Consider the following 453896-nt stretch of genomic DNA (forward strand, 5'->3'; position numbering starts at 1 on the left):
GGGAGAAGACGGCGTGGGTGGCGCAGCACAGCACCCGCGAGGCACCCTGACGGCGCAGCAGGCGCGCCCCCTGCACGATCGTGCCGCCGGTGTCGATCATGTCGTCGATCAGCACGGCGGTCTTGCCCGCCACATCGCCGATCACCGTGAGGCTCTCGGCCACGTTGTGGCCGGAGCGGCGCTTGTCGATGATCGCCAGCGGGGCATCGTGCATCTGCTTGGCGAAGGCCCGTGCCCGTGCCACACCACCGACGTCCGGGGAGACCACCACCACCTCACCGAGATCGCGGGTGGACAGGTAATCGACGAGGACGGGTGATCCGTAGATGTGATCACAGGGGATGTCGAAGTAGCCCTGGATCTGGGACGAGTGCAGGTCCATCGCCAGGACCCGGTCCACACCCGACTTGACGAGAAGGTTGGCCACCAGCTTGGCGGTGATCGATTCACGACCCGCCGTCTTGCGGTCGGCGCGGGCGTAGCCGTAATAGGGAACCACCGCCGTGATCTGGCGAGCCGAGGCGCGGCGGCAGGCATCCACCATGATCAGCAGCTCCATCAGGTGATCGTTCACCGGAGCGCAGGTGGGCTGGATCAGGAAGACGTCGCAGCCGCGGATCGACTCCTGAATCTGGATGTAGAGCTCGCCATCGGCGAAGCGCTTGATCACGCGCGGGCCATCGGGTATCCCGAGGTAGGCACCGATCTCGCGGGCCAGTTCCGGATTGGAGGTGCCGCTGAACAGCCGCAGACGTCGCGTGTCGTGGCTGGCGGGGGCCTGAACCCCCGCCGTGTCCACCCGGGCAGCAGTCGGGAACGTGGTCACGGAACGGCGAAGGGGGCTGCGCAGGACCGATGGTAGAAGCGTGCCAGCCCCGCAGGGATGAAGCTCGATGAAGGAATCACCTCGCCCGGCGCAACAGGACAGCCCTGGCGGCCTCGACGGCATCGTGCTGGTGGGTCTGGGGGTCGGCGCGGAGTCCGGCCCCGGCAGCCTGCCGCCCCTGGCCGCCGTGTCCCGTCGGCTGGCGGAGACGCTGCGTCGGCCGGTGCTGGAGCTGGACACCACGGCCGGCCCCGATGCCGCCCTGAGCGGCCTAGGCCATCAGGCCGAGGCCTGCGGTGGCGGCTGGCTGGCCGGCCTGGAAAGCGATGTGGGACTGTCCCTGGCGGACGGCCGCTGCTGGGCCGAGGCCCTGGGAGCCTGGCGGCAACCGGTGGTGCTGGTGATTGCATCGCACCAGCTGTACAGCGGTGTGCCGGCGGCGGCCACCGCCTTGCTGCGTCAGTGGCAGGTCCCCCTGCTGGGGCTGCTGCAGTGGGGCGGCGTCTGGCAGGCCGGAGAACGGCAGCGGGAGGGACTGCCCTGGCTGGGCCTGCTGGAGCCCGAAGACAGGAGCGATGCCGCGCCGGCGGACGACAGCGGACCGGCCCTGGCCACGGCGGTGGCCCTGCGCTGGAGCCAGCTGGAGCGTCCCTGAACCCTGCAGAAGCCGACCCCAGAGGCGAGCGAAGCGCGCAACCGCGCGGGAGCTTTGATCACGCCGTCCTGATCGCGTCTGGGATGGCGCCACCGGCGCCGGCCGGTCTCAGCCCTTCTTCTCCGGCCAGACGGGATTGGGGGCCTTGCTGCTGAGCTGGCGCAGCTTGCCGTGGGCGGGCTTGGGTGGATCGAGGGGGAGGCTGGCGAAGGCGATCGGACGCTGATCATCCAGACCGGCCGCCATCAGGCTCAGGGCCTCCAGCGGCGTGAGGTTGGTTTCCACCTGGCCCTCCAGCTCCTTCAGCACCCCCGGCAACGCCGTCAGCGGCTCGTTCTGACGCAACCGATCACGCAGGGCGATCTGGAAGCGCTGCTGGTTGTTGCGGCGATCGGTCTCTCCCAGCAAGCGATCGCGGTACCGCACCAGTTGCTCCACCTGGGCCCCGCCGAGACGCTGCAGGCCTCCCTGCAGATCGATCGTCAGCTTCTGGGCCTTGTCCTGGTAACGCATGGTGCGCGGTGGATCGATCTCCAGACCACCGATGCCGTTGACGAGCTGCCGGAGGGCCGCACGGGGAAGCACCACATAACGGTCGGGGCTCGGAGGCTGCAGGCCGGTGAGTTCACGCACCGCATCGGCCGTGAGCGCGACGCCGCCGCGGCGGTAGAGACTGCCGAGGGCAACGGGCTGCTTCTGTCCCGGCAGGCGCACGGCCAGTTCGGTGGGCAGGTTGAGCACCTGCAGGGGGCCCTCAGGCTGGACCCGCACGAGCAGCAGGGCATCGGCGTTGGCGGGACCGGCCGGGGCCGCCTTGTTGGTGGCATCGCCGAGCTTGTCGGCATCAAGGCCGATGACCAGCACGGTGACAGGGCGGCGCGGTTTGTCGGCCAGCGTGGCGGGGGTGACCTCCGGCCTGGCCTGGAAGGCCTTGTCGTCTTCCGGCCAGATCAGCGAGAGGACTGCGATGGCTCCCACCGCACCGGCGGCGATGAGCGCCCCCACCTGCCACTGACGGCGGCTGGGGAGTCGCAGGCAGCGGCGGCCCAGGGCACCGATCCGGTCACGCCAGGTGGTGCGGGACGGCTGCCGCGGGCGGGAGGAGTCGGCGGGGGATCGGGGTTCCCGGCGGCGAGGCATCAGGCGCGGCAGAGGGTCTGGGGATGCCCACTCTGGCCCAGGCCCTGCCGGCACGCTCCGCCCAGGACCGGCGGGGCCGATAGCTTGAGCAGCGAGCTCCCCTCCGTCGCCGCTTGTCCGCCGCCCAGCCCGCGTCACCGCCGCCCGCGGCGGCGCCCTCTGATACGCCGCCCGCGGCGGCGCCCACTGCCGGGACGCCGGCGCTGGCCCCCCATGAGCGGGCCCGGCCCCTGGCCCCGGGCAGCCCCTATCCCGCCCGCGATCTCTGCAGCCAGTGCGGGCTGTGCGACAGCCGCTGGATTGCCTACGTGCGCCGGGCCTGCGCCTTCCTTGAGCAACGCTTCGAGGCGATGGAGGAGCACGCCCACGGCCGCAGCCGCGACCTCGACAACGAGGACGAGCTCTATTTCGGGGTGCACCAGCGCATGCTCACCGCCCGGCTGCGCCAGCCGATCGAAGGCGCGCAGTGGACCGGCATCGTCAGCCGGCTCGGCGTGCGCGCTCTCGAGACGGGCCTGGTGGATGCGGTGCTGTGCGTCACCCAGAGCGCCGATGACCGCTTCACGCCGGTGCCGATCCTGGCCCGCACCCCGGAGGAGGTGCTCTCGGCGCGGGTGAACAAGCCCACGCTTTCCCCCAACCTCAAGGTGCTCGAGCAGCTGCCGGGCAGCGGCATCAGGCGCCTGCTGGCGATCGGCGTGGGCTGCCAGATCCAGGCCCTGCGCGCCGTGCAGGACAGCCTGCCGCTCGAGCAGCTCTATGTGCTCGGCCTTCCCTGCGTCGACAACGTCTCACGAGAAGGACTGCAGACCTTTCTCGAGAGCACCGTCAGCTCACCGGAGACGGTGGTGCACTACGAGTTCATGCAGGACTTCCGCATCCATTTCCGCCATAGCGACGGGCGCGAGGAGACAGTGCCCTTCTTCGGCCTGGACACACCGAAGCTGAAGGACGTGTTCGCCCCCAGCTGCCTGAGCTGCTTCGACTACACGAACGCCGGCGCCGATCTGGTGGTGGGCTACATGGGCGCCACCTTCGGGCGCCAGTGGCTCACGGTGCGCAATGACCGCGGCGCCGAGCTGCTGGCCCTGGTGGAGGACGAACTCGACACGGCGCCGGTGACCAGCCGTGGCGACCGCCGTGCCGCGGTGCAGCAGGGCATCGAGGCGTATGACAAGGCCCTGAAGCTGCCGCGCTGGCTGGCCGAGCTGTTCGGCCTGGTGATCGGCCGCATCGGCCCGCAGGGTCTGGAGTACGGCCGCTTTTCCATCGATTCCCACTTCACCCGCAACGCTCTGTGGGTGCGCCGCAACCACCCCGCCATGGCCGATCGCCACATCCCGGCCTTCGCCCGGCGGATCATCAGCCGCTACCGGCTCCCCTCCCTGTGAGTTCCCCATCCCGCAGCAGCGGTGTTCTGCTTCATCCCACCGCCCTGCCGGGCAACGGCCCCTGCGGCAGCCTCGGAGCCGAGGCGCGGGCCTGGATCGATCTGCTCATCTCGGCGGGGATCGGGGTGTGGCAGGTGCTGCCGCTGGCCCCCACCGATGGCACCGGTTCCCCCTACAGCTCTCCGAGCGGATCGGCCCTCAACCCCTGGCTGATCGATGCCGATGACCTGCTGGCGGAAGGCCTGATCAGCGCCGACGACCACGCCGCCCTGCCCTGCACCCATGGCGGCAGGCTCGAACCGGCCCTGGCGACCCAGCGGTCGGCGGCGATCGGCGCCGCACTGGGACGGCAGTGGTCCCGCCAGAGCAGTGCCATGCGGGAGCGATTCGAGCACTGGCGCCGCAGCCAGCGGAACTGGCTCGACGACCACTGTCAGTTCATGGTGCTGCGAGCCCTGCAGGAGGGGCGGCCCTGGTGGGAGTGGCCGGGCCCGCTGGCGCAGCGACAGCAGCGGGCACTCCGGCAACTGCAGCAGCACCACGGCGACGAGCTCCTGCAGGAAGCCCTGCTGCAGTGGCAACTGCAGGAGCAGTGGGAGAGGCTGCAGCGGCGCGCCCATGCGGGCGGCCTGCGCCTGGTGGGGGATCTTCCCTTCTATGTGGCCCACGACAGCGTCGACGTCTGGTGCCGTCGCGGCCTCTTCTCGGTGCGACTGGACGGCAGCCTCAGCGAGCAGAGCGGGGTGCCGCCCGACTACTTCGCGGAGACGGGACAGCTCTGGGGCACCCCGGTGTACCACTGGTGGCGCCATCGTCTGAGCGGCTTCCGCTGGTGGCTGCAGCGCCTGGAGCGGCAGCTGGATCTGTTCGACCTGCTGCGACTCGACCATTTCCGCGCCCTGGAGGCCTACTGGAGCGTTCCGGGCGGAGCGGCCACCGCCGAGCATGGACAGTGGTGCCCCTCCCCCGGCCGCAGCCTGCTGAACCGGCTGCGACGCCTCTGCCGCAGGCAGGGACGGCTGGTGGAAGGCCAGCTGCCGCTGATCGCCGAGGACCTCGGCGTGATCACCCCAGAGGTGGAGGCCCTGCGCGACCGCTTCGCCCTGCCGGGCATGAAGATCCTTCAGTTCGCCTTCGATGGCGCCACCGACAATCCCTACCTGCCGGCCAACTTCGTGGGAGATCGCTGGGTCGTCTACACCGGCACCCACGACAACGCCACCACCCTTGGTTGGTGGCGGCAGCTTGATCCCGACAGCCGTGGGCGGGTGCGCCAGGCCGTCGGCGCGGAGGTGCACTCCCCGGGCTGGCAACTCCTGGAGCTCGCCCTGGGCTCACGGGCGGAGCTGGTGGTGGTGCCGCTCCAGGATCTGCTCGAACTGGGCGACGAGGCCCGCTTCAACACCCCCGGCACCGCCTCTGGCAACTGGAGCTGGCGCCTGGATCAGCCCGTGGCCTCCCTGCACGACAAACTGCAAGGGCTCGGCGCGATGTCGGCCCGTCACGGGCGCGGCGGCGCAGCGACCGGGTCCTGAGGCCCGGGCCTCCCGGGCCGAGCACCGGCCCCGTCGGCGGCCGTTTCGGTCGACTCTCCCGGGGACGCATCGGGCGGGGCGGAGGACCCCGCGTTCTGTCGGCGCAGCAACAGCAGACCCTGGCCGCGGCGAGCCCGCTCCAGGGGCCAGAGCTCCGGATAGGCAGCCACCACGCGGGCCCGCTCGCGCGCACCGGCGCCGGGAGACTCGGAGGGCAGCGATGGCCTGGCGGGCACGGTCTGCAGCGGCAACAACCCCTGAACCACCAGACGCTGTTGCTGGCGGTTGAGCCCGTAGATCAGCAGCAGGCAGGCCACGCCATACAGAACCGCACCCTGCAAGGTGGCGAAGAGGGCGATCGAGGTGAGCGGCACGCGCGCGGGATGGGCCTGACGGTTGCTGCGCAACCGGCGCGTGCTGGACGCCGGCAGAGCCGCTTCGAGACAACCCTGCTCAAAGGCGAGATGCTGTTCGAGCAGGGCCAGCATCGTGCGCAGGTAGGCGGGTTCGGGAAGGCGGTCGCGCCAGCCCTTCTCCAGGGCCTCCAGCACCGTGATGCTGATGCGGGTCTCCTGGGCCAGCTGACGCAGGCTCAGGCCGCGGGACTCGCGCGCCACGCGCAGGCGGCGTCCCACCTCCAGAAACGGATCGGCGCTGACCTCAGCGCGGGGGACGGCAACGGACCTGGAACGACGCAGAAAACGGCCCAGCAGTTGGTGCCCCCGACGCCTGAGGGGGGCGATGGCCGCGGCGCGAGCCTGCAGGTTCGGTGGAGGGGGCGTCACGACAGAAGGGTGTCCGTCAGATCCTGACTGGCAAGGGGCGGCATCGCCCGCGGGCGGTCTTCGTCCTCGAACGGTGAGGGCCGCCGGCCAGCCGGCGGCTGCGCGGCGAGATCAGCGAGGGCACTCAGTTCATCGGGCTGAAGGCGTCGCCAGCGCCCCTCGGGCAGCTCCCCCAGCGACCAGGGGCCGATGGCCGTGCGCTGCAGATCCAGCACCGGGTGGCCGAGCAGGGCTGCCGTGCGGCGGATCTGGCGGTTTCGCCCCTCTCCCATCTGCAGTTCCAGCAGAGCGGCCTCGCCGTCGCGCTGCAGCAGCCGCAGCCCCACCGGCTGACTGGGTTCCCCATCCAGCGGAACGCCGGCCCGCCAGCGCTGCAGGGCGGCACCATCAGGGACACCACGAACCCACACCCGGTAAGTGCGGCGATGGCCGTAGCGCGGGTGCGTCAGACGCAGGGTGAGATCGCCGTCGTTGCTGAGCAGCAACGCGCCCCGGCTGTCGGCATCGAGCCGGCCCACAGGGTGGAGTCCCTGGCCGCGGCGCAGGGGAGGGGGCAGCAGATCGAGCACCGTGGGACGGCCACGCGGATCGTGGCAAGTGCACAGCACGCCCACCGGCTTGTTGAGCAGCAGGGTGAGGGAGGGGGGCGCCGCCTGCAGGGGTCGACCGTCCACCTCGATCCTGTCGCGGGCAGCGTCGGCCTGATCGCCCAGCGAGGCGGGCTGACCGTTGACGCGCACGCGTCCCTGGCGAAGCAGTTCCTCGCCGCGCCGCCGGGAGCAGAAGCCCGCGGCCGCCATCAGTTTCTGCAGTCGTTCCCGGGCCATGGCCCCACTCTGGCCTGCAGAGGGATGGGCCGCAGCCCGTGGTCCACGGCGGCGGAACCGAGGCGCCCGCCAGCTCGCGCCTACAGAGGCCAGGAGGGAAACGGCCCGAAAAACCATGGTAGGTTTACGAAACCAAAAGGTTTCGCATCCCGGACGATGCCCATCTCCATCGCCGTCGCCACCAGCTCCAACCCGCTGGCCCCCACCGGCGATCTGCTGCGCTCCTACCTGCGTGACATCGGCCGCGTGCCGCTGCTCAGCCATGAGCAGGAGATCACCCTCGGCCGTCAGGTGCAGGAGCTGATGCAGATCGAGGAGCTGCGCGAGGAATTGCGCCTGCGCTCCGGCGGCGAGGAACCCAGCCCCGAGGTGCTCGCCGAAGCCACCGGACTGACACCGGTGCAGCTGCGTCGCCGCCTGCAGGCCGGCCGCCGCGCCAAGGAGCGCATGGTCGCCGCCAACCTGCGCCTGGTGGTGAGCGTCGCCAAGAAGTACACCCGCCGCAACATGGAGCTTCTGGATCTGATCCAGGAGGGCACGATCGGCCTGGTGCGCGGCGTCGAGAAGTTCGACCCCACCCGCGGCTACAAGTTCTCCACCTACGCCTACTGGTGGATCCGCCAGGGCATCACCCGGGCGATCGCCGAGAAGAGCCGCACGATCCGCTTGCCGATCCACATCACTGAGACGCTCAACAAACTCAAGAAGGGCCAGCGTGAGCTCAGCCAGGAGCTGGGTCGCACCCCCACCGTCAGCGAGCTCGCCCAGTTCGTCGAGCTGCCCGAGGAGGAGGTGAAGGATCTGTTGTGGCGGGCCCGCCAGCCGGTGAGCCTCGAGACGCGGATCGGCGACAGCGAGGACACCGAACTGCTCGACCTGCTCGCCTGCGATGGCGTGCGGCCTGATGAGCTCGTCGATGGCGAATGCCTCAAGGGCGACCTGCGCGCCCTGCTCGAGCAGCTGCCGGAGCTGCAGGGCAAGGTGCTGAAGATGCGCTACGGCATCGATGGCGGTGAGCCGATGAGCCTCACCTCGATCGCCCGCACCCTGGGCATGAGCCGCGACAAGACCCGCAATCTGGAGCGCCGCGCTCTCGAAGGTATCCGCAATCAGTCGCCGGTTCTCGAGGCCTACCTGGCAGCCTGAACGCTCTCCTGTCGAGCGGGTCTGCACCCCCGCGAGGTTGCCCGGCTCAGCAGGACTGAGCCGGTTTGTTTTCCTTCAGTGCCGACCGGAACGGATGGACGCCTGAGCTCAGAAGAACTCATCGAAGTTGTCGAAGTCAACGGCGCGGAAATTACCGGCCTCCACCTGCCCCATCAGCCGGATCAGCTGCACCCAGAGGGCGCCGGCGGTGGCCAGCGACAGCACGAAGGCCACCAGCAGGGCGGCACCGCCGCTGAAGCCGAACACCTGAAGGCTGCCGCCGATGAACAGGGTGACGCCCAGGATCGTGCCCAGCCAGGGCAGCACCGTTTCCGGCCGGGCCAGGGGAAGCAACGCCAGCCGATCCTGCTTCCAGCCATCCAGCCGCAGACTCACCAGCCGCGAGAAGGTCAGGCCGCAGAGCACGCCGATCGCCAGCCCGAAGGCGGCCAGTCCATAGGGAGGCTGCGTCAGGGGCGCGTACTCCAGCAGAATTTCCATGGCATCCAGGTCCCCGAATCCACCGGAGGCCTGATCGGCCATGGCCTGGGCCATGGAGATCGGCGCGGCTTCCGCCAGCACGGGGAAGGAGACAGGCAGAGCGGCAAGGGCGGCGAGCGGCAGCACGGTCAGGCGGCGGAGCGATGGGTGGCCCCGACCCTAAGAGCGGCGACCCGGACGGCGGGAGGAGAGACGGAATGGCCGCTCGCTGCGGTGCCAGGCCAGGCCCGGCGGCGGCGGCTCAGGCCGCCAGGGGATTGAGCCGGCTGAGCAGACCGGTGGCCAGGCGTCGCGGGGAGAAGCGGCTGCCGAGCAGCTGGAGCAGGGCCTGCAGGTCATCGGTGTTGAGCCGATCGTCCGCCACCAGCGACAGCAGCAGGCGCTGCCGCAGGCTGCTTCCCTCCCGGCCGAACAGCAGGCGCAGGCCGTCGCGGGCCACCGGCAGCAGATCGCCGGCCGAGCCGCTGTCGCTCTCGACCACCGCCAGCAGGTTCTCGAGGCGCTCCACCCGCAGGCGGCCCTGACGATCGAAGATCACCTCCATCAGCTTCTCGCGCATCTCGGCGGTGTCGCCGGCGAGCAGACGGCGGGCCACGTAGGGATAGGCGACGCGGATGATCCGGAACTGGGGGTTGAGCCGCATCGCCAGACCTTCCTGGGCCACCACGGCACGGATGATCAGGGCGAAACGCGACGGCACGCGGAAGGGGTAGTCGTACATCAACTCCGAGAAGCGATCGGTGATCGCCTTGAAGTTGAAATTGCCGACATTCTCGCCCAGTGTGCCACCGAGAACCTCCTCCAGAGCCGGCACGATCGGGGTGAGATCGGTGCTGGGATTGAGGAAGCCAAGGGCGACGAAATCCTTGGCCAGGGCCTCGAAGTCGCGGTTGATCAGATGCACCACCGCGCCGGTGAGGGTGAGGCGGTCCTCATTGCTGAGGGAATCCATCATGCCGAAATCGACATAGCCCACATGCCCCATGCCGTCGGTCTGCCCTGGCAGGGCGAACAGGTTGCCGGGGTGGGGATCGGCATGAAAATAGCCGAATTCCAGCAGCTGCTGGAGTCCCGCGATCACGCCGGTGCGGATCAGGGCGGTGGGATCGAGCAGATGGGATTCGAGCTCGCGGCGGCTCTGCATCTTCACCCCCTCGATCCAGGTGGTCGTCAGCACCCGGCGCGACGACAGGGAGCGCTCCACCGCGGGAACGGTCACCTGGGGGCTGGCGGCGAAGAACCCGGCGAACCGCTCGGCGTTATCGGCCTCCAGCCGGTAGTCGATCTCCTCGAACAGGGTGGAGCCGAACTCGTCGATGATCTCCCCCAGCCCGAAACCCAGATTCAGAGGCAGGAGCGGTGCCACCAGCACGGCCAGGGCGCGCAGCAGCACCAGATCGCGGCGCAGCAGGAAGGGCAGATCTGGCCGCTGGATCTTCACCGCCACCCAGTGGCCATCATGGAGCCGTGCCTTGTAGACCTGCCCGAGGCTGGCTGCCGCCACCGGATAATCCGGGAACTGGGCAAACAGACTGGCGGCCGGCGCCCCCAGTTCCTCCTGAAGGATCGCCAGCGCCTGGTCGTGGGAGAAGGGAGGCAGGTCGTCCTGCAGTTTGGTCAGCTCCTCCAGCCAGTCGCGCCGCACCAGATCCGGCCGGGTGGAGAGGGCCTGGCCCACCTTGATGAAGCACGGGCCCAGGCTGGTGAGACTGGACAGAATCCGCTGGGCCAGGCGCCGCTGCACGCGTTGATCGCGGCTGTTGCCCTGGGTGATCAGGCTCAGCGCCAGGCTGCCGAGGGTCCAGAGAATCACCAGCAGCCGCGGGATCCAGATCCAGGGGCGCAGCAGCAGCCAGCGACGATCGGCGACGGGGTAGTAGCGGAGATGGGCCCACTGTCCCTCAATGACCTGAGCCGGGCCGGGGGGTTGCCCATCCGCCGCGGCTGGAAGGCGAACGGAACCGGCGGAAGCTGGGGCCGGGCCGGCCGGAACGCTTGGGGCCACAGAAAGGACTCGGCGGGGCAGGGACAGTCCCTGCGGCTGCGCAGACTCTAGAAACCGCCTCCCTGCCGCCATGGGTCGCCTCCGGGGCCATCCGCTGCTTGCCCTGCTGCAGGCGCCGCCGCCGGCCCTGCCCCTGCACCTGCCGGCCCATGGCCGCGGCCGCGCCCTGACGCCGGAACTGGCCGCCCTGCTGCGACGCCGTCCCGGCAGCTGGGACCTGCCCGAACTGCCGGGCTTCGGGGGCCCCCTGGAGCCGGAGGGGGCCGTCGCCGACAGCCAGGCCCGCTGTGCGGCGCTGTTCGGGGCGGAGCACTGCTGGTTCGGGGTGAACGGGGCCACCGGTCTGCTGCAGGCGGCTCTGCTCGCCCTGGCCCCTCCGGGCGCGCGGGTGCTGCTGCCCCGCAACCTGCACCGCTCGCTCCTGCACGGCTGCGTGCTCGGCCAGCTGGAACCCTTGCTCTATTCGCTTCCCTTCGATCCGCTCTCCGGCCTGTGGCGACCGCCGGATCCCGCCCACCTCGAGCGCGTGCTGCAGGCGGCGCTGGCCACGGGCCCTGTGGCGGCACTGGTGCTGGTATCCCCCACGTATCAGGGCCAGGAGGCGGATCTGCCGGCGCTGATCGACCTGGCCCACCGCCACGGGCTGCCGGTGCTGGTGGATCAGGCCCACGGCCGGGGTGAGGCGGTGGCCGCCGGCGCCGAGCTGACGGTGCTCTCGCCCCAGAAGAACGCCGGGGGCCTGGCCCAGAGCGCCGCCCTGCTGGCCCAGGGAACGCGGCCGGATGCCGAGGCGATCGAACGGGCGCTGCTGTGGCTGCAGACCTCCAGCCCCAGCGCCCTGCTGCTGGCCTCCACGGCCCTGGCCCTCGAGGACCTGTGCAGCGAGAGGGGCCAGAGGCAGCGCCGACGGGCGGAGGCACGCGGCCGGCGGCTGCGGCAACGGCTGGAGACTCTGGGCTTCTCGCTGCTGGCCAACGGCGACCCGCTGCGGCTGGGGCTGCTCACAGCGCCCCTCGGTTTCTCGGGCCTGGAGGCCGATGCCTGGCTGCTGGAGCGGGGCGTGGTGGCGGAGCTGCCGGAGCCGGGCTGCCTCACCTTCCTGCTCGGCCTCGATCCCCCCGCGACCCTGGAGCGGCTGCTGCCCAGGCGGCTGGCGGAGCTGCGGATGGCCCTGGCGGCGCATCCGCTGACACCGTTCACCGCGCCGCCGCTGCCGCTGGTGGCCTCACCGGAGCGGCCGCTGGGGGAGGCCTGGCGCGCCCCGCGCCGCCGCCTGCCGCTGGGGGAGGCCGTGGGCTGCTGGGCCGCCGAGCCGCTCTGCGCATACCCCCCCGGCATTCCGCTCCTGGTGCCGGGTGAACGGATCGACGCCGCCCGCTCCGCCTGGCTGGAGAACCAGCGCCCTCTCTGGGGGGATCAGATCCCTGACGGGGTGGCGGTGGTGGACGGCGACGCTCCGCGGCGGCCTGGGCGCAGTTCGTGACAGGACGGCCGATCGGAGCGGCCACCGTGACAGGGTGGCAAGCGACGCCCCCCGCCTGCGGAGGCCATGACCTCCCTCGTCCCCCAGCCCTCTGATGCCGGCCACTCCGCCCGGCCCGGGGAGCTGCCGCGCCCGGAGCACGAGGCCTACCACTGGGATTTCGTCACGCCGGGGCTGCCGGACGGTGCCTTTGAGGACGCCCCCGGCTTCACGCCGACGCCGATGGAGCTGCGGGTGATGCTGCTGGCCCATCTGCGGCCGCGGCCCGATTCGCTGGTGTGGGACATCGGCGGCGGGACAGGTGCTCTGGCGCTGGAGATCGCCCGGCTGATGCCCTCCGGGCAGGTGCACACCCTGGAACGGGACCCGGACGCGGTGGAACTGCTGGAGCGCAACCGCCGCCGGTTCGCGATCACGAACCTGCACAGCCATCAGGGCCGTGCTCCGGCGGATCTCGATCAGCTGCCGCCACACCCCGACCGGGTGCTGCTGGAGGTGGGCCGGCCCCTGGTGGATGTGCTGCGGGCGGTGTGGCAGGCCCTGCGGCCGGAGGGGCGCCTGGTGATCAGCACCGTCAGCCTGGAGGGTCTGGTGGATGCCAGCGACACGCTCGCCCAGCTCGGCGCCCGTGACGTGCAGGTGGTGCAGGCCACCGTCCACCGCATGCAGCGGCGCGGCAGTCAGGCCAAGCTGGCCGCGGCTGAGCCGCTGTTCGTGATCGCAGCGGAACGCTGACCCGCTCTCCACGCTCCTCCTTGTCGTCCCGTCCCCGCGCCGCCACCTCCCTCTCCCGACTGGCCAGCGGCTGGGCCGCCGGCGGCTTCGGGGCCGTGGTGGTGCTGCTGGGCGGCTGGTGGTTCACCGTCGCGGTGGGCGTGATCGTGCATCTGGGCCTGCTGGAGTTCTTCCGCATGGCCCAGTTCAAAGGCATGCGGCCCGCCACCAAGACCACCCTGGTGGCGGTGCAGCTGCTGCTGTTCACCACCCAGGCCGCCGGCAGCCACGGCCTGCTGGCTTCCGGGGGGATGGCCGGCGATGTGGCGGCGGCGGTGCTGCCGGCCTCCGGCGCGGTGATCTGCGGCTGGCTCCTGCTGCAGCCCCGCACCGGCACGATCGCCGACATCGCCGCCTCGATCTTCGGGCTCTTCTATCTGGGCTTCCTGCCCAGCCACTGGATCAAGCTGCGCGACCTGGCCGATCCCTCACTGGCGCCCCATCTCTCCGGGGAGGTGGCACTGCTGGGACTGCCCTGGAGCTCCGGACTGGCGCTGACGCTGCTGGCCTGCTTCCTGATCGTCGCCACCGACATCGGTTCCTATGTGATCGGCCGCCGCCTCGGCCGCCATCCGCTCTCGCCGATCTCCCCGGGCAAGACGATTGAAGGAGCCCTGGGCGGGCTGGCCTGCGCCATGGCGGTGGGCGCCCTCGGCGGGCTGTGGCTGGGCTGGCGCTGGGGCGCCCTGCTGGGCGGCCTGCTCGGGGTGGTGGTGGCCCTGTTCGCCCTGGTGGGCGACCTGACCGAATCGATGATGAAGCGCGATGCCGGCCTCAAGGATTCCGGTGATGTGATCCCCGGCCACGGCGGTGTGCTCGATCGGATCGACAGCTATCTGTTCGTGCCGGCGGTGGTGTACTCGCTGGTGACGCTGGTGCTGCCGATCGTGCAGGGCGGCTGAGCCGGCTCAGAACTGCGTGGCGCTCACCGGTTGCAGCTGCAGGGACGATCCCTCAGGCATCAGCTTGTAGGTGACCTGGCGGGTGCCGCCGGTGGGGCGGGCATTGGTGTCGCCCGGCAGATAGATCGGGAAGCGGCGCACCAGGCTGGTTTCGACGACGGCGAAGCGGTCATGGCCGCGGTAGCCGCTGGAATCCCTGGAGTTCATCGCCCCCAGGCGGATCGGCAGCAGCCCACCCCGGCGGCTAACGCTCCAGGCCCACACCGCGCCGTAGCTGCCGCTACCGGCACTCTGGGTGTAGACGAACAGCTCGGGCTCGCCATCGCTGTTGAGGTCCTCGACCTCGGCCCCCATCACCGCGCCATCGATGGCCAGCCTTTTGACGGCCAGCGGCTTGCCATCGCGCTCGGCCTCCACCGTCAGCTGCTGGGTCGAGCCCTCCCCCGTCGCCTGCACCTTGAAGGTGACGCCCTGGAGCTGCAGGGTGTTCTGATACGGAGCCGCCAGCACGGCCGTCGCCATGGCGAGGACGCTGCCGCAGCCCGCCAGGACGACAGCGGAAACACGAGGGGAAAGGGGCAGGGACACCGGCGGAGCGATCCGGGAAGAACCCGCATCCTGACGGCTGAGCGGCCGCATGGCCACCCTGAAGCACGGCTCCCCGATCACGACGCACGACACCCACGGGCTGCGGTGTGCCGACAGCTGCGTGCTGCAGCCATGGCTCAGGTCGAAACCCGGGCCCGGCCCTGCAGCTCCACCACACCGTCGCCGACCCGGGCGCACGCGAACTGAATGTTGGCGTCCCGGGGCAGGCGGGCGACGTTCGCCTCGCCCTCGGGCCCCTCTGCCTCGGAGCGCAGCACCAGCCCACCCTCCTCGATGAGCAGGCGAGCGGCGCATACCAACGGCTGCTGCTGAGCAGTGGCGCCGCACAGGATCAGACGATCCCCCTCCAGGCGAAGCCCCGCCAGGGGGCTCTCACCCAGCAGCTCCTCAGCCAGCGCATCGCCCAGGGCGCTCCAGGGCGGGGTGCAGAGGCTGTGGCTCAGCCCCTCGGCGCTGAACGCCACGGTGCCCGTGATCTCGAATGGATGATCCAGCCGGAACGTCTGACTGCGCAGCAGCGCCCCCATCCGCACCTGCATCGGCGCGCTGCGCAGCTCCACCCGCTCGAAGCGCAGCTGCTGGAACACCACGCCACGGGCCTGCAGGCGCACCCCCTCGAGCCGGCCGCGCACCAGCTGCACGGCACTGCCCTCCAGCTGGATCTGCAGCTCGTCGATGGCCTCGCACTGCTGCCGCAACCACAGCTCCAGCCCCCGGGCCAGCAACCGCAGCACGGGTCCCCCGGCGCCGTCGTCGGAGCCCTGCTCGCCGCCGATGGATCCGTGAGGGAGGCCGTCACCCATACCGTCATCAGGCTGCGCAGACCTCTCTCTATCAGAGGCGAGCAGGACTGCAGGATGCTGGGTCCAGGAACCCGTTGCAGACCAGAACCGGTGGAGCCGCCTCCCCACAGCCGCACCGGCAGAGTGCCGCGCCGATGACCCCCACAGACGAAACGCTGCTCATCGTCGGCGCCGGCGTATCGGGCTGTGCCCTGGCGGCGCAGCTGCGCTGCCAGGGCTGGCGCGGGCCGATCCGGATGCTGGAGGCGGGCCGGGGCCTGGGAGGCCGGGCCGCCAGCCGCCCCGACCGTCAGGACCCAGGCTGGAGGCTGGATCACGGCGCCCCCTTCCTCAACCTGCGGGGCGCCGAACCACCAGCGCTGTTGCAGCCGCTGCTGCAGGCCGGTCGCCTCCGCTCCTGGCCGCCGCCCGCCACGGGCAACAGCGACGGCAATAGCGATGGCAATAGCGATGGCAGTGGCGACGAAAGTGGCGACGGCATCCCGGCCCTGCGACAGCTCGAAGCGGACGGCCGTCTGAGCGAGGAACCCGGGGCGCTGGCCAGCGAGGGGCGGCTTTACCGGGGATGGCCGGCGATGGGCGATCTGGCCGCGGGGATGCTCGAGCTGGCGGAGCAGGCGTGCCGGCCTGGCGGTCCGGCAGCTGGAGCCCCCGCCGTGGAGCGGCTCCATGGCCGGCGGGTGGAGAGGGTGGACAGGCGCGAGGGCCTGTGGCGCCTGGGCACCGCCGATGGCACACCGCTGGCCCAGGGCCACTGGCTGGTGCTCTCGGGAACGCTGCTGGCCCACCCACGCTGCCGGGAGCTGCTGGGCTGCGATCAGGTGCCGCTGGAGGTGGTGAACAAGCAGCTGCAGGACCCCGGGCTGACACGTGCCCTGCGCGCGATCGCCGGCCTCCGCTACGACCCGCGCCTGGCGCTGCTGCTGCGGCTCGAGGCCGACCAGGCCCGGGCCTGGCGGGCACTGCCCTTCCGGCACCTGTGGCTGAGCGCAGCGGCCAGACGGCGCTGGGGACTGGAGCGGATCGTGCTGCAGCCCCTGGCCGACGGCCGCTGTGGCGTCGTCGCCCACGCACGCCCTGCGGACCTGGTCGACTGCGGCCGCCTGGCGAGCGACCAGATCCAAGGCGGTACCCGAATCACCGCCACCACATCCAACGGCAGCGGTACAGCCACTGAAGCAGCCGCGAACGCCGACGCTGCTGCAGGCGTCGGCGGAAACCAACTCGGCGATGAGGCGGAGAGGCAGATCACGGCGCTCAGCGACGCCCTCCTGGAGGCTCTGGCTCCCTGGCTCACCCCCGCCGATCTGCCGCCCCTCGGAGGCCGTCAGCGCATGCTCTGGGGCGGAGCCTTTCCGCAGCCGCCCGGCCTGGATCCCGAGTCGATGGTCGTCACTGCATGCCGGCTGGCCCTGTGCGGCGACTTCCTTGCCGGCGAGGGCTTCGGGCGGATCGAAGGGGCCTGGCGCAGCGGCGAGTGGCTGGCGCAGCGACTCCTGCCCCTGCTCAGCGGGAGCCGCGGCTGAGCGGATCGGAGCACCGCTGAGCCCCACCCCTGAGGGGAATCGGCAACGGCGAGTGGCCCTGCCCCTGACGCACAGCGGGGCGAGCCAGCGACGCACAGGCGGCTCAGGCTCCGCCGCTCACCTCGGCGCAGCCGGGCCTGCTCGTCACAGGCCAACAGGCCTCCTAGTCGATCGGCCACTGCTCAGGCGGCGGCGGAAGGGGCAACGCCCGCAGCAGCCAGCCAGCGCTGGGCCACCAGCCCCGGCTGATCGATATGGGGCAGGTGGCCACAATCGGCCAGCTCCTCCACCCGCTCTCCCAGCAGAGCCTGGGCAGCGCGCTTGAGCGGCGGACGCAGGATGCGGTCGTCGGTGCCCCAGAGCACCTGCAGCGGCTGGTGCGGCAACGGCTCACCGCAACCGGCGAAGCCACCGGAGCGGGCGAAGGCGGCCAGGGCCCGATCCCAGCCCGGGCAGGCCAGATGCAGCGAGGCGATCTCCAGCTCCGGAGCGCCCACATCGCGGTCAGGATCGGCGAAGGCGCTGCGGCAGAGGCCACGCCGCACGCCTGGTAATGCCAGGAAGCGCGCCCCCAGGGCATCGAGCAGCGGCGGCACGGGCATGGGGCGACCGGTGAGGCCGGCCGGAGCCAGCAGGAGCAGCCGGGCGACGCGATCGGGGCAGCGCCGCGCCAGCTCCACCGCCACCGATCCGCCCATGGAGGCGCCGATCAGGCCCAGAGGCTGCTCGCCTTCCCGCTCGGCGATGGCGTCCAGCAGCAGCTCGAGATGATGCAGCACCGCGACGGGGCCGTAGGCGGTCTGGCGGGGGCGCGGGCAGAAGCCGAAGCCATACAGGTCGGGCACATAGAGGCGATACCCACCTGCCAGCAGCGGCGCCAGCCGCCGGAACTCCAGATGGGAGCTGTCAAAGCCATGGAGCAGCAGCAGCGGCGGCCCCTCACCGACGACCGCCACCGGCCAGGCGTGCGGCAGCCCAGGCAGCGGCCACCACTGCACCGCAGCCGCCAGGTCGCGTCCCTGGGGATCGAGCAGGCGTCCGGCGGCCTCCTCCAGCACGGCACGGGATCCGCTGATCTCCGTGCCGCCGTGGGGATCCACCTGGGCACCGGCAGCGCTGGGGGCGGGCTCTGCAGGTGCGCCGGGAGGTCGGGGGGGCATGGTCACGAGAGCACGCAGTCGGCGCCGGTGCTCACCAAGGCGGCCAGCAGCTCGGCGGGACCGACGGCGAACGGCAGGCGGTGCAGATCGGACCGGGGCTGGCAGGCGAAGGCGCAGACCTGCTGCAGCTCGCTGAGGCTGGCGTTGGCCAGCCCCAGCTGGGCGAGATCCCGCGGCAGATCCAGCCGCTCGAACAGCCCCAGCAGCTGGCGGCGGGCCTGGGCCGCCAGCCGGTTGCCGGCCAGCTGCTCCTCGAGCCGCAGCTGGACCAGGATGCCGAAGCCCACCTTCTCACCATGCAGGTGGCCATGGCTGGCCGGCAGCTGGGTGAGGCCGTTGTGGACGGCGTGGGCCGCCACGGTGCGACAGCTGGCGCCACCGATGCCGCCGATCAGACCGGCGCTGAGCGCGGAGGCCTCCGCCACCCGCACCCAGGCCTCGCCACCCGGCTCGGCCAGGGCCGCCTCGGCGTCGAGCAGCAGCTGGTCGCGAAGGACCCGCGCCATCTGCACGGCCATCTGCACCAGGGCATCGCCGCTGGCGCCGCTGCTCACCGACGCTTCATACCACTTGGCCATGGCATCGGCGACGCCGCTCACCAGCGTGCGAGCGGGGGCCCGGCGCACCAGTCCGTGGTCGAACACCAACAGGTCGGGGCAGCGCTTCAGGGCCACATCCCCCTGGAAGGCGCCCTCGGGGGAATAGAGATTGGCCAGAGCAGTCCAGCCCGCACAGGTGGCGGCACTGGTGGGCACCGTGACGCAGCGCAGGCCGAGGCGATCGGCCAGCAGCTTGCCGGCGTCGAGCACCTTGCCGCCCCCCGCGGCGATCACCGCATCACAGTCCTGGCGGCGGGCCTGCTCCGCGATCCGCTGCAGATCCTGCTCACAGCAGTCATGGCGGAGCTCCGCCGGGTGCACGACCAGGCCGGCCTCCCTCAGATCGGCCTCCAGTGGCGCCCGCAGAGCGGCGGTGGACGCGCTGCGGCCGAGCAACAGGGGCTGCCGGCAGAGGACGGCGATCTCGGGCAGGGCCTGTCGCCAGGCTCCCTCCCCCCGCAACACCAGCGCCGGTGCGATCTGCTGGCTGAGGGTGCCTGAACCGGCCAGGGACTCCGCCGCCAGGGCGGGCTGGGGATCACCGCTGCTGGGAACCATGCCGCCGTGCAACAAAACGAGAAGGTCCAATCTAGAAGTGCGGCGACGGCCGTCCGGGCCGGAAGGGTTCGGGGCTCGCTGAAGCCCACCCGGCACCCCGCGGCACCAGGACTGGCCGGCCTGGCGGCATCCGATGGCGGCCGCTTCGACGCCAATCAAAAGCCGGAGCGGCGGGACACCACTCCGGCAAGGAACCGACAGATTGCGGGCCGGGAGTTCAGGCGCCGGCGCCGGCCAACTCGGGCATGGAGGGCATCAGCGCCTGCTTGCGGATCACCACCTGCTTGTTGTCATCGACATCGACCAGGGCGGCATCCCCCTCACCGATGCGGCCGCTGAGGAACTCCTCGGCCAGCGAATCCTCGAGCAGACGCATCACGGCACGGCGCAACGGGCGGGCGCCGTAGCTGGGGTTGTAGCCCTCCTCAACGAGACGCTCCTTGAAGGCTTCGGTGACCGAGAGGCGAATGCCCTTCTCCTGCATGCGGGCGAAGATCTCGCGCAGCATGATCTCGGCGATCTCCTTCACCTCCTCGCGGCTGAGCTGGCGGAAGACGATGATCTCGTCGAGACGGTTGAGGAACTCGGGGCGGAAGTACTGCTTGAGCTCTTCGTTGACCAGCGACCGGATGCGGTTGTACTGAGTTTCTTCCGCGGCTTCACCGGAGAATTCGAAACCGAGGCCACCGCCACCCTTCTCGATCACCTTCGAACCGATGTTCGAGGTCATGATGATCAGGGTGTTCTTGAAGTCCACCGTGCGGCCCTTGGAATCGGTCAGGCGACCGTCTTCCAGCAGCTGCAGCAGGAGATTGAACACATCAGGGTGGGCCTTCTCGATCTCGTCGAACAGCACCACGGTGTAGGGACGACGACGCACGGCTTCTGTGAGCTGACCGCCCTCGTTGAAGCCCACGTAGCCCGGAGGCGAACCGATCAGCTTGCTGACGGTGTGGCGCTCCATGAATTCCGACATGTCGAGGCGGATCATCGCCTCCTCGCTGCCGAAGAAGTAGGTGGCCAGGGCCTTGGTGAGCTCAGTCTTGCCGACACCGGTGGGGCCGGAGAAGATGAAGCTGGCGATCGGACGGTTGGGATTCTTGAGGCCCACGCGAGCCCGGCGGATCGCCCGAGACACGGCCTTGACCGCCTCGTCCTGGCCGATCAGGCGCTGATGCAGGGTCTCCTCCATGTGCAGCAGCTTCACCGATTCCGATTCGGTGAGCTTCTGCACCGGCACACCGGTCCAGGAGGCAACGATCTGGGCGATGTCCTCCTCGGTGACGAGTGGCGTGGTGAGGCCGGGCTCGGCGCCTTCGGCGGTTCCTTCGGCGACCTGTGCCACCCCTTCGCCGCTGGGGACCTCAGCCTCGGCGGGCTGGTCGTCGCGACGGGCCTGCAGCAGGGTGCGGATCTGCTCGCGCAGCTCCACCTCCTTGTCGCGGAGGGCGCCGGCCTTGGTGAAGTCCTGATCGCGGACCGCGTCCTCCTTCTCCTTCTGCACCTCACGCAGCTGCTTGTCGATCTCCTTGGCAGCCGGGGGCAGCTTGGAGTTGAGCAGGCGTACGCGGCTGCCAGCCTCATCGATCAGGTCGATCGCCTTGTCGGGCAGGAAGCGGTCGGAGATGTAGCGATCGCCCAGGGTGGCGGCGGCGACGAGGGCCTCGTCGGCGATCTTGAGGCGGTGGTGCTGCTCGTAGCGCTCGCGCAGGCCGCGCAGGATCTCGATCGTGTCGGTGACGGAGGGTTCGCCGACCATCACCGGCTGGAAGCGGCGCTCGAGGGCGGCATCGCGTTCGATGTGCTTGCGGTACTCATCCAGGGTGGTGGCGCCGATGCACTGAAGCTCACCGCGGGCCAGGGCCGGCTTGAGGATGTTGGCGGCATCGATCGCCCCCTCGGCGGCACCGGCACCGATCAGGGTGTGCACCTCATCGATCACCAGGATGACGTTCCCGGCGGAGCGGATCTCCTCCATGATTTTCTTGAGGCGCTCCTCAAACTCACCGCGGTACTTGGTGCCGGCCACCAACAGGCCGATGTCGAGGGTGAGGACGCGCTTGTCCTCGAGGATGTCGGGCACGTCACCCGTGGTGATGCGCTGGGCCAGACCTTCGGCGATGGCGGTCTTGCCGACGCCGGGCTCGCCGATCAGCACCGGGTTGTTCTTGGTGCGGCGGCCGAGGATCTGGATCACACGGTCGATCTCGTTCTGACGGCCGACCACCGGGTCGAGCTTGGATTCGGCCGCCAGCTGGGTGAGGTTGCTGCCGAACTCATCAAGGGTGGGCGTCTTGGTGGAGCCCTTGCCGCCGCCGCCGGCCGCGACCTCGGCGGTCTCGCCGAGCATGCGGATCACCTGGGTGCGGACCTTGGCCAGGTCGACGCCGAGGTTCTCCAGCACCCGGGCGGCGACGCCCTCGCCCTCGCGGATCAGACCAAGCAGCAGGTGCTCAGTGCCGATGTAGTTGTGCCCGAGCTGGCGGGCCTCCTCCAGGGAGAGCTCCAGCACCCGTTTGGCCCGGGGGGTGAACGGGATCTCGACGGCGACGAAACCGGACCCCCGGCCGATGATCTTCTCCACCTCGACGCGGGCGTCCTTGAGGTTGACCCCCATCGACTTGAGCACCTTGGCGGCGACGCCGGTGCCCTCGCCGATCAGACCGAGCAGGATCTGCTCGGTGCCCACAAAGTTATGGCCCAGGCGGCGGGCCTCCTCCTGGGCCAACATGATCACCTTGATGGCCTTCTCGGTGAAGCGCTCAAACATGGCCGGGGCCTGGTGCAAGTTGACCCAACCTATCAGGAGTGAAGCGGTGCTGCGGGATGGGGAGGAAAACTGCAGGCGAAGCGACCAGCAAGGCCTGCGGCAACTGACGAGTGCGGCAGCGGTCAGATCAACGGAGCAACCAACTTCGGAGCGGATAGCAGTAACGAACTTCGGAAAACCGACCCGGAGCGCCGGCTGCTCCACCTCAGCCAACCTGCGGCGACAGTGGCGTGGCTGCTTCGCTGTCATCCAGCAGGTCTGACCATTGGATCAGCGCATCGCTGCCATCGCGGTAGTAACGGCGACGCCGACCGGCGGTCCGGAACCCGCAGCTGGCGTAAAGGGCCTGGGCCTCCCCGTTCCCGGCTGACACCTCGAGGGTGGCGCGTTCGGCCCCCAGCCGGCGGCCGGTGCTCAGCAGCTGCCGCAGCACCCGGCGCCCCAGGCCCTGGCGACGGCGATGCGGATCCACGGCCACCAGGGTGATGTGCAGTTCATCGAGCACCAGAGCGCCGCAGGCCATGGCCAGCAGGGCGTCAGCGCGGAGAAGCCCGACCCCGGGGCGCTGCGGCTCCTCCAGTTCGCGGCGCCACTGGGCGGCGCTCCACAACCCACCAAGGGCTGCGGCATCGAGAGCCAGGCAGGCATCGAGGTGATCCGGGCCCAGCGGGATCAACCGGTCCTGCCCATCCCCCTCCCCCCTCGGGCGGGAACCGGGGAAGGGGTTGTCAACCGGGTCGAAGCCGGACGTGGACATGGGATGACCCGGGGCGCTGATGAGGCGCCGGCAGCGGCATCGGCCAGGCGGCAGCCACGGTGTGAAGCGCTGACACACGAACCGGGCGACCCGATCGGTGCACCTCGATGTCCGGCCATCCTGCCGGGGAAGGGCTCCTTCGGGGCTCATCTCCCCGAGGCCGGGACGACGGGAGACGCGCGTCAAGCCGCCGCGGGCGAATCTCTACGATCGCTTCATCTTTTCGGATGCGGCGCTGCCATGGTCCTCTCTCCTGCCCAGCCGGCGCCGGCGGTGGACCGCCCGTTCGAGCCGGATGGCGATCCCCTCAGTCCCAATCGCAACCTGGCGCCGATCACGGCCCGGCTCGATCCCCGCGGCCGCCTCGAGGTGGGCGGCATCGCCCTGAGCGACCTGGCCCAGCGCTACGGCACACCGTTGTATGTGCTCGATGAGGCCACCCTGCGGGCCACCTGCCGCGCCTACCGCGACGCCCTGGAGCGCTTCTACCCCGGCCCGTCGCTGGCTCTGTACGCCTCGAAGGCCCATAGCTCCCTGGCGCTGACGGCCCTGGTGGCCTCCGAGGGGCTCGGCCTCGACGCCGTCTCCGCCGGCGAGCTGCTCACCGCCCTGCAGGGCGGCATGCCCGCGGAGCGGATCGTGCTGCATGGCAACAACAAGTCCCGCGAGGAGCTGGCGCTGGCGATCGACCGGGGCGTCACCGTGGTGGTCGACAACAGCCACGATCTTGAGCTGCTGGCCTCGCTGATGGAGGGCCGCCGGGAGCCGGTGCGCCTGCTGCTGCGCTTCACCCCCGGCATCGAGTGCCATACGCATGAGTACATCCGCACCGGCCATCTCGACAGCAAGTTCGGCTTCGATCCCGACCAGCTGGAGGCGGTGCTGCGGCAGCTGGCGGACTCCCCCTGGGCCCGGCTGGACGGCCTGCACGCCCACATCGGCTCCCAGATCTTCGAGCTGGAGCCCCACCGCGATCTGGCCGGCGTCATGGCCGACGCCCTCGCCCTGGCCCGCTCGCTCGGGCACCCCTGCCGCGATCTCAATGTCGGAGGCGGCCTCGGCATCCGCTACATCGCCGAGGACGATCCCCCCTCGATTCAGGAGTGGGTGCGCACCGTGGCCGAGGCCGTCGCCGGCGCCTGCCGCGAGCGGGGGCTGGAGCTGCCGCGGCTGCTGTGTGAGCCGGGACGCTCGCTGGTGGCCACTGCCGGGGTGACGCTCTATTCGGTCGGCAGCCGCAAGGAGATCGCCGGCCTGCGCACCTACATCTCCATCGACGGCGGCATGAGCGACAACCCGCGGCCGATCACCTATCAGTCGCGCTACACCGCCCTGCTGGCCGACCGCCCACTGGCGACGGGGGAGGAGACCGTCACGGTGGCCGGTAAGCACTGCGAATCCGGCGACGTGCTGCTGCGCGACATCCACCTGCCTGTGACCAGCAGCGGCGAGGTGCTGGCGGTGCTCGCCACCGGCGCCTACAACCTCTCGATGTCCTCGAACTACAACCGCATCCCGCGCCCGGCTGCGGTGCTGGTGCACGACGGACTGGCCGACCTGGTTCAGAAGCGGGAGCTGCCCGAGGATCTGCTGCGCTTCGACCAGTTGCCGGCGCGACTTCAGGCGCAGGACCACCCGGTAACTTGAGGCGGTCCAGTCCCGCTGCACGGGCGGCCTCCGGCGTCCCCCGGCGGGTTCTCCTCGCCGCCTCTCCGCCCCCTTGCCCGTGACCTGGCTGCAGACCCTGGACCTGCGCCCGCTGCTTGATCTGGCCTGCGCCACCGGACTGGGCGTGCTGCTGCTGGGGCGCATCACCGACCGGCGCACCCTCTGGCTGCTGCGGGGCTTTCTGTTCCTGGTGGCCCTGGCCTGGGTGGTGCAGCGCTACGCCGACCTGCCGCTCACCAGCAAGCTGGTCGATGCCCTGGTGCTGGCCTGCAGCCTGGCGCTGGCGATCCTCTGGCAGGGGGAACTGCGCCGGCTGATGGAACTGCTGGGCACCGGCCGCGTCGGCAACCTGTTCGCGGACCGGCGCCGCGATTCGCTGGCCTCCGGATCCGTGAGCATGCTCACCGAGGCTGCGGGTCGCCTGTCGCAGGCCCGCTGCGGCGGCCTGATCGTGCTCGACATCGGCAGTGATCTGCGACCCGAGGACTTCCTCAACCCCGGCATCCGTCTGGACGCCCGCCTGTCGGTGGATCTGCTGCTCAACCTGTTCGCCGCCGACACACCGCTCCATGACGGCGCCGTGCTGGTGCAGGAGAACCGCATCGCCGCCGCCGGCGTGATCCTGCCCCTGTCGCGCCAGGGCCTCAACCGCTACGGCACCCGCCACCTGGCCGCCCTGGGCCTGACCGAACGGCATGCCGGCTGCCTGTGCATCGTCGTCTCCGAAGAGACGGGCACCATCTCCCTGGCGCAGCAGGGGCGGCTCGAGCGGCCGATCACCAGCAGCCGCCTGCACGATCTGCTCACCGCCAGCCTGGCTCCGGGGCCGACTGGTCGTAGCCTGTCGACGGATACGCCGGATTCCCGCGGATGAGTCGCGCCCTGGCGACCACACCCCTCCCCGATCGGCTGCCGCTGCCGCCCCAGCTGGATCCGCAGCGCCTGCCCGCCCATGTGGCGCTGATCATGGATGGCAACGGCCGCTGGGCGCGCCAGCGCGGCCTGCCGCGGGTGATGGGGCATCGGGCCGGTGTCGAGACCCTCAAGCGCACCCTGCGGCTCTGCAGCGACTGGGGCATCGAAGCCCTCACCTGCTACGCCTTCTCCACCGAGAACTGGTCCCGGCCGGGGGAGGAGGTGGCCTTCCTGATGACCCTGTTCGAGCGGGTGCTGGCGCGGGAGCTGGAGGGGCTGATGAAGGAGCAGGTGCGCATCCGCTTCCTGGGCGACCTCGAACAGCTGCCGGAGGGACTTCAGAACCTGATCGCCGATGCGACCGCTCGCACATCCGCCAACGGCGGCATCCATTTCAATGTCTGCACGAACTACGGCGGCCGTCGCGAGCTGGTGCAGGCCGCCCGCCACCTGGCCGAGCGGGCCGCGGCCGGACAGCTGGATCCGGCCGCGATCGACGAGGCGCTGTTCGCCGCCGAACTGCAGACGGCCGGCGAGGGCGATCCCGATCTGCTGATCCGCACCAGCGGCGAGCGGCGCCTCAGCAACTTCCTGCTCTGGCAGCTCGCCTACGCCGAGCTGCACATCACCGACGTGCTCTGGCCCGACTTCGACGAGGCCGCGCTGCTGGCGGCCCTGCTCGATTACCAGGGGCGCCAGCGCCGCTTCGGAGGCGTCGAGGCCGCTCGCTGAGGCCCCCAGGCCCTGACGGCGAACGAAGCCGCCGCTCTCCCCCATCCTTCCGTTCCGACCGTCTTGACCGTCACCTCCGCCAGGCCCGAGCGCAGCGCCCTCACCTCAACCGCCCCGGTTGGAACCGCTGGCGCGCCCCACGGGTCGCTGACGGACCCGCTGGTGGTGCGCCACGACTGGTCGACCGCTGAGATCCAGGCGCTGCTGGAGTTGCCGCTGGTGGAGTTGCTCTGGCGCGCCCAGGCCATGCATCGCCAGGCCAATCCGGGCTATCGGGTGCAGCTGGCGTCGCTGCTCAGCGTCAAGACCGGCGGCTGCGAGGAGGACTGCGCCTACTGCCCCCAGTCAATGCATCACAGCAGTGATGTGACGGGCCGACCGGAGCTGGAGGTGGAACCGGTGCTGGCGCGGGCCCGGGCGGCGAAGGAGGCCGGCGCCCATCGCTTCTGCATGGGCTGGGCCTGGCGTGAGATCCGCGACGGCGCCCCTTTTGAGGCGATGCTGCAGATGGTGCGCGGCGTGCGCGAGCTAGGGATGGAGGCCTGTGTCACCGCCGGCATGCTCACCGACCGCCAGGCCGGGCGGCTGGCGGAGGCGGGCCTCACCGCCTACAACCACAACCTCGACACCAGCCCCGAGCACTACGACCGGATCATCAGCACCCGCACCTACCAGGAGCGCCTCGAGACGCTGGAGCGGGTGCGCCAGGCCGGCATCACGATGTGCTGCGGCGGCATCATCGGCATGGGCGAGAGCCTCACGGACCGGGCCTCGCTGCTGCAGGTGCTGGCCACGATGGAGCCCCACCCCGAGAGCGTGCCGATCAACGCCCTGGTGGCGGTGGAGGGCACGCCCCTGGAGGAGCAGGCGCCGGTGGATCCGCTGGAGCTGGTGCGCATGGTGGCCACCGCCCGCATCCTGATGCCCCACAGCCGCGTGCGCCTCAGCGCCGGACGGGAGGGCATGAACCGCGAGGCCCAGATCCTCTGCCTGCTGGCCGGGGCCGATTCGATCTTCTACGGCGACACCCTGCTCACCACCGGCAATCCCGATGTGGCCGCCGACCGGGAGCTGCTGGCGGCCGCCGGGGTGACGGCCTGGCCGGAGGAGACGGCGGACGCCTGCGCCGGCCCGCGTGAATGCCGGAGCTGAACCCCGCGGGGGTGACGCCCCTACAACAACCCGAGATGACGCCCTTGCCCCAGGAGACGGATGCAGCCCGGGCTGCCACTGCTGAGCCGGCGCCCCGAAGGCACTCCGTAGAGGCCGGCGACGCCGCTGTCGCTGCCACATCGCTCAACCGTCCTGCGGAGCTGGCTCCAGCACTGACGTCTGTCCCGGGTGAAGCAGCGGCCGAGGCAACGCCACCGTTGCGCGTGGCGGCCTTCTACCGCTTCGCCGCCATGGAGGAGCTGGTGCCCCTGCGCCTGGAGTTGCTGGAGCTGGCCGCGACGCAGCGGGTGCAGGGCACGATCCTGCTGGCGGACGAAGGGGTGAACGGCACCATCTGCGGCCCCGACACCGGTGTGATGGCGGTGCTGAGCCGCCTGCGTCGCTGCCCGGGGCTCGAACCGCTGGAGGCGAAGTTCAGCAGGGCGCCGCAGCAGGCGTTCCAGCGGCTGAAGGTGCGGCTCAAGCGCGAGATCGTGACGATGGGCTGCCCGACCGTGAACCCCTCCGAGCAGGTGGGCACCTACGTGCCGCCCGATCGATGGGATGCGCTGATCGACGATCCGGACACGCTGGTGATCGATACGCGCAACCACTACGAGGTGGCGATCGGCTCGTTCCAGGGAGCGATCGATCCCGGCACCGACAGCTTCCGGGAGTTCCCCCAGTGGGTGGAGCGCGAGCTGCGGCCCCTGGTGGCCGAGCGCCGGCCCAGGGCGATCGCGATGTTCTGCACCGGCGGCATCCGCTGCGAGAAGGCCACCGCCTATCTGCTGCAGCAGGGTTTCCGTGACGTGCACCACCTGCACGGCGGCATCCTGCGCTACCTCGAGGAGCATCCCGAAGCGGGCAGCCGCTGGCAGGGCGAATGCTTCGTGTTCGACCAGCGCGTGGCGGTGAACCACCGGCTGGAGCCTGGCGAGCATCGCCTCTGCCATGCCTGTGGCCTGCCCCTGGCGCCGGCCGATCTGAAGCACCCCGGCTACCGCGAAGGGGTGAGCTGCCACCAGTGCCTCGATCGCTTCAGCGACGCCGATCGCGAGCGCTTCGCCGAACGCCAGCGCCAGATCGAGCAGTCCCGAAAGCGGGGCGAGGTGCATGTGGGGGCGGTGATGCCGCAGCGGCCGGTGCGGCCCTGCAGCCACCGGGATGACGCCATGACAGGAGCCCCTCAGCCGGCGGAGGGGGCTTCGGGGCCTTGAACGGTTCCAGGCAGGCCACATCCGGCGGCGCGGCGATCCTCTACAGCTTCCGCCGCTGCCCTTACGCGATCCGGGCGCGACTGGCCCTGGCGGCGGCGGGACTGCAGCCCGGCCTTGATCTGGAGCTGCGCGAGGTGGCCCTGCAAGCCAAGCCTCCGGAGCTGCTGGCGATCTCCGCCAAGGGAACCGTGCCGGTGCTGGTGCTGCGGGATGCCGCTGGGACGCAGGGGACGCCAACTCTGGACACGGCAACGCAAGGCCAAGGGCGGGGCTCGGCGGCCACCGTTCTTGACGAGAGCCTGGCGATCATGCGCTGGGCTCTCGGGCAGCGCGACCCCGAGGGCTGGCTGGCGGGCTGGAGCCCCACCGAAGAGGCCGGCATGGACGCGCTGATCGCCGAGAACGACGGCCCGTTCAAGCACCATCTCGATCACTTCAAGTACGCCGGCCGCTACGGACGTGAGGGGCTGGCCGAGCAGCAGGACCATCGCGAGCGTGGCCTGGCGATCCTGCGGGACTGGAACCGGCGGCTGCAGCCCGGTGGCTGGCTGCTCGGCGATCGCCGATCGCTGGCTGACATCGCCCTGTTGCCGTTCGTGCGCCAGTTCCGGCTGGCCGATCCGGCCGGCTTCGATGCCGAACCGGACCTGGCGCCCCTGAAGACCTGGCTGCAGCGGTTTCTGGCGAGCAAAGCCCTGCTGGCGGTGATGCAGCCCCCCTGGGCGCACCGCGCTCCCTGGCGTTCGCCGGGCTGGCTCTATCACCTCGCCCTGAGCGAGGAGTGGCAGGAGGCACAGGCCGCCGGTGTCTACAGCCGCTCCACCCGTGGCCGTTCGCTGGAGGAGGTGGGCTTCCTCCATGCCAGCCACGCCCACCAGATCGCCGGCACCTACGCGCGCTTCTATGCCGATCTGCCGGCCGGGGCGGTGCGCCTGCTGACGCTCGATCCCGCCCGCCTGGCGGCGGTGGGGCTGGCCGTGATCGAAGAACCGGCTCCCGGCAGCGGCGAGCTGTTTCCGCACCTCTACGGCGCGCTGCCCATCGAGGCGGTGCTGCGCGACGAGCCCTGGCCGCCATGAACACGCCGGGCCTGCTGGAGCTGGAAGCAGAGGCCCGGCGGCGCGGCCTGCTGCTGCGCCTGCAGGTGGTGCGGCCGCTGGGATTGTTCTGGAGCCTGCGAATCGGCGTGGCCGAGAGGCGCTCCGGCGGCGAACCGACCGCAGAGGCAATGTCTGAGACGAGCGCCCAGGCGCAGCGCCCGCAGGGCGTCGGCAGCGGCGAGCGGCTGGTGCTGCTGGGCGACCTGAAGGCCTGGGCTCTGCCGAGCCCCGACGGCCTTCGCATCGACTCCCTGGAGGTGGCCGGCCGCGAGCAGGGCGAACGCGACCGCGGCGTCGGCCCGCTGATCACGGCTGCCTGCTTCGCCTGGGCGCTGGAGGCCACCCCCTGCCGCAGCGCCCGCTTCCTGGCGATCCGCGACGATGCCCGCCAGCACCGGCGCCTGGTGCGCTATTTCCAGAGGCTCGGCTTCGAACCGGTGCGGGAGCTGGGGGCCGCCGCCTGGGATCTGCCGGCACGCACGGTGTGGGGTGGAGCGGGCCTGCTGATGCGGGGCGACTGTCACGAGGTGCTGCGGCGCTGCGGCCGGCGGCTGGAGCTGGTCTGAACGCCCGGCCAGGGGGGGCCAAGACCCACCCGATCGGCGTATCCACCGGCGGCGGTGCGGCGGGCGGCCTCCGCAGCGTGAGATCCATGGGAAGGCGCAGAAAGCAGGCGACCTGACGCCATCGCAAGGGCATTCCCCCTGAGCCGACGGGCGATCCTGGTGCCTGTCAGCGACGCCGAGCGCCATGCCCCCCACGCCGCTGCTGCTCGCCGCCGCCGCTCTCTCCCTGGCCTTGATGGCGGATCTGGGGCTGGCGATTCTGCTGGGCGGCCTGGCGCGGGTGTTCGCCCGGGCACCGCGGTTGCGACAGGGGGCCGACGCCGTGGAGCACACCTCCCTGACGGTGGTGATCCCCGCCTTCAACGAAGCGGTCAACATCGAGGCCTGCCTGGCCAGCGTGCTGGGCTGTGATCCGCCGTGCGCCGACTGGCGGGTGCTGGTGGTGGATGACCGCTCCACCGACGCCACCGCCGCGCTGGCTGCCGCCACCGCCGAGCGACTGGGTAGCCCTCCGGGCCGCTTCGCCCTGCTGGACGCCGGTGCCCGGCCGGCTGGGCAGCGCTGGGTGGGCAAGAACTGGGCCTGCAGCCGGGCCATGGAGCAGGTGAGCAGCGACTGGGTGCTGTTCCTCGACGCCGACGTGCGCCTGGCGCCCGCGACCCTGCGGCGGGCCCTGGGCCAGGCAGTGGAGGAGCAGGCCGATCTGTTCAGCCTGGCGCCACGGCTCTGCTGCGGCTGTCTGGCCGAATGGATGGTGCAGCCGATCATGGCCAGCCTGCTGGGGCTGGGCTTTCCGATCGAAGCCGCCAACGACCCCGCCGATCCCACCGCCTTCGCCGCCGGGCCGTTCATGCTGTTCCGGCGCAGTGCCTATGACGCGATCGGCGGCCACCGCGCCCTGGCCGGCGAGGTGGTGGAAGACCTGGCCCTGGCACGGCGGATCAAGGGCGGCGGCCTGCGGCTGCGCTACCTGCTCGGCGTCGATGCGGTGGATCTGCGCATGTACAGCGATTTCGCCGCCCTGTGGGAGGGCTGGAGCAAGAACTGGTTCGCGGGGCTCGATCGCAGCGTCGCCAGGGCCCTGGGCGCCTCGGCCGTGGTGCTGCTGCTGTTCAGCGGCCCCTGGCTGCTCGCGGGGACAGCCGGCACAGGCCTGCTGTGGCAGCGGTTCGCCGGGCCCACCGCGCTCGACCCCGTCCCATCACCCGGCTTCCCGGCGGCGGCCACGGGGATGGGCGACGCGCTGCACACGCTGCTGCGCCATGGGCCGCGGCTGCCCGCGTGGCTGCTGCACGGCGCGTCAGGTCTTGAGGCCACGCTCCAGAGCTCTGCGGCCACCGCGACGCTGCTGCTGCGCCTGACCCTGGCGGCCGCCCTGCTCGGCATCGGCCTGCAGCTGGCCCTGCGGCTGTGGACCCGCCAGCGCTTCCAGGTGCCGCTCACCCTCTGGTGGCTGATGGGGGCCGGCGGCCTGGTGGTGGCGGCCCTGGGTCCCACGTCGGTGTGGCGCTCTCTCACCGGCCGCGGCTGGACCTGGAAGGGACGCTCACTGGCGGGCTGAGCCATCAGGAGGGAGCACTTTCCATCCATTGGCGACCAGGGGCTATCGCCGCTGGCAGCCGATCCGCGAGGGTGGACGCACCCCGCGCGTGCACCATGGCCGACACCCCCTATCTGGTTGCCCTCGCGGTGGTGGAACTCAACGGGCGCCGGGCCCTGCCCCTGGGCGGTCAATCCTGGGCGGCAGCCCAGGCGGAGACGGAACCGGGCGAGCTGGGCCGCTCCCTGGCCCTGGATCTGCTGCTGCGGCTGCTGCAGCGCAGCGAGGAGGGTGCGCTGCGGCGCCTGGCGGGCGATGACAGCCTGCTGCTGCTCGAAATGCCGCTCGAACAGATGAGTGAACGCCTGCCCCAGCTAAAGGCGACCTGGCTGGCCGGCGGCGACACCGACACCCTGCTGAACGACCTGCGCGCCCTCGCCGGCCGGCGCTGGCGGGTGACCACCGCCAAGTACGACGGGGTGAGCCTCAGCCCCCTGTCCTGAAGCCCGCCGCAACGGCTGCCGGATCAGCGCCAGCCCCACCACTCACCCCCCCCACCAGTCAAGGCACAGCCGGTCAAGGCACAGCCGGTCAAGGCACAGCCGATCAGACGCAGCAGTGCGGGGAGCTTCAGGGATTGCAGTGGGGGCAATGGCCGGGATCGGCCTGGCGCAGCCCATCGCGACGCGGCAGCTCCCGGCGCTCGTCGCAGCGCACGCAGCCATGGATCTCGGCGCGCGTCAGCGTCGTGGGCAGGCCGCACCAGCCGCAGGGAAGCCCGGGCTCGCTGGCGATCAGACCCCAGCCGGGGGCCTGGCAGCTCGGGCAGGCCGTGGCGATCCGCCGCACGAGCCGGAAGCTGAGCTGGCGGATGCTGGCCATGCGGGTGGGGTTGCAGTGGGCTCGCATGTCGGTTTCGAGCTGCACCTGCCCACTGGGCGCCGCCGCCGCTGCCGCCGCGATGGCCGCCCACAGGGCCTGGCGCTGATGGATGCCCTTGTGGATCGCCGCAGAGTCCGGGGCGATGGCACCCAGCGGGCGGACGATCAGGGCGTGGCTGGGAAATCCCACAGCGCTCAGCCAGCGCTGCAGCTCGGCACTGCCGGCCTCGCTCTCCAGTGATGCCGCCTTCAGCCGCCGCTGGGCGAAGTTGGTGCGGCGGGCCTGCAGCTGCTCGTGGATGGTGATCCCGCGCTGCTGGTCAAGGAACACCATCACCTCCATCCCCACCGGCAGCAACGGCACCGCCGGGTGGGGGCCGAAGCTGCCCTCGCTGGCGATCGCCAGGCCCGTGCCGCCATGGGCCAGAGCCAGCTCGGCCTTGGCGATGCAGGCCTCGAGGGCCGTGCCTTGCCGCGCCACCGTGCCGCAGAAGCTGCCCAGCTGATCGGTGTCGAGCTCCGGCAGGTGCAGGAGCCGAGCACCCAGACCGTGGCGCAGGGCCCGGCCGATCACCCGTTGCTTGCCGTGGCGGGTGGCCAGGGCGACGGGCCTGTCGGCGTAGGGACGGGAGGACTGCACCACGACACTCGGCGGACAGAGGCGGCCCTGGGGCTCAGGCGCTGGGCTGAACCGCCTCGGCGCCAGGGGTGCCGGCCTCAGAGGGAATCACCAGGCGCAGGAGAATCGGCGCCAGGAAGGTGGTGCCGATCACCATCAGCAGGATCGCCGCCTCCAGGGAAGGGCTGAGGATGCCGGCCTGACGGCCCAGGCCCAGGAAGATCAGGCCCACCTCGCCACGGGGCATCATCCCCAGGCCCACCACCAGACGGTTGGTGGGTTCCTTGCTGACGTAGCTCCAGCCGGCGGCGATCTTGCCGATGATCGAGGCCACCAGCAGGAAGGCCGCCACGATCAGGCCCTCCCGGTTGGCGGGGTCGAACGGATTGAGCACCGACAGATCCATGCCGGTGCCGATCAGCACGAAGAAGACGGTGGCGAACAGGGCCACCAGCGGCTTGACGGCGGCGTCGATGTCATGGGTGTGCTTGGAGGCGCTGAGGATCAGGCCGGCTGCGAAGGCGCCGAGGGCGGCCTCCAGGCCGATCGCCTGGGCGGCGAAGCAGCAGAGGGTGAGCACCACGAAGCTGGCCACGGCCACATCGCCGGGCGCCTTGAGCCGGTCCACCACCCAGTCGAAGGCGGGTGCCGCGGTGCGGCTGAGGAACAGGGCCACCGCCACGAAGGCCACGGCCGCCAGGCAGAGCTTCACCACCGGTCCGACGCTGAAGGCGCCACCGCCGACCACGGCCACCACCACCGCCAGGATGACGATGCCGAGAATGTCATCGAGCACGGCGGCACCGATCACGATCTGGCCCTCGCTGCGCTTGAGCCACTTGAGCTCCCCGAAGACGCTGGCGGTGATGCCGATCGAGGTGGCCGTCATCGCCGCGCCGGCGAACACCGCCGGGATCAGCGGCACATGGAACAGGTAGTAGAGCCCGGCCGTGCCGAGGGCGAACGGCAGCACCACACCGGTCACCGCCACCGTTCCGGCCTGAACGCCGACGGCCACCAGCTCATCGAGCTCGCTCTCCAGACCGGTGAGGAACAACAAGGCGAACAGGCCGAGCTGCGACACGGTCTGCAGGCTCGGGAAGGTCTCGTCGTACACGTGCCGCACCGCCTCGGGCGTGATGTCCGAGAGCGTGGCCACCAGGCCGGAGGCGGCGGCGCTCAGCTCCGCCTGGGCGCCGGGCGGCACGATCAGATGCAGACCGGAGACACCGATCAGCACACCGGCCACCAGTTCACCGAGGATCGTCGGCAGCTGCAGGCGCACCATCAGCTCGGCAATCGCCCGGGCGGCGATGAAGATCACCAGGAAGCGACCGACCTGGATCAGGGTTTCGGCCGTTTCCAGTTGATGGGAGCTGAACTCCATCAGCAAGGGTGGGAGGGGAGGCATCAGAAGCCTGAAAAGGTCACGGGGTTATAGGGATCCGGCCGGGTGATGTGGGGCCGTGCGGCTCAGGGGCTGGCGCGTGGGCCTGAGGAGGACGCGTCGGAGCGGGTTTCCGCCCGGGATACTGCATGGACCGCTACTGTCCGGCCGACCTCCGCAACGCGGACTGGCCCATGGCTGCGATCCGACTGCTGGAGCTGCTGATCCTTCTGGCCGCCCTGGCCGGCTTCACGGGACTGTTGCTGCGACGCAACCTGTTTCTCAAGGTGCTGGCCATGGATGTGACCGGCAGCGCCGTGGTGGCGCTGTTCGTGTTGCTGGGCGCCCGCTCCGGCCTGCGCACACCGATTCTGTCGCGCCTCGCCAACCCGGCCGATCCCGGCCTGGCGGGCGCCGATCTGGCCGATCCGATCCCCCAGGCCGTGATCCTGACCGCCATCGTCATCGGCCTGTCCATCCAGGCGCTGCTGCTGGTGGTGATCACCCAGTTGGCCCGCATCGACCCCAGCCTTGATGCGTCCAGCTTCGACCCACCCGATCGCCCATGAGCGACGCCTGGAGCCCAGGCAGCCCCCAGCTGGTGATCTGGCTGCTGGCGCCCTACCTCGCCGCCTTCACGGTGGCGCTGCTGCCGGCGCTGAGCGCCCCGCTGATTCTTCTGTGCGGGCTGGCCACCGCGCTGCTCGGGGGCTGGCTTCTGCTGGGGGGCAGCGGCCTGCAGCTGCTCCTGCTGGGACGGTACGGGGTCAGTCTCAGCGTCGATGGCCTCGCCTGCTGGTTCCTGCTGCTGGGCGGGCTGGTGTGCCTGGCGGTGTGGATGGAGGGCCGCCGGCAGGGCTGGGAGCGCACCGGCTGGCTGCTGCTGCTGGTGCTGCTGGGGGCCCTCAACACCAGCTTCCTCACCACCGATCTGGTGAGCCTCTACGTGAGCCTGGAGGTGGTCGCGATCAGTGCCTTCCTGCTGATCCTCAAGGGCCGAAGCGCCCGGGCTGACTGGATCGCCCTGCGCTATCTCCTGATCAGCAACACCGCCATGGGGCTGTATCTGATCGGTGCGGCCCTGGTGTACTCCCAGAGCGGCAGCTTCCAGTTCACCGCCCTCGCGGCCCTGCCACCAGGGGCACCCCTGGCCCTGGTGCTGGTGGGACTGCTCACCAAATCCGGCGTGTTCCTCAACGGGCTGTGGCTGCCGCGCACCCATGCGGAGGCCCCCGCCGAAGTGTCGGCTCTGCTGTCGGGCGTGGTGGTCAGTGCCGGCGCCCTGCCCTTGCTGCGGCTGGAGCAGCTCAGCCCCAGCGTGACCGCACTGCTCACCCCGATCGCCCTGGCCAGCGCCGCGCTGGGGGTGACGTACGCCCTGGTCGTCGACGATGCCAAGCGCCTGCTGGCCTGGAGCACCCTGGCGCAGATGGGGCTGGTGATCCTCTCCCCCGCGGCCGGCGGCGCGATGGCGCTCAGTCACGGCCTGGCCAAGGCGGGGCTCTTTCTCACCGCCCGCCACTGGCCGAGCCGCTCGCTGCAGGGCTGGTCAAGCAGGCCCCTGGCCTGGAGCCTGCAGCTGCCGCTGTGGCTGGGTGCCCTCTCGATCGCCGGTGTGGCACCGATGCTCGGCTTCTCCGCCAAGAAACAGCTGGAGACGGCCCTGAGCCCACCGCTGGCCTGGGCCGTGCTGCTGCTCTCGATCGGCAGCGTGGCCCTCTACACGCGTCTCTGCCGGGCGCCCTGGGACCTGACACCGCGCGCACCGTTGTCCTGGGGAGCCCTGCTGCTCAGCCTGCCGCTGCTGATCGCCGGAGTGGCCTTCAGCGCAGGACGCGTCACGGTCGATGGCCTGGTGAAGACCTTCACCGTGCTGCTCCTCGGCGTGGCCCTCGATCAGGCCCTCGAGCGGCTGCGCTGGCGCGAGAGGATGGCCCTGCCCCAGCTGGATCGCCTCCCCGACCTGCTGGGCGGCCTGGGACTGATCGGGGCCGGCCTGGTGGTGGCGATGCACAGCGGCAGATTCAGCCCCCTGCTGGCAGGGGGAGCGCTCTGATGGGGTTTCTGCTCAGTTGCCTGCTGCGGCTCCTGCTCTGGGGTCTGCTCACGGCCGACACCAGTGCCATCAACCTGCTGATCGGCCTGGCGCTGGCCCTCCTGCTGCCCCACGCCCAGGGACCGCGTCAACCGCTGGCCCCCCTGCTCAAGGCCCTCTGGCGCGCCCTGATGGCCATTCCCCTCGCCTACGGGGAGGCGCTGGCCCTGATCGGCGGCAGCGGCGAGGAGCAGGAGCGCTGGCTGGAGCAGCCGGCCAGCCCGCCGAGCCAGCGGCTGGTGATCTTCCTGGAGGTGCTGGCGATCACGCTCACGCCCTTCACGCTCGTGCTCGGCCTGAGCCGGGTGGAGGGCCGGTCGGTCTACCGCATCCACCAGCTGCGGCCGCAGCCGCGCCCGCCGCGACCCACCCCATCCATGGAGGACTGAGCCATGACCGTGTTGATCTGGGGAATGCTGCTGGCCCTGCTGATTCCGATCGCCGTGGTGTGCCGCCCCTGCAGCGTCTGGGACCGGATGGCGGCCTTCAGCAGCATCGCCTCGAAGGTGGCGCTGATCATGATGGTGGTGGGCGTGCTGCGCAACGACTGGATGCTGGGGCTGGTGGGGGCGATCAGCCTCAGCGCCGGCAATTCGGGGATGTTGCTGCTCGCCAACCTGCTGCGGGAGGTCGAGCGATGACCGCCCATCTGCAGGTCATGCAGCCTGTCATCGGCCACCTCAGCCTGCTGCTGCTGGCGGCAGGACTGCTGCTCTGGTTCTGGGGAACCTGGCCCCTGCTGGAGAGCGGCAGCTATCTCGGCAAGCTGCACAAGCTCTCGGTGGCCGACACCCTCGGCTCCACCCTGATGCTGCTGGGTCTGTTGCTACGGATCCCGGGGCAGTGGCCGCTGCTCTGCCTGGCGCTGCTGGGCCTGATGGTGTGGAACACCATTTTCGGCTACATGCTGGCGCGCTGTTCGCTCCCACCGCGGGGCGAGCCGTCAGCCGGCGTGCCCCTGTCCTCCCCAACCCTGCGTCGATGAACGAGGTGCTCCTCAACCCTGCGCTCAGCCTCGGCGGCGAACTCGATCTGCTGCTGCCGATCACGGCGCTGCTGCCGCTCACGGCGGTGCTGCTGGTGAGCCAGAGCAACCCTTATCAGACGCTCGTGCTGCGCGGCATCCTCGGCTCGGTGGCCACCCTGCTCTACGCGCTGCTCGGGGCGCCGGATGTGGCGATCACCGAGGCCCTGGTGGGCACGCTGCTCTCCACAACCCTGTATGCCGTGGCGCTGCGCTCCTCGATGGCGCTGCGGCTGGAGGACCGCCGCAGCGGCCCCGATCCGCAACCGGTGGAACGGCTCTGTCAATGGATCTCCCCCCTGCATCTGCGCCTGCGACTCGTGGAGGCCGGCGCCGACCGGGACCGCTGCCACGGATGGCTGGAGGATGGCGGGCGTCTGGTGCTGCGCCAGCGGGCGCTGCTGGAGCGGCTGCAGCGGTGCCCCGGCTATGGCCCCTGGCGTGACGCGGGCGGTGCGGTCCTGCTCGATCCGGAGATGGCGCCATGACCTGGCTGTATCTGCTGGCGGCCATCGCCCTGTTCGCCGCGCCGCTGGCCAGCCCGCTGCCGAGCGCGGCGGCCGTTCAGGAGCTGATCCGCACGCTGGCCGAGCAGACCCAGGTGCCCAACCTGGTCTCCGGCGTGATCCTGCACACCCGCCTGTTCGACACGGTGGCGGAAGTGGTGGTGTTCACCCTGGCGGCGACCGGTGTCCGCCTGGTGCTGGCCGGGCAACCCGGGCGCCAGAGGATCCGCGGTCTCGAGGACCCTCCCTCCCAGGTGCTGTGCGAACTCGGCTCCACGATCGCGGCGCTGGTGGCGGTGGAACTGGCCCTGCGCGGCCATCTGAGCCCCGGCGGCGGCTTCGCGGCCGGGGTGGCCGGCGGCACCGCGATCGGACTGCAGCTGATCAGCGGCGGCGCCGAACGCAGCGAGCGGCTGTTCGTGCGTTACCGCGCCGACCTGCTGGAGAAGGCGGCGGTGCTCGGCTTTCTGCTGGTGGCGCTGCTGGCCCTGCTGGGGATGTCCCCGGAAGGGGGCCGTTTCGGCGATCTGCTCAGCGGCGGCTGGATTCCGCTGCTCAACCTGCTGGTGGCCCTGAAGGTGACGCTGGGATCCTGGTCGATGGTGCAGCGGCTGGTGCGTCACTGCGGCCTGCTCTGAAGGCCGGCCACCAACCCAGGTTCGCAGCGCACCGCCTAAGGTTCCGCGCCAACCTTCGCCTGTAGCGATGACAACCGCATCGGCGCCGCCGCGGCGCCCGCGACTGCGGCTGCTGAACCACATCAGCACCAACAACATCAAGGGGGATCTCTTCGGCGGGGTCACGGCCGCCATCGTGGCCCTGCCCCTGGCCCTGGCCTTTGGTGTGGCCTCCGGAGCGGGTGCCGCCGCCGGTCTGTGGGGCGCCGTGCTGGTCGGCCTGTTCGCCGCTGTGTTCGGCGGGACCCCCACCCTGATCTCGGAACCCACCGGTCCGATGACGGTGGTGATGACGGCCGTGATCGCCAGCCTGACGGCCCGCCACCCGGAGAACGGGCTGGCGATGGCCTTCACGGTGGTGATGCTGGCTGGGGTGTTTCAGATCCTGTTCGGCCTGCTGAAGCTGGGCCGCTACATCACCCAGATGCCGTATACGGTGATCTCGGGCTTCATGAGCGGGATCGGCTTCATCCTGGTGATCCTGCAGATCGGCCCGTTCCTGGGACAGGCGATTCCCAAGGGCGGGGTGATGGGCACCCTCAGCGCCCTCCCCCAGCTGCTGGGCAATGCCCGGCCCACCGAGGTGCTCCTGGCGCTGATCACGCTGGCGATTCTCTGGCTCACCCCAGCGAAGGTGAAGAAAATCGCCCCACCCCAGCTGATCGCCCTGGTGATCGGCACGGTGCTGTCGCTCACCCTCCTCAGCGGCGGCGGTGAGGGTGGCGAGGGCATCCGCCGGATCGGCGAGATCGCCTCAGGGTTCCCGAAACTGCAGATTCCCACCTTCGAGGTGAGCGAACTGCGCCTGATGTTCATCGACGCCGCCGTCCTTGGCATGCTCGGTTGCATCGACGCTCTGCTGACGGCTGTGATCGCCGACAGCATCACCCGAACGGAGCACGACTCCAACAAGGAACTGATCGGTCAGGGCCTCGGCAACCTCGTGTCCGGCCTGTTCGGTGGCATCGCCGGTGCAGGCGCCACGATGGGCACGGTGGTGAACATCCAGGCGGGGGGCCGCAGCGCCCTCTCGGGCATCAGCCGGGCGCTGATCCTGATGGTGGTCATCCTGGCCGGCGGCCGGCTGGCGGCCCAGATTCCCCAGGCCGTGCTTGCCGGCATCGCCCTGAAGGTGGGTGTCGACATCGTCGACTGGGGCTTCATCAGGCGCGCCCACCGCATCTCGATCAGCGGCGCGGTGATCATGTATCTGGTGATCGCCCTAACGGTGCTGGTGGATCTGATCGTGGCGGTGGGTGTGGGTGTGTTCATCGCCAACATCCTCACCATCGACAAGATGAGCGCTCTGCAGAGCCGATCGGTGAAATCGGTGAGCACCGGCGATGGCGACCTGATGATTCCCGATGAAGAGAAGCAGATGCTGGATCAGGGCAAGGGTCAGGTGCTGCTCTTCCAGCTCAATGGCGCCATGATCTTCGGGGTGGCCAAGGCGATCGGCCGCGAACACAATGCCATCACCGATTGCAAGGCGGTGATCTTCGACCTTTCGGAGGTCTCACACCTTGGCGTCACCGCGGCCCTGGCCGTGGAGAACGCCGTCGAGGAGGCGATCGAGAAGGGTCGCCAGGTGTTTGTGGTGGGGGCCACCGGCACCACCCAGCGCCGACTCGAGAAGCTCGGCCTCTACAGCAAGCTGCCGGCGGAGCGCATCAACCTCAGCCGCCGCGATGCCCTCGAGCAGGCGGTCGCTGGCCTGGCCTGACAGTCCCGCCAGGGGGAGCGGCAGCCTGACGGCCGCAGCATCGCATCCCTGAACTCCCTGCCTCAGCTTCAGAGCGCAAGCCCCGGCCCAGCCGGGGCTTTTTTCATGCGTGCGTCCGGGACGGGTCACAGCGACAACCCAGGCACCGGCGGAAGAGACCAGAAGGGATCGATGAAAACCCATGACCTGAATCGGCGGAATTCAAGTTGCGCAGGAACATCAGGGTGTCGCCTGGGAACATCAGCAAAAGCAGGCAGTCAGAAACCCTTATTGACACCATTGGAGCTGCTGCCTGATCATCGCCCCAACACGATTGCGGCACAACCTACATTTCAGCCTCGACAGTTGAGGGTGTCTCTCGAGACCGTCAGTTCTCCCTCCATTGCATGGACCAGGAATGCAGGCAATGATGTCGGAACATCGTTTACAGCTGGCACTTGAGGTCGGGCAGGCATTGCCTGTGCACACGTTTTGGCGTGTGCATGATGGCGTTGTGCGAGCAACAGGCTGGAGTCATCGCGCCGATGTCTACACCCTGGGCATCTGGGGCCCCGGAGACATTGTGATTCCGGACCTGCTCAGCCAGAAGCCGATGGAACTTCGCGCCCTGTCAGGGGTGATGGTGCATGAATGGGTTCCCCAGCCCGATGAATGGCAGGCCTTCTCCTCCACACATAGTCAGCAGATGGGCGTGCTGCTGGAACTGACCCGCATTCGCCCGGCCGAAGCACGGTTGTTTCATCTCCTGATCTGGCTCAGCGAACGCTTCGGCTGCCAGAGCGAACAAGGCCGCTCGCTTCCACTGGAAGCCATGAATCTCACCCACCGTCAACTGGCGGAGATGGCCAGCGTGTCGCGCGTCACGGTGACCAAAGCCCTCGGCCACTTCCGGCAGCAGGGATGGCTGCAGCGAATCGGAGGACAAGAGCTGCTGACACACGACGGCATCGCCCTGCAGCAGAGATTCAGCTGAGCCGATGGCATACACCGATCAGAGAAGCAGGGATCCGCCGCAGCTCACGCCACGCCGTCGCCTTGATTTCGCCTTTCTTCATCAAGATAAAGCCAGTGTCTGAATTCATCACGCTGTTGATCAAGCAGCTCCAGTCACCAACCCTGGGTTTTCTGATCGGTGGCATTGTTGTGGCCTCCTTCGGCAGCCAGCTTGCCATCCCCGATTCGATCTACAAGTTCATCACGTTCTTCCTGCTGCTGAAAATCGGTCTCAGTGGTGGAATCGCGATTCGGAACTCCAATTTCTCCGAAATCTTTCTGCCGGCGCTCGCCGCCGTGGCACTTGGCATCTTGATCGTTCTGATCAGCCGGTACACCCTGGCGAAGCTGCCAGGCATCAAGGTGCCGGATGCCGTGGCCACGGGCGGATTGTTCGGCGCCGTCAGTGGTTCCACTCTCGCGGCGGTGCTGCCGCAGCTGGATTCCGCCAAGGTTCCCTATGAGGCCTGGACAGCTGCGCTGTATCCCTTCATGGACATTCCGGCCCTGGTCACGGCAATTGTCGTCGCCAGCCTCTACATCAGCAAGCGGAGCGGCCATGCCAGCGACACAGTCGAAATCTGGCCGATCGTGAAGGACAGCCTGCAGAGCTCGGCCGTGACAGCACTGCTGCTGGGTGTTGCCCTCGGCATTGCCACCAAACCAGAGCCTGTCTACGAGAGCTTCTTCAACCCACTCTTCCGTGGCTTCCTCTCCATCCTGATGATCATCATGGGGATGGAGGCCGCTCAACGCATGAACGAGCTGCGCAAGGTGGCCCAGTGGTTTGCGATCTACGCCTTCATCGCCCCCATCCTGCATGGCTTCCTGGCCTTCGGCCTTGGTCTCCTGATCCACAGGATCACCGGCTTCAGCATCGGTGGCGCCGTAGTGCTGGCCGTGATCGCCGCCTCCAGCTCGGACATCTCGGAACCGCCGACCCTGCGGGCCGGCATTCCATCGGCGAATCCCTCGGCCTACATCGGTGCGTCCACCGCCATCGGCACCCCTGTGGCGATCGCCATCTGCATCCCCCTCTTCATCGGAATCGCCGAGATGATGCTCGGTCGATAATCTTAAAGTCAGAACATCTCTTCAGAGGAATGAGTCATGAGTCAACAGGTCTGGAAACTGGTGATTGTTGCAGAGGAAATCCTCTCCAAGAAACTGATCAAGCTCATCAAGGAGGCCGGCGCCACCGGCTACACCGTGATGGCAGCCGGCGGAGAAGGCAACCGCAATGTGCGCTCCACCGAGGAACCAAGTGTCTCCCACACACTGTCGAACATCAAAATCGAGGTCCTCACCGGCACCCGCGAGCTGGCCGATCGGATCACCCATCACATCGAAACCAAATACTATGCGGATTACTCGATCATCACCTACATCTCTCAGGTCGAGGCCCTGCGGGACCACAAGTTCTGAGCCACAGCCCTTGCAACGCTGCTCTCCGGGCGGCTGACATTCGGGATCTCAGGAGTTGTCCTGGGATCCCATTTTTTTTGTGATGCCCCCCCGGTTCAGATGGCGTTCACGGATGCGTGAACACGGTCCCTGGCTGGATCATGCCCCCCATCCTCGAGAGAGAGGCTTAGAATCGCCGCCTCGGTGCTTGCAGACCGGCCCCGGGGCCAGCGCCAGTCCGAGAGTGATCAGGGTGGTGGATGGAGATGTGGCTCCTGATTCAGGACCCATCCATCCCGGCCCCAGTCGCTTGGAATTTCTTCTCCTGAGCCATGGACCTGTTCAGCGACAAGCGCTTTCTTGGCGCCATCCACAGCTACGAGCGGCAGCTCGCCAAGATTCTCGCCCTGTTGCTGGCGGTGGTCATCGGCTTTGCAACGGTCGAACTCCTGCTGCAGTCGGGGGTCAAGATCGTGCAGTGGCAGACCGACTGGTTTGACGGGAGTCTGATCAAATTGCTCGATCGGCTGCTGCTGATCTTCATTGCCCTTGAGGTGTTGCAGAACGTGACCGCCTACCTGCGCGATCAGGTGGTTCAGATCGAACTGGTGTTATTGACCGCCCTCACTGCCGTGGCGCGGAAAGTGATCGTGCTGCCGCCAGGAACCGACAACAAGGCCCCCCTGATGGGCGGATTCGGGTTGATCGTGGTGGGACTCGCTGCCGCCTACTGGCTGATCCGTCAGGCAGGACAGGGTGCCAATCGGCCCCAGGATTCGAACAGCAATCCATCCGAGTGATCCATAGCCATCAGCGACCGAATCCCGCCATTGATCAGCAGGGCTGATCAGGACGATTCGAGCTGCTGAGCCTGAACGGGGGGTCTGGGCACCCACGCCCCGATCTCAGTCATTAACGTTCGCCGACCCTCTCCACCAACCCCCTCCAATGCCTGCGCCACAGAAGCGCCCTTCGGGCCGCTGCGACGCACTGAGCCTGCACATGCGTGCCATTGCTCGGATCCCCCTGCTCACAGCCTGTGAGGAGATTTCCCTGGCACGCGAGGTGCAGAGGGGTCGGCAATTGCTGGAGGTGAAGGAAGAGATGACCCTGCGCTCCGGCGGATCCATCCCGAGCCTGGACGCCTGGGCACTGGAAACCGGCATGACCATCCGCGAGCTGCAGCGCTGTCTGTATCGGGCCGAACGGGCACGCAGCCGCATGGTGGTGGCCAACCTGCGTCTGGTGATCAGCATGGCGAAGCGCTACCAGCACCGGCCGGGAGATCTGGAGGATCTGATTCAGGATGGAACCATCGGTCTGATCCGGGCAGTCGAGCGGTTCGACCCCAGCCGCGGCTACCGCTTCTCCACCTACGCCACCTGGTGGATCCGCGATGGCATCGGCAGCGCCCTGATCAACCGCGGGCGCACGATCCGCCTTCCCTCCACGATGGTGGACCAGCTGCACCGGCTGCGACAGTGCCAGCAGAGTCTCGGTCAGACGCTGGGCCGTGATCCCAGCCTGGGCGAGCTGGCGGAGGCCACGGGACTGAAAGCTCTCGACATCCGGGAGGTCCTGTTCCGCGCCCAGGAGCCGCTCAGCCTCGACGCCCAGCAGGGCGCCGGCAGTGAGCTGCGCCTGGTCGAAACCCTGGCCTGCCGCCGCACCGATCCCCATGACCAGGTCACCACGACCCTGATGCAGCAGGACATCGAGCGATTGCTGGATGATCTCCCCGCGGCGGAAGCCACCCTGCTGCGCTTCCGCTATGGCCTCACCGCCGAGGCCCCGCTGAGCCTGAGCGCCACGGCAAGGCGGATGGGCATCACCCGCGACACCGCCCGCGGACTCGAGCGCCGGGCCAATGCCGCGATCCGGCAGCTGTCCCAGGGCTTCGTCGACTACCTGGAGGCCTGAGCGCCTCCTCGGGGTGGGCGGGCCGATGCACGAACCACTCGCTGCCACCCAGACGCGGGGGACGCCGACAGAGGCGGTGGAGCCCATGGCCCGGACACCCGCCGCGTTGCTGCCGGCAGCGGCCGTCCGGGCTCTCATCACTGTGGCGCCTGGCGGCTGTGTGGACACAGTCCCCGTGGCAACCCGGTGGACGCGGGCTGAAAGGCGCCAGGTTGATCGTGCCGCTTCCGTCACGGGTTCAGGGAGCAGGAGGAAAAGCGAGGAGCAGAAAAGAATCCGCTGCGATGCCTCGCAGCGGATCCAGATCTCCAGGAACAGACATGCAAGCAGGAATGAAAAGGATGTGGACCAAAACAGCACACCTGCGCATGTTGTCGCGACAACCAGAAACGAATTCCGTCTGTTCTCTCAGGCTGTCCCCGCTGCCTGGCCCTCTCCGTACGCCATGAGAGCACTGTCATTGCAGCGGCTTCATCTTGACTGGAGCATGATCAGGGCGACTGATCGCGGTCATGAGCGATGGTGCCAAAGAGGCGACCCAGCTCATGAGAGAGGGTCCCCTATGGTTGGCGCACGTCACCTCAGCAGACTCCGTGATGAGATCTCGCAATCCCTAGCCACTGGGCCGGACGTCCGGTCAGGAACACGGACAGTGGCCAGACCACAGCATTGGGGCGATTGACGCCGTTGTCTTCAGCCGCCGATGAGATGTTGACAGACAACGGAGTCAATGTGATGTGGCCTCACCGTCATCCATTCACGGCCTTTCCTGCCATGCATTCCGCCATGACAGCCAGAGATCTCCATCTGAGCCTGCAGGCCGGCGCGGCAGTGCCCTGCAATCTCAACTGGCGGATCGAAGACGGCTACCTGAGGGTCTGCAGCTGGAGCGAGCATGGGGAGGCCTGCACCTTCGGGCTATGGGGGCCGGGTGATCTGGTGATCCCCTCGTTGATTGCCGTGGCACCGTTGCAGCTCCTGGCCCTCTCCTCGGCGCGGGTGGAGGAGGCCGAACCCGAGCCTGAGGAGCGGGAAGCCTTCCTGCTCGCTCAGAGCGTGCAGACCGCCACCCTTCTGCAGTTGAGCCGCACCAGACCGGCGGAGTCACGCCTGTTTCAACTGTTGCTGTGGATCGGTGAGCGCTTCGGACGCGTCAACAGCCGTGGCGTGAGCCTGTCGTTCGACGACATGAATCTCACCCATCGTCACCTGGCGGAGATTTCGGGGCTGACCCGCGTCACCGTGACCAAGGCGATTTCGCATTTCCGCCAGCAGGGTTATCTCCGCAAGGAGGGGCCGGATGAACTGCTCCTGCGCGAGGCTCTGCCGCAGTTGCAGCGGCCGAGCAGAGGAGCACAGACGTGATGCGCTTCCATCACCCAGCAACGGGGGCCAGCGCATCGAGCAGCTGGGCAAGGTTTTCATCACACGCACCGGGCCTACCCGTTGCTGATGAACATCAGCTTCGAGGTCCAACAGGACGGGGCCGTCTGCATGATCTGCCACTCCCCGGGTGAACGGCGGGCCGCCTCAACACACAAAGCAGAACCTGGAGCGCTCGCCTCTCCATGGACCCTCAGCAGCGTCGACTCCGCGGCGACACCACCCCGAGCGCACGCAGAGCCTACAGTCGGCGGTGGAACCAAACCCCGCACGGGGTGCCATCGGTCGCGCGTTCCCCACACAGTCGGCAGAATGCTGCTGAGTCAGCACCACCGCGTCGCCAGGTTGCTGCATACTCCTGAGGCCCTCCGCGATCGGTCCTGGGAATCACGCATGAGCTACGACCCCTGGACCCGGCATGAGCAGCGATTCCCCGGGGACGCTGCGGCGGCAAGGCTGGAGGGACTGCGCTCCCATTTCGTGGAACGCTCGGCCCACTACATCGGCTTTCCCAACAGTCGGCTGATCTCCTTCGCAGAACTGGGCGAGTTCCTGCGATTCAACATTAATAACATCGGCGACCCCTTCCATCCCAATGACGGCATCAACACCTGTCATTTCGAACGTGAGGTTGTCAATTTCTGGTCCCAGCAGTTTCACCTCCACCCCGCTTCCGCCTGGGGCTACATCACCAACGGCAGCACCGAGGCGATCATGTATGGCATCGTCCAGGGCCGTGATCGACTCGAGAACCCTGTCCTCCTGTTCTCCGAGGAATCGCACTACTGTCTGCACAAAATCGCCCATCTGCTGCGGCTTCCCTATCGGGTCGTCGCCAGTCATGGCGATGGCAGCCTCGACCTGGCGTCCCTGGACGACGCCATCAGGCATCTGGATGGACGGCCCTTCATTCTCAACCTGACCCTGGGCACCACCTTTCATGGCGCCATCGAACCACCGCAGCAGGTTCTGGAGCTGCTCGAGAGCCGGCGCTGCCGAAGCTTCCACGTGCACGTCGACGCCGCCCTGTACGGACCGTTGCTGACCTGGATCGATGGGGCGCCGCTGTTCGACTTCCGCCTGCCGATCCATACGCTCTCGTTTTCAGGCCACAAGTTTCTCGGCGCACCGATTCCGTGCGGTGTGGTGCTCAGCCACAGCGACCCCGTGCGCCCCTTCGACGGCAGTGCCGAATACGTCGGGTCGCTCGACACCACCCTCGCCGGCTCTCGGGATGGCCTCTCCGCCCTGGTGCTCTGGCTGGTGATCCAGAGGGTCGGTGCGAAGGGGTTGGCCGCTCTGGCCGAGGAGTCACTGCAGCTGGCGGTCGACTTCGCCACCAGAATGGAGCGGGCCGGCATCGGCGTCACCTGCCATGACCATGGCTGCATCCTGGTCTTCAGGCGGCCGGATGAGGCGCTGGCCCGCCGCTGGCAGCTGGCCACCAGGGGGGACTTCGCCCATCTGGTCACCGTCCCCGGCGTCACCTCTGAGATGCTGGAGTCGTTTCTGCAGGAATGGATCGAAGCGATGGCCCAGGGCGTCCCGGACCTTCGCCCATCCTCACCAGGAACGGCCGAAACCACCGCCGCCGGGGGGATGCGATGACCGAGATTCAGCCACGCCGTGCTGCGTTGGCGAACCCCGCCGTGCAGGGGGTTCTATTCACCCTGGCCTGGCTGGCGGTCACCAATGTGACCATCTATTTCATCTACCTGCGTGCCGTCGAGGCGGTGAAGGAAGAGATCCGTGACGGCCTGCTGCGCAACGTCAGTGTCGCCGCCACCAGCATCGATGGCGACCGGCACAAGACGTTCACCTCCAAGGCATCAAGGCAGGACCCGGCCTACCTCGCCTTCATTGCCCATATGGAGACGCTCCGCAAGGCCTCCACGGATGTGCGCTACCTCTACACCAACATCCTCAAGGACGGCAAGGTCTACTTCATCGCCAACGGCAGTCCCCAGAACGACAACGACAAGGACGGCAAGCCGGATGAAGCGCCTCAGCTGATGGATCCGTACCCCGACGCCGGCAAGGCGCTTCAGCAAGCTCTGCAAAGCCAGAAGCCCGCCGTCGACCAGGAGCCCTACACCGATATCTGGGGAACCTTCTACAGCGCCTATGCACCGTTCAAGGATTCGCAGGGGCGCTTCGTCGGCACCCTGGGCATGGATCTTGAACTGAAGACCCTGCAGCAACGCCTCAACCCGATCGGACTGGCCGCCCAGCGGGCGGCCTTCACCTCCGGCATCCTGGCGATCCTGTTCGGCACTGCGCTCTGGTTCTTTCGCAGCCGCAACGGCATTCTCGAATCGCTGCATCACATGGCCGAAAGCAGGCTCCATCGGGTGGAGCAGGAGCGCATGCAGGAGCGCAACGCGGCAGCTGCCCAGCTGGCGATGGTGGCGGCCAGACTCGAAGGGCAGACCGTGCCGGTGAGCACTGGGGAAGCCAAAGACCAGCCTGCCGGCGAATCCCCTGTTCCCTACGCCTCCGCCCTGAAGCGCTATGCCATGGCCAGACAGGGGATGCGCTCGGAGCATGCGGAGAACTTTGATCCCGCTGCGCTGCTGCGCAGCAGCCTGCCCACCGACACGCCGCTCCAGGTGGCGCGCGATGTGCCCTCCATGGTGTGGGGCGATCCGGAGGAACTGAAGGAGATCATCCATGCCCTCTGTTTCCACCCCTTCAGCAACACGGCCCTGGGATCCCTGCGTGAACTCGACCTGGATGCCGCCCGCGAGCAGCTGAACACGCTGGATCTGGTGATGTCACTGCGCTTCGCCGACAAGGACAGCACGCTCAACGGCAGCGCACTGATCCAGGACCGTTATCACCCCGAGCATGTCTTCGATGAGGATTCCCTGCAGTTCGCCACCTGTTGCGAGCAGGTCCGGGCACTCGGCGGCAGCCTGGTGCACCGCCAGGAAAGCGAAGGAAGTGAGCTCGTGGTGCTCACCCTCCCCTTCGAGAAATTCCACGAGGAGTGACCATGGCGCAAGCGAAACAGGCCAGCGGGGACAGGGGAGCCCTGATCGCGGTGGTGGCCCTGATCCTGGCCACCGCCGTGATCCAGGCGGCCGTGGGCTTCAACACGGTGTTGTTCCCGGTGCGGCTGGAGTCGTACGGCTTCAGCAAAGGTCTGATCGGCCTCTGTCTGGCCTTCGAGATGGGGGCGGTGGTGTCGATCGTCTCCTCCATCGATCAGATCCTGGCCCGGCTCGGCCTCGTGGGCACGATGGCCCTCGCCACCGGAGTGCGGCTGGTGATGTTGCTGCTGCTCTCGGGCACCCGCAGTCTGCCGATCTGGTGTGTGGGGGTGTTCTGCTTCGGCATCGGCACCTACCTCTGTCTGATCTCCCTGCAGACCTGGGTCAACGCCGTCCCTCTCGGCAGGCTGCGCGGCCTGGTCAGCGGGTGCTACAGCTCGGCCCTCTCGCTCGGCACCGCCAGCGGCCCGATCCTGTTCAACCAGGTGGGATCGGCAGAGGGCAACCAGGCATTCCAGGCCAACATGCTGATCGTGCTGGTGGCGCTGCTGTTGATCGTTCCCTTCCTCAATCAGGCCCCGCGCATCTGCGGTCAGGGACGCCTGCGGCTGGGCTATGTGATCCGGATGGCCAAGGTGCCGATGCTCTCGTCATTCGTGGGGGGCGTCACCTTTTTCGGGCTGCCGGCGTTTCTCACCCTGTACGGCATGATGAACGGCCTGACGGTGCAGCGCGCCTCACTGCTTCTCACAGCCTTCATGCTGGGCTCGGTCAGTCTGGGACTGTTGATCTCCAGCCTATCGGATCGCATCAACCGCACTCTGCTGACGATCCTGTGCGTGCTGGTCGGCGTGATCTGTGCCGTGTATCTTCCTCTGGGCATCTACAACTACGGCATCGCCCTAAGCCTGCTGTTCGTCTGGGGCGGCGCCGCCGGCGGCATCTACGCCACGGGGCTGGCCACGGTGGCGGATCTGTTTCGGCAGGAGGACCAGGTATCGGCGAATGTGGCCTACTCGATTCTTGACAACATCGGCGGGATCTTCGGCGTGCTGCTGATCGGCCTGCTGATGGGAGCTGGCGTTTCGGATGGCATTGTGTATGTCATTGTACTCACCGCTGTGAGCTATTTCATCTACTGCCTTGCCCAGATCCTTTACAGCCCCGACCACGCCATCTGAACCGGCAGCCTTCACAACCTGACATCCCCCCACCGCTCACCCAACTGCCCGCGAATCTGTGATGCCCCCTCGAGAGCCTCGGCGATCCAGGCACCCCACCATTCTTCAGAAGCCCTGGAATGTTTCGGCACTCCTGCTGGCAGCGCTGGCGATCATGATGATGTTGATTGCCGTGGTTTCGGTGGACAAGCCGCGCAGTCGAACCGGTGATTACCTGGAGCTGGCCCGTGGCAATGATCCAGGCATGCTCCAGCGCGAGCAGAATCTCCCCAGACTGCTGAAGCGCGATCACGATGGCTACAAGATCCCCAGCGAAGGAAGCAGCGACACGCCACAGGGGGTGATGAAGCTGAGAATGGGCCTGTACGCGATGAACAACTACAACATCAATCTACAGGTTCCCTCATTTGATAGCACGGGTTACTGGTGGATGAAATGGGACGACGACCTGCAGACATACATGACCGAAAACAACCTCAAGATCTGGCGAGTGATGACGCCGATCAACCTGCTTGACATCCCCGAATCATCAGACTCTGTCTTTACACCTACCGGCAAGGACGAACCCATCCGCATGAAGGATGGAACCTGGTACATGACAGGCGCCTACAGCGGCACCTTCTTCATTGACCGCGTTGACTACAGGCATCATCCGTTCACATCCCTGAGTCTGCCCATCATGATCGAGGCCGACGACATCGTCCTCAGCAACAACAGGCTTCAGATCATTCCGGATGTGAAGGGCAGCGGCATCGGCCAGTTCATCCATGCCCACACCGGCTGGGTGAACATGGGCTGGTCTCTGGCGACCTACAAACATCACTACGACACCGATTTCGGCTTCGGCGAAGGGGCCTCCGACTACAGCCAGCTCGTGTTTGCCGTCAAATACGCCAGCAGCGCCTGGTCAGCCTTCTGGAAGGTGCTGGTCCCCCTGCTGATCGTGGTGGCGATGATCGCGGGCGCCACCAAGCTCGACACGCAACACTATGACGTCCGCCTCACCCTGCCGGTCACAGTGCTGCTGACGCTGGTCTTCATGCAGCAGGCGCAGGATGCCGACCTGCCACGCATCCCCTATCTCACCTTTCTGGACGAGGTGTATGTCGTGGCCTACATCCTCACACTGGGCTCCTTCGTGCTGATGCTCTGGGCCTGCCGTCGCTACTACAGAGCTCTCCAGATTGAAGATCCGAAGGAGCGGGCGCTCGAAATGGAAAAGCTGGACCGATCCGACGATTACTGGCCAACCTATGTCATCCTTGCCGGCATCATCTCCCTGACCTTCGCCTGGTTCACGGGCTGAATCCCTCCTCAGGAGGGAATCAGGCTGATGGCCCGGGCCAGGAGGATCAGATCCACGTCGAACACCACGATCAGCTGGGCGATCACCAGCAGGCGCGCCTCCGGGCGGATCGGTTCGACATTGGGGAAGAAGGAGAAGCTGACGGTGCAGGAGAGATAGAGATAGTCGAGAAAACCGGGTTGCCAGGGGCTCGGGGCCGCCCCATCCTCCCTCTGTTGGGCGAGCTGCTGTGCCGGAGGCGGAATCCACCAGAAGGCGCGCTGCTCGGGCTGACGGGCATCACGATCCAACCGCCAGTAGAGGTAGGTGAACAGGGCCAGCAAGGCCACGAACAGGAGAGCCGCCTGCAGCAGCAGCATCCGACCGGGCACCTGACTCTGCAGCAGGCGCATGTTCACCTCGACCAGAGCCAGCGCGAGGCTGGTCGTGAGAAGCAACGTCAACACACGTTCCTGCTGCCGCATCATGCGGCGGTGATGTGTTGTGGCGGCAAGGCTGCACATCGCCAACAGAATCCAGGTGGCCGCATACACCCCCCAGACCAGGGGGCCGTTCGGGAGCCCGCCGTGATCGCGCAGCTCTCGGTTCACCAGACCCAGGGCAGCCAGCGTCAGCAACAACAGCAGCAGAAACGGCCGCGCCTCACCGATGCGCCCTGGCGGCACCGCTGGGCGGCCGTGCTCCGGCAGGGAGAGAGGGGCAGAGGGATGGGTCATGCAGGGCAGCTTCCCGGCGGACGCCGCAGGCTGCAAGCACCGGCGGGGCCAGCAAGGCTCAGGGTTTCGGCGGAGGCTTCCTGCTGGAGGGCCGCAGGCTGCGGTGCGGTCGATGGTATTCAGGATCGGGATTGCTGGCCTGAAGCGCCGAAACGGTGCTGAGGGCAAAACCGACCAGACCGCCGGCGAAACCCAGCAGAATCAGCTGCCAGAAGGCCCGCTCCGGAGAGAGCGGCGTGGCGGTGCGCTGGATCGCCGCCTGCAGCAGCAGACCCACCGTCACCCCCAGCAGCACGCCCCCGAGCAGAGACCAGAGCACCCGGCCGCTCCTTGATCCACGGGTGGGGCGACGACGACTCATGGGATGGCCCCGGCGCCAGCCTCTTCGGCAGCAGCGGGATCGGAACCGGAGCCACCTCCCAGCCAGCGCTTCATCACGACATAGAACACCGGCACCACGAAGAGGCTGAGGAGGGTGGCGGCGAGCAGCCCACCAAACACCACAGTGCCCAGCGAGGTCTGGCTGCGGGCGCCGGCGCCGCTGGCCAGCACCAGGGGCAGGAAGCCGAACAGCGAGGAGATGGCCGTCATCACGATCGGCCGCAGACGCGACAGCGACGCCTCACGGGCGGCCTCGATGGCGGAAACCCCCTCCGCCATCCGCTGATTGGCGAGATCCACGATCAGGATGCCGTTCTTGGCGGCGAGGCCGATCAGCATCACCAGGCCCACCTGGGCGTAGATGTTCAGCACCTCACCGCGCAGGCTGAGAAACAGCAGCGCACCCAGCATGGCGGTGGGCACCGTCATCAGGATGATCAGCGGATCGCTGAGGCTCTCGTACTGCGCCGCCAGCACCAGGTACACCACGAGGATGCCCATGGCGAAGATCACGATCGCCAGCGAGCCCGCCTTGACCTCCTCGCGCGAGAGGCCGGTCCAGTCGGAGCTGATGCCTCTGACATCAAGCTTGTCGAACACCTTCTGGATGGCCGCGATCGCCTGACCGGAACTGCGGCCTGGCGAGGCCTCGCCCTCCACCTTGATCGAGCGATAGAGATTGAAGTGGGGGATCACCGCCGGCCCGGTGCTGGGCGTGACGCGGATGAATTCCGACAGGGGCACCGGCTGTCCATTGGCACTCGGCACATACAGCTCCTCGAGGCGCTGCGGGGTGGCGCGGTAGGGAGCATCCGCCTGCACATAGACACGGCGCACCTTGCCCTCCTGGAAGGTGTCATTGATGTAAGCGCCGCCGAAATTGAGGCTGAGCACCTGCATCGCCTGGGCGAAGTCGATCCCGAGGGATGCCAGTCGGGCGCGGTCGACGCTGATCTTCAGCTGCGGCGCCTCCGGGCTGAACTGGGTGAAGACCCGCTGCAGATCGGGATGGGCGTTGGCCTGCCGGATCAGGCGGCCGGCGGCCTGGAAGAACTGCGGCAGCGACAGACCGCCGCCGCTGCGATCCAGCAGCTGGAACTCGAAGCCGCCGGCCGCGCCGTAACCGGGAATCGCGGGGGGTTCGATCGTGATGACCCGAGCATCACGCAGGGTGGAGAAGCGGCGGTTGAGACGCGCCACGATCGCTTCCATCGACTGATCCGCGCTCGTTCGCTCATCCCAGTTGGTGGTGCCGAAGAAGAACAGGCCCCGATTGGGCGCATTGCCATCGAGGCTGGCCCCGCTGAACACAGCGGCGGCCTGGATCGACTTCTCCTCGCCGAGGATTTCGAGCACACGGGCATTGATGCGGCGCGTGGTCTGCTCGGAAGTCCCTTCGGGCGCCTGGACGATGCCGACGCCATAACCCTGATCCTCCACCGGCACGAAACCGGAGGGGATGGCGTTGAAGGCCACCGCCGTGAGCACGATGCCGGAGGCCAGGGTGAGCATCACCGGCCGGCGATGGCGCAGCACCCTTCCGAGGGCATCCGCATAGGCATTCTCCGCCCGGGCATAGAAGCCGTTGAAGGCGGTGAAGATCGTCGGGGTGAACCAGCCGGTGAGCACGCCGATGCCGCTGAACAGCAGCACGACCGGCGGACTGGAGAGCCCCGCGAAGGCAAGGGCCGCCGCCGCCGCGATCAACGTGCTCGGCAGCAGCAGCGGCAGGGTGGTGAAGCGTTGCAGGGCGGCACCCAGCATCCCGCCGGCGATCAGCAACCCCATGGCCGGGAGGACGCCACCACCGCTGACGAGGACGCCGTAGAGGAATCCGAGCAGGACTCCGGCGATGGCGTAGACACGTCGCGTCGGCTCCGGCCCCTGGCGCGACAGCAGCAGGGCCGACAGCATCGGCGAGAAGGTGAGAGCGTTGAAGGTGGAGATGGCGATCGAGAAGAGGATCGTTGCCGCGAACTGGCGGTAGATCGTGCCGGGCGCACCGGGAAAGAACAGCACCGGCAGGAACACGGCAAACAGCACCAGCGAGGTGGCCAGCACCGCAGCGAACAGTTCATCCATCGTGGCCCTGGCCGCCTGAACGGCGGTGAGGCCTTCGGCGCGACGGGTGGCGGTTCCCTCGATCACCGTGATCGCGTCATCCACCACCAGGCCGGTGGCCAGCACCAGACCGAACAGGGTCAGCTGGTTGAGGCTGAAGCCGAACACCTTCACGAAGGCGAAGGTGCCCACCAGTGCGACCGGGATCGCAATACCGGGCACCAGGGTCGCCTTCCAGTCCTGCAGGAACAGGAACAGGATCAGCACCACGAGCACCACCGCATCGCGCAGCGAATCGGTGACTCCTTCGATCGAGGCGCTGATGAAGTCGGTGACGTCGTAGATGCGCTGCAGCTGAATCCCCGGCGGCAGACCCTCCTGGAATTCCGCCAGCACCTCCTTCACACCCCTCGACACCTCCAGGGCATTGCTGCCGCTGAGCTGGTAGACAGCGATTCCCACCGAAGGCACGCCGCGCAGGTCGGTGGCGCTGATGTCGTAGGTCTCGCCACCCAGCTCAACCCGGCCCACATCACGCAGACGCACGACGGCACCATCCGCCGTGTTGCGAAGGATCAGGTTCTCGAAGTCCTCTTCCCTGAGCAGGCGTCCCTGCAGCTCAACGGTGAAGGTGTAGGGCTGGCCGGCGGGCGACGGCGCCCCCCCCACCCGTCCAGCGGGCACGAGGCGGTTCTGGCTCTGCAGGGCCGCCACCACATCGGCGGCGGTCAGGTTCTGCTGGGTGAGGCGATCAGGATCCAGCCAGAGGCGGATCGCCAGGCGACGATTCCCGAAATAGGAGACGTCGCCGACTCCCCGGACCCGCTTGATCTGTTCGGTGAGTCCCTGATCCAGCTGGCCGCTGAGCGTCTCGACGCTGTAGGGCCTGGCTGGATCCGTGCTGACCAGGTTGTAGACGAGGAGGATCGAATTGGAGGCCTTGCTGACGGTGACCCCGGCCTGACGGACCTCCGCTGGAAGCTGGGGTTCGGCCAGCGACACCCGGTTCTGGACGTTGACCTGGTTGATGGCACCGTCGGTGCCGCTGGCGAAGGCGATGCTGATCGCGCTGCTGCCGTCAGCGGCGCTGGTGGAGGTGATGAACTCCATGTTCTCCACCCCGTTGATCTGCTGCTCGAGCACCGTGGTGACACCCTCTTCGACGCTGATCGCGTCGGCACCGACGTAGCGGGCCCTCACCTGAACGGTGGGCGGTGCAATGTCAGGCAGGTTCTCGATCGGCAGGATCGGCAGGGCGATCAGTCCCGCGATCACGATCAGCAGGCTGCAGACCGTGGTGAGCACCGGTCTGAGGATGAAGCGGTCGGAGGCGGACATCGGCTGGGGTCCTCCTCAGCGCGCGGATGGGGCCTGCCCCGAGCCCGGGCTCGAGGCGGCGATCTGCACCGGCAGGCCATGGCGCAGGCTGAGCAGGTTGGTGCTGATCACCCGGGCGCCCGCCCCCAGACCGCTGACCACGGGGTAGCGGCCATCCTGCAACGGCCCCAGCGTCACCCGCGTCTGCAAGGCGAACAGGCTGCCGGGCGGGAGCTTGCGCAACTGCTCCAGAGGCGCCTGGCCGGGCTCACGCTCCAGCTCCTGCAGGCTGCCGACGCGCCAGACGTAGCTCTGGCCGGAGGACTGGGTGACCACCCCCACCGGCACCGACAACTGAGCGCTGCTGTCGAGGACGAGCCGGGTGCGAACCCGCAGGCCATTGCGCAGGCTGCCGCCCCGGTTGTCGTAGGTGGCCTTGACCAGCAGCACCTGGTTGCCGACGTTGACACTGGGGTCGATCGAATCGACCACGCCGCTGACCAGGGGCCGGCTGCTGCCGGGGTCCTCCAGAATCACGGTCTGCCCGGGCCGCACACTGTTGCGCAGCCGGGCCGGCACGTCGATGCGGGCGTTGAGCTCGCCGTTGCGGATCACCGTGGTGAAGGGATCGCCGGCGCGGATCACATCACCCACCTTCACGGTGACATCGCCGATCACCCCGCCAATGGGAGAGCGCAGATCACGAAAGGCAAGATCCGCCTCACGGGCCTTGAGAGTGGCGATGGACTCGATGTACGACTGGCGCAGTTCATCGCGCTGAATCGGACTGGCGGCTCCCTCGCGGGCCAGGAAGGCGAAGCGCTGATAGTTGAGCCGGTTCTTGGCCTGACGGGAGCGCAGACTCAGAACCTCGGCCTGCAGTTGCGTCTGATCCAGCACCACCAGCAGCTGACCGGGGCGCACCCGATCGCCCTGGCGCACGTTCAGGCGCTGGATGCGTCCGCCGGCCTGGGCCGCCAGCTGCACCGACTCCACCGCATCGAGGGTGCTGATGGTGACCACCTCCTGCCGGAACGCGGCCGGCCGGGCCTCAATCACGTCCACCTGCAGGGGCGCGGCCGCCTGGGGGACGGTTCGCTCGCAGCCGGCCAGCAGCGTGAGGACTGACAGGACGGCCGGCAGCGGACCGAACCGGGGAGATATCAATTCAGCGGCGCAGGAGCCACCCTTATACGCCTCTCGTTGCGGGAGCGCTGTGAACGCAACGGATCCGCAACCGGAGCGATGGCGGGCGGCGCAGCGCCCCAGGGCAGGCCCACAGCGCCCATAACAGGGCGACCAGCCCCGGGAGGCCCCACCAGGGTCGGGCCGGAAGTGCCATCCTGGGATGACCTCGCGGCGAGACCTTCCATGGGCCTGATGCACTGTCCGCTCTGCATCGGTCTGGCGGTGCTCTCGGCCCTGCGCTTCTCCGCCCACGCCTGGCTGGTCTGGCGGCGCTTCGGCCCCCTGCGGCCCTCTTCCGACGCTTCACTCGCCCTGGCATGAGCCTGTCGGCCACCTACTTCGGCGCCAATGGCTGGCTGCTGGAGTTTCAGGATCCCGATGTCTCGGGTCCGGGCCTGAGGGTGCTGGTGGATCCCTGGCTGGAGGGGCCCCTGGTGTTTCCGCCCGGACCCTGGCTGCTCAAGGCGGAACTGCGCGATCCCCTCCCGCCACCCGAGGACCTGGATCTGTTGTTGCTCAGCCAGGGGCTACCGGATCACTGCCATCCCCCCAGCCTGGCGCTGCTGCCTCCCGATCTGCCCGTGGTGGCCTCACCCACCGCCGCAGCCCGGGTCCGCAGGCTGGGCTTCAGCGCTGTCACGGCGTTGCCACCCGGCCACAGCCACCGCTGCCGCTCCCTGGCGATCACGGCCACTGCCGGAGCACCCGTGCCCCAGACGGAAAACGGCTACCTGCTGGAGCACCCCGGCGGCAGCCTCTACCTCGAACCCCACGGTTTCCTGGCCAGGGATCTGGCGCCACGCCGCCTCGATGCGGTGATCACCCCGGTGATCGACCTGGGGCTGCCCCTGGCCGGCGCCTTCGTGCGCGGCCGCCGGGTGCTGCCGGAGCTGCTGGAGTTGTTCCAGCCCACGACGGTCCTGGCCAGCACCACCGGAGGCGATGTGCGCTTCAGCGGCGTGGTCGCCGGCCTGCTGCGCGGCGAAGGCACGATTGAGGAGGCCGCGGCCACCGTCGAACAGGGAGGGGCCGGACGTGCCCGGCTGATCCATCCCATCCCAGGGGTCGCCTACTCGCTGCCTGTGGGGTGAGCGGCCAATCACTCCATGCCGGAGAAACCTCACCGCCAGAACGCTGGAGGGCATTCCGCCGATCCGGGAGCATCCGGAGCATGGATGCGGCTTGAACCGATCGGAGCACCTCCAGTCCCTTCGCTGCTCCTCACCCCGCCAGCTCCCCCTCCAGCTCGGCGATCGCCAGCCGCGTGCGCACCACGGCATCGGGGTTGAGGCTGATCGAATCGATCCCCTCCTCGACCAGGAAGCGGGCGAACTCCGGATAGTCGCTGGGAGCCTGGCCGCAGATGCCGATCTTGCGACCGCAGCGCTTGGCCGTGTGGATCGCCAGGCGGATCATCTCCTTGACGGTGGCATGGCGCTCATCGAACAACTCCGCCACCAGAGCCGAATCGCGATCGAGCCCCAGGGTGAGCTGGGTGAGGTCGTTGGAGCCGATCGAGAAGCCATCGAAGCGCTGAGCGAAGGCCTCGGCGCCGATCACATTGCTGGGCAGCTCGCACATCACATACACCTGCAGCCCGTTCTCACCGCGCACCAGGCCATGGAGGGCCATCTCCGCCAGCACCTTGTCGCCCTCCTCGGGAGTGCGGCAGAAGGGAATCATCGGGATCACGTTGGTGAGCCCCATCCGCTCACGCACCTGTTTCAACGCCCGGCACTCCAGGCCGAAGGCCTCCCGGAAGGCCGGCGCGTGATAACGGGAGGCACCGCGCCAGCCGATCATCGGGTTCTCCTCCTGCGGCTCGAACACGCGCCCACCCAGGAGATTGGCGTATTCGTTGCTCTTGAAATCGGAGAAGCGCAGAATCACCGGCCTGGGATAAAAGGCCGCCGCGATCCTGGCCATGCCCTGGGCCAGCAGATCCACGTAGTAATCAGCCGGCCGTTCATAGCCGGCGGTGAGCTCGGCGATCGCCTGGCGCTCGGCCGCATCGGCCACCCGCTCCGGCTGCAGCAGCGCCATCGGATGCACCTTGATGTGGTTGGCGATGATGAACTCCAGCCGCGCCAGGCCGACGCCATCGCAGGGGATGCGGGCGAGGTTGAAGGCCTCCTCGGGGTTGCCCACGTTCATCAGGATCTGCGTTCTTGTGGATGGCAGATCGTCGAGCCGCTGTTCACGCACTTCGAACGGCAGGATCCCGTCGTAGACGTGACCGACATCGCCGTCGCAGCAGCTGATCGTGATCGGCTGGCCGTCGGCGATGCGGCTGGTGGCCTCGCCGGTGCCGACGATCGCCGTGATGCCCATCTCGCGGGCGATGATCGCCGCGTGGCAGGTGCGGCCCCCCTGGTCAGTCACGACGCCGCGGCAGCGCCTGAGGATCGGCTCCCAGTCAGGATCGGTGCGGCGGGTGATCAGCAGGTCGCCCGGCTCGAAGCGCTGGATCTCGGAGGGGTCGGCGATCACCCTCGCCCGACCGCTGCTCACCGAAGCGCCGATCGCCCGGCCGCTGAGGATCGGCTCCTGCGCGTGGGGCTGCAGGTGCCAGCTGCGCAGCACCGCCCCCTCCTGCCGCGACTGCACGGTCTCGGGCCGCGCCTGCAGGATGAACAGCTCGCCGCTTTCGCCGTCGCGGGCCCACTCGATGTCCATCGGCGTCGGCAGGCCGCGGCGGGCGCTGTAGTGATCCTCGATCAGGCAGGCCCAGCGGGCCAGCTGCAGGGCTTCGGCGTCGCTGATCGCGTAGCGGCGCCGTTCCGCTTCGGGCACGGGCTCGTTGCGGGTGGCGCTGGCGCCGGGATGGCTGGGGTCGGCGGCCGACGCCGCTCCGTCCTCGGCATAGACCATGCGGATCGCCTTGCTGCCCAGCCGTTTGCTGAGGATCGGCGCGCAGCCCCCGGCCAGGGTGGGCTTGAAGATCAGATACTCGTCGGGATTGACGGCCCCCTGCACCACGTTCTCGCCCAGGCCATAGGCGGCCGTGAGCAGAACGGCGTCGCGGAAGCCGGTCTCGGTGTCGATGGAAAACATCACCCCCGACGCCCCCAGATCGGAGCGCACCATGCGCTGCATCCCGATCGAGAGGGCCACCTCGAAGTGATCGAAGCCGTGGATCTGCCGGTAGGAGATCGCCCGGTCGGTGAACAGCGAGGCGTAGCAGCGGCGGCAGGCGGCGATCAGGGCCGCCTCGCCGTGCACATTCAGAAACGTCTCCTGCTGGCCGGCGAAGGAGGCATCAGGCAGATCCTCGGCGGTGGCACTGGAGCGCACCGCCACGGACGGCGCCCCCAGAGCGCGGTAGGCATCCAGTATCGCCTGCTCCAGATCCGCCGGCAAGGGGGTGCTGAGCAGCAGTGAGCGGGCAGCGGCGCCGGCCGCCTGCAGGGCGGCGATGTCGTTGCCATCGAGGCCGTCGAGGATGGCGTGCAGCCGGTCGGCCAGGCCGCCGCTGCTGATCAGGTGGCGATAGGCGGCAGCCGTGGTGGCAAACCCTGTGGGCACGCGCACGCCGGCCTCATCCAGTTCGCGGATCAGCTCACCGAGGGAGGCGTTCTTGCCGCCCACATCAGCCAGATCCACCAGGCCCACCTGCTCGAAGGGCACCACCAGGAGGTCGGACGGGAGCATGACGGGCAACCGATCACTGGTCGAACTCTGGCGCTGCCGGCCTGCGCTGGCACCCCTTTGAAGCGATGCGATCGGAACCTGAGACCCTGCCGCAGCCAGCTGCCACCGGAGCCAGCGGACACTCCCGAACCGGACCCGCTCACCGCGGCAGGCCCTCCACACCCCGACCTTCACCTTGGCGCGGCAAGGTCAGTTTGGCGCGGCAAGGTCAGTCTTCAGCGTTCTCCGGTTCGCTCTCGGGCAGCAGCTGGGCCAGCAGGCCGGCGCCCATCAGCACCAGCCCCAGTCCGATCGCCAGGCCGCGGTTGGCGGCAGCAGGACCATCCAGCCAGGCGGCCGCGGCCAGGAAGGCGCCCCCGAGAAGCAACGAGGGCACCAGCACGATGCCCTTGGCGGTGCGGTTGAGGCTCATGGTCGGGCTCTCGGTCGGTCAACGCGCCATCTGGACTGGGCGCATAGGATGGATCCTGGCTCAGCGCCACCGCGGCTGTGAGCGGCGACCAGGCTGCACCACGGCCGCGGAGCGACGTCGCCACAAACCTCACGACGGAACCGAACGGGACGTAACAGAACGCGACGCAACGCGAAGCGACGGAACCGTCTCAGAGACAGGAGGCATGCTCGACGACCGGTTCCGCGAAACCGGCGGCAATCAGCCCGCGGCTGACATCGTCCGGGGCCCCCAGCTTCTGGACCCGCGCCACCAGAATGCCGTCGTGGTTGCCGATCGGGCGCAGATTGACACGGCTGCGCCGGGGAAGCTGCTGACGCAACCAGGCCAGGGCCTGATCCCGTTCGCCCTCGATCGGGGCCATGCAGGCCAGCTCGACGGTGTAGGTGCGATTGCTGTCGCCCACCTGCAGAAGGCTCGGGCTGCGCACCTGCAGCACCTCGGCCGCCGCGGCCGAGCCCGGCACGAGACCGAGCACGGCCAGCGACAGCACAAGAGACAGCAGACAGGCCGCAGCGAGGGAACGAAGGCGGGGCAGGGAGATCAGAGCTTGGCTCCGCAGCTGGGGCAGAAGAAGTGGGCACTGGCGGTGGTGGCACCACAGGAGCTGCACTGCCGCTGGGTGTCGATCGCCAGCTCCGGATGGCTGGGCAGGCCAACCATCTGGGCGTTGCTGGCACCGGGGGGGACCATCGGGTAGCAGTTCTCGTTGCGGCGAACCGCCACATCGACGAACACCGGCCCGGGGTGAGCCAGCGCTTCGGCCAGCTTCGACTGCAGATCCTCCCGGCGCTCGATGCGGACGCCCCGAACGCCGAAGGCTTCGGCCAGGGCCGGGAAATCGGGCATGCCGCCGGTCATCTCGGAATTGGAGTAGCGCTCCTCGTAGAAACTCTCCTGCCACTGGCGCACCATCCCCTGCCAGCCGTTGTTGAGCACGACCACCTTCACCGGCAGGCCGTACTGGGCAAGGGTGCCGAGCTCCTGGATGTTCATCAGGATCGAGGCATCACCGGCGACGCAGATCACCTGCGCGTCGGGAAAGGCCATCTGCACACCCATGGCGGCGGGCATGCCGAAGCCCATGGTGCCCAGACCGGCGCTGCTGATCCAGTGGCGGGGGGGATTGCGGAGGAACTGGGCGGCCCACATCTGGTGCTGGCCCACATCGGTGGTGTAGTAGGCGTCAGGGGCCAGCTCCCGCAGGGCCACGACCACCTCCTGGGGCGCGATCTCCCCCTGGGGAGCAGGCACCACGAGGGGGTAGTGCTTTTTCCAGCTCTCGATGCGCTGCAGCCAGGCCTCGGTGCGGCCGCCGGAGTCCTCACCGGCAGAGGCCGCCAGCAGGGCCTCCAGGGCCTCTTTCACATCCGCGACCACAGGCACCTCAGGCACACGGTTCTTGCCCACTTCGGCCGCATCGACGTCAATGTGAATCACGCGGGCCCGCGGGGCGAAGCTGTCGAGCCGGCCAGTGACGCGGTCGTCAAAACGGGCACCGGCGGCGATCAGCAGATCGCACTCCGTGACGGCGAAGTTGGCGTAGGCGGTGCCGTGCATGCCAAGCATGCCCACCGACAGAGCATGGTGCTCATCGAAGGCACCCTTGCCCATCAGGGTGGTGGTGACCGGCAGGCGGAAACGCTCTGCCATGGCGGCGATCGCCTCATGGGCTGCCGCGCTGATGGCACCACCGCCGACGTAAAGGAGGGGCCGGCTGGACTGACGGATGAGCTCCAGAGCGGCCTCGATCGCGGCGGCGTCAGGGGCGGGGGTGGCGCGGAAGCCGGCGGGGATGGCGGTGCCGGGCTCGACAGGCACATAGTCGAACTCCTCGACACCCACGTCCTTGGGCACATCGATCAGCACCGGGCCCGGCCGGCCGCTGGCGGCGATCAGGAAGGCCTCGGCGACGATGCGACCGATGTCGCGGGGATCACGGACCACCCAGGAATGCTTCACGATCGGCAGAGTGATGCCGAAGATGTCGGTTTCCTGGAAGGCATCCGTGCCGATGGCGGCGCGGGGCACCTGGCCGGTGATCACCACCATCGGCACCGAATCCATCTGGGCGGTGGCGATGCCGGTCACCAGGTTGGTGGCGCCGGGGCCCGACGTGCCGAAGCAGACACCCACCCTGCCGGTGGCGCGGGCGTAGGCGTCGGCTGCATGGGTGCCGCCCTGTTCATGCCGCACCAGGATGTGCTTCAGCCAGCCCCGCGCTTCGGCCTTGTGCAGCTCGTCGTAGATCGGAAGGATCGCGCCGCCGGGGTAGCCGAAGATGTGATCGACGCCATGGCGATGAAGGGCATCCATCAGGGCGTAGGCCCCACTCACCCGTTGCGGCACCGTCCGGACATCCGGCGCGGCAGCGACGGGGGCGGTGGTGGTGGCGGGATTGAGGGGGGTGAGCGTCACGGCAGGGGGAGGGACGGGAACGGCGAAGCGGTGCAGGGCTTCGGGAGCGGGACTCGGAAAAGCAGTGAAAGACTAGGCAGAACCGGGAGGATCGCCCGGATCATTCAACGGAACGACCCGACATTAGGAGGGCTCCTGCGGGCCATGACCTGACGGCGACTGGCCGCCATCGCGCGCAGGATGCGGGCCGGATCGAGCCAGGCACCCCGGTGGCGCACACCCCAGTGCAGGTGAGGGCCGGTGGTGCTGCCGGTCAGCCCCACGTGGCCGATCAGCTGGCCGCGACGCACCGGCTGGCCCCGCACCAGACGCACCGGGCCGCTCGTGTAGACACCGCCACCGGCGCTGCCGCCCAGATGGCAGTAGAGGTGCTCGTAGTCACCGGAGCGGATCACCACTCCGTTGCCGCACCCCCCATCCTCCGTTGCCGCACCCCCCATCGGAGATCACCTCCTGCACCCGACCGCTCCACCAGCTGCGCACCGGGGAGCCGAGCGGTGCGGCGATGTCGACGCCGTAGTGGGGACGCACATCACCGCCGAGAGGATGGACGCGGCTGCCGAAGCCGCTGGTGAACCCCAGGAAGGAGGGGACCGGGAACACCCCGTACAGCCAGGTGGAAGCCCTCGCTGGAGCTGAGGCGGACAGGGTGAGGGCCAGAGCCCCCGCCAGGCTCAGGGCCCTCGTCACGCCACGGCCACCCTCAGAGCAACCCGAGCGCATGCAGCGGCCCCCGTCCACTGAGCAGCTCCAGCAGGAAGGCGGAGAACCCCACCATCGCCAGGCGGCCGTTCCAGACCTCGGAACTGTTGTTCCAGCCCCAGGCCCACTTGTCCTGGGGATAGAGCTTCACCTTGGTGGGCAGCGCCGCCGCCTGATCGAGATTCACCTCCGGCCCCGCCAGGGCCTGCTGCACCAGGGTCGCCAGACCCTCGATGAACGAGGGCGTGGTGTCGAGCGCCGGCACGCGCCGGAAGTTGGTGATGCCGGCCTCAGTGGCGATCTCGCGGTACTCGATGTCGATCTCCTCGAGCGTCTCGATGTGCTCGCTCACGAAGCTGATCGGCACCACCACCAGATCCTTGACGCCGGCCTCGCCGAGTTCGTGCAGGGCGTCATCGGTATAGGGGCGGAGCCACTCGACCGGACCGACGCGGCTCTGATAGGCGAGCGTGTAGGGATTGGCGTGGCCCAGATCGGCCTGCAGCTTCTGAATGATCAGCCGCGCGCAGGCTTCGATCTCCTGCTGATAGGGATCGCCCGCCTCCTCCACGTAGCTCTTCGGCACGCCATGGGCGCTGAAGAAGACATGGGCCGAGGCCGGATCGGGGCAGGCCTGGATCTCGCGGGCGATCAGCCCGGCCATGGCGCTGATGTAACCCGGATCGTCGTGATAGCTGCGGATGCAGCGGATCGGCAGGCGGGCGAAGGCGGGATCGGCCTGACGCAGGCGCTGCAGCTCACGGAAGCTTGAGCCGCTGGTGCTGATCGAGAAGTGGGGATAGAGGGGGAGCACCACGACCTCCTCGACGCCATCGGCCTTGATATCGGAGACGGCCGACTCGGTGAACGGATGCCAGTAGCGCATCGCCACATAGGAGGTGGCCTCGATGCCGCGCTGCCGGAGGGTGCTCTGCAGCTCGCGGGCCTGCTGTTCGGTGATGCGACGCAGCGGCGAGCCGCCGCCGATGGAGCGGTAGGCCTCCTGCGACTTGCCGCTGCGCAGAGTGCTGATCAGCCAGGCCAGCGGCTTCTGCAGCGCCGGCACCGGCAGCCGGATGATCTCCGGATCGGAGAACAGGTTGTACAGGAACGGCCCGACATCCTGGATCCGTTCGGGGCCACCGAGGTTCAGCAGCAGCACGCCGACCCTGGCCATGCCCGAGTGTTCAGTAAGGAAGGCCAGAGCGTAACGCCACTGCCGCTTGGGCTGGCGTTCAGGCAGGAGGCCAGCCGGCACGGGTGCGGCCGCCCCGTCCGGCCTTCCGGACTGCGGCATGACAGCGGCTGGCAGGCCGATCACCCGGCTTCACCGAGCGGGGTGCGGCGCTGCGGCCCCACCGACGACGGACCTGCTGCGCCCTGGGGACGTGCGCTGACCCTGGCGGAACGGGAACGACACCGATAGGGTCCGGCCGCAGCGCCGACGGGCGACGGCCCGAAGCCTCCTGAACGCCAGCCCCCACGCCCCTGCTGCGCCCCAGGCGGAGAGCGGCAGGCCGCAGCCGCCGCTGACGGAACTGCTGCGCCAACGCAACCAGCAGCTGGCCGGATCCGGCTGCCGGCTGCGCCTCGAGCAGCGCGGCCGGAGTCTGGTGCTGCGCGGACCGCTGCCCCGGCCCGACGGGGAGCCCGGGATGGCGGTCCAGCGCCTCAGCCTGGGCCTGGACGCCAGCCCCGAGGAGCTGGAACGGGCGCTGCAACGGCTGCAGGAGGTGCAGCAGGAGCTGGAGGAGGGCCGCTTCGCCTGGAGCCGCTGGCGGCGGCGCCAGGGCCGCGGCGACGGCGCAGCGCGACCCTCCACGGACGCTGTCGACCCTTCCTGCGGTCCTGCGCGATGGCGGCAGGTCTCCCCACGGCCGGCGGCCGGGATCCGGAACAGCGATGACGACGAACCTCTGCAGGGGGCCCTGGCCGCCTTTGAGCGAGCCTTCTTCGCCGATCCGCGCCGCCGCCGTCTTCCGGCTGGCAGCCGCAGCACCTGGCGCGGCGCCTATCAGCCCTATCTGCGCCGCCTGCAGCAGCTGGCCGGCGATGGCCCGCCCACGCGGGAGCTGCTGGAGCGGACCCTCGAGAGCTACGAGCTGGCCAGCCGCAGCCGCCAGCAGTGCGGCATCGCCCTGGGGGCCCTGGCCCGCCATCTGCAGCTGGAGCTTCCGCCGGACTGGCGCGACCGCTGCGGCGGCTATGGCCTCCATCGGGCCCGCTTCCGGCAGCTGCCCAGCGACGCCCGCATCCTGGACCTCGTCCTGCAGATCCCGAACCCGGCCTGGCGACTGGCCTATGGCCTGATGGCCACCTACGGCCTGCGCAACCACGAGGTGTTCTTCTGCGACTGCTCCGGCCTGGGCCGCGGTGGTGACCGGGTGCTGCGGGTGCTGCCCACCAGCAAGACCGGCGAGCACCAGGTGTGGCCCTTCCTGCCGGAATGGGTGGAGCACTTCGGGCTGGAGCGCCTCGGGGACGATCCCGGCGCCCTGCCGGCCGTCACCACGGACCTGCGGCGGGTGAGCCTCAAGCAGGTGGGGCAGCGGGTGGCGGAGCAGTTCCGCCGCTATGGCCTGCCGATCACCCCCTACGACCTGCGCCATGCCTGGGCGGTACGCACGATCCACATCGGCCTGCCCGACACCGTCGCGGCGCGGATGATGGGGCACTCGGTGACCATTCACACCCGCACCTACCACCACTGGATCACCCGCCGCGACCAGCAGCAGGCCGTCGATGCAGCCCTCTCACGGCTGCGCAGCGCCTGAGCCGTCGAGTCGGGAGCGGCCCCTACCTGCTGCGCTGAGCCACAGCCGGAGGCCGACGCGCCCAGGCGATGGCCACAGCTGACCACCCTGCCCGCTCGCAACGCGCGGATGGCTGGGCCGGGCACCAGGCCAGGACGGGCGCAGGGGCCCCAGCATGCGATCCCAACGACCAGAGTGAACACCCGACCCGCGCCCCGGCCCGTGCCCGAAGCCAGCTCCACCCCTGCGATCCCTGAGAGCGCTCCCGCGACGGAGCTTGATCAGCAGGCTCGCGAACTCGGCATGGGCGGCGATCTGGCACCGGAGCGCGACGCCGAGGCCTACCGCCGCCGCATGCAGCGCCGCCAGGAGGTGCAGCGCCAGCGGGTCGGCGAGCGCAATGTCGAGAAGGGGCTGGTGCTGGTGTTCACCGGCGAGGGCAAGGGCAAGACCACCGCAGCCCTGGGCCTGGTGCTGCGCACCCTCGGCCACGGCGAGAGTGTGGCGGTGGTGCAGTTCATCAAGGGCGGCTGGCAGCCGGGCGAGGCCATGGCGCTGGAGCTCTTCGGCGACGCCCTGCACTGGCATGCCCTCGGCGAGGGCTTCACCTGGGAGACCCAGGATCGGGACCGGGACCGGGCCCTGGTGCAGCAGGCCTGGGAGCGCTCCCTGAGCTATCTGGAGGACGCCGGCCGCAAGCTGGTGGTGCTCGATGAGGTGAACGTGGCGATGAAGCTCGGCTACCTCGATCCACAGCAGGTGCTCGAAGGTCTGGAGCGTCGCCCGGCCCTGACTCACGTGGCCCTCACCGGTCGCGGTGCCCCGCCGCCCCTGCTGGAGCGGGCCGATCTGGTCACCGAGATGAAGCTGGTGCGCCACCCGTTCCGCGAGCAGGGGGTGAAGGCCCAGGCCGGCATCGAGTTCTGAGGCGATGACGCGTTCTGAGGCGGCATCGACGCTCCAGGCGGGATCCGGCTGCGGCTGGTCGGCTGACCCGGCCACTGGGGAACGCTCCGCAGGTGAGCGCACGAACCCTTGCTACTGTTCGCCGGATCGAAGACCCTGATGGCTTACCGGCGCGTCCTGCTCAAGCTCAGCGGTGAGGCTCTGATGGGGGAGCAGGGATACGGCATCGATCCCGCCATCGTCCAGTCGGTCGCCCGCGATGTCGCCGAAGTGGTGGCGGATGGCACCCAGCTCGCGATCGTGGTGGGCGGCGGCAACATCTTCCGCGGCCTGAAGGGCAGCGCCGCCGGCATGGACCGCGCCACCGCCGACTACGTCGGCATGCTCGCCACGGTGATGAACGCCATCACCCTGCAGGACGGCCTGGAACGCTCCGGCGTGCCGACCCGGGTGCAGAGCGCCATCTCGATGCAGGAGGTGGCCGAGCCCTACATCCGCCGGAGGGCGATCCGCCACATGGAAAAAGGAAGGGTGGTGATCTTCGCAGCCGGCACCGGCAACCCCTTCTTCACCACCGACACCACCGCCGCCCTGCGTGCCGCCGAGATCGGCGCCGACGTGGTGTTCAAGGCGACCAAGGTCGATGGCGTCTATGACAAGGACCCCAACAAGCACGCCGACGCCGTGCGCTACGAGCGCCTCTCGTTCCTTGAAGTGCTGAGCGGCGAACTGGAGGTGATGGACAGCACCGCCATCGCCCTGTGCAAGGACAACGCCATCCCGATCGTCGTCTTCGACCTGTTCGGTGCCGGCAACATCGGCCGCGCGGTGCGCGGCGAGCCGATCGGCACCAGCATCGTGCCCGCCGCCTGAGGTTATCGCCTGCCGGTGGCCCTCTCGGCTCCACCGGTACGATCCGCACCCGGCAGCGCCCCACGCCAACGGGGCGCCCAGTCGACGGCCCATCCGCCAACCCCTGCAACACCCATGGATCTCGAAGCCAGCATGCGCAAGTCGGTGGAAGCCACCCAGCGCACCTTCAACACGATCCGCACCGGCCGGGCCAACCCTTCGCTGCTCGATCGCATCAGCGTGGAGTATTACGGCGCCGAGACCCAGCTCAAGGCCCTGGCCACCCTCTCGACCCCCGATTCGCAGACGATCCAGATCCAGCCGTTCGACCGGGGCTCGCTGGCCCTGATCGAGAAGGCGATCTCGATGAGCGACCTGGGCATCACCTGCAACAACGACGGCAAGGTGATCCGCATCAACATCCCGCCGCTCACCGAAGACCGCCGCAAGGATCTGTGCAAGCTGGCGGCCAAGTATGCCGAAGAGGGCAAGGTGGCCCTGCGCAACATCCGCCGCGACGGCATCGACAAGGTCAAGAAACAGGAGAAGGACGGCGAGCTCTCCGAAGACCAGAGCCGCGACGAGCAGGACAAGATCCAGAAGCTGACCGACCGCTTCATCGCCGAGGTGGAGAAGCACCTGGCTGAAAAGGAGGCGGACATTCTCAAGGTCTGAATCCCGGGCGGATGGACCGGGAGCCCCTTGGCCCCGGTTCAACCCGGGGCGGTCTCGGGCAGGCGATGAACGCGTGGGAGCCAGCGCCATCGGACAGGCGCCTGGAGCGATCGACGGGATGGGATCCTGCAGCCAGATCGGTGCAAGGGGTGACGTGAGATGGATGCTGAGGTGATCGTCATCGGGGGCGGACCGGCGGGTGCGGCCGCCGCCTTTCACCTCGCCGCGCGGGGCCGTGCAGTGCTGCTCCTCGAACGGGAACCAGCCGGGCGGGGCAAGCCGTGTGGTGGCGGCATGGCCGCTTCGGTGCAGCGTTGGTTTCCCTTCGATCTCAGCCCGGCGGTGGAGCAGGTGATCCGCCGGGTGCGCTTCAGCTGGTGCCTGGAGGATCCGGTGGTGGCCGAACTTCCCGGTGACGCCCCGTTCTGGATCGTGCGACGCGCCCGCCTCGATGCCTTTCTGGCCGAGCAGGCCGTGGCAGCGGGAGGGCGCCTGCTGCAGCCACTGGCTGCGGAGCGACTGGAGCGGCAGCAGGGGCTCTGGCGTGTGGGCCTGTCCGACGGCGAGATGTTGACCTCCCGTGCCGTGGTGATCGCCGATGGCTCCGGGTCGCGACTCGCGGGCGCCCACGGACTGGGTCCGGCCAGACCCCGCTATGCCGCCACCGTATCGGTCGAGGTGGAGGGAGAGGTGGCCGAACCGGACACCGCCCGCTTCGAGTTCGGCCTGGTCCACCACGGCTTCTGCTGGGCCTTCCCGAGGCAGGGCGGCTGGAGCATCGGCGTCGGCACCTTCATCGGCCAGCAGGAAGCCGACAGCGAGGCGGTGCTCAGCGCCCTGCTGCCCTCGCTCGGTCTGCCCGGTGACGCCGGGGTGCGCCACCGCGGCCAGCTGCGGGTGTGGGATGGCCACCACCCGCTGCACGGCAGCGGCGAAGCGGGAACGGGCCTGCTGGTGGCGGGCGATGCCGCCTCTCTGTGCGATCCGTTCCTGGCCGAAGGGTTGCGGCCCTCGCTGCTGAGCGGCTGTCGGGCGGCCGAGGCCCTGGACCTCTGGCTCGCCGGCGATGAAGGAGCCCCCGCCGCCTACAGCCAGCGGCTGCGGAGCGAGTGGGGCGAGTCAATGGCCTGGGGACGGCGCATCGCCCAGGTCTTCTATCGGTTGCCGAAGGTGGGCTACCAGCTCGGGATCAAGCGTCCCACGGCACCACGCAGGATCGCCCAGATCCTCTCAGGGGAGATGGGCTACGGAGACATTGCCCAGCGTGCGATCCGCCGACTGCTGTTTCAGAAGAGCTGAGGATGGCTGCGGCGCACGGATTCAGTTGCGCACGCAGTTCTTGAGATCGCGCAGACGCTGGTCGATCGAGCCCAGCAGTTCAATGGCGAACATGGGTGATTCCTGCACGGCGAACAGAAACTTCTCGCGGTTCATCACCAGCAGCCGGCAGGGGGTGACGGCGCGTGCCATGCCGTAGCGGCGGTGGTCGGGGGTGACCAGGGCGCCGGCTCCGAACACATCCCCGGCCTGGATCGTCTCGTGGCCCTGCTCACCGTTCCAGGTGAGTTCCACGGTTCCCTCCAGAAGACCGAACATGCAGTCGCCGGACTCACCGGCCCGGAAGATGAGGCCACCGGCCTCCACATCGAGCACTTCTCCCTTGCTGGCAAGGGCGCGCATGGTATCCAGGGCGTTCACGGATGGGTCCTGACAGCGAAGGGGAAGGGAATCGGGGCCCTGGCAAGAGAGGGGGCCGTAGGCGGAACAGTGAGCTCCCATGGGGGCCGGAGACGACCGGCAGGAGAGCCGAAGGCCAGCGTGGAGGAGAAGAGACGAGGCCTTCAGCGCTCAGCGGCCCAGGGCCAGCGGCGCTCCCAGGCCGCCGCGCACATCAGCGGGAGCCAGGCGACCGTCCTTGTCGGTGTCGAGGGCATCGAACACCGCGTCGCTTCCGAGCCATTCCTCACGGGTGATGCAGCCATCGCCGTCGAGATCATTGAGCAGGAAGATCTCGTGCACGGCGTGGGTGAAGGCGGCGCCACCCTCAAGGACCGCCAGACGGTGGGCCAGCTGGGCTTCAAGGGTCTCGATCGCCTTGCTGAAACCGCGGATGCCCTCATCGAGCTTCTCGCTGGCCATGGCGTCACCAGCCATCATCGCCTCGAAATCGGCCTGCTCCAGATGGATCTTCTCCTGACTGGGGGCTGGATCCAGGGCATTGAGCTTGCGCTCCAGCACACCCTGGCTGCCACGCAGCTGATCCATCAACGCCGGAGAGATGGTGAGCAGATCGCAGCCGGCCAGCTCGATGATCTCATCGATGTTGCGGAAGCTGGCCCCCATCACCTCGGTCTTGTAGCCGTGGGTCTTGAAGTAGTTGAAGATCTGCGTCACCGAGATCACGCCCGGATCCTCAGGGCCGGGATAGCTGTCACGACCGCTGTGCTTCTTGTGCCAGTCCAGGATGCGCCCCACGAAGGGGGAGATCAGCGTGACGCCCGCTTCGGCACAGGCCACGGCCTGGGCGAAGCCGAACAGCAGGGTGAGATTGCAGTGGATCCCCTCCTTCTCCAGCTGCTCGGCGGCGCGGATGCCCGGCCAGGTGGAAGCGATCTTGATCAGCACCCGATCCCGGCCGATGCCGGCGGCCTCATACAGGCCGATCAGCTTGCGGGCCTTGGCGATGGTGGCCTCGGTGTCATAGCTGAGGCGGGCATCCACCTCGGTGGAGACCCGACCGGGAACGATCTTGAGGATCTCCTTGCCGAACGTGACGCTGATCTCATCGAGGGCTTCACTGACGACGGCATCGGCGCCGGCTTCGGCTCCCATCGCCTGCCGCGACTCCCGCAGGGAGCGATCGATCAGCTCCTGATAGGTGGGGATCTGGGCGGCAGCCAGGATCAGGGACGGATTGGTGGTGGCATCCCGCGGCGTGAACTGGCGGATGGCCTCGATATCACCGGTGTCGGCCACGACGACGGTCATGGCGGCGAGTTGGTCGAGCAGGTTGGCCATCGGGCGGGGGCTCAGGGGAAACCGGACAATGCAGAAACGCTAGCCAGAGGAAAAGCCCCAGCCGGGCGGTGTGAGGGGTGCTTGTGGGAAAGCCCACAGCCTGATGAAGGCCGGGGCCGTGTCTCAGGGGCGGCGCTGACCGACCGCAGGGAGCGCCTTGGCAGGGACCGCAGCGGCCAGGGGCTCACTGGGGGGGATCTTCTCGATCACCAGCAGCGCCTCCACGATCTGCCGGGCCACCGGCAGCGCCACCGTGGAACCGTAGGCGTTGCCCCCCTGAGGCTCATCGACCACCACCAGCACCACGTAGCGCGGGTCGTTCACGGGCAGCACCGCCACGAAACTGGTGATGCGCGCACCGGGGATATAGACACCGTTGCGGGCCTTCTGGGCGGTGCCGGTCTTGCCGCCGATCCGGTAGCCGGGGATGCGCATGCCCTTGCCGGTGCCGCTCTTGACGACCGTTTCCATCCACTCGACGACGGTCTGGGTGACCTTCGGATCGAGCAGCTGCACCCCCCTGGATCCACTGGAGCTGGCCAGCGCGTCCCCGGAGCGCATGCCACGGGTGATGTGGGGGCTGACGAGACGACCGCCGTTGGCCAGCATCGCGTGCAGCTGCGTGAGCTTGAGAGGTGTCAGGGAGAAGCCCTGGCCGAAGGAGGCCACGGCGGGTTCGATGGCCGCGTTCACGAACTGATTGCGGCTCTTGAGCTGTCCCGCCACCGCTCCGGGCAGATCGGTGTCCGGCATCACGTCGATGCCGATGGTGTGAAGCCATGTCCAGAAACGATCGCGCTTCATGCGGCTCATCGCCTCCACCATCGCCACGTTGCTCGACACCTGCAGCACGGTGGGGAAATCGATCACGCCATAGGCGCTGCGGTCGTTGTTGAAGATCGGCCAGCCCCCGATGTTCAGCTGGCCGACGTCGTTGACGCGACCCTTGGGATCGATCACCTTCTCCTGCAGGGCCAGGGCCAGGTTGATCGGCTTGAACGTCGATCCTGGCTCGTAGAGATCCTGGACCGACCACTCGCGGAACAAACCGGGGTTGTAGCTCCAGAAGCGGTTCGGGTCATAGGTGGGGGTCGACACCAGAGCCAGCATTTCGCCGCTGCGGGCATCCATCACCAGGGCGGCGCCACGCTTGGCGTTCCACTGCTTCACCTGGCGGGTGAGAGCGGTCTGGGCCACCTGCTGGAGGCGCGCATCGAGGGTGAGCTGGAGGCGCAGGTCATCCCCGTACAGGGATCCCGCCTGGATGCCGTCCGGCAGCGGGGTCCCATCGGCCCCTCGGCGCATCGTGAAGCTGGTTTCCTGGCGCCTGAGGTCCCGGTCGCGGCTCTGCTCCAGACCTGCCTGAGGCACCCGCTCGAGATTGAGGAAGCCGACCACGTTGGCGAAGAGCGATCCCTGGGGATAGACCCTCTGGGGATAGGCCTCGAGATCGAGGCCGCTGATGCCCAGATCACGCACCCGCTGGGCGGTGTCCGCATCGAGATCGGTGGCCAGCTTGACGCCGCTGCGGCGATTGCCGATGGCCGTGAGAAGTTTCTCGCGGGGCTGGGCCAGCACCGCGGCCAGACGTGTCACGACATCGGCCGCAGGGCGCACGCTCTGGGGATCGTCCCCGGGGAGGTTGAAGTAACGCGGATGGGCCCAGAGGGTGAAGCGCTCCTCATCGAGGGCCACCAGCCGGCCCATGCGATCCTCGATCGTGCGGCGCTGCCTCAGGGGGGGCACCGTGTGGGTCTGGATGGCGCGTGCCTTGGCCTGGAGGCGATCGCCCTGCAGCACCTGAAGCCAGGCAAGACGGCCGGCCAGCCCCAGCAGGGAGGCCACGAGGAGGACGTAGACCGCCAGCAGACGACGGGTGGACAGGGGCTGGATCGGAACCACACCGTGGCGACCACCCGTACCGGGGCGCGGAGCGGACGTCCCGCGGGAACGACTGCGGCCGCTCCCCCCCGGGGGATGGCGACGGGTGGAGGCGGGAGCCATCAGTAGCCGGCCGGCATCTGACGCAGGGAGATGCCGGCCAGGAGCGGACGGATCCCCTGGGAACGGGTCTGCAGCGGTTGGCTGAGATGAATCAGGTTTTCACTGCGGGTGGGCACCAGCTGCCCCGGACGGCGGACGGCGGCCAGGTGATGCTGCTCAAGCAGAGCGGCGGATTCCTGCAGGCGGTGCTCGAGGGTCTTGGCGGCTTCGAGCTCCTCGAAGTTCCGGGCCCACTCGTTCTGCCAGTGCAGGGTCAGGGCGCTGAGGCTGAGAACCGAGATGCCGAGCCCGGCGAGTGCACCGGTGGTCAGGCGATGCAGGTTGGCCAGCCAGGGTGCCTGGCGCTCCACCTTGCGGGCTGAGAGGGCCCCTTCCAGCAGCTGAAGCGAGGCGGTGCGGCGCTGGCGCAGCGAGGAACGCCGGGTGGCGGGAGCAAGGGTGGCAACCACAGGGGCGAAGCTGGACCTGCGCAAGTGAACCACCCTGCGTGGCATGCGGCAAGCATCGATCTGCAGGTCCACAGAAGGAGCGGCGAAAGCAGGCCGGAAACTCATCGAGCCAGAACGAGCAGGTTCAGGAAGGTCAGGCCATTCCAGAGGCTGTGCATCAGCACCGAGGCTGCCAGCCGGCCCGTGCGCCAGCGCAGCCAGCCCAGCCCCACGCCGAGCACCAGGAGGGGCACCAGCTCCGTGAGACTGAGATGGGCCAGGGCGAACACCGCCGCGCTCGCCAGGACCGCCGGCAGCGGGCCCAGGCGGCGGGCCAGGGATGGCAGGAGCACGCCCCGGAACAACGTCTCCTCGAACAGGGGCGCGAGAAGCGTCGCCGTGAAGGCAAAGCAGGCCAGGGCCCGGGGATCGGGATTGGTGAGCACCAGATCCAGCAGCGGATTGCTGCCACCGGCCTGCGGCCATAGGCGCTCGATCAGCCAGCCGGAGAGCGCCACGATCGGCAGCACCATCAGCACGGCAGCGGCGGCACGGGCCAGGGCGGAGGCGGGGGGCCGCCAGTGCCATTGCAACCAGCCTCCGGCCGGGGGCATGCCGCGGCCGCGCAGCATCGCGGCGAGGATGACCAGTGGGGCGCTCATCAGCACCAGGTAGAGCAGCAGCACCTGGATCCCCTGCTCCAGGGCGAACGGCAGAGCCAGTCCCGAGAGGAGGGCCACCAGAGGGCCCTGCAGGAGCTGCGGCATCAGCACCTCTCCGATCAGCACGAAGCCACCGGCGATCAGCAGGGTCACATCGACCAGATCCAGCGGCGGACCACTGAGGGGCGGCGCCGCACTGAGCCGTCCACGGCGGGCCAGCCACGCCTGCCGCAGCAGCAACCCCACACCGATCAACAGCAACGGCAGCGGCAGCACGGTCACCACGGCCCACTGGAGCAGGAGACGGCCGCCGGAACGGACCGCCGGACAGGCGGAGGGGTCCCGTCCGAGTTGCTCGCACACCAGCTGACTCAGAAACGGCGAAGGCGTCCAGGGGGCGAGCAGCGAGCGCTGCAGGGCCGGATCCAGCGGCCGGCCGCCGGCCAGGGCCTGCAGCAGCGGCCGCCGCGGCGCGTCGACCATCTCCTCCAGCTGCAGCAGCTGCACGCGGACAGCCTCGGGGGAGTCACCCCGCTCGAGCAGCGCCAGCTCCAGCCGCTGGGCCACCGGCACGGGAACGGCCGCGGACTCGCCCAGCCTGCGCAGCGCCTTGACCAGATCGGCCCGCGGATCCGCCCCGAACAGTCCTGGCTCGGCCCGATCCCCGGCGGCCTCGGCGGCCAGCGCGGTGAGCTCCAGCTGACGCAGGCTGAGCGCGTCGCCCACCGAGGGACGCTGCAGGCTCTGAGCCAGCCCGTTGAGCCAGATCAGCACACTCAACGCCAGGCTCAGCAAGGCCAGCAGACTCTTCCAGCCGGCGGGAGGACGACCCTGGGGTGAGGCCCCCGGCAACGCCGCGGCCTCGGGCTGACTCGGGGCGGGGCGGGGGGATGGACTCAAACGCTCGTCCTCAGTCAGGCGGGAACTGCCGCCGAATTCTCCCCGGCCGGGGCCCGCTGACGCAGCAGCTGCTCCGACCAGGCCAACCAGGATCCCGGGTGGCCGGCCAACAGGCTCCGCAGGGGAGGGATGGGCCACCGGCGCTCCAGAGGGCCTCTCATACGATGGAAGCCACCGCTGCAACCGCTTCGTGCCCCTCCGCCTCGTGCTGGTCCGTCATGGACTGAGCAGCTTCAACCGCGAGCACCGGATCCAGGGGCGCGACGATCTCTCCACCCTCACGGACGACGGCGCCGCCCAGGCCCGGGCCGTCGGGCTGAGCCTTTCGGAACTGCCGATCGAGGCCGCCTACACCTCGCCGCTCAGCCGCGCCCATGACACGGCGAGGCTGATTCTGGACCAGCAGCGCTCGGCTCCGCCACTCGAACGGCATGACGATCTTCTTGAGATCGATCTCTCCCCCTGGAGCGGCCTGCTGCGCACCGAACTGCGCGAGCGCTTCCCGGAGCAGGAACGTCTCTGGAGAGAAGCGCCCCACACCCTGGAGCTGAGCCGGGCCGATGGCAGCCGCTACCAGCCCCTGCCCGAGCTGATGGAGCAGGCCGGCCGCTTCTGCGCATCTCTCCTGAATCAGCACCGCGACGCCCTCGACGGTGACCGGCAGGCCACAGCGCTGGTGGTGGCCCACAACGGCATCCTGCGCTGCCTGCTGCTGTCACTGCTGGGTCTCGAGGCCAGCGGCTTCCGGCGTCTGCGGCTGGAGAACGCCTCCATCTCCGTGCTCAATCTCAGCGGCGGCACAGGCAGCGGTCAGCCGCTGGTGCAGCTGGAATCCCTCAACGGCACCAGCCACCTCGTCCAGGGCCTGCCCGGACGCGTGGCCGGCCCGCGGCTGTTGCTGGTGCGCCACGGAGAAACCGACTGGAACCGCGAGGGTCGCTTCCAGGGCCAGATCGACATCCCCCTCAACGAGAACGGCAGGGCCCAGGCACAGGCGGCACGCCGCTTCCTGGCGGCCATCCCGATCGATCGGGCCTACACCAGCGCCATGGCCCGCCCGCGCCAGACCGCGGAGGCGATCCTGGCCGACCATCCCGGGGTGCCGCTGACAAGCACCACCGGTCTGCTGGAGATCGGCCACGGTCTCTGGGAGGGACGGCTGGAGCGGGAGATCGCCGAGGGCTGGCCCCAGCTGCTCACCGACTGGAAGGAGCGGCCCGAAACCGTGCAGATGCCCCAGGGGGAAACCATTCATGACGTCTGGCAGCGCTCACTGACCACCTGGAACCGCATCGCGGCCGGGCTGGATGCACAGGAAACCGCTCTGGTGGTCGCCCACGACGCGGTCAACAAGACGATCCTCTGCGCCCTGCTCGGCCTCGGCCCCGAGGCGATCTGGGCGATCAAGCAGGGCAACGGGGGCGTCACCGTGATCGACTACCCCGATGGGGCGGGCGGCGAACCGGTGGTGACCTGCATGAACCTCACGGGCCATCTCGGGGGCGTGCTCGACCGCACCGCCGCCGGAGCGCTCTGAACCGGTGGAGGCCAGGTCGATGGCGGCGGCTCCACCCACCCTGCTGCGCAGGGTTCAGGTGCTGGAAGGCCCGGGCCTCCCCGTCCGCTGCGCCGATGTGCGCATCCAGGACGGCGTGCTGCGCAGCCTGACGGATGCGGCTCCCCCTGGATCCGACGCCCCCGTGGAACCCGGCCTGCGGGTCGTCGACGCCGGCCACTGCTGGCTCGCCCCACCGCTGGTCGATCCCCACAGCGTGCTCGAGGATCCGCTCCAGGGCCGCGCCGAGACCCTGAACAGCCTGGCTGACGCAGCCGCGGCGGAGGGATACGGCACGGTGGCCCTGCTCCCCTGGGGAAGTCCCTGGCGGGATCGGCCCGCAGATCTGACGCTGGACTGGCCCGAGCCGCTTCGGTTGCACTGCTGGGGCAGCTTCAGTCGGGCAGGCGCCGATCAGGAGCTCGCCGACCATGACGACCAGCTGCGCAGCGGCGCCATCGGCCTGGCGGCAGGAGCGGCCCTGCCGCCCCTGGCCCTGCTGGAGCGCGGTCTGCGCCTGGCCGAGATGGGGGAACACCCGGTGCTGCTCTGCCCCCGCGATCCGTCCCTGAGCCAGCAGGGCTTCGTGCGCGAGCGGGTGGAGGCCCTGCGGGCCGGCTGGCCCGTGGATCCGGCGGTCAGCGAAACCCTGCCTCTGGAGAGCCTGCTCGCCCTGGCCTCCGCCCTGCCCGGTGCCCCTCTGCGCCTGATGAATCTGTCCACCGCCGAAGCGGTGCGCCGTCTGGCGCGCCTGCAGAATCCACCGGCGGCCTCGGTGTGCTGGTGGCATCTGCTGGCCGACAGCGCCTCGCTGGACCCGGCCGACAACGGCTGGCGGCTGGAGCCCTCCCTGGGTGGCCCCGACGACCGGGACGCCCTGATCGGGGCCCTGAAAACCGGCCTGATCGGAGCGGTGGCGGTGCATCACCAGGCGCTTGATGCCGAGGAGATGCTGCTCAGCCTTGAGCAGCGGCGCGCCGGAGTCGCCGGCCACGGCCTGGCGGCGGCGAGCGACGGCGGCATCCTCGCCTCGCTGTGGCGCGAGCTGGTGGGGCGACGGGGCTGGCCGCCACAGCTCCTGTGGGAGCGACTCTGCTGGGGGCCGTCCGTCTTTCTGGGGCTGAAGCCCGAGTGTCTGCAGGCGGGCAGCCGCCGCTGGATCCTCTTCGATCCCGACGCATCTCCCGGTGGCGAGCGCTCGACGTCGCTGGCCGCGAACCATCCGAGTCCCCCGGGCGGGGTCCAGGGAGCGATCGTGGCCAGTGGTCTCAGGGCGAAGGGGGGTTGGTGGTGGGCCCCAGTGGACCCCAGCTGCTGATCGGCAGGAAGCGCCAGAACGCGCGTCCGATGATCTCGCTCTGGGGCAGAAAGTTGGTGCCGGGCCAGAAGCGACCATCCCAGCTGTTGGCCCGGTTGTCGCCCAGCACCAGCACGCTGCCTGGCGGAACCACGGCGTTCAGGGTGCGACAGGGGCCCAGACCCTGACTGTCGACGGGGCAGAAGTTGCTGACGTAGGGCTCGACCAGCTCGCGGCCGTTGATGCGCACGCGTCCGCGGGGATCGACACTGACCTGCTCCCCGGGCAGGGCGACCACCCGCTTGATGAAGGCATCACAGGCCGGCTGCTGAAGCCCCGGCAGCGAACCGATGCCGGGAATGTTCACCAGCAGACACTGAAGGGGTGAGGGCTTGCCGCGGCTGTTGAGCACCGGATCGAAGTGATGCGGAGCGCGAAACACCACGATCTCCCCGCGACGGGGCGCTCGGGAGCGGAAGCTGAGCTTTTCGACCAGCAGCCGGTCCTGGATCTGCAGCCCCGGCAGCATCGAGCCGGAAGGAATGTATCGGGCTTCGAGCAGGTAATGGCGGATGCCGAGTGCCACCGCCAGGGTGATCACGACGCTGCGCCAGAAGGCCCAGGGGCTCTCCCGGGGGGGCTCCGTGGCTTCAGGGCCTTCAGGACCGCCGGACTGCGGAGCGCCGGACTGCGGAGCGCTGACCGCGGAGGGGGCGGGATCGCCGCCGGGGGAAGGGGCGTCAGAGCCTGGGGAGCCCTGGGAGCGAAGCGGATCCGAGGAGCGCAAGGAGAAAGAAAGGCGGCGGCCGGCAGAGAAGGCAGATTAGGCAGGCATCAGCCCCGGGATTTCGATGGCTCGCCCCCGCTGGCACGTGGCGCTTCCCCTCCCGGCCAGCAGGCTCTGGCGGGGCTGGGATCGCTTCGTGGCCCTCTGGGCCGCCCTCAACCTGGCCTGGGTGGGCTTCGATCTCACCTATGTGCCGCTCCGGACCTTCTGGCTGCAACGCAATCTCTACCCGCTGCCGTCGGTGCCGCTGGTGCTGCCGCTGCAGGCCATCCCCGACATCACCCCCTGGGTCGATCCGATCAAGGGCATCGAGCCTCACCGCGAAACCGAGGCCTATCTGCAGGCCTTCGCCCAGCTCGATGAGGCGCTGCAGGGCCATCGTGCCGGAATGGCCCCGAACGCCAGCCAGAGCCTGCTGCTGCGTCGCCAGATCCAGCTGAGCGAGCAGATGATCGACGGCAATCCGTTCGAGGCGAGCGGCGCCACCGGCACGCTCGAGAAAATCAAGAACCGCCTGCGCCAGCGGGCCGATGTCGACTCAGCCAAGGAGGCGGTCAGGCTGCTTCTGGCTCCCGAACGGATCGCCCGCGAGGACTGGCTGCGGGAGCGGCGCTTCTGGCAGGAGCAGGTGCTGGCCCTGGTGGAAACCAACTACTGGCGTTCGATCGACGAGAACGGACGCCCCACCGATCACTTCTGGCGTTATGACCTGCTGCTGTTCCAGAGCGTCTTCGCCCTGGACATCCTGCTGCGGGTGATGCGGCTGCGGCGACGGCTGCATGGCCTGAGCTGGAGCGAGGCGCTGCTCCGCCGCTGGACCGATCTGCCGTTGCTGCTGCCCTTCTGGCGCTGGCTGCGACTGGTGCCTGTACTGGAGCGCCTGCAGAGCAGCGGCCTGATCAACGTCGAACCACTGCGGGCGGTGATCAGCCGCGCCGTGGTCGCCCTTCTGGCGGTGGAGCTGTTCGAGGTGCTGGCCCTGCAGCTGATCGACGGCCTGCAGGGCCTGATCCGTTCACGGCGCTGGCCCGGCCGCATCCGAGCGCTACGCAGCCACCAGAGCGTCAGCAGCGAGAGCCGTGAGCTGGTGGAGCTGGCACGCATCTGGGCGCCGCTGCTGCTGGCGCGGGTGGCACCAAGGCTGGCACCGGAACTGCAGGGTGTGCTGGGCCATGCCCTGCAGCAGAGCCTGCAGAACACCGTGGTGCCACCGCCCCTGCGTCGCCTGCAGCCGCTGCTCCAGATGGAGCAGGGACTCAGCCGTCAGCTCGCCGGCGGCATGGTGGACAGCCTGGTGGATCTCACCCGCAGCACGGGTGAGCGGCTGGGACGGCGCGATGACCAGCAGCTGGAGCTCCTGCAGGCCTGCATCGACCGCTTCTGGGAGGAGCTGGCGGAGGCTCTGGAGGACGGTCCGGCACTGGAACAGTCGCAGCAGCTGCTCTGCGCCTTCCTCGAGGAGGTGAAACGCACCTATCTGACCCAGATCAGCAGGGCCGGCATCGAAGGTCTGATCGACGAGCTCGATCTGCTGACGGTCAGGTCGATGGATCCAGCAGGGCCTGCCACTCCGGAATCTGAAAACCGGTGAGCGTGCGACCGTCCGGCATCACCAGGAAGGGGCGCTTGATCAGTTTGCCGTCAGCCGCCAGGGCGGCGAGAGCCTCCTCATCGCTCATCGCCTGAACCGTGGCGGCACCGAGGGCCCGGTAGCTCTGGCCACTGGTATTGAACAGCCGTTTGCGACCGAGGCTCTCGAGGGCAACGGCCAGCTCCCCCTGGCTGGGGGGCTGGCGGGTGATGTCACGAAGGTCCACCTCGACGCCCCGCTCCCGGAGCCAGGCCAGAGCCTTGCGGCAGGTGCCGCAGGCCGGATAGCTGTACAACAGGGGCCTGATCAACGCTGAAAGCGGGGCAGTGTTGTCTGAAACTGACAGGCCGGGAATTCAGCCTGTGATCACTTGCCCACCAGGGCCTTGAGGGCGCCCACCAGGCTGTTGGAACCCTTGCCGACACCCTCCGACGGACGGGTGCGCACGGTCACGTCGCCGTTGACGCTCGTGCGGCAGCTGAGGCGATAGCTGGCGGGACGGTCAGCGAGATACACCTCTTCGACATCGCTGCGGGGGGAGAGGTTGCGGGCACCTTCCAGCACCTCGACGACGCAGGTGCCGCACTGGCCGAGACCACCGCAGTTCCGGAAGTTGTTGATGCCGCTGTAAGGATTGATGCCGGCGTCGACGGCCGCCTTGCGCAGGTTCGCCCCCTCGATGCAGCCGACCTGCTGGCCTTCACGTTCGAAGCGAATGGTGGGCACGGTCGATCGGGGGTAGCGCGCCGCCCAACTTACGTCACCTGCCGCCGACTGCGGCCTCCTCGAGGGAATCGGTGGGCGAGCGACATGGAAGGGATGGGCGGCTGTCTCCGTAGCATGAGCTCCCCGATCCACGTGCCGTGCCGTCGAGCGGAACCGACCCGAAGCCAACCGCCGCATCCTCAGCCCCTTCCGAGGCGGACGTCGCACCGACCGGCTACGACCTGATCGTCCAGCAGCTGATCCCCGGCTACGCCAGCCTGGCCCGGCTGGCGGTCAGCCTGCTGTCCGCCTCCCCTCTGGCCGCCGGCGAGGGAGCCTCGGTGCTGGTGGCCGGCTGCGGGACCGGCGCCGAACTTCTCGAGGCCTGTGCCCAGCGGCCCGACTGGGAACTGACTGCCGTCGATCCCTCCGCCGCCATGCTGGAGGCCTCCCGGGAGCGGCTGGATCGCACCGGCGGCAGCAGGGGGATTCGCTGGCAGCAGAGCACCGTGGAGGAGCTGGCGCTGGAGGCGAGCTTCGACGGTGCGCTGTCGGTGCTTGTGCTGCAGTCACTGGCGGATGACGGCAGCAAGCTGGTCTTCCTCACCAGCCTGGCCCGGGCTCTGAAACCCGGAGCCCAGCTGGTGCTGGTCGATCTGATGCAGCCGGAACGTTCACCGTTGCAGGGCCAGGTCGAACAGGCCTGGCAACTGTTCCAGCGGGCCAGCGGACTGCAGGGTGCCACCGAAGCGCTGGACGCCCTCAGCCCGAGACTGCATCCGATCGGACTCTCACGACTCAGCGCCCTGGTGGAAGCCGCGGGCTTCAGCGACCCGGCCCCCATCTTCCAGGCTCTCGACTTTCAGGGCTTCCTGCTGCAGCGGCGCGCCTGACGGCCACACCGCGCGCGGCCTGCTGGGCGCCGGGCTGGGTTGATCCACCCGGTCAGCGGAGTGCCGGTCCTCAGTGATCACCAACCCACGCGGAACGCCTCGGTTGATGGGGGAGGAGACGAGTCACCGATCACGGTGGCCAGTGGCACCACAACAGCCATGAGAGCCAACAGGACCCCAGCCAGTGCGGCGACTCCCTCAGCGAGGGGATCAGGGCCAGCTGCGCTCGGCCTGGCATGGCGCGAACTTCGGCCGGGACTCTCGGGCTCCTCCTCAGAAGGAACAGGCTCCGGCGGTGCTGTGGTGACGCTGGCCTGAAGGGCCCGGGACGAGGTCGAGGAGGTCTGGTGGGACAGGGAAAGGGTCTGATCCATGGGGGGCGTCCACCGTGGCGGTCCGCCGGAAAAGCTCAGAGAGATACATCTGCCATGTTGGCAGGTTCCGGCCGGTGGTGATAGCACCCGGTGGACGGTTCAGCAGCGAGCGATGCGGCGCCATCCGAGGCCGGGAACAACAGCTCAGGCGGCTGGACGGGACTGACTGTGCTGCTGACGCAGGCGGCTGAGATCGGCCGGGGCGGAGTCAAGCCCATCCAGACGCTCCCGGATCGTGCGCAGCTCCTCGAGAATGGCGTTCAGCAGCTGCTGCGTGGCCGTGGAGGGGGAGTTGAGCACCTCGACGGTGACTTCCTTGATGCGCAGCACATCACGGGCGAAACGCGCCACCTCATCGGGGTGGAACAACAGGGGTTCTTTCTGATCGCTGCGGTACTCCGGATTGAGCTTGCGCGGGTTGAAGGGCGGATTGAGATTGCGGGGATCGGTGTTGGTGTAGCGATAGACGGAAGCGCGGGATCGGTTGAGGCATTTCTGAACCTCTTCGATGCCGATCAGACCGTCGGATGGATCACCTGCTTCGGGAGCTGTCTCAGAGACGGAGGGATTGAGACCTGCCGACGCGGCATGCCCGGCCGAAGCGGGAGAGATCGCGGTGGCGGCAGGAAGCATGAGACAGCCTTGGGACAACCTGGATTGGGCCGGACCATAGCAGAGGTGATCGGGGCGGGCCGATCTCTCCGGACAGTTGCGCAGTAGGCCCTCGGCGGTGGTGATAAGGTCCGCGATTCCTGACCCATCCGCTTCTCATGCGCGTCTCCCGGCTGATGCTCGTGACGCTGCGGGACGTGCCGGCCGAAGCCGAGATCCCCTCCCACCGCCTGTTGCTGCGTGGCGGTTACATCCGTCGCATCTCGGCGGGGATCTACGCCTATCTGCCATTGCTCTGGCGCGTGCTGCAGAAGATCTCCACGATCGTGCGCGAGGAGCTCAACCGCACCGGCGCGCTCGAGACCCTGCTGCCCCAGCTCCAGCCTGCGGAGCTCTGGCAGCGCAGCGGTCGCTGGGCCGGCTACACGGCCGGCGAGGGGATCATGTTCCACCTTGAGGACCGTCAGGGGCGGGAACTGGGTCTCGGCCCGACCCATGAAGAGGTGATCACGACACTGGCCGGTGATCTGCTGCGCTCCTACCGGCAACTGCCGGTGAATCTCTATCAGATCCAGACCAAGTTCCGCGACGAGATCCGTCCCCGTTTCGGTCTGATGCGAGGTCGGGAATTCATCATGAAGGATGCCTATTCCTTCCATGCCGACGAAGACTGTCTCCGCCGCACCTATGCCGACATGGATACTGCCTACCGGCGCATCTTCGAGCGCTGCGGCCTGCGGGCCGTGGCCGTCGAAGCGGACAGCGGCGCCATCGGCGGCTCAGCCAGCCAGGAGTTCATGGTCACTGCCGAGGCGGGTGAGGATCTGATTCTCACCAGCCCCGATGGCCGCTACGCCGCGAATCAGGAGCGGGCCGTCTCCCTGCCTGCCGAAGCCGTTCCTCTGATCGGCGGCCTCCGGCAGAGCGGTGCCGGCGAAGCACTCGCCACCCCCGGCCAGACCTCGATCGAGGCGCTGTGCCGCGCCCATGGCTTCGACGCCAGCCAGCTGGTCAAGGTGCTGCTGCTGCTGGCGCGCTTCGAGGACGGACTGCGACAGCCGCTGCTGGTGAGCCTGCGCGGCGACCAGGAGCTCAATGAGGTGAAGCTGGCCAATGTGGTCAGCGCCAGGCTTGCGGGCGATCACGGCGCCCTGCTGGGGGTGGAGCCGCTGACGGCCGAGCTGCTGCGGCAGGAGCGACTCGATCTCGACCTGTCAGCCCTGCCGCTCGGCTATCTGGGTCCGGATCTGGAAGATGCGCTGCTGGCCAGCCAGGGCTTGGTGCTGGACAACGTCGATTCGCGGGCAGGAACGGCCGGTGCGGCAACACTGCCGGAGCGCAAACCACGCCTGGAACGCTCCTTCCTGCGCCTATTCGATCCCACCGCCACCGACCTGGAGGCCTTCATCTGTGGCGCCAACCGCGTCGATACCCACCGGGTGGGCGCCAGCTGGGCCGGCCTGGGTCTGACACCGGGCGCGGACCAGGTGGTCGACCTGCGCGCCGCCCAGCCCGGCGACCGCTGCCAGCACGACCCCTCACAGCGGCTGGAGGCAGCCCGCGGCATCGAGGTGGGGCACATCTTCCAGCTGGGACGCAAGTACTCCGAGGCCCTCGAGGCCACCTTCACCAACGAACAGGGGATCGACGAGCCCCTCTGGATGGGCTGCTACGGCATCGGCGTATCCCGCCTGGCCCAGGCGGCCGTGGAGCAGCACCACGACGCGGACGGCATCATCTGGCCCGCCGCGATCGCCCCGTTCTCCGTGATCGTTGTGATCGCCAACGTGCAGGAGGCGGGCCAGGTGGCCCTGGCCGAGCAGCTCTATGGCGAGATCCAGAGAGCCGGCCATGAAGTCCTCCTCGACGACCGCCCCGAGCGGGCGGGCGTGAAGTTCAAGGATGCCGATCTGATCGGCATCCCCTGGCGGGTGGTGGTCGGCCGGGGTGCGGCCACCGGCCGCGTGGAACTGGTGCGGCGCGCCGATGGTGAGCGCCAGGAGCTGGCCGCTGAAGAGCTGGTGGCCGCCCTGAATCGTCAGATGCCCTGAGACGACCGACCTAGGATCCGCCGAACCGCTGGATCCCTGATGCCCGCCTTCCTGCATCGCGCCGTGCTGCGCCCGCTGTTGAGTGCCTGCCTCTGCCTGGCGCTCTGCCTCAGCCTGGCGCTCAGCGGCTGCAGCAGCGCCGGCGGGCTGACGGGCAGCTACATCGATGACACGGTCAATGTGGCCCAGAGTCTGCTGACCACCATCGCCATTCCCCAGGACGACCCGGGCCATCAGGCCGCCGAGACCGAGGCACGCACCCTCATCAACGACTACATCGCCCGCTACCGCCCGCGCCGCGACGTGAACGGCCTGGCCTCCTTCACCACCATGCAGACGGCGCTCAACTCGCTCGCCGGCCACTACAGCGCCTATGCGAACCGCCCCCTGCCCGACGCCCTGCGCTCGCGTCTGGAGAAGGAGCTTCGCAAGGCGGAGGCCAGCGCCACCCGGGGAACCTGAGACCCTCGCGGTCCTTGCCGGCAAGGGGGGTCTTTGACGGATCCCCCCGTGATCTGAGAGGCTCACGCCGTCTGCTCAGAAGCGGCTGCGGGCCGCTGCGTCCTTGGCCAACGTCGTCGTCATCGGTGCGCAATGGGGTGACGAGGGGAAGGGCAAGATCACCGATCTCCTGAGCCGCTCCGCGGACGTCGTCGTCCGCTATCAGGGAGGCGTCAACGCCGGCCACACGATCGTGGTGGATGGCCGCGTGCTCAAGCTTCACCTGATTCCTTCGGGGATCCTCTACCCCGACACCACCTGCCTGATCGGCTCGGGCACCGTCATTGATCCCAAGGTGATGCTGGGTGAGCTGGACATGCTCCTCGGCTACGGAATCGACGTCTCGGGACTGACGGTCGCCTCCACAGCCCACGTGACGATGCCCTACCACCGCCTGCTCGATCAGGCGATGGAACAGCGCCGCGGAGACCGCCGCATCGGCACCACCGGCCGTGGCATCGGACCCACCTATGCCGATAAATCGGAGCGCAACGGCATCCGCATCATCGACATCCTCGATGAGGGGCGCCTGCGCGATCGCCTCGCCGGCGTGCTCGCTGACAAGAACGAGATCCTGCAGAAGCTGTACGGCCTCCAACCGCTCGACTTCGAGGCGGTGGTCGCCGAATACGTGACCTATGGCCAGCGCCTGGCCCCGCACGTCGTCGACTGCACCCGCGCCATCCACCAGGCGGCCCGGGCGCGCAAGAACATCCTGTTCGAGGGCGCCCAGGGCACGCTGCTGGACCTGGACCACGGCACCTATCCGTACGTCACCTCCTCCAACCCGGTGAGCGGCGGTGCCTGCATCGGCGCCGGCGTAGGCCCCACCCTGATCGACCGGGTGATCGGCGTGGCCAAGGCCTACACCACCCGCGTCGGGGAAGGCCCCTTCCCCACCGAACTGGAGGGCAGCCTCAACGACCACCTCTGCGACCGAGGTGGTGAATACGGCACCACCACCGGCCGCCGCCGCCGCTGCGGCTGGTTCGATGGCGTGATCGGCCGCTATTCGGTGCAGGTGAACGGCCTCGACTGCCTGGCGATCACCAAGCTCGACGTGCTCGATGAGCTCGACGAGATCCAGGTCTGTGTGGCGTATGAGCTCGACGGTCAGCGCATCGAGCACTTCCCCTGCTCCGCCGAGGATTTCGCCCGCTGCAAGCCGATCTTCGAGACCCTCCCCGGCTGGCAGACCTCCACGGCCGACTGCCGCAGCCTCGAGGATCTTCCCCCCACCGCCATGAGCTATCTGCGCTTCCTGGCGGATCTGATGGAAGTGCCGATCGCCATCGTGTCGCTGGGCGCCGATCGCGATCAGACGATCGTGGTCGAGGATCCGATCCACGGCCCCAAGCGGGCCCTGCTGAGCGTCTGAGCGCTGCCGGCTGCGAGGCCCCCCTGGCCCGGGCCTGTGCCTCAAAGTCTGCCGAGACAACCGCTCCGGCCTTCATGGCGTCGCCCGTCTTCGACGATCGTCTCGAGACACCCCTGCCAACGCCCATCACATCCACACCATGACCTCTGACAGCAAGCGCTTCGACGTCGTCGGCATCGGCAACGCCATCGTCGATGTGCTGGTGCAGGCGGAGGAGGCGTTCCTCGACGACCATGGTCTTCACAAGGGCACCATGGCCCTGGTGGATGAGAGCCAGGCGGAGCGGCTTTACGCCAGCGTCGGCCCCGGCCTGGAGACCTCAGGCGGATCGGCCGCCAACACCCTGGCCGGCATCGCCCAGCTGGGCGGCAGGGCGGCCTTCATCGGCCGCGTGCGCGATGACCAGCTCGGTGCGATCTTCAGCCACGACATCCGGTCGGTGGGCGCCACCTACACCACCCCGCCTGCCGGCAGCGGGCCCTCCACCGCCCGCTGTCTGATCCTGGTCACGCCCGATGCGCAGCGCACGATGTGCACCTACCTGGGCGCCTCGGTGAACCTGGATCCGGCCGACCTGGATCTCGATCTGGTGGCCCAGGCGAAGGTGCTCTACCTGGAGGGCTACCTGTGGGACAGCGACGAGGCCAAGCAGGCCTTCCTGGCTGCCGCCGAGGTGGCCCGCCGCCACGGGGGTCAGGTGGCCCTCTCCCTGTCGGACGCCTTCTGCGTGGACCGGCACCGCCAGAGCTTCCAGGAGCTGGTCGATGGGCATGTCGATCTCCTGTTCGCCAACGAAATGGAGATCACCTCGCTGTACGAGGCCAACAGCTTCGAAGACGCCGCCGAGCAGGTGCGCGGGCGCTGCCGTGTCGCCGCCCTCACCCGCAGTGAGGCGGGTTCGCTGGTGCTCAGCGGCGATCAGTCGATTGCGATTGCACCCTTCCGCCTCGGGAACCTGGTCGACACCACCGGGGCCGGTGATCTCTACGCCGCAGGCTTCCTGCACGGGTACACACGCGGCGACAGCCTGGAGCGCTGCGGCCAGCTGGGCTCCCTGTGCGCCGGCGAGGTGGTCACCCAGCTGGGCCCCCGCCCGCAGGCTTCCCTGCCCGAGCTGGTCAAGCGGAATCTGGGCTGATTCCCGCCAGGCTCCAGTGAAGCCAGAATCGCCACAACCACCGATTCAACCCGGTTCCGGATATCCGATGCGCTCCAGCAGCGCATCCATCGGCAGCAGCGGCACGCCGTCCGGCTCGGGAGGTCGTCGCAGCAGCAGCAGCCGCCGATCGAGCCGCTCGCAGATCCGATGCCAGCGCCCCTCGCTCTCCCCTCCCGACTGGCGGCAGAGCACGGTGTCGATGCCCCAGCGGCGGCAGAGGGCCAGCTCGATCGCCTCGGAGGTCTCGGACGGACGCAGGCAGGCCAGGCGATCGGTGGCCAGGCCGGCGGCGAAGGCCTGGCGCAGCGCCTGCGGAGCGGGGAGCACGCGGGCGTGGTGCAGGGCCCGGGGACTGAGGCGGATCGCCTCGGCCAGTCGGCGCGCCCCGATCGCGAGCAGCAACCGTTCCCCCGGGCGGATGTGAGCGTTGACGGCAGGCAGATCGTCGAGCACCAGCGCCCGACCCGGTGGTAGCGGGGGCCGCTGCAGGCGCAGCAGGGGCTGGCCCTGGGCGCTGCAGGCGGCGGCCAGGGTGGCGCTGATCCGCCGGGCGAAGGGATGGCTGGCGTCGACCAGCCAGCGGAAGGGATCTCCCAGACTCCGGGCCCGCTGCAACTCCTCCCCCACAACGACCTCCGGCGGCTGTGCACCTCCAGCCCCGAGGGCGCCGATCGCCAGCTCCAGATCGGGATGGTGCGGGTAGGCACGCGCGGCGGCGGCGGTGACGAGGCTCAGCCGCAACCGCCAGCCCCGGGCGAGCAGGGCCGCGGCCAGAGGCGGCCCTTCACCGGTGCCGCTGATCAGCCACAGGCGCGGACGACCGTCCAGGCCGGGGGGCCGGTTGGCGGGCCCGTCCGCCGCGGACGGCTGCTCCGGGGGGGTGTGCATCAGGATGGGACCTTCCCTGTGAGGTTCGGGGCGTGAATCACTGCCTGCTGGAAGCCGAGGTGATGGAGGCTCCCCAGATCCGCTACACCCAGGACAACCAGACGCCGATCGCCGAGATGACGGTGCAGATCGAGGGGCTGCGGCCGGACGATCCGCCGGGCACGCTCAAGGTGGTGGGCTGGGGCAATCTGGCCCAGGATCTGCAGAACCGTGTCCGGGCCGGCCAGCGCGTCGTGCTGGAGGGGCGCATGCGCATCAACAGCGTCGCCCGGGCTGACGGCGTGCGCGAAAAGAAGGCGGAGCTCACCCTCTCGCGACTTCACGCCCTCAGTGGCGGGGGTGCGCCCGGCGCCGAGCGAGCCGCCGCGGCACCGATCCGGTCCTCAGCGCCCCCGGCCGAACGCGCCGGCCAGGCCAGCCGTGCGGCCGCCCCGCCCCCCCAACCCCCCGTCTGGAACAGCGCCCCCCTGGTTCCCGGCGACGACCTGGCCGAGGACGACGACATTCCGTTCTGAAGGAACCGGTCTGCAAGAGCCCTTCAGAACGGGCGGCTCTGAGACCCCCCTGTGACAGGGCGGGTCTGCCCTGGCCGGCGTGACCACTCGGCCCGAGAGGCGTTCAGCGGGCAACCGCGCTGAGAGGCCACGATGAAGCCCGGATGCCGCCGCTTCAGCAGGCGCCCCGATCGCGCGCCTGGTCGAGCAGCTGGCCCAGTTCCCGCTCCAGGGCGGCCAGATCCAGCCGCCATTCCGCCCACCGGCCGCTGTCGATCTGGCGCAGCAGCCAGAGCCGGTCCTGGTCGAGCTGCGCGATCAGGCTGGCGGTGTCGACCTCCTCGCCACCGGGGGCCGTGGATGAGACCCCAGGGCCGCTTTCCCCGGTCGTTGCGTCACCGTTCGACCCCGCCGTGCTGGCGGTACCGGGATCGAGGGGAGAAGAGGTGGACATGGCTGGGATCGCGGGACAGCGGAGGCGGAGTCGGGACGGCGGGCACGCAGTCGCCCCTGCCACGGCTTCGCTGGTGCCATCCTGCCCGCCGCTGCTGGAAGATGGGACGCATGCAAGCCCTGACCTCCCCCGGAAGCCTCGTCACCGTCGCTGGTGCCGTCCTGACGGTGATCGGAACCATCGCCTATCTGGGCGACAACGCCAACCTCAGCCTGCCGACGATCTTCTACGGCATCCCGATCCTGCTGGGAGGTCTGGCGCTCAAATCGTCAGAGCTGCCGCCGGCCCGGCGACTCACCCCCCCGGCAACCCTGCGCACCCTGCGCGAGCAGAGCGGCAGTGAACCGCTGCGCAAGCTGCTCTCCGATGTCACCCGCTGGCGCTACGGCCAGAAGGCCCACCTCGAGTCCTCCCTGGAGGCTCTCAAGCTCTGGGATGAAGACCAGCCTCCCCGGCTCGAGACCGTCGAAGAGCTCGACTGCGATGGGGCCTATGGCCTGCGCCTTGGCTTCGCCACCGAAGGGGTGTCGCTGGAGCGCTGGCAGGAACGTCAGGAACGGCTGGGCCGCTTCTTCGGACCCGGCCTGCGGGCCGAGCTTCTCTCCGATGCGCCCGGCCACCTGCTGATCAGCCTCCTCCCCCGGGCCGAGAACAACGCGGCCTCCGATGAGAAGGCCCCGGAGGGTGATCCCCCCCGAGCAGCCACCACCTCATCCAGCTGAGCCGCGCGACAGCCCCACCCCTCGCCGCCCCTCCTCCTCCTGATCTGACCCTTGAGCTCCGACCTCACCATCAGCGACCAGGACAACCTGCGCGTCTCGGTCCTCAGCGAAGCCCTGCCCTACATCCAGCGTTTCGCAGGCCGCCGCATCGTGATCAAGTACGGCGGGGCAGCCATGGTGCATGCCGAACTGCGGGAGGCGGTGTTCCGCGATCTGGTGCTGCTGGCCAGCGTCGGCGTGCAGCCGGTGGTGATCCACGGCGGTGGCCCGGAGATCAACCAGTGGCTGGGGCGGATCGGCCTCGAGGCTCAGTTCCGCGACGGCCTGCGCGTCACCGATCCAGCCACGATGGAGGTGGTGGAGATGGTGCTGGTGGGCCGCGTCAACAAACAGATCGTCAATGGCCTGCACCGTCTCGGAGGACGGGCCGTGGGCCTCAGCGGCAGCGACGGCCAGCTTGTTCTGGCGCGCACTCTCGGGGACGGCAGCCATGGCCTGGTGGGGGAGGTGGCCTCGGTGAATCCGACCGTGCTCGAGCCCCTGCTCGCCAACGGCTACATCCCGGTGATCTCCAGCGTCGCCCCGGACACTGGTGGCCAGGCCCACAACATCAACGCCGACACCGTGGCCGGGGAGCTGGCGGCTGCGCTCGATGCCAAGAAGCTGATCCTGCTCACCGACACCGCCGGCATCCTGCGGGATCGCCACGACCCCGGCTCGCTGATCCGCCAGCTCACCCTGGCGGAGGGGCGCCGGCTGATCGCAGACGGTGTGGTGGCCGGCGGCATGATCCCCAAGACCGAATGCTGCATCCGCGCCCTGGCCCAGGGCGTCGGCGCCGCCCACATCATCGACGGCCGCGTGGCTCACGCGCTGCTGCTGGAGGTGTTCACCGATGCCGGCATCGGCACGATGGTGGTGGGCAGCCAGTCCCAGCTGGACGGCTGAACCGGCAGGCGATGGAGCAACGCAGTCTCGATCCGGCCGTGGCCGCGCTGCTGACTGAGGCGCGCACGGCGATCGAGCGGGGGGAATACGGCCACAGCCTGCGATTGCTGGAGCCCCTGGCGGAGCGATACCCCCCGGCCGGGCCGATCGGTGCGGGCGTGCGGCTGCTGATGGCCACTGCGCTGATGGGGATGGGCGAAAGCGAGCGGGCCGCCGCCTGCTGCCGCAGCCTGCAGATCTGTGTCGACCCCACCCTGCGGGCCAAGGCCCGCGAGCTGCAGCAGGTGCTGGAGGCCCCCGCCCTGCGCCGGCCCCGCCAGTGGTCGCTCACCCTGCCGGATCTCAGCGGCGGGGCGTCCCTGGAAAGCACGGGGGGAAGCCCGATGCGCCGCCGCCGCCAGGGTCCGCCGCCCCCGCCTCCCCCCCCGGTCGGGGAGACCCGCTCACCCGTGGGCTTTGCCGCCCTTGCCCTGCTTGTGCTGACGCTGTTGCTGCTCGCCTCGCTGCTGGGAGGCTGCCTGCAGGTGCGCAGTGAGCTGGTCTTCGAGGGTCCCGGGCGGCTGCAGCTGACCCATGAGCTGCGCAGTCCCAGCGGCCGCCCCACCCCCTGGCAGGAGCGCTTCGAGCAGGCCCTGCGCCGGGCGGCTCTTCCCTTCCGCAGCGAGGAGCAGCCCCAGGGGCAGCGGCTCAGCACGCCGGTGCTGCCGGCCTCCGAGACGCTGGAGGCCCTGAGCCAGAGCGTGCTCCAGGCAGCGGCCCTGGCGGATGTGCAGCTGCCGCCACCGGATCTGTCGCTGCGGGAGACCAACTGGCTGGTGGGGGTGCACCAGCAACTGAGCCTCGATCTGGATCTCGAGGCCCTCGATCCGCTGCCGGCCCTGAGCCTGGAGCTGCGGCTGCGCCCGGTGCAGGCGCGGGCCGTTCGCCTTGCCTCGCCGGAGCCGGCCCGAACCCTGCCGGGTGGCCATGGCCGCCCGGCAACCCTGGCCTGGCCGCTGCGACCCGGCACCCGCAATCGACTGCAGCTCTCCTGCTGGCGCTGGAGCCCCGTCGGGCTGGGGGGCGTGCTGATCGGTCTCGGCCTGGCTCTGGTGCTGCTGCTGCAGCGGATCCGCCTGCGGCTTGGCTTCGGCCTGCCGCAGCTGCCGGCCTGATCCTCAGCCGGACTCACAGCTCCAGCGGATCGGGATCGATCGTCAGACTCACAGCCGCCGGCAACAGGGCCCGCAGCTCGGCTTCCGGCGACAGGGGCAAGGCGCTGCCAGCCGGACCGTGCAGGAGCAGCTGCCAGCGGGAACGCCCCGCCACCCTGGCCACCGGCGCCGGCGCCGGGCCGATCAGGATCCAGCCCTGTGACGGCAGTTGCGGCCGCAGCGCCTCCGCCAGGGTCGCCGCCGCCGTGGCGGTGCCGCTGGCTGACGGCCCCGCCAGGCGCATCAGGCAGGCCCGCCGGAACGGCATCAGGCCCGCCAGACGGCGCTGGGCCAGCTCCTCCTCCAGGAAGCGCTCATAGCGCCCCTCGACGAGATGGCGGAGCACCGGATGCTCAGGGCTGTAGGTCTGCACCAGCACCTCACCGGGCAGTTCGCCGCGGCCTGCCCGGCCGGCCAGCTGAAGCAGCAGCTGCAGGCAACTTTCACCGGAGCGCAGATCGGGTCGGTGCAGCAGGCCATCGGCGGCGAGCACCACCGCCAGCGTCACCCGTGGCAGGTCCATTCCCTTGGCCAGCATCTGGGTGCCGACGAGCACATCGGCCTCGCCGGCCGCGAATCGCTCCAGCAGACGGCGGTGCCCATCCCGGCCGCGGGTGGTGTCCTGATCGAAGCGCAGCAGGCGCAGGCCCTCCAGCTCGCCGGCCAGTTGCTCCACCACCCGCTGGGTGCCCGCCCCGAACGGCCGGAAGGCCGAGGAGCCGCACTGGCCGCAGCGATCGCCGATCTCCTGGCGGTGGTCACACCAGTGACAGCGCAGCCACTCGCGGCTGCCGCCGGCGCCCGTGCTGCGGTGCACGGTGAGGGCCACGTCGCAATGGGGGCAGTGCACCACCGTGCCGCAGCTGCGGCAGCTGAGAAAGGAGCGATAGCCGCGGCGGGGCACCAGCACCACCGCCTGCTCGCCCCGCTCCGCCAGCCCCTCGAGCCGTTGCAGCAGGGGCCGGCTGAGCAGGCGGCGGTGCCCTTCAGCCAGTTCATGGCGCATGTCCACCAGACGCACCGGCGGCAGGGGCCGTTCACCGATGCGCTCCGGGAGACGCAACAGCTCGGTGTCGCCCTGATCGCCATGACCGGTGCACCGAAGCCAGGTCTCCAGGGAGGGGGTGGCACTGCCCAGCACCAGACGCGCCCCGCAGAGCCGCGCCCGCAGGCGGGCCACCTCGCGGGCGTGATAGCAGGGCATCGGCGCCGCCTGTTTGTAGGAGGGGTCATGCTCCTCATCGAGCACGATCAGGCCGAGACGGTTCAGCGGCAGGAACACGGCCGAACGGGTGCCCACCGCCAGCAGGGGCATGCCGGACGCTCCGGCATCGAGACAGGTCCGCCACGCGATCGTGCGCTCTCCCTGCCCCATGCCGCTGTGGTACTCCACCACGGCCGGGCCGAAGCGGGCACGGCAGCGATCCAGCAGCTGGGGAATGAGGCCGATCTCCGGAGTGAGCAGCAGCACGCTGCGTCCCTGCGCCAACTCCCGGGCCGCCGCCTGCAGATACACCTCCGTCTTGCCGGCTCCGGTGATGCCCCAGAGCAGCAGCGCGCGACCTGGGGCGGCGGCGGCGATCGCTTCGATCGCCTGCCGCTGGGCCGCGTTGGCTGGACGCGGGGATTCCAGAGGGGTCAGCGTGGAGCTCGCTGCAGGGTGAACCTGACCTCCACGGAGGGCCTGCAGCACCGGCCGGCGCCGGATCACACCGCGGCGCTCCAGGCCGGCGACCAGGGTGCGTCCGAAGCCATCCACCGCCACCAGATCCCGGAGCAGACGCTGTCCCCCCCAGGCCCTGAGATGGTCCACCAGGGCCTGCTGGCGAGTGGTGAGGCACCGCTGTTCGTGCGCTCCTGGCCGCTGGCCCACCGCATCGCCCTCCCAGCCGGCTGCAGCCGCCGCGTCACTCTCACCGTCAGCGGCCGGTGATTCGTCTGTCGCGCTGCCCGGCTCCGCGGAGCAGGGAGCCGACGGATCCACCAGCTCCACCTGCCAGAGGGGCCGCGGAGCGGTGCCGGAGCGGGGCCGCTGCCCCAGCCAGCCCGCGGGAAGGGCGCTGCGCAGGGTGCGGAAGGTGCTGGTGTGGCAGGCCTCCGCCACCTCCTGGATCAGCAGGCGCCAGGCCGGATCCACGGCCGCCCGCTGCACCAGGCGCTCCACCGGCAGGATGCGGGAGCCGTCGAGACCGGGAGGGAGTCGCGTGCGCACGGCCTGCACCAGGCCCACATGGCGGCGCCCACGCAGACGCACCTGCACCAGATCCCCGACCCCGATCGCTTCAGGACCTGGATTGGCATAGGTGAAGGTCATGCCCTCGCGGCCGGCCTCCAGCCAGACCTCCAGCAAGGCGGTATCGGACGAGCCGTGGACGTGACAGGCGTCGAAGGGGGCGATCAGTCTTGCGAACGTCTCAGTACATTCCTAGAATGTCGATGTTGGGTCTGCCCGTGTGGCGGCCGTCGGAACCGGACAGAGTTCCGTCCAGAGGGAAGATCACCAGTGCGCATCAGGGAGCTTCCTCCCTCGGTCCCTGGATCTGCGACCACCCCTGACAGCACTGTCTTCGATTCCCGTCCACGCGTTCCGTGTTCCCGCTGCCGAGTCAGGGGATCACCACCAGCTCCCTCCTTGCCCGTCCTCGTCACCGCATTCCGCCTTCGGACCGCACCAGCGGACCGCGGGTTTTCGCCTGCGCCTGAGAGCGAACGGCACGTTCCGTCTCTCCCCTGCCGCAGCTAGCCAGCACCGGCTCCTGAGCCCGCGCCGGTGTCGTCCCGCCCTGGATCCACCGCCCGTTTCCTCTCCCGCCACGCCCTGACCCTCCGTCCGCCCGCCATGAGTTCCGTCGCCGCCAAGACCGTCATTCCCACCAGCACCGCCGGCAAGACCGTGCCCGGTGCCCGTTCCGGCGCCCCGGAGATCGTGCTGACCGTTACGGCCGATGGCGCGATCGTGACTCCCAAGACCCGCAAGGCTCCGGCCCGCAGTGCCAGCAAGGACGCTGAGGCGACCGGCGGCACCACGACCACCGCCACCAAGGCCAAGGCTGCGCCCAAGGCACGGACGGCCAGGACTGCCGCCACGGCGAAGGCCGAGGGCGAGAAGGCTGCCGCACCCAAGGCGCGTGCCACCAAGGCGAGCAAGGCGAAGGCCGCGAAGGCCGAGGCGGCTCCACAGGATCTTGAAGCGATGGGGGATGCCCTGCTCCAGGCCGCTGGCGGAGAACCGCTCGCCGAGGTCGACACCGAGAATAGCTCCGCCCGCGATGCCAAAGGCAGCAAGGCCCTGGCCAGCATCAAGGTGGGACCCAAGGGGGTCTACACGGAAGACTCGATCCGGGTGTACCTGCAGGAGATCGGACGCATCCGCCTGCTCCGCCCCGATGAGGAGATTGAGCTGGCGCGGAAGATCGCCGATCTGCTCGAACTCGAGGAGAAGGCTGCGGCCTTCGAGGCCGACAAGGGCCATTACCCCGACACCAAGGAGTGGGCGGCGCTGTTCGACATGCCGGTGATCAAGTTCCGGCGCCGCCTGATGCTCGGCCGTCGTGCCAAGGAAAAGATGGTGCAGTCAAACCTGCGCCTGGTGGTGTCGATCGCCAAGAAATACATGAATCGAGGCCTGTCGTTCCAGGATCTGATCCAGGAAGGCAGCCTCGGTCTCATCCGTGCTGCTGAGAAATTCGACCACGAAAAGGGCTACAAATTCTCCACCTACGCCACCTGGTGGATCCGCCAGGCGATCACACGCGCCATCGCCGATCAGAGCCGGACCATCCGCCTACCGGTTCACCTCTACGAGACGATCTCACGCATCAAGAAGACCACCAAAACCCTCTCCCAGGAGTTCGGCCGTAAGCCCACCGAGGAAGAGATCGCCGAGTCGATGGAAATGACCATCGAGAAACTCCGCTTCATTGCCAAGAGTGCACAGCTGCCCATCTCCCTGGAAACGCCGATCGGCAAGGAGGAGGATTCGCGTCTGGGTGATTTCATCGAAGCCGACATCGAGAACCCTGAGCAGGATGTGGCCAAGAACCTGCTGCGCGAGGACCTCGAGGGCGTGCTGGCCACCCTCAGCCCCCGGGAGCGTGACGTGCTGCGTCTGCGTTACGGCCTCGATGACGGCCGCATGAAGACCCTCGAGGAGATCGGTCAGATCTTCGATGTGACCCGCGAGCGCATTCGCCAGATCGAGGCCAAGGCATTGCGCAAGCTCCGCCACCCGAACCGCAACGGCGTTCTCAAGGAGTACATCAAGTAGGGTCCTGCCCTGCGGCGCAGCATCGTCACGTGATCTCCACCGCTTCAGCGTCCCCACTGCGCCTGTCGGTGGTCTTGCCCACCTACAACGAGCGCGCCAACGTGGCACCGATCGCCGCTGAGCTGCTCCCCCTGCAGGAGCATTTCGCGCTGGAGATCCTGTTTGTCGATGACGACTCGGCCGATGGCACCGCCGAAGAGGTGAAACGGCTGGCCCATGTGCATGACCCGATTCGCCTGATCCGGCGCGTCGGTCGTGCAGGTCTGTCGAGCGCGATCAAGGAGGGCATCCTCGATGCCACCGGCGATCTGATCGTGGTGATGGACTGCGATGGACAGCACGAACCCGCCACGGTCGAGACGGCCGTGCGCCAGCTGCTCGCCGGCGGAGCCGATCTTGTGGTCGGCAGCCGTTTCCACCCCGAGGCCCGCATCCATGGCCTCAGCGACCGGCGCGAACGCAATTCCACCTGGGCCAACAGCGTGGCCCGCTTCAGCCTGCCTGCCTACCGGCGCCTGACTGATTACATGAGCGGCTTCTTCGTACTCAGGCCGGAAGCCGTGCTGCCGCTCGTGCGCCGCATCGACGTCAACGGCTTCAAATTCCTCTACGAGCTGCTCTCGCTCAGCGGCGGCAGGCTGAAGGTGGAAGAGGTGCCGCTCAGCTTCCAGCCGCGCATCGCCGGCGACTCCAAGCTCGATCTGGCGATCGTCTGGGATCTGGGGGTCTCGATCCTGCACACGCTGCTGTGGCGGAGCGTGCCGCGGCGGGCCATCAGCTTTGCCCTGGTGGGCGGCATCGGGGTGCTGGTGCAGCTGGCGGTGAACCGTCTGCTGATGGTTCTGGGGCTCGGCTTCGAGCAGGCCCTGACTCCGGCCGTGTTGGTGGCAGCCACCTCCAATTACCTGATCAACAACGCCCTGACCTTTCGGTTCCAACGGCAGCAGGGCGCTGCCCTGGTCCGGGGCCTGTTGAAGTTTCTGATCGTGGCCTCGCTGCCGGTGCTGGCCAATGTGGGGGTGGCCTCCGCCTTCTACCAACTCGTCAGGCCCAGCGCCTTCTGGGCCCAGCTGGCCGGCATCGTGGTCGTCTTCGTCTGGAACTACGCCGCCTCGTCCCGCTTCGTCTGGAACAGCCCCTGAGGCCGCCGGAGATCAGCCGCGGTCGCGTAGGGGTACGAGCGGCTGGTCATCACCGGCCTGCTGGCGGGATGAACAGCCTGCTGGCGGGATAAACAGCCTTCTGGCGGTCTCAACAGCCACCCTGGCTGCCCCCGCAGCCCCACGCCGACCATGGAATTGGGAGGCCCTGCCGGTCGTGAACCAGGCAACGGTGGGGCCCTAGGTTGCCTCTTCCTCCACCATTGGCCGGTTCATGCAGAGCGCCCCTCTGGAGGCTGTTCGTCCCTCCAGCCTCCGGGCTCCTGCCCTGCCCGCGATCGCCGTCCTGCTGCTGCTCTGCTGGCTCGCCTTCTTCAATGGCCTCGGAGACCTGGGACTGACCGACAAGACCGAGGCGCTGTTCGTCGAGGTGGCCCGCGAGATGCTGGAGCGCAACGACTGGGTCACCCCCTGGTGGAACGGCGAGCGCTTCTTCGACTACCCGGTCTGGGGCTACTGGATGGTGGTCGGCTCGTTCCGGCTGTTCGGCATCAGCGAGTGGGCGGCGCGGCTGCCCTCCGCATTGGCGGCCAGTGCGGTCGTGGTGGGCGGCTTCGCTCTGATGCTGGCCTGGGCCTCGCCTCAGGAACCGGCGCGCCAGCGCTGGGGGCGGGGCCTGCTGGCCGCCGGTGTCCTGGCCACCAGCCCGGGCTGGATCGGCTGGGGCCGCGTGGCCACCACCGACATGTTCCTCTCCAGCGCGATCACCCTCGCGCTGTTCTCGTTTCTGCTGGCCCATCACCGGCGTGAGCAGCCGCTGCCCGCTCGCCTGGGCCGCATCGGCTTCGCCCTGTTCAGTGCCATCGCCGTGCTGGCCAAGGGTCCGGTGGGACTGCTGCTCCCCGGCCTGGTGATCGTCGTGTTCCTGAGCCTCACCCGCCAGTGGCGCCACTGGTGGAAACCCGGGGCTCTGCTGGCGATGGCGCTGCTGTTCGCCGGCGTCTGCCTGCCCTGGTACGTGGCCGCCACCCAGGCCAACGGCAGTGTGTTCGTCGACGGCTTCCTCGGATTCAGCAACATCCAGCGCTTCACCAACGTGCTCTACCGGCACCCGGGACCGCCCTGGTTCTATCTGCCCTGGGTGCTGCTGCTGCTGCTGCCGTGGTCCCTGTTCCTGCCGCCGGCCCTGGCCGCCCTGCGCTTCTGGCGCTGGAGCCGGTGGCGCCGCGCCGCAGAGGATCCCGCCCTGGAGCTGCCGCTGTTCCTGCTGCTGTGGCTGGTGTTGATCGTGGCCTTCTTCTCGGCCGCCGCCACCAAGCTCCCTGGCTACATCCTGCCGGCCCTGCCCGCCGCCAGCGTGCTGGTGGCGCTCTGGTGGCGTCCTCTCACAAGCCCGGTGCCGGGCCCGACCGCCCCTGGTGAGCGGCCGCTTGCGATCTGGGGCAGCATCGATGCCGTGCTGCTGGCCCTGCTCGCAGTGGCGGCCGCCATCGCCCCCCGATGGGCCGCCACCGATCCCGCCCACCCCGGCTTTGCCGACGCCCTCACCGCATCAGGGTTGCCGCTGCGGCTGGCCGTTCTGCTGGGGGCCAGCTCCATCGCCTTGCTGTTGCTGCTCCGCCGCAGCGCAGGGCGCCGCTGGCTGTGGGTCCCCAACCTGGCCGGCTTCCTGGCGATCCTGGCGTTGGTGATCGCTCCCCTGGCACCCCTGCTCGATCGCGAGCGCCAGCTGCCCATCCGCCAGCTGGCCCGCACCGCCCGCCAGGCCGCCCTGGCCGAGGAACCCCTCTGGGTGATCGGCACGATGCGGTACAGCGTGCTCTTCTACAGCGGTGAGACGGCGGCGTTCATCTCCGGTCGTGAAAGCCTGCTGCATCGCCTGCGGAATGATCCGAAGGACCTTGGCCTGACGGACGCCAGCCGCTCGGTGCGCCTGATGGGAGATCGGCATGACCTGGAGGATCTGCGCCTGCCCGCCGATCGCGTCCAACGCCTCAGGCGCATCGGCGAGCAGGAACTCTGGCGGGTGCGGCGCGAGGATCTGGGGTCATGAGACTTCCCCTGCCTGCGCTGCGGCGCAGCGATCTCCTGGTGATCGCCGGTTGCCTTGCGCTCCTCTTCGGCCTCGACCTGCTGATCGACCCGGACCGCCCACCCCGCGTCGATGAGGCGATCCTGACCTGGCTGGCCGACCATCTGCGCGGACCCGTGGGCGACGCCCTGCTGCAGGTCTACAGGCTCAGCGGCACGCACTTCACCGCCTTCCTGGTGCTGGCGGCCCTGATCTTCGTGGTGCTGAAGCGCTGGTGGCGCGATCTGCGGCTGCTGGTGATGTCCACCGCCGGCATCCTGATGCTGGTGGATCTGGTGTTCAAACCCCTCTTCGATCGCCCCCGCCCGCCGGAGAAGCTGCTGATGGTCGACGGACGCAGCTTCCCGAGCGGCCATGCTGCGGGCGCCATCGCCTTCTACGGAGCCATGGTTGTGATCCTGGCCTCCCATCATCCGCAGCTGCGACGACCGCTCCTGATCGGGGCCGGACTCTGGATCTCCCTGGTGTGGCTGAGCACGCTCTACGCGCGGGCCCACTGGCCGACGGACCTGCTGGCCGGCGGTGGCGTGGGGCTGGCCTGGCTGACGCTCTGCCTGGGCTACTGGCGTCAGCCGACCGACGACGAGGCGAGACCGCCCCAGGGCTGAACCGGCAGGATGGCCGCAGTCCTGCTCCGATCCCTTGAGCGCCTCCTTCAACCCTGATGGCTCCGATCCGCTGGCCTCGCTGCGGGGTCTGCGCTCGGCCCCGAGTCTTGATGCCGCCCAGCGCCAGGACCTGCGCCGGGCCCTGAGCCAGCGGCTGGCCGCCTGTCAGTGGTTCACCGTCGGCGTGATGGCCCCGGATCGGCTGAGCGCGGTGACCTGCCTGCGCTCCCTGGAGGCCTCCCTGGGCTGGCCTCCCCTGCAGGAGGAGAGCGGCGTGGAGAGCTCCGGGAAGGATGCCGGCCCGGGCGGGCCCGTCTTCCTCAAGGGCAATCAGCGGAACGGCGGCTTCCGCGTGCGAGAGGAGGCGGGCCTGGGCGAGGGATTGCTGATCACCGGCCACAACCCGGAGGAGCCCGAGGTGGAAGACACCTGGGGGCCGTTGCCGCTGGATCTGTTTGCCTGAGAGGCGGGTGCCAGCACGGACGCAGCACCCCCGCCAGACGGGCCGGACTGTCACGATGCCCCCGGCTGCGGTCGGGGGTGGAAGGGCGCTCCTTAGGCTGGGCCGCTGTGAACCGGCAAGCCCTGCCTCCCGATCCCCTGATGACCAGCTCCACCCTGCGCATCGCCTCCCGCCGCAGCCAGCTGGCCATGGTGCAGACCCACTGGGTGCGCGATGAACTGTCCAAGGCCCACCCCGGCCTGGAGATCAGCATCGAGGCCATGGCCACCCAGGGGGACAAGATCCTCGATGTCGCCCTCGCCAAGATCGGCGACAAGGGCCTGTTCACCAAGGAACTGGAGGCCCAGATGCTGGTGGGCCGGGCCGACATCGCCGTCCACAGCCTGAAGGATCTCCCCACCAACCTTCCCGAGGGGCTGATGCTCGGCTGCATCACCGAACGCGAGGACCCGGCCGATGCCCTGGTGGTGCATGAGAAGCACAGGGACAAGACGCTCGCGAGCCTGCCGGAGGGCTCGGTGGTGGGCACCAGTTCGCTGCGCCGCCTGGCCCAGCTGCGGCACCACTACCCCCACCTCACCTTCAAGGATGTGCGGGGCAACGTGATCACCCGCCTGGAGAAGCTGGATAGCGGCGAATTCGACTGCCTGATCCTGGCGGCCGCCGGCCTGGGGCGCCTGGGGCTCGCTGATCGCATCCATGAACTGATCGATCCCGCGATCTCGCTGCACGCCGTCGGTCAGGGCGCCCTGGGCATCGAATGCCGCGACGGCGACGGCGCCGTGCTGGAGCAGATCAAGGTGCTGGAGCACACCCCCACCGCCCGCCGCTGCCTGGCCGAGCGGGCCTTCCTGCGCGAGCTGGAGGGGGGCTGCCAGGTGCCGATCGGCGTCAACACCCGTTTCGAGGGAGAGGAGCTCGTGCTCACCGGCATGGTGGCCAGCCTCGATGGCCTGCGTCTGATCCGCGACGAGGCCCGGGGTCCCCAGGGCGACCCTGAAGCGATCGGCATCAGCCTGGCGCGCAGCCTGCGTCAGCAGGGCGCCGGCGAGATCCTGGAGGAGATCTTTGCGAGCGTCCGGCCCCAGGCCTGAAGCGCCTCCGGATCCCCCGGCGGAGCCCTCCCCGCAGGCCGAAGCGCCCGGCGCCGAGGCCCGCGGGCTGCCCTTCCAGTGGAACCTGCTCGCCTGGGCGGCGCTGGTGGGCACCCTCAGCGGCCTGGCGGTGGTGGGCTTCCACTTCCTGCTGGGCTTCATCAACAACTTTCTCTACGGGCCATTGGTGGAGTGGCTGCTGGCCGTCGGCCGCGCCTCCAGCAGCACCCCGCCTCCGGATCTCTCGATCAACGATCTGCCGCCGCTCGTCGATCAGCGCGGCACACCGCTGAAGGCCCTGCTGAAGCTGGGCCTCGACAGCATCGGGTTGCTGGGGGCCCCGCCACCGACACCGGAACCACCTTCGCTGGAGGTCATCCAGGCCCGCTTCGACTGGCTGGAGCTGTGGCCTGTCGTCGTTGTGCCGACACTCGGAGGGCTGGCGGTGGGACTGCTGCGCTGGCTGGGCGGCAGCATCGGCCCCGGCCTGCCCAGCCTGATGGCGATGGCCGAGGGGGCGATGACGGCGGCGCCCAAGCTGCCGCTGCTGCGTCTGGTGGCGGCCTCGCTGAGCCTGGGCAGCGGCGCCTCGCTCGGACCTGAGGGGCCCAGCGTCGAAGCCGGAGCCAACCTCGGGTTGTGGGTGGGCAGCCGCGGCGGCCTGTCGCCCCAGTCTCAGAAGGCCCTGGTGGCTGCCGGCGTGGCGGCCGGGCTGGCGGCGGGCTTCAAGGCCCCGATCGCAGGGGTGTTCTTCGCCTTCGAGGGGAGCTTCAGTGCCATCCAGGGCCGCCCAAGCCTGCGGGCGGTGCTGGTGGCGGCGATCGCCTCCTCGCTGGTGACCCAGCTGTGTCTGGGGGATGCACCGATCCTGCGCCTGCCCGCCTATGAGGTGCGCTCGGTGGTGGAGCTGCCTCTCTATGTGGGGCTCGGCCTGCTGGCCAGCGTGATGTCGTGGGCACTGGTGAGCCTGATGGCCGCCGGTCGCCAGCCGCGCCTGCAGGAGCTTCTGGCCGCCCTTCCCCCGGGTGTGGCCACGGCCCTGGGCGGCGCTGCGGTGGGAGGCATGGCCCTGGCCTTCCCGCAGGTGCTCGGTGTCGGCTACGACACGATCGAGGCACTGCTGGGTCGCGACGGTGGCATCCCGCTGCTGACACTCCTGGCTCTGATCGGCGTCAAGCTGCTGGCGGTGGGTGTCAGCAACGCCACCGGCTTCGTCGGGGGCGGTTTCGCCCCCTCGCTGTTCCTGGGGGCGGTACTGGGCAGCTGTTACGGCCAGCTGCTGGGGGAAGGGGGCCTGAACCTGCCCGTGGCCGAACCGCCCGCTTACGCGATGGTGGGCATGGCGGCGGTGCTGGCAGGAAGCGCCCGGGCGCCGCTGACGGCGCTGCTGCTGTTGTTCGAGCTCACCCACGACATCCGCATCGTGCTGCCCTTGATGGCGGCGGCCGGCCTCAGCGCTGCCTTGGTGGAACGCTGGCTGGGCTATCAGGACCCCGGACTGCTGGGACCGGATCTGCTGGAGGAGCGTCGTCGCGCACAGCTGGCGGAACTGCCGATCAGCGCCGCCCTGGAGCCACGCCTGCCGCCGATCCTGGCGGCGGACCTGCCGGCGGCGAAGGCGCTTCAGCGGCTGCTGGAGAACCACGGACACTGCGTGCTGGTGGCGGAGGCCGGCTCAGCCGTCGGCCTGGTGACGCTGGCGGATCTGCAGAGCGCCCTGGTGTCGCAGCTGGAGCGGGATGAGGAGACGCTGCGGCTGATCGACTGCCGCCGCAGTGATCTCGTCTGGCTGCCGCTGGAGGCCCATCTCGATCGTCTCGAGGACCAGCTCACCCCCCAGGGCCTGCGGCAGGTGCCCGTGTTCGCCGTCGACCCCGGCCTGGGGGGCTACCTGCCCAACGGCCTGCCCCCAGCCGGGCTGCCGATCGGCAGTTTCCGGGGCCTGGCAAGCCGCGATGGCATGGCCCGCGCCCTGGCGAGTCACCTCAGCCTCAGGGCAGGAGATCTGACGCCAGCCTCGGGCTGAGCCCTGGGTACCGTCTGCCGTGACGCACCCGCAAAGCCTGTGCGGGGGCCGGCTAGAACGACGACGACTCGAGGGATGAGGGCTCGCTGAAGCGCTGTTCCAGCCCCTCGATCAGGGATTCCGCCACGGGATCGGACTGGCAGAGAAGCTGAAGAATGCGCTGATGATCGAGGCGCGACAGCTCACCGTCCTGCCCCCACTTCAGCGAGGTGCTGTTCAACTGATCCACCTGGAGGAACCGGCCCTGGGTCATGGAAAGCAGCGGCACGGCGGCCCGCCAACGGCAACGATCGCAAGACCCTAGGGAGTGAATCCCAGGCTCCACCAGCCCCAGCGGCTGATCTGCAGAAAGTCTTCCGCTGCCTGCCGGGGCCTGGCGACCGTCCTCAGCGCTTGACGATCACAGGAGTCCCGACTTCCACCTGATCGAACAGCTGCCGCACATGGGGGGTGAGCATGCGCACACAGCCGTTGGAGACCGCTGCTCGGGAGGTCACCGTCCAGGCCCACGCATCGGGGGTGCCATGGATGCCGTACTGATTCGGACCGCTGCGCTTGAACCCGATCCAGCGGTCGCCGAGGGGCCCCTGGGCACCGATCCTGGGATTGACCTTGCCGCTCCGGGTGCTCGCGTACTGCGGGTTGACCACCTTGTTCTCGACCGAGAAGGTGCCGGTGGGGGTGGGTGTCGAGGGGTCACCGATCGCCACCGGCCAGCTGCCGAGCACCTTGTCGCCCTCCAGCAGGCTGATCGTTCGCCTGCCGAGCTCGAGCACGATCTGGCGGGTGCTGGCCAGGCTGGTCGTGGTGGGTGCCGGCGCATCCGGAGCGGGCGATGCCGGAGCTGCGGTGGCTGCCGGAACGGTGAGCGGCGGCGGCGCCACCGGAGCCTCCAGGGCCGAAGCGGCACCGCCGTGGACCATCAGGCCTCCCAGGGCGAAGGCAGCGCCATGGAGCAGTGCTGCTGCGCCGCGGCGGGACAGGCGACGGCAGGGCAGAGGCAGGGAAGAAGCCATGGAACCGATGGATGGAACAGGCAGCGGAGTCATGGACGCACGGGCGCTGGGGACCCCGCACGTCACAAGGGCGAGCACCGAGAGTACCGACAATGGCCAGGTGGAGGACTTTCGAGGGGACAGGACTGTCCCCCCTCCGGTTGCGGCAGGCGAGGAGCCCCTGACTCAGTTGACGAGGCTGGCCTCGATCGTGCTGAGGTAGCGCTGCTCGCACTCCTTGATGATCCGCACCGCTTCGGCGCTGTCGAAGAAGCCATTGACGCGGCAGGTGCCGGCCTTCTTGAGATCCTTGTAGTGCTCCCAGTAGTACTGGGTCTCCTTGAGCCAGTGTGCGCCGAGCTGCTCGTAGCTCGTGATGTGATCCATGCGCTTGTCGTCCGCCAGCACCGCGATCACCTTGTCGTCGACCTCACCGCCATCGTCGAACGTCATGATGCCGATGATGCGCGCCTCCACCAGCGAACCCGGTACCAGGGGCTCGGTGACCCCGACGATTTCAATGTCGAGCGGATCGCCGTCCTCATCCCAGGTGCGGGGGATGCAGCCATAGGCAAAGGGATAAGCGAGGGAGGAATAACCCACGCGATCCAGCTTGAGATGGCCCGTCTCGGTGATGAGCTCGTATTTGTTGATCGTGCTCGAATTGAGCTCAACGATCGCGTTCAGACGCAGCTCCGACTCATCGGCAAAGGCCGGCAGCACATGCAGCAGGTTGAGCATCGTGCGGCTGGGGGCATGGTCGATGTTCGCCATGGGGATCTCAGAGGCGCGGCCACTGTAGGGAGCGGTCCCCGGCGCATCGGCCGTGCCCTGAGCCCGCTGCAGCCCTGCGGTGTCGGGCCTCCGCGGCCTGCGCCACGCCACACCGGGCTGAGGGTCCTGTGGTCAGCTTCAGGCGCCGAGGGCCGCCACCTTGGCGCGCAGATAGGCCAGGAACGGCCCGGCGCTCAGCGACCGGCCCGTGACCCGCTCGACCAGTTCCTCCGCGTTGACGGAGCGGCCGAGCGGCCAGACGGTCCGGCCCAGCCAGGCCTGCAGGCGACGCTCCTCCCCGGAGGCGATCAGCTCCTGCAGGGGGCCGAGCTCCTGCTCCATGGCCTCGGCGAGCTGGGCGCTGATCAGATGGCCGAGGGCATAGGAGGGGAAATACCCGAACAGTCCTTCGGCCCAGTGGATGTCCTGCAGGCAGCCCTGGGTATCGCTGGGGGGTTCAAGCCCCAGCAGCTCCCGCATGCGCCGGTTCCACTGCTGCGGCAGCTCCTCCACCGGCATGTCCTGCTCCAGCAGCGCCAGCTCAAGCTCGTAGCGGAGCACGATGTGCAGGCCGTAGCTGAGCTCGTCGGCCTCCACCCGGATCAGTCCGGGGCTGAGGGGATTGAGCGCGCGCCAGAAGCCATGGGCCCCGCCCCAGGGATCGGCCGGCAGCCCCTCACAGAAGCGCGGATGCCAGCGTTCGGCGAAGGCGCGGCTGCGGGCCACCCGGCACTCCCAGAACAGCGACTGGGACTCATGCACCCCCATGGAGGTGGCTTCACCCAGGGGCCAGGGAAACCAGTGGTCATCGCCGCGGGGGAGGCCCTGCTCGTAGAGCGAATGGCCCCATTCATGGGCCGTGGCCAGAAAGGAGGAGAGCGGCTGCCCGGCCACCACGCGGGTGGTGATGCGGAAGTCCTGCGGACCCACGGTGCAGGAGAAGGGATGGGCGGAACGGGAGCGCTGGCAGCGCCGCCCGTCGTACCCCCAGCTGTGCAGCAGGGCACTGCAGAGACTCTCCTGCTGGACCTCGGGCAGATCGACCGGAGGCATCGGGGCAGCGCCGCTGGCGACCACCTGCTCCAGAAGCGGCGGCAGCTCAGCCCGCAGGGGCGCAAACAGCTCGTCGAGCCTCGCCTTGCTCACCTCGGGCTCAAAGGGCTGGGCCAGCACCTCCCAGGGGCTGCGCGCCACCGGCTCGGCGGCGGCCAGCTGGCTGGCCTGCCAGCGGCGCAGCTCGATCAGCTCGCGCAGGGCCGGCGCGAAGGCGGCGAAGTCGTTGCGGGCGCGGGCCTCCTGCCAGACGGCATTGCCGCGCGACTGGGCCCTGGCCAGGGCGCTCACCAGAGCGGGGTCGAGACAGCGCTGACGCTCCAGCTCGAGGCGCAGCAGCTGCAGGTTGCGCTGCCGCTCCGGCGGGGCGTCGGCCTCCAGTTCCGCCTCCGCCGCGGCCACCAGGTCGGCGTACTCGGGGCTGCTCTGGCGCGCATGCAGCTGAGCCGCCAGCAGGGCCAGCTGCTCTCCCCGCCAGGCCGCTCCCGCAGCGGGCATCACCGTGTTCTGGTCGTAGTACAGAGCACTGCTGATCGAGCCGAGCAGGCGGGTCTGGTGCAGATGGCTGTGGAGACGCACCAGCGCCTCACCCGGGACGGCCATGGGGAAGGAAGGTCAGCCGGCCCAGCATGGCGCTTCCGGCCGGGCCGGCGTGCCACCCCTGTGGGAGGGCTCCCTTCCACCCGCGTGGCTGCCGTGGAACCGTGACAGCCAGACAGCGTGCAGGGACGAGTGGCGCTGGCTGCGGACCTGCCAGAAGGTGGCGACGCTGCACCTGCCAGGAACGCACTTGGACCTCAGGAACAGCCCAACCTGCAGAATCCAGCCTTTGAGCCTGACGACGGTGATGGCCCCGATGGTGTTGAGCGGCCTTGAGATCGTGATCGGCATCCTGCTGCTGTTCGGCGGTGGTGAGCTGTTCGTCGCCGGCTCGGTGGCCCTGTCGCTGCTGCTGGGCATCCCCCAGATCGTGATCGGCCTGACGGTGGTGTCGATGGGCACCAGCGCCCCGGAGCTGTTCGTGAGCCTGCTATCCACCCTGCAGGAAGGCCCGGGCGGCGACGCGATCGCTGTGAGCAACGTGGTGGGCTCCAACATCTTCAATGTGATGGTGGTGCTCGGCGCCAGCGCCGCAGTGATCCCGCTGCGGGTTCAGAGCCGCCTGGTGCGGCGTGACGTGCCGCTGCTGCTGGGGGTGTCCATGGCCACCTGGGGCATGGCCTCCGGTGGCCGGATCACCTGGGTGGCGGGCCTGGCGCTGATCACCGGTCTGGTGATCAACCTGGTGTGGGAGGTCCGCAGCGCCCGTGAGGAACCCACCGAGGCGGATGAAGACCTCGACACCGATGGCGCCTCTCCGGCCCCCCAGGCGCTGATCAAGCTGGCCGCCGGCCTGGGGCTGCTGCTGGGAGGCTCACAGCTGTTGGTGAAGGGGGCCATCGCCGCCGCTCAGGGTCTCGGCGTGAGCGAGACGGTGATCGGCCTGACGATCGTGTCGGCCGGCACCTCGATGCCGGAACTGGTCACCTCACTGGTGGCCGCCTACCACGGCAAGGCGGATCTGGCGATCGGCAACGTGGTGGGCAGCAATCTGCTCAACCAGCTGGTGATCCTGGGGGTGTGCGGACTGGCCTCCGGCAGCAGCGGCCTCGCCGTCGACCCCGTGATGCTGAGCCGCGATTTCCCGGTCATGGTGGCCACCACCCTGGCCTGCCTGCCGATCTTCTGGACCCGCGGCGTGATCACAAGGCTGGAGGGCTGGATCCTGCTGGGGCTCTACGGGCTTTATCTGCTCGAGCAGATCCTCTCCAACACCGGCTCCGCCCTCAGTGATGAGTACCGACTGGTGGTGCTGGTGGCCGTGATTCCCCTCGTGTTGGTGTTCCTCACCTGGCAGGTGCTGTCCTGGCGGGAAAAGCGGCGGCTGGCTAACTGACGCAAGGAAGGGCTGCCCAGCGGGTTCAGGGCCCCGCCTCGAGCGGCAGCGCCCGCCATTCCTCGACCACGTAAGGCGGGATCGGCAGTTCGACGAAGATCCCCGGCAGCTCCAGACGCAGGGGTCTGTTGTTCTGCAGGTCGGCCAGCAGCGGGGTCAGGTCGAATTCGGCCGCTGCTGCGCGGGTGTCAGCGGCCAGCCTCGGATTGGCCAGAGTGATGTCGTCAAGCTGCCACAGGCGCCGACCGGCGCGCACCAGCAGCGGCGTGGGGTGATCGAGCCTGACCCGTCCCGGGTAGCCGACGATGCGCAGGGTCACAGGAGCGGCTTGGGCCGGAGCCCCCTCCCGGTAGGCCACCACCTGCCAGCTCTGATAGTCGAGATCGCGCAGGCTCTCGAGGCTGCGCACCAGCCCGGTGCCGGTCTCCCCGGGGCTGGCCTGGAGCATCGCCAGCGCTGGCTGGGGTACCGCCAGGCTGAGCAGCAGCAGCAGCAGCGCGAGAAGTCCAGGCAGCGAGGCCAGCGAGGCAGACCGGGAGCTGCCGCTCCGAGGGGACTGGACGTCGGCGCTGCAGCAGGGGCTGTCTCGGTGGAGGACGACCGGCGCGGCGCCGGCGGGGCTGGCGGGCCGAGGAGACCACCACGGCCCCGCGGCTGAGGCTTCGCGACGGCCCGGGCGACTGGCCTTCGCGGCAGAACGGAGGCGGGAGGTCCAGGCCGCGAAAGCGTGCCGGCTGCAGGTCGCAACGCAGCGGAGCGTCATGGGGCGTCCCCGGGCCATCAGACGGATCAGCATCGGATCAGGGCGCGTCCACAGCCTCCGGAGCCCGCTCGGCTCATGGCTGTCGCTCGGCATAGGGCTGTTGCTCGGCAAATGGCTGTCGCTCCGCCCCCGGAATCAGCTGCCAGCCGGTGTGGGTGGCCCACAGCGCCCAGATCGCCATCGCCCGCAGGTAGTGGCAGGCCCGGAAGGTATGCACGGCGGTGATCGCCTCCGGGGTGCGGAACTGCAGGCCGCCGCTGTACACCTGCTCCACCACCGCGCCGGTGATCGCGAAGGCGGTGTCGGTCTCGCCCATCAGGCGGTAGTAGGCGGCCAGGCCGAAGTTGATGCCGGTCCACACCTCCAGCGGGTGGGTGCCGTTGGGATCGAGCGGCGTGCCGTCACGGCGCAGGCCGTTGGCGACGCCCAGCCTGCCGCCCTCAAAGCGCTCGAAACAGGCCTCCTTCACGGCCTTGAGCGAGCTGCGGGCCCGCTCCTCGGCCACCACCGGCGGCAGGCCCAGCAGGCGGGCGTAGAAGTCACCGCAGAGCTGATCGGCCATCACCACCGGCGTGCCGCTCTCAGCATCGATGTTGTAGTACTCGCCGTTCCAGAGCAGGCGATCGAAGTTGGCGCGGGATTGCTCCAGCCAGCCGCTGAACTCGCGCTGCTCGCTGGAGGTGTCGAGCCCGAGCGACAGCTGCAGCCGCTGGGCCATCGCCAGGGCCGCCTCCAGCGCCGCGATCCAGAGGGCGCCGCAGTAGGCGCTCACCCCCTTCAGGGGCCAGTCATCGAAGGTCTGATCCGGGGCGCCGCCGTTGTCGGGCAGGCCGTCATTGTTGGCATCGAAGGCCTTCAGGTAGCGCAGGGCCTGCACCGCCGCCGGCCAGCAGTCGGCCAGGAAGCGCAGGTCCTCGCCGCTCGGGGCGAGGGTGAAGGCGCGCCACACCTGCAGCACGAAGTCGCTGGCCAGGTCCTTCCAGAGGTTGCAGTCCTGGTAGGCGGTGTAGTTGCTGGCGTCGAACGGCCGCTCGTTAGGGGCGCCGAGGTCGTGGGGGGTGGCGCCGGCCACCTTGCGGGGCGCCTCGACGCGGCCGCGGCCCTGGGTGAAGTACCAGCCGATCGGCCGGGGGGTGGGATCGGATGCGGGGATGGCGCGGGCGAAATCGCGCAGCACGGCCTTGTCGAGCTCCGGCCACAGCTGCAGCAGCGCGAACGAGCCGTAGAGGCGCACATCGAGGCTTTCGTACCAGGCGTAATCCAGGCACTCGAGCACCCCGAAGCGGCCCACCGGATCGGCAGGGGAGGCGGCGGTCCAGAGGGTGCCGCCGCTGGCCAGGTCGTAGAGCTCGTTGCACAGGGCCATGCGCAGGGGCTCCGGCAGATCGGAGCGCTCCAGCACCGGCGCCTGCCAGGCGGCGATGGCCTCGCGCCAGCTCCGCCAGTCGCGCAGGGCCTCGGCGGCGAGGGCGGCGGCGTTGTCGCCTGAGGCGCCGAACACATCGGTGTAGCGGCGCAGGCTGCGGGTGCCGGTGGCGAAGGCGGTGACCGGCAGGTCCCAGGCGATCACCACCGGAATCTCGAGCTGCTCCCCGGGGGCGAGGGTGAGGCGCACGGCGATGGCCGAGCTGCTGGGGTCGTGGTCGCCGCTGCCGCGGTCGTTGTCACTCTCCGGGATGGAGCCATCAGCGGCGAAGGGGCCCCACAGCTCACCGCCGCCGGCGGCCGGATTCCAGCGGCTGCAGCGGAAGATCTCGAGGGGGCCGCTCCCGGCCCCTTCTCCCCGCGCGGCCTGCAGGGCGGCGACATCGGGCAGCGCCAGGATCCACTGGCCCTGACCTTCGGCGATCGGCTCGCTGCGCTCGCCCTCCTGCAGCACCGCCGCCATGCCGGGGGCATCAAAGCGGCGGTTGCGCTGGCCGCGGCTGCGGCCGATCGCCGGCACGTAGTTGTGCTCGGGGCTGCCGTCGTCGCGGAACTTGACTGCTGCTGTGGGGTCGGTGTTGGTGAACCAGCCCACCGTGTTGCGCCAGCTCAGCAGCAGCGACACGGTCAGCGGCCGGTCGGTGGGGTTGCGCAGCGTCCAGGCGAACACCGCCAGCGGATAGCTGGTGCGCGTGTAGTCGCCCGGGAGGATCGGGCTGAAGGCCTGGCAGCTGACCTCCGCCTGGAAGACACCGCTGTAGTGGGTCTCGCTGAGGGGATAGCGGGCGGCGTAGGTGCCGGTGCTGCGCTCGGGCGTGCTGGCGGGGTACCAGCTCCAGGTCGGCAGCGGTTCGCCGGCCTCCGGCCGGGAGGCGTCGGCGGCGGGCTTCACCGCCAGGGCATGGGCGCGGCGGGCGCTGCCATCGCTCTCAAACAAAGCGAACTGGCAGTCGGGCAGGGTGCCGAACCAGTGCTCACCGCCGTCGAGGTGCCAGAGGTTGAAGCTGCCGTCGGGGGCGCGACCGATGCAGCCGGCGCCGAAGCCCCCCAGCGGCATGCCGTGGTTGGGGCCATCGTCGAGGTTGCTGGCGTAACGCACCGTGTACGGCTTCTCCCAGCCGAGTCCGAAGGGACGGCTCCAGGAGGCGGGCGGCGGGCCCTCGGCGGCACCCCCGTCACGGCGACCTCCGGCGCGGCGCAGCAGGGAGGTGAGGGCAGAAAGGCCGGGGCGCGCCATCGAGGGAGGAACAGTGCGCCCAGCCTGCCAGAGCTGGCCCGGCCGGCGGCCCGTGGCGAGCTGTTTGCCGTGATCAGCGCCCGGGCCGATGGGTTCCCCCCGGCGCCGGCGGATCGACCTGCCCGCCGCGGCCAGCCTCCTGCTCCACCAGGGCATCGAGGGTGGCGGCGGTGCGCACCAGGGCCTGGTACTGCTGCAGGATCCGGTGGTTGCGCTCCAGCCAGCCGGCCGGGTTGCCCTGGGCCCCCGGGCCGCGGCCCAGGCCGTCGCCATCAAGCAGCTCCAGCTCCCCCCGCTGCGCCAGCAGTGCGATCACCAGTTCATGGATGCGCTGGCGGCGGTCGCTCATCGGGACGGAATCCTCACGGCAGGGGCAGCCTCTGCAGGCCTGCAAAGCGTTCGAAATCGCGATCGAAACTGACCAGACGCCAGCCATTGGTGATCGCCAGGGCGGCCAGATGGACATCCGTGCACAGGCGGGGTGGGATCTCAGCACCCCGCAGCAACTGGTGAAACACCTCCCAGCCGTCGTGCTCCGGCTCGGCCAGCGCCACGCCAGGCTGCCGGCACAGGTCCTCCAGCAGGGCGGAGGCCTCTGCCGCGGTCCTGACCGCAGCGCCCATCAACCTGGGCTGGCACACCAGCCGCACCAGCCCCAGGGCGGTCACCGTGCAGAACAGCACCTGATCAGCCGCTTGCTGTTCCCAATAGTGAAGGGCCTGGGCGTGATGGCTGTGGTCGGGACAGACCAGGGCCAGCCAGACATTCAGATCCGGCAGGTCGGCTGGGGTGCTCATGGGTCGAGCAGCTCAGCCAGGCCGGCGTTGGAAAGCCGATGGACCTCCAGAGCCAGCGCCCCCTCCAGGCGCGGCAGCATGGCCGCGGAGCGCTTCTGCCCGGCGCGTGGGGGCGGGGCACTGAGCCCTTGCTCCACATAGCTGCGCAGCAGCTGCTTGAGGGTGACACCGTTGCTCGCCGCCCGGGCTTTGAGCCGCGCAAACAGCGGATCAGGCAGCTCCAGGGTGGTGCGCATGCTCCAGGCCTGCAGAAGTGCGCATCTTAATGCGCATTCATGGGCATTCCCTCTGGGCACCTGCTCTCCATGCAGAGAGGGAACCAGGCCGAGAGGAAACGAGAGGTACCCCCAGGCGCAGGTTGCAACCCTGCCGGGAGCGGGGGCGGCCGGCATCATGGCTCCAGCGGCGAGACCATCCTGGGCAGCACGCAGCACGCCCCTGAACAGGACGGGCACCGGAACGCCCTGGCGGTGATCGGCACCGATGCCGCTGGCCTGGCCGGGCTACCGGCCCGCAGCCTGGATCTGGTGCGGACGGCCGCGTTGCTGGTGGCCCCGCAGCGGCTGCTGGTGGAGCTGGAGACCTGGTGGAGCCAGGAGCAGGAGGCCGGTCGCATCCCCCAGGAGCAGCCCTGTCCCGACGGGCTCGCCAGCGACCGCCCCGAGCAGATCATGGAGCCCCTGGAGCAGGCCCTGGCGGCGGGCCGTCCGGCGGTGGTGCTGGCCAGCGGCGATCCGCTCTGGTTCGGCATCGGCCGGCTGTTGCTGCAGCGCTTCGGGGCCGAGCGGCTGCGCTTCCACCCGGCGCCCACCTCGCTGCAGCTGGCCTTCGCCCGGATCGGCCGCCCCTGGCAGGACGCCGGCTGGATCAGCCTGCACGGCCGCGAGCCCGAGGCGCTGGCGACACGGCTGCAGCAGCGCCCGGCCGCCCTGGCGGTGCTCACCGACCCCACGCGCGGGGGGGTGAGCGAGGTACGCAGAATCCTGGCGGCGTCGGGGCTGGAGGCGGCCTACGCCCTCTGGCTGTGTGAGCGGCTGGGCCATCCGGCCGAGCGGGTGCAGCGGCTGGCGCCGGCGACCCCCCTGCCCGCCGATCTCGATCCCCTGCATCTGGTGCTGCTGATCGCCGAGCCGCCGCCAGCGCCCGCCGAGCCGGACGCCCTGCCCCTGTTCGGCCTGGCGGACGGCCTCTACCTCCAGCAAGACGATCGGCCCGGCCTGATGACCAAGCGCGAGGTGCGCCTGCAGCTGCTGGCCGACCTGGAGCTGCCCGCCACCGGGGTGCTCTGGGACATCGGCGCCGGCGTGGGCTCGGTGGGCCTCGAGGCGCTGCGGCTGCGGCCGGATCTGGCCCTGTGGGCCCTGGAGCAGCGCGGCGGTTCGGCGGCCCTGATCCGGGCCAATGCCGAACGTCTGGGGGTGCGGCCGGCGGCGGTGCTGGAGGGCCGGGCTCCCGAGGCCCTCTCGGAACTGCCCGATCCCGACCGGGTGCTGCTCGGCGGCGGTGGGCGTGAGCGGGCAGCGGTGCTCGCGGCGGTGCTGGAGCGCCTGCGGCCCGGCGGGGTGGTGGTGATCCCGCTGGCCACCATCGAGGCCCTGGCGGAACTGCGGCCGCTGCTGGAGGAGGCTGGCCTGGCGGTGCGGGTGAGTCAGCACCAGGCCTGGCGCGGCTCGCCCCTGGCGGACGGCACCCGGCTGGCGCCGCTCAATCCGGTGCTGGTGCTGAGCGGGCGGCGCTGCTGAGGGTGGAGGAGCGTCAGCGACGCGGCGCCGCGATCTCTCGGCAGACGCCCACCAATCCGATCACGGCACCCGCATCATCCCGAAGGGGACACTTGCGCGTCTCGAGCAGCGCATGACGGCCATCCGGAAACTGCACCGCCTCCTCATTCATGGTGGCGATGCCACCGGCGAGCATCGCCTCATCGTGCCTTCGGAAGCCGGCAGCCACCTCCGCAGGGAACAGATCCGCATCGGTGCAGCCGATCAGCTCGCCGACACGCCGTCCCAACAGCCTGGCCCAGGCGGCGTTGCCACTGATGTAACGGCCCTCGAGATCCTTGGCGAACACGATGTCGTCAATGGACGCGAGAACAGCGGCTTCAAGGCTGATCATCGGAACCTCATCAAGGTGGAGTGAGACGAGAACATGCGGCCTGTCACCGAAGAGACTCTAGAGCAGTTCACCCACAACAATCGGCAGAGAATCGGTCACTTCCTGATGATGTCGGGGTGAGTGGATCTGAATCATCCACTCCCGGCGCTCGACAGCGGCGCAGGGCGTCCGCGGATCGAGATCGCCACACATGACCGATCCGACAGCTGTCGTTGTCCCTGTCATGGAGGGATCATTGGATCGGTTCAGGCCTCACTGAGGTGGGGCCAGTTGGCGCCGCCGCTGCCGCCGCAGGCCGCGCCGGCAGCGGCTCGATCCGCACCGGGCTGCCCACGGTGATGCCCAGGGCCTCGGCCTGGCCGGCCGCCAGTTCCACCACCCCATCCACCAGCTCGTCGGGCCCGTAGCTGCGGCAGGGCAGCCGCATGCAGGAGGGGACATCAGCCACGATCGCGATCACCCGGCCCTGCCGCACGAACAGCATGTCGAGCGGTTCAGGGGTGCGATGCATCCAGAAGCGCGCCAGCGAAGGCGGGACATAGGGGAACCACATGCCATGAAGCGGCAGCAGCGGCGGGCGCAGCTGCAGGCCCATCGCCTGCTCGTGGGGTTCATCGGCCACCTCCAGCTGCAGGCAGGTGCCCGGCCTCAGACACCACTGCGCCTCGATCGGCAGCTGCTGGGGCGGGGTGGCGGCCCGGACAGACCAGGGCTGCAGCGCACCCAGGGCGGCAAGCGCCGCGAGGCTGAGTGGGGGCAGGGAGCGCAGGACGGGGGGCATCGCAGGCGGATGAGGGCGTGGTCAGGGGGCGTCGGGGCGGGGCGGCAGGCCCTCGCACAGGCAGTAGCCACGGCCGCGCACGGTGTGGATCAGCCGCCGCTCGCCGCCCTGCTCCAGCTTCTGGCGCAGATAGCGCACATACACCTCGATCACGTTGCTGGCGCTGCCCGGCTGCTGTTCGGGCCAGACCCGCTGCAGGATCTCCTCCCGACTGAGCACCTGGCCGCGGCGCTCCAGCATCAGAAGCAGCAGCTGGTATTCCCTGGCGGTGAGGGCGAGGCCGCGGCCACCACGGCTCACCTGGCCGCTGGCGGGCCAGAGCTGCAGATCGGCCACCTGCAGACATTCCGGTCCCTGCATCGCCGCCGGCAGCTGACGATGCAGGCGCAGGCGGGTGAGCAGATCGCTCGGTCCCACCTCCGTCAACCAGAAGTCATCGGCGCCGCTCAGCAAGGTGTGCGAGCGGCCCGCCACCGAGTCATCGGCGAGGCCCAGCAGAATCGGCAGTGCCCCCCAGCGGCGGCGCAGCTCCGGAATGCGCCCCTGCTCGCCGGGAGACAGAACCACCGCCAGCGGGGTGGGCGCGGGCGCCTCGGGCGGGGCCGGATCGGCGCCGCGCCCTGGCATGGCAGCAACCGAGGAACGGAGGTCCCGCCCCGGATCAGCGGCGAGAGGCGGCTCGATCGGCAGGGGCACCGGATCGGCACGGCCCGGCTCGAGCCGCAGCGGCCGATACCCCGAGACGGCCAGCCGTGGTGCCAGCGCCTCGGCCTCAGCCCCGACCAGCAGCAGCGGCGCCGTCACGATGCGGAGCTGGAGGCGGCAGAACCCGGATCGGCGCCGTCGTTGCCGGGCTTGGCCACGTGCGGCAGGCCCCAGCCGAGCTTGTTGCGCAGCACCTGGAAGAACTCATGGTCAGCCAGGCGCACGAAGCGCACCGGCTGCTCGCTGCGGCGCACCAGCACCCGGTCCTCCGGCCAGACGTAGCAGCCGGCACTGCCGTCGACCACCATCATCAGCCGCTCGGGCGTGGCCGGAAACACGGTCACCGGTTCGGCGTCGCTGAACACCAGCGCCCGGGAGGCCAGCGAGTGGGGCGCGATGGGGGTGAGCTGCAGCACCGGGCAGTCCGGCGTGATCACCGGGCCACCGGCGGAGAGGGCATAGGCGGTGGAGCCGGTCGGGGTGGAGAGGATGACGCCGTCGGCGGCGATGTCCACCGGGGCGTGGCGGCCGATGGCGATCTCGAAATGGCACATCGAGGTGAGCGGCTCACGGTGCAGCGCCATCTCGTTGAGGCAGAGCACCTCCCAGCGGCGCTGCTCGCCCCGCATCACGCTCACCACCAGCATCGAGCGCTCCTCCACCGTCCAGCGACGGGCGATCACCTGGGCGAGCACGCGGTCGAGATCGCGGAGGTAGGCCTCCGCCAGGAAGCCGAGGTGGCCGGTGTTGATCGTCAGGATCGGCACGCCGATCGGCGCGGTCATGCGGGCCGCCGACAGCACGGTGCCGTCGCCGCCGAGCACGATCGCCAGATCGAGGCCGCCATCGAAGGCGGCGGGGACGCAGGCGGTATGGCCGCGGCTACGCAGATGCTGGTCGGGATTGGCGAAGCCCACCACCCCGGAGGCACTGCTGGCGCGCACGGTCTCGAGGCCCGCGGCCTGCAGACGTGCCTCGATCGCTGCGGCGGTGTCGAGCGCCAGCGACTTGCCGTCATTGATGATCAGACCGATGCGAGCGGCGCGACCGGCAGGCGGATTTCCGGCGGCAGTCGGGGTCACAGGAGCATCCGGATGGGACGGCGGCAGTCCGGCGCGCGGCACCGATCGCGGCTGGCAGGGTTTCTGAGTTTATGGGCAGGCTCCGGGGCGGGGATCAGCCGCAGGGGCCCAGGGCGGAGGATCCAGCTCAGAACTGCTCCAGGAAGCGCAGATCGCTGGTGTAGAGGCGGCGGATGTCGTCGATGCCGTGGCGCACCATGCAGAAGCGCTCCACCCCCAGGCCGGCGGCGAAGCCGCTCCAGCGCTCGGAATCGATGCCGAGCCCCTCGAGCACCGCCGGATCGACCATGCCGCAGCCCATCACCTCCAGCCAGCGGCCGCGCCACTGCACGTCCACCTCGGCACTGGGCTCGGTGAAGGGGAAGTAGCTGGCGCGGAAGCGCACCGGCAGGTCGCCGAAGAACTGCTTCAGGAAGGCCATCACCGTGCCGCGCAGATGGCTGAAGTCGAGGCCTTCATCAAGGGCCAGCACCTCCACCTGGTGGAACACCGGCGAATGGGTGGCGTCGACGGCATCGCGGCGGAAGACACGGCCCGGGGCGACGATGCGAGCCGGCGGCGGATTGGCCTCCAGGTGGCGGATCTGAACCGGCGAGGTGTGGGTGCGCAGCAGACGCTCCTGCCCATCAGCGCCGGGGGCCAGATAGAAGGTGTCCTGCATGTCCCGCGCCGGGTGGTGGGGCGGGATGTTGAGGGCGGTGAAGTTGTAGTGGTCGCTCTCGATCTCCGGTCCCTCGGAGACGCGGTAGCCGAGGCCCGCAAAGATGTCGACGATCTCCTCGATCGTGCTGATCAGCGGGTGACGCTGCCCCGGCGGCACATAGCGACAGGGGGCTGTGACATCGAGGCGCTCGCGCTCCAGCCGTTCGCTAAGCGCCGCCTGCTTGAGACTCTCCAGGCGCTCATGCAACAGGCCCTGCACCTGCTCCTTGAGCACGTTGGCGCGCTGCCCCACCAGCGGCCGCTCCTCGGCCGAGAGGCGTCCCATGGCCCCGAGCACGGCCGACAGGCGTCCCTTCTTGCCGAGCAGGCCCACCCGCAGCTCCTCGAGGGCGGCGCTGCCATCGGCAGCGGCGATCGATCGGGCGGCCTCGCGCTCCAGCTCCTCCAGCTGGGCGGTGAGGTCCTGGAGGCTGACGGCGGCGCTCAAGAGCAGCGAAGGCGGGTGCGGGCCGTGACTGTAGGCAGCCGCCCCGGAGGCCTAGCTTGCAGGCAACGTCAGCGCTGCCCGATGCCGCCGCTCCGCATCCTGATCAGCAACGACGACGGTGTCTTCGCGGACGGCATCCAGACCCTGGCCGCGGAGGCCGCCGAACGGGGCCACCGGGTGACGGTGGTCTGCCCCGACCAGGAACGCTCCGCCACCGGCCACGGCCTCACCCTGCAGACGCCCCTGCGGGCGGAGCGGGCCGATGAGCTGTTCTCGCCCGGCGTCACGGCCTGGGCCTGCAGCGGCAACCCCTCCGACTGCGTCAAGCTCGCCCTGTGCTCCCTGCTGGAGGAGCCCCCGGATCTGGTGCTCTCCGGCATCAACCACGGCCCCAACCTCGGCACCGATGTCATGTATTCGGGCACGGTGGCGGCGGCGATGGAGGGCACGATCGAGGGTCTGCCCTCTCTGGCGGTGAGCAGCGCCGACTTCCGCTGGCGCCAGTTCGGCCCGGCTGCGGCGCTGGCGCTCGATGTGGCGGAGGCGATGCTGCAGCAGGGCTGGCCCGAGGGGCTGCTGCTCAGCCTCAACGTGCCGCCGCGGCCGGCGGATCAGATCGGGCCGCTGCGCTGGTGCCGCACCGCCCAGCGGCGCTACGTCGACCAGTTCGACAGACGCGTCGATCCGCGCGGCCGCACCTACTGGTGGCTTGCCGGCGAGGTGGTGAACGATCTGGAGGCGACGGTCGCCGGCCCCGACGACTGGCCCGTGGACGTGGCCTGGGTCGAGGCCGGCGGCGCCTCGCTGTCGCCGCTGCAGCCGGAACTGTTCTGGCGGGGCCGCTGCGACACCCTGCCGCAGCTGGGAGCCCTCAGCAGCGGGCGGACGGCCCGGAACGAGGGCTGAGCGCGTCTCAGATGCGCTTGTGCACCCGCTGCAGCAGCCACAGGCTCACCCAAAGGCCGATCAGGTGGGCGAACAGCACCTGGGTGTTGCCCAGCACCGAGAGCATCTCGATCGAGGTGATCGGCAGTCCGATCACCCGACCGGCGGCCCCGGGAGCCTGCTGGATCTGGGCGCCGAAGAAGCCCGGTACCTGCTGGGAGGCCTGCACGAACAGGCTGCCGGCCATCGCCTGGTAGCCGACCACCGCCAGGGTGACCCCCACCAGATCGGCCAGCACGCCGCGCTTGATCAGCCGCGAGGTTTCACCCTTGCTGGGGCGCACCGGGCTGGCCAGGGCCCGGCCGCAGCGCACGATCAGCCAGCTGTGCCACAGGCACCAGAGCAGCAGCAGGAAGGAGAAGGTGGTGAGCGAGATGCCGGGCCCGAGGCCCAGGGCCCTGGCCGAGTTGGCGGCCAGACGCCCGCCGATGTTGTTGAACAGCAGCACCCCCACCACCACCACCGCCAGCACCAGCTGGGCCCAGAAGCGCGCCCAGCCCAGGCGGCGCAGGGCGGCGGCGATCAGCTGCAGATCCAGTCGGTCGGCCATGCGTCCGGGAGGCGGGCGAGGGGAGTGGGGAGCGAAAACCGGGGCCTGGCGCCGGCGGAGACAGCGACAGCGGCGCTGAGAGCGGATGCGCCGCGTGGGACGGGGCGAAAGGGCCTGGGGCCCGCTGGCTCCAAACTTGCCATGGGAGGATCCACCAGGCGAGGCCCGCGTCGTTGATTCCGCTGCACGATCCCCAGCACGCCCAGCGTCCGACCGCCATCGCCCTGGGAAGTTTCGACGGTCTGCATCAGGGCCACCGGCGGGTGATCGCGGCGATCACCGCCGACCTGGGCGGCTCCGATCAAACCGGATCCGATCCAGACGGGGCTGCTCCAGACAAGGCGGGTCAAGACAGGCCAGTGCCGACGGTGGTGAGCTTCTGGCCCCATCCGCGCGAGGTGCTGCATGGCGAGACGCGGCTGCGGCTCGATCTGCCCACCGAGAAGCTGGAGCTGCTGGAGCCCCTGGGCGTGAGGCAGCTGGTGCTGGTGCCCTTCGATGCCGCGCTGGCTGCCTTGAGCCCGGAGGCCTTCGTCGCGCAGGTGCTGGCGGGCAGCCTGCAGGCCCGCCAGGTGGCGGTGGGCGACAACTTCCGCTTCGGAGCGGGCCGCCGCGGCGACGTGGGCGATCTGGCCCGGCTGGGGGCACGCCATGGCATCGCCGTCACGGTAGTGCCGATGCTGCATGTCGATGGCGAGCGGGTGAGCAGCAGCCGCATCCGCCGCGCCCTGGCCGGCGGCGCCCTCGACGAGGCACGGCGCCTGCTGCAGCGCCCCTACCGCTTCAGCGGCCGGGTGGTGCGCGGCCGGGGCCTCGGCCGCGGCCTGGGCTGGCCCACCGCCAACCTGCGCATCGACGGCCGCAAGTTTCTCCCCCAGGAAGGGGTCTACGCCTGCTGGGTCTGGCGCCACGCCGACGCGATGGCGCCACGAGCTGGCGCCATCGGCGCGGAGCAGATCCCGCGGTCACGGGAGCCACAGGGGAAGGTACCGGCGGGGCTCCGGCCGGCAGCCGCCTGGAGCGCCGATGCCCTCCCGGCGGTGATGAATCTCGGCCCCCAGCCCACCGTCGATCCCGACTCCCCCTCGGCGGTGGAGGTGCATCTTCTGGAGACAGGCCTGAACGGAGAGCTCGATCTGGCCGGCGCCTGCCTGACGGTGGAGCCGGTGGTGAGGTTGCGGGGTCAGATCCGTTTCTCAGGGCTGGAGGAGCTCAGTGCCCGCATCGGGGCCGACGCAGCCGAAGCCCGCGCATGGCTGGCGCAACAGGGTCCCGCCGGGCCGGCTCCGGCCATCGCCTGTTCGCCGCTCTCCCCTCAGGAGCTGGGATAGGCGTGGGTGAGGCCCCAGGCGATGAAGGCGGCGATGCCTCCCATCAGCAGGATGCCGGAGATGAGCACCAGCATCGGGTTATCGGAGCTGTTGGGGTCGGGAGCCATCGCTGAGCGGCAGTCGGCGCCACCCTAGTCAGAGGGCCCGGAGCGCCCGGTGCGCAGCGCGACCGACCGAACTGGCCGTCAGGACCCTCCCTCAAGGCCGGCAGACGCACCGGCGACCTCAGACACGCGATCCCGACACAAGGCGGGGGTTGGCAGGCCCCCGCGCAACTGCCTGGCTGGGCTGCTGGATCGGCTGCCTGCCCCCTGCGGCGGTTTCCAGAGGCCCGGTGGTCACACTCCTGAGAGGCTCCGGACGCACCTGCCACGCGCGAAGCTGCAGACACCCCTGCACGCTCCCTGGCCCCGTGCCCGCCCCGTTTCCCAGCCATCAGGCCGCCCCTGCGGAACCCACCGGCGCAGCTGGCGCCGCTATGGAAGCCACCGCCATGGCCGGTGACACCGCCTCCCCCAGCGCCTCAGAAGGCGCAGCGGCAGCCGGACGCGATGCCGACATCGCTGCGATCCGACGCCTGCTCGACGCCAATCTCGATCGTGCCCGCGAGGGCCTGCGGGTGCTGGAGGACTGGAGCCGCTTCGCCCTGGAGCGCACCGATCTGGTGACCACCTGCAAGGACCTGCGTCAGCGTCTCGGACGTCTGCATCACGCCCGCTACAAGCTGGAGCGTGACACCGCCGGGGATGGCGGCGCCGGCCTCGGCCATCCGGCCCAGCTGCAGCGCCAGGCGCCCGCCCAGGTGCTGGCGGCCAATGCCGGCCGGGTGCAGGAGGCACTGCGGGTGCTGGAGGAGTTCGGCCGCCTCGAGGATCCCGAGCTGGCGGGTGAGGCGGCGGCCATCCGCTACCGCCTCTACGACCTGGAGGTGGAGCTGCTGCGGGCCACCGCTGGATCGGGCACGGCGCCGGAGGCTGGGGCGGCAGCGCAGGCGGAACAGGCGGCCGCAGGGACCCTGCGGGACCGCCTGCAGGCCTGCAGGCTGTATCTGATCACCCGCCCCCTGCCCGATCTTGAGCGTGTGGTGGAGACATCGCTGCAGGCGGGGGTGCGCCTGGTGCAGTACCGCGCCAAGAAGGCCGACGACCGCAGCCGCCTGGCCGAAGCGCAGGCCCTGCAGGCGTTGTGCAGGCGCCACGGAGCCCTGTTCCTCGTCAATGACCGCATCGATCTGGCCCTGGCGGTGGACGCCGACGGCGTGCATCTGGGCCAGGACGACCTGCCGCCCGAGCTGGCACGGCGCCTGCTGGGGCCCGAGAAGCTGATCGGCCGCAGCACCCATGCGCTGGAGCAACTGCAGCAGGCGGAGCGCGACGGCTGCGACTACGTGGGGGTGGGGCCGGTGAATGCCACGCCCACCAAACCGGGCCGCACACCGGTGGGGCTCGACTACGTGCGCCAGGCCGCCGCGGAGGCCCGCATCCCCTGGTTCGCCATCGGCGGCATCGAGTCCTCCAGCCTGGGTCCTGTGCTGGAGGCGGGCGCCAGTCGCGTCGCGGTGGTGCGGGCGATCACCGACGCCAGTGACCCGGCGGCCGCGACGGCGGAGCTGCTGGCCGCTCTGGGCACAGCGTGGCCGAGCTCAGAGTTGGGATCAACCGGAGAAACACCCACAACCCGCTGATGCCTGTGAGGGTCAGATGAGCGAAACCACGATCAGCGACGATCGATTCAGCAACGCACTGGCGCAGGGGGCCCCTGAGGGAATGGACAGCAGCAGCGACTTCGACAGGCCGAACCAGCCCGACGCCGCTCCCGCCGACAACGCCTCGATGGCTGAGAGGGTGGGGGAGACGATCACCCTCACGGTCAACGGCGAACCGCGCCGCATCCCCGCAGGCCTCACACTCCCCGCCGTGCTCGAGGCCCTGGGCTACCGCCCCCAGCTGGTGGTGGTGGAGTTCAACGGCACGATCCTGCCGCGCCAGCGCTGGGCTGAGCAGAGCGTGGGGGAAACCGACGTGCTCGAGGTGGTCACCATCGTGGGGGGCGGTTCCTAGATTTCAGGCCACTCCAGGCCTGATCCATGGCACTTACAGCGCCGCGTCGCCTAGCGGCTCCCCTCGCGTCGCGTCGCACGCCACTTGCCTGCCCATGGCTGCGCCGCAGCTTCACCCTGCTGGTGCTGCCCCTGGTCGTGGCGGGGCTGCTGCTGATCGGCACCCAGCCCGCTGAGGCGGCGAGCGGCGGCCGCATCGGTGGCGGCAGTTTCCGTTCGGCCCCCTCGATGCCCCGCAGCTACGGCGGCGGCGGTGGTTACCGGGGTGGTTACAACGGCGGCTACGGAGGCGGTTACCGCGGCGGCTATGGCGGCGGTGGCATCGGCTTCCCATTCATCCTGCCGATCTTCGGCTTCGGCGGCGGCCTGTTCGGCTTCCTGGTGCTGATGGCAATCGTCGGGGTGGTGCTCAACGCCCTCCGCGGCGGCGGCGCCTCGCTGCCGGCCGGCCGCGGCCTCGACACCCGCGCCTCCGTCGATGGGCCGGTGTCGATCGCCCAGCTGCAACTGGGCCTGCTGGCCAGCGCCCGCAATGTGCAGGAGGACCTCAGGCGCCTGGCCGCCAGTGCCGACACCTCCAGCAGCAGCGGCCTGCAGCAGGTGCTCCAGGAGACCACCCTGTCGCTGCTGCGCCAGCCGGAGCTGTGGGTCTACGCCAACTCCGAGGTGGGCCAGGTGCCGTTCGCGTCGGCGGAATCCACCTTCAACCGCCTGTCGATGCAGGAGCGCAGCAAGCTGAAGAGCGAGCTGACCGCCAACGTCGGCGGACGCCGCTCCACCGGCAGCAGCGCCGTGGGCGCCAGCGACGCCACCAGCGACTTCATCGCTGTGACGCTGCTGGTGGCCAGCCGCAACCGTCTGCCGCTCAAAGGCGCCGACACCGCCGACAACCTGCGCGACAGCCTGCAGCGCCTCGGGGCCGTGGGCGCCGACGACCTGCTGGCGCTGGAAGTGATCTGGCAGCCGGAGGGCGCCGGCGAGGTGCTGAGCAGCGAGGAGCTGATCACCGCCTATCCCGACCTGCAGCACCTCTGAGGTCAGACCATCCCGGATAGGACGAGGTGCCGGGCATCAACGCATCCCGTCGTCCCAGACCTCGCCCTCGCATCGGCGGGGCGAGGGCGTCCAACCGTCTCCGGCCGCAGGCCGGACCTGAATGATCCACATCGGTGGCCGCCCACGCCGGTGGCGCCCTTGCCGGCGACGCCCCACCCCGTGACACTGCCCCCAGCTGCAGCACCGCCGTGGCCAGTCGCCGGATTCAGTGGGTGAACACCCCCGTCCTGATCGAGGCGATGGAGCGGCACCGCCAGGGCCTGCTGCCCCGCTCGATGCAGCTGTGGCTGCAGCAGCTGCTGGAGCTGCCCCCGGGCAACCCTCCACCGGAGCTGCCGGGCGGGCCGCGTCATTAGCCACGGGCGCCCAGCAGCCACGGTCGCCCAGCAGGCACCGTCGCTCAGCGGATGCATCCGGGGAGCCGCTCGGCACGCCACAGCCATAGCCACAGCCAGAACGCCCATCGGCGTTGCAGGCGACAGACGGGTGTGGCAGCGTCCACCGGCCCTCCAACCGACGCAGGCGCCCGTTCCTGCCGGGCTCAGCTCCGGGCCCCGAGGATGCGTAGGGCAGCCATCGCCGCCCCATAGCCGTTGTCGATGTTGACCACCGTCAGGCCCGGAGCGCAGCTGGCGAGCATGCCGTGCAGGGCCGCCACACCGCCGGCACTCACCCCGTAGCCCACCGACACCGGCACGGCGATCACCGGCTGGGGCAACAGGCCGGCCAGCACCGTGGGCAACGCCCCCTCCATGCCGGCACAGGCGATCAGCACCCGGGCCGAGCGCAGCTGATCGAGCCGCTCGAGCAGGCGATGCAGGCCGGAAACGCCGACATCGAGCAGCAGCTGCGCCGTCACCCCATGGCAGTGCAGGGCCAGCAGCGCCTCGCTGGCCACCGTGAGGTCACTGCTGCCGCCACCAAGCACGCACACCTCAGGAGGCACGGAACCACCCTCCCCAGCCGATGCGCCGGGCGGCTCAGACACCGAAGCCGGCAAGGGGGTGGTGAGGCAGGCGGCCTGCGGGTGGTAGACGAGTGACGGCCTCAGAACGGCGTCCGAGCCCTGCGGCCCGGGCCCGCCGGCTGGACCATCACCCTCCAGCGGCTGGCCGGAGACACCTGCAACCCTCTCGAGAGACACAACACTCTCGAGAGGCACGACAGTGTCGGGACGCGCATCGCCGTCGGGACACCCAAGCCTCTCGAGACCGGCCAGCACCGCATCGGCCTTGGCCGGGGTGACGCGGGTGACCAGCACGGTTTCGCCGGCGGCCAGCAGCTCCCGGGCGATGCACACGATCTGGTCCGGGCTCTTGTGCTCGCCCCACACCGCCTCCGCCATCCCAAGCCGCTGGCGGCGGCCCAGATCGAGAATGGCGCCGGGCTCTGTGGAGCTTGGATCGGTGGGGCTGGGCGGGAGCTGGCTCACAGGGCTTCAGGGAACGACATCGGGAGGCAGCTCGCCCGCATAGACCAGCGGGAAGGGATTCGGGGGCGTCGCCTGGGGTGCGGCGGCAGGGGCCTGGACGCCCGGGCTCTCACTGCCGGAGGTCTGGTCTCCGGAGACTGGGGATGGGGAAACCGGGGATCCGGGGACTGGAGCAGCCGTGGCTGGTGATGCGGTGGCTGCGGATGGAGTGGCTGCGGATGCGGTGGCTGCAGCGAAGCGTTCCGACTCAGCGATGGCCTCCAAGGGCCCCACCACACCCAGGCGCTCCAGAGCAGCGTGGGCCAGCCGCTCGAAGCGCTCCTGCACCTGCTCGATCTCATCGCGGGGGATGGCATGCCACTGGGCGCGGCTGGCCCAGTGGATCAGCAGCTGGCCCTCCTCACGCTCGCCATCCCAGCGCAGCTCGCGGCCCAGGAAGCCGGCCTGGGAGCGCAGCCAGGGCTCCCAGGTGGCCTGCTCGGCCTCATACCAGGCCTGGCGCGCCGCCGCCGGCACGCTCACGCGCAGGTGCTCGATCACCTCGACCTGAACGCGCCCATCGCTGCCAACCCGGCTGGTGAGTTCACCGTCGACCTCGGGAATACCCGGAGCGTCGAGGGGGCTACGGCGCTGGTTCAGATCCATGGCAGGGCGATCAGCGGTGGGGCGGGGATGGAACGCAATCCCTGAGGAGGATCAACGTACGGCGGATGGCCCTCGGGCAGCCGACCCGTTGGCCTCCTCATCCCCGCTGCAGCAGCGCCACGGCGTGGCAGGCGATGCCCTCCTCGCGGCCGGTGGGGCCCAGCTGTTCGTTGGTGGTGGCCTTGACGCCCACCTGATCAGGCTCGAGGCCCATGCGCAAGGCGATCGCGGCCCGCATGGTTTCGATGTGGGGCCTGAGCTTCGGCCGCTCGGCCACGATCACCGTGTCCACGTTCACCACCTGCCAGCCGCGCTCGCGGATCAGGCCCATCACCTGCTCGAGAAGCACCAGGCTGTCGGCGCCCTTCCAGCGGGGGTCATCGGGCGGGAAGTACTGGCCGATGTCGCCGAGCGAGATGGCGCCGAGCAGGGCATCCATCAGGGCATGCACCAGCACGTCGGCGTCGCTGTGGCCATCGAGCCCGAGCCCTGCGGGGTGCTCCAGGGTCTGCCCGCCGAGGATCAGGGGCCGGCCGGGCACGAGCCGGTGGATGTCGTATCCGTTGCCGATGCGGAGCTGAGGGACCATGGCGCCTGGATCCAGGGTGAAACGCAATCCCTAACCAGTGTCCGTGACCGGGGGGCCGGAATCGGGCTGCAACCCTGCCGCCGAGCGCTCAGTGCGGCATCACAACCGCTAGAGGCTGACGGCCTGTCTGACGAATCAGTCAGGACCTGGCTGCTCCAGCAGCATCGCCACCGCCTCACTCAGTCGCAGCCTGCTTCGGGGGGTGTCGAGGAGGAGGAATCGGGAGAGCGCAACAAGGCATCGAGCCTGGAGTTGAGCTCCTTCAGCCGCTTGTTCTCGCGCCTCAGCTTCTCGGTTTCTCTCTCGATCTGCTCGGTTTCGCTCCTCAACGCGTGCATGCGCGTCTCGAAGTCGGGATCGCGATGCCAATTGAGCATCGACAAGAACTGTCGCCACCGAGGCAACGATGAAAACGACGCCCCACTGCTGCTGGAGGGGGACGCTGGCGCCGGCGAGGGTGATGTGGTCATAGGACGAGAACAGGGCGATCAGGCCGAGGGCCAGACCGCCGATGGCCTGGGTGAAACCGAGGCGGTCAAGGCCGAGACGGTCGAGCCCTGGGAAGGGGCGTGGAGATAGCGGCAAGTCTGGCGGAACCTGCGGGTCAGCGCTGTCGCCGCCTGGTGTGTTGGGTGGTGGAGTGGAGGAGGTCATCGGCCGGTCGGAAGGCCCTCTCCACCAGTGCCACCCTTGCGGTGGTCTGTCTCACGGCGGCGATTGATCTCATGCCGCGGCCTCCGCTGCAGCCAGGCCCACGGGCGCGGGTTGAAGGGGTCTGACCCCGGCCCGTTGGCAGGAATCCCCGGTCGACGGCAGGCACCGTGCGCACAGGGCCGTGGGTCTCCAGCTCAGGTGGCGCCATCACCACCTGCCATCGGCGGCTGAAGGACTCCTCAGCCCTGCTGTTGCTCCTCCTGCTGTTCCTGCCAGCGGGCGTGGAGATCGGGCCGGCGCTCTCGGGTGCGCGCGATCTGCTGCTCGAGGCGCCAGCGGGCGATGGCGCCGTGGTCGCCGCTGCGCAGCACCTCCGGCACAGCCATGCCGCGGAACTCCGGCGGACGCGTGTAGTGGGGATGCTCCAGCAGCAGGTCGCTGTGGCTCTCGTGTTCGAGCGATTCGGCGGTGCCGACGGTGCCGGGCAGCAGCCGGATGACGCCGTTGATGATCACCATCGCCGGCAGCTCGCCGCCGGTGAGCACGAAGTCGCCCAGCGACACCTCCTCATCGGCCAGGCTGCGGATGCGCTCATCGAACCCCTCGTAGTGGCCGCAGAGCAGCACCAGCTGATCGCAGGTGGTGGCCCAGCGCTGCAGGTCGCGCTGATGCAGCGGCCTGCCCTGGGGGCTCATCAGCAGCACGCGCCGCCGCGGCCGCACCGGCACCGCCTCGAAGGCGGCGAACACCGGCTCGGGCTTAAGCACCATGCCGGCGCCGCCGCCGTAGGGCACGTCGTCCACCTTGCGGTAGCGGTCGGTGGCGAAGTCGCGGGGATTGTGCAGATGGACCTCGGCGATGCCGGCCCGCAGGGCGCGGCCGATCACGCCGAGGCCGTGCAGGGGCACGAAGGCCTCAGGCACCAGGCTGATCACATCAAGGCGCAGGCGGCAGAGAGCGTCGCCGCCCTCGGGCTCGACCTGCGCCGCCGCGCTGGTCGGCTCGGCGCGATCGGCAGGGCCGCCGCTGGCGCTGGTGGAGGGGATGGCGATCGGCTCCGAACTCATGCGGCCGGCTTGCGCACGCGGCGGATCTCGGAGCTGAAGCGGGCGCGGCCCGGCTGACCGCCGGTGGCGTGTTCGACGCTGCTGCGCAGGCGCAGGTTCGGCTGGGTGAACCAGATGCGCTCGCGCAGCACCCGGCCCGGGGCCTCGAGGATCAGCTCCAGGCTGCCGTCGGGCCACAGCTGCCACTGCCCGGCCGGGACCGGGGCCTGATCCGCGGCGCCGGCGAAGGAGCCGTCGGCGCGGAAGTGCAGCTCGCGGCTGCCGCCACCGGGTGGCGTGACGCGCAGGCCACCGGGCTGATCCGCCTGCTCAGGCGCCAGAAAGGCCACCAGCAGCTCCGCACGCTCGGAGCTGTGCCAGGCCTCCTCGCTGGGGGCCTCCTCCACCTCGGCGCGGGCCTGCTGCAGCAGCGCCGCGAAATCGGGCAGGCCGTCGATGCCGGAATCGGCGGCTGCATTGGACGCGGCGCCGGCCCCAGCGGAGGTCCCCACTGTGTCAGTGACACTCTGGCCGGCGGAGGGCTCCCCGGAATTGTCAGCGCCCCCTCCCTGCCCAGGGGAGACCGCAACGGCGCCCGCCTCAGGAGCGGAAACCGCCGCTGTCTGCGCGGAACCGTCAGCCGTCATGGCCGGATCAGGAGCGGCATCCTCCACCAGGGCCAGATCGAAATGGCTGCGAAGGGCCAGCCATTCGCCGTCGCAGAGCTCCAGAAAGCTGCGGAGATCCTGGGGCGGGAAGCCCTCGGGGCTGGCGGTCACGGCGGCAGAGATGGCTGCAGGGATCCTGGCAGGTGCCGCCCCCCGGCTCAGGGCCCCGGCTGCGGGGCCTGACGGCACCGCGGCTCAGCGGCTGTGCAGCTGCAACCCACCGTTGCCTCGCCGCAGCTCCGCCCACAACCCCGAACACGGATCCTCAACCTGGTGACAAGAGGCTGCCCTTCGAACGCGGGTTCAGCACCGGGGTGACAGCCTTGGGGTGCGCAGCCTGCGAGACCTGGTGGAGCAGATCGGTCTGGGTGCTGGTTCCGAGGTAAGCCTGAGAGCCGAGGATGGGGCGATCGTCGTCAGACCAGCCAGTCTGGCGCCGTTGAACCTGGATGCTCTGCTGGCGGGCGTGAAGGCTGAAAATCTCCACACGTCAGTCGACACAGGAGAGGCCGTCGGGTTGGAGATCGTCTGATGTCCCGTCCCCCAAGCCCTGACCGTGGTGAGCTGGGAGTGACTGGAGTTCAAGCCGCATCCCTGAAGCGCGCAGGCGGGGAGGCGTCCGGCCCTGGGATGGAGGCGGGATGCACCTCCCTGAACGCCTTGTCCTCGCTCCGCCGTTGCACCACACCACCGGTAGCGTCCCGGAACGCCGCTGGATGGAGACTCCTGTGACCGTTGCATCCGCAGGATGGCTGGTCCAGCGAGCGAACACCCGGCGGACCGGGAACGCCCGCGACTGATCCAGCTGCGGGACTCGTTGGCGTGCATGCCCTGCGGCTGAATCACCCGGGCTGAGACACGCCGGGGCGCACCGGTGCATGGCCTCCAGCCACAGGCCTCTCCAGTGCCGAACACGCACCAGCCGTGGCGGGCAAAGCCTTCGACCTGAAGGGGCCCCTCTGGCGAGGCCCCCATCGACGACCGGCCCAGCTCTGGATCGCCGCGCCTCAATCCCCCCGGTAGCCCAGCTCCGAGAGGCGGCCGGGGTGGCTGCGCCAGCCGGGCACCACCTTGACGAACAGCTCCAGATAGACCGGGCCTGCGATCAGTTTCTGCATCTGCAGGCGCGCACCCTGGCCGATGGTGCGCAGCATGCTGCCGCCCTTGCCGATCAGGATCCCCTTCTGGCTGCTGCGCTCCACGAGCACCGTGGCGAGCACGGCGGTGCGCGGTCCGTCCTCGACGATGCGATCGATCATCACTGCCACCGAGTGGGGCACCTCCTCGCGGGTGTGCTGCAGCACCTGCTCGCGGATCAGCTCCGCCAGCAGCAGCCGCTCAGGCTGATCGCTGACGGCATCGGGCGGATAGAGGTGGGGCCCCGGTGGCAGCGCGGCGCTGAGGGCCTGCACCAGGGATTCGGTGCCTTCACCCGTCAGGGCGCTCACCTGGAACAGCGGCCAGGGCAGGGCGGTGGTGGCAGGCTCGGCGGCGGCGGTGCTCCAGGGGGAGGACTGCCCCTCCGCGAACGCATCCGCGGCTGGGTACGAGGCACTGGCCCCTGAACCGGCAGGCGCAACCGCCGGGGAGCCATCAGGCCCCGAACCGGGGTCCCGGGCCGGAGAGGGTGTCCCGCCCCGAGACGGCTCAGCCTCTGGGGCCAGGTCGCTGCGGGCATGCTGGGTGGCCGTGCCATGGGCCACCGGGCCCTGCGTTGCGGCGGCCTCCTTCTCAGCCCCGGCGGCGGCCTGCGGGGCCGCCTCCAGTGGCACCCGCAGCATCTCGCGGTACGACTCCAGCAGCGCCTCGGCCTGGCCGGGCTCCACCTGGTCCCACTTGTTGAGGGCCACCATCACGGGCATGCCGCTGCGCCGCAGCAGCTCGACGATGAAGGCATCGCCGCGGCCGGCCGGCTTGCTGCCATCCACCAGCAACAGCACCACATCCACCTCACCGATGGCGCCGCGGGCGCTCTGCACCAGGCGCTGGCCGAGCAGGTGATGAGGCTTGTGGATGCCCGGCGTGTCGAGCAGCACCAGCTGGGCCTCAGACGTGGTGAGGATCGCCCGCAAACGGTTGCGGGTGGTCTGGGCCACCGGCGAGGTGATCGCCACCTTCTGGCCCACCAGCTGGTTGAGCAGGGTCGACTTGCCGACGTTGGGGCGACCGATCAGGGCCACGAAGCCGGAGCGGAAGGGTGCGTCAGCCCGTTGTGGCAACGTGCTTCCCGTGGAGCCTCCAGGGGTGGATCTTCCGTTCGGCGCGGCATCGGCCGGCGGCGCGGACCTGGCCTGAGCCCCGCCCGATGCCAGCTCCGGCGCGACAGCCGCGCCGAGGCCCGCCAGCAGACGCCTGGACTCCTCGGGATCGGGGATCGGCAGGAGGGTGCCTTCCTGGGCGGCCGTGTCCTGATCTGGGCTCAACAGGTCGAGCCCCTCGCGTTCGGGACGGGCGGGCGGATGCGATGGGGATGGTTCCATTGCCTTCACCCTGACAGAAGAGCGGGGTCGGGTGAAGCAGCATCGCGCCAGGCGCAGGGGCATGCCGCCAGCCGGAGAACACCGGCGCCCGCCGAACTCTGCCGGCGCAACGGTGCCGAGGGGGCCGATCCAGGGCAAGGCCAGGCCCAGAACGCTGCCGGTCAGCCCCTCCCAGGACAATCGATCGGCAGGGAGAGACGTTCCCGGGGGGAGGCACCCTCTGAACGGTGTCCATTGAAGGCGGCGTCCAATGAAGACAGCTTTCCTTTGAGACAGCGTCCCTTGGAGACGATTTCCCTTGGAAACAGTGTCCTTTGAAGGCTGCGGCGCCACACCACAGGTAGCGTCCGGCAAGGGCACAGGAAGGAGACGAGCGGAGGCCTCGCGGCCGCCCTTCCGCGCTGCCACCGTTCCACGCTGCTCATGCCCCCGTGCCCACCCCGCTCGCCCCTCTCCGCGACTGTGGAATGAACTGCAGCCCCGCTGACAGTCCAGCCGGGTCAACGCCGCCCGGCAGCCGGAGCGGAGTTGACCTGCCAGGGCATGGGTTCCATAGCCTGGAGCCCCGTCATCCCGCCCCGGGAGTCCACCGCGATGAATGCCGCCGCCGAACCGACCTTCCAGCAGGCGATGGAGATCACGGCCCAGTGGCTGGCGCTGTGGGAGGCCGGCGAACTGAGCGAGGAGGTGCTGGCCGACCGCGTCGGCGAGCTGGTGTGCAGCCGCGACGGTGCCCGCGGCTTCTTCGTGGTGGCGCTGGCGGGCGAGAGCCCGCTGCTGGATCGGCTGCCTGAAGCGCTTCTGCTGCAGCTGCGCCGCGCCGGTGCACCGGTGGTGGATCTCACCGCCCGCAACCTGGCGATGAGCACGGCGATGGTGCTGGCCCACGGCCGCAGCGGCGACAGCGACCAGCAGGCGGGTTCGCGGCGGGTGCAGGCGCGGGCCACCGAGCTGCTGCGCCATCTGGAACCCCAGGCGGTGCTCCTGCGGCTGAAGACGCTGCTCGACGCGACCCGCGATGGCGAAGGCGAGGACGACAACGCCGTCACCGCCGACCGCGCCTTCCTGGAACGCTGGGGCTACGACAGGGAGCAGCGACAGGCGATCGCCGCGGCGATTGAGGCCGTGGCGGAGCCCTGCTGAAGCCGACATCGCTCTGGGCGTGAAGCCGGCCACCACCGGCGGGAGACATGTGCCGCAGACCACTGAGCAGCCGCCGCAAGGCGGGGTAGCGGCGATCTCAGGGCATGGGAACCGGAACAGCAGCCTCTGGGGCCTCGGCGAGCACCGAAGCAGTGGACGTCATCGGTTCAACGACGGCTGCTGCCTCCACCGCAGGAGCCGGGGCGACCGATCCCGATGCGGCCGGCGGCAGGGGCGGCAGCTCGGGAGGGGGCGTCAGGGCGGCGGGCTCGACGGAACGGCCGGCCTTCGGCACAGGCGGCTGGGAAACGCCCTGGAGAGCGGCGGCGCTGGCCGGCCGTGAGGTGGCCGAGGGTGCCCCTGAGGCCTCGCGGCGGCCGGAGCGTGCCGCTTCCGGGATCACAGGGAGCTCGGGGCCTCCGCCGGCTGCTGCGGTCGCTGTGGGCCTGGCGGCGGCAGGTCTTGCGCTGGCAGACGGTATAACCGGTGCGGCGGAAGGCAGGGGATGCAGATGCACCACCGCCGGCACCAGGGAGCCACGGGCTGGGAGGCGCTGCTGACGCGACCAGCCATCGATCTCGTGCAGCACCGCCGGATCGGCTGGCGCCTCGAGGATGTCGACGGAGCCATCGCTCTGCAGCGCCAGCGGCACAACCACCGGCTCGGTGACCGCCTGACTGGGCACATGCACCAGGCGGGCGGGACTGAGCTGCAGAGGGGCGTCCGGCAGCTTGAGCAGCGCCTGGCGCATCGGCTCGCGCCAGGGCGATGGCAGAGGTGCGAGCGGATCGCCACTGCCGCGGAGCACCGCCCGCTCAGCCAGGGCCAGGGGGGCCATCGGACCCTCCTGCAGGTCTTCCAGACCGATGCTGCCGCCGAGCAGCTGGGCGCGGGTGAAGGCGCGGCCGAGGAGGGTGTTGGCCGGGGAGGTGGCCGTGGCCCCTGCAGCGGCCTGGGATCCGCCCAATGCTGTTGCCGGCGGGGGGGTGGCCGCGTCAAGGCTCGCCGAGTAGGGCCTATCGAGCAGGGAGGAGGCATGGGAGCCGGCGCTGCTCAGCAGCACGCCGACACCGCTCACGGCACCCTGCGCGGCCTGGCCGAGGGCACCGCTCACCGCCTGGTTGGCCTGACCCGCCAGCTGCTGCACCGGTCGGGCCGCCCCCAGCAGTTCGTTGATGCTCAAGGGTGTGGCGCGGGCGAGGGGCGAGGGCGGCAGCGAACGGCCCGGCGGAGTGATCTCGCGCTGGTGGGCGATCCAGCGGTCATGCAGATCGATGGCGACAAGGGGAACCCAGAACACCTGACTGAGCAGCGCCCAGGCGATGGCTTTGGGGGAGATGCCTGAGCCGGAGGGTTGCATGGGCTTTAAGGGAATGCAGTCGCGGGGAGTCGTGGTCCGGAAGACTGGGGCGCCCTAATGCGTAGGACGTAGGACTGTGGCGCCGAGCCAGATCAACGGTTGAAGCGGTCGTAAAGGTAAAATGTATTCACAATCGAGGTCAAAGGCGCCACCAATTCATTAACGAGATCTACTGTCTTGCCATAATAGCTACGCCGCACTATTACGGTGTCACGATCCCTCAAGGGGGGATTAAAGCCTTGGGAGATATCCTTGCCGGGCTGATAGTCGTAAAATTCCGAGGTAGTAGTGCCGTTGCGGTTGAGGCGCACCAGCTCAATGCGGCCCTTGTTGGCACGCCACGGAGTGGGCCCACCGGCCCGCATCAGCACCTCCTGCAGCGGCGTGTTGGATGGCACCGCCAGGGTCCCGGGAGTCTTCACCTCACCCAGCACCGTGACGTTGATGGTGGCTGGGGACAGGTTGGAGATGCCGATCTGAATCACCTCGCTGGGCAGCGGCTTCTCCGCCCGGGTGACGATCAGGGTGTCCCCATCGAAGAGGATGGGGTTCTGGCGCTGGTTGCCCACCTGCAGCAGCTGGGCGAGATCGAGCACCGTCTGCTTCTCCCCACCGCCGGGGCCGGCGACACGCCGCAGGATCACGCGGCGGATGTCGGCATTGAGAGTGATGCCGCCGGCCGCCTGGATCGCGGAAACGGGCGTGGTGAGCCCACCGCCGCCCCCCCCCGAGCCGGCTCCACCGCCGCTGGAAGTGGCGGGCCCAGCGCCAGCACCACCACCTCCGAAGGAATAGAGGCCGGGACGCCCAACCTCACCCAGCACGCTGACCTGCACGGGCCTCGCGGAGGTGAGGCTGAGGATCAGCTGCGGCCGCACAAGGTGACGGGCATACAGGGAGGTCAGCCAGCGGCTGGCCTGACCTAGCGTGAGACCGCTGAGCTGAACGGAGCCGAGCAGCGCCAGAGTGGTAGTGCCATCCGGCAGAATCACCACGGTCCCGCCCACCTCCTTGGCGGAGGGATCGAGGAAACCCAGCTGCAGCTGATCACCGGGGCCGAGGGTGTAGAGATCGCTGTAGACCGTCGGCAGGGAGGCGTCGGCGGACGGAGCGGGGGCAGCTGCGGCAGGAGATCGAAGGTCACGGGCCTGCTGAGCCTGGGCAACGTCTGCGGCCAGTGGAATTGTGGCGGTCAGCACGGCCGCTACTCCGGCGACCCACCGCCGGGAAGGAGCACCGCGGCTGGGGAGGAAGCGTCGGAAGCGATCCACGGTTGCGAGGCATAGGCTGACGTCTACCAACCCTACCGGTGATCGGAGGTGATCCGGGCCTCTCCGCTAAAGCTTGTTGATCGCGAAACATGGCGCGACGCAAGGTCTCGCGCTCAGATCAGGCGCCGATGCCGACATCCTGACCGCAGACCGTTCACCCCGTCCGCATCCGGTGTCAATCGTGGCATTTCAGCAGGATGAAGGGGCGCATGAGGCAGATCGGCCTAGGATCACCGCCAACGCAAAAGGAGCGAATTCGCTGTGACTCAGGTGGGAGCGCCGACTGATCCAGGCCTCAGCGGCGGCAGCCCTAACAGCCTGCAGCCTGGCGCTCCCTCGGCCCTGACCATGGCCTACAGGGGTTCCCCACTGTCGGCGGACCTGGGGGTTGCGGGGACGGGCGACCAGGGGAGCGACTTCAACTTCGCCTCGCTGCTGCGCACGATCAAGCGGCGGCAGGGTCTGTTTCTATTCACGTTCGCGGTGGTCACCGGCGCCCTGGCGGCCAACACACTGCGACAGCGCATTTTCTCACCCGTCTATCGGGGTGGCTTCCTGATTCAGGTGAGGAATCCGTTCGAATCACGAACGGCCGGCACCAATCAAGCCGAGGGTATGGTGGGAGCTATCGCCCGCAGCAATTACAACGCAGATACCAACAGCCTCACCGTGCTGCTCCGCAGTCCCCTGCTGATCCGCCCGCTGGCTGAACAACAGGGGGTGCGCATGAACGAGCTCATCAACAACCTCAGAATTTCGCCGGCCTCAACCGGCAGCGGCGGGGGAGACGCCTCCACCGAGAATGTGCTCAACGTCACCCTGAACTGGTCGAATCCGGTGCAGGGCCGTCAGATTCTCTCGGAACTCTCCAAGATCTACACCCGATTCTCGCTGATACAACGCCAGGAGGCTCTGGATTCAGGCATCAAGTTCCTTGATCGTCAGGCACCCGAGATCCAGCAGCGCGTGGCTCTCCTCCAGAACGACATGCTGCGCTTCCGGGAGCGCAACAACAATCTCGACCCTTCCGCAAATGCCCAGGCGATTCTGGCGACCCGCGAAGGACTGCTGCAGCAGCTTCGCGCGTTGCAGACCCAGCAGGTGGAACTGAACAGCCGCCTGGCCTCGATCGCCTCAGGCCGGTTGCAGTGGTCGCCCAGCGGCGCTCCCACGGCGGTTGAACAGCTGGGCCGCCAGGGCATTGCCACCCCGGGCCGAGGGGCGGGGGCTGAGGTCGCCGCCGGAACCCCGACGCCGCTGGAGCAGCTCAATCAGTTCGAGACGGACCTGGCCACGGCACGCGCCACCTATCGGGAGGATTCGCCGATCGTGCAGTCCATCCTGGCTCGTCGCAATTCTCTCCTTCCGGTGGTACGGCGCCAGGCGGCCGATAACGTGCGGGCCCAGCTGCTGGCCAACGTGGCCCAGCAGGACGAGATCAACCGTCAGATCCTGTTGCTGAATCAGAACTTCCGCAACAACCCGCAGAAGATGCGTGAGTTTGAGGATCTGCAGAGTCGTCTCAATCTTGCGCGCGAGCACTACATCTCCTACATACAGGCCCGCGAGAGCTTCCGCCTGGAGCTAGCACGCTCCACCACCCCCTGGCAGGTGATCAGTCCGGCCGAATTCGCCGACATCCCGGTGGAGCCCAACATCCAGCGCAGCCTGCTCAAAGCCCTGCTGATCGGGCTGCTCGCCGGCTTCGGTGCCGCCCTGATCCGCGAGCGCACCGACCACGTTTTCTACACGCCGATGGACGCGGAGCGGGATCTTCAGCTACCTGTGCTCGGCCTGATCCCGTTCCTGCCCCTGGATCCGGGCGTGGAGATCTCAAGCAGCATTGCCAAGATGTCCTCGAGCGAACGCTTCGCGATCAAGGAATCCCTACGCAGCCTGTTCACCACCTTCCGGTTGCTGCGGGCCGATCGCAACATCCGCATGGTAGGCGTCACCTCATCCACCCAGGGAGAGGGAAAGTCGACGGCCGTGACGATCTTTGCGCGCACCTTGGCGGATCTCGGCCTGAAGGTGCTGGTGATCGATGCCGATATGCGCCTGCCGATGCAAAGCCGCTATGTGGGCGTTGAGCAGGGCGAAGGACTCTCCAACCTGCTCTCCGATTCGACCCTGCGTGCCAGCGAACTGATCCTGACAGTGGCCGACAACTTCGACATCCTGCCGGCAGGCCCGAAGCCCCCTGATCCGGCCAAGCTGCTCAACTCCAACCGCTGCCAGGAAGTGGTCGAAGAGGTACGCAACCTCCCCGGCTACGACATGGTTCTCTGGGACGCGCCCCCCTGCCTGATGCTGGCGGATCCCATCCTGCTCGGCGAGAAGCTTGACGGCATCCTCTTCCTGGTGGGCCTGGGCAAGGTGAACCGGGAGCTGGCACCGCAGGCCTGCCGCCGCATCAAAGCCACCGGTGTGGATGTGCTGGGTTTGATCTGCAATCAGGTGACATTCCCGAGCCGCCTCAACGACTACGGCTACGAATACGGTTATTACTATCACTATGCCTATTCGGATTCTTACTCTAACTCCACATTTGGCAACTACGAGCGCAACCTGAAGGGCTACATCAAAAGCTATCGCGACTCCTATCTGCGCCGGGATGGCAACGGATCCGGCAGTTCCTACATCAGCAATCGCTATCTGCGTGATGTGGACACCGTCCAGTCCTACCAACAGGCCGACAGCGACAGCTTCGAAGCTGGTGGCCGAATCAGCGACACCGAAACCTCCCCACCGCCCCGATCAGAAGCCGGCACGAGGCGTCACCGCCACCGACGACGCACGCGACTGCAACGGGCTGTCGGCTGGCTGCGAGAGCGGCTGCCTCTGCCAGGTCAACGCCGCTGAATCATCAACAGCCTTGACCGGCCGTCTGGACGCAACAAACTCTGTGAATCAGAAGCCGCAACGCCGGTTCTCAGAAGCGTCCGCAAGACACCATCCCCGCTGACAGCGGTGATGCAGGCCGCTGAGCGAGGCCAGTGGCCTGGCAGCTGTCACTTGGCCAGGAGCCGCTCCAGCAGTTCAAGGTGCGAGACGATCGGCCGTGCGGCCGGATGGCAGCGGCGTACCCAGTCGAGGGCATCGAACAAAGACATGTTGCGCGCTCGGGCGGTGAGCCCCACGGCGATCAGGGGAGAGCGCTCGATGCCGGCCATGCAATGCACATAGACGGGCCGCCCCTGATCGAGCAGCTGCTGGGCAAGGTCCAGGCCGGCCGCCAGCCTGGCGGCATCGAGGGGCTCCTGACGGCGGTGATCGGGCAAGGGAACGCCTGCACTCAACCAGTGAGGCGGCACGGGCGCCGCTCGCTCCTCATGGGGGTAGCAGCAGCTGAACCGACTCTGCATGCCGGCCTGCTCCAGCTGCTTCCAGTGGGCCTCGCCCGCAGGCATCGGCCCTACTGCCAGCCGGTTGGTGAGCACCCAGCTGTAGGGGAGCGGCCACTCCGGGGGGATCAGGGAGGGCGGCCGCGGGGCGCGATCTTCGCCGGGAGGGCCCTCGCCATCGGAGAGTGGCAGCAGGCGTCGCAGCAGTCGTCTCATCACAAAGCGCGCATCAAGGCCGTCGGAGCCATCGGGACAGCAGCATGAACGGGAGCAGCCGCAGGTCGCCGGGGCTGCGGTTCAGTTTGCAAGGGCGGCCGGTGCCGAGCACCACCACGTGCGCCACCGGTGCGGAGCACCGGCCGAGCACGGCTGCGGCGCTCTGACGTTGATAGGGTCGCTCCAGCCAGCGCGAGAGTCCCTCGGTGGTGAGGGGCGTGGAGAACAGCCATTAGGATCCCGAGCGTCGCGATCACCGGCGCACTCGCCCCGGATGACGGCCCAGAGCAGAACCATCCCCAGGGGCAACAGCAGCAGGGGGAGGAGTTTGCTGAGCAGAAACACGCGCCGAGGACCCCGAAGGCCGAGAGGAAGGCCGCATGCTGCGGCTGGGCTGCAGGCTGACCTCCAGCCCCCAGGCCCGCAAAACCGCACAATCCAAACAGGGCCGGCGCACGCCTTAGCTGCCACTCTTTGGGAGAGGCGGAACCGACTGAGAGCGCTGCAGGGATGCGATGAGCGAATTCCAGGCCTGGACCGGTGGCGGCTGGGCTGTGGTGCTCCGCAAGGTGACCAGCAGACAACGGAATTCTCGGTTGCGGCTGAAGCCCACCAAGCTGCGCAGGCGATCGGTGCGCGTGCGGAGTTGACGATCGACAGCACCCTGAAGCGCGGCAAGCGTGACGGCGGAATCGGCCGAAGAATGGCCCTGGAAGACAAGGCAGGTCTGGTAGGCAGGTCGTCCCTGAATCGTTCCGGAAGCGACACCGGGCAGGGGAACATCGAGCCTCCTCCTGGTGAGAGACAGTTGCGGCAGATCGCTGGTGATCCAGGCCACCTGAAAGTCATCCCTGCGGCGCACATGCACAGAGACCAGCTGCAACTGGCCGGCTTCCGGTAGACGCCAGGCCAGCAGCTCAGACAACCCCAGCCCCTCAGCCTGTTGCATGGGCCTGGAGGGGAGAGGCCTCGGATCAAGACCCACCTGGCTCAGACGCAGGGCAATCCGTTCCGGGCTGACTGGCTGTGCCTGCGGCCAGGGCGGCAGAACGAGCGCGCGCACACAGGCCAGGGCCGCGAGGGCAGCAAGGACCGCAAACCACACCTGGAGGAAAGAAGGGGCATCGGGAATGAAATGTCCGTCGGGATCTGTTGCCTTCGAGCGGCCAGAGAAAGCAGACATCTTCAAGGCTGCGATGCGGTGTCAGCGCCTGATTCAAGAGGAGGAAGTTCCCGTTCAAGCAAGTTCATGTAGAGCACTCCATAGGCAAAGACAGCGACTCCGGAGAACACCAAAGAACCAGTATCGTCGTGAAAGAAAGTAAACAGAGGAGTCCCCTTCCCCTGCCCCATGCCTGCTACTGCGGAAAGAAGAGCAATACGAAGAGTATTGCAAATCAGGCCGATCACTGGTGCGGCCGCAAACAGGAGCAGCCTGCTAGGCAAGGACCTGATGCGAAACGCCAGCATAAAGATTAGCCCTACACAGAGGATCTGTGCCATCATGTCCAAGCCATTGCACTCCGCCAGCACCTGAACGCCTCCACCTGGGAGAGACACACTGCGCCCATTGACGACAACATCGAGTCCAAGAATCGACAACCAGAAGCCAGCACCCTGAGCGGTGATCAGACTTAGCGGCTCTTCGGGTAACACCCGCATCAGCAGCGCAAAGGCGGGCAGCAGCATCAGGCAGAGAAGCGGATCACGGAAACGGGACAGGTGGGTCAGGGGCAGACACAGCAAGGTCAGAGCCAGACCGGCTAGCGGCGCGAGCGCGAAGATCATGCCGTCCCAGTGCAGAATGATCGCGGTGCGCGCCAGGACCCAGATCAGCAGAACCGTGCCGGTAATGAGCCCGATGATTCCTGGACGGGGCAGGAGATCCTCCAGTTGATCCTCAATGCAGATGAGAGCCCCCCCCCAGATCATCAGAGCCAACACCGAGATGTTGGCTGACTGGCTGGTGTAGAAGACGGAGCAGCTCTGAGTGGCTACAAGCAGGGCAAGCAAAAGCCACAGATTGCGAGGCGTGGCAGGTGGAATGGACGGCAGCCAACCCTGGAGGCGGGCGGGAAGACGATCACGGAGCTGGTCCAGGCGACGGTTGAGCGGTCTGATGAAGGGAGGAAGGTGTCCCGCCGGACATCGCTGGGTGCCGGCAGGCGGGCGTAAATCGGCTTCCGCCATGGCTCGACTCAGGAGGAACGTGAGAGTAAGTCTGGCTGGGAAGACAGCGGCGCATCCCGCAGTGGATCGGGCAACGGCTCGAGCTCCTCGCTCAGGGGTGGAGCGTAGGTCTTGCGAGCGAGGGGGAGGTGACGGGAGAGCACTTCGGCATAAGCCTGGACGACGATCGCAGGAGTGGCGGTGGCCTGCAGGTAGCGACGTCCGGAGGCTCCCAGCCGCTGGGCCCTTTGCGGATCGGCAGCCAGCTCGCCGATGAAGGCGGCAAGGCCCTCGCTGTCACCGCTGCGGAAGGCTCTGCCGCAATCGGCTCGGGCCAGCTCGGTGCGCAGATAGGAGTGAGGGGCGCAGATCGCTGCCACCGGGGTGGCAGCCGCCAGGTGGCCATACAGCTTGCTGGGGGCCACCTGGCCCTCGGCGGCCTCCAGAAGGCTGACGATCGCCAGGTCGGCGGAGGCCAGCAGGGAGGGGAGCTGGTCGGCCTCCTGATAAGGCAGGAAGCGCACGTGGCTGAGCCCCTGCTGCTGCACCTTTTCCACCAGAGACTTGTGCTGGGCGCCGGCGCCCACGATCAGAAACAGGATGTCGCTGCGATCACGAAGGCGCACGGCGGCGTCGATGAGCGTGGTGAGGTCGTGGCAGCGGCCCTGATTGCCCGAATAGAGCACCACGAAGCGATCTGCGAGCCCATGCCGCTGGGCGAAGAGATTCTCCGCCCGGGGGAGCGGCGTGATGCGCTCAGGATCCGCCCAGCTGGGAATCACGGTGATGGGGGTGTGCACCTGGGGATAGTGATGACGCAGGTACGACAGCATCGTGGTGCTCAAAACGATAATCTCGTTGGCGCACTCGAGAGCCTGGGCCTGGAGCAGTCGCCAGAGCTTCACGATGGGTTGGTCGGCTGTGACGACCCCGAGCGAGACGGCGATATCGGGGTAGAGGTCGTAGACGAGCACCACATAGGGTGCCCGGGTGAGCAGGTGAGCCAGCCAGCCGACGATCGGCAGATAGGCGGGCTCAGTGCTGAACAACAGCAGATCTCCGCGTCGCCCCTGGCGAAGAAGCCGCAGCAGGGTACGCAGACAGAAGAGGAGGCTGTTGACGACACGGCCGCGGATGCGCTCCGGCCAGAAGCGCGACATGGCAGTACGACGGATGCAGCGATTGGGGAAGAACTCGATGCGTTCCGCCTCCTCGCGGCTGAAGGCATAGCCCGGCTGGCCGGTGAGCACGAGATTCTGAAGGCCTCGCTCCGCGAGGCGAGAGGACAGATCGCCGATGAACTGGCCGGTGGCGGCGAAATCGGGAGGGTGGTACTGGGAAACGATCGTCAGCCTGGCCATACGCGAGCGCTCCACCCGCCAGCGCAGGCGCTCTGCGAAAAAACGCAGGGGACGTCGCGACAGGAGAAGCTGAATTGGCATGCAGGCGTGAACGCCGAAAGGTAAGCGAGTCGGAGTGGAGCCATGACGACAGGGTCATGCGGTCAACCAGGCAGAGTCTGACGGGCGTGGCAGCAGGCGAACACGCCGAGGGGGCGGGCTTGTGAGTGGACGGCTGGGCCCCGCAGGGTCTACCGATCCCCCACCTGCACCGCCGGATTGCCGCGCATGATGGCCCCATGGGGCACCTCGCCGCTGACGACGGCGCCAAGGGTGATCACGGCGCCGGAGCCGACATGGGTACCGGGTGAGAGCACCGCACGGGCGGCGATCCAGCTGTCGGAACCGATTGTGATCGGGCCGAGGCGCAGGTCGAAGGCGGGCGAGCGGAAATCATGGTTTCCGGTACACAGATAGGTGCCCTGCGAGAGGCAGACGCGATCGCCCAGGGTGACCTGGGAGAGATTGTCGATCCAGGCATCCTCCGCTAGCCAACAGGCCTGGCCCACCTGCAGCCGCCAGGGAAACTTGACGCGCAGACCGGGCTTAAGGCGGCAATCACTGCCAATCCGGGCACCGAAGCAGCGCAGGAGGCCCACCCGCCAGGCGGAGCCTGGCAGCCAGCGGGCCGCCAGCAGGGGAGCACCGAGGCCGAACCAGAGGATCTGGATCTGCAGAGGGGCGCCGGGGTGCCAGTCGGGTGGGGTGCGGTAACTCGCGAGATCCTGCCTTGTCACACCAAGGGCTTGCGCGCCGCGATCAGCATCGATTTCCATAGCCAGGGCACTCGGCCGGCCCCTCGAAACGCGACGACCTCGAAGCCTGCTTCCTGCAGCAGACGAGAGAGAGTGCGGCGACTCCAGAACTTGATGTGGCCACCGTCCCAGAGCGCAGTAAAGTGATTTTCAAGCTTACCGGTGATTGCGAGGGTCAGGTTCTTAAGATAGCCGTGGTAAGGGGTGGAGGCGATCAACAAACCGCCGGGGCGGAGAGCTGCGAATGCTGAGGCTGCCCACAGTCGCGGCGCATAGCAATGCTCGACCACTTCGGTGCTCACCACCACGTCGAAGGGGCCGAGCCCCAGGGCCTTGATCTCAGCGGGTGTGGCCGTGGCCTGGTGAAACCGCATCTCTGGGTTGCGCTGGCGGGAAGCCGTGATACCGCTGGCACTCGGGTCGACTCCAACCACTCTGTAGCCCCATTGATCAAGTTGCTGGGCGAGGGCTCCGTTACCGCAGCCGAGATCGAGCACCTGACGAGAGTGCGGGTGATCATCAAGCAGCTGTTGCAGCGGCTGTAGAAGATAGGCATGGGTGTGGGGGGTACCTATTGTCCATCTGTAATCGGGAATGACAACATCAATGCCCATGACGTTCATCCCACAACATCAAACTGAGCAGAATCTCCACATACATCCTCTGGAAAGCATAGAACCAGCCGCGCCAGCCGTCGAGCAAACCGCCGCGCAAAATCAGGCAGATCGCCAGGGCGGCAAAGGGAGCGATGACATGTTTCCTGCGTAACCGGTCGCTGAACGAAAGCCGCTCAGGTGGTGTGGTGCAAAGCTTGTGGCACTCCTGCTGGAGGTAGCGCTGCTGGGCTTCGAACCAGCGACTGAGGGGTTTGCGATCGTCGTGGAGAATCGGCTGCCGCATCGCCAGCGTGCGGCCGCGGGGCTTGAACTGATGGGCGTGGCCATCGTCGACGTAGTGGCCGCCGCCGGGCCGGATCAGGTTGTAGCGGGGCGGAAGCAGGGTGCCACGCAGAGGTTTTCCATAGACCAGGTAGCGGAAAGGCGTGAGCACCGCATCCACCTCCGGGCCGGCCTGAGCGAGGAGGGCGGCCATCTCGCTAGTGTGCCGTCCCGCAAATAGCCGCTACAATATGAAGTGTCTCCCGAGGGGGTCGTTTCATGCCAAGCGGGCGCCCCATGGCTCCTCTGGAGCTGTCGGCTGATGAGGCCAGCCAGCTCCAGAGCCTGGCTGGATCAAGGTCCTTGCCCCATTCGATCGTTCAGCGGGCGCAGATCGTCCTGGCCTGCGCAGCTGGTGACACCAACACCTCAGTTGCCAAGCGATTTGGCGTTCGCAGCGCAACGGTGGGCAAATGGCGGCAGCGCTACCTCGATCTGGGGATCGAGGGGCTGCACGACGAGCTCCGTTCAGGCCGCCCGCGGACCTATGAGGACGACACGGTGGCGGAGGTGATCAACCGAGCCCTGCAGAGCAAGCCAACCGATGGCAGCACGCACTGGAGCGCTCGGACTTTGGCCGCAGAAACAGGGATCTCCAAGTCCACGGTTCACCGCTGGCTGCAGACCTTCTCGCTCCAGCCCCACCGGCAGAAATCGTTCAAGCTCTCCACCGATCCGTTCTTTGTGGAGAAGGTTCGGGACATCGTTGGCCTGTACCTGAACCCGCCCGACAAGGCGATGGTGCTCTGCGTCGACGAGAAGACGCAGATCCAGGCCCTCGACCGCACCCAACCGCTGCTGCCCATGGGGCTGGGCTACGTGGAGGGTGTGACGCATGACTACATCCGCCACGGCACCACGACCCTGTTTGCCGCGCTGGACGTGGCGACCGGTGAGGTAATCACTCAGTGCAAACCCCGGCACCGCCACCAGGAGTTCCTGGGGTTCCTCAGGCAGATCGAGAAGTCCGTCCCCGAGGATCTGGACCTGCACTTGATCGTGGACAACTACTGCACCCACAAGCACGCCAAGGTGCGTGCCTGGCTGGCCCAGCGTCCCCGTTTCCACGTCCACTACACCCCCACCTACGCCTCCTGGCTCAACCAGGTGGAGCGCTGGTTTGGACTGATCACCCAGCGGGCAATCCGGCGCGGCAGCTTCTCCAGCGTCAAAGAGCTGATCGCCAGGATCGAGCAGTTTGTGGCCGCCTACAACACGACCAAGGCCCCGTTCAACTGGACGGCGACAGCTGACTCAATCCTGGAGAAGCTCCAGCGGCTTTGTGCGCAAATCTCTGGGACGGCACACTAGTGAAGGCGGACGTAATGCCGTGATCGGCATCGAGGCTGAGGCACCAGGGGGTGGTGATCAGCCCAAGGCCGAAATTGCACTGGCGGGCGAAGGAGTCGAATGGGCGCTGCACCACCTCCACCTGAGGGCACTGCGCCAGGATCTCAAGGGTGCGGTCGCTGCTGCCGCTGTCAACCACCACGATCCGACGAGCCCAGCGGAGGCCCTCGAGGGTGCGGCCGATGTTGGCCTCCTCGTTGAAGGTGAGGATCAACGGGGTGACTTGATTAAGTGCCTCAGCCATCCAGGTCTCGCAAGGCGGGGAAGCAGGCACGCAGGTGATGGTGAAGACGACGGCGGGCCTGGTTGGCATCGGCATTGGCGGCCATCCAGGCCAGGGCTCCTTCGCTGAGGCGTTGCCGCCGGTCGGGCTGGCTGCAGATGGCGGCGATCGCCGATGCGAGGGCCGGAGCCTCGTGGGGCACCAGCTGGCCGGTGCGATCGGGGATCACGAAATCCTCCGGGCCACCGCAGCGGGTGCTGACCACCGGCACGCCGCAGGCCATGGCTTCGAGCGCCGAAATGCAGAGCCCCTCCTGGTGGGAGGGAATCACGAACAGATCCCAGCGCTGCATCACGTCAGCCAGTTGGGCCTGACTCAGATAGGGGTGACAGTGCACCGCGTCGTTCAGACCGCGAAGCTGAACAGCGTCAGCGATCAGCCGCAGGCCCTGACGCTCGCCGGTGAGCTCGAGCTGCACCGGATGGCCTTGCCGATGCAGCAGGGCCACGGCATCCAGCAGCAGGCCCAGCTGCTTGCGCGGATCGCCATAGCGCCCCGCAAAGCCAAGGCGCCAGGACACCCGGGCCTCCGGCTGGGGGCGATACAGGGCAGGATCGGGAGGCAGATACAGCACCCCATCGGTGTTGCGGCCTGAGATCTGGGCCAGCTCGCCAGCGGTGTGCTGGCTGATCGTGAGAATCCGCCCCTGAGGCGCGCGCAACACCCGGCGTTCCATGCGACGGAGCACCGGTGCGTTGAGGCTGCGGTCGAGGAGGCGGCGATGCCAGGGAAACGTGCGCAGGCGTGCATCCCGATCACCGTGCCAGGGGGTGCCCACCCAGGCCAGAAAGGGCACCGCCGCCCTCAGGTAGCGATAGGCGCAGAGGGGATTGCCAGTGGTGACCAGATGCAGATCCGCCGAGGCGATGAGGCGGCGCCAGGGGCGTGTCTCCCAGTAGTGGCTGAATTCCAGCTCCGGCAGCCAGGCTCCGACAGCTTCACCTGGAACCTGCGGCCACACCGGCTCGTGGCGTCTCCCGGGACGCCGACCGTAGAGCACACGCCACAACGGCACCGAAAGCTCCGGGCTGCAGCTCCATGGCTCGTACCAGGCGAGGGTGCTGGAGATGCCGAGAGCCGCCAGCTGCTCCACCAGCCAGCGGGTTTTGGCCGGCACTCCCCCATTGGAGGGCTGGATGGTGCTGATCAGGGCTCGCAAGGGGGCCGGAGACATCGGAGACTGGCGGCTGATATCGATCGGCGAACCAGGGGAACCCTATGACTGCACAGGGGGTGAGCAGCCACGAAGGACGCTGGCGAGCCTCGCAGAGTTTTGCTCTGCTGCGGCGTCTCCTGCGCAGGTTGCCCCGGGCTCAGCAGCGGCAGCTGCAGGCTCTGGCCCCTAGTGCCGTGCTGGTGGCGGCTCTGGATCTCAGCCTGATCGTGCTGATCGCGCGGCTGGTGGGGGTGCTCGGCCTCGGTGGCGGCCAGCCCCTGCAGAAGCTGGTACTGGCGGTGATCACCCTGGGCTGGAGCGTGTCGCTGCTCAAGGCGGGGCTGCGGTTGTGGCAGTACCGGCTCGGTGGGCAGATCTGGCAGCAGCTGAGCAACGGCATGCTGGAGCGGCTGCTGAATCAGCCGTATCTGTTTCACCTGAACCGGAGCCGTGCCGAGCTGAGCACCCGGCTGCTTCAGCAGTTGTCGCAGGTCAGCCGCCTGGTGGTTCTGCCGGCGGTGCTTTCGATCGGCAGCGCCGCCACGGTGCTGTTGCTGGTGGCCGGGCTGCTGTGGCTGGCCGGTCCGATAGCGCTGTTGCTGATGCTGTTGGTGGCAGGCCTGTATGGCCTGTTGGTGCTGCTGTTGCGCCAACCGCTGAGGCAGCTGCAGGAGCGACAAATGCAGGCGGAGGTGGCCGCCACAACCGAAATCCAGGAGGCTCTGGCCGCGATTCGCAGCGTGCTGCTGGAAGGGGCGCAGCCACAGGTGCTCGAGCGATTCGGACGCCTCGCCCACCAGATCGAGCAGAGCCTGGCCCTGAGCGAGGCGCTACCGCAGCTACCGAGGCTGGTGGTGGAGCCGGCGGGACTCACCGGTGTGCTGCTGCTGCTGCTGATCCCGGAGATCCGCAGCACCGGTGCGAGCACGCTGCCCTGGCTGGCGCTGATGACGGTAGCGATGCTGCGACTGGCCCAACCCTTGCAGGAACTTTCAAGAGCTCTCAACCAGTTGCAGGGGAGCGTGCCCCTGTTGCGGGAGTGCCTGGCCCTGCTCGAGCTTCCACTGCAGGAACCGATGACCTCTGGTGCGTTGCCTGCCCGTCTGACCGTGCTTGCAACACCCAGAGCTGAACCTGAGGCAGGCATGGAGGCGAGGCAGCGCCAGAAATCCGGAAGGGACAGGCTGCAGCAGAGAGGATCAGAGACATGGCCCGACTCCAAACCTCAATGGCGTCGACTGCAGCTGTTGGATGTGCACCTGCGCTATCCGGGCCCGAACGACTGGATTCTGCGGGGACTCAACCTTGAGATCCGCCGGGGGGAACGGCTGGGCCTGGTGGGTGCCAGTGGGAGCGGCAAGAGCACGCTGGCTGGAGTGATTCTCGGACTTCTGGAGCCACAAGAAGGACAACTCCTGCTGGATGGCCAACCACTGGAGGGAGCCAGGCGGCGCCACTGGCAAAGGCAATGCGCCGAAGTCAGTCAGCCGATTCGGCTCCGACACGGCAGCCTGGCAGACAACCTCTGGGGCTGGCAGGAACCCGGCGAGGACAGACGGTTGTGGGATGTATTGGCAGAGGTCGGTCTAATGGAGCTTGTGCGCCGACTTCCCCATGGTTTACAGACGGAGCTGGGCGATGAAGCCCTGCATCTCAGCGGAGGCCAACGCCAGCGGCTTGCCTTGGCCCGGGCCTTGCTGCGCCGGCCTGGTCTGCTCGTGCTGGATGAAGCCACCAGTGGCCTCGACCAGGCCGGGGAATCGGCGCTACTTGCAGACCTGGAGTCCACCACAGCTGGAAGCAGTGTGTTGGTGATCGCCCATCGGGAAATCACCATGCGACGCTGTCCGCGGCTCGCCTTGCTGCACGGCGGCGAGATCCTGACCGAAGGCCCATTTGAGGAGCTTCTGCAAGACGGCGTGAGGCTGCAGGAATTGCTGGCCCGCAGACCGAATGCATCGTCTGGCAGATAATGTTGAGAGCACCCCACAACAGAAAGATCTTCAAGACAAGAGTTGAGACTCAGATCACGACTTCACTGGAAGCATGGATTGAGGCGATGGGGCAAGCAACCCGGCCAAACCGAAAGCCAACAATAGATTGATGGGAAACAACTCGGTGATGTTGAGAGTGAGACTGACGATGCCCACTGCCATCAGGAAAGGGCGAGACACAGGATCGCGGTTCCATGCCCAGAGCAGTAGTCCGTAAAAGGCCGCGACCCCGAACAGACCGCTCTGCAGCAACAGCAGCACTGGCATACCATCACTTGATCCGGAATGGAGGGCAGACTGGGGGCCAAGGAGACTGATCAGCTGGTTGCTGTTAGCAGCAAGTCCCTGGCCGAACAACCATTGCAGCGGGCCGGCCTGAGTCATGCCCTCGACCGCAGCCTGCCAACGGCCAAGAGGCGACCGCCAAAGATCCGGGCGGCCGAGGAGGTTGGGCAGAAAAGTCATCAGAAGCACTGTCGTGGCTGCCAAGGCGAGGCGGCTCCGATGGAAGAGAGCAGGCCACTGCTGTGAAGCAGACCAGAGGAAAAGGGCCAGCAAAACGATCAGGCCGGTGCCGGAACGGGCGAGCAGCACCGAGAGCAAGGCGACGATCCACAGGCCCCGAAGCGAAACAGAAGGATCTGAACGAGTGCCCGACTGATCGATTGCAGGGCTATCCAGGCCTTCCCCAACAGAACGGTTGAGAGGTTCAGCTGAGTAGAGTCCTCCCCGATAAACTGAATCTGAGCCCATGGGTACGGCCATGAAACGTGACGAAGCTCGCGGCGGGCCGGTCTTGTGGTGGGGAAGGTAACTGATAGCGAACGCCAGCAACACGACGGCAGCCACGCCAAGGCTGTTCGGTTGTGTGAAACTGCCAACCAGCCTTGACGGGATGGCAAGACCCGCCTGCACAGATGTTCCGACTGCACTCCCCCCTACCAGTGCAGGACCGAAGGGCATGGGAAGGCCCCGCAGTGCCTCGAACATCAGCAACGGGAGCTGCAACCAAAGCAGCCAGGATGAAGCGCGGGCCCAGTGGTGGAGCCAGTCCCGGGTTGAGAAAGGCCCGGCAGCCAACAGGGGTAGCAACCACAGCCCAGGCAAGGCGCTGACCAACAGAACCTGAACTGCCCCGAGCAGGCCGGAAGCCAGCTGATGAGCTGGAGCTTGCGGGGATTGGGCCAGCTGCAGAAGGCTAATCAGGGCCGCAAGGGCAGTGCTGATGAGCAATGGCAAAACGGGTCGAAGGCCGATCCAGCTCGGCAGGCAGGCTCGACCCATGGCGATCGAGGCGGCGAGTGGGAGGCCCAGCAATAAGAGGAATCTGGATAACTTCCAAGGCCTCCAGGGCTCTGTCGCCTCATGCAGGCGACCAAAAGATAAAGACTGAAGGCGACGAGGGCGCCATGGATGGGGACGGCGTGCGGGGCAGGCACTCACAAGGCCGGCGGGCGGACCTGCCTCAGGGCAGAACGCCTGACGTTCACGCTGATAGGGCGCAGGGTCGATCAGGCCGGTGCGTGCCAAGAAAAAAGGAGCTCCGTTGACCAGACTGATCACAACAAAGAGAAGTGCCAACAGCGTGCCGAGGCCGGATTCTGGCCGCATTCGAAGTCTGGATCTCCGGTCGCCTGTGGCGTCAGCCTCGATGGCAATCCGCTTCATCGGACGCAACCAAACACATGTGGATCAGATGGCATCCCCTGCGCCCGGGCCGTAACCCTGCGTTTGACGAGGGAGCAAAGTGGTGGTCGGGTATGCCTGCCTTTCAAGGGCCTCCTGCTGAACCCTCAAGATCTCGGACTGTTGGTGGAGCAGACAGGGAATCGCCAGCACCGAGCCAAGGCTGATGCTGCAGAGAATCAGCACGAAGGGATCGCCATAGACCCCGGCGGCAGAGGTGAAGAAGGGGAGGTTGGAGAGGGCGAAGGCAAGTAAACCAATCTCGAACACGGCGATCGGCTTCGGCAGCAGGCGAATGAAGCGAAGATTGCGGAGTACCACCTGAAACAGTCCCGCGATGATTCCGATGATCAAGATCAGCCCCGGAATGCCAAGCTCCGCAACAACTTTACCGATGCCACTCTCACTCACATAGATCAGGTTTGCTCCCTGAACCTGCACCTGGCCGACCTGGGCTGCACCCGTCTGGGCGAGGGAACCGACGCCGAGGCCGAGGCCACCGGAGACGTTGAGACCGGTCAGGAAGGCCCTGAGACCCAGTGCATTGAAACGCTCCCAGAGGTCGCGCGGGGCCGTGGCGGCGCGACCCACATATTCGCTGAAATCGTCTCCCAGGAGTTCAGAAGGGTCGAGAAGCAAGATGATTGCAGCCAGGCCAGCGGAGGCCACCACCGCACCGAGCAGCTGGCGACGACTGCTGGTGCTGCCGTATCGGCTCAGCAGCAAGACAAACAAACCAATGAAAACAACAAACTGCACAATGGCCTTGCGTCGGCCAGTGAATAAACTGATTGTGGCGAGACTTGCCGCAAGGATGAGCCACCGGTTGCGGGAGGCTCCTCTGAAACCGGAAAAGGCGAAGATCACCGCTATGCAGGCGGCGATGGTGAGGTGAATCGCGGCGATGTCTGTACTGCGCCAAAGGCCGATAGCACCAGTTGTGTAAAATCCGTAGCGGAAATGAATCAACTGGGCGCCGCCGATGGCGTCAAAAAGAGGCACATCGACCCCGCGATAATCAAGCAGCGCGGTGAACGCGAACAGGGAGGAGAACGTGAGATAAAGCTGCAGCAGCCGGCGCAGCATGAGCTGATCACGGCCCAGCTGGAATCCCACCCAGAGGCCCAGCAGCGGAGCCAGGTAGAAGCCCATCCCGATCATCACACGGATCGGCAAGCCCCAGCGAAGCAGGCCATTGAGCGCCTGAAGAGCCAGGAACAATAGAAGCGGCGTCACCCAGGCGACGAGGCCAGGCTTGCTGGCAAACATGAGGGGCAGCTCCAGGCTGCCGCGTCTCTGATACAGCACAATGGCGCTGCCGACAAAAGCGATCAGAGCGAGGCCCACATACAGGGCAGGCTGATCGGGGGTGAGCTTGCGGATCGGATCCTGGGCGAAGCCCATCACAACAGTGAGAAGAAGCCCCTTACGCCAGTCGCCGCTGACCAGAACCAGGGCGAGGGAGGCCAGCAGAAGGGCAAGCAGAAGGTTGATCACGGCGTCGGCGCTGGTCTTGCAATCTCGGCGCCATCCTCGATGGCTGAGGCAGAGCGGAGAGGTCTCTCGCCTGAGAGGATGGAAAGGTAGGTTTCTTCCAGCCTCATGGCGATGGCTGGCCAACTGTAGGCACGGGTGGCGAGGTCAAGGGCGGCGGCTCGCATTGCCGCTGGCGGGCCCGCCAGGGCCGCCTCCAGCGCCTGGCTGAGCGCGAGAGGCTCGCTGTCGCAGACATGCCCTGCCTGGGCAGCGGCAATGGCCTCGGACACGGCCACACCTGGACTGAGAATCGTGGGCGTACCTGCAGCCAGGGCCTCGATGGCAGCAATTCCGAAGTTTTCCGAGGCAGAGGGCAGGACGAACCAGTCGGCCCGGCGCAGGGCCTGCCATTTGGCCTCACCCTCCAGGAAGCCCAGCCACCGGCAGCGGCCGGCAAGGCCGAGAGCTGCAGCCTGCCTGTGCAGGGTGTTGAGATAGGAGGGCTCACCAGTGCCCGCAATCTGAAGCTGCCAGGCAGCCTCGGGCTGACGCTGTTGCAGGAGGGCTAGGGCCTCCAGCAGCATCTCCAGCTGCTTCTTGGGATGCAGGCGTGAGAGAAACAGAAACACCGGCCCTATCAGGGGATCACGAAGGCCGGCAGCTGGTGTCTGATTGGGGGCGTTGGTCGGCGAGGAAGGCGGCAGTACACCCAGCGGCAACACGAAGCTGGGGCTTCCAAGGCCTAGATCCGCGGCCTCCTCGCGCTCTGCTTCGGTGGTGAAGTGCAAGGCGGCGGCACCTTCAAGGTTGCGACGCTCGATCAGGCGCAGCAGGAGCTGCTTGCGCCGCGGGCTGCGGGCCAGGCTCCAGCGACACAACTGGCCGATGGTGCTGACCACGTAAGGAACTCCAGCTCGGCGGGCCTGAGCCATTGCCGAAGTAGACGGCCACGAGAACATGGCATGCACGTGCAGCAGGTCGTAGTCCCGCAGGTGGGCGGCCAGCCATCGATTGAGCGCCGGGCTGACGGCATACTCGCGCAGGGGTTGCAGCGGCGGGCTCCAGCGGTTGAAGGCCAACACCGGCACGCCATTGCGTTCAGACCAGTGGCCATGCGGAAGGGATGTGTCTAAGCCCGGGCCATCGTCGTTGGTGGTGAGAATACTGACATCACACCCAATAAAGCTCAGCTCCGAAGCCATCTCTAAAACCGCAACACTGGGTCCACCACGACGGAGACTAATTGAGGGAATCACATGAAGAATTCTCATCAATTCCTCAGCAAAGCAAGCGAACCATTGAAATACGTTGCCGGACCACGCATGGAAAAAGTGTCGGCACAATGCCCGACAAGAGACATTGGAACGAGGCTTTCAGCATACAGCGATCAAGTCGATTTAGCGCATAAAGTAATACAAAAGGCTAACAGGCACGCAAGCGATCGCACAAATCAGCGTTAGGCCCTAACATTCAGCGCTAGTGTGCCGTCCCGCAAATAGCCGCTACAATATGAAGTGCCTCCCGAGGGGGTCGTTTCATGCCAAGCGGGCGCCCCATGGCTCCTCTGGAGCTGTCGGCTGATGAGGCCAGCCAGCTCCAGAGCCTGGCTGGATCAAGGTCCTTGCCCCATTCGATCGTTCAGCGGGCGCAGATCGTCCTGGCCTGCGCAGCTGGTGACACCAACACCTCAGTTGCCAAGCGATTTGGCGTTCGCAGCGCAACGGTGGGCAAATGGCGGCAGCGCTACCTCGATCTGGGGATCGAGGGGCTGCACGACGAGCTCCGTTCAGGCCGCCCGCGGACCTATGAGGACGACACGGTGGCGGAGGTGATCAACCGAGCCCTGCAGAGCAAGCCAACCGATGGCAGCACGCACTGGAGCGCTCGGACTTTGGCCGCAGAAACAGGGATCTCCAAGTCCACGGTTCACCGCTGGCTGCAGACCTTCTCGCTCCAGCCCCACCGGCAGAAATCGTTCAAGCTCTCCACCGATCCGTTCTTTGTGGAGAAGGTTCGGGACATCGTTGGCCTGTACCTGAACCCGCCCGACAAGGCGATGGTGCTCTGCGTCGACGAGAAGACGCAGATCCAGGCCCTCGACCGCACCCAACCGCTGCTGCCCATGGGGCTGGGCTACGTGGAGGGTGTGACGCATGACTACATCCGCCACGGCACCACGACCCTGTTTGCCGCGCTGGACGTGGCGACCGGTGAGGTAATCACTCAGTGCAAACCCCGGCACCGCCACCAGGAGTTCCTGGGGTTCCTCAGGCAGATCGAGAAGTCCGTCCCCGAGGATCTGGACCTGCACTTGATCGTGGACAACTACTGCACCCACAAGCACGCCAAGGTGCGTGCCTGGCTGGCCCAGCGTCCCCGTTTCCACGTCCACTACACCCCCACCTACGCCTCCTGGCTCAACCAGGTGGAGCGCTGGTTTGGACTGATCACCCAGCGGGCAATCCGGCGCGGCAGCTTCTCCAGCGTCAAAGAGCTGATCGCCAGGATCGAGCAGTTTGTGGCCGCCTACAACACGACCAAGGCCCCGTTCAACTGGACGGCGACAGCTGACTCAATCCTGGAGAAGCTCCAGCGGCTTTGTGCGCAAATCTCTGGGACGGCACACTAGGGAACCCCTGAAAAACCCGATAGAATCAGTACAGTTCCAATAATGAGACTGGCAGCGGATGGCGGCCCCCCTCCAGTTGGGTTTCACGGACTACGAGCAGACCTACGCCAAGAAGAAAACGCGCCGGCAGCGCTTCCTCGATGAGATGGAAGCCACAGTGCCCTGGGATCCTTTCCTGGCCTTGATTTCGCCTGTGTACCACAGGCCTTCTGCCAAGGGCGGGCGCCCACCGTTTCCGCTGGAGGTGATGCTGCGCATCCACCTGCTGCAGCAGTGGTTCACGCTTTCCGATCCCTTGATGGAGGAGATGCTGATCGATACCCCCTGCTTCCGCCGCTTTGCTGGGATCGACATGGTTGAGGACCGGATCCCTGACGAGACGACGATCCTGAACTTCCGCCACCTCCTGGAAGAGAATCGGATAGCAGAGCAGATCCTGGAGACGGTGAACCAGAGCCTGCGGGAGAAGGGCGTGATGCTTAAGGAGGGCACGATCCTCGATGCCACAATCATCAACGCTCCCAGTTCAACCAAGAACAAGACGGGCGAGCGGGATCCTGAAATGCACTCGGTGGCCAAAGGCAACCAGTGGTTCTTTGGGATGCGGTGCCACATCGGTGTGGATGCAGCCTCGGGTCTGGTCCATTCCGTGGTGAGCACGGCTGCCAACGTCCATGAGCTGAACACGGCACCCGATCGCGTCCATGGCGAGGAACGCGTGATCTACGGCGACTCTGGCCACATCGGCATCGAAAAGCGTGAGGCGTTCAAGGACTGCGAAGCAGAGATGCGCATCGCCATGAAGCCCGGACAGCGCCGAGTTCTACCGGACACCCCAGAGGGAAGACTGCTGGATCTGATGGAGGCGGCGAAAGCACATGTCAGGGCAAAGGTGGAGCATCCATTTCGGATCATCAAGTGCCAGTTTGGATTTCGGAAGGTCTTCTACCGAGGCATCCGCAAGAACAACCTCAAGCTGACGATGCTGTTTGCCCTCGCCAATCTCTGGATGGTGCGCGAACGTTGTCCTTCTACAGCGTAAATGACAGAATAAGTGTGCCATCTTGAGGGTGAGCAGCCAAAAATGATCGGGGAACTCACGAGAAATAAGCCAGTCAGGCCCTGGATTGGAGCACCTGGCGAGTAGCCAAGGACAAAATACCCCACTTGTGTCTCATTGACGAGAATGAGACACGCTTGCGCTCAATTCCCGGTCTTGATCAGAGCTTCCCTAGGTCTTAACATACTTACTAACACATCAAGAGGCAACCGGACCCATGACACCAAAAACACAAGAGGTAGCAAAATCATCCCACGGCCGCGAGGGCACATCTCGAATGAGTAAACATATACTTGTTTTTCTACTTGCAGCCACATCTTCGCTGACTGCGATTATATCAATCAATCTAGCCCTAAGGAGCAACTATGGTGGTCATCACGATATCTACTTGATGCTCGGATCATTCCTATCAGTCATTCACGATGGAGTTTACAAACCATCAAGGTTCACTGGATACCCAGTGGCTGAAATCGCTGTAGGCGCCAGTGCATGGCTCGGGGGCAGCAGTCTGTCGAATACAGTTAACTATGGTATTTTCCTGATCACGGCATTGACATTTCCGTTCTGCTTTGACACGAAACCCAGTCCAATACGATATCTTCTATTTACATGCATGGCACTTACTTCAACCGTGCTAGCTTTTGATAATATTATTTCGATAGACTACCCCTGGGCAACATTTTTCTGGGTCATTGGTTGCGCAACTCTTAAAAATTCAAAAGCACGATCAAATTCTATCATTCCTATGGCCCTTGCAATCGGGAGCAGACCCATATTTGCGCTGTTTGCAATCTCATCCATTTATTTGATAGATCATAAGTTTTCGCGTGAGCCGGCCAACTGGATTGTAAGATTCAAAGAAAGATTGAGCACAATAATAACAACAACCTTTGCAGGTGGACTTTTTTATCTTCCTGCTTGGTTCTGGCACAACTTTGGACTTTCATGGATTAGTGCTGAGCCACCTGACAATCAAGGACTGATTGGACTCGCCGGCAGATTCATATTGAAACTCATTCAAGCTTTTGGGCTTGTTCAAACCCTGATTATCATTGTCATCGTCGTACTGCTGGTGATGGCAAAGCGAAACAGGAATCATACATTATTAATAATGTCTAAGCATGATGCTAATTTTTTGGGCGCAATAGTGATATCAAATCTACTCATTTTTGCGCGGATGCCAGTGCAATTATCTTACTTGCAACCACTCTTGCTCTGTTGCTTTTATATTCTTTCACGCTTAAGAAACTCAAAACTTTTAATTGCAGCCTTGATGATAATCGGCTTCAACTTAATAAATTGGACTTGGCAACCAAGAATTGTCAAGATTGACTACGAGTCTGACGATATTTGCAGTAAAACAGTGGCAACAGGAGCAAAAATACAATTATGGGTTGATGATGGTCGCATCCTTGAATTTGAAAAGGGCTCAAGGAAAGCAAAATGCTACCGGGGATGGTTCGGACAAATCAAGCAGGCTGACTACTCACCAGTGATCATCAATGGACAACCTCTCAGGCTGGCAATAGATAATGGCAAATAAGGTCTAATGAATAGCCTACACAAAGAGTTAAGTCAATACTCACAGCGAAGGCAGCTAGTCACTACAATATAGAATAGTTTTGGATTCTAGGAATTTTAGAAATAGTAGATATTAGATATTAACAACATAGAAAGTATTAGAATTTATCTAGTACAATCAAGGGGGTTCTGGTTGCGGAAAGGTTGTAGCCGGAAACAACATTTTAACTGGCATGGCAGTAGATGCTCCACGGACAGAAAGTTAGAAATTTATGAACTATTGTTTGACGTGGATGAATGTCAGATCCCGAGCGACAAAAGATCAAGGAACAGGCATGTATATGTGCAGTCAGCGATTAAGCCAAGACTGCAGAGAGATTAAAGGCCTTGATTACTTCCGAAGCACAAGATTTAGTTGAGTATTGGCAATACCAGGAGCGACAGTTTACCCATACAGCATCAGAACGCAAGAGAAAGTCGGGTGAATCAGTGATCTGTGATAGAGACAGGAAATGATCGCAATGTTGATGAGTTCGCAAGGAGATAATTGGGACGACTCCAGACGCGCAGTAAGCAGCAAAAACACCGGATTTGGAAAACTGATAAGGCTCGGAATAAAAGAGTCCATATCGACTTTGCACAAGATGCGCGAACACCTGTTCTGCTGGCAGCAGTCCGAGGATGTCAACCTCCTCATGCAGAGACGATGGCAAAGCCAAAGGCTCTCCGATATCGAGAACCGTTACCGTGGGACCGAAGAGCTGTCTGTAGCCGCCCAGCTCGGCCACCAGCTGATGGGCATGCCGGCGCTTGCCCGCTGATCCGAAGATCACCACCTGCAAGGGCCTGTCGCTGGGCTCCGACACGTGATCGCTCTCGCCCACATTGGAGAAGGAGGGCAGGAAGAGGGGGGGCGATTGTGGCCGGAGCCATGAAAGCCAGCGAACACCATCCTGCTGGTTGACCACAGCCTGATGGCTGAGCCCGGCAAACAGAATGCAGAAGAATTGTTGCAGGAGAACGGCTACCTGACGCTTCCAGGTGTTGCCGTTAGTGAAGGGAAGCTCATGGAAATAAGTGACAACCCGTCCACCGCGGAGCCGGCGCAACAGCACCCGCAGCAGCAAGCGCCAGGGGAGAGCGACGCGGCTGTAGGCGAGTGGGGTGAACTCCAGCAGAACGGGAGTGTTTGGTGATGGCAGCCAGGGCTGCGGCCAGGGGCAGACGTGCGCAGGGATGCCCCGCCGGCTCGCCTCAGCGGCGATCACCCGGGCATGGTCGGCCAGCCCGCAGGAGGCGCCGTCTGGCCTGGGGATGACGATCAACACGTCGCCAGCGCATCCTGAAAAGCCTTGATGGTGTGCCGGTAGTGCCAACGATCTGCTGCGCAGCGGCAGGCTGAGCGCTGCTGATCGGTGAGCCTGCTGGATCGTTCGATCAGCATGGAAGCCAGGTGATCGGAAGCTCCATTCGGGAAGATTCCACCGCAATCAGAGGATGGGAGCACTTCGGCGGCGGCACCCACCCCCTCGGCCGCAAGGACCGGCACGCCGCAGGCGAGGGCTTCCGTGACGGAGACTCCCCACGGCTCATCCGGCGCCGGATGGACGAACACATCGGTGCGGCCATACCAAAGCGGTAGCTGGGAGTAGGGCACATAGCCGGGCCTGAGAACCGCATTGCCAAGTGGATCGCAGGCGGATTCGACGATCTGCCGGAGTGGTCCATCACCGATGAGAATCAGACGGGCGTGCGGTTGGGTCAACAAAACCTGCTGGAAGGCAGCTATCAAGGTCAGGGGGTCTTCACGGCTGGTCCATTTCATGATGCCCAGTACCACGTAGGCATCGGCAGGCCAGCCCTGCTGCTCCAGAAAGACTGAACGCTGCTGACGCGCCTGGTCGGATCGCTCGGCGAACCAGTCGTTATCGACGGCGTAGGCGAAGCGATAGGTGGGTCGCTCGACGCCGGAAAGAGTGCGGAGATAGGCATGAGCCTGTTGGCCCACAGGATGCCAGGTGTGAAACAGCTTTTGAATCCCGCCTACACTCATCCGACGGAGATGTCCACGCCATCCGTGTAAAGGGGTATGGGTGAGGGTGTTGTCGCTGCGTAGACCGATGCGATGCCCCATCAGCCGAAGCAGGACAGCGAGAAACAGATGGCTGCGGGGGTAGTAGCCGCAGATCACTACGAGATCCGGCTGTTGCCTTCGCAAGTGTCTCGCGAGCTTTACAAGCGCCCAGACATTCGTGCGAGGCAGGGCAAGCACGGGATAGGAACCACTGGTCAGATGGTCCCATTGCGGCGATCGGCTGATTTCCTGATCGCAATGAGCAGCAGCGGAAGACATCTGGGTATAGATCACCATGAGCTGCATCAAGCACCGTGAATGGATATCGGCATACAAAGGTGCATCAAACTGGGTTTCACAATTCTGGATAATGACCAGGCGATGACGCTCAACCACGCACGCTACCGGCAACGAACGAAAGGACTGCTCAGCACTCAAGCGAGAAAACTCAGCCATGAGACGAAGAACCGTGCTCCTTCAGCGATAAGGGCTTGCGGGCCTCCATGTAGAGACTTTCCCATGCGCGCTCCCACAGGTTGAGTTCTTCGCAGTATGGAATGGTTGTTTGGCCAGGCAGAAGCTTGGTCGGCTGCTCAAATCCAGCTTCCAACAAAGTAGTAGACAGCGAAGCTTCGTTGTAAATCCACTGATGCAAGGTACGATGACCAGTCAATGCATTCAGAAGCGAACTCCAGTCGACTTGAGAACGGGAAGGCACAACATTCAGCCTGCTCACAAAGCCATTGCCATCCCCATCCGCATTGTATAAGTCAACCAAGATCTGCAGATCAGGGACGACCAAACGGAGGGTGCCCCCGGGAGAGAAAATCCTGAGAACCTCAGCGAGAAACAAGCGTACACCATGTGCATCGAGATGTTCCAGCACGTGAGATGCATACACAACGCCACATGATGACGCGCGAAGCGGGAGGCCCTTGGTGGCATCACCAAAAAGAAGACGATTACTTCTCGCAAAAGCAATGAAGTCGCTCTGATCCCTGGAAATCAACTTCTCGGCGACCGGCTTTACCACAGACCACAGGAAAGGGAGCCTGGCGATGAAGACAGAAGGTGAGGAATCAAAATTCAGCCATCGAGGAGTAGGAGATCTTCCACAGCCAATGTTAATCCTGAGAAGCCTATGATCCACTTGATGCATGGTCGTGTCAGAGCAAGGCAAGAGAATGAGCCGCTCTCACCCAGATCCTTGGCTTCCAGAAGCCATAGCGAAGGGCTTCGCCAAAGTAATGGTGGCATCGCCGGTCTCCTTGGCGGCGCAGGGCCTCTGCGATGAAGTAAGCACCCTCGGCTCGGCGACCATCCCATGGAAGATTCAGCCTCGACGGCGGCCTGGGCAGGATCGAAGCAGCCTGCTGGAGCAGGGAGGTTTCAGGCCTGCCGGTACAACGAGCCTGATGACAGGCCAACGACAGCCGGGCGATCAGCCGCTGCTCCCGCCAATGGCGGGACGACAAGCCGTCACTGAACAGTCGCACGCGCGTCAGTACCTCAGGCAGATGCACAAAGGTACCCTGGCTGGCGAGCCGGTACCACAGGTCCCAGTCTTGGCCGAAATAGAAGTGGAACCGATAGCCTCCAACGGCCTCATAGGCGTCCCGACGGAAGGTCACTGAGGCATGGTGAGGGATATCGATGGCGATGCCTTTCTCGGCCGGCACCGTGTCGACCCGCATCGGCTTGCCTGTGGCGGCGGGCTGGCTGTCGGTGCGCAGAGGCTCCCAGGCCGGTCCGCAGATCTCGACGTCGCTGGTGGCCAGCACAAGATCAGGATGCTGCGCGAAGATCCGCCATTGGCGCTGCAGTCGTGCTGGGGCCATGGCATCGCCCACGTCCAGACGCGCGATCAACGGGGATTGGGCCTGCCCGCATCCAAGAGCAAGCGCGTGGGTGAGGCCTGGCTTGTCGCTCTCCAGAACACGGAAGCGCCGATCCGCCTGGAGCAGGCTGGTGCAGGCCTGGTCAGGCTGAAATCCCCCATTGGCAACGATCAGGCACTCCCAACGGAGATCTCCCTGCTGTTGTCGCAGGGATTCCAGGGTGTGAAGCAGACGGTCGGGATGGGCATGCACCCCGATCACGACGGAGACATCCGGCATCAGGCCTGAAAATAGCGGATCTGACCACCCCGGAAGCGAAACTGGTCAGGCAGAAGCAACAGCCAGCGGTAGAGCCGCAGGCTCCCCTTGAGACTGAACCAAGCTGAAACCATGCGAAACCAACGGTTAGCCTCCAGGGCTGCATCGGGCTGAAAGCCGGGCTGAAGCTCCTGGATGCGGCGCAGGGTTCGCCAGCAGCGAGCGGGGGCGAAACGGGCCAGCACCCGCAGATCTCGGTAGAGCTGAGCGGCCAGCAGCCGCCGGAAATGGGCTGTGAGGCGCTGTTGATCGCTGAGCGTGACGACAATGTCGCTGTAGATCTGGTTGTGGATCAGCACGGATTCCACGAACGCCTGGGCATTGAACTGTTGGCTGCCCTGGATCGATCTAGGATGGAGGCGCCAGTAGTAGCTCACGTGATCCAGCCGGATGATGCGCTCGGTGCGCAGCGCGTTGCGGCAGAACCAGTCGAAGTCGTCGTTGATTGTAAGCTGAGAATTCCAGAGTTGGTCAGCGATGAAGCTGCGGCGGTAGAGAACACCAGCCGTATAGGGAACCTTCTCGCCTAGCAAGATCGCTTCCAGAAGTCGCTCTGGTTCAGGGGGGATGAAGGCGCGGCGGGACGCTTCCATCGGTTCCCCCTGGGCATCGGTGCGTACATCACCCCAGCGGCTCATCACCATGTCAGCCTGATGCTTCTCCGCCGCGGCAACCTCAAGGGATAAGCTGCCGGGTTCGAGGCGATCATCGTGGTCGAGAAATTTGACATATCGACCTCGCGACAGCTCCAGCCCTGTGTTGCGACCGGCGGCGCCACTACCGCTGTTGCTGGCCTGTTGGATCAGGCGCACCTGAGGATAGGCCGAGGCAACTCGCTCAGGGGTGTCATCGCTGGAGGCATCGTCCACCACGATCACCTCCAAACTCACTCCATGTTGATCCAGGCAGGAGGAGATAGTGTCAAGCAACCAATCGCCACCGTTGTAGGTGGGAATGATCACAGAGACCAATGGAGAGAGATTTCCCGACGACAGAGACATATCCATTGTAACGGAGCTACTGAAGACACCATCTGCTATCAAAAGCAAATGTAGGCCGCAGAGGTAGAGGGCTCATAGACATAGCCATGCGAAGCTATATTCGCTACAGCTTTTGGACCTTAGCAATCATGAGAGACCAAATGGAATTAATGACAGGCCTTCGACGGGTTGCACATGGACACGATAATCAAACCCAAGGGAAGCAAGATCAGACATGACGAGAATGCATGCGTTCCAGGGAAGACATCACCTAAGAGATTTTAACCAGGGTGTCGTGCTTGACCTGTCATGTTAGTCAACCCAATGGACTCGACGGCCGCGGCGCAATGTATTAACCAAGTACGAAACATTTGTTGTTCGAGTTGCAAAGAAAGAGCGAGCAGCTTTTAAAATTTCCACCTGAGCAAGGAATCGCAAAAGAGCATCTTTGCGGAGATCGACAGTCATTGCATGAAAAGCCCGATTGCTGTACCCTCTCTTAAAGTAAGGGTGGAGGTAAAAGCATTGATAGCCAGGGAGGCGCCTCTCCAGTTCATAAATTGCGCCGATATCATCACTCGCGATGAAGACAGGCGCATTCTTGCCTACGAAAGAAGAAATAGAGTCGACATACAAATCTAGTTGTGCATAATTTGATTCCAGAATTTTGTCGCCACGTCTAATAACTGCGGCACAGAAGTCGGAGGAGATATCAAAACCAACGAGGGAAGTGATAATCCTCTTTATGGATGCATCAATATCGGGACGGAATTTCCAAAGAGCATTTGCAAGTTCAGCTCTCAATATGAAATCATCATATTTGTACATTTCCAATGTTTGCGGCAAGCTCACGTCTGGTAGATGCGAGAGCTTAGACGAGAACAAGAAATATTGAGCGCTTGAAGTTGTAGTTTGGCGCAAAAGCGCAGATACAACATCCTTGATAAAGGGCAGTTTAGCCTGAAAAGGCAAGGGATCTCGATTGAATTGTCGAAGAAAGAAACCAGAGACTTCGTCGCACACTGGGAGAAAAAAATCATTGTATCCATTTTCCAAGACAATACCCCGAGGATTGGATACCCTCACAAACCGATAGCCAACTCCTTTTTTGATGCAAAGGGTTAATGACTTTATAAATCCAGAATACACGGCTGCAAACCCGTATGATGGATTCGTGCCCCAAGGATAAACAAAGTAAGGTTCTTTCTTGCAGAGATTAGCAACATTAGAGAGCTGTAGACTCATAAGATTGGCTTCTGCAACAGGGACATTGGCCGTCCTCTAGCCCACCATGATTGCTTTAAGTGGATGCGCCAGGGGCTGAAGCTGGGGAGCCTCATCTGCACCAAACAGCGCAACGAGGTTTGAGATGGCTCGGTGCGTGAGGGATCAGCGAATGAGAGCTCCCTCGATGCGGGCTGCGTGAAGGTGAACACCCCGAAGCCTGAGGCAGGGTCCCTCGTCAGGGGCCTGGAGGCGAGCAATCGGGCCAATTTCACAGGCGGCTCCCTCGAGCAGCTCAGCCCAAAAAATCACATCCTTGGGGAATCAGCGGCCACACGATCAGGGGCATCGTCGCTCGAGCCATTGTCGACCACGATCATTTCCAGGCTCATGGCTTGCTGCTTCAGGCAGGATGCGATGCTTTCCAGAAGCCAATCGCCACCGTTGTAGGTGGGGATCACCACCGTGATCAGTGGAGACTCAAAGGCGCTGGTGATCACCATCAGCCTGCTGATGGAGTGATCAACTGTTCCAGGGCCTTCACGTTGGAATCCCAGCTGAACTGATGGCTGAGCATCTGGGCACCCTCGCCGAGGCTGGCTGTTGTGGAACGATCGCGATCCACTCGCGCCATGGCCTCAGCGAGCGCATGAGGGTTTGCCGGCGGAATCAGAAGACCGCTCACACCATCGTGAACAAGGAAGCTGATTCCCCCCACGGAGCTTGCCAGCACCGGCCGACCACAGGCCATCGCTTCCAGAATCACGGTAGGAAGTGGATCATCAAGGGAGGGCACCACCACCACATGACAGATTCGGTAGTGCTCAGCGAGACTGGATCGTGGCTGGGGGCCATGCCATGTCACAACCTTGCTTAGGCCCAGCTGGCTGATCTGTGTGACGAGTTCACGCTCATAAAAAGGTGTTCCCTCACCCAACAGATCCAGCAGGATCTCAAAGCCTGCTTGCCTGGTCTGGGCCAGTGCTTTGAGCAGGATGTCCACACCCTTGACCGGATCCAGCCGGCCCACAAAAAGTAGCCGGAGCGGCTTCTGCTGCCAGTGTTCCTCCAGTGTGATGCTGGGTTCCTTCAAGCCAATCTCGGGTGGATCCAGGCCGTTGGGGATCAGTGCGATGCGCTCCGGTGGCACGCCATGGGCCTGGATGCGTTCCGCCATGACAGGAGAAAGGGCCACCGATACCGCGGCTCGGCGATGGGCATAGCCGGTGGTGCGACGATAGAGCCAGCTGACAGCAGGGTCGTAACTACCAGGCGGGCGGTGAAAGATGTCGCCGTGGCTGATCATCAGCAGACGTACCCTTGGGCCAAACCACCACGCCACCGCTGCCGCCAGCGGGTGGCTATGGCAGATCACAGTTGCTGGTGGATTCTTCAGTTCGCGATGCGTTTCTCGCAAGGCCAGCAGGATCCACAACAATTGCCGGGGGAGATGGGCGAAGCGGCGTAGAGAAGAGAGGTTGGGTATCTGGAGAAGACGAAGACGCAGCTGCATTTGGCTGCTCGCCAATTGCTGTCTGCGCTCGCGGGTCAGCCCATCGCTGATCAGGCACACCGCTTGGTGGCGGCTGAGGCCGAGAGCCTGCTGCCAGGCCACATTGGCGACGGCACCACCGGATCCGAGCCCCTCGCAGATCACAATCACGCCCATGATTGGCCGTTGGGCAGAGGCAAAAGAGCCCGTGCGAGAGATCCCATGGTGGGCCTCGGATGGCGGAGCAATCGCAGAGCGGGGGCTGCTTGAATGCCCATCATCACGATGACCAGGATCTGCCAGCGGCGCTGTTGGCGGATCGCCTCAGCAAGATAACTCCAGAGAATATGGCTGAGGGAAAGGCGAAAGTGGCGCCGATAGAGGCTGGGGAAATGCACACAGAAAGCGCTAAACAGGGCACGGCTGCGACAAGCCTTCTGCAGTGGTGTCAGAGGTGCCCAGACGCCTCCCTGGTGCAGGCGATACACGCTGAGCTCGCCGGTGATCACACCGGCATCCCCGTGGCAGGCGCCCAGAAGATACAGCGGACGATCCAGACAGTACTGACGAAAGATCCACTCCGGTAGCTGTATGACTTCGCGGCGCATCAACACGCTGGAGAAATGGAAGCTGTAGCCATCGATCAGCTGCGCAAAGCTGATGCGCTGACAACCGGCTGGCGGTCCGATCCGCTCCGCATGCGGAGCGGGTGTGGGCCGCTGATCGACCACCCGGGTCGATCCTCCGCAGAACGACAGGCTGGCGTCGTGCGCGAGCAGTGCCACCTGAAGCTCCAGCTTGCCTGGCTCGCTCCACCAGTCGTCGCCCTCGAGAAAGGCCACATAGGAAGCCTGGGCCGCCTGCAGCAGACGGGCAAAGTTGCGGTGGAAACCGAGGGCACCGCCGGGGCTGGAGAACACGCGGATGCGGTGATCGAGGGCTGCTGCCTGACTGGCGATCGCTGCGGTGTTGTCGCTGGAGTCGTCTTCGCCGATCAGCAGCTCCCAGGCCTGCAGAGTCTGCGCCTGCACCGAAGCAATGGCCTGCTGCAGGTAGGAGCCGTGATTGCGGGTGAGCATCAGCACGCTCACCAGGGGGGGGGCGGCTGCCATCACCCGGAGGCCACCTGGGGATGACGCGGATGATGAAGGGCTGCGAGAGACCCAACCGTTCGCGGACCCAGGAGGCGGCGCAGGCTCTGATAGGCGGGCAGCTGCCAGGCTGCCGATCCGGGAGGATCAGCGCTGCCGCTGTAGCGGGCCAGGGCCAACAGGCCATCCGCCAGGGCACCTTCGCCGATGGCATCCAGCTGGCGGGCTCTGAGAAAGCACCAGCGGGAGAAGAGCGCCAGCTCCGGAACCTGCCGATCCATCCCCGCCAGCAGCGCACAGGCGTGAAGACGCGGCAGGAAGATCGCTTCATCGCGCAGAAAGGCGGCCTCGGCGCCGCGGGTGACGCGGTTGGGAGAATCGTGGTCGACCTGCACCGAGACCGTGGTGCCACAGTGAATCAGCTGGGGGCGCAGGGCGCCCATGCGTGCCTCCAGATCCCAGTCTTCCGGGCGGTAACTCGGCCAGGGGCCGGCTGCATCGCTAATCCAGCGGCGAAACAGGGGCGTGTGGGTGTGCCACCAGCGCTCCAGCAACAGCAGAGGAAACAGGCTTGCAATCGCTTCATCGGTGCGCCGGCTGGCCGGATCCAGCACCTGGCCTGCAGCCGTCTCCAGACGCGAGGTGCCATAGGCAATCGCGCACTCGGGATGCGCCTTGAGAGCTGCCACCTGATCGGTGAATTTGTTGGGCAGGAGGTAGTCATCGCTGTCGAGGTACTGGATGTAGGCACCGTGGGCCTGCAGGCGGCCGGTTTCGCGGGCCGGGCCGGCACCGGCATTGGCCTGGCGGATTACACGGATCTCCTCGGGATGGGCAGTCTGCAGCTCGGCCAGCACCTCAGGTGTGGCATCCGTGGAGCCGTCGTCGACCAGCAGGATCTCGATCGGGCGATATGTCTGCGCCAGCACCGAAGCCACGGCCCGGCGCACCATCTTCGGCCGGTTGTACACCGGGATGATGGTGGAAACGAGATCGGGCTGGATCACTGCTTGCACGGCACGATTCGCTCAGAGATAGGGTTCATCAGGTTGGCGGCTCCGCACCACACGGGCAGGAGCGCCATAGGTGAGAACCCTTTCGGGCATATCCGAAAGCACCAGGGCGCCAGCGCCAACCACGGTGTCCTGGCCGATCTGGATTCGTTGGATCAGCTGAGCGCCAAGGCCGACGAAGCTGCGGGCACCGATCCGTACGCGCCCGCCCGTGACCACCCCTGGCGCGAGGCTGGCGTAGGGGCTCATCGTGGAGTCGTGGTCGAGACTTGCTCGGGTGTTCAGCAGAGCTCCTTCCTCCAGCATGCAGCCTGCGCCCACATGGGCCTGTGCCATCACCACAACGCCTGCGACCAGATGGGCATCGGGCGCCACCACGGCTGAGGGATCTACCAGGGTGGGAAAGATCGCGGTGGGCAGCTCTCTCCGGATACGTTCACTGATCGCCTGGCGCTGAAAGTTATCGCCGATGGCCACCAGCAGGTGTTGCACGCCATGGCACCCGCACAACCGGGGCAGATCAGTCTCACCGCCGAGGATGGGCAGGCCATGCACCTGGGATCCGGGCGCCTTAAAGGAATCGATCAGGCCCACGGGCTGGAAACCGCCGTGGCGCTGCAGCAGGGCCAGCAGGGCATGGGCATGGCCGCTGGCACCGATGATCAGCAAGGGAGCAGCCATCAAGCGGGGAGGGAATCTGCCGGTACCGATTCCGGCGGTGGATAGAGGGCGGCGATGCTGGCGACCGCGGGCGGATGGCGGTCGTACTGATGCAGGATGGCCGGCACCGCATCATCAACGGCGATGCGGCCGTCGTCCTCCACGGACAGGGCTTCGGGGGGGACCTCCCCCACCGTGGCGAGCTGGGAGTGCCAGGGCATCAGCACCAGATCCGCGGGTGGATCCCGGCGCAGGATCATGTTGTGATAGGCCTGATCCCAGATGGGAATCAGCACGCTGCGCCGCTCCACGGCACGGCGGCCTATTTCAGCGCAGAACTGATCGAGATAGGCGAGAACGGAGCGGAAGCTGCCGATGGTGACGCCGGAGCAGAGCACAGGGAGATCGACGAGCCGCTCGAAACCGGATTCGCCATAGGTGGAGCGGATCCAGTGGGCATTGATCGGGCTCTCGTCCATTGTGTTGTACTCCTGCCCGGTGCAACAGCCGCTGTGCATCGAGGCGAACGGATCAGCCTGAAAGACCACATCGCGGCTGTCGCTGAGCAGGACGGCATCGGGCGGCGCAGAGAGGGAGCGCAACAGGCGACGTGCAATAAAGAAACGGCGGTTGAGGATGAACATGCGCTGGCTGCTCAGGCCGAGCGGCGAGGGCTTTTCATCCGCCAGACTGAGGTGTTCCGACATACCCGGCAGAAGCGCCAGAGCCCGCGAGCGCAACCGGGCCAGACCGCGCTGCAGCTTGAAGCGGAGCCCCTGGGCGTGCTGAATATCTCTGATAGTAGTGCGAAGCGGATGCAGCGTGAGGGCCGGGAAGCGGGCGCAGCAGGGCGCGAGCACCGGCAGATCTCGTTGGTGAACAATGGCGAGGATCGAGGCCTCCGGGCAGAACCGGGCTGCCGAGGCCAGAAAGGGCCAGATGTCTGCCGGGCGGTAGCTCACGGCCGTCGTGATGATCAGAGAGTTCATCGATGGTGGCCGATCGGAGAGCAATGCAGGTAACGGGCAGGCGCCACGCTGGCCGCCTGATGCAGCAGATCAAAATCAGCGAAGTAAGAATCGCCCCAGCCCCGGCACTGCACCGCCAGCGAACGGCGGATCATGGCGTTGAGTGAATCCACCTCGCCGCGTTTGAAACCCACCTTTGGCATCAGTACCTGGCCATGCACGCCATGCTTGGCATGGTCGTAATCAATAGGACAGAACACAAGATCACAATCACCACCAGCAAACCCATCGACCATGGCGGCGAGAGCCTCAGGATAGAGCACATTATCGTCGTCGAGAAAAACTAGATATTCACCGCGTGCCTGGAAGATGCCTACATTGCGCTGGTGGTTTCCATAGTGGCGGATCGGCGGAGTACTGAAGAAACGACGGCGGGACTCCTGATTGGAGGCGGCTAGCTGACGCAAAGATGGGTACATGCCGTCGCTGACAATCACGTGCTCCCAGTGGGAATAGGACTGAGTATCCACTGAGGCGATGGCCTCCTGCAAGGTTTGCAGACGTCCGCAGGTGGGAGTGATGACAGTAATCAGGCCGGGCACAGGGGTGCGACGTTGGAGATAGCAGACGCGAAAGAGCAGAGGTCGATTATAGAACTCAAAGCGCAGATGGCGCCAAGTTTCGGCGTGCCCGGCAAGCAACCTACCCAGAATACGCCTTAAACGCTGAAACTTGATAATCGCATGACTCAGCATAGATAAACAGCAGGCTCTTGCAGGAAGAAAGTCGGAAAGGATAAAATTAAGAAGCTACGATCAGTTAGAACTACAAAGCCCTATGAATTCCATTGGATTTCCAATTGAATCATTGCTAAGCTCGTTAGTAGCAAAAAGCTTTTGACCAGGATTGCCTTCCAAGGCAAAGTGGGACAGTACTTGGTTGTGATACTGAGGGGGATAAATCACACAGGTTGATGATGTATCAATAGAACTTAGCTTCGCAACCGAAACGGATGGTCCTCTGCCGTCAGGAAAATGGATGAACCTGTAAAATCCAGCATGCGCATATATGAAAGGATTCTCTATATCAAGAAGATAAATAGAGCGCGGCATTAATCGTTTTGAAGCGTCAAATGATTGACTTAATCCATGGCTTCCCATATAAGATCGACTGCGCTCTGCATATCTCACAAAGTAATCATATTGAAAGCAAATGATTTGATAAGAAAGCAAGAGGATCAACGAAAAAACAACGAGTACTCGGAGCCGCCCTTGAGAAATGCGGCAAACAATGGCAAGGCCATAGCAAGAAAGTAGGAAAATATAATAACCAAGCAAGATAGATCGCAATGAATGAGGCGTACCTTCGGCGGTTAAAGCAGCTGCTATGGGCGAGAAAATTAAACCAACAATAAGAAGTTTTAGAAATTTATCATTACGCGGAAAGCCTTTTGCTATTAAGGTTAATAGCAAGAAAATAAAAAGTAGAAATGTAATCCAAAGAACAATTCCGCCATATCCAGTTGAATGGCGAAGATTCGGATCACCACGAAAGACAAGAAAATCAGGGGACCAATAACTAAGATAGTTTCGAAGAAAATAATAAGCTTTCTTTAAGGGAGATATATTGGAGTAGAGATAAGAGACAGACCTGAATCTAATAAGTAGAGCTTGACCATTGATCAATGCAAATATTGAATACGGAATCAGGGCAATCAAGAAGCCAGCAGTTAATGCTAGCAAGCGGCGCAAAGTTGACTGATTATAATAGAGAGCCCAAATTGAAAGGATCGACAAGAATGACAACAGTCGTCCAGTCGGGTACGAATAAACTGATAAAGCGAGTGATATGCCAGCGATTATAGATGAAATGTAGTAAAAAGATGAACTATACGAATGAGCTGAAGACCGATGTATTTCAAAGGCCTTGTAAACGAAAAGAAGGCATACAGAAAAAAGGGCTAACTGGGAAATTACCTCAAAAGCAAGTCGAGAAACGACAAATATAGAAGGTAGAAAAGAAAAGGATAGAATTGAGTAGATAAGTATGATTTTAGAGCCGTTAAAGATCCTCCAAACTAGTCGGCATGTAGCCAATAAAGCCAGAGAGAAAAAGAGAGAGCTTGTGAGCCGAAGGGTGAACTCTGAGGGGGGGAGAAGCTTAAAGAGGAGGGCGGCACTATAAATGTAGATAGGGGCCTTAAAGTCATTAAAGCTTTGGAAATAAAGAGGAAATAAGTGGCCGTATTCATCTCTGCCAGATGTGGCGACTAAGCCGGCATTATAGCCAATAGCAGACTCGTCAATGTAGAGACCCAGCGGAACAGAGTCGAGCCGATAATAATGAGCGAAAATGACCAGAAGCAAAAGCAGAACGACGCAAGGCCACGCAGCGCGTGAACGAAAATAAGTTATTGATGCTGAGAATCTTTGCGGAAGCACTATTTAGCAGGATTGCTATGAGATGTTTGGCTAAACATAAAGACTGAGCAGATGATGCAGCCCGAATTTAGGGATTGTGGCTCCAGAGATGCTTTTGAAACAACGACGGCAGACGGATCCAACAGCACAGCGATGCGAGAGGAAGGCAGCAGTTGCGAAAATAGCCGAATCAACCGCTGCCTTTGGGCGTCATCGGCCGATTGCAATGGCCAGATGTGCTTTTTTTTGCCCTTCTCGGATCGTTGGCATATCGACCTCGCGGCTAAGCACGGGCAGACCATGCACGTGGAGAGCAACCGGATGGGCCGAATCGATCAGCCCGATCGGTTCAAGAGGAGCAGCAAAGAGCTCATCGGGGAACAGGAGCACTGGACACCAAGGCCCGTAGGCGCATACCGAGCGCAAGCCGCCTGCGCAACAGCATTGTTATGTATGCAAGTGGTTGAAACCCAAGGCTTGCCAGCAGCAGGCAGAAGCCCAGCGGCGCCCGGCGCAGCAGTCGGGGCGCCTGGCCGATCAGGATTGTCCAGCTCTGGTACCAGTGCCGCCGGCGACCTCGCTGCGGCAGGGCCTGGTCCATGCCGAGGATCCAGAGCTCGCGACTGCTCAGCTCGGGGGTGAAGCGATGGAAGAAATAGGCATCGAGGGCATCGATGCACTGGCGGCTGCGGCGCAGGCGGTTGAGCCGGTCGGCATTGTGCCAGAGGCCGCCTTCGTGGCGCCGGTAGAAAGAAACTGTGAGGTCAAGAACCACGCAGGATCCTCGCGCCACTAGGTAGCCCATCAACATGGTGATCCAGCCGATGATGTCGGGAAAACGCGGGTAGGTGAGCAGGTGTTCAGCGCGAATCACCAAGGTGGAGGTGTGTACCGGGTAACGGCGCAGGATGTCGCGAAGAGTATAACTGGGCTTTACCGGTAGGCATGGGGTGCGGTTGGCCGTAGCCGCCGCGACGCAGGCAGCTTCAGGGTGGCGATGCAGGAGGTCAAGCTGAAGAGTGAGTTTCTCGGGATGGATCCAGTAGTCATCGCCCTCGAGAAGAGCCAGATGGGGAGCGCGGGCATGGGCCACCAGGCGCAGAAAATTGGCCGTGATGCCAACGTTGCGCTCCGCATGCAACACGCGGATGTGCTCGGGATGCTGCTGCTGCAGGCGATGGGCCACCTGAAGAGTCTGGTCGCTTGAGGCGTCATCGCCGATCAGCAGTTCGAATGGCTCCGTGAACTGCTGGGTGAGCACACTCATCACTGCCTGCTCGAGATAGGCCTGGTGATTGCGAGTCATCATCAGCACGCTGATGACGGGTTGCTGCATCAGGCGGCCTGGCTCCGAAATTTCTATGGCGGGAATCGCAAGCATCTGCTCACGGGTGATCCAGCCGGCCTCAGGCCACGACCAGGCCCTATCACGTTGGCTGATCATGAGACCACCTTGCCATCGGGTGGAACGACAATGGAAATTGGCACGCTGCCAATGCGGGCCGCCAGCAGGCTGAAAGAGGACTGAAGGGAGCCAAGGATGGCATCGCAGCCAGCCAGGGTGAGAAATTCCACAAACGCATCGATGCCGGCCTGGGGGTGTGATCGATCCAGACAAGCGGGGGGCGACGCAAAAAGCCGTTCACCGAATTCAGCGCGCAGAGGGCCAACCTCCAGAGGGTCGTCGGTGCAGAGCAGAAAGTGGGTGGTGGGGCTTGCGATCAGTCTCTCATGCATTGCTGTAAGGAAGGCGGAGGTGGTGCTGTTGGCAATGGCATGTCGGTGGTCACCCCTACGGATATGCACGCCCACCAGAGGAGCGTTTGTGTGGCGAGCCTGTGCCAGACGGGCTGTGCTTAGACGCTGGATTGAGGGGAGGGGGTGAAAGGGAGCTGGCTGATCGCCACAGTCTTCGAATTCCGCGCAGGTCTGGATCCATTGGAATGGCATCCAGAGGGGAGCAAAGCGAAGCGGACGGCCCCAGGCCTCTCCGGGGTCAACGGGGCGATTGAGACCGAGGCGGAAACTGGAGAACAGCCAACGCGACAGCCGCAGGGCCAGGCGCTGGAGAGGGCGCGATGGGTTCACGGTGATCAGCCGTACGGGGCTGACAAGGTTGAACAGCTGCCCGTTGAGGGTGGCCAGCTCAGCGGTGAGCGGCCAGAGCACCACCACTGCCCGGCGGTAGCGGAGAGCGAAGGCATGGGCTGACCAGAGGGCACGCAGCCGATTGGCCAGGCCGCCCTTGAGTTCAACGACGAACAGCAGGGTCAACGATGCTCCTCGTGGGCGAGTACGGAGCGATACAGCTCGGCGTGGCGGCCTGCAATGTGCCTGGGATGCCACTCGCGAACAGCACGCTTCCTGGCCTCATGAGCGAGCGAGGAGCTACGAGTGGAATCCGCCAAAACCCAGTGAATGCTGCTAGCCAGGGATGCGGGATCGAAAGGCTCAGCGAGGGCACCGCTTATCCCATCTGCCACTATATCGGGAAGACCACCGATGCGGAAGCCAACCACGGGGAGTCCGCAGGCCTGGGCCTCCAGGCCGGTGTTGGGCAAATTGTCCTGCCGGGATGGAATCACCAGCACATCGCAGGCGGCGTAGTGGAGACGAAGAATTTGGTTGTCGGTGATGACGCCTCGGTAGTGAACGGGAAAGGGGTGTGGCCAGGCTGATTCCGTGGTATCAGCACCAACAATCACGAGCTCTGGAGACACATCATCTGGACTCTGCTGAGCCGAGAGTTCGACGAGTGCAGCTTGCAGCAGATCAGCACCTTTGCGAGGGTCGCTGGTGCCGGCAAGGGCGGTGAACAGGATCAGAGGGCGGTCTGCCGGTAGGCCCAAGCGTTTCCGAGCCTGTGATCGGTCAAGTGGCGCCCAAAGATCACAGTCGATCGGATAGGGGATGACCTCGATCGGCCAGTTTTGCATCAGGGCGCTGGAGCGAGCTTCTGAAGCGAGCCAACGACTCGGACACACAATATGGATCGGCCGTCGCCAGGCGCGACGCTTGCGCTCCCATGTGTAGCGGTTCAGATCGGGGCCACGTTCGTGTGCCGGTCGGTTGCTGGGAAGGTAACCCTGCTTAAAGCGGTGATCGTTTGCAGGAGGAAGGCGCACATAGTGCTCAGCACCGAGGAAGGCCCACTGATCATGAAGCGTCCAGACCAAGGGTTGTGGTAGTCGCCCCACCTCTTCGACCGAGAGCCCGGCTCTGCCGATCCAGTGAAGGTGGATCAGCTGTGCATCACAACGTGCCAGCTCGTTACCCACTCCTGAATCGGGCCAACAGGTGCTGTGCAGCACGGTGTTGCCGTCATTAAATCCACGTGGGTAGCGGGAAGCCAGGCGAGGCCGAATTCGTCGCCAAAAGGGATTCAGGGTGTGCGGCGGCCCAGATTGAACGGTGGAATCGGAGGAACACCCATAGATAACACGTAGGCGGGATTTAATTCTGGAGTTTGCAGCATGATCCACCAGTGCTCGGTGAATACGGTACGCTGCACGGCCAGCACCACCGCCTTCAAAAGTTGTGAAGTGCGTAACAGGAAGGCAGCTGACTGATTTCTCTGTTTCAGTAGGAGAAATGATGATTTCCTCGCTACAGCGTGTAGCAATACTTTTGAATACTTTTGACTTCAATGGCTATGAAATACTCAAGGAATCTTGCTTATGTTGGAATCATTTATTTTGCAAGTTTTTTATAGGCTACCGCGTAGATTGATACAAATCTTCGCTCATGTAAATCTAAGTTATCCTCAAAGTCTCTGGCTGCTGTTTGTTCAAAGCCTGCCCGATTTAGCATACCTATTAAACTGGCTTGATCGAACATGAATTTGTGTTCTCCTCCCATGTAAGCGATATAATTTAACTGATCAATTGGAGATCCACTTTCAACCCATCCTCGACGCCAGCAATGATCTGAGGATGGTGTTACAAAGTATCGACCTTGTATATATGCCTCAATAAAAAGTCTTGCATTCGGCACGCATACCGAAATACTCCCACCTGGTTTCAGACATCGTAGACAATCTCTTAGGAGCGTTTCAAGGGAACCGGGAGTAATATGTTCCAAGACGTGAGAAGAATATATGGATGTTACTGTATTGTCAGGAAACGGAATGCCATCGCTTAGATCCCAGTAGAGGTCACAGCAGCGATTTTTGTCTAGAGTAAGCCAATCTGCAGTTCGCTTTGTTTGTCCTGCACCAATATCTAATTTAATTTGCAGATCTTTTTGTAGCAGTTTATCAATTTCTTTGAGTGTTCGCTTCTTTGTGATTGCGTGCGCTTGACGAAGCTGAATATTCCGAAACTTTCTTGTAAAATGGTTATAGACTAAGCCAAAAGGGTTTTGATTAAAACTTGAGTGCATGACTAGGTCGTTAGTTGATTTAATGGATAGCCGTGGCTGCCAAGAGTCCGTTCGTATCATGGAATCGGTTCATTGATGTGATATTAAATGTTTTATGATGATGCTTGTTTGTCTTTTTGATTTACCGAAAGTTAAGCCGCTGTTCTGAAAACTGCAAATTGTGGGCAAAGTAAGGTAACAACTTTCGCTGCCTTGATTACTATTTCTCTTGGCAAGGGCTACCAGAACAGTCCTCTTCATGATTCTAGGAGCCTGTCGTTCATAACCCCGCTGCCGCCCTTTCCACAGAATACCTCAAATAAGCCCCTATCGCAGTGATGGCAAAGGACTTGGGCGATATCACGGGGCATGAGAATAGCCAAGGCCTCCCGCCCCTGAATCCGCAGCAAACGTTGCAGCTGCCTCCTTCGCCTGTGGAGTGGCTGCCGGCGAACCATCTGGTGTTCTTCTTTCTGGATCTGGACGCGGAGCTGGATTACTCGTGGATCTATGCGGTCTACGAGAACAGAGTTCCTCGCGGGGTCAAGGCCTATGAGCCGCGGATGATGTTGGTGCTGCTCTTGTACGTCTCCTGCGTCAGCATCCTCTGCTCTCGGCGGATCGAGAGGGCCTGCTGTGAGGAAGTGGCCTTTCGGGTGCTCATTGGCAACCAGCAGCCCGACCACAGCCGTATCAGTGATTTCCGCCTCGTGCATCTCGATGCCTTGGCGGTCCTGTTTCTGCAGGTGCTGCGGCTGTGCCAGAAGGCAGGGCTGGTGAGCCTGGGCAACGTTGCTCTTGATGGCACCAAGGTCAACGCCAATGCCTCTAGGTACAAGGCGATGAGCCATGAGCGGATGCTCAAAACCTAGGCCCAGCGGGAGGAGGTGATCGAAGCGCTGCTGCGCAAGGCCGAGTTGATCGACGCGCAGGAGGACGCACGCTACGGCAAAGGCAAGCGTAGCGATGAGCTGACCAAGGAGTTACAGCGCCATCATGATCGGATGGACGCCCTGCGAAAAGCCAAAGCAGAGCTTGAGGCGGAGGCTGCTGCTGACCATGCGCACCGCCGTGAGCAGCAGGCTCGCGCTGCAGAAGAGCAGTCCGCTGGGCCTGCCGCCCAGGCTGCTTATGCCGAGGCAGCAGTGGCAGGCAACGACAACAGCGCTGCTAGAGGGAGGTTGCAGCGCAGGAACTTGCCCAAGAAGCGTAGCGAGCAGAGCGCCGGGCGCGCAGTGCTCAGGGACGGGCGGAGCTGGCCCGCAAGCTGGCGATCGAGAAGGCCCAGGTGGCAGATCTTTCAACCTCGGATCCGCTGAGGAGCGCCGATCCTCTGGCGATGCCCGGCCAATCTGCCCACCATTGCCGTCGGCCATCCCAAGGCAAACGCCCAACGCAATTTCACGGATCCAGAGAGCCACATCCTCAAAGGTGGGGACAGTTGAATGCAGTGCTACAACTGCCAGGCTGCTGTCGATGCTTACCACCAAATCATCGTGGCGGTTGGGGTCAGCAGCCAGGCAGCCGACCAGCAGCACGTCGTTCCCATACTGGAGCGGATCGTGGACAACACCGGCTACCTGCCACTGAAGCTGATCGCCGACGCTGGCTACTGCAGCACAGGCATCATTGGTGTTTGCGAGCAGCGCGGGCTGGATGCCTTGCTCTCCATCAACTGCCAGGACCACGGCAAACGGCCTCGGCCATCAAGGGGGCCAGCACCCGAGGATCTGAATGCACGGGGCCGGATGGACCGCAAGTTGCCCTCCAAAGCCGGGCAGGCGATCTACGAGCTGCGCAAGCTCATTGTTGAGCCTGTCTTTGGTCTGATCAAAGGGACATGGTGGCTGGATTTCTTCCTGTTGCGGGGCCTAGAGAAGGTGAACGGCGATTGGGCACTGATAGCTATCACCCACAACACCTGAAAAGTGTACAGAGGAAGAGCTGTAGCCGCTTGGGGGAGCGGCCATTCATCAGGGCCGCTCAGCACCGGATCCGAAAACATCGCTCAAAGATCCTCTCTCCGAAAGAGCAGAGGGAGCCGGAGGTAAAGTAGCCTTTCTGCTGAAATGTGCGACAGCATCCTAGTGTGCCGTCCCAGAGATTTGCGCACAAAGCCGCTGGAGCTTCTCCAGGATTGAGTCAGCTGTCGCCGTCCAGTTGAACGGGGCCTTGGTCGTGTTGTAGGCGGCCACAAACTGCTCGATCCTGGCGATCAGCTCTTTGACGCTGGAGAAGCTGCCGCGCCGGATTGCCCGCTGGGTGATCAGTCCAAACCAGCGCTCCACCTGGTTGAGCCAGGAGGCGTAGGTGGGGGTGTAGTGGACGTGGAAACGGGGACGCTGGGCCAGCCAGGCACGCACCTTGGCGTGCTTGTGGGTGCAGTAGTTGTCCACGATCAAGTGCAGGTCCAGATCCTCGGGGACGGACTTCTCGATCTGCCTGAGGAACCCCAGGAACTCCTGGTGGCGGTGCCGGGGTTTGCACTGAGTGATTACCTCACCGGTCGCCACGTCCAGCGCGGCAAACAGGGTCGTGGTGCCGTGGCGGATGTAGTCATGCGTCACACCCTCCACGTAGCCCAGCCCCATGGGCAGCAGCGGTTGGGTGCGGTCGAGGGCCTGGATCTGCGTCTTCTCGTCGACGCAGAGCACCATCGCCTTGTCGGGCGGGTTCAGGTACAGGCCAACGATGTCCCGAACCTTCTCCACAAAGAACGGATCGGTGGAGAGCTTGAACGATTTCTGCCGGTGGGGCTGGAGCGAGAAGGTCTGCAGCCAGCGGTGAACCGTGGACTTGGAGATCCCTGTTTCTGCGGCCAAAGTCCGAGCGCTCCAGTGCGTGCTGCCATCGGTTGGCTTGCTCTGCAGGGCTCGGTTGATCACCTCCGCCACCGTGTCGTCCTCATAGGTCCGCGGGCGGCCTGAACGGAGCTCGTCGTGCAGCCCCTCGATCCCCAGATCGAGGTAGCGCTGCCGCCATTTGCCCACCGTTGCGCTGCGAACGCCAAATCGCTTGGCAACTGAGGTGTTGGTGTCACCAGCTGCGCAGGCCAGGACGATCTGCGCCCGCTGAACGATCGAATGGGGCAAGGACCTTGATCCAGCCAGGCTCTGGAGCTGGCTGGCCTCATCAGCCGACAGCTCCAGAGGAGCCATGGGGCGCCCGCTTGGCATGAAACGACCCCCTCGGGAGACACTTCATATTGTAGCGGCTATTTGCGGGACGGCACACTAGGAGCTTGCGGAAAAACCGTCAGAAACGCCGCGTTCCTCCCTCGCGTGATCTGATTACGCGCTGTTCGGGCTGGATTCGTTGATTCAGCGGTTCAGAACGCCAGATTTCAGGCGTTTTGCCCCGTTGGGGCTTCCTGGAAGCCGCCTCGTTGGCACACCTCTGGGCAACCACCTGTTCATGCCGCCGCCATCGCCGGTTTGAGCAGGTTGCCCAGCCGGATCAGGTTGTAGGCGATCACGTGCAGGCCAAACACTGCACCCACCTTTTCGGTGCCGCGCAGCTTGAACTGACGCAGACCGCCCCACTGCTTGATCCAGCCAAACACCTTCTCGATGCCGCGGCGGGCATTGATCGACTTGCCGTAGCCCTCATGGCGAGTGGTGCGGCCATCAATGGCGGAACCACCAGAGCGAGCAGTGTTCTGAGCCACGTGAGGTGTGACTCCGATGCGGCGCATCTCTGCGACAAAGCCCCTGGTGTCGTAGTTCTTGTCGGCACCGATCGTTTTCTGGTGGGCACCGGGACGATCTGCCGCCATCACCTTGGCGGCATCCCGCTCTCCGGTGCCCGTCGCTTGCGTGACGCGACAGTCGACGATCAGGGCATGGCGGTTGTCCATGAGCACGTGCCCCCGGTAGCTGGGCAACGCCGGATGGGCCTTGGATTTGCGGCACAGCAAGGCATCCGGATCGACGCCGGAGCGATGGGTCTTGTTGCTGAGCTTGATGCCGCGGAAATCCCCTTTCGCGCGCTTCCTGCCGGGCTTTGGAGCACCAAAGCCCTCGCCAGGGCCCGATGGCGGCGGCGGCGGATCGTCCTGCCCATCAATTCGCTCCAGCGAGGCATGGGACGCCCAGGCCTGCAGCAGGGTGCCATCCACCGAGAAGTGCTCATCGCTGAGCAGCGGCCTGACCTCCGGCGCACCCATCAACTTCTCCAGGAAGCGCCCCATCACCTCCTCGTTGAGCAGCCGCTCGCGGTTCTTGGTGAACGTTGTCGGATGCCAGATCGGATCATCCGGGCTGAGGCCCACGTAGCCGCAGGCCCGGCGAAGCCGTAGCAGCGAAAGAGCAGGTTGTAGTGGAGCTGCTCCAGCAGCAACCGCTCCGATCGGATCCCGTAGAACGCCTGCAGCAACGAGGCCAGAAGCAGCTGCTCGGGCGGCACCGATGGCCGGCCTTCTGAGGCGTACAGCGCGCAGAAGGTGGGATTGAGTCGATCAAGGGCCTGATCGGCCAGCTTGCGGATCCGCCGCAGCGGATGACTGGCCGGAATCCGATCCTCGACCGAGACGTAGGAGAACAGCGAGCCGGTGCGCTCCTGTCGACCTCGCATCACAGGGTGGGCGGTTGCCCCATTTTCGCAGGGATGGGCGGGTTTTTCAGCTAACTCTTAAGCATCACGCCCTTCTCCCGCAGGCTCTGGTTCACCGTCTCCAGGATCTGCTCTGCTATCCGATTCTCTTCCAGGAGGTGGCGGAAGTTCAGGATCGTCGTCTCGTCAGGGATCCGGTCCTCAACCATGTCGGGACTCCTGAAAAAGATTCTCGGCCCATCGGCGCCGAATTCGTCCGTTTGCTTCGCGTTAATCAGGCCGGCAAGCGCCGTGACATCAAGTGGGCCAGATCTCAAAAGTCTGGCTTGCAGATGACCGCAGGAGCTCTGATCGCTGACCAGGCCATAAGAAAGCTGTAGATCCACCCAAAAAGAAGGGCAAAAAAGAGGCGCAGCAGCCTCAAGACCTTTTCCGCGCACATCACGACAAAGGCCATTGAGATGGAGGATTCGGCACCAGCTGGTAGACGAACCATGATCAGATCCAGGGAATACTTGCGCTTTCCATATCCAAAGACGCCTTCCACTTCATTGCGTCGAGCTTGATCAGATCGGAGCTGCTGCTTGTGTGCAGTGGTGACATCAGGATCCTTGGGCGGGCGGCCCAATCGCTTGCCGGAGAGGCGAATACCGTTCCTCATGCAGAAATGCCTATTCTTGGCCGTGATATAAATCCGGTCGGCGCAGATGCGCTCTGGGTAAGATCCTGTATCCAGCTTGTATTTTTCCGCCTGAGCGATCAGGTCTTCTCCTTCGTTGTAGGGGTTCCAGCTGATGCGGTGCAAGAACGGAAAGCCGTTTTGAACCGAAACACTGATTTTGGCACCAAACTCCACCGCAGCACGTGCTTTGCCTCGCACCATTGGGCGGATATGGGTCTGCACAAGATTCACCAGGCGGTCTGGAATGCTGTTGGTCTGAGAGGCGAGCAGAAGGCCCTGCTGCCGCTCCAACTCGCTGCAGGCCAACAACTTCTGCCACCAATGCCTCTTGAGCTCAGAAAGCGTTGCCCCACAGCCGATCAGAGCATCAATGGCTTTGAGATTCTGCCGCACATATCCAAGCTGATGTTTAATGGCAGCCTTCACTTTTCGGCGGCGTGGCCGTTTTTGCTTCGCCACTCTCAGGAAATGAGCACGAGCAAGGCCACGGTCGTAGCGAGGTCGATGTCTCCTGAATCCCGATGACTGACTGCACAGATCATCAATGACTCGCTCGGTCGTTGTGCGAGCCTCGCTGAGGAGCCTGAGGTCTCTGGGATAGGTAATGTCGGCAGGAGTGCAACTAGCATCAATCGTGAGAGTGCCCCAATTCTTTCCTTCTGGCCAGTCAGCAGGCTTGATCAACGCATCAAGTTCCAGCTGAGCGCCTCCTCCTCTGGAATCAGGATCATCATGGTCGTCATCGTCTGCTACCTGAGCAAGTGCTTCCAGAAGGATCTCTTTGCCGCGCTGCACCACCAGCTCATTGATACGGCGCAGATCCTCGTCAGAAAAGCGTTTGCGAAAATGCACCATCATCGAGGCATCAAACGGTGCCTTGGCTGTGTAACCCGCAAAGCCGAGAAAGAACTGCATATAGGCGTTCTCTCTGATCTGATGGACAGTCTCTTCGTCGGTTAACCCCAACTTCTGTTTGATGTAGAGAGCACCAAAGGCCATCCGCACTGATTTGGCTGGAGCGCCAATTGTGGCGTTGAATTGAGGGGCATAGGCTTGTTCCAGCTCATCCCATGGCATCAGCCCCTCCAGTTGAACCCAGCGATTCTCGGGATCAAGTGTGCCGCCAAATGGCAGGTGGAACTCCTTGATTGAGATCTGACCGTTATTGTGCCTCCGGTACATCTGGAGTGATCAGGAGTAAAGGCAATCACGGATTGCCTGGTTCACGGCCATTTTAGCGGCTTCTCATGCTTGAGACCAGCCGCGGCGCAATGGATCTGGATTTTTCAGGAGTCCCCATGTCGATCCCAGCAAAGCGGCGGAAGCAGGGGGTATCGATCAGCATCTCCTCCATCAAGGGATCGGAAAGCGTGAACCACTGCTGCAGCAGGTGGATGCGCAGCATCACCTCCAGCGGAAACGGTGGGCGCCCGCCCTTGGCAGAAGGCCTGTAGTACACAGGCGAAATCAAGGCCAGGAAAGGATCCCAGGGCACTGTGGCTTCCATCTCATCGAGGAAGCGCTGCCGGCGCGTTTTCTTCTTGGCGTAGGTCTGCTCGTAGTCCGTGAAACCCAACTGGAGGGGGGCCGCCATCCGCTGCCAGTCTCATTATTGGAACTGTACTGATTCTATCGGGTTATTCAGGGGTTCCCTAAGCCAGGAATGGCTGATTACAGGCCATCCTATCATGAGATTCCTGTTGGAATCAACTGCGGGGCAGTGGGTCTGGGATTCTCAGCAGGCCCTAAGTAAATTATGGTCGAGATAGGCTGTCGGACCGTTTGTGCTTTCCCTGTCCCAATGATCGCTGATCGATAGCGCAGCATCCATCAATTGCCTCATCAGAACAATAACAGTGATATTGAATTTATTAATCAAAGAGAGACTGTGCTCGCTGGCTCGGCAATGGTGCTGGGCAATTATATTTTTATTGAATCGAGCTGGACTCAGCATGCTTCTCATAATTGCACCACGCTCAAGCTCTTGATCCCTTCGTCCATAGGTAGGCACAAAATCAGCACGAGCCCATCCCGGAAGCAAGGTTATCTTTGATCTGATGAAAGTTGATCCTGATTTAGGGAAGCAGGCAAGTAAAACTTGTTTTTTATGGCGTTTTGAGCGTGATGCTATCAACGAATCTGCGGGTAGATTAATTAACGCATTAGCTGTTTTTTTGATGATCGGCTTGGGATTCATTTTTTAAAAAATTTTAGGCAATGGCGCTTTGCCAGAATTGCCAGGGGGCGTTGCCGCCGGCCCACAGCTCTTCCAGGCGCGTACGGTCGCGCAGCGTATCCATCGGCTGCCAGAAGCCCGGATGACGATAAGCGCTCAGCTGTCCGTCGGCAGCCAGCTGCGGCAGCACATCTCCTTCCCAGCTGGTGTGATCCCCAGTGATCCGATCCAGAACACAAGGCTCCAGCACAAAGAAGCCACCGTTGATCCAGGCGTTGTCGCCATCGGGCTTTTCCTGAAATCTCTGCACCGCATCACCCTCAAGATGGAGAGCCCCGTAGCGACCGGGAGGTTGCACCGCTGTGAGCGTGGCTTGACGGCCCTGGCTCCTGTGATGATGCACCAGTGCGCCGATGTCTACATTCGCTACCCCATCGCCATAGGTGAAGCCGAAGCTGCTGTCCTCCAGATAAGAACGTACCCGAGCTAGCCGTCCACCGGCTTGGGGAAGCTCTGATCAAGACCGGGAATTGAGCGCAAGCGTGTCTCATTCTCGTCAATGAGACACAAGTGGGGTATTTTGTCCTTGGCTACTCGCCAGGTGCTCCAATCCAGGGCCTGACTGGCTTATTTCTCGTGAGTTCCCCGATCATTTTTGGCTGCTCACCCTCAAGATGGCACACTTATTCTGTCATTTACGCTGTAGAAGGACAACGTTCGCGCACCATCCAGAGATTGGCGAGGGCAAACAGCATCGTCAGCTTGAGGTTGTTCTTGCGGATGCCTCGGTAGAAGACCTTCCGAAATCCAAACTGGCACTTGATGATCCGAAATGGATGCTCCACCTTTGCCCTGACATGTGCTTTCGCCGCCTCCATCAGATCCAGCAGTCTTCCCTCTGGGGTGTCCGGTAGAACTCGGCGCTGTCCGGGCTTCATGGCGATGCGCATCTCTGCTTCGCAGTCCTTGAACGCCTCACGCTTTTCGATGCCGATGTGGCCAGAGTCGCCGTAGATCACGCGTTCCTCGCCATGGACGCGATCGGGTGCCGTGTTCAGCTCATGGACGTTGGCAGCCGTGCTCACCACGGAATGGACCAGACCCGAGGCTGCATCCACACCGATGTGGCACCGCATCCCAAAGAACCACTGGTTGCCTTTGGCCACCGAGTGCATTTCAGGATCCCACTCGCCCGTCTTGTTCTTGGTTGAACTGGGAGCGTTGATGATTGTGGCATCGAGGATCGTACCCTCCTTAAGCATCACGCCCTTCTCCCGCAGGCTCTGGTTCACCGTCTCCAGGATCTGCTCTGCTATCCGATTCTCTTCCAGGAGGTGGCGGAAGTTCAGGATCGTCGTCTCGTCAGGGATCCGGTCCTCAACCATGTCGATCCCAGCAAAGCGGCGGAAGCAGGGGGTATCGATCAGCATCTCCTCCATCAAGGGATCGGAAAGCGTGAACCACTGCTGCAGCAGGTGGATGCGCAGCATCACCTCCAGCGGAAACGGTGGGCGCCCGCCCTTGGCAGAAGGCCTGTGGTACACAGGCGAAATCAAGGCCAGGAAAGGATCCCAGGGCACTGTGGCTTCCATCTCATCGAGGAAGCGCTGCCGGCGCGTTTTCTTCTTGGCGTAGGTCTGCTCGTAGTCCGTGAAACCCAACTGGAGGGGGGCCGCCATCCGCTGCCAGTCTCATTATTGGAACTGTACTGATTCTATCGGGTTTTTCAGGGGTTCCCTAGAGCGATCTCCGGGGGCCAAGTCACTTTCCCTTACTACTCACTGCCAGATGCTTTTTGTTCAGCATATGAATTGACCAGAATAGATGCAAGCTTTGAGATTTGTGTATCCAGAGAGAATTTTTCAATTGCGTTTTTGCGAGCATTTATTCCCATCTCAGCGGCAAAGTGTTTGTCACGGGCTAACAATATGATATTTGTTGCCATTGCATGAATATCTAGTTCGTTAGACAACAGCCCTGTGTGGCCATGAATCACAATATCAGGAATACCCGCATGCTTTGTCGCTACAACTGGCAGGCCAATCATTTGAGCTTCAATGATCGAGAGTGGCAATCCTTCACTATCGCCTTCGATTGAGTTTATAGAATGGTGAACAAAAGCTCGTGATTTCTTTAGGTGTTGCACTATCTTTTCTGGCACAAGGATTCCTGGGAAAGAAATGTGTGATCTTAGCCCAAGTGCAGCCACTAGGCTCTTGCAAGCACTAAGTAATGGACCATCACCAATCATTAGCAGCCTCGCATTGGGAATACTCGATACCACGAGATTAAATGATAAAATTAAAAGATGAGGAGCTTTCTTTTCAACAAACCTTCCAACAGCTATGAAATTTGGCGGTGAAGAGTCAGGCGCGGCTCCAATAAAAACGGATGAATCAACGCCATAATGATTTAATTTTACTTTGCTGGGTGGAGCCCCTAAGCTACGAATCTGAGCTTTCATTGACTCGGATACGACAATAAGAGCAGAAGCTTTGCGGAAAAAGCTAATATATTCTTGTCGGTTTAGCTCAAGAGTTGGTTTATGATGAGCATCGAAACCGTGAAAATGTACAACGTATGGAATACCGGCTTTTTCTAAAAACTTGTGGAATTTGCCAGCCGTAGTGCCAAACTCGAAAATACAAATGTCGATTTTTGCTAAGTTAAGACATAATGGGACGTAAGTTTTCCATATCCAATGATTGTTTTGATAAAATGGTGACAAGAATTTATCTAGCCAGCACAGCAACCGGTAACAAAACGAGTTTGGGGTCTTTATTAAGGGGATCTCTCTACCGGTAAACACAACCTTTTCAAATGGAAGAAATCTTATGTGATTTTCTATGAATGTTTCTGAATATGCTTTTTGGTGTGGTGAAAAGATTGCAAGTTTCACGATATCTGCAGAGGTAGGAGGAAATTTATTATTTTTCTAATGAATAGGTAATACTGCTAAATGGGAGAAGAAAGCTTATGAACGTGTTTTCATAGTTTCGAGGATTAGCAATGGCACGTCTTGACACAAGTTCTGAAATGAAATTGGTAAGTAAGCCTCTGTCAGAATCTAGTTTTACCTTTAAGGATGTGAAGCCAGGCTCAAAAAAACGATATTGGTCAAAGAGATACTTTGAATGAACATAATAATCCATGGACATGATGCTAAATTGGCGGACATGCGTGGGATCCACGACCGAGTAAGCAGATCTAAAATAGGGTGTTTTCGCGATAAATTGGCCTCCAGGTTTCAGAACTCTATGGATTTCTTTCATTAAAGGTATAAAGTTGTTGATATGTTCGATAACCTGGTCTGCCCAAATGAGATCTACATAATCGTCCTTGAATGGTAAAGGTTGAGATTCAAGGTCTGTAACGATATCTGTTTGTTCAAACGATGTGCGATCAATGCCAATGGTTCCTGGGGTTTTCTTCCGGCCACAACCAAGGTCAATAGCGACCGCACCACTGAAAGCGGCTTTTGACACTGCTTCCCTTAGGTTGCTGACCTTATTAATATCTATAGTCATGATTCTTGCCAATTGAACTTTTTATGTGTGAAGAGATGATGGATTGCTTAACTCGTTATGCACGTAAAACGATTTGGTGGTGGATTGGCACAAAACAGGAGAAAGACTATGTCCCGCAATGTGAAAGTTGTCTCGATGGTTTATCCCTGGCTGATCGCCAGCGTCTCCGTAGCACAGATTAGCAATGAGTGTCTTTGAACTTCTGCTTAGCAGTAGCTGCCATAAAGAAGCATGTTGGCTTGATGGATACTGTTGCTATCGCTACTGATGCCAATTCTACGATTTCGACCATGACCGCCGGTTCACGGGGCTATAATACTAATCCTCTGCACCTCAGTTCACGCTCATGTTAGAAATAGTTATTTTAGCGATGATATTGCATCTCACCATAAAGCTATTGTTTTATTCTGTTCGGGAAGGCTAAATCCGGAATTCCTTGCTTGAGATTATCTGCTATGAGGGTGTGCTTTGCGCTACTAGCTAGCCAATCCTAATCAAGACATGTTCAAAGCTGGTTTGCGCTTGGGTTTGGGAGATAGTCCTCGTCAATACAGTGATTCTATTGCGTCATGAGTTTTATCCGTCACTAATACAGTCCACAGTTTCCATACTGACGCTATGACGAAGACTCCAACATCGACCCGCGTTTTCTTACGTTTAAAGATCATTCACGGCTTCAGGTCAATAATCATGGGCGGCAGGTTGTAAGCCATTGATTTAAGAGGTTTACATGGAGTTCAGAAGGCGTATATGCGAAATAACCGTAATGACTTTAAAGGTGGATTATCGGAGCACTGATTAGATTGTATAATGTTCTAATGCGGATCTCAGGCGTGTGCCGAGGGCAAGCCGCCGCCGCAGCAGCATCGATCCATAAGTCAGGGGTTGTATAGCCAGCCGCGAGACCAGAAGACAGAAGCCCAACGGCGCCCGGCGCAGCAGTCGGGGCGCTTGGCTGATCAGGATCGTCCAGCTCTGGCACCAATGTGCGATTCGCCCGTGTTGCGGCATGGCCTGGTCCATGCCAAGGATCCAGAGTTCGCGACTGCTCAGCTCGTGCGTGAAGCGATGGAAGAAATAGGCATCGAGGGTATCGATGCACTCGCGGCTGCGGCGCAGGCGGTTGAGCCGGTCGGCATTGTGCCAGAGGCCGCCCTCGTGGCGTCGATAGAAGGAAACCGTGAGGTCAAGAACCACGCAGGATCCTCGCGCTAGCAGGTAGCCCATCAACATGGTGATCCAGCCGATGATGTCGGGAAAACGGGGGTAGGTGAGCAGGTGTTCAGCGCGAATCACCAAAGTGGATGTATGCACAGGGTAACGGCGCAGGATGTCGCGAAGGGTGTAAGTGGGCTTTACCGGTAGGCAGGGCGTGCGGTTGGCCGTAGCCGCTGCTACGCAGGCAGCTTCGGGGTGGCGATGCAGGAGGTCAAGCTGAAGAGTGAGTTTCTCGGGATGGATCCAGTAGTCATCGCCCTCGAGAAGAGCCAGATGGGGAGCGCGGGCATGGGCCACCAGGCGCAGAAAATTGGCCGTGATGCCAACGTTGCGCTCCGCATGCAACACGCGGATGTGCTCGGGATGCTGCTGCTGCAGGCGATGGGCCACCTGAAGAGTCTGGTCGCTTGAGGCGTCATCGCCGATCAGCAGTTCGAATGGCTCCGTGAACTGCTGGGTGAGCACACTCATCACTGCCTGCTCGAGATAGGCCTGGTGATTGCGAGTCATCATCAGCACGCTGATGACGGGTTGCTGCATCAGGCGGCCTGGCTCCGAAATTTCTATGGCGGGAATCGCAAGCATCTGCTCACGGGTGATCCAGCCGGCCTCAGGCCACGACCAGGCCCTATCACGTTGGCTGATCATGAGACCACCTTGCCATCGGGTGGAACGACAATGGAAATTGGCACGCTGCCAATGCGGGCCGCCAGCAGGCTGAAAGAGGACTGAAGGGAGCCAAGGATGGCATCGCAGCCAGCCAGGGTGAGAAATTCCACAAACGCATCGATGCCGGCCTGGGGGTGTGATCGATCCAGACAAGCGGGGGGCGACGCAAAAAGCCGTTCACCGAATTCAGCGCGCAGAGGGCCAACCTCCAGAGGGTCGTCGGTGCAGAGCAGAAAGTGGGTGGTGGGGCTTGCGATCAGTCTCTCATGCATTGCTGTAAGGAAGGCGGAGGTGGTGCTGTTGGCAATGGCATGTCGGTGGTCACCCCTACGGATATGCACGCCCACCAGAGGAGCGTTTGTGTGGCGAGCCTGTGCCAGACGGGCTGTGCTTAGACGCTGGATTGAGGGGAGGGGGTGAAAGGGAGCTGGCTGATCGCCACAGTCTTCGAATTCCGCGCAGGTCTGGATCCATTGGAATGGCATCCAGAGGGGAGCAAAGCGAAGCGGACGGCCCCAGGCCTCTCCGGGGTCAACGGGGCGATTGAGACCGAGGCGGAAACTGGAGAACAGCCAACGCGACAGCCGCAGGGCCAGGCGCTGGAGAGGGCGCGATGGGTTCACGGTGATCAGCCGTACGGGGCTGACAAGGTTGAACAGCTGCCCGTTGGGGGTGGCCAGCTCAGCGGTGAGCGGCCAGAGCACCACCACTGCCCGGCGGTAGCGGAGAGCGAAGGCATGGGCTGACCAGAGGGCACGCAGCCGATTGGCCAGGCCGCCCTTGAGTTCAACGACGAACAGCAGGGTCAACGATGCTCCTCGTGGGCGAGTACGGAGCGATACAGCTCGGCGTAGCGGCCTGCTATGTGCCTGGGATGCCACTCTCGAATAGCACGCTGCCTGGCCTCATAAGCAAGGGAGGAGCTGCGAGTGGGATCCGCCAAAACCCAGAGGATGCTGCTGGCCAGGGATGCGGGATCGAAAGGATCAGCGAGTGCACCGCTTGTCCGATCTTCTACGATATCCGGTAGGCCACCGATGCGGAAGCCGACCACGGGGAGTCCGCATGCCTGAGCCTCCAGGCCAGTGTTGGGAAAATTGTCCTGCCGGGAGGGAATCACCAGGACATCGCAGGCGGCGTAGTGGAGGCGGAGCTTTGCGTTGTCTGCGATCACGCCACGGAAATGGACTGGGAAGGGGATGGAAAGGTCTGAATCGCCGCGTTCGGCACCAACGATGACGACCTGAGGTGCGGTGGACCTCTCCTCGATCTGGGAGGACAGGCATTCCAGGGCAGCTTGAAGGAGATCGGCTCCTTTGCGCGGGTCCTCGGTGCCGGCCAGCGCTGTGAAGAGGATCAGCGGCACGCCCTGCGGGAGACCGAGCTGTTGACGGGCCTGATCACGATCAGACGGGGACCAGAGGGTGCAGTCGATCGGGTGTGGGATGACATGGATCGACCAGGAGCGGATCAGTGCGCTGGCGCGGGCTTCATACGCGAGCCATTGGCTGGGGCAGACAATGTGGATCGGTCGGCGCCAGGCGCGACGTTTGCGTTGCCAGGTGAGGCGGTTCAGATCGGGGCCCCGCTCGTGTTCGGGGCGGTTGCCTGGCAGATAACCCTCCACAAAGCGACGATCGTCGGCGGGGGGAAGGCGCACGTAATGCTCAGCACCAAGGAAGGCCCACTGGTCGTGCAGGGTCCAGACCAGGGGCTGGGGAAAGTGGCCCACCTCCTCGATCGAGAGACCGGCTCTACCGATCCAGTGCAGGTGGATCAGCTGGGCGCCTGAGCAGGCGAGCTCGCGACCGACACCAGAATCCGGCCAGCAGATGCTGTGCAGAACGCTATTGCCGTCATCGAAGCGGCTGGGCATGCGGGAGGCGAGCCGGGGACGCAGCCGCCGCCAAATCAGATTCTCGCCCTGGGCTGGGCCCGCAAGAACCGTGGGATCCTGCGAGCAACCATGGATCACCCGCAGCCGTGAGTGAACACCTGTTTCTGCTTCGTTGTCGACAAGGGAGCGGTGAATCCGATAAGCCGCACGGCCAACACCACCAGATTCGTAGGTGCTGAAGTGGGTGACGTTGAATGGTGGGATGATATCAGTCTGATTTGTAGCCAATGGCGTAAATGGATTCATACTTGCGCTGGGGAAGATCCAGCCTATCTTTAAACTCACGCAGAGAAACTCGGTGAAATCCAGCCAGGCGCAAGAAGGCAGGAAGATTTTCGTCGTCAAACATCAGACGATGCTCACCTCCCATGTACGCGATATAATTAATTTGGTCGATCAATGAGCCCGTTTCGAACCAGCCCCGTCTCCAACATCGTGGGTTAGCCTGATCCACAAAATAACGCTTGTGAGTATACGCATCGAGGAAGAGGCGTGCATCGGGTACGCACACCGATAAAGAGCCGCCCGGAATCAAAGCCCGATAGCAGTCCCGCAACAAAGGAACAAGACTGCTGGGGGGCAGATGCTCAAAGACATGGGAAGAGTAGATCTCAGTAACCGAATGATCAGGGAAAGGAATACCATCTGCGAGATCCCAATACAGATCACAATGTTCATTCGCATCGAGCGTCACCCAACCAGCTGGACGCTTGACTTGCCCAGCACCAATGTCCAGATGAACGGGCTGTGGGGTATGAAGTAAATGCGTAACACGGCTTCGCGTCTGCCGTCGGAGGCGCCGCTGTAATCGGTGATGAAGAGCTTGATGGTAAAGAGAACGCAAGGAAGCTTTGATCACTTTGTGCATAAAAAGATTTTAGCGAAGTCCCATCCAGGCAGATGCCCTGGAGAGGCGGCGTCCGATACGCTGCTGGAGAGTACGAAGCTTCCGTCTGCGGATACCACCAAAGTGGTGGGCGTAAGTGTAATTATCAGCATCGCGATGCCTGATTACGAAATCCGGATGGGAGATAGAACCGAGGGGGAGGGCAGGATGGCTTGGGGTCTCGGGGTTGAGGGTATGGGTGGCTCCTTCTCCGAAACCAATGTTGGAGACAAGATTACGAAAAGGTGTAGCAGTTAATGCTCCACGAGTCAGCGCTGCGAAGAACCATTGATAATCCCACCAAGTTATAGGCTCATCACGACGGTAGGTCCGCTCGAAGATTTCAGACCAGTAGGCTGCCTCATATGGATCGTCAAAAATATGCAGAAGCGAGCCCGAATCACGGAAGGACGGCCATTGTTGTAGATAGGGATCAAACTGCTTCCACCGGTCTCGCCATGTTGCCCAACCCCAGGTTAAGGTGTAGCGACTAAAGTAATAACTATCTTTCTGGACAGGGTTGTTCTTAAGGAAGTTATTACCGCTGACACACCATATTCGGGGGTCATCTCGAAATCTACGTAAAAGATGAGCGCAATATGAAAAGAAATCTAGGTTGGGGATGCAATCATCTTCGAGAATAATGCCTTCATCAACTTCATTGAAAAACCAGTCTATTGCTGCTACTGGGCCATCACGACATCCCAAATTAGAATCTGAAAAGTACTTAGCAACATCGCATGGCCAATCTATTGACGAATTAATGACTTTACGGGTATCTTCAACCTTTTGTTCTTCTCCTGAGCGAGAGGGATTAGCTCCGTCACAAAACACAAATATGCGACGGGGCTCTAAAGTTCTAATAACATTGAAAAGGCGGCTAATGGTGCAAGGCCGACGCCATGCAATAAGAAGGATTGGAATGTCTGCTGGGTTCACGGCTTGACATTAACTCCCAATAGACAAAGAGCGCGTTTTTTGATATATTCAACAGTCATATCATATCCATACTCAGTTGCATCATTAGCGTAAAACCACGAAAGTGTGTTGATTGAAGCATTACTTAAAGGCTTCGTAGGGACTATTTGCGGAGACTTAGCTTCCAAGGAGAGGCTCGGCCAACCACTTTTCCATAATGACTTGGCGATCATGTTTGAGCCAAACTCAAACCAGTCAGAAGACAAGGACTCAAACCTGATTATTTGTATTTTGGGGGCAATTGGTAGTCCTGTAGTGTCAAGGTAATCTTGCATTGTTCGTGCGTGAGATGCATCATCATGGCTGGCAATAAAGCCGCTATCGTGAGAAAACAAATATGAAACATACTCGTTTATATCAGGATATTTTTTGTATCTATAGTGACTTCGCCAAGATGAAATAAATCGGTCTAAGGGATGACGTACTACCGAAAAGAATATTAGAGAGGCTAGATCTTGCTTACTGATGAGCCCCAACCAAAAAAGCTCTTTGATTGTTAGGTGCTGTTTACATGTCATAAGATTTTGCCATCCATAAGCTGAATCATGAATTAACGAATACTGAATGCTTTGATTTATGTTGTTAACTAGTAGTTTATTGCATATCGCCTTGCCAATTGGAGTGGAGGCAAGACGATAATAAATCCTTGCTGGTGAATGTGTGCCATGGTTTAGCCGAGACTGAGATAACAGCGACCGCTCGATTGATGTGCCTGCCGTTTTTGGAATATGCACAAAGAAAAGGTTTTTGTTTATGCGAGGCATAGATGTTGGCGATTAATGTTTAATGTAGAGGGGCCTGATTCATTTCAGGTATATACAATTGTTTTTCATGAGGAGGATTTGGAGCTATGGTCTCACTATCATCATGTTCTGATTAGGGACTCCTGAAAAACGACTCGCGTGCCTCACTGGGGCAAGCCGACGAACAGGGGTGATGGCAGCTCGAATCCGCGGCTTTACAGCAACCGGCGATTCGGCTGCCTCAAACTGGCAAATGCTTCTTGGCGCCACCAAGAGCCAGCCAAGACGTTGTAACGCACAAAAACCAGGAATAAATCGCGACAAAAAAGAGGCGGAGGAGCCTCAGGATCTTCTCGGCACACATCACCAGGAATGCCATCGAGATCGTCGTTTCTGCACCCTGAGGCAGGCGAGCCATGATCAACTGAAGTGAATACTTGCGCTTCCCTGAACCAAAGACACCCTCAACCTCGTTTCGCTTGCGCTGGTCAGCGCTGAGCTGCTGCTTGTGCACAGCGTTGACTCCTGGATCCTTCGGTGGCCTCCCAAGTCGTTTGCCAGATAGTCGGATATTGTTCCTCGTACAGAAGTTTCGATTCTTAGTGTTGATGTAGATGCGATCGGCGCAGATGCGCTCAGGGTAGCAGCCATGCTCTCGCTTGTACTTCTTGGCTTGTGAAATCAAGTCTTCGGACTCATTGTACGGATCCCAGCTGATCCTGTGAAGGAAGGCAAAGCCATTGCGCACGGAAACACTAATTTTGGCACCAAACTCAAAAGCGGCTCTTGCTTTGCCACGAGCAATGGGGCGAACATGTCGCTGAATCAAGTTGACGATGCGGTCGGGCATGCTGCGTGTCTTGGAGTACAGCAAGATCGTCTGCTGTCGGTGCAGCTCACTGATCACGAGAAGCTTCTGCCACCAATGCGTCTTGAGACCCGAAAGGGTTGCGCCAGAGGCGATCAGGGCATCGATGGCATCAAGATTGCGCTGCAGGTAGTCGAGCTGGCGGCGTATTGCGGCTTTTGTTTTGCGACGACGTGGCTTTTTCTGCTTGGCGACATTGAGGAAAGCAGGACGCGACCTGCCTCGATCATATCGAGGCTTATGCTTACGCAGATCTGGGTGCTGACTGCGCAGATCATCAATGATTCGTTCGGTTGACTCCCTCGCCTCATTGAGTAGCTTCAGATCAGTGGGATAGGTGATGTCGGCTGGCGTGCAAGAGGCATCGATGGTCAATGTTCCCCAGTTCTTGTCCTCGGGCCAATCTGCTGGCTTCACGAAATCGTCAATGGAGATCTGGGTTCCAGCATCAACACTTGGATCGTCGGGGTGGTCGTCATCTTGCCGTGACGACACAGCCTCGATCACCATGGCCTTACCGCGTTCTGCAATCAGTTCGTTGATCCGCTTGAGGTCATCCTCTGAGAAACGCTTGCGGAAATGCACCATCATCGACGGGTCGAATGGTGATTTACTGGTGTAGCCGGCAAAACCCAAAAAATACTGCATGTATGCATTTTCTCGGATCTGCTCGACGGTTTCCTCATCGCTCAAGCCAAGGCGCTGCTTAATGAACAGCGCACCAAATGCCAATCTCACAGACTTCGCGGGGGCACCAGTCGTGGGGCTGAACTGAGGGGCATACGTTTCTTCCAGCTCATCCCATGGCATCAGAGAGGAGAAGATCACCCAGCGGTTGTCCGGGTCCAATGTTCCGCCAAAAGGGAGATGGAACGCCTCGATTGAAAGCTGCCCGTTATGGTGTTTCCGGTACATCTACTGGGTTGAACAGTTGCAGCAATCATCGATTGCCCCTTGCAAGGCCAGTTTAGCGAGCCTCGACCGCTGAAACCAGCTGCGCTGCAGTCGATCTGGCTTTTTCAGGAGTCCCTGATTAGGTCAGCGTGGGCGCTTCTAAGGCATAACGACCTTTATAAGCCTAGGAATTATTAAAGCAATGTCATCCGGCTCGTGTCTAGCCAAGTATTGCGGATATAAGTCTGTCGCGCATAGATATGCGCCCACCTCCCCAAAGACGCCGTTGAATCCGACCAGATCGCAGTGTCAGCAATACATCTAACTGGGACAATGGGGCATGAGCAAGACTTCCGACTCTGGAATCCAGAGCAGACGCTGCTGCTCCCGCCGTCACCGGTGGACTGGCTGCCAGAGAACCATCTGGTGTTCATCCTTCTGGATTTGGCGGCTGAACTGAATCTCGGCGAGATCAAAGCCTACTTGCGCCAGAAGGATCCCCGCGGTGAGAAGGCGTATGACAAGCGGATGATGGTTATGCTGCTCCTCGATGCCTACTGCGTTGCCCTGCCCGGCGAAAGGAAGATCGAGAAAGCCTGCTGGGAACACGCGAATATCGATGTGTTCACCATAAACCAGCAACCTGATCACAGCCGCATCAGCGATTTCTGGCGCCGCCATCTCGATGCCTTGGCCGGTCTGTTTGTGCAGGTTCTGCGGCTCAGTCAGAAAGCCGGTCTGGCAAGCATGGGACGTGTGGAACTGGACGGCATCAAGATCCGTGCGAATGCCAGCAAGCACAAGGCGATGAGCTACTAGCGGATGCTCAGGTCAGAGCGTCAGCTGGAGGGTGAGATGCGTGCTTTACTGCGCAAGGCCGAGCTGATGGTCGCCCAAGAGGATGACCAATACGGCAGGTGCACACGGGTTGATGAGCTACCGGCGGAGCTGCAGCGACGCTCAAGCAGGCTGGAGGTTGTCGTCATCCTGGAGTCTCGACGTAGCCTCGATCACCATGGCCTTACGGCGTTCTGCGATCACTTCATTGATCCGATTGAGATCCTCTTCAGTGAAACGCTTGCGGAAATGAACCATCATTGATGGGTCGAACGGTGCCTTGCTGGAGTACCCAGCGAAATCCAGTAAAAACTGCATATGTGCATTCTCTCGGATCTGCTCGACGGTTTCCTCCTCGCTCAGACCAAGGCGCTGCTTGATGAACAGCGCACCAAATGCCAGTCTCACAGACTTCGCTGGGGCACCAGTCATGGGGCTGAACTGAGTGACATATGTTTCTTCCAGCTCTTCCCATGGCATCAGAGAGGAGAAGATAACCCAGCGATTGTCCGGGTCTAATGTGCCGCCAAAAGGGAGATGGAACGCCTCGATTGAAAGCTGCCCGTTATAGTGTTTTTTGTACATCTACTGGGTTGAACGGCCACAGCAATCATCGATTGCCCCTTGGCAAGGTCAGTTTAGCGAGCCTCGACCGCTGAAACCAACTGCGCCGCAGTCGATCTGGCATTTTCAGGAGTCCCTAAATATCAATAATTAGGGACTCCTGAAAAACGACTCGCGTGCCTCACTGGGGCAAGCCGACGAACAGGGGTGATGGCAGCTCGAATCCGCGGCTTTACAGCAACCGGCGATTCGGCTGCCTCAAACTGGCAAATGCTTCTTGGCGCCACCAAGAGCCAGCCAAGACGTTGTAACGCACAAAAACCAGGAATAAATCGCGACAAAAAAGAGGCGGAGGAGCCTCAGGATCTTCTCGGCACACATCACCAGGAATGCCATCGAGATCGTCGTTTCTGCACCCTGAGGCAGGCGAGCCATGATCAACTGAAGTGAATACTTGCGCTTCCCTGAACCAAAGACACCCTCAACCTCGTTTCGCTTGCGCTGGTCAGCGCTGAGCTGCTGCTTGTGCACAGCGTTGACTCCTGGATCCTTCGGTGGCCTCCCAAGTCGTTTGCCAGATAGTCGGATATTATTCCTCGTACAGAAGTTTCGATTCTTAGTGTTGATGTAGATGCGATCGGCGCAGATGCGCTCAGGGTAGCAGCCATGCTCTCGCTTGTACTTCTTGGCTTGTGAAATCAAGTCTTCGGACTCATTGTACGGATCCCAGCTGATCCTGTGAAGGAAGGCAAAGCCATTGCGCACGGAAACACTAATTTTGGCACCAAACTCAAAAGCGGCTCTTGCTTTGCCACGAGCAATGGGGCGAACATGTCGCTGAATCAAGTTGACGATGCGGTCGGGCATGCTGCGTGTCTTGGAGTACAGCAAGATCGTCTGCTGTCGGTGCAGCTCACTGATCACGAGAAGCTTCTGCCACCAATGCGTCTTGAGACCCGAAAGGCTTGCGCCAGAGGCGATCAGGGCATCGATGACATCAAGATTGCGCTGCAGGTAGTCGAGCTGGCGGCGTATTGCGGCTTTTGTTTTGCGACGACGTGGCTTTTTCTGCTTGGCGACATTGAGGAAAGCAGCACGCGCCCTGCCTCGATCATATCGAGGCTTATGCTTACGCAGATCTGGGTGCTGACTGCGCAGATCATCAATGATTCGTTCGGTTGACTCCCTCGCCTCATTGAGTAGCTTCAGATCAGTGGGATAGGTGATGTCGGCTGGCGTGCAAGAGGCATCGATGGTCAATGTTCCCCAGTTCTTGTCCTCGGGCCAATCTGCTGGCTTCACGAAATCGTCAATGGAGATCTGGGTTCCAGCATCAACACTTGGATCGTCGGGGTGGTCGTCATCTTGCCGTGACGACACAGCCTCGATCACCATGGCCTTACCGCGTTCTGCAATCAGTTCGTTGATCCGCTTGAGGTCATCCTCTGAGAAACGCTTGCGGAAATGCACCATCATCGGCGGGTCGAATGGTGATTTACTGGTGTAGCCGGCAAAACCCAAAAAATACTGCATGTATGCATTTTCTCGGATCTGCTCGACGGTTTCCTCATCGCTCAAGCCAAGGCGCTGCTTAATGAACAGCGCACCAAATGCCAATCTCACAGACTTCGCGGGGGCACCAGTCGTGGGGCTGAACTGAGGGGCATACGTTTCTTCCAGCTCTTCCCATGGCATCAGAGAGGAGAAGATCACCCAGCGGTTGTCCGGGTCCAATGTTCCGCCAAAAGGGAGATGGAACGCCTCGATTGAAAGCTGCCTGTTATGGTGTTTCCGGTACATCTACTGGGTTGAACAGTTGCAGCAATCATCGATTGCCCCTTGCAAGGCCAGTTTAGCGAGCCTCGACCGCTGAAACCAGCTGCGCTGCAGTCGATCTGGCTTTTTCAGGAGTCCCTAATTACAGAATAATCATCAAGGATGCTTCGGCGTCTAAAAGCTCTTCGAGATATATATTAAGTGATGGACTCGCTGAGGAAGCTCTGATCAAGACCGGGAATTGAGCGCAAGCGTGTCTCATTCTCGTCAATGAGACACAAGTGGGGTATTTTGTCCTTGGCTACTCGCCAGGTGCTCCAATCCAGGGCCTGACTGGCTTATTTCTCGTGAGTTCCCCGATCATTTTTGGCTGCTCACCCTCAAGATGGCACACTTATTCTGTCATTTACGCTGTAGAAGGACAACGTTCGCGCACCATCCAGAGATTGGCGAGGGCAAACAGCATCGTCAGCTTGAGGTTGTTCTTGCGGATGCCTCGGTAGAAGACCTTCCGAAATCCAAACTGGCACTTGATGATCCGAAATGGATGCTCCACCTTTGCCCTGACATGTGCTTTCGCCGCCTCCATCAGATCCAGCAGTCTTCCCTCTGGGGTGTCCGCTAGAACTCGGCGCTGTCCGGGCTTCATGGCGATGCGCATCTCTGCTTCGCAGTCCTTGAACGCCTCACGCTTTTCGATGCCGATGTGGCCAGAGTCGCCGTAGATCACGCGTTCCTCGCCATGGACGCGATCGGGTGCCGTGTTCAGCTCATGGACGTTGGCAGCCGTGCTCACCACGGAATGGACCAGACCCGAGGCTGCATCCACACCGATGTGGCACCGCATCCCAAAGAACCACTGGTTGCCTTTGGCCACCGAGTGCATTTCAGGATCCCGCTCGCCCGTCTTGTTCTTGGTTGAACTGGGAGCGTTGATGATTGTGGCATCGAGGATCGTACCCTCCTTAAGCATCACGCCCTTCTCCCGCAGGCTCTGGTTCACCGTCTCCAGGATCTGCTCTGCTATCCGATTCTCTTCCAGGAGGTGGCGGAAGTTCAGGATCGTCGTCTCGTCAGGGATCCGGTCCTCAACCATGTCGATCCCAGCAAAGCGGCGGAAGCAGGGGGTATCGATCAGCATCTCCTCCATCAAGGGATCGGAAAGCGTGAACCACTGCTGCAGCAGGTGGATGCGCAGCATCACCTCCAGCGGAAACGGTGGGCGCCCGCCCTTGGCAGAAGGCCTGTGGTACACAGGCGAAATCAAGGCCAGGAAAGGATCCCAGGGCACTGTGGCTTCCATCTCATCGAGGAAGCGCTGCCGGCGCGTTTTCTTCTTGGCGTAGGTCTGCTCGTAGTCCGTGAAACCCAACTGGAGGGGGGCCGCCATCCGCTGCCAGTCTCATTATTGGAACTGTACTGATTCTATCGGGTTTTTCAGGGGTTCCCTGATGAATCTTGCCTTTGAAAATACCCTTGACAGCAATGAGTTCGAATATTTAAATGGATTTGAAATTTTGATTGCCGAGGATGCAGATATTATCGAGCAAGCTCTATGCAGATATCCATGATAATCACACAGCATATTATTGATTGCGATCTGATAGTTTGCTAATGCGTACTTTCTCATATTTCGGTACTTTTCCAAGGAAATAGTCGAAAGAACGGCAAGTAACTCATCTATTGTGTCAAAGAAAATGATCCCTCTTGCGTCAAAGTACTGTTCAACCTCACGGGTGCCATGGTAAATTGGGATTGCGCCTGCAAGTATGCAGTCTATTAGTTTTTCGGTAAAGTATAGAGGACTTGAAGTGTTTTCCATCGCGATCGAAAAGGCGTACGGAATCAAGGCATCCTGCTTGTTGGCAATAGGATTTGTGCTTCGGCCAAACAAATCTACACTATCTATAGATAGTAGTAAGTCTATAACATCTCTTCTCAGAATACGAGAAATATGAGAAGGTGGTGGATTGGAGGATTATATACTAATAATGGCCGAACAAAGCTTGATTTTTTTTGATGCATTTGGAATTGGACTTGATCTCAGATAAGGATTTAGATTAACCATATTACTACTATATGGCAGAAGCTGAAAAATATTATTTGTCGCCACCTGTCCCCTATGATGCGTTAAAATTAGATTAAATCTCTTTAAAAGCAGAGGAACTATTTTTTTGTCATAGATATTAGGCAGAAGATGAGACTCCTTAAGCAAGGCAACGCGCTTTGCTTTGGGTATGTAAAATGGGAGTTTGGCAAGGCATAAATCATCTGATATTAAGTATAGGTAGTAGTCATAATTTAGCTTCTGCCAAGGCCGGACAATATCAACTATGGTTTTAGAAAATCCCTCAAAGCGGTAGTCTAGGTTATAGGTGAGTGGCTGCGTTCCCCAACTTCTTTGTTCAATCTGAGCAATTCGTAATTCCTTCATGACTAAGGCCAAAAAGAGACTAGGCTAATAATGAACTCTGGGCATTTAAAAATTTCGCTTATTCACGCTACATTATTCGATTGCACAGTTATGCCTGCGAGGAGCTGTCTGTGCGAATATGCCATTTGCGTCAGCAACAAGGTTCGCCCTTTATGGTGGCGGATCTTTCCTGAAAAGGCATGATCAGTTGCCAAGGGTTATAGAATAAGATTAAGGAAGCTCTGATCAAGACCGGGAATTGAGCGCAAGCGTGTCTCATTCTCGCCAATGAGACACAAGTGGGGTATTTTGTCCTTGGCTACTCGCCAGGTGCTCCAATCCAGGGCCTGACTGGCTTATTTCTCGTGAGTTCCCCGATCATTTTTGGCTGCTCACCCTCAAGATGGCACACTTATTCTGTCATTTACGCTGTAGAAGGACAACGTTCGCGCACCATCCAGAGATTGGCGAGGGCAAACAGCATCGTCAGCTTGAGGTTGTTCTTGCGGATGCCTCGGTAGAAGACCTTCCGAAATCCAAACTGGCACTTGATGATCCGAAATGGATGCTCCACCTTTGCCCTGACATGTGCTTTCGCCGCCTCCATCAGATCCAGCAGTCTTCCCTCTGGGGTGTCCGGTAGAACTCGGCGCTGTCCGGGCTTCATGGCGATGCGCATCTCTGCTTCGCAGTCCTTGAACGCCTCACGCTTTTCGATGCCGATGTGGCCAGAGTCGCCGTAGATCACGCGTTCCTCGCCATGGACGCGATCGGGTGCCGTGTTCAGCTCATGGACGTTGGCAGCCGTGCTCACCACGGAATGGACCAGACCCGAGGCTGCATCCACACCGATGTGGCACCGCATCCCAAAGAACCACTGGTTGCCTTTGGCCACCGAGTGCATTTCAGGATCCCGCTCGCCCGTCTTGTTCTTGGTTGAACTGGGAGCGTTGATGATTGTGGCATCGAGGATCGTACCCTCCTTAAGCATCACGCCCTTCTCCCGCAGGCTCTGGTTCACCGTCTCCAGGATCTGCTCTGCTATCCGATTCTCTTCCAGGAGGTGGCGGAAGTTCAGGATCGTCGTCTCGTCAGGGATCCGGTCCTCAACCATGTCGATCCCAGCAAAGCGGCGGAAGCAGGGGGTATCGATCAGCATCTCCTCCATCAAGGGATCGGAAAGCGTGAACCACTGCTGCAGCAGGTGGATGCGCAGCATCACCTCCAGCGGAAACGGTGGGCGCCCGCCCTTGGCAGAAGGCCTGTGGTACACAGGCGAAATCAAGGCCAGGAAAGGATCCCAGGGCACTGTGGCTTCCATCTCATCGAGGAAGCGCTGCCGGCGCGTTTTCTTCTTGGCGTAGGTCTGCTCGTAGTCCGTGAAACCCAACTGGAGGGGGGCCGCCATCCGCTGCCAGTCTCATTATTGGAACTGTACTGATTCTATCGGGTTTTTCAGGGGTTCCTTAAGAGGACTTGGTAAGTCGTGCGTCTTTCCCAATGCCGATATTGAAATGTTTATCTTGGTGGAGTAGATCAATGTCCTTATAGGGCCAAGCATGGAGCAATCGCTCATAAAGGTGTCGACTTTGCGAGGCAGTTGAGCATCCTACTGGTGTAGTAGGAGTATCACGAATTCAACCAAAGCCGTCTTCGCTCTCGATGAACTGCGGAGGTGACGAATCAAGCTCTCACATCAGAGGCTTGATTCATGCTTTTAGGCAGTATCAATACATCAGCTTTCGCCACGGTCTGTTTCCTGGTTAGTATGCGTTCAGGGGTCTGGACACGCCGCTACGCGAATGCATCCGACATGGCGCCTTGCTAAGCGGACAACGTTGAAGTGGAGCTCGCGCTGCTCGACTCAGCAATCCGCCGGCAGCGATGGCATCACCTTGCCAAGGTGATGAGCGATCCAAGCCTGCTCCAGAAACGACCAGACATCGCGGACCTGTTGCCTGAGCGTGGTGGTGACTGACAGGAGTCAGCTGCGGCAGATACCTCCCTAGCGGGATTGAACGCAATGACTGATCTTGTGCTGAATCACAGACTGACGCAGTGCCCGCTCAGCGGCATTGTTGGTGGGTTCGATTTCCTCGATCTCAAGGAAGGTCCAGAGTCCAGCGGCCACGGAGGGCGCCAATGACCACATCCGCCACCCCGTCGCCATAGGTGAAACAGAAGCTGCTGTCCTTGAGATAAGGGCGCACACGACCCAGCCGACCGCCAGTCTGACTCTGTTCGCCAGTATCCACCAGCGTCACCTTCCACGGCTCACTCTTGCGATGGTGCACTTCCAGCCGATTATCACAGTCCATATGGAAGGTGACATCGCTGGTGTGCAAGAAATAATTATCAGTATTCCTTAATTAGAGCTTGCTGAATTTCGATTGTGGGCTTTTCCGGCGCGTCAAAGGCGGATCTCTCGGCCCGCACGCCCGAGCAGTGGTGACCGCAGTTTTACTCCTGGAAGCTGACTAAGCAGCCCACAGAAGCGCTGGACGGCACCGGACAGTGCACAAACCAAGCATCAGGATGTACACAGAGACAAAAATAGCGAACAAGAGGCGCAGTAGCCTCATGATCTTCTCGACATTCATGACAAAGAACGCCATCGTGATCACTGTTCTTGATGTTTCAACCAACTTGGTTAGGATTCGATCCAGTCCGTATTTCCGCTTGCCCGTCCCGATTCTTCCCTCGATCACGGAACGCTTTCTCATGTCTGATTTGAACAGCTCTTGCTGCTCTGCTGTCTGCACCTCGGCTTCGACCTGCTTCTTGCGTGGGCGGCCGCTGAGTCTGATTTTATTAGCCTCACAGAACTTCTTGTTTCCAGATGTCATATAGATTGAATCGGCACAGATCCGGGCCGGGTAGTATCCTCGCTCTTCCTTGTATTGCTCGGCACGTGTGATCAGATCGTTGGCTTCATTGTAGTTGTCCCAGCTGATCCGATCCACATCGACAAAGCCATTGTCATCAGAAATTGAAATCTTGGCCCCGAACTCGGTTTTCTTGCCCGCCTTGCCTCGCACGATCGGTCTTACATGTGGCTTCATCAGATTCACGATCCTGTCATCGATGCGCCGGCTGTCAGCGTTATACATCTCCTGTTGCTGCCGGGCGACTTCACTGGCGATCAGCAGCTTGCGGTACAGCTGTGAACCAAGCCCCGAAAGCTCTGCACCGCAATAGATCATGCCGTCAATTGCTCTGAGATTACGGCTGATCTCGTTGAGCTGGAAGCGTTTCGCCTCCCGGATCTCCTCACGGCTTGGCTTTTTCTTTTTGATGATAACCAGGAATAGGTTATGAGCTTTTACGCTATTGCAGCGCGGCTTGCGGGGAATCTTGCCCTGTAACTGCTTGAACAACTCGTCAATGACCTTCTCCGTTGTGTCCCGGGACTCAGCAAGCAGCCTCAAGTCCACTGGGTAGGGGATGTCATCAGGCACGCAGGTTGCATCAAGGATCAGAGTTCCCCAGTTGCTGCCAGGATCGAGCGATGCTGGCTTCACCCCCAGCTCTTCCTCAATGGCCGCAAGCTGCTTGTGATCCTCTGCAGTCATGCCGTCTTCCTGCTCGCAAGTAGCGAGCATCTCCTGAATCATTGCGATCCCGTTGGCCTTGGTCATAGCATTGCAGACCTTGATCAGCTCAGGGCCAATTCGCTTGCGAAAGTGCACCATCATGGAGGCGTCAAACGGCGGCAGGGGCTGGTAACCGCTCAAGCCAATGAAAAATTGCAGATAGGGTGATTCCGTGATCAGCTCCACCGTCTCTCGATCCGTCACTCCCAATCGTCGTTGGATGTAGAGCGCACCGAACGCCATCTGGAAGGGCTTGGCTGGGGCTCCTTTCTTGGCGCTGAACTGGGGCGCGTAGTGGCTTTCCAGTTGGTACCCATTCAGGGGGGCGGGACAGCTCATCGCGAACATCGATACGACTGAACCCTTGACGTCGGCTTGAATCCCGGTTGCATCTCAGGCAGAGACTTCCTGCGATGACCACCCCTCCGGCCGGGATTTCAGAAGCGGACTGGGCTTCCACTCCGGTGGGCGTGAGGGCTGGCTTCCTTGAGGTTCTTGCACAGCTCCAGAGACAACAGCAGGAGAACGACCAGCTCCGAGCGCAGCTCACCGACCTGGCGACGGAACTGGCCAGCCTGCGCGAGCGGATCGGCCGCAACTCCCGCAACTCCTCCAAGCCGCCCTCCAGTGACGGCACGGGTTTTAAGCCGCCCACCCGCTGCAAAGGCACTGGTCGCAAGCGGGGTGGTCAGCAGGGGCACCCGGGAGCAGGGCCGGAGCTGCTGCCGATCGCGCGTGTGGATGAGGTGCTCGAGCACCACCCGGACGCCTGCCGCCGCTGCGGCACCCTGCTACAGGGGGAGGATGCGGAGCCGCTGCGCCATCAGGTGATCGAGATTCCACCGATCAGACCGGTGGTGATCGAACACCGTCTGCACCGTCTGGTCTGCCCCTGCTGCTCCACCAGCACCTGCGCCGAGCTGCCGGCGGATGTGGAGCCCAGCCGCTACGGCCCACGCCTGAGCGGCCTGGTGGGACTGCTGGGCAGCGCCTTTCCCCTGAGTTTCGGCCGAACCCAGGCGCTGCTGGATCAGCTGCTGGGTGTGGAAATCAGCCGCGGCGCTATCGCCACCATCCGGGCACGTCTGAGCGCAGCCCTGCAGCAGGCGGTGGAGGAAGCCCTGGAGGTGGCCCGGCAGCAGCCGGTGGCCTACGTGGATGAAACCGGCGCCCCCACCGGCAACGCCGACGGTTGTAATCCTGCTGGCAGGCGCGGCTGGCAGTGGGTCATGGTCACACCACTGGTTACGGTGTTCCTGCAGGGCCTGAGCCGCTCAAGTGCAGCGGCAATGGAGCTTCTGGGCCATACCTTTGCAGGGATCGTGGTGAGTGATCGCTTCTCGGCCTACAACCACCTGCCCGTGGAGCAGCGGCAGCTGTGCTGGGCCCACCTGATCCGGGATCTGGCGGCCATCGCTGAACGCCAGGGCGCCAGCAGGGAGATCGGAGCCCAGATGCTGGCTCTGCAGCAGCATCTGTTCGCTCACTGGCACCAGTGGAAGAGCGGAGCGATCGACCGGCCCCAGCTCCTGCATCGATGCCACCCCCTCCGCTTGGCGTTCGAGGCCACGCTGCAGCGGGTGGTGGATCTGGGCTGTGAGCGGGGCGAGCAAACGCCCTGGGCCCAGACGGTGCGAACCTGTCGCCAGTTGCTGCAGCGCAAGCAGGCGCTCTGGACTTTTCTGCAAACGCCAGGGATCGAGCCCACCAACAACGCTGCCGAGCGGGCACTGCGGCAATCGGTGATTCACCGCAAGATCAGCCATGGCGTCCAGTCCTCCGGCGGCGCCATCTGCCGCAGCCGGTTGCTCACCGTCACCGCCACCCTGCGGCAGCAGGGCCGCGATGTCTGGCAATTCCTGGAGCAGGCCTGGATTGCCCATCGCCTCGGCGGCGTGATGCCATCGCTGGTGCCGGATCGCTGAGGCAGCGATCACACGTGGAAGGAACAGATGGCCCCTCTCAGAGGAGAGATCGGAGATTGACTGACGCACTGGGGTGTCCCGACCCCTGAACGCTTACTCCAGTTGAATCCACGGAATCAACTTGTGGAGCAGAACCCAGCGGTTGTTGGGATCGAGCTTCCCGCCAAAGGGCGAGTGAAACTCCTCAATCGACAGCTGACCGGTGTGCTGAAAAACGTACATTTGCGTGTCAGCAGGTTCTTCTAAGCCAGGAATGGCTGATTACAGGCCATCCTATCATGAGATTCCTGTTGGAATCAACTGCGGGGCAGTGGGTCTGGGATTCTCAGCAGGCCCTAATTAGACACCCTTTGTAACCACAGCAAACTACAAACTCGTGAATACCAAAGTGGGTTTAGATTTTCAGGATATGCCAAAGAATCGGCTTGCCACCCACCTCCACCATCGGTTTCGGCCTGAGATGGGTCTCCTCGGAGAGGCGTGTTCCAAGGCCACCGACCAAGTTCACGGCGTTCATGCGCGAACCCTCGATCCATCCATCTGGGATTGTTGGCGCCAGAGATTGGAATAGACCCCTCTCTGGCTGAGGAGATCGGCATGCGTTCCTGTCTCCACGATCCGTCCGCTCTCAAGGACGAGAATCTGGTCCGCCCTCACGATCGTGCTGAGGCGGTGCGCAATCACCAGAACCGTGTGGTTCCGCTCAAAGCGCTCGATGGCCTCCTGCACCAGCCGTTCGCTCTGGGAATCCAAGGCACTGGTGGCTTCATCCAAGATGAGAAGCTCCGGGTCGCGCAGAATTGCCCTTGCCAGGCTCAGCCGTTGGCGTTGGCCACCACTGAGTCGGTAGCCGCGCTCGCCGATCAAGGTGTCGTAGGCCTGCGGCAAAGTCTCGATGAAGCCCGTTGCCTGAGCCGCTGCGCAGGCCTTTCTGATACTGGCTGCAGTGGCACCAGGCGTGCCGTAACTGACGTTCTCGGCGATCGTGGCGTTGAACAGAAATGTGTCCTGACTCACCACCCCAAGGCGCTGCTGCCAGCTGGCCAGATCGAGCTGATCCAGCGGGAGGCCATCGATGAGGATCTGTCCCTGGCTAGGTGAATAAAGCCCGGTGAGCAGATCGGCGATGGAGCTCTTGCCGGCGCCACTGGAGCCCACCAGCGCCAGCATCTGGCCTCGGGGCAAGGTGAAGCTGATGTCTTCCAGCGCTGGGGCCAGATCTGGTGCATAGCGGAGACCAACCTGATCAAACCGCAGCTGCTGGGAAAGCGTGTGGAATAGCACACCACCCTGCCGGCGAAACTCCTTGCCCTGAGGAGAGAGAATCTCGTTCAGCCGTTGCATGCGGCTGCTGTTGTCAGCGAAGCCGCTGAACGTAGCCGCCAGCCCGCTGATGCGTTGATTGAGGCGCTGCAGGGCGAGTACAAAGGTGACCAGGCTGGGCAGGATGCCACTGCTCCGAGATCCGAGCACCAGCAGGCTGAACACCGCAATCACAGAGATGGCGAAAATTGGCAGGAAGCTGGAGATTGGGCCCAGTACGGAAAAGCGGCGCACCTGAGCACGAAGAGCCTGCTCCAGATCGCCCATGCGGCAGCGCAGTCGTCGATCAGCGGCATCGAGCTGCCCGCTGCTGTGCAGCAGACGCAAGCCCTGAAAATCCTCGGTGACGCGGGTGCTGATGGCCACCCCGGCCTGCATGACAGTCCTGGAGCCAGCGCGGATCCTTGGCAGCAGTACCTTCTGAATGAGGGTGATCACACCTGCCATCAGAACCGCAGCCACAAGCATCCACGGCGAAATCCCCACCAGCACCGCCAGGTAGGTGAGGGTGAGCAGCACACCCGTCAACAGCCCCGTGGTGAGATCCACCTGGGATTGCAAGGCGGTAGGACCGGCTGCGGCGTAGTTGGTGAGGTCGCCGACCTTGTAACCACTGGCACAGGCATAGCTGAAGCTCAGAACCTGGGTATGAATACGGGCCGTGACCAGTGCCTTGCAGCGTGCCGAGAAATAGCCGGCACTTACCAGATTCACATAGCGTGTGAGACTTTGGAGTGCTTGCAGCAATACAGCCAGCGCCAACAGGCTGATCACCAACGTGGTCGCATGCAATCCACGCAGCCAGAGCGCCCCCTCAGGCCACCAGCTGAGCAGCGGTTTGGTCTGCCAGTTGAGGGGTGCGCCTCTGCCTGCCGAAAGCACTTCCACCGCCAGAAACACAACACCCAGCGTGGCCCCTTCGCTGAACGCCTCCATCAGGCTGCTGATCACATTCACCGCGATCAGACGCCACTGCTGCCGTGCTGTCTGCCTGATCAGTTGCGCTGCAGGCTCCCGACTCAGAATCGGCGTCAGAACGGCTCCGAAATGACGCTTCCCGAAGTCGCGCACCCAGCGGCGTTGGTGGAAGGGTAACGGCATTAGGTGAAGCTGAACATGAACGCGATCGGATTAGCGAAAGGATCAAGCCAGCCCGAAAGTGATACTGGAAGGCTTTGAAGAATCAAGTTTAAACAACTATGAAATGGGATGATCATTGACGTCACTGCATCCAGGCAGGCTAGGACCAGAAACAGATCCCGGCAACCACCGAGATCCTTCCAATGCTGCTTTTCGATCCGGTTGGGCTCGAGCACCAGCAGCTTCTGGGCTGGATTACTGACGGCGTGGCGGCGTCTGGATAGGAACAAGGCGTTTAGAACGTTGTTTGTCTCATCATTGAATCGGTTTTATGCATCGGTTCCATCAATCTGACAGGAGGTTGCAATGCGCTGTAGTGATCCGCCTCAGCCTGAGCCTCCGCCAGCTTCGGATCAATCAGCATTCATAGCAAAGTCCCTGGCCATTGCCTGCGGAGAAGGCTGCGCCAATCCACATCGATCAACCTGTTGAACCTGCCAGTGCAACACATACAGATCCGGACACCGCAACATCAGATCCAGGCCAGACAGGCAGCCAGATCGGCAGGCCCCTGGAAATCGAGCAGGGCTTCCGCCAGATCCTCCAGCTGCTCCAGCGGAAGCGCCTGGATGCGCGCCCTGGTGGGCCACCTCAGGGGGCCGAAGGGGCGGTTGAGCTGACGGAGGGTGACAGGCGCTTCACCCTCCTGACGGCCTTTGGCTTCACCCTCCTGCCGGCCCTCGGCGAATCAATCATGCGCCGCCCTGGTGTGGCACAGTTCCTCCATGGGAATGCCAGCCATCACCATCAAGTCCTCGTTGGTGAGATTGGGAAGCCTCTGCATCAGCATAGGCAGCACAACCTGGTCCAGATCCGGTTGGCTGGCGAGGATCTGCTGACTGCTGGCCGCCAGCTCGCTCTCGGGGCGCACCGGCAGGGTGAGCAGGTTCAGCAGAGGATCGAGGTCGGCCTTGCGGCTGAACGCATCCAGCCGGATCCAGTGCACCTCCTACAAGACGACCTGCAGCAGACGAGGTGGCTTGGATGGACCCAGGCTCAGCCGGCCATGGGGCGTGAGCACCGCGACTTCAAGCTGTTCCACCCTGGGATGGCGCTGCACGAAGCGGAGGCTCTGGGCAGAGCGCGGATCAGGTCGGGGGCGCTCTGGAAGACCCTGTAGTACCAGCGGTCTGTGTTCAAAGTTGCGGTGGTGACATGGGCTGGCTGCGGCTGGCCAAGGGCTCGCTGCCGGCATCAGGGCTGATCTGGCGATGAACCGGTGATCGCAGCGCGCACGGCCCTGCAGATGCGCTGCAGATCAGCGCTGGAGAGTTCCGGATAAATCGGCAGGCACAGCACCTCGCGGCCCATCTGCGCTGCCACTGGATAGCGCTTCGGGTCGGCGCTGGCGTTGCTGCGGTAATACTGAAACTCGGGGATCAACGGGTGGAAATAGCGTCTCGGCACGATGCCCTCGGCCCGCAGCCGCTCCACCAGCTGGTCACGGTCCAGCGGCGCCTGGTCCGTGATCCGCACGGGAAAATAGGCGTAATTGGCCCTCTGGGCCTGGCCGAACTCCGGCAGCAGCAGGCCCGGTAGATCCGTTAGCTGATCCCGGTAGGCCTCCGCCACGCGCTGGCGCTCGGCAATCGCCGCATCGATACCCGGCAGCTGGGCCAGGCCCACCGCCGCATGCAGCTCGCTCATCTTGGCGTTGATGCCGTTGGCCGCAACCGTCACCTCATCAACGAAGCCGAAGTTCTTGAGGCGATCAATCCGCTTCTTGGTCTTCGCGTCGGGGCAGATGATCGCACCGCCCTCAAAGGTGTTGAACACCTTGGTGGCATGGAAGCTCAGCACGCTCAGATCACCGTGCTGCAGCAGCGAGCCGCAGTGGCATTCCACCCCGAAGGCATGGGCGGCGTCGTAGATCACCTTCAGGTTGTAGTCGTCGGCGATGCGCTGGATCGCCTCCACATCACACGGAAAGCCGTAGCAGTGCACCGGCAGGATCGCCGTGGTGCGCGGCGTGATGCAGGCCTCGATGCTGGCCGGATCCAGCCCGTAGGTGTGGGGATCGATGTCGGCAAACACCGGCTCCAGGCCGTTCCAGCTCAGCGCCTCGCTGGTGGCCACGAACGAAAACGGCGTGGTGATCACCTCCCCCTGCAGCCGCAGAGCCTTGAGCGCAATCAGCAGCGCCAGGGTGCCGTTGGCCACCAGCGCCAGATGCTCCACCCCCAGGTAGGCCGCCAGCTCCTCTTCGAGCTGCTGATGCAGCGGCCCACCATTGGTGAGGATGCGCCGCTCCCACACCCCCTCCAGCAGGCGTGTCACCTCCGCCAGCGGCGGCAGGTGCGGGCGGGTGACGTAAATGGGCTCAGGTGGAGTGACGTCGCTCAAAACAGGGGGTGGGAACAGAGTGGGGGCGGGTTTACATCGCGCTCACCGGTGCCTTTGGCCATCTAGAGCGGCTTGATGCGTCGGCGAATCAAGGTGGAGCCTCTCAGCTCCGATAGCCTTTCGGGTTGCCGCTCTGCCAGCGCCAGCTGTCTTTGCACATCGTCTGCAGATCACGCCGGCAACGCCAGCCCAGCAGCCGCTGCGCCAGCCACGGATCGGCGACGCTGCGTGCTGCGTCGCCGGGGCGCCTGGCCACCACCTGCGTGGGCAACGACCGGCCGCAGGCTCGCTCGTAGGCCTGCACCACCTGCTGCACCGTATGGCTGCTGCCACTGCCGAGGTTGAGCGTCAGCAACGCCTCCTGTCCTCGGGACTCCTGATCCTGCAGATGCCGCAGCGCCGCCAGGTGCCCTTCGGCCAGATCCATCACATGGATGAAATCGCGCTCACCGGTGCCATCGGCCGTAGGCCAGTCGTCGCCGTAGATCTGCAACTGCGACCTCTGCCCTGACGCCACCTGGCCCAGCAGGGGGAACAGATTGCTCGGCTCGTCGAGCGGATCCTCACCAATGAGGCCGCTGGGATGGGCACCCACCGGGTTGAAATAGCGCAAACGCGCAATCCGCCAGGGATGGTCGTTGCTCGAGCGGATGACCTGAAGCGTGCCGGCCTGCGGCGAACTCGCATGCCCAGCGCCGACAGGGAAGGAGCTGGCATGAAGATCAGCCAGCAGCTGCTCAACCGCCGCCTTGGTGTGGCCGTAGGGATTGATCGGATGCACCGGGGCCGTCTCCGGGATGGGCACCGTCTCAGGGATCCCGTACACCGTGGCGCTGCTGCTGAACACGAGCGTGCGACAGCCCCGTTCGGCCATCGCCTCCACCAGCCTGAGGCTGCCTGTGACATTCACATCCCAGTAGCGCAGCGGCAGGGCCGTCGATTCGGCCACCGCCTTGAGGCCGGCGAAGTGCAGCACCGCGCTGATCGCCTCGTCACGCGCCTCACCGCTCGCCTCGACGGTCGCTTCGGCGCTCGGACTGAACCGGAGGCCCGCATCGAACGCACGATCCAGATCCTCCCGGCGGCGGATGTCGCCCTCCACCACCTGCAGCCGCTCGGCGGCGTCGCCGCCCACCAGCTCCACCACCCGCTCCAGGCTCTGGGGGGCGCTGTTGGAAAAATCATCCAGCACCACCAGTCGGTGCCCTGCCTGCAGCAGCACCAGGCAGGTGTGGCTGCCGATGAAGCCCGCCCCGCCGGTGATCAGGATCGGGCTGGCCTGGGACATCGACCGGGAGACGCCTTTTCAGTGCACTGCCTTGATTGTGGCTTGCTGGCGGAGACCCTGGAGCAGCGTGCGTGGTCCGATCGCTGTAGGCCGCCTTCTCGCTGGGCGTCATCAGGACAGCGAGCCGTTCCGTGGCGCAGTCAGTGGCGCGCCTCAGGGACAGGCCGCTCGGGACGGCCTGCAGGCCGTCCGGAAACCGTATCAAGCCTGTGCATGTGCTGCTCATGCCAGGGCCGTCAGGGCTCACAGCCCGTCAAACTCGCGACACGGGGCGACGAAGCGGGCCAGGCAACCTCCTTCAGAGCAGCAGCACCCGTTCACCTGCCTCAGAAAGCAGGAGAGCCGCGTCGCGATCAAAGGTGACCAGCTGCTCACTGCCCAGGGCGCGGCCGCTGTAGGCGATCACCCCATCCGCGAAATCGCCGCCAGCAGCCAGGAGTTGGATCCCCGCACGGACAGCCGGGCGGTCCATCGTCACGCCGCTGCTGCGCATCAGCGCTTCGATGGCACTGGCGCAGTCGCTGGGCGCAAAGCGGTACACCCGCCGCAGCACCAACACCAGTTCGCACAACACGGTCAAGGGGATGGCGATCAGCTCGGCCTGCTCCAGCAGAGCCGTCGCAGTTCTCGCCTGCTCGGGGTCATCCTGAACCAGAGCGCGCACCAGCACATTGGTGTCGGCGGTGATCCTCACGGTCTGAGGGCATCTAGGCCGGCCCAGCCGGAAGCGGCGGCTTCGCTCAACTCTTCCAGGCTCGCCCGATGGGGACTGCGTCCCGCCAGGAGGCCGATGAAGCCATCGATCGTGCCGGTGGCCTGCTCGGCATGGAGCTCCAGGCGACCACCCGGCAGAACCTCCACATCCAGCCGCTGACCGGGCTGAACACCGAGATGGGCCAGCAATTCCTTGCGCAACGTCACCTGGCCCTTACTGGTCACCGTAAGCGAGACCGCTGATCGCTTCATCGCAGATTGCGTTGCCGCAGATCGCGTCGCCATGACCAGACCACACCCAAACGACCAGCGTAAGGCTAAATCGCCTTACAGTCAGGATCTGCGAAGTCTGCAGCCCCCGCTCACACCCCATAGAACTCCCGGTACCAGGCCACGAAGCGGGCCACGCCTTCGCGCACCGGGGTGTTGGGCTTGAAGCCGGTCCAGGCCTCCAGGGCGCTGGTATCGGCGGCGGTGGCGGGCACATCGCCGGGCTGCATCGGCAGCAGCCGCTTCTCAGCTGTCACGCCCAGCGCCTGCTCGATCGCCTCGATGTAGTCCATCAGGGGCGTCGGGTTGGAGTTGCCGATGTTGAACACCCGGTGCGGTGCCCAGCTCGTCGCCGGATCAGGAGTCGCCGCATCGAAGGCCGGATCTGGGGTGGCGGGGCGATCGAGCACCCGCAGCAGGCTCTCGACGATGTCGTCGATGTAGGTGAAGTCCCGGACCATGCGGCCTTCGTTGAACACCTCGATCGGTTCGCCCGCCAGCATCGCCCGCGTGAACAGGAACAGTGCCATGTCCGGCCGGCCCCAGGGGCCGTAGACGGTGAAGAAGCGCAGGCCCGTGGCCGGCAGGCCATGGAGATGGCTGTAGGTGTGCGCCATCAGCTCATTGGCCTTCTTGCTCGCCGCATAGAGGCTCACCGGGTGATCCACCCCCTGGTGCTCCGAGAACGGCAGCCGGCTGTTGCCTCCATACACCGAGCTGCTGCTGGCATACACGAGATGGGCGATGCCGTGGTGACGGCATCCCTCGAGGATGTGCCCGAAGCCCACCAGGTTGGCCTGGATGTAAGCGGAGGGGTTGTCGATCGAGTAGCGCACCCCCGCCTGGGCAGCCAGGTTCACCACACGCTCCGGCCGGTGCTCGGCAAAGACCCGTCGCACCGCCTCGCCATCCTCGAGATCCGCCGCGATCAGCGTGAAAGGTGTGCCGTTGGCGGAGGCAAGGGCCTGCAGACGCTGGAGGCGCGCCCGCTTGAGCGCAGGGTCGTAGTAGGGGTTGAGGTTGTCGAAGCCCACCACCTCCGTGCCGCCCTCCAGCAGGCGGCAGCTCAGGTGGAAGCCGATGAAACCGGCCGCACCGGTGACGAGAACGGACATGGGCAGGCGGACAACCTCGGGAAGCTCCCGGGCGGGGCGGTGCTGGACATCCCCAGGCCCGGGACGGATCCGCCCATTGTGCCCACCTCAGGGCTGGCGCCTGGCATGCGGATGAAGCCCGACACAGGGGTGATGTGAGGCACGTGGACGCACACACCAATCCTGTCGTGCGTCGGTGGGGCGCGTGCAGAGCATCAGCTGCCGCCTCCGAGCGATACCGTTATAACTCGAACAGGCCTCACTGAGCGCCGTGGGGCGGAAGCGATGCAGCAGGACACGAATCCAGTACGACACAGCTGCGATCACGGGCACGGCGAAAGAGGCCAGAAGCCAGGAACTGCCGAGGTGAAGACATCGTGCCCCTTGTGGATATTTCAAGACGACTACGGTAATTTCCGCAACTGCTTTTCGCGACCATCACATTGAGGTGCGATGGAAGCCGCTTCACATTTGATCCGACTGGGTTGGCGCCCGGAACACGCCCAAGAGCGATGAAAACAACCACGCTCTGCGCCACACTGGAAGCAATGGATGCGTGTCGAGTGAGTGCAACTTCAATTAATTGTCTTTATTTTATCGTGTTTTGAGCACTCATGGGGGTTGATGCAGACAGACGCAACAGGCAGCGGCATGCTTCGACTGAGCCTCCAACACGGCGCGTCCACGCCAGCCTCGCGCCCGTCCTCCGGAGGGCTGCACCACTCTGGGGGTGGACTCGGGAGTGAACCGGATGCCGAGCGCTGACGCCAGGCGCCGTCTTTGCGGCTGGTTAGGGCTTCCTGAAAAAGTGAGAGGGAGGTCAAGCTGTCAAAGAGCCGAGCCTGAGTGAGGCGGAGACTGGCCGTTCATGTGGGGCTGAGATGAGTGCTCACACACACGAATGGTGACCCCTTGCCTGGTTGATTGCACAGGAGAAGTTGCAGCCAGGACGCAAAAAGAACAAAAAGAAGCTCCAGCAGCTTCTCGAGGTTCATCACCAGAATATTGAGTGCGATGGTTGAACCCTGGGTCACAGCGAGCTTCTCACGTATCAGGCCCAGTCCAAAACGCCTCTTGCCTTGGCCGATCTTGCCTTCAACGGCATTCCTTTGGCGCTGGTCATCGATGAACTGCTGCTTCTCGGCAGCCACCAATTCAGGATCGTTCTTCGGCCGTCCAAGTCGCGGGCCACTCAAACGGATTCCATGGCGCTGGCAGAAAGCACGGTTCGATCTTGTGCGGTAGATCTGGTCAGCACAAATCACCTTCGGATAGTGACCATGGCGACGCCGATAGGAAATCGCTTGACCCTTGAGGTCTTCTCCTTCGTTGTAGGGGTCATAACTCAGGCGATCGAGGAAGGTGAATCCCTCGCCGGTGACAGAGATTGAGATCTTGGCTCCGAACTCAACATTGCAACGAGCTTTCCCGCGGACAATCGGCCTGATATGTGCCTGGCAGAGGCTGACGATGCGATCTGGGATACTTCTGCTGTCTGCGTGATAGAGAATGGTCTGCTGGCGGACCAGCTCGCTGATCACCAGCAACTTCCGGTAGATATGCCGTCCGGCGGCCAGAAGGCAGCCACCACAGGCGATCAGGGCGTCAACGCTTGCCAGATTCCGCTTGAGGTGACCAAGCTGCTGTTTGATCGCTTTGCGGATCTTGCTGATCCTTGGCTTCTTCTTTTTGGCCACTGCAAGAAACTGCCGCCTCGCCTTTTTGCGGTGTGTACGCGGCTTGTGGCCAAAGCGTTCCCTGACGTGGGGATGCATCGCATCAATCAGGATCTCAGTCATCTCCCTGGCTTCATTGAGCAGGGATAGATCGGTGGGATGACGGATATCCACCGGCGCACAGGTGGCATCGATCAAGAGTGAACCCTGATTCGGCTGCTTCTGCGAGGATGGCTTTGGTTGGTCGGGAGGACTGGTCGATCCGCCACTGCTGTCGTCATCCGCTGGGCCCTGGGGATCTGATGAGCGAATCATTTTCAGGCCGTGGCGCACAATCCGTTCATTGCAGTCATTCACAATCGCTTCTGGCAAGCGCTTGCGGAAATACACCATCATCGATGGATCAAACGGCGCCGAAGACTGGAACGCTTCCAAGCCAATGAAAAACTGGAGATAGGGGTTTTCCTTGATCTGCTCCACCAGTTCTTCATCCGTGAGCCCGAGACGGGCCTTGATGATCAAGGCACCCAGTGCCATGCGAAAGGGTTTTGCCGGTGCTCCAAAGCCCTTACAGAATTGCGCCGCGTAGTCGTCCTCCAGTTCATCCCACGGAATGAGCTCAGCCAGCTTGATCCACCGATTATCACCGGAGAGTTTGCCGCCAAACGGCAGGAAGAAGTTTTCGAACGAGAGCTGATAACGATGCTCACGCCGATACATGTGGAAACCTCCGGACCGCTTTTGGGCTCAGATCGGCCCGTTCACGCACATTTTACCGTCAGAAACTGCCGAGATCCATTGCACTGCAGTGGATCTGCCCTTATTCAGGAAGCCCTGGTTAGCCGGCGGGGTCATGCTGCTGGCGGGCGCCGGGGCCATCGCCCTTGTTCGTCCCAACGCCGGCGGGAGCGGCCGTTTCCGCCGTCCAGCGCTGAGCGACAGGGGCTCGCCCCTGCAGGCCCGGGACCTGGCTCTGGTGATCAATGCCGCCGATCCGCTCAGCGAGGCGATCGGGCAGCACTATCAACAGGCCAGGCGGATTCCTGCGGACCAGTTGATCCGCGTGCGCTTCCGCCCGGGGCCCTCTCTGGATGCGGCCACCTTCCGGCGGCTGCTGCGCCAGGTGCAGCGCCAGACCCCCGCACACGTGCAGGCCTATGCGCTGGCCTGGGCATCCCCCTGGCGGGTGGAGTGCGTGTCGATCACCAGTGCCTTCGCCTTCGGGCGCCTGCGCTCCGGCTGCCTGAACACCTGCCAGGCCACGCCCGCCAATCCCTGGTATGCACGCGGTGACATCCGCCGTCCCTGGTCTGAACTGGGCATACGCCCGGCCATGCTGCTGGCCGCCACCGACCTCCGCACCGGCCGTGCCCTGATCGATCGGGGGGTGGCCGCCGATGGATCCTCCCCACCCGGCACCGTCTTTCTCTTCAGCACAAGCGATCGCACGCGCAACGTCCGTGCCGCAGGCTTCCCGGCCGTGCGTTCCCTGCTGGGATCCACGCTGCAGGTGCGCCTCCTGGAAAGCGACGCCATCGGCGATCTGCGTGGTGCCATCGCCCTGTTCACGGGCCTCACCGCCGTCCCGGAGCTGCCCACCGGAGCGCAAAACGGGCTGTTCCGGCCCGGCGCCGTGGCCGACCACCTCACCTCCAGCGCCGGGGTGCTCACCGGAGCCTCCGGCACCTCCCGCGACGGCGGCAACGGGCAGATGAGCGCCCTGCGCTGGCTGGAGGCCGGTGCCACGGGCAGCTACGGCACCGTGGTGGAGCCCTGCAACCTCACCACCAAGTTCCCCCATCCCGGCCTGCTGCTGACCTACTACCGCCGCGGCGACACCCTCCTGGAGAGCTACTGGCGCAGTGTCGCCATGCCAGATCAGGGTGTGTTCATCGGCGAACCCCTGGCCAGACCCTGGGGCCCGCGCCCCTGGAGCTGGCTGGGGGCTTCCTGAAGCCGCCCACATCGGCCCACCGCCGCCGCCAACACCGAAGCTCAGCGCGCCTGAGCCGTCAGCCTGGGAGCCAGCTCGGCGATCAACGCCTGGATCCGCCGCCGGTTCGCCGACGTGTCGCGCCGCTGGCCATTGAGAAGCCCAAGAAGGCATCGAGCCTGGAGATCGCTCTGTCGAGCCGCGCGATCTCGACGTCGTCGCTCCTGATCTCGTTCTCGATCTGCACGCGCTCTTGTTCCAACCACACGGTTCCACTCAAGGCCGAGATCAACCACGAGAGCCGCTGACGCCAGGACAAAGGCCGTGAGGCTCCAACCCAGCAGGGGGAATCCGGCAAGCGGGTGATGGGCTGAAACTCCGGAATCGGTTCCATAGGAGTTTGCGGAAAAACCGTCAGAAACGCCGCGTTCCTCCCTCGCGTGATCTGATTACGCGCTGTTCGGGCTGGATTCGTTGATTCAGCGGTTCAGAACGCCAGATTTCAGGCGTTTTGCCCCGTTGGGGCTTCCTGGAAGCCGCCTCGTTGGCACACCTCTGGGCAACCACCTGCTCATGCCGCCGCCATCGCCGGTTTGAGCAGGTTGCCCAGCCGGATCAGGTTGTAGGCGATCACGTGCAGGCCAAACACTGCACCCACCTTTTCGGTGCCGCGCAGCTTGAACTGACGCAGACCGCCCCACTGCTTGATCCAGCCAAACACCTTCTCGATGCCGCGGCGGGCATTGATCGACTTGCCGTAGCCCTCATGGCGAGTGGTGCGGCCATCAATGGCGGAACCACCAGAGCGAGCAGTGTTCTGAGCCACGTGAGGTGTGACTCCGATGCGGCGCATCTCTGCGACAAAGCCCCTGGTGTCGTAGTTCTTGTCGGCACCGATCGTTTTCTGGTGGGCACCGGGACGATCTGCCGCCATCACCTTGGCGGCATCCCGCTCTCCGGTGCCCGTCGCTTGCGTGACGCGACAGTCGACGATCAGGGCATGGAGGTTGTCCATGAGCACGTGCCCCCGGTAGCTGGGCAACGCCGGATGGGCCTTGGATTTGCGGCACAGCAAGGCATCCGGATCGACGCCGGAGCGATGGGTCTTGTTGCTGAGCTTGATGCCGCGGAAATCCCCTTTCGCGCGCTTCCTGCCGGGCTTTGGAGCACCAAAGCCCTCGCCAGGGCCCGATGGCGGCGGCGGCGGATCGTCCTGCCCATCCATTCGCTCCAGCGAGGCATGGGACGCCCAGGCCTGCAGCAGGGTGCCATCCACCGAGAAGTGCTCATCGCTGAGCAGCGGCCTGACCTCCGGCGCACCCATCAACTTCTCCAGGAAGCGCCCCATCACCTCCTCGTTGAGCAGCCGCTCGCGGTTCTTGGTGAACGTTGTCGGATGCCAGATCGGATCATCCGGGCTGAGACCCACGTAGCCGCAGGCCCGGCGAAGCCGTAGCAGCGAAAGAGCAGGTTGTAGTGGAGCTGCTCCAGCAGCAACCGCTCCGATCGGATCCCGTAGAACGCCTGCAGCAACGAGGCCAGAAGCAGCTGCTCGGGCGGCACCGATGGCCGGCCTTCTGAGGCGTACAGCGCGCAGAAGGTGGGATTGAGTCGATCAAGGGCCTGATCGGCCAGCTTGCGGATCCGCCGCAGCGGATGACTGGCCGGAATCCGATCCTCGACCGAGACGTAGGGACTCCTGAAAAAGATTCTCGGCCCATCGGCGCCGAATTCGTCCGTTTGCTTCGCGTTAATCAGGCCGGCAAGCGCCGTGACATCAAGTGGGCCAGATCTCAAAAGTCTGGCTTGCAGATGACCGCAGGAGCTCTGATCGCTGACCAGGCCATAAGAAAGCTGTAGATCCACCCAAAAAGAAGGGCAAAAAAGAGGCGCAGCAGCCTCAAGACCTTTTCCGCGCACATCACGACAAAGGCCATCGAGATGGAGGATTCGGCACCAGCTGGTAGACGAACCATGATCAGATCCAGGGAATACTTGCGCTTTCCATATCCAAAGACGCCTTCCACTTCATTGCGTCGAGCTTGATCAGATCGGAGCTGCTGCTTGTGTGCAGTGGTGACATCAGGATCCTTGGGCGGGCGGCCCAATCGCTTGCCGGAGAGGCGAATACCGTTCCTCATGCAGAAATGCCTATTCTTGGCCGTGATATAAATCCGGTCGGCGCAGATGCGCTCTGGGTAAGATCCTGTATCCAGCTTGTATTTTTCCGCCTGAGCGATCAGGTCTTCTCCTTCGTTGTAGGGGTTCCAGCTGATGCGGTGCAAGAACGGAAAGCCGTTTTGAACCGAAACACTGATTTTGGCACCAAACTCCACCGCAGCACGTGCTTTGCCTCGCACCATTGGGCGGATATGGGTCTGCACAAGATTCACCAGGCGGTCTGGAATGCTGTTGGTCTGAGAGGCGAGCAGAAGGCCCTGCTGCCGCTCCAACTCGCTGCAGGCCAACAACTTCTGCCACCAATGCCTCTTGAGCTCAGAAAGCGTTGCCCCACAGCCGATCAGAGCATCAATGGCTTTGAGATTCTGCCGCACATATCCAAGCTGATGTTTAATGGCAGCCTTCACTTTTCGGCGGCGTGGCCGTTTTTGCTTCGCCACTCTCAGGAAATGAGCACGAGCAAGGCCACGGTCGTAGCGAGGTCGATGTCTCCTGAATCCCGATGACTGACTGCACAGATCATCAATGACTCGCTCGGTCGTTGTGCGAGCCTCGCTGAGGAGCCTGAGGTCTCTGGGATAGGTAATGTCGGCAGGAGTGCAACTAGCATCAATCGTGAGAGTGCCCCAATTCTTTCCTTCTGGCCAGTCAGCAGGCTTGATCAACGCATCAAGTTCCAGCTGAGCGCCTCCTCCTCTGGAATCAGGATCATCATGGTCGTCATCGTCTGCTACCTGAGCAAGTGCTTCCAGAAGGATCTCTTTGCCGCGCTGCACCACCAGCTCATTGATACGGCGCAGATCCTCGTCAGAAAAGCGTTTGCGAAAATGCACCATCATCGAGGCATCAAACGGTGCCTTGGCTGTGTAACCCGCAAAGCCGAGAAAGAACTGCATATAGGCGTTCTCTCTGATCTGATGGACAGTCTCTTCGTCGGTTAACCCCAACTTCTGTTTGATGTAGAGAGCACCAAAGGCCATCCGCACTGATTTGGCTGGAGCGCCAATTGTGGCGTTGAATTGAGGGGCATAGGCTTGTTCCAGCTCATCCCATGGCATCAGCCCCTCCAGTTGAACCCAGCGATTCTCGGGATCAAGTGTGCCGCCAAATGGCAGGTGGAACTCCTTGATTGAGATCTGACCGTTATTGTGCCTCCGGTACATCTGGAGTGATCAGGAGTAAAGGCAATCACGGATTGCCTGGTTCACGGCCATTTTAGCGGCTTCTCATGCTTGAGACCAGCCGCGGCGCAATGGATCTGGATTTTTCAGGAGTCCCGACGTAGGAGAACAGCGAGCCGGTGCGCTCCTGTCGACCTCGCATCACAGGGTGGGCGGTTGCCCCATTTTCGCAGGGATGGGCGGGTTTTTCAGCGAACTCATAGAAACGCAGCAGAGCCGCCAGGGCGAACAGGAAGGTGGTGGAGGCGCGGGGCAACAGGGACAGCAGAGCCAGCATGGCCGATGCAGCGCAACGTGTCGGGTCGGCGCGAACAGCCGTCCCCCTCACCAGTTCCACCTCCTGTCACACCCCCTGGCCGCCACAGGCCTACAGCGGCCCTCCCGGCACTCCGCAGATCTCAGCGGCCGCGTTGCGCGAAGCCTGTCAACCCTCGGCGCTGCGGCTGGTCTGAAGCGCCCCCTGATGCCAGGCCCAGGCGTGCTCGATGATCGCCGCCAGATCCGGATAGCGCGGCCGCCAGCCCAGCTCGCTGTGGGCCTTGCCGGCGGCGGCCACCAGCTGGGCCGGATCCCCTGCCCGCCGCGGCGCCACATGGGCCAGCAGGCCCCGCCCGGTCACCGCCTTGGCGGTTTCGATCACCTGCTGCACCGAATAGCCGGTGCCGTTGCCCAGGTTGTAGATCAGCGGCTCGCGGGGGGGCTCGCCGCGCTCCCGCAGGCGCAGGAGGCGCTCCAGCCCCAGCACGTGGGCATCGGCCAGATCGCTCACATGGATGTAGTCGCGGATGCAGGTGCCATCGGGCGTCGGATAGTCATCCCCGAAGATCTGCAGATAGGGACGCTGGCCGCCCATCACATCGAGCACCAGCGGGATCAGATGGGTTTCCGGCTCATGGTTTTCGCCCAGATCACCGGCCGGATCAGCACCGGCCGCATTGAAATAGCGGAAGATCACGCTCGGCAGCCCATAGGCGCGGCCGAAATCGTGCAGCAACTGCTCCACCATCCACTTGCTGCGGCCATAGGGATTGATCGGCTGCTGGGGATGCTCCTCGGTGATCGGCACCTGCTGGGGCACGCCGTAGGTGGCGCAGGTGGAGGAGAACACGATCGGGATGGGCTGCGCCACGGCCTCGGCGGCCTCCGGCTGACCGGTCGTGCCTGGCCGGCTCGAGCCAGCGGGTCCGGGCTGGCTGGCGCGGGCCCGGGCCACCAGCGTCTCGAGCAGCGTCAGCGTGTCGCCGAGATTGTTGCGGTAGTAGCGTGCCGGATCGCTCACCGACTCGCCCACATAGGCATAGGCGGCGAAATGCAGCACCGCCTCGATCGGCCGCTTTTCGTGGGGCGTGCCCCGCAGTTCCGGATGGGAGCCGTCCAGCAACGCCTGCAGCAGTGCCGCATCGCCCACCTGGCCCACCACCAGCGGCACCTGCAGCACCTCGCGCACCACCGGGGAGTGGCCATACACCAGGTTGTCGAGCACCAGCGGCTGGTGGCCAGCCCGGCTCAACGCCCGAACCGCATGACTGCCGATGTAGCCGGCGCCGCCGGTGACGAGAACCCTCACAGGCGAACCTCAGTGCCCGATTGCCGCCGAGCAATGTAGTCGGCGGCGGTCTGGGCCAGCCCCTGCTCGAGCGGGATCGCGGCACGCCAGCCCAGCGCCGCCAGGCGGCTGACATCCAGAAGCTTGCGGGGCGTGCCATCGGGCTTGGTGGCATCCCAGCGGATGGCGCCGCGGTAGCCCACGGCGTCGGCCACCAGGGCGGCGGCCTCGGCGATCGTGACGTCGCTGCCGGTGCCCACGTTCAGGTACTGGAGGTCCTCTGGCCCGGGCTGCCAGCGCTCGAGGCAGAACACCGCCGCAGCGGCCAGATCATCGACATGCAGAAACTCGCGCCGCGGCGTGCCCGTGCCCCAGCAGACCACCCCCGATGCGCCGGCCTCTCGCGCCTCATGGAAGCGGCGGATCAGGGCCGGCAGCACATGGCTGCCGGTGGGGTGATAGTTGTCGCCAGGGCCATAGAGGTTGGTGGGCATCAGGCTGATCGCATCGAAGCCGTGCTGGAGGCGCAGCGCCTGGCAGAGCTTGATGCCGGCGATCTTGGCGATCGCATACCACTCATTCGTGGGCTCCAGCGGGCCGCTGAGCAGGGCCTCCTCGCGGATCGGCTGCTCGGCGAACTTCGGATAGATGCAGCTGCTGCCCAGGAACAGCAGGCGCCGGCAGCCATGGCGCCAGGCGCTCTCGATCACATTGGTCTGCAGGCGCAGGTTCTGCAGCAGGAAATCGGCCGGATGGCTGTTGTTGGCAACGATGCCACCCACCTTCGCTGCCGCCAGCACCACCACCGTGGGCCGCTGAGCCGCGAACCAGGCCTCGGTGGCGGCCTGATCCGTCAGATCGAGCTGGCTGCGGGGCACCGTCAGCAGGGCACCGCCACCGGAGTCGTCCTCGCCATAGCCGCCGGCCTTCAGCCGCCGCAGGATCGCCGAGCCGGCCATGCCGCGATGACCGGCCACGAAGATGCGGTCGTCGGGGTGGATCAGCACGGCATCAGACCGGATTTCTGGGCAGCGACATGGCATTGGCACTGGAGGGAGGATTCTCCATCGGCCCCACGACCCGGAAGCCCTCGCGACGCAGCAGCGCCTCCTTGGCCGCGTCCTCCCGGTCGCTGTCCACCATGTCGCGCACCAGCTGCTCGAGGGTGGTCGTCGGGCTCCAGCCGAGCCTGCGGTGCGCCTTGCTCGGATCACCCAGCAGGGTCTCCACCTCGGCGGGGCGGAAATAGCGGGGATCGATGCGCAGCACCACGGCGCCTGTATCGCGGCGGCGGCCGATCTCCTCAAGGCCGCTGCCCTGCCAGTCGATGCCTCCCCAGCCCAGGGCGATGGCGGCCAGCTCGATGAAGCGCCGCACCGATTCCTGTCGGCCGGTGGCGATCACGAAATCCTCGGGGATGCCGCTCTGCTGCAGCATGCGCCACTGCATCTCCACGTAGTCGCGCGCATGGCCCCAGTCGCGCCGCGCGTCGAGATTGCCCATGTGCAGGCACTGATCCAGCCCGGCATCGATGCGCGCCAGGCCGCGCGTGATCTTGCGCGTGACGAAGGTTTCACCCCGCCGCGGGCTCTCGTGGTTGAAGAGGATGCCGTTGCAGGCGTACATCCCGTAGCTCTCGCGATAGTTGACCGTGATCCAGTAGGCATAGAGCTTGGCCACGCCGTAGGGGCTGCGCGGATAGAAGGGCGTGCTCTCCTTCTGGGGAATCTCCTGCACCAGGCCATACAGCTCACTGGTGGAGGCCTGATAGATGCGTGTGTGCTCGATCAGCCCCAGGATGCGCACGGCTTCGAGAATCCGGAGGGTGCCCAGCGCATCGCAGTTGGCGGTGTATTCAGGGCTCTCGAAACTCACCGCCACATGGCTCTGGGCACCGAGGTTGTAGATCTCATCCGGCTGCACCTGCTGGATGATGCGGATCAGATTGGTGGCATCGGTGAGATCGCCGTAGTGCAGCACCAGGCGCGGATCGCGCTCATGCGGATCCTGATAGAGGTGATCGATGCGATCGGTGTTGAAGCTGCTCGAGCGCCGCTTCAGGCCATGCACCCGATAGCCCTTCTCCAGCAGCAGCTCGGCCAGGTAAGAGCCATCCTGCCCCGTGATACCGGTGATCAGAGCGGTCTTCTCGGGGAGGCTCATGGGGGATCGCGCTGCGGCACGCTCAAATATCGACGGGTGAAACGGCCTGAAGTCCGGGAGACGGTGTTCGGGCGGATCAGAGGAAGCGATACTGACGCATGCCTAGCACGCCCGTGGCGCGGGCCTGGCGGCGGCTGAACTGACTGACGGTGGGGTTGCCCTCGACGCGGATCACGCCGGTGGCCTGCTCCCACAGCTCGCGCGGCACCTTGTTGAGGCTGTAGTTGTGACGATCGTGGCGCTTGACGTGCCACCAGGAGGTGCAGGCACAGTCATCGCACCAGAAGCACTCGATCCATTCGTCGGTGAGCGGCAGCACGCGCCGGTAGGCGGCCAGCAGCTCATCGGCGCGGCGCTTGCTGAGGCCCCGCAGCATCAGCTGCCCCACATCGGTGACATACAGATGGTGCTTCGGTGAAACGCTGAAGATCTTCTGCTCCGGGTGCAGCGGGCAGCGCAGCTCCCGCCGCCGCGCCCGCCGCCGCGGACGGGAGACCGATCCGGCGGAATCGGGGAGCCCAGCCTGATCGATCACGCTTGCATGATCGGTGGAGATGACAGAGCCATCCCCCTGAGGCACATCCGACGAGCCTGCCCTCTTCGCGGCTTCCTCCGGGTCTGAGGAAAACGGAAACAGCTCTTGATCCTGGCGCGACGGCACGGGCGAAGAGCCGACAGGGAGCGGCGCACGGGCAGCAGAACTGGTCAAGGGAGCTTCGACTGGCGGCATCAGCTCAGATCAGATCGGAACAACAGGACGCCCAGGGCCAGGAAAATGCCAGGCACAACGCTCATCTCGCCTCCGGAAGAGAATGACGCGCGTACCTACGATTAAAGCACGAATAAGCCACCGAAGAGCACGGCCGTCGTGACAGAGCAACCAGGGACGCCTATAAAAAAGGAAGCATAAGCCCCCTTGAATGAAAATCAAGTCGAAATGAAGGCAGCTCTGATCACGGGAAGAAATGAAAATTAAGATTACGCTCCAACGGCATGACTTTTGCCTGACTACGGAGCAGCACACCGCTGGAGATCAGTCGCGACGGCCACCTCCCTGGATGGCGATGATGAGACGCAGGATGAAGATGAACAGGTTGATGTAGGTGAGATACATCCCCAGAGCACCAGCCAGGTACTGGTCGTCGCTGTAGGTGCGGGGCATCGTATAGAAGTCCACGAAGGCTGCACCGATGAAGATCACGGTGCCGAAGCCGGCGATCATCAACTCGAAGCCGCCCATCCCGAAGCCGGGCACGAACAGGCCGCCGACGATCTGCACCAGCATCGCGATCACCAGACCGAGGATGCCCAGTCCCACCACGCCGCTCAGGGCCTGACCGACGCTGTCGCTCATGCGGCGGCCCATGAACGAGGCCGCCACGAAGGTGATGCCGGTGGCGAGCACGGCCGTCCCGATGGCCCCCACACCAGCGACGGCGGCGGCGTAGCTGACGATGCCGCTGAGGGTGAAGCCGGTGATCAGGCTGTAGGCGGTCAGCAGCGGAAGGGCGGTGCCGTTGTTGCCCTTCAGCGCCACGTTCTGGGCGACGAAGAACAGGATGAAGTTCCCGATCAGGGCCACCCAGAACAGGGGCATGAACAGGGCTGTCTTCGCCGCCAGCATGGTCATGCCGGCAAAGGTGCCGACAGCGGTGAGCACCATGCCGCCGCCCACGTAGGGCAGCGCCTTGTTCACCACATTGGGGCCGACCAGGGCGCCGCGCTGGGCCTCCTGAATCGCTTGCTGAAAATTGCTGCTGGCCGGCATGGCGCAGAGGATGTGAACTCTCTACATCCTGCCAGCCGTGGCCGGGTTGGGAGAGCCGCGTCGGTTCGGATCTCCCGATCTGGCCGCCGCGCCGCCGCTGCCGTCGCGGCGGGCGTAGGCCTTCACCAGGCGCTGCACCAGCGGATGGCGCACCACGTCGGCCTCACCGAAGCGGCAGATCGCCACCCCCTCCACTCCGGCCAGCACCTGCTCCGCCTCCACCAGGCCGCTGAGCTGGCCCGGCGGAAGGTCGATCTGGGTGACATCACCCGTCACCACCATGCGCGAGTTCTCACCCAGCCGCGTCAGCACCATGCGCATCTGGGCGCAGCTGGTGTTCTGGGCCTCATCGAGGATCACGAAGGCATCGGCCAGAGTGCGGCCGCGCATGTAGGCCAGCGGCGCCACCTCGATCACCCCCTTCTCCTGCAGCGCCTCGGTGCGCTCGCGGCCCAGCAGCGTGTGCAGGGCGTCATAAAGAGGCCGGAGGTAGGGATCCACCTTCTGCTGCAGATCGCCCGGAAGAAACCCCAGCCGCTCCCCCGCCTCCACCGCGGGACGGGTGAGGATCAACCGCTCGATGCGGCGCTCCTGGAGCAGCCGCACCGCCTGCACCGTCGCCAGGAAGGTCTTGCCGGTGCCCGCCGGGCCGATCGCCAGGGTCAGGTCATGGCGTTCCATCGCGTCCACGAACCGCTTCTGGCCGAGGGTGCGGGGCCGCAGGGCGCGGCCGCGGGCGCTGGTGGCGAGCACCTGCTGATGCAGGGCGCCATAGCTCTCGCTCTGCCCCTGATCGAGGGCATGCAGGGCCGTCTGCAGATCCACCGGCCCGATCGGCTCCCCTGCCTGCCACAGCGGCCGCAGCAGCTCAAGAAGTGCCAGGACGCGCTCCTGTTGCGCCGGTCGTCCCTGCACATGCAGATCGAGGCCGCGCAGCACCAGGCGGGTGCCGGTGAGTGCCTCGAGGCGCCGCAGTTGCGACTCCCCATCGCTGGCCAGGGCCAGGGCCGCCTGCTGATGGGGCAGAGCCAGGACCACCGTGTCACCGCCGGCCGCAGGAGATCCGGCGACGGGCGAGCCGGAGGAGGCCTCGACTGCCAACGGCTCGCGCCGGAGCGGCATGTCGGCCGGAACAGCGGTGTCGGCGGGATCCGTCATCGCTTCAGCCAGGCAGGGAGTGCACACCAGCTGCAGCCGACGGCCGGCCGCGCGACGCGACGGTGCCGCAGCCCCGCCATGGCCGGGCTCCAACAAAAGATCCCAGCGGAACAGAGCGCTCCACTGGGACTGAAAACCTCAGGGGCCGGCCCGCAGGCAGCCGCAGGAGGCACGCAAGCAGCTGCTGCAGATCTCAGGACGCGCTGCTGTCAGCGTCAGCTTGGGGGGCCGCGGCAGCTTCGGCGGCGGCAGCTGCAGCAGCGGCCTTCTCCTCAGCGGCCTTGGCGGCTGCCTCCTTGGCGGCGGCTTCGCGGGCGGCGGCCTGTTTGGCCTTGCCGACGGTTTCAGCCGGACGGATGGTCTTCTCGATCAGGCCGCCCTTCTCGAGCAGGGAGCGCACGGTGTCGGTGGGCTGGGCACCCTGGCTGAGGCGAGCCCGAATGGCCTCGGTGTTGAGGCGGGTCTCCTTGGTGCGGGGGTTGTAGAACCCGAGCTCCTCGAGCGGACGGCCATCACGGCGGGAGGTGCTGTTGGTGGCCACGAGGCGGAAGCTCGCTTCCCGCTTCTTGCCGAACCGCTTCAGGCGGAGCTTGATCATTGAGGCCTTACCAAGAGATGGGCAAACGAGGAGTGTAGCGGGTGGGGTGGCCTGGACCCACAAGGACGTCAAAATAGATCGCGGGCCCGTGCCGGGCAGATCAGGCTGTCTCGCCCCGTCCAGCCCGTGGCGCGCCAGAGCTGAGCACGCAGGTGATCACGGAGCAGGCGCAGCTCGGACTCTGGCTTGTACTCCGCACTGGCAGAGGCGAAGCCCTCCACGCGCCAGCCGCTGTCACCGGCCATCACCGTTGCAATCGCCTGGAGGCGGCCCAGATGCTCGGGACTGGTGACCACCGTGACACTGCCAGGCCCGGGTAATCCCTTCAACCAGCGGGTCAAGTCCGCCATCTCCGTGACCGAATCGCCACAGGTGCGGATCCAGTGCAGCCGTCGACGCTCATCTGGCAAAAGTGCCACCCCGCGCAGCCCATGCGTATGCATTGCCTGATCGGCTCCCTCAGGCGCCATGAGGGCAAGCAGGGCCCGCGGACGGAGATGCCACAGGGCCACGCCACTCTGGGTCCTGCGGAAATCGCCGGCCGCCACGGCGATCACCTGCGAGGCCGGCTCACCGCGGCGGAGGCTCGCCAGAAGTGATGGCAGCCACCACGGCAAGATCCACCAGACCGTCAGCGACGCCCCCGCAGCACAGAACAGCCAAAACCGGCGGTCAGGCATGGGATGGGGACGACGGCGCTGGAGCATTCACAGATCGCCGAAGCCCTTGCGGTTCTTCCTGGGCTTCGGCGGGCGCGGCGCACCGCCGCCACGCCCCGCAGGCGCCCCCATCCCGGGCATTCCCGGCATACCGCCGCCCATGCCCGGGAAGCCGCCCATCCCCGGCATCCCCCCCATGCCAGGCATCCCCATTCCGGGCAGGCCGCCGCCGCGGCTCATCTGGCGCATGAAGCCGCGCATCTGCTGAAAGTTCTGCAGCACCTTGTCCACCTCCGCCGGGGTGTGACCACTGCCGCTGGCAATGCGGCGCCGGCGGGAGGGATTGGCGGCCAGCAGGTCAGGGTCGCGGCGCTCGGCTTCCGTCATCGAGCCGATCATCGCCTCGATCTTCTTCAGCTGCTCCTCGCCCTGCTTGAGCATGCCGTCGTCGATCTTGTTCATCCCCGGGATCATCTTCATCAGGCCGCCCAGGGAGCCCATGCGCTTGATCAGGCGCATCTGTTTGACGAAATCGGAGAAGTCGAAGCTGGCTTCCTGCAGCTTGCGCTGCATCTGCTCCACATCCGCCAGCTCCACCTCCTTCTGGGCCTTCTCCACCAGCGTCAGCACATCGCCCATCCCGAGGATGCGGCTCGCCATCCGCTCCGGATGGAACGGCTGCAGCGCCTCCACCTTCTCGCCGGTGCCGATGAACTTGATCGGCGCACCGCTCACCTTGCGGATCGACAGGGCGGCACCACCCCGCGAATCGCCGTCGAGCTTGGTGAGCACCGCCCCGGTGAGCCCCACCTGCTCATGGAAGGCGCGCGTGAGCTCAGCTGCCTCCTGGCCGATCATCGCGTCGACGACCAGCAGCACCTCATCGGGCTGCACCGCCTCGCGGATGCGCACCATCTCCTCCATCATCGACCGGTCGATCTGCAGGCGACCCGCCGTGTCGACCAGCACCGTGTCGAAGCCCTCGGCCTTCGCCTTTTCCACACCGGCGGCAGCGATGTCCTCCGGTTTCGCCTCGGCGCCGAGGCTGAACACCTCCACACCGATCTGACGACCCAGCGTCTGCAGCTGATCGATCGCCGCCGGCCGGTAGACGTCGGCCGCCACCAGCAGGGCCTTGCGGCCCTTCTCCTTGAGATGCAGGCCGAGCTTGGCGGTGGCGGTGGTCTTGCCCGCCCCCTGCAGGCCCGCCATCAGCACCACCGAGGGCTCGCCCGCCTTGCCGCCGGCGGCCAGGGGCGCGTTCTCACCGCCCATGGTGTCCACCAGCTGCTCATGCACCACCTGGATGAACTTCTGGTCGGGGCTGATGCCGCGCACCACCTCCGTGCCCACGGCCTTGCGGCGCACCTCCTCGACGAACTCCTTCACCACCGGCAGGCTGACGTCCGCCTCCAGCAGGGCGCGACGCACCTCCTTCAGCGCCCCCTCGACATTCGTCTCCGAGATCGACGCCTGTCCCCGCAGACTCTTGACGGCATCTTCAAACCGCTGGGAAAGCTCGTCGAACATCGCTGGCTGACTGGGGGTGCGGAACGGAACGGACGGAGACCGGCGGCAGCGCGGAGGTGCCAGCCTGATCGTGCTGGATCCGCGGACGAGCCGCGGCGTGGATGGGGGCCACCGGGCGGTGGTGAACCCTCAGCCGGCCAGTCTGCGTCCCCATCCGCTGAAGCCTGAGCGAGACCGGCGCAGCGGCAGGCGGGTCAACCGCCGCTGCGGGTGGCGGCCAGGCGCCAGCGCTCTCCATCGCGCCCGAACACATACACATTGCGCAGGGTCATCGGAGGCGTCGTCTCCACCACCCGGCCGCTGCTGTCACGCCGTTCGTCGCGGTAGCGGAGGCGGGCACGCACCGCCAGGCGACCATCGCTGCGCTCGACGACGCTGATGTCCTCGACATCCACAACGATCTTCTGGTTCTCTCCAGCGGCGACATCGTCGCGGCGCTCCTCGTTCAGGCGCTCGATCGGGCCGCTGCGGGCGATCTGGTCGAGCCCGGACGGCAACGGCTCGCCGGCGAGCACATCCGCCTTCGCCTTCAGCCAGCTCTCCAGCAGTCGCCTGAGCTCGGCATCGGTCGGATCGGCCGTGGTGAGCGGGGCCAGGGAAGCGGCAGCCGCCGTGGCGGGTGGCGCCGCCGTCGGAGCACCGGAAAGGGCCGCGCCGGCGCCGCTGGTCGGCTTCGAGGCGGGAGTGGAGACCACTCCGGGACGGGGTGTCACGGCTCCGGGGGCCGGCTGCACCGGCAGGGGCACGGCACCGCGGGCCGGCGGCTGGGGCGCGCGGGGGCGAAGCGCCACGGCGGCCAGGCCCGCTGCCACGCCAAGGGCCACCACGCCCGCCACCCGCAGCGACAGGGGCCAGGTGGTCGGTCGCCAGGAGGGAGGCCGCAGGGCCCGAAGACGTTGAGCCAGGCCATCGCCGCCGGGCTCGAGGCCTGGCTCCTCCGTGCCGCGCACGCGTTCGTTCAGCCACGCCAGGCCAGGCAGACGCCAGCGGATCGGCACCTCGGCCTCGTCCTCGAGGTCGTCCTCCTCCTCGCCATAGGGGCCGAGCTCGGGGAACGGAGCGAGGGGAGGCAGATTGCCGGTGGCAGTGGCGCCACTGCCACCGCCCGACAGGGACGCGGCGGTGGTCAGAGACGTGGAGAACGGCGAGGACCAGTCGAAGCCGCCGGAGCCCAGGGAGGTGAACGCCCCGCTCGCGGCGCCTGCGGAGGAGCCGAAGGCCAGGGGCTGAAGCGGTTCTGGGGCGGGCGGGGCGTAGTGGCGGCCGCTGCGACGGTCCTCACGCTCCACCCAGGCGATCACGTCGCGGTCGGCGAAGTAGGCGTCGAGATCGGGATCGCTCTCCAGATCCCGATAGCCGGGCAGCACGTCATTGGCGAGCCAGTCCCGGCAGTAGGCGCACAGCTGCGCCAGCGGCTCGCGGCTCTGGTGCTCGACCCAGTCGCGCAGCTCCGGGCCGGCCCCGGCGTCGAAGGTCGCCAGGGCGATGTCCACCTCCCCGAGGAGCAGGTGCAGGTTGGCGAGCAACGGTTCGATGCCGCTGCGGCCACTGGCCTGCAGGCGTTCGCGGGCGGCGGCGATCCGCTCGGGCTTGCGCTGGGCGAAGCCGGAGGCGGTGAGGGCGATGCTGCTGAGGAAATCCGCCGCCTCCGAACCGGCCTCCGCCCAGCGGCTGAACAGATCCACCTGTTCCTGCACCGTCAGGAAGCTGCGGATCTGCTTGAAGAACATCTGGAACTCCGCGCTGCTGAAGCTGGGATCCAGATCCCCCTCCAGGCCGCCGCGGCGCTGCACGAGCTGTTCGAGCAGCTCCAGGCCCTCACCGCGCTTCTCCACGGCGGTCAGCTCGCGGCTGAGCAGATCGAGCACCAGGAAAGGAGAGAGCGCATCGAGATCGCGCACCAGACGCTGACGCAGGTCCGGCAGCTGGCCCATCCGCTGCAGCAGCTGCAATCCCTGCTGCAACTGGCGGGCGGCGGCCTCGAAGTGACGGCGGCTGCGGCTCTCCTCAGCGGCGGCGCGGCAGGCCAGGCCGGCGAGAAGGCTCAGGTCGGCCTCGCGGCTGCTGCCCAGGGCCGGGGCCTGGGGGGGCTGCAGGGCGCGACAGGCCAGCTCGAAGGCCTCCTGGGCCTGGCCGGCCTCCAGCAGCAGCAGCAGCCCGGCCACCTCCAGGGAACCGGGAACATCGAGCGCCGGCACGGCATTCGGACCGCCGGCCAGGGCGGTGAGCTCGGCTTCATAGGTCCGTCGTCGCTCGCCATCGCTGAGCAGATCGGCGCTCTCGTGCAGCAGCCGGGCCCGAGCCTGCAGGGTCTCGGTGGTGAAACCCTGGTCGGGCACCCGATCCAGACGCTGATCCAGGGTGCGCAGCACCGTCTGGGCATCGCTGGCCGGGCTGACGCCGAGCAGTCGGAAATGGTCGATCGGGAGGTCCAACCCGCCGCGGCGCACTGGCGGCCGACTGTAGGCAGAGGCAGCGATTTTGACCGCCTGCAGGGGACGGACCCCGTACAGTCGGCAGCACGAACGCCGTAGTCCCCTGACATGACCCAGGACCTGACTGCCACGCCCGCCTCCGCCGTGCTTCCCGGATCCAGCGCCGGCAGCAGCGCGATTCCCAGCGAGGCCGGCAGTCATGCCCTGCGCCATCAGAGCCTCTACCCCGCCGTCACCCCATCGGTGAGCCGCGAGGAAGGGCTGATGCTCTACCGCGACATGGTGCTGGGGCGCCGGTTCGAGGACAAATGCGCCGAGATGTACTACCGGGGCAAGATGTTCGGCTTCGTGCACCTGTACAACGGTCAGGAGGCTGTCAGCACCGGCGTGATCAAGGCGATGCGCGCCCAGCACGACTGGTTCTGCAGCACCTATCGCGATCACGTGCATGCCCTCAGCTGCGGCGTGCCGGCGCGTGAGGTGATGAGCGAGCTGTTCGGCAAGGAGACCGGCTGCAGCAAGGGTCGCGGCGGCTCGATGCACCTCTTCTCCCGCGAGCATCACCTGCTGGGTGGCTACGCCTTCATCGGTGAGGGGATCCCTGTGGCCCTCGGCGCGGCCTTCACCAGCCGCTACAAGCGCGACGCCCTCGGAGACAGCTCGAGCGACGCGGTGACCGCTGCCTTCTTCGGCGATGGCACCTGCAACATCGGCCAGTTCTATGAATGCCTGAACATGGCGGCCCTCTGGAAGCTGCCGATCCTGTTCGTGGTGGAGAACAACCGCTGGGCGATCGGGATGGACCACAACCGCGCCACCAGCGACCCGGAGATCTGGCGCAAGGCGGCCGCCTTCGGCATGGCCGGTGAGGAGGTGGACGGCATGGATGTGCTGGCGGTGCGTGCCGCGGCCCAGCGCGCGATCGAGCGCGCCCGCGCCGGGGAGGGTCCGACGCTGCTCGAGTGCCTCACCTACCGCTTCCGCGGCCACTCCCTTGCCGACCCCGATGAACTGCGGGCCGCCGAGGAGAAGGAGTTCTGGGCCAAGCGCGATCCGATCAAGCAGCTGGCCGCACGGCTCACCGCCGACGGCCTGGCCAGCGAGGCCGAGCTCAAGGAGATCGACCGCGAGATCGATGCCGTCATCGCCGACTGCGTCGACTTCGCCCTGGCGGCCCCCGAGCCCGACGCCTCCGAGCTCACCCGCTACATCTGGGCTGAAGACTGAGTGCGGGCCTCGATGGCGGGGCTGCTGGACCCACCGCTGCGGGCCCGCAGGCAATCTGAGCGAGGCGATGACCCGGGCGATCTCGTCACGGTGAAGGAGTGCCGGCTGAGATGCAGCGGGGAGCTGTCGTCCGGGAACAGAGCAGCGGGACGCGCCGCCGCGGCTGACCCCTCCGAACGCCGCAGACATCCGGGGCGCAAGGCAGGCTCTCCTGATCAGCCCCGCAGCCGGGCCTGTCCAGCCTGCTGAAGCCCCGCGGCAAGGGAGGGCGACACCCCAGCGATGGGAAAGCCGGCACGATCACGTCTCCACCCAGGGCCCCATCGGGCCCACTCCGTGCGACCAGGCGCTGATGCCGGACCAGCGACAGCGCCAGTGCCTCCAAGGAGGATCGCCTGAAACGACGGAGGATCCCGCGGCTCAGGAGAGCCGACCCTCAGGGCGTGCGACGGGTGAGGTTGCGCAGCTTGCGCAGGGCCTTGAGTTCCACCTGACGCACCCGCTCGCGCGACACATCCAGCTGGCGGCCGATCTCGGCCAGGGTGTGGCGCTCACGCCCATCCAGGCCGAAACGCAGACCCAGCACCTCCCGCTCCTGATCGGTGAGATGGTCGAGCCAGCGGCCCAGCTGCTCCTGGTGCATGCCGCGCTCCACCTGATCGAGCGGCTCTTCGCTGCTGTTGTCAGCGATCAGATCGCCCAGGAAACTGCGGCCCTCATCAGCGTTGATCGGGGCGTCGAGGCTGGAGGTGGTAAGGGCCTGACGCAGCAGCGCATCAAGCTCCTGAACCGGCATGCCGATCGCCTCGGCGATCTCCTGACGGCTGGGCATCGCCCCGAGCTTGTGGGCCAGCTCAAGGCTGACCTTGCGCACCGTGGCGAGGCGCTCGCTGAGATGCACCGGCAGGCGGATCGTGCGCGACTGGCAGGCGATCGCGCGGGTCATGCTCTGGCGGATCCACCAGAAGGCATAGGTGGAGAACTTGTAGCCGCGGGTGGGATCGAACTTCTCCACCGCCCGCTCGAGGCCGAGCGATCCTTCCTGAATCAGATCGAGCAGCTCCAGTCCCTTGCCCTGATATTTCTTGGCAACACTGACAACAAGACGCAGATTGGCCTTCATCATCCGCTCCTTGGAGCGGCGGCCGATCTTGATGATCTTGCGTTCCAGAGCAGAGAAATCGCTGCGATCTGACTCCACCAGGCGCATCATCGCCTGCACCTGGTTACCCAGCTCGATCTCTTCAGCAGGTGTCAGCAGCGGTTCCCGGCCGATCGAGGCCAGATACCAGGTCATCGAATCGCTGGTCCTGCGGGTCGAGGCGCCGCCCGACCTGACGGTGGAGACAGTCATGCAGGAAAAAGAAGTGGAGGCAACTATCCGCCCATCCGCCCGGAAACCGCCGTGTCTTCAGCAACCTTTCAGCTTCTGCTTGCAAAAGCACACATGCGCCGCCTCGCTCTGGCCTGCAGGCCGCTTGTGTGAACGAATTGTGACAGGGATGACGTTCTCGCGTCAGGCCGGAGATGAGCTGAAGGCGGCGAACTGTTGCCGAAGTTTGCTATGGCGGCCACCAGGGTTCAGGCCCCGACCCTTCGTCCCGCCAGCGCAGCCGCCACCGCCTCGGGCGTGACACCACCGGGGCCATGGTGCCGCAGGCAGTCGCGGCCGGCCTGCGCATGCTCCAGGGCCACCGCCGCCAGCAGGGAGGCATCCAGAGGATGAGCGGGACGGCAGATCTCAGAGTCGCCCCCCACCGCCGCGATCCCGGCGGGCTCAGCCTCTGAGGGCTGGGTCCTGCGCGCATCACTCGCACCCGGTCCGCCCAGGGCGGCGAGGGCCATGGCGCCGCGACCGGCGGCATACCCCGCCAGGGTGTCGCCCAGGCCGGCACGGGCACTCTCCGGAGCCGCCTGCGACACCTGCCACAGCCGGCCATCGGGAGCCGCCACCACGCTGCGCGCCCCCTTGAGGAGCACCACCGCACCACTGGCCCCTGCGGCGTTGGCGGCAGCCTCCAGCGGCTCCAGTTCGCTCCACTGCGGGAAGAGCCGGTCGAACTCGCCGCGGTGGGGGGTGATCCAGGTGGGTCCGCGACGGGCGGACAACCAGGCGCCGGCGCCGAGCGGCTCGCCGCGGCAGCGCCACGCCAGCCGGTTGAGTCCATCGGCGTCGAGCAGCAGCAGTCCCGCGAACCGCTGCAGCCGCAGCCACACCGCCTCCTCGCCGCTGTGGTCGCCCCTGGCCCGGGCGCCCGGCTGTCCGGGGTCGTCGGCGGGGCCCAGACCGGGGCCGAGCAACACCGCATCGAGACGCACCAGATCCAGGTGCTCCAGGGCCGCCAGATCCAGACCGCCGCCGGCACCGCTCGGGAGGGCAGCTTCCACCACCACATGGGGCTGGCTCAGCCACAGATCACCCGCCAGTTCCTCCGGCAGGGCCGCCCGCAGGCTGCCGCAGCCCGAGGCGCTCGCCCCCGCCAGGCTCAGGGCGGCGGCGCCGCGATAGCGGCGACTGCCGGCCACCAGCAGCAGCCGGCCCCGGCCGTACTTGGCCGCCGCCGGATCGAGGGCCGGCCAGGGCGCCGCAGCGGCATCGCCCGGGCACAGGCACAGAGGGGTCGTCGGCGGCAGCTCCGCGAGCAGGGCCGCCGGCAGTCCCAGATCGATCCGCTCCAGCCGCCCCACCCGCGCCAGGGCACGGTCCTGCAGGAAGCCACGCTTGAGCAGGCCGATGCTCCAGGTGAGGGCCGCGGTGGCGGCACCCCATCCCAGCAGACGGCCGCTGTCGGCGCACAGACCGGTGGGGCCATCCACCGCCACCAGCGCCCCAGGCCGCTGGCGTTGCCGCTCCTCCAGCAGGGTCTCGAGCGGCTCGCCGGGGGGCCGCCTCTGGCCGATGCCGAACAGGGCGTCCAGCCACAAAGCAGGATCGGCCGGATCGGGAGGCTCCGCCAACCGAGGAATCCCGAGCCACAGGGCATGGCGCAGGTGATCGGCCGTCAGCGACTTGTGGCGCTCGAACGGGCTCCAGATCCGCACCGGCAACCCGGCCAGGTGCAGTTCGCGGGCCACCACCAGGCCATCGCCGCCGTTATGGCCCGGCCCCACCAGCACCAGGACCCCCGCCTCCGCCGGCCAGAGCAGCTCCTGAGCGGGATCCGGACGCTGCGCCGCCGGTCTCAGGCGCTGGCGCAGACGCTCCGCCAGGGCCAGGGCCGCCTTCTCCATCAGCGCCGGCACCGGCAGGCCGCTCTCGAACAGCTGCTGCTCCAGCTGGGCCATCTGGGCACCGCTCACCAGCAGGTGGTCCGCATCCGGTGGGAGCCAGCTGCAGCGGATGGGCACGACGAACCGGCCGGACTGGCCTCCATGATGGAAAGATCCGCCTGGAGCGACCAGCGATGCATGCCGGCGTCTGCACGCCCCCTGGCCCCGACACCGCCACCCCGGCCGCTGATGGCCTGACCGCTGACGGCCTGACCGCTGACGGCCTGACCGCGGAACGATCCATGGCCGCCGGACCGGCCGAGCCGGTGCAGGCTGTGCTGCAGCGCCTCTCCGACTGGCCGGGCGAGAAGCGGGTGGCCGTGGGCCTCTCCGGCGGCGTCGACAGCTCCCTCACGGCGGCATTGCTCGAGGCGGCAGGCTGGCAGGTGGAGGGGCTCACGCTGTGGCTGATGAGCGGCAAGGGCGCCTGCTGCGCCGAAGGCCTGGTGGATGCGGCCGCCCTCTGCGAGCAGCTGGGCGTGCCCCATCACGTGGTCGATTTCCGCGAGCACTTCCGCGCGCAGATCGTTGATTTCCTGGTGGAGGGCTACGGCCAGGGGATCACGCCCCTGCCCTGCTCCCGCTGCAACCGCAACGTCAAGTTCGGCCCGATGCTGGAGTGGGCCGAGCGCGAGCGGGGCATCGCGCGCATCGCCACCGGCCACTACGCCCGCGTGCGGCCCGGCGACGCCTCCGATGCCCTGCCGGTACCGGGCGACGGCCGCGGCAGGGCCCAGCTGCTGCGCGGCCTCGATGCGCACAAGGATCAGAGCTATTTCCTCTATGACCTGCCGGTCGGGCAGCTGGATCGGCTGGTGTTCCCCCTGGGTGAACTGACCAAGCAGGACACCCGGGCCGAGGCCGCCCGCCGGGGCCTGCGCACCGCCGCCAAGCCCGAGAGCCAGGACCTCTGCCTGGCGGATCACCACGGTTCGATGCGCGCCTTCCTCGACGCACACCTGCCGCCGAGGCAGGGCGAGATCGTGCTGGTCGACGGCACCGTGGTGGGCCGTCACGACGGCATCGAGCACTTCACCATCGGCCAGCGCAAGGGGCTCGGGGTGGCCTGGAGCGAGCCGCTGCACGTGGTGCGGCTGGATGGCGCCTTCAATCGGGTGGTGGTAGCCCCCCGTTCCGCCGCGGCACGGGCCTCCTGCACGGTGGGAGCGGTGAACTGGAGTGCGATCGCCCCGCCGACGCAGCCGCTCGAGGTGGAGGTGCAGGTGCGCTATCGCAGCGGCGCCGTTCCGGCACGGCTCACTCCTCTGAGCGCCACCGAGAGCGACATCCAGGCCGAGCGGCCCCATCGCTGCCGCCTCGACTTCGCCGAGGAGCAGTTCTCGATCACCCCGGGACAGGCCGCGGTGTTCTACGCCGGTGAGGTGCTGCTGGGGGGCGGGCTGATCCAGCCGGAAGCCTGAGCAGGAGCCAGCCAGAGAGCAGCGGCGCCGGCATTCAGCTCGCGGAGGCGGTGACGATGCTGACGTTCCTCGCCCTGGGTCTGCATCCGGACCCGTCGGGCAGCCCCCGGGATGGGGTGGTCACCAGTAGGGATCGCTGGCCAGCTCCACCCGCAGAACTCCCGCGCGGCTGGCGGGCACGGTGGCGACGCAGGCCCGCACCACCTGGCCATTCACCTCGATCTCACAGGCGCCGCAGCTGCCCCCCAGGCAGCCGGTGGGAATCGACTGCCCGCCCGCCTGGGCGGCCGCCAGCCAGTCGCAGCCGACGCTCTCACGGGACTCGCGGCCATCGGGCCAGCGGACCAGGACGTTCCGGCCGGAAGCATCAGCTGTGGTGGAGGGGTCAGGCTGGGCGGCAGAGGACTCCCTCGCGGCAATCGGCTCCGGCATCAGCGCAGCAGGGGGGTGAGATCGACGTGCGCCTCGAAGGCATCGGCAAGGCGATCGAGCAGCTGGTCGCGCTGCCGCCCGTGGTGGGGCTGGTGCTCGCTCAACGGTTCGAGGCCCCGGCGCCGGCGCAGCAGGTTGAGCCAGCGACGCCGCCACGGCCCATTCTCGAAGATGCCGTGCAGGTAGGTGCCGGCCACCAGACCACCGCGCTCCCCCAGCGGCCGCCAGCAGCCCAGCCCCGGATCGCCGCACAGGGGCGCCAGCCCCAAAGCCGCTGCCTCCAGCGCCGGAGCAAGGGCGCTGAGGCCCTGATGCAGCTCGAAGCCCTCGAGGCTCCAGGGGATCCCCCGGCGGCCAGAGGGCCAGCGTGGTCCGCTGACGCAGCACCTTGCGGGCCCCGTAGCGGGTGCGCAGCGGCAGCAGACCCAGGCCCGGCGCGCTCAGCGGTGGCTCCGGCGTTGCAGTGGAGAGCGCGTGTTCCCTGCCGTTGGGATCCTGCAGCAGACCGCCGTCATCGTCCGCGACAGCGGCGGCTGACCCGACCTCGCCGGGGCAGGCATCGCCTGCAGCGACCGGGGCGGCACCATCCCGACCTGCAGAGGCCTCTGCCCCTTCGCGGCCCTCGGGATCCTCCAGCCAGGTGCCCAGCATCTGCAGGCCGCCGCACACTCCGAACAGGTGGCCGCCGCTCGCCAGATAGGCATGGAGCTTCTCATCCAGGCCGGCGGCGCGCAGGGCCGCGAGGTCGCGCAGGGTCTGCTTGCTGCCGGGCAGGATCACCGCATCGGGACGGCCCAGATCCTCTCCAGGCCTCACCCAGCGCAGCTGGACGCTGGGCTCGGCCTCCAGCGGATCGAGATCGGAGAAGTTGCTCAGCGACGGCAGGCGCAGCACGGCGATCGTCAGCTCCGCCCCCTGCCTGCGGCCGCGCCGCTCCAGCAGATCAAGCGAATCCTCCGGCGGGAACAGCTCCTCCAGCCAGGGCATCACCCCCAGCACCGGAACGCCGGTGTGGCGCTCCAGCAACAGCCGCCCCTCGTCGAACAGCTCACGGCGGCCGCGGAAGCGGTTGATCAGCAGACCGCGGATCAGCGGCCGTTCCACCGGCCGCAGCAGCGCCAGGGTGCCGACGATCTGGGCGAAGACGCCGCCCCGCTCGATGTCGGCCACCAGCAGACACCTGGCCCGCAGGTACTGGGCCAGGCGCAGGTTGGTGAGGTCGCGTGGCTGCAGGTTCACCTCCACCGGGCTGCCGGCTCCCTCCAGCACCAGCCGGCCGCCGGGATAGGCCTGCTGCAGCTGGCTCAGGCCCGTGCGGATGGCGGCCCAGCCGGGCCGGAACCAGTCGCGGTAGTAGTGCTCGGCGCGGCAGCGCCCCACCGAGCGGCCCAGGTGGATCACCTCGCTGGTGCTGTCCCCCTGGGGCTTCAGCAGCACCGGATTCATGGCGCACTGCGGCTCGAGTCCTGCAGCCCAGGCCTGCAACGCCTGCGAATAGGCCATCTCACCGCCTCCCGCATCCACCCAGGCGTTGTTGCTCATGTTCTGCCCCTTGAACGGCAGCGGCGTCTCACCCCGGCGGCGCAGGGCACGGCAGAGGGCGGCGTTCATCAGCGATTTGCCGGCACCACTGCTGGTGCCGAGCACCATCAAGGGGGTGGGGACGAGACTTGTCACGCTAAGGAGAGGGAACAACCCTTGCCGCCACACCTGATGCGTTGGTTGAGCCTCTCGGACGTGTTGCTCCTGCATCGTCGCTTGATCGAGCAGAGCGGCGGGACAACAGGGCTGAGGCAGTGGTTCTCAAGGTGGCCAGCGGCAGATGGAGACGTGAAACGTTTTCGGCCTGGGTCCGGGAGCACCTCGAGCCGCTGGATCTGATCTGACTCACTCGCTGGATCAGAGCCTCGGCCAGTGCCGCTGCAGCCAGCAGCGCACTCTCGCCTGCACACCGGCACGGGGAATTTCCCCGGGCCAGCGCTCCAGCACCTGACGGCCCAGCGGGGTGAGCCGCACCCGCTCGGTGAGGCCCTGGCCATCCACCTCGCGGCGCAGCACCCCGAGGCGGATCAACCAGATGAAGGCATCCTCGAGCTGATCAGCCGAAGCCTGTCGGAACAGCAGGCCATCGGCATCGACGCGACCGGCGAGCTCCGTGCTGCTCAGCGCAACATCACCGAGCGCACCATAGAAGGCGCGACGAAAGGGCAGGCAGCGCAGATTGAGGCGCGCCCGCTCCAGGGCGCATGCATCGCTGAGATCGGAGACGGACAACCCGGATCAGCGGAACAGACTGTTCAGCAGCGTATCGAGCGCCTGAGCTGGGGTGCTGAGACCACCGCGGGGCTCGGGAACGCCCTGGTTGTAGCCCTGTCCATAGGGGGGGCCATAGGGCGAGTCACTGCCATAGCCGCCCTGACCGGCCCCCCAGGTTCCGGCGGGACGGCTGGCGAGCAACTGCACATCCGCCCAGCGGAAGGAGGCCTGATTGCCGACATTGCCCGTGTTCACCGGCCAGACCCCGGTGGCGTCGCGCAGCACCAGACGGCCAGTGCCCTCGTTGTAGAAGGTGTAGCGACGACCATCCTGAGTCTCCACCACATAGGCAGTGCCGCCGGCCATGGTGCGACGAGACAGGGAGCATGAGCCCTGGAAGATCCGGCGGCCGCGCTGGATGAGCTGGCAGGTGCGCGACCCGACCGGACCGGCTCCGCTGAACAGGTGCTGGGTGTAGCGGTTGTTGACGTTGCTTCGCCTGTTGCCGTCCTCCCAGCAGGTCCGTGCGCGCAGATCGCAGAGGGTGCCGTTGCTCAGGGTGAAGGTCGTAACCGGTGGGCGGCCGGACAGCTGTCGCAGCAGGTTGCGTTCAGCCCTTTCGCCATAGGTGCGGCGCGTCTGATTGAGCGATGGGCCCTGCGCGTCGTAGCAGATCTCCTTGGCGCGGTCGCAGAGGAGATTGGGGGACACCAGATCGATACTGCTCGCACGGGCTGGGAGGCTCGACACCGCGATGGCGGTCGCGGCAAGCAGCAGACGGGTTGTGGCGTGCATCGTCAGGGAGAAAGGAATAGGGATGCGCCCGGCGCAGGGCGAACAGTCCCCACTGCCCGGACCGTAGCCAGGCCGTGACAACGTGGCCTTCAGCCTGTGACGGCCGATGTTGCTGCTCGCCTCCGCCTCTCCCGCCCGCCGCCGCCTGCTGGAACAGGCGGGCATCCCCCATCGGGTGAGGGTCAGCGGCGTGGATGAGGAGGCGATCCGCGATTCCGATCCGCTGCGCCTGGTGCAGCGTCTGGCGGAGGCCAAGGCTGAAGCGGTGGCTGAGGCCGTGTGCACACCGCTGACGACCTGGAGAAGCCTCCTGGAGGAGCCGGGAGACACAGGCGCCGACTCTGCGCCCCTGTCCAGCGCGTTCGCCGGGGGAGCCACGATGGAGAGCGGATCGGTCGCGGCACGCAGCAGTGACGGGCAGGACTGCGATGCGGTGCTCGGCTGCGACTCGCTGCTCGTCTTCGAGGGCGAGGTGTTTGGCAAGCCCGCGGATCCCGCCGAGGCGGTGGCTCGCTGGCAGAGAATGAGCGGGGGGCGGGCGGAGCTGCACACCGGCCACTGCCTGCTGCGTCCAGGCCGGGAGCCGCTGCTGGCCACGGTGACCACCGGGGTGGTGTTCGCCGCGGTGGACCGCGCCACGATCGAGGCCTATGTGGCCACCGGCGAACCGCTGGCCTGCGCCGGAGGATTCGCACTGGAGGGACGCGGCTCGCTGCTCGTGGAGCGGATCGAGGGGTGCTGCAGCAATGTGATCGGCCTCAGCCTGCCGCTGCTGCGCCGCTGGCTGGGGGGCTTTCCAGGGAGCTGATCGGCGCCGCGCTGGTTGGGGCCGAGATCGGGCATGGCCAGAACGCGCTCGGCTGACAGAGATGGATCAGGCCACCGGTGGCTGACCACCCGAAGCCAGGCCGATTGCACAGGCCCAGCCACAAGTCCCAAGGCTTGAGGAGTTGGACAAAAAAAGAGCCCCCGCCGAAGGCGGGGGCATGCAGGGGATGCAATCAGCCTGAGGGATGAACTCAGTCGAGATCCGGCATGGCCAGGGTGGGCTCGGCCTGACGGTCGATGCCCTTCTCGAAACCGGCGGCGGCAGCGCGAGCGCGACCGGCGTGCCAGAGGTGACCCACCAGGAAGAAGAAGGCGAGCACGAACTGGGTCGAAGCCAGCCACTGGCGGATGTTGACGAAGTTCACCGAGTTGGGCTCGGTGATGATGCCGCCGACGGAGTTCAGAGACGCATTGGGGGCGTGGGTCATGTACTCAGCCGCACGACGCACCTGCCAGGGCTGGATGTCGTTCTGCAGCTTGTCGAGGCTCAGACCGTTGGGACCACGCAGGGGCTCCAGCCAGGGGCCACGGAAATCCCAGAAGCGCATGGTCTCACCGCCGAAGATGATCTCACCGGTGGGCGAGCGCATCAGGTACTTGCCGAGACCGGTGGGGCCCATGGCCGAACCGATGTTGGCGCCGAGGCGCTGGTCTCGCACCAGGAAGGTGAAGCTCTGGGCCTGCGAGGCTTCGGCGTTGGTGGGGCCGTAGAACTCGGAGGGATAGGCGGTGTTGTTGAACCAGATGTAGGCCGAGGCGATGAAGCTCATGAAGCTCAGGGCGCCGAGGCTGTAGCTCAGATAGGCCTCACCGTTCCAGATGAAGGCGCGGCGCACCCAACCGAAGGGCTTGGTGACGGCGTGCCAGATGCCACCGAAGATGCAGATCAGGCCGATCCAGATGTGGCCACCGATGATGTCCTCCATCGAGTTGACCCCGATGATCCAGCCCTCACCACCGAAGGGGGCTTTGGTGAGGTAGCCGAAGATCACACCCGGGTCGAGGGTGGGGTTGGTGATCAGACGCACGTCGCCGCCACCGGGAGCCCAGGTGTCGTAGACACCGCCGAAGAACATGGCCTTGAACACCAGCAGCAGCGCACCCACACCGAGAAGGATGAGGTGGTAACCGATGATGTTGGTCATCTGATTCTTGTCGCGCCAGTCCTGCGAGAAGAAGGAGGAGTAGTTCTCCAGGATCTCGGGACCGCGCAGGGCGTGATACAGACCGCCCAGGCCGAGCACGGCGGAGCTGATCAGGTGCAGCACGCCGACGACGAAGAACGGATAGAGGTCGGTGACCTCACCGCCGGGGCCCACGCCGTAACCGAGGGTGGCGACGTGCGGGAACAGGATCAGGCCCTGCTCGTACATCGGCTTGTCGAAGGTGAAGTGGCTCACCTCGAACAGCATCATGGCGCCGGCCCAGAACACCATCAGACCGGCGTGGGCCACATGGGCACCCAGCAGACGGCCGGACAGGTTGATCAGGCGGGCATTGCCGGCCCACCAGGCATAGCCGGTGGAATCGAGGTCCTTGCCCCCGACGGAGACAAGACCGGAATTAAAGGGCGTTTCCACGGGGCAGAACCTCTTCAGGGAAGACGAAGTTTTCGTGCGGCTGATCCGCTGGGGCCATCCAGGCGCGCAGGCCCTCGTTCAGAAGAATGTTCTTGGTGTAGAACGTCTCGAACTCGGGGTCCTCCGCCGCGCGGATCTCCTGACTCACGAAGTCATAGGCGCGCAGGTTCAGCGCCAGACCGATGATGCCGATGCTGCTGGTCCACAGACCCATCACCGGCACGAACAGCATGAAGAAGTGCAGCCAGCGCTTGTTGGAGAACGCGATCCCGAAGATCTGGCTCCAGAAGCGGTTCGCCGTCACCATCGAGTAGGTCTCCTCCTCCTGCGTCGGCTCGAAGGCCCGGAAGGTGTTGGCCTGCTCGCCGTCCTCGAACAGCGTGTTCTCCACCGTCGCGCCGTGGATGGCGCACAGCAGGGCACCGCCCAGGATGCCGGCCACTCCCATCATGTGGAAGGGGTTCAGCGTCCAGTTGTGGAAGCCCTGCAGGAACAGCAGGAAGCGGAAGATGGCCGCCACGCCGAAACTGGGCGCGAAGAACCAGCTGCTCTGACCGAGCGGATACATCAGGAACACGCTCACGAACACCGCGATCGGGCCGGAGAAGGCGATCGCGTTGTACGGGCGGATGCCCACCAGACGGGCAATCTCGAACTGACGCAGCATGAAGCCGATCAGCGCGAAGGCGCCGTGCAGGGCCACGAAGGGCCAGAGGCCGCCCAGCTGGACCCAGCGCACGAAGTCGCCCTGGGCCTCGGGGCCCCAGAGCAGCAGCAGGCTGTGGCCCATCGCGTCAGCGGGGGTGCTGACGGCGGCGGTGAGGAAGTTGCAGCCCTCCAGGTACGAGCTGGCGATGCCGTGGGTGTACCAGGAGGTGGCGAAGGTGGTGCCGGTCAGCCAGCCGCCCAGCGCCAGGTAGGCGGTGGGGAACAGCAGAAGACCGGACCACCCCACGAAAACAAAGCGGTCGCGCTTGAGCCAGTCATCGAGGACGTCGAACCATCCGCGAGCTGCCGGTGCGCGCCCTACAGCGATCGTCATGGGTGAACGGTGGTGAGTCGCAGGTTCGGAAAACCCGCGGGCTGTGGGTGACCGCGAGATCGTAACAACGTTGCCGGGGGCGACGCGGCCGCTCGACACGGGCTGACATGCCAGGGCTGGCGCGGCTTCCTCCAGGCAGGCCCGGCCCCATCGCCTCGGACGGGGGGAACCGGTCGACGGTCCCGCCGGGCGCCAGGATGGCCGCTCCCACCCTTTGATTGAGAGACCCATGGCGTCCAGCCAGGCCTCCGCCGCCGGCAGCCCCTCTCCGCGTGACCGTTCCAGCGCCATGAACAGCGCGACCGACACGGTGCTGGAGCAGTCGGTGCTCGGCTCCCGCCGCCTCTCCAACCTGCTGGTGGCCGCTGCGGTCAGCATCGGCGGCATCGGTTTCCTGCTGGCGAGCGCCTCGAGCCGCCTCGGCCGCGATCTGCTGCCGGTGGGCCACGCCGCCGATCTCATCTGGGTGCCCCAGGGCCTGGTGATGGGGCTCTACGGCATCGCGGCCGTGCTGCTGGCCACCTATCTGTGGCTCGTGATCGTGCTCGATGTCGGTTCGGGCATCAACCGCTTCGACCGCGCCAGCGGCGAGGCGCTGATCCGCCGCCGCGGCTTCCGTCAGACCATCGAGGTGGCGATTCCGCTGCGCGACATCCAGGCGGTGAAGGTGGAAGTGCGCGATGGACTGAGCCCCCGCCGTCGCCTCTCCCTGCGCGTGCAGGGGCGCCGCGACCTGCCCCTGACCCGCGTCGGTGAGCCGATGCCCCTGGCCGAGGTGGAACTGGCGGGAGCCAATCTGGCCCGTTTCCTCGGCGTTCCCCTCGAAGGCCTCTGAAGCGATGACCCGTTCCGATGACCACGGCCGCCGCTGGTCGGCACTGCTGCGGCCCGTTCTCCTGGCTGCCCTGATCAGCCTGCTGCCGCTGTCGCTGGCCGCCTGCAGCCCGGACGCCGGCAGTCGCCCGCTCGGTTGCGCCAGCGCCTCCACCCCCTGCCTGCAGGGCAAGGCGGTCGTCTCGCTCGAAACCAGCAGAGGGGTCGTGCAGATCACCGTCGATGGCAATGACGCCCCGCTGACGGCCGGCAATTTCGTCGATCTGGTCAAGCGCGGCGTGTACAACGGCACCGCTTTCCACCGGGTGGTGCGCGAACCGTTGCCCTTCGTGGTGCAGGGGGGAGATCCCAGCAGCGCCGATCCGAAGGTGCCGGCCGCGAACCACGGCATGGGCAGCTTCATCGATCCCGCCACCGGTGAGGCCAGGCTGATTCCCCTGGAGCTCAAGCTGAAGCGCAATGGCGAGCTGCGCTACGGCCAGCCGATCACCGCCGCGGCCCAGAGCCGTGATCTGGAGCTCACCCACCAACGCGGCGCCGTGGCAATGGCGCGCTCCAGCGACCCGAACTCGGCCAGCGCTCAGTTCTATGTGGCTCTCGAGGCCCTGCCGGAACTGGATGGGCGCTACGCAGTGTTCGGCCGGGTGACCAGCGGCATGGACGTGATCGACCGGATCCAGCAGGGCGACCGCATCATCAAGGCGACGGTGCTGCAGGGCGGCACCCTGGTGAAGGGCGAGAGCTGAGCGACAAGAAAGACCAGCGCAGTGGCCCGACGAGCCGATGCGCTGGTCTGCGGATAGAAGGTCTGCGGATTGAGCCTTCTCCGGCGTGAACCAACTCCACGGGGAGCGATCGGCGTGCGCGGCTGCCGATCCGGCGGCCCGTCCACCTCAGGCCGGGACGCGCTTGACCGAGGCGGTGGCCTTGAGCCACTCGGTGTTCACCCCTGAGGCCCGCTCCAGAGCCACCTTGCCGGTGCGGGCGATCTCGAGGATGCCGTAGCTCTCCAGCAGCCGTTCCAGGGCCACCAGCTTGCCCGGATCGCCCACCACCTCGAGGGTCAGGGCGTCATCGGCCACATCCACCACCTTGGCGCGGAACACCTGCACCAGATCGAAGATGGCGCTGCGGTTCTCCGCAGGGGCCGACACCTTCAGCAACATCAGCTCGCGCTCCACCGCCGGAATCGTCGAGAGATCGATCACCCCCAGCACGTTGACCAGCTTGTCGAGCTGCTTGGTCATCTGCTCGACGGTGCGGTCGTCACCTTCCACCACCATCGTCAGGCGCGAGACGCCGCGGTTCTCGGCCGGCCCCACCGCCAGGCTCTCGATGTTGAAGCCCCGGCGGGCGAACAGCCCCGAGATACGACTGAGGGCACCGGACTCGTCTTCGACCAGCACCGAAAGGGTGTGCTTCATGGACCGGGCGGCGAAGGGGGGAGCGATGAGCCCCAAAGGTACGCGGCAGCGGGGGAGGCGGTGGCCTGGAGCCCGTCCAGCCAGCCCAGCAGGGCGTCATGGAAGCCCTGCGGATCCTCATCGTGGGGACAATGGCCGCAGCGCTCCAGCATCACCAGCGGCAACTCGCCGCGCACGCGCCGACACTGCTGCGCCACGGCCGGCGGCACCAGGCGATCCTGATGGCCCCAGATCAGCAGCAGCGGATGGCGCAGCCGCCGCAGCAGCGCAGGCGCCGTGGCGTGATGCGGACGCAGGGCCATGCCGATGCTCATCGCCCGCAGGGCCCGCGGAGCCGTGGGGCGCCGGGCCGGCCTGGCGATCAGGCGCAGCAGTTCGCCATCGGCCAGAACGGGGGCGTGATAGGCCGACTGCAGCCCCAGTGCCAGCAGCGGTGAATGGGCGATCAGGGGCACGATCAGCTCCAGCGGCAGCAGGCGGCAGAGGACCCGCACGCTCCACAGCCGCAGCCGGCGGCGCCAGATGGCCTGGCGCGGCGCCCCGATCCCGTCGCCCTCCGCCGCGGTGAGCAGGGCGGGATCGGGCAGGGGGGCCGCCACCACGGCCCGCACCCAGGCCGGGAAGAAGACGCTGCAGCTGAGCGCCACGAGGCCTCCGAGCGAATGGCCCACCAGCACCGCCGGCCCCTGCACCACCTGCTCCAGGAATCCCTGCAACTGGCGAGCCCAGAGGCGGTTGTCGAGCCGCACCCGGCGGGCGGGACCGGGCTGGCTGGAGGCGCCGAAGCCGATCAGATCGAGGCCGTACACGCACCAGCCGGCCGCGGCCAGGGGGGCGGCGTTGTGGCGCCAGTGGCCGCTGGCGGCTCCGAAGCCATGCAGCAGCACCAGCGGCGGATGTCCGGGCTCCCCCAGCACGCGCCAGTGGCAGGGATGGCAGCGCCACTGCCAGGTGCCATGGCGTCCCCAGTCGGCTCCGTGAGCCGTGGGATCGGACAGGGCAGGCTGGGATGGCTCAGGCAAGGGACGGTTGCGGTGATCACCCGCCAGGGGGGCGAGACGCCTCACTATTGCGAAGGCCAGGCGCGCGTGCAGCTCGGCGGAGGCTTCTTCCGGCCCGACTCCCGGCCTGCCCGCGATCTGACAGTGCTGCTGGCCCGCCTGCTGGCTCGGCGGGGACCGCTGCGCCTGCTGGATCTGATGGCCGGCTGCGGGATCCGCAGCCTGCGCTGCGCCCTTGAGGCGGGCGCCAGCAGCCTCTGGGCCAATGACGGCGACCCAGACCGCCTGCCGCTGCTGGAGAGCAACCTCGCCGCCATTCCCGACGCGGTGGAGCTTCGCTGCACCGCCCTGACGGCCCAGCGGCTGCTGGCGGGCTGCCTGGAGCGGCAGCAGCGCTTCGAGCTGGTGGATCTCGATGCCTTCGGCTGCCCCAGCGCCCTGGTGCCGCTGGCGCTGGATGCCGTGGCCTTCGACGGCGTGCTGGTTCTGGCAAGCAGCGACGGCCGATCCCCCACCGGCCACGACCGACCGGCGGCGGTGCGGCGGCTGGGTGCCGCCGCCCGCGCCCATCCCGCCAGCTGGGAGCTGGCCCTGCGCCTGCAGCTGGGCGTCGTGGCGCGCGAGGCCTGGGCCCAGGGCCGCGGGATGACACCGCTGCTGAGCTTCAGCGAAGGCCGCACCTTCCGAACGGCCGTACGGCTGCGGCGCAGCCCGGCGGCGGGCGAGGAGGCCCGGCTCGGTCTGCTGGCCCACTGCCACGGCTGCGGCGACCAGCAGGTGCAGCCGCTGCTGCGGCTGCGGGCCTGGGCCCCCTGCCGCTGCGGCCTGGGGGGCGGGCCCGATGGCGGCAACCCTGGAACACAACCGCCCCTGGCGATCAGCGGCCCGCTGTGGATCGGGCCGGTGCAGGACCCGGCCACCCTGGAGAGCCTGCTGGAGGAGGCCATGAACTCGCCTGACAGCGCCTGTCCGGCGAGCCTGCGGCTGCTGAAGCGTCTGGCCGCCGATCCGGGCGGCACGCCACGCTGCTGGCCCCTGGCGCTGATCGGCCGGCAGCTGGGCGGCGGCCCTCCGACGCTGCAGGCACTAGTGGAGGCCCTGCGGCATCAGGGCCATGGCGCCTGGAGCAGCGGAGTGATGGACGGGCAGCTGCGCAGCGACGCCCCCTGGGCGGACGTCCTGAAAACCGCCGCCGACCTGCGGCGAGATCCCGGGACCGCCAGGGCTGCTAAATAGGTAGCCCCTTCGCCTTCGACCGGGCCATGGCCTCTGAAATCTTCGGCACCGCCGCCATGTTCTGGGTGCTGATCCCGGTGGGCCTGGCCGGAGGCGCCCTGCTCCTGAAGCTGCTCAAGGACTGAGATTCCGGCGACGCGGGGCCGACAGGCCGGGCCCTAGGCTCGGCCCCCCCGGACATGGATGATGCAGGTTCTGGTCGTCGGTGGCACGGGCACGCTCGGACGCCAGATCGCCCGGCAGGCCCTCGACGCCGGCCACAGTGTGCGCTGCATGGTGCGCTCCCCCCGCAAGGCCGCCTTCCTGCAGGAATGGGGCTCTGAGCTCACGCGCGGCGATCTGCTCGAGCCCGACAGCCTGGACTACGCGCTCGAGGGCCAGGAGGCCGTCATCGATGCCGCCACCGCCCGCGCCAGCGACAGTCTGAGCTGTTACGAGATCGACTGGACCGGCAAGCAGAACCTGTTCGCCGCCTGCCGCCGGGCCGGCGTGTCCCGGGTGGTCTTTCTCTCGGTTCTCGATGCGGCCCGCCATCGCCAGGTGCCGCTGATGGACATCAAGGCGTGCAGCGAAGCCTGGCTCGCCGCCTCGGATCTGGACTACACGATCCTGCAGGTGGCCGCCTTCATGCAGGGTCTGATCAGCCAGTTCGCCATCCCGGTGCTGGAGAACCAGACCGTCTGGGTGAGCGGCACGCCGACGCCGATCGCTTACATGAACACCCAGGACGTGGCCCGCTTCGCGGTGGCGGCCCTGAGTCATCCCGAAACGGTGCGCCGCTCCTTCCCCGTGGTTGGCCCCAGGGCCTGGAACACCGGCGAGATCACCCAGCTCTGCGAGCGCTACACCGGCAAGTCGGCGCGTGTGGTGCGCGTCTCGCCGGTGCTGCTGAAGCTGATGCAGTCGGTGACCTCCTTCTTCGAGGGCAGCCTCAACGTGGCCGAGCGGCTCGCCTTCGCCGAGGTGGTGAACGCCGGCTCCGCCTTCGACGCCCCAATGGAGGAGACCTACGCCGCCTTCGGGCTCGATCCGGCCGACACCACCCGTCTGGAGGACTACCTGCGCGAGTACTACGACACCATCCTCAAGCGCCTGCGCGAGATGGAATCGGACCTCGACAAGGAGGCCAAGAAGAAGCTGCCCTTCTGATCGGTCCACGCCAGGCCTGGAAGCGAGTGAGCCGCGACGGACAGGGTCGCTGAGATCCGGAACAGGGACCTCAAGGCCGCCCATGCCATGCGCACGTCCTGCACAGCCGAGAGAAACCGCAACGGGCAAGCCACGACGGCGGAGCGGGGGCCGATCCGCCGCCCGACCCCAGCACCCATCGCCAGGCCGGCGGGGCCGGCTCGCCAAGCGACCCGCCGGCAAGTTCAGACGTACTATCGACCACGCCGCCCGGCGGCCGGCGAACCTTCAGCCCCTCACCCATCGTTCCCTGCCATGGCCATCGCCCAGATCAAGAACCTGCAGCGTCGCCTGGCGGTGCTGGAGGAGGAGGCCGTGGCGGAGGTGACGCGGGCCTGCGGCCATGAGCTGTGGCAGAGCCTCGGCTTCGATGCCCTCGACACGCTCGAGGATGCCGATCGTCGCGCCCGCGCCAACTACTACTACGGTCAGCTGCAGACGGTGCGCGAGCTCAGAGACGCCCTCGCCTGAGCAGGGCCGCGAGCCGCTCCTGTTCGCTGGCGCTGACAGCACGCCATTCCCCGGGGGCCAGGCCCTCCAGGCTCAGCGGCGCGGCGCCGTCCATCAGATCGATTGCCACCCGCAGCAGCCGCAGCGTCGGCAGGCCCACCGCCGCCGTCATCCGCCGCACCTGGCGGTTGCGCCCCTCGCGCAGCTCCAGCCAGAGCCAGCTGGTGGGCACCGTGAGCCGGTGGCGGATCGGCGGATCGCGCTCCGGCAGATCCGGCGGGGCCTCCATCGCCTCCGCCCGTGCCGGCAGGGTGGGGCGGCCCTGAATGCTGACGCCCCGTCGCAGGGCCTCGAGAGCGGTGGTGTCGACCTGACCTTCCACCTGCACCCAGTAGCGGCGCCAGTGTCCCCAGCGCGGATCGGTGAGCCGTTGCTGCAGTCGGCCGTCATCGGTGAGCAGCAGCAGACCCTCGCTGTCGGCATCCAGCCGGCCTGCGGCGTAAACGCCGGGGATGGTGATGAACTCGGCCAGACATCCCCAACGGCTGCCGGGTTCGGGGGTGAACTGGCTCAGCACCCCGTAGGGCTTATGGAACAGCAGTGCGGTCACGGCTCGCTCTGGCCCTGAACAATGGCCGGGAACGGATCTGGCGCGGGGCGGCTCAGCCGTTCTGGCGCAGGCGCCAGAGATTGACCACACCGATGGAGATCAACAGCAGACCCAGATCCATCGACACGGGCGGCAGCAGCATGGCGGGCTCAGCGACGGAACGGGAGAAAACTCCCGGGTGTGGACCCTACCCGGCGAACGCTCCGCTCCGCGACGACCGGAAGCAGGAGCCGTGGCCCCGCACAGAGGATGCCCGAGCCGCAGGGCCGGGGGTGGGACGGGAGTCGGCAAGCGCCTAGACTTTGCTTTCCGTTTGCGATCCCAGCCGCTTCCGCATGATCGAGACCTCCGGAGTGATCGAGAAGGAACAGGGCAACGGCTTCTACCTCGTCACCCTGGAGCAGCCTGCCGGTCACCAGTGCCTCTGCCGCGCCGCCGGCAAGCTCACCAAATTCCGCATCAAGCTGCTGGCGGGCGACAAGGTGCTGGTGGAGATCAGCCCCTACGACCTCACCCGCGGCCGCATCACCTATCGCGAGCGCAATGCCGGTGCCACGGGTCCCCGCCCGGGTGGCAACCGCCCCGGCGGTCCCCGTCGCCGCTGAACGCCTGCCCAGGACTGTGTCCCTGAGCCCCGGGTCCACTGTCGGTGGCCCGGGGCTTTGTGATGTCACGGCTCCCTCAGCCCGGAGCGCGGGCCGAGGTTCGGCTGCTCCAGGGGCCTTGCAATCGTGCCCCGGCCAGGATCACAGGCGCGGAGCGAAGCTGCCCTGACAGACGCACAACCCAGCATGCGGCCGCCCGTGAGGGAGGCCCTGAACCATGGCTGGGGCGGGAAGCAGTGGGACAACTGCGGATGGAGTCTCCATCAGCGAGACCAGACCTCATCGCGCGGTTCTCCTGGCTGTCCTGAAGGCGTTGCGCTCAGACTGCCGAGTCAGACCGTCGCCGCGGACCGCCGCCTTCAGACCGCCGCGGGTGCCAGCAGGCCCTCGATGGCCGCCTTGAACTCGCTGCGCTGCTTGACGCCCTTGAACTGCTGCTTCAGCTCCTTGCCGAAGAACAGCTGCACGGTGGGCGTGCCGGTGACGCCGGCCTGCTGGGCGATCTCCTGATCGGCCTCGATGTCGATCTCGACGCCCTGGGCACGCCCGCCCAGCTCCTCCAACACCCGTTTCAGCTGAGGCTTGAGCACGTGGCAGGGCCCACAGGTGGGCGAGGTGTAAACCACCAGCAGCGGCCGCTGGCTGTCGTGGTACAGCTTGCGGAGGGCATAGGAGCCCTTTTGCCAGAGGGCATCGGGGTCGAAGTTGGCCTCATCGCTCTCGGCCGTGCGCTTCGGTTCGCCCACCGCCTCGGGCTCCACCGAAGCGCGCTTGACCTCCACCGCCAGGTTGTGGTGACTGAGCCAGCGCTCGGCGGCCAGGGCCGCCTGGCAGCCGCTGCCGGCGGCGGTGATGCCCTGGCGCCACTCGGCGTCGGCCACATCGCCGGCGGCGAAGACGCCCTCGATGCTGGTTTCGGGACGGCCGGGCCTGGTCACCAGATAGCCGTGGCTGTCGACGTCCAGCTGGCCGCGCACGAGGCGGGTGTTGGGGGTGTGGCCGATGGCATAGAAGAGGCCCTTCACCGCCAGCTCCTCGGTGGCGCCGCTGACGACATCGCGGAGGGTGATGGCCTCGAGCCAGTCGCTGCCGCTGCAATCGGCCACCTGGCGATTCCAGTGCACGGTGATGTTCGGGTTGGCCAGCACCCGATCGGCCATGGCCTTGCTGGCGCGCAGCTGTCCGGAGCGCACGATCAGATGCACATGATCGCCGTACTTGGTGAGATAGACAGCCTCCTCGCAGGCGGAGTCGCCGCCGCCGACCACGGCCACCGCCTGGTTGCGGAACTGGGGGGTGGCGCCATCACAGATGGCACAGGCGCTGATGCCGCTGCTCCAGAAGCGCTCCTCCTGGGGCAGTCCAAGACGGTTCGCACTGGCACCTGTGGCCAGGATCACGCTCTGGGCCTGATAGGTGGTGCCGTCGGCCGTGATCCGGAACGGCCGCTGGGACAGATCGATCTCGGTGGCATCCGCCAGCACCAGAGTCGTGCCCCAGCGCTCCGCCTGAGCCTTCATCCTGTCCATCAGCTCGGGCCCAAGGATGCCGTCAGGGAAGCCGGGGAAGTTCTCCACATGGGTCGTGGTCATCAGCTGACCGCCCGGGATGCCGCCGTCCTGGAAACCGGTGATCAGCAGCGGACGCAGATTGGCGCGAGCCGCATAAATGGCGGCGGTGTACCCGGCCGGTCCGGAGCCGACGATCACCACATTCTCTACAGCCGGATCAGCCTGGGAGGGACGACCTTGCTGACCGCCGGGCCCGACGTCGGTCATGACTTGTGCGGAATCACTACGAGTTAGACCTTAGAAGACAGGGGGCCGGTGCGGCGGAGCACCTCAAAGCGCCGGAAGACGCCTGAACAATCCCCGAGCGCGCCTGCACTGCAGAACCGCCGGGATGACGAAGATATGAAAACCGAAGCGCCGGACGCGTCGCGGTTCTTCAGGTTTGCTTTAGATTTCGAGCAGTCCGTCGCTTTCCGGCCTCCTGCGGCCTTCCGGGTCGCTGTTCCAGCAGCCCGCTCCAAGATCCTGGGGAACCATCAACACCGTCTGGCTCAGCTCGAGGGGATGATCCTCCAGGCAGAGCAGCCACTCCCGGAACTCTTCGTTGATCGCATAGCTCTCCTCGTAGAGCTCGCGGCTGTCAAGGGTGGCGCGCCGGGACACCGCCCAGCAGACCGCGACGGTGAGGCGGCGGTGAACGGCGGCTTCGATCAGGCCATCCTCGGAAGGGCCGTCATTTGCCGCGCCGTGTTTTCGAGCCGTCATGGCCAGTCCCCGAGTGGCACCACGTTGGCGGGCGACGGGCCAGGCGGTTGTGTTGGTTGACACACCTTTGCAGAAGCCCCGCTGCCAGCCCCCGGGCGCCTGAGGCGCGCCGCTCAGGCGCTGCGGCCCAGAAACGGCGGCAGCTGCGGGCCGCGCAGGCGGATCACCTCGCCGGCGTCATCCGCCAGCGCCTGCAGGGGAAGTAGGGCGGGATTCCCTCCAGCCGCGGCCTGGGCCGCTGGGGCGGGTGCCGCGCTGGCTCGAATCAGATAGGGCTCGCTCAGCGACCAGCTGCGGGCGTAGCGGATCAGCAGCGGATCAGCGGGAGCAAACACATGTGAGGCCTGGCGGGGCACGGGCTCGAGCGCGGCACGCTCGCCATCCATGCGCACCGCCCTGGTGATCGCCTGCACGAAGCGGCTGCGGGTGACGACGGTGGTGAGGTAGGCCACCACCCGCAGCCGCGGCGCATCGAAGCCCTCGGCGCACATGTCGATGCTCACCAGCCAGTCGGCCTCGCCCGCCTGAAAGGCCGCGAGCCGGGCCACCGCCTCCGGGTCCTGGGAATGGACCAGATGCACCCGGTCCCCCTGCTCCTGCAACAGGGCACCGATGCTGCGGGCATGCTCGATGTCGCGGGCGATCACCAGTCCACCCGCGCCCGGGTGACCCTCCCGCAGCCGCTCCAGGCGGCGACGGGCCTGCAGAAGCAGCCGCAAGGCGATGCCGCCCCCATCCCCGATCCGGATCGCGCGGCGCAGATTGCGGGCCCGCCAGCTCTCGCGCTCCTCTGCCGAGAGGGGTGATGTCTCACGGTCCGAGGCCTCGGGGCGGCGTCCGTGTTCCACCCAGCCGTCCTGGAAGTGGAACTCCAGCGGCCGCACATCGCCGGCGACGATCAGGCGCTGGGGTTCGACGCAGAGATCGGGCACGATCCGCTCCCACACCTCACCCTGGCGCTCCACCCGCAGGCGCCTGGCTGCACAGAAGGCCAGGTTGTCGGCCCGGAAAGGGGTGCCGGAGAGGCCCAGGCGCAGCTGCGCCGCGCCGGTGAGCCGGCTGAAGGCATGGCCCCAGGCGGTGGCCTCCGGCTCGAGCGGGTCGACACCGAGGTGGTGCACCTCATCGGCGATCGCCAGCCAGGGGGCGCCGCGCAGCTCGTGGCGCAGCTCGAGCTCGAGGCGGCGCCGATGACGGGCAGCCGACTGATAACTGATCAGCAGGCCATCGCCCTGCCGGACCTCGGGGCGGTCGTCCCCTGCCTCCCACTCCAGGAGCTGGAGGCCGAGGCGATCGGCGGCCTGCCGCCACTGGCGGGCGATCGAGCTGCGGTGGGAGAACACCACGAAGCGGCCCAGGCGCCCCTCGTTGCGCAGCTGCCGGAAGCCGAGCAGGGCCCCCAGGGTCTTGCCGGCACCCGGACCGGCATGGACGAGCACATCGGCGCCGGCCGGCGATCCGGCCACGATCCGGGCCCGCAGCAACTGGATCAGCTGGCGCTGCCACTGGCGCGGCTGAACCGCTCCACCCTCCTGCCGCAGCGTCTCGCGGGCCGCAGGGCCGAGTTCAAAGGACGGTGACGCCATCGCCCGATTCTGGAGGGCCCTGACCCGGACCATCACCCCGCCGCTTCACGGCGCCAACGCCCCTGAGGACCGGCACCCCATGGGCGGCGGTGCACAGGCCCGCGGAAACCTGACGTTGAGTAGGACTTCTCATGAGCTTTGCCCGGAGCGTCCCTAGCTTCCGGCCAACAGCCCCCGGGACTCCGGCCCCGTTGCCGTCATGGCCCAGCCCACGGATCCACGCCCCGAACGGCGCGCCCATCTGGAGCGCTGCTGGCAGCAGGAGTGCGACATCGACCCGATGATCCTGCGCATGCGCCTGCTGCGTCACCAGGGAGCCCTGCCCCAGGCCGCCTGTCTGGAGCAGGAGCTGCAGCCGCTGTTCTGAGCCGGGATTGAGGAGGCGCCATTGGCGCTGCAGGCCCTGTCCCGCCGCGGTGGAGTGGGGGGGGTGAGGGCCGGCAGGAGCAGGAGCAGCCCGCGCGGACGGGACTGACGGCTCCTGCCGGGCGCCGGTGGGTGTTCAGCCGACCGCCTCGGCGTGATTGATCAGCAGATGCTCCAGCTCGGCGAGATCGGCATCGGCCCCGTCGCGGGCCCGCTGAACATCACCACCGGCCTCCTCCAGCAGCCGCCCGGCAACCCGATCGAGCAGGTCGTCGCGGTTGTCACGCAGGAAGCCGAGCAGCTCCTCCTCGATCAGATAGCGGATCCCCAGCCCCCGCAGCGGGCTGCTGCTGGCCTCGGCCAGGGTGCCGAGCACGAGCTCCTTCACGAACAGGCGCTGCACCTCCGAGCTGCGCAGGAAGCTCTCCATGGCGTTGATGGCGCCATCGACCATCGTGCGCTCCACCTCGGCCCGCTCCTCAGCGAGGCGGAACTCCCACTCCAGATGGCGCCGCTGCCAGCCCTGGCGCTGGAGATCGGGCATCACCGTCTGGGAGAAGCTGTCGACCGCGATCTCATAGATGCGCTCGGCCAGGCGCTCACACCAGTCGCTGCCGTGGTCGGCCAGGTTGCGCTGCACCTCCTCACGGGAGACGGCGTGGCCGCCGTGATGGCTGTGACAGACACCATTGGGGCAGTCGAGGGCGGAAAGAGCCATCGGGAGAGCGGAATGCGCGGGAGCCTCATCCCTAGCCAGAGGCCTGTCAGGGAGACAGGGGCTTCAGGAAATCTGCGCATTGGCGTTGCAAGGCGGACGGTCCGGAGACCCCGGCCGGTGGGGGTGTCCGCACATTGCGTCAACGGCGGCTTGTCGAGCCGGCCGGAGTTCTTCTAATGAAAACTCCTGCCGCGGAGTTCACTTGCTCACGATGCTGGTCCCCCGGGAGCAGGCCTCCGGGGAACGCCGGGTGGCCGCGACTCCTGAAACCGTCCGGCGGCTGCACACCCACGGCATTCAGCTGCAGATCGAGGAGGGCGCAGGCCTGGCCTCCGGCTACCTGGACGCTGACTACTGCGACGCCGGAGCCGACCTGGTCGCCTCCGACCGCCTGCCCTGGGACGGGGTGGACGGCGTGCTCTGCCTCCATCCCCCCGCCCCGGCGGCCCTGCAGCAGCTGCGCTCCGGCGCCCTGCTGGTGGGGCTGCTGGCGCCCTATGGGGCCCACGATCTGGTGCAGATCCTGTGCGAGCGGCGCACCGCCTCCCTCGCCCTCGAGCTGCTGCCGCGCATCAGCCGGGCCCAGTCGATGGATGTGCTCTCCTCCCAGGCCAACATCGCCGGCTACAAGGCGGTGCTGCTGGCGGCCTCAGCGCTCGATCGCTACGTGCCGATGCTGATGACCGCAGCCGGCACGATCCAGCCGGCGCGGGTGCTGGTGCTGGGGGCCGGGGTCGCCGGCCTGCAGGCGGTGGCCACCGCCCGCCGTCTCGGCGGCGTGGTCTACGTCTCCGACGTGCGCCCGGCCGTCAAGGAGCAGGTGGAATCGCTGGGCGGCCGCTTCCTCGATCCACCGGAGATCGCCGAGAAACCCGCCGAAGCGGGTGGCTACGCCAAGGAGGCCAGCGAGGCCTTTCTGGCGGCCCAGCGCCAGCAGCTGGCCGAGCAGCTGGCGCTCGCCGACATGGTCATCTGCACCGCCCAGGTGCCGGGCAAGGCAGCGCCGAGGCTGATCAGCGAGGCGATGCTCGATGGCATGCGGCCCGGTTCGGTGGTGGTGGACCTGGCGGTGGCCCAGGGCGGCAACTGCTTCGGCACCGTGCCCGGCGAGACGGTGGAGCGCAACGGCGTGCTGCTGATCGGCGCCGATGCCCTGCCGGCCTCGGTGCCCAACCACGCCAGTGCCCTCTACGCCCGCAACATCGCCGCCCTTGTGGAGCACATCAAGGGCGAGGAGGGCTGGAACCTCGATCCCGCCGATCCGATCCTCGAAGGCTGCCTGCTCACCCATGAGGGAGCCTGCCGCCGCCCCGATGTGGTCGATCCAGGCGGCCAGGCCAGCCGTCAGCGCCCTTCCGAAGCGAACAGCCAACCCGTTGGAGTGAACCGATGAGCGCCTTCTCCCAGGCCCTGTGGGTGCTGCTGCTCGGCAGCCTCCTGGGCCTCGAACTGATCGGCAAGGTGCCCCCCACCCTGCACACCCCCCTGATGTCCGGCGCCAACGCGATCAGCGGCATCACGGTGCTGGCGTCGCTGACGCTGCTGCAGAAGGCCGAAGGCAACGTCGTCCTGCAGGCGATCGCCGCCCTGTCGCTGGGCTTCGCCCTTTACAACGTCGTCGGAGGCTTCCTGGTCACCGACCGCATGCTCGCCATGTTCCGCCGCAAGGGAGACCGCTGATGACGTTCCTGACTCCCAACCTGCCCAGTCTGCTGGGACTGTCGCTGCCGATGAACCTCTCGATCGACTGGCTGAGCGGCGCCATCGACCTGGTGGCGGTGCTGCTGCTGGCCCTCGGCATCAAGGGCCTGAGCAAGGTGCGCTCCGCCCGTGGCGCCAATCAGCTGGCCGCTGCGGCGATGGCTCTGGCGGTCTTCGGTCTGCTGATCGACCTGAACCCCTCTGCGAGCACCTGGCTGTGGATCGCCGCCGGCAGCGCCGCCGGTGGCCTGGCCGGCCTGCTCACGGCCCAGCGGGTGCCGATGACCGCCATGCCGGAGGTGGTGGCCCTGTTCAACGGCTGCGGCGGCCTGGCCTCCCTGCTGGTGGCCCTGGGCGTCTCGCTCTACGACGCCGAGGGTGCCGACCTGGTCGGCCTGATCTCAATCGCCGTCTCGGTGTTCGTGGGCGCGATCACCTTCAGCGGCTCGATCGTGGCGATGGCGAAGCTGCAGGGCTGGCTCGACACCCCCGGCTGGACCCAGAGTCCGCTGCGACACGTCGTCAACATCGCCCTGGCGGTGACCTGCCTGATCGGTGCGCTGCTGCTGCCCGGCGACCCCGGCGGTCTGCCCCTGATCCTGCTGACGCTGGGCTCCGCCCTGCTGGGCATCGGCGTGACCCTGCCGATCGGTGGGGCGGACATGCCCGTGGTGATCTCGCTGCTCAACTCCTATTCCGGCGTGGCCGCCGCCGCCGCCGGCTTCGTGGTGGGCAGCCAGCTGCTGATCGTCGCCGGTGCCATGGTCGGCGCCGCCGGCCTGATCCTCACCCAGGTGATGTGCACGGCGATGAACCGTTCGCTGGTGTCGGTGCTGTTCGGAGGAGCTCTGGGCGGCACGCCGGCGGTGGGCGGTGGCGGCAGTGAAGCCGGCTACACGCGCATCACCAGCTGCAGCCCCGAGGAATGCGCCATGGCCCTGGAGACTGCCGAGCGGGTGGTGTTCGTGCCCGGCTACGGCCTGGCGGTGGCCCAGGCCCAGCACGCCCTGCGCGAGCTCTCCAAGCTGCTGGAGGCCAACGGCACCGAGGTGACCTACGCCATCCACCCCGTGGCGGGCCGCATGCCGGGCCACATGAACGTGCTGCTGGCCGAGGCCGATGTGCCCTACGAGCAGCTGGTGGAGATGGACCTGATCAATCCCGAGTTCCCGCGCACCGACGTGGTGATCGTGCTCGGCGCCAACGACGTGGTGAATCCCGACGCCAAGCGTGATCCCAACAGCCCCCTGTACGGCATGCCCGTGCTGGAGGTGGATCAGGCCCGCCAGGTGTTCGTGGTCAAGCGCAGCCTGGGGGCCGGCTACGCGGGCATCGCCAACGCCCTGTTCGAGCTGCCCCAGACCGCCATGGTGTTCGGCGACGCCAAGGCGGTGCTGAACGGCCTCCTCGGCGAGCTGCGTGAGATGGGCGTGGGCAAGGCGAAGCAGAAGGTGGCGGCCTGAGGCCGCTCCCTGGGCCCCAGGGGCCTGGCCGCACGGGGCGGCAGGGTGATGATCACAGTCCTCTCCCTGCGTCAGCCCTGGCCGACCCGATGCAGCAGTCGATCCTCGAGGAGCTCGGGATCTCCCCCTTCCGCCCCCGGGCCCCCTGGTTGGACGGCGACCTGCAGACGTTGCGGGACACCCTGCGCGCCGTCAGCGTCCCCGATCCGCAGCAGGGTCAGGCGCTGCAGGTGCCCTTGGAAGGCGGGGCCAGCCTGCTCGCCCTGCTGGATCGGCCGATCGAAGGACCACCCCACGCCCTGGTGCTGCTGAGCCACGGGCTGGGCGGGTCCAGCGAGAGCCAGGGCACGAGGCGCCTGGCGATGGCCTTGCGGCTCGAAGGCTTCGCCGTGCTGCGGCTCAACCTTCGCGGGGCCGGCGAGGGCCGTGCCCTGGCCCCGGGGAGCTACGCGGCCGAGTGCAACCGCGACCTGCTGCCGGTGCTGCAGATGGCCCGCCGGCTCGCCGCCGAGCTCGGGATGGCCGGCGCACCCTTGCCCCTGGCGGGGGCCGGCATCTCCCTGGGCGGAGCGATCCTGCTCAACGCCGAGGTGGCGGCGAGACGCCAGGGGGAGAGCGGACTGGATGCCCTCGCCTGCCTCAGCAGCCCTCTGGATCTTGAGGCCTGCTCACGGCAGTTCGAACGGCGGCGCAACCGTCTCTATCAGCGCTGGCTGGTGCGCAGGCTGCGCCAGCAGGTGCTGGAGGATCCGTACGGCATCGAGGCCGATCTGCGGAGGGCCCTGAGCTCCGCCGAACGCCCCCGCTCGATCCGCGCCTTCGATGCCCTGGTCACCGCCCCCCGCTGGGGTCATGCCTCGGTGGAGGCGTACTACACGGCCGCCAGCCCGCTGCGCTGGCTGACGAGCGATCTTCCCCTGCCGCCGATTCTGGTGCTGCAGGCGATCGACGATCCCTGGGTGCCGGCAGACGCGGCCCTGTCGCTTCAGCAACGCCGCCTGCACGGCGAAGCGCTGAACCCCAGGGTGGAGCTGTGCCTGCCTGAGTCCGGCGGGCACAACGGCTTTCACGCCCCCGGCGACAGCCCCAACGGCTGCTGGAGCGACCGGCTCACGGCCCGCTGGCTGCGGAAACGCCTCAGCCCGGGGAGGTGAGCGCCGGGGAGGTGAGCGCCGGGGGGGGGGCCAGGGGGGTGCGGCTGAGGATCCACTCCTGCACGGGCACGCCGCCGATCACGTGCTGCCGCACGATCCGCTCGATGCGCTCGGCGGAGACACCGCCGTAGATGATCCCCTCCGGCCAGATCAGCAGCACCGGACCCTCCCTGCAGACGCGCAGGCAGTCGGCCTTGTTGCGCCAGACCACCCCCTCGGGGCGGGCCGGATCCTCCAGGCCGAGCTCGCGCACCAGGCGCTTGAGGGCCTCCCAGCTGGCGGCTCCGACGGCCGGATCGGGATGGCAGAGGGCCTTGGTGGGGGTGGCGCAGAGCAGCAGGTGATGCTGCACCCGGACCCCTTCGGGCGGGAAGGCGGCCATCAGGCGTGCAGGAGGCGCGGCTCGACGCGGGCGGCCTCCTCCTGCACCTGACGACGCGCCCAGGCATCCATCTCCAGCACGGTCTCCAGGGAAGGATCGGCCGTCAGATCGGCGGTGTGCCGCTCGCAGGCCTGCTCGATCAGGCGCGGAATGTCGAGGAAGTGGATGCGCTCCTCGAGGAACAGGGCCACCGCCTGCTCATTGGCGGCGTTGAGCACCGCGGGCATCGTGCCGCCGGCCCGCCCTGCGGCGTAGGCCAGGCCCATGCAGGGATAGCGGGAGGCATCGGGGTCGCGGAAGGTGAGGCTGCCCACGGCGGTGAGATCGAGGCGACGCCAGGGGGTGTCGATCCGCTCCGGCCAGCTGAGGCAGCTGAGGATCGGCAGCTTCATGTCGGGCCAGCCCAGCTGGGCGAGCACCGAGGAATCGGCCAGCTCGACCATCGAATGAATGATCGACTGGGGATGAATGACGATCTCGATGTGGTCGTAATCGAGACCGAACAGATAGTGGGCCTCGATCACCTCCAGGCCCTTGTTCATCAGGGTGGCCGAATCCACCGTGATCTTGCGGCCCATGCTCCAGTTGGGGTGGCTGGTGGCATCGGCCACGGTGGCCTTGTGCAGATCGGCCGGATCCCAGTCGCGGAAGGCGCCGCCGCTGGCGGTGAGCTGGATGCGCCGCAGGCCGGGGGTGGGCACACCGGTGCTGAGGCGGGCGGTGTCGGGCCAGGGGGTGCCCTGCAGGCACTGGAAGATGGCGGAATGCTCGGAATCGGCGGGCAGCAGGCGGCTGCCGGATGTCGCCAGTTCGGGCAGCACCACCGGGCCGGCGGCGATCAGCGTCTCCTTGTTGGCCAGGGCCAGATCCTTGCCGGCGCGGATCGCGGCCAGGGTGGGCAGCAGGCCGGCGCAGCCGACGATGCCGGTGACCACCAGCTCGGCCGTGGGCCAGGCGGCGACGGCGCAGAGGCCCTCCCCACCCCCGAGGATCTCGGGAAGGCGACGCGGCTGCAGGGCGGGCTCCAGGGCAGCGAGGCGCTGGCGCAGGTCGGCCACGCGCCCGGCATCGGCCAGGGCCACCACCTCGGGGCTGTGGCGGCGGATCTGCTCGATCAGCAGATCGAGGTTGTTGCCGGCGGTGAGGGCGACGACGCGGAAGCGGTCGGGGAACTCCTCGGCGATCTCCAGGGTCTGGGTGCCGATCGATCCGGTGGACCCCAGCACGGCGATGGCTTTCACGGCGGGGCTCCCGGGTGCGATGGCGTCCCAGTGTCCCACCGGCGGTGACCGGCCGGGTCGGCTTAACTGGCCCCACCTCGAACCCCGATCCGTGGCTTCCCTGCCTGGCTGGCTGCAGCGCTGGAACTTCATCGAGCGCGCCCGGCTGGAACGCCAGCTGTGGGAGGCCTTCGAGCGGGGCGAAGATCTGGAGGCCCTGGTGGAGGGCTGCCGCCAGGCGGTTGCATCGGGCAAAGCCGTGGCCTCGGGCGAAGCCGTGGCCGGCGGCGAAACGGAGGCCGCCTTCCGGCTGGAGATCTGGCAGGCGACGCTGGTGCGGATCCGCAAGCTGGAGGCGGTGATGCGGCAGCAGCGCCCGCCGGGGGGCGGGGGCGGCGCCTGAGGCCTCGCCATGGCCCGCGACCCCCGGCTGACTTCGGTGCTGCTGCTGGCGTACCGGCGCCCGAACACCACCGCCCGGGTGCTGGAGGCGCTGCGGGTGGTTCAGCCCCGCAGGCTGTTCGTGGCCTGCGACGGGCCTCGGCCGGACGACGCCGCCGAGCTGCAGGCCTGCGCTGCCACGCGCCAGCTGATCGAGACCGCGATCGACTGGCCCTGTGAGCTGACGCTGCTGCTGCGCGAGGAGAACCGGGGCTGCCGCCGCGGCGTGAGCGAGGCGATCGACTGGTTCTTCGCGCAGGTGGAGGAGGGCATCGTGCTGGAGGACGACATCGTGGCCTCGCCGGCCTTCTTCGCGTTCTGCAGCGAGCTGCTGGAGCGCTACCGCGACGACCGGCGGGTGGGCGTGATCAGCGGCAGCAACTTCCAGCCACAACGACCGCGCGACGGGGCCAGCTACTACTTCTCCATCTACAACCACTGCTGGGGCTGGGCGAGCTGGCGGCGGGCCTGGGCCGCCTATGACGCCGACCTGCAGGGATGGCCCGCCTTCCGGGACCAGGGCTGGCTGGAGGACCTGGGGGGCCGCCGCTTCGCCCGCTACTGGACCTCCTGCCTGGAGCGGGTGCACCGGGGTGACTGCGACACCTGGGACTACATCTGGCCCTGCAGCTGCAGAGCTGGCGCCAGGCCCCCGCCCTCGGCTGGAACGCCTTCGCCGCCGCCGAGCTGCTCAGCCGCGAGCAGCGCTGGGGGGAGGCGGCGGCGGCCTACCGCGCCGCCCTGGAGGCCCTGCCCGACCAGGCCTGGATCGCGCCGCTGCTACAGCGCCATGAGGGCCTGGGCCTGTTCGGCGGCGAGCGGCTGGCCGACGGCTTCAGCAACGCCGCCTACCGGGTGTGGTGCCAGGGCTTAGAGCCACCGCTGGCCGCCGCCGCTGGCGTGCCCGACACCCTGCCGCCCGACTGGCATGCCGACCTCGCCCCCGAGGCCGTGCTGCGCCCCGGTGCCCTGGCCTGGCTGCGGGGCTGGCTGGCACGGCAGGGAGACGGCGCCGATCTCCTCTACGGCGACGAGGACCGCCTGGATGGGGCGGGCCGGCGCCACGCCCCCTGGTTCAAGCCCGGCTGGGTGCCGGAGAGCTTCTGGAGCACCCCCTGGCTGGGCAGCGGCTCCTTCTGGCGGATCTCCTGGCTGCAGTGCCACGGCCTCTGGCCCCCTCCCTCCTCCGGCGCCTCCGGCGCTGCCGGCAGCGTGGCAGCGGGCAGTGGCGCGGCGGGCGGTGGCGGGCCGGACGGGCTCGCCCAATGGCAGTGGCAGCTGCGGGCCCTGGAGCAGCGCCCGCGCCTCGCCCACCTGCCGCGGATCCTGATCCACCGCCGCACGGGCGACGCCAGCGGGATGCCCGGCGGCATTGGTGCACTACCCACTGCCACGCTGGCCGCGGCCCTGGCCGACCACCTGCGGCGCAGCGGCGAGGGCCCCGTGCTGGTGCAGCCCCTCCCTGCCCTCACCAGCACCGCCGGCACTACCAGCGGGTCCGCCGCCACTGAGGAGCCGCGCTTCGGGCTCAGCTGGGCCGTACCGCCCACCTGGCGCATGAGCGTGGTGGTGCTCAGCCGCGACCGGCCCGATCTGCTGCAGCGCTGCCTGTCCAGCGTCGAGGCCAACGCCGCGGTGGCCCGCCGCCGCGGCCTGGATCTGGAGTGGATCCTGGTGGACAACGGCTCCCGCCTTGAGGCCACCGCCGCGCTGCTGCACCACTGGCGGCAGCGCCCCGGCAGCCGCCTGCACGTGCTGCCGCTCGATCAACCGTTCAACTGGAGCCTGCTCAACAACCGCGCCGCCGCCACCAGCCGCGCCGAGCTGCTGCTGTTCCTCAACAACGACATCGAGGCGCCCGCTCCCTCCTCCGGCAGCGACTGGCTGGCGGTGATGGTCGGCCAGGCCCTGCGCCCGGCGATCGGAGCCGTCGGCGCCCGGCTGCTCTATCGCGACGGCTCCCTCCAGCACGCCGGCCTGCTGCCGCCGCTGGGCCAGGGCTGTGAGCATCCCTACCGCCATCTCTCGCCGACGCGGCTGCCCCATCGGGGCCGCGCCGGGTTCCTCACCGGCTGGCCGGCCGTCACCGGCGCCTGCCTGATGGTGCGCCGGACGCTGTGGCAGCGCAGCGGCGGCTTCGATCCGGCGCTGCCGGTGGAGGGCAATGACGTGGACTTCTGCCTGCGGCTCGGCCACCTCGGCCTGCGCCATGTGGTCTGCCCGGAGGCCACCCTCCTGCATCACGAGGGCGCCAGCCGCGACCTCAGCCGCAGCGCCACCTGGGGGCCGGCCCAGGCCCTGCTGCAGCGGCGCTGGCCCGGGGCGATGGCCCAGGCCGCTCCCTGGTGGCCCCGGGCCTGCAGCCTCGAAACCACCGATGGCCGCCCCCGCGAGCTGGCGGGCCGCGGCTGGCCCTAGTGTGCCGTCCCGCAAATAGCCGCTACAATATGAAGTGTCTCCCGAGGGGGTCGTTTCATGCCAAGCGGGCGCCCCATGGCTCCTCTGGAGCTGTCGGCTGATGAGGCCAGCCAGCTCCAGAGCCTGGCTGGATCAAGGTCCTTGCCCCATTCGATCGTTCAGCGGGCGCAGATCGTCCTGGCCTGCGCAGCTGGTGACACCAACACCTCAGTTGCCAAGCGATTTGGCGTTCGCAGCGCAACGGTGGGCAAATGGCGGCAGCGCTACCTCGATCTGGGGATCGAGGGGCTGCACGACGAGCTCCGTTCAGGCCGCCCGCGGACCTATGAGGACGACACGGTGGCGGAGGTGATCAACCGAGCCCTGCAGAGCAAGCCAACCGATGGCAGCACGCACTGGAGCGCTCGGACTTTGGCCGCAGAAACAGGGATCTCCAAGTCCACGGTTCACCGCTGGCTGCAGACCTTCTCGCTCCAGCCCCACCGGCAGAAATCGTTCAAGCTCTCCACCGATCCGTTCTTTGTGGAGAAGGTTCGGGACATCGTTGGCCTGTACCTGAACCCGCCCGACAAGGCGATGGTGCTCTGCGTCGACGAGAAGACGCAGATCCAGGCCCTCGACCGCACCCAACCGCTGCTGCCCATGGGGCTGGGCTACGTGGAGGGTGTGACGCATGACTACATCCGCCACGGCACCACGACCCTGTTTGCCGCGCTGGACGTGGCGACCGGTGAGGTAATCACTCAGTGCAAACCCCGGCACCGCCACCAGGAGTTCCTGGGGTTCCTCAGGCAGATCGAGAAGTCCGTCCCCGAGGATCTGGACCTGCACTTGATCGTGGACAACTACTGCACCCACAAGCACGCCAAGGTGCGTGCCTGGCTGGCCCAGCGTCCCCGTTTCCACGTCCACTACACCCCCACCTACGCCTCCTGGCTCAACCAGGTGGAGCGCTGGTTTGGACTGATCACCCAGCGGGCAATCCGGCGCGGCAGCTTCTCCAGCGTCAAAGAGCTGATCGCCAGGATCGAGCAGTTTGTGGCCGCCTACAACACGACCAAGGCCCCGTTCAACTGGACGGCGACAGCTGACTCAATCCTGGAGAAGCTCCAGCGGCTTTGTGCGCAAATCTCTGGGACGGCACACTAGGTAGACGAAGAGGTTGGCCAGATCCTGGATCAGCCACTGGCTCCACAGCCAGCCGCTGGCCAGCCACTGCAGCACCAGGGCCGCACCTGCCACCGCCACCGATCCGCCGCCCTCGCATCCCCCCGGTTGCTCTGCTCCGGCGGTCGCGGACCGCGCCGCCCACCACCGGCCCGCCAGGACGGCGGCGCCGTAGACCAGCAGCCCCACCCCCAGCGCCAGCCCGTAGCCCAGCAGCGAGCGGCGCAGCAGGGCCGGCAGGTTGGCGGGCGAGAAGGCTGTCAGCACCAGAAACGAGGTGCTCACCGGCACCCCCGCCTGGGTGAGCAGCAGCACCGCCAGAGGCGGCAGCAGCTCCGGCCAGCCGAACAGCTCCGGTGCCGGGTAGGAGGCCAGCCGCCCCCAGCTGGCGTCGCCGCCGTTGCGCCACCAGCCGAGCAGCAGCACACCGCAGAGCACGGCGCACAGGGCCAGCGCCTGCAGCCAGCGGGGCGTGCGGCCGCGGTTCGCCTGCAGGAAGGGGCCCAGCGTCTGCAGGGAGTCGTTGCCGATCACCGCCCACGACGCCAGCAAAAAGCCCGCCAGCTGCAGAGGAGACAGGGCTGCGTCCACCTCGCCTCCACGGCGGCCGTGTGGAAGGGAGGCTAGGGACGGCCGCCCCTCAGCTCCTCAGCCAGTCGGTGACGCCGCCGGGCCGGTCGATCAGCTCAATCCCCTGGACCTTCAGCTGGGCCCGGATCGCATCGGCCGTGGCGAAGTCGCGGGCGGCCTTGGCCTGCAGGCGCCGGGTGATCAACGCCTCGATCTCGGCATCGCCCGGGCCGGCGGCGGCCTGCCCCGGACGCTCCGCCCGCAGGCCAAGCACGGCGGCCAGCTCGGCCAGGAGGGCGCCACGGGCCTGCAGTTCGCCCCCGCGGGCCTCCTCAGCGGCGGCCTGGTCCCCACGTTCGACCCGATTGGCGAGGGCCCGCAGCGGCCGGGCCAGCTCAAACAGCACTGCCAGCGCCGCTGCGGTGTTGAGGTCGTCGTCCATCGCCGCGATGAAGCGGTCGCGGGCGGCGGCCAGCTCGGGGGGCAGCGCCGCGGCCTCTGAGGCGACCCTGGCCGAGGAGACGGCGTCCTGAGCGTCGTCAACGCCGGTTCCCGTCTCCGCGTCGACCAGCACCAGGGCGGCATCGAGGCCCTTCCAGCCGGTGGCGGCGGCCTCCAGGGCCTCGGCGGTGAAGTCGAGCGGTTTGCGGTAGTGGGCCTGCAGCACGAACAGGCGCAGCGTCATCGGGCTGACACCGCTCTCGAGCAGGGCGCGGATGGTGGTGAAGTTGCCGAGCGATTTGCTCATCTTCTCGCCACCGACATTGACCATGCCGTTATGCAGCCAGGTGCGGGCCAGCTGCTGGCCGCTGGCCGCCTCCGACTGGGCGATCTCGTTCTCGTGGTGCGGAAAGATCAGATCGGCGCCCCCCAGATGGATGTCGATCGTGTCGCCCAGCTCCTGGCGCACCATCGCCGAGCATTCGATGTGCCAGCCCGGCCGGCCCGGCCCCCAGGGGGACGGGTAGCTCGGTTCGCCGGGTTTGGCGCCCTTCCAGAGGGCGAAGTCGAAGGGATGGCGTTTGCGGGCCTCCTCCTCATTGCCGGTGCGGCCGCTGGCGCCCTCGCGCTGCTCCTCGATGTCCCGGCCGGAGAGCTTGCCGTAATCCGCCTGCTGCATCACGGCGAAGAACACATCGCCATCGGCGGAATAGGCGGCCCCCTTCGCCTCCAGCTCACCGATCAGGGTGCGGATGCCATCGAGGCAGCGCGTCGCCCGGGGCATGCGATCGGCGCGCAGGATGTTGAGCGCATCCATGTCCTGGAAGTAGGCGTCGATGTTGCGCTCACTCACCGCCTCCATCGTGCTGCCCTCCTCGGCGGCACGGCGCAGGATCTTGTCGTCGATGTCGGTGAAGTTCTGCACGAAGGTCACCGCATAGCCACGCCAGATCAGATAGCGGCGCAGCACATCCCAGACGATGTAGCTGCGGGCATGGCCGAGGTGGCAGAGGTCGTAGACGGTGACGCCGCAGCAGTAGATGCTTACCCGAGGCGGGTCGAGCGGCACGAAATCCTGCTTGCTACGGGTGAGGGTATTGGTGAGCCGAAGGGTCAAAACAGGAAGCAGCCGCTGGTCAGAACGAATAAGTCAGACGGCCGTAGTATCGAGTCTCACAGGGATCATTCGTACAGGTGTCCTGGATGTAGGAGGGGGTATTACCGAGGAAATCAATCGCGTAAAACGATGCGGTGAATGGCAGATCATTGAAGGGGCGCAACGAGACACCGGCACCAAGCCCATAGCCGAACCATTCCACCCCGAACGACAGACGATCACTGACCGCCAGGCTGACTGCACCCACAGGCCCCCAGTAGCAATCGGTACCCTTGGGGTAATTGTTGCTACTGATATTATTGCCACCGATGCAGTTAGTCTGCCCTAAGACGCCATTACCACTGTAGCCGAAGAAATCCGAGCCAATGCCCGCAGTAGCCACCAGCACAGCAGGCTTTTCCGCACGCGAGAGAGGCACTGCCTGGGACAACAATAGATAATAATTACGACCCAAGTCCGTTTGATTGTCGAATTGCACGATCTGTTCACCCCCGAAGGCAATACCAAGGGTTGGAGTAAGGTTGAGAGCCCCCTTGAAGCCAAGACTCTGTGCCGAACCAAAACTGGTGTTACGGTCGCTGAGACTCTGTATCGTCCAATTCAGGCCAAGACTGGCATTAGCCCCTCGCAGCGGCGTGACCTCCAGCAGAATCTCACCATCAGCGCACTCTGTCCAGCTTTCACCATTTGGCACGCTACAGGTTCGTGTGCGACTGGTACCCGCCAGTTGCCCAGAGAAAATGAACTGCTGATCCTGGGCAAAAGCATTGGGCAACTTGATGCCGATATCTGGATAGGGATAACCATTGACCGTAAAGCCCCGACCGACGCCACGCACCTTGGCAATGCCGGTCGAAGGGGGCCGGGCGACATCGGCGGGCCCATTTTGCCAGGTGGAGGTCTGGGGACGGCTGGCATCGATCGTCTGCCAGCCGGAGTCCGCGGGCTGAGCAGGGGCGGCGGTCCAGACAGGAGCGGTGCTCACAACCCGGGACGCGCCCCACACCGGAACGGTCTGCTGAGGGGATGCCGCCTGAGCCGCAGGAGCGAGACCCGTCAACAGAGACAGGGAGTGGAAAGCAAACAACAGCGGCAGGCCGGCGAGAACCTGCGTCCGATCGGACTGATTCGACAACAAGCTTCGATCAGCCCTGGAGGAGCTGAGCGACAAAGGTTGCGAAAATAAGGAAGGACCCTGACGCTTCAAAAAAGACAACAGGCGGAGATTCAGCGACACCGTCAACCCCCGTCAAGCCGCAAGCCCGCGCAATCTACAGGACTCGGCCCTTCCCAGCCAGGTCCGGCAGAGCGCTAGCCGCCGCGGCCGGCCTGCAGGCGCTGCTGCATGCGTTCGCACCAGGGGCGGTGGGCCAGATACCAGCGCACCGTGGCCTCCAGACCGCTCTCCAGGTCGTGGCGGGGGCGCCAGCCCAGCTCCGCTTCGATCCGGGCCGGGTCGATCGCATAGCGGCGGTCGTGGCCGAGGCGGTCGGTGACACGGGTGATCAGGCGGGCGTGGGGAGCTCCCTCCGGCTGGAGGCGATCGAGCAGGTCACAGAGGCGCTCCACCAGCTCCCGGTTGGCCCGTTCGCCATAGCCGCCGACGCAGTAGCTGCGCCCCGCCTGCCCGCGGGTGGCGGCCAGCAGCAGCGCATCGACGTGATCCTCCACGTACAGCCAGTCGCGCACGTTGGCGCCGTCGCCGTAGAGGGGGATCGGCTCGCCGGCCAGGGCGCGCAGGATCACCACCGGGATCAGCTTCTCGGGAAACTGCCAGGGGCCGTAGTTGTTGCTGCAGTTGGTGAGCACCACCGGCAGGCCGTAGGTGTGGTGCCAGGCATTCACCAGATGGTCGCTGCCGGCCTTGCTGGCCGAGTAGGGGCTGCGCGGGTCGTAGGGGGTGGTCTCGCTGAAGCGTCCCGTGGCTCTCAGGGAGCCGAACACCTCGTCGGTGCTGATGTGATGCAGCCGGAAGTGCGGCCGGCGGGAGGCGCTCAGGCCCTCCCAGTGGCGGCGGGCCGCCTCCAGCAGGTGGAAGGTGCCCACCACATTGCTGCTGACGAAGGCGCCGGGCCCCTCGATCGAGCGGTCCACATGGCTTTCAGCAGCCAGATGCAGGATCAGATCGGGATCGGCCTGGCGCACCGCCGCCTCGGTGGCCGCCCCGTCGGACAGATCCACCTGCAGCAGCCGGTGCCGCGGCCCCTCGGGCCCCTCGGCGGCGGCACCGAGATCCGCCAGCACCGCCTCGATGCTCGTGAGATCCCCCGCATAGCCGAGCTTGTCGAGGTTGAACACGGTGACGCTGCTGCCAGTGAGCAGCCGGCGCACCACCGCCCCGCCGATGAAGCCAGCCCCGCCGGTGACGAGCACGCGGCGGCAATCACCCAGCAGCTCGGGGAGATCGAACAGGGGGGCGGAGGTCATCGGGCGGCAGACAGAGAAAGGAGGGAAGGCGGCGGGGGAGACGGGCAGGGCCGTCCGACGGGAGCGTGATGGCTGCGCTCAGCCGCCGCGGGCCGCCAGAGCGTCCAGCACCCCGGCCAGGGCCGAGCGCCAGTGCTGCGGCGCCAGTCCCAGGGCCTGGCGGGTCGCGCCACACTCCAGCAGCGAGTAGCTGGGCCGGCGGGCCGGTGTCGGATAGTCGGCCGTGCCGATCGGCCGCACGGCGGCGGCGCCCTGCAGCAGCCCCGCCGCCACCCCCAGTTCGCCGATCGCCACGGCGAAGTCGTACCAGCTGGCAGCGCCGGCATCACTCCAGTGCTGCAGCCCCGAAACGCCCCGATCGAGGGCGGCGATGCAGGCGGCCGCCAGACCAGGGGTGGCGGTGGGGCAACCCACCTGGTCGGCCACCACCGCCAGCTCCTGGCCCGCCGCGGCGCGCTCGGCATGGAGCCGCAGCATCGTCAGACAGAAATTGCGGCCGACGGGCCCGTACACCCAGCTGGTGCGCAGCACGCAGACCCGATCGGCCGGCAGCAGGGCGGCGATGCGGCGTTCACCCTCAGCCTTGGTGGCGCCATACACGCCGAGCGGGCTGACGGGCTGCCCGGGGCGATAGGGGTGGCCCTGCTCGCCATCGAAGACGAAATCGGTGCTCACCTGCAGCAGCCGTCCCCCCTGCCCGGCGAGGGCTTCGGCGAAGGCCTGCGGCGCCCCGGCATTCACCGCCAGGGCCAGCTCCGGCTCGCTCTCGGCACGGTCCACGGCGGTGTAGGCGCCGGCATTGAGCACCCAGTCGGGTCGGTGCTGCCGCACCGCCTGCCGGCAGGCCTCGGGGTCGGCCAGATCCAGTTCCCTGCGGCCGCAGGCGATCAGCTGCCAGTGGGCCGGTGCGGCGGCCACCAGGGCCTGCCCTAGCTGGCCCGCCGCGCCGGTGAGCAGCACCCGCACAGGCGCGCCGGTCATGGGAAGACGTCTCCGGCCACCTCGGCCTCCGTCAGATCCGGTGCGGCGGCGTCCTTGGGCGCCAGCAGCGGATCAAGGCCGCCGAGCTGATCGAGGGGCCAGGCGATCGCCAGGGCCGGATCATCCCAGCGCAGCGAGCGCTCGCAGTCGCGGCTCCAGAAGCCGCTGGCCTTGTACAGCACGTCGGCGCTCTCCGAGAGGGTGAGGAAGCCGTGGGCGAAGCCCACCGGGATCCACAGCTGGGCGTGGTTCTCGTCGCTCAGCACCGCCCCCACCCACTGTCCGTAGCTGGGCGAGGAACGGCGCAGATCCACCGCCACATCGAAGATCGCGCCGCTGACGCAGCGCACCAGCTTGGCCTGGGGTTCGGGTGGCAGCTGGTAGTGCAGGCCGCGCAGCACACCGCGGCTGGAGCGGGAGTGATTGTCCTGGTGGAACACCGGCACCTGCTCCAGCTCCACCCCGAGGGCCGCGGCGAAGCTGCGCTGGTTCCAGCTCTCCTGGAAGAAGCCACGCTCGTCGGCGAACAGACGCGGCGTGAGCAGCAGCGGGCCGTGGAGGGCAAAGGACTCGACCTGCATCTCAGCCCCTCCCACCAGCCTGGAGGCCGGCCACGGCCATGGGCACCCCCACGCCGGCGCCGTGCGCCGGGCCATCGGCCAGCAGCTGCATCAGATAGGCCCCATAGCCGCTCTTGCGCAGGGGTTGGGCGAGCCGCTCCAGCGTCTGGTCATCGATCCAGCCGAGCCGCCAGGCCACCTCCTCCGGGCAGCCCACCTTGAGACCCTGGCGGTGTTCCAGGGTGCGGATGTAGCTGGCGGCTTCATGCAGCGAATCGGGGGTGCCGGTGTCGAGCCAGGCCATGCCGCGGCCCATCAGCTCCACCCGCAGCAGCCCCTCGTCGAGATAAAGGCGGTTGAGATCGGTGATCTCCAGTTCACCGCGCTCGGAGGGGCGCACCTGGCGGGCCCGCTCCACCACGGTGTCGTCATAGAAATAGAGGCCGGTCACCGCGTAGCGCGAGCGCGGCCGGGCCGGTTTTTCCTCCAGGCTCAGCACCGTGCCGTCGGGCGCGAAATCCACCACGCCGTAGCGCTCCGGGTCGCGCACGGGATAGGCGAACACCGTGGCGCCCTCGCGGCTGGCGTGACTGTTCTGCAGCTGCGGCACCAGGTCGTGGCCATGGAACAGGTTGTCGCCGAGCACCAGCGCAGCCGCGTCGCCGGCCAGGAAATCAGCGCCGATCAGAAAAGCCTGGGCCAGGCCATCGGGGCTGGGCTGCACCGCGTAGCGGATCGTCATCCCCCAGGCCGACCCATCCCCCAGCAGCCGCTCGAAGGCCGGCTGATCGGTGGGGGTGGTGATGATCAGCACCTCACGGATTCCCGCCAGCATCAGCGTGCTGAGCGGGTAGTAGATCATCGGTTTGTCATAGATCGGCATCAGCTGCTTGCTGACGGCGCCGGTCAGGGGCGCCAGGCGCGTGCCGCTGCCGCCGGCCAGGATCAGGCCCTTGCGCTGCGGTGGAGAACCGGGCTCATTCACGGATGGGATCACCTCGGTGCAGGCAGGGAAGCGTTAGGGGAGCGGGACACACTCCCTGGGGCAGTGTCTCATCCAGAACGCGATGACCGGCTCTCACTTGGCCTCCATCCAGTTCGGCCCGGTGCCGGTCTCCACCCGCAGGGGAACCGAGAGGGTCACGGCCTGCTCCATCACCGCGCGGGTGAGGGCGACGGTGGCCTCCAGATCAGCAGGGGCGGCCTCGAGCACCAGTTCGTCGTGCACCTGCAGCAGCAGCCGGGCCTGCAGACCGCGACCCTGCAGCTGGTGGTGCAGCTCCACCATCGCCTTCTTGATGATGTCGGCACTGGAGCCCTGGATCGGGGCATTGGCGGCGGCGCGCAGCTGCTGGGCCTCCATGCCGCCGCGGCGGGCCACCTCCAGGTCGATCTCAAGCGGATCCTTGCCCAGCAGGCGACCCAGGCCGCCGGGATCGAAGGGGAACGGCCGACGCCGGCCCAGAATCGTCTCCACATAGCCGCGGCTGAGGGCGAGGCGCTCCTGCAGCTCCAGAAAGGCGAACACCTTCGGATAGCGCTGCTTGTACTTGCTGAGGAACTCCCTGGCCTGGGCCTGGCCGACACCGGCCTCACGGGCGAAGCGCTGGGCCCCCATGCCGTAGATCACCCCGAAGTTGATCGTCTTGCCGAGGCGGCGCTCATCGACACTGACGGGTTCACCCGGGTCCCGGTCCAGCAGCAGGCGGGCGGTGAGCGCATGCACGTCGTCGCCGTTGCGATAGGCCTCGATCAGCACCTCCTCGCCGGAGAGGTGGGCCAGGATGCGCAGCTCGATCTGGGAGTAGTCGGCGCTGATCAGCGTCCAGCCCTGCTCCGGCAGGAAGGCCTTGCGGATCCGCCGCGAGAACTCGGTGCGGATGGGGATGTTCTGGAGGTTGGGATTGCTGCTCGAGAGGCGGCCGGTGGCGGTGACCGCCTGGTTGAAATCGGTGTGCACCCGGCCGGTCTCCGGCTCCATCAGGGCCGGCAGGGCATCGACATAGGTGCTCCTGAGCTTGCTGAGGGTGCGGTGCTCCAGCACCAGCGGCACCACCGGGTGGTCGTCTTCCAGCTTCTCCAGCACGGCGGCGTCGGTGCTCCAGCCGGTCTTGGTGCGCCGCGACTTCCTGCGGTCCAGGCCGAGGGTGTCGAACAGCAGCTCACCCAGCTGTTTGGGCGAGGCGAGGTTGAAGTCGACGCCGGCCGTGGCCCGGGCCTCCGTCTCGAGCCGCTCCAGGCTGGCCGCCATCTCGACGCTGAGTTCGGACAGATAGGCGGTGTCGATGCGGATGCCGGTGGCCTCCATCTGGGCCAGCACCGGCTCGAGCGGCAGCTCCACGTCATCGAGCAGCGCCGGCAGGGCCGGGCCGAGCGCCTCCAGCTGGCCGCGCAGCAGGGGTGTCAGCCGGCGGGTGACATGCACATCCATGCCGCAGTACTGCGCTGCCGCCGCGATCGGCACCACCGAGAAATCAGCGCCCTTGGGTACCAGCTCGCCGTAGCTGGCGGGGGTGAAGCCGAGGTTGCGCTGGGCCAGCACCTCCAGGCCGTGCTTGGCATTGGCGTCGCGCAGGTAGTCCGCCAGCAGGGTGTCCATCACCACCCCGGCCAGGGGCAGGCCATGGCGCAGCAGGATCAGCCGGTCGTACTTGGCGTTCTGCAGGGTCTTGGGGTGGGCGGCGCTGGCCAGCCAGGGCGCCAGGGCCGTGAGCACCACCTCCAGTGGCAGCTGGCTGGGGCTGTCAGCGGCCGGCGACGGGGCATCGGCCTGGGGCGCAGCGGCGGTTGTGGCGGACAGGCCGCTGAGCAGATCCGCCTCCACGCCTGCGTCAGCCGCTGCCGCCACCTTGTGGCCAATCGGGATGTAGGCCAGATCCGCGGGGCCCTCGCCCCAGGCCAGGCCAAGCCCCACCAGCTCGGCGCGGAAGGGATTGAGCGAGGTGGTCTCGGTGTCGAGCGCCACCGGCGCCGCCGGATCGGTGCAGGCCAGCAGCCGCGCCATGAGGGCCTCCAGCGCGGCCGGGGTGGTGATCAGCTCGGGAGTGAGCTCAGGAGCGGCGCCGGCTGCAGGCGCGGAGCCATCAGGACGACCGGCAACGGCAGCCACGGCTCCGGGCTGCTCCTCCGCGTGCATCGCCGGCGGGGCCACGGCGGTGCCATCCCCGGACTGCGACGCGCGGCGGCCACGGTCCTGACGGGCTGGGGCAGGGACGGGTGCATCGCCGTGGCCGCCATCGACGCTGGGCGGCGGCTCGGCCGAGAACAGCTCCGCGAAGCGCCCCACCTGCCGCGCCAGCGAATGCAGCTCCAGCTCCTCGAGGCTGCCCGCCAGGGCGTCTGAGTTGACCGTTCCCAGCTTCAGCCGCGGCTCCTGCGGCAGCGGGATGTCCACCAGGATCTCGGCGAGCATGCGCGAGCGGTAGGCGTTCTCCCTGTCGTCGCGCAGCTTCTGCAGCAGGGCGCCCTTGAGCACCCCCTTGGGATCCCTGGCCTTGGGGCCCGCCTGCTCGAGCGCCTCGAGGGCGGCGTAGATGCCGTCGACGTGGTCGTAGGCGGTGAGCAGATTGATGGCGGTCTTGGGGCCGACGCCCTTGACGCCAGGGATGTTGTCGGAGCTGTCGCCGGTGAGAGCCTTGAGATCGACCACGTCTTCAGGGGGCACGCCGAGCCTGGCGATCACCCCCTCGCGGCGCATCTCGCTGGGGCCGCTGTTCTTGGCGTAGGGGCCGCCGCCCATGTACAGCACGGCGATGTCCCGCTCGTCATCCACCAGCTGGAACAGATCGCGATCGCCCGAGAGGATGCGCACCCGCCAGCCCTGGGAAGCGGCGCGGTTGGCCAGGGTGCCGAGCACGTCGTCGGCCTCGTAGCCGGGCGCCATCGCCAGCGGCAGATCGAGCCCCTCCTGCAGGATCCGCTGCAGGTTGGTCAGATCCTGGAAGAACTCCGCCGGGGCCTCATCGCGGTGGGCCTTGTAGGCCTCGTCGGCCTCATGCCGGAAGGTGGGCTCAGCCGTGTCGAAGGCCACCACCAGCCCATCGGGCCGCAGGCCCTTGCAGTTGTCCAGGAGGGCCTTGAGGAAGCCGTAGGTGACGCTGGTGGGGATGCCCTCCTTGGTGCTCAGGCCGCCGCCTTCTCCCTTGCTGAAGGCGTAGTAACTGCGAAACGCCAGCGAGTGGCCATCGATCAGCAGCAGCAGGGGCTTGGTGCCGGGGGCCACAGGGCTGGGGGCAGGGTCAGGTCGGGCCAGCCTGCCAGAGCTCCGCGCGGCTCCGTTCACCCGATCAGACCGTCAGTTCCGCTGCCGCAAGGCGCACCACGGCCTCAGCCGTATCCAGGGCCTGCTGGCTGTCGCGGGCGTCGAACAGATCCACAGGAGCCTCATCGCCCTGCGGGTAGCGGCTGTCGCTGTTCATGCGGGTGAGGGGCTTGAGATGGAGGTCCATGAACGCGGAGGTTTCGAGTCCCTGGCTGTGGAGCAGCTCCACGAGGCGCTCCAGGGAATGGCTGTAGGGAGGCGTGATGCCTGTCGCAAGCAGCAAGGCTTTGAGGGCTTTCTCCGCCGCCTGCCCAGCCAGGTAGCAGGCCTGGGCATGGAATCCCTGAGCGGCGGTGAAGTGAGCCGCTTCAAGATCGTTGCGGGCCTGCCGCATCCAGGCCTGCGCGCGCGGGGTCATGAGGGGAAAAGACGCAGGGCATCGCGACCGATGGCCCGCCAGTAGGGATCATCTCCCCTGCGGAGCGCGTCCCATCGCTCGCAGGTCAGGGCCAGTACGTCATCCCCGAGGCGTGCGTCCAGCAGGGCATCGGCCAGGGCATCGGCAACGGCCCGGGTGGGAGCGACGGCCAGCAGGTCGACATCCGAAAAGGCATCCCAGTCGCCGCGGGCCAGAGAGCCGAACAGCCAGACCTCGGCCCCTGGATGACGAGAGACCACGGCGGCAGCACCCTGAGCCAACGCCACCAGCCGCTCGCTTCGGCGCAGCTCACGGATGGCGGCCAGGCTGGGCATCCTCGAAGGCTAGGGCGAACCTTGCCCATGGCCTTGAGCAGCCCAACGATCAGCGGGGTCTGAACGTCGTCACGGCCGCTCGCCGGCCATGCGGCGGAGAAACAACCCAGGAGCCGAAGGGCCAGGGAGCAGGTCCATCGCGCCTGATCCACCCATCAGGCTGTAGGAGAGCCTTCACGGCACGCCATGGCACGGCCTGCCTGCCCCGACAGCCGCGCAGCGGCCTTCAGCCGCTGCGGCCGCTACCGCTGGTGGCTGAGCCGCCGCTGGCGGGACGACGCACCGACGCTGCTGTTCCTCGGGCTCAACCCCTCACGCGCCGATGGCCAGCAGGACGATCCCACCCTGCGCCGGCTGATCGGCCTCGCCGACGGCTGGGGCTACGGGGCCCTGGAGGTGCTCAATCTGTTCGCCTGGATCAGCACCGATCCGGGCGCCCTGCGGCAGGCAGCCGAGCCGGTGGGCCATCGCACGGATGCCTGGATCCGCGGCCGCGTGCGCCAGCTGGCCCGGGAGGCACTGGCGCGGCAGGTGCCAACCGTGACAGCGCCACCCCTTGGTGGTCCCGACAAGTCCCTTCAGGATCAGAGCATCCAGCCAGCCGAAGGCGAAGAATCGGCCGCGCCCGCCGCAGTCTGGGGAGGGGCCGATGCCACGCTGCCGCTCTGGCTGGGCTGGGGCAATGGCGGCCGCTGGCAGGGGCGCGATCAACAGATGCTGCAACTGCTGGGCCGCCTGCCGGTGCGGTTGTTCTGCCTGGGCCTCACCGCTGCCGGCCAGCCCCGCCACCCCCTGTACGCCCGGGCCGGCAGTCCGCTGCTGCCGTTTGGGGCATCCTGGGAGCACGCCACTGCACCGACGGCCGCCCCATGCCCCGCACCCCGCGCCGCTACGCGATCCACCTGATCCTGGGCGGCGGACACCGCGAGATGGTGCACTTCTCCACTCTGGAGGCCTTCCAGCAGTGGTATCAGGGCACCCTGCACGCCACCGCCACGCCCGACGCCTTCATCAACGTGCCGATCAGCGAACTCGACGGCGAATACCTGCTGGTGCGCGCCAGCCAGGTGATCGGCATCCGGGTGGAGCCCCAGTTCGGCACCGTCGACGATTGATCGCAACGCGGTGCGCCGCCACTGGCGGATCAGCGGCGCAACCTGACGGGGTCCGCCGGCGCCGCGGCCTCGTCCCATCGCCCCAGGGAGATCACATCTGGTGACGCTCGGGGAGGCCCTGACGTCAACCGTTCGCAGACGCCCCGCCTGGTCCACCGGCAAGGCACCGGATGGAATGCGGAGGCGAACAGGGGTGGTGCCTCTCAGGCCGCGGCAGCCAGGGCACGTTCCAGCCTCGGTCGATCCCCGCCACAGCGGTGCAGCAGCAGCCAGGTGGTGAGCAGATCGGGGCCCTGCAGGCTGCCCAGCAGAGCGGCCCGCAGGCTCTTCATCAGCACACCCTTCTTGATGCCGGCGGCGGCCACCGCCTCCGACAGCAGGGCCTGGGCCTGCTCAGCGCTGAAGGGCTGATCGGAGGCCGGCAGGCGCTCCGACAGCGCCGCCAGGCCCTCACGGGCACCGGGAGAGGCGAGCTGCTGCAGCGCCGCCTCATCGGCGCTGGGAACGCTGAAGAAGGGCTCGGCCTGGGCGACACCATCGGCGAGCAGGGTAAGCGAGGGCCCCAGAAGGGCGCAGAGATCGCGCTGCCAGTCGAGCTCGGCCGCGGGGCCACTGGTGGCCCACCCCCGCTCCTGCCACAGCGGCAGCAGCTGCTGGCGGAGCGTCTCGGGATCCAGGCCATGCAGCACCTGGCCGTTGAGCCAGTTGAGCTTGTCCCAGTCGAAGCGGGCCCCGGCCCGGTTGACGCGCTCGAAGTCGAACACCGCGGCGGCCTCGGCCAGGGTGAAGCGCTCGCCCATCCCCTCCGGTGGCGACCAGCCGAGCAGAGTCATGTAGTTGGCGAGGGCCTCGGCCGTGTAGCCCATGGCGCGGAAGTCGCTCACCGAGGTGACGCCATCGCGCTTGGAGAGCTTCCTGCCCTCCTGGTTGAGGATCAGGGGTGTGTGGGCGAACATCGGGGCCGGTAAGCCGAGAGCCTGATAGAGCAGCAGCTGCTTGGCGGTGTTGGCGATGTGGTCCTCGCCGCGGATCACATGGGTGATCGCCATGGCGGCGTCGTCGACCACCACCACCAGGTTGTAGAGGGGATCTCCGATCTGATCGGACGGGGCACGGCGGGCGATCACCATGTCGCCACCCAGGTCGGAGCCGGCCCAGCGCATCTCACCGCGCACCAGGTCGGTCCAGGTGATCAGCGCGTCGTCGTCGATGCGGAAGCGGATCGTGGCCTCGCGGCCCTCGGCGATGAAGGCCTGCTCCTGCTCGGGGCTGAGGTCGCGATGGCGGTTGTCGTAGCGGGGGGCCCTGTTCTCGGCGGCCTGCCGCTCGCGCATCGCGGTGAGCTCCGCCTCGCTGGCGTAGCAGCGGTAGGCGTGACCCGAATCGAGCAGGGCCTGGATGGTGGCGCGATGGGCCGCGATGCGCTCGCTCTGGATGACGGGGTCGCCGTCCCAGGTGAGCCCCAGCCACTGGAGCCCGTCCAGGATGTTGGTGGTGTATTCCGGTTTGCTGCGTTCGCGGTCGGTGTCCTCGATGCGCAGCAGGAACTGACCGCCGTGACGGCGGGCGAAGAGCCAGTTGAACACCGCCGTGCGCGCGGTGCCGATGTGAAGGGTGCCGGTGGGGCTGGGGGCCAGGCGCACACGCACTGCCGCTCCCGTTGCTGCCACCGGCATGCTCCTTGTGATGTGAAACGGGACTGACGGGGCTCGAACCCGCAACTTCCGCCGTGACAGGGCGGTGCTCTAACCGATTGAACTACAGTCCCATCCCGGGTTTTCACCCGAGGCGTCGGCGTTCGCCGACTTCGAAAGTATCTCCGGCCGACCTGCCCACCGTCAACGGTCGGTTGCGATCAACACCGTCGCGAGGGCGACAGCTGTGTCGCCTGCTGCCTGCACAGAGAGCCGGCACCACCACCCCGTTCGGCACGCCTGTGCAGCGCCGGCAGAATGCATCACAGAACTGCCACAAGCCCTGCGGCGACGCGCATGGACGCATAAGGTCGTCAGCCGTTGTCACCGTCATCGCGTTGGTCACGCCGGAGGAGCTCTCGGCCCTGGATCACCTGCAGTGGCTGCGCACCGGAGCGGCCGCCGCCGAGGCCGTCCGGAGCAGCCAGCCCACGGTGTCCAGGCGGGTCAATCACGTGCTGAAGCGCTTCGGCTGCAGCCTGCGCCGCCAGGGCGGCGAGGGGCGGGTCCGGGGATACACGGAGCTGCTCACAGCGGAGCGGGAGGTGCATCAGATCTGGCGCCTCAGGGGCGGAGAACCCCTGCGGCTGGAGGCCACCTACTGGAGCGGCCCGAGCCTGGCCCTGCCGGCGCCACCAGGGTGGAGCACCGGCCTGTTCGACCTGCCCGGCAAGGAGATTCCGCTGCGGCTGCTGAGGGAACGGGTGATCGATGCCTGGATCGCCGGCTACCTGCCCGATCTGCCGGCGGCGGATGATCCCGAGTTCACGGTGATCGAGCTGTGCCACATGCCCTGCCAGCTGCAGGCGGACCGGAACCACCCACTGGCCCGCGAAACAGGCCTCACCCCTGAGGATCTGGCGCGATTCCCGAGCCTGGCGCTGCCCGAGGGCTGGTTTCCGCAGCTGGAAACGCGACTGAAGGCTCAGCAGCTGTGGAGCACGCCGTCGGTGCAGTTCCGTCGCTACGACGAAAGCAGCTGGGAGGGGCGCACGGCCGATGCGGTCACCCTCTGCTACGGCAACGCGCTCAACCTGGTGCTGCATCCGGAGCTGGTGCAGCTGGACTGGAGCATCGGCCACGTCGGTGGAGAGGCTCTGGTGGTGCGCCGTGACCTGGCGGAGCGTGGCCCGATCCTGTGTCTTCTGGAGGAGCTGCGCCGGCGAGTGCGGCGGCTCTCAGAGCACCACGCCGAGCTGATCGCCCTGCATTGAAGCCATCCCCAAAGGACGTCCCTGGCGTCGGGGGGGGGACAGACTCAGAAGCCAACGCAGCAGGCTCAGCCGACCAGCCGCCACCCCAAGAGGGTAGGGCGACCGAGACCGGTCGAAGCGCTCCAGACAGAGCACCCAAGGCGGCACAAAGCCCCTCAGCGCCAGCCAGGGCCTCGCCACAGCAGGGCGAACACTGTGGGGAAAACTGTTCAGTCCAAGCGAAGGCTTCGGGACGGCACAGCCAAAATTCCCCAGTGCCGCCAGCCCGACAGGCAACCGAGTGGATACCTGAAGTGATGCCTGAAATCGTAGGAATGATCGTCCCGGTGAGGCCGCAGCGTCAGCGGCAGACCCTCCGGTCGCTCAGGGACGGAAGCCGGCAGGTTCGATCAGCCGCACCTGATTGCCACGGGCAGTGAATTCGCGACCCTGATCGCTCTGAACGACGACGCGACCTCCGGATTTGACGCGGATCACCCGGGCACGCACCCAGCCAAGGGCAGCTGACTCCAGCACCTTGACAACATCACCGGGTTGCAGATCCAACTCCATCTTCGGAAGTGAAAGAACTGTGGACGGGGCCATCGAACGCGCCGTGGAGGACTTGAACCCCCGACATCAGGTTTTGGAGACCTGCGTTCTACCAACTGAACTAACGGCGCAAGGTGATGGCCCCTGGAATGGGGCTGGACATCCCCGCAGAATCCCATAAGGCTGAGATTCCTGGCTGGGGATGAACCCTCAGCGATCGAAGCGCTGCTTGACGCGCGTGGCCTTGCCGACGCGGTCACGCAGGTAGAAGAGCTTCGCCCGACGCACCTTACCGCGTCGCTCCACCTTCACGGAAGCCACCTGGGGGCTGTGCAGCATGAACACCCGCTCCACACCGATGCCCTGGAAGATGCGACGCACGGTGATGGTCTCGTTCAGACCGCCGTGGCGCTTGGCGATGACCACACCCTCATAGGGCTGGATGCGCTTTTTGTTGCCTTCACTGATGCGAACACCCACCTTGACGGTGTCGCCCACGTAGATCTCAGGCAGGTCGCTCTTGAGCTGCTCCGACTCGAAGGCGCGGATCAGGTCCTGGGCGCTGAGCCTGCCCTCCCTGACCTTGGCGGCGGGAGCCGTCTCGGTCGCGGTGGCCGCTGCAGCGGTGTCCACGGTCTGGGTGTCGTCTGTCTGCACGTCTTGAACGTCCGCTGGTGTTTCCGCTGCCATCCCGATCTCCGGAGCGCCTGGCCAAACCGCCAGTGTACCGGCTGGGGGGGCACCCTCAGCGGCTGCCCTGTGGTCGCCTCAGGCGCTGCCACAGCATCGAGGCACCGGTGATCAGCATCCACAGCAGCCCCAGACCGTTGAGCAGCACATACAGCGTCTCCCCGCTGGCCCCCACCAGCGGCCGGAGCCATTCGCCCTCGTGCAGCACCATCAGAATGTGGGCCTGATCGCGTCCGAGGCCGGCCCAGTCGCGCAGCAGCCGGTAGGCCACTCCGGTGCTGACCGTGAGCAGCAGCGGCAGCAGCACCAAAGGCGCCAGGGCGGCATGGAGGCGCCGCAGACGCAGGGCCAGCGACACCGGCGCAGGCCTCGAGGCGGGAGCGGGAGAGCTCATGCGATCACGGCAGCCGTGGTGAGGTGTGGATAATTTGAAATGCCGCTTCACGTCCTGGCCGAGCGCCTCGCATGAATCTCTTCGCCGACCTGCTCACCAGCAGCCAGCCCTCACGCAAGCGCACGGCTGGCGGTGGCGTTGGCGAGGCCCCCGACAGCGGCGGGCCGCGCATCCAGGCCGGCCGGCGTGGGGTCGAGATCAAGTCGGCCCGCGAAATCGCGATCATGCGCCAGGCCAGTCGCATCGTCGCCACGGTGCTGCGCGAAATCATGGAGATGGCGGCTCCGGGCCTGAGCACCGCCGATCTCGACAGTCACGCCGAGCGCCGCATCCGCGAGATGGGCGCCGTGCCGAGCTTCAAGGGCTACCACGGCTTCCCGGCCAGCATCTGCGCCAGCATCAACGATCAGGTGGTGCACGGCATCCCCAGCGCACGCCAGATCATCCGCGACGGCGACCTGGTGAAGATCGACACCGGCGCCTATTTCGAGGGCTTTCACGGCGACAGCTGCGTCACGATTCCCGTGGGTGACGCGGTGAGCGACGAGGCTCGCCGGCTCAGCCGCGTCGCCCAGGAGTCGCTGATGAAGGGCCTGGCCACCGTCAAGACCGGCAGCACCCTTCTGGAGCTGGCCGGAGCCGTGCAGGACCACGTCGAGGCCCATGGCTATGCAGTGGTGGAGGACTACACCGGCCATGGCGTCGGGCGCAACCTGCACGAGGAGCCCTCGGTGTTCAACTTCCGCACCCGCGATCTCCCGAACGTGACCCTGCGGGCCGGCATGACCCTGGCGGTCGAGCCGATCCTCAATGCCGGCAGCAAGGCCTGCCGCACCCTCAAGGACCGCTGGACCGTCGTCACCGTCGACGGCAGCCTGTCGGCCCAGTGGGAGCACACGATCGTCGTCACCGGTGACGGCTGCGAGATCCTCACCGACCGGGACTTCTGAATCGCCGTCGCGAGCGGGCTCCCCTGCCATCGCGTCGCCGGCACCGATCACCCCAGGGGCCGCCAGGCCCCACGGAGTCCTGAGCAATGGCGTCGGTTCGCCTTCGCAGCCGCCCCGGACCCAAGGGTGCGTCCCAGCCTGACCAACCCGCCGGCGTCAGCCCGTCAGTCTGGTCCGACCCACGGCGTCGGCCTCCCGTCCAGACTCAGACACCTTCCCTGCTCGTGAGACGGAAGTAGAGCCAGCGTCCCGCGCAGGTGAGCGGCATCAGCAGATAGGTGAGGGGGTTGGGAGTGACGATCACCAGCCCCAGATCCCAGTCCCAGCCCTGACGCAGCACCTGAGACGCCACCCAGTCGGCGTCCATCAGGCCGATCGGGTTGAGTGCCGAGCGGAACGGCCCCAGCACCAGACGCCGCAACCGCAGGTGCGTGGCGAGGTCGAGGGCCCGCAGGCTGAAGAGCTGGCCAGCGAGGCGTTTGCTGATTTCGTACAACGGGCTGATCGCCGGCTGGATCTCCGCCTCCGAGGTGTTCAGCCAGAACTCCCGGCGGCGCCCGCCGGCTCCAGCGGGCGCTTCCGCCGCCAAGCCGGCGAACAGCTCCAGCAGCCGCCAGGCGCTGAGGGCATTGACCTCCAGCGAGCAGGCCACCGCCTCGGGATCGCGGGCGGCATGCACATTGATGCCATGGTTGACGATCAGCACATCCACCTCGCGCAGCACGCCGGCCAGCTCCTGCTCTTCACCCACCTGCCAGCTCACCTGCTGCAGGGGAATCGGCAGACCCGCCTCATCGTGCAGCTCCAGCGGCTGAGGGCGATGGCAGAGGGCGATCAGCCGGGCACCACGCCGGTGCCACTGCCGCAGCAACGCCATCCCCAGGGTCCCCGAGGCGCCGGTGATCGCCACCAGCGGTGGCGGGGGGGACGAGAGAGCGGCGGTCATGGCCACGGGGTCTGCCCCGGAATGCTCGGCCCAGCATGGTGCGCGGCCTCAGAGGCTGCCTAGATTGGCCGCCACCTCCAGGTCCTGGCGAGGCCGCTCCATGCCCTCTGCTCCCTTGGCTCCACTGCTGATCGGATCCTGCGAGCCGTTCAGCGGCAAGTCGGCGGTGGCGCTGGGGCTGGCCCGCCAGCTCAGCCAGCGCGGCGTTTCGATCGCCTTCGGCAAGCCGCTGGCCACCGCCCTGGATGAGGAGGCCCCCAACGGCACGCCGACGGATTCGCCGCTGCTCGATGCCGATGTGCGCTTCGTCGGCGAAATCCTCAGGCTGCCCGCCGAGCAGCTGCTGCCCTCCCTGCAGATGCAGCAGGCGAGTTCGGCCCATGAGCGCCTGCTCGGAGGCGACCTCACCCCCGGCGAGCCGTTCGCCGCCCTGCAGCGGCGCCTCAGTCAGGAGAGCGAACGGCTGGTGCTGCTCGAGGCGGCCGGCACCCTGAGCGAGGGCCTCCTCTTCGGGCTGGGCCTGGCCCAGATGGCGCGCTCCCTGCAGGCACCGGTGGTGCTCGTGCACAGCTGGCAGGACAGCCGCAGCGCCGATGCCCTCCTGGAGGCCCGCCAGCAACTGGGCGACCTGCTGGCGGGCGTGGTGCTCAACGCCGTGAACCCTGAGCTGATGCCGCAGCTGCGGCAGGAGGTGGTGCCGGCGCTGGAGCGCCTGCAGATCCCGGTGTTCGGGGTCATGCCCCGCAGTCCCTTGCTGCGCAGCGTCACCGTCGGCGAGCTCGGCCGACGCCTCGAAGCCCACACGCTCTGCTGCCACGACCGCTGCGATCTGCTGGTCGAGACCCTCTCGATCGGCGCCATGAATGTCAACGCGGCGATGGAGTTCTTCCGCCGTCGCCGCAACATGGCGGTGGTCACCGGCGCCGATCGCACCGACATCCAGCTGGCGGCGCTCGAGGCCTCCACGCAGTGCCTGATCCTCACCGGCGCCGGTGAGCCGCTGCCCCAGCTGCTGAGCCGCGCCGAGGAGCTGGACGTGCCTGTGCTCAAGGTCGAGCACGACACCCTCACCACCGTCGAAGTGATCGAGGCGGCCTTCGGCCACGTGCGCCTGCATGAGGCGGTCAAGGCCTCCTACGCGATGCGCCTCGTGGAGGAGAACTGCCGCTTCGAACCGCTGTTCGAGCGCCTGCGGCTGCCGGTCCCAGCCTGAGCCGATCCATGGCGGCTCAACGCTGCTAGGTTCGACTCATTGCAGGGCGAGAGCGGGTGACCCGGTCCCTTGATCTTCCGGCGCTGGACCGGATCGACACCCTGGCCCAGGAACTGGCCATGCTCCAGGACCGGGGCAAGCGACGCATCGCCATCCTCGGTAGCCGCCATGTGCCGGTGGTGTCGATCCACCTCGTGGAGCTGGTGGCCCGATCCCTGGCCCAGGAGGGCCACAGCCTCATCACCTCCGGTGCTCAGGGCGTCAATGCCGCGGTCATCCGCAGTGTTCTCGATGTGGATCCGGCACGCCTCACCGTGCTGCTGCCCCAGAGCCTCGATCGTCAGCCGGGGGAGTCCCGCGATCAGCTCGAGCGGGTGCTGCATCTGGTGGAGAAGCCCGAGCACGACGAATTGCCTCTGCCGGTGGCCAGCAGCCTCTGCAACCAGGAGATCATCAGCCGCTGCGACCAGCTGATCTGCTACGCCTTCCACGACAGCGAAACCCTGCTGGCCAGCTGCCGCACCGCCGAGGACATGGGCAAGGTGGTCAGCCTGATGTTCTTCGACTGAGCCGATCGAGCCCTGAAGCGAGGCTCCTCACCGCCCGGACTGACTCATGCTGGGTGCAGAGAGCCACGAAAGTCCGCCGCAGTCAGGGCCTGAAGGTGGCTGACGGCGCGCCAGCCTTCAGTCGTGCCGGGCCCCCTGGGGAGTTCTTCCCCGACGGGGAATCACCTGCAGGGACGTTCCGTCCCGACCCATCACCGTCACCTCGCTGCCTGCGGGCAGTGCGGTCTCCGGCTGGAGGTTCACCGCAGCCCAGCTCTGCCCCTGCCAGCGCACCCGGCCCTGGCCGTCGCCCTCAAATCCGCTGATCACCTCCGCCCGCTCGGCGGCGGCGCTGACGGACACGGGGTGCTCGCGCTGCCGCCGGGCCCACCTGCGGAGCAGCGCGTACCCCCCCACAACCAGAGCCACGAACAGCAGCACCTGGGCCACGGGGGTCAGCGGCGGCAGAGCGATCACCACGAGGGTCAGGAGCAGGCCGCAGAGGCCCGCCACCAGCAGCAGCCCATCGTTATCCGCCCCAAGAAGGGCCAGGAGCAACAGAACGACCGCGCTCAGAAACCACAGGAGCGGAGGGGCCATGACGGGATCGGGATGCAGAAAGCGGATGAGGAGGTCGTTCCAGCACGTCAGGCCTGACCCCAGAGCCCCTGGGACCGGTCGGCGAACAAGCTGACGGGAACAGGCATGGCGTGGAGAACAGCCGTGGCGTGGAAAACAGCCGTGGCGTGGAAAACAGCCGTGGCGTCGAGAACAGCCGTGGCCGGTGCCCAGGACAGGTGACTGTCCGGTCCATCCTGCCTAGGTTGCCGGCAGCGATGACAGCTCCATGGAAGCCCTTGTCCTGCCGGTTCTGGTCATTCTGGGGGCCCTCGGATTCAGCGGCATCAAGGTGACGAGCAGCAGCCGCTCGATGCTGGTGGAGCGGCTCGGCAAGTACAACCGTCAGCTCAAACCGGGGCTGTCGCTGGTGATGCCCGGCATCGAAAGGGTGGTCAGCCATGAATCGCTCAAGGAGCGGGTGCTCGACATCCCTGCCCAGCAGTGCATCACCCGCGACAACGTCTCGATCGAGGTGGACGCCGTCGTGTACTGGCAGCTGCTCGCCCATGAACGTGCCTACTACGCCGTCGACGACCTGCAGGCGGCGATGGTCAACCTTGTGCTCACCCAGATCCGGGCCGAGATGGGCAAGCTCGACCTCGACCAGACCTTCACCACCCGCCAGGAGGTGAACGAGGTGCTGATGCGCGAGCTCGATCAGGCCACCGATCCCTGGGGCGTCAAGGTCACCCGCGTCGAGATGCGCGACATCAAGCCCTCCCGTGGCGTGCAGCAGGCGATGGAACAGCAGATGACGGCCGAGCGCGAGAAGCGTGCCGCCATCCTGCGCTCCGAAGGTGAACGGGAATCCCAGGTGAATGCCGCCCGCGGCCGTGCCGAGGCGCTGGTGCTGGACGCGAAGGCCAAGCAGGAGGCGCTGCTGCTCGAAGCCGACGCCCAGGCCAAACAACAGACCCTGCTCGCCAAGGCCCGCGCCGAGGCCGCCGCCGAGCTGGCCCGTGTCCTCGAAAGCCAGCCCGGTGCGGCCGAGGGCCTCAGGCTGCTGCTGGCCCGCGACTGGATGGCCATGGGCCAGGAGATGGCCCGCGCCCAGGGCGGCAGCGTGCTGATGGTCGATCCCCAAAGCCCCGCGTCACTGCTGGCGGCCCTGCGCTCGCTGCAGAAGAGCGACAGCTGATCCGCGCGACAGGCGCCTGGCCCACTGCCCCGTTCCACTCCAGCCGCACAAGGCGTTGAGGTCAGGGGACGAAGTCCGCTCCGCGGCGGGGGCATCAACGATCCGCTGCCAGACCTCAGCCGGCCAGCACTCCCCGCAGCCCCTCGCCGTAGAGGATCGCCGTGGAGACGATGCCTCCGGCCCAGCAGAGGCTGCGCAGCGGCGGCAGATTGGCCACGTAGGCGCCGATGTAGCCAAGGCGCAGGGCCGGATGCAGCCAGGCCGCCAGCACCGCCACCCCCGCGACCGGGGCGCCATGCAGAGCCGCCACCAGGGCCAGCAGACAGGCGGGGGCATGCAGGGTGAAGGCCTCGAAGCAGTTCTGGTGGGCCCAGTTGGCACGCTTGCCCCAGGCCGGCAGGCGCTCGAACATCGCCCGGGGCGCCGCCAGATCGGAGGGCTTGAAATCGGCCTGGGAGCGGGCGGCCCCCAGCGGAATCAGGCTGGCCACCACGACGGCACCGGAGAGCAGCAGCGACCAGGCGAAGGGGGCGCCGGCCGCCTGACTGGTGACCGGCAGCGGCAGGGCCGCCAGCAGGGCGGCGGGCAGCGGGAAGCCAGGCATGGCGGGAACGGCAGTTGAGCTGTTTTCTAGGCTGGCAGGCCAAGTGAGCGCGTCCCTTCCATGGCTGAGTCCTTCTCTTTTGACGTCGTCAGTGACTTCGACCGACAGGAGCTGGTCAACGCCATCGATCAGGTGCGCCGTGATGTCTCCACCCGCTACGACCTCAAGGATTCAGCCACCGAGATCGAGCTGGACGACAACGCCATCACGATCACGACCGCCAGCGACATGACCCTCCAGGCGGTGGAGGACATCCTGCGCCAGAAGGCCACCAAGCGGAATCTCTCCCTCAAGATCTTCGACTTCCAGCCCGCCCAGCCGGTCGGTGGCAATCGCGTGCAGCAGCTGGTGAAACTGCGCCGCGGCCTCTCCCAGGAGCTGGCCAAGACACTGAGCAAAACCGTGCGCGACAACCTCAAGAAGGTCACCGTCGCCATCCAGGGCGAGAGCCTGCGCGTCACCGGCAAGAGCAAGGACGATCTGCAGCAGGCCATCCAGCTGCTCAAGGCCCAGGACGTCGAGGTGCCGCTGCAGTTCGAGAACTACCGCTGATCCCATCGATTCCAGCGAGCACCCGGGAGGCCGGCCTGGGTTCGCAAGCAGACGCCCCGGCCGCCTCTGCGCCAGGCTGCAGGCCGAGACACGCGGGAGCGACGCAGCTTGAAGCGAGTGGGCGAGGCGGAAGCCGCTGGCTGGCGGTTCTGGATCGACCGCGGCGGCACCTTCACCGATGTGATCGGCCAGCGACCGAATGGGGAGCTGGTGGTGGAGAAGGTGCTCTCGGTTCAGCCCGATCGGCGCGGCGACCCTGCCGTGACAACGATTCAGCGGCTGCTGGGCCTGCCCCCTGACGCCCCGATCCCGGCCGGAGCCGTCCGCGAGGTGAGGCTGGGCACAACTGTTGCCACCAATGCCCTGCTCGAACGCCGGGGCGCCCCAGTGCTGCTGCTGATCAACCGCGGCCTGGCCGATCTGCTGGAGATCGGTGACCAGCACCGCCCGGAGCTGTTCGCCCTGCGCATCGAACGCCCCCAGCCCCTGACAATCCGGGTGCTGGAGGTGGAGGGCCGGCTGGCGGCCGATGGCCGCGAGCTCGAACCGCTGCGCTGCGACGAGGAGCTGCGCCGGCAGCTGAACCAGGCTCTGGCCGACGGCTACCGCAGCGTGGCGGTGGCGCTGCTGCACGCCGTTCGCAACCCCGGCCATGAACGGGACCTGGGCCGCTGGCTGGAGGCCCAGGGGGTGAAGGACATCGCCCTGTCCCATCGGCTCAGCGCCCAGCCCCGCCTGGTGCCCCGCGGGCATACCGCCCTGGTGGAAGCGGCGGTGGGTCCGGTGCTGCGCTCCTACCTGCAGCAGGTGCGGCGGTCCCTGGGCGGCGACACGCCCGTGCGGGTGATGCGCTCCAGTGGTGCCCTGGCCACCAACGCTGATCTGCTGGCCAAGGACACGATCCTTTCGGGCCCAGCCGGGGGCATGGTGGGGGCCGTCGCCCTGGCGATGGCGGTGAGCCCGGAGCGCCCGATCGTGGGCTTCGACATGGGCGGCACCTCCACCGACGTCTTCCACTTCGATCCCGGCCGGGGGGATGCCGCCTGGGAACGCAGCGCCGAGACGACGATCGAGGGCCTGCGGCTGCAGGCGCCGATGCTGCCCGTGCACACGGTGGCCGCCGGCGGCGGCTCGATCCTGCGCTGCGTCGATGGGCGGCTGCTGGTGGGCCCCCAGTCGGCCGGCGCCGTTCCGGGCCCGGCGGCCTACCGGCGCGGTGGGCCGGCCACGATCACCGACGCCAACCTGCTGCTGGGGCGCCTGCCACCCGAGGCCCTGCCGGCGGTGTTCGGCCCGTCGGGCGATCAGCCCGTGGATCTGGCGGCGGTGCACGCACGCTTCGCCGAACTGGCCGAGGCCACCGGCCTGGCGCCGGAGGCGGTGGCGGAAGGAGGACTGCAGGTGGCGATCGAGCGCATGGCGGCGGCGATCCGCCACATCTCGATCCAGCGGGGCCATGACATCCGCGGCGCCCTGCTGGTGAGTTATGGCGGCGCCGGCGGCCAGCACGCCTGCCGCCTGGCGGCTCAGCTCGGCATCGGCCGGGTGCTGCTGCATCCCCTCTCCGGCGTGCTGTCGGCCTACGGCATCGGCCGGGCCGAGCAGCGGCAGCTGTGTGAACAGGTGATCCGCGCCCCCCTCGAGCCCGTCCTGATCCCCCGCCTACGGCAACAGATCCAGGAGCTGCAGCAGGAAGCCGTCACCGCCCTGCAGCGGAGCGGCGACCTGTCCCCCGGCGATCCCCACCGGCTGGTGGTGCGCCTGGAGCTGCGCTTTCCCGGCAGCGAACGGGGCCTGGAACTGCTCTGGCCCGCTCAGCCAAGCGCCGCGATCGCGCAATCCGCGGTCGTTGGACGCCGCATGCAGGAACCCTCTGGAACGGCCATCGGGACACCTGCCGGCGGCGAGCGCGCCGGCGACAACAGCGACGTGGTGCGGGACAGCGGCGATGCTGCGGCGAAGGAGGTCGCCGGCAGGACGCGCCCAGGCGATCGCCGTTCTGATCCACCGGATCGCGATGACGAGGCGAAGGCGCAGGACTCCCGGCTGGTGGAGGCACTGCGCCGGGACTTCGCCGAGAGCCACAGGCGCCGCTTCGGCTACCTGCCCTCCGACCGGGCGCTGGTGGTGGAGCGGCTGCTGCTGGAGGTGGCCGCCGCCGAGTCGGCGCCGCATCCGGTGCGTCATGGCCCTGCCGGTGACAGCGCCGCCCAAGGCGCCGACACGGCGATGCTCCGACCCGCCTCCAACCACAGCACGCCAAGCAATCCCCCCAACGCGGAACGCGCGGCGGCGCCCCCCCCGCCTGCCCAGACCCGCGTGTGGCTTGCTCCCGACGGCTGGCAGCCCGTACCCCTGTGGCGACGCAGCGAGCTGCCGCCGGCAGTCTGGATCGACGGCCCGGCCGTGGTGACCGATGCCACCACCACCCTGATGCTCGAGCCCCAGTGGAGCGCTGTCGTGCTCCCCGGCGGCGAGTTGATGCTCGAGCGCGCACCGTCACTGGCCGCCATGCCGAACGAGATCCCAGAAGCCAGCCTGACGGGCTCAGACCGAAGCCGGCAGGCCAGCGCGCAGCAGAAACCTGATCAATGGGCCCTCGCCAGCGATGCAGACGGCACCATCGGCGATCCCCATGCGCCATCCATCGAGCCGCGCAGGCACCCGGGTGGCTGTGCCGAGGCTGCTGCCGACAAGCCGCATCAGCCGGCAGAACCTGCACAGCGCGCCACCTCTGTCGGCACGCCCCGAGCCCCTGCAACGCCTGGGGCAGCCATCGACCCGGTGCAGCTGGAGCTGTTCCACCACCGCTTCGCCGCCATCGCCGAGCAGATGGGGGTGCAGCTGCAGCTGAGCAGCCGTTCGGTGAACATCCGCGAGCGGCTCGACTTCTCCTGCGCCCTGTTCGATGGCCGCGGCGCCCTGGTGGCCAACGCCCCCCACATTCCCGTCCATCTGGGCTCGATGGGCGAGAGCGTCGCCTCCCTGCTGGCCGATGTGGCGGCCAGGCGGCGGCCACCCCTGGCGCCGGGTGATGTGGTCCTCAGCAACGACCCCTACGCCGGCGGCACCCACCTGCCCGACATTACCGCGATCACGCCGGTGTTCGCCGCTGGCGCACCTGCTGGGGAGGCGCCGCTGTTCTTCGTGGCCAGCCGCGGGCACCACGCCGATGTGGGCGGCATCACACCGGGATCGATGCCCGCGTTCAGCACCGCGATCGAGCAGGAGGGTCTGCTGCTGCGCAACGAGGTGTTCCTCTCCGGTGGGGTGTTCGACGAGGCGACCTGGCGGCGACGGCTGGCGGCCGGCCCCCATCCGGTGCGCAACCCCGACCAGCTCCTGGCCGATCTGCAGGCCCAGGTGGCGGCGAACCGCCAGGGAGTCGCCGCACTGGAGCAGCTGATCGCCAGCGAAGGCCAGGAGCTGGTGCAGGCGTTCATGGGCCATGTGCAGGCCAATGCCGCCGAGGCGGTGCGGCGGGTGGTGGATCGCCTGCAGGCCGGCTCCCATGCCGTGGAACTCGATGGCGGCGCCTGGATCCAGGTGACGGTGACGCCCGACCGACAGGCACGGCGCGTGCGGGTGGATTTCACGGGCACCTCCCCCCAGCTCGCCACGAACCACAACGCGCCCCTGGCGGTGACCCATGCGGTGGTGCTGTACGTGTTCCGCTGCCTGGTGGGCGAGGAGATCCCTCTCAACGCCGGCTGTTTCGAGCCGATCGACCTGGTGGTGCCGCCGGGCTGCCTGCTGAGCCCCTCCCCGCCGGCCGCAGTGGTGGCCGGCAATGTGGAGACCTCCCAGGCGGCCTGCAATGCCCTGTTCGGGGCGCTGGGGGTGCAGGCCGCCGCCCAAGGCACGATGAACAACCTCAGCTTTGGCGATGAAGCCCAGGGACCTGCCAGTCGCCAGTACTACGAGACGATCTGCGGCGGCACCGGCGCCGGCGTGCTCGCCGATGGCCGCGGCTTCGCCGGCGCCTCGGCCGTGCAGAGCCACATGACCAACTCGCGCCTCACCGATCCGGAGATCCTCGAGGAGCGCTTCCCGGTGCGGCTGGAGATCTTCCGGAAACGCCGCGGCAGCGGTGGGGCGGGGCGCTGGCCCGGCGGCGACGGCGTGATCCGTCAGCTGCGCGCCCTGGAGCCTCTGCGGGTCTCGCTGCTCACCGGCTCGCGGCGTGTGCCTCCCTTCGGTCTGGCCGGCGGACAGGCCGGGGCATGCGGTGCCAACTGGCTACTGCGAAGCGGCGGCAGCGAAGAAACATTGCCGCCCTGCTGCGAGATCAGCCTGGCGGCGGGGGAGGGCCTGCGGATCGAGACCCCCGGCGGCGGCGGCTACGGCGCTCCGGACTGATCCGGACCCGATCCGTGAGGCACCTCAGCCCGCTTCAGCCGGCGGCGCGGTGAGCAGGTTGACGGCCGAGAAGCCGAGGGCGATGGCGAACAGGGTGCCGATCGCCCAGATGCTGTCGCTGGGCCATTCGGCGATCAGCATGCCCCCCAGCACGGCAGTGACGATGCCGTCAAGCAGCACCAGACCGCGGGCGGGAACGCCACCGGCGGCGGCGGCCGCCAGCTCCATCACCCCTTCGATCGCCAGCAGGAAGCCCAGGAACAGCGTCAGGCTGAGGGTGCTCTCGATCGGGTAGACGATGCACCAGAAGCCGCCCACCAAGTAGAGGGCACCGGAAAGGCCGCGGAAGATCTTCGAGCGGGTGTCGGCGGCGCCGCCCAGTCGCAGCAACTGGGTGATGCCGGCCACCACGGCGGCGCTGCCGAGAAAGATCGTCAGCAGGGTGGCCGACACGAAGGGAAGTGCCAGGGAGAGGCCGGCTGCCGCCAGCAGCAGCAGGGCGGCGATCCAGCGAAGGGCGGGGGAGGCCGGAGCAGACACAGAGGAGGGGACCAGGAAGGCATCACGGTAGTCAGCGGACCACAACCCGACAGCCGTTGCGGGGACACAGGGAACCACCGTCGACACCCACTGCGGGAGACCCGCCAGCAAACCACCACCGCAGAGCAAGGGAGATGTGCTTCGGTTAACAAAACAGACCGATCACGTCAACCAATCAAGACACATGAAGGCAGCCACACACACGTGACAGGTCGCCGCAACATGTCGTCATAAAGCGTTGCTACGCAGGATCAACCTGGCCAGAGTTGCGAGGTTGCAGGCCGCCTGATGCTTGAGCTGCTGCCTCCACTCAACGACCACAATCTGCCGTGGATGGACACCATCCATCCGATTGTGGTGCACTTCGTGATTGCGATGGCCGTGATCGCCGTTGTATTCGATCTCATCGGAGTCCTGACACGCCGCAGCACCTTATTTGAAGTCAGTTTCTGGAATCTGCTCTTCGCCACCGCCGCGATCTTCGTGGCCATCATCTTCGGCCAGGTGGAGGCCGGCCTGGCTGAGCCCTATGGCCGCGCCAGTGAGATTCTCAACCTGCACAGCACGCTGGGCTGGTCGCTGGCCGGAGTGCTCTCGGTGCTGACCGGCTGGCGCTACGTGATCCGCAGCCGCGATCCCCAGAGCCTACCGCTGCCGTTCCTGGCGGCCGGTGGCGTGCTGGCCCTGCTGGTGGTGGTGCAGGTGACGCTGGGCAATCAGCTGATCTGGATCTATGGGCTCCATACCGTCCCGGTGGTGGAAGCGGTCCGCCAGGGGGTGGTGTGATGGCCCTCACCTATCTCGCCGAGCCCCAGGCGATCGAGCAGCTCTCGGGATCACTCGGTGCCAATGGCCTCCCCTATGCGCTGCCGATTCACCCGAATCTGGTGCACTTCACGATCGGCTTGTTCGTGATCGCCATCGCCTTCGACATCGCCGGCGCTCTCTATCCACTCGAGCGGCGTGTCTTCCGCTTTCTGGCGTTGCCGGTCACCCGCGCCGGATTGCACGACGTGGGTTGGTACAACCTGCTGGCCTGCTGCCTGGTGAGTTTCTTCACCGTGGCGGCAGGCTTCTACGAAATGCTGCTGGCCGAGCCGATCGCCGGTGTCACCAGCTCGATCGGCCTGCAGGCCATGGAAACCATGCTGTGGCATGGCGTCGGCGGCGTGCTGATCCTGCTGGTGATCGTGCTGATGACCCTCTGGCGCGGGTATCAGCGCTTCCGCTGGCGCCGCGACATGGGGCGTCAGGTCCAGTGGCTCTACCTGCTGGCGGGCCTGGCACTGTTCCTGGTGATCGGCCTGCACGGCACGCTCGGCGCCGAGCTGGCCGCCGAATTCGGCGTCCATGTCACCGCCGACCAGCTGCTGGCCGCCGGCGTCGATCTGCGTGAGGCCCTGCCATGACCTCCCTTTCTCCCCGGCCGTCCCGCCGGAGCGGCGCACTGCTGCTGATTGCCCTGGGCCTGGCCCTCAATCTGGCGATCAGCCTGTGGATGTACCGGCAGGCCCCCGGCTGGCTGCCGGTCGCCGCCTCGAGCGCCGCCCCCCACGTGGATGGCCTGTTCGCCCTGGAGACGGCGATCGGCACCTTTCTGTTCCTGGGCTGCCTGGAGGTGATCCTCTGGGCCGTGCTGTTCCAGCGGGCGGACAAGTACGACCTGGACAACGGCGCGCCGATCGAGGGGAACTGGACCCTGGAGATCATCTGGACGCTCATCCCGTTCGTGGTGGTGATGGCGATCGCCTGGCACGCCATCGGGGTCAACATCACCCTGGCCACCCTCGGCGGCAAGGAGCGGGTGACAGACAGCGACCAGGCCCTGGAGGTGGCCGGCGCCGCAAGGCTGGACGCCGAACAGGCGGTGGGGCCGATCCAGGTGATCGCCCGCCAGTGGTCCTGGGAGTTCATCTATCCGGACGGGGTGCGCAGCGCCGAGCTGCATCTGCCCGTGAACCGAGCGGCCCGCTTCGAACTGATCTCGATGGATGTGCTGCACGGCTTCTACATCCCCGCCTTCCGGCTCAAGCAGGATCTGATCCCCGGCAGCGTCATCGCCTACCGCCTCACCCCCACCAGGATCGGCCGCTACCGGCTGCGCGATTCGATGTTCAGCGGCGGCTATTTCTCCAGCAATCAGAGCCTGGTGGTGGTGGAGAGCGAGGACGACTACCAGGCCTGGCTGAAGCGCGCCGCCGCCGCACCGCTCGGCCCCAGCTGGAACGAGGCCGACGAGCTCTACAAGCGCCGCATCGCCCGCGGCGATCGCGGCTGGGCCGTGGTGCCACCGGCGCCGCCACCGCTGGTGAACATCGGCCTCGACCCGGCCAGCCCCCACGACGCCTGAAAACTCCGCCCTCCCGATCTCAGCCCGCCCCCTGCCCGCCATGACGCCCTCCGTGCCCTACGACCCGCGCATCCTGCGGGCACCCCATCCGGTGCCGGGGGCTCCGGACAACTGGCGGCGATTCTTCAGTTTCAACACCGATGCCAAGGTGATCGGCATTCAGTACATCGCCCTGGCGCTCTTCTACCTGCTGGTGGGCGGCCTGCTGGCGATGATCATGCGTGGCGAGCTGATCACCCCGGAGGCGGATCTGGTGGACCCCAGCGTCTACAACGGCCTCTACACCATGCACGGAACAGTGATGCTATTCCTGTTCCTCTTCCCGATCCTCAACGGGTTTAACAACCTGCTCATCCCTCCCATGATCGGCGCGCCCGACATGGCCTTTCCACGCCTCAACGCCCTCGCCTTCTGGCTGTTTCCGGTGTTCGGCGCCCTGCTGATGGCCAGCTTCTTCCTGCCGGGTGGGCCCTCCTCCTCGGGCTGGTGGGCCTACCCGCCGGTGAGCACCCAGAACCCGCTCGGCCATTTCGTCAACGGGCAGTTCGTCTGGATCCTGGCGGTGGCGCTTTCGGGCATCTCCTCGATCCTGGGGGCAATCAATTTTGTCACCACGATCGTGCGCATGCGCGCACCTGGCATGACCTGGTTCCGCATGCCGATCTTCTGCTGGACCGCCGCCGCTGCTCAGATCATCCAGCTGGTGGGCTTGCCGGTGCTCACCGGAGGGGCGGTGATGCTGCTGTTCGATCTGAGCTTCGGCACCTCCTTCTTCCAGCCGGAGGGAGGCGGGGATCCGATGTTGTATCAGCACTTCTTCTGGTTCTATTCGCACCCGGCGGTGTATGTGATGGTGCTGCCGGTGTTCGGCATCTTCTCGGAGCTGTTCCCCGTCTATTCGCGCAAGCCGCTGTTCGGCTATGAGCTGGTGGCGCTGGCCTCCTTCGGCATCACGCTTCTGAGCCTGATCGTGTGGGTGCATCACATGTTCTACAGCGGCACGCCGCAGTGGATGCGCAATCTGTTCATGGTCACCACGATGCTGATCGCGGTGCCAACCGGCATCAAGGTCTTCGCCTGGATCGCCACCCTCTGGCGCGGCAAGCTGCGACTCTCCACTCCGATGCTGTTCTGCCTCGGGGGCCTGGTGAACTTCATCTTCGCCGGCATCACCGGCATCATGCTGGCGACGGTGCCAGTGGACATCCACGTGGGCAACACCTACTTCGTGGTCGGTCACTTCCACTACGTGATCTTCAACACGATCACCTTCGGTGTGTTCGCCGCCATCTACCACTGGTTCCCGAAGTTCACCGGGAAGATGTACTACGAAGGCCTCGGCAAGCTGCACTTCGTACTCACCTTCATCGGCAGCACCCTCAACTTCCTGCCCATGCACTGGGCCGGCCTGATGGGCATGCCACGCCGGGTCGCCTCCTACGACCCGGAGTTCGCCGGTGCCAACGTGCTGGCCAGCCTCGGTGCCTTCCTGCTGGGGGTGGCGATGATCCCCTTCCTGCTCAATCTGGTGAGCTCGTGGGCGCGCGGCCCCAAGGCACCACCCAATCCCTGGCATGCGATCGGGCTGGAGTGGCTGCTGCCCTCACCGCCGCCTGTGGAGAACTTCGAGGACGACATCCCCACCGTGCTGAACCGCCCCTACGGCTACGGCCTCGATCGACCGCTGGTGGCCGATGAAGAGCGCTACATCCAACGCGCCCTGGAGGCCTGAACGATGGGCACGACTCCCCTTCCCACTCCGGTGGAGCACACCACCCACAGTCACTCTGCAGCGCACGGCGGTCACAATCTGACCGGAATGATCATCTTTCTGTGCTCAGAGAGTGTCATCTTTCTCGCCTTCTTCGCGGGCTATGCGGTGCTGAAGCTCTCGTCCCCCGTCTGGCTGCCCATCGGCGTGGAGGGCCTGGAGGTACGCAGCCCCCTGATCAACACGATCATCCTGGTGAGCAGCAGCTTCGTGGCCTACTTCGCCGAGCGGCAGCTGCAACGCGGCAGCCTCTGGGGCTTCCGCGCCCTGTGGCTGCTCACGATGGCGATGGGCGCCTACTTCGTCGCCGGCCAGGCGATCGAGTGGCGCGGCCTGGCCTTCTCCCTCCATGACGGCGTCTTCGGCGGCACCTTCTATCTGCTCACCGGCTTCCACGGCCTGCATGTGATCACCGGCATCCTGCTGATGGGATTGATGCTCGCCCGCTCCTTCCGGCCCGGCAATTACGAGGGCGGCGAAGCCGGCGTCACCTCGGTGTCCCTGTTCTGGCACTTCGTGGATGTGATCTGGATCATCCTGTTTGCCCTCATCTATCTCTGGCAGTAAGGCCGCCGCCATGATCTTCGACGACCAGCATTACGACGTCATCGTCATCGGCAGCGGCCCCGCCGGTGCCACTCTGCTGCGACCGCTGCTGGCTGCAGGGCTGAAGATTCTGTTGCTGGAGCGCGGTGAACCCCTGCCGCTGGCGGATCAGAACGTGGCCGATGTGGACCTGTTCCGCAAGGACCGCTACCACCCCGATGAACAGTGGTTCGGCCCCGACGGCGATCCCTTTGCGCCGCAGATGATCTATGCCCCGGGAGGCAACAGCAAGATCTGGGGCGGCGTGCTCGAGCGGATGCGCGAACGCGAATTCCATGGCCTGACGCTTCAGGAGGGCCCGACCCCCGACTGGGAACTGCGCTATGGCGATCTGGCTCCCTGGTACGAACGGGCCGAAGCCCTGTACCGGGTCCACGGCCGCGGCGGCGTCGACCCCACCGAACCGCCCCGCGGCGGCGACTATCCCCATGCGCCGAAACCGGTCGAGCCGTTTCTCGAAGAGCTGCGGCTGGGCCTGCAGCGCCAGCAGCTCCATCCCTACGACCTGCCGCTGAGCTGGTCGGAGTCCCCCGTCGATCCCAGCGGCGACGCCGAGCTGTTCGGCCTGGCGGACCTGAGCGCGCAACCCGACCTGACCCTCCGCTGCGGCGCCGAGGTGACGTCCCTGCACGTCAACCCCAGCGGCACGGCGGTGAAGGCTGTCGAGGCCCGCATCGACGGACAGAGCTGGCTGTTCCAGGCCCATCAGGTCGTCCTGGCGGCCGGTGCGATCAACAGCGCCGTGATCCTGCTGCGCTCCGCCAGCGACCGTCACCCCCACGGCCTGGCCAACGGCTCCGGCCAGGTGGGCCGCAACCTGATGAAGCCCCAGCTGACGGCGATCCTGCAGCGGGCGAGCGCGCCCAATTCCGGCCGCTTCGCGCCGGCCCTGGGAGTGACGGACTACTACTGGGGCGATAAAAACGTCGACTTCCCGCTCGGCTCGATCCGCAATGGCGGCGGCGTGCTGCAGGATCCGCTGTTCGCCGAGTCGCCACCACTGCTGTCGCTGGTCTCGCGGCTGCTGCCGGATGCCGCCCTCGAGTGGCTGGCCGACCGCTCGATCACCTGGTGGGCGATGAGCACGGTGCGGCCCGATCCGGAGAACCGGGTGACCCTGCGGGGCGAGCGCATCCAGATCACCTATCTGCCCAACAACCGCGAGGCCCACGACCGTCTGGTGTACCGCTGGCTGGACAGCCTCAAGACAACCGAGGACGATCCGCTCACCCGGGTGGTGCAACGGGCGCCGATCTACCCCCGCGGCGAGGCTCCCCTGTCGGTGATGGGCTTCGCCTGCGGCACCTGCCGCATGGGCAGCAACCCGGCCACCTCGGTGGTGGACCTGGAGGGCCGCAGTCACGAGATCGCCAACCTGACGATCGCCGACGCCGGCATCCTGCCCGGCTGTCCCGCCGTGGGGCCTGGTCTGACGTTGATCGCCAATGCCCTGCGCATCGCCGAGCGGCTGGTGCGGGAGCTGCGGCCATGAGCACGGGCCAGCCTCCTGAGGCGACCCCAGGCGTCGACGCCGGCGTCAACGAGGACGGCCCCTCGGAGCTGCGCCGGATCGCAGAGCGCGATGTGGGCCAGGTGGACTGGGGCCTGTGGGGCAGCTACCTGCCCGAACGCCAGTGGGGCACCGTGCGGGAGGACTACTCGGCCGATGGCGACGCCTGGACCTCCTTTCCCCACGATCACGCCCGCTCCCGCACCTACCGCTGGGGAGAGGACGGTCTGCTGGGAATCTGTGACCGCCACTGCCGGCTCTGTTTCTCGGTGGCGCTGTGGAACGGCGTCGATCCGATCCTCAAGGAACGCCCCTTCGGACTGAGTAATCCGGAGGGAAACCACGGCGAAGACATCAAGGATTACTACTACCACCTCGCCAACACGCCCACGCACAGCTTCATGCGGGGCCTTTATAAATATCCGCAGGGCCGCTTCCCGTACGAGCGGCTGGTGGCGGAAAACGCCAGCCGCGGCCGCAGTGAGCCGGAGTTCGAACTGGTGGATACCGGCATCTTCGCGGAAGATCGCTATTTCGACGTTCTTGTTGAAGTCGCCAAGGCCTCTGCCGAGGACCTGCTCATCCGCGTGCGCGCCATCAATCGCGGCCCCGATCCGGCGCCGCTGACCCTGCTGCCGACCCTGTGGCTGCGCAACACGTGGCGCTGGGGCTATCCCGATGAGCATGAGCTGCCGATGCAGCTGGAGGGAGACGTTGTGGCCACCGGCGAGCTGCCCCAACTGGGCGCCTACCGGATGCACTGCCGCGAGAGCGGCGAGTGGTGGTTCACCGACAACGAGACGAACACGCTGCGCCTCTGGAATCAGGCCAACGCCACCCCTTATCAGAAGGATGGCTTTCAGCGTCGGCTGATCGAAGGCGAACAGGGGGCGACGAACCCCCGCTGCAGCGGCACCAAGGCGGCGCGGGTGCTGAAACGCACCCTGGCCGCCGGCGAGGAGTGGGTGGTGGAGCTGCGGCTGCGCCGGGCCGATGCCGACGCCGGCGATCCCTTCAGCGCGGAGTTCGATCGGCTGTTCGCGCAGCGCGAGCAGGAATGGCGCGAGTATTTCGCCCATGTCACCCCTCACCTGGACAGCGATGGCCGGCTGGTTCACGACAGTGCCGCCGCCGGCCTGCTGTGGTGCAAGAAGTATTACGGCTGGAGTGTGCTGCGCTGGCTGGAGGGGGATCCGACGATGCCGGAGCCACCACGGGAACGGTGGCACAGCGAGAACGCCTACTGGAAGCGACTGCACTGCCACGCCATCATCTCCATGCCGGACAGCTGGGAATATCCCTATTTCTGTCAGTGGGATCTGATGTTCCACGCGGTGGCCTTCGCCATGATCGATCCCGCCACCGCCAAGCAGCAATGCATGCTGCTGCGCAGCCCCCACTTCACGGCACCGAACGCCCAGACGCCGGCCTACGAGTGGGCCCTCTCCGATCCGAATCCACCGATCGGCGCCTGGGCGGCGATGCGCATCTTCCAGATCGACCGCAAACAGACCGATCACGCTGATCTGCCCTTCCTGAGAGCGGCCCTGCGCAAGCTGATCCTGGAGTACGGCTGGTGGGCGAACCGCAACGACCGCAGCGGTGACAACGTCTTCGAGGGAGGCTTCCTCGGACTCGACAACATCGCCGTGTTCGATCGCCGCTTTCCACTCGCGGATGGCAGTCACATCGAACAGTGCGACGGCACCGCCTGGATGGCCTCGCTGAGCCTGAATCTGCTGCAGATGGCGGTGGAGCTGAGTCGGGAGGAGGAGGAGTACGCCGACATGTGCGAACGCTTCGTCGTTGACTATGTACAGCTGGCGATCAGCCTCAATGCGCCCTTGAAGAACGGTCGCACCTACCTCAACTGGGATGAGCAGGATGGCTTCTATTACGACGTCATCAAACGTCCCGATGGCAGCCACGACTATCTGCGCACCCGCTCCGTCAGCGGCCTGGTGCCACTGCTGGCCGTCGCCAGCTTTGATGTCGAAACGGTGCTGCGTCTGCCGATGCTGGATGTGCGCAGGACGCTGGCCTGGTTCTTCCACGAACGCACCAGCCCCACCTGGGTTGCCGAGAACCTGGGGATCTGGCACAACGACCGCCTGCTGTTCGCGCTGGTCCCGAAGGATCGGCTGGCGCGCATCTGCGAGCGCCTGTTCGACGAGACCGAATTTCTCTCTCCCTACGGCATCCGCTCCCTCTCCAAGGTGTACGGCGCCCATCCCTATACCTACACCGAAGGACACCAGAGCCAGACCCTCACCTACAGCCCCGCCGACAGCCCGGTGGCGATGTTCGGTGGCAACTCCAACTGGCGCGGGCCGGTCTGGATGCCGCTCAACTTCCTGCTGATTGAAGCGCTGCAGAAATTTGCCCATTTCTATGGCGACAGCTTCAAGGTGGAGTTCCCCACCCGCTCCGGCCACTGGATCAACCTCTGGGACGCTTCACTGGAGCTCGAGAAGCGTCTGGTGGCGCTGTTCCGGCGTGATCAGCAGGGCCGCCGCCCGTTCCTCGGGGACGTGGAGCTGTTCCAGAACGACCCCCACTGGCGCGATCTGCTGCAGTTCCATGAGTACTTCCATGGCGACAACGGAAGGGGCGTGGGCGCGTCGCACCAGACGGGCTGGACGGCGATGGTCTGCAAGCTGCTCACCCAGCTCTCCCAGTACAGCTGAATGATGCGGCCGTTCCGCCAATCGATCAGCCGTGTCAGGCCCGGTGCCGTTCCACCCGCGACCGGAGGCCCGGCCATCGGTCGGGTGCGGATCTGCCGGAGAGGAACGGACGGCCGCACCGCCCATGGCCCGGAGCGCCATGGAGACGGCAGGCATGGGATGACGAGGCCCACCAGGCCCGGCTGACCTCAGCCCGGAGCCTTCAGCCCGACACCCCCTCTGCGTTCAGGCGTCGTGCTCCAGACCGATCACCTCCCTCAAGCACGCCACTCCTGACATGACCGCCTCGCCCCTCGCCCCCGCCTTCACGCTCACCCCGACGCCCGATCCCTCACAACTTCAGGTGAGCAGCGGCGCCCATTTCGATGTGGTGATCATCGGCAGCGGCGCGGGTGGCGGCACCCTGGCCCGCCATCTGGCCGAAAGCAGCGATCTGACGGTGCTCGTCCTGGAGCGTGGCGACTGGCTGCCCCAGGAACCCCAGAACTGGGACGCCGAGGAGGTGATGCAGAAGGGCCGCTATGTCTCCAAGGATCTCTGGCTCGACAGGCACGGCAAGCCGTTCCAGCCCGGCAGCCATTACTTCGTGGGCGGCGCCACCAAGATGTACGGGGCAGCCCACTTCAGGCTGCGTCAGCGCGACTTCGAGGAGCTCGTCCACTTCGAGGGGACCTCGCCGGCCTGGCCAGTGCGCTACAGCGATTTCGAGCCCTGGTATCAGAAAGCGGAGGAGATGTATCACGTGCACGGCCTGCGCGGTGAGGATCCCACCGAACCGCCCTGCAGCGGGCCCTACCCGCATCCACCGATCAGCCACGAGCCGCGCATCCAGAAGCTGGTGGACGACCTGCGCAGCGCCGGCCTCCATCCGTTCCATGCTCCCAGCGGTGTGCAGCTCGATGAGAGCAACATGCCCTTCAGCCGCTGCCGCCGCTGCAACCGCTGCGATGGCTTCCCCTGCCTTGTGCACGCCAAGAGCGATGCCGAGGTGCTGGGCCTGCGGCCGGCCCTGGGCTCAAGTCGTGTGTCCCTGCTGACGCGGGCCCAGGTGCAGCGCCTGATCACCGATGAGAGCGGCCGCCAGGTGAAAGGCGTGGAGCTGATCCGCGATGGCGAACCGATGACGGTCAGTGGCGACATCGTCGTGGTGAGCTGCGGCGCGGCCAACAGCGCCCGTCTGCTGCTGCTGTCGGCCAACGACCGCCATCCCAACGGACTGGCCAACGGCTCCGATCAGGTGGGACGCAACTACATGTTCCACAACAGCAAGGCGATGGTGGCGCTGGCCCATGAGCCGAACACCACCGTGTTCCAGAAGACGATCTCACTCAACGACTGGTATTTCGGGGATGCCGACTTTGACTATCCGATGGGAAATATCCAGATGACCGGCAAGACCGACGGCACGATCATGAAGGGCTATGCCCCCCTGGAGACCTTCCTGATGCCGGGCTGGAGCATGGACAGGATTGCTGAACATGCCCTGGATTTCTGGATCTCCAGCGAGGATCTGCCCGCTCCGGAGAACCGCGTCACAGTCACGCGCGAAGGACAGATTCAGCTGAGCTACACCCCCAACAATCTCACCGCCTCCAAGCGGCTGGCAAACCGGCTGGAGGGAATGCTGGAGCGCCTCTATCTGCGCAACCATCTGGTGGAGCGCCAGTTCTACATCGCCAACAGCATGGGTATCGCCGCGGTGGGGCACCAGGCCGGCACCTGCCGCTTCGGCACCGATCCGGCGAGCTCGGTGCTCGATCTCAACTGCAAGGCGCACGAACTCGACAATCTCTATGTCGTCGACACCAGCTTCATGCCCAGCATCGGTGCTGTGAATCCCTCGCTCACCGCCATCGCCAATGCCCTGCGCGTCGGCACCCATCTCGTGGAGCGGCTGCAGGGCTGAGGCCGGCCTGCGGCCGGTTCGCACAGCCGATCACCCCGTCCAGCAGGTACCCCATGCGCCGCCGGGAGCAGCGCGGCGCCAGCGGGGCGAGTACAACTGCGACGCCAGCCGCTGCCGATCCGTGCGGTTCCTCCGCTCCGAGCGTCGTGCCAGCCCCGTGGCTTCCATTGAGATGCCAGGCCTGCCGGCCCGGGGGCAGCGGCGTCAAGCCTGCGCAGTGCTGGGCATGGGAGGGCTGCTGCTGTCCCTGGGACTCGCCGGAGCGGGGGCCCTGGCCTCGCCAGCTGCACAACGATCCACCAGGCAGCCGCTGACAGCCAGCGGCACCGGAAAGCCCACGCAGCCCGCCGCCGACGCGCCCAGCGCACCAGGAGATGGGAGCGACGCGCCTTCGGGATCCGTCGCGAAGGCAGACCCATCAGGCACCGGGAGCAGCAGCATCGCTCCCCCGGCAGCGGACCGGAGTGCCTCGGGCCAGGCGCCCCCTCCCACAGGCTGGCCCTCCCTGGCGGAGCTGCTGGCACTGCCGGAGTGGATGAACCTGACGCTGACGCTCAATGCGGCGCCGATCGCCAATCCGATCGGCGGTCGCACCTCCACAGCCAACTGGATGCAGCAGAACGAGCTCAACCTGGCCGTCGGCAGCGGCCTGGCACGAGAGCCCGCCCTCTGGCGCCATGAGCTGGATCACTGGCAGGCCCGGCTGCGGCTGGATGCCTTCAACGGTGATCCGGACTTCGGCAGTGCCATCGGCTCGCTGTTCGCACCCCAGTCCATCGCCTATCCAGCGGGGGTGTATCTGAGCAACGTCAGCCTGCAGCGCAGCAGCCGTGATCAATCGCTGCTGATCTCCGCCGGCTATCAGTCGATCGACCAGGACTTCCTGGTGATGCAGCCCTACACCGGCTACCTCTACTCGGGCTTCAACGACACCCTCAATCTCACCCTGCCCGGTCTGCCGATCACCCCCTACGCAGCACCCTCCCTGGTGCTGCACTGGCGAAGCCCCGGTTTCGGCAGCTGGAGCATCGGCGCCTACTGGCTGTCGGAGGAGACCGACCTGGCCGGCCTGCTCGGCGCTCCGACGGCTGTGCTGCCGGATCTGCGGGGTTCGCTGCAGGTGCTGCAGTGGAACCTGCCCCTCTGGAACCAGGCGGCCTGGCTCAGGGCTCCTCTCCAGCGGTCAGACGGGGAAGCAGTGCCCCGCAGGCTGGCGGCGCCGCTGCTGCAGCTGGGAGCCATCCGCAGCAACACCACCTTTCTCTCCACAGGTGAGTCCCGCACGGGCCCTGCCGTCCTGCGCAACCATGCGGTGTTCGGCGCACTCACCCTACCGGCGCGGTTACCGCTCGGGCTCGACAACCGCTTCTGGGGGGCACTGCAGTGGGGGCTCAATCCCGATCAGAACATCACACCGCTGTTCCTGGCCGGCGGCTGGCAGTGCCAGGGCCTCCTCCCCGACCGGCCGCTCGACGTGCTCTCGCTGGGGGTGGGCCGCACCGCCTTCAGCCCGCAGCTGCTGCCGCAGCTCAACTGGGCCGGTGCCGTGGAGCTCAACTACAGCTTCCAGCTCAACAATCGGCTGTCGCTGCAACCGGTCATGCAGTGGCTCCTGCGTCCCTCGGGTGATGGCACGGTGCCGGGGATCCTCACCACCGCCCTGCAGATCAACCTCCTCCTCTGAACGAAGACGCCTCACGGCGACATCCGAACACGCTCCGTTCAGGAACGCCGCTCGGCCAGCAGCTCCGCCAGGGCGTGATAGACGGGCCGCCTGAGCAGCAGACGGCCGCTGTAGGCCCCCAGCACCGCGGCCATCAGCAGCCCCGGCAGAAACTGCTGATCACCGGCAAGGCGCATCACGAACACCAGACTCATGGCGGGAAGCTGGGTGGCGCCCGCCAGCGCGGCCGCCATGCCCAGGGCCATCCCCAGGGCCCCCAGATCCAACGGCACCGACATCATCTGCCCGAGGATGGCGCCGAGGGCCAGGGCCGGATCGATCAGACCGCCCGGCACCGAGACACCCAGAGCAAGGGCCGGACCGATCAGACGCACCGGCAGTTCGATCCAGGGGGCATGCAGCTGCTGCGGGTCCTCGATCAGCTGGTGCATCAGCGTCTCGCCATCGCCGCCGCCGCTGCCGCCGCTCAGGAGCAGCAGGGCCGCCAGTACCAGCCCGAGCGACAGACCGGTGCGCAGGGGCCGGCGGCGGGCCAGGGGCGTCAGCCGGGCGGTGGCCATCACGATCAGGCGGGCGAACAGCCCCCCCAGCAGGCCGGCCGCGATGCCCAGCGGCACGGCCCAGAGCAGCTGCAAGGGCTCGGGAGGCATTTCCCGCAGCATTCCCAGGGCGAATTCCCCCTGACCGCCCAGATTGCTGATGCCGGCGGCGCACACGGAGACGAGCAGGCCCGGCCAGATCAGACCGGCGCCGAACCGACCGGTGAGCTCCTCGGCCAGGAACACCACCCCCATGAAGGGGGTATCGAAACCGCCGGCCAGTCCCGCGGCCCCGGCCACTGCCACCACGTCTCCGCTGGAGAGGCCCTGGAGCAGGCGCGGCCAGCGTCGGCGCAGGGCCTGCGTCACCGCGGCCCCCACCTGCACCACCGGACCCTCACGGCCCAGGGGGAACAGGGCCAGGCTGGCCACGGACCACAGCACCAGCCGCTGCAGGGTGGGGCGGGGACTGAGCAGGGCCTCGGAGCGGGCCGGATCCTCCACCACCGCCATCGTCTGGGGGATGCCGGAGCCGGACCCCTCGCGCCACAGCCCTGCCTGCAGCCAGAGCAGCAGGGGCATCACCAGCACCGGCGCCAGCGCCATCAGCACGGTGATCACCGTCCAGCGGCCGCCGAAGGCCGGCAGGTGCTGCAACAGCTGATCCTGGGCCCGATCGAGCAGGTTGAGCGGCCAGCACGCCAGGCCCACCGCCACCCCGAGCAGGGCCAGGGGCAGCAGCTGCTGCAGGCCCCTGCGCAGGACGGAGGAGGGCGGCGTCATGCGGGGGGTTGCGGCAGCTGCGGCGCATCATGGGCGCCGACCGCCGATTCGGCCGGGGCCATCTCCCGACACGCACAGGGCTGCTGATGGGGCTGCGCCAGTTCGGCCGGCTGGCCCAGCCCTGACCCCGCAGCGCCGGAGGCTGGGCTGGCAACGGATTCAGCCCAGAGCCGGCGGAACGTCGAGGGCCCCGCAACCGGCGGCGGCGATGGCGCTGTCCACCTCGGGCGTCATCCCCGACACGCCGATCGCCCCGAGGCAGTGGCCATCCAGCACAAGCGGGAGCCCTCCCGCCATGGCGGCAGCTGGCGGACCCAGGAGCTCCGCCAGCTGCAGCAGGGCCGGCCGCTCGGCATTGATCGCCTGCTCGAGCGCTGCGGTGGGCTTGGCGTTGAGGGCGGCCATGCGGGCCTTGGCCGGGGCGGCGGCGCCGCTGGCGGGGCTGGCACCATCAGCACGCTCCAGCAGCAGCGGATGGCCGCCGCCATCCACCACCGCCACGCTGACGATGGCGTTGCGGCTGCGGGCCTCGGCCCAGGCGGTCTGCACCAGTCGGCGGGCATCAGCCAGTTCGAGCGCGGGAATGCTGCGCATCGGATCGACCTCAGCCCCAGACGATGGTCATCAGCCAGAGGTGCCCCTCCAGCTCGACGCCGGCGGCGGCGGCGGCCAGCTCCTCCTCACTCAACCGCAGGGTGGCCTCCGCCTGGTGGCGCACCAGGTCGACACCGGTGAAGGAGAAGCCCAGCGAGGCGCCCAGAGCGGCGATCGCGTCGAGATTGGGGCAGGCGCTGAGCTGCCGCAGCAGAGCGGGTTCTCCCTTGGCCATCGCCAGGAAGCTCTCAAGCTGGGGATTGGCCATTGGGGGATCAGAGAAGGGTTGGGCGAAGCGCTGCCTGGACGAGGCGGGTTGGAGGGATGCGGATCAGCCGATGCACGGCCCCCCGCTCGCGTCGTCCCGCGCGCGGGAGGGCGGTATCAGCTCAGCGGTCTGTGGCGCCACGGGTGTTGGTGAACAGGGCGTAGAGCGCCGTGGAGGCGCACAGGAAAAGGCGGCTGCCGAAGCGATCGCCGAAGCAGAGGTTCGACACCCGATGGGGCACCAGCACCTTGCCAAGCAGGACGCCCTCCGGGCTGAGGCAGTGCACACCATCGGCGGCACCGCACCAGAGATTGCCGTGCTCATCGACGCGGAAGCCATCGGCCCAGCCGGGGCTGATGCGGGCGAACTCCTCACCGCCGCTGAGGCTGAAGCCGTCGTCACCCACCACGAAGCGGCGGATGCACTGGCGTGGCTCGGCCACGCCCGGGGCTCCGGATTCGGCCACGTAGAGCAGGCGCTCATCGGGGGAGAAGGCCAGGCCGTTCGGACCGTCGAAATCCGTGGCCACCGCCTCCGCCACGCCGGTGTCAGGGTCGAGGCGGTAGAGGGCCGGCGGCTGCTCGGAGGTCTGGCGACCGCCCTCGTAGTCGTTGAGCAGGCCGTAGAGGGGATCGCTGAACCAGATCGACCCGTCGCGCTTCACCACCACGTCATTGGGGGCGTTGAGACGCTGACCGCGGGCGCGATCGACCAGCACGGTGCTGCTGCCATCGTGCTCGAGGCGGGTGAGACAGCGGCTGCGGTGATGGCACTGGATCAGGCGACCCTGAAGATCCCGGGTCTGGCCATTGGCGAAGTCGGACGGCTGACGGAAGACGGTGACGCCGTGCTGCTCGCTCCAGCGCAGGGTGCGATTGTTCGGGATATCGCTGAACAGCAGGCAGTGGTGGTCGCCGAACCACACGGGACCCTCGAGCCAGCGGAACCCCTCGGCGAGCAGCTCCAGTTCGGCGTTGAAGAGCACCAGATCGGCAAAGCGCGGATCGATGCACGCGATGCAGGCGGGGAGAGGGGCCATCGCGCTCAGGAGAAGGCACCGGGAAGAGCACCGCTCCAGGCGTCATCGTTGCGCTGGATGATCAGCTGCAGGCAGGGCTGATCACCCACCTGAGCGGAAAGATGCCCCCAGCGTCCGTCTTCAAGGCGACGACAGCCCTGGTCACCACCAAAGCTGAACGCTCCTGGTCCGAAGATGTGGCGCTCCCCATCCATGCTTTCGACGAACCAGGCTCCGCTGAGCACAAAGATCCACTTGGGGACTCGGTTTTCGTGCCACTCACCCACCCAGCCAACCGGCAGCGACGTCAGGAAGCTGTTGCCCTCATCGATCAGGGAGGCGCTCCACTGAGCGGCCACCTGCGGATTGAGGGGAGCGGATGTGAAGGCCTTGAAAGCGCAGAGCGTCTGGTGGCTGATTCCCTCGCTGTCCGTCCAGAGATGCCAGTAACTCAGACGCGGCGCTGCCAGTGGAGATGGGGTCACGACGCCGACGGCGAAGCGGATCGACCTGAACCGTAAACAGATCTGCCTCGATGTCATCCCGCCGCCGGCCCGGCAGTGCCGGATGCTGACCCTGGCGACGGCTGTGGCCAACATCGCAGCAGAGGCCGGCGTTCCCACCGAGGGGGCGCGAGCTCCGGAGGCGTCCATGGCATGCAGCAACCCCACGGCTGATTCCGCAGCGGCCCCGGTCGGCGAACCGCGGCACAGCCACAGCTCGCCGCTGGGGGCGACGCTGCGCGACGGCGGCGCCAACTTCAGCATCGACGCCCGCGACGCCGAGCGGGTGGAGCTGTGCCTGTTCGATCGGGCCGATGATGCCACCCCGACCCGGGTGATCCCCCTCGAAGGCGGCAACCGCCGCATCCACCACTACTGGCACACCCATGTGACGGGTCTGGAGGCGGGGCAGCTCTATGGCTACCGGGTGGAGGGCCCCTGGGATCCCGCGGCCGGTCACCGCTTCGATGGCCGCAATCTGCTGCTCGACCCCTACGGCCTGGCGCTGGCGATGCCGCCCGGCTACGAGCGCGGTACAGACGGCCGCTGCTGCCAGGGGGGCTGGCAGCACGCGATGAAGAGCGTGGTGGCCGATCCCCACGCCTTCGACTGGGAGGGCGACCAGCCGCTGCAACGGGCGGCCCGCGAGACGGTGATCTACGAGCTGCATGTGCGCGGCTTCACCATCGATCCCAGCTCCGGTGTGCCCTCTGCCCGGGCCGGCACCTACCTGGGCCTGATCGACACGATCCCCTATCTGCAGGATCTGGGCGTGACGGCGGTGGAGCTGCTGCCGGTGTTCCAGTTCGACCCGCAGGATGCGCCGCCGGGGCACACGAATTACTGGGGCTATCAGCCGATTTCCTTTCTGGTGCCGCACCACGGCTATGCGGTCAGTGACGATCCGTTAGCGGTGCTCGATGAGTTCCGCACGATGGTGAAAGCCTTCCACAAGGCGGGCCTGGAGGTGATCCTCGATGTGGTGTTCAATCACACCGCCGAGGGTGGCACAGGCGGGCCGAGCTTCTGCTTCCGCGGCCTGGGCAACCGCACCTATTACCTGCTCGAAGGTGACAGCGGCACCAATGTGGATGACACCGGCTGCGGCAACACCTTCAACGCCAACCAGGCGGTGGTGCGGCGCCTGATCCGCCACAGCCTGCGCTACTGGGTGCAGCACATGCATGTCGATGGCTTTCGCTTCGATCTGGCCTCGGTGCTGGCTCGCGATGAACAGGGCCAGCCGACGCCGCTGCCGCCGATTCTGTGGGACATCGACAGCGATCCGGTGCTGGCGGGCACCAAGCTGATCGCCGAAGCCTGGGATGCCGCCGGCCTGTATCAGGTGGGCAGCTTCGTGGGGGACAACTGGCAGGAATGGAACGGCCGCTTCCGCGATGACGTGCGTCAGTTCCTCAAGGGCGATGAGGGCAAGGTGCGGACCGTGACCCAGAGGCTGATCGGCAGCCCCGACATCTATGCAGGCGATGGGCGCGAAGCCGAGCAGAGAGTCAACTTCATCACCTGCCACGACGGCTTCACCCTGGCCGATCTGGTGGCCTACAACGGCAAGCACAACGAGGCCAACGGCGAGAACAACCGCGACGGCAGCGATGACAACAACAGCTGGAACTGTGGGGTCGAGGGACCGACGCAGGATCCACAGGTGCTGGCGCTCAGGCAGCGGCAGACCCGTAACTTCCTGGCCTTTCTGCTGCTGTCCAGCGGCACCCCGATGCTGAGCATGGGGGATGAGGTGGGGCGCAGCCAGCAGGGCAACAACAATGCCTACTGCCAGGACAATGCCATCAGCTGGTTCGACTGGAGCCTGCTGGAGAGCCATGGCGACCTGCACCGCTTCGTGAAGCTGCTGCTCGCCTATCGCCTCTGCCGCGATGTGGTGGTCGATGGGCAGGCCCTCAGCCTTCAGTGAGGACCTGGCGCGCACCGAGATCCACTGGCATGGCATCGAACCCCACCAACCGGACTGGAGCGACAGCTCCCACTCCTTTGCGGTGACGATCAGCGGCGTGTCACGGCGCTACCGCCTGCACGCCATGGTGAATGCCTGGTGGGAACCGCTCACCTTTCACCTGCCACCGGCCGATGGCGCCGAAGCCTGCTGGTGCCGCTGGATCGACACGGCCAGATCGAGCCCCGAGGACATCATCGCCTGGCCGGATCTGCAGCCCTTCGAGCCGATGCAGTGCACGGTGGAGCCCCGCAGCCTGGTGGTGCTGATCAAGCGGCTGCGGGTGGAGGTGACCTGTGAGCGGCGGGAGTGAAGCTCCTCCTCACAGCCCGGGGCTGCTCTGCATGATGCCGCCGTCGACGAACAGGGTGGTGGCGGTGATGTAGCTGGCGAAATCACTGGCGAGGAAGGCCACCACTGAGGCGATCTCATCAGGGCTGGCCATGTGACCCAGGGGGATGGCGGCGTTGAGCTTGGCCAGCAACTCCGGGTTGTTCATCGTCACATCGTTGATCGGGGTGGCGACAGCGCCCGGACCCACATTCACCATGTGGATGCCGTTCTTGGCCAGCTCCAGCCCGGCGGTGCGCGTCATCATCCGCATGCCACCCTTGGAGAGGCAATAGACCGTGTTATCGGGCATCGGCCAGTCCTCATGCACCGAGGAGATGTTGATGATGCGCCCCTTGATGTCCTTGGCGATCATGTCCTTGGCCACGTACTGGGTGGCGAAGAAGGCCGCCTTGAGGTTCACATCCATCACCATGTCGTACTGCTCGGGTGTGGTGTCGAGCAGTGAGGTGCGGGTCTCGAGGCCGGCGTTGTTGACGAGCACATCGATGCGGCCGAAGTGCTCGATCGTCTGCTGCACCATGCGCTCCAGCTGATCGGGCTTGCCGATGTCGGCCTGCACACCGAACGCCTGACCACCGGCCTGGGTGATGGCGGCGACCATCGCCTCGGTGGCCTCAGGGTGGGAGCGGTAGTTGATCGCCACAGCGGCACCACGGCTGGCCATCACCTCAGCGATCGATTTGCCGATGCCGCTGTTGGCACCGGTGATCAGAGCGACCTTGCCTCTCAGCAGCGTTTCAAGAGACGTCACGGTCATGAAGGAGGTGGGAGCAGGCGTGCGAAGAAGCGACGAACCGACACCCCCGGGATCGCGCAGGCCCGACGGGGGTTCCGGGCAACGCTAGGCAGCGCCTTGCGAGCGCGCCACAGCGAAGAGAGGAATCCACCTGGAGATCGCCGCCCCGAGCGATCCGACACCGCAACAGGCGGACGGCCATGGCCAGGCCTGACGGTTGGCGAGCACCGCAACCGCGCGGCCTCGGGGCCGGACAACGACAACGGCTGTGACGGGACCTCTCGAGCAGGCGGGGCTCCCGCTCTGACAGGCTCACGCTCTGACAACCGTCGCCGCGGCCGGTACGGTCCGGGAAGGCCCGCAGCCAACCTTCCCCAGAGGCGCGTCGATGGATCTCCCCCACATCCACTGCGTCGGCTTCACCTGCGGCGACGCCGAAGCCCTCGCCGCCTGGTATGGCCGCGCCTTCGGCTTCCGCGTGCGCGAGCAACGCGATCACGACGTCGATGCCGTCTGCGGTCTGGTGGGCCTGCCGGGCGCCCGGCTGCGGCGGCTGAGCCTGCAGCTGGGTGAGGAGCAGCTGGAGCTCCATCAGGTGCTTGATCCAGGCCCGCACCGCACCGGCCGGCCCGTGCGGGCGGACTCGCGCAGCAACGACCTCTGGTTCCAGCACATCTGTCTGGTGACCACCGATCTTCAGGGCGTAGCGGCGCCAATCGAGAAGCAGATTCACGCCGGAGCCCTGCAGCCGATCTCCAGCGCCCCTCAGCGCCTGCCGGACTGGAACACCGCCGCCGGCATCGTCGCGTTCAAGTTCCACGATCCCGACGGCCATCCGCTCGAGCTGCTCCAGTTCCCACCGGAGAAGGGCGACGCCCGCTGGCATCAGCCGAGCGAGGCGGCGGTGCTGGGCCTCGATCACAGCGCCATCGGCATCAGCGATCCGGAGCGCAGCCGACGCTTCTACGGCGAGCTGCTGGGGCTGAGCCACGGGGGTGGCGGCACCAACAGCGGCCCCGAGCAGGACAGGCTCGATGGTCTGCAGGGCACCCGGGTGCAGATCGACGCCTGGAGGCCGCCGCAGGGTATGGGGATCGAATCGCTCGCTTACCGCGCACCCGGCGGCGGCAGGCCCCAGCCGGCGGATCACGGCTTCCAGGATCTGAGCCACTGGCAGCTGCGGCTGGAAGTGAACGATCTGGAGGACATCGCCGCCCGCGCCGGGGGCTGTGGGGGAACCCTGATCTCACCAGGCGTGATCACCCTGGGGGAGAGCCTGCCGCCCTGGCGCCTCGGCCTGCAGCTGGCCGATCCCGACGGACACCGGCTGCAGGTGGTGAGCCGCTGAACCTCAGGCGCACAGGTTCGACCGATCCGGTCAGCAGATGGACTCGGGTCATGGCGCCGCCTGGCAACACCCTTAGGCTGCAACCAACTGCATCGCAAACGCCATGGATGTAACGGTGGTCGAGCTGCTGATTCCAGCACATCCCTCCACGCTGGCCCAGGCGATGTTGCTGCTGCTGCGAGTGTTCGTCGGGATCTGCTTCATCCGCCACGGCTGGCCAAAGCTGCGCAACCTCTCCACCTGGGCGGAGGCGATGAAAACCCCGAAATGGCTCTGTTTTCTCTCGGCCTTCTCGATGTGGGGAGCGGGCATCGCGCTGATTCCGGGACTGCTGACCCCCCTGGCCGCCCTGGCGATCCTTGTGTCGATGCTGTATGCGGCCGTGCTGGAGATCAGTCAGGGACTGCCATTCATCGCCCCGGATCCTTATCAGATTCCAGCCGGTGATTACGTGGGGCCCAATGGCATCGGCGATCCACCCAGCTGGGAGAAGGCGGCTATGTATGTGGTGATGTGCCTGGTGCTGATCGGTTGCGGCGGTGGCCTCTTCTCACTGGACAACCTGCTGCTCGCCGATCTGCTCATGAACCTCTGATGGACTGCGCCCCCCTGATGACAAGGGGGGCGTGATGCCCATGCGGGTGGATCAGCGCGGCACGCCGTTGTAGATCACCTGCACGACGCTGCGCCCATCCGGGGCGATCAGCAGCTCGGTCTCCAGAGTGGGGGGAATGTTCAGCACCTGCCAGCCGGGAGGCCCTCCGAGAAAGCGGAACAGAAAGCCCTGCTCGTTGCTCTCCACCAGACAGGGGTTCTCCGGCGCCGAGGTGGTGAACATGCAGGCGGCCGGGCGATACACCGTCAACCCACCATTGAGACTCACCCCGGTGTTGCGCGCCAGATTGAGAGCGCGGACCGCATTGAAGGGGACGCCACCCTGCTGAGCCCACACCGGCAGGCTCACCAGCAGCAGCGAGCCGCAGCCCAGCAACAGGTTGGTGACATGGCGGCGGGAGCCGGACAGACGTCGGTGGAGAGAACGCGGCAGCTGCATTGGAGGCGCGTGGTCGAAGCGACTCAGTATCGCCTGAGCGCATGGGAATTTCAGCCCGCCGCCACAGGCGGCTCCACAGGGGCGGGGGTCTCCGATTCCACCCGTTCGAGCCCCACCTCCACATTCATGTGCTGATCCGGCCGGCCGGTGATCAGCAGCGAGGCGCGCTCGCCGACGGCAATGTTCCACATCCACTTCACCAGCAGGCTGAGACGGTTCTCCATCGCCGGCATGAAGGCCAGGTGGGCCAGGCCCCACAGCAGCCAGCCCACGGCGCCCGACACCCGCCAGCCGCGCAGATCGGCCACGGCATACCAGCGACCGATCACCGCCATGCTGCCGAAATCCAGCCAGCGGAACGGTGCCTGCTGCGTGCGGCCCTGCACTCCGGCCAGGATGTCACGGGCAACCCAGTCGCCCATCTGCACCGCCGGCCCGGCCATGCCTGGGAGGGGTTTGCCGTCGGTGGTGTGGCTGTAGGAGCAGAGATCACCGATGACGCGGATCTCCGGATGGCCCGGGATCGAGAAATCGGGCTCCACCACCACCCGGCCGCCGCGGTCCGCAATGCAGCCGGTGCGCTCCGCCAGCAGCTTGCCCAGGTGGGAAGCCCTCACCCCGGCGGTCCAGCAGATCGTGGCCGCCTCGATCACCTGCGTCTGCGGTTCCGAGCCCTCCGGCCCCTTGAAGCTGATCGTCACCTTGCCGTTCTCGATCGCCTGCACCCGGCCACCGAGCACCAGCTCGACTCCGCGGGAGCGCAGGAACCCCTCAGCCGCCGCCGAGAGGCTCGGATGCATGGCCCGCAGCAGCCGATCGCCGGGATCCACCAGCACGATGCGGCTGTCGGCGGGATCCACCTGGCGGAAAAAGCGGCTGAGGCTCTTCTGGGTGAGATCACTCAGGGAACCGGCCAGCTCACAGCCGGAGGGGCCACCACCGATCACCACCACCGACTGCAGGAAGCGACGCCGTTCGCGATCCGGTGTCTGCTCGGCCTCCTCGATCGCCGACAGCAGCCGGCGGCGGATCTCATCGGCATGCTCGAGGATCTTCATCGGCGGCGCCTCGGCGCGCCAGTTCTCATGGCCGAAGTAACTGCTGCCTGATCCGGTGGCCAGAATCAGATGGTCGTAGCGATAGCGGCGATCGTTGAACACCAGCTCACGGTTGGCGGGATCGAGATCGACGACCTCACCAAGCAGCACCTGCACGTTGGTGGCCTTCTCGAGAAGACTCCGCAGCGGCGTGGCCACATCCGCCTCCGCCACCAGACCGGTGGCGACCTGATAGAGCAGCGGCTGAAACAGGTTGAAATTGCGCTTATCGATCAACGTCACCCGCACCGGTTGTCCAGCGAGGGCACTGGCTGCCTTGACCCCGGCGAACCCACCCCCCACGATCACGACATGGGGCCAGGCCGCCATGGCCTCGAACGGCGGCGGGAGTTCGAGGAAGAAACGCTCCCTGACCATGGCGGCGTGTCCGTCGGTGTGGCCGTACGGTATCGAGGACAGCCGTTGAGCACAGCCAGCCGTCCTGAGATCCGGAACGGTGGGGATCAGAGCCCGCTGCGTCGCAGGGATGCCGCCACAGAGCAGCCGCTCCCCGGCTCAGTGAACAGCCTGGAGGTTCATTCGCGGCAAGGTTGCCACCGCCGAAATCGGGCGATCCTGATCCTCCCGAAGCTGAGCCATGGCCGCTGCGGTGGCGGCGGGGCAGTCCCCGTCTCCATGACGGCCAACGCAGAACTGCGTGGAGGTGTCGTGAGGGATGGTCACCGGCTGGGTGAGCATATAACCACGGCCATAGATATTGCGGATCAGTTCATTGGCACTGGATCCTGCGGCGAGACGATTGCGCAATCCATGAATCGCGCGCGCCAGGCTCACATCGCTGACATCGCTCCGCCCCCAGACATTGATGACGATGCGCTCCTTGTCCAGCACCTGCTGGGGATGGGAGCACAGATACGACAGCAGACGCAGCTGAAGAGGTGACAGCGGCACGAGCGTGTCATCGATCCACAGACTTTCGTTGTCCTTCACGCTGAAGGGACCGAAGCGGTACGTGACCATGGGTCTATACCGACCGAAGGATTCTTGAATAATCGACGCAGGAAACCGCCTCTGTCCATACTCAGAACTGAGTAGCGGATCTGCTGCAGGCCACAGCCCGCCCGCCGCCTGAGTGGAACGCTCCTACGCAGAGGCGGCGGAGCCCAGGTAGGAGGCGCGCAGCTCCGCATCCTCCAGCAGCATCCGGGCCGGACCCTGCAGGCGAATCGCTCCCCCCTCCAGCACCACACCCCGATCGGCGATCGCCAGCGCGGCGCTGGCGTTCTGTTCGACCAGCAGCATCGAGAGGCCCTCCCGGTGCAGGGCGGCCAGGGCCGCCATCAGCTCAGCGACCAGCTTCGGCGCCAGGCCCAGACTCGGTTCATCCAGCAGCAGCAGGCGCGGCCGGGCCATCAGAGCGCGGGCGATCGCCAGCATCTGCTGCTCTCCCCCCGACAGGCTGCCCGCCAGCTGCTGACGCCGCTCGGCCAGCCGAGGGAACAGGGCATAACAACGATCACGATCGGCGGTGATGGCGGCCCGATCGCGGCGCAGCCAGGCCCCCAGGTCCAGATTGGCGGCGACGCTCTGGCGCGCCAGCACCCGGCGTCCTTCCGGGCAGTGGACGATGCCCAGGCGCACCGTGGCCTCGGTGCGCAGCCGCGCCAGATCGCGTCCGCACCAGTGGAGGCTGCCGGCCGAGGGGTCCACCAGCCGCGAGATCGCCCGCAGCGTGGTGGTCTTGCCGGCACCGTTGGCCCCCAGCAACGCCACCAGCTCTCCCTGGCGGAGGCACAGATCCAGACCCCGCACCGCCGGGATGGCGCCGTAGTGCACCGTCAGCCGCCTCAGCTCCAGCAGCGGCGGGACCGGAGCATCCGGAGATGCAACAGGAGTGCTGCGGACGACGCTCATGCGGTGCCCCCCAGATAGGCCTCGACCACCCTGGGATCGCTGCGCACCGCGTCGGGAACCCCCAGGGCGATGCGCCGGCCGAAGTTGAGCACGGCGATGCGGTCGCACAGACCCATCACCAGCGGCACGTGATGCTCGATCAACAGGATCGTCAGCGCGAAACGCTCGCGCAGGCGCCGGATCAGATCGGTGAGATCGTCCTTTTCGGCGGGGTTCATGCCGGCGGCCGGCTCATCGAGCAGCAGCAACCGCGGCCCTGTGGCCAGAGCCCGTGCGATCTCCAGACGCCGACGCTCGCCATAGGACAGGGACCCGGCCGGCCGCGCCGTCACATCGGCCAGCTCCACCAGTTCGAGCAGCTCGGCCACCTGGCGCCGTCGGGCGCCCCAGCCGGCTCCGGCCTGCGGTTGGCGCAGCCGCTGCTGCAGGCCCACCTCGACGTTCTCCCCGACGCTGAGACTCTCGAACAGACGCAGGTTCTGAAAGGTGCGGGCGATGCCGAGACGGTTGATGCCATGGGGCTCGAGCCCATCGAGGCGGCATCCCGCCAGGCGGAGGCGGCCGGCGCTGGCCGTCGTCACGCCGGAGAGGGCATTGAAGAGGGTCGTCTTACCAGCGCCGTTCGGGCCGATCAGCCCGAAGATCTCGCCTTCGTGGACGCTCAGGCTCACCTGATCCAGGGCTGTGAGGCCACCGAAGCGGCAGGTGAGTCCGTCCACCTCCAGCAGCGGTTCGGCAGGGGTGGCGTTCAGGAGGCTCATCGTGCTGCCCCCCGCCCCAGGGAACCGAGGCGCTCGAGCAGCGCCGGCGTGATCAGCCCCTGCGGCGCCAGCACCGGTCCCAGCAGGATCACCAGACCGAACAGCACCAGGCGTGCGTCACCCACCGGTCGCAGCAGCTCCGGCAGAGCGGTGAGCAGCAGACCACCGAACACCGGCCCCAGCCAGGTGCGCGATCCCCCCAGGATCACGAACGCGAGGGTGGCGACACTGGCGTCAAAGGTGCCCTGGCGGGCATTCCAGGTGTTGAGGAAATGGGCCGCCAGCACGCCGGTGGCGCCGGCAAGCACGGCGCTGAGCACGAAGGCTCTGAGCTTCACCTGGGTGGTGTCGATGCCGAGGCACTCGGCGGCCAGCTCGTCATCGCGGATCGCGGCCATCGCCTGCCCCAGCGGCAGGGCTTCGAGGCGCTGACAGAACCAGCCGGCCAGAGTCAGCAGCCCCAGCACCGGGAGCAGATAGCCGCTGGCTTCGGCGAAGGGCTGGGGAATGCCGAAGATGCCGACGGCACCGCCGGTGAACGGCAGGTTGAGGATCGCCACCCGCACGATCTCCACCAGAGCGATGGTGGCGATCGCCAGATAGATCCCCCGCAGCCGCAGCACCAGGCCCCCCAGCAGGGCGGCCAGCACGCCGGCGAGCAACCCGCCCAGCAACAGCTCCAGCAGCAGCGACAGGACTGGGAGGGAGCCGTCCACCCCGCCCCCGAGCAGCGCCCAGCGGGTGGACAGCAGCGCCGCGAGGGTGCCACCGATGGCGTAGAAGGCTGGCGTCGCCAGTGACAGCTGCCCCGCCGCCAGCGGCAGGTAGACCGACAGCCCGAGCAGGGCTCCCAGCAGCATCTGCACGAGCAGGCCGTTGTCGATCACGGGGTGCCGCCTCTCATCGCGCCCAGTCTGTCCACTACACCTTGTCCACCTGAACGCGGCCGAGCAGGCCCCCTGGCCGCAGCAGCAGCACCCCGAACAGGATCGCGAAAGCGAGAGCATCGCGCCAGCCGGAGGCATCGGCCGGCACCAGCGCCTCGGCCAGGCCCATCAGCAGACCGCCGGCGATGGCGCCGGGCACGCTGCCGAGCCCGCCGAGCACCAGCACCGCCAGGCCCTTGAGGCCGTAGCTGATGCCGAAGTAGGGGCCGGTGAGGCTGACGCTGAGGCCCACCAGGCCGCCACCCAGGCCTGCGAGCACACCGCTCAACGCGAAAGCCAGCCGCACCATCGCGTCGCTGTCGATGCCCAGGAGCCGGGCCGTGGTGAAGTCCTCGGCGACGGCCCGCAGCGCCTTGCCGCCCCGGCTGCGCTCCAGCCAGAGGCTGAGCAGCAGAACCGCCCCGGCACAGATGGCCAGCAGCAGCAGCTGGATCGTGCGGATGCGGGCACCACCGAGCATGACCATGTCGGGCAGACCGGCCAGCGCCCCCGCACCGTCGGGGAAGGCATAGCCCTCGGCGCCCATCAGGATCTGGAGCAGGTTCACCAGCACCACGCCGGCTCCCAGGCTGGTGATCAGCGACTGCAGCGGTTCGGCACCGCGGCGCCGCAGCGGCGCGAAGGCCACACGCTCCACCAGCAGCGAGGCCAGGGCCGTGAGCAGCGCCGCCAGCAGCAGGGCCAGCCCGAAGGGCAGGGCCACCGGCAGACCGAGGCCGGGCCAGGCGCCGTTGACGCCGATGCGGCCGCCCATCAGCAGATAGGTGGCGTAACCACCCAGGCTGAACAGGGCGCCCTGGGCGAAGTTGATCACGCCCAGCACCGAGAAGACCAGCGTGTAACCCAGAGCCACCAGGGCATAGACACCCCCGCTGGCAACGCCGTTGAGCAGGGTCTGCAGGAGTGACTCCATCATCCGCCGCCCTCCTCGAGCGAGCGCTCACGCACCAACGTGAACTTGCCATCCCGGCCGCCGGGGCCCATGCGCACCTCCGCGACGAAGAAGCGCCCCTGGATCACCTCCCCCTCCGGGCTGAACCGGATCGGACCCAGCGGCGTGTCGTAGCGGCCGGACAGCAGTTCGGTCATCAGCCGCCGGCGCGCCTCCGCCAGGCTGACACCCTGCAGACCGCCGCCGCGCTGCAGGCGCTGGATCGCCTCGAACAGCACCTGATACGCCGTCCAGGCCTGGGCCGTCAGCTGGGACGGCGGCGCCTCCCCCTTGCTGCGGCGATGCAGGGCGAGGAAAGCGCGGTTGATCGGCGTGTCGAGATCGGGGCTGTAGGCCTGGGCGATGAGGATGCCGTCGCACCAGCGCTGACAGATCGGATAGATGTTGGGCGTGTTGAGACCGTTGCCGACCACGATCTGGCCGCGATAGCCGAGTTCGCGCAGCTGGCGGATCAGGTTGCCGCCATCCACCGCCTGCGCCGAGATCACCACCAGCTGAGGGCGCAGCGGCAGCACCGCGGTGATGGCACTCTGGAAATCGTTCTGACCCAGCTGGGTGCGCTGCACGCTCACCGGCCTGAGGCCCTTCGCCGTCAGGGCCTTCTGGAAGATCGCCACCTCGGCGGTGCTGTAGGCGTCGTCCTGGGCATAGAAGACCGCCACCCGGCTGAGCCCCGGATCGCGCTGCAGGGCCTCCTCGATCGACAGGGGGGCGATCACCGAGCTCTGGGCGGAGACGCGGCTGATGAAGTGGCCGATCTGGGGAATCCCCTTCGCGGTGTTGGAGGGGGCCACCACCGGCACCCCACGCCGCTGGGCGATCGGATCGGCGGCGAAGGCCTGCTGCGAGAGGGTGGGGCCGATCAGCGCCACCACGCCCCGCCGGAGCATCAGGTTGAAGGCGGCGATCGCGCTCTGCTCGTCGGAGGCGCCGTCCTCCAGGCTCAGCAGCACGGGGCGGGGGAAGGCGGCTGGATCGCGCCGGGCCCGGTCGGCGGCCCAGCGCTCGGCCAGGCCGATGCCGAGCCTCTGGTCCTGGCCGTAGAGGTTGGCGTTGCCGGTGAGGGCGATCACCGCCCCGAGGGTGAGAGCACCGCCTGCGGCGGCAGGGGGCGGCAATGGCTGCGCGGCTGGATCAGCGCGGCGGCCCAGCAGGGCGATGCCTCCGACAGCCGCGGCCAGCAGGGCGGCCAGGCGCAGGGCACCGCGCTGGCGACGATCCAGTGGGGTCGCGTCAGAGGGCACCGCCCGGACCGGATCAGGCGATGGAGGCGAAGGCGTCCCAGAAGGCCGCGATCGTGGCGTCGATGTCGGCGTCGCTGTGGGCCAGCGAAGTGAAGCCGGCCTCAAACGAACTCGGCGCCAGATAGACACCCCGCTCGAGCATCGCGCGGTGCAGCCTGCCGAAACGGGCACTGTCGGTGGCCTTGGCCTCCTCGAAGTTGCGCACCGGCCCTTCGCACAGGAAGAAACCGAACATGGCACTGATGTGGCCGCCGCAATAGGGCAGACCGGCTGCGCGGGCCGCGGCTTCGATGCCCTGGCTGAGGCGGGCGGTGATCGCTTCGAGCCGCTCATAGCTGCCGGGCTGCCGGAGCAGCTCCAGCGTCTTGATGCCGGCGGTCATCGCCAGCGGGTTGCCGCTGAGAGTGCCGGCCTGGTACATCGGCCCAGCCGGTGCCACCATCGCCATGATGTCGGCGCGGCCGCCGTAGGCCCCCACCGGCAGACCGCCGCCGATCACCTTGCCCATGGTGGTGAGATCGGGGGTGATGCCGAACTTGGCCTGTGCGCCGCCGTAGCTGATCCGGAAGCCGGTCATCACCTCGTCGAACACCAGCAGGGCGCCATGCTCACGGGTGATCTCGCGCAGCCCCTCGAGGAAGCCGGGCTCGGGGGTGATGAAGCCGGCATTGCCGACCACCGGCTCGAGGATCACACCGGCGATCTCACCGGCATTGGCAGCGAACAGCTGCTTGACCGCCTCCAGATCGTTGTAGGGAGCGGTGAGGGTGGAGGCGGTGGTGGCCTTCGGCACCCCGGGCGAGTCGGGCAGGCCGAGGGTGGCCACACCCGAACCGGCCTTCACCAGGAACATGTCGGCGTGGCCGTGGTAGCAGCCCTCGAACTTGATCACCTTCTCGCGGCCGGTGAAGGCGCGGATCAGGCGCAGCACCGCCATGCAGGCCTCGGTGCCGCTGTTGACGAAGCGCACCATCTCCACCGACGGCACCGCCTCGATCACCATCTCCGCCAGCTGGTTCTCCAGCAGGCAGGGGGCACCGAAGCTGGTGCCCTTCTCCAGGGCGGCCTGCAGGGCACCGATCACCTCGGGGTGCGCATGGCCGCAGATGGCCGGCCCCCAGCTGCCGACATAGTCGATGTAGCGGTTGCCGTCGACGTCCCAGGCGTAGGCGCCCTTGACATGGTCAAAGATGATCGGCTGACCGCCGACGGATTTGAAGGCGCGCACAGGAGAGCTGACGCCACCGGGCATCAGCTTCTGGGCTGCGGCGAAGATCTCCTCGGAACGGGCGGTGTTGAGGACAGGTGCCGAGACAGGCGCTGTGGGAGAAGCCGACAAGACGGGATCCGCGGACGGGAGCTGGGAAGCGACCAACATCTTGACCCAGCGGGGCGCGGATGTGCCTGCCAGGTCAACTTTCGTCTGAGGAGGCCATTGCCCCCGGCCGATCCCGGGTGCCCGCCCCGAACCGTCGCCGTCAGGGCGACCTGCATCCCGGAAGCAAGGCCTGGGGTGGTGCGGCCGCTCCGGCAGCAGCGGAACGGCCCAGGCATCGGGCACAGCCGGCTGCGGTCGAGACCGCCCCCGTCCCGGGCCCGCCCTCCCGCCTGATGAGCGCGACACCGTGAGTAGGTTCATGCCGGTCGTGTCCGATGCCAGTACCGCCGCGTGACGCCCGCACCGAGCCCGACAGCCGGCCCTGGAGCCAGCCTCAGGGGGCCCTCCCCGACCGCCCACGACTGGGCGGCCCCCGACTGGACAGCCCTCGAGCGGCGCTGCCGCGAGCTGCTGCCCGCCCGTGCCGTGGTCAGTGCCCGCCAGGAGCTGCTCAGCTACGACTGCGACGGCCTCACCCTGCACCGCTACCAGCCACCGCTGGTGGTGCTGCCGGAAACCACCGAGCAGGTGGCGGCCGTGGTGCGCCTGTGTCATGAGCGCGGCATCCCGTTCGTGGCGCGCGGCAGCGGCACCGGCCTCTCCGGCGGCGCCCTGGCCGAGACACCCGCCCTGGTGATCGCCACCAGCCGCATGCGGGCGATCCTCAACCTCGATCTGGCCAACCGGCGTGTCACCGTGCAGCCGGGCGTGATCAACAGCTGGGTGAGCCGGGCGGTGGCCTCCGATGGCTTTTATTACGCCCCTGATCCCTCCAGCCAGGTGGCCTGCAGCATCGGCGGCAACGTTGCCGAGAACTCGGGCGGTGTGCACTGCCTCAAGTACGGCGTCACCAGCAACCACGTGCTCGGCCTTGAGGTGGTGCTGCCGGACGGCACCGTCACCACCCTGGGCGGGGAGCTGCCGGAGATGCCCGAACTTGACCTGCGCGGCGTGTTCATCGGCAGCGAGGGCACCCTGGGAATCACCACCGCCGTCACCCTGCGGCTGCTGCGCACGCCCGACAGCGTCGCGGTGCTGCTGGCCGATTTCACCTCGATGGAGGCTGCTGGCGAAGCGGTGCGGCTGGTGACCGAAGCGGCGGTGCAGCCGGCCGGGATGGAGATGATGGATCGCCTCTGCATCGAGGCGCTCAACGATTATTTCGGCACCGAGGAATACCCGGGCGATGCGGCGGCGGTGCTGCTGATCGAGCTCGACGGCATCGCCAGCGAGGTGGCCGAGGCGGTGACCCTGGCCAGCAGCCTCTGCCGCAGGGCCGGCGCCCGCACGATCCGCGAAGCGCGCGACCCGGAGGAACGGGCGCTGCTGTGGAAGGGCCGCAAGTCGGCGATCTCGGCCCTGGGCCGCCGCTTCCCCAGCTACTACCTGCAGGACGGCGTGGTGCCCCGGGGGGTGCTGCCGCGGGTGCTGGCGGAGATCGAGGCGCTGAGCGCCCGCCACGGGCTGCCGGTGGCGAACGTCTTCCACGCCGGCGACGGCAACCTGCATCCGCTGATCCTTTACCGCAGCAGCGAACCGGGGATCGGCGCACGGGTCGAGGCCCTCGGCGCCGAGATCATGGAGCTGTGCCTGGAGGTCGGCGGCAGCATCACGGGCGAGCACGGCGTCGGCATCGACAAGCGCTGCTACATGGACTGGATGTACAGCCCAGGCGATCTGGAGACGATGCAGTGGGTGCGCGATGCCCTCAACCCCCGCGGCCTGGCCAACCCCGGCAAGCTGTTTCCCACTCCCTCCGGCTGCGCCGAATCAGCCCGGCGGCAGCAACGCGATCCGGAACTGGCGGGTCTGGAGGTGTTCTGAGCGGCCTGCAGGCCGGCAACGGGTACTGGGGCCCCGGCCGCCAGCCAGGCTGGAAACCGGGGAGCGGCACCCTCTGGCCTGCTGTTTCTGCTCCAGCGGCAATGCACCGCAGCCCTGATGCGCCGATCGCGCCAGAGCCTCCCCGGCGAGGCGCGCCGTGATGGCGGATCCGTCGCGACTGGCGTCGGTGGCGGCCGCCGGGCTGGTGGCCGGCGCCGTCAATGCCCTCGCCGGCGGCGGCTCACTGATCAGCTTCCCGGCGCTGATCGCCGCCGGCCTGCCGCCGCTGCTGGCCAACGTCACCAACACCGTGGCCCTGGCCCCGGGCTATCTGGGCGGCGCCCTGGCCCAGCACCGGCAGCTGCGGGGACAGGGGGCGAGGCTGGCGCTGCTGTTGCCCTGCGCCGCCCTCGGCGGGCTGACGGGGGCCGGGCTTCTTCTGGTCAGCGATCCGCACCTGTTCGAGCGGCTGGTGCCCTGGCTGCTGCTCAGCGGCTCCCTGCTGCTGGCGCTGCAGCAACCGCTGGGGGCCTGGATCCGGCGTCAGGGCAGTGGCGAGTCGCCGGTTGGGGCCCTGGCAGCGCCCGCGGTGTTCGGCGCCGCCATCTACGGGGGGTATTTCGGCGCGGGGCTGAGCGTGATCGTGCTGGCGGCGCTGGCGCTGACCCTGCCGGACAACCTGACGCGCCTGAACGGTCTCAAGCAGGCGATCGCGCTGGTCTGCAATCTCCTGGCCGCCCTGCTGTTCGCCCTGCAGGCGCCGCTGGCCTGGACGGAGGTGGCAGTGATGGCATTCACCTCGCTGGCGGGTGGTGTGCTGGGCGGCCGACTGGCGGAGCGGCTCGATCCCGCCCGGCTGCGGGGCGTGGTGGTGGTGATCGGCCTGGTGATGGCAGTGGTGTATTTCCGGCGCTGAAGGCCGGCGGCGGACGGGCACAGCCCGAGCTGGGTGCCCCCAGGCAGCGGCTGACACCACGACCGTCGCGCAGGAAGGCGCAGGGCCGGGTGCGAGAGGGCTCGCAGCCTGGTCCGAAGATGCCCCCGTCAGGGAGCTCGTTCGTCATGCCGGCTCAGGTCAGAAGGGTCTGCAGCAGGGCGCGCAGCAATCCCAGAGCGACGGCCAGGCCGATCACCCGCAGCACGCTCCAGTGCCAGCGCAGCAGCAGCGCCAGCCCGAGCAGCAGCACCGTCAGAGCCACCCCGCTGGGCCAGGGCCCCTGACCGGCGGGCCAGAGCACGGGCCCGCTGAACAGCAGCGCCAGGCTGGCGATCACCCCCACCACCGCCGCGGTGATCGCGCGAAGCGGACCGTCCAGGCGCAGATCACCGCGGCTCGCCTCCACCAGCGGCGCCCCGGCGAGGATGAACAGGAACGAGGGCAGGAAGGTGAACCAGATGACCACCAGCGCCGCTGCGACTGCCAGCGACAGGGAGCCGGCCTGATTCCAGCCGCCCAGGAAGCCGACGAAGGCCACCACCATGATCAGCGGCCCTGGCGTGGTCTCGCCCAGGGCCAGCGCATCGACCATCTGGGGAGCGCTGAGCCAGTCGAAGCGCTGCACCGCCCCCTCCGCCACGTACGGCAGCACCGCATAGGCGCCACCGAAGCTCACCAGGGCCACCCGCGTGAAGAAGCGGGCCATCGTCGGCAGGATGCCGCCCCAGCCCTGCAGCAGGGTGAGCGCGAGCAGCGGCAGCATCAGGGCCATACCGCCGATGAGCAGGGTGCTCGCCAGAGCGCGACGACGGAAGCGGACATGGGGCGGGGAAGGGGTCCGATCCCCGTGGAGGGCCGCTGGAGCGGCGCGGTCTGACGCCGTTGGCCACTTGGAGCGCATCGCTCCACCGGCCTTGGGGGAGGCGGGATCTTGCCCGGATGGAGGGGAAGGGGTGGGCTCTGAACCTGATGGAGGCGACGAGAAGGTCTGGAGACCGGTTCTGGAGCCTGGAGAGAGTCCGGCGGGGACCCCGGTCTCCTGGACGGGATCCAGTGCATCGGGGACGCGCGATGAGGCCACCGGGACTGTCGTTCCTGCACCGGGCGCTTCAGTGGCGGCAGGGCTGTTCACCAGGGCGGAGCGGAATCTCGCGGCGAGGGCCCCGGCGAAGGCCACCAGCACGACCAGCAGGGGATAGGGCAGCAGCCGCAGGCTCTGGCTGGCGAAGGCCGCCGCCGCGATCGCCATCAGGAACGGGGTGTGCAGGGTGCGCCGGCCCAGGCGCCAGGCCGCCTGCAGCACGATCGCCAGCACGGTCGGCTGCAGCACCGCGAACAGGGCGCTCAGCAGGGGCAGGTGGCCCCACAGCGCATAGGCGCTGGCCAGGGCCAGCAGCATCAGGATCGCCGGCAGCAGGAACAGCCCACCGGCGATCAGGCCACCGGCCGTGCCATGCATCAGCCAGCCCAGGTAGGTGGCCAGCTGGGTGGCCTCCGGCCCCGGCAGCAGCATGCAGTAGTTGAGGGCGTGCAGGAAGCGCCGCTCCGAGAGCCAGCGGCGGCGCTCCACCAGCTCCTCATGCAATAGGGCGATCTGACCGGCCGGTCCGCCGAAGCTCACCAGCCCCAGCCGCAGCCAGAAGCGGGAGGCTTCAGCCAGGGAGACGGCCGCAGGGGTGGTGGGCGGTGAGGTCATCAAGCGGTTCAGCGGTTCAGGCTCCAGCGGCACCCGTCCGGGAGGAGGGAGGCGTGCGTCGACGCTGCCTGCGATGCATCACGGGCCGATGCCGTGACAGTGGAAGGAGGTCAATTCCGGGAAGACGGCTCCAGGCCAACTGCAGCGAGGCCAGCGTGACGGGGCATCAGCCCTGCCGCAGGTTGTCTGGACCACACCGATCGCCGCTGGCGGCCCCCAGCTGATCCTCGCCGGCCTCTGTGCCCGAAAGGCGCGGGACGAGCCTGGCCTCCCGGTGGCGCCGGGGAACAGTGGCGTAGGAGAACAGCGGAACGGGGACTGCGACAATCCCCACACGTCGAGCGGGGAATGGTTTGGCTCTCAGCGCGAAGGTTCGCTACGGGATCGTCGCGCTGATCGAGCTGGCCGCCATTCACGCGCAGGGGGGCGTGCTGCAGGTGGGCGAGATCGCCCAGCGCCAGAGCATCCCCGACCGCTACCTCGAGCAGATGCTCACCACTCTCCGGCGCGCACGCATCCTGCGCAGCATCCGCGGACCGAAAGGTGGCTTTCAACTGGCACGACCTCCGGCGGAGGTCCCCCTCCTGGAGGTGGTGGCGGCCCTGGAGGGGGAGAGTCCGGCGCGGGATCTGACGGCGCGGACCACGCCTGAATTCGAGGTGCTCACGACGCTGGAGGATCAGCTCGAGCGTGCCAGGACCGCCCTTCTTGCGGGCACCACGCTGCAGGACCTGCTCGAGGAGCGCGACCAGCGGCTGCAGGCCCAGGTGATGTACTTCATCTGATGTCTTCCCCCAGCCCGCGATCGACCGGGGGAGAGGCGACGTCCCTGACGGCCGGGTGCAGCCGCCTGAGCGTGCGCGCCGCTGCCTACTGGCGGTAGTGGGGATCGCTCCAGCAGCGGGGCAACTCCTCACCCGACGGGAAGCGCAGTTCCGCCTTGGAGAAATGGTGCGGATCCTGGAGCTCCTCACCGCCGTGGATGCGGCCCGCCACCACGGTGGAGAAGGGATCGGCCAGCTGTCGCAGATCGAGGATCTCCACCAGGGAGGGGGAGGCCTCAGGGCCGGCGCTGTCGCCGTGCTGATGCAGGGTCAGGAACATGGCATCGGGCCGCCGTGTGGGCAAGCCGTGACAGTCCTCTCAACGCTAGGCCGTTTCCCTGGAGAGCAATCCTGAGGATGATGATCTGCAGCAGGCTGACCGCATTCCGAGCGCCATGTCCCACCACCAGATCCTGATCGTCGGCGGCGGCGCCGCGGGACTCACAGCCGCCAGCCAGCTCAAGCGGGCCCGGCCCCAGCTGGAGATCGCCCTGCTGGAGCCCTCCGAGCACCACGACTACCAGCCCGGCTGGACCCTGGTGGGCGCCGGTGTGTTCTATCTCGACGAAACGCGCCGGCCGGAGGCCTCGCTGATCCCCGAGGGGGTGCACTGGATCCGTGAGGGAGCGGCCGGCTTCGATCCCGCCAGCAACAGTGTCACCACCACCGGCGGCCAGACGCTCCGCTACGACGTGCTGATCGTTGCCACCGGCCTGCGGCTGCGCTGGGAGGCGATCAAAGGGCTGCCCGAAGCACTGGGCAAGGGAGGGGTCTGCAGCAACTACTCACGCGAGCACGTCGACTACACCTGGCAGTGCATCCGCGACTTCCAGGGCGGCAACGCGATCTTCACCTGCCCGCCGATGCCGATCAAGTGCCCGGGGGCGCCGCAGAAGATCGCCTATCTCGCCGATGACGTGTTCAGGCGTGATCCGGCGGTGGCCGCCAACAGCAAGGTGATCTACGCCACCGCCACCCCCGGCATCTTCGGTGTGCCCACCTATGCCGCACCGCTGCGGGAGGTGGTGAAGCGCAAGGGCCTCGACGCTCTGTACGGGCACGTGCTCACTGAGGTCCGCCCCGAGACGCAGGAAGCGGTGTTTCGCGTCACACCGGCAAGCCCCAGTCGTGATGAGGGTGAGGAGCCGATCGAGACGGTGATCCCCTACGCCATGCTGCATGTCACGCCGCCGATGTCGGCTCCGCAGGTCGTCGCGGAGAGCCCATTGGCAGCGGAGGGAGCACCGGGGGGCTTCGTGGAGGTGGATCAATACAGCCTGCAGCACAAGCGTTTCGCCAACGTGTTCGCCATCGGCGATGTGGCCGGCATGCCCAACTCCAAGACGGCTGCAGCCGTGCGCGGCCAGGCGCCGGTGCTGGTGGCGAATCTGCTGTCACTGCTGGATGGTCAGCCGCTGGAATCGCGCTACGACGGCTACAGCTGCTGCCCGCTGATCACGGGCTACGGCAAGGTGATCATGGCCGAGTTCAACTATGAGCAGCAGCCCGCACCCTCCTTCCCGCTCGATCCCACCCGGGAGCGCTGGAGCATGTGGCTGGTGAAGAAGAATGTGCTGCCCTGGCTCTACTGGAACCGCATGCTGCGCGGCTTTCAGCATGAGCGCCGCTTCATGCCCGGGGTTCAGGCCAAGGCCTGAGGGTCTGGGCTGCGGGCCAGGGGAAAACCTGGCTGCACGGGCGCCGCGGTGCCAGTGTCGTTGACCCGCACGACGGAGCAGCGTCTGTGAGACAGGCCCCGGACCACTCCCTGTCGGAAACCGCAGCACGTGCGGGGCGTGGGGGATCCGCCAGCCATGCGGCCGTGACGGCGGCCGGCCTCACTCCCGCCCGCTTTCGCCTGGGACTGCTGCTGCTGTGGCTGGCCGCCCTGGTCCTGCTGCTCACCGGCCTCAACGGGCCGCCCCTGCGCGACTGGGACGAAGGCATCGTCGCCCGCGTGGCGCTGGAGCTCAGCCGGCAGCCCTGGCCCGAGCGCCTCTGGCCCACCTACTGGGGCGAGCCCTATCTCAACAAGCCACCGGGGCTGCACCTGTCGGTGGCCGCCGCGATCGACGTCTGGCGCGCCCTCTCCGGATCAGCGGCCACCGCCCTACCGCCGGCCTGGCTGTTGCGCCTGGTGCCGGCCCTGATCTCCGCGTTGCTGGTGCCGCTGCTGGTGCTGCTGCAGGGACGGCTGCGGCCCGGCGATCGGCTCACGGCGCTGCTGACGGGCGCCATCGCCCTGACGCTGCTGCCGCTGCTGCGCCACGGCCATCTGTTGATGCTCGACGGCTGCCAGCTGGTGGCGATGGTGCTGCTCTGGTGGGCGGTGGTGGGGGTTGGCGGACAGCTCGCCCTCGAACCGCGACAGGCTGATACAAACAACCGGCCGCAGGGCCTGAGGCGTGAGCGACCGCAGGATCAGACCGTCCGCCTTGACGGCAGCCGGCCCGAGCCACTGGCCAATGAGCGAAAGAACGACCTGATCCATGGCCTGCTGGCGGGACTGGCGACCAGCGCCCTGCTGCTGCTCAAGGCCCCGGTGGCCTTTCCGATGCTGGCCGGCACCCTGCTGCTGCGTCTGCTGGAGCGGGACCTGGACCGCCGCCGGTGGATCCTGATGGCTCTCGGGGTGGCGCTCGGTCTGCTGCCGGGTCTCGCCTGGCATGGCGGCCACCTGCTCGTGCGCGGCGAAGACGCGTTGCAGATGTGGCTGGGCCAGGGCTTCGCCCGCGTCGGCACAGCCCTCGAGGGCAATAGCGGCGGGCCGCTGACGGCTGTGCTGGAGGTGCTGGAGGGGGGCTGGCCCTGGCTGCCGCTGTGGCCGTTCGGCATGGCTCTGGCCTGGCGGCAGCGGTGCACGCGGGCGGGTCTGTGGTGCCTGGGGCTGACGCTGTTGACGGCCGCCCTGGTGCTGCCGCTGCGCACCCAGCTGCCCTGGTACAGCCTGCTGCTCTGGCCGCCGTTCGCGCTGGTTTGTGCGCCGGCGCTGGCCTGGCTGGTGCGCCGGGACCGCCAGGGGGGGCGGCCCCCGGGGGCGGGGGTGCTGGCCCGCATACCGCGGTTCTGGACCCTGCTGGGGGCCCTGATTGTGCTGGCGGGGCTGGTTGGCACCCTGCTCCCCCTGATGCCCGGGGCCGATGGGGCGACCGGCGGGATCCCTCCGCTGCGCTCACTGGCCCCCGCGGCCCTGGCCCTGGGGACGGGCCTGCTGATGGGCGGCCTGCAGCTCAGCGCGACAGCCCCCGCAAGACGTCGCAGCGGTCTGGTGCTGATGCTGCTCGGCGATGTCCTGGCTCTGGCGCTGCTGTTCGCCTCACCGTTGTGGCTGTGGGAGCTGAACGAAAACTGGTCCGTCGTCGACGGCCTTGCCCTGCTCGAGGAGGCCGGCGCCGGTCGCGATGGCGGCGAACTGCGGCTGTGGCGCCAGGGGGAGCGTCCCAGCCTGAACTGGTACGTCGGGCAGCGGGTCCGCCCCGAGGACAACGTCAACCTTCCGCCCGGACAGAGCGTGTGGCTGCTGGGGCTGGAGCCAGCCGAGGCGCCAGGCCTGCGCTGCAACACACTGGGCCGGCGAGGTGAGCTGCGGCTCGAGCGCTGCCAGGCCGAGCCCTGAGGGGCGGCCGATGAAGCGGCCTGGGGAAGCTCTGATCAAGACCGGGAATTGAGCGCAAGCGTGTCTCATTCTCGTCAATGAGACACAAGTGGGGTATTTTGTCCTTGGCTACTCGCCAGGTGCTCCAATCCAGGGCCTGACTGGCTTATTTCTCGTGAGTTCCCCGATCATTTTTGGCTGCTCACCCTCAAGATGGCACACTTATTCTGTCATTTACGCTGTAGAAGGACAACGTTCGCGCACCATCCAGAGATTGGCGAGGGCAAACAGCATCGTCAGCTTGAGGTTGTTCTTGCGGATGCCTCGGTAGAAGACCTTCCGAAATCCAAACTGGCACTTGATGATCCGAAATGGATGCTCCACCTTTGCCCTGACATGTGCTTTCGCCGCCTCCATCAGATCCAGCAGTCTTCCCTCTGGGGTGTCCGCTAGAACTCGGCGCTGTCCGGGCTTCATGGCGATGCGCATCTCTGCTTCGCAGTCCTTGAACGCCTCACGCTTTTCGATGCCGATGTGGCCAGAGTCGCCGTAGATCACGCGTTCCTCGCCATGGACGCGATCGGGTGCCGTGTTCAGCTCATGGACGTTGGCAGCCGTGCTCACCACGGAATGGACCAGACCCGAGGCTGCATCCACACCGATGTGGCACCGCATCCCAAAGAACCACTGGTTGCCTTTGGCCACCGAGTGCATTTCAGGATCCCGCTCGCCCGTCTTGTTCTTGGTTGAACTGGGAGCGTTGATGATTGTGGCATCGAGGATCGTACCCTCCTTAAGCATCACGCCCTTCTCCCGCAGGCTCTGGTTCACCGTCTCCAGGATCTGCTCTGCTATCCGATTCTCTTCCAGGAGGTGGCGGAAGTTCAGGATCGTCGTCTCGTCAGGGATCCGGTCCTCAACCATGTCGATCCCAGCAAAGCGGCGGAAGCAGGGGGTATCGATCAGCATCTCCTCCATCAAGGGATCGGAAAGCGTGAACCACTGCTGCAGCAGGTGGATGCGCAGCATCACCTCCAGCGGAAACGGTGGGCGCCCGCCCTTGGCAGAAGGCCTGTGGTACACAGGCGAAATCAAGGCCAGGAAAGGATCCCAGGGCACTGTGGCTTCCATCTCATCGAGGAAGCGCTGCCGGCGCGTTTTCTTCTTGGCGTAGGTCTGCTCGTAGTCCGTGAAACCCAACTGGAGGGGGGCCGCCATCCGCTGCCAGTCTCATTATTGGAACTGTACTGATTCTATCGGGTTTTTCAGGGGTTCCCTGGGGCCTCTCAGCCCAGCCACTGCACGCTGTCGCCGTCGCCCGGCAGGGTGCGAAGGGAAAGCTCAGGCGAGCGAGGGCCACGTCCTCGCATGCTCACTGGGGCATGGCAACAGAGATGCGGCTATACCAGACCGTTCTGCAGAGCCAGGGCCTCCGAGGCATCCACTGAGACATCAGTCAGGATGCAGTTGCCGGCATCAGGTCATGGATTCCCTGTCCTCCCCCTGGATCCCCTGGATGAGGCGGGCGCTTCAGCTGGCGGCGCTCGGGCAGGGTCGCACCAGCCCGAACCCGCTGGTGGGCGCCGTGGTGCTCGATGCCGATGGAACCCTGGTGGGCGAGGGCTTCCACGCCCGCGCTGGTGAGCCCCACGCCGAAGTGGGTGCCCTGGCGATGGCGGGAGAGCGGGCCCGCGGCGGCACCCTGGTGGTGACCCTGGAGCCCTGCTGCCACCACGGCCGCACACCTCCCTGCAGCGAGGCCGTGATCGCCGCCGGCATCACCCGGGTGGTGGTGGCGATGGGCGATCCCAACCCGCGCGTGGCCGGAGGCGGCCTGGAGCAGCTGCGGGCCGCCGGAGTGGAGGTGATCACGGGCGCGCTGGAGGCCGAGGCCCGCTCGCTCAATGCACCCTTCCTGCACCGCATCGCCACGGGCCGGCCGCTGGGGATTCTCAAGTGGGCGATGAGTCTCGATGGCCGCACCGCGCTGCCCAACGGCGCCAGCCAGTGGATCAGCGGCCCGGCCGCCAGGCGCTGGGTGCATGCGCTCAGAGCCCGTTGCGACGCCGTGATCGTCGGTGGCGGCACCGTGCGGGCCGATGACCCACTGCTCACCAGCCGCGGCCAGCGCGACCCCGAGCCCCTGCGCGTCGTGCTCAGCCGCAGCCTGGACCTACCCGCCGGGGCCCAGCTGTGGGACACCACCACGGCCCCCACCCTGGTGGTGCATGGCTGCGACGCCCCCAGCCAGGCCCGATTCCAGCTCGACCGGCACAGCGTGGAGCGCCTGGAGCTGGCCGACTGCGGCCCACGGGCCCTGCTGGAGGAGCTGGCAGGGCGGGGCTGCAACCAGGTGCTGTGGGAGTGCGGACCGGAGCTGGCGGCGGCGGCTCTGCGCCAGGGCTGCGTGCAGGAGCTGGCGGCGGTCATCGCCCCCAAACTGCTCGGTGGTGTTGCGGCGCGCACCGCCATCGGCGATCTGGGACTGGAAGCCATGGAACAGGTGCGGACCTGGACAAGCACCGGCCGCAGCCCCATCGGCCCCGACCTGCTGTGGCGGCTGACCCCGTGAGCGGTTCCGATCGGCAGGTCTGCTGTTGATGCTGTTGAAATGAAACAGGCCTGCTGCCGATGCTCCCGGGGAGGAGCCATCGAAGCGGTAGCGCCCCCACCCATCTCTGGCGCCGATGCTGAACGACTTCTTCCTGCCTCTGCAGCTCCAGATCCCCCTCGGGGGCCTGCTGCTGTCCATGCTCAGCTGGCTGCTGCTGGAGGTGGTGGGTCGTCGTTGCCGCCCCCGCTCCCTGCTGCGCGGACTGCTGCTCACCAGTCGCCTGAGCGTCGCGGCCACCTGCCTGCTGGTGGGCCTGGGCTGGTGGCTGGCCCTCCAGCTCGACCCGCTTGTGGTGAACCTGGAGAGGGACGGCCATGAGGTGCGCGAACTGCTGGTGGCCATCGGGGTGGCCTGGACCCTGGTGCGCTGGCGCCAGGAACTGCAGCGAGATCGCGAGGGCTATGCCCAGGAGATCCTGCCCCGGCTGAATGAGAAGGACCGGCTCTTTCTGTACGACGTGATTCAGAAACTGCTGACCATCTCCGTGGGCGCGATCCTGGCCTACGAAGTGATGCAGCAGCTGGGGGTGTCCGCGGCGGTCCTGATCACGGCCGGAGGATTCGGCGCGGCGGCAGTGGGCTTCGGGGCCCAGGGGGTCGTGTCCAATTCGCTGAGCGGCCTCAGCCTCTATGTCAATCGCCCGTTCATCGTGGGCGACTTCATTGAGATTCCCGCCCATCAGCTGATGGGAACGGTCGAGCAGATCAGCTGGTTTTACACCCAGCTGCGTAGTCCGGATCGCCAGCCGGTGTATGTCCCGAACATCATCTTCACCAGCACGCCAGTGGTGAATACTGCGGCGATCGACAACCGGCGGCTGTTGATCCAGTTCAGCGTCAGCTATGACGACCGGCCGCTCATTACGGCGATCGTGGCCGAGCTGGAGCAGATGCTGGCCGACCACCCGATGGTCGACCAGGCCAAGCTTCAGGCCGTTCACTTCACCGGCTACGGCGCCAGCAGCCTCGACCTGCGCCTGCTCGCCCATGCGTGCAGCTCCGAGATCACCGAGGCCTGGACCCTGCAGCAGGACCTGCTGCTCCGGATCGGCGACGTGGTGGAGCGTCACGGCGCCTCAATGCCCTTCCCCACCCGTACCCTGTTGCTCCCACACCAGCTGAGCCCGGCTCACACCAGCTGAGGGTGCCCCGGATCGCCCTTGAATGGGCCCTGCACCCAGGAGGTGATCCAACCGCCATAGAAGCCGCCCGGCTGAGGGATCACCCGCTCGCCATCCAGCCAGCAGCCGTCCATCAGCGCCGGATAGACCGCATACCAGCCTGCGAGGGCCGCGAAGGCGGGCGCCGGTTCGGGGTACTGCCACACCGCACGCACCAGACGGCGCAGGCGCGGGTTCAGCGGTGACGGCTCACCTTCGGGGAGGACCACATCGAAATAACGAGCCACCCCCTTCCATTCGCAGAAGCTGTGGCCGGGAGCGGGCTGCAGCATCGCCAGATGCATGGCCTCCGGCGGCAGATAGAGCGTGGGTGGGTGGAAGGTTTCAAGCACCCGCAGCGAGCGATCCCCCTCGGCCAGCACCCGGCCCAGCGCCTCCACCCGCACCGGCAGGGCGCAGGGCTCGAGCCGCGGCGGCCTGGGGTAATCGGCCACACGTTCGATCGGATGGGGCGCCTGCTCACCAGTGCCCCGGACGAGCGGCTCCGGGGCGTGCGGATCAGACACGGGGCGATCCGCAGGGCTCTGCGCGTGGGACTCCATGGGACTTGAGACGCTCTTCCCAGACTGGCCAGGCTGACACTGCCGTGTGGCCCCGCAGCGAAGCGAAGGCCCGGAAGCGCACGCGTCTCACGGAACGGCCCGGGGAACGATGATGGAAGCCCCGGGCGATGGGGAGCCGGCGGCCTGGCTCACGCCACCGCCATGCCCGTCAACCCGGAATGAAATGGCGCAGGCGGCGCGCCTCCTCACCGGCGCGGCGCTGCAGCTCCTCATCGCTGAGGCAAGCCTCGGCACGCTCCTGGGCGGCGATCACATCCGCCTCCTCCACCGCGAAACCCGAACCCCGGGCCAGCGCCAGGAAATCCGCCAGCTCCAGCGGATCGGCGGGGTTCTGCACACGCTCCCTCAGCTCCGGGTCGTCCTTGACACGGGCAAGGAAGGCATCCAGCTGCTCGAGGCTCATCCAGGGGTATCCATGCATCCCCGGTCTAACGGGCGACGGGCTGGGCCGGCATCATCCGCGCCGGGGCCTACCCATCAGGTCCCATTGAGGTCATTCCCGCAGCATCGGGATCCGGCCCGCTCACCTGCAGCTGCAGCTGCAGCTGCGTGGCCCGCGACGGAAGCGGCGGCGAGACCGGCGGCGAGGACCGGCTGGCGGCGCCGTCACGAGCAGGGCTCTCGCGGGCAGGACGCTCCAGCTTCACCGCCTCCCAGTAATGGGGCTCCCAGGGGCCCATCAGCGGCTGCAGCGCCCGCAGTGACGGCCCGTCGTCGGGCTCGAGCCAGGCCTGCTCCAGGCCATCGGGGATCACCACCGGCATGCGGTCATGCACCCGCGCGATCAGCTCGTTGGGGGCGGTGGTGAGGATCACGGCGGTCTCCAGCTCGCCGCCATCGGCTCCGACCCAGCGCTCCCACAGGCCGCCCAGCCAGAAGGGAGCGCGATCGCGGCGGCGGAACAGCCAGGGCTGCTTCCAGCAGCGGCCGGTGGCGGGATCCGTCCTGTCCTGCCATTCGGTGAAGCCATCGGCAGGCAGCAGGGCGCGGCGGTGCCGCCAGGCACCACGGAAGAAGGGCCTGTCCGCCACCGTCTCGCTGCGGGCATTGATCGGCCGGCTGTGACGACGGCCGTCGGGAGCCGGTGCCAGCGGATCCTTCACCCAGCCGGGCAGCAGGCCCCACAGAGCCAGGCCCACCCGGGGACCGCCGTGCTCCCAGCACTGCAGCAGCACCGGCTCGCCGGGCCTCACCTCGCGGCGGGGGGCGTAGTGCTCCAGCAGTCCCGGCGGCAACGGACCCTGCAGGCGCGGCAACAGCCGGTCGAGATCGCTGGTGAGGTAGTAGCGGCCGCACATGGAAGCCCCGGGAAGGCACAGCAACGGGGGTCACAGCTCCCCGACGACAGCCATGGGAGTTCTGCCGCCGGTCAGTCTGCAGCCGGCCGCACACCTGCATGGTCCGGTGACGCCAGAGGCAGCAACACACCATCGGCCAACGCGTCAGGGCCCTGCCCCGTTCGGTTCTCCCGACCCACAGCGGGGCCGGCCACTGATGCACCCACCTAGCGTGGCTCCAACCGCTCCCGCCGCATGGCCATCCGCCAGGACGACAACCGCCCCAGCCGGCGCTTCGGGCTGATCAACCTGCTGCTGATCGGCTTCGGTGTGCTGCTGCTGTTCAGCAACTTCCTGCCGAATCCGGCCATGCAGGTGCCGCGGGTGCCCTATTCGCTGTTCATCGATCAGGTCAACGACGACAACGTCAAGCGCGCCTACATCACCTCCGACCAGATCCGCTACGAACTCAAGGAGGCCCCGGCTGAAGGTGCAGCCACGGTGCTGGCCACCACACCGATCTTCGACATGGATCTGCCCCAGCGACTGGAGCAGCACGGGGTTGAATTCGCCGCTGCCCCACCGCGCAAACCCAGTTTCTTCACGACGCTGCTGAGCTGGGTGGTGCCGCCGCTGATCTTCATCCTGGTGTTGCAGTTCTTCGCACGCCGCAGCGGCATGGGCGGCGCCCAGGGAGCCCTGAGCTTCACCAAGAGCAAGGCCAAGGTTTACGTGCCCGATGAGGAGTCACGCGTCACCTTCGCCGATGTGGCCGGTGTCGATGAGGCCAAGACCGAACTCACCGAGATCGTTGACTTCCTCAAGACCCCCGAGCGCTATGCCGCCATCGGTGCACGCATCCCCAAGGGTGTGCTTCTGGTGGGCCCTCCCGGCACGGGCAAGACGCTGCTCTCGAAGGCGGTGGCCGGTGAGGCCGGCGTGCCGTTCTTCATCATCAGTGGCTCGGAGTTCGTTGAGCTGTTCGTCGGTGCCGGTGCCGCCCGTGTGCGCGATCTGTTCGAGGAGGCCAAGAAGAAGGCTCCCTGCATCATCTTCATCGACGAACTTGACGCCATCGGCAAGAGCCGCGCCGGCTCGATGGGGGTGGTCGGCGGCAACGACGAACGCGAGCAGACGCTGAACCAACTGCTCACCGAGATGGATGGCTTCGCCGCCCAGGACAAGCCGGTGATCGTGCTGGCGGCCACCAACCAGCCGGAGGTGCTCGACGCTGCGCTGCTGCGTCCCGGCCGCTTCGATCGCCAGGTGCTGGTGGACCGCCCCGACCTCTCCGGTCGCCGCACCATCCTCGGCATCTACGCCAAGAAGGTGAAGCTCGCCGATGGCGTCGATCTCGACAGGATCGCCCAGGCCACCAGCGGCTTCGCCGGTGCCGACCTGGCCAACCTGGTCAATGAGGCGGCGCTGCTGGCCGCCCGTGCGATGCGCACCACCGTGGAGCAGGGCGACCTCAACGAGGCGATCGAGCGCGTCGTCGCCGGCCTCGAGAAGAAGAGCCGCGTGCTGCAGCCCGACGAGAAAAAGGTGGTGGCTTATCACGAAGTCGGCCACGCCATCGTCGGCCACCTGATGCCCGGCGGCAGCAAGGTGGCCAAGATCTCGATCGTGCCCCGCGGCATGGCGGCCCTGGGCTACACCCTGCAGCTGCCCACCGAAGAGCGCTTCCTCAATTCCAAGGAGGATCTCGAAGGCCAGATCGCCACCCTGCTGGGCGGCCGCAGCGCCGAGGAGATCGTGTTCGGTGAAGTCACCACCGGCGCCGCCAACGACCTGCAGCGGGCCACCGACATCGCCGAACAGATGGTGGGCACCTACGGCATGAGCGACACGCTTGGCCCACTGGCCTACGACAAGCAGGGCGGTGGTCGCTTCCTGGGAGGCACCAACAACCCGCGCCGAGCCGTCAGCGACACCACGGCCCAGGCGATCGACCGCGAGGTGCGCAGCCTCGTGGACCGTGCCCACGACCGCGCCCTGGCAATCCTGCGCCACAACCGGGAGCTGCTCGAGTCGATCTCCCAGAAGATCCTCGAGAAGGAGGTGATCGAGGGCGACGAACTCAAGGATCTGCTGGCCAGCAGCGTCATGCCCCAGGAGGCCCAGCTGGCGGCCTGATCACGCCCATACCCTGTGATTCCACACCCTTCCGGGCCGCCCAGCGCAGCCCGGATTTTTTTTGCATCCCCACGACAGGCGCCACCTGGACCGTTGCGCCAGCAGGGTGAGGGCGCCCGGCAGCCGCGCCGCCGCCCTCCGGCTCTCCCCGCCGCTTCCCCACGACCTCGGCAGGTCTCCGAGCCGTCTGGCCCCTTGACGGAGGTCCCCCCCATCCCCGATAAGGGATCTTTGGTCACGATCCATGGCGACCCTCAGCGCCTATCCCGCTCTGGCGGAGCTGAAGGGGAAGGACTTCCTCTCCTCCGCGGACGCCGGAGCGGAGCAGACCGCGCAGCTGCTGCGCCTGGCCGCTGATCTCAAGGCCGGTCGACGGTCCATCGACCTGGGCGGCCGCATGCTGGGCCTGATCTTCTCCAAGGCGTCCACCCGCACCCGCGTCAGCTTCACGGTGGCGATGGCGCGCCTGGGCGGTCAGACACTGGACCTCAATCCTTCCGTGACCCAGGTGGGCCGGGGTGAACCGGTGGCCGACACGGCCCGGGTGCTCAGCCGCTACGTCAACGCCCTGGCGATCCGCACCTTCGCCCAGGAGGAGCTGCGCGACTATGCCCACTGGGCCTCCATCCCGGTGATCAACGCGCTCACCGATCTGGAGCATCCCTGTCAGGCCCTGGCCGACTACCTGACCCTGCAGGAGGCCTTCGGCGGCAGCCCCGATGACATGGCCGGGGCGACCCTGGCCTATGTGGGCGATGGCAACAACGTGGCCCACTCGCTGATGCTCTGCGGGGCACTGCTGGGAGTGAATGTGCGCATCGGAGGCCCAGTCGGCTACGAGCCCAGTGCAGAGGTTCTCGCTCAGTCGCGCCACCTGGCGGCCGGTCGCTGCGAGATCAGCGTGGTTCAGGACCCGGTGGCGGCCGTGCGCGGCGCCCATGCCCTCTACACCGATGTCTGGGCCTCGATGGGACAGGAGGAGGAGAAGGCGAAGCGCGAACGCGACTTCAGCGGCTGGTGCCTCGATGAAGAGCTGATCGCCGAGGCCGATCCCCGGGCGATCGTGCTGCACTGCCTGCCTGCCTACCGAGGACTGGAGATCAGCGCCGGCGCCATGGAGGGCAGCAGCAGCCGCATCTTCGATCAGGCCGAGAACCGTCTCCACGCCCAGCAGGCCCTGCTGGCGACCCTGCTGGCGGCGGACTGAGCGGGCCCGCAACAGAGCGAGCGCAGGCGACGGGTCCCGCCCGACTGGACAAGAGACCCGCGCGGCGGTACATCTGTATCAGCGCACCCAGAACCCTCCATGCCCAGCCCTGTCAGGCTCCAGCCCCGCAGCGAGCCAGGCGGCCCATCCAGGCACCCGGACCAGGGTGAACGGCAGGTGCTCACCACCGTCCAGCAGCAGCTGTTCGACTGGCTGGAGGACTACATCCGCAGCCATCACCACAGCCCCTCGATCCGCCAGATGATGGAGGCAATGGGGCTGCGTTCGCCGGCGCCGATCCAGAGCCGCCTGCGCCATCTGCAGCAGAAGGGCTGGATCACCTGGCAGGAGGGACAGGCCCGCACCCTCCAGCTGCTGGGGGGAAGGGGTGAGCGTGGCATCCCGGTGCTCGGCAGCGTGGCAGCCGGCGGACTGGTGGAGCCCTACGAGGACCTACAGGAGCGACTGGACCTGACACCGATGCTGGAGACGCGAGGCCTGTTCGCGCTCACGGTCAACGGCGATTCGATGGTGGAGGCGCACATCGCCGATGGCGACGTGGTGCTGCTCGAACCGGTGCTGGATCCCAGCCTCCTGCGTAACGGCACGATCGTCAGCGCCCAGGTGAGCGGCAGCGGCACCACCCTCAAGCACTTCCACCGCCGGGGCGACACCATCACCCTCGAGGCGGCCAACCCCGCCTACGAGCCGATCGTGCTTCCCGCCGACCAGGTGAGCGTGCAGGGCAAGCTCGTAGCGGTCTGGCGCCAGGTCTGAACAGCGCCGCGGCAGGCGGCCCCCCGCACTGTCGAGAGCGGACCCGCTGCGGTGTAAGCTTTCTCCATCGACATGGCAAGGCCCGCGGGCCAGTCCAGACGACCAGCGTCAGGCCAGCCAATCGATGACAATGGGGCCATAGCTCAGCTGGTAGAGCACCTGCATGGCATGCAGGGGGTCAGCGGTTCGAGTCCGCTTGGCTCCATTCAGTCAGACCCCTTGCGCTGCAAGGGGTCTTTTCTTTTGCTCAGATCGCCCGCAGAGCCGCGATCTGGCCCGATAGCGCAAAATCCAGCGCAAAACTGAGGGTACCCATTCAGGGGGGCGGGACAGCTCATCGCGAACATCGATACGACTGAACCCTTGACGTCGGCTTGAATCCCGGTTGCATCTCAGGCAGAGACTTCCTGCGATGACCACCCCTCCGGCCGGGATTTCAGAAGCGGACTGGGCTTCCACTCCGGTGGGCGTGAGGGCTGGCTTCCTTGAGGTTCTTGCACAGCTCCAGAGACAACAGCAGGAGAACGACCAGCTCCGAGCGCAGCTCACCGACCTGGCGACGGAACTGGCCAGCCTGCGCGAGCGGATCGGCCGCAACTCCCGCAACTCCTCCAAGCCGCCCTCCAGTGACGGCACGGGTTTTAAGCCGCCCACCCGCTGCAAAGGCACTGGTCGCAAGCGGGGTGGTCAGCAGGGGCACCCGGGAGCAGGGCCGGAGCTGCTGCCGATCGCGCGTGTGGATGAGGTGCTCGAGCACCACCCGGACGCCTGCCGCCGCTGCGGCACCCTGCTACAGGGGGAGGATGCGGAGCCGCTGCGCCATCAGGTGATCGAGATTCCACCGATCAGCCCGGTGGTGATCGAACACCGTCTGCACCGTCTGGTCTGCCCCTGCTGCTCCACCAGCACCTGCGCCGAGCTGCCGGCGGATGTGGAGCCCAGCCGCTACGGCCCACGCCTGAGCGGCCTGGTGGGACTGCTGGGCAGCGCCTTTCCCCTGAGTTTCGGCCGAACCCAGGCGCTGCTGGATCAGCTGCTGGGTGTGGAAATCAGCCGCGGCGCTATCGCCACCATCCGGGCACGTCTGAGCGCAGCCCTGCAGCAGGCGGTGGAGGAAGCCCTGGAGGTGGCCCGGCAGCAGCCGGTGGCCTACGTGGATGAAACCGGCGCCCCCACCGGCAACGCCGACGGTTGTAATCCTGCTGGCAGGCGCGGCTGGCAGTGGGTCATGGTCACACCACTGGTTACGGTGTTCCTGCAGGGCCTGAGCCGCTCAAGTGCAGCGGCAATGGAGCTTCTGGGCCATACCTTTGCAGGGATCGTGGTGAGTGATCGCTTCTCGGCCTACAACCACCTGCCCGTGGAGCAGCGGCAGCTGTGCTGGGCCCACCTGATCCGGGATCTGGCGGCCATCGCTGAACGCCAGGGCGCCAGCAGGGAGATCGGAGCCCAGATGCTGGCTCTGCAGCAGCATCTGTTCGCTCACTGGCACCAGTGGAAGAGCGGAGCGATCGACCGGCCCCAGCTCCTGCATCGATGCCACCCCCTCCGCTTGGCGTTCGAGGCCACGCTGCAGCGGGTGGTGGATCTGGGCTGTGAGCGGGGCGAGCAAACGCCCTGGGCCCAGACGGTGCGAACCTGTCGCCAGTTGCTGCAGCGCAAGCAGGCGCTCTGGACTTTTCTGGAAACGCCAGGGATCGAGCCCACCAACAACGCTGCCGAGCGGGCACTGCGGCAATCGGTGATTCACCGCAAGATCAGCCATGGCGTCCAGTCCTCCGGCGGCGCCATCTGCCGCAGCCGGTTGCTCACCGTCACCGCCACCCTGCGGCAGCAGGGCCGCGATGTCTGGCAATTCCTGGAGCAGGCCTGGATTGCCCATCGCCTCGGCGGCGTGATGCCATCGCTGGTGCCGGATCGCTGAGGCAGCGATCACACGTGGAAGGAACAGATGGCCCCTCTCAGAGGAGAGATCGGAGATTGACTGACGCACTGGGGTGTCCCGACCCCTGAACGCTTACAACTGAGGCAAGCGGATGCCCAGGAGCAGGGGCTCAAGCCGTTTTGCGCTACGTAGCGCAAAAACCGAGGCGCCCTTGACGCGACTGCGTGTCGCCCTGGCGGCTCAGCTGACAGAGCGGGCGATGGCATTGCACTGCTGCTCCAGCAGCGCAATCCGCTCCAGCAACTCCAGGAATCTCGGGATCTCACCGCGCAGCATCCCCGAGTCGGTCATGGCCCTGTAGTCCGCTTCCAGCGCCTCCCGGGAGGCAGCAGTCGGAACCAGTTGCAGCTCACCGTTGATCACCTGGGCATAGCTGATCGGCTGCCCATCGGCATCCGTGGCACGCCAGAAGTCCTCCTTGTGCTGCGCCACCTCCACGGCGAGGGGGCGGTCACGAATGGCCGCCTCCGCGATGCCTGCACGGGCCAGGCGATCGAGGTCATACCAGTGGCGTGAATAGCGCTCGCCCTCGCCGCTGCCCCAGCGCCCCCGCCTGCAGGCGACATGGATCGCCGCGGCCTTCTCCAGGAAGGTGCGCCTGGCATCAATCACCAGTGGTCTGGCGGCCGGGAAGTCGAGCATCGCCAGATGGGTCGCCGCTTCACAGGTGACAGGCATTGGCCCGTGCGGTTCGCCGGTGGAGTGGGCGCCGAACTCCAGCCGCACTGTCGGCCGCACATACCCAGAGCTGTTGTCTGGCGCCGGGATCAGCGATTGGTAGTGGATGACGATGGTGGGTGGCTGCCGCCGGCCTGCTTCTGGCTGCTCCCGATCCAGCTCAAGGGTGACTGCGGCCGCAGCGGTCTCGGCTTCCCCCCAGCCCGATGGACGGCAGATGATGGAAGCCATGCAGGGAATGCAGGCCTGTATGGCTCGCGTGGACCGTTCTGCATTGAAGCGTCTCCAAGAGCAGGCAGAGCGTGCCCAAGGCGAGATCCGCAGTCTTTGCAGGGTTGGGAACGAGGCTGGGGCTCAGACGCAGGCGATGGGCCTGGCTCGCCAGATGGCGTCCGATCCGAACCTCAAGATGATGCAGGCCTGCCTGGCCCAGCTGCCGCAGTTGCCAATGGTTCAGGCAATGCTGCCCACAAGCAAACTCGGCGTTGATGAGCCCAGCCAGGGAGACCAGCCGCGCTCCATCTGTGAGCGCCTGAAATGATTCCACAAGACGGCTTGAGTCAGCTGCAGCCGGCAAGACCCGTCGTTGCTCGTCCGCCATCGGGAGTCGTGACAACGACCTGATGGTCAGGCTGATTGGAGATGCGTATGTGCGTGAATAAGCCAGGACTGGTTTCAGCCAACCGCATCGTCTGATCGTTGATACTGGCTTCGATAAGCGAACCGGAAGGGTAGCCCTGGACCAGGATCTCAACGCCACTGCCGATCTGCTCGGAGCAGAAGGATGTGAGCAGAAGCACAGTCGAACCGTCGCTGAAACGAACCCGTTCAATCGGTTGACGGACGACGGAATAGCTGAGGATGCTGCTTCCGCCCGGGGACGGCGCGGCACTGCCAGGCACAGGAGCGGAGCCGGTCAGCCCCAGTGTCGCCGCGGAGAGGACCGTGATGCAGTGCCTCACAACGTTTGCTCGATACTCGATGCCCAGGCGCAGCGCGGTGCCAAAGCGTCGGGAGTCCATGGACAGGGATCTGGCTGGTTGGTTGACGAGGTCAGATTGACCGAGGCGTTGCGTGCCGGTGGTTCAGCACGATCCACAGCCATGATGCGATCCGATCCACCCCCCCGAACCACAGGTGCGCTCGGCCTCAGGAGCCTGCTGCAACACCCTGAAAGGAGATGACGACGACCGTGATCATGTCATGGGCCTGCACCCGCACGGCCATTCCCTCCAGGCAATCCTCCTCTCCCGAGAGGGACTTCCAACAGAGGAGACATCGATCACCAGGCTCCATCTGCACCCCCGGATGAATCGCCAGCCGAACAGCGGAATGGCTGATGTCAAGCAGGTCAGCCGGCAGCACTTCGCCACTGCAGCATCTCAAGAGGACCACCTCGACCACCCCCTCATCAGGGGCGTATCTCGGCTCGGCCCGCCGATCACCAGGAGACTGACGCCTGTCGCCAGCCTTCTTCAGACCCAGGCTGCGGGTGAAATCGTGGCCATGAGGTGAAGAATCCATCCATTCTCCCCCCCCCTTTTCCAGAGCCTACACAGGCAGAGAGGGCGCCGGAATGACTATGCAGCACTTTAATCATTTCCGATCTTTTTCATCCATTCATCCAACTCAAGGCCGAGAGACAAGTGAATCCCCTTTCACCCCTCGCCCAGCCATCGCAGGGAGATCGTTCATGGCTGCTCTCCGCTCACGGCTCCCCATCACGGCTGCACCAGCCCAGCGATGGCTCTTCATGGTGGCGGGGCTGTCTCGACAGGCAGCTCCTGGCCTGAGCCCCGGCCCGGGACGACCTCCTGCTGTGGCTTCCACGACAGAGGTCCTGGATCATGAACAGCAACGCTGGCCCCACCGGGATCCTTCCCCACCCCCCATGGTCTTTGCCTCCCCCCGCCACGTCATCCTGCTCTCGACGGCAGCGGCGGTCGCGACCATCGTGCTCAAAACGCTGGCCTGGCGCCTCACCGGATCGGTGGGGCTTCTCTCCGACGCGATGGAGTCGGGGGTCAACCTGGTGGCGGCCCTGGGTGCCTTCTGGGCCCTGACCCTGGCCGCCAAGCCCGCCGATCGCACCCATCACTATGGCCATTTCAAGGCGGAATACTTCTCCAGTGGCCTGGAAAGTGTGCTGATCGTGGTGGCGGCCCTCGCCATCCTTCACACCGCCATCGGCCGCCTGCAGCAGCCCGAGCCTCTCGAGCAGATCGGCATCGGCCTTGCCCTGTCCCTGGCCGCCACGGCGCTCAATGCGCTGGTGGCCTGGGTGCTGCTCAAGGCCGCTCGGCGTTTTGATTCGATCACCCTGCGAGCGGATGCCCACCATCTGCTCACCGATGTCTGGACCTCGGCCGGTGTGGTTCTGGGCATCGGCCTGGTCAAGCTGACCGGTCTGACGATCCTCGATCCCCTGATCGCGATCGCCGTGGCCGTGCACATCGTGGTCACCGGCTGGACGCTGTTTCACGAAACGGCCTCCGGCTTGCTGGATCGCTCTCTGCCCGATCCGGAGCAGCAGCTGCTTGAGAAGCTTCTGGCGTCTTATGAAACCGAGGAGATCCGCTTCCATGCGCTGCGGAGCCGCGTGGCCGGTTCCCGTCGCTTCGTGTCCTTCCACGTTCTCGTGCCGGGCCACTGGACGGTGCAGGCCGGCCATGATCTCTGCGAGGAGCTGGAGCACCGGGTGGCCGCCACCCTGACCCGAACGCACGTCATGACCCATCTGGAGCCGATCGAGGATCCCCGGGCCTGGGAGGACCTGGGCTTCCGCTGGGAGCAGGGCTGAGGCCCGCTCTTCCTTCGCCCCAGACTCCCCTCCCGTCCCGCCCGGATCTCCCCTTAGACGCCATGCGCCGTCCCTACCAACCCTCCCTGCTGCGCCTGCTGCATGGCGCCACAGCCCTGCTGGTGCCGCTGGCCTGGCTGACGGGGTTGGTGGTGGTCTCCACCAGTGACGGTCGGTTCGGCCGCCTTCCCTTCACCCTGGCCGGGGACTGGATCGACATCCACGGCACCGTGGGGGTTCTGCTCTGGCCGATCGCCCTGCTCTTCGGGCTGTATGCCCTCACCGCCGGCCGTGCCCGGTTGCGCCAGCCCGCCAATGCCCTCGCCCTGGTGGCGCTGGCCCTGGCGGTGGGGAGCGGCAAGTTGATGGACGAGGACTGGCTGCGCGACGGCCAGCTCGATCACCTCGTCTACAGCGTCCATCTGCTGGCCTGGCTGCTGATCGCCCTGGCGGTGTCGCTGCATGTGGCGGGGGTGCTGCAGCGTGGCGGCTGGCCCCTCGCCCGCTCGATGGCGAGTGTGCAGCTGCGGCCGGGTGACCTGCCCGGGAACTGGTTCGATCAGATCCGCCGGTCCTTCAGGGCCGGACGCTGACCGCGGCGAGCACTGGCATGGCGTTGGCCTGCCATACGGGGCAGGGCCAGGAGCGGCAGCCCAGAGCAGCATGGATCAAGCGCTGCGCCCCCCGTGCTGGAGCCCACCAACCTGCTGCTGCTGGCCTGCGCGCTGATCTATGGCCTGATCGGCGAGCCGCAGGAGGCGGCGATTCTGCTGGTGTTCGTGGCGGGCATCAGCCTGCTCGATGCCTGGCAGCAGCGCCGCAGCCGCCGCGCCCTGGCGGAACTGGCCCGTCTGTCCGCCCCGCGGGCCCAGGTGCTGCGCGATGGGGTGGAGCTGGAGCTGCCGCCTGATCAGTTGCGGGCCGGGGATCGGCTGCGGCTCGAAGAGGGCGACCGGGTGGCCGCCGACGCCCAGCTGCTCGAAGGGGTGGGCCTGTGGCTGGATGAATCGCTGCTCACGGGGGAGTCGCTGCCGGTGGCCCGCGAGCAGCCAGGCCAGCTGCTGCGCGCCGGGTCTCTGGTGGCCAGCGGTCGTGGCTGGGCATCGGTGGTGGACGTGGGGGAGGCCACCGAACTCGGCCGGATCGGCCGCAGCCTGGCCGCGGTGGAGCCACCGCCGACGCGCCTGCAGCGCCACACCCGCCGGCTCACAGCCCGGCTCTCCCTGCTGGCCCTGGCCCTCTGCGCGGCGCTGGCACTGGTGCAGGGCGGCCTCAGCGGCGACTGGAGCAACGCGCTGCTCGCGGCGCTGGCCCTGGCCCTGGCGGTGCTGCCCAATGAGATCCCGGTGGTGCTGGCCCTGTTTCTGGCCCTCGGCGCCCTGCGTCTGGCCCGCATCGGCGTGCTGGCCCGCTGGCCGGCGGCCGTCGAGAGCCTGGGCAGCGCCACGGTGCTGGCGGTCGACAAGACCGGCACGCTCACCGAGAACCGCATGGCGGTGTCTCAGCTCCTCACCTGGCCCGCCCACGAGTGCTGGCGCCGCGGTGAACCGCTTGAGGAGCCCTGGCATGGGCTGCTGGAGCTGGCGGTGCTGGCCAGCCGCCATGACCCGGTGGACGCGATGGAGCTGGCCATCCAGCGCCTGGCGGATGAGGAGCTCAGACACAGCGAACACCTGCATCCCGACTGGCCCCTGGCGCGGGAATACCCACTGCAGAGCGATCTGCTCGTCTATTCCCAGCTCTGGCACGACGGTGCCGGTGACCCCCATCTGGCCGCCAAGGGGGCGCCGGAGGCGATCGCCAGGCTCTGCCACCTGGATCCAGGCACCAGCGACGCCCTGCTGGGCGCGGCGTCGGAGCTGGCGGGTCAGGGGCTGCGCGTGCTGGCAGTGGCGCGCGGCCTCGATGGCGCCCCCCTGCATCCCCACCTCAACGGTTCCGGGAGGAGGCCTCAGGCCGGCAGCCCGCCCGCCAACGTGCATGACTACCTGTTTGAACCGGCAGGTCTGATCGCCCTGGCCGATCCCCTGCGCACCGAGGTGCCTGCCGCCATCGCCAGGGCCCATGGGGCCGGCGTGCGGGTGGTGATGATCACCGGTGATGGGCCCCAGACCGCCAGGGCGATCGCGGATCAGGCCGGCCTGCCGCCGGGGCCTGTGCTGAGCGGCGCCGATCTGGAGAGCCTGACTCCCCGGGAGCTGGCCGTTCAGGTGGCGCAGGTGAGCGTGTTCGCGCGGGTGCTGCCGCAGCAGAAGCTGCAGCTGGTGCAGGCGCTGCAGGCGGCCGGGGCCGTGGTGGCGATGGGCGGTGATGGCGTCAACGACGCCCCGGCCCTCAAGGCCGCCGACATCGGCGTGGCGATGGGCCAGCGTGGCACCGCCGTGGCGCGCGAATCGGCCGATCTGGTGCTGCTGCAGGACGACTTCAGCAGCCTGGTGGAGGCTCTTGCCCTGGGAAGGCGGATCGAGGCCAACCTGCATCGCGCCCTCGGGTACACCCTGGCGATTCACCTGCCGATCGCCGCGATCAGCCTGTTGCCGCTGCTGGTTCCCGGCCAGCCGCTGCTGCTGTTGCCGGTGCACATCGCCCTGCTGCACCTGGTGATCGATCCGGCCTGCACCGTGGTGTTCGAGGCCCTGCCTGCCAGCCCCAGCCTGATGCAGCAGCCCCCGCGGCCGCCTGAGGCCCCCCTGTTCGGCGCCGACACCTGGCGGCGGGCCCTGCTGCAGGGGGGGACCTTCGCGCTGCTGGCTCTGATCCTGGCCTGCTGGCCGGGCCTCGCCATGGTGGAGCGACGCAGCCTGGTGTTCGCTCTGCTGCTGCTCGGCGGCGGCGTGCTGGTGTGGCTCAACGGCGAACCCCATCACCGCCTCACCCAGCTGGGCGGCGCCATCGGCCTGGGGTTGTGGCTCCTGCTGCAGGCCATCCCGGGGCTGCCGTCCCTGCTGCTGCTCGCGCCCCTGGACCGGCAGGCGATGGGACTGCTGCTGCTGACGGTGCTCCTGCTGACCTTGCTGACGGTGGCGCGTGAACACCAGGCCCGGTGGCGTCGCTCTGAAGCGTGAGCCCGGCAGCTGACGGCTGGTCCATCAAGGAACCGATGGCATGCACGATGCGGATACCGCCCCGGTGAACGCAGCCCAGCGGTGCAGCGACCGACGGTGCCATGCGGCGCCGGATCAGCCTCGCTCCAGAGCCAGGGCGGCCTGCTGCAGAAGCTGCTCCGCGGCGGAGGCATCCATCGGGCGCCCGAGGCCATAGCCCTGCACGAAATCACAGCCGAGGTCTTCGAGGATCTGCAGCTGGCGATCGGTCTCCACCCCCTCCGCCACCAGGGCGATGCCGAGGGCGCGCGCCACGCCGATCACCGCCTTGACGATCACCTCATCCTCACGGTCGATGCCGAGGCCATCGATGAAGGAGCGGTCGATCTTGAGGATGCCGATCGGGAACCGCTTGAGATACAGAAGCGAGGAATAACCGGTGCCGAAATCATCGATGGCCAGCTGGATGCCCAGCTGCTTGAGCCTTTCCACCACCTCGGTGGTGGAGTCGATGTCTTCCACCAGCATCGTCTCGGTGATCTCCAGATAGAGCTCATCGGCGCTCAGGCCCGATGCCTCCAGCGCCTCGGTCACATGCGCTGTCAGAGCCGGATCCACGAAGGTGCGACCGGACACATTCACCGAGAGCCGCAGCGATAACCCCGGGAAGCGACGCTTCCAGTCCGCCAGGATGCGCGAAGCCGCATGCAGGATGTGCAGATCGATCTCGACGATCAGACCGCTGTCCTCCGCCACCGGCACGAACTCACTCGGGGGCAACAGGCCATGCCCCGGATGCTGCCAGCGGACCAGGGCCTCGAAGCCGACGATGCGTCGCTCCGGCATCCGCACGATCGGCTGGAAAAACGGCAGCAGCTCCCCATGGCGGACCGCACGCCGCAGCTCCATCTCCGTCGCTGCGCGCCGCTGGGCCTGCAGGCGCATGCCGGAGTCGTAACAGGCAAAGCGACCGCGGCCGAGATCCTTGGCGCGATACATCGCCATGTCGGCGTTCTCGATCAGCGCCTCTGCGCTCTGCGCCACGGGGTCGGAGCCCGGGCCCGTCGCGGCGCCAGCGGCGGCCTCGAAAGGAGTCGCCGCCTGTGAGCCTTCGCGGGGGAGCGTCTGGACCTCCTCGAAGGCGATCCCGATCGAGGGGGAGTGGCTCACCAGTTTGCCGGCCAGCAGCAGGGGCCGACTGACCCGCTCGATGATGCGTCGGGCCAGGATCTCCGCCTCCTCCTGCCGGCGGGTGCACGTCACCACCACGAATTCATCCCCCGACAGACGCCCGACCAGATCGGTGCCACGCACCACGCCGCGCAGCGCCTCCGCCACTGCACAGAGGAACTGATCGCCTGAGGCATGCCCGTGGGCATCGTTGATCTGCTTGAAGCGATCGATGTCGACGAACAGCACCGTCGGTGTGGCATCGGGCTCGCGGCCGCGTCCCTGCAGCAGCTCCTCGAGCCGCTCGAGCACGAGTGCCCGGCCCGGCAGACCGGTCATGGCGTCATGGGTGGCCTGGAGCAGGGCCTGCTCCTTGGCCTCTCGCTCCGCCTTGACGGCCCGCAGCACCTCGCTGCTGAGCTCGATGCTGCGCCCCATCGCCCGCAGCAGCGAACGCTCCTCCAGATCGAAGGGCTCACCCAGCCGTGCCACCAGCAGCTGATCCTTCTCACCCAACGGTGCCCAGTGCGCATGGAGCGACTGCTCGCCCAGGGGCAGGGTGGTCGGCTGGCGCGTCACCAGGGAGGGCAGCGGCGCCTGCTGCCGGGATGACAACCCGATGCACAGCTTCACCTGCTGAGGACTGACGATCGCCACCACCTCCGCATCGACGGCTTCGGCGACGCGATGAATCACTGAACGCAGCGCCTGCGGATCGTCCACCGTGAAGGCGGCGAGCACCTCCGAGAGCAGATGCAGCGACCAGGGGACCTCGTTCATGCCAGTGCCAGGGCGACGAGGGTCTGGTTGTGAAAGCCGCCGGCACCACGGGTGCGCGCGATTTCCCCGTAGGTGTAGAAGCCGCCCACCGGCAGATCGCCGCGGACGCTGTTGATCCGCTGCACCTCCTCGACGATGCGGTCCTCGGCCAGCACGGAGCGGCGGGCGACGCAGTCGAACAGCAGCAACCCCTGCATCGGCTGTCCCTCCAGAGCTTGGGCGGCCATCTCACAGGCCTGCTGGGTGGCCTCGAGCACCGAGTGGCCATCCCCCTGCATCAGATGGGCCAGTCCACCCTGAGGTACCTCGGCGATCGTCTTCAGAGAGCGCCGGGTGAAATCGGCGCCGGCGACGTACCGGATCTCGATGCGATCGCGACGGCGGATGCCCAGCGGCCGGGTGGTGACCCAGCTGGTGAAGATCTCGGCATTCGTCCGCACGTCCTCCGGTGCCTCAAAGGCCTCCAGCAGCACATCCAGGGCGGGTCGATCATCCAGGCTGATCACCTCGGTGCCCGTGCTGGCGGTGACCAGCATCGGGGCGGAGCGTGGCTCCCAGCAGTGGGAGACGCCGATCCCCAGGGGTGCATCGGAGCTGATCGCGGCAGCGACCACCGACTGTCGCAGCAGCCTGCGCCCGAACACCTGATGGGTGCGCTGCATGGCCAGGTCATCACCGGCGCAGCCGCCCACCAGGGGCACCTCCACCCCGGCCACGTCGTAGGCCCCCCGCACCACCTCCACCTGATCGCCACAGAGACCGTCGGCCAGCAGCACCAGCACGGTGTGGGCGCGCCTCTCCAGGCGATCGAGGCAGTGCGCAGCCTCGTTGGCGGCCTGGCGCAACCCCTCCGGACCACCCTGGCCCATGCCGAGGGACACCGTGAAGCCCTCACCACCGAGGGCCCACAGCGTGAGGCCACCCAGACTGGAACGATCCGGCGCCAGCTCCCCCGCCGTGGAACAGCCGATCACCACGTCCTCCCCGAAGGCATCGGCCAGCCTGGACGCGACGCATTCGAGATCGTGGGTCGCCGAGGCGAAGAGCAACACCAGTTTCGGCTTGCCGGCCTGGAGCAGAGGCTGCAGCGCCTCCTCGACCGCCCGATCGTTGTCGGGGTCGAGGGAGCTTCCCACCCGGATCCAGCGGGTCCGTTCCTGCGTGGCCGGGACCACGACGGCGGAAGGTCCAGATGCGGAGCAGGTCATGGTGGCGGCAGGGGAGGAGCGGGGCGGCGGCTGTCGTCAGGGCGGCAGTCGTCAGACAAGTGGCGCGACGGCCCCGCTCGGCGGGAGAGCGGATCGCGGCCCTGGAAGTGTCATGGCCTGGACCCACAGGCACCGATCAAGCTCCGGCAACAATCTGGATCGGTGGGGGCCGTACAGAGAGGCATCGGAACCGGCAGCCTCTGCGGTTTGCGGCAACGTGCGGTACATCCCGACTCTGGCTGTGGAGCCAGACCTGCGCAAGCCTGTAGCGATACCGAAGGCCATGCCGACACCGCCGGGTGTTCCAGCATGGAACAGCGGCGTTCCCGGGGGTTTGAGGGGGCAGGAGCGGCAGCCACGACACCCGTGAGGAACGGCCTCTGAGAGGCCCCGTCATGAGCAGGTGGGGAGACGCCCTGAAGCACCACCGCTGGGGTAGGGGACGGCGGAACGGCAGGTCATGTCCAGATCGACCTCTCACGGAACCGGATCACCGAGCCGAGAGCGTCAGGGAGCCTCAGGCCTGCTCCCCCACCAGCCCCGCTGGGCGATCAACCGAAGCACCACCCCCAGAACCAGCAGGACCAGCAGCGGCCCCTCGCCCCAGCGGAGATAACCCGTCGGAGCCTGCAGGCGATGGATCTCGACCGCCGCCCGGACGCTGCGCCCAGCCGGCAGCTGTGAGCGGACGACGCCACGGGGGTCGACCGCGAGGCTGGGGCCGGTGTTGGCGGCGCTGACCAGCCAGCGGCCGCTCTCGATCGCCCGCAGCCGCGCCAGGGCCGTGAACTGCTGCTGCAGCAACAGGGGGTAGGGATCGAGATTGGCGCTGGCCAGCAGCCACTGGGCCCCATCGCGGCTGGCACTGGCCAGGGCGCGACCGTCGGAGAGCTCATAGCAGATCGCCACCGCCACCGGTCCCTCGGGACGGCGCAGCAGCCGCGAGGGAGGGCCGCTCTGCAGGCCCCCCACCGCCGAGAGGCCGCTCCAGCGCAGCAGCCCCGAGGCGGGCACCCACTCCCCCAGCGGCACCAGCCGGTGCTTGTCGAGCCACTGGTCAGCCACCACATCGCCGGGAGCGAAGCGCAGCAGGCTGCTGCGATGCTCCAGGCCCTCCAGCCGGAAGCCGCCGCTGAGCACCTCCACCGGCGCCGGCTCGGGCAGCGGCTGCCCCAGGGCCAGCGCCCCCTCCGGCAGCACGAGGGTGCGGGCCATACCGACGGCGGCCCGTTGCGCCAGGGCCAGCTGGCGCAGCAAGCGCAGCTGCTCGGCCGCCTCGAACTTGCGACGGGTGGGGATGGCCGGCTGCAGCAGCAGCACCCGCTCCCGGGGGCCGTCATCGGGGGCGACCGCCGCCAGGGCGGCCAGGCCGGCCAGGTGGGCGGCCAGCACCAGGCCCAGGCAGAGCAGGAAGCGGCGACGGCGCCCTGCTCCGGAGCGGAACACCCACCACAGCCCCCAGCCGATCAACACCTGCAGAGCCGCCAGCAGCCCGGCTCCCCCCAGCGCGGCCACTCCCGCCAGGGCGGGATCCCCCGGCAGCGCGGCGGCGCCCACCCCGATCCAGAACAGCGGACCGCGGGCCAGGGCCACCTCCGCCAGGCCCCAGAGCGCCGATCCGATCAGGGCGGTCGACAGGCGCGTCGGCCCGAGGCGGCGCATCAGGGCCAGCCACAGACCCACCAGCAGACCGCCGGCCAGGGCGATCAGCAGCCAGAGCAACAGGCACAGCGGCAGGCTCAGAGGCCCGGGCACGCCGATCCAGTCGAGCGGATGCAGCCAGAGCAGCCAGCGATGGCTGAGCAGCACCGCCGCCAGCCCCCAGAGCAGCCCCTCCAGGGCCACCACGTGCGGCAACCACGCGGCAAAAGCGGCCGGAACCTGGCCCAGCGGCCGCGAGCGGAGGCCCCCGGCCAGCGGAGGCAACGACGACGGCAGCGGGGCCGGGGAGAGAGGCTCGTCAGCCGTGCGCCTCGGCGCCGCCACGAACTGGCGGACTCTGCCGGGCTGGCGGGAGGCTCCCTGCTCGCCGGGAGCGGCCAGAGACCAGAGCAGCGCCAGAGCGCCCCAGAGCAGCGGCGGCAGGCCAAGCGGGGGAAGAGCCAGGCCGGCGAGCAGACCTGAGCCGATGGCCAGGCAGACCTGCCGCAGCCGGTCATTGCCCATGGCCCGGGAGCCGGGAAGGCGCCAGTCTCGGATCACGACCCCTCGCACCATCCCCGGAGGGTGTCCCACACAGTCTGCTGGAGGACCGCATCACCATGGATCAGGGCAATCTGCTGCAGATGCTGCTGCTGCGCGGCCTGGGCACCACCTCCCTGGTGGCCGACAGGCTCCGCTACGTCAGCCAGGAATGGGTGAGCAGCGGCCGACTCGACCCCAACCACGCCTCCGCCCTGATGGAGGACGTGCTCAAGGCGCTGCGGGGCGAGAACCCGGAGCTGGAACAGCAGGCGGAGCGCCAGCTCGAACGGAACCGCGATGACCTGCTGGCCGATCTCGGCCTGGCGCGCCAGCGGGAAGTGGATGAGCTGCGCGGCCGACTCGACCGGCTCGAGCGGCAGCTGCGCCAGCGCGGCGGCGGCTGGAGCGAGGCCGCGCCCCAGGGCGTCGATGACAGCGACCTGCCGCCCGACTGAAACCGCGGGCCGGGGCGCTGCGGAGGGGCCCTGCCAGAATCCGCGCCAGCGGTTCCCTCGGCATGCGCGACATCCTGATCAGCACGGCGGTCTGCCTCAGCTGCCTGCTGGTGGCCTTCATCAGCCAGCTGGTGGCCCCCAGCCCGGTGCTGCCCTCGGCCCAGGCCTCCGGCCCTGAAAGCCAGGCCGGCGTGGTTCAGGTGGCCACCGCCATGGCAGGGGCGCCACGCAGCAGCGGCAAAGCCCAGGCCGCTGTGGTCGCCGCCGTTTCGGCGCCCCTGGAACTCGACCCCAACGACCCCAACCCCACCCTGTTCACCATGGCCCCCAGCAGCGCAGCCCCCGGCGGCTCCAGCGACGAGACCCTGACCGCAGGGGGAGCGTCCGCTCTGGGCGGCTCGATGAGCGCCCCGAAGGAGGTCGTCACCGAGAGCGGTCTGCGCATCACCGATCTCGAGATCGGCACCGGTGCCGAGGCGGTGAGCGGCGAGCTGGTGTCCGTGAACTATCGGGGCACCCTCACGAATGGCAAGGAGTTCGACAGCAGCTACGGCCGCGGTCCCTTCCAGTTCCCGCTCGGCGCCGGCCGCGTGATCAAGGGCTGGGACGAGGGCGTGGCGGGCATGAAGGTGGGCGGCAAGCGGAAGCTGGTGATCCCGCCTGAACTGGCCTACGGCTCCCGCGGGGCCGGCGGCGTGATTCCCCCCGACGCCACGCTGATCTTCGAGGTCGAACTGCTCGGCGTCGGCCGCTGATCCAGCGCCCAGCCGAGCGAAGACTGGGGCTCCCTCTCCGGGGCGGCCACCCCCGGCGAGACGGCGGTGCCCAGCCATGCAGGCACTGCCGGCACCGCTGCCCGGAGGCAAGGGAGCCTCTGCAGACCTGTCCGGCGTCACATCCCTTACACAATGAAGTGATCGTTAAGATGACTTCAACCGGGTCCATGGGCCCGTCGGGCAGGTCCCGGGCCTGTTGCGGCCCCTGCCCTCCCCTCCGTCGTCGTCCCTCTCTCCCACCCCATGGCGCACACGCTGCCCGCACTGCCCTACGGCCTCGATGCGCTCGAGCCCCACATCTCCCGCTCGACGCTGGAGTTCCACCACGGCAAGCATCACAACGCCTACGTCACCAACCTGAACAATCTGGTGGCCGGCACCGACCTGGAGGGCAAGAGCCTCGAGGACACGATCCTGGCGGTGGCCGGGGACGCCTCCAAGGCCGGTGTGTTCAACAACGCCGCCCAGGTGTGGAACCACAGCTTCTACTGGCAGTGCATCAAGCCCAGTGGCGGTGGCACCCCCAGCGGCGCCCTGCTCGACAGGATCAACGCTGATTTCGGCAGCTTCGAGAAGTTCGTCGAGGCGTTCAAGGCCGCCGGCGCCACCCAGTTCGGCAGCGGCTGGGCCTGGCTGGTGCTCGACAACGGCACCCTCAAGGTGACCAAGACCGCCAACGCCGACCTGCCCCTGGCCCATGGCCAGAAAGCCCTGCTCACGATGGACGTGTGGGAGCACGCCTATTACCTCGACTACCAGAATCGCCGGCCCGATTACATCAGCACCTTCCTCGACAAGCTGGTGAACTGGGACTTCGTGGCCGCCAATCTGGCCGCAGCCTGATCGTCGGATGATGCTCCCGCCTGCCTTCGGCAGGTGGGTTTCCGCTGATGCCAGAGCCAGACCTGGCAACCCACAGCCCGGCGGCCCAGCCCTCCCCGCGGGGGGCTTTTTGCTGGCTGGCAGCACAGCTAGTCTGACCAGATCAACCAGACCAGATTCCACGTCATGGCTCCCGGCCCCCCCTCGTCGCTCCCGCCCGAACCCCGCTGCATCAACGTGCAGGAGGCCAAAACCCACCTCTCGGCTCTGCTGGCCCGGGTCTCCGCCGGTGAACGCATCGTGCTGGCCCGACATGGCAAGCCCATCGCCCAGCTTGTTCCGCTGGATCCCCAGCCACGCCGTCAGCTGGGTTTCCTGCAGGGGCAGGTGGATGCCGCCTTCTTCGATCCCCTGCCAGAGGAGGAACTGCGGGCCTGGGAGGCATGAGGCTGCTGCTGGACACCCACGTGCTGCTCTGGGCTGCTCTGGAGCCGGACAGGCTCTCCCCAGGGCAGCGTGACGGCCTGGAGGATGGAGCCAACCAGCTGTTCGTCAGCGCCGCAACCGCCTGGGAGATCGCCACGAAATGGCGGCTTGGCAAGCTGCAGCAGGCCGCCGCCGTGGTGAACAACTACGGTCTGGTTCTCGACCGGCTGGCGGCCACCGAACTGCCGATCCGCGGCGATGTCGCCCGTCGCGCGGGCCTCTGGGAGGTGGAGCATCGGGACCCGTTCGATCGCCTCCTGGCGGCCCAGGCAGCAGCCGATCAGCTGATCCTGGTGAGCAGCGATCCGGCCTTCATCCAGTTTGAAGACGAGCAGAGGCTGAGCTGAGCCGTTCGCTGGCGCAGCAAGCCGACAGCCCACCAGCCTCAGAAGGGACATCCCTCAGCCCAACTCAAGGCTGAGCTGTTGCTGATTGGCAGAACCGGAGTCCTGGGAGCGCCGTCTGCGGCTGACGCCGTTGCGGGGGGTCTTCAAACCCGAGCGGCGCGAGCCATGCCGCTCCTGAATGGCATCTGCCGTGCGGCGAAAGGCCTCACTCCCACGCACCGCCCACACCTTCTCCCGTGCCTCACGGGCGGCCTGCCGGTGATCGAGAAGCGGCAACGGGTACTCGTCGCCCAGGACACAGCCCGCCGCCCGTTGCTCCGCGTCGCTCATCGTCCAGGGGGTGTGGAGATACACCACCGGCACCATCGCGAGCTCCGGCAGCCAGTGGCGCAGGAACAGGCCCTGCGGGTCCTGATCGAGCCCCTGCTTGATCGGGTTGTAGATCCGCACGATGTTGATCCCCGTCGTTCCCGCCTGCATCTGGCACTGGTTCCAGTGGATGCCGGGCTCGTAGTCGACGAACAGGCGGGCCAGCACCAGGCCGCTGTCGCGCCAGTGGATCCACAGGTGCTGGCTGGCCACCGCCATCAGCATCGCCCGCATCCGGAAATTGATCCAGCCTTCCGCGATCAGGGCCCGCATGCAGGCATCGACGAACGGCCAGCCGGTGCGCCCCTCGCTCCAGGCCTGCAGCCGCTCGGCATCGGTGTCGCGCAGGCCGGCGTAGGCGGGATGAGCATCGCGGACCTCCAGCTCCGGTTCGCTTTCGAGCTTCTGAATGAAGTGGCAGTGCCAGTGCAGCCGCTCCTCAAAAGCGCGCGGACCGCCGCCCCGGCGGCTGGCCTGCACCACCTCCCGCAGCGACAGCGTGCCGAAGGCGAGATGGGGGGACAGGCGCGAGCAGGCCGATGACGCCGTCAGCGGACTGGAAAGCCCGCGGGCATAGCCGCGGCCCCGCTCCTTCAGAAAACTCTCCAGCAGATCCAGGCCGGCGCGGCGGCCTCCCGGCTGACGCCCTGGGCAGGGATCGGGCTCCAGGCCCAGATCGGCCCCCGCAGGAATCGGCCCCGGGGCCCAGTTCCCCTCCAGGGGCTGCAGACGATCCGGAGCCGGTAAGGGCTCGCATCCCATCCGCTCCTCCCAGCGGCGAGCCCAGCCATCACGGTTGCGCAGCCGCCGCACGACACCGTTCTGGGGAACCTCCCGCCAGGGGATGCCGTGCTGAACGCACCAGGCTCCCACCGCCTGGTCGCGCCGGTAGCTCCAATCGTTGCCCGTCTCCTCATGGCTCCACAGGCCGGCGATCGCCACCCGCCGCCGCAGACGCTCCAGCAGCGGCACCACCGCACCGACCCGCACCAGCAGCGGCTGCCCCCGTTGCGCGAGATCCTCACGCAGCTCCGCCAGCGATTCGGCCACGAACGCCCACTGACGGCCGGAAGCGTCCTCCTGCGCCCAGAGCTCCGGTTCGGCCACATACAGCGGCAACACCGGCCCGCAGCGCGCTGCCTCGAGCAGGGGCCCGTGGTCAGGCGTGCGCAGGTCGCGCTTGAACCAGACGACGTGCACAGGCTCCATGGCGGCGGAGCCTAAGGGGGGCCGCTGCGTCGGCGCGGCCCGTGCGGGCGCCGGCCTCAGGCGGGAAGGCGCAGGCGCCGCTCGAGGCGCTTGAACAACAGCGAGGCGGTGGTGGTCATCACCAGATACACCAGGGCGACGGCGATGTAGATCTCGAAAGCGCGGTAGGTGGTGGCGACCATCAGTTGTCCCTGCCGGAACAATTCATCGAACCCGATCACCGCCGCCAGGCTGGTGTCCTTGATCAGGGTGATGAACTCATTGGCCAGCGGTGGGATCACACGGCGGATCGCCTGGGGAGCGATCACAAAGCGCATCCGCTCCAGCGGGCTGAAGCCGAGGGCATCGGCCGCCTCCCATTGGCCCCGGTCAATCGACTCGATGCCGCTGCGCAGCGTTTCGGACAGATAGGCCGCCACGTTGAGGCTCAGGGCCGTCACGGCCGCCGGCATGCGATCGATGGTGAAGGGCAGCTGCAGGCTCTGCAGCAGGGCCGGCAGGCCGAAATAGATCAGAAACAGCTGCACCAGCATCGGCGTGCCCCGGAAGAACTCGATGTACACGCGGCACAGCCGGTGGGCCAGCGGCCAGGGGGCCTGCAGCAGCATCGCCAGGCCGATGCCACCGGCGAGCCCGAAGCTGAACGAGAGCACGGTGAGCAGCAGGGTGATGGCCGCTCCCTTGAGAAGATTGACCAGAAGAAGCTGCAGATCCAGGCCCTTCTGCGCCGAACGATTCGCCTCCAGACCAGGGGCGACTTCGGGCAGGACCGGCGGCTCGGCTCCAAACCAGCGGCGATAGAGCGCCGCATACTCGCCATTGCTGAACAGTGTCGCGAGGGCCTCGTTCACCGAGGCGAGAACCGGCGATCCCTGACGGGTGGCAATGCCGTAATACTCGCTGCTGAGATGCTCTCCGCTGATCCTCAGACCGGTGAGGTTGGCCTGATCAATTGCATACAGAATTGCCGGAATATCACTCACCACAGCATCGGCATTGCCATTGGCAAGTTCCTGAAGTGCCAGCGGCGTCGAGTCAAAGCTGCTCACCCTCGCATCGGGAACTTCGCTGGCCTTGAGGGCACCGGTGGTGCCGATCTGCACGGCGATGCGTCGGCCTTTGAGATCCTCCAGCCCGTTGATGGCAGGCCCGTTCTCGCGCACAACGATCGCCTGACCCGCCTGGAAATAGGGGCGGCTGAAATCAATCGCCCGAGCCCGATCCGCTGTGATCGTCATCGCGCTGATCGCCGCGTCGATCGTGCCGGACTGCAGGGCAGGAATCACCCCATCAAACGGCAGAGCAACCAGCTCGATCCGGCGGCCGGCCTGCCGGCCGATCGCCTCGATCAGATCGATGTCAAACCCGGTGATCTGATTGGTTGTCTTGTCCCGATACTCAAACGGTGGGAACGTGGGATCGGTACCGACCTTCCACGTCTTGACGGGGGACGCCCAGAGACTGCCCGCAAGGCCGACCGCCAGCAGCCCGGCCAGCAGGCCCGTCAGCATGTGGCGCAGACGGCTCCGACCCGACGCCCACCGTGGGGTCAGGCCAGCCCACGGCGATCGCCGAGCCATGGCAGGCGTGACTGATGATGACGCCACCGTGCCTCCCCCGGGGCTTGGCCTCCGGGTCGGAGCGTTCCAGGGACACCAGAGCAGACGGAACCCTCGACCCTGACTAGGCTGACCGCCTGGATGATTGGCCACAACCCCATCACACTGATCACCCGATGATCGCCCCCTCCACGACGCCTGTCGTCCTGCAGTGCACCGATCTGCACAAAAGCTATGGCGATCTCAAGGTGTTGCGTGGCGTGAGCGCCACGGTGAAGTCCGGGGATGTCGTGTCGATCATCGGCCCTTCCGGTTGTGGCAAAAGCACCTTCCTGCGCTGCCTGAACCGACTGGAAAACTTTGAGCAGGGTGAACTCCGGGTGCTCGGCGCCGCTGTGCCGGGGGGCTCGCTGCATTGGCGTGAGCTGCGGCAATTGCGATTGCGGGTGGGAATGGTGTTTCAGCAGTTCAACCTCTTCCCGCACCTGACCGTGATGGAGAATCTGGTGTTGCCGCCAGGCCGGATTCTGCGCTTGTCCCTGATGGAATGCCAGGAGCGAGCCGAGCGACATCTCGCTCAGGTGGGCCTCGCTGATCGGGGGGCGTCCTATCCGGGGCAACTCTCGGGAGGGCAGAAACAGCGGGTGGCGATCGCCCGCAGTCTCTGCATGAATCCGGACGTGATGCTGTTCGATGAGCCCACCAGCGCCCTGGATCCCGAGCTGGTGGGAGAAGTGCTGCAGGTGATGCGGCTGCTGGCCGACTCGGGGATGACAATGCTGGTCGTCACCCATGAGATGCGCTTCGCCCGTGAGGTGTCGAGCCGCGTTCTTTTCTTCAACAATGGCCTGATCGAAGAGCAGGGAGCTCCGGCAGAGGTGTTCGGCCAGCCCCGCAGTGAGCGGCTGAGGAGCTTCCTGCAGCGTCAGTAGAGCCGCTCTTCCCTCAATCCCGCAGGCAGATCCGCCTCTGAGTCCACGAGTGAACCTGTCACGACCTGCCGGACCACCTCACGCCGTGGCCCGGCCGCAGGCGTCCGGGATCTACCCTGCCGCAGCAACCACGGGCGCGCCACCTCTCGCCATGCCTTCGGGGCCCCGGCCATGCCCGACGCCCAGGCCACGATGCACACCGCGCCGCCGGCCCACCGCCAAGGCTGCGGCACTCGCAGCCGCGTGCTTGCTCGGTGTGCTGACCGAGGCAGCGACTCGAGCCCATCCCTCCGCCCCCGGACAGCGGGCCGAGACGACCGCCGCTTCCACATCCACGGGCTTCCAGGCCGCGGCTCCTCGCCTCGCCGGATCCCCCGTGCAGGCTGGATCACCGCCGGACACGACGGATCTCCAACCCTTCGGCGGGCCGGATCGGCAACGGCTTCTGCTCCTGGCTACGGGAGCCTGCGGTGATGACGCGCTGGACCGGTTGCTGCGCGACCGGAGCCCCCTCAATCGCTTCGAGGTGGCGGCTGCACTCGATCAGTGCCTGCCGCAACCCGGCAGCGAGACGGATCAGCAGAAGGCTCTGATCGAGGCCTTCAGCGCGGAGCTGGCGCTGTTGCGCGCTCGCAGGGACAGCCTCCAGGCCCGCCTGGTGGATCTTGAAGCCCTGGAGTTCTCCACCACCACCCACCTGAAGGGCGAAGCCACCTTCGTGCTCGGAGCCAACCGCTTTGCCGGCTCCGCACAAACGCTGGTGAACGAGAGTCGCCGTACCTACGGCGCCAGCACGTTGAACTACGACCTGAAGCTGGTCTTCGATACCAGCTTCACAGGCAAGGATCTGCTGCGCATGCGCCTGCGAGCCGGCAACTTCGATCGCAACAGCAACAGCTTTTATGGAGCTGGCCCCACAGTTCTGTCCGAACTGGAGGTGGCCTTTCAGGAGCAATCCGGCCCTGATCTGCTGGGTGTCAACAGACTCTATTACCAACGTCCCATCGGTGATTTCACCTTCACGTTGGGACCCAAGGTTGAGCAGGATGCCATGCTCGCCATCTGGCCTTCGGTGTATCCGGCCTCATCGGTTCTCGATGTGATGACCTTCGCCGGTGCCATCGGAGCGCTCAACCTCAATCTCGGTGCCGGAGCGGGCCTGTGGTGGCAGAAGAACGGCGTTGCGATCAGCGTCAACACCATCGCCGCCAATGGGGAGGCGGGCAATCCCAGGCTCGGGGGCCTCGCCTCCGGGGGCTCGGGCACCAGCAGCAGCCTGCAGATCGGCTACCAGGCCAGACAGTGGGCCGTCGCAGCCACCGCGTCCTGGTTGCAGAACGGCTTCGGCACGATTCCCTATGGCACCGCGTTTGTGCTGAACAGTTTCCAGTCGCCAGGCAGCACCCTGGCCTATGGCCTCAGTGGCTACTGGCAGCCGCTCAGGCCAGGCTGGATGCCCTCGATCAGCGCTGGCTTCGGTCTCAACACCACCCGCTATGACCAACCATCGACCGCCGGCAGCCTGGTGGGCACGAGCCAGTCGTGGAGCGTGGGTGTGCAGTGGCTGAAGGCGATCGCCGGAGGGCATTCCCTGGGATTCGCCGTCGGGCAGCCCACCTATGCCACGCGCCTGGTCAATGGCGCCAGTGCCGATGATGGCAACTGGGTGTGGGAGGGCTGGACGAGCATCGCGTTGAGCGACCATATCTCGCTCACGCCGGCCGTCTTTTATCTCAGTCGCCCACTTGGGGCGAACACACCATCGGGCCGCAGCTTTCAGCAGCTGGGTGTCCTGATCAAGACGAGCCTGCGCTTCTGAGCAACGGCTGCGCCTGCGGCAGCACCGCTTCAGGCGACAGCCACATGGCGTCGCCATAGGAGAAGAAGCGGTAACCCTGTCGCTTGGCCTCTTCGTAGAGAGCCAGCAGCCTGCGGCGGCCGATCAGGGCACTCACCAGCAGCAGCAGCGAGCTCTTCGGCAGATGGAAATTGGTGAGCAGGCCCTGCACCACCGCGAAGCGATGCCCGGGCTGAATCACCAGATCCACCGGGCCGGTGTGGGGCCTGAGCTCACCGCCATGGAGCGCCGCCACCGCCTCGAGGGTGCGCACGCTGGTGGTGCCCACGGCGATCACCCGACCGCCCCGTTCCCGGCAGGCCCGCACCGCCTGCACCGCCTCGGGGCGCACCTGCACCCATTCGCTGTGCAGTTCCAGGCCGCGCAGGTCCTCCTGCTCCACGGGCCGGAAGGTGCCCAGGCCCACATGCAGCGTCACCGCTGCGATGGCGATGCCCCGCTCCCGCAGGCGCGCCAGCAACGCATCGCTGAGATGCAGGCCGGCGGTGGGGGCCGCCACCGAACCGGGGCGCTCGGCATAGCGGGTCTGGTAGCGCTCCTCATCGGAGGCGTCATGCGCGTGGATGTAGGGCGGCAGCGGCATCTCGCCGTAGCGGGCCAGCAGCGCCTCGATCGCCCCGGGGCTGGTGCAGTCGGGCGGGAAACGCACCACCCGGCCGCCGGTCTCCGCATCGGCAGCCACGATCGGCAACTCCAGCGAGGGCTGCCCCGGGTGCTCCAGCTGCACCACATCGCCGGGGCGCAGGCGTCTGGCGGGCCGGGCCAGGCAGAGCCAGTCGCTCGGGCCGATCCTGGTGACCTCAGCGCTCCGGGCCCCATCGGCACCGGAGCTCCGCAGGGCTGTCTGGCGCCACTCCTGCCCCTCCGCAACGGGGGGCGACTCCGTCGCGGTCAGAGAGGCGGGTTCCAGCACCAGCAGCTCGACGACGCCGCCCGTGGCACGACGGGCCCGCAGACGCGCCTTGAGCACCCGCGTGTCATTCACCACCAGCAGATCGCCGGGGCGCAGCTCCTCGGCCAGATCCCACACCTGCAGGTGGCGGCAGGGAGCTGGAGACGACGCCGATCTCAGAGGCGTTTCGGAAGCACAGGCCGGGCCGGAGCGATCGGCATCTTCCGTCTCTGGGGTGGCTGGATCCACCACCAGCAGCCGGGCGGCATGGCGAGGCTCGACCGGCCGCTGGGTAATGAAGGACTCCGGCAACGCGAAGTCGTAACTGGAGAGCAACAGATCGAGCGGGTCAGCTCTCTGCTCAGCCCCGGCTCGGGTGGGCGCGACCGGGGTCTGGTCCACGGACATCTCAGGCGGAACGGGGCAGGCAGGGCCGCGGGGCTCCCGCCGTCGGACAGCGCGGAACCATAACGGCCCATCGCAGTCGGGCGCCGGGCATCCGCGCCGGGTGGCGATCAGAGCGCCAGGCTCTCCGGATTGGTCTCGATCAGCTGGGCCAGATCCTTGAGGAAGGCCGCGGCATGGGCGCCGTAGACGGTGCGGTGATCACAGGTGAGATTCACCTGCATCTGATTGGCCACCCGGATCGAGCCGTCCTTGCCGGCCACCACCGTGGGCCGCGAGGCGGCCACCGCCAGGATGGCGCCGGTGCCCGGCGGCAGGATCGCGTCGAAGCGATCGACGCCGAACATGCCGAGATTCGACAGGGTGAAGGTGCCGGTGCTGTATTCCTCGGGCTTGAGCTGCTTGCTGCGGGCGCGGGCCACCAGGTCGGCCCAGTTGCGAGCCAGCTCATAGATGTCGGTGCGGTCCGCGTTGGCGAGCACCGGCGTGATCAGGCCGCCGTCCTCCATCGCCACCGCCACCGCCACGTTCACGGCGGCGGGGTAGGTCATGGCACTGCCGTCCGCACTGGTGGCGGCATTCACCTGGGGATGGCGCGCCAGGGTGACGGCGACAGCCTTGGCAAGCAGGGCCGTCATCGTCACCCCCTTGCTCTTGACCTGCTTGTAGAAGGCGTCGAGCTTCGTGGTGGTGATCGTGTAGCCCACCCGGAAGCAGGGCACCGCCAGGCTGGCGAGCATGTTGCGGTTGACCGCGCCCTGCAGCGTGTTGAAGGCCACCGACTCACCGGGACGGCCGAAGGCCTGACCGGCAGGTGCCGGGGCGGAGCCGTTCCCGGAGGGGGCACCGGCCGCAGCGGCTGCCACGGCGGGGCCGCTGCCCTCGGCGACGCGGGGCAGGCTCACCGGCTGACCGGTGGCTCGCTGCACATCCTCGGCCTGAATGCGGCCATGGGGGCCGCTGCCGACCACCGTCTCCAGGGCGACCCCCAGCTGGGCGGCCAGCTTGCGGGCGCGGGGGCTGGCGACGATCCGCCCGTCGGCGCGGGCGGCCACGGGGGCAGGAGCTGCCGCCGGTGCAGGGCTGGCGGGTGCCGCCACGGGCTGGGGAGCGGGCGCCACCGGAACGACGGGAGGCGCCGCAGGGGCAGGGGCTGCAGGAGCCGCTGCAGGGCTGGTGGCCGCGGGGGCCGCTGCGGCGGCAGAGCCGCCGGAGGGATGGCGGGCAGCGACTTCGGCGATCTCGGCCTCGGTCTCCACGATCAGACCGATCGTCTCGCCCACCGGCGCGGTGCCCCCGGCAGGCAGCAGCACGGCCGCCAGGTAGCCCTCGTTGAACGACTCGACATCCATGTCGGCCTTGTCGGACTCGACCACGAGCACCGATTCATTCCGCTCGACCCGGTCTCCGGGTTTCTTGAGCCACTCCACCACCTTGCCCTCCGTCATGGTGGAGCTGAGGGCGGGCATGAAAATTTCGTGGGTTGCCATAAACCAGTGCCCGTCTGCGTTTTGGAGGGGTGTTCCAACCGTTGTTCCAACTTTTCTCCAACTGGGGAGGCGTGCTGGGGTTGGTCGTTCGGGCGACTTTAAGACGCCGAGGACCCCTCAGAAATGCAGTCAGCGCAACGGCAGAGCGCAAAGGAACAACGCCCCCGCAACCAACCCCAGCAACGCCTTCCAAAGGGAGACAGGCACCTCACCCCGCCCACAAGACACCACCACTCATGAACTTCCCGCATAGGCACCCACTGAGCGCCCCTGCCTTGCCTTCCGCCCTCAGCATCCCTCTCAACCGCCACGACACGCAGAGGGGCACCAGAATCGCCCTGAAGCACCATGCCAGACATTGAGGCAATGACAGAGCACCCCCTCTGGATGCTGCTGCCCTGGGCGGTCTTCGCAGTCGCTGCGGGCGTCAAGTTCTGGCATCTCACCACCGCCTTCCGTAGGCACCTGCTGGACACCCCCACACCCTCACAACGGTTCCGTCAGTCCCTGGAGCGGATCTGGCAGCGGGATCAGAAGGCAGCGTGAGGAACGAATGACCACTTCCGGGGCGATCCAGGCGGAGCGAGAGAGGCGCTCAGAGATGTGGAAGGCGGTCCAACGCATCCAAGTTGACCGCCCCCTTACGGCAGATGAGGTCCGCCAAATCGGTTGCTACAACGGCGCTCGTGGGATCTGGAGGGACAAGGCATCAACTGCCCATCTGACCCCAGCAGGCAATGGGGTCTGTGTTGGCATCAGCAGCAGGGGCAAGTACGAGGACGAGATCGGCGAAGAGACAGGCATCTACGACTACCCATCCACCAAAGTACCGACCTACGACCAAGGAGACATAGACGCGATGAGAGCGGCGTTGTCCCTGGAGATGCCGATCTTTCTCATCCGGGACACCAACGCGCAAGGAGCACCCGTCCAGGGCAAGGGTCCGAGGCGGCGCGTGGATCGGGTGGAGTTCGTCGCTGATGATCCATTGAGCAGGTCACTCATCTTCACCTTCTCCCTGGGCGGCAGAAGCGACTACCGCTTGCCAGAGGACGAGCAAGGATCTTGCTTTCAAGAAAGGGAAACGAAAGAACGGCAGAGCACGTCCAAAAAACGCAGTCAGGCAGCGTTTCGGGCAGCGGTCATCAGTCGCTACGGGGAAAGGCGCTGCTGTCTGTGTGATGCTCCTCCAGAGGTCATAGAGGCAGCGCACATCGTTCCTGTGAGCAACAACGGCAGTGACTGGAGCGGGAATGGACTGTTGGTTTGCCGCAACCATCACGCTCTGTACGATCTTGGGAGGTGGTGCCTGCATCCCCAGCATCTGGAGGTAGTGCCTGCAACAGGTCACGATCTGTCTTCTCTACAGGTCATCCGTTCCAATGTGCGTCACCTCAGGCAGAGTCCCGATCGGGAGGCGCTTCAATGGCGCTGGTCAAGGTGGGCGTGATGGAGCACCTGAACTGGGGTTACATCCAACTGGGACTCTTCGCCCTTGCCTTTGCGGGTCTGCAGGTCTGGTGGATCAGAAGCATCCTGCGCCCACGGAACCTGGCAAGACCATTGAGCGAAGGGGAGTTCCGACGGTCTCTGGAGCAGATCTGGGCGAAGAAGTCCTGATCGCCTCCAGGCGACTACCAGCGCACCCCCCTCCAGACCCACCCGACGAACCAGCACACGCAAAACCGAGGGCACAAGGGACGCCTCAGGGATCAACCGGCACGCAAAAGAACTCAGATCCCACTCCGCCTCCTGGATCAGCGCCAACAGGTACACCAGCACTTCCGAAAGCAGGAGCAGAAGACTTTCTTGGGATTTGCATCAGAGATAGGAACGAATCGCCAAAATAAGACGGCACTGGAGTTGCAGATGCCCAAAAGAGTCTTGGCGCCAGCACTGGCAAGCATAACCATGCTATACAGCGCAACAGCATCGGCGCAGACATGTTATGATATTTCAGTGCATTCTTACAACAAGGGCAGGGCATCCCTAATTGCACCTTATAATTACGCAAAAGTTATACATGCAGGAGGGAAGACCGTGGATTGCAAAATAGATGATCTTTACTTGAGCGAGTATGCGATCAAATTAACCTGTGACGACGGATTCCGATATGAGATTGGCACGACTGATTACTGCGGACGGGGTGGCAGTGCAAATTGCGAAAAAGCAGTTGTCGTAAACCCATACGGAGCGAGGTCATATCATCCGACAACAATGCTCAATTCAGAGAAGCAGTGCTTTGACAATGGAGCGCAACTCGTAATATCAAACAAAATCTTTTTGAGTGGAGAGGATCTCATGGTGGTGACGACACATCAGTTCCAAAAGTAACAGTTGCGAGGTTTGCTGGCGCCTGGGGCTTAATATGAGCAAGGTCACAATCCCACTGCCTTCAAAAAGTACTCAGGCATAAGTCCCCAGATCCCCCTCCGCCTCCTGTATCAGCGCGAGAAGGTCTCCCAGCAACTGCCGAACCCGTGGGGACTGCTCAGGGTTCCGCGTTGCACCAATCGCCATGACGGTCACCCCAGTGGAGACCTGCTCCAGGGTCAGCAGGGTCTCTTCAAGCAGTTCAGCGGCGATCCGGTCGGTGGTGAGGGTCATGAGGGTCTGGGCGACTGCTGGAAGGGTTCCCAGGGTGGGACGAACGGCAAACGATGCAGAAACCGCATAGGTACGCACACCCTTCTGCTATGCGGGAAAATGGGGGCAGGCAGCAACTCCCCGTGACCGACTCCGCGACCTTCACCACACCCGAAGCAAGCGAGGAGGATCTGGGCGACCTGTTGCTGGAGGTGCTCCCGCCTGATGGCAGCACGATGGGCAACCTGTCCGCACGGGAGGCGCTGGGTCGGGCGGCAGAGCGCCAGGTCAGCGAGGAGGAATACGAAGCGGTCAGGGACAAGGCACTGAAACTGGGTCTGATCCGCAAGGGGCGGGGTCGTGGTGGATCCATCGCCCTGGCGGAGGGCATTGAGGGCGGCAGTCGCTATGAGGCACCTTCAGCGCCTACGGGACGGCGATCCAACGGCAGCAATGGGGTCGCCCCCGAACCCACCTTCCAGATCGGGCAGAAACTCACCCTCTCCCAACTGGAGTCGTTCCTCTGGAAGAGCGCCGACATCCTGCGGGGGAGCATGGATGCCTCGGAGTTCAAGGACTACATCTTCGGGATGCTGTTCCTCAAGCGTCTGTCTGATGCCTTTGAGGAGGCACAGGAAGGCGTCATCCACTACTACCTGGAACGAGGCAAGACCCAGGAGCAAGCGGAGGAGTTCGCCAAGGACAAGGACGAATATCCCAATGCGTTCTTCGTCCCTGACCAGGCACGGTGGAGCAATCTCAAGGACCTCAAGCACGACATAGGCGCCGAGATCAACAAGGCGACGGAAGCAATTGAAGAACACAACCCTTCCCTGGAGGGAGTGCTGGTCGCCATTGACTTCAACAGGAAGGACCGCCTCAACGACCGCAAACTCAGAGACCTCCTGTCCCACTACTCAACCTTCAGACTCAGGAATGAGGACTTTGAGCGATCCGACCTCCTGGGAGCAGCATATGAATATCTCATCAAGATGTTTGCCGACTCGGCAGGCAAGAAGGGTGGTGAGTTCTTTACGCCCACTCAGGTTGTCAAACTGCTGGTTGCCTTGATCAAACCCCATGCGGGTATGAAGATCCTGGATCCCACCTGCGGGTCAGGCGGCATGTTCATTGAGACCAGGCACTACCTGGCAGCACGGGACGAGAACCCAGCGAACCTGCAGTTGTTCGGGCAGGAGATGAATCTGAGCACCTGGGCAATCTGCAAACTCAACATGTTCCTGCATGGTGTCTTCAATGCGGACATCCGCAAGGGCGACACGCTTGGCGACCCGCAGCATGTGGAGAACGGCGAACTGATGCGGTTTGATCGGGTGATTGCCAACATGCCCTTCTCACTCAAGAACTGGGGGCGTGAACTTGCCGAGCATGATCCTTATGGCAGGTACCGCTACGGGATTCCGCCGAGGGACGCAGGAGACCTGGCGTTCGTTCAGCACATGATCGCCTCACTGAATCAGGAGGGCGTCATGGGCGTGGTGGTGCCTCATGGGGTGCTTTTCCGTGGTGGGCAGGAAGGAGAGATCCGTAAGGGCATCCTGGAAGACGATCTGGTGGAAGCGGTGATCGGTCTGCCGTCAGGGTTGTTCTATGGCACGGGGATCCCTGCGGCACTGCTGATTCTCAACAAGAACAAGACCGCGGAGCGTCGTGGGAAGGTGCTCTTCATCAACGCTGAACTGGACTACCAGGAGGGCAAGAACCAGAACCTACTGAGAGAGCAGGATATTGAAAAGGTGGTGGGATGCTTTGACGCCTACAACGAAATCAAGCGGTTCTCACGAGTGGTGCCGCTGGAGGAAATTCGGGAGAACGACCACAACCTGAACATCCGTCGCTACGCAGACACCTCACCACCACCTGAACCCTTTGATGTGCGGGGCATACTTCATGGTGGGGTGCCGATCAAGGAAATCCAGAGCGAGTACATCCAGGAGATCCTTGAAGGGTTTGATGTCAGTGGCGTCCTGGTTCCAAAGGACACTGAGTACCTGAAGTTTCGGGATGACATTCAGGAGAAGTCCCAGATTCGCCAGCACCTGGGAGATGCTTCTGATGCGGTGATTCAGCAGTTTGAGCGGTGGTGGGACAAGTACGGGGTCTCACTCGCTCAGATTGATTCTGAGGTCAAGGAAGCAGAAGCAGCGATGCACGGGTACTTGAAGGAGTTGGGATATGAGTGACTGGGAAGAAGCATCTCTGGCAGATCTCGCTGATTACATCAACGGGAGAGCGATAAAACCCGAGGAATGCTCCTCCAGCGATGGAATACCTGTGATAAGAATCAAACAGATCAATGACCCTGAATCTATTGAAGATCGCTTTTGTGGAGATGATCTGGATGAAAAGAACATCGCAAGGCGTGGCGACCTGCTCTTCTCTTGGTCAGCAACGCTAAAAACAATCTTGTGGCAGGGACCAACAGGAGCGATAAACCAGCACATCTTCAAGGTCCTGCCCAAAGAGGGTATGGACAGGATATTTCTGCACTACCTGATTGACCACTCCATACCCGCTCTCGCAGAAGAATCTCACGGGAGCACAATGAAGCATATCAAAAAATCTGCATTATCAGCATTCCACCTGCAGATCCCCCCACTCCCCGAGCAGAAGAAGATCGCCGAGATACTCTCTGGGATTGACAGTTTTATTAGATTTCTAAGGCAGCAAAGTCACAAATTAGGTGACGCCAAGGAAGCGCTCTCAAAGGAATTGATTTCAGGATCGTCGGAACCCTGCAAAGAATCCCTGTATGGTCAAATACCTGAACATTGGAACGAGTCATCACTGGGAGAAGCGATAGGCATTGAGAATCTGCAGACGGGACCATTCGGAAGTCAATTACATGCTCACGAATACACCAGCGAGGGGATTCCAGTCATCATGCCTCAGGACATGAAGGACTGCCGAGTTGCAACAAACAAGATTGCACGAATAACCCCCGACAGGGCACAGTCACTTGAAAAGCATAGGGTCCAATCGGGAGACATTCTTTTTTCAAGGAGAGGAGACATCGGCAGACATGCTGTAATTACAGAAAACGAAAGTGGATGGATCTGTGGAACTGGTTGCCTCCGAGCAAGATCCCAGGGAGCGATAAACCCTGTCTTCCTATCAGAACTGCTCAGGCATAAGTTCGCACTGGAATGGTTGAATGCAAATGCCGTTGGTCAAACAATGCTAAATCTGAATACAGGCATTCTGGCGGAATTGCCATTAGTGGTTCCACCAAGAGATGAGCAAGAGAAGATTGCAAATTCCTTGAGTTCAATCAATGAGAGGTCCAAAAAGATTAACGATCAGATATTGCTCACCCAAAATCTAAAGACAGCACTCTCGGCAGATCTCCTCTCAGGTCGCAAGAGGGTGAGCGTCTAACCATGCAAGGCGACGAGCGGAAACTGGTAGAGGCACCTGCCCTTGAGCAACTCAAGGGTCTGGGGTGGTCGCACATTGATGGCGCCACGCTGGCACCAGAGAAGAGCACTCTCCGCTCATCGTTCAAGGATGTGGTCCTGACTCCAAACCTGGAGCAGGCAATTCAACGCATCAACCCCTGGATCAGCGAAGACAACCTCCGCAAGGTCGTCCGTGAGGTGACCCTGATTCAGACCTCCACCCTGATGGAGGCAAACCAGTGGTTCTGGGAACGCCTGACCCAATACTTCAGCGTGGATCAGGACCTGGGTAGTGGTCGTCGTGGGCAGACGGTGAAACTCATTGACTTTGAGAACCTGGAGAACAACGAGTTCCTGTGCGTTGATCAGTTCAAGGTCCAGGGTCCGTCTCAGAACATCATTCCCGACATCCTGCTCTTCGTGAACGGGTTGCCGTTGGGGGTCATGGAATGCAAGTCCCCCTTCGTGACCGACCCGATGGCGGAGGGGATCAACCAACTGCGACGATACGCCAACCTCCGTAACCCTGGCGACTCAGAAGGATGCGAGAAACTGTTCCACTACAACCAGGTGATGATCTCCACCCACAGGGATGGAGCACGGGTTGGAACAATCTCCTCGCACATGGAACACTTCCTTGAATGGAAGGATCCCTACCCTCTGAAGAGAAGTGATCTGGGCGAGAATCCGACTTCTCAGAGTTTACTGATACAGGGAGTCCTGCATCCCAAGAACTTCCTGGACATCATTCAGAATTTCACAGTCTACGAGATTGAATCAGGTCGCACGATCAAAAAGATCGCCCGCTACCAGCAATTCAGGGCGGTTCAAAAGACCATAGAGCGACTCAAGACAGCAGGAACCCGCATGACAAAAGGCGGAGTGATCTGGCATACCCAGGGGTCCGGTAAATCCCTCACGATGGTGTTCCTGGTTCTGAAGATCCGTCGGGATCCGCTGCTACGGGAATACAAACTGGTCTTCCTCACGGATCGTGCCCAATTAGATTTTCAACTGACCACCACTTTCAGGCGAACGCAAAGCGAAACGGTCCTCAACGCTTCCTCGGTCAGTCACCTCAAGGAACTGCTCGCCAAGGACGCCTCTGATCTGGTGACCGCCACGATCCAGAAACTCCAGGAGGGGGACTTCGGGTACACCTGCCTCAACGACTCAGAGCGGATCATCGTGCTGGCGGATGAGGCACACCGCACCCAGTACGGCACCCTTGGCGCTGCGATCAACACTGCCCTGCCCAACGCCCCCAAGATCGCCTTCACGGGGACCCCGCTGATCAAGACCGAGAAGACCACTCAGGAGTTCGGTGGATACATTGACACCTACACGATTGAGCAGGCGGTCGCTGATGGTGCCACCTGCCAGATCCTCTACGAAGGACGGGAAGCGACAACCAAGGTGACAGGCGATTCCCTGGATGCGCTGTTTGATCGCTACTTCCAGGACAGGACCCCAGAAGAGAAGGAGGCGATCAAGAAGCGGTACGGTACCGAGCGGGCAGTCCTTGAGGCACCTCAAAGATTGGAGTGGGTGGGTCTGGATCTGGTCGGGCATTACCGCAGCACAATCCTCCCCAACGGGTTCAAGGCGATCCTGGTCACCTCAAGCAGGGAAGCAGCGGTCACCTATAAGCAGAAACTGGACGCCATCCCAGGAGCACCTGAGTCCGCTGTGATCATCTCAGGCGACCACAACGACCCGCCCCATATCGCCAAGTGGACCAACCCAGCAGACCACAAGAAGGCGATTGAGAATTTCAAGAAACCGATCAGCGAGCATCCCCTGTCCCTGCTGATCGTGAAGGACATGCTGCTGACGGGGTTTGACGCTCCGATCTGCCAGGTCATGTACCTGGACCGCAAACTGACCGATCACACCCTGCTGCAGGCGATCGCCAGGGTAAATCGGACGAAGGCGAACAAGCACTGCGGGTACATCGTGGACTACTACGGTCTCACGGACTATCTGGCAGAGGCACTGAAGGACTTCTCCAGCACCGATGTCCAGGGCGCCCTCAGGAACCTCAAGGACGAAATCCCCAAACTCCAGGCGGCACATACCAGGATCAAGCAGCACCTCAAGGGGCAGGATCTCCAGGACATTGACGCCTGCATCGCTGCCCTGGAGGACGAACTGAAGCGCCAGCAGTTTGAGGCGGACTTTCGGACCTTCGCCAAGCAAGTGGAGATCGTCCTACCCGATCCAGCGGCAACGCCCTTCCTGCCCGATCTCAAGGCACTGGGGAAGGTGGTCATCGGGTGCCGCAACCGCTATCGGGATGAAAACCTTGACCTGAAGGGATGCGGCGAGAAGGTCAGGGCACTGATTGAGCAGCATGTCCGTGCCACAGGCGTGGATCCAAGGGTCCCCCCCACCAAACTCTTTGATGTGGAGTTTGAGCAGGTGGTGAATGCCCAGACCAGCGACAGGGCAAAAGCATCCGAAGTAGAACACGCCATCAAGGCACACCTGAAGTTCAAGTTGGACGATGATCCCGAGTATTACCAGTCCCTGTCGCTGCGCCTTGAGGAGATCATCCTGAATTGCAAGAACAAGTGGGAACTTTTACAGCAACTGCTGCTGTTCCGTGATGGCATGGAGCGGGACAAGACCCAGCAGAACCAGGATTTGGGACTGAGCGAGACCGAAGGCGCGTTCTACAGGTCGCTGATGAAGGCAGTCACGACCAAAACAGGTGACGATGCCATGGATGAGGAGACCCATCAGCGGGTTCTGGACCTGACCAAGGAACTAGTGGGAGATTTCCAGGAAGCAACCCAGATCGTCGGTTTCTTTGACAAGTGGGATGAGGTCACCCGCATCAAGCGGCAGATCAAGCGGAGCATCCTGGATCAACCGTTTGGCGATCGTGAATTGGTGGATGAGGTGACCGACAAATTCATGGACCTGGGCAAGAGGCACTTCAAATGAGCGCCATCCCGCAGGAGGTGCTGGGTCTACGGGTGGAGGTGGTCCGCTCCATCAGGAGGACTGCTGCGCTTCACATCGTCGGCAGTGATCTTCAGGTGCGGATCCCTGAGCACTTGGGGGATGAGCGGGTGGCAGCAATCCTCAAGCAGAAGCGTCCCTGGATCCGTGGCAAGGTCGCTGAACTGAAGCGGGTTCCGCCCCACCGCCCCAAGGAACTGGTGAGCGGTGAGTCGTTCCTCTACCTGGGACGCCACTACCGCCTCAAGGTTCAGGAGGGGCATCAGGTGGGCGTGTGCCTGTCAGGGGGATACCTCAGGGCAACGATCCGACCCTCAGAGCAGGGGGAGCAACGGGAAGCACGAATCCAGCAGTACCTCCAGTCATGGTATCGCTCCCGTGCCCTGGAACGCCTGCAGGAGAAGAGCAACCGTTACGCCAAGCAGATCGGCGTGTCACCTGCTGCGGTATCTGTGAAGAACTTCCGATCACGCTGGGGATCATGCGATAAGCGGGGTCAGGTGGTCTTCAACTGGAACATCATCAAGGCACCGCACAGCATCGTGGATTATGTGGTGATCCATGAGTTATGCCATCTGATCCACCCGAACCACTCCAAGGACTTCTGGCAGGTGGTGGGTCGCCACGACGGTGCCTACCTTGAGCACAGGCAGTGGTTGAAGGAGCGAGGCGGGAGATTGCTGTAGAATGGAGTAAATGCTGAATTGAGACTGGCAACCCATGCTTGAATCAGCACTAGTCTTTTCGGCGGCAGTAGTGAGAAATGTCTTGGGCAACTCGGTAAATCAGGACATACGCTTCAATCAAAAGTCTTGCGACCAATACTGAAAGGGCGCAGATACCTGCATACATCAAACCTTCCTGGACGGAATGGGCGTAGAGTTGTGCTTCTCCATGGGAATCCCAACCGGAATTCTGACCTGACCAGCACCCTTGAATTGCCATTGACGAGAAGACATAACCAGTTGCAGCGCCTAATCCAAGACCCTGAGCGACTGCATAGAGAAAGGACAAAACAGAAGGTGCGGCATAGGATGAGAACCTGTAATCAGCAAGCAGCGTGACAAACAAAGACTTCTCGCCCTCTTGCCGCGGGGAGATGAATCGCATTGAACAAGAGACCGCAGCGCCAGCAAAGGCGCAGATGGCGGGGTAATTGGCAATATTTTTAAACTGACACTGCGGGAATCCAATGCCGCCCGAAGAGAAGGCGATTGCGAGACATGCGCCCAGCAGAAACCAGAGGAAACCTTGCCAGGGTGAGCGCATGATGCAGATGCGTGGAGCATCTGTATAGTCGCGCCTTAATTCCGGGATTGCGTTATTGTTACATTTCTTATCCAAGGACATGCCTCGCCGCGCCCAATAGAGAGATTGTGTTGGTATTTGCGCTAGTCCTTAGTGCCAACAACCTCCAACAGATCTTCAATCCCGCAGTCCAGCACCGTCACGATCTTCCCAGCGAGATCCAGCGAAAGTGCTGACGCTGCTTTCTCATCAGTCCTCGCCAACCTGGTAATGGTGGTTGCGGCAACACCCGCCTGAACAGCGAGGGAATGCATCGTAATCGGTTTCTCCCCCGCCTCAGCACGGCGAAGATTCGCCTTGGCGATTGCCTTGGCGAGGGTCAGTCGGACTTGCTTTGCCATAAGGCGCACAATACATCAGGCACCAGCAACGGGACTCTTAGCGCCTGGCACTCCATAAGGCGCACAGAGACCGCCCCTTCCCCAGGAACCCCAGAAGACCCGAGACGGCAGGGAACCAAGGGACAAAGTGACAGGCGCCCCGCGCATCCTAAGAGATACAGAGTGCCACGCACGCAGTCTCCAGCATTCTATGCTATGATTTGAGCGTTGAGGGGCAAGAGACTCATAGAAGTCCGCCCCTCCAACGCCCCCACCTGAAACCCACAGAGGTTCCCATGACCCGCTCCGAACTCAACCACCTGGATCTTGCGACTATTAACGCTGCCCAGAGCGTTATCGTCGCCGCTATTGAGCATCAGATATGCAAGTGGGAACAGGATTGTGCTGATGCTTCCGCCGATGGTCGCCTGATCAATGCCCTGCAACTTGAGCACTGGGCATTCGCAGCCCAACTGCTGCGCAGCATCACCTCTTCCGAACTGAGCGCCCTCTTCGCGCAGGTCGCCGACATCCAGTTCTCCTCCATGCCTCCTGTCCAGGAGATTGAGGTCCTGGCGGAGGTCGCCTGAGGCAAGCACCAGGAGGGGGGCATCCAACCCCCTCCCCCAGAAACCCACAAGAGGTTCCCGATGACACTCCGCAATACTGGTGCCAGCACCCACTCACCGCCTCCAGATCCTCATGGCAAAAGATCATCCCGACGCCCCGAAGCAATTTGGAGTCCGCCTGTCCGACGAAACCATGGAACTGGTCGCTGAGATCCAGGAGTACCGCAAACGCAACCAGCAATCATTCACCCTCGCCTCTGTCGTGGAAGACGCCATTCGGTGCCACTACAACCGACTGGTAGAGCGGGGACACCTCAATGACAAATGACACCCCTACCCCCTGGCGCCATTGAGCGCCTCATTCAGACCCTGCCCCCTGAGCGTGAAGACCCCTTCGCGCACCTGTCGGAACTCACCCCCGAGCAACTAATTCAGCGGCGCCTAGAGATCACCCAGCAGACCAAGCACCTGGAGCAGGAGCGCCAGAGGATTGATGAGGAACTTCAGGAGATCCACTCCGACGCCGAACTCAGGAATGGACTGCGGGTCTCAGGCGACTGGATCCTCAAGCAGAAGTCCCGAACCTCATGGGAATACGCGCAAGAGGTCGCGCAGGTCATCAAGGCGATCCAGAAGGAAGCGCAACGGGACGGCAGAGCAGTTTCACGACAGACCTTCTTTCTTTCATTCACAAGACCTGGCGCCTAGGACGCACTCCCTAGTGTCTCATGCTATTATTCCTTCAGAGACTCAGAGAAGTCCATCATCATGAACAGCATTGCAAGCGTTAACGGCACCGCCGCCGCCAAGTTCACCCAGCGATCCACCGCTGAGACCTTGGTGGAACTCAACCGCCCCATTGACCCGCGCCACTTCAAGACCCGCAAGCAGGGCAGCACGACCCTGACTTATGTGCCCTGGGCGACCCTGGCGAGGCACCTTCATCACAGGGCGCCGGGGTGGTGCTTTGAGATCCAGTCCGTTCAGGAGGTCGGCAGGTCGGTCGTGGTCACTGGGCGACTGACCATCCCCACCACCGATGGACTGCTGCACTACTCAGCAGTGGCATCGGAACCGCTGGAGTCCAAGTCCCAGGCACCCGCAGCAGAGGTGGCAGCGTCCTCATGTCTCAGGAGGGCGGCGGCGTTGGCGGGATTGGGTCTTGAGTTGTGGGGGTGAATCATGGCGAATATTTGGCACCCCGAAAAACTGTACAGATCAGCACCCAATCAGTTAGAGTCTAGATTGATATAAAGCATGTACATGAACGCGGCACTTCTCTTCCTAACTGGAGTTCTGACAGGAATTATCGTAGGTTATATTATTGCCAGAATGACACGAAGAAGAACAGATAAATCAACCGATGACTCCAAGAGCATTAGTCTACTTGAATCTCAATTGGCATCGGGGGAATCGTTGATGAGGCGCTTGGAGGACGATCTTGATACCTATAGACAGAGTTCGGAGCAATACAAATCGCAAGTTGAGGTCATGAAAGAGCGGATCAGATCTGGCGAAGAGCAGAAGAAGTTCCTTGAAGATGCACAGAATCACCTAAGGGCACAGTTTGAAGCACTGAGCGCTCAAATGCTAAAGAATAGCAGAGAAGAACTATTAAATACGAACAAGATGACAGTTGCTGATCCATTCAACGAACAAGTAAAGATCCTGCGAGATAAAGTTGAAGAGTTACAAAGGACAAGTCTTCAGCGACTTGATGTATTGCAAAGCACAACACGAGATCTCATCCAGAAGAGTTCCGATGTTCAAGGTGCAGCACAACAATTAACCACTGCTCTCCGCTCACCAAATACAAAGGGGAGATGGGGAGAGGTGAATCTAGTTCGTATTCTTGAGTTTGTAGGATTAGTTCCGTATTGTGACTTTCAGGAGCAGGTTCATGTAACCGACTTAGAGGGGAGTTCACGCCCAGACTGCATCATTCGCATCCCTGGAGATAGAAGAGTAATAATTGACTCCAAGGCACCTCTAGACAGTTATCTAGATGCAATGCAGGCGCCTGACGACAATAGCAAGAAAAGAGCAATTCAGGATCACACAAAGAAAGTTCGTGCTCACATAGATGCGTTGAGTAGAAAAGATTACACATCAAGACTTAGAGGTGATGGACAGATTATAGAAGCGGTTATTCTCTTTATACCGATTGAGGGTGCTTTAGCAATTGCTCTAGAAAGCGATCCTTCTTTGATAGAGTATGGTTTTAACAAGAATATCATATTGGCATTTCCAACGAGTCTTCTTGCTATCCTCAAAGGTCTATCACTGACCATTCAACAACAAGAAGTTGCCAACAATATTTACGCCATTCGCGACATGGCGATTGAACTTCACAAGCGTTTCATAAAGTTTACAGAGTACTACACGAAGGTCGGCATGAGGTTGCGTCAACTTAACGATTCGTACAATATGTCGGTAGGTTCGTTTAATTCCAAGTTGCTGAAGCAGGCGGAGAAGTTTGCTGAACTTGGTGGTTTTGAGGCAAAACAAGCAGAATTAGACGGGATTGAGAGTTCGGTACGATTCCCTCATGGCAACAATGATCAAACCGACTGACATAGTTTGGACCGCAAAATGTTAGTTTCAATCAACATTGAATACCAAGATCAGCACGGCAACTGGCGCCACTACTAGAGCAAGCAGAACGAAACGTACGCATATCAAGTCGCGCAGTATCGCGCCTAAACAATGAGGTAGTACCATCGTCCTTCGCATAAGGATGGGATGAGGTGCACATCATTTAGTCATGACTGTCAGTCAATATCATGATAGTTCCCATCTTTATCATAATACCCTCTGAAATGCCCCCTCTTAGACGGATTGTATCTTGGCGCATAGTCAATACGTCTGCGCTCACCTGAACCCGTTTTAAACCATTGATTCGATGCTCCCTGCCTCTGTGAGGATCCCCCTCGTTCTGCTTTGAACTTGACTTGATCCCACTTGAGTTTGAGTTTCTTCCGAAGTTCATTCGCAGTCTCCTTTGCTGCCTCAAATCCCATCACTCCTCTCGCAAGGACCTGATTGTTATCTGTGCGGAAGATATAGTAAGTGTATTCCTCCAGTAATGCTGTTGCTTCATTGCATCTCTGCATGAACTGATTAAATGTGATGCCTTGCGTGTTTGTCTTCATCGATACTCTTGTGTTTCTATCTACAAACTATCTATGTCCTCAGATATCTGGTTCTTCCGTGAGTTTTGGCAGTGTTCTGCGATGAACGCCTTGAAACCTTTTTCCGTATTTCCAACCTACAAAAGTATGCAGGGTCGGGTTCGATGGTTTCCTCCTCTTATGAAAATTTTTTTCCGGCAGTCAATTTTCAATACCCTCTCTCAGATCTCTACCAGACTTGTCCCTTCCAGCCTGAGAACTGGAAGTCACTTCTGTCCTTCACTGTGATCTCTTTTGGATTCAGACTCCTTTTTCAAGTCCCCAGAACTTGTAGGATACTGATACTTTCGTATATTGTGCCCTTTCCCTGTGTAACCGCTCTGGTCTCTCTCCCTGTGATACCGACGAAACAGGTCCGGATTGTATTTCTCTAAGAACCTGGGAAACGAGATTGACTCAAAACAGTCTGGTGATTGCTTCCGTAGGCACTGAAAGGTATACCCATAACTCTCTCGTCTTGGCATCAGAGCAGCACATCGATTCCTCTTCTTGTATTCCTTCCTTTGATTGAGTGAACAGAAAGGACAGGGGAATGCATATCCTGGTCCATGAGAAAACATCTTGGGTTCCACTTCTCCTCCATCAGTACCAGCAAGGTATGGGAGAATCTGTTGAAGATATCTTTCGGTAATCGTCATATAAGCACCTCAGTGTATTATTGGGCATTACTCTTTATTGGAGTCATCCATACATCATACCTTCTTCGTTAATATCTGTCAACAGCCTTACTACTTGACACCCATAAGGATTCTCCCTATAATAACCATATTGGCTGAGAAACACCAAGTCCCTAAGGTCTCTAAGTCAAAGATAAAACTTGTCTATATACTATATAGGGGTTTGATAAACAAGACTCTGTATTTCCTCCTGAATCCCAATTCCCTAAACACCAAGACGACGACCGAAGGGAGTATTCCATCGAACGTAGTGAGATGGAATGCATTAGAAACCATTCAATAAATCATCTTGTGTGTTGTATGTCTCTTCTGGAACCATCATCTTAGACAGCAATCACAAGACCCTCCTGAAACCCAGAACTCTACTAAATACATAAAGAATCCACAAGAATCCTATGGATCAATTCAACGAACCTATTCGAGAACAGATCTCTTTTAAGCAACACGAAAGCTACATTCGTGAGATTCGAGATCGTTTATGCACTCACTACAAACTCAATAAGTCAGATCTCATCAAGTATCTGATCAAGAAAGAAGAGTTAGCCCTGAAGAGACTTGATGGAATGGCATTTCATTGAAGACTCCAAAGCAACTAAATAGTTACACTATACCCCTATGTAGCACGATGAGTTCAGTCGTATCATCAGATCATAAGACCATCAATCTCTTCTTCTGCCCGCGTCATCTGGATACCCTTGAGGACTTTGAGAATCTCAGTAGGAAACTACGGCGATCCAGAACTGGGACCCTCCACTTTCTCTTGACCCATTACAAGTGGTATGAGAAATACAAGCAGACGGTGGTGTGAAGATGGCAACCTCAATCTCCGTTGATTCGGTCACATTAGCGATGCTGCAGGAACTTGCAAAGAAGTCCCGCATGAAACCCGATCAATATCTTGCAAGTTTGATTCAAGAGCAATACAAGAAGAACAAGTAGGCACCGCCCAACCATGAGCAGCAATCATCCTCACCATCTACAACCAGAAGAGTTCTCCCTTGAGGGACCGCCTACCAACCCCCTCGACCGCTGGACCTACGCCAAGGTGATCCAATACGCAGATGAAATGGATCTCCCTGATGAGGACTGGGACTGGATCAACTCCTGCTTTTCCCTGACGGAGTGGACGTTCTGAGGAGTTCTGATTATATTGGAAGTAACAAAGTAAAAGCCTCGAAATCTCACGCTGAGTCGCAGATACCCTGTGCCAATTGTACAACTGACCCTATAATCCCCCAAACCCGTTCACCCCATGGTATGCTGTTTTCACAGCGATGGATGCTCCTTCAGAGTTAGCAGACGCTTCAATTAAATATCTTCAACCTACTTCAATCTTCAAAAAGGCGAAAGAGCAAGCGAACCGCCTGGATAATTAATTTCGCAAGACTGGTTCTGACCTGGATACCTGAGGTCTAATTTGTCGTTTCCCTATGGGAGCGATGGACTTCATATCTTTTTTGTAGTCAGATAGACGACCGCAAACCGTCTTTAAACCCCTGTGTCGAATGCAGGATGATTGCGTGATTTACATTCTGAATACCTATCAACTATGGAATACCCCACTGCCACACTTATCCGAAATCTTGTTGTCAGTCATCTGATTAGCTCCAGCGAGCTTAACATCTTTGAGACTATTGACCACTGGATTGCCACCTTCGATCAGTATTTTCTTAATGATCCAGACTGGTTGAGAAAAGATGCTCCTGACCTAAAGGACTCTCTTCGAGCTCAGGTACTTCAACTGCTGGGACTAGATGATTTCTGAATTTCTAGCTATCCTGGTCGCCAAAGGCATTCTGCTCTCAGTAGCTTACCTTTAAGGTATTGCCCATCAGATAGACGACCGCAAACGGTCTCTAAACCCGATTTCGCCGCCTTACAAGGACTTCCTCTCTCGGTGAATGAGTGGAAACATCTCCATTAGGAGGCGTGATAAACCGCGCTGCTTTGGCAAAACATATTGAGCGTTCACCCACCGCTTTGTTGTGGTTTTTACTCAAGGAGGACACTAATCATGGGTTGCGATATCTACCTGTTCAGAAAAGATGCAAGTTCTCAATCCTCAGATCATGGTGAGATTTTCTGGGATGTGACGTCATCGGATCTTGGATACGAATTATCCTGCGTTGGCATTGACACCGATTATCGAGAGTTCTGCACTGATGATCTTCGCACACTTACACAAGAGCTAATTGATGGAGACAGCGAGGACTTTGGCGAATATACAGATGGTGCGCTAAAAGCACTTCTCAAGAATCTCGATAGCCTCAGCAATGAACAACGGAATAACTCCCGTTGGTTTCTAACGTTAGATTATTGAATCAAGCACTTCATACAAGCAAATAACCAGCTACTTTCACGATAGTGAGCAGCCCCTAAGCCCACTACCTTAAAGACATTAGTCCTCCCTGTGCAAACAGGGATTAAGGCAGATAGACGACCGCAAACCGTCTTTAAACCCCTGTGTCGAAAGCAGGGTGATTGCGATATCGCTTTCCATCACCAACAATCATTATGTACTCCAAAAAAGAAGTCTTTGAAGAATGCTACAATGAGCTTCACTCGGGATTCATACTGTATATGATGCTCTCGTTTGACGCTGAGGCTTATGAAGCGCGAAAGCGTGAGTATCTTGACAAGTTCAAGACAGGGATACAGTCCTTTGGTTACAGCTATGATGAATTCCTCGCCTGGTGCAAATCAAACCCTAACAACGAAACTCTCTATGGGAAGCTCACCTTCCCAGAGCAATAGAAACCTCCTTGTTGCTGTCCTGCCTCATATGTAAGGGCAAGCATCCCTGGACCAGCCCGTAAACATCATGCTCTGTACGAGCGTGAGAGGTGGTGCCTAAATCCCCAGCAACTGGAGGTAGCTCCTGCCATTGGGCACGATCTGCCTTCTCTGGGGATCGATGGACTTGATGTCTTTTATTCAGTCAGATAGACGACCGCAAACCGTCTCTAAACCCCTGTGTCGAAAGCAGGGTGATTGCGTGTGACCAATATTTTTCATTTCTTTCGTTCTTATGAATTACCCAGCTGCAGACCTCATCCTTAAGATTGCTGTCTCAAAGATGGTTCGGAAATACGATATTGATCTTGACGATCTGATCTATGACACTATCTCCGATTATGATCAATTCTTCGAAGGAGACAATGAGTGGTTTGACGAAGAAGATACTGACATGAAGGATTCACTTCGAGATCAGGTTCTTGAGTCTCTTCAACTCGACCAAAACGATACTGTAGCACTCATATTTGGTCGGTGACCTTGCGAGAGTAGGTTCAGACATTCAGTAGACGACCGCAAACCGTCTTTAAACCCCTGTGTCGAAAGCAGGGTGATTGCGATGGGAAAATACCATCTTATTATTTTAATGGCAATTGGTTTCGGTGCTACCACTACTAGCAACGAAGATACTATTCGATCTCTGCAGAAATCTACATTTCTAAGGAATGAAGAGATTGTTGATCTTTATCGTGACAAGTGGAATAGAATATATCCTGCTCGGATTTTTCACTCGTTCTCGGAGCAAGAGCTTTTTTCACCCCGTGAATACTGTTATCATAACCTTAATTCAGATCGCGCCTGTTTAAGCAGTGATTGTTCTTCTCCTAGCTCTACAGGGGAGACTCGGATTATTAGAGAGTTTTTGCGATTTGGATTCTGGTCTCTTACTATTGAGCAGACTATCAAGCCTTTTAATCCAGAGCGCATAAAGGAGTGGGAACTCACGATTGCTGTATGGTGCGGCAATCGACGAGTCTTTCATCCTCAGCAAGCCAAAAATAATATTCTTGCCTACCATGATCAATCCGTCTATGAGAGGTGGAAACAGATTGTGTTGGCAGATCTCGATAACTTTGCAGAAGTTCTTCGTGTTTTCAATCCTATGAATCACATATATTCAGTCGCCTGCTCTGCTTCATCGGAAAGAGTGTGTAAACGCTTGAACCTTGAAGTTCGAAATGGTATTGCTTTTCTACTTCATGAGAAAGGTAAGGTTTGTCAGCACAAGTCAGGTGCATTCATGCCCTCTACCTAATCTGATCTCCATAGACAATCAGAAGCTGTCTCTAAACCCTACTCTGTCGCCTTACAAGGACTTCCTCTCTCGGTGAATGAGTGGCAATAGTTGCACTGGAAGGCATGATACACTGCGCTGCTTTGGCAAAACATATGGAGTGTTCACCCACCGCCTTACAATTCAATTACCAAATCATCAACACACAATTATGACTTCTAATCAGCAAATCCTTATCCCTTGGTCTCCCATAATTGAAACATGGATAAATGAAGACCCTTATGCGTCTGATAACTTTTGGAGTTATTATCCCGATGCCAACCACTCTCCTTATGAACAACTCATCCAAATTCATATGGTAGCAGAGGATACTAATGCCGATTTCTTTGATTCGCTTGTCCATGTCATTTCAAATATCGTAAATGATGATAGCGGAGGCTTTCAATGCGATTTTTGCGAGGAGGGTGTTTATGTGATCTCCTAGCAATATCTTTGACCTGTCTGGCTGCAAGGTGCAACTGCATCACAACGACTCAAGGTCCACTGCCTTGGGTCGTTTTTGTTTCTTCCCGTAGGTTCGTGCTGTTGCTTCCGCCCTTCTCGCTCCCGGAGCTGTTTTTTTTCTCTCTTGATCACCTGCAGGATATTGACTCATATTGTCTAAAAGAGTATCTTCACCATTGCTGACAGAAGCACTTTGAAAGAAGCCTAGTGAATCAATATGAAAACGGCTGGATAGTCCATCGTATGTTTTTTGAATCATAGCTAGAGATGTGCCGCAGTTCTTTGCTACCAGATTGACTCTTTGCCCTTGCAAGAGTGCAAATGAGATATGTGTGGACCTCAAAGAGTAAAGTGTATATTTGCGATCAAAGTCGCATTTGGCGAGAACACGGTTGAACCACTGTCTTATATGCTCTATATGATACATTGATCTATCACTAAAAAATGGATTCATCATTAATAAGTCATCATCTGATGGCGGCAAAACCAGCGGCTCTATTTCGGTGACTAGATTGCCTTTCTTATCTTTTATCATTTCAGCAGTGATTCTTCTGTTTAAATCTGCATGCTGTTCATTGCGGATTTTAATTCCTTTGCTCAGGTGTGACTTAATCGCTTGAAGCGTGTTTCCGTTCATAGCCACTTCTCTCCCACCTGTCTTTGTAGTATTGGATATTTTCACGATCCCGCTGAGTTTTCCGTCTGACCTCCTGACTACTTCGCAGTCACCCCAGCGAATCTGCGCTGTTTCATGCGGTCTGCATCCTGATTGATATTGAAATCTTACCCACTGAATAATCCAACGTCTCTTCCACCTTGTTTCTTGATCTAAAGACTGTTTCTCAATTGCATATAGCTCATCGCTAAACCTTTTCCAATGATCTGGCAAGAAAGCTGGATTTGCCTCATCTCTATAGTTCTTGCGGTCTTTAATCTTCTTTACTTCCGGCTTCTTCTTAGGGTCAAGCATCTCATTGTCTACCATCCAACTTAAAATTGCCTTCAAGGTCGTGATGTCACTATTAATTGTCCCCGCTGAAAGTCCATTAGTATCACTCTTCCATTTTCCTTTTTGCGTCACATCAAGGTAATATCCTGAGTAATCAGAGAATGAAGTCTTACAAATATCGCCAATACTGCGGATTCCTTTTGCCCTACAGTAGGGGAGTATTCGTTGCGATATCCTCTGTCTATAAAGGTCATGTGACCGATCGGCAAGTTGTCCTCGCGTTACTTCAACCTCCTTTTCCTGTAGATATAATTCACAAATCTTTGCAAAAGAGAGGTTTCGGCTTTTTGTTTTTGGAGCCTGACTTTCAATCTGGACATATGCAGACAAAGCATTCTTATGCGCTTGCTTAATGTCGCTTGTCTTAAGTGAGATATTAGTGTATCTTTTTCCGCCTCTGTTTACGCGAAGGAAGAACGCCTCTCTCTCTGCATACTTAATAACGTATGCCTGACCATTAAGGGTTGGCTCCTTGATCTCAATTTTCGGCATAGCAGAGAACCGAGAGGGTGTTCATCGGACCAACATCAGTTCCAACCCTCGCCTGAGCGGTCTCGACGTGACTGACTTTAGCATCAAAAACGGCTTGTTCCAACCCTTGTTCCAACCTTAGAAACGAGACTGGAGCTAGGGTTTTTCAATTTCGTGGGTGGCCAACGGAGGTGCGCCGCACAGATGATCGGGATTTTACGTGGGGCCTGTGATCGCCTCGGCCAGGAGTTCACGCTGGTCGGGATCCGGCGGCCCCTTGAGCTCGATGCGGTTGCCTTCCGGGTCCTGCAGGTACAGGGAGGGACCGTGCCCGTCGGCGCCATAGCGGCGTTCCACGGCCCCGAACGGCACACCATGGCGCAGCAGATGCGCCTGGATCGCCTCGCTGTCGAAGTGCTCGAGGCGCAGACAGAAATGATCCAGGTTGTGGCCAGCGGCGGCCGGGGGTGCGGAGCCGGCCCCCGCGGGCCGGGCCCCATCGACGAGATCGATCAGGCTGCGACCGGCCCGCAGCTGGGTCAGACCGGTCTGCGGCAGCACCCTCTCCACGCGACAGCCCAGGACGGTGACGTACCAGTCGGCCAGAGCCTCCCGATCGATCACCCTCAGCACCACATGATCCAGCCCCAGCAGGCTCAGGGGGTGTGACATCGGTAGGCCTCCGCCCTCAGGCCCCTTCGATCGCCTCGATGACACCGTCGCGCACCAGGATCGCCGCCTGGAGCTTCTCCACCAGGTTGTCGCCGACCGACACGTCGATCGTGCTCTCGATCTGACCCTGCTCCACGACCGCCTCCATCTCGAGTTCGCGAACCTGACGCTGCTGCTCGAGCAGCTGACGCTTCTGCTCCTCCAGCTCGGCACGCTTGGCGGCCACCTGCTGCTGCACCGAGGCCACCTGCTCCTGCACGCGCGGATCGAGGGGATTGGCACTCTGGCGGCGGATCTGATCGATCACCAGCTGCCCCTCCTGCTCCAGCTGGCCGAGCTGCTGATCGACGTTGACGATGGCGTTGCTGAGCTCCCGCTCGGCATCCTCCTTCCAGCGCGGGGTGACGACGGCCCGCACCGTGATCGTGCGCTTGATCGTCAGGGTGGTGCCGTCAGCCATGGGGAGGACAAATCAGCCCACAGGCTGTCAGCCGGCGGGGAGCCGGTCAACCGAGCCCGGCGGGCCGCTCAGCCGCCCGTGTCCCCGTAGATGGCGGCAATCGCGCCGGCATCGCGCTCGCTGATGCGGTCGCGGCGCTGCTTGAGCGTCTGGGTGAGCAGACCGTTGTCGATCGAGAACGGCTCCACCAGCGCCACCCCGGCCAGACGCTCATCGGGGCGGGCGCCGGGGCGGGCCTGCAGGCGGCGGTTGAGCCGGCTTGTGAGCGCCTTGAGCAGGGCCGCTTCGGCGCCGGGGGCGCTGCCATCGGGCCACTGCTCCCGCGGCTGCAGGCCCTGCTCGCGGGCGAAGGCGGCCAGGGGTTCGGCCCTGGGCACCACCAGGGCACCAAGGGCCTTGCGGTCCTGCCCCACCAGCATCACCTGCTCCACCAGGGTGCAGGCCACCAGGCATTCCTCCAGCGGCCCGGGCTCGATGTTCTCGCCGCTGCTCAGCACGATCGTGTCCTTGGCGCGGCCGGTGAGCACCAGCGAGCCATCGCCCAGCAGCTGGCCCAGGTCGCCGGTGTCGAACCAGCCCTCGCTGTCGAGCACCTTCGCCGTGGCCTCCGGCTTGTTGTGGTAACCGCCCATCACCTGGGGGCCGCGGGCGAGCACCAGGCCGCGCTCACCCTGGGGCAGGGGCCGGCGGGTCTGGGGATCGACGATGCGGATCTCGGTGCCCGCGAGGGGCTGGCCGGCACTGCCGCGCCGGTTGCACCAGGGCCGGCGGCAGGTGAGCACCGGGCTGGTCTCGGTGAGGCCATAGCCCACCAGCAGCTCGATGCCGATCGCCTCGAAGAAGCCATCGACATGCAGCGCCAGGGCGCCGCCGCCGCTGATCGCCCGCCGCAGCTCACCGCCCACCAGCTGCTGGCGCACCTTGGGCCAGAACAGAGCCTCGGAGAGGACATGCAGAGGGGTGCGCAGCAGTGCCTTGATCCGGGCCCTCAGCCGCCGGCCACCGGGCACGGGCGCCAGGGTGAGATCGGCGGCGGTGCGTCGCGCCAGGGCCCAGGCACGGCTGTTGGCCAGCGCGGCCTGGAGCAGCCGGCGGCGGGAGGCGGGCATCGCCGCCAGCGCATCCTCGAAGCCGGCCATCAGCGCCTCCCAGAGACGGGGCACGCTGATCAGGTATTGCGGCCGCACCTTCTGCAGATCGGAGCGCAGCTGGCGCAGGGTCGTGTAGGTCTGCCGGCAGCCGCGTGAGAGCAGGAAGTATTCGGCACTACGCTCATAGGCATGCCAGATCGGCAGCACGCTCAGCACCCGCTCCCCCGGTTCGGGCTGCACCGCCACCCCGAGGGTGCGCAGCTGATGCAGCAGGTTGGCGTGGCTGAGCGGCACCCCCTTGGGCGTGCCGGTGGTGCCGGAGGTGTACAGCAGCGTCGCCAGGCGGGCGGGGCCGGCGGACGGCAGCGGCGGCACGGGGCTGGAGGCGCCGCGCTCGAGCAACGACTCCCAACCCAGACAGGCGACGCCGGCATCCGCAGGCACGCCGAACTCCCCGTCCTCCAGCACAACCACAAAGCGCAGACGGGCCAGGGCGTCGCCATCGAGGGCCAGCCGCTGCAGCAGCTCCCGGGACTCCACCACCAGCCCCACGGCGCCGGAGTCACCCAGGATGTATCGCAACTCCTCGGGGGGCGCGGCACTGCCCCGCACCGCATCGGCCGCGCCCGCCCGCATCAGCCCCTGATCAGCCACCAGCCAGCGGGGGCCGTTCTCGGCGAAGACGGCCACCACATCCCCCTCCATCACGCCCAGCGCCGCGAAGGCGGCGGCGGCCTGCTCGATGCGACGGTGCAGCTCCTGATACGAGAGCGTCTCCGGCGGTTGGGCGTGGGGCGCCTCCAGAGCGATCGCCTCGCCGTGGCGGTCGGCCAGGGCGCTCCAGAGCTGCTCCAGCCCCTGCAGGTCGGACCAGTCGGGAGCACCGGCCAGGGCCCGCAGATCGGCGGGGCTGGCACTCCAGGGCAGCGGGGCGGTGGAGGGTGAAGCGGTCGACATGGGCCCGGATGGGGAGCGCGCCCATGCTGGCCGCTGAGGCAAGGCGCTGGGCATGGGCAGAAGCAGGTCCTTGCCGCCGGCTGCGCCACTGCCCTGCGCCAGTTCCATACGCCAGCGCCCCGGAGCTGGCCGATCGTCAGGAGGATCAGCCGCGGCCACGCCCTCCCTCGGGGCACCGGATGAGGGAGTCGGGGATCAGAGCAGCCCGGTGGCCAGGAACTCGCCCGCAAGCTTGTCCAGCTCCTCCATCGGCCTGGCAGCCCCCAGTTCCAGCTGCAGGCAGGTCGCCGCCTGGCGCAGAAGGGCCGGGGCGAGGGCGTCAGCGGTGCAGCCGGGGATCCAGTCCACCAGGCGCCCCACCGGCAGGCCCGTGAGGCCGCACGGGGTGATCGCCCCGAACCCGTCCAGCGGCATCTCCACATTCAGCGCCAGGCCGTGCTGGCTGATCCAGCGGCGGGCCCCCACCCCGATCGCCGCCACCTTGCGGCCCTCCAGCCACACGCCCGTCCGTCCGGCGACCCGCTCACCGCGCAGGCCGAGCTCAGCGAGCAGATCGATCACCACCTGCTCAAGGCTGCGCAGATAGAGGTGCAGGTCGGAGCCGCGGCGGCGCAGATCGAGCACGGGATAAAGCACCAGCTGGCCGGGGGCGTGATGGGTCACCTCGCCGCCGCGGTCGATGCGATGCAGCGGCAGGGGCGGAGCGGCCGGATCGAAGTGGAGGTGCTCCAGGCTGGCGCCGCGGCCGAGGGTGTAGCAGGGCTGGTGCTGCAGCAGCACCAGCGCCTCGGGCGCCCGTGGATCAGCCAGCAGGCGCGCCTGCAGGGCGCGCTGCCAGCGCCAGGCCTGCGCGAAGGGCACAGGAACCGCGGCAACGAAAAGATTTGCTGTTGTGGAGGGCTCCATCGTGAGGCCTTCCTAGCGTGGGCACACCCGGGGGAGGCACCTCCCTGGCGCCCCGCCCCCGGCGGCTGATACTGCCCAGAGATCCTGATGAAACTGCTCATCCACGGCCGCAATCTTGATGTGACCCCTGCGATCCGTGACTACACCGAGTCCAAGATCAGCCGAGCGATCACCCATTTCGGCGACATGGTCAAGGAAGCGGATGTGCACCTGTCCGTCGCCCGCAATCCGCGCGTCCCCCAGCAGATTGTCGAGGTGACGATGTTCGCCAACGGCACCGTGATCCGTGCCCAGGAGCGCAGCGAGAACCTGTACGCCAGCATTGATCTGGTGGCCAACAAGCTCAGCCGTCAGCTGCATCGCTACAAGGACCGTCTGCATGAGCGCAGCCACGGTCCGGTGCATCGCTCCGCCCGCGACGAAGAGGCCGGTGCCGCCACGCTTCCCCCTCCCGGTGCCTCGATCACCGAGGGGCTGGAGCCCTCCGTCCCCCATCGGGGCGTGCGCCGCAAATACTTCGAGATGCAGCCGATGGATCTCGAGGAGGCCCTGCATCAGCTGGAGATGGTGGACCACGATTTCTATGTCTTCCGCGATGCTGCCAGCGGCCAGATCCAGGTGGTCTACCGCCGCAATCACGGCGGCTTCGGTGTGATTCAGGCCAAGGACGCCTGAGGTCTGACGATCTGTCGGGTCCCCATCAGGAGTGTCGGGCTCCGGCCCTGATGGGGACCCTTGCCGTGATCCGGATCCCTATCAGGCCGGAGTGCGGACCGGGTGGGAGCCACCGATCTCAGCAGCGGACGCCGCTGCCTGCTCATTCGGCCTCACCGCCAGGGGCGTTCGCCAGGGAGCAGCAGCGCCGATGTGCCCTCTGTGTCCCTCGGGTACCCATGCCGCTGCAGCCTGCCCCTGTCCAGACTCGGCACTCCCACCCGCACAGCGAACCGCGCGTGTCCCGCGACCTGCCCGATCTGGCTCCCCTGATCGATCACGCCCTGCTCGATCCGCACCACGGCGCCGAGGCGGTGCGCGAGCGGAGCGATGAGGCCCGCCACTTCGGCTTCGCCGGGATCTGCCTGGCCTCCCGCTGGGTGGCGACCGCCCGCCCGCTGCTGCCGCCGGGCGACCGGGTGCGGCTGATTTCGGTGGTGGGCTTCCCGTTCGGCGCGGTGCCGGCGGCGATCAAGCGGGCCGAGGCGGAGGCCGCCGCCACCGCCGGGGCCGATGAACTGGATGTGGTGCCCGATTTCGGTGCCCTGGCCGATGGCGACAGCAGCGCGGTGCACGACGACCTGGCGGTGATCTGCGAACTGGGCCTGCCGGTGAAGGTGATCGTCGAGGTGGGTCGGCTCAGCGATGCGGCCCTGCAGCTGCTGGTGGAGGCCAGCCTCGATGCCGGCGTGCGCTGGCTCAAGAGCGGCAGCGGCTTCGGGCCGCCGGTGACACCGCCGCAGATCCGGCGCCTGGCCGAGCTCGCCCGCGGCAGGGCGGGGGTGAAGGCCTCGGGCGGCATCAGCAGCCTCGAGCAGGCCTATGCCCTGGTGGAGGCAGGGGCCACGCGTCTGGGCACCAGCCGCGGCGTGACGCTGATGCAGGCGCTGCGCGGGCCCACCACGCCACCTGAGGGCTGAGGTCACGGGCCGACGGAATCCAGCCGGGACGACCTCCGCTGCAGTTGTCGCGACACAGCAGCGAGAAGGCCGGAGACCCCTCACAGGGCTCCGCCGTGGCGCCGCCGGAGCCCTGGCGGGATCACCACCCGGAGCAGCCGCCGCCCCGTCCCCGGGTCAGAGTCAGGGGGCAGGGCCTGCCGATCGTGAGCGACACCACCCTGGAGGGCCTGGCCCTCGCCACCGGCCCGCTCGGTGAGAACGACCGCCTGCTCACCCTGCTCAGCCAGGATGAGGGCCTGACCCGACTGGCGGTGCCCGGGGCCCGGCGCCCCCGCAGCAGCCTGGCGGCGGCGGTGCCGCTGGCCCATCTGCGCCTGCAGGTGGTGGGCCGCCGCGGCCTGCGGCGCGTGAAGCAGCTGCAGGTGCTGCACAACTACAGCGCCCTGGCTCAGCGGCTGGAACCCCTGGCAGCCGCCCAGGGCCTGGCGGAGCTCTGCCTGCGGCTGGTGCCGGAGCAGGCGCCGGCCCCGGAGATCCTCGCGGATCTGCTGCTGCAGCTGGGCCGGCTGGAGGAGCTGGTGCGCGAACGCGGTGAACGGCGCGAAGCGCTGGCGATCGCGGTGCAGGGCTCGGTGCACCTGCTGGCCCTGGGCGGCTACGCCCTGCCCCTGCAGAGCTGCTGCCGCACAGGGGCACCGCTGGAGCCGCCCCTGGGCGATCGGCAGTGGCACTGCAGCCTGCTGCCGGGAGAGGGGCTGGCGCTCGGGGCGCTGGCCGGTGCCCGGCTGGTGCTGTGGTCGTCGGAACTGGCGCTGCTGCAGCGGCTTCCCAGACCGGGCCTGCCTCTGCGACCCGGCGGCGAGCTGATGGGGCCCGAGCCGGTGTGGCTGCACCTGCTGGAACTGATCGAGGCCTGGAGCGGTGACCATCTCGGCCGCAGCCCACGGGCCTTCAGACTGCTGCGCAGTGGCTCTGCGTCCATGCCTCCATCGTCCCCTCCCCTGCGATGAGCCGCCAGCGATGAGCGCGACGGACGACCCTGTGGCAAGCGACAGATCCGTCAGCAAGAGCACCGCCCAGAGCGGCGGCCTGGCGGCCGTGCTGGCCCTGCCCGGCTTCCGCATGCTCTGGGTGGGCCAGATCTTCTCGCAGCTGGCCGACAAGTTCTACATCGTGCTGATGGTGTTCCTGATCGCCCGCTACTGGGTGACGGACAACCCCCAGCCCGATCCGCTGCTGGCCGAGGCGGCGGCGGCGATGCGCATGGGCGTCGAGAACCGCGCCCAGCTGATCACCCTGCTGGCGACCGGCATCTATGTGGCCAACACGGTCCCGGCGATGCTGCTCGGCACCGTGGCGGGAGTGTGGGCCGACCGCTGGCCGAAGCGCGGCGTGATGGTGGCCTCCAACGGCCTGCGGGCGCTGCTGGTGCTCCTGGCGCCGCTGACCCTGCTGCCTGGACCCACCTGGCTGGGGCTGGGCTGGGGCTACTGGGCGCTGGTGCTGATGACCCTGCTGGAGTCGGTGCTCACCCAGTTCTTCGCGCCGGCGGAGCAGGCGGCGATCCCGCTGCTGGTGCCGCCGCAGCAGCTGCTGGCGGCGAATTCGCTCTATCAGGCCACCAGCATGGCCGCCACGATCGTCGGCTTCGCCCTCGGGGATCCGATCCTCCGGCTGCTGCAGGGGCTGCTGGCGGGGGTCGGGGTCAGGGGCGGTGAATTCGTGCTGCTGCCGCTCTGTTACGGCGCCGCGGCCGTGGCGATCGCGGCGATCCGCCTGGAGGAGACGCCAAGGCCGGAGCGCGATGTGGGGGTCTGGCAGGAGATCGTCGAGGGGATGCAGGTGCTGCGCGAGCGCCCCAGCGTGCGCAGCGCCATGCTCCAGCTGGTGCTGCTCTACAGCCTGCTGGCGGCGCTGTACGTGCTGGCGATCAGCCTGGCTGCGACGATCCAGGGGCTGGGTCCCACCGGCTTCGGCACCCTGCTGGCGATGAGCGGACTGGGGCTGGCGATCGGGGCGGTGGCGATGGCGCAGCTGGGGGATCGCTTCAGCCGCCGGCTGCTGGGCTGCGCCGGCCTGGGGCTGATCGCCTGCTGCCTGGTGCTGCTGGGCCAGGCCCGCGGCCAGCTGGCGCTCACCCTGGCCCTGTGCGGTCTGCTCGGGCTGGGGGCGGCGCTGCTGGCGATCCCCGCCCAGACCACCATCCAGGAGGAAACGCCGGAGGACCAGCGCGGCCGGGTGTTCGGCCTGCAGAACAACCTGATCAACATCGCCCTGAGCCTCCCCCTGGTGCTGGCGGGTGCCCTGGTCAGCCAGTACGGGCTGCTGCCGGTGCTGTGGGTGCTGGCGGCGGTGGCGCTGGTGGCGGCCCTGAGCGAGCGCCCCTGGCAGCGGGGCTGATCCCGGGAGCGAGGACTTCGGCCGGCGCTGCTAATTTTCCTGTTCCCAGACAACCGTGTTCCGTTGGCTCACATTGCCTGGCTGGGCAAGAAATCCCCCTTCTGCGGCAACGTCACCTACGGGCTCAGCATCACCGAAGCCCTGCGGCGCCGCGGCCATGGCGTGAGCTTCATCCATTTCGATAATCCCGCCGCGCCCCCGGGACGCGGCGACTGGACCCAGGCGGTGATCGGCCCCGCGTCCCGCGGCAGCGGCGGCGGGCCATCGGCCAGCCTCTGGCCTCTGGGCGGCGGCGGTGGGCAGGGCCTGGCCAGCCCCTTGACGGCCGATCCGCCCAGCGATCAGGAACGACCGGGCAGGGCCACGCCGCCACGACCTGGGACTGGCGACGCGGTTGAGGTCCCGTCCGGTACCCCCGAAGTGACGCTGCCATACCTGGTCAAGTCGCAGGTGTACACGATTCCCTCGCCGGGAGCCCAGCGGGAGCTGCGCGAATCGCTGGAGCGGCTGCGTCCCGATCTGGTGCATGCCAGCCTCACCCTGTCACCGCTCGATTTCCGGCTTCCGGATCTCTGTCAGCAGCTGGGATTGCCGCTGGTGGCCACCTTCCATCCGGCCTTTGATGCGGGACTGCGCAACCTGGCAGGCGGCACTCAGCAGCTCACCTATCAGCTCTACGCCCCGTCCCTGGCGCGCTTCGATCGGGTGATCGTGTTCTCGGAGCTGCAGGCGGAGGTGCTCCATCGCCTGGGCGTGCCCGAACAGCGCCTGGCGGTGATCCCCAACGGCGTCGATCCGGCGTTGTGGAGGCCGGCACCACCGGGCCCCGAATCGGCGGAACTGCAGGAGCTGCGGCGGCGTTTCGCCGGTCGCCGCGTGTTCCTGTACATGGGACGCATCGCTACCGAGAAGAACGTCGAGGCGCTGCTGCGGGCCTGGCGGCTGGTGCAACCCGAAGGCTGCACGCTCGTGGTGGTGGGCGACGGACCGCTGCGGCAGTCGCTGATGCAGATCTATGGCGAAGCCGAAGCGGTCCACTGGTGGGGCTATGAACCGGAGCAGGAGCGGCGCCTGGCCCTGCTGCAGCTGGCCGAGGTGTTCCTGCTGCCGTCGCTGGTGGAGGGGCTGAGCCTGGCGCTGCTGGAGGCAATGGGCAGCGGCACCGCCTGCGTCGCCACCGATGCGGGCGCCGATGGGGAGGTGCTGGAGGGAGGTGCCGGCATCGTGATCAGCACCCAGGGCGTCACCACCCAGCTGCGCACCCTCATCCCGGTCCTGCGCGACCAGCCGGTGCTGACGGCCGAGCTTGGGCGCCGCGCCCGCGCCCGCGTGCTGGAGCGCTACACGCTGGAACGGAATCTCGACGCCCTCGAGGCCCTCTACGCCGATCTCACCCGAGCGCCCCTGGCGGCAGCCTGAGGCTCACAGCAGCCTCCGGGTCAGGGGGCGAAGCGCACCGACCCGCAGCCACAGGGGGGTCAAGCCGGAGGAATGGGCCCGGCCCATCTGCCGCCAGCATGGCCCGCAGGCGCAGGGGGCTGCGGCTGTTGCAGCCCCCTGCGCAGCCGATGCGGGTGGATCGCCAGCAGACCCCTGGCGGCGCCATGCCGCACGTCTACGCCTCCTCCCAGCCCGCCTGCCGGGCGCGAATCGCCTCCAGGCCCACCAGCTGGTGATAGGCGTCGAAGTCCAGCATCCGCCCGCGGAAGCCGGCCACGCCGCCGTGTTCGCGCAGGTGGGCCGCCCACTCCTGCAGGGCCCGGGCGGCGGTGAACACCGAGCCGCAGGGATGGGCCACCACCGCATAGCCCAGCTGCTGCAGCTCAGCGGCCGTGAGCAAAGGCGTGCGTCCACCCTCGATCAGGTTGGCCATCGAGGCGGTGCCGCACGACGCCAGCACCTGGTTGGCGGCCCGCATCGCCTCGACGCTCTCCAGCGCCTCCACGAACACCAGATCCGCGCCCGCCTCGGCATAGAGGTGGGCGCGGCGCAGGGCCTCCTCGAGCCCCAGCACCCCGGCGGCGTCGGTGCGGGCGGTGATCACGAGATCGGGATCCCGGCGGGCGGCCAGGGCGGCGCGCAGCTTGGGCAGGTACTCCTCCACCGCCACCACCTGCTTGCCGGCCATGTGGCCGCAGCGCTTGGGGTAGGTCTGATCCTCCAGGAACACCGCCGCCACACCGGCCCGCTCGGCCGCCTGCACAGCCCGCACCACGTTGTTGACGTCGCCGAAGCCGGTATCGAGATCGACGAACACCGGCAGCTCCACCGCGGCGCAGATGCGCTCGTACTGGCGGATCAGCTCCTGTCCCTCCAGCAGGCCGATGTCGGGCCGGCCCAGCAGGCTGCCGGAGAGGCCGAAACCAGCGGCGGCGATCGCCTCGAACCCGGCCTGCTCCAGCACCCGCGCCGACAGAGCGTCGTGGCAGCAGGGCATCGACAGGATGTCGGGAGCGGCCAGCAGCTGGCGGAAGCGGGTGGTGCGGCGCATGGGGTGGTGAGCCTGGCCTGAGGGCCGGCAGGGGGAGTGGAGGAGACCACCAGGATGACCGCGGCGGGCGCGGCGCCCCGCCAGGCCCCGCGGCGAACGCAGGGCGAGCTCAGTAGCGCTCCGGCCGGGGGCGGGTCCACGTGAGCGGATGGCCGGCGGCCCGCAGCTCGGCGGCGCGGCGCTCCAGGAGGGTGCGATCGACGCGCCAGAGGCGATAGAGCCCGGCGCGGGAGAGCTCGATGGGCTGCAGGCCCTGCCAGAAGGGCTGGGCGGCGGTGGTGCGATCGATCACCACAAGGGCGGTCGGGATCACTTCCGGAGGGGCCGGGTTCTGGCCGGGGCGATCCTCCTGGCGCAGGCGGTCGGCCAGGTTCACCAGGCCCTCGGGCTCGATGCCCTCGTAGATCACCACACGACCGCTGTAGTAGTGCAGCGACGGTTTGAGGATGCCCACCATCGCCAGCGCCTCGCGCGGGGCGGCCAGCCGGGTGGCGGCGGCGGCCATCTGGCGCACCGGCAGGCCGCGCAGCCGGTCGCCCAGGGCCCAGCTCGGCAGCAGCGCCGCCGGCACGAACAGCACCAGGGGCAGCTGCAGTGCCAGCAGCCGCTGCGGCGCCGGCCGGGCCCTCAGGAGCCAGCCCAGCAAAACCGCCAGAGCCCACAGCCAGGCGGCACGCCCCAGAAAGCCCGAAGCCAGAAGCTCGGCGGGCAGGGTCGGCATCTCCGGATCGAAGATCAGCGGGACCCACACAGGCCCCAGGGCGAAGGCCAGCGCCAGCACGGCCGCCAGCACAAGACTCAGACGCCAGGCCAGGCGAAACGGCCGGTCGGCGTCCACGCCCATCACTTCGGAGCGCCAGGGCAGCTGGCTCACCAGAGCGATCAGCAGGGCTGCGGCCGGCGTGGCGGGCAGCCAGTAGCTGGGCAGCTTGGTGGCGGCGGCGGTGAAGAACAGCAGAACGGCCAGCAGCCAGCAGGCGGCGAACCGAGCCAGAGACAGCTCCGGGGGCACGGTCGAGACAGCCGAGGGCAGCGGCAGGCCGCGGCACCGTCGCAGCCGCAGCGGCCCGATGGCGCGGACGAGTCCCAGGAGCAGCAGCGGCGTCACCGGCAGGGCCGCCAGCAGCAGCACCGGCACGAAATACCACCAGGGCTCCAGGTGGTCATTCACCACGGCCGTGAACCGCTGCACGTTGTGATAGCCGATGAAGCTGTCCCAGAAGGCGCGGCCATCCCGCCACAGGGCCAGGCCATACCAGGGCATCGCCACCAGTGCGGTGAGCAGCAGCCCCGGCAGCGGTCGCAGGCGCCTCAGGAGCAACACCCCATCTCCCTGCAGCAGCAGGAACAGCGCCAGGGTCAGCGCCAGCAGCACCACCGCCACAGGCCCCTTGGTGAGCACCGCCAGGCCCAGCAGCAGCCAGGGCAGCGCCCAGGGCTGCGAGGCATCCGCCAGGCGACGCCAGACCGCCAGACAGGTCAGCGACACCATCGCGGTGAACAGGGCGTCGCTGACGGGGATCCGGCCCCAGAGCAGGATCAGCGGCGAGAGCGCAAACGCCAGTGCGGCGGTCATGGCCGTCAGGGCGGGCCGCCAGGAAACCGACGCAGGGGAGGCGGCAGACGAGGTGGCGAGGCCGGCAGGCCCTGCGGAGGCCAGGCCACCAGCACCGGAGCCCGGACCTCCAGGCCCAGGCGCCTCACCAGCCCCCGGCCTGCGACGCCACCGGTGGGCCTGGAGCACCTGCGGCGGCTGCGGCCAGCGCAGCAGCGTGTCGGCCAGGGCCAGCATCACGGCGATCGTGGCCAGCGCCGAGGGCAGCGATGAGGCCCAGGTGCCGAGGGGATCCCAGCGGGGCTGCCCGGGCAGGGCGTAGAACAGCCCCATCAGCCAGTACACCAGCGGCGGCTTGTCGTAGCGGGGCAGGCCGTTGACGTGGGGGATCAGCCAGTCGCCCCGCTCGACCATGGCGCGGGCGGAGGCGGCGAACAGCGGCGGCGTCTCATCCACCAGCCCCGTGGAGCCCAGACGCCAGAGGAACAGCAGGCCTCCCAGCCCGGCGGTGAGCAGCAGCACCAGCAGGCGCGTGCGGCGGGGCAGGGCGGCCAAACGCATCAGGCGGCTGGGGCGAACCTATCGCTCCCCGGCCGCGGAGCTGTGCTGCGCCCGTCGCGGCATCGACCCGGAAGGGGCGGGATTCCGCAGCGTTGCCGCCGCAGAGCGCAGACCGCTGCAGTGACGTCCATGCTCCGGCCCGGGCACCACAGCACCCATGGCGTCCGAGTCCGGCAGGTCCTGGAGAGCAACGCGACAGAGCGCCCCCCAGCGTGGTCCGCCTGAGCGGGCGCCGCAGCTCATCGCCTCCAGCAGGCTCCAGCTCAGCACGAAGGGATATGACATCAACGTTGGCAGGCGCTCCAGCAGCGCCCCCACCGCCTCGGCCCGCAGGGCCTTGGTCGCCACGCCGCTGCAGGGCCGGAGCCAGGTGCCGCTACTGGCCTGGAAAGTTCTGATGCACCAACAGGACCGTGCGCACCCTGGCCTCCGCCATCGCCACTGACTGCAATCCGGCCCAGCCTGTCGCGTCCGGGCCCTGCAGCCCAGGTCGGCGCTCAGAATTGGGCTGCCGTCGGCAGCAGCGGGCGTCCCTCCCACAGCTCGCGCCGGCGATTGAGCAGCACCACGGACACCAGGGCCAGGGCCACCCCCAGCCACTGCAGCGGGCGCAGATGTTCGTCGAGCAGCACCAGTCCGCACAACAGCGCGAACACCGGGGTGAGGAAGGTGAGCGCCAGGAAGCCGGTGAGGTCGCCGCTGCTGGCAAACCAGAAGAACAGGCCGTAGGCCAGCGCCGAGCCGAACAGCGAGGCGTAGGCCATCAGGGCCCAGTCGACGCCGTCCCAGGCGGGCAGGAAGGCCAGCCAGCCGGCCCCCTCCTGCAGCACCGGCGTCAGGACGGTGGCCAGCAGCAGCGGCAGACCGCCGATCAGCATGTGAAGAGCCGTCACCTGCAGCGGATCGCTGCGGCGGGTGGCGTAGCGGCAGAGCACCGTGCCCACGGCCATCGCCGCCGCCGCCGCCAGCATCCACAGCTCGCCATGGCTCCAGGCCCGGCCGTCGAGGACAGCGGGTCCCATCAGCCACCAGTGCTTCAGCAGCGGCGCCGGCAAACCCAGGAACAGGATGCCGAGCAGGCCCAGCAGCAGACCGAGCCAGCCCACCGGGTTGATCGCCTCGCCGAACAGCCAGCGGGCGAGAAGGGCCACCAGCAGCGGTTGCGAATCGATCAGAACCGAACCCAGGCCGGCGCCGGTCTGGCCGAGGCCGCGGGCCAGCAATCCCTGGAACAGGGTGGCGTCCACCAGCGAGAACAGCAGCAACCAGGGCCAGTCGCCCGGATCGATGCGGCCGGGGCGGCCCAGCAGGCGGGCGGCCAGCCACAGCACCAGCCCGGCCGGCAGCAGCCGCAGCGTGGCGACCAGCAGGGGCGAGCCGCCATCGAGCAGGGGGCGCATCGCCGCCATCGCCGTGCCCCACAGGGCGAAGGGCAGCAGCATCAGCAGCCAGCGCAACGGCGACGGGGGCATGGCGGCCTGCGGAGTGGCCTCCAGGATGCCTGTTTTTAAGATCCAGCCGGAACCCCTCACCCAAGCGAGCAAACCGATGCCCTGGCCCTGGCGCCGCAGGTCCCGCCGCGCGATCGCACGGATCGCCATTGAGGGGCCGATCGCCGGCCCCACCCGCACACGGGTGGTGAAGGCCCTGGAGCAGGTGAAGCAACGGCAGTGCCCGGCGCTGCTGCTGCGCATCGACAGCCCCGGCGGCACGGTGGGCGACAGCCAGGAGATCCACGCCGCGATCCTGCGGCTGCGCGACTCCGGCTGCCGCGTGGTCGCCAGCTTCGGCAACATCTCCGCCTCCGGCGGCGTGTACATCGGCGTGGCGGCCGAGAAGATCGTCGCCAATCCCGGCACGATCACCGGCTCGATCGGCGTGATCCTGCGCGGCAATGACGCCTCCCGGCTGCTGGAGCGGATCGGCATCCGCTTCGAGACGGTCAAGAGCGGCCTCTACAAGGACATCCTGTCGCCGGACCGGGCCCTGACCGAGGCGGAGCGCCAGCTGCTGCAGGAGCTGATCGACGCCAGCTACGGCCAGTTCGTCGGCGCCGTGGCCCGGGGCCGCGGCCTGGAGGAGCAGGTGGTGCGCGACTTCGCCGACGGACGGGTCTTCACCGGGGCGCAGGCCCACGCCCTCGGGCTGGTGGATGCCCTCGGCGACGAGGAGCAGGCGCGGCGCCTGGCCGCCGAGCTGGCCGGCCTCGATCCTGAGCACAGCAAGACGCTCAGCTTCGGCAAGCCCCCCAGGCGTCTGGGTCGACTGCTGCCGGGAAGCCGGCTGCTGGGCATGCTGCATGACTTCCTGCAGCTGGAGCTGGCCACCAGCGGCCAACCGCTCTGGCTCCACCGCCCCTGATCCGCCCCCACTGCAGCGAGCGCCAGCCGATGAACCCTGATCTGGAACTGCGAGCCCTGCGGGGCGCCACCACCGCCAGCGCCAACACCGCCGAGGCGATCGGGGAGGCGGTGAGCGAGCTGATCTCGGCCCTGGTGGCCCACAACGGCCTGCAGGGGCTGGAGTCCAGACGCCTGCTGTCCATCACCTTCTCGGTGACGGCCGATCTCAATGCCTGCTTCCCGGCGGCGATCGCTCGGCGCATGCTCAATGGTGATGGCATCGCCCTGCTCGATTGCCAGCAGATGGCGGTTCAGGGGGATCTGCCGCGCTGCATCCGGCTGCTGGCCCACGCCTGGCTGGAGCCGGAGCGACCGCCGGTGCATCCCTACCTGCGCGAGGCCAGCCGGCTGCGGCCGGACCGGGCTGTGCCCCCCTGCGGCAACGCGAGCCGGTGAGCGGTCCGGCCACCGGGGCCACAGGCCGCCCGGACGGCTGCTGAGAATCCAGGAACTGCATTCCAATGCCCATGTCCGCCCTCTCGCGCCTGCGGGCCGTCGCCGCCGGGGCCACCCTGGCGGCCTCCACCGCCGGGCTGATGTCCCTGATGGGCGTCGCGCCCGGCCCGCTCCAGCCAGCTCCGGCCCGTGCCCAGGGCACGCCAGGCCTGTTCGAGTTCCGCTGGGACAACAACAGGGATTTCCGCAAGCTCTACTTCTTCATGACCGAAACGGGTCGGTCGAAGCGGGCCGAGTACTACCTGATCCTCAGGCCCAAGGACCGCAAGACGGCGGCGCTGAAGCTGAGCGTCCGGCTGCCCGACTACTGGCAGGCCGATCTCGATCCCAAGCTGATGAAGCTCTGCGTGATGCGGGAGGGCGGCATGCTGGCCCGCACCCGCTGCCTGGAGACGATCCCGGCCACGATCGAGGTTTCTCCCAACGGCAGGGCGATCGAGGTCTTCCCCGACACGCCGGTGCCTGACAACAAGACGATCGGTTTATACATGGTGCTGATCAACCCGTTCAATGCCGGGATGTATCAGTTCAATGCCTTCATTCAGCCCCCCGGCGATATCCCGGTGTCCAGCTATGTGGGCAGCTGGCTGATTCAGATCGATCCGGGCTGAGGCCGGTGCACCCGCCGGCGCCATGAGCCCGGCGGGCCCCACTCCGGCTGATAGGGTGGCTGGCTGACGCATCAGCAGGAACCGGCAGGCCATGACCAAACGCACCCTGGAAGGAACGAGCCGCAAACGCAAGCGCGTGTCGGGTTTCCGCGTGCGCATGCGCACCCACACCGGCCGCCGTGTGATCCGCGCCCGCCGTCGTCGCGGCCGCGCCCGCCTGGCTGTCTGATCACTGCGCATCCGTGGCCCTGCCGCCCGAACATCGGCTGCGGGGCCATCGAGTCTTCGAGCGGCTCTATCGCAAGGGCCGCCGTTTCCAGGGAGAATGGCTGGTGCTGCGGCAGCTGAACGCCGAGCCCTCCTTGCTCCCGCCGAAGATTCGCCCCCATCCCTCCAGCTCCTGGCGCTGCGGCATTGTTGTGAGCAGCAAGGTGCACAAGCGGGCAGTGCGTCGCAATCGGTTGCGTCGCCTGCTGCAGGAGGAACTGAGGCGTGATCCCCCTCAGCCACGTCGGCCCCTCTGGCTGCTGCTGAGCCTGCGGCCGGGCAGCGCCGACGTCGACGAGGAACGGCTGCTGGGAGAATGCCGACAGCTGTTGCATCAGGCAGGTCTGCGCCCATGAGTGATCCCGGCACCCCCGCATCCGACGGCACCACCCCCAAGCCCCCAGCGGCGCCCGGTGCAGCACCTGCGGCATCGGGAGTCGCCATCGACGAAACCGTCTGGTACGAAGGCGGTCCGGCTCGGGGCGACCTGATCGTCGGGGTGGTGCTGATGTTCACCATCGTCGGCATCCCCCTGGCCGTGGGAGCGATCGTGCGGGCCCTGTGGCTGCGCTATCGGATCACCAGCCGCCGCATCGAGGTCAACGGCGGCTGGCTCGGCCGCGACCGCAGCCAGGTGGTCTACAGCCAGATCCGCGAGGTGCGCTCGGTGCCCAGGGGCCTGGGCAGCTGGGGAGACATGGTCCTGGTGCTCAATGACGGCAGCAAGCTGGAGATGCGCTCGGTGCCGCGGTTCCGCGAACTGGAGACCTACATCGAGGAGCGCCGCCAGGCCCGTGGCGGCCGCAATGTCCCCAGGAGCGGCTTCGCCCAGCCCGCCGCCTGATCGCCCTGCGTCACGGCGGCCCCGTCGCCGGCCGTTCCAGGCAGGCGGCCCCATCGGCATCCAGTGATGCCCCACCCGCAGCCCCCGCCCATCGGGCACACTGGCTGCCGATCCCGTCCCTTCCTCCCCGAGCGCCCCTGCCGTGATCGGCTACATCTCCGACAACCTGCTGCTGCCGATCCTCGACTTCTTCTACGGATTGGTGCCCAGCTACGGGCTGGCGATCATCGCCCTGACAGTGGTGATCCGTCTGGCCCTCTTTCCGCTGAGCGCCGGGTCGATCCGCAGCGCCCGTCGCATGCGCATCGCCCAGCCGGTGATGCAGCAGCGCCAGGCCGAGATCAAGAGCAAGTACGCCAACAATCCGACCAAGCAACAGGAGGAGCTGGGCAAGCTGATGAAGGAGTTCGGCAGCCCGCTCTCGGGCTGTCTGCCCCTGCTGGTGCAGATGCCGATCCTGTTCGCGCTGTTCGCGACGCTGCGCGGGTCACCGTTCGCCGATGTGCCCTACACCTTCAACGTCAAGGTGCTGCCAGCGGAGCAGATCGCCGCGGTGGAGCCCAAGCCGTTCAACAGCCCCAGCCATTCGATCTTCGTCACCGCCACCAACCACGTTCCCGTGATCGGCACCCTCGAAAAGGGCACCAAGCTGGGGGTCGGCGACAGCGAGCCGGTGCAGCTCCACACCCGCACCGGCGACAGCTTCGCCTCGGTGCTCAAAGAGGTGGAGAACGGCGACAGCTTTGCCCCAAGCTGGAGCGTCACCAAGGGTGAAGGCATCGTCAGCGTCGACGCTGACGGCACCATCCATGCCCTGGCCCCCGGCGACGCCACGGTGGAGGGCAAGATCCCCGGCCTGGCAGCCCGCAGTGGATTCCTGTTCATCAAGGCCCTCGGTCAGGTCGGTTTCATGACCGACGGCGCCGTCAACTGGGACATCGCGATCCTGGTGGCGGCCTTCGGCGCCAGCCTGTTCATCTCCCAGATCCTCTCGGGGATGGGGATGCCGGCCAACCCGCAGCAGAGCACGGCCAACAAGATCACGCCGGTGATGATCACGGCCATGTTCCTGTTCTTCCCGCTGCCCGCCGGCGTGCTCCTGTACATGGTGGTGGCGAACATCTTCCAGGCGGCCCAGACCTTCCTGCTCAGCCGCGAGGCCCTTCCGGACAACCTTCAGGCGATCCTCGACAAGCAGCTGGCCCAGGCGGCCACCACCGTCACCGCCACGGCCGGTGCAGGCGCCGGTCCGGCCGGCCGCATGCCGTTCGAACCGAAGGGCAAGAAGTGAGGCCCCTCCGCCCCGCCCCGTCGCGACGATGAGCGAGCTGCTGAGCCCCCTTCCACTGGCCGAACTGCGGCTGCTCGATCAGGGACGCCAGTGGCGCTTCGAGCAGCCCATCGCAGGGCTGGAGAGCCTCACCCCGGTGCAGGGATCCATCCAGGCCGTCCATCACGGCACAGCCCTGGAGGTCACCGCCGCGGCCGAGACGATCGTCACCCTCTGCTGCGACCGCTGCCTCCAGCACTTCAACCACCCGCTGCGCGCCGACGTGCATGAGCTGGTGGAGTTGCGCGGCCAGGGCGAGGCCGGCTCCCCATCGTTCGACGATGTGAGCCTGGAGCTGGCTCGCGAGGGCATGCCCGAAGGGGCCGACCTCGACGACCGGCTCGATCCGGCCGGCAGCTTCGATCCCGAGCGCTGGTTGTTCGAGCAGCTGAGCCTGCGCCTGCCGCTGGTCAACCGCTGCGGCGACGAATGCCCCGGGCCGGCCACCTGGAGCAGCGAACCCACGGGCGTCGACCCGCGCTGGGCGGCACTGGCGCGGCTTGGCGTCGGTGCGGAAGCCAACGACCTCGAGGCCTGAGAGCGGGCCGATGAGCAGCCCAGCCTCCATCGCCGATCAGCTCGACCTGCTGGTCCGTTCGCGGACGCCGATTCTCTGGATCCGCAGCCTCGAGGAGCAGCGCCTGGAGCGACTGCTTGAGGCGCTCTGCACGCGGCTGGGGGGCCGGCTGCTGCTGCGCTGGGATTTCATCAGCGGCCTGGAGGGGGCTCCGAACCGCCGCGGCGAAGCAGCCCGCAATCCTCTGGTTGCGCTGGAGGCGCTGCAGAATCTGCCGGCCGAGCAGGGCGCCATCCTGCTGCTGCGCGATTTCCACCGCTACAGCGATGACGCGGGCGTGTGCAGACGGCTGCGCAACCTTGCCCTCACCCTGCCGGAGCGACCCCACACCCTGGTGATCAGCGCACCGGAATGGCGTCTGCCCGCCGAGCTGGAGGACTGCGTGCATCTGATCGATCTGCCCCTGCCGGACGCCGGGGAGATCGGTGCGCTCCTCGAGGCGATCGCCAGGGCCTGCGGCACGCCACTGGAGCCGGGGGTGCGCGAGCAGCTGAGCAGCGCCTGCCATGGCCTGAGCGAGACGCGGGTGCGGCAGCTGGCGGCCCGGGCCCTGGCACGGCGCGGCCGGCTCGGGGCGGATGACCTGGCGGAGGTGCTGGAGGAGAAGCGCCAGGCGATCGCCCGCAGCGAGCTGCTCGAGTACTGCCCCAGCGAGTCCTCGCCGGCGGACATCGGCGGCCTGGAGGTGCTCAAGCACTGGCTGGAGCAGCGCCGCCGCGCCTTCAGCGACGAGGCGCGTCGCTACGGCCTGCCATTGCCGCGAGGGGTGCTGCTGGTGGGCCCGCAGGGCACCGGCAAGAGCCTGACGGCACGGGTGATCGCCCACAGCTGGGGCATGCCGCTGCTGCGGCTGGATGTGGGCCGGCTGTTTGCCGGGCTGGTGGGGGCGAGCGAGGCGCGCACCCGCGAGATGATCCAGCGGGCCGAGGCGATGGCGCCCTGCGTGCTGTGGATCGATGAGATCGACAAAGGCTTCGGGTTCGCGGGAAGCAGCTCCGGCGGCGGCGATGGCGGCACCAGCCAGCGGGTGCTGGCGAGCGTGCTCACCTGGATGGCGGAGAAGACGAGCGCGGTGTTCGTGGTGGCCACCGCCAACGGCGTCGAGCGGCTGCCGGCGGAGCTGCTGCGCAAGGGGCGCTTCGACGAGATCTTCCTGCTGGAGCTGCCGAGCCGCGATGAGCGCCGGGCGATCCTCGACCTGCAGCTGAAGCGCCGCCGCCCCGAACACGCGATCCCGCTGGAGGTGCTGGTGGATCGCACCGAGGGCTTCTCCGGGGCCGAGCTGGAGCAGACGGTGATCGAGGCGATGCATCTGGCCTTCGGAGAGGGCCGCGAGCTGGGCGAAGCCGATCTGATCGCCGCCGCCAGCCAGGTGGTGCCGCTCAGCCGTACGGCACGCGAGCAGCTGGAGGCCCTGCGCAGCTGGGCCAGCGGCGGCAGGGCGCGACTGGCGTCGGCGCCGAGAGCGGCCTGACACGGCAACTGGGTGCTCCCTGAGCTGATGCGCCGGCCCCCCTTGCACGCCCCCGCCGGCAGCCCCATTCCGGTCGGCAGGCTGCGCCTGGCCGATTGGGTCAACGGATCTCTGACCGCGGATCTGGATGCGCCCGCGGTTGCAGTGCCTCGGCGCCGTGGCCTGAGGGCCTCCGCAAGGCCACCTGCGGCGCTCATCACGCGGGATGAGCCCTTCGCCGCTCGCGCTGGCACGCTGCCCCCCCGTGCGGGGAGACGCCTCCTTCAGCTTCCGCCCTCCCGATCGCAACTGGCGCTCAGGCGCAGCTGCAAGCCATCCGCCTCCCGGGCGAAACGGGCGCCGTTGACCGTATAGAACGTGAATCCCCTCTGGTTGGTGTAGAGAATCGTCCGGCTGCGCTGCAAGCGCTCCTCGGCCTGACGACGGCACTCCAGATAGGCCGTGTAGTCGAAATCCACCGACTCTGGCTGCGCTGATGGCACGGCCTGCGCGACGGGGTCTGCCTTCACAACAGGGTCTACCTTCGCAACAGGGTGTGCCAGCGCTGACGGCTGGTCTGCCGTGCTGGCCTGAACCTGGGCATTGGCCCGCTCCGCCAGCCTCTCCTGCTGCGGGCAGATGTCCATGCGGGTGGCCTGCACCAGGGCGATCTCCGCCTGCATCGCCTCAGCGGCCAGCTGATTGCGGCGCTCCCGCAGATGGCGACACTCCACCAGTCCCAGGGGCTGGGCCACGGCCTGCAGGGGCAGCAGCGCCGCAAGCAGGAGAAGGGAGTGGTGGGCAAGCATCCGTCCATGCTGCCTGCCTTTCTGCCGCCTGCAGCAGCCTGGGGCGCCTGTTCGACCTCGATGCCCTCATGCCCGGTCGCCCTCGCCGGCGCCGGTCCAGCAAGGCGACAGCGCTGCGGGCCCCTGGCGGTGGGCAGCGGCTACCGCCCCTCGTCCTCGCCGTTCCCCCTGCTGCGCTGAGCCTGCCCGCTCATTCCGGCAGGCTCAGCGTCTGGGCCAACGGCCCTGACACCATCAGGATCAGACTGCGGCTCTCCAGCGGCACTCCCGACGGGCTCCAGAGATCGGGCTGGCTGGGAAAGTCCTGCCCGGGGGGCAGGGCCGTGTCGATCAGCCTCCGCCAGCCCCCCGGCGTCGGCGGCAGCTCGAAATGCATCGCCTTGTAGAAGGCATTCATGCCGCACCACAGCAGGGGGCCGTGGGGACCGTCGTGCAGGCTCCAGGCCAGTGAGTGCGACCAGGCCGCCCAATCGGGCTTCTGCAGCTCCACCCCATGCCATTCGCGCCACAGCGGGCTGCCCTCACCGCTGCGTCGGGGCGGCGCTTCGGCCAGTGGCGTCTCCGGATTGAGCAGGCCCGAGAGCTGCAGCCGCAGGCTGATGAGCCGTCTCACGAACTGCCGCAGCGCCTGATCAGCCCCGTCATGGCGCCAGTGCATCCAGCCCAGGGGATTGTTCTGACACCAGGTGTTGTTGTTGCCGCCCTGACTGCGGCGCACCTCATCGCCCATCAGCAGCATCGGCACGCCGGGAGTGAGCAGCAGCGAGCAGAGCAGGTTGCGCAGCTGGCGTTCGCGCAGGTGCCGCACCGCCCGATCGGTGCTCGGGCCCTCGACACCGTGGTTCCAGCTGTTGTTGTGGTTGTCGCCGTCGCGGTCGTTCTCGCCGTTGGCCAGGTTGTGCTTGCGGTTGAAGCTGACCAGATCGGCGAGGGTGAAGCCGTCGTGGGCGGTGAGGAAGGTGATCGTGCGGCCGACGCCACCGCCCTGGCCTCCGAACAGATCCGGGTTGCCGCTGATCCGCTGCCCAAGCGGCCAGACGCTGCGTTCATCGCCCTTCCAGAAACGCCGCAGGTCGTCGCGGAAGCGACCGTTCCAGCCGGCCACCCGCTGGGCCGGGAAATCGCTGAGGCGATACAGACCGCCGCAGTCCCACGGCTCGCTCACCAGTTTCAGATCGCTCAGATCCGGGTCGGCCTCCATGTCCTCGAACAGCGGCGGCGCATCCAGCGGCGCCAGGCCCTCGCCGCGGCTGAGGGCGATGCCCAGGTCGAAACGGAAGCCGTCGATGCCCAGCTCCACCGCCCAGCAGCGCAGCGATTCGAGGATCAGCCGGCGCACCAGCGGCCGGTTGGCGGCAATGCTGTTGCCGCAGCCACTGACATCGAGATAGTCGCCGCTGGCGTTCTGATGGTAGTAAAGGTGATCGGCGAAGCCGCGCCAGCTGAGCGTCGGCCCATCCTGATTGCCTTCGGTGGTGTGGTTGTAGACCACATCCAGCAGCACCTCCAGCCCCTGCTGGTGGCAGGCGGTGACCAGCTGGCGCACCTCCTGACGCGCCTGCAGGGGATCGTCACTGCACAGATAGCCCTGATGCGGCGCCATCCAGCTCAGGGGGCTGTAGCCCCAGTGGTTGAACCGTCCCGGCGGAGCGTCCTGGGGATCGAACGCCATCACCGGCAGCAGCTCGATCGCCGTCACCCCCAGCTCGCGCAGCTGCGGCAGCACCTCGATCAGCCCCAGCAGCGTCCCCTGCCGCTCCGCCGTCACCGGCGAGCCCACCCCACGGGTGAAGCCGCCCGGATGCAGTTCATAGATGACGCTCTTCTGCCAGGAGTGACGCGGACGCGGTGCCGCCTCGAAATCGAAGCGATCGCGCTCCGTCACCACCCCCTTGAGGCAGCAGGCCGTGTTCGGCACCGCCCCCACCGCCGCGCCGCGCTGATACGCCGACCAGCCGGTGATCGCCCGGGCACAGGGATCAAGCAGCACCTTGGAGGGATTGAAGCCGTGGCTTCCGGGCTGCAGCGGCCCGAAGACCCGGTAGCCGTAACAGCAGCCGATGCCGAGGCCCTCCACCTCCACATGCCAGTGGTCGCCGGAGCGGTGGCGGCCATCCAGCTCGATCACCTGAAACGGCTCGGCAGCCTCTCCGCCCGCGAACAGCAGGAGCTCCACCCGTGTCGCCAGGGGCGCCACCACGGAGAAATTGACACCGCGAGAGGTGCAGCAGGCCCCCAGCGGCCAGGGGTGTCCGATCCGGATCGGCAGCAAGGCGGGGGCGTGCGATGCGTTCAAGTTAGGGCCCCTCGCCAAGTGGGCGTCAGCACCGGGCGACAAACGCCCCTCTGCTTCTCCAAGGCCGTCGGCGAATCGAGGGCGCATCGTGGCCGCTCCGGTGAGGCGGGTGGGTTCAATGGAAGGCCTCGGCATCGACACCTTGGGAGCGTCCCCGGCTGCATCCCCCACCCCCGACGGTCGGGCACCTCAGCCGGTGCGACCGGGCCTGTGGCTGTTCGCACCCAACCGCGACACCCAGGGCGGCAGTGCCTGGCTCTACGAGGCGGGAGATCGGGATGTCCTGGTGGATGTGCCGGCCCTGAGCGAGGCGAACCTCACCTGGCTCTCTGAGCGTGGGCGGCAGCGCGCCGGCTGGATCGTGCTCACCGGCCGCCAGGGCCACGGCCGCTGCCGCGCCCTGCAGGAGGCCCTCGGCTGGCCGGTGCTGGTGCAGGAGCAGGAGGCCTACCTGCTGCCGTCGCTGGCAGAGAAGCACAGCTTCGCAGAGTCTCACAACCTGGCGACCGGCCTGGAGTTGCTCTGGACGCCGGGCCCCGGCCCGGGCAGCTGCGTGCTGCATGCCCGCGGTGGAGGCGCCGGTGATGGATTGTTCTGCGGCCGGCTGCTGGTGCCGCTGGCGCCGGGTCGTCTGGGCCCCCTGCGGCGCCCGGGCACCTTTCACTGGCCTAGACAGCTGCGCAGCCTGGAGCGGCTGCGGCAGTGGCTGCCGGCGGGCTCGCCGGACTGGATCGCCAGCGGCGCCGGACTGGGAGCGCTGCGCGGCGAGAAGCTGCTGCAGGGCGGCGCAGATCTGCTGGCAGGACTGGAGTTGGCCGCTCTGGCCGAGGCCGTTCCCCAGGCCTGAGGGTTGTCCTCCAGCTGCACCGATCACGTCAGCCACGGCGGCCTCCGGCCGTGCCAGCAGCCGGCGGAAAGGAGTCGCCCCAGCCGCCTCGAAGCGCAAGAACCGTTGTCATAACCGGACTTTTGCGGTTGCCGGGCCCGTCCTTGCTCCATACCATGGGCACGCTTGTTGCCACGGGCGGTCGGGGACTCTCTCCGATCCACTGCCCGGCGGCCCCACAGGCCGTCACCCCCCCCGACAGTCCTGCATCCCCGGAGGCCTATTCCGTCGCCATGAACAAAGCTGATCTCGTCAACATCGTTGCCGCCCGCACCGAGCAGACCAAAACGGACGTCGCCACCGTCGTCGATGCCCTGATCGAAACCATCATCGATTCGGTCGTCGAAGGCAAGAAGGTGTCGATCCTGGGCTTCGGCTCGTTCGAACCCCGCGAACGCTCCGCACGCCAGGGCCTCAACCCCAAGACAGGCGAGAAGATCGCCATCGAAGCCAAGCGGGTTCCTGCCTTCACCGCCGGCAAGATGTTCAAGGACCGCGTTCAGGGCTGATCGGCGCAGCGAGCCGGACGACCGTCGAGCCCCGCAGAAGGAGGCAGCCCGGCCAGGACCAGGCCTGCCTTCCAGGGCGATCGGCCCACTCCGTCCAGACGCTTCACGACGCGACAACTGGCTCAGATCCGGAGCTGAGGTTCAGCTCCGCGAGCCGATGGAAGCGGTTCCGCTGGGAGCCGCTTTTTTGATGCCTCCGGCTGGATCCAGGCGGTGTCCCCAGGCGGGGGAGGCAACCGGGGGGAGCCCCCTGACGATCCGCCCGCTCCCCAGCGACAGAGCCGGCGCCGACACTGCGCCCTCGCGGATCCGAGACTGGAAGGGCTTCAGGCCGTCGCCGTCAGGATTCCCCCGATGCAGCCAGGGCAGCGCCACCGGCATGATCCCCGCCCTCAGGAACCTGCCGGCCGGGAGGGCGGCCCGCCCGGTCCTGACACCAGCGGACAGGCAGCTGGGCGGCGACGGCCTGAAAGCATGGCCACGGCGTTGCAGTCCTCAGCGAGAACAGTCCCGGGACCGGATCCAGTCCCCGGCATCCCCACCGATGGGGAGGATGGGGACCGGCCGGAACAGAACGCACCCACCTCGCCGGCACCAGCGGTCTCCCTGGCGCGCCTGCGGTTGCCGGAGCACCTGCAGGCCTCCCTGGCCGCAGCTCAGGAGCAGCGGCTGCGGGGCTATCGGGGACGCTTCGCCCCCTCACCCACCGGCGAGCTGCATCGCGGCAACCTGCGCACCGCCCTGCTCAGCTGGCTGGCCGCCCGCCGCCGCCGCGGCGAATGGCTGCTGCGGATCGATGACCTCGACACGCCGCGCAACCGGGCCGGCGCCGAGGAGGCGATCCTGGCGGATCTGCTCTGGCTGGGCCTGGACTGGGATGGACCGGTGCTGCGGCAGAGCCGGCGCCGGGGCATCTATGCCAGCGTGCTCTCGGCCCTGCGCCGCGCCGGGCTCCTCTACCCCTGCCGCTGCAGCCGCCGTCTGCTGGCCGACATCTCCGCCCCCCATGGCGGCCTCAACGTCTATCCGGGCTTCTGCCGCGAGGGGCCGCACGCCTGGGGACCCGAGCAGGGCCGGCTGCCCAGCTGGCGGCTGCGGCTGCCGCCGGGGAACCTGCACTGGCGGGAGGGGAGCAGCTGCGGCGGCTGGCTCGATGGCGCCACCGCCGTCGGCGATGGGGTGCTGCGGCGTGCCGATGGGGTGGTGGCCTACCACCTGGCGACGGCGGTCGATGAGCTATGGCTGGGGATCAGCGACGTGGTGCGCGGCGAGGACCTCTGGAGCAGCACCGGCGCCCAGGTGGCGGTGATGCAGGCCGTCGGGGCAGAGCCGCCCGCCTATACGCACGTGCCCCTCTGGCGGGACGCCAACGGGGAGCGCCTGAGCAAGCGTGACCGCTCCGAGGGGCTGACGGGCCTGCGCCGGGGCGGACGGGATGCGGCCGCCGTGATCGGCGAGCTGGCCGCCAGCCTGAACCTGGTGCCCGCCGGATCGCGCCTCAGCGCCCGCGAGCTGCTCGCCAGCCTGCCGGCGGAAGGCCCGCTGCTGCCACCACCCCAGCAGGCCCTCCGCCAACCACCGACGCCAGGGCGGCAGCAGGCCGAGGTTTAACAAAGGCTTCGGGATCGCGGCGGATTTTCCGAGCACAGTGGAGGCACTGCGAAGGCGGCCCTGCAGGGGCCGGAAGCCATGGCCTGTCCCGTACCCTCATCCCCTCCTGCCGCTGGTCTGCAACAGGCCGCGCTGGTAGGGCTCCCCTCCTCCCCACCCCGGCCGGAGCGACCACGACACCTTCTGAGCGTCGCGCCGCTGGAGCTTCAGCAGGCTGGCTTCGAGCTCAGACGCGAGCCTTGCCTGGGATGTGGCGGCAGCGGCATGCTGCGCATCAACGTGCAGAGCCATCGCACCTGCATGGACTGTCTGGGCGGAGGTCAGCGGCTGCTCACCTCCGCGGATCTGCTGGGCCGTGCCGGCCTCAGAGCCGTTGTGTCTTCTTCTGGCGCAGGATGAAGAAGGCGGCGGTGGCCACCACGACGGCCAGGGGAGCGGCCGTCAGCAGCAGCAGGATCACGGCGGTCCAGTCGGTGTACATGGCTGCGAGCCTCAGGGCGCTGCCATCATCCCAGCAGCACCTGCCAACGCGATGATCCGCCGTCCGGGGCCGCGCCCCAGTCCAGCTGCCGACCAGCCACCGGCGCCGTCCGCCCCGCGCAGGCCTCTCGCCCTTGCCGCCTCCCTGCTGGCCCTGACGGCGGCCTCCCTGCTGACGCCAGGGACGCCGGCCCGGGCCGGCGTCCGCTTCGAGAACTGCGTGCAGGGCTCCGACGGCTCGGTCACCTGCGACACCGTGCCGACCGGCAACACCTATCTCGACGACAAGGATGCCCAGTACGGCCTGCTCCAGCAGGCCAGCCCCGGCTGGAGTGAGTTCAACCCCTACGAGGGCTACGACGAGGATTTCGGCGGCGGCGACGACTGAGCGCGGCGGTCACCGAAACGATCGGTCCACCACGCCACTCAGCCGATACCGCAGAGCTGCTCGCTGATCTCCCACAGCCGGGCCCGCTCCTCGGGGCGTGTCGCCGCCGCCGGCAGCCGCCCGCGGCCGGGTGCCCCACGCATCTCAGCGAGGCTCGCCGGAGCGATCAGCTCCCCGCCACTCACCTCCTCAGCGGTGGCGGCATAGAGCTGCGGCAGGGCCCCGGCCGCCGCGCTCTGGAACAGCGGATCCATCAGGCGATAGGCGAGGGCCTCCAGGCGACCTCCACCGGCCGCCACCGACTTGGGCTGCAGCTGGGTGCGGGCGACACCGGGGTGAGCCGCCAGCGACAGGGTGGCACTGCCCATGGCGCGCAGCCGTTCCTGCAGCTCCAGGGCGAACAGCGTGTTGGCCAGCTTGCTCTGGGCATAGGCCCGCCAGCGGTCGTAGCGGGTCTCCCCCTGCAGATCGTCGAAGGCGATGCGCCCGAAGTGATGGGCGCCCGAGGTGACCGTCACCACCCGGCTGCCGGGGGTGCCTTGCAGCAGCGGCAGCAGGGCGAGGCTGAGGGCGAAATGGCCCAGGTGATTGGTGGCGAACTGACGCTCGTAGCCATCGGCGCTGAGCTGGCGGGGCAGGGCCATCACACCGGCGTTGTTGATCAGCAGATCGAGACGGGAGCAGCGCCGGCCCACCTCCGCGGCGGCCGCCGCCACCGAGGCCAGATCCGCCAGATCCAGGGGCAGGATCTCGAGGCGGCCTGTCGCCTCAGCCGCCAGCTGCCCGCGGGCGGCCTCGGCCCGCTCGGCCTGGCGGCAGGCCAGCAGCACGGTGGCGCCCCGGTTCGCCAGCGCCCGGGCTGTCTCCAGGCCCAGGCCGCTGTTGGCGCCGGTCACCAGGGCGACGCGGTCGCGCTGGTCGGGGATGTCGGCGACGGTCCAGGCCATGACGACGCAAGGAAGGAAGGCCGTTCTACGGAATCCGGCGGCCTGCCGGACCCGATGCCCGGGGGATGCCGAAGTGTTTCTGGAGTCCGCTGGTGGTTTCGGCCGGCCTGCGGTTTGATGGACGGGGTCTTCGGATCGGATGGCGTGTCCCTGCATTTCTGGGCTCCTGAGATCGATCCGGCCCATCCGCTCGAGTGCACCCATCCGGAGCGCTATGCCCTGCGGCGCCTCGACAGCGGCAGCTACATCGCGCTCAAGAAGGAGGATCAGAGCCTGCGGGATGTGAGCGACGTGCAGGAAGCGCACTTCTTCCATACCCACGAGGCGGCCCTGCGGGCGGCGATCGAGCTGCACCGACTCGGCTCCGGCAGCTTCGATGTGGTGAAGGTCGACTGAAGCGACAGGCCTGGGGACGGCTCGGCTTCAAAGCGTGGCGAGGGCGCTGCCGCGCCAGCCGGACTCGATAGCGTTCTCGCAGACGGTTTCGACACCATGAAACGCCACCACCAGCGCACGCTGGAGGCCCTGTTCGCCCATCCGCTCCAGCATTCGATCCGGGTCTCCAAGGTGGAGGCGCTGCTGCGCGTGCTGGGTGCCGAGGTGGAGGAACGGGCCGACCATCGCCTGCACATCCGCATGCCCGCCGGCCAGGAGACCTGGCTGCACAGCGGCGGCGGCCCTCACCATCCCGACCTCGACGGCGAGGCCGTGGTGCGGCTGCGCCAGTTCCTGCGCGACGCGGGCGTCACCCCCGACCACCCGGTCGCCGATGGCCCATCGCCCCGTGGCGACCAGAGCCACCGCCTGGTGCTGCTGCTCAACCACCGCCACACCGACGTCTATCGCCTTGAAGGCGACGAGGTGGAGCATGCGGTGCTGCATCCGCATGGCATCTGGGGCAGCGATCAGAACCTCACCCATCGCCACGACCGCGATCAGGCCGGCCAGAAAGCGCCGCTCGACAACGACTACCTGGCGCGCATCACCGCCGCCATGGCCGACGCCGACGCGGTGCTGCTGCTGGGCCACGGCACCGGATCGAGCGACCTGCGCCAGGTGCTGCTGCGCTACCTGGAGACCCACCGCCGCGATCTGCTGGCCCACATCTCCGGGATCGAAACCGTTGACGACTCGGCCCTGAGCGAGGCCGGCCTGCTGGCGGTGGCCCGCGCCCACTTCGGCAACCTGCCGCACCGCCACCCGGTGGTGACACCCGGCCTGGAGCAGCAGCCCGGCTGAGCGCCGCGGCCGGCGGGGGCGCTCCGGCTCAGGGCGACGGCGACGCGTGCGGGTACACCTGCAGCCAGTCCCGCGCCATGTCCACCACGATCCAGCCCCGCTCGCGGGCCCGATCGAGCGCCTTGGCGAGCCGGCCAACCCGGCTGTCGCGGTCATAGGCCCATTCCCGGCGGGCGTCGTTGTGGTGCACCAGAAGAGCCAGGCGCGGGCCGGTCCCGGCGGTGGCCCACTCGAGCATCTGCAGGTCGCCGTCGGAGTTGCCGAAGGCCGCCACGGGCCGGCGGCCGAGCACCTGCTGAATCGCAATCGGCTTGTTGGGCCCATCTGTCACCGCCTCGATCGCAGGCAGGCGCAGGAGGCGCGGTGCCTGGCCAGGTGCATGGGTCCAGGCGAGCGCCAGCCTCGTGCCGATCACCTGCTCGGGCGGGATGCCGTACACCACCTCGCTCCAAGGCCGCATGAACTCCGTGTCGCCACCGGAGACGATCACCGTGCGGAAACCGGCTGAGCGCAGCAGGGCCAGCAGCTCCAGCATCGGCTGGAACACCATCGCCGTGTACGGCAACCCTGTGCGCGGATGGCGGGCCGTGGCCAGCCAGCGGCGCACCTCGGCGGCGTAGGCGTCGGTGTCCATGCCGGCGGAGCAGACCGGCAGCAGCGTCGCCAGCGCCGTCGCCCCCTGGGCCAGCAGGGCATCCACATCACCGCGCAACGCCGAGGCGTAGGGCTCCTGCCGGCGCCACTCTGCAGGCACAGGCGCCATGGCCTGGATCCTGTCCACGCAGAACTGGAAGGGGAAATACAGGGGCTGCTCACTCCAGAGGGTGCCGTCGTTGTCGAACACGGCCAGGCGCTCCTGCGGTGGGATCGCCCCGGGGCCCGTCGGCAGGGTCGCCCGCCGCACGAAGCGCAGCAGGGCGGTCTTGGTGCGACCCCCGCGCCAGGAGGGAAGGGGATCGGCAGCCGCAGCAACAGGGGGAGCCGTCGGCGCGGCGGAGGGAGAGGGCGCTGCGACCTGAGCCACCGAGGCAGGCGAGGGAGCGGCGGCGGCGATCAGGCTCAGGGCCAGGCCCGCCGCCGTGGCGCGCAGACAACGCATCGGCTCACTCCCGAGGCGAGAGGCGGCCCGACCGTAGGCACGGGACGCTCCAGGAGCCCGTCCCCCTTGCCAGGGCGGAACCGCCCTGCGACGCAGCCACCGGCGTCCTGACCAGGCGAGCGCGGCCCTCAGTCAGGGCCAGCCGGCTGACGGGGCTCATCGGTCGGGCGCACGGATGTCGCCCAGGAGCCGACGCCCCTGCAGCGGCTCCAGCCACAGCAGCACCGCCAGCCAGTGGATCAGCACCGCCCACCACAGCGAGCCGGTGATGCTGTAAGCCAGGGCGCAGACCAGGCCCAGCAGGCTGCACTGGAGCAGGAAGCGCGGATCGTCGAACAGCAGGCGCCCCTGCGGATACCAGAGGCGGCCCGCCAGGGGGTGATACAGCACGAACAGGCCGGTGCTCAGCGCGATCCAGGGCCCCACCTGCAGCGGTGTCAGCCCGGCCAGGGGATGGGGCAGCAGCAGCCCCCGGAACAGCAGCTCCTCGCCGAAGGCGGGCATCAGCGCAGTGGCCACGCCGCGCCGGAGCAAGCGGGGCAGCGGCGGCCAGCTCCAGGTGCGCGGCAGCAGACCATCGCGCCGGCCGAGCCACAGGGCCAGCGGCGCATAGACCGCCAGGAGCAGCAGCGGCCAGGCGATGCCGGCGGCCTGCGGTGGCGGGAACAGGGCGTCGCCGAGGCGGGCCACCAGGGTGCCGGCCACCGGCAGCTGGCCCAGAAGGATGGTGGGTGCGACGGGCTCCAGGCGGGGATCAGCGCCGGGGATCTGGTTGGTGCGCAGCAGTTGCAGGGGCAGGCCGGCCCGGAGCAGTTCGGCCGCGAGGCTGTCGTGGGCGCCGCGAGGCAGCAGCGACCGCCAGCTGAGCAGCACATCCAGAGGCTTCTGACTGGCCTGGAACGTCCCGCGCTCGCCCGCCAGCACCAGGCGGCTGTTGTGCACCCAGTCGGCGCGCACCCGGCCGAAGGGGGTGAGCAGATGGTCGAGAGCCTGGCCCAGCCGTCGCAGACGCTCGCGCTCGGCCGCGCTGGCCGGCACGACGGCTTGCCGGGCAGGCGGATCCACGAGCGAGACCTCCGCCTGCCCAGGGCCCTGCTGCTGCAGCTGCTGCAGGGCGATCCACAGGGCCTGGGCGGAATCCTGCACGCAGGAGGTGGCGGCGGTCACCAGCGCCACCCCCCGGCCATCGCCGCTGCGGTAGCGCGCCGCCAGCAGCTCCGCCTGCAGGGCGATGGCATCGAGCACCTGCGGGCCGAGCGGGATCAGCGCATCGGAGAAGGGGCGCGTGCCGAGCCAGCCGCGCTGCAGATTGCCGCCGTAGGCACTCCAGTCCTGGCTGCCGGCGACGATGCCGTTGGGATTGTTGGCATAGATCTGGTGGTACCGGATCTGCAGGCGCGGCTGGCCGCTGAACGGATCCTCCACCACGCGGGCCTCGCCGAAGGCGAAGTGGCCGGTGACGGTCCAGCCCGAGACCGGTTCGCCATCAGCGCCGCCGATGCCGCCGAACAGATGCATCAGCAGGGCCCGATCGCCCGGCTGCCATTGCAGCGGGGCCGCCCCGTCAGGCAGCAGGGCGGTGCTGGCGAGGGTGCCGCGGATCAGCTGCGGCGGACTCCAGCTGCTGCGCAACAGCCCAGAGAGGCTGGCCTCGGTGCCGCGGATCTGCTGCCGGGGCCGGGGCGTGAGCAGGGCGCGCGGCTCGAGCGCCTGAGCGGTGAACACACCGTCAGCGGCGGGGGCTCCCTGGATCCACCAGCCCTCGCGATTCGCCTCCGATCGCTCCAGGCCGCTGGGATCGAACATCCTCCGGCCGAAGCGGTCGGGTGGCAGCAGCGGCACGCGGATCGTCTCGCGCGGACCATCGAAACGACCGCTCCGGCGGTCGTAGTGACGCACCCACCACAGACCATCCGTCTGGCTGTCGTTCGCACGGCCCTCGAAGCGCACCAGAGCCTGCCAGCGGCCGCTGATCTGCACCGGAGGCCGGGCGATGCGCACCTGGTCGCCACGGCGCTGCACACCCTCCAGAAGCACCGTGAGGTCATCGGCGGGCCTGGCCCCCGCCAGCGACTGCAGCGGCCCTACCTGCCCGCGGCCGTCGAGGCGGCTGGGCACCACATCGCCGCGAGCGGCCAAGCGGCGGGCGGCCTCTCCGAAACGGATGTCGGTGGTGACGGCCCGCACCAGGCGTTGCAGCGCCGGATCCTCGGCCCAGAGCAGGCGCAGGCGCCGGCCGACCCAGTCCTGGGCATCGGCCGGGGCCTGCTCCAGCTCGATCCACACCCAGTCCTCGCGCGGGGCCACAGGGCCGGCCAGCTCCTCCGGGGTCGGGAGAATCAGCCGGCCGAGCCACTCGGCACTGGGGCGGTAAAGATCAGCGCGGGGCCTCAGGCTGAGCGGATAGCTCTCTGGCCGACTCCAGGGGGACTGCAGCGCCAGGGCCTCGCTGCTCACGGGCAGCGGCTGGGTGGGGGTGCCCACGGACGGAGGCGAGGCGGCCGATGGCAGCCAGGCCAGCCCGCTCAGCAGCAGACCGCAGGCCAGGACGAGCGCCAGAACGACTCGCTGGACGCAGGTCAACCGGAGCCGCAGACCTGGCAGCGAAGCCCTGAATCGGCCCGAAGCCACCGGCGACCCGAAGCGATGGTGGCGGACCTGGCGCACAGCTTGATTCGACCGGGCTGACGCTAGCCGCGATGGCGACCGGCTCAGGCATCGCGCTGCTCGACGCTGGCGCGGATCCTGGCGACGAGCGACCTCCAGGAGGTCAACACCTGCGGGGCAGGCAGACGCGCAGGTGATCCAGGGAACGACGGAATCTGCGCGCAGGACTGGGTGGAGGGATATCTGGAGCGGGCGGAGATCCCATGAACTGCCGGCCGCTTTTCAGGTGAGGAGGCTGGCCAGCGAAGGCAGTCCACCCTGCTCACCCTCGTCTGGACTGCGGAGCGACATGAACCATCAAGAGTGCGAACGGCCGGCCCCGGGCACTTGATCGCATGCAGAGGCTTCCGTTAACAGACAGGGTCAGAATCAGATGTAAACTGAAGCGCGTCATATTGATGGACCGGCCTGATGCGAGTTGCCAGGCTACGCCTATTGTCATCGTGGTTACCACAGCAATGGTCACGACGACAGGCACGGTATCGGTCGCGAGTCCGCAGCCCATCGGGACAGCAACGGCCGTCGAGACGTCGCTGGCGGCTCCAGGCCTGCATGACGCTGCTGCTTCTGATGGTGGGCCTGGGATGCATCCACCGTGGCAGCTGGTCAACGGCCGATGCTCAGTCCGCGGAGACACAGACAGTGGCCGCACCGATCTTGCGGATGGATCGCGAGGATCCATCCACTCTTCCGAGTGAGATTGGCAGTGTCGACAGCAGGCCGACAACACCTGCAAGCCCGGGAGTCCTCCAGATCGGAGCCTACGTCACCAATATCAGCGATATCGATCTACTGGAAGATCGCTTTTCCATCGAGATGCTGATCTGGAGCCTATGGAACGGCGACCAGGCCAGCGATCCCAGCGATTCACTGATCGTTCTGAACGGCATCTATGACAATGATATCCAGCGCTTTGACAACGTACGCAGCGCCAGCCAGGGAGACAGCACCTGGGCCCTGCATCGGGTGCGCTCAGGTGTGGTCAATCGCTGGAAGCTGAAGAGCTATCCCTTTGACGACCAATTGCTGCACGTGGAGATCGGGCTCGCCGACCCCCTGGCCGATGTGCAACTGGAGGCAGCGGAGTCCGATCCCATAGCCGTCAGTCCTGGTCTCCATCTTCCCGGCTGGCTACTGAAGGAAAGCAGCGCTTATCCGACCTCCCTCAGCCTGATGAGCGACCTGGGAACGAAGACAAAATCGGGGCAGGCGATTCACCGGCAGTCGACCATCTCCTTTGACATGACAATTCAGCGCCGCAGCCTGCTCTACCTTGCACCTGACTTCCTTGGTTATATCCTGGCCATTGGCCTCTGCTGCCTGAGCCTGGTGATCAGTCGCAGCCGCGACGACCTGATTCTTGCTGCCGTGGTTTCAGCCGCCGGCAATTATGTGTTCATCGCAGGCAAACTCCCCGTCTCCGCCATGGCCGGATTCATCGGCAACCTGCAGATCATCATCTTCTTCGGGATCCTCTATGTCATCGCCATTGACGAGCTGCTGAATGAACACCTCATTCGCTGGACCAGTCGCACCGCCACCCTTCTGCGCATCAGCCTGCTACCCAGTTATCTGGGGCTGACACTGCTGGGGGTGGCCTTGATCATCCCGCCGGCACGCTCCTGAGCCGCATCAGCATGACCGAGCCGCACAGCGGAACCTCCTCCGGCAGCGCGGAGAAGTCCACCCCAGACGTGACGCAGACCTCCCAGGCTGCATCGGCGCCAGCAGCAACCGACAGCGGCTGGCTGCACGGTCGACGCACCCTGCTCTCGACCATCACCACACTGGTGGTCGTGGTGATCGGCTACGGATTGATCGCCCTGCGCCTCCAGAGCCGCGAGACGATCAGCGAACAGCATGTGCTTCGGGCCACGGAGGTGAGAAACCTGCCGGCCGGCACCCTGCCGGTGGTGCTCGCCCGGGATGACGGAGTCGCGGCCAGTGGCTTCAATTATCAGCTGCTGCAGTTGGTGCTGCAGCAGAGCGGAGTTCCCCATGCGATCGGGCTGACAGCTTCCGTGCATCCTCAGGATGAGGTGGTGGAGGCATTGGCCTCCGGCAGCATCGGTGGCAGCCGAAATCCTGAGGCGATCACGGTGGCCATGCTGGGCGCCGGCAGATCGCTGAGCCGGCGGTTGCAGCCTGTGCCGATACCCGTCAGCGGCGGACTCCTGGGCCTGCGGGTGGGTTGGATCCATCGCGATCGGACGCCGTTGACAGCCTCGATCCGAACGCCGCAGCAGCTTCAGGAGCTGGTGCTGCTCCAAGGCGTGGGCTGGAAGGATGTGAAGGTGCTCGACCAGGCAGGTATGCGGACCTACACCACCCGGCCGCGGGAGCTGCTGCGGTTGGTGCATTACAACCGCGTTGATCTCTATCCTCGCGGCGTGACGGAACTGGAGCGAGAACATCCCGAGGTTCTGCGCGACGCCCCCAACGTCGTTGTCGATCCACACGTGATGATTGTCTATCCTTTTGCGGGATTCTTTCATGTCAGCCGCAACAATCCTGACCTTGCGCAGGCGATCAAGACAGGCTTCCGACGGGCGATCGCCAACGGGTCCTATCAACGCTTGCTCGAAAAGCACCTCTTTACCCCCTGGCTGAAACAGCAGCTGGACTTACCGCAGCGCCGTCTGATCTACCTCCCCAACCCAGACGCAGAGGAGCTGTTCAGGGATGTGGATCCAAACCACTGGATCCTGCCCTGGCATCAGCTGGAACGTGGCACGCTCAGCCGGGGCGACCAGCTCTGCAGGCTCCCCCGTTGGCGCCTGTTGTGTGACAGCGGCCGGCGATCCCAGCAGCGGCCCACACCACCGACGAGCGCCCCAAGCTGATCGCGGTGAAGCGCCGACAGGCCCGGCAGAAGGCACACGACCTCCAGGTCGACGCCAATGAACATGGCGTCAATCAGCCCCTGCGTTCGAACCGATGATGACCCTGCCCGGGCTCCGGGATGGGGCCCCTGGCTGCGCCGTTCGCAGCCCTGTGGCGCCATCACACCCGTCCTTCGCACGCATCCCCCTGGACTCTCCCGATCCTGTCCATAGCGTGGTCAGAACTTGGATCTGAGCCGCGTCACCGCGAAGCTGACCCTGCACGCCAAGTCTCCCGACGTCCCCACCGCAGACGCGTCAGCATCGGGGGTGATCGCCAGCGCCAACGCAAGCCACCACTGAGCCCTCCCACCAGCTCCATTCCTCCATGCCCCCCTCCCCGCTGCGCTTCCTCCATACCGCCGACTGGCAGCTGGGCAAGCCCTTCGCCCGCGTCAGCGATCCCGACAAGCGGGCGCTGCTGCGACAGGAGCGACTGGCGGCGATCGGTCGCATCGGGAGCGTGGCTCACCAGCACGGCGCCAGCTTCGTGCTGGTGGCAGGCGACCTCTTCGACACCCACCAGCCCACCCATGCCGACATTTCGGCCGCCTGCAGCGCCATCGGCGCCATCGAGCTGCCGGTGCTGGTGATCCCCGGCAACCATGACCATGGCGGTGCAGGAAGCCTCTGGCACGAGCGCTACTTCCTGCAGGACTGCCGCCAGCTGGCCCCCAACCTGACCGTGCTGCTGGAGCGCCGGCCCTTCGAGCTGCGCCAGCTGGGACTGGCCGCTGGGGTGCTGCTGCCCTGCCCGCTGCTGCGCAAGGCCGAACCGGTGGATCCCACCGCCTGGCTGCGCACTCTGGACTTCTCCGCCTGGGCTGATCAGCCGCGCATCGTGCTCGGCCATGGCTCGATCCAGGGCTTCGGGGCGGAGGAGAACGACACGGACGACGAGAACCCGCCGGTGCCCACCAACCGGATCGACCTGGCGGCGCTGCCGGCCCGGGAGATCGACTACGTCGCTCTGGGCGACTGGCATGGGCTCAAGCAGGTGGGCCCATGCGCCTGGTACAGCGGCTGCCATGAGATGGACCGCTTCCCACGAGCCGCCGACTACCGCTCCGGCCAGGTGCTGGTGGTGGAGGCCCACCGCGGCGCGGCGCCCGACGTCACGGAGGTGCCCACCGGCGGCATCCAGTGGCACCAGTTGCAGCACCGCTTCAACAGCGATGACGACCTGAAGCAGCTGGAGCAGCGACTGCGCGATCGCATCGGCACGCGCAGCAACCAGGACCTGCTGCTGCTGGAGCTTGACGGCAGTCTCAGCCTCGCTGCCGCCGCGCGCCTGCAGGAGCTGCTGCAGCGGCTGGACGCCCGCCTGATCCGCCTCAAGCGCCGCGATCGCACCAGCGTCGCCCCCGATGCCGCAGAGCTGCGCCAGCTCATCGAACGGGCGTGCGATCCACTCGTGGCCCGGGTGGCCCTGCGCCTGCAGCAGCTGGCAGCCCTGGACGACGACCAGGCCGAGCTGGCACGCATGGGCCTGCGTGAGCTGCACCGCGCCTGCGTCAGCCGCTGAGGGCAGCCCCCCCGATGGGCCGCCAGCAGCGAGCCAAGGCAAATCCAATGCTTACCAGGCAGGACGCCGATCAGCCCCTGCGCCCTGATCCTCAAGTCGCGGCCAACACCTCAGCGACCCATCAACACAGAACCGCGCGATTCGCCCACCTGTTCCTCCCCTTCTCGTTCCTCAGCCAGCCATGCGTCTGCTCTCCGCCCGCATCCGCGACTACCGCCTGCATCGCGACCTGACGCTGGACTTCGACCCGCACTTCACCGTGATCGCCGGAGCGAACCAGTCGGGCAAGAGCACCCTCGCGGAGGCCCTGCACCGAGCCCTGTTTCTGCCGGCGAAGACCGGTGGGGAGGTGCACAAGGGCATGCGCAGCGATCCCTTCCGCACCGAGCCGGAGGTGGAGCTGGATTTCGAGGCCGGCGGCGAACGCTGGCAGCTCTCCAAGCGCTTCGCCGCCACGCGCGGCAGCGTCTCGCTGCGCGACAGCGGCGGCCGCAGCCTGCAGGGCGATGAGGCCGAGGAGAAGCTGGCGGCCCTGATCGGTACCGCCGCAGTGGATCGCACGACGGCGGCGGCCAGGCAGCTCAAGGACCGCTGGGGCCATCTCTGGGTATGGCAGGGCTCCGCCAGCGGCAATCCTCTGGCCCTCAGCGCCCAGGCCTACGACCACGACCGGCTGGTGGAACGGCTGCAGGCCGGCTCCGATCTGAGCGTCACCTCCGAGCTGGATCTGGCCGTGCTGGAGGATATCCAGCACCGCTGGAGTGCGATCCACACCGCTGGCGGCGCCAACCGCCAGCCCCAGGTGCGCAAGGGATCCCCCCTGCAGCTGGCCCGGGCCGCCAGCCACCAGGCGCAGAGGGATCTGGAGGCAATCGAGGCGCTGATCGCCCGGCAACGCGAGGACGAGCAGGCGTTTCAGCAGGCCTCCGACATCCTGGCCCAACTCGGCCAGGCGCTGCCGCTGGAGCGCCAGCAGCGCCTGGCCCTGCAGGAACGGCTGGCCCGCAGCGGCGAGCTCGAAGCGCAGCTCACCATCCAGCAGCCGCTGCTGGATGAAGTGATCAAGAACCTGGCGGCCCTGGTGCAGGACCGGGACCAGCTGCGGCAGGAAGGACAGAGGTCCGAGGCGCTGACCGCGGCGCAGGCCCCGGCGCTGGCCAGGCTGCAGGAGCTGCGCGAGCAGCAACCGGCCCTGGAAAGCGGCCTGCAACAGCTGGAGGCCCAGCTCCAGGGCCAGCTGCAGGCCAACACCCAGGCCACCGGCGAAGCACGGGCGATCGAGGCCCGTCTGCAGCGACTGCGGCTGCGCCAGGAGCAGCAGCGGATCCGCGGTCAGCTGGAGCTGCTGGAGCAGCTGCGCGGGCAATTCCGGCAGCGCAGCGCTGAACTGGAGGCGCTGCCGGAGATCGACGCGGCCGGGGTGGAGCACCTGCGCCGGTTGGAGGCCTCGGTGCAGGCCGCCCGGGTGCGCTGCGAATCGCTGTCGGCAGGCATCGAGGTGATCCGCGCCGGCCAGCCGCTGCGGCTCGACGGCGAAGCGCTGGAGATCGGTGGCAGCCGCCTGCTCTCCCAACCGGCGGTGCTGCAGGTGGGCACCGATGTGGAGCTGCGCCTCCTCCCCGGGGGCGGCACCAGCACGGTCGATGCGTCCCAGGCTCTGGAGCGCGCCCGCCAGGCCCTGGCCAGGGATCTGGAGGCCCTGAAGCTGCCCAGCCTGGAAGCGGCCGCCCAGGCGGAACGGCGCCGCAGCGAGGTGCTGGCGGAACGGCAGAGGCTGGTGGAGCAGGCCCGCGCCCAGGGCGACGACGCCCGACTGCGCCAGCGGCTGGCCGCGATCGCTCAGGAGCTGCAGGTGCTGCCACCGCCGCAGGAGGCCGACGACCTCGACGAGACGGAGCTGGCCGACGGTGAGAGGCTGCAGAGCCGCCTCGCGTCACTTGAGGAAGCCCTGCGCGAGGCGCGCGCTCGCCGCGATCAGGCCCAGGCGGCGCAGCAGGCACAGCAGAGTCAACTGCAGAAAGCCAGCCAGGCTCTGGAGGCCCAGCGCAGGGCGGTCCAGGCGCTGGAGCAGGAGCTGCGCGAACAGCAGAACCAGCTGCTGGAGGCCCGCACCCGCTGCGACGCGCTGCTTCAGCGGCATGGCTCCGAGGAGCAGCTGCACCAGGCGATCGCCCTGCTGGAGCAGCGACAGGGGCAGTTACAGACGGCGCTCAGTGCCCTTCGCACGGAACTTGAGGCCCTCGATCCGGCGGGCCTCAGGGCCGAGGATCAGCGCCTGGCCCTGCGGATCACCGAGCTGGAGCAACAGGAGCGGCAGGTCACCGAGGCGCGCATCCGCGCCGAGGAACGCCTGCAGGGCGATGGCCAGACCGATCTGCAGGCGGAGCGGGAGCAGAAGCAGGCCGAGCTCGAATCGCACATGCAGGAGCAGCAGCGGCTGGAGCAGGAGGCCGGCATGCTGACGCTCCTGCGGCGCCTGCTGGAGGAGGAGCAGAACGCCATGAGCAGCCAGTACACGGCACCGATGCTCAGCCGCATCGGCCGCTACCTGGCCCACGTGTTCCCGCAGCCACCGGAGGTGCACCTGGCCTATGACGCCAGGGGTGGCTTCCAGGGCCTGCAGTGGCGCCGTGGCGATGAGGCGGCCTTCCGGTTCGAGGACCTGAGCACCGGAGCGCGCGAGCAGTTCGCGGCGGCGTTGCGGGTCTCGATGGCTGAAGTGCTGGCCGAGGCCTACGACGGCAGCCTGCCGGTGCTGTTCGACGACGCCTTCGCCAACTCCGACCCGGAACGCCAGCGGGGTGTGCATCGCATGCTGCAGCAGGCGGCCGGGCAGGGTCTGCAGGTGATCCTGCTCAGCTGCGATGCCGACCGCTGCCAGGAGATCGACGGGGCCCGCCAGATCCGGCTGGGAGCGTGACCCCCCAGGAGCGGAGGGGCGGCAGGGGGATTCCGCTTCTCCCAACAGCAGAGGGCATCGCAGCGGGGCAGGTCATGGAGACCAGGGGTTGTGCCAGGCGATCCGATCTCCATAGCGTGTGAGCAGTCGCAGCTCCATCGTGCCCGACCCGTCCCGCCCTGCCGGCAGGCGAAGCCTCCCCAGCCGCCACCAGCTGGCCGCCCAGGCCGACCACGCCTGGCAGCTGCTGCGCCGCACTCCGCCGCTGGTGGTCGCGATGGCGGTGCTGAGCGTGGGCCTGATCGGCGCCACCGGGGTGCTGGTCAAGGGTGTCCGCCGCGCCAACGACACGATCACGGTCACCGGTGCCAGCACCGAACGCATCCGCAGCGACCACGTCGACTGGACGGTGGATGTGTTCCAGAGCGGTGGCAGCCAGCAGGCCTCGTACCAGGGCCTGCAGCCATCGGTGCAGCGCACCATGGCCTTCCTCAGGGCCGAGGGCGTCCAGGAGGAAGAACTCACCCTCGGGGCCCTGCGATCCGAACGGGAGGACGTGCGCGATCCCCGCAGCGGCGAGATCCGCTCCACGACCTGGACCACCACACAACCGGTGCTGATCGGCAGCGACGACGTGGAGCGCATCCGGGCGATCAGCGGCCGCATCGGGGAATTGATCGGCCAGGGGGTGCCGCTGAGGAGCCAGCCGCCCGCCTACACCTACACGAAACTCGCCGAGAAGCGGGTGGACATGCTGGCCAAGGCCACCCGCGATGCCCGCAGCCGTGCCCGCGCCATCGCCGCCGAAGCGGGAGCTGGTGTCGGAGCGATCACCAACGCCGATACCGGCATCTTTCAGATCACCGCCCCCAACTCCACCGAGACCAGCGACAGCGGCAGCTACGACACCAGCACGATCGACAAGGACATCACCGCCGTGATGGCGGTCACCTTCCGGGTGGAGTGAACGGGCGCTGGGGCTGACGTCGCCGGCATTCCACCATCCGTCAGCCCCAGCGCCCAGAGCAGGTCGCCACAAAGAGAGCACTGCTGGCTCACCGTGGCCTCAGGGAGATCGCCGGCGTGAATCGAGCCCCCCGACGCGCGGAACGGGGACCAGGTGGTTCAGCCGCAGGGTTGAGCTGATGTCATGCAGTGGGCCGCCAGTTCGGCCAGCCAGCCCCGCAGGCGTTCGATAGACTCGGGCCTCAGACTGTAGTACACCCAACGGCCGCTCTGACGATCCGCCAGCAGCCCCGCCTCCTTGAGCACCTTGAGGTGAAAGGAGAGCTTCGACTGGGCCAGGCCCAGATCCTCCGTGAGGTCGCAGACACAGCGCTCACCGCCGGCGAGAGCCTCGATCACCTGCAGGCGGATCGGCTCGGCCAGGGCCTTGAGCAGTTGACGGGCCTCATCAACCGGAACGGCAGACGACGCCGACGAGGAGGCAAGCGGCACAGGCGCAGCAGGGCGACTCGACAAACCTAGGCGTCGCGATCCGGGGGCGGACGACCGCCCACCCCGGCCAGCCACCCCTTAACCCAGCCATAAGATCCATCAACTCCAGTTGATGAGAGAGTGGGCGCCGTTGCGTACAGAACATGCGCGTCGGCATCAATGGCTTCGGCCGCATCGGTCGGCTGGTGTTCCGTGCTCTCTGGGGCCGTCCCGGCATCGAGCTGGTGCATGTCAATGACGCCGGCGGCGACGCCCACACCGCCGCGCACCTGCTGGCGTTCGATTCGGTGCACGGCCGCTGGCAGCAGGCAGTCCAAGGCAACACGGGGGTTGCCGGGCAACAGCCGTGCTTCTTCGTGGGCAGTCAGCCCGTCTCGTACACCCAGGAGAAGGACCCCACCGCCGTGCCCTGGCGGGAAGCGGGCGTGGAGCTGGTGCTCGAATGCAGCGGCAGGATCAAGACCCCGGAAACGCTGCAGCCCTACTTCGATGCGGTGGGCCTCAGACGCGTGGTGGTGGCCTGCCCCGTCAAGGGCGAAATCGCCGGAGCCGAGGCACTGAACATCGTCTTCGGGATCAACCATCACCTCTACAACCCCGAGCAACATCGGCTGATCACCGCCGCCTCCTGCACCACCAACTGCCTGGCACCGGTGGTGAAGGTAGTGCACGAATCCTTCGGCATCCGCCACGGAACGATCACCACCCTGCATGACGTCACCAATACCCAGGTGGTGGTCGATGGCTTCAAGAGCGACCTGCGCCGATCCCGCTCCTGCCTGCAGAGCCTGATCCCCACCACCACGGGTTCGGCCAAGGCGATCGGCCTGATCTTTCCCGAATTGCAGGGCAAGCTCAACGGTCACGCCGTGCGCGTGCCGCTGCTCAACGCCTCACTCACCGACGCGGTGTTCGAGCTGGAGCGCAGCGTCACCGTGGAGGAGGTGAACGGTGCCTTTGAAGCCGCCGCCACTGGCCCCCTGCACGGCATCCTCGGCTATGAAACCCGGCCGCTGGTGTCGGTGGATTACGTCAACGACAGCCGCAGTTCGATCATCGATGCGCTCTCGACGATGGTGGTGAACGGCACCCAGCTCAAGGTCTACGCCTGGTACGACAACGAGTGGGGCTACAGCTGCCGCATGGCCGATCTGGTGAGCCACGTGGCCCTGCTGGATGCGCGCTGAGGTGCAGCCATGAGCAGCGATCAACCTCCCGCCTCGATCGAAGCCATGCACAAGCCAGGTCGGGCGCTCTCGGCCCTGCAGCAGTATGCGATCGTCACCGCCAACTACTGGGCCTTCACGCTCACCGATGGCGCCCTGCGCATGCTCGTGGTGTTCCACTTCCACGCGCTTGGCTACAGCACGCTGGAGATCGCCTTCCTGTTTCTCTTCTACGAGTTCTTCGGCATCATCACCAACCTCTACGGCGGCTGGCTGGGGGCCCGTTTCGGTCTGCGCCTGACCCTCTGGAGCGGCACGCTGATGCAGGTGGCGGCCCTGCTGATGCTGATCCCGGTGGCCGACTCCTGGCCGAAGTGGTGGAGCGTCGCCTATGTGATGGTGGCCCAGGCGCTCAGCGGCATCGCCAAGGATCTCAACAAGATGAGCGCCAAAAGCGCCATCAAGACCGTGGTGCCGGAAACGCCCGAGGATCACAGCCAGGGCGAGAATCAGCTGTTCCAGTGGGTGGCGATCCTCACCGGCTCCAAGAACGCGCTCAAGGGCGTCGGTTTCTTCCTCGGTGGTGTGCTGCTCACCACCATCGGCTTCAACGCGGCGGTGGGAGCAATGGCGGCCGGGTTGTTCCTGGCTTTCCTGCTCACTCTGGTGCTGCCCGCTGAGATCGGCCGCATGAAGCAGAAGCCCGGCTTCACCGCTCTGTTCTCCAAATCCGCCGGCATCAACATCCTCTCGCTGGCGCGGTTCTTTCTCTTCGGTGCCCGCGACGTGTGGTTCGTGGTGGCCCTGCCGGTGTTTCTGCAGCAGGCCCTGGGCTGGCGCTTCTGGGAGGTGGGCGGCTTCATGGGCCTGTGGGTGATCGGCTACGGCATCGTGCAGGGATCGGCACCGGCCCTGCGCCGCAGCTGGGGCCAGAGCGGCCCTCCCGGTGTGGGTGCGGTGGAGTTCTGGAGTGCCCTGCTCACCGCCATTCCTGCCCTGATCGCCATCGCTCTCTGGCGTGAAGTGGCCCATCCCGCAGTGGCTGTGGTGGTGGGGCTGGCGGCCTTCGGCGTGGTGTTCGCCATGAATTCCTCGATTCACAGCTACATGATCCTCGCCTACACAGAAGCCGAGGATGTGAGCCTCAACGTCGGCTTCTATTACATGGCCAACGCCGCCGGCCGCCTGCTCGGCACGGTGCTCTCCGGCGCCCTGTTTCTCGTGGGCGGCCTGCAGGCCTGTCTGTGGTGCTCAGCCCTGCTGGTGGGCCTGGCGTTCGCGGCCAGCACCCGGTTGCCCACGCCGCCGCGACACGCCACCGGCTGATCGTCACGTCAGACCATGCCTGGACGCTGATCGAAAGCGATGGTGAGGCAGCAGGACCAGCCATGGCCAGCAAGAGTCCTGAAGGCGGAGCGCTGGAGCGACGCCTACGCCCCTCGAAGACACTCGGCAGGAGCATGGCCAGGCTCCTGAATCACCACAGCTTTACAGGCTGTGTATGGTTTTGACTCGCCAGGTTGCGCTTCATCCCCGCATCTTGCGGAGTGTGGCATCGAGGGTTGCATCGCTGGCCAGCCAAGCGACTCCTGTCCATCATGGTGGCAGGAGAACGCGCCAGCTTCCATGGCAAGCGGTGGTGCGATGGTGAGAACAGGATGAAACACGACAAGAGACCGCAGCAAGCGATTGCGTTGGATTGCCTGGATTGCAGCAATCCCCTGCAACTTGTGAGCGACGCTCTACGCTATTTCGGACTGCACTTTCGGGAGCCGATTGCCATCCCCGAGCTGGCTGATGCCCTCGGCACGAGTGTGGGCTGCCTGGATCTCAGCTTCGGGCGCATCCGCGGCGTCACACCAGAGCGAGCCCTCCAGGAACATCGCCTCAACAAACTGTTTGTCGCGCTCACCGATCAGCCCCGTCAGGGCCTGAGCCGGGCGATCCGATCCTGCGGACTGGGCCAGACGACGGGGGTGCTGGCCCTGTTCGAAGAGGAGTTCGGGATTGACATGCCCCTGTTTCTGCTCACCTGTCGGCGTGCCGCCGATGACCGTCTGTTCCGCCTGCAGCACCCGGAAGCGGAAGCCCTCGTCCTGCCGGTCTGACGCCCATCCCGGCCTCGACCATCACAGGCCTGCACCAAAAACCCCCGGCCGAAGCCGGGGGCCCAGTGGTGTCATCGGGTGGGCCGCAGCCCCGTGCAGGACTCAGGCCATCAACCCTCCACCTTCACGGTCACGCTGCTCACCTTGTTGGCCTTGGGCGCGGTGACGGTGAGCAGGCCATCGCGGTAGACGGCCTGCAGCTGCTCCCGCTCGATCGGCACCGGGAAGCGGAAGCTGCGGCTCCAGGTGCCGTAGCGGAACTCGCTCAGCAGCGGAGCCTGCTGCGGGGGGCGTGGCTTCTCGGAGCGGACAGGTGTTTCTCGGGTGGGTTCACCGGGTGCGGCATCGGCAGCCGCCGGCTCGGGAAGCGCACGATGGCTGCGGCGCTCAGCGCTGATCAGCAGGGTGCGCTCGGTGGCCTTCACCTCGATGGCGGCCTTGTCGACGCCGGGGAGTTCGAGAACCACCTCATAGGCCTCGGGGGTTTCGTGCACCTCGGCGGCGGGCACGCGCTCGGCGCTGTGCAGCTGCTGGCTGAGCTGCTGCTCGATCCGGTCGAACAGATCGAAGGGAGAGGAGGAGCGAAGGGTCAGCATCGTTCGGATGGCGAAGGTTGGGGACGCGGGGCGGGGAAGCTGTGCTCCGATCGCCCCCGGTGAACGCACTGTCGCCGCAGCGGCCCACAGCCGGGGAGGGGCGAGCCGAACCCCGCGATTCGGCCCTCCTCCCAGGGGTTCGGGGCCCCGAATCGCCTGGTGGTGTCAACCGAATCAGGCCCGGGCTGGCACGGGAGGACCTGCCAGCAGCTCACGGCTGAGAGGCCTTGCTCACCGATGGGCTGGGTCTCCGCCCGATCGACCCCAGCACCGGCCTGAGCGGCTGGGGGATCTGCAGTTGCTGTTCCGCCCAGTGGGCGGTGAGGGCGGCCAGAAGGCTGTTGCGGTCGCCGTGGATGCGGAGCATGGCGGGATCGAAATCGCTGGTCCCCAGCCTGATCCGGCCTGCGGATGTCGGGCGTGCAGAGGTGACAGGGGCCGGCATCCGATGGCACAACCTCAGCCATCAGCGGCGGCAGAGTCACGGTGCCTTCAGGGAGGCGCCTCTCCCACGCTGACTTTGATCAGCGACCGACCCCGAATGACGCACGTCCTGTGGTGGGATGTTCGGCTGCTCGATTCACGCTGACAGTGCAGGAGCCTCAGCGATGATCAGATGGCCCTTACCACCATGTTTGGCGACATACATGGCCTGATCGGCACGCTCCAGCAGAGCGGTCATCGATTCGTCCGGATCAGCGGCATTGAGGGCGATCCCGATGCTGGCGCCGATGCGCACCTGCAGGCCATCAAAGAAGAAAGGCGCTTTGAGCCCGATCACGATCCTGGCGGCGAGCTTCCTGCTGATCTGCGGGTCCGCACAGTTGCGGAAGATCACGATGAACTCGTCTCCGCCGAGGCGCCCCAGAATGTCCTCTTCGCGCAGAAAGCCCCGCAGCCGTCGGGTCACCGCCACCAGCACCTGATCGCCGACGGCGTGGCCATAGGCGTCATTCACAGGCTTGAAGTCATCCAGGTCGATCATGCAGACCGCCACCTGCCGGCTGCTGCCACCCGCAGGGTCCCCGAGGATTCTCTGCAGTTCCTGCTCCACCCCGCGCCGGTTCCAGACGCCGGTGAGGGGATCGCTGAGTGCCTTGCGCTCCAGCTCGGCCTTTTCCTGCAGGAGCAGCAGTTCCCGCCGACGGCTCTGCCGGCGGAGCTTCTGCTGGGCACTCACCAGCAGGGCGCCCACCAGGGCGGTGGCGAGGCCGCCGAGCACCAGGTACTGGCGGGCCAGCAACGCCAGCACCGCATCGGTGCTGCTCGACCAGGTGCGCAGCCGCAGCAGGCCGAGCGGTTCCGTCCCCGCATCGATCCGGGTCCAGCGGGTCGAGAGCGACCCACTGCGCCGGCTGCCAGACGTGTCCTCCTGCAGCGGTGTGATCCGGGCCGGCTCGAACTGCAGGGTGGGCTCCGCTTCGGGGCGCTCGCGCTGCAGATGGACCAGCACCCTGCCGCCGGGATCGGTGACCAGGGCCGAAGCCAGGGACGGGTCGGCCATCGCCTGCTGCAGGCGCGATTCCAGGCCGGCGTAGTCGTTCACCGCCAGCTGGTCCGCCAGGCCCACCACCAGCCCGCGCGCCAGGGCAGCACGCGCCCGCTCCTGGGACTGCTCGATGAGCTGCCGGGATTGCTGATACGAGACCCCGCCGATCACCAGACCGGTGAGCACACTGAGGCTGGCCACCAGGGTGCCCGATGGCAGTCGTCTCAGGTGTGGCGGTCGCCCGGATTCAGTCACCACCCTCCACGACGTACCGCTCGAGTCCCAGGGCGGCGAGTGGGGCGTAATCACGTCCGTGGTCGGCCTTCACCACCATCGGCAACTGCACCCTGGCCAGCAGCTGCCGCCCTTGAGCCGTTCGGCCGAGGTCGAGAAAGGCCTCCTGAACCCTGAGGCGCACCTTCACCGGCACCGTGGCGGCCGCCGAAAAGGGATGGGCCGGGAAGGGCGGAGTGCGCCAGAGCACCCGCAGGCGCTGGCGCACCTCCGGCCGCTCCCGCTGGAGCGTGTTGTTCACGCCGCCTCCCGCCAGGCTGCTGCCCAGGATCACGGCGCGATACACGTTGGAGTGGGTGCGCACGTAACTGGGGGTGATGCGGATGCCGGCGCGGCTGAGCAGGGCCCGTGGCAGCAGCGAGGCGGCAAAGGCGTTGGGTGCCGGGAAGGCCACCGTGGCGCCGTTCAGATCGGCGAGTCGGCGCACAGGACTGTCCTTGCGCACCACCAGGATCCCCTCGAGCTGGCTCTGGCCATCGCGCAACAGCGGGATGAACCCTCGCCAGCGCTGGGCCATCACCTGGTGGTACGGGTTCATGAAGGCGAAGTCCAGCTGGCCGCTGCGCAGCTGTTGTTCGAAGGCGGGGATCGAGGGGGCGACCACCAGCACCAGACACTGGCCCGCCCGTTGTCCCACCTGCCGGAGCACCGGGGTCCAGCTGGACACGATCTCCCGGGGAGGCAGCTGGGGCACGATGCCCACCCGCCAGGTCCGCCCACCCGGCGTCCCCAGACAAGGGGAGGATTCCGCCGCCGCCACTGAAGGCCGTGCCAGACAGAACAGCAGGGCCAACAGCCCCGGGCGGACCAGCCTGCGACTCATCCCGGCTCATGCGGCGCCCTGAGCTGCGGGGCACCGTCGTCGTCCGGTTGCGGAGACCGCATCCCGCCGCTGTCCATGGGATCAGAGCCGCCTGCAGTTGCCCGGACCTCCCCCATGGACGGGGGGGGATGTCGCCGCTGATCGGCGGCTGGCAGCCAGTCGCCGCATGATGTCCCTCAGGTAGCTCATGGCGGCAGATTGACGCTTCCTGGCTAGTGTGCCGTCCCAGAGATTTGCGCACAAAGCCGCTGGAGCTTCTCCAGGATTGAGTCAGCTGTCGCCGTCCAGTTGAACGGGGCCTTGGTCGTGTTGTAGGCGGCCACAAACTGCTCGATCCTGGCGATCAGCTCTTTGACGCTGGAGAAGCTGCCGCGCCGGATTGCCCGCTGGGTGATCAGTCCAAACCAGCGCTCCACCTGGTTGAGCCAGGAGGCGTAGGTGGGGGTGTAGTGGACGTGGAAACGGGGACGCTGGGCCAGCCAGGCACGCACCTTGGCGTGCTTGTGGGTGCAGTAGTTGTCCACGATCAAGTGCAGGTCCAGATCCTCGGGGACGGACTTCTCGATCTGCCTGAGGAACCCCAGGAACTCCTGGTGGCGGTGCCGGGGTTTGCACTGAGTGATTACCTCACCGGTCGCCACGTCCAGCGCGGCAAACAGGGTCGTGGTGCCGTGGCGGATGTAGTCATGCGTCACACCCTCCACGTAGCCCAGCCCCATGGGCAGCAGCGGTTGGGTGCGGTCGAGGGCCTGGATCTGCGTCTTCTCGTCGACGCAGAGCACCATCGCCTTGTCGGGCGGGTTCAGGTACAGGCCAACGATGTCCCGAACCTTCTCCACAAAGAACGGATCGGTGGAGAGCTTGAACGATTTCTGCCGGTGGGGCTGGAGCGAGAAGGTCTGCAGCCAGCGGTGAACCGTGGACTTGGAGATCCCTGTTTCTGCGGCCAAAGTCCGAGCGCTCCAGTGCGTGCTGCCATCGGTTGGCTTGCTCTGCAGGGCTCGGTTGATCACCTCCGCCACCGTGTCGTCCTCATAGGTCCGCGGGCGGCCTGAACGGAGCTCGTCGTGCAGCCCCTCGATCCCCAGATCGAGGTAGCGCTGCCGCCATTTGCCCACCGTTGCGCTGCGAACGCCAAATCGCTTGGCAACTGAGGTGTTGGTGTCACCAGCTGCGCAGGCCAGGACGATCTGCGCCCGCTGAACGATCGAATGGGGCAAGGACCTTGATCCAGCCAGGCTCTGGAGCTGGCTGGCCTCATCAGCCGACAGCTCCAGAGGAGCCATGGGGCGCCCGCTTGGCATGAAACGACCCCCTCGGGAGACACTTCATATTGTAGCGGCTATTTGCGGGACGGCACACTAGATCATTCTGCTGGATCCGTGCCGCGATGACCACCGGCAGCACACCGGGAGCGGTGACGGTTGATGCTCCAGAGCGCCCTTGGCCGCCACTCTCGCCGGGCAAGGCCTGGAGAACGATGGCCACCATGGGCTGCAGGTCCCGCATGGTTGGGGGTGTCTGCGTCGCCATGCCGCAACCCACGCATCCAAGCCCATCGGCAGATCGCTGACACCCTCGCTGCGGCTGGCTAGCCCGTGGGAGTTCCGCATGTCCTGCCCTGATGGTCCGTGACGCCGCCGAGTTGATCTTCTCCGGAGGCCCCATCCTCACGATGGAGTCCTCGATGCCCCGCGCCGAGGCCATCGCCATCGCCGGTGGACACATCCTGGCGGTGGGATCCAGGGCCGAGGTGATGGCCCATGCCGGACCAGACACCCGGCATGTCGATCTGGCGGGCCGCACCCTGCTGCCGGGCTTCATTGATGCCCATGGACACTTCGCCAATGCCCTGCAGGTGGTGGGCTGGGCCAACGTCCAGCGGCCACCGGCGGGCCCCGTCACCAGCATCGCCAGCCTGCAGGAGGTGTTGCGCGAGCACGTCGCCGCTCACCCGGTGGCGAAAGGCGGCTGGGTCATCGCCTACGGCTACGACGTCGACGGTCTGTCCGACGGGCGCCCCCTCGACAAGGCCGATCTCGATGCGCTGTTTCCGGAGAACCCGGTGATGGTGCTCCACAACTCCAACCACGGCGCCGTGCTCAAGGAAGCTCTGATCAAGACCGGGAATTGAGCGCAAGCGTGTCTCATTCTCGTCAATGAGACACAAGTGGGGTATTTTGTCCTTGGCTACTCGCCAGGTGCTTCAATCCAGGGCCTGACTGGCTTATTTCTCGTGAGTTCCCCGATCATTTTTGGCTGCTCACCCTCAAGATGGCACACTTATTCTGTCATTTACGCTGTAGAAGGACAACGTTCGCGCACCATCCAGAGATTGGCGAGGGCAAACAGCATCGTCAGCTTGAGGTTGTTCTTGCGGATGCCTCGGTAGAAGACCTTCCGAAATCCAAACTGGCACTTGATGATCCGAAATGGATGCTCCACCTTTGCCCTGACATGTGCTTTCGCCGCCTCCATCAGATCCAGCAGTCTTCCCTCTGGGGTGTCCGCTAGAACTCGGCGCTGTCCGGGCTTCATGGCGATGCGCATCTCTGCTTCGCAGTCCTTGAACGCCTCACGCTTTTCGATGCCGATGTGGCCAGAGTCGCCGTAGATCACGCGTTCCTCGCCATGGACGCGATCGGGTGCCGTGTTCAGCTCATGGACGTTGGCAGCCGTGCTCACCACGGAATGGACCAGACCCGAGGCTGCATCCACACCGATGTGGCACCGCATCCCAAAGAACCACTGGTTGCCTTTGGCCACCGAGTGCATTTCAGGATCCCGCTCGCCCGTCTTGTTCTTGGTTGAACTGGGAGCGTTGATGATTGTGGCATCGAGGATCGTACCCTCCTTAAGCATCACGCCCTTCTCCCGCAGGCTCTGGTTCACCGTCTCCAGGATCTGCTCTGCTATCCGATTCTCTTCCAGGAGGTGGCGGAAGTTCAGGATCGTCGTCTCGTCAGGGATCCGGTCCTCAACCATGTCGATCCCAGCAAAGCGGCGGAAGCAGGGGGTATCGATCAGCATCTCCTCCATCAAGGGATCGGAAAGCGTGAACCACTGCTGCAGCAGGTGGATGCGCAGCATCACCTCCAGCGGAAACGGTGGGCGCCCGCCCTTGGCAGAAGGCCTGTGGTACACAGGCGAAATCAAGGCCAGGAAAGGATCCCAGGGCACTGTGGCTTCCATCTCATCGAGGAAGCGCTGCCGGCGCGTTTTCTTCTTGGCGTAGGTCTGCTCGTAGTCCGTGAAACCCAACTGGAGGGGGGCCGCCATCCGCTGCCAGTCTCATTATTGGAACTGTACTGATTCTATCGGGTTTTTCAGGGGTTCCCTCAACAGCTGTGGCCTTGCCCTGGCGGGCTACGACGCCAGCACCCCGGATCCGGCCGGTGGGGTGATCGTGCGCCGGCCCGGCAGCACCGAGCCCGCCGGCCTGGTGATGGGAACGGCCTTCATCCCCTTGTTCGTGCACATGCCGCAGCCGTCCGAAGACGAGCGGCTGGCCCAGTTTCAAGCGGCCCAACGGCTGTACACCGCCAAGGGCATCACCACCGTGCAGGACGGCGCCACGGTGGCCGGCGATCTCGACCTGTTTCAGCGCGCCGCCCGAGAAGGCCGTCTCTGCGTCGATCTGGTGCTGCTGCCGCTGGTGCTCGAAGTGCCGGAGATGCTGCGCGAGCGCTTCCCGACGTTTCAGGGCAAACCGCTGGAGCTGCCCCACCCAGCGCGCGACGTCTTTGGCCAGTACCGCGATCACCTCAAGTTCCAGGGCATCAAGCTGCTGGTGGATGGCTCGCCTCAGGGCAAGACCGCCTTCTGGGGCGAGCCGCTGCTGACTCCCGGCCCCAACGGCGAGGCCAACTGGCGCGGCCAGCCGGTCTGCCCGCCTGAGCAGCTCTTCGAGGCGGTGGAGCGGCTGTCAGCACAGGGCATCCAGTTGTTTGCCCACTGCAACGGCGATGCCGCGATCGACCTGATGATCGAGGCCTGCCGCCGGGCGGGGCTCAAGCCTGAACAGGACCACCGCACGGTGATCATTCACTCCCAGTTCATGGCGCCGGGGCAGCTGGAGCAGTACGTGGAGCTGGGTCTGCACCCCAGCTTCTTCACGGTGCATGCCTTCTTCTTCGGCGACACACACCTCGCCAACCTCGGGCCGGAACGGGCCGGGCGCATGAGCCCGATGGCCAGCGCCATGGCCCTGGGCCTGCACTGCTCCAACCACAACGACTTCTCGGTGACGCCGATCGAGCCGATGCGCATGGTGGAAACGGCCATGACCCGCCGCACGCGAACCGGCGTGGTGCTGGGTGAATCGGAGCGGGTGAGCGCCGAAGCGGCCCTGCGGGCGCTCACGATCGAAGCCGCCTGGCAGATCCGCGAAGAATCGAGCAAGGGCAGCCTGGCCACGGGTAAGCGCGCCGATCTGGTGATCCTGGATGCCGACCCCCCACGGCCACCCCGGCCGAGCAGCTCAACGCCATCGGGGTTGTGGCCACGCTCAAGGACGGCGCGTGCATTCATGGCTCCCTGGAGGGTGTGCGGACATGAGCAACAGCCTTGGAACGGAGTCGCCGCTGGCTTCCCTGCGCGGCGTGCCGGCCACCGTCGTCGGTGGCTATCTGGGCTCGGGCAAGACCACGCTGATCAACGGCTGGCTGCAGGCCGGGACATGCCAAGGCTGGGCCCTGCTGGTCAACGACCTCGGCAGCATCAACATCGACGCCGAACGCCTGCGCCAGGACAACGGCCGCCTGCTCGAGCTGGGCGGCGGCTGCGTCTGCTGCACCCTGCGCGATGGCCTGGGGGCGGCTCTGCTGGAGCTGGCCCGGCGCGAGGTGCCCCCGGCCCATGTGCTGATCGAAACCAGCGGCATGGCCGTGCCCCAGCGGGTGGCCAGCCAACTGCTGCTGCAGGGCCTCAGCCTGTCCAGGGTGCTGCTGGTGATCGACCTGGAACGCATCGAAGCCCTCTGGCACGACCCCTGGGTGGGTGAGCTGGTGCAGCAGCAGTTCGAGGGGGTGGATGTGCTGCAGTTCAGCAAGGCGGATCGGCTCGGCGCGGCTGAAGCGGAGCGGCGTCAGCAGTGGCTGAGGCAGCAGCTTGAGGCGCGACAGCGCGAGTCAACCCCGCCGTTTCACAGCGAACGGCAGCTGGTGCGCAGTGATCGGTGGCTGCAGGGCGAACCGCTCGGACGTCAGCAGGTGCTGGCCTGGGCAGCCCAGCTGGGGCCCGAGGTGCTGCGCGCCAAGGGCGAGCTCTGGCTTGCCGATGCCCCCGAGGGCCCTGTGTCGTTCGACCGCGTCGGCGAGCGGGTGAGCCTGGCCGCCGCGCCCAGCCGTCCCTGGCGCAGCACCCTGGAACGCCGGGGGCACCTGGTGGCCATCAGCCGCGCCACCGCCCCGGCTCCCAGCTGGCCCACCACCTGCCCTGCCGCTTCGCCTGCCCCCTCTCTGATCCCCGCATGAGCGAGAAAACCACCCATGCCCTGGCGGTGCCCTTTCTGGGGGTGCTGGCCAGCCTGCAACTGATCGACCCGACCGTGGCCAACACGGCTCTGGTGAAGGCCGCTCAGACGCTGCACATGCAGGGCGCCACCCTGGCCCTCGCCGCCAGCATCTCGACCCTGGCCCAGGCCGCCACCGTGCTGCTGATGGGTTTTCTGGGCGATCGCCTCGGCCGCCGTCAGGTGCTGATGGGGTCTCTCCTTCTCTCGATCGCCGGCGATGGCATCGCCCTGTCGGCCCCCAATGCCGGAATGTTTCTCCTGGGCCGCGCCCTGGTGGGCATCGGCGTGGGCGCTGTTCTGGCCCTCACGTTCGCCTCGGTGCGCTTCGTCAGCCGGCCCGAGCAGCTGGGCAAGGCCCTGGGGGTGTGGAACCTGCTGATCATCGTGGGCTTCATCGGCGGCTCGCTGCTGGGTGGCGTGCTGGCGGACAGCAGCTGGCGGCTGGCCCTGGGCCTGGTGCCCCTGATCGCCCTGCTGTGCCTGCCCCTGATCCCGGCGCTTCTGCCGGAGATGCCAGCCAACGGTGACCTGCGGGCCGACTGGCCGGGCCTGATCAGCATCGCCCTGGCGATGGTGCTGTTTCTCACCGGCGTCAGCCATGCCGTGAGCGGCTTCACGGCGCCCCAGTTCTGGATGCCCACCTTCGGCGGGGTGCTCCTGTTCGGAGTGCATCTGCTGATCGAGCGCCGCCGTCAGGAGCCGATCTTCCCGGTGTCGCTCTACGGCCGCGGCCTGTTTGCGGCCGCCATCGTGAGTGGCATCGCCTGGAACTTCGCCCAGGCGGTGGTGCAGCTGCAGACCAGCAACTTCTGGCAACTCGTGCAGCGCTACAGCACCAGTCAGGTGGCCCTGGCCCAGCTGCCGCTGCTGATCTGCTTCGCCGGCGGTGGCGTGCTGGCCGGCCGGCTGATGGCACCGGGGCGCCGCACGATCCAGCTGATGGCGGGCGGCATCGGCGCCCTGGTGCTGGGCCTGGTGCTGCTGGCAGGCATTCGCCCCAGCAGTCTCTATATCACCTTCATTCCCGGCCTGGTGCTGGCGGGCACGGGGCTGGCCTTTGTCTCGGTGCCCCAGTCGGCGTTGTTCGTGCAGGAGGCACCGGCCCGCTACTTCGGGGCGGTCACCGCCTTCCGCACCACCACCGGGCAGCTCGGGTTCGCCCTCGGCTTTGCCGCCAGCGGCGCCATGGTGAACGGCTTCGGCTTCGCCAGCCTGCGGGACCGGCTGCTCAAGCTCGGCGCCAGTCCGGAGCAGCTGCCGGAGATGGAGGCCAAGGTGCGCGCCTCCCTCAGCAGCGGCGTGCTCAGCCACGCCAACGCTGCGCCATCCCAGGTGATCGACGTGCTCACCGCCTCCTATGCCAGCGGCCTAGCGGGCACCATGCTGGTGGTGGCGGTGTTGGTGGCGCTGCTGGGGGCGATCAGCCTGCTGCTGCTGGTGATCGGCCGGCAGCAGGGCAGCCCGCAGTCCTGAGGATGGACCGTCCTGAGGGCTTCACCTGACCCGGGCGGGCTGCGCTCGGACCTGATCACAGCGGTGGGTGCCTCAGCCCTCGGAGACCGCGACACACCCGCGGAGCGGATCGCCGACCTCGACGTTGCCCAGGTCAGAGCAGCGCGGCCAGGGCATCGGCCGGCATGGGTTGACCAAACAGATAGCCCTGAAAGCTGTTGCAGCCCAGTTCCTTGAGGGCCTGGTACTGGGCCTGTGTCTCAACCCCTTCCGCCATGGTCTGCAGGCCCAGCTTGCGGGCGATCACGAGGGTGGAATCGAAAAAGATGGTTGGACTGTGCAGCGTGGCCCAGGCAGCGGCCAGACAGAGCACAACGAGAGCCAGGACCTGGAGATGACCTGGAGCGGTGATCCTCATCTGCAAGCTACGGTGCCCCATACGTCGTCGAGGAGCCGGAGGGCGCAGGAATGATCAGCATTACCCTGCCCCCATGAAGGAATACGGCAAATTAGCAGACTTTGACTACTGCCTGACCACCACCGATCACGACTCTGGGCGCATCAAAGCCTGGAGCGCTGGCTGGTGGGCAGTCCCTCGGCAGCTCCGGCAGGGGAGGGCACCGGGGAGAACCATGCACGTGCTGCATCGCGGTGGTGGCGTTGCCCACCCAGAGCATGGCAACAGCGATGAGGAAACCCGCGAGTCAGTGCGAATCACAGAGGAGATGGCGCCGCGCCGCCCGGGATCGATCCCGGGCCATAGAAAACGTCTCGCATGGGTTCGATGGCCGTGTGATGTTCATGGGAGAATTCCTCACTGTGATGCCATCGTTGGCCGTTGCGATTGGGACAGGCCCAAGGAGTCATCACCACAACGATGTGCCCTGCATCTTCGGCGCATCTCCATCACCAGCCTCAAACAGCACCCAATGCCCACAGGGGCGTCAGCGCAGCCGACGGGGCCCAGCCGCAGCCTTCGCTGGCTCTGAAGTGCGCGACCACCGAGTGCTGAGTTGGTCTGGCGGGATGAGGAGGATCCTTGCCCTGCAGCGACATCCGGTCACCACATCCCTCAACCTGGAGCGGGGCGGGGCGGGCCGAGGGGGCCTGCTGACGAGGCGGCCGGCGGCTCGTGCAGCCGGGCCGCTGCCAGAGCACCCCTGTCTGCTGAACGATGTCTCCCTGGACGAGCGGTCAGCGTGAAACTGACGGGCTGAAGCGGTGGAAGGAGCAGGCCTGTCCCCACGCTCTGGAGCGCCCCCGGCATGCGGAGGGGTTCTGCCAACGCGACTGCCAGAAAGAGGTGCTGAAAAAGCCGATGGTCGGACTTGAACCGACGACCTACTGATTACGAATCAGTTGCTCTACCGCTGAGCTACACCGGCATGGCAGCGAACGTAGCATCCAGGCACCGTGCGCCTGGGCCGTCGCCCCTGCCGATGCCGCCCTCCGCTCCGGATCGCTCGACGGCCCCCTCACCGGGGCGTTCCAACGGTGCCCAGGACCGTCTGGACCCGGCCCTGCGTCAACGTCTGCTTCAGGAGGCCCGTACCCCCTGGCGCGGCCTGCGACGGGCTCTCTGGCTTGCTCTCACCGCCTCTGCCGGCCTTGGGCTGGCCACCATGACCATGCGGCTCTCGTCAGGGGATTCGGTGGCCGCCAGCGACCTGATGATCCAGCTGACTGCCCTGTCGCTGTTCGGGGGTCTGCTCTGGTTCGATCGCAACCGCGACCCCGCCTCCTGACGGGCGCTCAGGCGCCTCTTGGTTCTCCGGAGGCCTGAGCGGCATCGGCAGGCGGCTCGGTCTCACTGCTGGGTTGGGTCTCACCTGTGGGGTGGGCCTCCGCTACTTCAGGGTCCTCGGCAGCGAGCGACTGAGCATCCGTGGAGACTTCTGCTTCAGCCGCCTGCGACCTCTCTGGAACGTCGGCCTGCACAGGGGCAGTGGCGGCCACGGGAGGAGCGGAGACGGAGGAAGCGACGGCAGCTGGAGAAGCCTGCGGAGCCGGCCCGGGTCGACCGCCGGATGTGGCTGGCGTCCCGGTGGCGATCGGCAATGGATCGAGCAGCAGCAGGGGCAGGCCCAGGCAGAGCCGCTGCTCCTCCAGTTCCGCCTGCGGCATCGGTCGGGCCGCGGCCACCGTGTCGGAGCGGCGGCTCAGCAGCCACAACGCTTGGAGCAGCTGCTGCCACTGCCACAGCATCAACGCCAGCAGACCAGCCGCGAGGAGCAGTACCACCAGCCGAGGACTGTCCTGAAGCGGCGACAGCGAGGAGGCGACAGCAGCGTGCTCGTCCAGCCACCACAACAGCGGCAGGCTGGTCACCCCCGCGAGGGCCAGTCCCAGACGCGGAGCCAGGTTGTCCTGCAGTCGGCTCAGGCGCTGCTGCAGGGGTCTGCGCGCCCGCAGCGGGGTCTGAAGAAACAGCAGCGACCAGACATCGGCAGGCCGATGCCAGAGCAGCACCGTCGGTGCCAGAGCCCCCAGGGCCCAGCAGAGAAGCCGCTCCAACCCGGGAACCGGGCCTGGATCACTGCCGGCCAGCAGAAGCAGCAGCAGCAACCCCTCGAGTGGGAAAACCCCCGCCCCGATCAGCTGGACCCAGAGCAGTGGTTCGCTGCGGGGTGGCATGGCGGGGCTGGGGGACCTGGCAGAGGTGGGCGAAGCAGCGGGCGTCAGATGCTGAGGGTGCGCCGCTGGGTGACGAGCTTGTAGGCCTCGATCCGGTCGCCCTCCTTCCAGGAATTGAACCGATCGGTGCCGACCCCGCACTCGAAGCCGGTGGCCACCTCCTTGACGTCATCCTTGTTGCGACGCAGCGAATCGAGATCGCCTTCGTAGACGAGCTCCTTGCCGCGATGCACGCGGACGCGGCAGTTGCGCTGCAGCTTGCCATTGGTGACATAACAGCCCGCAACAGCGTTCTTGCCGATCGTGAACACGGCACGCACCTCGGCTTCGCCCAGGGATTCCTCGACCAGTTCAGGCTCGAGCAGGCCCTCCATGGCGTTCTGGATGTCCTCAAGGAGCTTGTAGATGACGTCGTAGTCGCGCACATCCACGCCGGTGGCATCGGCGGCACGACGGGCTCCCGGTGCCATCGAGGTGTTGAAGCCGATGATCACAGCGCCGGAGGCCGCCGCCAGATCGACGTCGGTCTCGGTGATCTCTCCCGGAGCCGAGAGCAGCACCCGCACCTGCACCTCCTCCTGGGGCAGCTGCTCCAGTGAACCGAGGATCGCCTCGACGCTGCCCTGCACGTCGGCCTTGAGGATGAGGTTGAGCTCCTTGAGCTCGCCCTCGCTCACCTGGCCGGACATCGACGCCAGCGACACACGGCGGGAGGCCATCTGCTGCGCCAGGCGGGTGGCGCGGGCCTCGCTGGCCCGGTCGCCCACCACGGCACGCGCCGACTTCTCGTCGGGATAGACCTCGAACTCGTCACCGGCGGTGGGCACCTCGCTGAAGCCCAGCGCCTCGACGGCCGCAGCAGGCCCTGCCTCCTTGACGCGCTTGCCGGTGTCGTCGACCATCGCCCGCACCTTGCCCAGGATCGGGCCGGCCGCCAGGACATCGCCGGCGCGCAGGGTGCCGTTCTGAATCAGCAGCGTGGCCACCGGACCCTTGGCCTTGTCGAGGTGGGCCTCGATCACGGTTCCCTTGGCCATCCGCTGCGGGTTGGCCTTGAGATCCTCCACATCGCTCACCAGCAGGATCATCTCCAGCAGCTGGTCGATGTTCTCGCCCTTGATGGCACTCACCGGCACCATCACGGTGTTGCCACCCCAGTCCTCTGGCACAAGCTCAAGGCCGGAGAGCTCCTGCTTGACCCGGTCGGGCTGGGCACCCTCCTTGTCGATCTTGTTGATCGCCACCACGATCGGCACCTCAGCGGCGCGGGCGTGGCTGATCGCCTCCAGGGTCTGGGGACGGACGCCGTCATCGGCGGCGACCACCAGAACGGCCACGTCGGTGACCTTGGTGCCACGGGCCCGCATGGCGGTGAACGCCTCGTGGCCCGGGGTGTCGAGGAACGTGATCTTCGCC

422 protein-coding genes, 4 tRNA genes and 10 pseudogenes (2 of these 436 cut by a window edge) are annotated in these 453896 nt (G+C 66.3%); 198 read left to right on the top strand and 238 right to left on the bottom strand.

What is annotated here, in order from left to right; translation table 11 throughout:
• A protein-coding gene (locus tag H8F25_RS05185; protein ID WP_304623266.1) for a ribose-phosphate pyrophosphokinase crosses the window boundary here: on the bottom strand, positions 1-826 show its 5' portion. It extends 182 nt beyond the left edge of the window; the window shows 826 of its 1008 coding nt (coding positions 1-826); the start codon lies at positions 824-826; its stop codon lies off the left edge, out of view.
• Between the two features lie 67 nt (positions 827-893).
• Between H8F25_RS05185 and H8F25_RS05190 the strand changes: the two genes are divergently transcribed.
• Positions 894-1481, top strand: coding sequence for a hypothetical protein (locus tag H8F25_RS05190; RefSeq protein ID WP_197212289.1), 588 nt, complete (start codon positions 894-896; stop codon positions 1479-1481).
• 108 nt (positions 1482-1589) lie between these two features.
• Here H8F25_RS05190 and H8F25_RS05195 read toward each other — a convergent pair whose 3' ends face one another.
• A complete protein-coding gene (locus H8F25_RS05195; RefSeq protein ID WP_197212290.1) occupies positions 1590-2621 on the bottom strand; it encodes an LCP family protein in 1032 nt (343 codons plus the stop codon).
• 203 nt (positions 2622-2824) lie between these two features.
• Between H8F25_RS05195 and H8F25_RS05200 the strand changes: the two genes are divergently transcribed.
• The gene (locus H8F25_RS05200; RefSeq protein WP_197213471.1) at positions 2825-4012 is read left to right on the top strand and encodes a Coenzyme F420 hydrogenase/dehydrogenase, beta subunit C-terminal domain; all 1188 of its coding nucleotides are present in this window, start codon (positions 2825-2827) and stop codon (positions 4010-4012) included.
• Positions 4009-5547: a 4-alpha-glucanotransferase gene (gene malQ, locus H8F25_RS05205; protein WP_197212291.1), complete on the top strand. Its 1539-nt coding sequence runs from the start codon at positions 4009-4011 to the stop codon at positions 5545-5547. The genes H8F25_RS05200 and malQ overlap by 4 nt, the downstream gene beginning before the upstream one ends.
• Here malQ and H8F25_RS05210 read toward each other — a convergent pair.
• Together H8F25_RS05210 and H8F25_RS05215 are read right to left on the bottom strand one after the other, a co-directional pair.
• On the bottom strand, positions 5514-6332 hold the full coding sequence (locus tag H8F25_RS05210; RefSeq protein ID WP_197212292.1) for a RodZ family helix-turn-helix domain-containing protein: 819 nt from the start codon (positions 6330-6332) through the stop codon (positions 5514-5516). The genes malQ and H8F25_RS05210 overlap by 34 nt on opposite strands.
• Positions 6329-7159 carry a pseudouridine synthase gene (locus tag H8F25_RS05215; RefSeq protein WP_197212293.1) on the bottom strand — a complete coding sequence of 277 codons (831 nt, stop codon included), beginning with the start codon at positions 7157-7159 and terminating at the stop codon, positions 6329-6331. Before H8F25_RS05215 ends, H8F25_RS05210 begins: the two co-directional genes overlap by 4 nt.
• Before the next feature lie 156 nt (positions 7160-7315).
• On the opposite strand from H8F25_RS05215, the gene H8F25_RS05220 reads away from it, so the two are divergent.
• Positions 7316-8305 (top strand): RpoD/SigA family RNA polymerase sigma factor, encoded by a 990-nt coding sequence (locus H8F25_RS05220; protein ID WP_197212294.1) that lies wholly within the window; start codon positions 7316-7318, stop codon positions 8303-8305.
• A 108-nt stretch (positions 8306-8413) separates the two neighbouring features.
• On the opposite strand, the gene H8F25_RS05225 is transcribed toward H8F25_RS05220, so the two are convergent.
• Complete coding sequence (locus H8F25_RS05225) at positions 8414-8860, bottom strand: hypothetical protein (protein ID WP_197213472.1); 447 nt, start codon at positions 8858-8860, stop codon at positions 8414-8416.
• Positions 8861-9047: 187 nt separating this feature from the next.
• A complete protein-coding gene (locus H8F25_RS05230) occupies positions 9048-10712 on the bottom strand; it encodes an AarF/ABC1/UbiB kinase family protein (RefSeq protein WP_231597316.1) in 1665 nt (554 codons plus the stop codon).
• 169 nt (positions 10713-10881) lie between these two features.
• Here H8F25_RS05230 and H8F25_RS05235 point away from each other — a divergent pair, with 169 nt between their 5' ends.
• The 3 genes from H8F25_RS05235 (at position 10882) to H8F25_RS05245 (ending at position 13970) form a co-directional block, all read left to right on the top strand.
• Entirely contained in the window at positions 10882-12294 is a 1413-nt protein-coding gene (locus H8F25_RS05235) for an aminotransferase class I/II-fold pyridoxal phosphate-dependent enzyme (protein ID WP_197212295.1), read from the top strand.
• 66 nt (positions 12295-12360) lie between these two features.
• Complete coding sequence (gene cbiT, locus H8F25_RS05240) at positions 12361-13029, top strand: precorrin-6Y C5,15-methyltransferase subunit CbiT (RefSeq protein ID WP_197212296.1); 669 nt, start codon at positions 12361-12363, stop codon at positions 13027-13029.
• A gap of 20 nt (positions 13030-13049) precedes the next feature.
• Positions 13050-13970 (top strand): phosphatidate cytidylyltransferase, encoded by a 921-nt coding sequence (locus tag H8F25_RS05245; protein WP_197212297.1) that lies wholly within the window; start codon positions 13050-13052, stop codon positions 13968-13970.
• Positions 13971-13976: 6 nt separating this feature from the next.
• Here H8F25_RS05245 and H8F25_RS05250 read toward each other — a convergent pair whose 3' ends face one another.
• Both H8F25_RS05250 and H8F25_RS05255 read right to left on the bottom strand, forming a co-directional pair.
• Complete coding sequence (locus H8F25_RS05250) at positions 13977-14558, bottom strand: PliI family lysozyme inhibitor of I-type lysozyme (protein ID WP_197212298.1); 582 nt, start codon at positions 14556-14558, stop codon at positions 13977-13979.
• Between the two features lie 137 nt (positions 14559-14695).
• Complete coding sequence (locus H8F25_RS05255; RefSeq protein WP_197212299.1) at positions 14696-15382, bottom strand: DUF2993 domain-containing protein; 687 nt, start codon at positions 15380-15382, stop codon at positions 14696-14698.
• A 134-nt stretch (positions 15383-15516) separates the two neighbouring features.
• On the opposite strand from H8F25_RS05255, the gene H8F25_RS05260 reads away from it, so the two are divergent.
• Complete coding sequence (locus H8F25_RS05260) at positions 15517-16908, top strand: NAD(P)-binding protein (RefSeq protein WP_197212300.1); 1392 nt, start codon at positions 15517-15519, stop codon at positions 16906-16908.
• 182 nt (positions 16909-17090) lie between these two features.
• Here the strand turns inward: H8F25_RS05260 and H8F25_RS05265 are convergent, their stop codons facing one another.
• The 4 genes from H8F25_RS05265 to H8F25_RS05280 all read right to left on the bottom strand — a co-directional run bounded on the left by H8F25_RS05265 (position 17091) and on the right by H8F25_RS05280 (position 22752).
• Positions 17091-18068, bottom strand: coding sequence for an alpha/beta fold hydrolase (locus tag H8F25_RS05265; RefSeq protein WP_197212301.1), 978 nt, complete (start codon positions 18066-18068; stop codon positions 17091-17093).
• A gap of 2 nt (positions 18069-18070) precedes the next feature.
• Positions 18071-19225, bottom strand: coding sequence for an iron-containing alcohol dehydrogenase family protein (locus H8F25_RS05270; protein WP_197212302.1), 1155 nt, complete (start codon positions 19223-19225; stop codon positions 18071-18073).
• A 217-nt stretch (positions 19226-19442) separates the two neighbouring features.
• On the bottom strand, positions 19443-21995 hold the full coding sequence (locus tag H8F25_RS05275; RefSeq protein ID WP_197212303.1) for an ATP-dependent Clp protease ATP-binding subunit: 2553 nt from the start codon (positions 21993-21995) through the stop codon (positions 19443-19445).
• A gap of 205 nt (positions 21996-22200) precedes the next feature.
• On the bottom strand, positions 22201-22752 hold the full coding sequence (locus tag H8F25_RS05280) for a GNAT family N-acetyltransferase (protein WP_197212304.1): 552 nt from the start codon (positions 22750-22752) through the stop codon (positions 22201-22203).
• Positions 22753-22992: 240 nt separating this feature from the next.
• Here H8F25_RS05280 and lysA point away from each other — a divergent pair, with 240 nt between their 5' ends.
• The 9 genes and pseudogenes from lysA (at position 22993) to H8F25_RS05330 (ending at position 32148) form a co-directional block, all read left to right on the top strand.
• Positions 22993-24399: a diaminopimelate decarboxylase gene (gene lysA / locus H8F25_RS05285; protein ID WP_197212305.1), complete on the top strand. Its 1407-nt coding sequence runs from the start codon at positions 22993-22995 to the stop codon at positions 24397-24399.
• A 79-nt stretch (positions 24400-24478) separates the two neighbouring features.
• Complete coding sequence (gene cdaA / locus H8F25_RS05290) at positions 24479-25294, top strand: diadenylate cyclase CdaA (protein ID WP_197212306.1); 816 nt, start codon at positions 24479-24481, stop codon at positions 25292-25294.
• Positions 25291-26067, top strand: a complete 777-nt coding sequence (locus H8F25_RS05295; RefSeq protein WP_197212307.1) for an isoprenyl transferase — start codon at positions 25291-25293, stop codon at positions 26065-26067. Before cdaA ends, H8F25_RS05295 begins: the two co-directional genes overlap by 4 nt.
• A 159-nt stretch (positions 26068-26226) precedes the next feature.
• Positions 26227-27219 carry a biotin synthase BioB gene (bioB, locus tag H8F25_RS05300; RefSeq protein WP_370525875.1) on the top strand — a complete coding sequence of 331 codons (993 nt, stop codon included), beginning with the start codon at positions 26227-26229 and terminating at the stop codon, positions 27217-27219.
• Between the two features lie 251 nt (positions 27220-27470).
• A pseudogene (locus H8F25_RS05305) lies at positions 27471-28379 on the top strand (rhodanese-related sulfurtransferase); the annotation flags it as partial.
• 56 nt (positions 28380-28435) lie between these two features.
• Positions 28436-29518 carry a DUF952 domain-containing protein gene (locus H8F25_RS05310; RefSeq protein ID WP_231597136.1) on the top strand — a complete coding sequence of 361 codons (1083 nt, stop codon included), beginning with the start codon at positions 28436-28438 and terminating at the stop codon, positions 29516-29518.
• On the top strand, positions 29515-30105 hold the full coding sequence (locus H8F25_RS05315; RefSeq protein WP_197212309.1) for a hypothetical protein: 591 nt from the start codon (positions 29515-29517) through the stop codon (positions 30103-30105). Before H8F25_RS05310 ends, H8F25_RS05315 begins: the two co-directional genes overlap by 4 nt.
• Before the next feature lie 184 nt (positions 30106-30289).
• Positions 30290-31666: a glycosyltransferase family 2 protein gene (locus H8F25_RS05320; RefSeq protein WP_231597137.1), complete on the top strand. Its 1377-nt coding sequence runs from the start codon at positions 30290-30292 to the stop codon at positions 31664-31666.
• A 95-nt stretch (positions 31667-31761) separates the two neighbouring features.
• The gene (locus tag H8F25_RS05330) at positions 31762-32148 is read left to right on the top strand and encodes a hypothetical protein (RefSeq protein ID WP_197212310.1); all 387 of its coding nucleotides are present in this window, start codon (positions 31762-31764) and stop codon (positions 32146-32148) included.
• A gap of 127 nt (positions 32149-32275) precedes the next feature.
• On the opposite strand, the gene H8F25_RS05335 is transcribed toward H8F25_RS05330, so the two are convergent.
• Positions 32276-33169, bottom strand: coding sequence for a DUF6671 family protein (locus H8F25_RS05335; protein WP_231597138.1), 894 nt, complete (start codon positions 33167-33169; stop codon positions 32276-32278).
• Between the two features lie 31 nt (positions 33170-33200).
• Positions 33201-34556, bottom strand: a complete 1356-nt coding sequence (locus H8F25_RS05340; protein WP_197212311.1) for a cation:proton antiporter — start codon at positions 34554-34556, stop codon at positions 33201-33203.
• Between the two features lie 170 nt (positions 34557-34726).
• Between H8F25_RS05340 and H8F25_RS05345 the strand changes: the two genes are divergently transcribed.
• The 18 genes from H8F25_RS05345 (at position 34727) to H8F25_RS05430 (ending at position 51737) form a co-directional block, all read left to right on the top strand.
• Positions 34727-35101, top strand: coding sequence for a cation:proton antiporter subunit C (locus tag H8F25_RS05345; protein ID WP_197212312.1), 375 nt, complete (start codon positions 34727-34729; stop codon positions 35099-35101).
• A complete protein-coding gene (locus H8F25_RS05350; RefSeq protein WP_197212313.1) occupies positions 35098-36588 on the top strand; it encodes a proton-conducting transporter membrane subunit in 1491 nt (496 codons plus the stop codon). Before H8F25_RS05345 ends, H8F25_RS05350 begins: the two co-directional genes overlap by 4 nt.
• Positions 36588-37016 (top strand): Na+/H+ antiporter subunit E, encoded by a 429-nt coding sequence (locus tag H8F25_RS05355; RefSeq protein WP_197212314.1) that lies wholly within the window; start codon positions 36588-36590, stop codon positions 37014-37016. The genes H8F25_RS05350 and H8F25_RS05355 overlap by 1 nt, the downstream gene beginning before the upstream one ends.
• Before the next feature lie 3 nt (positions 37017-37019).
• Positions 37020-37268, top strand: coding sequence for a hypothetical protein (locus tag H8F25_RS05360; RefSeq protein ID WP_197212315.1), 249 nt, complete (start codon positions 37020-37022; stop codon positions 37266-37268).
• Complete coding sequence (locus H8F25_RS05365; protein ID WP_370525825.1) at positions 37265-37612, top strand: monovalent cation/H(+) antiporter subunit G; 348 nt, start codon at positions 37265-37267, stop codon at positions 37610-37612. Before H8F25_RS05360 ends, H8F25_RS05365 begins: the two co-directional genes overlap by 4 nt.
• Positions 37609-38139, top strand: a complete 531-nt coding sequence (locus H8F25_RS05370; RefSeq protein ID WP_197212316.1) for a hydrogenase subunit MbhD domain-containing protein — start codon at positions 37609-37611, stop codon at positions 38137-38139. Before H8F25_RS05365 ends, H8F25_RS05370 begins: the two co-directional genes overlap by 4 nt.
• Positions 38136-38795: an MnhB domain-containing protein gene (locus H8F25_RS05375; protein ID WP_197212319.1), complete on the top strand. Its 660-nt coding sequence runs from the start codon at positions 38136-38138 to the stop codon at positions 38793-38795. The genes H8F25_RS05370 and H8F25_RS05375 overlap by 4 nt, the downstream gene beginning before the upstream one ends.
• Before the next feature lie 67 nt (positions 38796-38862).
• Positions 38863-40557, top strand: a complete 1695-nt coding sequence (locus H8F25_RS05380; RefSeq protein WP_231597139.1) for a SulP family inorganic anion transporter — start codon at positions 38863-38865, stop codon at positions 40555-40557.
• Between the two features lie 397 nt (positions 40558-40954).
• Complete coding sequence (locus tag H8F25_RS05385; protein WP_197212321.1) at positions 40955-41530, top strand: Crp/Fnr family transcriptional regulator; 576 nt, start codon at positions 40955-40957, stop codon at positions 41528-41530.
• 62 nt (positions 41531-41592) lie between these two features.
• On the top strand, positions 41593-42624 hold the full coding sequence (locus H8F25_RS05390) for a sodium-dependent bicarbonate transport family permease (protein WP_370525826.1): 1032 nt from the start codon (positions 41593-41595) through the stop codon (positions 42622-42624).
• Positions 42625-42660: 36 nt separating this feature from the next.
• Positions 42661-42975 carry a hypothetical protein gene (locus H8F25_RS05395; protein WP_197212322.1) on the top strand — a complete coding sequence of 105 codons (315 nt, stop codon included), beginning with the start codon at positions 42661-42663 and terminating at the stop codon, positions 42973-42975.
• 311 nt (positions 42976-43286) lie between these two features.
• Positions 43287-43754 (top strand): phosphate-starvation-inducible PsiE family protein, encoded by a 468-nt coding sequence (locus H8F25_RS05400; RefSeq protein ID WP_197212324.1) that lies wholly within the window; start codon positions 43287-43289, stop codon positions 43752-43754.
• Between the two features lie 202 nt (positions 43755-43956).
• Positions 43957-44874: a sigma-70 family RNA polymerase sigma factor gene (locus H8F25_RS05405; protein WP_231597140.1), complete on the top strand. Its 918-nt coding sequence runs from the start codon at positions 43957-43959 to the stop codon at positions 44872-44874.
• A 786-nt stretch (positions 44875-45660) separates the two neighbouring features.
• Positions 45661-46239: a Crp/Fnr family transcriptional regulator gene (locus tag H8F25_RS05410; RefSeq protein ID WP_197212328.1), complete on the top strand. Its 579-nt coding sequence runs from the start codon at positions 45661-45663 to the stop codon at positions 46237-46239.
• Between the two features lie 411 nt (positions 46240-46650).
• Complete coding sequence (locus tag H8F25_RS05415) at positions 46651-47865, top strand: histidine decarboxylase (RefSeq protein ID WP_231597141.1); 1215 nt, start codon at positions 46651-46653, stop codon at positions 47863-47865.
• Positions 47862-49250: a PDC sensor domain-containing protein gene (locus H8F25_RS05420; RefSeq protein ID WP_197212332.1), complete on the top strand. Its 1389-nt coding sequence runs from the start codon at positions 47862-47864 to the stop codon at positions 49248-49250. The genes H8F25_RS05415 and H8F25_RS05420 overlap by 4 nt, the downstream gene beginning before the upstream one ends.
• 2 nt (positions 49251-49252) lie before the next feature.
• Positions 49253-50431 (top strand): MFS transporter, encoded by a 1179-nt coding sequence (locus H8F25_RS05425; protein ID WP_197212333.1) that lies wholly within the window; start codon positions 49253-49255, stop codon positions 50429-50431.
• 61 nt (positions 50432-50492) lie between these two features.
• Positions 50493-51737 (top strand): hypothetical protein, encoded by a 1245-nt coding sequence (locus H8F25_RS05430; protein ID WP_197212335.1) that lies wholly within the window; start codon positions 50493-50495, stop codon positions 51735-51737.
• 8 nt (positions 51738-51745) lie between these two features.
• Here the strand turns inward: H8F25_RS05430 and H8F25_RS05435 are convergent, their stop codons facing one another.
• The 4 genes from H8F25_RS05435 to H8F25_RS05450 are packed head-to-tail and all read right to left on the bottom strand — an operon-like array spanning position 51746 to position 57379.
• Positions 51746-52453: a hypothetical protein gene (locus tag H8F25_RS05435; RefSeq protein ID WP_197212337.1), complete on the bottom strand. Its 708-nt coding sequence runs from the start codon at positions 52451-52453 to the stop codon at positions 51746-51748.
• Between the two features lie 58 nt (positions 52454-52511).
• Entirely contained in the window at positions 52512-52814 is a 303-nt protein-coding gene (locus tag H8F25_RS05440; protein ID WP_197212339.1) for a hypothetical protein, read from the bottom strand.
• Positions 52811-56233, bottom strand: a complete 3423-nt coding sequence (locus H8F25_RS05445) for an efflux RND transporter permease subunit (protein ID WP_197212340.1) — start codon at positions 56231-56233, stop codon at positions 52811-52813. Before H8F25_RS05445 ends, H8F25_RS05440 begins: the two co-directional genes overlap by 4 nt.
• Positions 56234-56248: 15 nt before the next feature.
• Entirely contained in the window at positions 56249-57379 is a 1131-nt protein-coding gene (locus H8F25_RS05450) for an efflux RND transporter periplasmic adaptor subunit (protein ID WP_197212342.1), read from the bottom strand.
• A gap of 213 nt (positions 57380-57592) precedes the next feature.
• Here H8F25_RS05450 and H8F25_RS17945 point away from each other — a divergent pair, with 213 nt between their 5' ends.
• Both H8F25_RS17945 and H8F25_RS05460 read left to right on the top strand, forming a co-directional pair.
• A complete protein-coding gene (locus H8F25_RS17945; protein ID WP_255518312.1) occupies positions 57593-57721 on the top strand; it encodes a hypothetical protein in 129 nt (42 codons plus the stop codon).
• Positions 57718-58491: an MBL fold metallo-hydrolase gene (locus tag H8F25_RS05460; protein ID WP_197212346.1), complete on the top strand. Its 774-nt coding sequence runs from the start codon at positions 57718-57720 to the stop codon at positions 58489-58491. Before H8F25_RS17945 ends, H8F25_RS05460 begins: the two co-directional genes overlap by 4 nt.
• A gap of 130 nt (positions 58492-58621) precedes the next feature.
• Here H8F25_RS05460 and ppsA read toward each other — a convergent pair whose 3' ends face one another.
• From ppsA to hemH, 7 genes are all read right to left on the bottom strand, one after another.
• On the bottom strand, positions 58622-61051 hold the full coding sequence (gene ppsA, locus H8F25_RS05465) for a phosphoenolpyruvate synthase (protein WP_197212348.1): 2430 nt from the start codon (positions 61049-61051) through the stop codon (positions 58622-58624).
• 208 nt (positions 61052-61259) lie between these two features.
• Positions 61260-61463 (bottom strand): GIVxVP protein, encoded by a 204-nt coding sequence (locus tag H8F25_RS05470; protein WP_197212349.1) that lies wholly within the window; start codon positions 61461-61463, stop codon positions 61260-61262.
• Positions 61464-61653: 190 nt separating this feature from the next.
• Positions 61654-61980, bottom strand: a complete 327-nt coding sequence (locus H8F25_RS05475; RefSeq protein WP_231597143.1) for a nuclease — start codon at positions 61978-61980, stop codon at positions 61654-61656.
• Positions 61981-62045: 65 nt separating this feature from the next.
• Positions 62046-63818, bottom strand: coding sequence for a biosynthetic-type acetolactate synthase large subunit (gene ilvB, locus H8F25_RS05480; RefSeq protein ID WP_231597318.1), 1773 nt, complete (start codon positions 63816-63818; stop codon positions 62046-62048).
• 206 nt (positions 63819-64024) lie between these two features.
• A complete protein-coding gene (locus H8F25_RS17595; RefSeq protein ID WP_231597145.1) occupies positions 64025-64315 on the bottom strand; it encodes a M23 family metallopeptidase in 291 nt (96 codons plus the stop codon).
• Positions 64299-64610: a M23 family metallopeptidase gene (locus H8F25_RS17600; RefSeq protein WP_231597147.1), complete on the bottom strand. Its 312-nt coding sequence runs from the start codon at positions 64608-64610 to the stop codon at positions 64299-64301. The genes H8F25_RS17595 and H8F25_RS17600 overlap by 17 nt, the downstream gene beginning before the upstream one ends.
• A gap of 13 nt (positions 64611-64623) precedes the next feature.
• The gene (hemH, locus tag H8F25_RS05490) at positions 64624-65799 is read right to left on the bottom strand and encodes a ferrochelatase (RefSeq protein ID WP_197212351.1); all 1176 of its coding nucleotides are present in this window, start codon (positions 65797-65799) and stop codon (positions 64624-64626) included.
• Between the two features lie 478 nt (positions 65800-66277).
• Between hemH and H8F25_RS05495 the strand changes: the two genes are divergently transcribed.
• From H8F25_RS05495 to H8F25_RS05515, 5 genes are all read left to right on the top strand, one after another.
• A complete protein-coding gene (locus H8F25_RS05495; protein WP_231597150.1) occupies positions 66278-67396 on the top strand; it encodes a site-specific integrase in 1119 nt (372 codons plus the stop codon).
• A gap of 282 nt (positions 67397-67678) precedes the next feature.
• Complete coding sequence (gene cobO / locus H8F25_RS05500) at positions 67679-68302, top strand: cob(I)yrinic acid a,c-diamide adenosyltransferase (protein ID WP_231597319.1); 624 nt, start codon at positions 67679-67681, stop codon at positions 68300-68302.
• A 138-nt stretch (positions 68303-68440) separates the two neighbouring features.
• A complete protein-coding gene (gene pyrH, locus H8F25_RS05505) occupies positions 68441-69154 on the top strand; it encodes a UMP kinase (RefSeq protein WP_197212355.1) in 714 nt (237 codons plus the stop codon).
• A gap of 114 nt (positions 69155-69268) precedes the next feature.
• Positions 69269-69808 carry a ribosome recycling factor gene (gene frr / locus H8F25_RS05510; protein ID WP_197212356.1) on the top strand — a complete coding sequence of 180 codons (540 nt, stop codon included), beginning with the start codon at positions 69269-69271 and terminating at the stop codon, positions 69806-69808.
• A gap of 159 nt (positions 69809-69967) precedes the next feature.
• Positions 69968-71107 carry an NAD(P)/FAD-dependent oxidoreductase gene (locus H8F25_RS05515; RefSeq protein WP_197212358.1) on the top strand — a complete coding sequence of 380 codons (1140 nt, stop codon included), beginning with the start codon at positions 69968-69970 and terminating at the stop codon, positions 71105-71107.
• A 21-nt stretch (positions 71108-71128) separates the two neighbouring features.
• Here the strand turns inward: H8F25_RS05515 and H8F25_RS05520 are convergent, their stop codons facing one another.
• The 5 genes from H8F25_RS05520 to H8F25_RS05540 form a co-directional block, all read right to left on the bottom strand.
• A complete protein-coding gene (locus H8F25_RS05520; protein WP_197212360.1) occupies positions 71129-71506 on the bottom strand; it encodes a Crp/Fnr family transcriptional regulator in 378 nt (125 codons plus the stop codon).
• Between the two features lie 150 nt (positions 71507-71656).
• Complete coding sequence (locus tag H8F25_RS05525) at positions 71657-72826, bottom strand: transaldolase (protein ID WP_197212362.1); 1170 nt, start codon at positions 72824-72826, stop codon at positions 71657-71659.
• 123 nt (positions 72827-72949) lie between these two features.
• On the bottom strand, positions 72950-74830 hold the full coding sequence (locus tag H8F25_RS05530; protein ID WP_197212364.1) for a penicillin-binding protein 2: 1881 nt from the start codon (positions 74828-74830) through the stop codon (positions 72950-72952).
• Positions 74830-75279, bottom strand: a complete 450-nt coding sequence (locus H8F25_RS05535; RefSeq protein WP_231597151.1) for a hypothetical protein — start codon at positions 75277-75279, stop codon at positions 74830-74832. Before H8F25_RS05535 ends, H8F25_RS05530 begins: the two co-directional genes overlap by 1 nt.
• A 101-nt stretch (positions 75280-75380) precedes the next feature.
• Positions 75381-76820, bottom strand: coding sequence for a CPBP family intramembrane glutamic endopeptidase (locus tag H8F25_RS05540; protein WP_231597152.1), 1440 nt, complete (start codon positions 76818-76820; stop codon positions 75381-75383).
• Positions 76821-77010: 190 nt separating this feature from the next.
• On the opposite strand from H8F25_RS05540, the gene H8F25_RS05545 reads away from it, so the two are divergent.
• Together H8F25_RS05545 and H8F25_RS05550 are read left to right on the top strand one after the other, a co-directional pair.
• On the top strand, positions 77011-78357 hold the full coding sequence (locus H8F25_RS05545) for a histidine phosphatase family protein (protein ID WP_197212368.1): 1347 nt from the start codon (positions 77011-77013) through the stop codon (positions 78355-78357).
• 19 nt (positions 78358-78376) lie between these two features.
• Complete coding sequence (locus tag H8F25_RS05550) at positions 78377-79693, top strand: dihydroorotase (RefSeq protein WP_197212369.1); 1317 nt, start codon at positions 78377-78379, stop codon at positions 79691-79693.
• On the opposite strand, the gene lepB is transcribed toward H8F25_RS05550, so the two are convergent.
• Entirely contained in the window at positions 79644-80459 is an 816-nt protein-coding gene (lepB, locus tag H8F25_RS05555; RefSeq protein ID WP_370525827.1) for a signal peptidase I, read from the bottom strand. The genes H8F25_RS05550 and lepB overlap by 50 nt on opposite strands.
• 64 nt (positions 80460-80523) lie before the next feature.
• Here lepB and H8F25_RS05560 point away from each other — a divergent pair, with 64 nt between their 5' ends.
• Entirely contained in the window at positions 80524-82050 is a 1527-nt protein-coding gene (locus tag H8F25_RS05560; RefSeq protein WP_197212371.1) for a hypothetical protein, read from the top strand.
• On the opposite strand, the gene H8F25_RS05565 is transcribed toward H8F25_RS05560, so the two are convergent.
• Together H8F25_RS05565 and H8F25_RS05570 are read right to left on the bottom strand one after the other, a co-directional pair.
• Positions 81998-82345 (bottom strand): Spx/MgsR family RNA polymerase-binding regulatory protein, encoded by a 348-nt coding sequence (locus H8F25_RS05565; RefSeq protein ID WP_231597153.1) that lies wholly within the window; start codon positions 82343-82345, stop codon positions 81998-82000. The two genes, H8F25_RS05560 and H8F25_RS05565, sit on opposite strands and share 53 nt — an antisense overlap.
• A gap of 71 nt (positions 82346-82416) precedes the next feature.
• Complete coding sequence (locus H8F25_RS05570; protein WP_197212375.1) at positions 82417-82776, bottom strand: 2Fe-2S iron-sulfur cluster-binding protein; 360 nt, start codon at positions 82774-82776, stop codon at positions 82417-82419.
• 137 nt (positions 82777-82913) lie between these two features.
• Between H8F25_RS05570 and H8F25_RS05575 the strand changes: the two genes are divergently transcribed.
• Positions 82914-83648: a class I SAM-dependent methyltransferase gene (locus tag H8F25_RS05575; protein WP_197212377.1), complete on the top strand. Its 735-nt coding sequence runs from the start codon at positions 82914-82916 to the stop codon at positions 83646-83648.
• Positions 83649-84166: 518 nt separating this feature from the next.
• Here the strand turns inward: H8F25_RS05575 and H8F25_RS05580 are convergent.
• Complete coding sequence (locus tag H8F25_RS05580; RefSeq protein WP_197212379.1) at positions 84167-84655, bottom strand: hypothetical protein; 489 nt, start codon at positions 84653-84655, stop codon at positions 84167-84169.
• A 137-nt stretch (positions 84656-84792) separates the two neighbouring features.
• Here H8F25_RS05580 and H8F25_RS05585 point away from each other — a divergent pair, with 137 nt between their 5' ends.
• The 4 genes from H8F25_RS05585 (at position 84793) to H8F25_RS05600 (ending at position 89702) form a co-directional block, all read left to right on the top strand.
• Positions 84793-86685: a proline--tRNA ligase gene (locus H8F25_RS05585; RefSeq protein ID WP_197212381.1), complete on the top strand. Its 1893-nt coding sequence runs from the start codon at positions 84793-84795 to the stop codon at positions 86683-86685.
• Positions 86686-86724: 39 nt separating this feature from the next.
• Entirely contained in the window at positions 86725-87147 is a 423-nt protein-coding gene (psb27, locus tag H8F25_RS05590) for a photosystem II protein Psb27 (protein WP_197212383.1), read from the top strand.
• A 103-nt stretch (positions 87148-87250) separates the two neighbouring features.
• Positions 87251-88564 carry an adenylosuccinate synthase gene (locus tag H8F25_RS05595; RefSeq protein WP_197212385.1) on the top strand — a complete coding sequence of 438 codons (1314 nt, stop codon included), beginning with the start codon at positions 87251-87253 and terminating at the stop codon, positions 88562-88564.
• 139 nt (positions 88565-88703) lie between these two features.
• On the top strand, positions 88704-89702 hold the full coding sequence (locus tag H8F25_RS05600) for an adenosine kinase (protein ID WP_197212386.1): 999 nt from the start codon (positions 88704-88706) through the stop codon (positions 89700-89702).
• A gap of 45 nt (positions 89703-89747) precedes the next feature.
• On the opposite strand, the gene H8F25_RS05605 is transcribed toward H8F25_RS05600, so the two are convergent.
• Positions 89748-90611 (bottom strand): precorrin-6A/cobalt-precorrin-6A reductase, encoded by an 864-nt coding sequence (locus H8F25_RS05605; RefSeq protein ID WP_197212388.1) that lies wholly within the window; start codon positions 90609-90611, stop codon positions 89748-89750.
• 32 nt (positions 90612-90643) lie between these two features.
• Between H8F25_RS05605 and H8F25_RS05610 the strand changes: the two genes are divergently transcribed.
• Complete coding sequence (locus tag H8F25_RS05610; protein WP_197212390.1) at positions 90644-91126, top strand: single-stranded DNA-binding protein; 483 nt, start codon at positions 90644-90646, stop codon at positions 91124-91126.
• Positions 91127-91280: 154 nt separating this feature from the next.
• On the opposite strand, the gene H8F25_RS05615 is transcribed toward H8F25_RS05610, so the two are convergent.
• Positions 91281-91559, bottom strand: coding sequence for a hypothetical protein (locus H8F25_RS05615; protein WP_197214079.1), 279 nt, complete (start codon positions 91557-91559; stop codon positions 91281-91283).
• Positions 91560-91669: 110 nt separating this feature from the next.
• Between H8F25_RS05615 and H8F25_RS05620 the strand changes: the two genes are divergently transcribed.
• The 3 genes from H8F25_RS05620 to H8F25_RS05630 are packed head-to-tail and all read left to right on the top strand — an operon-like array spanning position 91670 to position 94383.
• Entirely contained in the window at positions 91670-92281 is a 612-nt protein-coding gene (locus H8F25_RS05620; RefSeq protein WP_197212391.1) for a DUF2854 domain-containing protein, read from the top strand.
• A 51-nt stretch (positions 92282-92332) separates the two neighbouring features.
• Complete coding sequence (gene argB, locus H8F25_RS05625; RefSeq protein ID WP_197212393.1) at positions 92333-93229, top strand: acetylglutamate kinase; 897 nt, start codon at positions 92333-92335, stop codon at positions 93227-93229.
• Between the two features lie 11 nt (positions 93230-93240).
• Positions 93241-94383 carry a DUF3153 domain-containing protein gene (locus H8F25_RS05630; RefSeq protein ID WP_197212395.1) on the top strand — a complete coding sequence of 381 codons (1143 nt, stop codon included), beginning with the start codon at positions 93241-93243 and terminating at the stop codon, positions 94381-94383.
• Positions 94384-94396: 13 nt separating this feature from the next.
• On the opposite strand, the gene priA is transcribed toward H8F25_RS05630, so the two are convergent.
• Positions 94397-96736: a primosomal protein N' gene (gene priA, locus H8F25_RS05635; protein ID WP_197213490.1), complete on the bottom strand. Its 2340-nt coding sequence runs from the start codon at positions 96734-96736 to the stop codon at positions 94397-94399.
• A 525-nt stretch (positions 96737-97261) separates the two neighbouring features.
• Here priA and rpoD point away from each other — a divergent pair.
• From rpoD to H8F25_RS05670, 7 genes are all read left to right on the top strand, one after another.
• Positions 97262-98689: an RNA polymerase sigma factor RpoD gene (gene rpoD, locus H8F25_RS05640; RefSeq protein ID WP_197213491.1), complete on the top strand. Its 1428-nt coding sequence runs from the start codon at positions 97262-97264 to the stop codon at positions 98687-98689.
• A 68-nt stretch (positions 98690-98757) separates the two neighbouring features.
• Positions 98758-99831 carry a glycosyltransferase family 2 protein gene (locus H8F25_RS05645; protein WP_370525828.1) on the top strand — a complete coding sequence of 358 codons (1074 nt, stop codon included), beginning with the start codon at positions 98758-98760 and terminating at the stop codon, positions 99829-99831.
• A gap of 232 nt (positions 99832-100063) precedes the next feature.
• Entirely contained in the window at positions 100064-101842 is a 1779-nt protein-coding gene (locus H8F25_RS05650; protein ID WP_197212397.1) for a glycosyltransferase family 39 protein, read from the top strand.
• Entirely contained in the window at positions 101839-102489 is a 651-nt protein-coding gene (locus H8F25_RS05655) for a phosphatase PAP2 family protein (RefSeq protein ID WP_197212399.1), read from the top strand. Before H8F25_RS05650 ends, H8F25_RS05655 begins: the two co-directional genes overlap by 4 nt.
• 34 nt (positions 102490-102523) lie before the next feature.
• Positions 102524-102952, top strand: a complete 429-nt coding sequence (locus tag H8F25_RS05660) for a DUF1824 family protein (protein WP_197212401.1) — start codon at positions 102524-102526, stop codon at positions 102950-102952.
• Between the two features lie 140 nt (positions 102953-103092).
• Positions 103093-104046 (top strand): hydroxymethylbilane synthase, encoded by a 954-nt coding sequence (gene hemC / locus H8F25_RS05665; RefSeq protein WP_197212403.1) that lies wholly within the window; start codon positions 103093-103095, stop codon positions 104044-104046.
• Positions 104021-106072 (top strand): chloride channel protein, encoded by a 2052-nt coding sequence (locus tag H8F25_RS05670; protein WP_231597159.1) that lies wholly within the window; start codon positions 104021-104023, stop codon positions 106070-106072. The genes hemC and H8F25_RS05670 overlap by 26 nt, the downstream gene beginning before the upstream one ends.
• Before the next feature lie 52 nt (positions 106073-106124).
• Here the strand turns inward: H8F25_RS05670 and H8F25_RS05675 are convergent, their stop codons facing one another.
• The 4 genes from H8F25_RS05675 to H8F25_RS05690 all read right to left on the bottom strand — a co-directional run bounded on the left by H8F25_RS05675 (position 106125) and on the right by H8F25_RS05690 (position 109497).
• Positions 106125-106325 carry a hypothetical protein gene (locus H8F25_RS05675; RefSeq protein WP_197213494.1) on the bottom strand — a complete coding sequence of 67 codons (201 nt, stop codon included), beginning with the start codon at positions 106323-106325 and terminating at the stop codon, positions 106125-106127.
• Positions 106326-106458: 133 nt separating this feature from the next.
• Positions 106459-107088 carry a L,D-transpeptidase gene (locus H8F25_RS05680; protein ID WP_231597160.1) on the bottom strand — a complete coding sequence of 210 codons (630 nt, stop codon included), beginning with the start codon at positions 107086-107088 and terminating at the stop codon, positions 106459-106461.
• Between the two features lie 165 nt (positions 107089-107253).
• A complete protein-coding gene (locus H8F25_RS05685; protein ID WP_197212406.1) occupies positions 107254-107841 on the bottom strand; it encodes an inorganic diphosphatase in 588 nt (195 codons plus the stop codon).
• A gap of 138 nt (positions 107842-107979) precedes the next feature.
• Positions 107980-109497, bottom strand: coding sequence for a carboxypeptidase M32 (locus H8F25_RS05690; protein WP_197212408.1), 1518 nt, complete (start codon positions 109495-109497; stop codon positions 107980-107982).
• Between the two features lie 244 nt (positions 109498-109741).
• On the opposite strand from H8F25_RS05690, the gene H8F25_RS05695 reads away from it, so the two are divergent.
• Positions 109742-110830 carry a calcium/sodium antiporter gene (locus H8F25_RS05695; protein WP_197212410.1) on the top strand — a complete coding sequence of 363 codons (1089 nt, stop codon included), beginning with the start codon at positions 109742-109744 and terminating at the stop codon, positions 110828-110830.
• 25 nt (positions 110831-110855) lie between these two features.
• Here the strand turns inward: H8F25_RS05695 and H8F25_RS05700 are convergent, their stop codons facing one another.
• The 5 genes from H8F25_RS05700 to H8F25_RS05720 form a co-directional block, all read right to left on the bottom strand.
• Positions 110856-111344 (bottom strand): DUF3122 domain-containing protein, encoded by a 489-nt coding sequence (locus tag H8F25_RS05700; RefSeq protein WP_370525876.1) that lies wholly within the window; start codon positions 111342-111344, stop codon positions 110856-110858.
• Positions 111345-111666: 322 nt separating this feature from the next.
• Positions 111667-114255, bottom strand: a complete 2589-nt coding sequence (locus tag H8F25_RS05705) for a GH116 family glycosyl hydrolase (protein WP_197212412.1) — start codon at positions 114253-114255, stop codon at positions 111667-111669.
• A gap of 73 nt (positions 114256-114328) precedes the next feature.
• The gene (locus H8F25_RS05710; RefSeq protein WP_197212414.1) at positions 114329-114604 is read right to left on the bottom strand and encodes a hypothetical protein; all 276 of its coding nucleotides are present in this window, start codon (positions 114602-114604) and stop codon (positions 114329-114331) included.
• Positions 114605-114617: 13 nt separating this feature from the next.
• Entirely contained in the window at positions 114618-115052 is a 435-nt protein-coding gene (locus H8F25_RS05715) for a TA system VapC family ribonuclease toxin (RefSeq protein WP_197212416.1), read from the bottom strand.
• Positions 115049-115288 carry a hypothetical protein gene (locus tag H8F25_RS05720; RefSeq protein ID WP_197212417.1) on the bottom strand — a complete coding sequence of 80 codons (240 nt, stop codon included), beginning with the start codon at positions 115286-115288 and terminating at the stop codon, positions 115049-115051. The genes H8F25_RS05715 and H8F25_RS05720 overlap by 4 nt, the downstream gene beginning before the upstream one ends.
• Positions 115289-115516: 228 nt before the next feature.
• Between H8F25_RS05720 and cbiE the strand changes: the two genes are divergently transcribed.
• The gene (gene cbiE, locus H8F25_RS05725; protein ID WP_231597322.1) at positions 115517-116794 is read left to right on the top strand and encodes a precorrin-6y C5,15-methyltransferase (decarboxylating) subunit CbiE; all 1278 of its coding nucleotides are present in this window, start codon (positions 115517-115519) and stop codon (positions 116792-116794) included.
• A gap of 13 nt (positions 116795-116807) precedes the next feature.
• Here cbiE and H8F25_RS05730 read toward each other — a convergent pair whose 3' ends face one another.
• From H8F25_RS05730 to pheS, 5 genes are all read right to left on the bottom strand, one after another.
• Positions 116808-117167, bottom strand: a complete 360-nt coding sequence (locus H8F25_RS05730) for a PAS domain-containing protein (RefSeq protein ID WP_197212419.1) — start codon at positions 117165-117167, stop codon at positions 116808-116810.
• A 232-nt stretch (positions 117168-117399) separates the two neighbouring features.
• Positions 117400-117948, bottom strand: a complete 549-nt coding sequence (locus H8F25_RS05735; RefSeq protein ID WP_197212421.1) for a DUF192 domain-containing protein — start codon at positions 117946-117948, stop codon at positions 117400-117402.
• Positions 117949-117969: 21 nt separating this feature from the next.
• Positions 117970-118752, bottom strand: a complete 783-nt coding sequence (locus H8F25_RS05740) for a winged helix-turn-helix domain-containing protein (protein WP_370525829.1) — start codon at positions 118750-118752, stop codon at positions 117970-117972.
• Positions 118749-119735, bottom strand: coding sequence for an NAD(+) kinase (locus H8F25_RS05745; protein WP_231597161.1), 987 nt, complete (start codon positions 119733-119735; stop codon positions 118749-118751). The genes H8F25_RS05740 and H8F25_RS05745 overlap by 4 nt, the downstream gene beginning before the upstream one ends.
• A gap of 127 nt (positions 119736-119862) precedes the next feature.
• The gene (pheS, locus tag H8F25_RS05750) at positions 119863-120885 is read right to left on the bottom strand and encodes a phenylalanine--tRNA ligase subunit alpha (protein WP_197212423.1); all 1023 of its coding nucleotides are present in this window, start codon (positions 120883-120885) and stop codon (positions 119863-119865) included.
• Positions 120886-120966: 81 nt separating this feature from the next.
• Here pheS and surE point away from each other — a divergent pair, with 81 nt between their 5' ends.
• Positions 120967-121791, top strand: a complete 825-nt coding sequence (gene surE, locus H8F25_RS05755; RefSeq protein WP_197212425.1) for a 5'/3'-nucleotidase SurE — start codon at positions 120967-120969, stop codon at positions 121789-121791.
• A gap of 7 nt (positions 121792-121798) precedes the next feature.
• Here surE and H8F25_RS05760 read toward each other — a convergent pair whose 3' ends face one another.
• Positions 121799-122380, bottom strand: coding sequence for a DUF3611 family protein (locus tag H8F25_RS05760; RefSeq protein WP_197212427.1), 582 nt, complete (start codon positions 122378-122380; stop codon positions 121799-121801).
• 173 nt (positions 122381-122553) lie between these two features.
• On the opposite strand from H8F25_RS05760, the gene H8F25_RS05765 reads away from it, so the two are divergent.
• On the top strand, positions 122554-123711 hold the full coding sequence (locus tag H8F25_RS05765; protein WP_197212429.1) for a bifunctional riboflavin kinase/FMN adenylyltransferase: 1158 nt from the start codon (positions 122554-122556) through the stop codon (positions 123709-123711).
• Here H8F25_RS05765 and H8F25_RS17950 read toward each other — a convergent pair.
• Positions 123696-123818: a hypothetical protein gene (locus tag H8F25_RS17950; protein WP_255518316.1), complete on the bottom strand. Its 123-nt coding sequence runs from the start codon at positions 123816-123818 to the stop codon at positions 123696-123698. The genes H8F25_RS05765 and H8F25_RS17950 overlap by 16 nt on opposite strands.
• Before the next feature lie 386 nt (positions 123819-124204).
• Between H8F25_RS17950 and H8F25_RS05770 the strand changes: the two genes are divergently transcribed.
• The 4 genes from H8F25_RS05770 (at position 124205) to H8F25_RS05785 (ending at position 127182) form a co-directional block, all read left to right on the top strand.
• Positions 124205-125395, top strand: coding sequence for a thiamine phosphate synthase (locus tag H8F25_RS05770; RefSeq protein WP_197213508.1), 1191 nt, complete (start codon positions 124205-124207; stop codon positions 125393-125395).
• 148 nt (positions 125396-125543) lie between these two features.
• A complete protein-coding gene (gene thiS, locus H8F25_RS05775) occupies positions 125544-125771 on the top strand; it encodes a sulfur carrier protein ThiS (protein ID WP_197213510.1) in 228 nt (75 codons plus the stop codon).
• A gap of 26 nt (positions 125772-125797) precedes the next feature.
• A complete protein-coding gene (locus H8F25_RS05780; RefSeq protein WP_197212431.1) occupies positions 125798-126805 on the top strand; it encodes a DUF1517 domain-containing protein in 1008 nt (335 codons plus the stop codon).
• Positions 126806-126939: 134 nt separating this feature from the next.
• On the top strand, positions 126940-127182 hold the full coding sequence (locus tag H8F25_RS05785; RefSeq protein WP_197214081.1) for a hypothetical protein: 243 nt from the start codon (positions 126940-126942) through the stop codon (positions 127180-127182).
• Between the two features lie 185 nt (positions 127183-127367).
• Here the strand turns inward: H8F25_RS05785 and larB are convergent, their stop codons facing one another.
• From larB to H8F25_RS05805, 4 genes are all read right to left on the bottom strand, one after another.
• Entirely contained in the window at positions 127368-128171 is an 804-nt protein-coding gene (larB, locus tag H8F25_RS05790; protein ID WP_370525877.1) for a nickel pincer cofactor biosynthesis protein LarB, read from the bottom strand.
• A 93-nt stretch (positions 128172-128264) separates the two neighbouring features.
• Positions 128265-128903 carry a TIGR03792 family protein gene (locus H8F25_RS18110; RefSeq protein WP_197212432.1) on the bottom strand — a complete coding sequence of 213 codons (639 nt, stop codon included), beginning with the start codon at positions 128901-128903 and terminating at the stop codon, positions 128265-128267.
• A 97-nt stretch (positions 128904-129000) separates the two neighbouring features.
• Entirely contained in the window at positions 129001-129492 is a 492-nt protein-coding gene (ispF, locus tag H8F25_RS05800) for a 2-C-methyl-D-erythritol 2,4-cyclodiphosphate synthase (RefSeq protein ID WP_197212434.1), read from the bottom strand.
• 179 nt (positions 129493-129671) lie between these two features.
• Positions 129672-129830, bottom strand: a complete 159-nt coding sequence (locus H8F25_RS05805; protein WP_231597166.1) for a hypothetical protein — start codon at positions 129828-129830, stop codon at positions 129672-129674.
• Between the two features lie 31 nt (positions 129831-129861).
• Between H8F25_RS05805 and H8F25_RS05810 the strand changes: the two genes are divergently transcribed.
• Positions 129862-130071, top strand: a complete 210-nt coding sequence (locus H8F25_RS05810) for a hypothetical protein (RefSeq protein WP_197212437.1) — start codon at positions 129862-129864, stop codon at positions 130069-130071.
• A gap of 314 nt (positions 130072-130385) precedes the next feature.
• Here H8F25_RS05810 and trmD read toward each other — a convergent pair whose 3' ends face one another.
• On the bottom strand, positions 130386-131093 hold the full coding sequence (gene trmD / locus H8F25_RS05815) for a tRNA (guanosine(37)-N1)-methyltransferase TrmD (RefSeq protein ID WP_197213521.1): 708 nt from the start codon (positions 131091-131093) through the stop codon (positions 130386-130388).
• A 116-nt stretch (positions 131094-131209) separates the two neighbouring features.
• Positions 131210-131971: a phycobiliprotein lyase gene (locus H8F25_RS05820; RefSeq protein WP_231597168.1), complete on the bottom strand. Its 762-nt coding sequence runs from the start codon at positions 131969-131971 to the stop codon at positions 131210-131212.
• A gap of 238 nt (positions 131972-132209) precedes the next feature.
• Between H8F25_RS05820 and H8F25_RS05825 the strand changes: the two genes are divergently transcribed.
• A complete protein-coding gene (locus H8F25_RS05825; RefSeq protein WP_197212439.1) occupies positions 132210-132392 on the top strand; it encodes a hypothetical protein in 183 nt (60 codons plus the stop codon).
• Between the two features lie 475 nt (positions 132393-132867).
• Here H8F25_RS05825 and era read toward each other — a convergent pair whose 3' ends face one another.
• Positions 132868-134403 carry a GTPase Era gene (gene era / locus H8F25_RS18115; RefSeq protein WP_370525830.1) on the bottom strand — a complete coding sequence of 512 codons (1536 nt, stop codon included), beginning with the start codon at positions 134401-134403 and terminating at the stop codon, positions 132868-132870.
• Between the two features lie 531 nt (positions 134404-134934).
• Between era and H8F25_RS05840 the strand changes: the two genes are divergently transcribed.
• The gene (locus H8F25_RS05840) at positions 134935-135483 is read left to right on the top strand and encodes a hypothetical protein (RefSeq protein WP_197212441.1); all 549 of its coding nucleotides are present in this window, start codon (positions 134935-134937) and stop codon (positions 135481-135483) included.
• Between the two features lie 97 nt (positions 135484-135580).
• On the opposite strand, the gene H8F25_RS05845 is transcribed toward H8F25_RS05840, so the two are convergent.
• Positions 135581-136843 (bottom strand): hypothetical protein, encoded by a 1263-nt coding sequence (locus tag H8F25_RS05845; RefSeq protein WP_197212442.1) that lies wholly within the window; start codon positions 136841-136843, stop codon positions 135581-135583.
• Between the two features lie 92 nt (positions 136844-136935).
• On the bottom strand, positions 136936-138042 hold the full coding sequence (locus tag H8F25_RS05850; protein ID WP_231597170.1) for an SLBB domain-containing protein: 1107 nt from the start codon (positions 138040-138042) through the stop codon (positions 136936-136938).
• Between the two features lie 420 nt (positions 138043-138462).
• Between H8F25_RS05850 and H8F25_RS05855 the strand changes: the two genes are divergently transcribed.
• Positions 138463-140976 (top strand): polysaccharide biosynthesis tyrosine autokinase, encoded by a 2514-nt coding sequence (locus H8F25_RS05855; RefSeq protein WP_197212444.1) that lies wholly within the window; start codon positions 138463-138465, stop codon positions 140974-140976.
• A gap of 149 nt (positions 140977-141125) precedes the next feature.
• On the opposite strand, the gene H8F25_RS17610 is transcribed toward H8F25_RS05855, so the two are convergent.
• The 7 genes from H8F25_RS17610 to H8F25_RS05890 all read right to left on the bottom strand — a co-directional run bounded on the left by H8F25_RS17610 (position 141126) and on the right by H8F25_RS05890 (position 147090).
• On the bottom strand, positions 141126-141674 hold the full coding sequence (locus H8F25_RS17610) for a dual specificity protein phosphatase family protein (RefSeq protein WP_231597171.1): 549 nt from the start codon (positions 141672-141674) through the stop codon (positions 141126-141128).
• A gap of 460 nt (positions 141675-142134) precedes the next feature.
• Entirely contained in the window at positions 142135-142623 is a 489-nt protein-coding gene (locus H8F25_RS05865; protein WP_197212446.1) for a hypothetical protein, read from the bottom strand.
• 236 nt (positions 142624-142859) lie between these two features.
• Positions 142860-143864 carry an exosortase/archaeosortase family protein gene (locus tag H8F25_RS05870; RefSeq protein ID WP_197212447.1) on the bottom strand — a complete coding sequence of 335 codons (1005 nt, stop codon included), beginning with the start codon at positions 143862-143864 and terminating at the stop codon, positions 142860-142862.
• Between the two features lie 8 nt (positions 143865-143872).
• Entirely contained in the window at positions 143873-145285 is a 1413-nt protein-coding gene (locus H8F25_RS05875) for a glycosyltransferase family 4 protein (RefSeq protein WP_197212449.1), read from the bottom strand.
• A gap of 149 nt (positions 145286-145434) precedes the next feature.
• Positions 145435-145980, bottom strand: coding sequence for a WcaF family extracellular polysaccharide biosynthesis acetyltransferase (locus tag H8F25_RS05880; RefSeq protein ID WP_231597172.1), 546 nt, complete (start codon positions 145978-145980; stop codon positions 145435-145437).
• Positions 145977-146621 carry a bifunctional 2-polyprenyl-6-hydroxyphenol methylase/3-demethylubiquinol 3-O-methyltransferase UbiG gene (locus H8F25_RS05885; protein ID WP_197212452.1) on the bottom strand — a complete coding sequence of 215 codons (645 nt, stop codon included), beginning with the start codon at positions 146619-146621 and terminating at the stop codon, positions 145977-145979. Before H8F25_RS05885 ends, H8F25_RS05880 begins: the two co-directional genes overlap by 4 nt.
• The gene (locus H8F25_RS05890; RefSeq protein ID WP_197212454.1) at positions 146602-147090 is read right to left on the bottom strand and encodes a hypothetical protein; all 489 of its coding nucleotides are present in this window, start codon (positions 147088-147090) and stop codon (positions 146602-146604) included. The genes H8F25_RS05885 and H8F25_RS05890 overlap by 20 nt, the downstream gene beginning before the upstream one ends.
• 65 nt (positions 147091-147155) lie before the next feature.
• Here H8F25_RS05890 and H8F25_RS05895 point away from each other — a divergent pair, with 65 nt between their 5' ends.
• On the top strand, positions 147156-148247 hold the full coding sequence (locus H8F25_RS05895; RefSeq protein ID WP_197210262.1) for an IS630 family transposase: 1092 nt from the start codon (positions 147156-147158) through the stop codon (positions 148245-148247).
• Here the strand turns inward: H8F25_RS05895 and H8F25_RS05900 are convergent.
• Together H8F25_RS05900 and H8F25_RS05905 are read right to left on the bottom strand one after the other, a co-directional pair.
• Entirely contained in the window at positions 148168-148530 is a 363-nt protein-coding gene (locus H8F25_RS05900) for a glycosyltransferase (RefSeq protein WP_197212456.1), read from the bottom strand. The two genes, H8F25_RS05895 and H8F25_RS05900, sit on opposite strands and share 80 nt — an antisense overlap.
• Positions 148523-149743 carry a glycosyltransferase family 4 protein gene (locus tag H8F25_RS05905; RefSeq protein ID WP_197212458.1) on the bottom strand — a complete coding sequence of 407 codons (1221 nt, stop codon included), beginning with the start codon at positions 149741-149743 and terminating at the stop codon, positions 148523-148525. The genes H8F25_RS05900 and H8F25_RS05905 overlap by 8 nt, the downstream gene beginning before the upstream one ends.
• Positions 149744-149787: 44 nt before the next feature.
• Here H8F25_RS05905 and H8F25_RS05910 point away from each other — a divergent pair, with 44 nt between their 5' ends.
• Positions 149788-151698 carry an ABC transporter ATP-binding protein gene (locus H8F25_RS05910; protein ID WP_231597175.1) on the top strand — a complete coding sequence of 637 codons (1911 nt, stop codon included), beginning with the start codon at positions 149788-149790 and terminating at the stop codon, positions 151696-151698.
• 54 nt (positions 151699-151752) lie between these two features.
• Here the strand turns inward: H8F25_RS05910 and H8F25_RS05915 are convergent, their stop codons facing one another.
• The 3 genes from H8F25_RS05915 to H8F25_RS05925 form a co-directional block, all read right to left on the bottom strand.
• Positions 151753-152709: a hypothetical protein gene (locus H8F25_RS05915; RefSeq protein WP_197212462.1), complete on the bottom strand. Its 957-nt coding sequence runs from the start codon at positions 152707-152709 to the stop codon at positions 151753-151755.
• 702 nt (positions 152710-153411) lie between these two features.
• Positions 153412-154902, bottom strand: a complete 1491-nt coding sequence (locus H8F25_RS05920; RefSeq protein ID WP_197212464.1) for a hypothetical protein — start codon at positions 154900-154902, stop codon at positions 153412-153414.
• On the bottom strand, positions 154899-156083 hold the full coding sequence (locus H8F25_RS05925; RefSeq protein WP_197212466.1) for a glycosyltransferase: 1185 nt from the start codon (positions 156081-156083) through the stop codon (positions 154899-154901). The genes H8F25_RS05920 and H8F25_RS05925 overlap by 4 nt, the downstream gene beginning before the upstream one ends.
• A 335-nt stretch (positions 156084-156418) precedes the next feature.
• On the opposite strand from H8F25_RS05925, the gene H8F25_RS05930 reads away from it, so the two are divergent.
• From H8F25_RS05930 to H8F25_RS05940, 3 genes are all read left to right on the top strand, one after another.
• The gene (locus tag H8F25_RS05930; protein WP_197210262.1) at positions 156419-157510 is read left to right on the top strand and encodes an IS630 family transposase; all 1092 of its coding nucleotides are present in this window, start codon (positions 156419-156421) and stop codon (positions 157508-157510) included.
• 58 nt (positions 157511-157568) lie between these two features.
• The gene (locus tag H8F25_RS05935) at positions 157569-158552 is read left to right on the top strand and encodes an IS5 family transposase (RefSeq protein WP_197210200.1); all 984 of its coding nucleotides are present in this window, start codon (positions 157569-157571) and stop codon (positions 158550-158552) included.
• 631 nt (positions 158553-159183) lie between these two features.
• A complete protein-coding gene (locus H8F25_RS05940; protein ID WP_231597176.1) occupies positions 159184-160113 on the top strand; it encodes a hypothetical protein in 930 nt (309 codons plus the stop codon).
• Between the two features lie 334 nt (positions 160114-160447).
• Here the strand turns inward: H8F25_RS05940 and H8F25_RS05945 are convergent, their stop codons facing one another.
• From H8F25_RS05945 to H8F25_RS06030, 18 genes are all read right to left on the bottom strand, one after another.
• Positions 160448-161416: a hypothetical protein gene (locus tag H8F25_RS05945; protein WP_231597178.1), complete on the bottom strand. Its 969-nt coding sequence runs from the start codon at positions 161414-161416 to the stop codon at positions 160448-160450.
• Entirely contained in the window at positions 161413-162621 is a 1209-nt protein-coding gene (locus H8F25_RS05950; RefSeq protein WP_197212472.1) for a glycosyltransferase, read from the bottom strand. The genes H8F25_RS05945 and H8F25_RS05950 overlap by 4 nt, the downstream gene beginning before the upstream one ends.
• Positions 162614-163324 carry a methyltransferase domain-containing protein gene (locus tag H8F25_RS05955; RefSeq protein WP_231597179.1) on the bottom strand — a complete coding sequence of 237 codons (711 nt, stop codon included), beginning with the start codon at positions 163322-163324 and terminating at the stop codon, positions 162614-162616. Before H8F25_RS05955 ends, H8F25_RS05950 begins: the two co-directional genes overlap by 8 nt.
• Before the next feature lie 7 nt (positions 163325-163331).
• Positions 163332-164282: a glycosyltransferase gene (locus tag H8F25_RS05960; RefSeq protein WP_197212475.1), complete on the bottom strand. Its 951-nt coding sequence runs from the start codon at positions 164280-164282 to the stop codon at positions 163332-163334.
• Positions 164282-165328: a glycosyltransferase family 2 protein gene (locus tag H8F25_RS05965; RefSeq protein WP_370525831.1), complete on the bottom strand. Its 1047-nt coding sequence runs from the start codon at positions 165326-165328 to the stop codon at positions 164282-164284. Before H8F25_RS05965 ends, H8F25_RS05960 begins: the two co-directional genes overlap by 1 nt.
• Positions 165329-165613: 285 nt before the next feature.
• A complete protein-coding gene (locus tag H8F25_RS05970) occupies positions 165614-166546 on the bottom strand; it encodes a hypothetical protein (protein WP_197212478.1) in 933 nt (310 codons plus the stop codon).
• Between the two features lie 287 nt (positions 166547-166833).
• Positions 166834-167028, bottom strand: a complete 195-nt coding sequence (locus tag H8F25_RS05975; RefSeq protein ID WP_197212480.1) for a glycosyltransferase family 2 protein — start codon at positions 167026-167028, stop codon at positions 166834-166836.
• The gene (locus H8F25_RS05980) at positions 167028-168098 is read right to left on the bottom strand and encodes a glycosyltransferase family 4 protein (protein ID WP_231597184.1); all 1071 of its coding nucleotides are present in this window, start codon (positions 168096-168098) and stop codon (positions 167028-167030) included. The genes H8F25_RS05975 and H8F25_RS05980 overlap by 1 nt, the downstream gene beginning before the upstream one ends.
• A gap of 86 nt (positions 168099-168184) precedes the next feature.
• A complete protein-coding gene (locus H8F25_RS05985) occupies positions 168185-169129 on the bottom strand; it encodes a glycosyltransferase (RefSeq protein ID WP_197212484.1) in 945 nt (314 codons plus the stop codon).
• On the bottom strand, positions 169129-170124 hold the full coding sequence (locus tag H8F25_RS05990) for a glycosyltransferase family A protein (RefSeq protein WP_197212486.1): 996 nt from the start codon (positions 170122-170124) through the stop codon (positions 169129-169131). The genes H8F25_RS05985 and H8F25_RS05990 overlap by 1 nt, the downstream gene beginning before the upstream one ends.
• Before the next feature lie 12 nt (positions 170125-170136).
• On the bottom strand, positions 170137-170802 hold the full coding sequence (locus H8F25_RS05995) for an acetyltransferase (RefSeq protein ID WP_197212488.1): 666 nt from the start codon (positions 170800-170802) through the stop codon (positions 170137-170139).
• Positions 170802-171770: a hypothetical protein gene (locus H8F25_RS06000; protein WP_197212490.1), complete on the bottom strand. Its 969-nt coding sequence runs from the start codon at positions 171768-171770 to the stop codon at positions 170802-170804. The genes H8F25_RS05995 and H8F25_RS06000 overlap by 1 nt, the downstream gene beginning before the upstream one ends.
• Positions 171767-172504 carry a glycosyltransferase family A protein gene (locus H8F25_RS06005; RefSeq protein ID WP_231597185.1) on the bottom strand — a complete coding sequence of 246 codons (738 nt, stop codon included), beginning with the start codon at positions 172502-172504 and terminating at the stop codon, positions 171767-171769. The genes H8F25_RS06000 and H8F25_RS06005 overlap by 4 nt, the downstream gene beginning before the upstream one ends.
• A 60-nt stretch (positions 172505-172564) precedes the next feature.
• A complete protein-coding gene (locus H8F25_RS06010) occupies positions 172565-173545 on the bottom strand; it encodes a hypothetical protein (RefSeq protein WP_197212493.1) in 981 nt (326 codons plus the stop codon).
• Between the two features lie 994 nt (positions 173546-174539).
• Positions 174540-175505: a glycosyltransferase gene (locus H8F25_RS06015; RefSeq protein WP_197212495.1), complete on the bottom strand. Its 966-nt coding sequence runs from the start codon at positions 175503-175505 to the stop codon at positions 174540-174542.
• Positions 175506-175609: 104 nt separating this feature from the next.
• Positions 175610-176443, bottom strand: a complete 834-nt coding sequence (locus tag H8F25_RS06020; protein ID WP_197212497.1) for a hypothetical protein — start codon at positions 176441-176443, stop codon at positions 175610-175612.
• Positions 176440-177651 carry a glycosyltransferase gene (locus H8F25_RS06025; RefSeq protein WP_231597323.1) on the bottom strand — a complete coding sequence of 404 codons (1212 nt, stop codon included), beginning with the start codon at positions 177649-177651 and terminating at the stop codon, positions 176440-176442. Before H8F25_RS06025 ends, H8F25_RS06020 begins: the two co-directional genes overlap by 4 nt.
• 208 nt (positions 177652-177859) lie before the next feature.
• Positions 177860-178549 (bottom strand): methyltransferase domain-containing protein, encoded by a 690-nt coding sequence (locus tag H8F25_RS06030; RefSeq protein ID WP_197212499.1) that lies wholly within the window; start codon positions 178547-178549, stop codon positions 177860-177862.
• A gap of 413 nt (positions 178550-178962) precedes the next feature.
• On the opposite strand from H8F25_RS06030, the gene H8F25_RS06035 reads away from it, so the two are divergent.
• From H8F25_RS06035 to H8F25_RS06045, 3 genes are all read left to right on the top strand, one after another.
• A complete protein-coding gene (locus H8F25_RS06035; protein WP_197212500.1) occupies positions 178963-179400 on the top strand; it encodes a transposase in 438 nt (145 codons plus the stop codon).
• A gap of 15 nt (positions 179401-179415) precedes the next feature.
• On the top strand, positions 179416-179847 hold the full coding sequence (locus H8F25_RS06040; protein WP_197212501.1) for a hypothetical protein: 432 nt from the start codon (positions 179416-179418) through the stop codon (positions 179845-179847).
• Between the two features lie 126 nt (positions 179848-179973).
• Entirely contained in the window at positions 179974-180453 is a 480-nt protein-coding gene (locus H8F25_RS06045) for a transposase (protein WP_197212502.1), read from the top strand.
• A gap of 159 nt (positions 180454-180612) precedes the next feature.
• Here H8F25_RS06045 and H8F25_RS06050 read toward each other — a convergent pair whose 3' ends face one another.
• The 17 genes and pseudogenes from H8F25_RS06050 to H8F25_RS06130 all read right to left on the bottom strand — a co-directional run bounded on the left by H8F25_RS06050 (position 180613) and on the right by H8F25_RS06130 (position 197638).
• Positions 180613-181704 (bottom strand): IS630 family transposase, encoded by a 1092-nt coding sequence (locus tag H8F25_RS06050; protein ID WP_197210262.1) that lies wholly within the window; start codon positions 181702-181704, stop codon positions 180613-180615.
• A gap of 236 nt (positions 181705-181940) precedes the next feature.
• Positions 181941-183100: pseudogene (locus H8F25_RS06055) on the bottom strand (IS5 family transposase).
• Between the two features lie 50 nt (positions 183101-183150).
• Positions 183151-183288, bottom strand: a complete 138-nt coding sequence (locus H8F25_RS06060; protein ID WP_231597186.1) for a hypothetical protein — start codon at positions 183286-183288, stop codon at positions 183151-183153.
• Positions 183289-183392: 104 nt separating this feature from the next.
• Positions 183393-184943, bottom strand: coding sequence for an IS5 family transposase (locus H8F25_RS06065; protein WP_197210801.1), 1551 nt, complete (start codon positions 184941-184943; stop codon positions 183393-183395).
• Positions 184944-185064: 121 nt separating this feature from the next.
• Positions 185065-185355 (bottom strand): annotated as a pseudogene (locus H8F25_RS06070) (transposase); the annotation flags it as partial.
• Positions 185356-185496: 141 nt separating this feature from the next.
• Complete coding sequence (locus H8F25_RS06075) at positions 185497-185958, bottom strand: hypothetical protein (RefSeq protein ID WP_197212503.1); 462 nt, start codon at positions 185956-185958, stop codon at positions 185497-185499.
• A 13-nt stretch (positions 185959-185971) separates the two neighbouring features.
• Positions 185972-186406 (bottom strand): sugar phosphate nucleotidyltransferase, encoded by a 435-nt coding sequence (locus H8F25_RS06080; RefSeq protein WP_197213526.1) that lies wholly within the window; start codon positions 186404-186406, stop codon positions 185972-185974.
• 226 nt (positions 186407-186632) lie between these two features.
• Positions 186633-187616 carry an IS5 family transposase gene (locus H8F25_RS06085; protein ID WP_197212504.1) on the bottom strand — a complete coding sequence of 328 codons (984 nt, stop codon included), beginning with the start codon at positions 187614-187616 and terminating at the stop codon, positions 186633-186635.
• A 95-nt stretch (positions 187617-187711) separates the two neighbouring features.
• On the bottom strand, positions 187712-188836 hold the full coding sequence (locus tag H8F25_RS06090; protein ID WP_197212505.1) for a glycosyltransferase: 1125 nt from the start codon (positions 188834-188836) through the stop codon (positions 187712-187714).
• 28 nt (positions 188837-188864) lie between these two features.
• A complete protein-coding gene (locus H8F25_RS06095; RefSeq protein ID WP_231597189.1) occupies positions 188865-189422 on the bottom strand; it encodes a class I SAM-dependent methyltransferase in 558 nt (185 codons plus the stop codon).
• 840 nt (positions 189423-190262) lie between these two features.
• On the bottom strand, positions 190263-191330 hold the full coding sequence (locus H8F25_RS06100; protein ID WP_231597190.1) for a glycosyltransferase: 1068 nt from the start codon (positions 191328-191330) through the stop codon (positions 190263-190265).
• Positions 191327-192160, bottom strand: coding sequence for a hypothetical protein (locus H8F25_RS06105; protein ID WP_197212509.1), 834 nt, complete (start codon positions 192158-192160; stop codon positions 191327-191329). Before H8F25_RS06105 ends, H8F25_RS06100 begins: the two co-directional genes overlap by 4 nt.
• A complete protein-coding gene (locus H8F25_RS06110; protein WP_231597191.1) occupies positions 192157-193494 on the bottom strand; it encodes a glycosyltransferase in 1338 nt (445 codons plus the stop codon). The genes H8F25_RS06105 and H8F25_RS06110 overlap by 4 nt, the downstream gene beginning before the upstream one ends.
• Entirely contained in the window at positions 193457-193942 is a 486-nt protein-coding gene (locus tag H8F25_RS06115) for a methyltransferase domain-containing protein (RefSeq protein ID WP_197212512.1), read from the bottom strand. The genes H8F25_RS06110 and H8F25_RS06115 overlap by 38 nt, the downstream gene beginning before the upstream one ends.
• A 183-nt stretch (positions 193943-194125) precedes the next feature.
• A complete protein-coding gene (locus H8F25_RS06120) occupies positions 194126-195073 on the bottom strand; it encodes a glycosyltransferase family 2 protein (RefSeq protein ID WP_197212514.1) in 948 nt (315 codons plus the stop codon).
• The gene (locus tag H8F25_RS06125) at positions 195070-195876 is read right to left on the bottom strand and encodes a sulfotransferase family 2 domain-containing protein (RefSeq protein WP_231597192.1); all 807 of its coding nucleotides are present in this window, start codon (positions 195874-195876) and stop codon (positions 195070-195072) included. The genes H8F25_RS06120 and H8F25_RS06125 overlap by 4 nt, the downstream gene beginning before the upstream one ends.
• A 220-nt stretch (positions 195877-196096) precedes the next feature.
• Positions 196097-197638: an IS5 family transposase gene (locus H8F25_RS06130; protein ID WP_197212518.1), complete on the bottom strand. Its 1542-nt coding sequence runs from the start codon at positions 197636-197638 to the stop codon at positions 196097-196099.
• A 378-nt stretch (positions 197639-198016) separates the two neighbouring features.
• Here H8F25_RS06130 and H8F25_RS06135 point away from each other — a divergent pair, with 378 nt between their 5' ends.
• Positions 198017-198436 (top strand): transposase, encoded by a 420-nt coding sequence (locus H8F25_RS06135; RefSeq protein WP_197212520.1) that lies wholly within the window; start codon positions 198017-198019, stop codon positions 198434-198436.
• Between the two features lie 141 nt (positions 198437-198577).
• Here the strand turns inward: H8F25_RS06135 and H8F25_RS06140 are convergent, their stop codons facing one another.
• From H8F25_RS06140 to H8F25_RS06175, 8 genes and pseudogenes are all read right to left on the bottom strand, one after another.
• Entirely contained in the window at positions 198578-199039 is a 462-nt protein-coding gene (locus tag H8F25_RS06140) for a transposase (protein ID WP_197212521.1), read from the bottom strand.
• A 237-nt stretch (positions 199040-199276) separates the two neighbouring features.
• Entirely contained in the window at positions 199277-200818 is a 1542-nt protein-coding gene (locus H8F25_RS06145; protein WP_197212523.1) for an IS5 family transposase, read from the bottom strand.
• 382 nt (positions 200819-201200) lie between these two features.
• Positions 201201-202184: an IS5 family transposase gene (locus H8F25_RS06150; RefSeq protein ID WP_197212525.1), complete on the bottom strand. Its 984-nt coding sequence runs from the start codon at positions 202182-202184 to the stop codon at positions 201201-201203.
• Positions 202185-202484: 300 nt separating this feature from the next.
• Positions 202485-202688, bottom strand: a pseudogene (locus tag H8F25_RS18120) (glycosyltransferase family 10 domain-containing protein); the annotation flags it as partial.
• A 943-nt stretch (positions 202689-203631) separates the two neighbouring features.
• A complete protein-coding gene (locus H8F25_RS06160; protein ID WP_197210200.1) occupies positions 203632-204615 on the bottom strand; it encodes an IS5 family transposase in 984 nt (327 codons plus the stop codon).
• A gap of 597 nt (positions 204616-205212) precedes the next feature.
• Positions 205213-205377 carry a transposase gene (locus H8F25_RS18125; protein WP_370525832.1) on the bottom strand — a complete coding sequence of 55 codons (165 nt, stop codon included), beginning with the start codon at positions 205375-205377 and terminating at the stop codon, positions 205213-205215.
• Positions 205340-205561 (bottom strand): annotated as a pseudogene (locus tag H8F25_RS06170) (glucose-1-phosphate cytidylyltransferase); the annotation flags it as partial. The gene H8F25_RS18125 and the pseudogene H8F25_RS06170, both read right to left, overlap by 38 nt.
• Before the next feature lie 123 nt (positions 205562-205684).
• Entirely contained in the window at positions 205685-207139 is a 1455-nt protein-coding gene (locus H8F25_RS06175) for an IS5 family transposase (protein WP_197212528.1), read from the bottom strand.
• A gap of 74 nt (positions 207140-207213) precedes the next feature.
• Between H8F25_RS06175 and H8F25_RS06180 the strand changes: the two genes are divergently transcribed.
• The gene (locus H8F25_RS06180) at positions 207214-208725 is read left to right on the top strand and encodes an IS66 family transposase (protein ID WP_197211127.1); all 1512 of its coding nucleotides are present in this window, start codon (positions 207214-207216) and stop codon (positions 208723-208725) included.
• Between the two features lie 93 nt (positions 208726-208818).
• Here the strand turns inward: H8F25_RS06180 and H8F25_RS17955 are convergent, their stop codons facing one another.
• From H8F25_RS17955 to H8F25_RS06225, 11 genes and pseudogenes are all read right to left on the bottom strand, one after another.
• Positions 208819-208947: a hypothetical protein gene (locus tag H8F25_RS17955; RefSeq protein WP_255518317.1), complete on the bottom strand. Its 129-nt coding sequence runs from the start codon at positions 208945-208947 to the stop codon at positions 208819-208821.
• A gap of 112 nt (positions 208948-209059) precedes the next feature.
• Positions 209060-209242, bottom strand: a pseudogene (locus H8F25_RS17615) (sugar phosphate nucleotidyltransferase); the annotation flags it as partial.
• On the bottom strand, positions 209239-211149 hold the full coding sequence (locus H8F25_RS06185) for an ABC transporter ATP-binding protein (protein ID WP_197212530.1): 1911 nt from the start codon (positions 211147-211149) through the stop codon (positions 209239-209241). The gene H8F25_RS06185 and the pseudogene H8F25_RS17615, both read right to left, overlap by 4 nt.
• 511 nt (positions 211150-211660) lie before the next feature.
• Positions 211661-211786, bottom strand: a pseudogene (locus H8F25_RS17620) (DUF4351 domain-containing protein); the annotation flags it as partial.
• Positions 211787-211876: 90 nt separating this feature from the next.
• Complete coding sequence (locus H8F25_RS06195) at positions 211877-212134, bottom strand: hypothetical protein (RefSeq protein ID WP_197212532.1); 258 nt, start codon at positions 212132-212134, stop codon at positions 211877-211879.
• Positions 212135-212382: 248 nt separating this feature from the next.
• Positions 212383-213531 (bottom strand): DegT/DnrJ/EryC1/StrS aminotransferase family protein, encoded by a 1149-nt coding sequence (locus H8F25_RS06200; protein ID WP_197212534.1) that lies wholly within the window; start codon positions 213529-213531, stop codon positions 212383-212385.
• 103 nt (positions 213532-213634) lie between these two features.
• Positions 213635-214819 carry a UDP-glucose 4-epimerase gene (locus tag H8F25_RS06205; protein ID WP_197212536.1) on the bottom strand — a complete coding sequence of 395 codons (1185 nt, stop codon included), beginning with the start codon at positions 214817-214819 and terminating at the stop codon, positions 213635-213637.
• Positions 214820-215117: 298 nt separating this feature from the next.
• On the bottom strand, positions 215118-215513 hold the full coding sequence (locus tag H8F25_RS06210) for a type II toxin-antitoxin system VapC family toxin (protein WP_197212538.1): 396 nt from the start codon (positions 215511-215513) through the stop codon (positions 215118-215120).
• Entirely contained in the window at positions 215510-215758 is a 249-nt protein-coding gene (locus tag H8F25_RS06215; RefSeq protein WP_197212539.1) for an AbrB/MazE/SpoVT family DNA-binding domain-containing protein, read from the bottom strand. Before H8F25_RS06215 ends, H8F25_RS06210 begins: the two co-directional genes overlap by 4 nt.
• Positions 215759-215895: 137 nt before the next feature.
• The gene (locus H8F25_RS06220; protein WP_197212541.1) at positions 215896-216918 is read right to left on the bottom strand and encodes an NAD-dependent epimerase; all 1023 of its coding nucleotides are present in this window, start codon (positions 216916-216918) and stop codon (positions 215896-215898) included.
• An 845-nt stretch (positions 216919-217763) separates the two neighbouring features.
• Positions 217764-219293, bottom strand: a complete 1530-nt coding sequence (locus tag H8F25_RS06225; RefSeq protein ID WP_231597193.1) for an IS5 family transposase — start codon at positions 219291-219293, stop codon at positions 217764-217766.
• Between the two features lie 133 nt (positions 219294-219426).
• Here H8F25_RS06225 and H8F25_RS06230 point away from each other — a divergent pair, with 133 nt between their 5' ends.
• Positions 219427-220527, top strand: coding sequence for a TIGR03790 family protein (locus tag H8F25_RS06230; RefSeq protein WP_197212543.1), 1101 nt, complete (start codon positions 219427-219429; stop codon positions 220525-220527).
• 550 nt (positions 220528-221077) lie between these two features.
• On the opposite strand, the pseudogene H8F25_RS06240 reads toward H8F25_RS06230, so the two are convergent.
• From H8F25_RS06240 to H8F25_RS06300, 13 genes and pseudogenes are all read right to left on the bottom strand, one after another.
• Positions 221078-222216: pseudogene (locus tag H8F25_RS06240) on the bottom strand (IS5 family transposase).
• 83 nt (positions 222217-222299) lie between these two features.
• Positions 222300-223850, bottom strand: a complete 1551-nt coding sequence (locus H8F25_RS06245; RefSeq protein WP_197210801.1) for an IS5 family transposase — start codon at positions 223848-223850, stop codon at positions 222300-222302.
• A gap of 52 nt (positions 223851-223902) precedes the next feature.
• Positions 223903-224145, bottom strand: a complete 243-nt coding sequence (locus H8F25_RS06250) for a hypothetical protein (protein WP_197212554.1) — start codon at positions 224143-224145, stop codon at positions 223903-223905.
• Between the two features lie 147 nt (positions 224146-224292).
• Positions 224293-225435, bottom strand: a complete 1143-nt coding sequence (gene galE / locus H8F25_RS06255) for a UDP-glucose 4-epimerase GalE (RefSeq protein WP_197212556.1) — start codon at positions 225433-225435, stop codon at positions 224293-224295.
• A complete protein-coding gene (locus H8F25_RS06260; protein ID WP_197212558.1) occupies positions 225432-226457 on the bottom strand; it encodes a GDP-L-fucose synthase in 1026 nt (341 codons plus the stop codon). The genes galE and H8F25_RS06260 overlap by 4 nt, the downstream gene beginning before the upstream one ends.
• Positions 226426-227577, bottom strand: coding sequence for a GDP-mannose 4,6-dehydratase (gene gmd / locus H8F25_RS06265; protein WP_197212560.1), 1152 nt, complete (start codon positions 227575-227577; stop codon positions 226426-226428). The genes H8F25_RS06260 and gmd overlap by 32 nt, the downstream gene beginning before the upstream one ends.
• Positions 227578-227653: 76 nt before the next feature.
• The gene (locus H8F25_RS06270) at positions 227654-228112 is read right to left on the bottom strand and encodes a hypothetical protein (protein WP_197212562.1); all 459 of its coding nucleotides are present in this window, start codon (positions 228110-228112) and stop codon (positions 227654-227656) included.
• 498 nt (positions 228113-228610) lie between these two features.
• A complete protein-coding gene (locus H8F25_RS06275) occupies positions 228611-229345 on the bottom strand; it encodes a Bax inhibitor-1 family protein (RefSeq protein WP_197212564.1) in 735 nt (244 codons plus the stop codon).
• Positions 229346-229366: 21 nt separating this feature from the next.
• Positions 229367-230467 (bottom strand): PhoH family protein, encoded by a 1101-nt coding sequence (locus H8F25_RS06280; RefSeq protein WP_197213530.1) that lies wholly within the window; start codon positions 230465-230467, stop codon positions 229367-229369.
• A 229-nt stretch (positions 230468-230696) separates the two neighbouring features.
• Entirely contained in the window at positions 230697-231101 is a 405-nt protein-coding gene (gene rpsP / locus H8F25_RS06285; RefSeq protein ID WP_197212566.1) for a 30S ribosomal protein S16, read from the bottom strand.
• Positions 231102-231169: 68 nt separating this feature from the next.
• The gene (locus H8F25_RS06290) at positions 231170-231781 is read right to left on the bottom strand and encodes a hypothetical protein (RefSeq protein ID WP_197212567.1); all 612 of its coding nucleotides are present in this window, start codon (positions 231779-231781) and stop codon (positions 231170-231172) included.
• A gap of 27 nt (positions 231782-231808) precedes the next feature.
• The gene (gene ffh, locus H8F25_RS06295; RefSeq protein WP_197212569.1) at positions 231809-233290 is read right to left on the bottom strand and encodes a signal recognition particle protein; all 1482 of its coding nucleotides are present in this window, start codon (positions 233288-233290) and stop codon (positions 231809-231811) included.
• 194 nt (positions 233291-233484) lie between these two features.
• Entirely contained in the window at positions 233485-235725 is a 2241-nt protein-coding gene (locus H8F25_RS06300; RefSeq protein WP_197212571.1) for an IMS domain-containing protein, read from the bottom strand.
• A 108-nt stretch (positions 235726-235833) separates the two neighbouring features.
• Between H8F25_RS06300 and pdhA the strand changes: the two genes are divergently transcribed.
• The gene (gene pdhA, locus H8F25_RS06305; protein WP_197212572.1) at positions 235834-236952 is read left to right on the top strand and encodes a pyruvate dehydrogenase (acetyl-transferring) E1 component subunit alpha; all 1119 of its coding nucleotides are present in this window, start codon (positions 235834-235836) and stop codon (positions 236950-236952) included.
• A 436-nt stretch (positions 236953-237388) separates the two neighbouring features.
• On the opposite strand, the gene H8F25_RS06310 is transcribed toward pdhA, so the two are convergent.
• Together H8F25_RS06310 and H8F25_RS06315 are read right to left on the bottom strand one after the other, a co-directional pair.
• Positions 237389-238306, bottom strand: a complete 918-nt coding sequence (locus tag H8F25_RS06310; RefSeq protein ID WP_197212574.1) for a sigma-70 family RNA polymerase sigma factor — start codon at positions 238304-238306, stop codon at positions 237389-237391.
• A 227-nt stretch (positions 238307-238533) separates the two neighbouring features.
• On the bottom strand, positions 238534-240300 hold the full coding sequence (locus tag H8F25_RS06315) for an NAD(P)H-hydrate epimerase (protein WP_231597196.1): 1767 nt from the start codon (positions 240298-240300) through the stop codon (positions 238534-238536).
• A 164-nt stretch (positions 240301-240464) separates the two neighbouring features.
• On the opposite strand from H8F25_RS06315, the gene mnmA reads away from it, so the two are divergent.
• Complete coding sequence (mnmA, locus tag H8F25_RS06320) at positions 240465-241643, top strand: tRNA 2-thiouridine(34) synthase MnmA (RefSeq protein ID WP_197212576.1); 1179 nt, start codon at positions 240465-240467, stop codon at positions 241641-241643.
• A 120-nt stretch (positions 241644-241763) separates the two neighbouring features.
• Here the strand turns inward: mnmA and H8F25_RS17625 are convergent, their stop codons facing one another.
• The 4 genes and pseudogenes from H8F25_RS17625 to H8F25_RS06335 all read right to left on the bottom strand — a co-directional run bounded on the left by H8F25_RS17625 (position 241764) and on the right by H8F25_RS06335 (position 245126).
• Positions 241764-242075 (bottom strand): 2Fe-2S iron-sulfur cluster-binding protein, encoded by a 312-nt coding sequence (locus H8F25_RS17625; protein WP_231597197.1) that lies wholly within the window; start codon positions 242073-242075, stop codon positions 241764-241766.
• Positions 242075-243725: pseudogene (locus tag H8F25_RS18130) on the bottom strand (cobyric acid synthase). Before H8F25_RS18130 ends, H8F25_RS17625 begins: the two are co-directional and overlap by 1 nt.
• Before the next feature lie 249 nt (positions 243726-243974).
• Complete coding sequence (locus H8F25_RS06330; RefSeq protein ID WP_197212583.1) at positions 243975-244349, bottom strand: Npun_F0494 family protein; 375 nt, start codon at positions 244347-244349, stop codon at positions 243975-243977.
• Positions 244350-244355: 6 nt separating this feature from the next.
• A complete protein-coding gene (locus H8F25_RS06335) occupies positions 244356-245126 on the bottom strand; it encodes a hypothetical protein (RefSeq protein ID WP_197212584.1) in 771 nt (256 codons plus the stop codon).
• 106 nt (positions 245127-245232) lie between these two features.
• Here H8F25_RS06335 and H8F25_RS06340 point away from each other — a divergent pair, with 106 nt between their 5' ends.
• On the top strand, positions 245233-245934 hold the full coding sequence (locus H8F25_RS06340; RefSeq protein WP_197212585.1) for a nucleoside triphosphate pyrophosphatase: 702 nt from the start codon (positions 245233-245235) through the stop codon (positions 245932-245934).
• Between the two features lie 211 nt (positions 245935-246145).
• On the opposite strand, the gene psbC is transcribed toward H8F25_RS06340, so the two are convergent.
• Together psbC and psbD are read right to left on the bottom strand one after the other, a co-directional pair.
• Positions 246146-247534: a photosystem II reaction center protein CP43 gene (gene psbC / locus H8F25_RS06345; RefSeq protein WP_197212586.1), complete on the bottom strand. Its 1389-nt coding sequence runs from the start codon at positions 247532-247534 to the stop codon at positions 246146-246148.
• Complete coding sequence (psbD, locus tag H8F25_RS06350; protein ID WP_197212587.1) at positions 247518-248576, bottom strand: photosystem II D2 protein (photosystem q(a) protein); 1059 nt, start codon at positions 248574-248576, stop codon at positions 247518-247520. The genes psbC and psbD overlap by 17 nt, the downstream gene beginning before the upstream one ends.
• A gap of 289 nt (positions 248577-248865) precedes the next feature.
• Here psbD and H8F25_RS06355 point away from each other — a divergent pair, with 289 nt between their 5' ends.
• Both H8F25_RS06355 and H8F25_RS06360 read left to right on the top strand, forming a co-directional pair.
• Entirely contained in the window at positions 248866-249411 is a 546-nt protein-coding gene (locus tag H8F25_RS06355) for a photosystem I assembly protein Ycf4 (protein ID WP_197213533.1), read from the top strand.
• Between the two features lie 4 nt (positions 249412-249415).
• Positions 249416-250156 (top strand): peptidylprolyl isomerase, encoded by a 741-nt coding sequence (locus H8F25_RS06360; RefSeq protein ID WP_197212588.1) that lies wholly within the window; start codon positions 249416-249418, stop codon positions 250154-250156.
• 147 nt (positions 250157-250303) lie between these two features.
• Here H8F25_RS06360 and ilvN read toward each other — a convergent pair whose 3' ends face one another.
• Both ilvN and H8F25_RS06370 read right to left on the bottom strand, forming a co-directional pair.
• The gene (gene ilvN / locus H8F25_RS06365; protein WP_197212591.1) at positions 250304-250834 is read right to left on the bottom strand and encodes an acetolactate synthase small subunit; all 531 of its coding nucleotides are present in this window, start codon (positions 250832-250834) and stop codon (positions 250304-250306) included.
• Positions 250831-251856 carry an alpha/beta fold hydrolase gene (locus H8F25_RS06370; RefSeq protein WP_231597199.1) on the bottom strand — a complete coding sequence of 342 codons (1026 nt, stop codon included), beginning with the start codon at positions 251854-251856 and terminating at the stop codon, positions 250831-250833. Before H8F25_RS06370 ends, ilvN begins: the two co-directional genes overlap by 4 nt.
• 12 nt (positions 251857-251868) lie before the next feature.
• Here H8F25_RS06370 and H8F25_RS06375 point away from each other — a divergent pair, with 12 nt between their 5' ends.
• From H8F25_RS06375 to H8F25_RS06390, 4 genes are all read left to right on the top strand, one after another.
• Complete coding sequence (locus H8F25_RS06375; RefSeq protein WP_231597201.1) at positions 251869-253071, top strand: N2,N2-dimethylguanosine tRNA methyltransferase; 1203 nt, start codon at positions 251869-251871, stop codon at positions 253069-253071.
• 26 nt (positions 253072-253097) lie between these two features.
• On the top strand, positions 253098-253196 hold the full coding sequence (gene petM / locus H8F25_RS06380; protein WP_197212593.1) for a cytochrome b6-f complex subunit PetM: 99 nt from the start codon (positions 253098-253100) through the stop codon (positions 253194-253196).
• 61 nt (positions 253197-253257) lie between these two features.
• Positions 253258-254220: an NAD(P)H-binding protein gene (locus H8F25_RS06385; protein WP_197212594.1), complete on the top strand. Its 963-nt coding sequence runs from the start codon at positions 253258-253260 to the stop codon at positions 254218-254220.
• 294 nt (positions 254221-254514) lie between these two features.
• On the top strand, positions 254515-254730 hold the full coding sequence (locus tag H8F25_RS06390; RefSeq protein ID WP_197212595.1) for a hypothetical protein: 216 nt from the start codon (positions 254515-254517) through the stop codon (positions 254728-254730).
• On the opposite strand, the gene H8F25_RS06395 is transcribed toward H8F25_RS06390, so the two are convergent.
• Complete coding sequence (locus H8F25_RS06395) at positions 254711-255319, bottom strand: pseudouridine synthase (RefSeq protein ID WP_231597203.1); 609 nt, start codon at positions 255317-255319, stop codon at positions 254711-254713. The genes H8F25_RS06390 and H8F25_RS06395 overlap by 20 nt on opposite strands.
• A gap of 335 nt (positions 255320-255654) precedes the next feature.
• Here H8F25_RS06395 and infA point away from each other — a divergent pair, with 335 nt between their 5' ends.
• The gene (gene infA, locus H8F25_RS06400) at positions 255655-255924 is read left to right on the top strand and encodes a translation initiation factor IF-1 (RefSeq protein WP_015108791.1); all 270 of its coding nucleotides are present in this window, start codon (positions 255655-255657) and stop codon (positions 255922-255924) included.
• 359 nt (positions 255925-256283) lie between these two features.
• On the opposite strand, the gene trxB is transcribed toward infA, so the two are convergent.
• From trxB to H8F25_RS06415, 3 genes are all read right to left on the bottom strand, one after another.
• The gene (gene trxB, locus H8F25_RS06405; RefSeq protein WP_197212596.1) at positions 256284-257702 is read right to left on the bottom strand and encodes a thioredoxin-disulfide reductase; all 1419 of its coding nucleotides are present in this window, start codon (positions 257700-257702) and stop codon (positions 256284-256286) included.
• 180 nt (positions 257703-257882) lie between these two features.
• The gene (locus tag H8F25_RS06410; RefSeq protein WP_197212597.1) at positions 257883-258200 is read right to left on the bottom strand and encodes a hypothetical protein; all 318 of its coding nucleotides are present in this window, start codon (positions 258198-258200) and stop codon (positions 257883-257885) included.
• A gap of 113 nt (positions 258201-258313) precedes the next feature.
• Positions 258314-259786: a DEAD/DEAH box helicase gene (locus H8F25_RS06415; protein WP_197212599.1), complete on the bottom strand. Its 1473-nt coding sequence runs from the start codon at positions 259784-259786 to the stop codon at positions 258314-258316.
• A 199-nt stretch (positions 259787-259985) separates the two neighbouring features.
• On the opposite strand from H8F25_RS06415, the gene H8F25_RS06420 reads away from it, so the two are divergent.
• Positions 259986-260153: a hypothetical protein gene (locus tag H8F25_RS06420; protein WP_197212600.1), complete on the top strand. Its 168-nt coding sequence runs from the start codon at positions 259986-259988 to the stop codon at positions 260151-260153.
• A 135-nt stretch (positions 260154-260288) separates the two neighbouring features.
• On the opposite strand, the gene H8F25_RS06425 is transcribed toward H8F25_RS06420, so the two are convergent.
• Positions 260289-260870, bottom strand: a complete 582-nt coding sequence (locus H8F25_RS06425; RefSeq protein WP_197212602.1) for an EF-1 guanine nucleotide exchange domain-containing protein — start codon at positions 260868-260870, stop codon at positions 260289-260291.
• 211 nt (positions 260871-261081) lie between these two features.
• On the opposite strand from H8F25_RS06425, the gene H8F25_RS06430 reads away from it, so the two are divergent.
• The 4 genes from H8F25_RS06430 to H8F25_RS06445 all read left to right on the top strand — a co-directional run bounded on the left by H8F25_RS06430 (position 261082) and on the right by H8F25_RS06445 (position 265188).
• Positions 261082-262263 (top strand): NAD(P) transhydrogenase subunit alpha, encoded by a 1182-nt coding sequence (locus H8F25_RS06430; protein ID WP_197212604.1) that lies wholly within the window; start codon positions 261082-261084, stop codon positions 262261-262263.
• A complete protein-coding gene (locus tag H8F25_RS06435; RefSeq protein WP_197212606.1) occupies positions 262260-262550 on the top strand; it encodes an NAD(P) transhydrogenase subunit alpha in 291 nt (96 codons plus the stop codon). The genes H8F25_RS06430 and H8F25_RS06435 overlap by 4 nt, the downstream gene beginning before the upstream one ends.
• Before the next feature lie 50 nt (positions 262551-262600).
• Positions 262601-264034, top strand: coding sequence for an NAD(P)(+) transhydrogenase (Re/Si-specific) subunit beta (locus H8F25_RS06440; RefSeq protein ID WP_197213536.1), 1434 nt, complete (start codon positions 262601-262603; stop codon positions 264032-264034).
• A gap of 89 nt (positions 264035-264123) precedes the next feature.
• Entirely contained in the window at positions 264124-265188 is a 1065-nt protein-coding gene (locus H8F25_RS06445) for a YheT family hydrolase (protein ID WP_197212608.1), read from the top strand.
• Here H8F25_RS06445 and H8F25_RS06450 read toward each other — a convergent pair.
• Positions 265172-265570, bottom strand: coding sequence for a ferredoxin (locus H8F25_RS06450; protein ID WP_197212610.1), 399 nt, complete (start codon positions 265568-265570; stop codon positions 265172-265174). The genes H8F25_RS06445 and H8F25_RS06450 overlap by 17 nt on opposite strands.
• Entirely contained in the window at positions 265570-266811 is a 1242-nt protein-coding gene (locus H8F25_RS06455) for a 1-deoxy-D-xylulose-5-phosphate reductoisomerase (RefSeq protein ID WP_197212612.1), read from the bottom strand. Before H8F25_RS06455 ends, H8F25_RS06450 begins: the two co-directional genes overlap by 1 nt.
• Positions 266812-266902: 91 nt before the next feature.
• On the opposite strand from H8F25_RS06455, the gene H8F25_RS06460 reads away from it, so the two are divergent.
• From H8F25_RS06460 to H8F25_RS06475, 4 genes are read left to right on the top strand one after another with little or no spacing between them, the layout of a single operon-like run.
• Complete coding sequence (locus tag H8F25_RS06460) at positions 266903-267193, top strand: hypothetical protein (protein ID WP_197212614.1); 291 nt, start codon at positions 266903-266905, stop codon at positions 267191-267193.
• Positions 267194-267202: 9 nt separating this feature from the next.
• Positions 267203-268105: a glycosyltransferase family 2 protein gene (locus H8F25_RS06465; RefSeq protein ID WP_197212616.1), complete on the top strand. Its 903-nt coding sequence runs from the start codon at positions 267203-267205 to the stop codon at positions 268103-268105.
• A gap of 26 nt (positions 268106-268131) precedes the next feature.
• Positions 268132-269649 (top strand): glycosyltransferase, encoded by a 1518-nt coding sequence (locus H8F25_RS06470; RefSeq protein WP_197212618.1) that lies wholly within the window; start codon positions 268132-268134, stop codon positions 269647-269649.
• A 57-nt stretch (positions 269650-269706) separates the two neighbouring features.
• Positions 269707-270798, top strand: a complete 1092-nt coding sequence (locus tag H8F25_RS06475) for an IS630 family transposase (RefSeq protein ID WP_197210262.1) — start codon at positions 269707-269709, stop codon at positions 270796-270798.
• Here the strand turns inward: H8F25_RS06475 and H8F25_RS06480 are convergent.
• From H8F25_RS06480 to H8F25_RS06525, 10 genes are all read right to left on the bottom strand, one after another.
• Positions 270742-271407, bottom strand: coding sequence for a hypothetical protein (locus H8F25_RS06480; RefSeq protein ID WP_197212620.1), 666 nt, complete (start codon positions 271405-271407; stop codon positions 270742-270744). The genes H8F25_RS06475 and H8F25_RS06480 overlap by 57 nt on opposite strands.
• A gap of 49 nt (positions 271408-271456) precedes the next feature.
• Complete coding sequence (gene cysS, locus H8F25_RS06485) at positions 271457-272944, bottom strand: cysteine--tRNA ligase (protein ID WP_197212622.1); 1488 nt, start codon at positions 272942-272944, stop codon at positions 271457-271459.
• Positions 272945-272963: 19 nt separating this feature from the next.
• On the bottom strand, positions 272964-274187 hold the full coding sequence (locus H8F25_RS06490) for a hypothetical protein (protein ID WP_197212624.1): 1224 nt from the start codon (positions 274185-274187) through the stop codon (positions 272964-272966).
• A gap of 68 nt (positions 274188-274255) precedes the next feature.
• Positions 274256-275371, bottom strand: a complete 1116-nt coding sequence (rfbB, locus tag H8F25_RS06495) for a dTDP-glucose 4,6-dehydratase (protein WP_197212625.1) — start codon at positions 275369-275371, stop codon at positions 274256-274258.
• Positions 275372-275449: 78 nt separating this feature from the next.
• Positions 275450-276352 (bottom strand): dTDP-4-dehydrorhamnose reductase, encoded by a 903-nt coding sequence (rfbD, locus tag H8F25_RS06500; protein ID WP_197212627.1) that lies wholly within the window; start codon positions 276350-276352, stop codon positions 275450-275452.
• Positions 276349-276933: a dTDP-4-dehydrorhamnose 3,5-epimerase gene (rfbC, locus tag H8F25_RS06505; protein ID WP_197212628.1), complete on the bottom strand. Its 585-nt coding sequence runs from the start codon at positions 276931-276933 to the stop codon at positions 276349-276351. The genes rfbD and rfbC overlap by 4 nt, the downstream gene beginning before the upstream one ends.
• A 1-nt stretch (position 276934) precedes the next feature.
• Entirely contained in the window at positions 276935-277897 is a 963-nt protein-coding gene (rfbA, locus tag H8F25_RS06510; protein ID WP_197212630.1) for a glucose-1-phosphate thymidylyltransferase RfbA, read from the bottom strand.
• A 93-nt stretch (positions 277898-277990) separates the two neighbouring features.
• Complete coding sequence (polA, locus tag H8F25_RS06515) at positions 277991-281134, bottom strand: DNA polymerase I (RefSeq protein WP_197212632.1); 3144 nt, start codon at positions 281132-281134, stop codon at positions 277991-277993.
• A gap of 64 nt (positions 281135-281198) precedes the next feature.
• The gene (locus H8F25_RS06520; protein ID WP_197212634.1) at positions 281199-281591 is read right to left on the bottom strand and encodes a HEPN domain-containing protein; all 393 of its coding nucleotides are present in this window, start codon (positions 281589-281591) and stop codon (positions 281199-281201) included.
• Entirely contained in the window at positions 281588-281926 is a 339-nt protein-coding gene (locus H8F25_RS06525; protein WP_197212635.1) for a nucleotidyltransferase domain-containing protein, read from the bottom strand. Before H8F25_RS06525 ends, H8F25_RS06520 begins: the two co-directional genes overlap by 4 nt.
• Before the next feature lie 186 nt (positions 281927-282112).
• On the opposite strand from H8F25_RS06525, the gene H8F25_RS06530 reads away from it, so the two are divergent.
• Positions 282113-282832 (top strand): DUF1643 domain-containing protein, encoded by a 720-nt coding sequence (locus tag H8F25_RS06530; RefSeq protein ID WP_231597205.1) that lies wholly within the window; start codon positions 282113-282115, stop codon positions 282830-282832.
• Positions 282796-283041: a hypothetical protein gene (locus H8F25_RS06535; RefSeq protein ID WP_197212637.1), complete on the top strand. Its 246-nt coding sequence runs from the start codon at positions 282796-282798 to the stop codon at positions 283039-283041. Before H8F25_RS06530 ends, H8F25_RS06535 begins: the two co-directional genes overlap by 37 nt.
• A 203-nt stretch (positions 283042-283244) precedes the next feature.
• Here H8F25_RS06535 and gltX read toward each other — a convergent pair whose 3' ends face one another.
• Together gltX and H8F25_RS06545 are read right to left on the bottom strand one after the other, a co-directional pair.
• A complete protein-coding gene (gene gltX / locus H8F25_RS06540; RefSeq protein WP_197212639.1) occupies positions 283245-284717 on the bottom strand; it encodes a glutamate--tRNA ligase in 1473 nt (490 codons plus the stop codon).
• Positions 284718-284735: 18 nt separating this feature from the next.
• Positions 284736-284809 (bottom strand) — tRNA-Asp (locus H8F25_RS06545).
• Positions 284810-285073: 264 nt separating this feature from the next.
• Between H8F25_RS06545 and H8F25_RS06550 the strand changes: the two genes are divergently transcribed.
• Entirely contained in the window at positions 285074-285949 is an 876-nt protein-coding gene (locus H8F25_RS06550; protein WP_197212641.1) for a LysR substrate-binding domain-containing protein, read from the top strand.
• 363 nt (positions 285950-286312) lie between these two features.
• Here the strand turns inward: H8F25_RS06550 and H8F25_RS06555 are convergent, their stop codons facing one another.
• From H8F25_RS06555 to H8F25_RS06570, 4 genes are all read right to left on the bottom strand, one after another.
• Positions 286313-286501 (bottom strand): hyperconserved protein Hcp, encoded by a 189-nt coding sequence (locus H8F25_RS06555; RefSeq protein WP_006043540.1) that lies wholly within the window; start codon positions 286499-286501, stop codon positions 286313-286315.
• 37 nt (positions 286502-286538) lie between these two features.
• Positions 286539-286611, bottom strand: a tRNA-Trp gene (locus H8F25_RS06560).
• A gap of 79 nt (positions 286612-286690) precedes the next feature.
• Positions 286691-287170: a 50S ribosomal protein L19 gene (rplS, locus tag H8F25_RS06565; protein WP_231597208.1), complete on the bottom strand. Its 480-nt coding sequence runs from the start codon at positions 287168-287170 to the stop codon at positions 286691-286693.
• Between the two features lie 55 nt (positions 287171-287225).
• Positions 287226-287564 (bottom strand): peptidase, encoded by a 339-nt coding sequence (locus tag H8F25_RS06570; protein ID WP_197212642.1) that lies wholly within the window; start codon positions 287562-287564, stop codon positions 287226-287228.
• Positions 287565-287635: 71 nt separating this feature from the next.
• Here H8F25_RS06570 and map point away from each other — a divergent pair, with 71 nt between their 5' ends.
• Positions 287636-288514 carry a type I methionyl aminopeptidase gene (gene map / locus H8F25_RS06575; RefSeq protein WP_197212644.1) on the top strand — a complete coding sequence of 293 codons (879 nt, stop codon included), beginning with the start codon at positions 287636-287638 and terminating at the stop codon, positions 288512-288514.
• 205 nt (positions 288515-288719) lie between these two features.
• On the opposite strand, the gene H8F25_RS06580 is transcribed toward map, so the two are convergent.
• Complete coding sequence (locus H8F25_RS06580; protein ID WP_197212646.1) at positions 288720-289460, bottom strand: NAD-dependent epimerase/dehydratase family protein; 741 nt, start codon at positions 289458-289460, stop codon at positions 288720-288722.
• A gap of 100 nt (positions 289461-289560) precedes the next feature.
• Here H8F25_RS06580 and H8F25_RS06585 point away from each other — a divergent pair, with 100 nt between their 5' ends.
• Together H8F25_RS06585 and H8F25_RS06590 are read left to right on the top strand one after the other, a co-directional pair.
• The gene (locus H8F25_RS06585) at positions 289561-290673 is read left to right on the top strand and encodes a phosphotransacetylase family protein (protein ID WP_197212648.1); all 1113 of its coding nucleotides are present in this window, start codon (positions 289561-289563) and stop codon (positions 290671-290673) included.
• Positions 290674-290729: 56 nt separating this feature from the next.
• Positions 290730-291242 (top strand): DNA recombination-mediator protein A, encoded by a 513-nt coding sequence (locus tag H8F25_RS06590; RefSeq protein WP_197212650.1) that lies wholly within the window; start codon positions 290730-290732, stop codon positions 291240-291242.
• A gap of 117 nt (positions 291243-291359) precedes the next feature.
• Here H8F25_RS06590 and H8F25_RS06595 read toward each other — a convergent pair whose 3' ends face one another.
• Positions 291360-291821 carry an NfeD family protein gene (locus H8F25_RS06595; RefSeq protein ID WP_197212652.1) on the bottom strand — a complete coding sequence of 154 codons (462 nt, stop codon included), beginning with the start codon at positions 291819-291821 and terminating at the stop codon, positions 291360-291362.
• Between the two features lie 247 nt (positions 291822-292068).
• Between H8F25_RS06595 and H8F25_RS06600 the strand changes: the two genes are divergently transcribed.
• Positions 292069-292980, top strand: a complete 912-nt coding sequence (locus H8F25_RS06600) for an SPFH domain-containing protein (RefSeq protein WP_197212654.1) — start codon at positions 292069-292071, stop codon at positions 292978-292980.
• 115 nt (positions 292981-293095) lie between these two features.
• Here H8F25_RS06600 and H8F25_RS06605 read toward each other — a convergent pair whose 3' ends face one another.
• Entirely contained in the window at positions 293096-293584 is a 489-nt protein-coding gene (locus tag H8F25_RS06605; RefSeq protein WP_197212655.1) for an MAPEG family protein, read from the bottom strand.
• Positions 293585-293644: 60 nt separating this feature from the next.
• Between H8F25_RS06605 and H8F25_RS06610 the strand changes: the two genes are divergently transcribed.
• A complete protein-coding gene (locus H8F25_RS06610) occupies positions 293645-294136 on the top strand; it encodes a YajQ family cyclic di-GMP-binding protein (protein ID WP_197212657.1) in 492 nt (163 codons plus the stop codon).
• A gap of 108 nt (positions 294137-294244) precedes the next feature.
• Positions 294245-298495 carry a hydantoinase B/oxoprolinase family protein gene (locus H8F25_RS17640; protein ID WP_370525834.1) on the top strand — a complete coding sequence of 1417 codons (4251 nt, stop codon included), beginning with the start codon at positions 294245-294247 and terminating at the stop codon, positions 298493-298495.
• 24 nt (positions 298496-298519) lie between these two features.
• Here the strand turns inward: H8F25_RS17640 and H8F25_RS06625 are convergent, their stop codons facing one another.
• Positions 298520-299035: an HdeD family acid-resistance protein gene (locus tag H8F25_RS06625; protein ID WP_197212659.1), complete on the bottom strand. Its 516-nt coding sequence runs from the start codon at positions 299033-299035 to the stop codon at positions 298520-298522.
• Positions 299036-299323: 288 nt separating this feature from the next.
• Between H8F25_RS06625 and H8F25_RS06630 the strand changes: the two genes are divergently transcribed.
• The 9 genes from H8F25_RS06630 to H8F25_RS06670 all read left to right on the top strand — a co-directional run bounded on the left by H8F25_RS06630 (position 299324) and on the right by H8F25_RS06670 (position 311549).
• A complete protein-coding gene (locus H8F25_RS06630) occupies positions 299324-299821 on the top strand; it encodes a DUF2231 domain-containing protein (protein ID WP_197212661.1) in 498 nt (165 codons plus the stop codon).
• On the top strand, positions 299821-300444 hold the full coding sequence (locus tag H8F25_RS06635; protein WP_197212663.1) for a DUF2231 domain-containing protein: 624 nt from the start codon (positions 299821-299823) through the stop codon (positions 300442-300444). The genes H8F25_RS06630 and H8F25_RS06635 overlap by 1 nt, the downstream gene beginning before the upstream one ends.
• Complete coding sequence (locus H8F25_RS06640; RefSeq protein ID WP_197212665.1) at positions 300441-301385, top strand: cytochrome c oxidase subunit II; 945 nt, start codon at positions 300441-300443, stop codon at positions 301383-301385. Before H8F25_RS06635 ends, H8F25_RS06640 begins: the two co-directional genes overlap by 4 nt.
• Positions 301386-301425: 40 nt before the next feature.
• Positions 301426-303117 carry a cytochrome c oxidase subunit I gene (gene ctaD, locus H8F25_RS06645; protein WP_197212667.1) on the top strand — a complete coding sequence of 564 codons (1692 nt, stop codon included), beginning with the start codon at positions 301426-301428 and terminating at the stop codon, positions 303115-303117.
• A 3-nt stretch (positions 303118-303120) separates the two neighbouring features.
• The gene (locus H8F25_RS06650; RefSeq protein WP_197212669.1) at positions 303121-303723 is read left to right on the top strand and encodes a heme-copper oxidase subunit III; all 603 of its coding nucleotides are present in this window, start codon (positions 303121-303123) and stop codon (positions 303721-303723) included.
• 10 nt (positions 303724-303733) lie between these two features.
• Positions 303734-305254, top strand: a complete 1521-nt coding sequence (locus H8F25_RS06655) for a GMC oxidoreductase (RefSeq protein ID WP_197212671.1) — start codon at positions 303734-303736, stop codon at positions 305252-305254.
• A complete protein-coding gene (locus tag H8F25_RS06660; RefSeq protein ID WP_197212673.1) occupies positions 305251-307959 on the top strand; it encodes a glucosidase in 2709 nt (902 codons plus the stop codon). The genes H8F25_RS06655 and H8F25_RS06660 overlap by 4 nt, the downstream gene beginning before the upstream one ends.
• Before the next feature lie 277 nt (positions 307960-308236).
• Positions 308237-309865 carry a GMC family oxidoreductase gene (locus tag H8F25_RS06665; RefSeq protein WP_197212674.1) on the top strand — a complete coding sequence of 543 codons (1629 nt, stop codon included), beginning with the start codon at positions 308237-308239 and terminating at the stop codon, positions 309863-309865.
• A gap of 535 nt (positions 309866-310400) precedes the next feature.
• The gene (locus tag H8F25_RS06670; protein ID WP_197212676.1) at positions 310401-311549 is read left to right on the top strand and encodes a carbohydrate porin; all 1149 of its coding nucleotides are present in this window, start codon (positions 310401-310403) and stop codon (positions 311547-311549) included.
• Positions 311550-311587: 38 nt separating this feature from the next.
• On the opposite strand, the gene H8F25_RS06675 is transcribed toward H8F25_RS06670, so the two are convergent.
• The 5 genes from H8F25_RS06675 to H8F25_RS06695 all read right to left on the bottom strand — a co-directional run bounded on the left by H8F25_RS06675 (position 311588) and on the right by H8F25_RS06695 (position 315236).
• Positions 311588-312871 carry a chloride channel protein gene (locus tag H8F25_RS06675; RefSeq protein WP_197212678.1) on the bottom strand — a complete coding sequence of 428 codons (1284 nt, stop codon included), beginning with the start codon at positions 312869-312871 and terminating at the stop codon, positions 311588-311590.
• Positions 312872-313030: 159 nt separating this feature from the next.
• Positions 313031-313465: a heme-binding protein gene (locus H8F25_RS06680; protein ID WP_197212679.1), complete on the bottom strand. Its 435-nt coding sequence runs from the start codon at positions 313463-313465 to the stop codon at positions 313031-313033.
• 10 nt (positions 313466-313475) lie between these two features.
• Entirely contained in the window at positions 313476-313733 is a 258-nt protein-coding gene (locus H8F25_RS06685) for a Nif11-like leader peptide family natural product precursor (RefSeq protein ID WP_197212681.1), read from the bottom strand.
• A gap of 121 nt (positions 313734-313854) precedes the next feature.
• Positions 313855-314772 (bottom strand): SMP-30/gluconolactonase/LRE family protein, encoded by a 918-nt coding sequence (locus tag H8F25_RS06690; protein ID WP_197212683.1) that lies wholly within the window; start codon positions 314770-314772, stop codon positions 313855-313857.
• 5 nt (positions 314773-314777) lie between these two features.
• Positions 314778-315236, bottom strand: a complete 459-nt coding sequence (locus H8F25_RS06695; RefSeq protein ID WP_197212685.1) for a cupin domain-containing protein — start codon at positions 315234-315236, stop codon at positions 314778-314780.
• A gap of 82 nt (positions 315237-315318) precedes the next feature.
• Between H8F25_RS06695 and glgX the strand changes: the two genes are divergently transcribed.
• Together glgX and H8F25_RS17645 are read left to right on the top strand one after the other, a co-directional pair.
• Positions 315319-317187: a glycogen debranching protein GlgX gene (gene glgX, locus H8F25_RS06700; RefSeq protein WP_231597209.1), complete on the top strand. Its 1869-nt coding sequence runs from the start codon at positions 315319-315321 to the stop codon at positions 317185-317187.
• Complete coding sequence (locus H8F25_RS17645; RefSeq protein WP_231597210.1) at positions 317162-317539, top strand: hypothetical protein; 378 nt, start codon at positions 317162-317164, stop codon at positions 317537-317539. The genes glgX and H8F25_RS17645 overlap by 26 nt, the downstream gene beginning before the upstream one ends.
• A gap of 9 nt (positions 317540-317548) precedes the next feature.
• Here H8F25_RS17645 and H8F25_RS06705 read toward each other — a convergent pair whose 3' ends face one another.
• Positions 317549-318331, bottom strand: a complete 783-nt coding sequence (locus H8F25_RS06705; RefSeq protein ID WP_231597212.1) for an SDR family NAD(P)-dependent oxidoreductase — start codon at positions 318329-318331, stop codon at positions 317549-317551.
• 373 nt (positions 318332-318704) lie between these two features.
• Between H8F25_RS06705 and H8F25_RS06710 the strand changes: the two genes are divergently transcribed.
• Both H8F25_RS06710 and H8F25_RS06715 read left to right on the top strand, forming a co-directional pair.
• Positions 318705-319664, top strand: a complete 960-nt coding sequence (locus H8F25_RS06710) for a VOC family protein (RefSeq protein WP_197212688.1) — start codon at positions 318705-318707, stop codon at positions 319662-319664.
• A gap of 103 nt (positions 319665-319767) precedes the next feature.
• The gene (locus H8F25_RS06715; RefSeq protein ID WP_197212690.1) at positions 319768-320259 is read left to right on the top strand and encodes a DoxX family protein; all 492 of its coding nucleotides are present in this window, start codon (positions 319768-319770) and stop codon (positions 320257-320259) included.
• A 51-nt stretch (positions 320260-320310) separates the two neighbouring features.
• Here the strand turns inward: H8F25_RS06715 and H8F25_RS06720 are convergent, their stop codons facing one another.
• The 9 genes from H8F25_RS06720 to hemL form a co-directional block, all read right to left on the bottom strand.
• On the bottom strand, positions 320311-320718 hold the full coding sequence (locus tag H8F25_RS06720) for a hypothetical protein (RefSeq protein ID WP_231597214.1): 408 nt from the start codon (positions 320716-320718) through the stop codon (positions 320311-320313).
• A gap of 50 nt (positions 320719-320768) precedes the next feature.
• Positions 320769-322193 (bottom strand): NAD(P)/FAD-dependent oxidoreductase, encoded by a 1425-nt coding sequence (locus H8F25_RS06725; RefSeq protein ID WP_197212692.1) that lies wholly within the window; start codon positions 322191-322193, stop codon positions 320769-320771.
• Positions 322194-322331: 138 nt separating this feature from the next.
• Entirely contained in the window at positions 322332-322796 is a 465-nt protein-coding gene (locus tag H8F25_RS06730; protein WP_197212694.1) for a winged helix-turn-helix domain-containing protein, read from the bottom strand.
• A gap of 123 nt (positions 322797-322919) precedes the next feature.
• Entirely contained in the window at positions 322920-323690 is a 771-nt protein-coding gene (locus H8F25_RS06735; protein ID WP_197212695.1) for an ABC transporter ATP-binding protein, read from the bottom strand.
• Entirely contained in the window at positions 323687-324451 is a 765-nt protein-coding gene (locus H8F25_RS06740) for an ABC transporter ATP-binding protein (protein ID WP_197212697.1), read from the bottom strand. The genes H8F25_RS06735 and H8F25_RS06740 overlap by 4 nt, the downstream gene beginning before the upstream one ends.
• Complete coding sequence (locus tag H8F25_RS06745) at positions 324448-325338, bottom strand: branched-chain amino acid ABC transporter permease (protein ID WP_231597216.1); 891 nt, start codon at positions 325336-325338, stop codon at positions 324448-324450. The genes H8F25_RS06740 and H8F25_RS06745 overlap by 4 nt, the downstream gene beginning before the upstream one ends.
• A gap of 34 nt (positions 325339-325372) precedes the next feature.
• Positions 325373-326314, bottom strand: a complete 942-nt coding sequence (locus tag H8F25_RS06750) for a branched-chain amino acid ABC transporter permease (RefSeq protein ID WP_197212699.1) — start codon at positions 326312-326314, stop codon at positions 325373-325375.
• The gene (locus H8F25_RS06755) at positions 326311-327594 is read right to left on the bottom strand and encodes an ABC transporter substrate-binding protein (protein WP_197212701.1); all 1284 of its coding nucleotides are present in this window, start codon (positions 327592-327594) and stop codon (positions 326311-326313) included. The genes H8F25_RS06750 and H8F25_RS06755 overlap by 4 nt, the downstream gene beginning before the upstream one ends.
• 13 nt (positions 327595-327607) lie before the next feature.
• On the bottom strand, positions 327608-328846 hold the full coding sequence (hemL, locus tag H8F25_RS06760; protein ID WP_370525878.1) for a glutamate-1-semialdehyde 2,1-aminomutase: 1239 nt from the start codon (positions 328844-328846) through the stop codon (positions 327608-327610).
• 552 nt (positions 328847-329398) lie between these two features.
• Here hemL and H8F25_RS06765 point away from each other — a divergent pair.
• Together H8F25_RS06765 and H8F25_RS06770 are read left to right on the top strand one after the other, a co-directional pair.
• Positions 329399-330796: an FAD-linked oxidase C-terminal domain-containing protein gene (locus tag H8F25_RS06765; protein ID WP_231597325.1), complete on the top strand. Its 1398-nt coding sequence runs from the start codon at positions 329399-329401 to the stop codon at positions 330794-330796.
• A 160-nt stretch (positions 330797-330956) separates the two neighbouring features.
• The gene (locus H8F25_RS06770; protein WP_231597217.1) at positions 330957-331712 is read left to right on the top strand and encodes a sulfite exporter TauE/SafE family protein; all 756 of its coding nucleotides are present in this window, start codon (positions 330957-330959) and stop codon (positions 331710-331712) included.
• Positions 331713-331866: 154 nt separating this feature from the next.
• Here H8F25_RS06770 and H8F25_RS17650 read toward each other — a convergent pair whose 3' ends face one another.
• Positions 331867-333429 carry a chromate transporter gene (locus tag H8F25_RS17650; RefSeq protein WP_231597218.1) on the bottom strand — a complete coding sequence of 521 codons (1563 nt, stop codon included), beginning with the start codon at positions 333427-333429 and terminating at the stop codon, positions 331867-331869.
• Between the two features lie 353 nt (positions 333430-333782).
• Here H8F25_RS17650 and H8F25_RS06785 point away from each other — a divergent pair, with 353 nt between their 5' ends.
• A complete protein-coding gene (locus tag H8F25_RS06785; RefSeq protein ID WP_197212709.1) occupies positions 333783-334214 on the top strand; it encodes an Rrf2 family transcriptional regulator in 432 nt (143 codons plus the stop codon).
• Between the two features lie 85 nt (positions 334215-334299).
• Here the strand turns inward: H8F25_RS06785 and H8F25_RS06790 are convergent, their stop codons facing one another.
• Entirely contained in the window at positions 334300-334533 is a 234-nt protein-coding gene (locus H8F25_RS06790; protein WP_197212710.1) for an acetyltransferase, read from the bottom strand.
• 115 nt (positions 334534-334648) lie between these two features.
• On the opposite strand from H8F25_RS06790, the gene H8F25_RS06795 reads away from it, so the two are divergent.
• Together H8F25_RS06795 and H8F25_RS06800 are read left to right on the top strand one after the other, a co-directional pair.
• Positions 334649-335911, top strand: coding sequence for an FAD/NAD(P)-binding oxidoreductase (locus H8F25_RS06795; protein WP_197212712.1), 1263 nt, complete (start codon positions 334649-334651; stop codon positions 335909-335911).
• 164 nt (positions 335912-336075) lie between these two features.
• Positions 336076-337869, top strand: a complete 1794-nt coding sequence (locus tag H8F25_RS06800; RefSeq protein ID WP_197212714.1) for a 4-amino-4-deoxy-L-arabinose transferase — start codon at positions 336076-336078, stop codon at positions 337867-337869.
• Between the two features lie 213 nt (positions 337870-338082).
• Here the strand turns inward: H8F25_RS06800 and H8F25_RS06805 are convergent, their stop codons facing one another.
• Complete coding sequence (locus H8F25_RS06805; protein WP_197212525.1) at positions 338083-339066, bottom strand: IS5 family transposase; 984 nt, start codon at positions 339064-339066, stop codon at positions 338083-338085.
• A 265-nt stretch (positions 339067-339331) separates the two neighbouring features.
• Between H8F25_RS06805 and ribD the strand changes: the two genes are divergently transcribed.
• Together ribD and H8F25_RS06815 are read left to right on the top strand one after the other, a co-directional pair.
• Positions 339332-340420 carry a bifunctional diaminohydroxyphosphoribosylaminopyrimidine deaminase/5-amino-6-(5-phosphoribosylamino)uracil reductase RibD gene (gene ribD, locus H8F25_RS06810; RefSeq protein WP_197212716.1) on the top strand — a complete coding sequence of 363 codons (1089 nt, stop codon included), beginning with the start codon at positions 339332-339334 and terminating at the stop codon, positions 340418-340420.
• A gap of 115 nt (positions 340421-340535) precedes the next feature.
• Positions 340536-341603: a mechanosensitive ion channel family protein gene (locus H8F25_RS06815; protein WP_197212718.1), complete on the top strand. Its 1068-nt coding sequence runs from the start codon at positions 340536-340538 to the stop codon at positions 341601-341603.
• Here the strand turns inward: H8F25_RS06815 and H8F25_RS06820 are convergent.
• The 3 genes from H8F25_RS06820 to H8F25_RS06830 form a co-directional block, all read right to left on the bottom strand.
• Positions 341591-342085 carry a DUF427 domain-containing protein gene (locus tag H8F25_RS06820; RefSeq protein WP_231597326.1) on the bottom strand — a complete coding sequence of 165 codons (495 nt, stop codon included), beginning with the start codon at positions 342083-342085 and terminating at the stop codon, positions 341591-341593. The genes H8F25_RS06815 and H8F25_RS06820 overlap by 13 nt on opposite strands.
• A 268-nt stretch (positions 342086-342353) precedes the next feature.
• Positions 342354-342608, bottom strand: a complete 255-nt coding sequence (locus H8F25_RS06825; protein WP_197212728.1) for a Nif11-like leader peptide family RiPP precursor — start codon at positions 342606-342608, stop codon at positions 342354-342356.
• A gap of 67 nt (positions 342609-342675) precedes the next feature.
• A complete protein-coding gene (locus H8F25_RS06830) occupies positions 342676-343503 on the bottom strand; it encodes an SOS response-associated peptidase (protein ID WP_197213546.1) in 828 nt (275 codons plus the stop codon).
• A gap of 234 nt (positions 343504-343737) precedes the next feature.
• Between H8F25_RS06830 and ftsH the strand changes: the two genes are divergently transcribed.
• From ftsH to H8F25_RS06855, 5 genes are all read left to right on the top strand, one after another.
• Positions 343738-345618, top strand: coding sequence for an ATP-dependent zinc metalloprotease FtsH (ftsH, locus tag H8F25_RS06835; protein ID WP_197212735.1), 1881 nt, complete (start codon positions 343738-343740; stop codon positions 345616-345618).
• 244 nt (positions 345619-345862) lie between these two features.
• Complete coding sequence (gene argF, locus H8F25_RS06840; RefSeq protein WP_197212737.1) at positions 345863-346825, top strand: ornithine carbamoyltransferase; 963 nt, start codon at positions 345863-345865, stop codon at positions 346823-346825.
• A 99-nt stretch (positions 346826-346924) separates the two neighbouring features.
• A complete protein-coding gene (lexA, locus tag H8F25_RS06845; protein ID WP_197212738.1) occupies positions 346925-347602 on the top strand; it encodes a transcriptional repressor LexA in 678 nt (225 codons plus the stop codon).
• A gap of 132 nt (positions 347603-347734) precedes the next feature.
• Positions 347735-347807, top strand: a tRNA-Ala gene (locus H8F25_RS06850).
• A gap of 207 nt (positions 347808-348014) precedes the next feature.
• Positions 348015-349526, top strand: coding sequence for an IS66 family transposase (locus H8F25_RS06855; RefSeq protein ID WP_197210249.1), 1512 nt, complete (start codon positions 348015-348017; stop codon positions 349524-349526).
• Between the two features lie 201 nt (positions 349527-349727).
• Here the strand turns inward: H8F25_RS06855 and H8F25_RS06860 are convergent, their stop codons facing one another.
• On the bottom strand, positions 349728-350456 hold the full coding sequence (locus H8F25_RS06860) for a nucleotidyl transferase AbiEii/AbiGii toxin family protein (protein WP_197212740.1): 729 nt from the start codon (positions 350454-350456) through the stop codon (positions 349728-349730).
• Between H8F25_RS06860 and H8F25_RS06865 the strand changes: the two genes are divergently transcribed.
• Entirely contained in the window at positions 350443-350766 is a 324-nt protein-coding gene (locus tag H8F25_RS06865) for a hypothetical protein (protein ID WP_231597219.1), read from the top strand. The genes H8F25_RS06860 and H8F25_RS06865 overlap by 14 nt on opposite strands.
• 19 nt (positions 350767-350785) lie before the next feature.
• Here the strand turns inward: H8F25_RS06865 and H8F25_RS06870 are convergent, their stop codons facing one another.
• Entirely contained in the window at positions 350786-351247 is a 462-nt protein-coding gene (locus tag H8F25_RS06870; protein WP_197212744.1) for a hypothetical protein, read from the bottom strand.
• Between the two features lie 869 nt (positions 351248-352116).
• Here H8F25_RS06870 and H8F25_RS06880 point away from each other — a divergent pair.
• The 3 genes from H8F25_RS06880 to H8F25_RS06890 all read left to right on the top strand — a co-directional run bounded on the left by H8F25_RS06880 (position 352117) and on the right by H8F25_RS06890 (position 356090).
• Positions 352117-353025, top strand: coding sequence for a cation diffusion facilitator family transporter (locus H8F25_RS06880; protein ID WP_197212748.1), 909 nt, complete (start codon positions 352117-352119; stop codon positions 353023-353025).
• A 62-nt stretch (positions 353026-353087) separates the two neighbouring features.
• Positions 353088-353618, top strand: a complete 531-nt coding sequence (locus tag H8F25_RS06885) for a cytochrome b/b6 domain-containing protein (protein WP_197212750.1) — start codon at positions 353088-353090, stop codon at positions 353616-353618.
• Positions 353619-353711: 93 nt separating this feature from the next.
• On the top strand, positions 353712-356090 hold the full coding sequence (locus H8F25_RS06890) for an HAD-IC family P-type ATPase (protein WP_197212752.1): 2379 nt from the start codon (positions 353712-353714) through the stop codon (positions 356088-356090).
• Between the two features lie 114 nt (positions 356091-356204).
• On the opposite strand, the gene H8F25_RS06895 is transcribed toward H8F25_RS06890, so the two are convergent.
• The 3 genes from H8F25_RS06895 to H8F25_RS06905 all read right to left on the bottom strand — a co-directional run bounded on the left by H8F25_RS06895 (position 356205) and on the right by H8F25_RS06905 (position 361393).
• Positions 356205-358019 carry a bifunctional diguanylate cyclase/phosphodiesterase gene (locus H8F25_RS06895; RefSeq protein ID WP_197212753.1) on the bottom strand — a complete coding sequence of 605 codons (1815 nt, stop codon included), beginning with the start codon at positions 358017-358019 and terminating at the stop codon, positions 356205-356207.
• On the bottom strand, positions 358016-359194 hold the full coding sequence (locus H8F25_RS06900; RefSeq protein ID WP_231597220.1) for an FIST signal transduction protein: 1179 nt from the start codon (positions 359192-359194) through the stop codon (positions 358016-358018). Before H8F25_RS06900 ends, H8F25_RS06895 begins: the two co-directional genes overlap by 4 nt.
• Before the next feature lie 540 nt (positions 359195-359734).
• Positions 359735-361393 (bottom strand): apolipoprotein N-acyltransferase, encoded by a 1659-nt coding sequence (locus tag H8F25_RS06905; protein WP_197212756.1) that lies wholly within the window; start codon positions 361391-361393, stop codon positions 359735-359737.
• Positions 361394-361488: 95 nt separating this feature from the next.
• Here H8F25_RS06905 and H8F25_RS06910 point away from each other — a divergent pair, with 95 nt between their 5' ends.
• The 5 genes from H8F25_RS06910 to H8F25_RS06930 all read left to right on the top strand — a co-directional run bounded on the left by H8F25_RS06910 (position 361489) and on the right by H8F25_RS06930 (position 364297).
• The gene (locus tag H8F25_RS06910; RefSeq protein ID WP_197212757.1) at positions 361489-361866 is read left to right on the top strand and encodes a phasin family protein; all 378 of its coding nucleotides are present in this window, start codon (positions 361489-361491) and stop codon (positions 361864-361866) included.
• Between the two features lie 62 nt (positions 361867-361928).
• Positions 361929-362621: an FKBP-type peptidyl-prolyl cis-trans isomerase gene (locus H8F25_RS06915; protein WP_197212758.1), complete on the top strand. Its 693-nt coding sequence runs from the start codon at positions 361929-361931 to the stop codon at positions 362619-362621.
• A gap of 264 nt (positions 362622-362885) precedes the next feature.
• Positions 362886-363485, top strand: a complete 600-nt coding sequence (locus H8F25_RS06920; protein ID WP_197212759.1) for a superoxide dismutase — start codon at positions 362886-362888, stop codon at positions 363483-363485.
• A 165-nt stretch (positions 363486-363650) separates the two neighbouring features.
• The gene (locus H8F25_RS06925) at positions 363651-363911 is read left to right on the top strand and encodes a type II toxin-antitoxin system Phd/YefM family antitoxin (protein WP_197212760.1); all 261 of its coding nucleotides are present in this window, start codon (positions 363651-363653) and stop codon (positions 363909-363911) included.
• Complete coding sequence (locus H8F25_RS06930; RefSeq protein WP_197212761.1) at positions 363908-364297, top strand: type II toxin-antitoxin system VapC family toxin; 390 nt, start codon at positions 363908-363910, stop codon at positions 364295-364297. Before H8F25_RS06925 ends, H8F25_RS06930 begins: the two co-directional genes overlap by 4 nt.
• A 54-nt stretch (positions 364298-364351) precedes the next feature.
• Here the strand turns inward: H8F25_RS06930 and H8F25_RS06935 are convergent, their stop codons facing one another.
• Together H8F25_RS06935 and H8F25_RS06940 are read right to left on the bottom strand one after the other, a co-directional pair.
• Positions 364352-365875 carry a deoxyribodipyrimidine photo-lyase gene (locus H8F25_RS06935; protein ID WP_197212762.1) on the bottom strand — a complete coding sequence of 508 codons (1524 nt, stop codon included), beginning with the start codon at positions 365873-365875 and terminating at the stop codon, positions 364352-364354.
• Between the two features lie 56 nt (positions 365876-365931).
• Positions 365932-367386 carry an ABC transporter permease subunit gene (locus H8F25_RS06940; RefSeq protein ID WP_197212763.1) on the bottom strand — a complete coding sequence of 485 codons (1455 nt, stop codon included), beginning with the start codon at positions 367384-367386 and terminating at the stop codon, positions 365932-365934.
• A 224-nt stretch (positions 367387-367610) separates the two neighbouring features.
• Between H8F25_RS06940 and H8F25_RS06945 the strand changes: the two genes are divergently transcribed.
• Positions 367611-368366 carry an amino acid ABC transporter ATP-binding protein gene (locus H8F25_RS06945; RefSeq protein ID WP_197212764.1) on the top strand — a complete coding sequence of 252 codons (756 nt, stop codon included), beginning with the start codon at positions 367611-367613 and terminating at the stop codon, positions 368364-368366.
• A 256-nt stretch (positions 368367-368622) separates the two neighbouring features.
• Complete coding sequence (locus H8F25_RS06950; RefSeq protein WP_231597327.1) at positions 368623-370185, top strand: iron uptake porin; 1563 nt, start codon at positions 368623-368625, stop codon at positions 370183-370185.
• Here the strand turns inward: H8F25_RS06950 and queA are convergent.
• Positions 370163-371524, bottom strand: a complete 1362-nt coding sequence (queA, locus tag H8F25_RS06955; RefSeq protein WP_197212774.1) for a tRNA preQ1(34) S-adenosylmethionine ribosyltransferase-isomerase QueA — start codon at positions 371522-371524, stop codon at positions 370163-370165. The two genes, H8F25_RS06950 and queA, sit on opposite strands and share 23 nt — an antisense overlap.
• 107 nt (positions 371525-371631) lie before the next feature.
• Positions 371632-373011, bottom strand: a complete 1380-nt coding sequence (locus tag H8F25_RS06960; RefSeq protein ID WP_197212775.1) for a dihydrolipoamide acetyltransferase family protein — start codon at positions 373009-373011, stop codon at positions 371632-371634.
• Between the two features lie 366 nt (positions 373012-373377).
• Between H8F25_RS06960 and H8F25_RS06965 the strand changes: the two genes are divergently transcribed.
• From H8F25_RS06965 to H8F25_RS06975, 3 genes are read left to right on the top strand one after another with little or no spacing between them, the layout of a single operon-like run.
• Complete coding sequence (locus H8F25_RS06965) at positions 373378-373557, top strand: hypothetical protein (protein WP_231597225.1); 180 nt, start codon at positions 373378-373380, stop codon at positions 373555-373557.
• Positions 373558-373564: 7 nt separating this feature from the next.
• A complete protein-coding gene (locus H8F25_RS06970; protein WP_197212779.1) occupies positions 373565-374461 on the top strand; it encodes an HNH endonuclease in 897 nt (298 codons plus the stop codon).
• A complete protein-coding gene (locus H8F25_RS06975; protein ID WP_197214083.1) occupies positions 374437-374631 on the top strand; it encodes a hypothetical protein in 195 nt (64 codons plus the stop codon). Before H8F25_RS06970 ends, H8F25_RS06975 begins: the two co-directional genes overlap by 25 nt.
• A gap of 786 nt (positions 374632-375417) precedes the next feature.
• Here the strand turns inward: H8F25_RS06975 and H8F25_RS06980 are convergent.
• The gene (locus H8F25_RS06980; RefSeq protein ID WP_197212780.1) at positions 375418-375618 is read right to left on the bottom strand and encodes a hypothetical protein; all 201 of its coding nucleotides are present in this window, start codon (positions 375616-375618) and stop codon (positions 375418-375420) included.
• Positions 375619-375740: 122 nt separating this feature from the next.
• On the opposite strand from H8F25_RS06980, the gene H8F25_RS06985 reads away from it, so the two are divergent.
• Genes H8F25_RS06985 through H8F25_RS07000 form a run of 4 tightly spaced genes read left to right on the top strand, consistent with a single transcriptional unit; the run spans position 375741 to position 382669 of the window.
• The gene (locus tag H8F25_RS06985; RefSeq protein ID WP_231597227.1) at positions 375741-377801 is read left to right on the top strand and encodes a type I restriction-modification system subunit M; all 2061 of its coding nucleotides are present in this window, start codon (positions 375741-375743) and stop codon (positions 377799-377801) included.
• The gene (locus H8F25_RS06990) at positions 377794-378996 is read left to right on the top strand and encodes a restriction endonuclease subunit S (RefSeq protein ID WP_197212782.1); all 1203 of its coding nucleotides are present in this window, start codon (positions 377794-377796) and stop codon (positions 378994-378996) included. The genes H8F25_RS06985 and H8F25_RS06990 overlap by 8 nt, the downstream gene beginning before the upstream one ends.
• Before the next feature lie 2 nt (positions 378997-378998).
• On the top strand, positions 378999-381965 hold the full coding sequence (locus H8F25_RS06995) for a type I restriction endonuclease subunit R (RefSeq protein ID WP_197212784.1): 2967 nt from the start codon (positions 378999-379001) through the stop codon (positions 381963-381965).
• Complete coding sequence (locus H8F25_RS07000) at positions 381962-382669, top strand: M48 family metallopeptidase (RefSeq protein ID WP_197212786.1); 708 nt, start codon at positions 381962-381964, stop codon at positions 382667-382669. Before H8F25_RS06995 ends, H8F25_RS07000 begins: the two co-directional genes overlap by 4 nt.
• Positions 382670-382718: 49 nt before the next feature.
• Here H8F25_RS07000 and H8F25_RS07005 read toward each other — a convergent pair whose 3' ends face one another.
• Positions 382719-383333: a DUF4282 domain-containing protein gene (locus tag H8F25_RS07005; protein ID WP_197212788.1), complete on the bottom strand. Its 615-nt coding sequence runs from the start codon at positions 383331-383333 to the stop codon at positions 382719-382721.
• 41 nt (positions 383334-383374) lie between these two features.
• Complete coding sequence (locus tag H8F25_RS07010) at positions 383375-383632, bottom strand: helix-turn-helix transcriptional regulator (RefSeq protein WP_197212789.1); 258 nt, start codon at positions 383630-383632, stop codon at positions 383375-383377.
• A 275-nt stretch (positions 383633-383907) separates the two neighbouring features.
• Between H8F25_RS07010 and H8F25_RS07015 the strand changes: the two genes are divergently transcribed.
• From H8F25_RS07015 to rmuC, 5 genes are all read left to right on the top strand, one after another.
• On the top strand, positions 383908-384201 hold the full coding sequence (locus H8F25_RS07015; protein ID WP_197212790.1) for a hypothetical protein: 294 nt from the start codon (positions 383908-383910) through the stop codon (positions 384199-384201).
• 172 nt (positions 384202-384373) lie between these two features.
• Entirely contained in the window at positions 384374-384508 is a 135-nt protein-coding gene (locus H8F25_RS17960) for a hypothetical protein (RefSeq protein ID WP_255518318.1), read from the top strand.
• Entirely contained in the window at positions 384505-384888 is a 384-nt protein-coding gene (locus tag H8F25_RS07020; protein WP_197212791.1) for a hypothetical protein, read from the top strand. The genes H8F25_RS17960 and H8F25_RS07020 overlap by 4 nt, the downstream gene beginning before the upstream one ends.
• A 60-nt stretch (positions 384889-384948) precedes the next feature.
• Entirely contained in the window at positions 384949-385359 is a 411-nt protein-coding gene (locus tag H8F25_RS07025; protein WP_197212792.1) for a hypothetical protein, read from the top strand.
• An 84-nt stretch (positions 385360-385443) separates the two neighbouring features.
• Complete coding sequence (rmuC, locus tag H8F25_RS07030) at positions 385444-386754, top strand: DNA recombination protein RmuC (protein WP_197212793.1); 1311 nt, start codon at positions 385444-385446, stop codon at positions 386752-386754.
• 197 nt (positions 386755-386951) lie between these two features.
• Here rmuC and H8F25_RS07035 read toward each other — a convergent pair whose 3' ends face one another.
• Positions 386952-387332 (bottom strand): hypothetical protein, encoded by a 381-nt coding sequence (locus H8F25_RS07035; RefSeq protein WP_197212794.1) that lies wholly within the window; start codon positions 387330-387332, stop codon positions 386952-386954.
• A 1668-nt stretch (positions 387333-389000) separates the two neighbouring features.
• On the opposite strand from H8F25_RS07035, the gene H8F25_RS17655 reads away from it, so the two are divergent.
• The 5 genes from H8F25_RS17655 (at position 389001) to H8F25_RS07055 (ending at position 392559) form a co-directional block, all read left to right on the top strand.
• The gene (locus H8F25_RS17655; protein WP_231597229.1) at positions 389001-389183 is read left to right on the top strand and encodes a hypothetical protein; all 183 of its coding nucleotides are present in this window, start codon (positions 389001-389003) and stop codon (positions 389181-389183) included.
• Between the two features lie 879 nt (positions 389184-390062).
• The gene (locus H8F25_RS07040; RefSeq protein ID WP_197212795.1) at positions 390063-390368 is read left to right on the top strand and encodes a hypothetical protein; all 306 of its coding nucleotides are present in this window, start codon (positions 390063-390065) and stop codon (positions 390366-390368) included.
• A gap of 708 nt (positions 390369-391076) precedes the next feature.
• On the top strand, positions 391077-391319 hold the full coding sequence (locus tag H8F25_RS07045; RefSeq protein ID WP_197212796.1) for a hypothetical protein: 243 nt from the start codon (positions 391077-391079) through the stop codon (positions 391317-391319).
• A gap of 81 nt (positions 391320-391400) precedes the next feature.
• The gene (locus H8F25_RS07050; protein ID WP_231597231.1) at positions 391401-392096 is read left to right on the top strand and encodes a hypothetical protein; all 696 of its coding nucleotides are present in this window, start codon (positions 391401-391403) and stop codon (positions 392094-392096) included.
• Between the two features lie 190 nt (positions 392097-392286).
• Positions 392287-392559 carry a hypothetical protein gene (locus tag H8F25_RS07055; protein ID WP_231597232.1) on the top strand — a complete coding sequence of 91 codons (273 nt, stop codon included), beginning with the start codon at positions 392287-392289 and terminating at the stop codon, positions 392557-392559.
• 39 nt (positions 392560-392598) lie between these two features.
• On the opposite strand, the gene H8F25_RS07060 is transcribed toward H8F25_RS07055, so the two are convergent.
• The 5 genes from H8F25_RS07060 to lipB form a co-directional block, all read right to left on the bottom strand.
• Positions 392599-394080, bottom strand: coding sequence for a hypothetical protein (locus H8F25_RS07060; protein ID WP_197212802.1), 1482 nt, complete (start codon positions 394078-394080; stop codon positions 392599-392601).
• Between the two features lie 195 nt (positions 394081-394275).
• Positions 394276-394731 carry a VOC family protein gene (locus H8F25_RS07065; protein WP_197212804.1) on the bottom strand — a complete coding sequence of 152 codons (456 nt, stop codon included), beginning with the start codon at positions 394729-394731 and terminating at the stop codon, positions 394276-394278.
• Between the two features lie 16 nt (positions 394732-394747).
• Entirely contained in the window at positions 394748-395191 is a 444-nt protein-coding gene (locus H8F25_RS07070) for a YlqD family protein (protein ID WP_197212806.1), read from the bottom strand.
• Between the two features lie 68 nt (positions 395192-395259).
• On the bottom strand, positions 395260-397239 hold the full coding sequence (locus H8F25_RS07075; protein WP_197212807.1) for an AMP-binding protein: 1980 nt from the start codon (positions 397237-397239) through the stop codon (positions 395260-395262).
• A 195-nt stretch (positions 397240-397434) separates the two neighbouring features.
• Positions 397435-398145, bottom strand: coding sequence for a lipoyl(octanoyl) transferase LipB (gene lipB, locus H8F25_RS07080; protein ID WP_197212809.1), 711 nt, complete (start codon positions 398143-398145; stop codon positions 397435-397437).
• Positions 398146-398232: 87 nt separating this feature from the next.
• On the opposite strand from lipB, the gene hpf reads away from it, so the two are divergent.
• The 5 genes from hpf (at position 398233) to H8F25_RS07105 (ending at position 403580) form a co-directional block, all read left to right on the top strand.
• On the top strand, positions 398233-398820 hold the full coding sequence (gene hpf, locus H8F25_RS07085) for a ribosome hibernation-promoting factor, HPF/YfiA family (protein WP_197212811.1): 588 nt from the start codon (positions 398233-398235) through the stop codon (positions 398818-398820).
• A gap of 278 nt (positions 398821-399098) precedes the next feature.
• Positions 399099-399779, top strand: coding sequence for a deoxyribose-phosphate aldolase (deoC, locus tag H8F25_RS07090; RefSeq protein WP_231597233.1), 681 nt, complete (start codon positions 399099-399101; stop codon positions 399777-399779).
• 182 nt (positions 399780-399961) lie between these two features.
• Positions 399962-400771, top strand: a complete 810-nt coding sequence (gene recO, locus H8F25_RS07095; RefSeq protein ID WP_370525879.1) for a DNA repair protein RecO — start codon at positions 399962-399964, stop codon at positions 400769-400771.
• A 112-nt stretch (positions 400772-400883) separates the two neighbouring features.
• Positions 400884-402161, top strand: coding sequence for an MFS transporter (locus H8F25_RS07100; RefSeq protein ID WP_231597328.1), 1278 nt, complete (start codon positions 400884-400886; stop codon positions 402159-402161).
• 63 nt (positions 402162-402224) lie between these two features.
• On the top strand, positions 402225-403580 hold the full coding sequence (locus tag H8F25_RS07105; RefSeq protein ID WP_197212816.1) for a glycosyltransferase family 4 protein: 1356 nt from the start codon (positions 402225-402227) through the stop codon (positions 403578-403580).
• Positions 403581-403776: 196 nt separating this feature from the next.
• Here the strand turns inward: H8F25_RS07105 and H8F25_RS07110 are convergent, their stop codons facing one another.
• The 4 genes from H8F25_RS07110 to H8F25_RS07125 all read right to left on the bottom strand — a co-directional run bounded on the left by H8F25_RS07110 (position 403777) and on the right by H8F25_RS07125 (position 408240).
• Positions 403777-404652, bottom strand: a complete 876-nt coding sequence (locus H8F25_RS07110; RefSeq protein WP_197212818.1) for an oxaloacetate decarboxylase — start codon at positions 404650-404652, stop codon at positions 403777-403779.
• Between the two features lie 109 nt (positions 404653-404761).
• Positions 404762-406768 (bottom strand): glycosyltransferase family 39 protein, encoded by a 2007-nt coding sequence (locus H8F25_RS07115; protein ID WP_231597235.1) that lies wholly within the window; start codon positions 406766-406768, stop codon positions 404762-404764.
• Between the two features lie 18 nt (positions 406769-406786).
• Positions 406787-407116 (bottom strand): hypothetical protein, encoded by a 330-nt coding sequence (locus H8F25_RS07120; protein ID WP_197212820.1) that lies wholly within the window; start codon positions 407114-407116, stop codon positions 406787-406789.
• A 149-nt stretch (positions 407117-407265) separates the two neighbouring features.
• Positions 407266-408240, bottom strand: coding sequence for a DMT family transporter (locus H8F25_RS07125; RefSeq protein ID WP_197212821.1), 975 nt, complete (start codon positions 408238-408240; stop codon positions 407266-407268).
• A gap of 76 nt (positions 408241-408316) precedes the next feature.
• On the opposite strand from H8F25_RS07125, the gene sppA reads away from it, so the two are divergent.
• The 9 genes from sppA to H8F25_RS07170 all read left to right on the top strand — a co-directional run bounded on the left by sppA (position 408317) and on the right by H8F25_RS07170 (position 414729).
• Entirely contained in the window at positions 408317-409129 is an 813-nt protein-coding gene (gene sppA / locus H8F25_RS07130) for a signal peptide peptidase SppA (protein WP_197212822.1), read from the top strand.
• 29 nt (positions 409130-409158) lie between these two features.
• Positions 409159-409566 (top strand): chorismate mutase, encoded by a 408-nt coding sequence (gene aroH, locus H8F25_RS07135; protein ID WP_197212823.1) that lies wholly within the window; start codon positions 409159-409161, stop codon positions 409564-409566.
• Positions 409567-409631: 65 nt separating this feature from the next.
• Positions 409632-410237: a DUF2808 domain-containing protein gene (locus H8F25_RS07140; RefSeq protein WP_197212824.1), complete on the top strand. Its 606-nt coding sequence runs from the start codon at positions 409632-409634 to the stop codon at positions 410235-410237.
• A 91-nt stretch (positions 410238-410328) separates the two neighbouring features.
• The gene (gene rpmH, locus H8F25_RS07145) at positions 410329-410466 is read left to right on the top strand and encodes a 50S ribosomal protein L34 (protein ID WP_197212825.1); all 138 of its coding nucleotides are present in this window, start codon (positions 410329-410331) and stop codon (positions 410464-410466) included.
• A 13-nt stretch (positions 410467-410479) separates the two neighbouring features.
• Entirely contained in the window at positions 410480-410860 is a 381-nt protein-coding gene (gene rnpA, locus H8F25_RS07150) for a ribonuclease P protein component (protein WP_197212826.1), read from the top strand.
• Positions 410857-411348, top strand: coding sequence for a PH domain-containing protein (locus H8F25_RS07155; protein ID WP_197212828.1), 492 nt, complete (start codon positions 410857-410859; stop codon positions 411346-411348). The genes rnpA and H8F25_RS07155 overlap by 4 nt, the downstream gene beginning before the upstream one ends.
• A gap of 142 nt (positions 411349-411490) precedes the next feature.
• Positions 411491-412639: a membrane protein insertase YidC gene (gene yidC / locus H8F25_RS07160; RefSeq protein WP_197212829.1), complete on the top strand. Its 1149-nt coding sequence runs from the start codon at positions 411491-411493 to the stop codon at positions 412637-412639.
• Positions 412640-412667: 28 nt separating this feature from the next.
• Positions 412668-413216, top strand: a complete 549-nt coding sequence (locus H8F25_RS07165) for a DUF177 domain-containing protein (protein WP_197212831.1) — start codon at positions 412668-412670, stop codon at positions 413214-413216.
• Positions 413217-413226: 10 nt separating this feature from the next.
• A complete protein-coding gene (locus tag H8F25_RS07170; RefSeq protein ID WP_197212832.1) occupies positions 413227-414729 on the top strand; it encodes an AAA family ATPase in 1503 nt (500 codons plus the stop codon).
• Positions 414730-414992: 263 nt separating this feature from the next.
• On the opposite strand, the gene H8F25_RS07175 is transcribed toward H8F25_RS07170, so the two are convergent.
• Together H8F25_RS07175 and H8F25_RS07180 are read right to left on the bottom strand one after the other, a co-directional pair.
• Positions 414993-415517: a hypothetical protein gene (locus tag H8F25_RS07175; protein WP_197212834.1), complete on the bottom strand. Its 525-nt coding sequence runs from the start codon at positions 415515-415517 to the stop codon at positions 414993-414995.
• A 190-nt stretch (positions 415518-415707) separates the two neighbouring features.
• Positions 415708-417789, bottom strand: coding sequence for a glycogen-debranching protein (locus H8F25_RS07180; RefSeq protein WP_231597238.1), 2082 nt, complete (start codon positions 417787-417789; stop codon positions 415708-415710).
• 142 nt (positions 417790-417931) lie between these two features.
• Between H8F25_RS07180 and H8F25_RS07185 the strand changes: the two genes are divergently transcribed.
• From H8F25_RS07185 to gluQRS, 3 genes are all read left to right on the top strand, one after another.
• Complete coding sequence (locus H8F25_RS07185; RefSeq protein ID WP_197213551.1) at positions 417932-418660, top strand: MBL fold metallo-hydrolase; 729 nt, start codon at positions 417932-417934, stop codon at positions 418658-418660.
• Between the two features lie 272 nt (positions 418661-418932).
• The gene (locus tag H8F25_RS07190) at positions 418933-419208 is read left to right on the top strand and encodes an HU family DNA-binding protein (protein WP_197212838.1); all 276 of its coding nucleotides are present in this window, start codon (positions 418933-418935) and stop codon (positions 419206-419208) included.
• Positions 419209-419823: 615 nt separating this feature from the next.
• On the top strand, positions 419824-420819 hold the full coding sequence (gene gluQRS, locus H8F25_RS07195) for a tRNA glutamyl-Q(34) synthetase GluQRS (protein ID WP_370525880.1): 996 nt from the start codon (positions 419824-419826) through the stop codon (positions 420817-420819).
• A gap of 96 nt (positions 420820-420915) precedes the next feature.
• On the opposite strand, the gene H8F25_RS17660 is transcribed toward gluQRS, so the two are convergent.
• On the bottom strand, positions 420916-421110 hold the full coding sequence (locus tag H8F25_RS17660; RefSeq protein ID WP_231597239.1) for a hypothetical protein: 195 nt from the start codon (positions 421108-421110) through the stop codon (positions 420916-420918).
• 241 nt (positions 421111-421351) lie between these two features.
• On the opposite strand from H8F25_RS17660, the gene H8F25_RS07200 reads away from it, so the two are divergent.
• Positions 421352-421687, top strand: a complete 336-nt coding sequence (locus H8F25_RS07200) for a lactate dehydrogenase (RefSeq protein WP_231597240.1) — start codon at positions 421352-421354, stop codon at positions 421685-421687.
• 38 nt (positions 421688-421725) lie between these two features.
• Here H8F25_RS07200 and H8F25_RS07205 read toward each other — a convergent pair whose 3' ends face one another.
• Positions 421726-422634 (bottom strand): oxidoreductase, encoded by a 909-nt coding sequence (locus tag H8F25_RS07205; RefSeq protein WP_197212841.1) that lies wholly within the window; start codon positions 422632-422634, stop codon positions 421726-421728.
• Between the two features lie 117 nt (positions 422635-422751).
• Here H8F25_RS07205 and H8F25_RS07210 point away from each other — a divergent pair, with 117 nt between their 5' ends.
• Together H8F25_RS07210 and H8F25_RS07215 are read left to right on the top strand one after the other, a co-directional pair.
• Positions 422752-423030 (top strand): hypothetical protein, encoded by a 279-nt coding sequence (locus H8F25_RS07210; protein WP_231597241.1) that lies wholly within the window; start codon positions 422752-422754, stop codon positions 423028-423030.
• A 96-nt stretch (positions 423031-423126) separates the two neighbouring features.
• Positions 423127-423873: a hypothetical protein gene (locus tag H8F25_RS07215; protein WP_197212845.1), complete on the top strand. Its 747-nt coding sequence runs from the start codon at positions 423127-423129 to the stop codon at positions 423871-423873.
• A gap of 28 nt (positions 423874-423901) precedes the next feature.
• Here the strand turns inward: H8F25_RS07215 and H8F25_RS07220 are convergent, their stop codons facing one another.
• Both H8F25_RS07220 and H8F25_RS07225 read right to left on the bottom strand, forming a co-directional pair.
• Positions 423902-424972, bottom strand: coding sequence for an HAD family phosphatase (locus H8F25_RS07220; RefSeq protein WP_197212847.1), 1071 nt, complete (start codon positions 424970-424972; stop codon positions 423902-423904).
• Positions 424973-425128: 156 nt separating this feature from the next.
• Positions 425129-427555: a type II CAAX prenyl endopeptidase Rce1 family protein gene (locus H8F25_RS07225; RefSeq protein ID WP_231597242.1), complete on the bottom strand. Its 2427-nt coding sequence runs from the start codon at positions 427553-427555 to the stop codon at positions 425129-425131.
• Between the two features lie 636 nt (positions 427556-428191).
• Here H8F25_RS07225 and H8F25_RS07230 point away from each other — a divergent pair.
• The 5 genes from H8F25_RS07230 (at position 428192) to H8F25_RS07250 (ending at position 435912) form a co-directional block, all read left to right on the top strand.
• Positions 428192-429265 (top strand): hypothetical protein, encoded by a 1074-nt coding sequence (locus H8F25_RS07230; protein ID WP_231597243.1) that lies wholly within the window; start codon positions 428192-428194, stop codon positions 429263-429265.
• An 11-nt stretch (positions 429266-429276) separates the two neighbouring features.
• Positions 429277-430482 (top strand): hypothetical protein, encoded by a 1206-nt coding sequence (locus tag H8F25_RS07235; protein ID WP_231597244.1) that lies wholly within the window; start codon positions 429277-429279, stop codon positions 430480-430482.
• 367 nt (positions 430483-430849) lie between these two features.
• Entirely contained in the window at positions 430850-432046 is a 1197-nt protein-coding gene (locus tag H8F25_RS07240) for an exonuclease SbcCD subunit D (protein WP_197212849.1), read from the top strand.
• A 181-nt stretch (positions 432047-432227) separates the two neighbouring features.
• On the top strand, positions 432228-434966 hold the full coding sequence (locus tag H8F25_RS07245; protein ID WP_197212851.1) for an AAA family ATPase: 2739 nt from the start codon (positions 432228-432230) through the stop codon (positions 434964-434966).
• Positions 434967-435222: 256 nt separating this feature from the next.
• The gene (locus H8F25_RS07250; RefSeq protein ID WP_197213560.1) at positions 435223-435912 is read left to right on the top strand and encodes an SIMPL domain-containing protein; all 690 of its coding nucleotides are present in this window, start codon (positions 435223-435225) and stop codon (positions 435910-435912) included.
• 158 nt (positions 435913-436070) lie between these two features.
• On the opposite strand, the gene H8F25_RS07255 is transcribed toward H8F25_RS07250, so the two are convergent.
• Positions 436071-436403, bottom strand: coding sequence for a helix-turn-helix transcriptional regulator (locus H8F25_RS07255; RefSeq protein WP_197212852.1), 333 nt, complete (start codon positions 436401-436403; stop codon positions 436071-436073).
• Between the two features lie 143 nt (positions 436404-436546).
• Between H8F25_RS07255 and H8F25_RS07260 the strand changes: the two genes are divergently transcribed.
• The 3 genes from H8F25_RS07260 to H8F25_RS07270 all read left to right on the top strand — a co-directional run bounded on the left by H8F25_RS07260 (position 436547) and on the right by H8F25_RS07270 (position 439677).
• The gene (locus tag H8F25_RS07260; protein ID WP_197212854.1) at positions 436547-437590 is read left to right on the top strand and encodes an ArsJ-associated glyceraldehyde-3-phosphate dehydrogenase; all 1044 of its coding nucleotides are present in this window, start codon (positions 436547-436549) and stop codon (positions 437588-437590) included.
• 9 nt (positions 437591-437599) lie between these two features.
• Positions 437600-438895, top strand: coding sequence for an organoarsenical effux MFS transporter ArsJ (gene arsJ / locus H8F25_RS07265; protein ID WP_231597245.1), 1296 nt, complete (start codon positions 437600-437602; stop codon positions 438893-438895).
• A gap of 404 nt (positions 438896-439299) precedes the next feature.
• Positions 439300-439677: a helix-turn-helix transcriptional regulator gene (locus H8F25_RS07270; RefSeq protein ID WP_197212856.1), complete on the top strand. Its 378-nt coding sequence runs from the start codon at positions 439300-439302 to the stop codon at positions 439675-439677.
• A 110-nt stretch (positions 439678-439787) separates the two neighbouring features.
• Here H8F25_RS07270 and H8F25_RS07275 read toward each other — a convergent pair whose 3' ends face one another.
• The 5 genes from H8F25_RS07275 to H8F25_RS07295 form a co-directional block, all read right to left on the bottom strand.
• Positions 439788-440273, bottom strand: a complete 486-nt coding sequence (locus tag H8F25_RS07275) for an Hsp20/alpha crystallin family protein (RefSeq protein ID WP_197212858.1) — start codon at positions 440271-440273, stop codon at positions 439788-439790.
• Positions 440274-440484: 211 nt separating this feature from the next.
• Entirely contained in the window at positions 440485-440640 is a 156-nt protein-coding gene (locus H8F25_RS07280) for a hypothetical protein (RefSeq protein ID WP_197212860.1), read from the bottom strand.
• Positions 440641-440853: 213 nt separating this feature from the next.
• The gene (locus H8F25_RS07285; RefSeq protein ID WP_197212862.1) at positions 440854-441963 is read right to left on the bottom strand and encodes a diguanylate cyclase; all 1110 of its coding nucleotides are present in this window, start codon (positions 441961-441963) and stop codon (positions 440854-440856) included.
• 46 nt (positions 441964-442009) lie between these two features.
• The gene (locus H8F25_RS07290) at positions 442010-442879 is read right to left on the bottom strand and encodes a phosphate/phosphite/phosphonate ABC transporter substrate-binding protein (RefSeq protein ID WP_197212864.1); all 870 of its coding nucleotides are present in this window, start codon (positions 442877-442879) and stop codon (positions 442010-442012) included.
• A 212-nt stretch (positions 442880-443091) separates the two neighbouring features.
• Positions 443092-444183 carry an IS630 family transposase gene (locus tag H8F25_RS07295; RefSeq protein ID WP_197210262.1) on the bottom strand — a complete coding sequence of 364 codons (1092 nt, stop codon included), beginning with the start codon at positions 444181-444183 and terminating at the stop codon, positions 443092-443094.
• 320 nt (positions 444184-444503) lie between these two features.
• Here H8F25_RS07295 and H8F25_RS07300 point away from each other — a divergent pair, with 320 nt between their 5' ends.
• Positions 444504-445013, top strand: a complete 510-nt coding sequence (locus H8F25_RS07300) for an amidohydrolase family protein (RefSeq protein WP_231597246.1) — start codon at positions 444504-444506, stop codon at positions 445011-445013.
• 161 nt (positions 445014-445174) lie between these two features.
• Here the strand turns inward: H8F25_RS07300 and H8F25_RS07305 are convergent, their stop codons facing one another.
• Positions 445175-446158, bottom strand: coding sequence for an IS5 family transposase (locus H8F25_RS07305; RefSeq protein WP_197212525.1), 984 nt, complete (start codon positions 446156-446158; stop codon positions 445175-445177).
• Between H8F25_RS07305 and H8F25_RS17665 the strand changes: the two are divergent.
• The 3 genes and pseudogenes from H8F25_RS17665 to H8F25_RS07325 form a co-directional block, all read left to right on the top strand.
• Positions 446130-447314: pseudogene (locus H8F25_RS17665) on the top strand (amidohydrolase); the annotation flags it as partial. The gene H8F25_RS07305 and the pseudogene H8F25_RS17665 overlap by 29 nt on opposite strands.
• A 118-nt stretch (positions 447315-447432) precedes the next feature.
• Complete coding sequence (locus tag H8F25_RS07320) at positions 447433-448353, top strand: GTP-binding protein (protein ID WP_231597247.1); 921 nt, start codon at positions 447433-447435, stop codon at positions 448351-448353.
• Entirely contained in the window at positions 448350-449867 is a 1518-nt protein-coding gene (locus tag H8F25_RS07325; protein ID WP_197212868.1) for an MFS transporter, read from the top strand. The genes H8F25_RS07320 and H8F25_RS07325 overlap by 4 nt, the downstream gene beginning before the upstream one ends.
• Before the next feature lie 133 nt (positions 449868-450000).
• On the opposite strand, the gene H8F25_RS07330 is transcribed toward H8F25_RS07325, so the two are convergent.
• Together H8F25_RS07330 and H8F25_RS07335 are read right to left on the bottom strand one after the other, a co-directional pair.
• Entirely contained in the window at positions 450001-450264 is a 264-nt protein-coding gene (locus tag H8F25_RS07330) for an EAL domain-containing protein (RefSeq protein WP_197212869.1), read from the bottom strand.
• An 895-nt stretch (positions 450265-451159) separates the two neighbouring features.
• Positions 451160-451231, bottom strand: a tRNA-Thr gene (locus H8F25_RS07335).
• Positions 451232-451285: 54 nt separating this feature from the next.
• On the opposite strand from H8F25_RS07335, the gene H8F25_RS07340 reads away from it, so the two are divergent.
• Entirely contained in the window at positions 451286-451591 is a 306-nt protein-coding gene (locus H8F25_RS07340) for a DUF3493 domain-containing protein (protein ID WP_197212870.1), read from the top strand.
• Positions 451592-451598: 7 nt separating this feature from the next.
• Here the strand turns inward: H8F25_RS07340 and H8F25_RS07345 are convergent, their stop codons facing one another.
• Entirely contained in the window at positions 451599-452480 is an 882-nt protein-coding gene (locus H8F25_RS07345) for a low-complexity tail membrane protein (protein WP_197212872.1), read from the bottom strand.
• A 44-nt stretch (positions 452481-452524) separates the two neighbouring features.
• Positions 452525-453896, bottom strand: the final stretch of a protein-coding gene (gene infB, locus H8F25_RS07350) for a translation initiation factor IF-2 (RefSeq protein ID WP_197212873.1). Its footprint extends 2078 nt past the window's final position; only the last 1372 of its 3450 coding nucleotides appear in the window; the start codon falls outside the window, past its right edge; its stop codon occupies positions 452525-452527.

The sequence above is a fragment of the Synechococcus sp. CBW1004 genome, from assembly GCF_015840715.1.
Lineage (GTDB): Bacteria > Cyanobacteriota > Cyanobacteriia > PCC-6307 > Cyanobiaceae > Cyanobium.

What these genes read in the sequence shown, in the direction of transcription:
- H8F25_RS05445 (WP_197212340.1), bottom strand. Translation starts at nt 56,233, where the DNA reads ATGTCCGCCTCCGACCGCTTCATCCTCAGACCGGTGCTCACCACGGTC.
- H8F25_RS05975 (WP_197212480.1), bottom strand. Translation starts at nt 167,028, where the DNA reads ATGGTGATCACCAGCGCCTTTGAGTCTCCACTGATCACGGTGGTGATC.
- H8F25_RS05865 (WP_197212446.1), bottom strand. Translation starts at nt 142,623, where the DNA reads ATGCAACAGGCTGAGGGGCTGGGGTTGTCTGAGCTGCTGGCCTGGCGT.
- H8F25_RS05400 (WP_197212324.1), top strand. Translation starts at nt 43,287, where the DNA reads ATGGACCTGTTCAGCGACAAGCGCTTTCTTGGCGCCATCCACAGCTAC.
- H8F25_RS05215 (WP_197212293.1), bottom strand. Translation starts at nt 7,159, where the DNA reads ATGGCCCGGGAACGACTGCAGAAACTGATGGCGGCCGCGGGCTTCTGC.
- H8F25_RS06885 (WP_197212750.1), top strand. Translation starts at nt 353,088, where the DNA reads ATGCGCCGTCCCTACCAACCCTCCCTGCTGCGCCTGCTGCATGGCGCC.
- H8F25_RS06430 (WP_197212604.1), top strand. Translation starts at nt 261,082, where the DNA reads ATGCTGGTCCCCCGGGAGCAGGCCTCCGGGGAACGCCGGGTGGCCGCG.
- H8F25_RS06275 (WP_197212564.1), bottom strand. Translation starts at nt 229,345, where the DNA reads ATGCCGGCCAGCAGCAATTTTCAGCAAGCGATTCAGGAGGCCCAGCGC.
- gmd (WP_197212560.1), bottom strand. Translation starts at nt 227,577, where the DNA reads ATGAGCCTCCCCGAGAAGACCGCTCTGATCACCGGTATCACGGGGCAG.
- H8F25_RS06595 (WP_197212652.1), bottom strand. Translation starts at nt 291,821, where the DNA reads ATGGCCCCTCCGCTCCTGTGGTTTCTGAGCGCGGTCGTTCTGTTGCTC.
- H8F25_RS06085 (WP_197212504.1), bottom strand. Translation starts at nt 187,616, where the DNA reads ATGGCGGCCCCCCTCCAGTTGGGTTTCACGGACTACGAGCAGACCTAC.
- H8F25_RS06205 (WP_197212536.1), bottom strand. Translation starts at nt 214,819, where the DNA reads ATGTCCCAGGCCAGCCCGATCCTGATCACCGGCGGGGCGGGCTTCATC.
- H8F25_RS06710 (WP_197212688.1), top strand. Translation starts at nt 318,705, where the DNA reads ATGGATCTCCCCCACATCCACTGCGTCGGCTTCACCTGCGGCGACGCC.
- H8F25_RS05655 (WP_197212399.1), top strand. Translation starts at nt 101,839, where the DNA reads ATGAGACTTCCCCTGCCTGCGCTGCGGCGCAGCGATCTCCTGGTGATC.
- H8F25_RS05365 (WP_370525825.1), top strand. Translation starts at nt 37,265, where the DNA reads ATGACCGCCCATCTGCAGGTCATGCAGCCTGTCATCGGCCACCTCAGC.
- H8F25_RS07185 (WP_197213551.1), top strand. Translation starts at nt 417,932, where the DNA reads ATGGAAGGCCTCGGCATCGACACCTTGGGAGCGTCCCCGGCTGCATCC.
- H8F25_RS05950 (WP_197212472.1), bottom strand. Translation starts at nt 162,621, where the DNA reads ATGGCTGAGTTTTCTCGCTTGAGTGCTGAGCAGTCCTTTCGTTCGTTG.
- H8F25_RS05585 (WP_197212381.1), top strand. Translation starts at nt 84,793, where the DNA reads ATGCGCGTCTCCCGGCTGATGCTCGTGACGCTGCGGGACGTGCCGGCC.
- H8F25_RS07075 (WP_197212807.1), bottom strand. Translation starts at nt 397,239, where the DNA reads ATGTCGACCGCTTCACCCTCCACCGCCCCGCTGCCCTGGAGTGCCAGC.
- H8F25_RS06310 (WP_197212574.1), bottom strand. Translation starts at nt 238,306, where the DNA reads ATGACTGTCTCCACCGTCAGGTCGGGCGGCGCCTCGACCCGCAGGACC.
- H8F25_RS07245 (WP_197212851.1), top strand. Translation starts at nt 432,228, where the DNA reads ATGCGTCTGCTCTCCGCCCGCATCCGCGACTACCGCCTGCATCGCGAC.
- H8F25_RS07020 (WP_197212791.1), top strand. Translation starts at nt 384,505, where the DNA reads ATGACACCCCTACCCCCTGGCGCCATTGAGCGCCTCATTCAGACCCTG.
- H8F25_RS05735 (WP_197212421.1), bottom strand. Translation starts at nt 117,948, where the DNA reads ATGCCCCCCGTCCTGCGCTCCCTGCCCCCACTCAGCCTCGCGGCGCTT.
- H8F25_RS06075 (WP_197212503.1), bottom strand. Translation starts at nt 185,958, where the DNA reads ATGAATCCCAAGCCGATCATCAAAAAAACAGCTAATGCGTTAATTAAT.
- rpoD (WP_197213491.1), top strand. Translation starts at nt 97,262, where the DNA reads ATGAGTTCCGTCGCCGCCAAGACCGTCATTCCCACCAGCACCGCCGGC.
- H8F25_RS06770 (WP_231597217.1), top strand. Translation starts at nt 330,957, where the DNA reads ATGGCGGATCCGTCGCGACTGGCGTCGGTGGCGGCCGCCGGGCTGGTG.
- H8F25_RS07045 (WP_197212796.1), top strand. Translation starts at nt 391,077, where the DNA reads ATGAATTACCCAGCTGCAGACCTCATCCTTAAGATTGCTGTCTCAAAG.
- H8F25_RS07280 (WP_197212860.1), bottom strand. Translation starts at nt 440,640, where the DNA reads ATGCTCCGCATCCACGGCGACCGCAACAGCCTTCTGGCCGCCCTCACC.
- H8F25_RS06895 (WP_197212753.1), bottom strand. Translation starts at nt 358,019, where the DNA reads ATGAACGAGGTCCCCTGGTCGCTGCATCTGCTCTCGGAGGTGCTCGCC.
- H8F25_RS06680 (WP_197212679.1), bottom strand. Translation starts at nt 313,465, where the DNA reads ATGCGCAGCATTCCCGCGCTCGAACTGGCTGATGCCCGCCGACTGGTG.
- H8F25_RS06250 (WP_197212554.1), bottom strand. Translation starts at nt 224,145, where the DNA reads ATGCTGGCTCTGCTGTCCCTGTTGCCCCGCGCCTCCACCACCTTCCTG.
- H8F25_RS17945 (WP_255518312.1), top strand. Translation starts at nt 57,593, where the DNA reads ATGCACTGTCCGCTCTGCATCGGTCTGGCGGTGCTCTCGGCCCTGCGC.
- H8F25_RS06865 (WP_231597219.1), top strand. Translation starts at nt 350,443, where the DNA reads ATGATGGAAGCCATGCAGGGAATGCAGGCCTGTATGGCTCGCGTGGAC.
- H8F25_RS06340 (WP_197212585.1), top strand. Translation starts at nt 245,233, where the DNA reads ATGTTGCTGCTCGCCTCCGCCTCTCCCGCCCGCCGCCGCCTGCTGGAA.
- H8F25_RS06425 (WP_197212602.1), bottom strand. Translation starts at nt 260,870, where the DNA reads ATGGCTCTTTCCGCCCTCGACTGCCCCAATGGTGTCTGTCACAGCCAT.
- H8F25_RS06805 (WP_197212525.1), bottom strand. Translation starts at nt 339,066, where the DNA reads ATGGCGGCCCCCCTCCAGTTGGGTTTCACGGACTACGAGCAGACCTAC.
- H8F25_RS05780 (WP_197212431.1), top strand. Translation starts at nt 125,798, where the DNA reads ATGGCACTTACAGCGCCGCGTCGCCTAGCGGCTCCCCTCGCGTCGCGT.
- H8F25_RS06360 (WP_197212588.1), top strand. Translation starts at nt 249,416, where the DNA reads ATGACCCGTTCCGATGACCACGGCCGCCGCTGGTCGGCACTGCTGCGG.
- H8F25_RS06570 (WP_197212642.1), bottom strand. Translation starts at nt 287,564, where the DNA reads ATGAGCTCTCCCGCTCCCGCCTCGAGGCCTGCGCCGGTGTCGCTGGCC.
- H8F25_RS05265 (WP_197212301.1), bottom strand. Translation starts at nt 18,068, where the DNA reads ATGCCCCCCCGACCTCCCGGCGCACCTGCAGAGCCCGCCCCCAGCGCT.
- H8F25_RS05220 (WP_197212294.1), top strand. Translation starts at nt 7,316, where the DNA reads ATGCCCATCTCCATCGCCGTCGCCACCAGCTCCAACCCGCTGGCCCCC.
- H8F25_RS06795 (WP_197212712.1), top strand. Translation starts at nt 334,649, where the DNA reads ATGTCCCACCACCAGATCCTGATCGTCGGCGGCGGCGCCGCGGGACTC.
- H8F25_RS06600 (WP_197212654.1), top strand. Translation starts at nt 292,069, where the DNA reads ATGGAAGCCCTTGTCCTGCCGGTTCTGGTCATTCTGGGGGCCCTCGGA.
- H8F25_RS05630 (WP_197212395.1), top strand. Translation starts at nt 93,241, where the DNA reads ATGGAGCAACGCAGTCTCGATCCGGCCGTGGCCGCGCTGCTGACTGAG.
- H8F25_RS06245 (WP_197210801.1), bottom strand. Translation starts at nt 223,850, where the DNA reads ATGTACCGGAGGCACAATAACGGTCAGATCTCAATCAAGGAGTTCCAC.
- H8F25_RS05615 (WP_197214079.1), bottom strand. Translation starts at nt 91,559, where the DNA reads ATGTCCACCTCTTCTCCCCTCGATCCCGGTACCGCCAGCACGGCGGGG.
- H8F25_RS05960 (WP_197212475.1), bottom strand. Translation starts at nt 164,282, where the DNA reads ATGCCGGATGTCTCCGTCGTGATCGGGGTGCATGCCCATCCCGACCGT.
- rfbD (WP_197212627.1), bottom strand. Translation starts at nt 276,352, where the DNA reads ATGACCGGCGCGCCTGTGCGGGTGCTGCTCACCGGCGCGGCGGGCCAG.
- H8F25_RS07220 (WP_197212847.1), bottom strand. Translation starts at nt 424,972, where the DNA reads ATGCGTTGTCTGCGCGCCACGGCGGCGGGCCTGGCCCTGAGCCTGATC.
- H8F25_RS06030 (WP_197212499.1), bottom strand. Translation starts at nt 178,549, where the DNA reads ATGCACTCAAGTTTTAATCAAAACCCTTTTGGCTTAGTCTATAACCAT.
- H8F25_RS07035 (WP_197212794.1), bottom strand. Translation starts at nt 387,332, where the DNA reads ATGAAGACAAACACGCAAGGCATCACATTTAATCAGTTCATGCAGAGA.
- H8F25_RS05295 (WP_197212307.1), top strand. Translation starts at nt 25,291, where the DNA reads ATGAGTCGCGCCCTGGCGACCACACCCCTCCCCGATCGGCTGCCGCTG.
- H8F25_RS05375 (WP_197212319.1), top strand. Translation starts at nt 38,136, where the DNA reads ATGACCTGGCTGTATCTGCTGGCGGCCATCGCCCTGTTCGCCGCGCCG.
- H8F25_RS05770 (WP_197213508.1), top strand. Translation starts at nt 124,205, where the DNA reads ATGGCCGGTGACACCGCCTCCCCCAGCGCCTCAGAAGGCGCAGCGGCA.
- H8F25_RS06965 (WP_231597225.1), top strand. Translation starts at nt 373,378, where the DNA reads ATGACAGAGCACCCCCTCTGGATGCTGCTGCCCTGGGCGGTCTTCGCA.
- H8F25_RS06730 (WP_197212694.1), bottom strand. Translation starts at nt 322,796, where the DNA reads ATGGTCACGTACCGCTTCGGTCCCTTCAGCGTGAAGGACAACGAAAGT.
- ffh (WP_197212569.1), bottom strand. Translation starts at nt 233,290, where the DNA reads ATGTTCGACGAGCTTTCCCAGCGGTTTGAAGATGCCGTCAAGAGTCTG.
- H8F25_RS05805 (WP_231597166.1), bottom strand. Translation starts at nt 129,830, where the DNA reads ATGCACGCGTTGAGGAGCGAAACCGAGCAGATCGAGAGAGAAACCGAG.
- H8F25_RS05275 (WP_197212303.1), bottom strand. Translation starts at nt 21,995, where the DNA reads ATGTTTGAGCGCTTCACCGAGAAGGCCATCAAGGTGATCATGTTGGCC.
- H8F25_RS05925 (WP_197212466.1), bottom strand. Translation starts at nt 156,083, where the DNA reads ATGGCTTCGGAGCTGAGCTTTATTGGGTGTGATGTCAGTATTCTCACC.
- H8F25_RS07345 (WP_197212872.1), bottom strand. Translation starts at nt 452,480, where the DNA reads ATGCCACCCCGCAGCGAACCACTGCTCTGGGTCCAGCTGATCGGGGCG.
- rmuC (WP_197212793.1), top strand. Translation starts at nt 385,444, where the DNA reads ATGAACGCGGCACTTCTCTTCCTAACTGGAGTTCTGACAGGAATTATC.
- H8F25_RS05525 (WP_197212362.1), bottom strand. Translation starts at nt 72,826, where the DNA reads ATGGCCAACCTGCTCGACCAACTCGCCGCCATGACCGTCGTCGTGGCC.
- H8F25_RS05930 (WP_197210262.1), top strand. Translation starts at nt 156,419, where the DNA reads ATGCCAAGCGGGCGCCCCATGGCTCCTCTGGAGCTGTCGGCTGATGAG.
- H8F25_RS05890 (WP_197212454.1), bottom strand. Translation starts at nt 147,090, where the DNA reads ATGGCCGCCCTCCTCGCTCAGGCCGGCCCGGAGGTGGATGCGGTGCTC.
- psbD (WP_197212587.1), bottom strand. Translation starts at nt 248,576, where the DNA reads ATGACGATCGCTGTAGGGCGCGCACCGGCAGCTCGCGGATGGTTCGAC.
- H8F25_RS06610 (WP_197212657.1), top strand. Translation starts at nt 293,645, where the DNA reads ATGGCTGAGTCCTTCTCTTTTGACGTCGTCAGTGACTTCGACCGACAG.
- H8F25_RS06945 (WP_197212764.1), top strand. Translation starts at nt 367,611, where the DNA reads ATGATCGCCCCCTCCACGACGCCTGTCGTCCTGCAGTGCACCGATCTG.
- H8F25_RS06670 (WP_197212676.1), top strand. Translation starts at nt 310,401, where the DNA reads ATGAACCTGACGCTGACGCTCAATGCGGCGCCGATCGCCAATCCGATC.
- H8F25_RS06655 (WP_197212671.1), top strand. Translation starts at nt 303,734, where the DNA reads ATGATCTTCGACGACCAGCATTACGACGTCATCGTCATCGGCAGCGGC.
- H8F25_RS06050 (WP_197210262.1), bottom strand. Translation starts at nt 181,704, where the DNA reads ATGCCAAGCGGGCGCCCCATGGCTCCTCTGGAGCTGTCGGCTGATGAG.
- H8F25_RS05530 (WP_197212364.1), bottom strand. Translation starts at nt 74,830, where the DNA reads ATGGCTCCCGCCTCCACCCGTCGCCATCCCCCGGGGGGGAGCGGCCGC.
- H8F25_RS07275 (WP_197212858.1), bottom strand. Translation starts at nt 440,273, where the DNA reads ATGCTGACCCTTCGCTCCTCCTCTCCCTTCGATCTGTTCGACCGGATC.
- H8F25_RS06520 (WP_197212634.1), bottom strand. Translation starts at nt 281,591, where the DNA reads ATGACCCCGCGCGCGCAGGCCTGGATGCGGCAGGCCCGCAACGATCTT.
- H8F25_RS06935 (WP_197212762.1), bottom strand. Translation starts at nt 365,875, where the DNA reads ATGGAGCCTGTGCACGTCGTCTGGTTCAAGCGCGACCTGCGCACGCCT.
- H8F25_RS05560 (WP_197212371.1), top strand. Translation starts at nt 80,524, where the DNA reads ATGGCTCGCCCCCGCTGGCACGTGGCGCTTCCCCTCCCGGCCAGCAGG.
- H8F25_RS05190 (WP_197212289.1), top strand. Translation starts at nt 894, where the DNA reads ATGAAGGAATCACCTCGCCCGGCGCAACAGGACAGCCCTGGCGGCCTC.
- H8F25_RS07050 (WP_231597231.1), top strand. Translation starts at nt 391,401, where the DNA reads ATGGGAAAATACCATCTTATTATTTTAATGGCAATTGGTTTCGGTGCT.
- H8F25_RS05330 (WP_197212310.1), top strand. Translation starts at nt 31,762, where the DNA reads ATGGCCGACACCCCCTATCTGGTTGCCCTCGCGGTGGTGGAACTCAAC.
- hpf (WP_197212811.1), top strand. Translation starts at nt 398,233, where the DNA reads ATGAAACTGCTCATCCACGGCCGCAATCTTGATGTGACCCCTGCGATC.
- H8F25_RS07010 (WP_197212789.1), bottom strand. Translation starts at nt 383,632, where the DNA reads ATGGCAAAGCAAGTCCGACTGACCCTCGCCAAGGCAATCGCCAAGGCG.
- H8F25_RS06005 (WP_231597185.1), bottom strand. Translation starts at nt 172,504, where the DNA reads ATGCTGAGTCATGCGATTATCAAGTTTCAGCGTTTAAGGCGTATTCTG.
- H8F25_RS07070 (WP_197212806.1), bottom strand. Translation starts at nt 395,191, where the DNA reads ATGGCTGACGGCACCACCCTGACGATCAAGCGCACGATCACGGTGCGG.
- H8F25_RS05580 (WP_197212379.1), bottom strand. Translation starts at nt 84,655, where the DNA reads ATGCTTCCTGCCGCCACCGCGATCTCTCCCGCTTCGGCCGGGCATGCC.
- H8F25_RS06390 (WP_197212595.1), top strand. Translation starts at nt 254,515, where the DNA reads ATGGCCATCGCCCAGATCAAGAACCTGCAGCGTCGCCTGGCGGTGCTG.
- H8F25_RS05415 (WP_231597141.1), top strand. Translation starts at nt 46,651, where the DNA reads ATGAGCTACGACCCCTGGACCCGGCATGAGCAGCGATTCCCCGGGGAC.
- H8F25_RS05620 (WP_197212391.1), top strand. Translation starts at nt 91,670, where the DNA reads ATGCAAGCCCTGACCTCCCCCGGAAGCCTCGTCACCGTCGCTGGTGCC.
- H8F25_RS07305 (WP_197212525.1), bottom strand. Translation starts at nt 446,158, where the DNA reads ATGGCGGCCCCCCTCCAGTTGGGTTTCACGGACTACGAGCAGACCTAC.
- H8F25_RS05915 (WP_197212462.1), bottom strand. Translation starts at nt 152,709, where the DNA reads ATGTTCGAGGCACTGCGGGGCCTTCCCATGCCCTTCGGTCCTGCACTG.
- H8F25_RS17625 (WP_231597197.1), bottom strand. Translation starts at nt 242,075, where the DNA reads ATGCCGGAGCCGATTGCCGCGAGGGAGTCCTCTGCCGCCCAGCCTGAC.
- H8F25_RS06535 (WP_197212637.1), top strand. Translation starts at nt 282,796, where the DNA reads ATGCCCCGCACCCCGCGCCGCTACGCGATCCACCTGATCCTGGGCGGC.
- H8F25_RS17650 (WP_231597218.1), bottom strand. Translation starts at nt 333,429, where the DNA reads ATGACCTCACCGCCCACCACCCCTGCGGCCGTCTCCCTGGCTGAAGCC.
- H8F25_RS07205 (WP_197212841.1), bottom strand. Translation starts at nt 422,634, where the DNA reads ATGGCCTGGACCGTCGCCGACATCCCCGACCAGCGCGACCGCGTCGCC.
- H8F25_RS06910 (WP_197212757.1), top strand. Translation starts at nt 361,489, where the DNA reads ATGGATCAGGGCAATCTGCTGCAGATGCTGCTGCTGCGCGGCCTGGGC.
- priA (WP_197213490.1), bottom strand. Translation starts at nt 96,736, where the DNA reads ATGACCTTCACCTATGCCAATCCAGGTCCTGAAGCGATCGGGGTCGGG.
- lipB (WP_197212809.1), bottom strand. Translation starts at nt 398,145, where the DNA reads ATGGAGCCCTCCACAACAGCAAATCTTTTCGTTGCCGCGGTTCCTGTG.
- H8F25_RS05650 (WP_197212397.1), top strand. Translation starts at nt 100,064, where the DNA reads ATGCAGAGCGCCCCTCTGGAGGCTGTTCGTCCCTCCAGCCTCCGGGCT.
- H8F25_RS07175 (WP_197212834.1), bottom strand. Translation starts at nt 415,517, where the DNA reads ATGCTTGCCCACCACTCCCTTCTCCTGCTTGCGGCGCTGCTGCCCCTG.
- H8F25_RS07000 (WP_197212786.1), top strand. Translation starts at nt 381,962, where the DNA reads ATGAGCGCCATCCCGCAGGAGGTGCTGGGTCTACGGGTGGAGGTGGTC.
- H8F25_RS07100 (WP_231597328.1), top strand. Translation starts at nt 400,884, where the DNA reads ATGCTCTGGGTGGGCCAGATCTTCTCGCAGCTGGCCGACAAGTTCTAC.
- ilvB (WP_231597318.1), bottom strand. Translation starts at nt 63,818, where the DNA reads ATGGATGCCCTTCATCGCCATGGCGTCGATCACATCTTCGGCTACCCC.
- H8F25_RS06015 (WP_197212495.1), bottom strand. Translation starts at nt 175,505, where the DNA reads ATGCAGCAACCCGTCATCAGCGTGCTGATGATGACTCGCAATCACCAG.
- H8F25_RS07015 (WP_197212790.1), top strand. Translation starts at nt 383,908, where the DNA reads ATGACCCGCTCCGAACTCAACCACCTGGATCTTGCGACTATTAACGCT.
- H8F25_RS05470 (WP_197212349.1), bottom strand. Translation starts at nt 61,463, where the DNA reads ATGAGCCTCAACCGCACCGCCAAGGGCATCGTGCTGGTGCCCTCGTTG.
- argF (WP_197212737.1), top strand. Translation starts at nt 345,863, where the DNA reads ATGGCGACCCTCAGCGCCTATCCCGCTCTGGCGGAGCTGAAGGGGAAG.
- H8F25_RS05350 (WP_197212313.1), top strand. Translation starts at nt 35,098, where the DNA reads ATGAGCGACGCCTGGAGCCCAGGCAGCCCCCAGCTGGTGATCTGGCTG.
- H8F25_RS07260 (WP_197212854.1), top strand. Translation starts at nt 436,547, where the DNA reads ATGCGCGTCGGCATCAATGGCTTCGGCCGCATCGGTCGGCTGGTGTTC.
- H8F25_RS05315 (WP_197212309.1), top strand. Translation starts at nt 29,515, where the DNA reads ATGAACACGCCGGGCCTGCTGGAGCTGGAAGCAGAGGCCCGGCGGCGC.
- H8F25_RS07230 (WP_231597243.1), top strand. Translation starts at nt 428,192, where the DNA reads ATGACGCTGCTGCTTCTGATGGTGGGCCTGGGATGCATCCACCGTGGC.
- hemL (WP_370525878.1), bottom strand. Translation starts at nt 328,846, where the DNA reads ATGCCCGGTGGCGTCAGCTCTCCTGTGCGCGCCTTCAAATCCGTCGGC.
- H8F25_RS06790 (WP_197212710.1), bottom strand. Translation starts at nt 334,533, where the DNA reads ATGTTCCTGACCCTGCATCAGCACGGCGACAGCGCCGGCCCTGAGGCC.
- H8F25_RS05280 (WP_197212304.1), bottom strand. Translation starts at nt 22,752, where the DNA reads ATGTCCACGTCCGGCTTCGACCCGGTTGACAACCCCTTCCCCGGTTCC.
- H8F25_RS06465 (WP_197212616.1), top strand. Translation starts at nt 267,203, where the DNA reads ATGGCCCGCGACCCCCGGCTGACTTCGGTGCTGCTGCTGGCGTACCGG.
- rpsP (WP_197212566.1), bottom strand. Translation starts at nt 231,101, where the DNA reads ATGATCAAGCTCCGCCTGAAGCGGTTCGGCAAGAAGCGGGAAGCGAGC.
- H8F25_RS07325 (WP_197212868.1), top strand. Translation starts at nt 448,350, where the DNA reads ATGAGCGAGAAAACCACCCATGCCCTGGCGGTGCCCTTTCTGGGGGTG.
- H8F25_RS06815 (WP_197212718.1), top strand. Translation starts at nt 340,536, where the DNA reads ATGCTGAACGACTTCTTCCTGCCTCTGCAGCTCCAGATCCCCCTCGGG.
- H8F25_RS06605 (WP_197212655.1), bottom strand. Translation starts at nt 293,584, where the DNA reads ATGCCTGGCTTCCCGCTGCCCGCCGCCCTGCTGGCGGCCCTGCCGCTG.
- H8F25_RS06630 (WP_197212661.1), top strand. Translation starts at nt 299,324, where the DNA reads ATGCTTGAGCTGCTGCCTCCACTCAACGACCACAATCTGCCGTGGATG.
- H8F25_RS06665 (WP_197212674.1), top strand. Translation starts at nt 308,237, where the DNA reads ATGACCGCCTCGCCCCTCGCCCCCGCCTTCACGCTCACCCCGACGCCC.
- H8F25_RS05680 (WP_231597160.1), bottom strand. Translation starts at nt 107,088, where the DNA reads ATGGCTTCTTCCCTGCCTCTGCCCTGCCGTCGCCTGTCCCGCCGCGGC.
- H8F25_RS06220 (WP_197212541.1), bottom strand. Translation starts at nt 216,918, where the DNA reads ATGTCCGTTCTCGTCACCGGTGCGGCCGGTTTCATCGGCTTCCACCTG.
- hemH (WP_197212351.1), bottom strand. Translation starts at nt 65,799, where the DNA reads ATGGCCAGGGTCGGCGTGCTGCTGCTGAACCTCGGTGGCCCCGAACGG.
- rfbC (WP_197212628.1), bottom strand. Translation starts at nt 276,933, where the DNA reads ATGCAGGTCGAGTCCTTTGCCCTCCACGGCCCGCTGCTGCTCACGCCG.
- H8F25_RS06880 (WP_197212748.1), top strand. Translation starts at nt 352,117, where the DNA reads ATGGTCTTTGCCTCCCCCCGCCACGTCATCCTGCTCTCGACGGCAGCG.
- H8F25_RS06905 (WP_197212756.1), bottom strand. Translation starts at nt 361,393, where the DNA reads ATGGGCAATGACCGGCTGCGGCAGGTCTGCCTGGCCATCGGCTCAGGT.
- H8F25_RS07165 (WP_197212831.1), top strand. Translation starts at nt 412,668, where the DNA reads ATGAGCGAGCTGCTGAGCCCCCTTCCACTGGCCGAACTGCGGCTGCTC.
- H8F25_RS05495 (WP_231597150.1), top strand. Translation starts at nt 66,278, where the DNA reads ATGGCGGTCCAGCGCCTCAGCCTGGGCCTGGACGCCAGCCCCGAGGAG.
- H8F25_RS06410 (WP_197212597.1), bottom strand. Translation starts at nt 258,200, where the DNA reads ATGACGGCTCGAAAACACGGCGCGGCAAATGACGGCCCTTCCGAGGAT.
- H8F25_RS06180 (WP_197211127.1), top strand. Translation starts at nt 207,214, where the DNA reads ATGACCACCCCTCCGGCCGGGATTTCAGAAGCGGACTGGGCTTCCACT.
- H8F25_RS06260 (WP_197212558.1), bottom strand. Translation starts at nt 226,457, where the DNA reads ATGCCATGTCGCTGCCCAGAAATCCGGTCTGATGCCGTGCTGATCCAC.
- H8F25_RS05355 (WP_197212314.1), top strand. Translation starts at nt 36,588, where the DNA reads ATGGGGTTTCTGCTCAGTTGCCTGCTGCGGCTCCTGCTCTGGGGTCTG.
- H8F25_RS05965 (WP_370525831.1), bottom strand. Translation starts at nt 165,328, where the DNA reads ATGGATATGTCTCTGTCGTCGGGAAATCTCTCTCCATTGGTCTCTGTG.
- H8F25_RS05710 (WP_197212414.1), bottom strand. Translation starts at nt 114,604, where the DNA reads ATGAGCGACCGCCGCCAGCGCATCCATGAACTGGTGATCGCACTGCTG.
- H8F25_RS07240 (WP_197212849.1), top strand. Translation starts at nt 430,850, where the DNA reads ATGCCCCCCTCCCCGCTGCGCTTCCTCCATACCGCCGACTGGCAGCTG.
- ilvN (WP_197212591.1), bottom strand. Translation starts at nt 250,834, where the DNA reads ATGAAGCACACCCTTTCGGTGCTGGTCGAAGACGAGTCCGGTGCCCTC.
- H8F25_RS06100 (WP_231597190.1), bottom strand. Translation starts at nt 191,330, where the DNA reads ATGATCAGCCAACGTGATAGGGCCTGGTCGTGGCCTGAGGCCGGCTGG.
- petM (WP_197212593.1), top strand. Translation starts at nt 253,098, where the DNA reads ATGGCCTCTGAAATCTTCGGCACCGCCGCCATGTTCTGGGTGCTGATC.
- H8F25_RS05675 (WP_197213494.1), bottom strand. Translation starts at nt 106,325, where the DNA reads ATGACCCAGGGCCGGTTCCTCCAGGTGGATCAGTTGAACAGCACCTCG.
- H8F25_RS05685 (WP_197212406.1), bottom strand. Translation starts at nt 107,841, where the DNA reads ATGGCGAACATCGACCATGCCCCCAGCCGCACGATGCTCAACCTGCTG.
- H8F25_RS07320 (WP_231597247.1), top strand. Translation starts at nt 447,433, where the DNA reads ATGAGCAACAGCCTTGGAACGGAGTCGCCGCTGGCTTCCCTGCGCGGC.
- H8F25_RS06720 (WP_231597214.1), bottom strand. Translation starts at nt 320,718, where the DNA reads ATGCAGCTGCCGCGTTCTCTCCACCGACGTCTGTCCGGCTCCCGCCGC.
- H8F25_RS05695 (WP_197212410.1), top strand. Translation starts at nt 109,742, where the DNA reads ATGGCCCCGATGGTGTTGAGCGGCCTTGAGATCGTGATCGGCATCCTG.
- H8F25_RS06580 (WP_197212646.1), bottom strand. Translation starts at nt 289,460, where the DNA reads ATGACCGCCGCTCTCTCGTCCCCCCCGCCACCGCTGGTGGCGATCACC.
- H8F25_RS06475 (WP_197210262.1), top strand. Translation starts at nt 269,707, where the DNA reads ATGCCAAGCGGGCGCCCCATGGCTCCTCTGGAGCTGTCGGCTGATGAG.
- H8F25_RS06000 (WP_197212490.1), bottom strand. Translation starts at nt 171,770, where the DNA reads ATGAACTCTCTGATCATCACGACGGCCGTGAGCTACCGCCCGGCAGAC.
- H8F25_RS07110 (WP_197212818.1), bottom strand. Translation starts at nt 404,652, where the DNA reads ATGCGCCGCACCACCCGCTTCCGCCAGCTGCTGGCCGCTCCCGACATC.
- H8F25_RS06355 (WP_197213533.1), top strand. Translation starts at nt 248,866, where the DNA reads ATGAACAGCGCGACCGACACGGTGCTGGAGCAGTCGGTGCTCGGCTCC.
- rfbB (WP_197212625.1), bottom strand. Translation starts at nt 275,371, where the DNA reads ATGACCTCCGCCCCCCTGTTCGATCTCCCCGAGCTGCTGGGTGATTGC.
- H8F25_RS06940 (WP_197212763.1), bottom strand. Translation starts at nt 367,386, where the DNA reads ATGCTGACGGGCCTGCTGGCCGGGCTGCTGGCGGTCGGCCTTGCGGGC.
- H8F25_RS06440 (WP_197213536.1), top strand. Translation starts at nt 262,601, where the DNA reads ATGAACCTCTCGATCGACTGGCTGAGCGGCGCCATCGACCTGGTGGCG.
- H8F25_RS05410 (WP_197212328.1), top strand. Translation starts at nt 45,661, where the DNA reads ATGACAGCCAGAGATCTCCATCTGAGCCTGCAGGCCGGCGCGGCAGTG.
- H8F25_RS05395 (WP_197212322.1), top strand. Translation starts at nt 42,661, where the DNA reads ATGAGTCAACAGGTCTGGAAACTGGTGATTGTTGCAGAGGAAATCCTC.
- H8F25_RS06685 (WP_197212681.1), bottom strand. Translation starts at nt 313,733, where the DNA reads ATGGCCAATCCCCAGCTTGAGAGCTTCCTGGCGATGGCCAAGGGAGAA.
- H8F25_RS07295 (WP_197210262.1), bottom strand. Translation starts at nt 444,183, where the DNA reads ATGCCAAGCGGGCGCCCCATGGCTCCTCTGGAGCTGTCGGCTGATGAG.
- gltX (WP_197212639.1), bottom strand. Translation starts at nt 284,717, where the DNA reads ATGCCGGTGGCAGCAACGGGAGCGGCAGTGCGTGTGCGCCTGGCCCCC.
- H8F25_RS05420 (WP_197212332.1), top strand. Translation starts at nt 47,862, where the DNA reads ATGACCGAGATTCAGCCACGCCGTGCTGCGTTGGCGAACCCCGCCGTG.
- H8F25_RS07235 (WP_231597244.1), top strand. Translation starts at nt 429,277, where the DNA reads ATGACCGAGCCGCACAGCGGAACCTCCTCCGGCAGCGCGGAGAAGTCC.
- H8F25_RS06125 (WP_231597192.1), bottom strand. Translation starts at nt 195,876, where the DNA reads ATGCCTCGCATAAACAAAAACCTTTTCTTTGTGCATATTCCAAAAACG.
- H8F25_RS07065 (WP_197212804.1), bottom strand. Translation starts at nt 394,731, where the DNA reads ATGTCACACCCCCTGAGCCTGCTGGGGCTGGATCATGTGGTGCTGAGG.
- ribD (WP_197212716.1), top strand. Translation starts at nt 339,332, where the DNA reads ATGGATTCCCTGTCCTCCCCCTGGATCCCCTGGATGAGGCGGGCGCTT.
- glgX (WP_231597209.1), top strand. Translation starts at nt 315,319, where the DNA reads ATGCTGACCCTGGCGACGGCTGTGGCCAACATCGCAGCAGAGGCCGGC.
- H8F25_RS05840 (WP_197212441.1), top strand. Translation starts at nt 134,935, where the DNA reads ATGAATGCCGCCGCCGAACCGACCTTCCAGCAGGCGATGGAGATCACG.
- H8F25_RS17955 (WP_255518317.1), bottom strand. Translation starts at nt 208,947, where the DNA reads ATGTACGTTTTTCAGCACACCGGTCAGCTGTCGATTGAGGAGTTTCAC.
- H8F25_RS05550 (WP_197212369.1), top strand. Translation starts at nt 78,377, where the DNA reads ATGGCGGCGGCTCCACCCACCCTGCTGCGCAGGGTTCAGGTGCTGGAA.
- H8F25_RS06650 (WP_197212669.1), top strand. Translation starts at nt 303,121, where the DNA reads ATGGGCACGACTCCCCTTCCCACTCCGGTGGAGCACACCACCCACAGT.
- H8F25_RS05730 (WP_197212419.1), bottom strand. Translation starts at nt 117,167, where the DNA reads ATGATCAGCCTTGAAGCCGCTGTTCTCGCGTCCATTGACGACATCGTG.
- H8F25_RS06915 (WP_197212758.1), top strand. Translation starts at nt 361,929, where the DNA reads ATGCGCGACATCCTGATCAGCACGGCGGTCTGCCTCAGCTGCCTGCTG.
- H8F25_RS06725 (WP_197212692.1), bottom strand. Translation starts at nt 322,193, where the DNA reads ATGGTCAGGGAGCGTTTCTTCCTCGAACTCCCGCCGCCGTTCGAGGCC.
- H8F25_RS07125 (WP_197212821.1), bottom strand. Translation starts at nt 408,240, where the DNA reads ATGCCCCCGTCGCCGTTGCGCTGGCTGCTGATGCTGCTGCCCTTCGCC.
- H8F25_RS06740 (WP_197212697.1), bottom strand. Translation starts at nt 324,451, where the DNA reads ATGAGCCTCCTGAACGCCACCCCTGCCGAACCGCTGCTGGAGGTGGAC.
- H8F25_RS05690 (WP_197212408.1), bottom strand. Translation starts at nt 109,497, where the DNA reads ATGGCCGTCCCGGGTGAGGCGCTGGTGCGTCTCCACAGCCATCTGCAC.
- H8F25_RS06660 (WP_197212673.1), top strand. Translation starts at nt 305,251, where the DNA reads ATGAGCACGGGCCAGCCTCCTGAGGCGACCCCAGGCGTCGACGCCGGC.
- H8F25_RS06060 (WP_231597186.1), bottom strand. Translation starts at nt 183,288, where the DNA reads ATGGTTGAGGACCGGATCCCTGACGAGACGACGATCCTGAACTTCCGC.
- H8F25_RS05360 (WP_197212315.1), top strand. Translation starts at nt 37,020, where the DNA reads ATGACCGTGTTGATCTGGGGAATGCTGCTGGCCCTGCTGATTCCGATC.
- H8F25_RS06635 (WP_197212663.1), top strand. Translation starts at nt 299,821, where the DNA reads ATGGCCCTCACCTATCTCGCCGAGCCCCAGGCGATCGAGCAGCTCTCG.
- H8F25_RS07060 (WP_197212802.1), bottom strand. Translation starts at nt 394,080, where the DNA reads ATGCCGAAAATTGAGATCAAGGAGCCAACCCTTAATGGTCAGGCATAC.
- H8F25_RS06065 (WP_197210801.1), bottom strand. Translation starts at nt 184,943, where the DNA reads ATGTACCGGAGGCACAATAACGGTCAGATCTCAATCAAGGAGTTCCAC.
- queA (WP_197212774.1), bottom strand. Translation starts at nt 371,524, where the DNA reads ATGTCCGTGGACCAGACCCCGGTCGCGCCCACCCGAGCCGGGGCTGAG.
- H8F25_RS06450 (WP_197212610.1), bottom strand. Translation starts at nt 265,570, where the DNA reads ATGGCCGCCTTCCCGCCCGAAGGGGTCCGGGTGCAGCATCACCTGCTG.
- sppA (WP_197212822.1), top strand. Translation starts at nt 408,317, where the DNA reads ATGCCCTGGCCCTGGCGCCGCAGGTCCCGCCGCGCGATCGCACGGATC.
- H8F25_RS07210 (WP_231597241.1), top strand. Translation starts at nt 422,752, where the DNA reads ATGGACGGGGTCTTCGGATCGGATGGCGTGTCCCTGCATTTCTGGGCT.
- H8F25_RS05405 (WP_231597140.1), top strand. Translation starts at nt 43,957, where the DNA reads ATGCGTGCCATTGCTCGGATCCCCCTGCTCACAGCCTGTGAGGAGATT.
- H8F25_RS05715 (WP_197212416.1), bottom strand. Translation starts at nt 115,052, where the DNA reads ATGAGCACCCCAGCCGACCTGCCGGATCTGAATGTCTGGCTGGCCCTG.
- H8F25_RS17645 (WP_231597210.1), top strand. Translation starts at nt 317,162, where the DNA reads ATGGGCAGGCCCTCAGCCTTCAGTGAGGACCTGGCGCGCACCGAGATC.
- H8F25_RS06045 (WP_197212502.1), top strand. Translation starts at nt 179,974, where the DNA reads ATGCAGTGCTACAACTGCCAGGCTGCTGTCGATGCTTACCACCAAATC.
- H8F25_RS05910 (WP_231597175.1), top strand. Translation starts at nt 149,788, where the DNA reads ATGACTGCACAGGGGGTGAGCAGCCACGAAGGACGCTGGCGAGCCTCG.
- H8F25_RS07115 (WP_231597235.1), bottom strand. Translation starts at nt 406,768, where the DNA reads ATGCGTTTGGCCGCCCTGCCCCGCCGCACGCGCCTGCTGGTGCTGCTG.
- H8F25_RS05440 (WP_197212339.1), bottom strand. Translation starts at nt 52,814, where the DNA reads ATGAGTCGTCGTCGCCCCACCCGTGGATCAAGGAGCGGCCGGGTGCTC.
- H8F25_RS05430 (WP_197212335.1), top strand. Translation starts at nt 50,493, where the DNA reads ATGCCCCCTCGAGAGCCTCGGCGATCCAGGCACCCCACCATTCTTCAG.
- H8F25_RS05260 (WP_197212300.1), top strand. Translation starts at nt 15,517, where the DNA reads ATGACCCCCACAGACGAAACGCTGCTCATCGTCGGCGCCGGCGTATCG.
- H8F25_RS06855 (WP_197210249.1), top strand. Translation starts at nt 348,015, where the DNA reads ATGACCACCCCTCCGGCCGGGATTTCAGAAGCGGACTGGGCTTCCACT.
- H8F25_RS17610 (WP_231597171.1), bottom strand. Translation starts at nt 141,674, where the DNA reads ATGAGACGACTGCTGCGACGCCTGCTGCCACTCTCCGATGGCGAGGGC.
- cbiT (WP_197212296.1), top strand. Translation starts at nt 12,361, where the DNA reads ATGACCTCCCTCGTCCCCCAGCCCTCTGATGCCGGCCACTCCGCCCGG.
- H8F25_RS06185 (WP_197212530.1), bottom strand. Translation starts at nt 211,149, where the DNA reads ATGCCGTTACCCTTCCACCAACGCCGCTGGGTGCGCGACTTCGGGAAG.
- H8F25_RS05935 (WP_197210200.1), top strand. Translation starts at nt 157,569, where the DNA reads ATGGCGGCCCCCCTCCAGTTGGGTTTCACGGACTACGAGCAGACCTAC.
- H8F25_RS06675 (WP_197212678.1), bottom strand. Translation starts at nt 312,871, where the DNA reads ATGACGCCGCCCTCCTCCGTCCTGCGCAGGGGCCTGCAGCAGCTGCTG.
- H8F25_RS06160 (WP_197210200.1), bottom strand. Translation starts at nt 204,615, where the DNA reads ATGGCGGCCCCCCTCCAGTTGGGTTTCACGGACTACGAGCAGACCTAC.
- H8F25_RS07290 (WP_197212864.1), bottom strand. Translation starts at nt 442,879, where the DNA reads ATGAGTCGCAGGCTGGTCCGCCCGGGGCTGTTGGCCCTGCTGTTCTGT.
- H8F25_RS06860 (WP_197212740.1), bottom strand. Translation starts at nt 350,456, where the DNA reads ATGGCTTCCATCATCTGCCGTCCATCGGGCTGGGGGGAAGCCGAGACC.
- H8F25_RS05380 (WP_231597139.1), top strand. Translation starts at nt 38,863, where the DNA reads ATGACAACCGCATCGGCGCCGCCGCGGCGCCCGCGACTGCGGCTGCTG.
- H8F25_RS06830 (WP_197213546.1), bottom strand. Translation starts at nt 343,503, where the DNA reads ATGTGCGGCCGCTACTACCTCACCAGCGATCTCGACCGGCTGTTGCCG.
- H8F25_RS05845 (WP_197212442.1), bottom strand. Translation starts at nt 136,843, where the DNA reads ATGCAACCCTCCGGCTCAGGCATCTCCCCCAAAGCCATCGCCTGGGCG.
- H8F25_RS05435 (WP_197212337.1), bottom strand. Translation starts at nt 52,453, where the DNA reads ATGACCCATCCCTCTGCCCCTCTCTCCCTGCCGGAGCACGGCCGCCCA.
- psb27 (WP_197212383.1), top strand. Translation starts at nt 86,725, where the DNA reads ATGCCCGCCTTCCTGCATCGCGCCGTGCTGCGCCCGCTGTTGAGTGCC.
- hemC (WP_197212403.1), top strand. Translation starts at nt 103,093, where the DNA reads ATGACCAGCTCCACCCTGCGCATCGCCTCCCGCCGCAGCCAGCTGGCC.
- H8F25_RS06415 (WP_197212599.1), bottom strand. Translation starts at nt 259,786, where the DNA reads ATGGCGTCACCGTCCTTTGAACTCGGCCCTGCGGCCCGCGAGACGCTG.
- lysA (WP_197212305.1), top strand. Translation starts at nt 22,993, where the DNA reads ATGGTCCTCTCTCCTGCCCAGCCGGCGCCGGCGGTGGACCGCCCGTTC.
- H8F25_RS06715 (WP_197212690.1), top strand. Translation starts at nt 319,768, where the DNA reads ATGGATGTAACGGTGGTCGAGCTGCTGATTCCAGCACATCCCTCCACG.
- H8F25_RS05515 (WP_197212358.1), top strand. Translation starts at nt 69,968, where the DNA reads ATGGATGCTGAGGTGATCGTCATCGGGGGCGGACCGGCGGGTGCGGCC.
- H8F25_RS07040 (WP_197212795.1), top strand. Translation starts at nt 390,063, where the DNA reads ATGGGTTGCGATATCTACCTGTTCAGAAAAGATGCAAGTTCTCAATCC.
- H8F25_RS06995 (WP_197212784.1), top strand. Translation starts at nt 378,999, where the DNA reads ATGCAAGGCGACGAGCGGAAACTGGTAGAGGCACCTGCCCTTGAGCAA.
- H8F25_RS06640 (WP_197212665.1), top strand. Translation starts at nt 300,441, where the DNA reads ATGACCTCCCTTTCTCCCCGGCCGTCCCGCCGGAGCGGCGCACTGCTG.
- H8F25_RS06110 (WP_231597191.1), bottom strand. Translation starts at nt 193,494, where the DNA reads ATGAATCCATTTACGCCATTGGCTACAAATCAGACTGATATCATCCCA.
- H8F25_RS05255 (WP_197212299.1), bottom strand. Translation starts at nt 15,382, where the DNA reads ATGGGTGACGGCCTCCCTCACGGATCCATCGGCGGCGAGCAGGGCTCC.
- H8F25_RS05885 (WP_197212452.1), bottom strand. Translation starts at nt 146,621, where the DNA reads ATGAACGTCATGGGCATTGATGTTGTCATTCCCGATTACAGATGGACA.
- H8F25_RS07025 (WP_197212792.1), top strand. Translation starts at nt 384,949, where the DNA reads ATGAACAGCATTGCAAGCGTTAACGGCACCGCCGCCGCCAAGTTCACC.
- H8F25_RS05370 (WP_197212316.1), top strand. Translation starts at nt 37,609, where the DNA reads ATGAACGAGGTGCTCCTCAACCCTGCGCTCAGCCTCGGCGGCGAACTC.
- H8F25_RS07200 (WP_231597240.1), top strand. Translation starts at nt 421,352, where the DNA reads ATGATCCGCCGTCCGGGGCCGCGCCCCAGTCCAGCTGCCGACCAGCCA.
- H8F25_RS05225 (WP_197213472.1), bottom strand. Translation starts at nt 8,860, where the DNA reads ATGGCCCAGGCCATGGCCGATCAGGCCTCCGGTGGATTCGGGGACCTG.
- H8F25_RS07155 (WP_197212828.1), top strand. Translation starts at nt 410,857, where the DNA reads ATGAGTGATCCCGGCACCCCCGCATCCGACGGCACCACCCCCAAGCCC.
- H8F25_RS06960 (WP_197212775.1), bottom strand. Translation starts at nt 373,011, where the DNA reads ATGGCAACCCACGAAATTTTCATGCCCGCCCTCAGCTCCACCATGACG.
- H8F25_RS05195 (WP_197212290.1), bottom strand. Translation starts at nt 2,621, where the DNA reads ATGCCTCGCCGCCGGGAACCCCGATCCCCCGCCGACTCCTCCCGCCCG.
- H8F25_RS06975 (WP_197214083.1), top strand. Translation starts at nt 374,437, where the DNA reads ATGGCGCTGGTCAAGGTGGGCGTGATGGAGCACCTGAACTGGGGTTAC.
- H8F25_RS07250 (WP_197213560.1), top strand. Translation starts at nt 435,223, where the DNA reads ATGGCGGTGCTGAGCGTGGGCCTGATCGGCGCCACCGGGGTGCTGGTC.
- H8F25_RS05270 (WP_197212302.1), bottom strand. Translation starts at nt 19,225, where the DNA reads ATGGTTCCCAGCAGCGGTGATCCCCAGCCCGCCCTGGCGGCGGAGTCC.
- H8F25_RS05875 (WP_197212449.1), bottom strand. Translation starts at nt 145,285, where the DNA reads ATGCCAATTCAGCTTCTCCTGTCGCGACGTCCCCTGCGTTTTTTCGCA.
- mnmA (WP_197212576.1), top strand. Translation starts at nt 240,465, where the DNA reads ATGGCCGCCGGACCGGCCGAGCCGGTGCAGGCTGTGCTGCAGCGCCTC.
- H8F25_RS07140 (WP_197212824.1), top strand. Translation starts at nt 409,632, where the DNA reads ATGCCCATGTCCGCCCTCTCGCGCCTGCGGGCCGTCGCCGCCGGGGCC.
- H8F25_RS06925 (WP_197212760.1), top strand. Translation starts at nt 363,651, where the DNA reads ATGGCTCCCGGCCCCCCCTCGTCGCTCCCGCCCGAACCCCGCTGCATC.
- H8F25_RS06530 (WP_231597205.1), top strand. Translation starts at nt 282,113, where the DNA reads ATGGCACGGCCTGCCTGCCCCGACAGCCGCGCAGCGGCCTTCAGCCGC.
- H8F25_RS06230 (WP_197212543.1), top strand. Translation starts at nt 219,427, where the DNA reads ATGCTGCTGGCGGGCGCCGGGGCCATCGCCCTTGTTCGTCCCAACGCC.
- rpmH (WP_197212825.1), top strand. Translation starts at nt 410,329, where the DNA reads ATGACCAAACGCACCCTGGAAGGAACGAGCCGCAAACGCAAGCGCGTG.
- cobO (WP_231597319.1), top strand. Translation starts at nt 67,679, where the DNA reads ATGGGCGGCGATCTGGCACCGGAGCGCGACGCCGAGGCCTACCGCCGC.
- H8F25_RS05345 (WP_197212312.1), top strand. Translation starts at nt 34,727, where the DNA reads ATGGCTGCGATCCGACTGCTGGAGCTGCTGATCCTTCTGGCCGCCCTG.
- ispF (WP_197212434.1), bottom strand. Translation starts at nt 129,492, where the DNA reads ATGGTCCCTCAGCTCCGCATCGGCAACGGATACGACATCCACCGGCTC.
- H8F25_RS05705 (WP_197212412.1), bottom strand. Translation starts at nt 114,255, where the DNA reads ATGGCGCGCCCCGGCCTTTCTGCCCTCACCTCCCTGCTGCGCCGCGCC.
- trxB (WP_197212596.1), bottom strand. Translation starts at nt 257,702, where the DNA reads ATGACCGACGTCGGGCCCGGCGGTCAGCAAGGTCGTCCCTCCCAGGCT.
- H8F25_RS07300 (WP_231597246.1), top strand. Translation starts at nt 444,504, where the DNA reads ATGGTCCGTGACGCCGCCGAGTTGATCTTCTCCGGAGGCCCCATCCTC.
- H8F25_RS06145 (WP_197212523.1), bottom strand. Translation starts at nt 200,818, where the DNA reads ATGTACCGGAAACACCATAACAGGCAGCTTTCAATCGAGGCGTTCCAT.
- H8F25_RS05760 (WP_197212427.1), bottom strand. Translation starts at nt 122,380, where the DNA reads ATGGCCGACCGACTGGATCTGCAGCTGATCGCCGCCGCCCTGCGCCGC.
- ppsA (WP_197212348.1), bottom strand. Translation starts at nt 61,051, where the DNA reads ATGCTCCCGTCCGACCTCCTGGTGGTGCCCTTCGAGCAGGTGGGCCTG.
- H8F25_RS05970 (WP_197212478.1), bottom strand. Translation starts at nt 166,546, where the DNA reads ATGAGTCTACAGCTCTCTAATGTTGCTAATCTCTGCAAGAAAGAACCT.
- H8F25_RS18110 (WP_197212432.1), bottom strand. Translation starts at nt 128,903, where the DNA reads ATGGATCTGAACCAGCGCCGTAGCCCCCTCGACGCTCCGGGTATTCCC.
- H8F25_RS06445 (WP_197212608.1), top strand. Translation starts at nt 264,124, where the DNA reads ATGCAGCAGTCGATCCTCGAGGAGCTCGGGATCTCCCCCTTCCGCCCC.
- H8F25_RS05720 (WP_197212417.1), bottom strand. Translation starts at nt 115,288, where the DNA reads ATGCGCACCACCCTGGAGCTGCCTGATCCGCTGTTTGCGCGGCTCAAA.
- H8F25_RS06225 (WP_231597193.1), bottom strand. Translation starts at nt 219,293, where the DNA reads ATGTATCGGCGTGAGCATCGTTATCAGCTCTCGTTCGAAAACTTCTTC.
- infA (WP_015108791.1), top strand. Translation starts at nt 255,655, where the DNA reads ATGATCGAGACCTCCGGAGTGATCGAGAAGGAACAGGGCAACGGCTTC.
- H8F25_RS17960 (WP_255518318.1), top strand. Translation starts at nt 384,374, where the DNA reads ATGGAACTGGTCGCTGAGATCCAGGAGTACCGCAAACGCAACCAGCAA.
- H8F25_RS17660 (WP_231597239.1), bottom strand. Translation starts at nt 421,110, where the DNA reads ATGGCTCTGCACGTTGATGCGCAGCATGCCGCTGCCGCCACATCCCAG.
- H8F25_RS06930 (WP_197212761.1), top strand. Translation starts at nt 363,908, where the DNA reads ATGAGGCTGCTGCTGGACACCCACGTGCTGCTCTGGGCTGCTCTGGAG.
- H8F25_RS06130 (WP_197212518.1), bottom strand. Translation starts at nt 197,638, where the DNA reads ATGTACCGGAAACACCATAACGGGCAGCTTTCAATCGAGGCGTTCCAT.
- H8F25_RS05385 (WP_197212321.1), top strand. Translation starts at nt 40,955, where the DNA reads ATGCAGGCAATGATGTCGGAACATCGTTTACAGCTGGCACTTGAGGTC.
- H8F25_RS07215 (WP_197212845.1), top strand. Translation starts at nt 423,127, where the DNA reads ATGAAACGCCACCACCAGCGCACGCTGGAGGCCCTGTTCGCCCATCCG.
- H8F25_RS07330 (WP_197212869.1), bottom strand. Translation starts at nt 450,264, where the DNA reads ATGAGGATCACCGCTCCAGGTCATCTCCAGGTCCTGGCTCTCGTTGTG.
- H8F25_RS05340 (WP_197212311.1), bottom strand. Translation starts at nt 34,556, where the DNA reads ATGCCTCCCCTCCCACCCTTGCTGATGGAGTTCAGCTCCCATCAACTG.
- H8F25_RS06385 (WP_197212594.1), top strand. Translation starts at nt 253,258, where the DNA reads ATGCAGGTTCTGGTCGTCGGTGGCACGGGCACGCTCGGACGCCAGATC.
- H8F25_RS17655 (WP_231597229.1), top strand. Translation starts at nt 389,001, where the DNA reads ATGAGCAGCAATCATCCTCACCATCTACAACCAGAAGAGTTCTCCCTT.
- H8F25_RS06970 (WP_197212779.1), top strand. Translation starts at nt 373,565, where the DNA reads ATGACCACTTCCGGGGCGATCCAGGCGGAGCGAGAGAGGCGCTCAGAG.
- H8F25_RS06280 (WP_197213530.1), bottom strand. Translation starts at nt 230,467, where the DNA reads ATGCCGCTCCGGCGCGAGCCGTTGGCAGTCGAGGCCTCCTCCGGCTCG.
- H8F25_RS06585 (WP_197212648.1), top strand. Translation starts at nt 289,561, where the DNA reads ATGCCCTCTGCTCCCTTGGCTCCACTGCTGATCGGATCCTGCGAGCCG.
- H8F25_RS05940 (WP_231597176.1), top strand. Translation starts at nt 159,184, where the DNA reads ATGGCACTTACTTCAACCGTGCTAGCTTTTGATAATATTATTTCGATA.
- frr (WP_197212356.1), top strand. Translation starts at nt 69,269, where the DNA reads ATGGATCTCGAAGCCAGCATGCGCAAGTCGGTGGAAGCCACCCAGCGC.
- H8F25_RS05985 (WP_197212484.1), bottom strand. Translation starts at nt 169,129, where the DNA reads ATGGCAGCCGCCCCCCCCCTGGTGAGCGTGCTGATGCTCACCCGCAAT.
- H8F25_RS07190 (WP_197212838.1), top strand. Translation starts at nt 418,933, where the DNA reads ATGAACAAAGCTGATCTCGTCAACATCGTTGCCGCCCGCACCGAGCAG.
- H8F25_RS05320 (WP_231597137.1), top strand. Translation starts at nt 30,290, where the DNA reads ATGCCCCCCACGCCGCTGCTGCTCGCCGCCGCCGCTCTCTCCCTGGCC.
- ftsH (WP_197212735.1), top strand. Translation starts at nt 343,738, where the DNA reads ATGGCCATCCGCCAGGACGACAACCGCCCCAGCCGGCGCTTCGGGCTG.
- H8F25_RS05855 (WP_197212444.1), top strand. Translation starts at nt 138,463, where the DNA reads ATGGCCTACAGGGGTTCCCCACTGTCGGCGGACCTGGGGGTTGCGGGG.
- H8F25_RS06990 (WP_197212782.1), top strand. Translation starts at nt 377,794, where the DNA reads ATGAGTGACTGGGAAGAAGCATCTCTGGCAGATCTCGCTGATTACATC.
- H8F25_RS07055 (WP_231597232.1), top strand. Translation starts at nt 392,287, where the DNA reads ATGACTTCTAATCAGCAAATCCTTATCCCTTGGTCTCCCATAATTGAA.
- pyrH (WP_197212355.1), top strand. Translation starts at nt 68,441, where the DNA reads ATGGCTTACCGGCGCGTCCTGCTCAAGCTCAGCGGTGAGGCTCTGATG.
- H8F25_RS06690 (WP_197212683.1), bottom strand. Translation starts at nt 314,772, where the DNA reads ATGGCCCCTCTCCCCGCCTGCATCGCGTGCATCGATCCGCGCTTTGCC.
- ctaD (WP_197212667.1), top strand. Translation starts at nt 301,426, where the DNA reads ATGACGCCCTCCGTGCCCTACGACCCGCGCATCCTGCGGGCACCCCAT.
- H8F25_RS05235 (WP_197212295.1), top strand. Translation starts at nt 10,882, where the DNA reads ATGGGTCGCCTCCGGGGCCATCCGCTGCTTGCCCTGCTGCAGGCGCCG.
- H8F25_RS06920 (WP_197212759.1), top strand. Translation starts at nt 362,886, where the DNA reads ATGGCGCACACGCTGCCCGCACTGCCCTACGGCCTCGATGCGCTCGAG.
- H8F25_RS06140 (WP_197212521.1), bottom strand. Translation starts at nt 199,039, where the DNA reads ATGTACAAAAAACACTATAACGGGCAGCTTTCAATCGAGGCGTTCCAT.
- H8F25_RS05605 (WP_197212388.1), bottom strand. Translation starts at nt 90,611, where the DNA reads ATGCACACCCCCCCGGAGCAGCCGTCCGCGGCGGACGGGCCCGCCAAC.
- H8F25_RS05460 (WP_197212346.1), top strand. Translation starts at nt 57,718, where the DNA reads ATGAGCCTGTCGGCCACCTACTTCGGCGCCAATGGCTGGCTGCTGGAG.
- H8F25_RS05895 (WP_197210262.1), top strand. Translation starts at nt 147,156, where the DNA reads ATGCCAAGCGGGCGCCCCATGGCTCCTCTGGAGCTGTCGGCTGATGAG.
- map (WP_197212644.1), top strand. Translation starts at nt 287,636, where the DNA reads ATGAATCTCTTCGCCGACCTGCTCACCAGCAGCCAGCCCTCACGCAAG.
- pdhA (WP_197212572.1), top strand. Translation starts at nt 235,834, where the DNA reads ATGACCCAGGACCTGACTGCCACGCCCGCCTCCGCCGTGCTTCCCGGA.
- H8F25_RS05600 (WP_197212386.1), top strand. Translation starts at nt 88,704, where the DNA reads ATGACCTCTGACAGCAAGCGCTTCGACGTCGTCGGCATCGGCAACGCC.
- H8F25_RS06750 (WP_197212699.1), bottom strand. Translation starts at nt 326,314, where the DNA reads ATGATGGAGTCACTCCTGCAGACCCTGCTCAACGGCGTTGCCAGCGGG.
- H8F25_RS06825 (WP_197212728.1), bottom strand. Translation starts at nt 342,608, where the DNA reads ATGAGCCTCGAGCAGCTGGATGCCTTCCTTGCCCGTGTCAAGGACGAC.
- H8F25_RS05900 (WP_197212456.1), bottom strand. Translation starts at nt 148,530, where the DNA reads ATGGCTGAGGCACTTAATCAAGTCACCCCGTTGATCCTCACCTTCAAC.
- H8F25_RS06335 (WP_197212584.1), bottom strand. Translation starts at nt 245,126, where the DNA reads ATGCACGCCACAACCCGTCTGCTGCTTGCCGCGACCGCCATCGCGGTG.
- thiS (WP_197213510.1), top strand. Translation starts at nt 125,544, where the DNA reads ATGGCTGAGAGGGTGGGGGAGACGATCACCCTCACGGTCAACGGCGAA.
- H8F25_RS06555 (WP_006043540.1), bottom strand. Translation starts at nt 286,501, where the DNA reads ATGGAGTTGGATCTGCAACCCGGTGATGTTGTCAAGGTGCTGGAGTCA.
- H8F25_RS18125 (WP_370525832.1), bottom strand. Translation starts at nt 205,377, where the DNA reads ATGGCGACGGGGTGGCGGATGTGGTCATTGGCGCCCTCCGTGGCCGCT.
- H8F25_RS06420 (WP_197212600.1), top strand. Translation starts at nt 259,986, where the DNA reads ATGGCCCAGCCCACGGATCCACGCCCCGAACGGCGCGCCCATCTGGAG.
- larB (WP_370525877.1), bottom strand. Translation starts at nt 128,171, where the DNA reads ATGGCGGAGGCGGTGTGGGGCGAGCACAAGAGCCCGGACCAGATCGTG.
- aroH (WP_197212823.1), top strand. Translation starts at nt 409,159, where the DNA reads ATGAACCCTGATCTGGAACTGCGAGCCCTGCGGGGCGCCACCACCGCC.
- H8F25_RS05870 (WP_197212447.1), bottom strand. Translation starts at nt 143,864, where the DNA reads ATGGCGGAAGCCGATTTACGCCCGCCTGCCGGCACCCAGCGATGTCCG.
- H8F25_RS06980 (WP_197212780.1), bottom strand. Translation starts at nt 375,618, where the DNA reads ATGACCCTCACCACCGACCGGATCGCCGCTGAACTGCTTGAAGAGACC.
- arsJ (WP_231597245.1), top strand. Translation starts at nt 437,600, where the DNA reads ATGAGCAGCGATCAACCTCCCGCCTCGATCGAAGCCATGCACAAGCCA.
- H8F25_RS07170 (WP_197212832.1), top strand. Translation starts at nt 413,227, where the DNA reads ATGAGCAGCCCAGCCTCCATCGCCGATCAGCTCGACCTGCTGGTCCGT.
- H8F25_RS17950 (WP_255518316.1), bottom strand. Translation starts at nt 123,818, where the DNA reads ATGGCTCCCGACCCCAACAGCTCCGATAACCCGATGCTGGTGCTCATC.
- H8F25_RS06290 (WP_197212567.1), bottom strand. Translation starts at nt 231,781, where the DNA reads ATGCCTGACCGCCGGTTTTGGCTGTTCTGTGCTGCGGGGGCGTCGCTG.
- H8F25_RS06435 (WP_197212606.1), top strand. Translation starts at nt 262,260, where the DNA reads ATGAGCGCCTTCTCCCAGGCCCTGTGGGTGCTGCTGCTCGGCAGCCTC.
- H8F25_RS06175 (WP_197212528.1), bottom strand. Translation starts at nt 207,139, where the DNA reads ATGAGCTGTCCCGCCCCCCTGAATGGGTACCAACTGGAAAGCCACTAC.
- H8F25_RS05425 (WP_197212333.1), top strand. Translation starts at nt 49,253, where the DNA reads ATGGCGCAAGCGAAACAGGCCAGCGGGGACAGGGGAGCCCTGATCGCG.
- H8F25_RS06150 (WP_197212525.1), bottom strand. Translation starts at nt 202,184, where the DNA reads ATGGCGGCCCCCCTCCAGTTGGGTTTCACGGACTACGAGCAGACCTAC.
- H8F25_RS05995 (WP_197212488.1), bottom strand. Translation starts at nt 170,802, where the DNA reads ATGGCTGCTCCCTTGCTGATCATCGGTGCCAGCGGCCATGCCCATGCC.
- H8F25_RS05905 (WP_197212458.1), bottom strand. Translation starts at nt 149,743, where the DNA reads ATGTCTCCGGCCCCCTTGCGAGCCCTGATCAGCACCATCCAGCCCTCC.
- H8F25_RS06525 (WP_197212635.1), bottom strand. Translation starts at nt 281,926, where the DNA reads ATGCCCAGCCTGGCCGCCATCCGTGAGCTGCGCCGAAGCGAGCGGCTG.
- H8F25_RS07340 (WP_197212870.1), top strand. Translation starts at nt 451,286, where the DNA reads ATGCCGCCCTCCGCTCCGGATCGCTCGACGGCCCCCTCACCGGGGCGT.
- H8F25_RS05955 (WP_231597179.1), bottom strand. Translation starts at nt 163,324, where the DNA reads ATGCATCAAGTGGATCATAGGCTTCTCAGGATTAACATTGGCTGTGGA.
- H8F25_RS07005 (WP_197212788.1), bottom strand. Translation starts at nt 383,333, where the DNA reads ATGTCCTTGGATAAGAAATGTAACAATAACGCAATCCCGGAATTAAGG.
- H8F25_RS06735 (WP_197212695.1), bottom strand. Translation starts at nt 323,690, where the DNA reads ATGAGCGTCGTCCGCAGCACTCCTGTTGCATCTCCGGATGCTCCGGTC.
- surE (WP_197212425.1), top strand. Translation starts at nt 120,967, where the DNA reads ATGCCGCCGCTCCGCATCCTGATCAGCAACGACGACGGTGTCTTCGCG.
- lexA (WP_197212738.1), top strand. Translation starts at nt 346,925, where the DNA reads ATGCCCAGCCCTGTCAGGCTCCAGCCCCGCAGCGAGCCAGGCGGCCCA.
- era (WP_370525830.1), bottom strand. Translation starts at nt 134,403, where the DNA reads ATGCCCCTGCGCCTGGCGCGATGCTGCTTCACCCGACCCCGCTCTTCT.
- H8F25_RS06870 (WP_197212744.1), bottom strand. Translation starts at nt 351,247, where the DNA reads ATGGACTCCCGACGCTTTGGCACCGCGCTGCGCCTGGGCATCGAGTAT.
- rplS (WP_231597208.1), bottom strand. Translation starts at nt 287,170, where the DNA reads ATGGCAGCGGAAACACCAGCGGACGTTCAAGACGTGCAGACAGACGAC.